General features: G+C 67.8%; 428 protein-coding genes, 7 tRNA genes, 1 other RNA gene and 1 pseudogene (2 of these 437 cut by a window edge). 188 read left to right on the forward strand and 249 right to left on the reverse strand.

The window, feature by feature from the left end:
- From EO081_RS00215 to EO081_RS00245, 7 genes are all read left to right on the forward strand, one after another.
- Positions 1-115, forward strand: partial view of a hypothetical protein gene (locus EO081_RS00215; RefSeq protein ID WP_129339987.1) — the end only. It extends 731 nt beyond the left edge of the window; only the last 115 of its 846 coding nucleotides appear in the window; its start codon lies beyond the left edge, outside the window; it ends in the stop codon at positions 113-115.
- Between the two features lie 50 nt (positions 116-165).
- Positions 166-1,587 (forward strand): amidohydrolase, encoded by a 1,422-nt coding sequence (locus EO081_RS00220; protein WP_129341349.1) that lies wholly within the window; start codon positions 166-168, stop codon positions 1,585-1,587.
- Positions 1,584-2,897, forward strand: coding sequence for an amidohydrolase family protein (locus EO081_RS00225; RefSeq protein ID WP_129339988.1), 1,314 nt, complete (start codon positions 1,584-1,586; stop codon positions 2,895-2,897). The genes EO081_RS00220 and EO081_RS00225 overlap by 4 nt, the downstream gene beginning before the upstream one ends.
- A 94-nt stretch (positions 2,898-2,991) precedes the next feature.
- Complete coding sequence (locus EO081_RS00230) at positions 2,992-3,330, forward strand: hypothetical protein (RefSeq protein ID WP_129339989.1); 339 nt, start codon at positions 2,992-2,994, stop codon at positions 3,328-3,330.
- 52 nt (positions 3,331-3,382) lie between these two features.
- Positions 3,383-3,994: a hypothetical protein gene (locus tag EO081_RS00235; RefSeq protein ID WP_129339990.1), complete on the forward strand. Its 612-nt coding sequence runs from the start codon at positions 3,383-3,385 to the stop codon at positions 3,992-3,994.
- Positions 3,991-4,458: a hypothetical protein gene (locus EO081_RS00240; protein WP_129339991.1), complete on the forward strand. Its 468-nt coding sequence runs from the start codon at positions 3,991-3,993 to the stop codon at positions 4,456-4,458. The genes EO081_RS00235 and EO081_RS00240 overlap by 4 nt, the downstream gene beginning before the upstream one ends.
- Positions 4,446-4,865, forward strand: coding sequence for a hypothetical protein (locus tag EO081_RS00245; RefSeq protein WP_129339992.1), 420 nt, complete (start codon positions 4,446-4,448; stop codon positions 4,863-4,865). The genes EO081_RS00240 and EO081_RS00245 overlap by 13 nt, the downstream gene beginning before the upstream one ends.
- On the opposite strand, the gene gspD is transcribed toward EO081_RS00245, so the two are convergent.
- Genes gspD through gspG form a run of 5 tightly spaced genes read right to left on the reverse strand, consistent with a single transcriptional unit; the run spans position 4,859 to position 9,110 of the window.
- Entirely contained in the window at positions 4,859-6,919 is a 2,061-nt protein-coding gene (gene gspD, locus EO081_RS00250; RefSeq protein WP_240697473.1) for a type II secretion system secretin GspD, read from the reverse strand. The genes EO081_RS00245 and gspD overlap by 7 nt on opposite strands.
- 11 nt (positions 6,920-6,930) lie before the next feature.
- Entirely contained in the window at positions 6,931-7,722 is a 792-nt protein-coding gene (locus tag EO081_RS00255) for a type II secretion system protein N (RefSeq protein WP_240697474.1), read from the reverse strand.
- Complete coding sequence (gspI, locus tag EO081_RS00260; protein ID WP_129339993.1) at positions 7,719-8,084, reverse strand: type II secretion system minor pseudopilin GspI; 366 nt, start codon at positions 8,082-8,084, stop codon at positions 7,719-7,721. Before gspI ends, EO081_RS00255 begins: the two co-directional genes overlap by 4 nt.
- Positions 8,081-8,632 (reverse strand): prepilin-type N-terminal cleavage/methylation domain-containing protein, encoded by a 552-nt coding sequence (locus EO081_RS00265; protein WP_240697475.1) that lies wholly within the window; start codon positions 8,630-8,632, stop codon positions 8,081-8,083. Before EO081_RS00265 ends, gspI begins: the two co-directional genes overlap by 4 nt.
- 1 nt (position 8,633) lies before the next feature.
- A complete protein-coding gene (gene gspG, locus EO081_RS00270; protein ID WP_276319811.1) occupies positions 8,634-9,110 on the reverse strand; it encodes a type II secretion system major pseudopilin GspG in 477 nt (158 codons plus the stop codon).
- Between the two features lie 66 nt (positions 9,111-9,176).
- Here gspG and gspL point away from each other — a divergent pair, with 66 nt between their 5' ends.
- From gspL to gspE, 3 genes are read left to right on the forward strand one after another with little or no spacing between them, the layout of a single operon-like run.
- Positions 9,177-10,244: a type II secretion system protein GspL gene (gene gspL, locus EO081_RS00275; protein WP_129339995.1), complete on the forward strand. Its 1,068-nt coding sequence runs from the start codon at positions 9,177-9,179 to the stop codon at positions 10,242-10,244.
- Entirely contained in the window at positions 10,241-10,738 is a 498-nt protein-coding gene (gspM, locus tag EO081_RS00280; RefSeq protein ID WP_129339996.1) for a type II secretion system protein GspM, read from the forward strand. Before gspL ends, gspM begins: the two co-directional genes overlap by 4 nt.
- On the forward strand, positions 10,735-12,228 hold the full coding sequence (gene gspE / locus EO081_RS00285) for a type II secretion system ATPase GspE (protein ID WP_129339997.1): 1,494 nt from the start codon (positions 10,735-10,737) through the stop codon (positions 12,226-12,228). Before gspM ends, gspE begins: the two co-directional genes overlap by 4 nt.
- Positions 12,229-12,361: 133 nt before the next feature.
- Here the strand turns inward: gspE and EO081_RS00290 are convergent, their stop codons facing one another.
- Entirely contained in the window at positions 12,362-13,390 is a 1,029-nt protein-coding gene (locus EO081_RS00290) for a glycoside hydrolase family 43 protein (protein ID WP_165284411.1), read from the reverse strand.
- A gap of 227 nt (positions 13,391-13,617) precedes the next feature.
- Between EO081_RS00290 and EO081_RS00295 the strand changes: the two genes are divergently transcribed.
- Entirely contained in the window at positions 13,618-14,844 is a 1,227-nt protein-coding gene (locus EO081_RS00295; protein ID WP_129339998.1) for a type II secretion system F family protein, read from the forward strand.
- A gap of 9 nt (positions 14,845-14,853) precedes the next feature.
- On the opposite strand, the gene gspN is transcribed toward EO081_RS00295, so the two are convergent.
- Positions 14,854-15,486, reverse strand: coding sequence for a type II secretion system protein N (gene gspN / locus EO081_RS00300; protein WP_129339999.1), 633 nt, complete (start codon positions 15,484-15,486; stop codon positions 14,854-14,856).
- A 185-nt stretch (positions 15,487-15,671) separates the two neighbouring features.
- On the opposite strand from gspN, the gene EO081_RS00305 reads away from it, so the two are divergent.
- Genes EO081_RS00305 through EO081_RS00315 form a run of 3 tightly spaced genes read left to right on the forward strand, consistent with a single transcriptional unit; the run spans position 15,672 to position 18,042 of the window.
- Positions 15,672-16,616 (forward strand): ABC transporter substrate-binding protein, encoded by a 945-nt coding sequence (locus EO081_RS00305; protein ID WP_240697476.1) that lies wholly within the window; start codon positions 15,672-15,674, stop codon positions 16,614-16,616.
- Positions 16,613-17,158: a type II secretion system protein GspJ gene (locus EO081_RS00310; protein WP_240697477.1), complete on the forward strand. Its 546-nt coding sequence runs from the start codon at positions 16,613-16,615 to the stop codon at positions 17,156-17,158. Before EO081_RS00305 ends, EO081_RS00310 begins: the two co-directional genes overlap by 4 nt.
- The gene (locus EO081_RS00315; RefSeq protein ID WP_129340001.1) at positions 17,155-18,042 is read left to right on the forward strand and encodes a type II secretion system minor pseudopilin; all 888 of its coding nucleotides are present in this window, start codon (positions 17,155-17,157) and stop codon (positions 18,040-18,042) included. The genes EO081_RS00310 and EO081_RS00315 overlap by 4 nt, the downstream gene beginning before the upstream one ends.
- Here the strand turns inward: EO081_RS00315 and EO081_RS00320 are convergent.
- The 3 genes from EO081_RS00320 to EO081_RS00330 form a co-directional block, all read right to left on the reverse strand.
- The gene (locus tag EO081_RS00320; protein WP_165284412.1) at positions 18,039-18,482 is read right to left on the reverse strand and encodes a DMT family transporter; all 444 of its coding nucleotides are present in this window, start codon (positions 18,480-18,482) and stop codon (positions 18,039-18,041) included. The genes EO081_RS00315 and EO081_RS00320 overlap by 4 nt on opposite strands.
- 126 nt (positions 18,483-18,608) lie before the next feature.
- The gene (locus EO081_RS00325) at positions 18,609-20,399 is read right to left on the reverse strand and encodes a DUF885 domain-containing protein (RefSeq protein ID WP_129340003.1); all 1,791 of its coding nucleotides are present in this window, start codon (positions 20,397-20,399) and stop codon (positions 18,609-18,611) included.
- A 71-nt stretch (positions 20,400-20,470) separates the two neighbouring features.
- Positions 20,471-22,015 carry an MDR family MFS transporter gene (locus tag EO081_RS00330; RefSeq protein ID WP_129340004.1) on the reverse strand — a complete coding sequence of 515 codons (1,545 nt, stop codon included), beginning with the start codon at positions 22,013-22,015 and terminating at the stop codon, positions 20,471-20,473.
- A 258-nt stretch (positions 22,016-22,273) separates the two neighbouring features.
- Here EO081_RS00330 and EO081_RS00335 point away from each other — a divergent pair, with 258 nt between their 5' ends.
- A complete protein-coding gene (locus tag EO081_RS00335) occupies positions 22,274-22,870 on the forward strand; it encodes a hypothetical protein (protein ID WP_129340005.1) in 597 nt (198 codons plus the stop codon).
- Between the two features lie 100 nt (positions 22,871-22,970).
- On the opposite strand, the gene EO081_RS00340 is transcribed toward EO081_RS00335, so the two are convergent.
- A tRNA-Pro gene (locus EO081_RS00340) sits at positions 22,971-23,047 on the reverse strand.
- Positions 23,048-23,207: 160 nt separating this feature from the next.
- On the opposite strand from EO081_RS00340, the gene lepA reads away from it, so the two are divergent.
- Complete coding sequence (lepA, locus tag EO081_RS00345; RefSeq protein WP_129340006.1) at positions 23,208-25,016, forward strand: translation elongation factor 4; 1,809 nt, start codon at positions 23,208-23,210, stop codon at positions 25,014-25,016.
- A gap of 35 nt (positions 25,017-25,051) precedes the next feature.
- Here lepA and EO081_RS00350 read toward each other — a convergent pair whose 3' ends face one another.
- The 3 genes from EO081_RS00350 to EO081_RS00360 all read right to left on the reverse strand — a co-directional run bounded on the left by EO081_RS00350 (position 25,052) and on the right by EO081_RS00360 (position 29,483).
- A complete protein-coding gene (locus EO081_RS00350; protein WP_240697478.1) occupies positions 25,052-26,440 on the reverse strand; it encodes a GGDEF domain-containing protein in 1,389 nt (462 codons plus the stop codon).
- Between the two features lie 399 nt (positions 26,441-26,839).
- Positions 26,840-29,152, reverse strand: coding sequence for an ATP-dependent Clp protease ATP-binding subunit ClpA (clpA, locus tag EO081_RS00355; protein ID WP_129340007.1), 2,313 nt, complete (start codon positions 29,150-29,152; stop codon positions 26,840-26,842).
- A 133-nt stretch (positions 29,153-29,285) separates the two neighbouring features.
- Positions 29,286-29,483 (reverse strand): DUF1192 domain-containing protein, encoded by a 198-nt coding sequence (locus tag EO081_RS00360; RefSeq protein ID WP_129340008.1) that lies wholly within the window; start codon positions 29,481-29,483, stop codon positions 29,286-29,288.
- Between the two features lie 73 nt (positions 29,484-29,556).
- On the opposite strand from EO081_RS00360, the gene EO081_RS00365 reads away from it, so the two are divergent.
- Positions 29,557-30,576, forward strand: a complete 1,020-nt coding sequence (locus tag EO081_RS00365) for an NAD(P)H-quinone oxidoreductase (RefSeq protein ID WP_240697479.1) — start codon at positions 29,557-29,559, stop codon at positions 30,574-30,576.
- A 33-nt stretch (positions 30,577-30,609) separates the two neighbouring features.
- Here EO081_RS00365 and EO081_RS00370 read toward each other — a convergent pair whose 3' ends face one another.
- Positions 30,610-31,806 (reverse strand): threonine ammonia-lyase, encoded by a 1,197-nt coding sequence (locus EO081_RS00370; protein WP_129340009.1) that lies wholly within the window; start codon positions 31,804-31,806, stop codon positions 30,610-30,612.
- A 190-nt stretch (positions 31,807-31,996) separates the two neighbouring features.
- Here EO081_RS00370 and EO081_RS00375 point away from each other — a divergent pair, with 190 nt between their 5' ends.
- The 5 genes from EO081_RS00375 to EO081_RS00395 all read left to right on the forward strand — a co-directional run bounded on the left by EO081_RS00375 (position 31,997) and on the right by EO081_RS00395 (position 38,012).
- Positions 31,997-32,614, forward strand: a complete 618-nt coding sequence (locus EO081_RS00375; protein WP_129340010.1) for a YqiJ family protein — start codon at positions 31,997-31,999, stop codon at positions 32,612-32,614.
- Between the two features lie 35 nt (positions 32,615-32,649).
- Positions 32,650-34,344, forward strand: a complete 1,695-nt coding sequence (locus tag EO081_RS00380) for a flotillin family protein (protein WP_183947855.1) — start codon at positions 32,650-32,652, stop codon at positions 34,342-34,344.
- Between the two features lie 75 nt (positions 34,345-34,419).
- Entirely contained in the window at positions 34,420-36,198 is a 1,779-nt protein-coding gene (locus EO081_RS00385; RefSeq protein ID WP_129340012.1) for a putative bifunctional diguanylate cyclase/phosphodiesterase, read from the forward strand.
- A gap of 135 nt (positions 36,199-36,333) precedes the next feature.
- Entirely contained in the window at positions 36,334-37,011 is a 678-nt protein-coding gene (locus EO081_RS00390; protein WP_129340013.1) for a DUF1013 domain-containing protein, read from the forward strand.
- Between the two features lie 122 nt (positions 37,012-37,133).
- Positions 37,134-38,012 carry a dienelactone hydrolase family protein gene (locus EO081_RS00395; RefSeq protein ID WP_129340014.1) on the forward strand — a complete coding sequence of 293 codons (879 nt, stop codon included), beginning with the start codon at positions 37,134-37,136 and terminating at the stop codon, positions 38,010-38,012.
- A gap of 17 nt (positions 38,013-38,029) precedes the next feature.
- On the opposite strand, the gene EO081_RS00400 is transcribed toward EO081_RS00395, so the two are convergent.
- The 3 genes from EO081_RS00400 to EO081_RS00410 form a co-directional block, all read right to left on the reverse strand.
- Positions 38,030-38,254 (reverse strand): DUF1289 domain-containing protein, encoded by a 225-nt coding sequence (locus EO081_RS00400; protein ID WP_240697480.1) that lies wholly within the window; start codon positions 38,252-38,254, stop codon positions 38,030-38,032.
- An 11-nt stretch (positions 38,255-38,265) separates the two neighbouring features.
- Positions 38,266-39,624 carry a DEAD/DEAH box helicase gene (locus EO081_RS00405; RefSeq protein ID WP_129340015.1) on the reverse strand — a complete coding sequence of 453 codons (1,359 nt, stop codon included), beginning with the start codon at positions 39,622-39,624 and terminating at the stop codon, positions 38,266-38,268.
- Between the two features lie 88 nt (positions 39,625-39,712).
- Positions 39,713-40,180 (reverse strand): hypothetical protein, encoded by a 468-nt coding sequence (locus EO081_RS00410; protein ID WP_240697481.1) that lies wholly within the window; start codon positions 40,178-40,180, stop codon positions 39,713-39,715.
- A 77-nt stretch (positions 40,181-40,257) separates the two neighbouring features.
- On the opposite strand from EO081_RS00410, the gene EO081_RS00415 reads away from it, so the two are divergent.
- Together EO081_RS00415 and EO081_RS00420 are read left to right on the forward strand one after the other, a co-directional pair.
- Positions 40,258-41,703, forward strand: coding sequence for an FAD-binding oxidoreductase (locus EO081_RS00415; protein WP_129340016.1), 1,446 nt, complete (start codon positions 40,258-40,260; stop codon positions 41,701-41,703).
- A gap of 30 nt (positions 41,704-41,733) precedes the next feature.
- Complete coding sequence (locus tag EO081_RS00420; RefSeq protein ID WP_129340017.1) at positions 41,734-42,507, forward strand: SapC family protein; 774 nt, start codon at positions 41,734-41,736, stop codon at positions 42,505-42,507.
- 270 nt (positions 42,508-42,777) lie between these two features.
- Here the strand turns inward: EO081_RS00420 and EO081_RS00425 are convergent, their stop codons facing one another.
- Entirely contained in the window at positions 42,778-43,626 is an 849-nt protein-coding gene (locus EO081_RS00425; RefSeq protein ID WP_129340018.1) for an N-formylglutamate amidohydrolase, read from the reverse strand.
- Positions 43,627-43,722: 96 nt separating this feature from the next.
- Here EO081_RS00425 and cpdR point away from each other — a divergent pair, with 96 nt between their 5' ends.
- A complete protein-coding gene (cpdR, locus tag EO081_RS00430; RefSeq protein ID WP_129340019.1) occupies positions 43,723-44,100 on the forward strand; it encodes a cell cycle two-component system response regulator CpdR in 378 nt (125 codons plus the stop codon).
- A 74-nt stretch (positions 44,101-44,174) separates the two neighbouring features.
- Positions 44,175-44,249, forward strand: a tRNA-Val gene (locus EO081_RS00435).
- A 147-nt stretch (positions 44,250-44,396) separates the two neighbouring features.
- Here the strand turns inward: EO081_RS00435 and EO081_RS00440 are convergent.
- Both EO081_RS00440 and EO081_RS00445 read right to left on the reverse strand, forming a co-directional pair.
- A complete protein-coding gene (locus tag EO081_RS00440) occupies positions 44,397-45,587 on the reverse strand; it encodes a YdcF family protein (protein WP_240697482.1) in 1,191 nt (396 codons plus the stop codon).
- Positions 45,584-48,088, reverse strand: a complete 2,505-nt coding sequence (locus tag EO081_RS00445; protein WP_129340020.1) for a TonB-dependent receptor — start codon at positions 48,086-48,088, stop codon at positions 45,584-45,586. Before EO081_RS00445 ends, EO081_RS00440 begins: the two co-directional genes overlap by 4 nt.
- 196 nt (positions 48,089-48,284) lie before the next feature.
- On the opposite strand from EO081_RS00445, the gene EO081_RS00450 reads away from it, so the two are divergent.
- Positions 48,285-48,644, forward strand: coding sequence for a VOC family protein (locus EO081_RS00450; RefSeq protein WP_129340021.1), 360 nt, complete (start codon positions 48,285-48,287; stop codon positions 48,642-48,644).
- A gap of 109 nt (positions 48,645-48,753) precedes the next feature.
- Here the strand turns inward: EO081_RS00450 and EO081_RS00455 are convergent, their stop codons facing one another.
- Positions 48,754-50,187 (reverse strand): L,D-transpeptidase family protein, encoded by a 1,434-nt coding sequence (locus EO081_RS00455; protein WP_240697483.1) that lies wholly within the window; start codon positions 50,185-50,187, stop codon positions 48,754-48,756.
- A gap of 132 nt (positions 50,188-50,319) precedes the next feature.
- Here EO081_RS00455 and EO081_RS16690 point away from each other — a divergent pair, with 132 nt between their 5' ends.
- Positions 50,320-50,493, forward strand: a complete 174-nt coding sequence (locus EO081_RS16690; RefSeq protein WP_165284413.1) for a hypothetical protein — start codon at positions 50,320-50,322, stop codon at positions 50,491-50,493.
- 7 nt (positions 50,494-50,500) lie between these two features.
- Here the strand turns inward: EO081_RS16690 and EO081_RS00460 are convergent, their stop codons facing one another.
- Genes EO081_RS00460 through EO081_RS00470 form a run of 3 tightly spaced genes read right to left on the reverse strand, consistent with a single transcriptional unit; the run spans position 50,501 to position 53,130 of the window.
- Entirely contained in the window at positions 50,501-50,998 is a 498-nt protein-coding gene (locus tag EO081_RS00460; protein WP_240697484.1) for a DNA-deoxyinosine glycosylase, read from the reverse strand.
- Positions 50,995-52,167 (reverse strand): BaiN/RdsA family NAD(P)/FAD-dependent oxidoreductase, encoded by a 1,173-nt coding sequence (locus EO081_RS00465; protein WP_129340023.1) that lies wholly within the window; start codon positions 52,165-52,167, stop codon positions 50,995-50,997. The genes EO081_RS00460 and EO081_RS00465 overlap by 4 nt, the downstream gene beginning before the upstream one ends.
- A gap of 3 nt (positions 52,168-52,170) precedes the next feature.
- The gene (locus EO081_RS00470) at positions 52,171-53,130 is read right to left on the reverse strand and encodes a cation diffusion facilitator family transporter (protein WP_129340024.1); all 960 of its coding nucleotides are present in this window, start codon (positions 53,128-53,130) and stop codon (positions 52,171-52,173) included.
- 98 nt (positions 53,131-53,228) lie between these two features.
- Here EO081_RS00470 and EO081_RS00475 point away from each other — a divergent pair, with 98 nt between their 5' ends.
- From EO081_RS00475 to EO081_RS00485, 3 genes are all read left to right on the forward strand, one after another.
- Positions 53,229-55,094 carry an ABC-F family ATP-binding cassette domain-containing protein gene (locus tag EO081_RS00475; protein ID WP_129340025.1) on the forward strand — a complete coding sequence of 622 codons (1,866 nt, stop codon included), beginning with the start codon at positions 53,229-53,231 and terminating at the stop codon, positions 55,092-55,094.
- Positions 55,095-55,453: 359 nt separating this feature from the next.
- Entirely contained in the window at positions 55,454-55,885 is a 432-nt protein-coding gene (locus EO081_RS00480) for a hypothetical protein (protein ID WP_129340026.1), read from the forward strand.
- 225 nt (positions 55,886-56,110) lie between these two features.
- On the forward strand, positions 56,111-57,604 hold the full coding sequence (locus EO081_RS00485; protein ID WP_375781646.1) for a S10 family peptidase: 1,494 nt from the start codon (positions 56,111-56,113) through the stop codon (positions 57,602-57,604).
- 77 nt (positions 57,605-57,681) lie between these two features.
- On the opposite strand, the gene EO081_RS00490 is transcribed toward EO081_RS00485, so the two are convergent.
- The 4 genes from EO081_RS00490 to rpoB all read right to left on the reverse strand — a co-directional run bounded on the left by EO081_RS00490 (position 57,682) and on the right by rpoB (position 67,758).
- On the reverse strand, positions 57,682-58,092 hold the full coding sequence (locus tag EO081_RS00490; protein ID WP_183947857.1) for a low affinity iron permease family protein: 411 nt from the start codon (positions 58,090-58,092) through the stop codon (positions 57,682-57,684).
- Positions 58,093-58,172: 80 nt separating this feature from the next.
- Entirely contained in the window at positions 58,173-58,961 is a 789-nt protein-coding gene (locus tag EO081_RS00495; protein ID WP_240697485.1) for a TorF family putative porin, read from the reverse strand.
- Positions 58,962-59,273: 312 nt separating this feature from the next.
- The gene (rpoC, locus tag EO081_RS00500) at positions 59,274-63,539 is read right to left on the reverse strand and encodes a DNA-directed RNA polymerase subunit beta' (protein WP_129340029.1); all 4,266 of its coding nucleotides are present in this window, start codon (positions 63,537-63,539) and stop codon (positions 59,274-59,276) included.
- Positions 63,540-63,612: 73 nt separating this feature from the next.
- A complete protein-coding gene (rpoB, locus tag EO081_RS00505; RefSeq protein ID WP_129340030.1) occupies positions 63,613-67,758 on the reverse strand; it encodes a DNA-directed RNA polymerase subunit beta in 4,146 nt (1,381 codons plus the stop codon).
- A gap of 364 nt (positions 67,759-68,122) precedes the next feature.
- On the opposite strand from rpoB, the gene EO081_RS00510 reads away from it, so the two are divergent.
- A complete protein-coding gene (locus tag EO081_RS00510) occupies positions 68,123-69,415 on the forward strand; it encodes a hypothetical protein (RefSeq protein ID WP_129340031.1) in 1,293 nt (430 codons plus the stop codon).
- A gap of 313 nt (positions 69,416-69,728) precedes the next feature.
- Here the strand turns inward: EO081_RS00510 and rplL are convergent, their stop codons facing one another.
- Together rplL and rplJ are read right to left on the reverse strand one after the other, a co-directional pair.
- Positions 69,729-70,109, reverse strand: coding sequence for a 50S ribosomal protein L7/L12 (rplL, locus tag EO081_RS00515; protein ID WP_129340032.1), 381 nt, complete (start codon positions 70,107-70,109; stop codon positions 69,729-69,731).
- Between the two features lie 54 nt (positions 70,110-70,163).
- The gene (rplJ, locus tag EO081_RS00520) at positions 70,164-70,685 is read right to left on the reverse strand and encodes a 50S ribosomal protein L10 (RefSeq protein ID WP_129340033.1); all 522 of its coding nucleotides are present in this window, start codon (positions 70,683-70,685) and stop codon (positions 70,164-70,166) included.
- Between the two features lie 423 nt (positions 70,686-71,108).
- Between rplJ and EO081_RS00525 the strand changes: the two genes are divergently transcribed.
- Positions 71,109-71,672, forward strand: a complete 564-nt coding sequence (locus EO081_RS00525) for a L,D-transpeptidase family protein (protein WP_240697486.1) — start codon at positions 71,109-71,111, stop codon at positions 71,670-71,672.
- A gap of 90 nt (positions 71,673-71,762) precedes the next feature.
- Here EO081_RS00525 and EO081_RS00530 read toward each other — a convergent pair whose 3' ends face one another.
- The 5 genes from EO081_RS00530 to EO081_RS00550 form a co-directional block, all read right to left on the reverse strand.
- Positions 71,763-74,888: a TonB-dependent receptor domain-containing protein gene (locus EO081_RS00530; RefSeq protein ID WP_240697487.1), complete on the reverse strand. Its 3,126-nt coding sequence runs from the start codon at positions 74,886-74,888 to the stop codon at positions 71,763-71,765.
- A 248-nt stretch (positions 74,889-75,136) separates the two neighbouring features.
- The gene (gene rplA, locus EO081_RS00535; RefSeq protein ID WP_129340035.1) at positions 75,137-75,829 is read right to left on the reverse strand and encodes a 50S ribosomal protein L1; all 693 of its coding nucleotides are present in this window, start codon (positions 75,827-75,829) and stop codon (positions 75,137-75,139) included.
- A gap of 4 nt (positions 75,830-75,833) precedes the next feature.
- On the reverse strand, positions 75,834-76,265 hold the full coding sequence (rplK, locus tag EO081_RS00540) for a 50S ribosomal protein L11 (RefSeq protein ID WP_125960771.1): 432 nt from the start codon (positions 76,263-76,265) through the stop codon (positions 75,834-75,836).
- Positions 76,266-76,438: 173 nt separating this feature from the next.
- Entirely contained in the window at positions 76,439-77,122 is a 684-nt protein-coding gene (locus EO081_RS00545; protein ID WP_129340036.1) for a spermidine synthase, read from the reverse strand.
- Positions 77,119-77,454: a DUF6481 family protein gene (locus tag EO081_RS00550; protein WP_129340037.1), complete on the reverse strand. Its 336-nt coding sequence runs from the start codon at positions 77,452-77,454 to the stop codon at positions 77,119-77,121. Before EO081_RS00550 ends, EO081_RS00545 begins: the two co-directional genes overlap by 4 nt.
- A gap of 326 nt (positions 77,455-77,780) precedes the next feature.
- On the opposite strand from EO081_RS00550, the gene EO081_RS00555 reads away from it, so the two are divergent.
- Genes EO081_RS00555 through EO081_RS00565 form a run of 3 tightly spaced genes read left to right on the forward strand, consistent with a single transcriptional unit; the run spans position 77,781 to position 80,378 of the window.
- Complete coding sequence (locus tag EO081_RS00555; RefSeq protein WP_240697488.1) at positions 77,781-78,572, forward strand: CDP-alcohol phosphatidyltransferase family protein; 792 nt, start codon at positions 77,781-77,783, stop codon at positions 78,570-78,572.
- Positions 78,572-79,663, forward strand: a complete 1,092-nt coding sequence (locus EO081_RS00560) for an inositol-3-phosphate synthase (protein WP_129340039.1) — start codon at positions 78,572-78,574, stop codon at positions 79,661-79,663. The genes EO081_RS00555 and EO081_RS00560 overlap by 1 nt, the downstream gene beginning before the upstream one ends.
- A 1-nt stretch (position 79,664) precedes the next feature.
- Positions 79,665-80,378, forward strand: coding sequence for a phosphocholine cytidylyltransferase family protein (locus EO081_RS00565; RefSeq protein WP_129340040.1), 714 nt, complete (start codon positions 79,665-79,667; stop codon positions 80,376-80,378).
- Positions 80,379-80,493: 115 nt separating this feature from the next.
- On the opposite strand, the gene nusG is transcribed toward EO081_RS00565, so the two are convergent.
- The 5 genes from nusG to EO081_RS00590 all read right to left on the reverse strand — a co-directional run bounded on the left by nusG (position 80,494) and on the right by EO081_RS00590 (position 84,158).
- Positions 80,494-81,030: a transcription termination/antitermination protein NusG gene (gene nusG, locus EO081_RS00570; protein WP_125960777.1), complete on the reverse strand. Its 537-nt coding sequence runs from the start codon at positions 81,028-81,030 to the stop codon at positions 80,494-80,496.
- A gap of 10 nt (positions 81,031-81,040) precedes the next feature.
- The gene (gene secE / locus EO081_RS00575; protein ID WP_129340041.1) at positions 81,041-81,238 is read right to left on the reverse strand and encodes a preprotein translocase subunit SecE; all 198 of its coding nucleotides are present in this window, start codon (positions 81,236-81,238) and stop codon (positions 81,041-81,043) included.
- 180 nt (positions 81,239-81,418) lie between these two features.
- Positions 81,419-81,997 (reverse strand): YqaA family protein, encoded by a 579-nt coding sequence (locus EO081_RS00580; protein ID WP_129340042.1) that lies wholly within the window; start codon positions 81,995-81,997, stop codon positions 81,419-81,421.
- A 231-nt stretch (positions 81,998-82,228) separates the two neighbouring features.
- Positions 82,229-82,304, reverse strand: a tRNA-Trp gene (locus EO081_RS00585).
- Between the two features lie 108 nt (positions 82,305-82,412).
- Positions 82,413-84,158 carry a fatty acyl-AMP ligase gene (locus EO081_RS00590; RefSeq protein WP_129340043.1) on the reverse strand — a complete coding sequence of 582 codons (1,746 nt, stop codon included), beginning with the start codon at positions 84,156-84,158 and terminating at the stop codon, positions 82,413-82,415.
- On the opposite strand from EO081_RS00590, the gene EO081_RS00595 reads away from it, so the two are divergent.
- From EO081_RS00595 to EO081_RS16970, 5 genes and pseudogenes are all read left to right on the forward strand, one after another.
- On the forward strand, positions 84,151-84,858 hold the full coding sequence (locus tag EO081_RS00595) for a regulatory protein RecX (RefSeq protein WP_311719801.1): 708 nt from the start codon (positions 84,151-84,153) through the stop codon (positions 84,856-84,858). The genes EO081_RS00590 and EO081_RS00595 overlap by 8 nt on opposite strands.
- 29 nt (positions 84,859-84,887) lie before the next feature.
- Entirely contained in the window at positions 84,888-85,478 is a 591-nt protein-coding gene (locus EO081_RS00600) for a cold-shock protein (protein ID WP_129340044.1), read from the forward strand.
- A 38-nt stretch (positions 85,479-85,516) separates the two neighbouring features.
- Positions 85,517-85,975 (forward strand): DUF192 domain-containing protein, encoded by a 459-nt coding sequence (locus EO081_RS00605; RefSeq protein WP_129341364.1) that lies wholly within the window; start codon positions 85,517-85,519, stop codon positions 85,973-85,975.
- 80 nt (positions 85,976-86,055) lie between these two features.
- Complete coding sequence (locus tag EO081_RS00610) at positions 86,056-86,448, forward strand: NADH:ubiquinone oxidoreductase subunit NDUFA12 (protein WP_129340045.1); 393 nt, start codon at positions 86,056-86,058, stop codon at positions 86,446-86,448.
- 272 nt (positions 86,449-86,720) lie between these two features.
- Positions 86,721-86,888: pseudogene (locus EO081_RS16970) on the forward strand (DUF2155 domain-containing protein); the annotation flags it as partial.
- A 35-nt stretch (positions 86,889-86,923) separates the two neighbouring features.
- Here the strand turns inward: EO081_RS16970 and aat are convergent.
- From aat to EO081_RS16695, 8 genes are all read right to left on the reverse strand, one after another.
- Positions 86,924-87,652, reverse strand: a complete 729-nt coding sequence (gene aat, locus EO081_RS00620; protein ID WP_129340046.1) for a leucyl/phenylalanyl-tRNA--protein transferase — start codon at positions 87,650-87,652, stop codon at positions 86,924-86,926.
- A gap of 88 nt (positions 87,653-87,740) precedes the next feature.
- A complete protein-coding gene (locus tag EO081_RS00625) occupies positions 87,741-88,124 on the reverse strand; it encodes a hypothetical protein (protein ID WP_129340047.1) in 384 nt (127 codons plus the stop codon).
- A 179-nt stretch (positions 88,125-88,303) separates the two neighbouring features.
- On the reverse strand, positions 88,304-88,666 hold the full coding sequence (locus EO081_RS00630; protein ID WP_240697490.1) for a hypothetical protein: 363 nt from the start codon (positions 88,664-88,666) through the stop codon (positions 88,304-88,306).
- 139 nt (positions 88,667-88,805) lie between these two features.
- The gene (locus tag EO081_RS00635) at positions 88,806-89,222 is read right to left on the reverse strand and encodes a hypothetical protein (protein WP_129340048.1); all 417 of its coding nucleotides are present in this window, start codon (positions 89,220-89,222) and stop codon (positions 88,806-88,808) included.
- A gap of 52 nt (positions 89,223-89,274) precedes the next feature.
- Positions 89,275-89,745 carry a DUF3597 domain-containing protein gene (locus EO081_RS00640; protein ID WP_129340049.1) on the reverse strand — a complete coding sequence of 157 codons (471 nt, stop codon included), beginning with the start codon at positions 89,743-89,745 and terminating at the stop codon, positions 89,275-89,277.
- 54 nt (positions 89,746-89,799) lie between these two features.
- Positions 89,800-91,050, reverse strand: a complete 1,251-nt coding sequence (locus EO081_RS00645; RefSeq protein ID WP_129340050.1) for a hypothetical protein — start codon at positions 91,048-91,050, stop codon at positions 89,800-89,802.
- Positions 91,047-91,259, reverse strand: a complete 213-nt coding sequence (locus tag EO081_RS00650) for a hypothetical protein (protein WP_129340051.1) — start codon at positions 91,257-91,259, stop codon at positions 91,047-91,049. The genes EO081_RS00645 and EO081_RS00650 overlap by 4 nt, the downstream gene beginning before the upstream one ends.
- A gap of 294 nt (positions 91,260-91,553) precedes the next feature.
- Positions 91,554-91,706, reverse strand: coding sequence for a hypothetical protein (locus tag EO081_RS16695; RefSeq protein ID WP_164521262.1), 153 nt, complete (start codon positions 91,704-91,706; stop codon positions 91,554-91,556).
- A 276-nt stretch (positions 91,707-91,982) separates the two neighbouring features.
- Here EO081_RS16695 and EO081_RS00655 point away from each other — a divergent pair, with 276 nt between their 5' ends.
- Positions 91,983-93,203: an nSTAND1 domain-containing NTPase gene (locus tag EO081_RS00655; RefSeq protein WP_129340052.1), complete on the forward strand. Its 1,221-nt coding sequence runs from the start codon at positions 91,983-91,985 to the stop codon at positions 93,201-93,203.
- Positions 93,204-93,232: 29 nt separating this feature from the next.
- Here EO081_RS00655 and EO081_RS16700 read toward each other — a convergent pair whose 3' ends face one another.
- Genes EO081_RS16700 through uvrA form a run of 3 tightly spaced genes read right to left on the reverse strand, consistent with a single transcriptional unit; the run spans position 93,233 to position 96,882 of the window.
- Positions 93,233-93,409, reverse strand: coding sequence for a hypothetical protein (locus tag EO081_RS16700; RefSeq protein ID WP_165284406.1), 177 nt, complete (start codon positions 93,407-93,409; stop codon positions 93,233-93,235).
- Positions 93,384-93,929, reverse strand: a complete 546-nt coding sequence (locus tag EO081_RS00660; RefSeq protein WP_129340053.1) for a hypothetical protein — start codon at positions 93,927-93,929, stop codon at positions 93,384-93,386. The genes EO081_RS16700 and EO081_RS00660 overlap by 26 nt, the downstream gene beginning before the upstream one ends.
- Before the next feature lie 31 nt (positions 93,930-93,960).
- Positions 93,961-96,882, reverse strand: coding sequence for an excinuclease ABC subunit UvrA (gene uvrA, locus EO081_RS00665; RefSeq protein ID WP_129340054.1), 2,922 nt, complete (start codon positions 96,880-96,882; stop codon positions 93,961-93,963).
- A 297-nt stretch (positions 96,883-97,179) separates the two neighbouring features.
- On the opposite strand from uvrA, the gene EO081_RS00670 reads away from it, so the two are divergent.
- Positions 97,180-98,337 carry an AAA family ATPase gene (locus EO081_RS00670; protein ID WP_129340055.1) on the forward strand — a complete coding sequence of 386 codons (1,158 nt, stop codon included), beginning with the start codon at positions 97,180-97,182 and terminating at the stop codon, positions 98,335-98,337.
- On the forward strand, positions 98,334-99,017 hold the full coding sequence (locus EO081_RS00675) for a DUF4276 family protein (protein ID WP_129340056.1): 684 nt from the start codon (positions 98,334-98,336) through the stop codon (positions 99,015-99,017). Before EO081_RS00670 ends, EO081_RS00675 begins: the two co-directional genes overlap by 4 nt.
- Positions 99,018-99,309: 292 nt before the next feature.
- Here EO081_RS00675 and EO081_RS00680 read toward each other — a convergent pair whose 3' ends face one another.
- Entirely contained in the window at positions 99,310-99,879 is a 570-nt protein-coding gene (locus tag EO081_RS00680; RefSeq protein ID WP_129340057.1) for a copper chaperone PCu(A)C, read from the reverse strand.
- Positions 99,880-100,061: 182 nt separating this feature from the next.
- Here EO081_RS00680 and dnaK point away from each other — a divergent pair, with 182 nt between their 5' ends.
- On the forward strand, positions 100,062-101,966 hold the full coding sequence (dnaK, locus tag EO081_RS00685) for a molecular chaperone DnaK (RefSeq protein ID WP_129340058.1): 1,905 nt from the start codon (positions 100,062-100,064) through the stop codon (positions 101,964-101,966).
- 109 nt (positions 101,967-102,075) lie between these two features.
- On the forward strand, positions 102,076-103,194 hold the full coding sequence (dnaJ, locus tag EO081_RS00690) for a molecular chaperone DnaJ (RefSeq protein WP_129340059.1): 1,119 nt from the start codon (positions 102,076-102,078) through the stop codon (positions 103,192-103,194).
- Here dnaJ and EO081_RS00695 read toward each other — a convergent pair whose 3' ends face one another.
- The 6 genes from EO081_RS00695 to EO081_RS00720 all read right to left on the reverse strand — a co-directional run bounded on the left by EO081_RS00695 (position 103,195) and on the right by EO081_RS00720 (position 108,351).
- On the reverse strand, positions 103,195-103,602 hold the full coding sequence (locus EO081_RS00695; protein ID WP_129340060.1) for an excalibur calcium-binding domain-containing protein: 408 nt from the start codon (positions 103,600-103,602) through the stop codon (positions 103,195-103,197).
- Positions 103,603-103,700: 98 nt separating this feature from the next.
- Complete coding sequence (locus tag EO081_RS00700; protein WP_129340061.1) at positions 103,701-105,095, reverse strand: L,D-transpeptidase scaffold domain-containing protein; 1,395 nt, start codon at positions 105,093-105,095, stop codon at positions 103,701-103,703.
- Between the two features lie 17 nt (positions 105,096-105,112).
- Positions 105,113-105,364 (reverse strand): hypothetical protein, encoded by a 252-nt coding sequence (locus EO081_RS00705; protein ID WP_125962493.1) that lies wholly within the window; start codon positions 105,362-105,364, stop codon positions 105,113-105,115.
- 200 nt (positions 105,365-105,564) lie between these two features.
- Positions 105,565-106,407, reverse strand: a complete 843-nt coding sequence (locus EO081_RS00710) for a S1/P1 nuclease (RefSeq protein WP_129340062.1) — start codon at positions 106,405-106,407, stop codon at positions 105,565-105,567.
- Positions 106,408-106,564: 157 nt separating this feature from the next.
- A complete protein-coding gene (locus EO081_RS00715) occupies positions 106,565-107,347 on the reverse strand; it encodes an energy transducer TonB (RefSeq protein WP_129340063.1) in 783 nt (260 codons plus the stop codon).
- Between the two features lie 53 nt (positions 107,348-107,400).
- Positions 107,401-108,351 (reverse strand): isoaspartyl peptidase/L-asparaginase family protein, encoded by a 951-nt coding sequence (locus EO081_RS00720; RefSeq protein ID WP_129341366.1) that lies wholly within the window; start codon positions 108,349-108,351, stop codon positions 107,401-107,403.
- A 334-nt stretch (positions 108,352-108,685) separates the two neighbouring features.
- Between EO081_RS00720 and ispG the strand changes: the two genes are divergently transcribed.
- From ispG to EO081_RS00735, 3 genes are read left to right on the forward strand one after another with little or no spacing between them, the layout of a single operon-like run.
- A complete protein-coding gene (gene ispG / locus EO081_RS00725; RefSeq protein WP_129340064.1) occupies positions 108,686-109,810 on the forward strand; it encodes a flavodoxin-dependent (E)-4-hydroxy-3-methylbut-2-enyl-diphosphate synthase in 1,125 nt (374 codons plus the stop codon).
- Positions 109,811-109,852: 42 nt separating this feature from the next.
- Positions 109,853-110,749: a DMT family transporter gene (locus EO081_RS00730; protein WP_129340065.1), complete on the forward strand. Its 897-nt coding sequence runs from the start codon at positions 109,853-109,855 to the stop codon at positions 110,747-110,749.
- Entirely contained in the window at positions 110,746-111,213 is a 468-nt protein-coding gene (locus tag EO081_RS00735; RefSeq protein ID WP_129340066.1) for a GNAT family N-acetyltransferase, read from the forward strand. Before EO081_RS00730 ends, EO081_RS00735 begins: the two co-directional genes overlap by 4 nt.
- A gap of 118 nt (positions 111,214-111,331) precedes the next feature.
- Here EO081_RS00735 and EO081_RS00740 read toward each other — a convergent pair whose 3' ends face one another.
- Genes EO081_RS00740 through EO081_RS00750 form a run of 3 tightly spaced genes read right to left on the reverse strand, consistent with a single transcriptional unit; the run spans position 111,332 to position 114,385 of the window.
- Positions 111,332-111,721, reverse strand: coding sequence for a response regulator (locus tag EO081_RS00740; protein WP_183947795.1), 390 nt, complete (start codon positions 111,719-111,721; stop codon positions 111,332-111,334).
- Positions 111,718-113,631, reverse strand: a complete 1,914-nt coding sequence (locus EO081_RS00745; protein ID WP_165284414.1) for a PAS domain S-box protein — start codon at positions 113,629-113,631, stop codon at positions 111,718-111,720. Before EO081_RS00745 ends, EO081_RS00740 begins: the two co-directional genes overlap by 4 nt.
- Positions 113,624-114,385 (reverse strand): Crp/Fnr family transcriptional regulator, encoded by a 762-nt coding sequence (locus EO081_RS00750; RefSeq protein WP_276319814.1) that lies wholly within the window; start codon positions 114,383-114,385, stop codon positions 113,624-113,626. The genes EO081_RS00745 and EO081_RS00750 overlap by 8 nt, the downstream gene beginning before the upstream one ends.
- Before the next feature lie 314 nt (positions 114,386-114,699).
- On the opposite strand from EO081_RS00750, the gene EO081_RS00755 reads away from it, so the two are divergent.
- Entirely contained in the window at positions 114,700-115,056 is a 357-nt protein-coding gene (locus EO081_RS00755) for a TfoX/Sxy family protein (protein ID WP_129340069.1), read from the forward strand.
- A 61-nt stretch (positions 115,057-115,117) separates the two neighbouring features.
- On the opposite strand, the gene ppa is transcribed toward EO081_RS00755, so the two are convergent.
- Positions 115,118-115,696 carry an inorganic diphosphatase gene (ppa, locus tag EO081_RS00760; RefSeq protein ID WP_129340070.1) on the reverse strand — a complete coding sequence of 193 codons (579 nt, stop codon included), beginning with the start codon at positions 115,694-115,696 and terminating at the stop codon, positions 115,118-115,120.
- A 15-nt stretch (positions 115,697-115,711) separates the two neighbouring features.
- Positions 115,712-117,634, reverse strand: a complete 1,923-nt coding sequence (locus EO081_RS00765) for a M61 family metallopeptidase (RefSeq protein WP_129340071.1) — start codon at positions 117,632-117,634, stop codon at positions 115,712-115,714.
- A 123-nt stretch (positions 117,635-117,757) separates the two neighbouring features.
- On the opposite strand from EO081_RS00765, the gene EO081_RS00770 reads away from it, so the two are divergent.
- A complete protein-coding gene (locus tag EO081_RS00770) occupies positions 117,758-119,044 on the forward strand; it encodes a methyltransferase family protein (RefSeq protein ID WP_165284415.1) in 1,287 nt (428 codons plus the stop codon).
- A gap of 131 nt (positions 119,045-119,175) precedes the next feature.
- Here EO081_RS00770 and EO081_RS00775 read toward each other — a convergent pair whose 3' ends face one another.
- From EO081_RS00775 to EO081_RS00785, 3 genes are read right to left on the reverse strand one after another with little or no spacing between them, the layout of a single operon-like run.
- A complete protein-coding gene (locus EO081_RS00775) occupies positions 119,176-120,552 on the reverse strand; it encodes a glutamate--cysteine ligase (RefSeq protein WP_129340072.1) in 1,377 nt (458 codons plus the stop codon).
- 58 nt (positions 120,553-120,610) lie between these two features.
- Complete coding sequence (locus EO081_RS00780) at positions 120,611-121,354, reverse strand: 16S rRNA (uracil(1498)-N(3))-methyltransferase (protein WP_129341369.1); 744 nt, start codon at positions 121,352-121,354, stop codon at positions 120,611-120,613.
- Between the two features lie 32 nt (positions 121,355-121,386).
- The gene (locus EO081_RS00785; RefSeq protein WP_165284416.1) at positions 121,387-123,057 is read right to left on the reverse strand and encodes a GGDEF domain-containing protein; all 1,671 of its coding nucleotides are present in this window, start codon (positions 123,055-123,057) and stop codon (positions 121,387-121,389) included.
- A gap of 341 nt (positions 123,058-123,398) precedes the next feature.
- Here EO081_RS00785 and ubiA point away from each other — a divergent pair, with 341 nt between their 5' ends.
- The 3 genes from ubiA to EO081_RS00800 are packed head-to-tail and all read left to right on the forward strand — an operon-like array spanning position 123,399 to position 126,485.
- Positions 123,399-124,313, forward strand: a complete 915-nt coding sequence (gene ubiA, locus EO081_RS00790; protein WP_129340074.1) for a 4-hydroxybenzoate octaprenyltransferase — start codon at positions 123,399-123,401, stop codon at positions 124,311-124,313.
- A gap of 50 nt (positions 124,314-124,363) precedes the next feature.
- On the forward strand, positions 124,364-125,710 hold the full coding sequence (locus tag EO081_RS00795) for a TldD/PmbA family protein (protein ID WP_129340075.1): 1,347 nt from the start codon (positions 124,364-124,366) through the stop codon (positions 125,708-125,710).
- Entirely contained in the window at positions 125,703-126,485 is a 783-nt protein-coding gene (locus tag EO081_RS00800) for a 3'(2'),5'-bisphosphate nucleotidase CysQ (protein ID WP_129340076.1), read from the forward strand. Before EO081_RS00795 ends, EO081_RS00800 begins: the two co-directional genes overlap by 8 nt.
- Before the next feature lie 7 nt (positions 126,486-126,492).
- Here the strand turns inward: EO081_RS00800 and mutS are convergent, their stop codons facing one another.
- Positions 126,493-129,069, reverse strand: a complete 2,577-nt coding sequence (mutS, locus tag EO081_RS00805; protein ID WP_129341370.1) for a DNA mismatch repair protein MutS — start codon at positions 129,067-129,069, stop codon at positions 126,493-126,495.
- A 133-nt stretch (positions 129,070-129,202) separates the two neighbouring features.
- Here mutS and EO081_RS00810 point away from each other — a divergent pair, with 133 nt between their 5' ends.
- From EO081_RS00810 to EO081_RS00825, 4 genes are all read left to right on the forward strand, one after another.
- Positions 129,203-131,467 carry an NADP-dependent malic enzyme gene (locus EO081_RS00810; protein ID WP_129340077.1) on the forward strand — a complete coding sequence of 755 codons (2,265 nt, stop codon included), beginning with the start codon at positions 129,203-129,205 and terminating at the stop codon, positions 131,465-131,467.
- 489 nt (positions 131,468-131,956) lie between these two features.
- Positions 131,957-133,351, forward strand: a complete 1,395-nt coding sequence (locus tag EO081_RS00815; RefSeq protein ID WP_129340078.1) for a helix-turn-helix domain-containing protein — start codon at positions 131,957-131,959, stop codon at positions 133,349-133,351.
- A 40-nt stretch (positions 133,352-133,391) separates the two neighbouring features.
- Positions 133,392-134,150: an EAL domain-containing protein gene (locus EO081_RS00820; protein ID WP_446444255.1), complete on the forward strand. Its 759-nt coding sequence runs from the start codon at positions 133,392-133,394 to the stop codon at positions 134,148-134,150.
- Positions 134,151-134,394: 244 nt separating this feature from the next.
- Positions 134,395-134,835, forward strand: a complete 441-nt coding sequence (locus EO081_RS00825; protein ID WP_129340079.1) for an anthrone oxygenase family protein — start codon at positions 134,395-134,397, stop codon at positions 134,833-134,835.
- A gap of 543 nt (positions 134,836-135,378) precedes the next feature.
- Here EO081_RS00825 and EO081_RS00835 read toward each other — a convergent pair.
- The 5 genes from EO081_RS00835 to EO081_RS00855 all read right to left on the reverse strand — a co-directional run bounded on the left by EO081_RS00835 (position 135,379) and on the right by EO081_RS00855 (position 139,237).
- Positions 135,379-135,966, reverse strand: a complete 588-nt coding sequence (locus tag EO081_RS00835) for a hypothetical protein (RefSeq protein WP_129340080.1) — start codon at positions 135,964-135,966, stop codon at positions 135,379-135,381.
- A 28-nt stretch (positions 135,967-135,994) separates the two neighbouring features.
- Positions 135,995-137,170: a zinc-dependent alcohol dehydrogenase gene (locus EO081_RS00840; protein ID WP_129340081.1), complete on the reverse strand. Its 1,176-nt coding sequence runs from the start codon at positions 137,168-137,170 to the stop codon at positions 135,995-135,997.
- 621 nt (positions 137,171-137,791) lie between these two features.
- Positions 137,792-138,739, reverse strand: a complete 948-nt coding sequence (locus EO081_RS00845) for an aldo/keto reductase (RefSeq protein ID WP_129340082.1) — start codon at positions 138,737-138,739, stop codon at positions 137,792-137,794.
- Positions 138,736-138,921: a hypothetical protein gene (locus tag EO081_RS00850; RefSeq protein WP_129340083.1), complete on the reverse strand. Its 186-nt coding sequence runs from the start codon at positions 138,919-138,921 to the stop codon at positions 138,736-138,738. The genes EO081_RS00845 and EO081_RS00850 overlap by 4 nt, the downstream gene beginning before the upstream one ends.
- A gap of 4 nt (positions 138,922-138,925) precedes the next feature.
- The gene (locus EO081_RS00855; protein ID WP_183947797.1) at positions 138,926-139,237 is read right to left on the reverse strand and encodes a hypothetical protein; all 312 of its coding nucleotides are present in this window, start codon (positions 139,235-139,237) and stop codon (positions 138,926-138,928) included.
- Positions 139,238-139,378: 141 nt separating this feature from the next.
- Here EO081_RS00855 and EO081_RS00860 point away from each other — a divergent pair, with 141 nt between their 5' ends.
- The 4 genes from EO081_RS00860 (at position 139,379) to metH (ending at position 145,310) form a co-directional block, all read left to right on the forward strand.
- Positions 139,379-140,335: an ArsR/SmtB family transcription factor gene (locus EO081_RS00860; protein WP_129341372.1), complete on the forward strand. Its 957-nt coding sequence runs from the start codon at positions 139,379-139,381 to the stop codon at positions 140,333-140,335.
- Positions 140,332-141,273 (forward strand): methylenetetrahydrofolate reductase [NAD(P)H], encoded by a 942-nt coding sequence (gene metF / locus EO081_RS00865; RefSeq protein WP_129340084.1) that lies wholly within the window; start codon positions 140,332-140,334, stop codon positions 141,271-141,273. Before EO081_RS00860 ends, metF begins: the two co-directional genes overlap by 4 nt.
- Before the next feature lie 163 nt (positions 141,274-141,436).
- Positions 141,437-142,483, forward strand: coding sequence for a homocysteine S-methyltransferase family protein (locus tag EO081_RS00870; protein WP_129340085.1), 1,047 nt, complete (start codon positions 141,437-141,439; stop codon positions 142,481-142,483).
- Between the two features lie 154 nt (positions 142,484-142,637).
- Positions 142,638-145,310, forward strand: coding sequence for a methionine synthase (metH, locus tag EO081_RS00875; RefSeq protein WP_129340086.1), 2,673 nt, complete (start codon positions 142,638-142,640; stop codon positions 145,308-145,310).
- Positions 145,311-145,529: 219 nt separating this feature from the next.
- Here the strand turns inward: metH and EO081_RS00880 are convergent, their stop codons facing one another.
- Positions 145,530-146,726 carry an MFS transporter gene (locus EO081_RS00880; protein WP_129340087.1) on the reverse strand — a complete coding sequence of 399 codons (1,197 nt, stop codon included), beginning with the start codon at positions 146,724-146,726 and terminating at the stop codon, positions 145,530-145,532.
- Between the two features lie 128 nt (positions 146,727-146,854).
- Between EO081_RS00880 and alr the strand changes: the two genes are divergently transcribed.
- Positions 146,855-147,883: an alanine racemase gene (gene alr / locus EO081_RS00885; protein WP_240697492.1), complete on the forward strand. Its 1,029-nt coding sequence runs from the start codon at positions 146,855-146,857 to the stop codon at positions 147,881-147,883.
- Positions 147,884-147,902: 19 nt separating this feature from the next.
- On the opposite strand, the gene EO081_RS00890 is transcribed toward alr, so the two are convergent.
- The gene (locus EO081_RS00890; protein WP_129340089.1) at positions 147,903-149,078 is read right to left on the reverse strand and encodes an acetyl-CoA C-acetyltransferase; all 1,176 of its coding nucleotides are present in this window, start codon (positions 149,076-149,078) and stop codon (positions 147,903-147,905) included.
- 48 nt (positions 149,079-149,126) lie between these two features.
- The gene (locus EO081_RS00895) at positions 149,127-150,206 is read right to left on the reverse strand and encodes an alpha/beta fold hydrolase (protein ID WP_129340090.1); all 1,080 of its coding nucleotides are present in this window, start codon (positions 150,204-150,206) and stop codon (positions 149,127-149,129) included.
- A 14-nt stretch (positions 150,207-150,220) separates the two neighbouring features.
- Here EO081_RS00895 and phaR point away from each other — a divergent pair, with 14 nt between their 5' ends.
- Complete coding sequence (gene phaR / locus EO081_RS00900; protein WP_125961570.1) at positions 150,221-150,799, forward strand: polyhydroxyalkanoate synthesis repressor PhaR; 579 nt, start codon at positions 150,221-150,223, stop codon at positions 150,797-150,799.
- A gap of 176 nt (positions 150,800-150,975) precedes the next feature.
- On the opposite strand, the gene EO081_RS00905 is transcribed toward phaR, so the two are convergent.
- Positions 150,976-151,782, reverse strand: a complete 807-nt coding sequence (locus EO081_RS00905; RefSeq protein ID WP_129340091.1) for a class I SAM-dependent methyltransferase — start codon at positions 151,780-151,782, stop codon at positions 150,976-150,978.
- A gap of 55 nt (positions 151,783-151,837) precedes the next feature.
- Here EO081_RS00905 and EO081_RS00910 point away from each other — a divergent pair, with 55 nt between their 5' ends.
- On the forward strand, positions 151,838-152,023 hold the full coding sequence (locus EO081_RS00910) for a hypothetical protein (protein ID WP_125961572.1): 186 nt from the start codon (positions 151,838-151,840) through the stop codon (positions 152,021-152,023).
- A 65-nt stretch (positions 152,024-152,088) separates the two neighbouring features.
- Here the strand turns inward: EO081_RS00910 and EO081_RS00915 are convergent, their stop codons facing one another.
- The 10 genes from EO081_RS00915 to EO081_RS00960 form a co-directional block, all read right to left on the reverse strand.
- On the reverse strand, positions 152,089-152,526 hold the full coding sequence (locus EO081_RS00915) for an acetyltransferase (RefSeq protein ID WP_129340092.1): 438 nt from the start codon (positions 152,524-152,526) through the stop codon (positions 152,089-152,091).
- A gap of 44 nt (positions 152,527-152,570) precedes the next feature.
- Complete coding sequence (locus EO081_RS00920) at positions 152,571-152,807, reverse strand: helix-turn-helix domain-containing protein (protein ID WP_129340093.1); 237 nt, start codon at positions 152,805-152,807, stop codon at positions 152,571-152,573.
- A 2-nt stretch (positions 152,808-152,809) separates the two neighbouring features.
- Positions 152,810-153,271, reverse strand: coding sequence for a DUF2975 domain-containing protein (locus EO081_RS00925; RefSeq protein WP_129340094.1), 462 nt, complete (start codon positions 153,269-153,271; stop codon positions 152,810-152,812).
- A 70-nt stretch (positions 153,272-153,341) separates the two neighbouring features.
- A complete protein-coding gene (locus EO081_RS00930; RefSeq protein WP_129340095.1) occupies positions 153,342-154,520 on the reverse strand; it encodes an aspartyl protease family protein in 1,179 nt (392 codons plus the stop codon).
- A 44-nt stretch (positions 154,521-154,564) separates the two neighbouring features.
- Positions 154,565-156,109, reverse strand: coding sequence for a TadA family conjugal transfer-associated ATPase (locus EO081_RS00935; protein ID WP_183947799.1), 1,545 nt, complete (start codon positions 156,107-156,109; stop codon positions 154,565-154,567).
- Positions 156,110-156,280: 171 nt separating this feature from the next.
- Positions 156,281-156,532 carry an ATP synthase F1 subunit epsilon gene (locus EO081_RS00940; protein WP_125961575.1) on the reverse strand — a complete coding sequence of 84 codons (252 nt, stop codon included), beginning with the start codon at positions 156,530-156,532 and terminating at the stop codon, positions 156,281-156,283.
- A 46-nt stretch (positions 156,533-156,578) separates the two neighbouring features.
- Entirely contained in the window at positions 156,579-158,051 is a 1,473-nt protein-coding gene (atpD, locus tag EO081_RS00945; RefSeq protein WP_129340096.1) for a F0F1 ATP synthase subunit beta, read from the reverse strand.
- 24 nt (positions 158,052-158,075) lie between these two features.
- Positions 158,076-158,957: a F0F1 ATP synthase subunit gamma gene (locus EO081_RS00950; RefSeq protein WP_129340097.1), complete on the reverse strand. Its 882-nt coding sequence runs from the start codon at positions 158,955-158,957 to the stop codon at positions 158,076-158,078.
- 138 nt (positions 158,958-159,095) lie between these two features.
- The gene (gene atpA / locus EO081_RS00955) at positions 159,096-160,625 is read right to left on the reverse strand and encodes a F0F1 ATP synthase subunit alpha (protein ID WP_129340098.1); all 1,530 of its coding nucleotides are present in this window, start codon (positions 160,623-160,625) and stop codon (positions 159,096-159,098) included.
- Positions 160,626-160,627: 2 nt separating this feature from the next.
- On the reverse strand, positions 160,628-161,176 hold the full coding sequence (locus EO081_RS00960) for a F0F1 ATP synthase subunit delta (RefSeq protein WP_129341374.1): 549 nt from the start codon (positions 161,174-161,176) through the stop codon (positions 160,628-160,630).
- A 254-nt stretch (positions 161,177-161,430) separates the two neighbouring features.
- Between EO081_RS00960 and EO081_RS00965 the strand changes: the two genes are divergently transcribed.
- Positions 161,431-162,105 (forward strand): dienelactone hydrolase family protein, encoded by a 675-nt coding sequence (locus EO081_RS00965; protein ID WP_129340099.1) that lies wholly within the window; start codon positions 161,431-161,433, stop codon positions 162,103-162,105.
- 1 nt (position 162,106) lies between these two features.
- Here the strand turns inward: EO081_RS00965 and EO081_RS00970 are convergent, their stop codons facing one another.
- The 5 genes from EO081_RS00970 to EO081_RS00990 all read right to left on the reverse strand — a co-directional run bounded on the left by EO081_RS00970 (position 162,107) and on the right by EO081_RS00990 (position 169,639).
- A complete protein-coding gene (locus EO081_RS00970; protein WP_240697493.1) occupies positions 162,107-162,601 on the reverse strand; it encodes a GNAT family N-acetyltransferase in 495 nt (164 codons plus the stop codon).
- Positions 162,588-164,156 (reverse strand): alpha/beta hydrolase, encoded by a 1,569-nt coding sequence (locus EO081_RS00975; RefSeq protein WP_129340101.1) that lies wholly within the window; start codon positions 164,154-164,156, stop codon positions 162,588-162,590. Before EO081_RS00975 ends, EO081_RS00970 begins: the two co-directional genes overlap by 14 nt.
- Complete coding sequence (locus EO081_RS00980; RefSeq protein WP_183947862.1) at positions 164,156-165,649, reverse strand: S1C family serine protease; 1,494 nt, start codon at positions 165,647-165,649, stop codon at positions 164,156-164,158. Before EO081_RS00980 ends, EO081_RS00975 begins: the two co-directional genes overlap by 1 nt.
- 295 nt (positions 165,650-165,944) lie before the next feature.
- Positions 165,945-168,116 (reverse strand): primosomal protein N', encoded by a 2,172-nt coding sequence (locus EO081_RS00985; RefSeq protein WP_129340103.1) that lies wholly within the window; start codon positions 168,114-168,116, stop codon positions 165,945-165,947.
- Positions 168,117-168,166: 50 nt separating this feature from the next.
- The gene (locus EO081_RS00990; protein ID WP_129340104.1) at positions 168,167-169,639 is read right to left on the reverse strand and encodes a diguanylate cyclase domain-containing protein; all 1,473 of its coding nucleotides are present in this window, start codon (positions 169,637-169,639) and stop codon (positions 168,167-168,169) included.
- 57 nt (positions 169,640-169,696) lie between these two features.
- Here EO081_RS00990 and EO081_RS00995 point away from each other — a divergent pair, with 57 nt between their 5' ends.
- Positions 169,697-170,608, forward strand: coding sequence for a tyrosine recombinase XerC (locus EO081_RS00995; RefSeq protein WP_240697494.1), 912 nt, complete (start codon positions 169,697-169,699; stop codon positions 170,606-170,608).
- A gap of 32 nt (positions 170,609-170,640) precedes the next feature.
- On the opposite strand, the gene EO081_RS01000 is transcribed toward EO081_RS00995, so the two are convergent.
- From EO081_RS01000 to rsmI, 4 genes are all read right to left on the reverse strand, one after another.
- Entirely contained in the window at positions 170,641-171,246 is a 606-nt protein-coding gene (locus tag EO081_RS01000) for a DedA family protein (RefSeq protein WP_129340105.1), read from the reverse strand.
- Between the two features lie 39 nt (positions 171,247-171,285).
- Positions 171,286-172,242 carry a glutathione synthase gene (gene gshB, locus EO081_RS01005; protein WP_129340106.1) on the reverse strand — a complete coding sequence of 319 codons (957 nt, stop codon included), beginning with the start codon at positions 172,240-172,242 and terminating at the stop codon, positions 171,286-171,288.
- Between the two features lie 283 nt (positions 172,243-172,525).
- On the reverse strand, positions 172,526-172,879 hold the full coding sequence (locus EO081_RS01010; RefSeq protein ID WP_129340107.1) for a YraN family protein: 354 nt from the start codon (positions 172,877-172,879) through the stop codon (positions 172,526-172,528).
- Positions 172,876-173,712 carry a 16S rRNA (cytidine(1402)-2'-O)-methyltransferase gene (gene rsmI, locus EO081_RS01015; RefSeq protein WP_129340108.1) on the reverse strand — a complete coding sequence of 279 codons (837 nt, stop codon included), beginning with the start codon at positions 173,710-173,712 and terminating at the stop codon, positions 172,876-172,878. Before rsmI ends, EO081_RS01010 begins: the two co-directional genes overlap by 4 nt.
- Before the next feature lie 12 nt (positions 173,713-173,724).
- On the opposite strand from rsmI, the gene EO081_RS01020 reads away from it, so the two are divergent.
- The gene (locus EO081_RS01020; protein WP_129340109.1) at positions 173,725-174,924 is read left to right on the forward strand and encodes a penicillin-binding protein activator; all 1,200 of its coding nucleotides are present in this window, start codon (positions 173,725-173,727) and stop codon (positions 174,922-174,924) included.
- A gap of 128 nt (positions 174,925-175,052) precedes the next feature.
- On the opposite strand, the gene hemW is transcribed toward EO081_RS01020, so the two are convergent.
- Positions 175,053-176,216, reverse strand: a complete 1,164-nt coding sequence (hemW, locus tag EO081_RS01025) for a radical SAM family heme chaperone HemW (RefSeq protein ID WP_129340110.1) — start codon at positions 176,214-176,216, stop codon at positions 175,053-175,055.
- A 20-nt stretch (positions 176,217-176,236) separates the two neighbouring features.
- Between hemW and EO081_RS01030 the strand changes: the two genes are divergently transcribed.
- The 3 genes from EO081_RS01030 to EO081_RS01040 all read left to right on the forward strand — a co-directional run bounded on the left by EO081_RS01030 (position 176,237) and on the right by EO081_RS01040 (position 178,397).
- Positions 176,237-176,800, forward strand: a complete 564-nt coding sequence (locus EO081_RS01030; protein ID WP_240697495.1) for a CAP domain-containing protein — start codon at positions 176,237-176,239, stop codon at positions 176,798-176,800.
- A gap of 84 nt (positions 176,801-176,884) precedes the next feature.
- Entirely contained in the window at positions 176,885-177,988 is a 1,104-nt protein-coding gene (locus tag EO081_RS01035) for a histidine kinase dimerization/phosphoacceptor domain -containing protein (protein WP_129340112.1), read from the forward strand.
- A gap of 10 nt (positions 177,989-177,998) precedes the next feature.
- On the forward strand, positions 177,999-178,397 hold the full coding sequence (locus EO081_RS01040) for a response regulator (protein ID WP_165284418.1): 399 nt from the start codon (positions 177,999-178,001) through the stop codon (positions 178,395-178,397).
- 21 nt (positions 178,398-178,418) lie between these two features.
- Here the strand turns inward: EO081_RS01040 and EO081_RS01045 are convergent, their stop codons facing one another.
- The 3 genes from EO081_RS01045 to rph all read right to left on the reverse strand — a co-directional run bounded on the left by EO081_RS01045 (position 178,419) and on the right by rph (position 180,524).
- Positions 178,419-178,889, reverse strand: coding sequence for a GAF domain-containing protein (locus EO081_RS01045; protein WP_165284419.1), 471 nt, complete (start codon positions 178,887-178,889; stop codon positions 178,419-178,421).
- Between the two features lie 292 nt (positions 178,890-179,181).
- Positions 179,182-179,811, reverse strand: coding sequence for an RdgB/HAM1 family non-canonical purine NTP pyrophosphatase (rdgB, locus tag EO081_RS01050; protein WP_129340115.1), 630 nt, complete (start codon positions 179,809-179,811; stop codon positions 179,182-179,184).
- A complete protein-coding gene (gene rph / locus EO081_RS01055) occupies positions 179,808-180,524 on the reverse strand; it encodes a ribonuclease PH (protein WP_129340116.1) in 717 nt (238 codons plus the stop codon). Before rph ends, rdgB begins: the two co-directional genes overlap by 4 nt.
- Before the next feature lie 84 nt (positions 180,525-180,608).
- Between rph and EO081_RS01060 the strand changes: the two genes are divergently transcribed.
- The 4 genes from EO081_RS01060 (at position 180,609) to EO081_RS01075 (ending at position 185,888) form a co-directional block, all read left to right on the forward strand.
- Positions 180,609-181,133: a DUF6438 domain-containing protein gene (locus tag EO081_RS01060; protein ID WP_129340117.1), complete on the forward strand. Its 525-nt coding sequence runs from the start codon at positions 180,609-180,611 to the stop codon at positions 181,131-181,133.
- 334 nt (positions 181,134-181,467) lie between these two features.
- Positions 181,468-182,508 carry a heat-inducible transcriptional repressor HrcA gene (hrcA, locus tag EO081_RS01065; protein WP_129340118.1) on the forward strand — a complete coding sequence of 347 codons (1,041 nt, stop codon included), beginning with the start codon at positions 181,468-181,470 and terminating at the stop codon, positions 182,506-182,508.
- A gap of 16 nt (positions 182,509-182,524) precedes the next feature.
- A complete protein-coding gene (gene grpE / locus EO081_RS01070) occupies positions 182,525-183,082 on the forward strand; it encodes a nucleotide exchange factor GrpE (RefSeq protein WP_129340119.1) in 558 nt (185 codons plus the stop codon).
- A gap of 31 nt (positions 183,083-183,113) precedes the next feature.
- Entirely contained in the window at positions 183,114-185,888 is a 2,775-nt protein-coding gene (locus tag EO081_RS01075; RefSeq protein WP_129340120.1) for a [protein-PII] uridylyltransferase, read from the forward strand.
- A gap of 177 nt (positions 185,889-186,065) precedes the next feature.
- On the opposite strand, the gene EO081_RS01080 is transcribed toward EO081_RS01075, so the two are convergent.
- The gene (locus EO081_RS01080; RefSeq protein ID WP_129340121.1) at positions 186,066-186,413 is read right to left on the reverse strand and encodes a hypothetical protein; all 348 of its coding nucleotides are present in this window, start codon (positions 186,411-186,413) and stop codon (positions 186,066-186,068) included.
- A 499-nt stretch (positions 186,414-186,912) separates the two neighbouring features.
- Here EO081_RS01080 and EO081_RS01085 point away from each other — a divergent pair, with 499 nt between their 5' ends.
- The gene (locus EO081_RS01085; RefSeq protein ID WP_129340122.1) at positions 186,913-187,809 is read left to right on the forward strand and encodes a D-alanyl-D-alanine carboxypeptidase family protein; all 897 of its coding nucleotides are present in this window, start codon (positions 186,913-186,915) and stop codon (positions 187,807-187,809) included.
- A gap of 363 nt (positions 187,810-188,172) precedes the next feature.
- Here EO081_RS01085 and EO081_RS01090 read toward each other — a convergent pair whose 3' ends face one another.
- The 4 genes from EO081_RS01090 to thrS form a co-directional block, all read right to left on the reverse strand.
- The gene (locus EO081_RS01090; protein WP_240697496.1) at positions 188,173-189,135 is read right to left on the reverse strand and encodes an alpha/beta fold hydrolase; all 963 of its coding nucleotides are present in this window, start codon (positions 189,133-189,135) and stop codon (positions 188,173-188,175) included.
- Between the two features lie 101 nt (positions 189,136-189,236).
- Positions 189,237-189,683 carry a hypothetical protein gene (locus EO081_RS01095; protein WP_129340123.1) on the reverse strand — a complete coding sequence of 149 codons (447 nt, stop codon included), beginning with the start codon at positions 189,681-189,683 and terminating at the stop codon, positions 189,237-189,239.
- A 341-nt stretch (positions 189,684-190,024) separates the two neighbouring features.
- Positions 190,025-190,558, reverse strand: coding sequence for a translation initiation factor IF-3 (infC, locus tag EO081_RS01100; protein WP_125961602.1), 534 nt, complete (start codon positions 190,556-190,558; stop codon positions 190,025-190,027).
- Between the two features lie 156 nt (positions 190,559-190,714).
- Positions 190,715-192,727 (reverse strand): threonine--tRNA ligase, encoded by a 2,013-nt coding sequence (gene thrS / locus EO081_RS01105; RefSeq protein WP_129340124.1) that lies wholly within the window; start codon positions 192,725-192,727, stop codon positions 190,715-190,717.
- Positions 192,728-192,898: 171 nt separating this feature from the next.
- Here thrS and EO081_RS01110 point away from each other — a divergent pair, with 171 nt between their 5' ends.
- The gene (locus EO081_RS01110) at positions 192,899-193,966 is read left to right on the forward strand and encodes an NAD(P)-dependent alcohol dehydrogenase (RefSeq protein ID WP_129340125.1); all 1,068 of its coding nucleotides are present in this window, start codon (positions 192,899-192,901) and stop codon (positions 193,964-193,966) included.
- Between the two features lie 341 nt (positions 193,967-194,307).
- On the opposite strand, the gene EO081_RS01115 is transcribed toward EO081_RS01110, so the two are convergent.
- Entirely contained in the window at positions 194,308-195,120 is an 813-nt protein-coding gene (locus EO081_RS01115; RefSeq protein WP_129340126.1) for an LD-carboxypeptidase, read from the reverse strand.
- 85 nt (positions 195,121-195,205) lie between these two features.
- On the opposite strand from EO081_RS01115, the gene EO081_RS01120 reads away from it, so the two are divergent.
- From EO081_RS01120 to EO081_RS01130, 3 genes are all read left to right on the forward strand, one after another.
- Positions 195,206-196,597: a glutamate ligase domain-containing protein gene (locus EO081_RS01120; RefSeq protein ID WP_129340127.1), complete on the forward strand. Its 1,392-nt coding sequence runs from the start codon at positions 195,206-195,208 to the stop codon at positions 196,595-196,597.
- A gap of 96 nt (positions 196,598-196,693) precedes the next feature.
- Positions 196,694-197,110 carry a hypothetical protein gene (locus EO081_RS16705; RefSeq protein ID WP_165284421.1) on the forward strand — a complete coding sequence of 139 codons (417 nt, stop codon included), beginning with the start codon at positions 196,694-196,696 and terminating at the stop codon, positions 197,108-197,110.
- Positions 197,107-197,319: a helix-turn-helix transcriptional regulator gene (locus EO081_RS01130; protein WP_129340128.1), complete on the forward strand. Its 213-nt coding sequence runs from the start codon at positions 197,107-197,109 to the stop codon at positions 197,317-197,319. Before EO081_RS16705 ends, EO081_RS01130 begins: the two co-directional genes overlap by 4 nt.
- 80 nt (positions 197,320-197,399) lie before the next feature.
- Here EO081_RS01130 and EO081_RS01135 read toward each other — a convergent pair whose 3' ends face one another.
- Positions 197,400-197,927 (reverse strand): hypothetical protein, encoded by a 528-nt coding sequence (locus tag EO081_RS01135; RefSeq protein ID WP_221214940.1) that lies wholly within the window; start codon positions 197,925-197,927, stop codon positions 197,400-197,402.
- A gap of 464 nt (positions 197,928-198,391) precedes the next feature.
- Between EO081_RS01135 and EO081_RS01140 the strand changes: the two genes are divergently transcribed.
- Positions 198,392-199,117 carry an alpha/beta hydrolase family protein gene (locus tag EO081_RS01140; protein ID WP_129340129.1) on the forward strand — a complete coding sequence of 242 codons (726 nt, stop codon included), beginning with the start codon at positions 198,392-198,394 and terminating at the stop codon, positions 199,115-199,117.
- A complete protein-coding gene (locus tag EO081_RS01145) occupies positions 199,117-199,887 on the forward strand; it encodes a tetratricopeptide repeat protein (RefSeq protein WP_129340130.1) in 771 nt (256 codons plus the stop codon). Before EO081_RS01140 ends, EO081_RS01145 begins: the two co-directional genes overlap by 1 nt.
- Here the strand turns inward: EO081_RS01145 and EO081_RS01150 are convergent.
- Entirely contained in the window at positions 199,875-200,594 is a 720-nt protein-coding gene (locus tag EO081_RS01150) for an SIMPL domain-containing protein (protein ID WP_129340131.1), read from the reverse strand. The genes EO081_RS01145 and EO081_RS01150 overlap by 13 nt on opposite strands.
- Positions 200,595-200,679: 85 nt before the next feature.
- On the opposite strand from EO081_RS01150, the gene EO081_RS01155 reads away from it, so the two are divergent.
- From EO081_RS01155 to EO081_RS01165, 3 genes are read left to right on the forward strand one after another with little or no spacing between them, the layout of a single operon-like run.
- Complete coding sequence (locus EO081_RS01155) at positions 200,680-201,117, forward strand: VOC family protein (protein WP_129340132.1); 438 nt, start codon at positions 200,680-200,682, stop codon at positions 201,115-201,117.
- Positions 201,117-201,863 carry a hydroxyacylglutathione hydrolase gene (gene gloB, locus EO081_RS01160; protein WP_129340133.1) on the forward strand — a complete coding sequence of 249 codons (747 nt, stop codon included), beginning with the start codon at positions 201,117-201,119 and terminating at the stop codon, positions 201,861-201,863. The genes EO081_RS01155 and gloB overlap by 1 nt, the downstream gene beginning before the upstream one ends.
- Before the next feature lie 40 nt (positions 201,864-201,903).
- On the forward strand, positions 201,904-202,308 hold the full coding sequence (locus tag EO081_RS01165) for a hypothetical protein (protein WP_129340134.1): 405 nt from the start codon (positions 201,904-201,906) through the stop codon (positions 202,306-202,308).
- A gap of 35 nt (positions 202,309-202,343) precedes the next feature.
- Here EO081_RS01165 and hslU read toward each other — a convergent pair whose 3' ends face one another.
- The 4 genes from hslU to EO081_RS01185 all read right to left on the reverse strand — a co-directional run bounded on the left by hslU (position 202,344) and on the right by EO081_RS01185 (position 205,531).
- Complete coding sequence (gene hslU, locus EO081_RS01170) at positions 202,344-203,639, reverse strand: ATP-dependent protease ATPase subunit HslU (protein WP_129340135.1); 1,296 nt, start codon at positions 203,637-203,639, stop codon at positions 202,344-202,346.
- A 69-nt stretch (positions 203,640-203,708) separates the two neighbouring features.
- Entirely contained in the window at positions 203,709-204,257 is a 549-nt protein-coding gene (gene hslV / locus EO081_RS01175; RefSeq protein ID WP_125961617.1) for an ATP-dependent protease subunit HslV, read from the reverse strand.
- Between the two features lie 267 nt (positions 204,258-204,524).
- Complete coding sequence (locus tag EO081_RS01180) at positions 204,525-204,938, reverse strand: holin family protein (RefSeq protein WP_129340136.1); 414 nt, start codon at positions 204,936-204,938, stop codon at positions 204,525-204,527.
- Between the two features lie 53 nt (positions 204,939-204,991).
- Positions 204,992-205,531, reverse strand: a complete 540-nt coding sequence (locus EO081_RS01185; protein WP_129340137.1) for a glycoside hydrolase family 108 protein — start codon at positions 205,529-205,531, stop codon at positions 204,992-204,994.
- Between the two features lie 243 nt (positions 205,532-205,774).
- On the opposite strand from EO081_RS01185, the gene EO081_RS01190 reads away from it, so the two are divergent.
- Both EO081_RS01190 and EO081_RS01195 read left to right on the forward strand, forming a co-directional pair.
- On the forward strand, positions 205,775-206,626 hold the full coding sequence (locus tag EO081_RS01190; protein ID WP_165284423.1) for an aspartyl protease family protein: 852 nt from the start codon (positions 205,775-205,777) through the stop codon (positions 206,624-206,626).
- An 80-nt stretch (positions 206,627-206,706) separates the two neighbouring features.
- Positions 206,707-207,330 carry a DJ-1/PfpI family protein gene (locus tag EO081_RS01195; RefSeq protein ID WP_129340139.1) on the forward strand — a complete coding sequence of 208 codons (624 nt, stop codon included), beginning with the start codon at positions 206,707-206,709 and terminating at the stop codon, positions 207,328-207,330.
- A 7-nt stretch (positions 207,331-207,337) separates the two neighbouring features.
- Here EO081_RS01195 and EO081_RS01200 read toward each other — a convergent pair whose 3' ends face one another.
- The 7 genes from EO081_RS01200 to EO081_RS01230 form a co-directional block, all read right to left on the reverse strand.
- The gene (locus tag EO081_RS01200) at positions 207,338-208,645 is read right to left on the reverse strand and encodes an Nramp family divalent metal transporter (RefSeq protein ID WP_240697497.1); all 1,308 of its coding nucleotides are present in this window, start codon (positions 208,643-208,645) and stop codon (positions 207,338-207,340) included.
- A 113-nt stretch (positions 208,646-208,758) separates the two neighbouring features.
- Positions 208,759-209,727, reverse strand: coding sequence for an alpha/beta hydrolase (locus tag EO081_RS01205; protein WP_129340140.1), 969 nt, complete (start codon positions 209,725-209,727; stop codon positions 208,759-208,761).
- 275 nt (positions 209,728-210,002) lie between these two features.
- Positions 210,003-211,403 (reverse strand): succinylglutamate-semialdehyde dehydrogenase, encoded by a 1,401-nt coding sequence (astD, locus tag EO081_RS01210; protein WP_129340141.1) that lies wholly within the window; start codon positions 211,401-211,403, stop codon positions 210,003-210,005.
- On the reverse strand, positions 211,400-212,407 hold the full coding sequence (locus tag EO081_RS01215) for an arginine N-succinyltransferase (RefSeq protein ID WP_129340142.1): 1,008 nt from the start codon (positions 212,405-212,407) through the stop codon (positions 211,400-211,402). Before EO081_RS01215 ends, astD begins: the two co-directional genes overlap by 4 nt.
- Positions 212,407-213,603, reverse strand: coding sequence for an aspartate aminotransferase family protein (locus EO081_RS01220; RefSeq protein ID WP_206364334.1), 1,197 nt, complete (start codon positions 213,601-213,603; stop codon positions 212,407-212,409). The genes EO081_RS01215 and EO081_RS01220 overlap by 1 nt, the downstream gene beginning before the upstream one ends.
- Positions 213,600-215,024 carry an FAD-binding oxidoreductase gene (locus EO081_RS01225; RefSeq protein ID WP_129340143.1) on the reverse strand — a complete coding sequence of 475 codons (1,425 nt, stop codon included), beginning with the start codon at positions 215,022-215,024 and terminating at the stop codon, positions 213,600-213,602. The genes EO081_RS01220 and EO081_RS01225 overlap by 4 nt, the downstream gene beginning before the upstream one ends.
- Positions 215,021-216,040, reverse strand: coding sequence for a 2-oxoadipate dioxygenase/decarboxylase family protein (locus tag EO081_RS01230; RefSeq protein ID WP_129340144.1), 1,020 nt, complete (start codon positions 216,038-216,040; stop codon positions 215,021-215,023). The genes EO081_RS01225 and EO081_RS01230 overlap by 4 nt, the downstream gene beginning before the upstream one ends.
- Positions 216,041-216,118: 78 nt before the next feature.
- On the opposite strand from EO081_RS01230, the gene EO081_RS01235 reads away from it, so the two are divergent.
- Complete coding sequence (locus EO081_RS01235; RefSeq protein WP_129340145.1) at positions 216,119-217,030, forward strand: LysR substrate-binding domain-containing protein; 912 nt, start codon at positions 216,119-216,121, stop codon at positions 217,028-217,030.
- Positions 217,031-217,165: 135 nt separating this feature from the next.
- Here the strand turns inward: EO081_RS01235 and EO081_RS01240 are convergent, their stop codons facing one another.
- Together EO081_RS01240 and EO081_RS01245 are read right to left on the reverse strand one after the other, a co-directional pair.
- Positions 217,166-217,597 (reverse strand): Lrp/AsnC family transcriptional regulator, encoded by a 432-nt coding sequence (locus EO081_RS01240; protein ID WP_125959929.1) that lies wholly within the window; start codon positions 217,595-217,597, stop codon positions 217,166-217,168.
- Between the two features lie 2 nt (positions 217,598-217,599).
- A complete protein-coding gene (locus EO081_RS01245) occupies positions 217,600-218,604 on the reverse strand; it encodes a cyanophycinase (RefSeq protein WP_240697498.1) in 1,005 nt (334 codons plus the stop codon).
- Positions 218,605-218,698: 94 nt separating this feature from the next.
- Between EO081_RS01245 and EO081_RS01250 the strand changes: the two genes are divergently transcribed.
- Genes EO081_RS01250 through EO081_RS01260 form a run of 3 tightly spaced genes read left to right on the forward strand, consistent with a single transcriptional unit; the run spans position 218,699 to position 223,196 of the window.
- Positions 218,699-221,527, forward strand: a complete 2,829-nt coding sequence (locus tag EO081_RS01250; protein WP_240697499.1) for a TonB-dependent receptor — start codon at positions 218,699-218,701, stop codon at positions 221,525-221,527.
- 5 nt (positions 221,528-221,532) lie between these two features.
- Positions 221,533-222,846 carry a M20/M25/M40 family metallo-hydrolase gene (locus tag EO081_RS01255; protein ID WP_129341382.1) on the forward strand — a complete coding sequence of 438 codons (1,314 nt, stop codon included), beginning with the start codon at positions 221,533-221,535 and terminating at the stop codon, positions 222,844-222,846.
- A gap of 20 nt (positions 222,847-222,866) precedes the next feature.
- Entirely contained in the window at positions 222,867-223,196 is a 330-nt protein-coding gene (locus tag EO081_RS01260; protein ID WP_240697500.1) for a DUF4915 domain-containing protein, read from the forward strand.
- Between the two features lie 94 nt (positions 223,197-223,290).
- Here the strand turns inward: EO081_RS01260 and EO081_RS01265 are convergent, their stop codons facing one another.
- The 8 genes from EO081_RS01265 to EO081_RS01300 all read right to left on the reverse strand — a co-directional run bounded on the left by EO081_RS01265 (position 223,291) and on the right by EO081_RS01300 (position 232,427).
- A complete protein-coding gene (locus EO081_RS01265) occupies positions 223,291-223,737 on the reverse strand; it encodes a VOC family protein (RefSeq protein ID WP_129340146.1) in 447 nt (148 codons plus the stop codon).
- Positions 223,738-223,774: 37 nt separating this feature from the next.
- Complete coding sequence (locus tag EO081_RS01270; protein WP_240697501.1) at positions 223,775-225,064, reverse strand: MFS transporter; 1,290 nt, start codon at positions 225,062-225,064, stop codon at positions 223,775-223,777.
- The gene (locus EO081_RS01275; RefSeq protein WP_165284427.1) at positions 224,986-226,266 is read right to left on the reverse strand and encodes an MFS transporter; all 1,281 of its coding nucleotides are present in this window, start codon (positions 226,264-226,266) and stop codon (positions 224,986-224,988) included. Before EO081_RS01275 ends, EO081_RS01270 begins: the two co-directional genes overlap by 79 nt.
- Positions 226,267-226,350: 84 nt before the next feature.
- On the reverse strand, positions 226,351-227,508 hold the full coding sequence (locus EO081_RS01280) for a Gfo/Idh/MocA family protein (protein WP_129340148.1): 1,158 nt from the start codon (positions 227,506-227,508) through the stop codon (positions 226,351-226,353).
- Positions 227,509-227,547: 39 nt separating this feature from the next.
- The gene (locus EO081_RS01285; RefSeq protein ID WP_129340149.1) at positions 227,548-228,828 is read right to left on the reverse strand and encodes a Gfo/Idh/MocA family protein; all 1,281 of its coding nucleotides are present in this window, start codon (positions 228,826-228,828) and stop codon (positions 227,548-227,550) included.
- The gene (locus EO081_RS01290; protein WP_129340150.1) at positions 228,825-229,670 is read right to left on the reverse strand and encodes an FAD:protein FMN transferase; all 846 of its coding nucleotides are present in this window, start codon (positions 229,668-229,670) and stop codon (positions 228,825-228,827) included. Before EO081_RS01290 ends, EO081_RS01285 begins: the two co-directional genes overlap by 4 nt.
- 5 nt (positions 229,671-229,675) lie before the next feature.
- A complete protein-coding gene (locus EO081_RS01295) occupies positions 229,676-230,986 on the reverse strand; it encodes a Gfo/Idh/MocA family protein (protein ID WP_129340151.1) in 1,311 nt (436 codons plus the stop codon).
- Positions 230,987-231,002: 16 nt separating this feature from the next.
- Positions 231,003-232,427, reverse strand: a complete 1,425-nt coding sequence (locus EO081_RS01300; RefSeq protein WP_240697502.1) for a 3-keto-disaccharide hydrolase — start codon at positions 232,425-232,427, stop codon at positions 231,003-231,005.
- Positions 232,428-232,597: 170 nt separating this feature from the next.
- Here EO081_RS01300 and EO081_RS01305 point away from each other — a divergent pair, with 170 nt between their 5' ends.
- Complete coding sequence (locus EO081_RS01305) at positions 232,598-233,380, forward strand: FadR/GntR family transcriptional regulator (protein WP_240697503.1); 783 nt, start codon at positions 232,598-232,600, stop codon at positions 233,378-233,380.
- 219 nt (positions 233,381-233,599) lie between these two features.
- Positions 233,600-236,662, forward strand: a complete 3,063-nt coding sequence (locus EO081_RS01310) for a TonB-dependent receptor (RefSeq protein WP_206364335.1) — start codon at positions 233,600-233,602, stop codon at positions 236,660-236,662.
- Between the two features lie 52 nt (positions 236,663-236,714).
- Here EO081_RS01310 and EO081_RS01315 read toward each other — a convergent pair whose 3' ends face one another.
- Complete coding sequence (locus tag EO081_RS01315) at positions 236,715-237,587, reverse strand: CE1 family esterase (protein ID WP_129340153.1); 873 nt, start codon at positions 237,585-237,587, stop codon at positions 236,715-236,717.
- Between the two features lie 382 nt (positions 237,588-237,969).
- Positions 237,970-238,046, reverse strand: a tRNA-Pro gene (locus EO081_RS01320).
- A gap of 143 nt (positions 238,047-238,189) precedes the next feature.
- Between EO081_RS01320 and yajC the strand changes: the two genes are divergently transcribed.
- The 4 genes from yajC to EO081_RS01340 are packed head-to-tail and all read left to right on the forward strand — an operon-like array spanning position 238,190 to position 241,464.
- Positions 238,190-238,531, forward strand: coding sequence for a preprotein translocase subunit YajC (gene yajC / locus EO081_RS01325; protein WP_129340154.1), 342 nt, complete (start codon positions 238,190-238,192; stop codon positions 238,529-238,531).
- On the forward strand, positions 238,531-240,123 hold the full coding sequence (secD, locus tag EO081_RS01330) for a protein translocase subunit SecD (RefSeq protein WP_129340155.1): 1,593 nt from the start codon (positions 238,531-238,533) through the stop codon (positions 240,121-240,123). The genes yajC and secD overlap by 1 nt, the downstream gene beginning before the upstream one ends.
- A 10-nt stretch (positions 240,124-240,133) precedes the next feature.
- Entirely contained in the window at positions 240,134-241,090 is a 957-nt protein-coding gene (gene secF, locus EO081_RS01335; RefSeq protein WP_129340156.1) for a protein translocase subunit SecF, read from the forward strand.
- Positions 241,090-241,464 carry an Mth938-like domain-containing protein gene (locus EO081_RS01340; RefSeq protein ID WP_129340157.1) on the forward strand — a complete coding sequence of 125 codons (375 nt, stop codon included), beginning with the start codon at positions 241,090-241,092 and terminating at the stop codon, positions 241,462-241,464. The genes secF and EO081_RS01340 overlap by 1 nt, the downstream gene beginning before the upstream one ends.
- Here EO081_RS01340 and EO081_RS01345 read toward each other — a convergent pair.
- The 4 genes from EO081_RS01345 to EO081_RS01360 form a co-directional block, all read right to left on the reverse strand.
- Positions 241,449-242,630: a glycosyltransferase gene (locus EO081_RS01345; RefSeq protein ID WP_129340158.1), complete on the reverse strand. Its 1,182-nt coding sequence runs from the start codon at positions 242,628-242,630 to the stop codon at positions 241,449-241,451. The genes EO081_RS01340 and EO081_RS01345 overlap by 16 nt on opposite strands.
- A 52-nt stretch (positions 242,631-242,682) precedes the next feature.
- Complete coding sequence (locus EO081_RS01350; protein ID WP_129340159.1) at positions 242,683-243,831, reverse strand: hypothetical protein; 1,149 nt, start codon at positions 243,829-243,831, stop codon at positions 242,683-242,685.
- Positions 243,832-243,932: 101 nt separating this feature from the next.
- Positions 243,933-244,358 carry an OsmC family protein gene (locus EO081_RS01355; protein ID WP_129340160.1) on the reverse strand — a complete coding sequence of 142 codons (426 nt, stop codon included), beginning with the start codon at positions 244,356-244,358 and terminating at the stop codon, positions 243,933-243,935.
- A 94-nt stretch (positions 244,359-244,452) separates the two neighbouring features.
- Entirely contained in the window at positions 244,453-244,764 is a 312-nt protein-coding gene (locus EO081_RS01360; protein WP_125959920.1) for a glycine zipper 2TM domain-containing protein, read from the reverse strand.
- 124 nt (positions 244,765-244,888) lie between these two features.
- On the opposite strand from EO081_RS01360, the gene EO081_RS01365 reads away from it, so the two are divergent.
- Complete coding sequence (locus tag EO081_RS01365) at positions 244,889-245,341, forward strand: cupin domain-containing protein (RefSeq protein WP_129340161.1); 453 nt, start codon at positions 244,889-244,891, stop codon at positions 245,339-245,341.
- A gap of 12 nt (positions 245,342-245,353) precedes the next feature.
- Here EO081_RS01365 and thpR read toward each other — a convergent pair whose 3' ends face one another.
- Entirely contained in the window at positions 245,354-245,887 is a 534-nt protein-coding gene (thpR, locus tag EO081_RS01370) for an RNA 2',3'-cyclic phosphodiesterase (RefSeq protein WP_129340162.1), read from the reverse strand.
- 123 nt (positions 245,888-246,010) lie between these two features.
- Here thpR and EO081_RS01375 point away from each other — a divergent pair, with 123 nt between their 5' ends.
- The 3 genes from EO081_RS01375 (at position 246,011) to EO081_RS01385 (ending at position 247,959) form a co-directional block, all read left to right on the forward strand.
- Positions 246,011-246,751 carry a Bax inhibitor-1/YccA family protein gene (locus EO081_RS01375; RefSeq protein WP_129341386.1) on the forward strand — a complete coding sequence of 247 codons (741 nt, stop codon included), beginning with the start codon at positions 246,011-246,013 and terminating at the stop codon, positions 246,749-246,751.
- Positions 246,752-246,884: 133 nt separating this feature from the next.
- Entirely contained in the window at positions 246,885-247,178 is a 294-nt protein-coding gene (locus EO081_RS01380; protein WP_129340163.1) for a hypothetical protein, read from the forward strand.
- Positions 247,179-247,257: 79 nt separating this feature from the next.
- Positions 247,258-247,959 carry a hypothetical protein gene (locus tag EO081_RS01385; RefSeq protein ID WP_183947801.1) on the forward strand — a complete coding sequence of 234 codons (702 nt, stop codon included), beginning with the start codon at positions 247,258-247,260 and terminating at the stop codon, positions 247,957-247,959.
- Positions 247,960-247,992: 33 nt separating this feature from the next.
- On the opposite strand, the gene EO081_RS01390 is transcribed toward EO081_RS01385, so the two are convergent.
- The 3 genes from EO081_RS01390 to EO081_RS01400 form a co-directional block, all read right to left on the reverse strand.
- The gene (locus EO081_RS01390; RefSeq protein ID WP_240697593.1) at positions 247,993-249,330 is read right to left on the reverse strand and encodes an oligosaccharide flippase family protein; all 1,338 of its coding nucleotides are present in this window, start codon (positions 249,328-249,330) and stop codon (positions 247,993-247,995) included.
- 180 nt (positions 249,331-249,510) lie between these two features.
- Positions 249,511-250,269, reverse strand: a complete 759-nt coding sequence (locus EO081_RS01395) for a glycosyltransferase family 25 protein (protein ID WP_129340165.1) — start codon at positions 250,267-250,269, stop codon at positions 249,511-249,513.
- A complete protein-coding gene (locus EO081_RS01400; protein ID WP_165284431.1) occupies positions 250,266-251,123 on the reverse strand; it encodes a glycosyltransferase family 2 protein in 858 nt (285 codons plus the stop codon). Before EO081_RS01400 ends, EO081_RS01395 begins: the two co-directional genes overlap by 4 nt.
- A gap of 222 nt (positions 251,124-251,345) precedes the next feature.
- On the opposite strand from EO081_RS01400, the gene EO081_RS01405 reads away from it, so the two are divergent.
- The 5 genes from EO081_RS01405 to EO081_RS01425 are packed head-to-tail and all read left to right on the forward strand — an operon-like array spanning position 251,346 to position 257,896.
- Positions 251,346-252,536 (forward strand): porin family protein, encoded by a 1,191-nt coding sequence (locus EO081_RS01405; RefSeq protein WP_165284432.1) that lies wholly within the window; start codon positions 251,346-251,348, stop codon positions 252,534-252,536.
- Between the two features lie 15 nt (positions 252,537-252,551).
- On the forward strand, positions 252,552-253,394 hold the full coding sequence (locus tag EO081_RS01410) for a polysaccharide biosynthesis/export family protein (protein ID WP_129340167.1): 843 nt from the start codon (positions 252,552-252,554) through the stop codon (positions 253,392-253,394).
- Between the two features lie 4 nt (positions 253,395-253,398).
- Complete coding sequence (locus EO081_RS01415; RefSeq protein WP_129340168.1) at positions 253,399-254,751, forward strand: polysaccharide biosynthesis protein GumE; 1,353 nt, start codon at positions 253,399-253,401, stop codon at positions 254,749-254,751.
- Complete coding sequence (locus EO081_RS01420; protein WP_129340169.1) at positions 254,751-256,505, forward strand: type I secretion system permease/ATPase; 1,755 nt, start codon at positions 254,751-254,753, stop codon at positions 256,503-256,505. The genes EO081_RS01415 and EO081_RS01420 overlap by 1 nt, the downstream gene beginning before the upstream one ends.
- Positions 256,502-257,896, forward strand: a complete 1,395-nt coding sequence (locus tag EO081_RS01425; RefSeq protein WP_129340170.1) for an HlyD family type I secretion periplasmic adaptor subunit — start codon at positions 256,502-256,504, stop codon at positions 257,894-257,896. The genes EO081_RS01420 and EO081_RS01425 overlap by 4 nt, the downstream gene beginning before the upstream one ends.
- A gap of 1,001 nt (positions 257,897-258,897) precedes the next feature.
- Here EO081_RS01425 and EO081_RS01430 read toward each other — a convergent pair.
- The 12 genes from EO081_RS01430 to EO081_RS01485 form a co-directional block, all read right to left on the reverse strand.
- Positions 258,898-258,973, reverse strand: a tRNA-Phe gene (locus tag EO081_RS01430).
- A 31-nt stretch (positions 258,974-259,004) separates the two neighbouring features.
- Positions 259,005-259,205 (reverse strand): DNA gyrase inhibitor YacG, encoded by a 201-nt coding sequence (yacG, locus tag EO081_RS01435; RefSeq protein WP_129340171.1) that lies wholly within the window; start codon positions 259,203-259,205, stop codon positions 259,005-259,007.
- Positions 259,183-260,163: a ribonuclease gene (locus tag EO081_RS01440; RefSeq protein ID WP_129340172.1), complete on the reverse strand. Its 981-nt coding sequence runs from the start codon at positions 260,161-260,163 to the stop codon at positions 259,183-259,185. The genes yacG and EO081_RS01440 overlap by 23 nt, the downstream gene beginning before the upstream one ends.
- 4 nt (positions 260,164-260,167) lie before the next feature.
- Positions 260,168-260,737 (reverse strand): Maf family protein, encoded by a 570-nt coding sequence (locus tag EO081_RS01445; protein ID WP_129340173.1) that lies wholly within the window; start codon positions 260,735-260,737, stop codon positions 260,168-260,170.
- Positions 260,738-260,747: 10 nt separating this feature from the next.
- Positions 260,748-260,966, reverse strand: a complete 219-nt coding sequence (gene infA / locus EO081_RS01450) for a translation initiation factor IF-1 (RefSeq protein ID WP_003049127.1) — start codon at positions 260,964-260,966, stop codon at positions 260,748-260,750.
- A 151-nt stretch (positions 260,967-261,117) separates the two neighbouring features.
- Positions 261,118-263,280, reverse strand: a complete 2,163-nt coding sequence (locus EO081_RS01455) for a sodium-translocating pyrophosphatase (protein ID WP_129340174.1) — start codon at positions 263,278-263,280, stop codon at positions 261,118-261,120.
- A gap of 441 nt (positions 263,281-263,721) precedes the next feature.
- Positions 263,722-264,639 carry a thiamine-phosphate kinase gene (gene thiL, locus EO081_RS01460; RefSeq protein ID WP_129340175.1) on the reverse strand — a complete coding sequence of 306 codons (918 nt, stop codon included), beginning with the start codon at positions 264,637-264,639 and terminating at the stop codon, positions 263,722-263,724.
- Between the two features lie 31 nt (positions 264,640-264,670).
- Positions 264,671-265,186 (reverse strand): transcription antitermination factor NusB, encoded by a 516-nt coding sequence (gene nusB / locus EO081_RS01465; protein ID WP_375781638.1) that lies wholly within the window; start codon positions 265,184-265,186, stop codon positions 264,671-264,673.
- Positions 265,187-265,228: 42 nt separating this feature from the next.
- On the reverse strand, positions 265,229-266,515 hold the full coding sequence (gene hisD, locus EO081_RS01470; protein WP_129340176.1) for a histidinol dehydrogenase: 1,287 nt from the start codon (positions 266,513-266,515) through the stop codon (positions 265,229-265,231).
- On the reverse strand, positions 266,509-267,171 hold the full coding sequence (gene hisG / locus EO081_RS01475; protein ID WP_129340177.1) for an ATP phosphoribosyltransferase: 663 nt from the start codon (positions 267,169-267,171) through the stop codon (positions 266,509-266,511). The genes hisD and hisG overlap by 7 nt, the downstream gene beginning before the upstream one ends.
- A gap of 61 nt (positions 267,172-267,232) precedes the next feature.
- On the reverse strand, positions 267,233-267,940 hold the full coding sequence (locus EO081_RS01480) for a glutathione S-transferase (RefSeq protein ID WP_129340178.1): 708 nt from the start codon (positions 267,938-267,940) through the stop codon (positions 267,233-267,235).
- 4 nt (positions 267,941-267,944) lie between these two features.
- Positions 267,945-268,229 carry a BolA family protein gene (locus EO081_RS01485; RefSeq protein WP_129340179.1) on the reverse strand — a complete coding sequence of 95 codons (285 nt, stop codon included), beginning with the start codon at positions 268,227-268,229 and terminating at the stop codon, positions 267,945-267,947.
- 35 nt (positions 268,230-268,264) lie between these two features.
- On the opposite strand from EO081_RS01485, the gene EO081_RS01490 reads away from it, so the two are divergent.
- Positions 268,265-268,870 carry a J domain-containing protein gene (locus EO081_RS01490; RefSeq protein WP_129340180.1) on the forward strand — a complete coding sequence of 202 codons (606 nt, stop codon included), beginning with the start codon at positions 268,265-268,267 and terminating at the stop codon, positions 268,868-268,870.
- 9 nt (positions 268,871-268,879) lie between these two features.
- Here EO081_RS01490 and EO081_RS01495 read toward each other — a convergent pair whose 3' ends face one another.
- The 7 genes from EO081_RS01495 to EO081_RS01525 are packed head-to-tail and all read right to left on the reverse strand — an operon-like array spanning position 268,880 to position 272,690.
- Complete coding sequence (locus tag EO081_RS01495) at positions 268,880-269,353, reverse strand: SRPBCC domain-containing protein (protein ID WP_129340181.1); 474 nt, start codon at positions 269,351-269,353, stop codon at positions 268,880-268,882.
- The gene (locus EO081_RS01500; RefSeq protein ID WP_129340182.1) at positions 269,350-269,844 is read right to left on the reverse strand and encodes a VOC family protein; all 495 of its coding nucleotides are present in this window, start codon (positions 269,842-269,844) and stop codon (positions 269,350-269,352) included. The genes EO081_RS01495 and EO081_RS01500 overlap by 4 nt, the downstream gene beginning before the upstream one ends.
- Positions 269,841-270,623 carry a VOC family protein gene (locus EO081_RS01505; protein ID WP_129340183.1) on the reverse strand — a complete coding sequence of 261 codons (783 nt, stop codon included), beginning with the start codon at positions 270,621-270,623 and terminating at the stop codon, positions 269,841-269,843. Before EO081_RS01505 ends, EO081_RS01500 begins: the two co-directional genes overlap by 4 nt.
- 10 nt (positions 270,624-270,633) lie before the next feature.
- A complete protein-coding gene (locus tag EO081_RS17305; protein WP_129340184.1) occupies positions 270,634-271,347 on the reverse strand; it encodes a DUF1428 domain-containing protein in 714 nt (237 codons plus the stop codon).
- A complete protein-coding gene (locus EO081_RS01515; RefSeq protein ID WP_129340185.1) occupies positions 271,344-272,033 on the reverse strand; it encodes a glutathione S-transferase family protein in 690 nt (229 codons plus the stop codon). Before EO081_RS01515 ends, EO081_RS17305 begins: the two co-directional genes overlap by 4 nt.
- Complete coding sequence (locus tag EO081_RS01520) at positions 272,030-272,260, reverse strand: DUF4287 domain-containing protein (RefSeq protein WP_129340186.1); 231 nt, start codon at positions 272,258-272,260, stop codon at positions 272,030-272,032. The genes EO081_RS01515 and EO081_RS01520 overlap by 4 nt, the downstream gene beginning before the upstream one ends.
- A gap of 1 nt (position 272,261) precedes the next feature.
- Complete coding sequence (locus EO081_RS01525) at positions 272,262-272,690, reverse strand: VOC family protein (RefSeq protein WP_129340187.1); 429 nt, start codon at positions 272,688-272,690, stop codon at positions 272,262-272,264.
- Between the two features lie 85 nt (positions 272,691-272,775).
- On the opposite strand from EO081_RS01525, the gene EO081_RS01530 reads away from it, so the two are divergent.
- From EO081_RS01530 to EO081_RS16710, 8 genes are all read left to right on the forward strand, one after another.
- Positions 272,776-273,438 (forward strand): winged helix-turn-helix transcriptional regulator, encoded by a 663-nt coding sequence (locus EO081_RS01530; RefSeq protein ID WP_311719969.1) that lies wholly within the window; start codon positions 272,776-272,778, stop codon positions 273,436-273,438.
- A gap of 58 nt (positions 273,439-273,496) precedes the next feature.
- Entirely contained in the window at positions 273,497-274,501 is a 1,005-nt protein-coding gene (gene cobS / locus EO081_RS01535) for a cobaltochelatase subunit CobS (RefSeq protein ID WP_129340189.1), read from the forward strand.
- Entirely contained in the window at positions 274,502-276,331 is a 1,830-nt protein-coding gene (gene cobT / locus EO081_RS01540) for a cobaltochelatase subunit CobT (protein ID WP_129340190.1), read from the forward strand.
- Positions 276,328-276,585: a ribbon-helix-helix domain-containing protein gene (locus EO081_RS01545; protein ID WP_129340191.1), complete on the forward strand. Its 258-nt coding sequence runs from the start codon at positions 276,328-276,330 to the stop codon at positions 276,583-276,585. Before cobT ends, EO081_RS01545 begins: the two co-directional genes overlap by 4 nt.
- 76 nt (positions 276,586-276,661) lie before the next feature.
- Positions 276,662-279,043 (forward strand): TonB-dependent receptor, encoded by a 2,382-nt coding sequence (locus tag EO081_RS01550; RefSeq protein ID WP_129340192.1) that lies wholly within the window; start codon positions 276,662-276,664, stop codon positions 279,041-279,043.
- Between the two features lie 59 nt (positions 279,044-279,102).
- Positions 279,103-279,786: a Fe2+-dependent dioxygenase gene (locus tag EO081_RS01555; protein ID WP_129340193.1), complete on the forward strand. Its 684-nt coding sequence runs from the start codon at positions 279,103-279,105 to the stop codon at positions 279,784-279,786.
- An 85-nt stretch (positions 279,787-279,871) separates the two neighbouring features.
- Entirely contained in the window at positions 279,872-281,038 is a 1,167-nt protein-coding gene (locus EO081_RS01560; RefSeq protein WP_129340194.1) for a PepSY-associated TM helix domain-containing protein, read from the forward strand.
- Positions 281,035-281,199 (forward strand): hypothetical protein, encoded by a 165-nt coding sequence (locus tag EO081_RS16710; protein ID WP_165284434.1) that lies wholly within the window; start codon positions 281,035-281,037, stop codon positions 281,197-281,199. Before EO081_RS01560 ends, EO081_RS16710 begins: the two co-directional genes overlap by 4 nt.
- 4 nt (positions 281,200-281,203) lie before the next feature.
- Here EO081_RS16710 and EO081_RS01565 read toward each other — a convergent pair whose 3' ends face one another.
- From EO081_RS01565 to EO081_RS01590, 6 genes are all read right to left on the reverse strand, one after another.
- Positions 281,204-282,103 (reverse strand): FAD:protein FMN transferase, encoded by a 900-nt coding sequence (locus EO081_RS01565; RefSeq protein WP_129340195.1) that lies wholly within the window; start codon positions 282,101-282,103, stop codon positions 281,204-281,206.
- Positions 282,104-282,198: 95 nt separating this feature from the next.
- Positions 282,199-283,047, reverse strand: coding sequence for a DUF4198 domain-containing protein (locus EO081_RS01570; protein ID WP_129340196.1), 849 nt, complete (start codon positions 283,045-283,047; stop codon positions 282,199-282,201).
- A 17-nt stretch (positions 283,048-283,064) separates the two neighbouring features.
- Positions 283,065-283,598 (reverse strand): DUF2271 domain-containing protein, encoded by a 534-nt coding sequence (locus tag EO081_RS01575; RefSeq protein WP_129340197.1) that lies wholly within the window; start codon positions 283,596-283,598, stop codon positions 283,065-283,067.
- Positions 283,599-283,618: 20 nt separating this feature from the next.
- Positions 283,619-284,272 carry a PepSY-associated TM helix domain-containing protein gene (locus tag EO081_RS01580; RefSeq protein WP_129340198.1) on the reverse strand — a complete coding sequence of 218 codons (654 nt, stop codon included), beginning with the start codon at positions 284,270-284,272 and terminating at the stop codon, positions 283,619-283,621.
- Between the two features lie 126 nt (positions 284,273-284,398).
- Positions 284,399-288,997: an NAD-glutamate dehydrogenase gene (locus tag EO081_RS01585; protein WP_129340199.1), complete on the reverse strand. Its 4,599-nt coding sequence runs from the start codon at positions 288,995-288,997 to the stop codon at positions 284,399-284,401.
- Positions 288,998-289,069: 72 nt separating this feature from the next.
- On the reverse strand, positions 289,070-289,921 hold the full coding sequence (locus tag EO081_RS01590) for a PAS domain-containing protein (protein ID WP_129340200.1): 852 nt from the start codon (positions 289,919-289,921) through the stop codon (positions 289,070-289,072).
- Positions 289,922-290,103: 182 nt separating this feature from the next.
- Between EO081_RS01590 and EO081_RS01595 the strand changes: the two genes are divergently transcribed.
- The 16 genes from EO081_RS01595 (at position 290,104) to EO081_RS01670 (ending at position 311,015) form a co-directional block, all read left to right on the forward strand.
- Positions 290,104-290,179, forward strand: a tRNA-Thr gene (locus EO081_RS01595).
- Between the two features lie 852 nt (positions 290,180-291,031).
- Positions 291,032-294,544, forward strand: a complete 3,513-nt coding sequence (locus EO081_RS01600; RefSeq protein ID WP_129340201.1) for a helicase-related protein — start codon at positions 291,032-291,034, stop codon at positions 294,542-294,544.
- Complete coding sequence (locus tag EO081_RS01605) at positions 294,541-295,872, forward strand: AAA family ATPase (protein ID WP_129340202.1); 1,332 nt, start codon at positions 294,541-294,543, stop codon at positions 295,870-295,872. The genes EO081_RS01600 and EO081_RS01605 overlap by 4 nt, the downstream gene beginning before the upstream one ends.
- 1 nt (position 295,873) lies before the next feature.
- On the forward strand, positions 295,874-296,518 hold the full coding sequence (locus EO081_RS01610; protein ID WP_129340203.1) for a retron system putative HNH endonuclease: 645 nt from the start codon (positions 295,874-295,876) through the stop codon (positions 296,516-296,518).
- Between the two features lie 5 nt (positions 296,519-296,523).
- A complete protein-coding gene (locus tag EO081_RS01615; protein WP_129340204.1) occupies positions 296,524-299,433 on the forward strand; it encodes a DUF1156 domain-containing protein in 2,910 nt (969 codons plus the stop codon).
- Positions 299,434-299,462: 29 nt separating this feature from the next.
- The gene (locus EO081_RS01620) at positions 299,463-302,267 is read left to right on the forward strand and encodes an ATP-binding protein (protein ID WP_206364336.1); all 2,805 of its coding nucleotides are present in this window, start codon (positions 299,463-299,465) and stop codon (positions 302,265-302,267) included.
- Between the two features lie 688 nt (positions 302,268-302,955).
- Entirely contained in the window at positions 302,956-304,047 is a 1,092-nt protein-coding gene (locus EO081_RS01625) for a hypothetical protein (protein WP_129340206.1), read from the forward strand.
- A 670-nt stretch (positions 304,048-304,717) separates the two neighbouring features.
- Positions 304,718-305,290 carry a DUF805 domain-containing protein gene (locus EO081_RS01630; protein WP_165284436.1) on the forward strand — a complete coding sequence of 191 codons (573 nt, stop codon included), beginning with the start codon at positions 304,718-304,720 and terminating at the stop codon, positions 305,288-305,290.
- A 115-nt stretch (positions 305,291-305,405) separates the two neighbouring features.
- A complete protein-coding gene (locus EO081_RS01635) occupies positions 305,406-305,660 on the forward strand; it encodes a hypothetical protein (RefSeq protein ID WP_129340208.1) in 255 nt (84 codons plus the stop codon).
- 79 nt (positions 305,661-305,739) lie between these two features.
- Positions 305,740-306,168, forward strand: coding sequence for a hypothetical protein (locus EO081_RS01640; protein WP_129340209.1), 429 nt, complete (start codon positions 305,740-305,742; stop codon positions 306,166-306,168).
- A 133-nt stretch (positions 306,169-306,301) separates the two neighbouring features.
- Complete coding sequence (locus EO081_RS01645) at positions 306,302-306,697, forward strand: hypothetical protein (RefSeq protein ID WP_129340210.1); 396 nt, start codon at positions 306,302-306,304, stop codon at positions 306,695-306,697.
- A gap of 398 nt (positions 306,698-307,095) precedes the next feature.
- Positions 307,096-307,467: a hypothetical protein gene (locus tag EO081_RS01650; RefSeq protein WP_129340211.1), complete on the forward strand. Its 372-nt coding sequence runs from the start codon at positions 307,096-307,098 to the stop codon at positions 307,465-307,467.
- Between the two features lie 184 nt (positions 307,468-307,651).
- Complete coding sequence (locus EO081_RS01655; protein WP_129340212.1) at positions 307,652-308,023, forward strand: hypothetical protein; 372 nt, start codon at positions 307,652-307,654, stop codon at positions 308,021-308,023.
- Positions 308,024-308,078: 55 nt separating this feature from the next.
- On the forward strand, positions 308,079-309,152 hold the full coding sequence (locus EO081_RS01660) for an AAA family ATPase (RefSeq protein ID WP_129340213.1): 1,074 nt from the start codon (positions 308,079-308,081) through the stop codon (positions 309,150-309,152).
- 262 nt (positions 309,153-309,414) lie between these two features.
- Positions 309,415-310,578, forward strand: coding sequence for a site-specific integrase (locus EO081_RS01665; protein WP_129340214.1), 1,164 nt, complete (start codon positions 309,415-309,417; stop codon positions 310,576-310,578).
- 98 nt (positions 310,579-310,676) lie between these two features.
- On the forward strand, positions 310,677-311,015 hold the full coding sequence (locus EO081_RS01670; RefSeq protein WP_129340215.1) for a hypothetical protein: 339 nt from the start codon (positions 310,677-310,679) through the stop codon (positions 311,013-311,015).
- A 461-nt stretch (positions 311,016-311,476) separates the two neighbouring features.
- Here EO081_RS01670 and EO081_RS01675 read toward each other — a convergent pair whose 3' ends face one another.
- Positions 311,477-312,034 (reverse strand): hypothetical protein, encoded by a 558-nt coding sequence (locus EO081_RS01675; protein WP_129340216.1) that lies wholly within the window; start codon positions 312,032-312,034, stop codon positions 311,477-311,479.
- Positions 312,035-312,506: 472 nt separating this feature from the next.
- Here EO081_RS01675 and EO081_RS01680 point away from each other — a divergent pair, with 472 nt between their 5' ends.
- The gene (locus EO081_RS01680; protein WP_129340217.1) at positions 312,507-315,038 is read left to right on the forward strand and encodes an AAA family ATPase; all 2,532 of its coding nucleotides are present in this window, start codon (positions 312,507-312,509) and stop codon (positions 315,036-315,038) included.
- Positions 315,039-315,048: 10 nt separating this feature from the next.
- Positions 315,049-316,524, forward strand: a complete 1,476-nt coding sequence (locus EO081_RS01685; RefSeq protein ID WP_129340218.1) for an AAA-like domain-containing protein — start codon at positions 315,049-315,051, stop codon at positions 316,522-316,524.
- 919 nt (positions 316,525-317,443) lie between these two features.
- Here the strand turns inward: EO081_RS01685 and ybaK are convergent.
- The 4 genes from ybaK to EO081_RS01705 form a co-directional block, all read right to left on the reverse strand.
- Positions 317,444-317,917, reverse strand: a complete 474-nt coding sequence (gene ybaK / locus EO081_RS01690) for a Cys-tRNA(Pro) deacylase (RefSeq protein WP_129340219.1) — start codon at positions 317,915-317,917, stop codon at positions 317,444-317,446.
- A 161-nt stretch (positions 317,918-318,078) separates the two neighbouring features.
- Positions 318,079-318,870: a meso-2,3-butanediol dehydrogenase gene (gene budC, locus EO081_RS01695; protein ID WP_129340220.1), complete on the reverse strand. Its 792-nt coding sequence runs from the start codon at positions 318,868-318,870 to the stop codon at positions 318,079-318,081.
- Between the two features lie 86 nt (positions 318,871-318,956).
- Entirely contained in the window at positions 318,957-320,432 is a 1,476-nt protein-coding gene (locus tag EO081_RS01700) for an aldehyde dehydrogenase family protein (RefSeq protein ID WP_129340221.1), read from the reverse strand.
- 186 nt (positions 320,433-320,618) lie between these two features.
- A complete protein-coding gene (locus tag EO081_RS01705) occupies positions 320,619-321,254 on the reverse strand; it encodes a TetR/AcrR family transcriptional regulator (protein ID WP_165284438.1) in 636 nt (211 codons plus the stop codon).
- Positions 321,255-321,382: 128 nt separating this feature from the next.
- Between EO081_RS01705 and EO081_RS01710 the strand changes: the two genes are divergently transcribed.
- The 3 genes from EO081_RS01710 (at position 321,383) to EO081_RS01720 (ending at position 324,680) form a co-directional block, all read left to right on the forward strand.
- Positions 321,383-322,243, forward strand: coding sequence for a hypothetical protein (locus EO081_RS01710; protein ID WP_129340223.1), 861 nt, complete (start codon positions 321,383-321,385; stop codon positions 322,241-322,243).
- A 531-nt stretch (positions 322,244-322,774) separates the two neighbouring features.
- Entirely contained in the window at positions 322,775-324,091 is a 1,317-nt protein-coding gene (locus EO081_RS01715; RefSeq protein ID WP_129340224.1) for an SMODS domain-containing nucleotidyltransferase, read from the forward strand.
- The gene (locus tag EO081_RS01720) at positions 324,084-324,680 is read left to right on the forward strand and encodes an SLATT domain-containing protein (protein ID WP_129340225.1); all 597 of its coding nucleotides are present in this window, start codon (positions 324,084-324,086) and stop codon (positions 324,678-324,680) included. Before EO081_RS01715 ends, EO081_RS01720 begins: the two co-directional genes overlap by 8 nt.
- Before the next feature lie 119 nt (positions 324,681-324,799).
- Here EO081_RS01720 and EO081_RS01725 read toward each other — a convergent pair whose 3' ends face one another.
- Positions 324,800-325,822, reverse strand: a complete 1,023-nt coding sequence (locus tag EO081_RS01725; RefSeq protein WP_129340226.1) for a hypothetical protein — start codon at positions 325,820-325,822, stop codon at positions 324,800-324,802.
- Between the two features lie 885 nt (positions 325,823-326,707).
- Here EO081_RS01725 and EO081_RS01730 point away from each other — a divergent pair.
- From EO081_RS01730 to EO081_RS01740, 3 genes are all read left to right on the forward strand, one after another.
- Positions 326,708-327,280, forward strand: a complete 573-nt coding sequence (locus EO081_RS01730; RefSeq protein ID WP_129340227.1) for a DUF805 domain-containing protein — start codon at positions 326,708-326,710, stop codon at positions 327,278-327,280.
- Between the two features lie 115 nt (positions 327,281-327,395).
- The gene (locus EO081_RS01735) at positions 327,396-327,659 is read left to right on the forward strand and encodes a hypothetical protein (protein WP_129340228.1); all 264 of its coding nucleotides are present in this window, start codon (positions 327,396-327,398) and stop codon (positions 327,657-327,659) included.
- A 78-nt stretch (positions 327,660-327,737) separates the two neighbouring features.
- On the forward strand, positions 327,738-328,166 hold the full coding sequence (locus EO081_RS01740) for a hypothetical protein (protein WP_129340229.1): 429 nt from the start codon (positions 327,738-327,740) through the stop codon (positions 328,164-328,166).
- A gap of 141 nt (positions 328,167-328,307) precedes the next feature.
- Here the strand turns inward: EO081_RS01740 and EO081_RS01745 are convergent, their stop codons facing one another.
- The gene (locus EO081_RS01745; protein ID WP_129340230.1) at positions 328,308-328,565 is read right to left on the reverse strand and encodes a hypothetical protein; all 258 of its coding nucleotides are present in this window, start codon (positions 328,563-328,565) and stop codon (positions 328,308-328,310) included.
- A gap of 193 nt (positions 328,566-328,758) precedes the next feature.
- A complete protein-coding gene (locus EO081_RS01750; RefSeq protein ID WP_165284440.1) occupies positions 328,759-329,571 on the reverse strand; it encodes a LysR family transcriptional regulator in 813 nt (270 codons plus the stop codon).
- A 236-nt stretch (positions 329,572-329,807) separates the two neighbouring features.
- On the opposite strand from EO081_RS01750, the gene EO081_RS01755 reads away from it, so the two are divergent.
- The 5 genes from EO081_RS01755 (at position 329,808) to EO081_RS01775 (ending at position 334,234) form a co-directional block, all read left to right on the forward strand.
- A complete protein-coding gene (locus EO081_RS01755; RefSeq protein ID WP_129340232.1) occupies positions 329,808-330,161 on the forward strand; it encodes a hypothetical protein in 354 nt (117 codons plus the stop codon).
- Between the two features lie 214 nt (positions 330,162-330,375).
- Complete coding sequence (locus tag EO081_RS01760; protein ID WP_240697504.1) at positions 330,376-330,738, forward strand: hypothetical protein; 363 nt, start codon at positions 330,376-330,378, stop codon at positions 330,736-330,738.
- Between the two features lie 32 nt (positions 330,739-330,770).
- Complete coding sequence (locus EO081_RS01765; RefSeq protein ID WP_183947803.1) at positions 330,771-332,345, forward strand: AAA family ATPase; 1,575 nt, start codon at positions 330,771-330,773, stop codon at positions 332,343-332,345.
- Between the two features lie 288 nt (positions 332,346-332,633).
- Entirely contained in the window at positions 332,634-333,797 is a 1,164-nt protein-coding gene (locus tag EO081_RS01770) for a site-specific integrase (protein WP_165284442.1), read from the forward strand.
- Positions 333,798-333,895: 98 nt separating this feature from the next.
- Positions 333,896-334,234: a hypothetical protein gene (locus EO081_RS01775; protein ID WP_129340235.1), complete on the forward strand. Its 339-nt coding sequence runs from the start codon at positions 333,896-333,898 to the stop codon at positions 334,232-334,234.
- A 75-nt stretch (positions 334,235-334,309) separates the two neighbouring features.
- Here the strand turns inward: EO081_RS01775 and EO081_RS01780 are convergent, their stop codons facing one another.
- From EO081_RS01780 to EO081_RS01810, 7 genes are all read right to left on the reverse strand, one after another.
- Complete coding sequence (locus EO081_RS01780) at positions 334,310-335,314, reverse strand: restriction endonuclease (RefSeq protein WP_129340236.1); 1,005 nt, start codon at positions 335,312-335,314, stop codon at positions 334,310-334,312.
- Between the two features lie 434 nt (positions 335,315-335,748).
- The gene (locus EO081_RS17230; protein ID WP_311720679.1) at positions 335,749-335,946 is read right to left on the reverse strand and encodes a DUF6771 family protein; all 198 of its coding nucleotides are present in this window, start codon (positions 335,944-335,946) and stop codon (positions 335,749-335,751) included.
- A 198-nt stretch (positions 335,947-336,144) separates the two neighbouring features.
- Positions 336,145-336,582 (reverse strand): thermonuclease family protein, encoded by a 438-nt coding sequence (locus EO081_RS01790; protein ID WP_129340237.1) that lies wholly within the window; start codon positions 336,580-336,582, stop codon positions 336,145-336,147.
- 412 nt (positions 336,583-336,994) lie between these two features.
- The gene (locus EO081_RS01795; RefSeq protein ID WP_129340238.1) at positions 336,995-337,846 is read right to left on the reverse strand and encodes an OmpA family protein; all 852 of its coding nucleotides are present in this window, start codon (positions 337,844-337,846) and stop codon (positions 336,995-336,997) included.
- Between the two features lie 65 nt (positions 337,847-337,911).
- Complete coding sequence (locus tag EO081_RS01800) at positions 337,912-339,228, reverse strand: hypothetical protein (RefSeq protein WP_129340239.1); 1,317 nt, start codon at positions 339,226-339,228, stop codon at positions 337,912-337,914.
- A 2-nt stretch (positions 339,229-339,230) separates the two neighbouring features.
- The gene (locus tag EO081_RS01805) at positions 339,231-339,998 is read right to left on the reverse strand and encodes a hypothetical protein (RefSeq protein WP_129340240.1); all 768 of its coding nucleotides are present in this window, start codon (positions 339,996-339,998) and stop codon (positions 339,231-339,233) included.
- Between the two features lie 70 nt (positions 339,999-340,068).
- Positions 340,069-341,409: a hypothetical protein gene (locus EO081_RS01810; RefSeq protein ID WP_129340241.1), complete on the reverse strand. Its 1,341-nt coding sequence runs from the start codon at positions 341,407-341,409 to the stop codon at positions 340,069-340,071.
- Between the two features lie 276 nt (positions 341,410-341,685).
- Here EO081_RS01810 and EO081_RS01815 point away from each other — a divergent pair, with 276 nt between their 5' ends.
- Entirely contained in the window at positions 341,686-342,522 is an 837-nt protein-coding gene (locus tag EO081_RS01815) for a hypothetical protein (RefSeq protein ID WP_129340242.1), read from the forward strand.
- Positions 342,523-343,119: 597 nt separating this feature from the next.
- Complete coding sequence (locus EO081_RS01820; protein ID WP_129340243.1) at positions 343,120-343,587, forward strand: MucR family transcriptional regulator; 468 nt, start codon at positions 343,120-343,122, stop codon at positions 343,585-343,587.
- 23 nt (positions 343,588-343,610) lie between these two features.
- Here the strand turns inward: EO081_RS01820 and EO081_RS16985 are convergent, their stop codons facing one another.
- From EO081_RS16985 to EO081_RS01870, 9 genes are all read right to left on the reverse strand, one after another.
- Positions 343,611-344,030 (reverse strand): thermonuclease family protein, encoded by a 420-nt coding sequence (locus tag EO081_RS16985; RefSeq protein ID WP_129340244.1) that lies wholly within the window; start codon positions 344,028-344,030, stop codon positions 343,611-343,613.
- A gap of 105 nt (positions 344,031-344,135) precedes the next feature.
- Positions 344,136-344,849, reverse strand: coding sequence for a CRISPR-associated protein Cas5 (gene cas5 / locus EO081_RS01830; RefSeq protein ID WP_129340245.1), 714 nt, complete (start codon positions 344,847-344,849; stop codon positions 344,136-344,138).
- Position 344,850: 1 nt separating this feature from the next.
- Positions 344,851-345,222, reverse strand: coding sequence for a hypothetical protein (locus EO081_RS01835; RefSeq protein WP_129340246.1), 372 nt, complete (start codon positions 345,220-345,222; stop codon positions 344,851-344,853).
- Positions 345,223-345,255: 33 nt separating this feature from the next.
- Positions 345,256-345,855, reverse strand: a complete 600-nt coding sequence (locus tag EO081_RS01840) for a JAB domain-containing protein (RefSeq protein WP_129340247.1) — start codon at positions 345,853-345,855, stop codon at positions 345,256-345,258.
- Positions 345,856-347,841: 1,986 nt separating this feature from the next.
- Positions 347,842-349,194: a sugar porter family MFS transporter gene (locus EO081_RS01850; protein WP_240697505.1), complete on the reverse strand. Its 1,353-nt coding sequence runs from the start codon at positions 349,192-349,194 to the stop codon at positions 347,842-347,844.
- A gap of 48 nt (positions 349,195-349,242) precedes the next feature.
- Complete coding sequence (locus EO081_RS01855) at positions 349,243-350,397, reverse strand: glycoside hydrolase family 76 protein (protein WP_129340248.1); 1,155 nt, start codon at positions 350,395-350,397, stop codon at positions 349,243-349,245.
- Positions 350,397-353,150: a TonB-dependent receptor gene (locus tag EO081_RS01860; protein WP_221214941.1), complete on the reverse strand. Its 2,754-nt coding sequence runs from the start codon at positions 353,148-353,150 to the stop codon at positions 350,397-350,399. Before EO081_RS01860 ends, EO081_RS01855 begins: the two co-directional genes overlap by 1 nt.
- A 494-nt stretch (positions 353,151-353,644) precedes the next feature.
- Positions 353,645-356,695, reverse strand: coding sequence for a TonB-dependent receptor plug domain-containing protein (locus tag EO081_RS01865; RefSeq protein ID WP_240697506.1), 3,051 nt, complete (start codon positions 356,693-356,695; stop codon positions 353,645-353,647).
- A 629-nt stretch (positions 356,696-357,324) separates the two neighbouring features.
- A complete protein-coding gene (locus EO081_RS01870; protein WP_129340249.1) occupies positions 357,325-357,585 on the reverse strand; it encodes a hypothetical protein in 261 nt (86 codons plus the stop codon).
- Between the two features lie 184 nt (positions 357,586-357,769).
- Here EO081_RS01870 and EO081_RS01875 point away from each other — a divergent pair, with 184 nt between their 5' ends.
- Positions 357,770-360,454 carry a glycosyl hydrolase 115 family protein gene (locus EO081_RS01875; protein ID WP_240697507.1) on the forward strand — a complete coding sequence of 895 codons (2,685 nt, stop codon included), beginning with the start codon at positions 357,770-357,772 and terminating at the stop codon, positions 360,452-360,454.
- Between the two features lie 36 nt (positions 360,455-360,490).
- Here the strand turns inward: EO081_RS01875 and EO081_RS01880 are convergent, their stop codons facing one another.
- A complete protein-coding gene (locus EO081_RS01880) occupies positions 360,491-361,483 on the reverse strand; it encodes a polysaccharide pyruvyl transferase family protein (RefSeq protein WP_165284444.1) in 993 nt (330 codons plus the stop codon).
- Between the two features lie 194 nt (positions 361,484-361,677).
- Between EO081_RS01880 and EO081_RS01885 the strand changes: the two genes are divergently transcribed.
- The 3 genes from EO081_RS01885 to EO081_RS01895 are packed head-to-tail and all read left to right on the forward strand — an operon-like array spanning position 361,678 to position 364,356.
- Positions 361,678-362,421, forward strand: a complete 744-nt coding sequence (locus tag EO081_RS01885) for an NUDIX hydrolase (RefSeq protein ID WP_129340251.1) — start codon at positions 361,678-361,680, stop codon at positions 362,419-362,421.
- The gene (locus EO081_RS01890; RefSeq protein ID WP_129340252.1) at positions 362,418-363,146 is read left to right on the forward strand and encodes an extensin-like domain-containing protein; all 729 of its coding nucleotides are present in this window, start codon (positions 362,418-362,420) and stop codon (positions 363,144-363,146) included. Before EO081_RS01885 ends, EO081_RS01890 begins: the two co-directional genes overlap by 4 nt.
- 40 nt (positions 363,147-363,186) lie before the next feature.
- Entirely contained in the window at positions 363,187-364,356 is a 1,170-nt protein-coding gene (locus EO081_RS01895) for a winged helix-turn-helix domain-containing protein (RefSeq protein ID WP_240697508.1), read from the forward strand.
- A gap of 9 nt (positions 364,357-364,365) precedes the next feature.
- Here the strand turns inward: EO081_RS01895 and EO081_RS01900 are convergent, their stop codons facing one another.
- The 3 genes from EO081_RS01900 to EO081_RS01910 all read right to left on the reverse strand — a co-directional run bounded on the left by EO081_RS01900 (position 364,366) and on the right by EO081_RS01910 (position 365,716).
- Positions 364,366-364,917 (reverse strand): hypothetical protein, encoded by a 552-nt coding sequence (locus EO081_RS01900; RefSeq protein WP_129340254.1) that lies wholly within the window; start codon positions 364,915-364,917, stop codon positions 364,366-364,368.
- Between the two features lie 148 nt (positions 364,918-365,065).
- The gene (locus tag EO081_RS01905) at positions 365,066-365,500 is read right to left on the reverse strand and encodes a hypothetical protein (protein WP_129340255.1); all 435 of its coding nucleotides are present in this window, start codon (positions 365,498-365,500) and stop codon (positions 365,066-365,068) included.
- A gap of 9 nt (positions 365,501-365,509) precedes the next feature.
- The gene (locus EO081_RS01910; RefSeq protein ID WP_129340256.1) at positions 365,510-365,716 is read right to left on the reverse strand and encodes a hypothetical protein; all 207 of its coding nucleotides are present in this window, start codon (positions 365,714-365,716) and stop codon (positions 365,510-365,512) included.
- Between the two features lie 68 nt (positions 365,717-365,784).
- Here EO081_RS01910 and EO081_RS01915 point away from each other — a divergent pair, with 68 nt between their 5' ends.
- Entirely contained in the window at positions 365,785-366,324 is a 540-nt protein-coding gene (locus EO081_RS01915; protein WP_129340257.1) for a CHAP domain-containing protein, read from the forward strand.
- A gap of 83 nt (positions 366,325-366,407) precedes the next feature.
- Here EO081_RS01915 and msrB read toward each other — a convergent pair whose 3' ends face one another.
- The 3 genes from msrB to EO081_RS01930 are packed head-to-tail and all read right to left on the reverse strand — an operon-like array spanning position 366,408 to position 369,121.
- Positions 366,408-366,902, reverse strand: coding sequence for a peptide-methionine (R)-S-oxide reductase MsrB (gene msrB / locus EO081_RS01920; protein ID WP_129340258.1), 495 nt, complete (start codon positions 366,900-366,902; stop codon positions 366,408-366,410).
- Between the two features lie 51 nt (positions 366,903-366,953).
- Positions 366,954-368,183: an ABC transporter permease gene (locus tag EO081_RS01925; RefSeq protein WP_129340259.1), complete on the reverse strand. Its 1,230-nt coding sequence runs from the start codon at positions 368,181-368,183 to the stop codon at positions 366,954-366,956.
- Positions 368,180-369,121: an ABC transporter ATP-binding protein gene (locus EO081_RS01930; protein WP_129340260.1), complete on the reverse strand. Its 942-nt coding sequence runs from the start codon at positions 369,119-369,121 to the stop codon at positions 368,180-368,182. Before EO081_RS01930 ends, EO081_RS01925 begins: the two co-directional genes overlap by 4 nt.
- Before the next feature lie 120 nt (positions 369,122-369,241).
- On the opposite strand from EO081_RS01930, the gene queG reads away from it, so the two are divergent.
- A complete protein-coding gene (gene queG, locus EO081_RS01935; protein WP_129340261.1) occupies positions 369,242-370,372 on the forward strand; it encodes a tRNA epoxyqueuosine(34) reductase QueG in 1,131 nt (376 codons plus the stop codon).
- Between the two features lie 86 nt (positions 370,373-370,458).
- Here queG and EO081_RS01940 read toward each other — a convergent pair whose 3' ends face one another.
- Positions 370,459-370,836 carry a hypothetical protein gene (locus tag EO081_RS01940; RefSeq protein ID WP_183947805.1) on the reverse strand — a complete coding sequence of 126 codons (378 nt, stop codon included), beginning with the start codon at positions 370,834-370,836 and terminating at the stop codon, positions 370,459-370,461.
- Entirely contained in the window at positions 370,833-371,516 is a 684-nt protein-coding gene (locus EO081_RS01945; RefSeq protein WP_129340262.1) for an EI24 domain-containing protein, read from the reverse strand. The genes EO081_RS01940 and EO081_RS01945 overlap by 4 nt, the downstream gene beginning before the upstream one ends.
- Positions 371,517-371,619: 103 nt before the next feature.
- Here EO081_RS01945 and EO081_RS01950 point away from each other — a divergent pair, with 103 nt between their 5' ends.
- Positions 371,620-372,618: an adenosine kinase gene (locus EO081_RS01950; protein WP_129340263.1), complete on the forward strand. Its 999-nt coding sequence runs from the start codon at positions 371,620-371,622 to the stop codon at positions 372,616-372,618.
- A 75-nt stretch (positions 372,619-372,693) separates the two neighbouring features.
- Here the strand turns inward: EO081_RS01950 and EO081_RS01955 are convergent, their stop codons facing one another.
- The 9 genes from EO081_RS01955 to hisB form a co-directional block, all read right to left on the reverse strand.
- Positions 372,694-374,247 (reverse strand): amino acid permease, encoded by a 1,554-nt coding sequence (locus EO081_RS01955; protein WP_129340264.1) that lies wholly within the window; start codon positions 374,245-374,247, stop codon positions 372,694-372,696.
- A gap of 105 nt (positions 374,248-374,352) precedes the next feature.
- A complete protein-coding gene (locus EO081_RS01960; protein WP_129340265.1) occupies positions 374,353-374,730 on the reverse strand; it encodes a histidine triad nucleotide-binding protein in 378 nt (125 codons plus the stop codon).
- A 19-nt stretch (positions 374,731-374,749) separates the two neighbouring features.
- Positions 374,750-375,073 carry a phosphoribosyl-ATP diphosphatase gene (locus EO081_RS01965; RefSeq protein ID WP_129340266.1) on the reverse strand — a complete coding sequence of 108 codons (324 nt, stop codon included), beginning with the start codon at positions 375,071-375,073 and terminating at the stop codon, positions 374,750-374,752.
- A gap of 31 nt (positions 375,074-375,104) precedes the next feature.
- Complete coding sequence (locus EO081_RS16715; RefSeq protein WP_165284446.1) at positions 375,105-375,278, reverse strand: hypothetical protein; 174 nt, start codon at positions 375,276-375,278, stop codon at positions 375,105-375,107.
- Positions 375,279-375,606: 328 nt separating this feature from the next.
- The gene (gene hisF, locus EO081_RS01970) at positions 375,607-376,374 is read right to left on the reverse strand and encodes an imidazole glycerol phosphate synthase subunit HisF (RefSeq protein ID WP_129340267.1); all 768 of its coding nucleotides are present in this window, start codon (positions 376,372-376,374) and stop codon (positions 375,607-375,609) included.
- Positions 376,371-377,108 carry a 1-(5-phosphoribosyl)-5-[(5-phosphoribosylamino)methylideneamino]imidazole-4-carboxamide isomerase gene (gene hisA, locus EO081_RS01975; protein WP_129340268.1) on the reverse strand — a complete coding sequence of 246 codons (738 nt, stop codon included), beginning with the start codon at positions 377,106-377,108 and terminating at the stop codon, positions 376,371-376,373. Before hisA ends, hisF begins: the two co-directional genes overlap by 4 nt.
- Positions 377,096-377,698: an imidazole glycerol phosphate synthase subunit HisH gene (gene hisH, locus EO081_RS01980; RefSeq protein ID WP_129340269.1), complete on the reverse strand. Its 603-nt coding sequence runs from the start codon at positions 377,696-377,698 to the stop codon at positions 377,096-377,098. Before hisH ends, hisA begins: the two co-directional genes overlap by 13 nt.
- A complete protein-coding gene (locus EO081_RS01985) occupies positions 377,695-378,006 on the reverse strand; it encodes a YciI family protein (protein ID WP_129340270.1) in 312 nt (103 codons plus the stop codon). Before EO081_RS01985 ends, hisH begins: the two co-directional genes overlap by 4 nt.
- Positions 378,003-378,590 (reverse strand): imidazoleglycerol-phosphate dehydratase HisB, encoded by a 588-nt coding sequence (hisB, locus tag EO081_RS01990; RefSeq protein WP_129340271.1) that lies wholly within the window; start codon positions 378,588-378,590, stop codon positions 378,003-378,005. Before hisB ends, EO081_RS01985 begins: the two co-directional genes overlap by 4 nt.
- A gap of 80 nt (positions 378,591-378,670) precedes the next feature.
- Here hisB and EO081_RS01995 point away from each other — a divergent pair, with 80 nt between their 5' ends.
- The 4 genes from EO081_RS01995 (at position 378,671) to EO081_RS02010 (ending at position 381,299) form a co-directional block, all read left to right on the forward strand.
- Positions 378,671-379,156, forward strand: a complete 486-nt coding sequence (locus EO081_RS01995) for an SspB family protein (RefSeq protein ID WP_129340272.1) — start codon at positions 378,671-378,673, stop codon at positions 379,154-379,156.
- Between the two features lie 51 nt (positions 379,157-379,207).
- Complete coding sequence (gene fumC, locus EO081_RS02000; protein WP_129340273.1) at positions 379,208-380,608, forward strand: class II fumarate hydratase; 1,401 nt, start codon at positions 379,208-379,210, stop codon at positions 380,606-380,608.
- Between the two features lie 281 nt (positions 380,609-380,889).
- A complete protein-coding gene (locus tag EO081_RS02005; protein ID WP_129340274.1) occupies positions 380,890-381,105 on the forward strand; it encodes a hypothetical protein in 216 nt (71 codons plus the stop codon).
- On the forward strand, positions 381,102-381,299 hold the full coding sequence (locus EO081_RS02010) for a hypothetical protein (RefSeq protein ID WP_129340275.1): 198 nt from the start codon (positions 381,102-381,104) through the stop codon (positions 381,297-381,299). Before EO081_RS02005 ends, EO081_RS02010 begins: the two co-directional genes overlap by 4 nt.
- 14 nt (positions 381,300-381,313) lie before the next feature.
- Here the strand turns inward: EO081_RS02010 and EO081_RS02015 are convergent, their stop codons facing one another.
- The gene (locus tag EO081_RS02015) at positions 381,314-381,901 is read right to left on the reverse strand and encodes a DUF2585 domain-containing protein (protein WP_129340276.1); all 588 of its coding nucleotides are present in this window, start codon (positions 381,899-381,901) and stop codon (positions 381,314-381,316) included.
- Positions 381,902-381,939: 38 nt separating this feature from the next.
- Between EO081_RS02015 and gmk the strand changes: the two genes are divergently transcribed.
- The gene (gmk, locus tag EO081_RS02020; protein ID WP_129340277.1) at positions 381,940-382,590 is read left to right on the forward strand and encodes a guanylate kinase; all 651 of its coding nucleotides are present in this window, start codon (positions 381,940-381,942) and stop codon (positions 382,588-382,590) included.
- Between the two features lie 19 nt (positions 382,591-382,609).
- Complete coding sequence (locus tag EO081_RS02025) at positions 382,610-383,926, forward strand: MFS transporter (protein WP_129340278.1); 1,317 nt, start codon at positions 382,610-382,612, stop codon at positions 383,924-383,926.
- A 153-nt stretch (positions 383,927-384,079) separates the two neighbouring features.
- Here the strand turns inward: EO081_RS02025 and EO081_RS02030 are convergent, their stop codons facing one another.
- The 8 genes from EO081_RS02030 to EO081_RS02065 form a co-directional block, all read right to left on the reverse strand.
- Positions 384,080-384,772: an ATP12 family chaperone protein gene (locus EO081_RS02030; protein WP_129340279.1), complete on the reverse strand. Its 693-nt coding sequence runs from the start codon at positions 384,770-384,772 to the stop codon at positions 384,080-384,082.
- Positions 384,769-384,984, reverse strand: a complete 216-nt coding sequence (locus tag EO081_RS02035; RefSeq protein WP_129340280.1) for a hypothetical protein — start codon at positions 384,982-384,984, stop codon at positions 384,769-384,771. Before EO081_RS02035 ends, EO081_RS02030 begins: the two co-directional genes overlap by 4 nt.
- Entirely contained in the window at positions 384,981-385,667 is a 687-nt protein-coding gene (locus EO081_RS02040; protein WP_129340281.1) for an HAD-IA family hydrolase, read from the reverse strand. The genes EO081_RS02035 and EO081_RS02040 overlap by 4 nt, the downstream gene beginning before the upstream one ends.
- Positions 385,664-386,755, reverse strand: a complete 1,092-nt coding sequence (locus EO081_RS02045) for an RluA family pseudouridine synthase (protein WP_129340282.1) — start codon at positions 386,753-386,755, stop codon at positions 385,664-385,666. The genes EO081_RS02040 and EO081_RS02045 overlap by 4 nt, the downstream gene beginning before the upstream one ends.
- Complete coding sequence (gene crcB / locus EO081_RS02050) at positions 386,752-387,129, reverse strand: fluoride efflux transporter CrcB (protein WP_129340283.1); 378 nt, start codon at positions 387,127-387,129, stop codon at positions 386,752-386,754. The genes EO081_RS02045 and crcB overlap by 4 nt, the downstream gene beginning before the upstream one ends.
- 60 nt (positions 387,130-387,189) lie before the next feature.
- Complete coding sequence (locus EO081_RS02055) at positions 387,190-387,897, reverse strand: hypothetical protein (RefSeq protein ID WP_129340284.1); 708 nt, start codon at positions 387,895-387,897, stop codon at positions 387,190-387,192.
- A gap of 172 nt (positions 387,898-388,069) precedes the next feature.
- A complete protein-coding gene (locus EO081_RS02060) occupies positions 388,070-389,203 on the reverse strand; it encodes a cellulase family glycosylhydrolase (protein ID WP_129340285.1) in 1,134 nt (377 codons plus the stop codon).
- A gap of 21 nt (positions 389,204-389,224) precedes the next feature.
- The gene (locus tag EO081_RS02065; protein ID WP_240697509.1) at positions 389,225-390,385 is read right to left on the reverse strand and encodes an aldose epimerase family protein; all 1,161 of its coding nucleotides are present in this window, start codon (positions 390,383-390,385) and stop codon (positions 389,225-389,227) included.
- A gap of 175 nt (positions 390,386-390,560) precedes the next feature.
- Between EO081_RS02065 and EO081_RS02070 the strand changes: the two genes are divergently transcribed.
- The 5 genes from EO081_RS02070 to ahpF all read left to right on the forward strand — a co-directional run bounded on the left by EO081_RS02070 (position 390,561) and on the right by ahpF (position 395,567).
- Positions 390,561-391,271, forward strand: coding sequence for a FadR/GntR family transcriptional regulator (locus EO081_RS02070; protein WP_129340286.1), 711 nt, complete (start codon positions 390,561-390,563; stop codon positions 391,269-391,271).
- A gap of 85 nt (positions 391,272-391,356) precedes the next feature.
- On the forward strand, positions 391,357-392,253 hold the full coding sequence (locus EO081_RS02075) for a DUF4336 domain-containing protein (protein WP_129340287.1): 897 nt from the start codon (positions 391,357-391,359) through the stop codon (positions 392,251-392,253).
- 191 nt (positions 392,254-392,444) lie between these two features.
- Complete coding sequence (locus tag EO081_RS02080) at positions 392,445-393,197, forward strand: Crp/Fnr family transcriptional regulator (protein WP_129340288.1); 753 nt, start codon at positions 392,445-392,447, stop codon at positions 393,195-393,197.
- A 141-nt stretch (positions 393,198-393,338) separates the two neighbouring features.
- Positions 393,339-393,902, forward strand: coding sequence for an alkyl hydroperoxide reductase subunit C (gene ahpC / locus EO081_RS02085; RefSeq protein WP_125959837.1), 564 nt, complete (start codon positions 393,339-393,341; stop codon positions 393,900-393,902).
- An 87-nt stretch (positions 393,903-393,989) separates the two neighbouring features.
- Positions 393,990-395,567, forward strand: coding sequence for an alkyl hydroperoxide reductase subunit F (gene ahpF, locus EO081_RS02090; protein ID WP_129340289.1), 1,578 nt, complete (start codon positions 393,990-393,992; stop codon positions 395,565-395,567).
- A 153-nt stretch (positions 395,568-395,720) separates the two neighbouring features.
- Here ahpF and EO081_RS02095 read toward each other — a convergent pair whose 3' ends face one another.
- From EO081_RS02095 to EO081_RS02135, 9 genes are all read right to left on the reverse strand, one after another.
- Positions 395,721-396,785, reverse strand: coding sequence for a c-type cytochrome (locus EO081_RS02095; protein ID WP_129340290.1), 1,065 nt, complete (start codon positions 396,783-396,785; stop codon positions 395,721-395,723).
- Complete coding sequence (locus tag EO081_RS02100) at positions 396,782-397,387, reverse strand: cytochrome c oxidase assembly protein (RefSeq protein WP_129340291.1); 606 nt, start codon at positions 397,385-397,387, stop codon at positions 396,782-396,784. The genes EO081_RS02095 and EO081_RS02100 overlap by 4 nt, the downstream gene beginning before the upstream one ends.
- Positions 397,384-397,764 carry a hypothetical protein gene (locus tag EO081_RS02105; protein WP_129340292.1) on the reverse strand — a complete coding sequence of 127 codons (381 nt, stop codon included), beginning with the start codon at positions 397,762-397,764 and terminating at the stop codon, positions 397,384-397,386. Before EO081_RS02105 ends, EO081_RS02100 begins: the two co-directional genes overlap by 4 nt.
- The gene (ctaD, locus tag EO081_RS02110) at positions 397,761-400,286 is read right to left on the reverse strand and encodes a cytochrome c oxidase subunit I (protein ID WP_129340293.1); all 2,526 of its coding nucleotides are present in this window, start codon (positions 400,284-400,286) and stop codon (positions 397,761-397,763) included. The genes EO081_RS02105 and ctaD overlap by 4 nt, the downstream gene beginning before the upstream one ends.
- The gene (gene coxB, locus EO081_RS02115) at positions 400,283-401,224 is read right to left on the reverse strand and encodes a cytochrome c oxidase subunit II (protein ID WP_129341397.1); all 942 of its coding nucleotides are present in this window, start codon (positions 401,222-401,224) and stop codon (positions 400,283-400,285) included. The genes ctaD and coxB overlap by 4 nt, the downstream gene beginning before the upstream one ends.
- Before the next feature lie 171 nt (positions 401,225-401,395).
- The gene (locus EO081_RS02120) at positions 401,396-403,360 is read right to left on the reverse strand and encodes a CocE/NonD family hydrolase (RefSeq protein WP_129340294.1); all 1,965 of its coding nucleotides are present in this window, start codon (positions 403,358-403,360) and stop codon (positions 401,396-401,398) included.
- Positions 403,361-403,559: 199 nt separating this feature from the next.
- Positions 403,560-404,399: an S-formylglutathione hydrolase gene (gene fghA / locus EO081_RS02125; protein WP_129340295.1), complete on the reverse strand. Its 840-nt coding sequence runs from the start codon at positions 404,397-404,399 to the stop codon at positions 403,560-403,562.
- 14 nt (positions 404,400-404,413) lie between these two features.
- A complete protein-coding gene (locus tag EO081_RS02130; protein ID WP_129340296.1) occupies positions 404,414-404,797 on the reverse strand; it encodes a VOC family protein in 384 nt (127 codons plus the stop codon).
- Positions 404,797-405,909, reverse strand: coding sequence for an S-(hydroxymethyl)glutathione dehydrogenase/class III alcohol dehydrogenase (locus EO081_RS02135; RefSeq protein ID WP_129340297.1), 1,113 nt, complete (start codon positions 405,907-405,909; stop codon positions 404,797-404,799). The genes EO081_RS02130 and EO081_RS02135 overlap by 1 nt, the downstream gene beginning before the upstream one ends.
- Positions 405,910-406,051: 142 nt before the next feature.
- On the opposite strand from EO081_RS02135, the gene EO081_RS02140 reads away from it, so the two are divergent.
- Positions 406,052-406,912: an oxygenase MpaB family protein gene (locus EO081_RS02140; RefSeq protein WP_129340298.1), complete on the forward strand. Its 861-nt coding sequence runs from the start codon at positions 406,052-406,054 to the stop codon at positions 406,910-406,912.
- A gap of 218 nt (positions 406,913-407,130) precedes the next feature.
- On the opposite strand, the gene EO081_RS02145 is transcribed toward EO081_RS02140, so the two are convergent.
- The 10 genes from EO081_RS02145 to EO081_RS02190 all read right to left on the reverse strand — a co-directional run bounded on the left by EO081_RS02145 (position 407,131) and on the right by EO081_RS02190 (position 420,743).
- The gene (locus tag EO081_RS02145; protein WP_129340299.1) at positions 407,131-409,182 is read right to left on the reverse strand and encodes an NAD(+) synthase; all 2,052 of its coding nucleotides are present in this window, start codon (positions 409,180-409,182) and stop codon (positions 407,131-407,133) included.
- A gap of 70 nt (positions 409,183-409,252) precedes the next feature.
- Positions 409,253-409,948: a murein L,D-transpeptidase catalytic domain family protein gene (locus tag EO081_RS02150; protein WP_129340300.1), complete on the reverse strand. Its 696-nt coding sequence runs from the start codon at positions 409,946-409,948 to the stop codon at positions 409,253-409,255.
- Positions 409,949-410,089: 141 nt separating this feature from the next.
- Positions 410,090-411,904, reverse strand: a complete 1,815-nt coding sequence (locus EO081_RS02155) for a response regulator (RefSeq protein WP_129340301.1) — start codon at positions 411,902-411,904, stop codon at positions 410,090-410,092.
- Positions 411,901-413,565, reverse strand: a complete 1,665-nt coding sequence (locus tag EO081_RS02160; RefSeq protein ID WP_129340302.1) for an ATP-binding protein — start codon at positions 413,563-413,565, stop codon at positions 411,901-411,903. Before EO081_RS02160 ends, EO081_RS02155 begins: the two co-directional genes overlap by 4 nt.
- Entirely contained in the window at positions 413,562-414,605 is a 1,044-nt protein-coding gene (locus EO081_RS02165) for a chemotaxis protein CheB (RefSeq protein WP_206364337.1), read from the reverse strand. The genes EO081_RS02160 and EO081_RS02165 overlap by 4 nt, the downstream gene beginning before the upstream one ends.
- A 3-nt stretch (positions 414,606-414,608) precedes the next feature.
- The gene (locus EO081_RS02170; RefSeq protein ID WP_129340303.1) at positions 414,609-416,624 is read right to left on the reverse strand and encodes a hybrid sensor histidine kinase/response regulator; all 2,016 of its coding nucleotides are present in this window, start codon (positions 416,622-416,624) and stop codon (positions 414,609-414,611) included.
- Positions 416,625-416,634: 10 nt separating this feature from the next.
- A complete protein-coding gene (locus EO081_RS02175; protein WP_129340304.1) occupies positions 416,635-418,290 on the reverse strand; it encodes a methyl-accepting chemotaxis protein in 1,656 nt (551 codons plus the stop codon).
- A gap of 4 nt (positions 418,291-418,294) precedes the next feature.
- Positions 418,295-418,831 (reverse strand): chemotaxis protein CheW, encoded by a 537-nt coding sequence (locus EO081_RS02180; protein ID WP_129340305.1) that lies wholly within the window; start codon positions 418,829-418,831, stop codon positions 418,295-418,297.
- Entirely contained in the window at positions 418,828-420,243 is a 1,416-nt protein-coding gene (locus tag EO081_RS02185; RefSeq protein ID WP_206364338.1) for a CheR family methyltransferase, read from the reverse strand. The genes EO081_RS02180 and EO081_RS02185 overlap by 4 nt, the downstream gene beginning before the upstream one ends.
- Positions 420,240-420,743 (reverse strand): chemotaxis protein CheW, encoded by a 504-nt coding sequence (locus EO081_RS02190; RefSeq protein WP_129340306.1) that lies wholly within the window; start codon positions 420,741-420,743, stop codon positions 420,240-420,242. The genes EO081_RS02185 and EO081_RS02190 overlap by 4 nt, the downstream gene beginning before the upstream one ends.
- An 88-nt stretch (positions 420,744-420,831) precedes the next feature.
- On the opposite strand from EO081_RS02190, the gene EO081_RS02195 reads away from it, so the two are divergent.
- Positions 420,832-421,428, forward strand: a complete 597-nt coding sequence (locus tag EO081_RS02195) for an alpha-ketoglutarate-dependent dioxygenase AlkB (RefSeq protein ID WP_129340307.1) — start codon at positions 420,832-420,834, stop codon at positions 421,426-421,428.
- Positions 421,429-421,432: 4 nt separating this feature from the next.
- Here the strand turns inward: EO081_RS02195 and EO081_RS02200 are convergent, their stop codons facing one another.
- Both EO081_RS02200 and EO081_RS02205 read right to left on the reverse strand, forming a co-directional pair.
- On the reverse strand, positions 421,433-421,945 hold the full coding sequence (locus tag EO081_RS02200) for a Ros/MucR family transcriptional regulator (RefSeq protein ID WP_129340308.1): 513 nt from the start codon (positions 421,943-421,945) through the stop codon (positions 421,433-421,435).
- Positions 421,946-422,330: 385 nt separating this feature from the next.
- On the reverse strand, positions 422,331-423,365 hold the full coding sequence (locus tag EO081_RS02205; protein WP_129340309.1) for an oxidoreductase: 1,035 nt from the start codon (positions 423,363-423,365) through the stop codon (positions 422,331-422,333).
- Between the two features lie 127 nt (positions 423,366-423,492).
- Between EO081_RS02205 and ada the strand changes: the two genes are divergently transcribed.
- Together ada and EO081_RS02215 are read left to right on the forward strand one after the other, a co-directional pair.
- The gene (ada, locus tag EO081_RS02210; RefSeq protein WP_206364339.1) at positions 423,493-424,557 is read left to right on the forward strand and encodes a bifunctional DNA-binding transcriptional regulator/O6-methylguanine-DNA methyltransferase Ada; all 1,065 of its coding nucleotides are present in this window, start codon (positions 423,493-423,495) and stop codon (positions 424,555-424,557) included.
- 53 nt (positions 424,558-424,610) lie between these two features.
- The gene (locus EO081_RS02215) at positions 424,611-425,195 is read left to right on the forward strand and encodes a cysteine hydrolase family protein (RefSeq protein ID WP_129340311.1); all 585 of its coding nucleotides are present in this window, start codon (positions 424,611-424,613) and stop codon (positions 425,193-425,195) included.
- 20 nt (positions 425,196-425,215) lie between these two features.
- Here EO081_RS02215 and EO081_RS02220 read toward each other — a convergent pair.
- Positions 425,216-425,292, reverse strand: a tRNA-Arg gene (locus EO081_RS02220).
- 82 nt (positions 425,293-425,374) lie between these two features.
- On the opposite strand from EO081_RS02220, the gene EO081_RS02225 reads away from it, so the two are divergent.
- Positions 425,375-426,097: a queuosine precursor transporter gene (locus EO081_RS02225; RefSeq protein WP_129340312.1), complete on the forward strand. Its 723-nt coding sequence runs from the start codon at positions 425,375-425,377 to the stop codon at positions 426,095-426,097.
- A gap of 132 nt (positions 426,098-426,229) precedes the next feature.
- Here EO081_RS02225 and purQ read toward each other — a convergent pair whose 3' ends face one another.
- From purQ to purC, 3 genes are all read right to left on the reverse strand, one after another.
- Positions 426,230-426,895, reverse strand: a complete 666-nt coding sequence (gene purQ, locus EO081_RS02230) for a phosphoribosylformylglycinamidine synthase subunit PurQ (RefSeq protein WP_129340313.1) — start codon at positions 426,893-426,895, stop codon at positions 426,230-426,232.
- Positions 426,892-427,134, reverse strand: coding sequence for a phosphoribosylformylglycinamidine synthase subunit PurS (gene purS, locus EO081_RS02235; RefSeq protein WP_129340314.1), 243 nt, complete (start codon positions 427,132-427,134; stop codon positions 426,892-426,894). Before purS ends, purQ begins: the two co-directional genes overlap by 4 nt.
- A gap of 91 nt (positions 427,135-427,225) precedes the next feature.
- Positions 427,226-428,005, reverse strand: a complete 780-nt coding sequence (gene purC, locus EO081_RS02240; RefSeq protein ID WP_129340315.1) for a phosphoribosylaminoimidazolesuccinocarboxamide synthase — start codon at positions 428,003-428,005, stop codon at positions 427,226-427,228.
- Between the two features lie 203 nt (positions 428,006-428,208).
- Here purC and parC point away from each other — a divergent pair, with 203 nt between their 5' ends.
- The gene (gene parC, locus EO081_RS02245; protein ID WP_129340316.1) at positions 428,209-430,458 is read left to right on the forward strand and encodes a DNA topoisomerase IV subunit A; all 2,250 of its coding nucleotides are present in this window, start codon (positions 428,209-428,211) and stop codon (positions 430,456-430,458) included.
- A gap of 134 nt (positions 430,459-430,592) precedes the next feature.
- Positions 430,593-432,224 carry a putative bifunctional diguanylate cyclase/phosphodiesterase gene (locus tag EO081_RS02250; protein WP_240697510.1) on the forward strand — a complete coding sequence of 544 codons (1,632 nt, stop codon included), beginning with the start codon at positions 430,593-430,595 and terminating at the stop codon, positions 432,222-432,224.
- Here EO081_RS02250 and EO081_RS02255 read toward each other — a convergent pair.
- Genes EO081_RS02255 through EO081_RS02270 form a run of 4 tightly spaced genes read right to left on the reverse strand, consistent with a single transcriptional unit; the run spans position 432,197 to position 435,120 of the window.
- Positions 432,197-433,405 (reverse strand): CCA tRNA nucleotidyltransferase, encoded by a 1,209-nt coding sequence (locus tag EO081_RS02255; RefSeq protein WP_183947806.1) that lies wholly within the window; start codon positions 433,403-433,405, stop codon positions 432,197-432,199. The genes EO081_RS02250 and EO081_RS02255 overlap by 28 nt on opposite strands.
- Positions 433,393-433,986 (reverse strand): CoA pyrophosphatase, encoded by a 594-nt coding sequence (locus tag EO081_RS02260; RefSeq protein ID WP_129340318.1) that lies wholly within the window; start codon positions 433,984-433,986, stop codon positions 433,393-433,395. The genes EO081_RS02255 and EO081_RS02260 overlap by 13 nt, the downstream gene beginning before the upstream one ends.
- Positions 433,983-434,552, reverse strand: coding sequence for a DUF1285 domain-containing protein (locus EO081_RS02265; RefSeq protein WP_129340319.1), 570 nt, complete (start codon positions 434,550-434,552; stop codon positions 433,983-433,985). Before EO081_RS02265 ends, EO081_RS02260 begins: the two co-directional genes overlap by 4 nt.
- Positions 434,553-434,604: 52 nt before the next feature.
- On the reverse strand, positions 434,605-435,120 hold the full coding sequence (locus EO081_RS02270; RefSeq protein ID WP_129340320.1) for a GNAT family N-acetyltransferase: 516 nt from the start codon (positions 435,118-435,120) through the stop codon (positions 434,605-434,607).
- Between the two features lie 170 nt (positions 435,121-435,290).
- On the opposite strand from EO081_RS02270, the gene EO081_RS02275 reads away from it, so the two are divergent.
- Together EO081_RS02275 and EO081_RS02280 are read left to right on the forward strand one after the other, a co-directional pair.
- A complete protein-coding gene (locus tag EO081_RS02275) occupies positions 435,291-435,662 on the forward strand; it encodes a dihydroneopterin aldolase (RefSeq protein ID WP_125959804.1) in 372 nt (123 codons plus the stop codon).
- Positions 435,659-436,447: an SDR family oxidoreductase gene (locus tag EO081_RS02280; RefSeq protein WP_129340321.1), complete on the forward strand. Its 789-nt coding sequence runs from the start codon at positions 435,659-435,661 to the stop codon at positions 436,445-436,447. Before EO081_RS02275 ends, EO081_RS02280 begins: the two co-directional genes overlap by 4 nt.
- A 22-nt stretch (positions 436,448-436,469) precedes the next feature.
- On the opposite strand, the gene EO081_RS02285 is transcribed toward EO081_RS02280, so the two are convergent.
- Positions 436,470-437,336 carry a hypothetical protein gene (locus EO081_RS02285; RefSeq protein WP_240697511.1) on the reverse strand — a complete coding sequence of 289 codons (867 nt, stop codon included), beginning with the start codon at positions 437,334-437,336 and terminating at the stop codon, positions 436,470-436,472.
- 226 nt (positions 437,337-437,562) lie between these two features.
- Between EO081_RS02285 and EO081_RS02290 the strand changes: the two genes are divergently transcribed.
- The 4 genes from EO081_RS02290 to EO081_RS02305 all read left to right on the forward strand — a co-directional run bounded on the left by EO081_RS02290 (position 437,563) and on the right by EO081_RS02305 (position 440,133).
- Positions 437,563-438,246 carry an energy transducer TonB gene (locus EO081_RS02290; protein ID WP_129340322.1) on the forward strand — a complete coding sequence of 228 codons (684 nt, stop codon included), beginning with the start codon at positions 437,563-437,565 and terminating at the stop codon, positions 438,244-438,246.
- Between the two features lie 78 nt (positions 438,247-438,324).
- Positions 438,325-439,131 carry a MotA/TolQ/ExbB proton channel family protein gene (locus EO081_RS02295; protein WP_129340323.1) on the forward strand — a complete coding sequence of 269 codons (807 nt, stop codon included), beginning with the start codon at positions 438,325-438,327 and terminating at the stop codon, positions 439,129-439,131.
- Positions 439,132-439,199: 68 nt separating this feature from the next.
- Positions 439,200-439,679, forward strand: coding sequence for an ExbD/TolR family protein (locus EO081_RS02300; RefSeq protein ID WP_125959800.1), 480 nt, complete (start codon positions 439,200-439,202; stop codon positions 439,677-439,679).
- A 28-nt stretch (positions 439,680-439,707) separates the two neighbouring features.
- Positions 439,708-440,133, forward strand: coding sequence for an ExbD/TolR family protein (locus EO081_RS02305; protein WP_129340324.1), 426 nt, complete (start codon positions 439,708-439,710; stop codon positions 440,131-440,133).
- Positions 440,134-440,774: 641 nt separating this feature from the next.
- On the opposite strand, the gene dcd is transcribed toward EO081_RS02305, so the two are convergent.
- Positions 440,775-441,329, reverse strand: a complete 555-nt coding sequence (gene dcd, locus EO081_RS02310) for a dCTP deaminase (RefSeq protein ID WP_129340325.1) — start codon at positions 441,327-441,329, stop codon at positions 440,775-440,777.
- A gap of 198 nt (positions 441,330-441,527) precedes the next feature.
- Here dcd and EO081_RS02315 point away from each other — a divergent pair, with 198 nt between their 5' ends.
- From EO081_RS02315 to EO081_RS02335, 5 genes are all read left to right on the forward strand, one after another.
- Positions 441,528-441,977, forward strand: coding sequence for a hypothetical protein (locus EO081_RS02315; protein WP_129340326.1), 450 nt, complete (start codon positions 441,528-441,530; stop codon positions 441,975-441,977).
- Between the two features lie 62 nt (positions 441,978-442,039).
- Positions 442,040-442,137, forward strand: an RNA gene (gene ffs, locus EO081_RS02320) — signal recognition particle sRNA small type.
- Between the two features lie 97 nt (positions 442,138-442,234).
- Positions 442,235-443,917 carry a DNA polymerase III subunit gamma/tau gene (locus EO081_RS02325; protein WP_129340327.1) on the forward strand — a complete coding sequence of 561 codons (1,683 nt, stop codon included), beginning with the start codon at positions 442,235-442,237 and terminating at the stop codon, positions 443,915-443,917.
- Entirely contained in the window at positions 443,914-444,237 is a 324-nt protein-coding gene (locus tag EO081_RS02330) for a YbaB/EbfC family nucleoid-associated protein (RefSeq protein WP_129340328.1), read from the forward strand. Before EO081_RS02325 ends, EO081_RS02330 begins: the two co-directional genes overlap by 4 nt.
- Positions 444,238-444,323: 86 nt before the next feature.
- Entirely contained in the window at positions 444,324-444,596 is a 273-nt protein-coding gene (locus EO081_RS02335) for a hypothetical protein (protein ID WP_129340329.1), read from the forward strand.
- Positions 444,597-444,615: 19 nt separating this feature from the next.
- Here the strand turns inward: EO081_RS02335 and mtgA are convergent, their stop codons facing one another.
- The 3 genes from mtgA to EO081_RS02350 all read right to left on the reverse strand — a co-directional run bounded on the left by mtgA (position 444,616) and on the right by EO081_RS02350 (position 447,324).
- A complete protein-coding gene (gene mtgA, locus EO081_RS02340) occupies positions 444,616-445,320 on the reverse strand; it encodes a monofunctional biosynthetic peptidoglycan transglycosylase (RefSeq protein ID WP_129340330.1) in 705 nt (234 codons plus the stop codon).
- Between the two features lie 95 nt (positions 445,321-445,415).
- On the reverse strand, positions 445,416-446,321 hold the full coding sequence (rpoH, locus tag EO081_RS02345; protein ID WP_129340331.1) for an RNA polymerase sigma factor RpoH: 906 nt from the start codon (positions 446,319-446,321) through the stop codon (positions 445,416-445,418).
- A gap of 52 nt (positions 446,322-446,373) precedes the next feature.
- Positions 446,374-447,324, reverse strand: coding sequence for an RluA family pseudouridine synthase (locus EO081_RS02350; RefSeq protein ID WP_129340332.1), 951 nt, complete (start codon positions 447,322-447,324; stop codon positions 446,374-446,376).
- A 17-nt stretch (positions 447,325-447,341) separates the two neighbouring features.
- Here EO081_RS02350 and EO081_RS02355 point away from each other — a divergent pair, with 17 nt between their 5' ends.
- From EO081_RS02355 to EO081_RS02380, 6 genes are all read left to right on the forward strand, one after another.
- The gene (locus tag EO081_RS02355; RefSeq protein WP_129340333.1) at positions 447,342-447,749 is read left to right on the forward strand and encodes a M67 family metallopeptidase; all 408 of its coding nucleotides are present in this window, start codon (positions 447,342-447,344) and stop codon (positions 447,747-447,749) included.
- A gap of 67 nt (positions 447,750-447,816) precedes the next feature.
- A complete protein-coding gene (locus EO081_RS02360; protein WP_129340334.1) occupies positions 447,817-448,455 on the forward strand; it encodes a histidine phosphotransferase family protein in 639 nt (212 codons plus the stop codon).
- Between the two features lie 50 nt (positions 448,456-448,505).
- Complete coding sequence (locus EO081_RS02365; protein ID WP_129340335.1) at positions 448,506-450,851, forward strand: chemotaxis protein CheA; 2,346 nt, start codon at positions 448,506-448,508, stop codon at positions 450,849-450,851.
- The gene (locus EO081_RS02370) at positions 450,848-451,276 is read left to right on the forward strand and encodes a chemotaxis protein CheW (protein ID WP_129340336.1); all 429 of its coding nucleotides are present in this window, start codon (positions 450,848-450,850) and stop codon (positions 451,274-451,276) included. Before EO081_RS02365 ends, EO081_RS02370 begins: the two co-directional genes overlap by 4 nt.
- A gap of 51 nt (positions 451,277-451,327) precedes the next feature.
- Positions 451,328-451,693, forward strand: a complete 366-nt coding sequence (locus EO081_RS02375; protein WP_129340337.1) for a response regulator — start codon at positions 451,328-451,330, stop codon at positions 451,691-451,693.
- Between the two features lie 108 nt (positions 451,694-451,801).
- Positions 451,802-451,988, forward strand: the 5' end (the start) of a protein-coding gene (locus tag EO081_RS02380) for an N-acetylmuramoyl-L-alanine amidase (protein ID WP_129340338.1). 503 nt of this gene lie beyond the right edge of the window; only the first 187 of its 690 coding nucleotides appear in the window; its start codon is at positions 451,802-451,804; its stop codon lies beyond the right edge, outside the window.

The raw sequence follows: 451,988 nt of genomic DNA on the forward strand, positions 1-451,988 counted from the left end.
GGTCGCCACGCTGACGGGCGCGATGGGCGCGGCCGGACTTTCGACCATCTATCATCAGCTCAAGTCCGAACGCGAAGGGCTGGTCGGCGAGGATCTGGAGGCGGTGTTCGCATGACCGCCCGACATCGACAGGAACGGAGAACAAGCTTGCTACGAACGTTGCTGATGCTTGCCGCGGCCGGCGGGCTCGCCGCCTGCGCGGCCGACGGAACCCGGGCGCATTCTGCCGGGGATCGTTCGGCCAGCGCCAAGAAGGAAAAGGGCGACCAGGCGCCGGGCGCGGGCAACGGGTACAACCACGATCCCTATCCCTCGACCTACCACGCCTATCCCGGCCGGCCGACGCTGGTCACCAACGTCACCATCTATGATGGCGAGGGCGGGCGCATCGACGGCGGCGCCGTGCTGTTCCGCGACGGCAAGATCGTGGAAGTCGCCCAGTCGATCGCCCCGGCAGAGGGCGTGACGGTGATCGACGGCACCGGCAAATGGCTGACGCCCGGCGTGATCGACGTCCACAGCCATCTCGGCGACTATCCCTCGCCCAGTGTCGAGGCGCTGTCCGACGGCAACGAGATGTCGGCGCCGGTCACCGCGGAGGTCTGGGCCGAGCACAGCGTCTGGCCGCAGGACCCCGGCTTCGGCCGTGCGCTCGCGAACGGCGGCGTCACCACGCTGCAGATCCTGCCGGGCTCGGCGAACCTGTTCGGCGGCCGCTCGGTGACGGTCAAGAACGTCTACGCCCGCACCATGCAGGGGATGAAGTTCCCGGGCGCGCCCTATGGCCTCAAGATGGCCTGTGGCGAGAATCCCAAGCGCGTCTATGGCAGCAAGGGGCGGATGCCGACGACCCGCATGGGCAATGTCGCGGTCGATCGCGCCACCTGGGCCAAGGCCCGCGCCTATGACCGCAAGTGGGACAAGTACGAGGAGGACGGCGGCGACGCGCCCGACCGCGACCTCGCCATGGACACGCTGCGCGGCGTCCTCGACGGCGAGATCCTCGTCCACAACCACTGCTACCGCGCCGACGAAATGGCGGTCGTCCTCGATATGGCCAAGGAGTTCGGCTACAAGGTCACCGCCTTCCATCACGCGGTGGAGGCCTACAAGATCGCCGATCTGCTGAAGGCGAACGGCACTTGTGCGGCGGTCTGGGCCGACTGGTGGGGCTTCAAGATGGAGGCCTATGACGCGGTCGGCGAGAACCTCGCTATCCTCGATCGCACCGGCGCCTGCGCGATGATCCACTCGGACGACGAGAACGGCATCCAGCGGCTCAACCAGGAAGTCGCCAAGGTAATGGGCTCGGCGCGTCGCGCTGGCATTGCGGTCACCCCCGAACATGCCTGGACCTGGCTCGCCATCGCGCCCGCGCGTGCGCTTGGCATCGACAAGGTCACCGGCAGCCTGAAGGCCGGCAAGATGGCCGATGTCGTGCTGTGGAACGGCGATCCGTTCAGCGTCTACACGCGCCCCGAAAAGGTATGGGTCGACGGCGCGCTGCTGTTCGACGCCAATGACAAGCGGCTGCGGCCGGTTTCCGATTTCGAGCTCGGCCAGCCGGGCGAGGGGGATGTGAAGTGAAGCGCCTGATCCTTTCCACGGCGGCCGCGCTCCTCGGCACGGCTGCGGCGCTGCCTGCCTCCGCGCAGACGGTCGCGATCACCAATGCGCGGCTGGTGGTCGGCACCGGCGCCGGCCCGGTCGACGGCGGCACGGTCGTGGTGCGCGACGGCCGCGTCGTCGCCGCCGGACCCGGCGTGGCGGTGCCCGCGGGTATGCGCACCGTCGATGCCGGCGGCAAATGGGTGACGCCCGGCATCTTCGCCGGCTTTACCCGCATGGGCATCGTCGAGGTCGACGCGGTGCGCGGCACCAACGACGCCAGCGCCGACGAGACGGTGTTCAACGCCGCGCTCGACATCGCCCCTGCGGTCAACCCGCGCACGTCCGCGATCGCGCTCAACCGGGCCGAGGGCGTCACCCGCGCGGTCGTCGCGCCCGAGAATGGGGGCTCGATCTTTGCCGGCCAGGGCGCCGTCATCGACCTTGCCGCCGACATGGACGCGGTCACCCGCCCGCGCGCCTTCCAGTTCATGGAGTGGGGCGAAAGCGGTGCGCGTGCCGCGGGGGGCAGCCGGCCCGCCGCCTTCGCCATGCTGCGCAACGCCCTGTTCGAGGCGCGCGAATATGCCCGCAGCCCCGCGAGCTTCGCCGACCGGGGCAAGGACGCGCTGCTCACCCGCCTCGACGCGCAAGCGCTGGTGCCGGTGATCGAAGGGCGCATGCCGCTGCTCGCCCATGTCGAGCGCGCGTCGGACATCCGCGCGCTGCTCGACCTCAAGCGCGAGCTCGGCACGGTCAAGCTCGTGCTGGTCGGCGCCACGGAGGGCTGGACCGTCGCCGGCGACATCGCGGCGGCCGGCGTGCCGGTGATCGCAAGCGCGCTCGCCGACCTGCCATCCTCCTTCGAGCAGCTGGCCGCCACCCAGTCGAACATCGGACGGCTGAAGGCGGCAGGCGTCACCGTCGGGATCGGCATGATCAACAACGACGAGGCGCGGCAGGCGCGGCTGGTGAAGCAATATGCCGGCAATCTCGTCGCACTCGGCCGTATTCCTGGTGCCGCCGGGCTCGATTGGGGCAGCGCCTTTGCCGCGATCAGCTCGCGTCCTGCCGAGGCGCTCGGCATGGGCGGCGAGTTCGGCTCGCTCCAGCCCGGCCGCCGCGGCGATGTGGTGATCTGGGACGGCGACCCGCTGGAGATCGGCTCGATGCCGACCCAGGTGTTCGTCGACGGCGTCGAACAGCCGCTCGTCACCCGCCAGCAGCGGCTGCGCGACCGCTATCTGGATCCGACCGAGGGCGCCTTGCCCAAGGCCTATCAATACTGAGGAGATCGCCGCCGCCCGCGTGGGGAACCGCGCGGGCGGCATGGGATTTGTTCAGGCAAGCCGCCGTCCGCGGCACCACAGGAGGTCCTTCCCGATGCGCTTTCCGACCCTGATCGTTCCTGCGCTCGCCCTGGCGCTCACCGCATGTGGCGGCAACAGCGAGCCCCAGCCGACCGCTGCCGACAACAGCGCAACGGCCGAGGCCACCCAGCAGCTGGACGCCAAGGTCGCCGCCCTTTCGGAAGGCCAGCGCAACGGCGTGTTCATCCGTGCGATCCGCGATGCGGGGCTGCCGTGCCAGGGTGTCACCGCCTCCGAGCGTTCGGGCGATGCCCAGGCGACCTGGACCGCCACCTGCACCGACGGATCCAAGCACATCATCGCCTTCACCCCCGACGGGATGGCCAAGGTCACCAGCATGACGCGCAAGTGAGCGCGGCCGCCGCCGGGTGACTTACGGGCGCCGCGCGGCTAGGGGCGATCCCATGGCCGCGCCGCCGCCCCACCCGGAACCTGCACCGAGCCTGATGGCGCGGGCGCTATCGGCAGCGCGCACGAAGATGGATGCGCACCGCCGCGAGCCGCGTCCCGCCCTTGCCCCCGCTCCTGAAGTGCCGCCTGTGCGGCCCCGGGCTGCCAATCCTGCGCCACGGCGTCCCGCCGTTGCAGGCGATCTCCGCTGGCCGGGCGCGCTGGCGCTGATGCTGGCCGCCGGCCCCGCGCTGACCTGGGCCTGTGCCGCCGTCCTCGAGCATCGCGCCCACGCCGACGTCGCGGCGCTGGCGCCTGCGGCCGAACCGCTGCTCGTGCGTGCCCGCGCCGATGCCGCGACCCGCGCCGCCTGGGCGCCGCTGCTCGACCGGGCGGCGCTTGGCAGCACCCTGGAACGTCTGGCGGCGACGCTTCCTGCCGACGATCGCCTGGCGCGGGTCGCGAGCGAGCCCGACGGCACGCTGGAGGTCGCGATCCTCACCGCCGATCCCGACGCGCTTCGCGACGCACTACGCCGGGAGCCGGCGCTCGCGCAGCTGCGCGAGGCGGGGCAGCAGCGGGACGAGGCGGTCATGCGCGTGACCCTGCGGGGACGCCCGCAATGACCGAGCGGATCTGGGCGGCAGCGATCGTGGCAGGGCTCCTGATGGCCGCGGCCGTGTCCATCCCCATGGCCGCCGCGCTCGATCGGCTGGCGGATGCGCGCGAGACCCGCAGTCGCCTGGCCCTCGCGCTCCACGCACCGCCGCCCCCGGCGGCGATCGCGCCCGAGTCTGCGCTTGCCGCGCCCGATCGTGCGGCCGCCACGCGCCGGGCGGCCGCGCAGTTGCGTGCCGCCGCCACCGCTGCCGGCCTGCTGGTCGAGGTGATCGCCCCTGCCGCTGCCCCGCCTCCCGGCCTCGTCATGCTCGACCTGCGCCTCTCGGGTCCGGAAAAAGCGGTGCTCGCCTTTGCCGACCGCGCCGAACGCGGGCGTCCGCTCGCCCGCTTCGCACGCTGGCGGGTGGAGGCCGGGGAGGGCGGCAGCATCCGCCTCGACGCGCAGCTGATGATGCCATGGCGCGGCTGAGCCCCCGGTGGCTGCTGCTGCCGGCCGGACTGCTGGCCGGCACGATGCCGGCGGTGCTGCTGACGCCGCCGCGCGCGTCGGAGGCGCCGCAGGGCGCCTTGCCCCCGCTCGCCGCGCCTCCGGAGGCGCCGCCGCTCGCCGCCGCCTTCACCCGGCCGCTGTTCGCAGCCGGGGGGCAAGAGCCGCCTTCTGCCGAGGATGCGCCCGCGCTGGTGGGCGTGGCCGGGCGGCTGATGCATGACGCCGTCGCGCTCGTCCGTACCGCCGACGGCAGTACGCGCACGCTCGCGCCGGGCGAGAGCGTCGACGGCTGGCGGCTCGAATCCCTCGCCGCCGATGCCGCCTATTTCACCCGCGGCGGCCAGCGTGCGCGGGTGCCGATGCCGGGCGAAGATCCGCCTCAGTAGATCCCGTCGATCTCCACCGACAGGCGCGGCCGCGGCGGATCGAGCAACAGGCTGCGCTTCTCGCCCAGCTGCGCCTCGTCGCCGCGCAGCCGGTTATAGCGTGCCTGCGTCTCCGCCGCTGCCGCCGTGCCGTCGCGCAGGATCGTCGGCTTCAGGAAGATGAACAGCGTGCGCTTGACGCGCTGTTCCTGGCGGCTCTTGAACAGCTCGCCCAGCACCGGGATGTCGCCCAGGATCGGCACCTGGCTCTTCAGCCGGTTGTAGTCGTCCGCGGTCAGCCCCCCCAGCACGATCGTCTGGCCGTTCTCCGCCAGCACGGTCGTGTTGATCATCCGCTTGTTGGTGATGATGTCGGACGCTGCCTGCAGCTGCGTGGGTGCGATCGAGGAAGCTTCCTGGGCCACTTCCAGCCGGATCGTGTCGCCCGCGTTGATCCGCGGCAGCACCCGCAAGGTGATGCCGACGTCGCGGCGCTCGATCGACGTATAGGGGTTGGCGTTGGTCGCGTCGGTCAGGATCGACCCGGTGATGAACGGCACTTCCTGCGCCACCACGATCTCGCCCATCTTGTTGTCGAGCGTGGTGATCTGCGGGGTGGAGAGCAGGTTCGCCTTGGAGGACGTGCCCAGCGCCTGAACCAGGATCGAGAAATCGTCGCCTATACCGATGTTCGCGCTCAAACCCTCGCCCAGCAGGCCGGCGGCAGGAACGCCGAGCGTCTGCAGGATCCCCGCCAACGACCTCACCCCCGTCGGGCTGCTGAACGAGGTGCCGGCTCCGTTGAAGCCGGACAGGGCCGCGCCGCTGGTGCCGATCTGCACCGCCAGCCGTTCCGCATCGTCGCCGACGATTTCGGCGATTGCCGCCTCGATCAGCACCTGCGGCCGTCGCACGTCCAGGTCCGGGATCAGCCGGTCGATCTGCGCCACCGCCGCCGGCGTGCCGCGCACCACCAGCGCGTTGATGTCGGGCGCCGGCTGCACCGTCAGGTCGGGCGTCGAAAAGCCCTGGGGGGTCGGTGCCTGCTCGCCCATCGCGCCGCCGCTGCTGCCGCCCGACAGCCCGGTGGTCGTGCTTCCGGCCGCTGCTGCCTGCGCTGCGGCGTTACCGCTGATCAGGCTCGACAGCGCCGCCGTCGGGCTCTGCGCGCCGCTGCCGGCGCGGGGGCGGGGGGAGAGGCTGCGCGCGACCGGATTCGCCGCACTCGCTTCCTGGCCCAGGATGCCGCGCAGTACCTCGGTCACCGCCTCGGCGTCGGCATGGTTCAGCCGGAAGACGCGAGTGACCGGCGTGGCACCGCCCGGCGCATCGAGCGCGTGCGCGATCCGCCGCGCCTCCGCCACCGCCGCGGGCGTGCCCCGCACCACGATGGTGTTGCTGCGCGCATCGGCCGCCACGCGCGCGCCGGTGCCGCCGCCCGCGTCCTCCAGCACGCCCTGCATCGCCTGCGCCACGTCGCTCGCATTGCCGTTCTGCAAGGGGATGGTCGCAAAGCTCGATCCGCCGCCGCCGTCCAGCGAACGCGCCAGCGCCTCGATCCGCGCGACATTGTCGGCATAGTCGGTCACGACGATCGCGTTCGGCGCCGACAGCGGCTCCACGCTGCCGAAGCTCGCGACCAGCGGACGGACGATGCGGGCCGCATCCGCCGACGGGACGTTCGCCAGCCGGACCATCCGAGTCACCAGCGCCTGGCCCCCGCCGCCGCGCGCGCCGCCGTCGCGCACCGCATTGGCCGCCGGCACGATCCGCCACGCGCCGCCGGAGCGCACCGCGGCAAAGCCGTTGGCGCGCAGCACCGACTGGAACAGCTCCCACACGCCTGCCGGGGACAGCGGCTCCGCCGACGTAACGGTGACCTGGCCCTTCACCGTCGGGTCCAGGATCAGCGTGCGCCCGGTCAGCCGGCTGATCTGCTCGGCGACGTCGGCGATCTCCACGCCGCGCATGTTGACGACGATGTCGCCCGCGGGCGGCGTCTGCGCGGCGAGCGGCTGGAGCGCGGTCGCTGCGAGGCAGAGCGCAAGGAGAGGGATGCGAATCGGATGCGGCACGATGCTTTGACCTAACGGATCGGTACGGTGACGGTAATCGGCTTGCCGTCACGAAGGATGGTGATCTGCGCCGGGCCGTTGCCCGCACCGGCAAGCGCGGCGTCGGCGGCCGCCGGATCGCTGAGCGCGACGCCGTTGATCGATTGGACGACGTCGCCCGCCTGCATGCCCGGCGGCGCGTTCGCGCCGATCGCATAGCCGCCGGGAACCTGGGTCGCGCCCAGTCGGTCGATCAGCGCGGAGGCTGCGGGGGCCGGTGCCGGGGGCGGCGGTGTGGAAGACATCGGCGTGTAGCTGGCGGCAGGGGCGGTGTCGCCGCTCGGCGCCGCCGGCGTGCCCGTGAGCGCCGCAGGATCGGGGAAGCCCAGATATTCGATGCGGCCGCCGTTGTTCAGCAGGATGCGATCGCGCTGGATGCCCTCGATGCGCAGGCCCGCCAGCGCGTCGCCCACATGGTACGCGCGCGCCGGCTCGGAACCCGTGGCCACGAACGCCACCGCCTGCTCGACCGGAACGGTGAAGATCAGGCCCTTGAGCTCGGCCTGGATGCCCGTCTTCTGCGTGGCCTCGCCGACTGCCGCCTGGCCGAACGGCGCCCAGCTGAGCAGCGGCCCCAGGTCGCCGACCGCGGACGGGCGGGCGCGCCCCTCGCTCGGCACCGTCACCGCGCCGGTTCCGGCATGTCCTGCCATGCGCCACACCAGACCGGCCAGCGCGAACGCCACGGACACGATCGCTAGCGCGATCGCGAGGTCGAGAGTCCGGCGCTTCTGGCGCGGCGTCAGCGCGGGCGGCATCCTCATGATCCGCGTCCTTCCAGAAAGCCGTCGAGCTGCGCAAGCGGCCTTTCCTCGCCCGCTGCCGAGACCGCGATCCGCACCCGGTCGAGCGCGGGATCGTCGGTGCCGCGCCGCGCGACCGCCACCTGCCAGCGGCGGCCCAGCATCTCCACGTCGCGCGCATCCGCCTCGGGCGCGCCGACCTCCAGCTCCGCCAGCCGGTTCTCCGCGATCAGCATCGCGATCGTGCGCCGCTCGATGCCGCGGGTCGAATCGATGTGCTGTTCGACGGCGCCGATCAGCCCCACGGTCGCGATCGCCAGCACCGCGAGCGCAACCAGCGCCTCGATCAGCGAGAAACCTGCCTCGGACGGATGCGCCGTCATGCTGCCGCTGCCTTGGCGGAGTCCGCGGGCGCGTGCACGGCCTCTGCCGTCATCCCGTCGTAGGTGACGATCCAGCGATCCCCGCCCGCGCTGATCTCGGCGGTCAGCGGCTGGCCGGTGCCATCGACGCCCAGCAGCACCGGTGGCCGTGCCGACAGCGCCATCACCATGCCGCCCGGCAGCGTGTGGAAACCCATCCCGGCGCCATCGCGCGGCGTCCATCCGCCCGTGGCGTTCAGCGTGGCAAAGCCATAGCCGTGCTCGCCCGCGGTAAAGGCGATCGCACGATCCCCCAGCATCGCATCGTCCGCCGCTGCCTGCAGCTGGGTCGCCAGCCGCCGCGCTTCGGTCTCGACGGTCGGCGCGCGCGTCGCAGCGCCGATGCCGAGCGTGACGGCACCCGCCGCCACGCCCAGAATGGCGAGCACCACCAGCATCTCGACCAGCGTCATGCCGGCCTCCGCGGCACGCCGCTCGTGCTCCCGCGCACCGGTCCACGGGAGGGAGATCGCTGGAATGCTGCCCGCAAGGCGAGCGGGCGGCGTCATGTCAGGGACGCTTGCCGTCGATGTCGGCGTCCAGATCCTCGCCGCCGGGCTTGCCGTCCTTGCCGAGCGACTTCAGCTCGAAGCTGCCGTTGCCGGTCGAGCTATAGGCATAGGGGTTGCCCCACGGATCCACCGGCATGTCGGAGAGATAGCCGCCCGGCGCCCAGCTGCTCGGCACCGGCGGGGTGCTCGGCCGCTCGACCAGTGCCTTCAGCCCCTGCTGGGTCGTCGGATAGTCGCCGTTGTCGAGCCGGTACATCTTGAGGGCGGCGCTGATGCTCTTGATGTCGGTGCTCGCGGTGGTGACTCGCGCCTGGTCCGGGCGGCTGATGACGTTGGGGACGATCAGGGCGGCGACGATGGCGATGATCGCCAGCACCACGATCATCTCGACCAGCGTCAGGCCCGCCTGCGATGCCGGCACCGCGCGCACGCGCGGCTTGCGGCTTTTCGCCCACGCTGCCACGGTGCTCGTCACGCTGTCATGAAACTGTTGTGAAAAGATGCGCATCCCGGCCCCATGCGTTCGCCTGATGACTCAAATATGACCGTCCTTCCGGCCGGTCCCGCTGCCGGCGTTTGGACGCTCGAGGGCGAACGCCCGATCATAGCCGATGCCGAGGGGCCCGCAACCTTGCTGGTGCCTTCCGAGCGGCTGCTGCTGCTCGCCGTCGACCTGCCGCTCGCTACACGCGGCCAGCGGTTGGAGGCGCTGCCCTTTGCGGTCGAGGACCGCATCGCCGACCCGCTCGACTCGGTGCATCTGGCGATCGGGGAGATGCTGGCGCCGCAGCGCTATCTGGTCGCGGTGGTGCGGCACAGCGTCATGGCCGAATGGATCGCCCTCGGCGACTCGCACGGCCTGGGGGATGCGGCGCTGGTGCCCGATTCGCTGTCGCTGCCGCGCCCGGCCGAGGGCGCTTGGAACGTCGCGCAGCGCGGCGGGCGCGCGGTCGTGCGGGCAGGGGACGGCACCGGCTTTGCCGTGCCCGCCGCGCTGCTGCCCGCCGCCTGGCAAGCCGCCGGCCGGCCCGAGGTCACCGCCTTCGGCGATCCGCTCGTCGAGCCGATCGCCGCGCAAGCCGCGGTGCCGCAGCCGCTCGGCATGACGCTCGCGGTACCCGCGCTGGACCTGCGCCAGGGCCGCTACGCGCGCCGCCGCACCGGATCGGCGTTCGTGCGCAAGGTGGCGATGGTCGGGCTTGCCGCGCTGGTCGCGCACGCCATCCTCGCCGCCGCCGATACGCTGATGCTGCGCGCGATCGCCGACCGGCGCGAGGCGGAGACGCGGACCCTGCTCGCCACCGCCGCACCCGATCTCGCCCAGGCGGAGGACCTGCCCGGCAGCGTCACCGATCGGCTCCCCCGCGCCACCGGCGACAACCGCTTCGTCCCCGCACTCGCCCGCGTCTCGGTCGCGCTCGCGCCCCTGGGCTCCTCCATCGTCGTGCGCTCGATGCAGTGGAGCGGCAACCAGCTGGTGGTGGATCTCGACGCGAGCGACGCGGGCGCCGCGGACCGGCTCCGTGCGGCCCTCGCCGGTGCGCGGATCGACGCGACGGTCACCCCCGATCCCGCGGGCGGCATCCGCGTGACGGCAGCCGGCGCATGATCGTGCGGCTGCCCGGACGCTCGCGGCTGGAGGCCGGGCTCGCCCGCTTCGACGCGTGGTGGAGCAACCTCAGCCAGCGGGAACGCAGACTGGTCGGCAGCCTCGCGGTGCTGCTGGTGCTGCTGGTCGCCGTCTATGGCGTGGTGAAGCCCATTCAGGCGGCGCGCGCCGATGCCCGCGCCGACATCCGCCAGTTCGAGACGCTGAACGCCCGCATCCGTGCGGCCGGCACGCTGCCGCCGGTGCAGCCACTCGCTGTCGGCCCGCCCGATGCCGCGATCGCCGCCGCCGCCGGTCGCGCCGGGCTCACCGTCCAGACGGTGCCGCTGGTCGCGGGCGGCTATCGCGTCACCGTCGCCGACGGCGCCTATGACGGCGTGATCCGCTGGATCGACGAGGTTGCGCGCACCACCACGCTCGGCATCCGCCAGGTCTCGATCGTGCGCGGCACCGCCCCCGGCCATGTCTCGGCCACCGTGGAGTTCGGCGCATGACCGACACGTTGCTCCTGATCGAAGACGCGCCTGCCGAGCGGCTCCCCTATGGCTATGCCCGCCGCGCCGGGGTGCTGCTGCGGCCGGGCAGCACGGGCGTCGAGTGCCTCCATCGCACCAGCGCGCCGCTCGACGCGCTGCTGGAGGTCCAGCGCATCGCGCCCGGCGTCCCGTTCGTGCCCGTCGCCGACGACGCCTTCGAGGCCGCGCTGGCCCAGGCCTATGGCGGCAGCAGTGCGACGACCGCCGCCGACATCGAGCTTGCGGAGCAGGACCTGGCCGCGCTCGCCGACAGCGCCGCCTCGGTCGACGACCTGCTCGACAGCCGCGATGATTCGCCGGTCATCCGCCTCATCAACGCGCTGCTGCTGGAGGCGGTGAAGGAGCGCGCATCGGACGTGCATGTCGAGACGCAGGAAAAGCGCCTCGTCGTCCGCTTCCGCATCGACGGCGTGCTGCGCGACATCGTCGAGCCGCAGCGCGCGCTCGCGCCGCTGCTGGTCAGCCGCATCAAGGTGATGGCGAAGCTCGACATCGCCGAAAAGCGCGTGCCGCAGGACGGCCGCGTGACGCTGCGCATCGGCGGCCACGACGTCGACGCGCGCGTCTCCACCATCCCCACTCAGCACGGCGAGCGCGTGGTGCTGCGCCTGCTCGAGCGCGGCGGGCTGCGCCTCGACCTGCCGAGTCTGGGCATGTCGGACCGCGACGTCACCATCTTCACCCGCCTGCTCGAACGCCCGCACGGCATGCTGCTCGTCACCGGGCCGACCGGTTCGGGCAAGACGACGACGCTCTACACCGCGCTCACCCGCCTGAACGACCGCCGCCGCAACATCATGACGGTCGAGGATCCGATCGAATACGAGCTGCCCGGCATCGGCCAGACCCAGGTCAATCCGCGCACGGACCTCACCTTCGCGCGGGGGCTGCGCGCCATTCTGCGCCAGGACCCGGACGTCATCATGGTCGGCGAGATCCGCGACCAGGAGACGGCGCAGGTGGCCGTCCGCTCGTCGATGACCGGCCATTTCGTGCTCTCGACGCTGCACACCAACTCCGCGGTGGGATCGGTCACCCGGCTGATCGACATGGGCGTCGAGCGCTATCTGCTGGCACCGATGGTCGTGGGCCTGGTCGCGCAGCGGCTCGTCCGTAAGCTCTGCCCCGAGTGCCGGCGCCAGGACGTGGCGGCCGAGGGCGACGTCCTGCTGATGGGCGGCGCGATCCGGGCCGGCGAGCCGCTGTGGCGCGCGAACGGCTGCGACGCCTGCCACGGCGACGGCTACACCGGCCGCGCGGGCCTCTACGAGGTGGTCGCGGTGGACGACGCCTTTCAGGCACTGATCCACGACGGCGCGTCCGAAGCCGAGCTCGAGCGCGCCGCCCGCCGCGACAATCCCTCCATGCTCGACGACGGCGCCGCCAAGGTCCGCGCCGGCATCACCACGGTCGAGGAAGTCGCCCGCGTCGTCCGCGACGAGGGGTGAGCCGGTCCCGTGCTCCTGCGAAAGCAGGAGCGCGGGATTACGATGCGGTGCACTGTTTGGCCCTGGGCTCCTGCCTGCGCAGGAGCACGGCAACCCATCCTTATCTCGTCGTGCTGACGGAGGTGAGAGAAGATCACCGCACCACCGCCTCCCGCTCCAGCTTCGGCAGCGCCGGTGCGCCGCTCGCATCGAAGGTCACGCGCTGGATGTGCGGCGCACGCTTGCCGGTGCAGCCCATCTCGGCGGCGGTGTTGGCGTGGTAGACCATCCACGTCGCCCCGCCTGGCTCCGTGAAGAACCCGTTGTGCCCCGGCGCGAACACGCCCGCGGACGGCGTCGTCTTCAGGATCGGCTCGGGCGCCTTGCGCCACGACGCCGCCTTAAGCGGATCCGCACCGGCCGGCGCACGCAGCAGCCCCACCGCATAGCCGTCCGACCAGCAGGCGCTGCCGGAATAGGCGAGGAACAGGTCGCCCTTCGGCCCCTTCAGGAACGCCGGTCCTTCCAGGATCTGCCGGCCGCCCTGGCGCTCCCACGCGCGGTCCGGCCGCGCCAGGATCGTCTCCGGCCCGATCACCGTCCACGGGTTCGTCATCGCCACGATCGCGAGGTCGCTCTCGCTCCCCACATAGGGAGAATAGACGAAATAGCGCTTGCCGCGGTGCTCGAAGGTGGTGCCGTCGATCCCCGGCCGCGCGGTCGCGACGCGCCCGCGGTCGATCCACTTGCCCTTCAGCGGGTCGGCACTCGCATTCTCCAGCACGAACACGCCGCGATGCGCATCGTCGTCCTGTCCGGCCGCCGCGGCGGTATAGTAGATGTACCATTTGCCCTCGATGCGGTGCAGCTCGGGCGCCCAGATCGACTGCGCATTGGGACCGGTCACCGGCGGTCGCCACACTGCCGTCTCCGTTGCTTCCGCCAGCCGGGAAAGGTCGCGCGTCGCCCGGATCGCCAGCCGGTCGCCAAGGGTCGCCATATAATAATAGGTGTCGCCGTGCCGGACGATCCACGGGTCCGGTCCGCCGGGAAGCAGTGGGTTCGTGGCGACCTGCGCCGCAATGCCGGGTTCGGCGGCCTGGACGACACCCGATCCCGTCGCCAGGCCTGGCACCAGGATAGCCAGGGCCAGGCCAGGCAGCATCCCCCGCAGTGCGCGCATCAGACTCTCCTCATATTTATCTGCTGTATGGCGCCAGTTTGGCTCGATGCTCAAGAGGGTGGTGGGCTTGCCCCTGTCCTACAACGCGCGCTTGTGCTTTCGTGGCCGGCGATGCCTCTCCTCGCTTCCTTGTCCGCTCGCCGCCTGTGTCACGGTGCTGACATGGTTGAGGCAGAAGTGCGTTTGAGCCTCAACTTCCTCAACTTCCGCGCTCCCGAAGGCCTCGCATGACTGCCTATGCCTATCGCGCCGCCGATCGTGGCGGCGCCACCCGCAAGGGGATCATCGAGGCGTCGAGCCCCGCTGCGGCCCGCGCGATGCTGCGCGACCAGTCCCTGCTTCCGCTGTCCGTCGAAGTCGCGGGGGAGAAGCGCGCCTCGCTGGGAACGCTGCGGCTGCCCTCGCTCCGTCGGCGCGGCATCACCCCGCGCCAGCTCGCGACCATCACACGCCAGATCGCGACCCTGGTCGGCTCCGATGTCTCGATCGAGGAGTCGCTGCGCCTGGTAGCCGGGCAGGCCGAACAGGCGGCGGTGAGCGCCCTCCTGCTCGACGTCCGCTCGGCGATCCTCGACGGCCGCAGCTTCGCCGCAGCCCTCTCGAAGCACCCGCGCGCCTTTCCGGGTTTCTACACCGCTTCCGTCGCGGCGGGCGAACAGTCCGGACGGTTGACGGACGTGCTCAACCACCTCGCCGCCTTCGTCGAGACGCGCCACGCCAACGGGCAGAAGCTCCAGCTCGCGCTGCTCTACCCCGCGCTGCTCGCCGCCGTCTCCTTCGGGATGATGGTGCTGCTGATGGTCTATGTCGTGCCGGACATCGTCCGCGTGTTCGTGTCGCGCGGCGCCGAGCTGCCCTTCCTCACCCGCGCGCTCATCGCGCTGTCCGCCTTCATCCAGAACTACGGCCTCTATGTCGCCGTGGTTGCGCTGGTGCTGGGGCTCATCGCCGGCCGCTGGGCGAAGGTACCCGCCAACCGGCTTCGCGTGGATCGCTTCCTGTCCGAACGCCGTCCGTTCCGCCGCTTCAGCCGCCAGCACAATGCCGCGCGCTTCGCCGGCAGCCTCGCGACGCTGGTCGGCAGCGCCGTGCCGCTGGTCGAGGCGCTCCACGCCGCCGCCGCCGTCACGCCGAACCGCTGGGTGCGCGACAAGGCGCTGGGCGTCGCCCACCGCGTGCGCGAGGGGCTCAGCCTGCGCGCGGCGATGGCGGAGGCGGAGGCATTTCCGTCGATGCTGGTCGCGATCGTCGCCTCGGGCGAATCGAGCGGCCGCCTCGCTCCCGCGCTGGATCGAGCCGCGACCGAACTCGAGCGCGAACTAGACGCGCTCACCGCCACGCTTGTCGCCCTGGTCGAGCCGCTGGTGCTGCTGCTGATGGGCGGGCTGGTGCTGTTGATGGTGCTGGCGATCCTGCTGCCGATCATCAACCTCAACAATCTGGTGACGATCTGATGCGGGCGCCTACAGCCGGCTTTCGATCGTCCCGCCCGGCGGCAATCCCGTGAACGGCAGCAGCGCCGCACCGTCGCTGGTCAGCGTGATCCGATATGCGCCGTCCTCCGCCAGCACCGCCTCCATCAGCGTCTGGCGGCGCTGGGTCTGGGGCGCCAGGCGGACACGTGTCTCCCGGCCGACATGCTCGGCGGTCAGGATCATCGCCGGTACCGCGCTTCCGGCGCCTGCCGGCTTTGCCATGCAACTCCCGGCATCGGAGAGGATCGTCGCCTGCGCCTGCCGGTCGCTGCCGCCGGCCACCAGTCGCGGAAGCTCGACCTGCATGGTCATGTCGCAGGTGAAGGGCAGGTTCGGCGCCACCGCCTGGAGCAAGGTCGCGTCGGCGGATCCGCTCACCCGGTCGAGACGCACCGTGCCCCCTGGGCGGAACAGCGCCTGGCCGCCCAGATCGGTGTCCGGCCCGGTCGCACGCCAATCGACCGCAAAGCCCAAGGAAGTGAGCGAGCGCAGCGGCGCCCATTGCCATTCCACCTTGCTGCCGCCGGCGACGCCCACTTCGCCGTTCCAGATCGTGCCGGCGACCCCGCTGCGCCACGGCCGGTCGGTCAGCACCGCGCTCGCCGGCAGCGTCGCGACCATGGCGACCGCGAACGAGGCTATGCCAAACCCCGCGAACGCGATAGACCGCCGCCGTGCCTGAGCTCGCGCCCCTTCCGGAAGTATCGCGGCGGCAGACGCTTCGCCTGCTGCGGTCGACCCTAGTGCTATCGTCTGCGGCATGGGCCGCTGCTCCCTTGCTGGCGGCGCGGAAGGAAACCCGGCCCGTGGCGCTGCTGGTGCCGTTGACCGGCAGCCATGCGGCGCTGGGCCTTAGCATGCAGCAGGCGGCGATGCTTCCGCAATCCGGCGCACCGGCCGAAACGGGAATGCTGCGCGTGTTCGACACCGCCGGCACCCCGGCGGGGGCTGCCGCTGCGGCGCGGCTCGCGTTGAAGGCGAAAGCCGGCATGCTGCTCGGGCCGCTCACCGCGGCGGAGGTGCCGGCGGTGGTGCAGGCGGCCGGCGGAAAGGTGCCGGTGCTCGCCTTCTCCAACGACATGGCACTGCGCAACAGCGGCGCCTTCCTGTTCGGCATCGGCGCGTCGCAGAGCACCCAGGCGATCCTGCGTTATGCGCGGTCCCGGGGCGTGCGGACCGTGCTGGTGATCGGCGACGGCGGCCCCTGGTCCGTCGCCTCCGTGGACGCGGCCAAGGCGATGGAGGCGGAGCTCGGCATGACGGTGCGGACGGTCACGGTCGCTCCCGGCGCGCCCTTGCCCGCGGTCGGCGATGCGCCCGATGCGGTGCTGGTGCCGGGTGGCGGTGCGACGCTTCTCGCCGCCGCCCGCGCGTTGCGCGATGCCGGCGTGCAGCTGCTCGCGAGCTTCCAGGGCGTGGACTATCGCCCGGAAGCGCTCGCCGCGCTCGAAGGCGCGTGGATCGCCAGCCCCGATCCGGAGGCGTTCGAGGGCTTTGCCGGTGCCTATGCCGCGCGCAACGGCGGTCGGCCGGGCACCATCGCGGCGCTCGCCTATGACGCGGCCGGCATCGCTCGCCAGCTGCGTGCCACCAACACGCTCAATCGCGAGGGGCTGCTTGCCGAGAGCGGCTTCCCGTGCGCGACGGGCGCCGTCCGCTTCCGCACCGATGGCAGCTGCGCGCGCAGCTTCGCGATCCTGCTCGGCGGCCGCGACGGCTACTCCAAGGTGGCGGTGAGCCAGGGCGCGTGACGCATCCGGCCCGGCACGGGGAGGGCGGTTTCACCCTCATCGAGCTGATGATCTCGCTCGGCCTGTTCGCGCTGATCGCCGTCGCGGGCGTCACGCTGGTCGACAGCATTCTCTCGGTCCAGGGCCGGACCGAAAAGCGGCTGGATCGCATTGCCGAGGTGCAGCGCGCGATGTTCGTGGTGGGCAGCGACTTCGACCAACTCGCGCGCGGGCGCGTGCAGGGGGACGGCGGCCGGGTCGCGTTCTCGCGTGCTGCCGGCGGCTTCGGCGGCCCCGCACTCGCCGTAACCTACACCCTCGCCGACGGCCTGTTCGTCCGCACCGTCGACGGCCGGGCGCAGCGGGTGCTCGGCGGCGTCCAGTCGGCGCGCTGGCGCTATTTCGACGGCGCCTGGCTCGACTCCTGGCCCCCCGACGAGGAGCGGGTCGACACCTGGCCGCGCGCCGTGGCGGTCGAGCTCGCAGTCTCCGCCCCCAGCGGCATGGCAGGCACCGTCCGCCGCGTCGTCACGCTCCCGCTTCCGGCGGCCGAGCCGAAATGAGCGGGCGGACGCCTGGCGACGAGGGCATGATCCTCGTCAACGTGCTGATGTTCGTGGCCATCGCCAGCGGCATCGTGCTGCTGCTCATCAGCCGCGAGGAAATCGCGCTGGACCGCGCGATCCGCTCCCGGGAAGCCGCGCGCGCCCTCGCGATCGTGCGCGGCGGCGAGACCTCGGCGCTGGTGGCGCTCCGCCGGGATGCCCGCGACGCGCCGGACGCCGACTATGCGAGCGAACCCTGGGGGGCGATCGCCGACAGCGATGTGCCGATTGAGGGGGGGCGCTTCGACCTGGCGATCGCGGATGCCGAGGGGCGCTTCAACGTCAATGCCGTGCGCAAGGACGACCTCTCGGCCCAGCTGCTGTTCGCGAAGATCGGCCGCGCGGCCGGGTTCGACGACGACCAGCTCGCCTTTGCGGTCGGGTTGATCCGCGAATATGGCCCGATCAGCGACCTGCGTCCCCTGCGCTACTCCGGGATACCGCCGGAGCTCGCCGACCGGCTCGAGCGGCTGGCGACGGCACTGCCGGGCAGCACGACGATCAACCTGAACGCCGCCTCGCCCGAACTGATGGCGGTGCTGTTCGGCGACCCGGTGGTAGCCGAGCGGCTGGTGGCGACCCGTACCCGCCAGGGGTTCCTGTCGCTCCAGGACTTGGCCGACGAAGGCGTGACCATGCCTCCCGGCGCCGGCCTCCGCTCCAACACCTTCTGGGTGCGCACCCGGGCGACGATCGGCGGCACCGCCCAGCAGGGCGCTACCCTCATCCAGCGGCGCGAGGGCGAGAACGGGCCGGTGGTGGTGCCGGTCGCCCGCTGGCGCAACGCCGCGGTCCCGCCCGAAGCGCCCGCCTTCGTGCCGCCTCGCAAGCCGGCTGGCTAGAAGATCGAGATCAGCGCCACGCCGAGGATCATCAGCACCGCGCCGGCGATGCGGCCGAGACCCGCCTGGTGCACCTCGAACCCCATCCAGCCGAAATGGTCGAGCACCAGCGCAGCGACGGTCGAGGCGGTGACGATCAGCGCGACGAACAGCCCGGCGCCGAGCCGAGGGGAGGCATAGACGGTTGCCAGCACGAACACGATGCCGAGCACGCCCCCGGTCCATGACCACCACGGCGCCTGCGCGATCGCCTGGCCGCTCGGCAGCCGCTCGCCCGCTGCCAGCGACAACAGCAGCGATACGGTCAAGGTCACGAGCGAGACGATCGAGACCGTCCACAGCTGCGTGCCCAGCGCCTTTTGCAGCGCATTGTTGGTGCCCGACTGGAGCGCACTGGTGATGCCGGCGCCGGCCGCGAACAGGATGAAGAGCAGGTACACGCCCTTACCCCTGCCGCAGACAGGAGAGGCACGGCGCGGCGCTGGGTTCGGGCAATCGGCTTCTCCCTCGGATCGTCCGCCAGCAACCACCGGCAGCGGCAAATGATCCGAGGAGGCGGGCTCGCCCTAGTGGATGGCCTCGCCCAGCATCAGCGCACGGACGTAGCGAACCGGCGGCGACCCGTGCGCCAGCACCGCATCGTTGTAGCGCTTCAGGTCGAACGCCGCGCCGTTGCGCGCCTCCGCCGCCGCGCGCAGTTCCAGATGCTCGGAGTAGCCGACGAAATAGCTCAGCAGCTGGGTGGAGGAGAGGCGTGCGCGCGTCCACTTGCCGGCGGCCTCGCGCTCCTGCTGGAACGCGCCCTGCATCATCAGCTCCATCGCCTGCGCCTCAGTCATCCCCTCGGTATGGATGCCGATGTCGAGCAGCGTGTTGGTGATCGAGCGCAGCCGCATCTTGAGGACGGTCAGCTTGAACAGCGGATCGCCGTTCAGATAGCCCTGATCCGCCATCATTCCCTCGGCATAGACCGCCCAGCCCTCAATGAACGGTCCGGAGGCGAGCACCGCGCGCAGCATCGACGGATATTCGTTGGCGTGCGCGATCTGGAGGTAATGCCCCGGCATCGCCTCGTGCACGCTCAGGTCGTGGATCATGTAGTCGTTGTACTCGCGCAGGAACGACTCCGCCTGCGCATCGCTCCAGTCCTCGGGGATCGGAGAGACGGCAAAGAAGGTGCCGAGCTGCTTTTCGAACGGTCCGGGGCTGTCGCAATAGGCGACCGCCACGCCCTGGCGGAACTTGGGCATCTCGATGATCTGGACGGGCGTGTCGGGCACGGTGATGAGGTTCTTGGCGCGCACGAACGCGGTCGCCTGCTGGAGCGTCTTCGTCGCCTCCGGGATCACGCCGTCGCGGGCGGGATGCTTGGCATAGGTCAGCTCCAGCGCCGCCTCGATCGCCTTTTGCTGCTGGTCCGCCGTGGGGGAGGCGGGGAGCGCCGGTGCGTTCGGCTTGCCCGCCAGCACGGTGCGCGCGATCGCATACATCTCCGCCCGCGCATCCGCCTTGGCCTTGAGCGCCCGCGCCTTGATCTCGGGCCGGGAGAGGTCGGTCACCAGCGCAAAGCGCAGCTTCTGGTCGTAGCGCGCCGCGCCGAGCCGAAAGTCCCCCTTCGCTTGCGGCACCAGCACCGTGTCGAGCCATTTCTGCTGGTCGGCAACCGCCGTCCTGAGCGTCGCAAGCGCCGCGTCGAACCGCTTCTGGTCGGCAGCTGGAAGCTCGTCCTTGTGCGGCGCCAGCATCCCCTCGGCGATCTGGAGCACGCCCGAGTTCTGCTGTGCCACGGTCCTGGCGAATACCTCCGGCACGCGCGCCGGCACCAGGCTGGCGCGCATCTGCTGGAACAGCTGCGGCGTCTTCTCCATCCGCGCGATCGCCGCCTGCAGCCGCTGCGGCCATGGCGCGAAGCCGCGCGCCGCCAGCAGATAGAGTCCGCCGGAGATGGACTCGTTGGCGCCCTGCGGATCCCATTTGTGGGGCTTCAGCGTCTCGATCGTCCACAGCTGATAGGCGAGCTCGTTCGCAAGCAGCGCCGCATCGACCTGGTTCTCGCGGCTGAGCTTGCTGCGGTCGATCCGCCCCAAGGCCGCCTGGGTTCGCCGGAGCGCCGCCACTTCCCGCCCGCGGCCCGCGGCGGACAGGTCGTCGACCTGCGCGTCGAAGCGATGGTCGCCCAGATAGGTCGCATAGGTCGGTCGCAGCCGCGCCATCTCGTCCAGGAAGCGCTTGCCGAGCGCCTCGAACGCGGCGTCCTGTGCGGAAGCCGCGGCGGGGGCTGCGGGCTTGGCGACGGTCGCGCTGCCGGGCAAAGTCGCCCCGGCCAGGAGCAGCAAGGCAAACAGACCAGAGCGCATCGACGATCCCCACAGATTCCAATGGCTCGGGTCTATGCAGCGCACCACCCGGCGGCAAGCCGCGGATCGGATTACGCCGGCTTAGCCCGCCCGCTCAGCTCGGCGCCCGCCTGTGGATCGAAGCGCAGGTTCACGAACAGCGCCGCCAGCGAGATTGCCGTCACCGTCCAGAAGGCGGCGGAGAAGTCGGGAAAGCCCGGGCTCGCCCGGCCGCTGGCGTCCATCGACACTTGCAGCGCGACGCTGGCCGTGCAGATGCCGAGCGACAGCATCAGCTGCTGGAAGGTCGAGTAGAAGCTGGTCGCCGCGCTCATCCGCTCCTTGCCGATCTCGTCATAGGCGATGGTGTTGTAGGCAGTGAACTGGAACGACATCAGGAAGCCCGAGACCACCAGCACCGCGAAGATCGCGGCCAGCGGCCAATCCGGGCGGAACAGGCCGCAGACCGCATAGGCGGCCGTGCCGAGCACGCCCATCACCACCAGGCTCGACCGGAAGCCGAAGCGATGGAGCAGGCGGCGCGCCACGCCTTTCATCCCGAACGAGCCGATCGCGGTGGCGACTGTCATCGCGCCGCTCTGCGCGGCCGTGAGGCCGAAGCCCAGCTGCATCATCAGCGGCAGGAGGAACGGCTGCGCGCCCTGGGTGATGCGCGCCAGCGACCCTCCCAGGACGGAAAGCCGGAAGGTGGGGACGCGCATCAGGGAAAGGTCGAGAATCGGGTGTTCGAGGCGGCGTGCGTGCAGCAGATAGAACAGGCCCGCGACCGCCCCGACGACGATCAGCGGCACCCCGATGCCTGCCCCTTCGGACCGGCTCACCATCTCGAACCCCAGCAGCAGGCAACCCAGTGCTGCCGCCGAGAGGATGAAGCCGGTTCGATCGAATGGCTGCGCTTCCCCCTCGCGAAGGTCGGCGATGAACTTGCCCACCAACACGAAGCCAACGAGGCCGATCGGCAGGTTGAGCCAGAAGATCCACCGCCAGTCGGCATAGGTGACGATGAAGCCACCCACCGGCGGCCCCAGGATCGGCCCGATCAGCGCGGGCATGATCAGCCACGACATCGCCGACACCATGTCGCGCTTCGCCACCGAGCGCAGCAGCACCAGCCGGCCGACCGGCATCATCATCGCGCCGCCGATCCCCTGCAGGAAGCGCGCGACCGCCATCGTGGGCAGATTGGGCGCGAGGCCGCAGGCAAGCGAGCCCAGCACGAACACTGCGATCGCCCAGCGGAACACCGGCTTGGCACCGAAACGGTCGGCGACGAAGCCCGATGCGGGGATGAACATGGCGAGCGCGAGCAGATAGGAGGTGAGGGCGATGCTCATCTCCGGCGCGCGGACGCCGAAATCCCGTGCCATCGTGGGAAGCGCCGTGGCGAGCACGGTGGCGTCGAGGTTCTCCATGAACATCGCGCAGGCGATGATCAGCGCGACCGTCCGGTAGTTGGCGCTCGCCGGCGCGCCGCCCTGTTGATCGGTGGTCTCGGCGATCCGCTCGCCCGCCGGCACGATGCCGTCGCGCACTTCGGAGTGGACGGAAGCGATGCCGCGACGCCGCGGGCGAAGGAAATTGCGCGGATCGAGTCCGTGCGGGAGGTGCAAAGACATGAACCTTCAATTTGGCGTCTGGAGTCTGCGATACAATGCTGCGGGTGCACAAAGACGCGGCGCGCGGCCGCTTGACCTGCACCATCGCCCGCGCGGTATGTCGGCACCGCGGCGGTCGAGGATGTCCAAAGCACCGCAGGGAAGGGGTCGAAAATGCGTCATGCCGTTGTTGCGCGTGTCTGCCTTGCCGCTCTGGCGGCTGCGGGCGCGGTGCAAGCCCCCGCCCTTGGCCGGCAGAAAGGAGGGACGTCCGCGCCGATGGAGGCGCTGGCCGAAACCCTGCTCGCGCTCGCCCCGGACGCGAATGCCGTCGGCACGCCGACCCTCGCTACGCTGCGGGCGAAGGACTCACCGATCCGGTGGATAGACGCGCCATCTTCGGCCGAGGAAACGCTTCGGAACGTCGGGAGGCTAGCGGGCGGCACCGTGCTGGCGCCCAACGCCGGTATGGTCCCGGAACTCACCTTCGAATGGGACGGGCCGCCCGGGCACCCCTTCGGCTTCGATCCGGTACAGGCGCTTCGGAGCAGGGGCTTCCAAGTGAAGGCGCTGTACTGCTCGGCGATGGTCTCCGAGGGGACGAACTATTTCCTCGTTGCCGCGCCGGGCAAGCGGCAGGGCTTCCTTGCGGTGTACGCATTCGATGCGCCGATGGCGATCTCGGTGGCGAGCTGGTCCATCCGCTACCGACTGGACGGCCACATCCCCTCGCTTGCGGAGGTGCAGGCAGACGAAGATGTCGAGGCGAGCACCGATTGCTCGAAGGAGGTCTTCGGTCCGGTCGAGCAGATCAGCCATGCCGAGGCAGAGGCGTTCGTGCGGAGCAAGGCCCCGGCTACGCGGAGTTCGCGCTAGCGGGCACCGGGAGCCGGAGCGACAGGCCGTGATCCGGGCCACGCTCGCTTCGGCGAACGCTCCCCGCGAAGGGGTGTGTCATCGATGTCTTGGAAGTAAATGGTCGGGGAAAGAGGATTCGAACCTCCGGCCCCTGCGTCCCGAACACAGTGCTCTACCAGGCTGAGCTATTCCCCGACCGATGCCGCCCAGTCGCTGACCAGGTGGCAGGCGGCGGCTTATATCAGCGATTCTGGCGGTGGCAAGCGCCTCTTTTGCGCTTTTCTGCCGCCGGGATGCCGGTCTGCGCGCGCGCCCCCTTCGCATCGGCCCGGCCGGGTGCTAACCGCGCGCAATCATGGCGACAGAACTCAGCAAGATCCGCAATTTCTCGATCATCGCGCACATCGATCACGGCAAATCGACGCTTGCGGACCGGCTGATCCAGCGCACCGGGGGCCTCTCCGACCGCGAGATGTCGGCGCAGGTGCTCGACAACATGGAGATCGAGAAGGAACGCGGCATCACCATCAAGGCGCAGACCGTGCGCCTGGAGTGGAAGGGCCATGTCCTGAACCTGATGGACACGCCCGGCCACGTCGACTTCGCCTATGAAGTATCGCGCAGCCTGGCCGCGTGCGAAGGCGCGCTCTTGGTGGTGGACGCGGCGCAGGGTGTCGAGGCGCAGACGCTCGCCAACGTCTATCAGTCGATCGAGCACGATCACGAGATCATCCCGGTCATCAACAAGATCGACCTGCCGGCCGCCGAGCCGGAGCGGGTGAAGGTCGAGATCGAGGATTTGATCGGCCTCGATACGTCGCACGCGGTTCTTGCCTCCGCAAAGGCGGGCATCGGCATCGAGGAAATTCTCGACACGGTGGTCGAGCGCATCCCCGCACCCAAGGGCGACGCGGGGGCGCCGCTCAAGGCGATGCTCGTCGACAGCTGGTACGACCCGTATCTGGGCGTCGTGATCCTGGTCCGCGTGATCGACGGCACGCTGAAGAAGGGCCAGCAGATCAAGTTCATGAACGCGGGCACCACCCATCTGGTGGACCGCGTCGGCTGCTTCCGGCCCAAGATCGAGCAGCTGACCGACCTCGGCCCGGGCGAGATCGGCTTCATCACCGCGCAGATCAAGGAAGTCGCGCAGACCGCGGTCGGCGACACCATCACCGATGCCAAGCGTCCGGCGGCCGAAGCCGTGCCGGGCTTTAAGGAAGTGCAGCCGGTGGTGTTCTGCGGGCTGTTCCCGGTCGACGCCAACGACTTCGACAAGCTGCGCGAATCGATCAGCAAGCTGCGGCTCAACGACGCAAGCTTCAGCTTCGAGATGGAAACCAGCGCGGCGCTGGGCTTCGGCTTCCGCTGCGGCTTCCTGGGGCTGCTCCACCTGGAGATCATCCAGGAGCGGCTGACCCGCGAATACGACCTCGACCTCATCACCACCGCGCCGTCGGTGGTGTACGAGATCCAGCTGACCCATCCCGATCCCGCAGGCGTCACCAAGATCGACCTGCACAACCCGGCCGACATGCCCGATCCCAACAAGATCGCGACCATTAGCGAGCCGTGGATCGAGGCGACGATCTACGTTCCCGACGAATATCTGGGCTCGATCCTCAAGCTGTGCCAGGACCGGCGCGGCATCCAGAAGAACCTGACCTACGTCAGCGGCCGCGCGCAGGCGACGTACGAACTGCCGCTCAACGAAGTCGTGTTCGACTTCTACGATCGGCTCAAGTCGCTGTCGAAGGGCTATGCCAGCTTCGACTATGAGCAGATCGGCTATCGCGAGGGCGACCTCGTCAAGATGAGCATCCTGGTCAACGAGGAGCCGGTCGATGCGCTGAGCATGATCGTCCACCGCGGCACCGCCGAAGTGCGCGGCCGCGGCATGGTCGAGCGGCTGAAGGAACTGATCCCCAGGCACATGTTCAAGATCCCGATCCAGGCGGCGATCGGCGGCAAGGTGATCGCGCGCGAGACGATCAGCGCCATGCGCAAGGACGTGACCGCCAAATGCTATGGCGGCGACGCCACCCGCAAGCGCAAGCTTCTGGAGAAGCAGAAGAAGGGCAAGGCGAAGATGCGCGAGTATGGCTCGGTCAGCATCCCGCAGGAAGCCTTCATCGCCGCGCTGCGGATGGGCGACGAGCAATAGCATCGAGGGGCGGCGCCGGAGCGTCGCCCCTTTTCCTATGCGGCGTTGCGCGACGGCTCGGCCCAGTGCACGCGATCCCGGCCGGCGTGCTTGGCAGCGAACAGGGCGGCGTCGGCTTGGTGATAGAGCTGCTGCCAGTCGGCTTCCGTCGCCAACGGCCCGATGCAGCTGCCGATGCTCGCCGTGACCTTCAACCCGTAGGGCATCGCCGCCGTGCGGAGCGACGCGAGTAGCGCCTCCGGGTTCAGTGCGGCGCGCGAATCGGCGAGGATCGCGAATTCCTCGCCTCCGATCCGCGCGATGACGGTTCCCGCCGGCAGGGCGCGGCGGAGGGTGCGGGACACCACCCGCAGCACCTCGTCGCCGCCATCGTGGCCGATGGCGTCGTTGATCCGCTTGAAATGATCGATGTCCGCCACGAGCAGCTGCTGTTCCGCGGTGCGGCCGATCGCCTGGGCCAGGAAGGCGCGGCGGTTCAGCAGGCCGGTGAGCGGATCGGTGTCGGCAAGGCGCCGCGTGCTGATCTCCTGACGGACCGCGGCATCCCGCTCCAGGCTCAGCAGCCGGATGCGATAGGCGATCGCCAGGCTGGTGAGCAGTGCCTCGGCGCTCATCGCAAGCACGGTGCTGTTGTCGATCCAGAAGCTCCACCCAAGCAGCCCGAAGTTGCTGGAGACCCGCACGATCACCATGGCGACCGGCGACGACCAGGTCAGTGCGAACAGCCACAGATAATTGCTTCGCCGCCGCCACGCCCGCCACAGGATCGGTGCGATCACGGCGATCAGTCCCAGGAAGGACAACGAAAACAGCGCGTCGAGAACGTGGATGTTCACCGGGGCGATCAGCAGGAACAGCAGCCCCAGCACCGCCATGCCCGCCGCCGACAGTTCCGTGAGTCGGCCCACCCAACCATCGAAGATTCGCGCCTCGAAGAAGCTCCGGCTGAAGGCGAGTGCCGCCGCGCCTGCCCAGGCGAGCATCACATAATTGATGGTGATCCGCTGGTTGTTGTGGATGTCCGGCAGCAGCCAGGCGAGCGCCGCCGACGAGGATGCCGCATAGAACAACAGGCAAACCAGCATCGCGCAGTAGGCGAGCTGGAACCGGTGACGCAGCGCCTTCCACAGCGCGAGATTGTAGACGATGAGCGCGATGCAGAGACCTGCGAAGGCTGCGTAGATCGCCGCCAATCCCAGCGTCTGGCGTTCGGCCTCCGCTCGCGTGAGGAGCCGGGGCCCGAGCACGATGCCTCGGACGTTCGCTGCTCCCTCCACATGCCAGAGCAGCCGCGTCACGGGCGCGCTCCGCACAGGCAGCGCGAACTCAATCAGCGCACCGAGCTGGAGGTGCTGGGTAAGCCCGCGCTGGTCCACCGTGATCGAGGCGACATGTCCGTCGGCATAGAGCGCGTAGAGGGACATGCCGCGGATCCAGACGCTTCCGGACCGGACCCGAAGCGGCTCGCCGGGCAGAGGACGGAGCGTCACCGGGCTGGAGAGGAGCCAATAATCGCCTGGTCCCCAGGATCGCTGCGGGGTCGCGCAGTCGAAGCTCCGGGGCTGTGCGAAAAGGCTTCGCGGCGTCAGCCCGCCCGCATCCGGCCGGACACAGACCTGGAGTGATGCGCCGTTCTTGGGTGGTGCGGCGGCCGCCGGAGTGAGGGCGAGACCCGCCCACACCAATGCGCAGACGATCCGCGCCAGTCGATTCAAGCTCCAGCTCACGCGATCGGACCTATCGCGCGCCGTGCGAAAAATCCGTTAAGCGCAAGGAAGGGAAAAGGGTGGGCCCCGGTCGCGAGGACCGGGGCTGGAGAGACGTTATGCCTTGGCGGGCGCCTTGGCCTTGCCGCCCTTCTTGGGCTTGCGCGGCGCAGCGGGCGTGATCTCGAAGGCGAGCGCGCCGTCCTTCAGCTTCACCGACACCTCGCCGCCGTGGACGAGCTTGCCGAACAGCAGCTCCTCGGCAAGCGGCTGCTTGACCTTCTCCTGGATCAGCCGGCCCATCGGCCGCGCGCCATACAGCTTGTCATAGCCGCGCTCGGTCAGCCAGCTCTTGGCCGCCTCGTCCAGCTGGATGTGGACGTTACGGTCGGCGAGCTGCAGCTCGAGCTGGAGGATGAACTTCTCCACCACCCGCTCGACGACCTCGGTCGGCAGATACCCGAACGGCACGATCGCATCGAGGCGGTTGCGGAACTCCGGCGTGAAGAGCTTCTTCACTGCCTCTTCCTGCACGTCCTCGCGGCTGATCTGGCCGAAGCCGATCGACTCCTTGGCCATGTCCGACGCACCGGCGTTGGTGGTCATGATCAGGATGGTGTTGCGGAAGTCGACGGTCTTGCCGTGGTGGTCGGTCAGCTTGCCGTTGTCCATCACCTGCAACAGGATGTTGAACAGGTCCGGATGCGCCTTCTCGATCTCGTCGAGCAGCAGCACCGAATGCGGGTTCTGGTCGACCGCATCGGTCAACAGCCCGCCCTGGTCGTAGCCGACATAGCCCGGAGGGGCACCGATCAGCCGGCTGACCGAGTGGCGCTCCATATATTCGGACATGTCGAAGCGCTGGAGCGGAATGCCCAGGATCTCGGCGAGCTGGCGCGCGACCTCGGTCTTGCCGACGCCGGTCGGGCCGGAGAAGAGGTAGTTGCCGATCGGCTTGTCCGGATCGCGAAGCCCCGCGCGGCTGAGCTTGATCGCCGAGGACAGCACCTGGATCGCCTCGTCCTGGCCGAACACGACGCGCTTGAGGTCGGTTTCCAGATTGGCGAGCACGCGCGTGTCGTCGGTCGACACCGACTTGGGCGGAATGCGCGCCATCGTCGCGATCACCGCCTCCACCTCGCGCGTGGTGATCGTCTTCTTGCGCTTGGACGGGGCGACCAGCATCTGCATCGCGCCCACCTCATCGATCACGTCGATCGCCTTGTCGGGCAGCTTGCGGTCGTTGATGTAGCGCGCCGACAGCTCGACGGCCGACTTGATCGCGTCCGGGGTGTATTTCACCGAATGGTGCCCCTCGAACGCGGTGCGCAGCCCGGTCAGGATCTTGATCGTGTCCTCGACCGACGGCTCGTTGACGTCGATCTTCTGGAACCGGCGCAGCAGCGCGCGATCCTTTTCGAAGTGGTTGCGGAATTCCTTGTAGGTGGTCGAGCCGATGCAGCGGATCGCGCCGCCCGACAGCGCCGGCTTCAGGAGGTTCGACGCGTCCATCGCCCCGCCCGAGGTGGCGCCGGCGCCGATCACCGTGTGGATCTCGTCGATGAACAGGATCGCGTGCGGCAGCTTCTCGAGCTCGTTGACGACCTGCTTCAGCCGCTCTTCGAAATCGCCGCGATAGCGGGTGCCGGCGAGCAGCGCGCCCATGTCGAGCGAATAGATGACCGCGGGCAGCAGCACCTCAGGCACGTCGCCTTCGACGATCTTGCGGGCCAGGCCTTCGGCGATCGCGGTCTTGCCGACGCCCGGATCGCCCACGTAGAGCGGGTTGTTCTTGGAGCGACGGCACAGGATCTGCACCGTGCGATCGACTTCGGCCGAGCGGCCGATAAGGGGATCGACCTTCCCATTCTTGGCCTTTTCGTTGAGGTCGACGCAGAACTGCTTCAGCGCGCTCTCGCCCTTGCCCTTGGGATCGGCCTTGGGCTTCTCCTCGTCCGCGCCCTTCACTTCGCGTGCCTCGGACGGCGAAGCGCCCTTGCCGACGCCGTGGCTGATATAGCTGACCGCATCGAGCCTGCTCATGTCCTGCTGCTGGAGGAAGTAGACGGCGTAGCTTTCCCGTTCGGAAAACAGCGCAACGAGCACGTTGGCGCCGGTCACTTCGTCGCGGCCGGAGGACTGGACGTGAAGGATCGCGCGCTGGACGACGCGCTGGAAGCCCGAGGTGGGCGAGGGATCGGTGGCCGAATCGACCTTGAGGGCGTCGAGTTCGGTGTCGAGATATTGGGCGACGGTCGCCTTGAGTTCGCCCAGGTCGACCCCGCAGGCGTTCATGACCTTGGACGCATGTTCGTCCTCGACCAGCGCGAACAGCAGGTGCTCGAGCGTGGCATATTCGTGCCGGCGAGTGGACGCAGCCTCGAGCGCCTTGTGCAGCGTGCTTTCGAGGGCGGAGGCAAAGGATGGCATCAGACGGATACTCCAACCGGGCCGACGAGCGTGCATCGGCCGTTTGCATCTATGTCGGAACGCAAGGGGCCCGCATCAAGCGGTAGCCCGTCCCGGCGTTCCAGGAACGTTCCCGTGACCAGCGCCCCGGTGGTCACCTTCGGAAGAGCGCGTCGGCGCTGGCCCGATGGGTCGTTGCGCGTTCGGCCTGGCTTCGGCAGCGGGCGATCTCCGCCTCCAGCGCCGCGATGCGTGCGTGGAGCTCCGCGACCGACAACGGGTCCAGGTCCTCGCGGGCCAGCTGCGCCAGCGGATCGTCTTTGCGACGCGGCAGAAAATCCTCGGCGTCCATCGGCACAGCGTTGACCCTCCTTTGCACGATGTCAATAACGCTGGGCAACGCGCGGGGAAGCAATGGGAGCCACATGCCGATGAACCTTCCCGAGAGCATTCCGGGTACCATGATCGCGATCGACCCGGAGGGGGCGGGCGGGCCCGAGGCGCTGGTGCCGGTCGACCGTCCGATCCCGCAGCCGGGGCCCGGCGAAGTGCTGATCCGGGTGGCGGCGGCCGGCGTGAACCGGCCCGACCTGCTCCAGCGCGCGGGCAATTACCCGCCGCCGCCCGGCGCGCCTTCCATCCCCGGCCTTGAAGTTGCCGGCACGGTCGCCGCCATCGGCGAGGGCGTGGATCCGGGCCTGGTGGGTGCCGCCGTCTGCGCGCTGCTGGCCGGCGGCGGCTATGCCGGATATGCGCTGGCGCCCGCAGGCCAGTGCCTGCCGGTCCCCGATTGCCTCTCGATGGCAGAGGCCGCGGCGCTGCCGGAGACGCTGTTCACCGTGTGGACCAACCTGTTCGAGCGCGCCTATGTCCAGGCCGGCGATACGGTGCTGGTCCATGGTGGCACCAGCGGCATCGGCACCATGGCGATCAGCCTGTGCGCGCTGTTCGGGGTCGAGATCATCGTGACGGTCGGCTCCGACGACAAGGCGGCGGCGGCGCTGGCGCACGGCGCGACCCACGCGATCAACTACAGGACCGAGGATTTCGTCGATCGGGTCAAGGCGATCACCGGTGGCGCCGGCGTCGCGGCGGTGCTCGACATGGTCGGCGGCGACTATGTGCCGCGCAACCTGAAGTGCCTGGCCGAGGACGGGCGCCACGTCTCGATCGCCGTGCAACGCGGGGCGGAGGCGACGATCCCGATCTGGCAGGTGATGCGCCGTCGGCTGACGCTGACCGGCTCGACGCTGCGGCCGCGCGATGCGGAGTTCAAGACGCTGGTCACCGAGGAGATCGCGCGCCTGGTCTGGCCCTTCGTGATCGATGGCAAGCTGCGCCCGCTGATGGACCGCAGCTTCCCGCTCTCGCAAGCCGCCGAGGCGCACCGCCGCATGGAGGCGGGCGACCATGTCGGCAAGATTGTGCTGACGATCGGCGACTGAACCGCCGGCGACCCGGTCGCCGGCGAAACGCCTTCAGAGTCGCGTCACCGCATAATGCTCCTGCAGCGCGGCCACCACGGCATCGCTGTGGGTCGCGTCGCGTGCCTCGAACATCACCTCCAGCCGCGCCGCCTGGACGCTGGGGGAGGTGAAGAGCCGATGGTGCGACACCTCGATGATGTTGGCCCCGGCCGCGCCGATCCGCGTCGAGATCTCGCCGAGCACGCCCGGGCGATCGGGAATGTCGAGGATCAGCCGCATCAGCCGCCCGTCGCGGACCATCACCCGCTGGAGCACATTGGCGAGCGCGCGATTGTCGATGTTCGCCCCGCACACCGGCACCCCGACCTTGCGGCCACGGAACAGCTCCGGATAGGTCAGCAGCGCGGCGACGCCGGTCGCTCCTGCGCCCTCGGCGACGATCTTGGCTTCCTCGGCCAAGAGCGCGATCGCGCTCTCGATCGCGCGTTCGGGCACGGTCAGCACCTGCTTCACCAGCTGGCGCACGATCTCCAGCGGCTTTCGTCCGACGTCGCGGACGGCAATGCCTTCCGCCACGGTCGCGCCGCCGACGCTGACGGGCGTGCCCGCCAGTTCCTGCGCCATGGCCGCATAGCTCTCGACCTCCACCCCATAGGTCACGATCGGCCGGCCGGCGCCCTGCGCTGCAAGCGCCGCGCCTGCGACCAGGCCGCCGCCGCCGACCGGGATCGCCAGCGTGTCGAGCTCGGGCACATCCTCGATCAGTTCGAGCGCGAGCGTGCCCTGACCCGCGATCACCGCGTCGTCGTCATAGGGGTGGACGAACACCAGCCCCTGCTCGCCGGCGAGGTGATGGGCGTGCGCGGCGGCTTCCGCCAGGGTCGTGCCGTGCAGCACGACCTCGGCGCCCCAGCGCGCGGTGCGGGTGACCTTGGTGGAGGGGGTGAAGGCGGGCATCACGATCACCGCGCGGATGCCGAGCAGCGCTGCGTGTCGCGCGACCGCCTGGGCATGGTTCCCCGCCGACATCGCCACGACTCCGGCCGCGCGCTCCTCCGCGGAGAGCAGCGCGAGCCGGTTGGCGGCGCCGCGCTCCTTGAACGCGCCGGTGACCTGCAGCGTGTCCAGCTTCAGCCAGACGTCCGCGCCGGTAATCCGGCTAATCGCATCGCTGTGCACCACGGGGGTGCGGATCACCCTGCCGGCGATCCGGGTAGCGGCTGCGTGGACGTCTTGAGAAGTGATCACGTAGGGCCCTCTTCGTTGGTGCCTCGTCGACGGCGCGGTGCGCCGCGCCTGCCTACAACCACCAAAGCCGCGGCCGGACAAGGAAAAGCCGCGGGGTACACCGCCTGACGACTTCCGCGCGTCGATCCGATTCCGCTAGAGTGCGAGTAGAAGCGCCCCTAAGCTCGTCTTCGAATCGGGGAGGGGGGAGTTGCTCGAGTTCCTGGGCTTGCCGCAGAACATCGCCTTTACTGCGGCGCTGGTTCTGATGCTGTTGATCGGACTGGTGCAGTTGATCGGCCTTGGCGTCGACCTGGATGCCGATGCGGATCTGGACGTCACCATGGGCGGCGACCTGTTGTCGTGGCTCGGCGTCGGTCGGGTGCCGCTCCTGATGCTGCTGGTTCTGTTCCTCGGGATCTTCGGTTCGATCGGGCTGCTGGGTGAACAGGCGGCGCTCGAGTGGACGGGCGCCCTGCTGAGCGGTTGGATCGCCGTCCCGGCCGCGGGCCTCTGCGCACTGCCGCTCACCGGCCTCGCCGCGCGCGGCCTGGCGCGCGTGCTCCCGCAAGACCACACGACCGCAATTTCGCTCGAGGAACTGGTCGGTCGCTTCGCCCGCGTCGTCATCGGTCGCGCAGTTCCGGGCGCGCCCGCGCGCGCGCGGGTCGAGGACCGCCACGGGCAACCGCACTATGTGATGGTCGAACCCGATAATCCCGGACAGATCTTTGAAGAGGGTGAGCAGGTGCTGCTCGTCCGGCGTGAGAACGAGGTGTTCCGCGCCGTCTCTCGCGGCGACCACAAGTTGCCCCAGCTAGGAGCCTGACGATGAATACCGACGTGGTGGTGCCCCACTCCGGAATGCTGACCACCGTCGGCATCGTGGCAGGCGCCGCACTCCTGCTGCTGCTGGTGATCGGCCTCTTGTTCGCCAAGCTCTACAAACGGGCGTCCAAGGAGATCGGCTTCGTACGCACCGGTGCGGGCGGCGAAAAGGTCGTCATCAACGGCGGCGCGCTGGTGCTGCCGGTGTTCCACGAGACGATGCCGGTCAACATGAACACCGTGCGTCTGGCGGTCGAACGCAAGAACAGCGACGCCCTCATCACGCTCGACCGGCTGCGCATCGACGTGAAGGCCGAGTTCTATGTCCGCGTACGCCCGGATGCGCAGTCGATCGCGATCGCCGCGCAGACGCTCGGCATGCGCACCATGAACCCGGAGGCGCTGAAGGAGCTGGTCGAGGGCAAGTTCGTCGACGCGCTGCGTTCGGTGGCCGCCGGCATGAGCATGGCGCAGCTCCACGAACAGCGCTCGGACTTCGTGCAAAAGGTGCAGCAGGTGTCGTCCGCCGATCTGGCGATGAACGGGCTGGAGCTGGAGAGCGTGTCGCTGACCGGCCTCGACCAGACCTCGATCGAGCACTTCAACGCCAACAACGCCTTCGATGCCGAGGGCCTGACCAAGCTCACCGAGCAGATCGAGCTGCGCAAGAAGGCGCGCAACGACATCGAGCAGGACACCCGCGTCCAGATCGAGACCAAGAATCTGGAAGCCGCGCGCCAGTCGTTCCTGCTGGGCCGCGATACCGAATTCGCGCGGCTGGAGCAGGAACGCGAGCTGGAGGTGCGGCGCGCCGAGCAGACCGCCGAGATCGCGCGCGAGCAGGCCGCCCGCCAGCGCGAGGCCGACGCCGCGCGGATCGAGGCCAAGCGCCAGATCGATGCCCAGCAGATCGAGGCCGACCGCGCGATCAAGGAAGCGCGCATCGCCCAGGAACAGGCGCTCGAGCTCGCCCGTCAGGAGCAGCAGATCGCGGTGCAGAACAAGAGCCGCGACGAAAGCCAGGCCAGGGCCGAGGCGGACAAGGCGCGCGCCGATGCGGTTACGGCCGAGGAGCAGGTGTCGACCAGCCGCGAGACCGAGATCGCGGAGCGTACCAAGCGGATCGAGCTGATCGACGCCGCGCGCGAGGCGGAACGCGCCGCGATCCGCATCCGCGTCGAGGCGGAGGCGGAGAAGCAGGCCGCAGCCGACCGCGCCGAGGCGGCACGGCTTGCCGCCGAGGGCGAGGCGGAGGCCGCCAAGCTGCGCGCCGAGGCCGACCGCGTCCGCTTCGAAGTAGAGGCCGCCGGTCAGCGCGCGGTCAATGAGGCGGCGAACCTGCTGTCGTCGGACCAGGTGTCGCTCCAGACCAAGCTCGCGCTCCTGAAGGTGCTGCCGGAGGTGATCCGTGAGGCATCCAAGCCGCTGGAGGCAATCGACAGCATCAAGATCGTCCAGGTCGACGGGCTGACCGGCACCGGCGGGGCGACGGGGGCGGGTGTCCCCGCGGACGGCGGCGGTGATCGCAACCTTGCCAACTCCGCCGTGCAGGCGGCGCTCCGCTATCGCGCCCAAGCGCCGATGATCGACGGCCTGATGAAGGAGCTTGGGTTCGACGGCGGCTCGCTCGACGGGTTGGTCAAGGGCGCCGCCCTCGCGGATGGCAGCGGGCCGGCCGGACGCGATCCACAGGCCACGAACTCCGAGGGTCGCCGCCAAGCGGCGGAATAGCCGCACGTTCGGCTTCTTTCTTCGGTCAGCCGCGCGGTTATCGATCCCTTAAACCGGTTGTGATTTGCCTTGAGCATGGGAGACATCAGCGAATCCGCGCGGCTGGACGCGCTTCGGCAGCTCGATCTGCTCGACACGCCGGCGAGCGAGAGCTTCGATCGCATCACGCGCATGGCCAGTCAGATCTTTGGCCTGCCGATTGCGGCCGTGTCGCTTACGGACAAGGACCGCCAGTGGTTCAAGTCGCGCGTCGGCGTTGCGCACCAGTCGATCCCGCGCGATCGTGCACCCTGTGCGGAGGTGGCCGAGCGGCGCGAGCCAGTGGTGGTCGAGGATATCCGCGCAGATGCCTTCTATGCACAAAGCGTGCTGGCCGGGACGGGCGCGCGATTCTACGCCGGCGCGCCGTTGATTACGCGCGAAGGACACGGTCTGGGGGCGCTCTGCGTGATCGGCGTCGAGCCGCGCACCGCCACGGAACTCGAGATGTCCGCCTTGCGCGATCTGGCCGCCATGGTCATGGCCCAGATCGAGCTGCAGCACGCGTTTGGCCGGGTCGATCCGATCAGCAAGCTCGCGAACCGCAACCAGTTCCTCGACGATCTTGCCGATCTGGAGCGCGACACGCCGGGCGAGCAGCGGGTGGCGGTGCTGGTCGATCTCGCCCGGACCGACCAGATCGACGGCATCGTCCGGGTGCTCGGGTCGGGGCATCTCGACCAGCTGGTGCGGGAGGCTGCGCGCACGGTCCGCGAGCGGTTGGAACGCAGCACCCTCTACCACGTCGCCGCCACCCAGTTCGCCTTTGTGCTTCCGCCCGACTATGACGCGGAGCAGGGCGTCGCCTTGCTGACGGCGCGACTGGCAGAGGCGCGCGCGACCAGCTCCTCCCGCTTTGTAACCACGTCGGTGATCGGCGTCGTACCCTTCATGGCGGGTAGCACCGCGCCTGCTGACGTGCTGCGTACGCTGCACGGCGCCGCGCAGGATGCCCGGCTCCAGGAGAGCGGTGTGAGCATCCACTCCTACCGCGTGGACGACGCGCATCAGCGGCGTTTCCGGCTCCTGCAGGATTTCGGCGAAGCCCTGGAGCAGCCCGACGGTCAGCTGCGTATCGTCGTGCAGCCGCGGGTCGCGCTGGCTACGGGTCGATGCGTCGCCGCCGAGGCGCTGTTGCGCTGGCGGCACCCGGAACTGGGCGAAATCGCACCGGGCGAGTTCGTGCCGATCATCGAGCAGTCGGCGGCGGTGCGGGGGCTGACGGAATGGGTGCTCCATCGCGCGCTTGCCCAGCTGGCCGAGTGGCAGCGCGAGGGCGTTCGAATTCCCCTGTCGATCAACGTGTCGGCAAGCAACCTGGAAGAGGGCAATTTCGCGGAGCGGGTTGTCGAGGCATTGCGCGCCCATGACGTTGCGCCCGAGATGATCGAGCTGGAGGTGACCGAAAGTGCTGCAATGAAGCACGCGGGACGTGCCGTGGAGCAGCTGCGCCGCCTGAGCGCTGCTGGTATCACCCTCGCGATCGACGACTTCGGGACAGGGTACAGCAGCCTGGCCTATCTCCAGCAGCTTCCCGTGGACGTCATCAAGATCGATCAGAGCTTCATCCGCGCGATGGATGCAGGGGAGCGCGAGCAGGCGCTGGTCCGATCCATGGTCGCAGTGGGGGAGGCCCTGCGTTGTCGCGTCGTTGCCGAGGGTATCGAGAGCGAGGGCGCCGCCGAGCTCTTGCACGCCATGGGCTGCGACGAGGGGCAGGGGTATCATTTCAGCCGGCCGCTGCCGGTCGAGGCGTTCGCCGCCTGGATCACGCAGGCGGGAACGGAGTTGACGCGTCCGCACGCCGACACCTGACGAAGGCCGGAAAAGCAGCGTCGGCAGAGCGCTTTGCTGGCAGCTGTGCTTGCCTCTGCCGACTTCGCGCACTAAGTCTGTTCCGGATACGGCCACCCCGCGAGGGGTGGCCCTTGTTGTTTCTGGAGAACTGCCGTGGCCCAGCCGTTGATGCCGCATGCGACCGCTTCCTGGCTGGTCGACAACACTTCGCTGTCGTTCGAGCAGATCGCCGACTTCTGTGGCCTGCACATCCTGGAAGTGCAGGCGATCGCCGACGACACCGCCGCAACCAAGCTCACCGGCCGGGATCCGGTTCGCGCCCACGAATTGACCCAGGACGAGATCGAGAAGGGGCAGGCGGACCCGAACTACCGGCTCAAGATCCAGAAGGGCCCCGAGCAGGTTCGCCGCACCAAGGGTCCGCGCTACACGCCGGTCTCGAAGCGGCAGGACAAGCCGGATGGCATCGCCTGGATCATCCGCAACCATCCGGAAATCTCGGACGGCGCGATCGGCAAGCTGATCGGCACCACGCGCACCACCATCGCCGCGATCCGCGATCGCACGCACTGGAACATCGGCAACATCGTGCCGAAGGACCCGGTCACGCTCGGGCTGTGCTCGCAGCGCGAGCTCGATGCGCTGGTGACCAAGGCCGCCAAGGCTGCAGGCATGGAAGCGCCGACGGACACGCGCCTGGAGGGCGACCGCGAGGCACTGCTCGAGCAGCTGCGCAACGAGCGGCAGCAGGCCGCGCGCGATGCCGAGGCACTGGCGAACGGCGAGCGTGCCGAGCCCGCCCCGGCCTTCATCGATCCGTTCAAGCGCTGATCGCCAGCGTTCCCGTCCCTCCGCGCTTGCGGGGGACGGGCTTGGCGGGCCCGAGGTCCTGCCGCTTCTGCTGAGGCAGAAAGCCGATTAGCTTCTCCCCGTCCGACTCGGGGAGAACTGGCATGACCGACCTTCGCGAGCGCGCTGTCGCGCTCTACGACGCCTTCACCCACGAGCACCGCGACCGTCGCGCCTTCATGCGGGAGATGGTCGCGCTCACGGGCTCCGCCGTCGCTGCGGAGGCGCTGGTCGCAGCGATCGCGGCGTCTCCTGCCGCAGCACAGCAGGTCCAGCCGGACGATCCCCGCCTTCGCACTGCCACGCGCAAAGGGGTCGAGGCGGGCAAACCGGCCGCAGCGTATTTCGCGGCACCCCGAGAGGCCGGCGGCCGCAAGCTCGGTACGGTGTTGGTTATCCATGAGAACCGTGGCCTGACCGGGCATATTCGCGACGTTGCGAGACGCGTGGCGTTGAGCGGATTCCGAGCCGTCGCACTCGACCTGCTGGCGCCGCAGGGCGGCACGCCTGCCGACGAGGACCGCGCACGCGAAATGATCGCGGGAATCGACATGGACTTGGCCCTTCGTCAGGCAGTTGCCACCATCGATCGCGCGGTGCGGCAGCGGAGCGGCTCCGGCAAGGTGGGCGCGGTCGGCTTCTGCTGGGGAGGTGCCTTCGTCAACCGCCTGGCGATCGCCGCCGGGCCCGCGCTCAGCGCCGGCGTCGCCTATTACGGGCCCGCCCCCGACCCCTCGGAAGCGCCCAAGGTGCAGGCGCCGCTGTTGCTGCACTATGCCGGCAAGGACCAGCGCGTGAACGGAACGGGACTGCCATGGGTGAAGGCGCTGGAGGCCGCCGGCAAATCGGTGGAGGCCCATGTCTATCCCGACGTCGACCACGCCTTCAACAACGACACGTCGGCAGAGCGCTACAATCCGGCGGCCGCAAAGCTCGCCTGGGAGCGGACCACGCGCTTTTTGCATGCCCGACTCGACGGCTAGGCCGCCGGAGCCGGCGATCAGCGGATCGAGGCGGCAATCCGCCGTTCGAGTGCGCCGCAGCGTTCGGGGAGGACGGCCATCACGGAGTTCCGCTCGTCCGCCGACATTCTGGTCCAGTCGGCAATCTCTTCGCGCGTGCGACCGCAGCCGAAACACCAGCCGCTCTCAAGGTCGAGCGTGCACACCAGGACGCACGGGCTTTCGACCGCGACCGGCGCAACATACTCGATGAAATCGTCCACGCGGCTGCCGATCAGGCGGTCAGCCGAACGTCCAGGAAGGCCGGGATGGGACCGTTCCAGCCGCCATCGTCCGCCACCGCATCCTCGGCTTCTCGGCGACGGCGGGGTTCTTCATGCCGGGGCGCCCGTTCCTCACGGGTGCGACGAGGCTCTTCAGACCGCGGAGTGCGATCCTCGCGGCTGCGGCGATCGCGGGAACGCTCGGTTCGCGGTGCGCGTTCTTCGGGCGCGGGCTTTGCCTCCGCAGCTGGGGCATCGTCCAGTTGGACCACCTGGATCTTCTGGCCGGTCAGCTTTTCGATGTTGGCGATGTTCTCGGCATCGTCGGGCGTGACGAACGTATAGGCGGTGCCGGTCGCGCCGCCGCGGCCGGTGCGGCCGATGCGATGGACATAGTCGTCGGGATGCCACGGCGCGTCATAGTTGAAGACGTGGCTGACGCCCTTCACGTCGAGCCCGCGGGCAGCGACGTCCGACGCGACCAGGATGTTGACGTCCCCGTTCTTGAACCGGTCCAGCTCGGCGATGCGGGCGGACTGCTCCATGTCGCCATGGATCTCGGCCGAACGGAACCCGGCGCGCTGGAGGCTCTTGTTGAGCTCGCGCACGGTCGTCTTGCGGTTGGAGAAGACGATTGCGGTGCGGACCTCGTCGGAGGACAGGAGGCGGCGCAGAACGTCGCGCTTCTTGGCCGCGCTGACATGGACCACCCGCTGGGTGATGTTGGTGTTGGTCGTCGCCGGCCGGGCGACCTCGATGGTCTTCGGGTTCTCGAGGAACTTGTCCGCCAGCTTCTTGATCGGCGGCGGCATGGTGGCCGAGAACAGCAGGGTCTGCCGTTGCTTGGGAAGCTTGGTGCAGATTTCCTCGATGTCGGGGATGAAGCCCATGTCGAGCATACGGTCGGCTTCGTCGATCACCAGCAGGTTACAGCCGGTCAGCAGGATGTTGCCGCGGCTGAACAGGTCCATCAGCCGGCCCGGCGTCGCGATCAGCACGTCGACGCCCTTTTCCAGCGCCTTGATCTGATCGCCCATCGACACGCCGCCGATCAGCAGCGCCATCGAGAGCTTGTGGTACTTGCCGTACTTCTCAAAATTCTCGGCCACCTGTGCCGCGAGCTCGCGCGTCGGCTCCAGGATCAGCGATCGCGGCATCCGCGCCCGGCTGCGACCATGGGCGAGGATGTCGATCATCGGCAGCACGAAGCCCGCCGTCTTTCCGGTTCCCGTCTGGGCGATGCCGATCAGGTCGCGCATCATCAGGACGGGCGGGATCGCGCTCGCCTGGATGGGAGTCGGCTCAGTATAGCCCGCCTCTGTTACGGCGCGCAGCAGTTCATCGGAAAGACCGAGATCGGCAAAGTTCATGGGGTTTCCGGAAAGCGGCACCGTTGCGGCACCGGAATGCAGTTCCGCGCCTTGCGGATTTCTGCCGGATTGTCAAGCAGAACGCGTTCTAGCGGCTGGGAACGAGCATCCGGAAAGACGAAATGCGGCATTGGCCGCCGGAGCGCGAGCGGATCGAGTCGCGCGACGCGCACACCATCCCGTCGGCAGTCGGCTTGAGATAGAAGCCGGAATAGAAGTCGAGCGTCGGGCAATCCTGCTCCAGGCGCGCCCGCAGCCGCTTTCCACCGGCCAGCATCAGATCGACGCTGTCGGCACGAGTGATCGACACCGCCGCGAGACTGGTGACCGGGACGCACCGGTCGGTGCGCTTCTCGACCCAGTTGATCGCGGGCAGCGCACGTGAACTGGAGGCTGGCGTCACGTCCATGCGCGGCACGCGCACGATGATGCGCTGGATGCGCACTTCGCTACGCACGACCGTGCCTGAGGGAGCGCTCACGCGCTGCTGGGCCCCGGCCATGGGGGCCGCAAGCGTCAGCAGCAGAAGCGTGGGCACAGGCTTCGGTACGGGCATGGGGCTCTCTTCTCAGCTCCCGGGTTTTAACTGGTGATGAACTGGCGGCAAGTCTCTCGGCCGTGTAGCGCGACTGGATGACCGCACAGACCCGCCTGATCGATGCCATTCGGGACGCGTTAGGCGCGTGCAGCCTCACCACCGACGCCGACCGGATCGCGCCGTCTCTCACCGATTGGCGCGGGCGGTTCCAAGGTTCGGCCTCCGCAATGCTGCTGCCGGCCTCCACCGCCGAAGTGGCCACCATGGTTCGCCTTGCGGCCGAGCATCGGGTGCCGCTCGTCCCACAGGGGGGCAACACATCGATGGTGGGCGGCGCGACGCCGCCTTCGGACGGATCGGCGCTGCTGCTGTCCACGCGCCGCCTCGATCGGATCAGACGAGTGGACGCCGGGGCGGGGCTCGGGGTGGCCGAGGCGGGCGTGATCCTGCAGAGGCTCCATGAGGCCGCGGCGGAAGCCGGCTGCCGTTTCCCGCTCACCTTGGGGTCGCGCGGCACAGCAACGATCGGCGGTCTGATTTCCACCAACGCAGGCGGTACCCAGGTGCTGCGCTGGGGGACGATGCGGCGGTTGGTGGCCGGGGTGGAGGCCGTGCTGCCCGACGGCAGCATCCACGATGGGCTCACGCCGCTGCCCAAGGACAACCGCGGCTACGACATCGACCAGCTGCTCGTCGGTGCCGAAGGAACGCTGGGGATCGTCACCGCCGCGGCATTGCGCCTCGCCCCTGCCGTTCTGGGCCGAGCGGTCGCCTGGGTGGGCATCGCCGACCCCACGGCGGGGCTGGCGCTCCTGCGACGGATGCAGCGGGCGGGCGATGCGATCGAGAGCTTCGAGATCATCCCCGGCGACACGCTGGAGCGGGTGTTGCAGTATCTGCCGGGCGCGCGCTCGCCGCTCGACAGTGTCCACCCATGGCACCTGTTGATCGAGGCGGTCGCTGCGACCCCGGATGCCGAGGCTCCCGATGCCCTGCTCGCGCGACTGCTCGGCGACGCACTGGACGCCGGTCTCGCCGCTGACGCGGTGATCGCCACGTCGGAGGCGCAGGCGGAGGCGTTCTGGCGGCTCAGGGACTCGCTGTCGGCGGCGGAGCGCGCCGCAGGACCGGCGGTGCAGCACGACATCTCCGTGCCGGTGGACCGCATGCCGCGCTTCATGATCGAGGCGGCCGCGGCTGCCGAGGCACGCTTCCCGGGGACCCACGCGACCGCCTTCGGGCATCTGGGGGACGGCAACGTCCACTTCCACGTGCGCGCACCTGCGGGCGCCGATCCGGCACGCTGGATGGTGGAGGAGGCGCCCGGCATCACCGCCTTTGTTCACGATCTGGTGGTTGCCGCCGGCGGCTCGATCTCGGCCGAGCACGGCATCGGCCAGATGAAGCGCGACGAACTGGCGCGCCTCGGCCCGCCCGCGCGCCTGGCGGCGCTCAGGGGGATCAAGCAGGGGCTCGACCCGATGAACCTGTTCAATCCTGGCAAACTGGTGACGCTTGCGCCCGTCGACGGGGCGAAATAGACGCGCAAGCTGGGTTCCAGGAGATCAAGAATGGCCACGGCGCCGAAGAACAACGGGCTTCCTCTGTTTTACAACCAGCTCGAACCGCTTTCGAGCCAGCAGCACGCCAACTACAAAGTCCGCGTCGCGGATCGTGCGCCGTTCCTGGTCAACGAGCATGCCGTGCCGGTCACCGTGGAAGAATTCCCTCTGGTGCAGCGTCGCATGCCGATCGTCTTCTCGGTGGGCGAGGATCCCGTGCCGCTCGCGCTGATGGGCCTGAACGAGGGCGTCAACACTTTCATCGACGCCGACGGCCGGCTGATCGACCCGGAAGTCTATGTCCCGGCCTATGTCCGCCGCTATCCCTACATGCTCGCGCGGCTGCGGCCGGACAGCGAGGACCTTTCGCTGTGCTTCGATCCGACCGCGGACACGATCGGCGAGTTCGAGGACGGCGAGCCGCTGTTCGACGGCACCGAGCCGAGCGAGACCACCAAGCAGATCCTGCAGTTCAACGAGCAGTTCGAGCAGGCCGGCCAGCGCACCGCGATGTTCATGAAGGAGGTCAAGGACCTCGGCCTGCTGATCGACGGCGAGGTCTCGATCCAGCCGGACGGCGCCGAGCAGCCGTTCATCTACCGCGGCTTCCAGATGGTTGACGAAAAAAAGCTCAACGAACTTCGTGGCGACCAGCTGCGCAAGATCCAGCAGAATGGCATGCTGCCGCTGCTCTACGCGCACATCTTCTCGCTCTCGCTGATGCGGGACCTGTTCGCGCGTCAGGTGCGCGCGGGCATGATCGCCGCGCAGCCGACCGCTTGATCGGGCGCTCCGACGGCGTGAGGCCGGAGGAGCGGAGCACGAACCGTAAGCGCCGTCCGTCATCCCGACGGGCGGCGTTTCGTCGTGTGCGACAGGCGATGTACCGCAAGTGTCGGCAAACGCTTGAACCTTTGCGCCCGATATCTATATTCCCTGGTACGCGGTCTCGTGTTCCCCCCTTTCGCGGGATCGTGTGACACGCTTTCAGCGTGTCTCCTCCCTGAACCTAGGCCACCTCGTGCTTCGTGCACGGGGTGGTTTTTTTATGCGCTATTCGGCGGCAAGTGCAGGCGGAAGCGCTTCCGCCGCGACGGCCGAGATCATGCGGGCGAGGGCGGCGGCGAGACCGGAAAGGCCGGGGCCGGCCTCCGTCAGCGTGGGATCGAGATAGAGGCCGCGATCGAACTCGATCTGGATCGCGTGCAGGTTGCGTGCGGGCGCGCCATGGGTCGTCACCACGTGCCCACCGGCATAGGGCTGGTTGCGGGCGACCCGAAGGCCGGCATCCCGCGCGGCGGCTTCCAGCGTGTCGACCAACCGCCGCGCCGCCGAGCGTCCGTGGCGGTCGCCCAGCACGACCTGCGGAGGCGTGACGCCCGGCAGCGATGGCATGGAGTGGATGTCCAGCAAGACGGCGACGCCGAACCGCGCGTGCGCCGACGCCAGCGCCGCAGCCACTGCCGCGTGGTAGGGGCGATGGTGGGCGACGATGCGGGCGGAGACCTCCTCGGCGTCCAGCCGGCGCTTCCAGATGTCGCCCGCACTGCTCGCGCGCCGCGGAACGAGCCCAAGGCCACTGCGCACGCGCGCCGAGGCTTGCGGCTGCGCCATCGGATCGGCACCGGCGTCGATCCGTGGATCGCGCTCCTGCTCGCTCCGGTTCAGGTCGATCCAGGCGCGCGGCAGCGTGGCGACGAACAGCGTGTGGGCTCCGCGCGCCGCAAGCGCCACCTGGTCGACCAGCCGGTCCTCCAGCGGCAGCAGCGCCGCAAGCGGCACCCGCAGCAGGTCCCGCATCGCCTCCGGGTATATTCGGCCGGCATGCGGCACCGAAAGCACCAGCGGCGTTACCGGTTCGGCGGGGCCATGCAGGTCGAAGGGGAGGGGCGGCGCGGTCACGTCGGAGATGCTAGGCCGCGCGGCGGCACGGAGCAACGCGCTGGAAAAGCGGCAGGGGTTCGCCCATAGACGCGTGCGCTCGTACGAGAGGGATGCATGTACAGGATTCTGCTGGCCGAGGACGATCAGGTGATGCGCGAGTATCTGGCGCGCGCGCTCGAACGTTCCGGCTATCGCGTGGCGGCGGTCGACCGCGGAACCGCCGCTCTGCCGCTGCTGGAGAGCGAGCGCTTCGATCTGCTCCTCACCGACATCGTGATGCCAGAGATGGACGGCATCGAGCTCGCGCAAAAGGCGCAGGAGATTGCGCCCGAGATGAGGGTGATGTTCATCACCGGCTTCGCCGCAGTGACGCTGAAGGCGGGCAAGGCCGTGCCGCAGGCTCGGGTGCTGTCGAAGCCCTTCCACCTGCGCGACCTCGTGCGCGAAGTCGACCAGCTGTTTGCGGAGGACAGCATCCCCTCGCACAGCTGAGCAGATTTTTTGGGTTCGGCCGCTTTCGGTGCTTGCGCTCCCCAGCGCTCCCGGCTAGAGGCCGCACTCCCGGCGGGCGTGTAGCTCAGTGGTAGAGCACTGTGTTGACATCGCAGGGGTCGCAAGTTCAATCCTTGCCACGCCCACCACGGAAAAACCCGCCAGCGCACTGCGTTGGCGGGTTTTTTCATGTTGGTGCCGGATCCTGGAAATCCGGCACATCTTCTTGGATATTTCGGAGTCTTCGCGCCGCCTGACGGGGCGAGGCCTATCGTCCGGACCCGCCAGCCCGCCGATCAGGGATCGAGCGGGTCGAGCGGGTCGATGCGCGCCGAACGAGGGTCGGGGCGGAAGGTGAGCTCGGTAGGCGACAGCCGGCGGCCGATCACGCCGGGTTCGTAGCCCAGTTCACGGCGGTTCCGCTCCGCAAAGGCGGGGTTCTCGATCATCCGGCTCTGGTCCGGGTTGCAGACGATCAGCGCCTCGCGATCGAGCGGGGCTCCCAAAGCGATCAGCCGGCGCGTCGCGTTGCGTAGGTTGGTGGTCGTGTGGCGGGCGTAGGGCTCAATGACGATCGCCTCGGCAGGCACGCCATAGCGTTCGATCAGCGCCCGGCGCATCTCGATCGCCTCGTTATGGGGCGTGCCGTGCGGATGGGCGCGGCCGCCGCTCACGATCAGGAAGGGAGCATCTCCCTCCGCGAAGCGGTTCGCGGCGAGCCGGACGTGGTATTTGCCGCCGGGGCTGAGCGGCATGTCCGGAACCTCGGGGCCGATCCCCGTCAGCACGATGGCCGTATAGCGGTAGCGGGACCAGTTGATGCTCCGTGCCCGCGCCATCGCCGCGGCATTGTCGCCGCCGTCGATCGGCTCGAAACCGCTGGCGTCGGTCCGATCGTTCACGTCCAGCAAGGCTAGGCCCAGTTCCACGCTCGGATCGAGTGCCTGCAACGAGCCGGCACGCGGCGTGTTGCGCAGGCGAACCGCAGCCGCCAGACGCGTCTGCGCCTCCGTGCTGCCGAACGCCGCCGATGGCCCGTCGATGGAAGGGTAGCGCGCGGGCATTCCCAATGCATAGACCCGGACGATCGCATTCAGTCCGTGAATCTCCCGGGCGAGGCCGGAAGCGAGACCGTCGTCCGGAATCAGCCGCCGCTCGCGCAGGAGGGAGGCGGCATCCCGCTCCACCGCCTGCCCGAGCGCCGCCAGTTCCTGCGCGTCCCACAGTGCGGCTTCCGCCACGCACGGGGCTGCATCCGCGCAGGCGGCGGTGCGTTTCGCACGCGCCGCAAGCGTGGTGGCGAGGCTGCGATCGGCTCGGAGCCGGGCGACCGTCTCCGGCGACCGACCTATCGCATCGAGCATCGGGAACAGCCGCTGCGCCAGAACCTCGGTCGCACGGTCGCGAACCTCGGCTGCCACAGCAGGCTGAACCGCCGCCGCGAGCATCGCGGCGGCGAGAGTGATGCGCAGCGCCCGATGCCTCACCACGATTTGGAGACGACCAGGCGGAAGTTCCGGCCGAAGATCGGGCGGCCGTAGATGGCCTCGCTGCTGCCCTGGCCGCTCAGCGAGTCGGTGCGGGTGTTGCCTTCGGTCAGGCCGTGTGCGTTGAACAGATTGTCGCCGACCACCTGCACCTGCCAGCTTGCCCGGCGCAGCGTCACGCCCGCGCCGATCGTGCCGTAGGAGGGCAGCGCGGTGTTGTTGTAGAGGTCGACGTAGCGCTTCCCCATGTAGGTGTAGCGGCCATAGACGGAGATGTCCGTCTCGCCCGAGGTGAAGTCGAAGCTCGGCCGGATGTTGCCGTAGATCTTGGGCTGGCGGACGATCTGATTGCCTTCCGCCTGCTCGGGATCGGCGCCGGTCGCGCTTTCGAAGTTCTTGTACTTCGGGTCGCTGACGGTGAGCGCGCCGTTCAGGGTGAACCAGGGGGTCACCGACCAAGCGCCGTCGAACTCCACGCCCTTGACCTGCGCTTCGCCGATGAAGGGGACGTTCACGTCGTTGCGGCCCGTGGTCGGGTCGTACGCCAGGAACGAGGCGTTGAGCGGGTCGAAGTTGGTGTAGAAGCCCGTGACGTAGAGGTAGGAGCGCCCGGCGGCGAGCTTCAGGCCCGCCTCGAACTGGTCGGCGACCGTGGTGATGACGGTCGGGTTGATGCTCATCACCGTCTGGACGCTGGGCGGCGTCTCGAGGTGCGAGGCGCGGCCATAGACGCCGACATGGTCGCTGAAGTCGTAGTTGGCGCCGACCGTCCAGTTGGTGACGTGCGGCTTGCGCTTCTGGTTGATGATCGCTCCGGTGAAGGCACGGGTGGCGTCGTCCGCCAGCGTGGTGCGATCGCCGAGGTCGGCCTGCTCGGTCAGTGCCGCCCAGCCCTTGTAGCTGTAGCGCTCGTGGCGGATGCCGGCGTCCACGCGCAGACCCGGCACGATCTCCCAGGTGTCGTTCGCATAGAGGGCGAACATCTTGGCGTCGGAGTCGCCCTGGTTGAGCGTGGCGGCGTAGTTGAGCACGCCGTTGTCGGTGACGCGGCCGAGCTCCGCACCCGTGGCCGAATAGGCCACCAGGTCGAGTGTACGCGGCTCGCCTGCGACCTCGATCAGATAGTTCTGGTAGAGCGTCCGGCTGTCCTCGCCGTAGAGGCTGGCATAGAGGCCGAGCTTGATGTCGTGGCTGCCGATGCCGGTCTCGAACTTCTTGGCCACGGTGAAATTGCCCTGGCCCGAATAGAACTTCGAGTGGATGTCGCGATACTGGCCCTGCATCACCAGGCCCGATGCCGCATCGGGATCATAGACGGTGTCGGTCCCCGCCAGCACATAGCCGAAGCGGTCCACCGCACCAAAGGCAGTGGTCGCGCGCGCCAGGTAGCCGTTGGCGAAGCTGTCGGCGTCGGCCGGGTTGGTGGTCGAATAGAAGGCGGTGAAATCGAGCTTGCCCTGCGTGTACCCGACCTTGGCGGAAACGAGCCACCCGTCGAAGTCGGCATCATATTGCGCGCCGAAGTTCACCATCTGCATGTGGCGGCCGTCGGAGAGATCGCTGTTACGGCTCTGGAGGATTCCGGCGCCGTCGCGGTACTTCAGGTTCACGTTGCGGAGCGCCGGCGAGTTCATCGTGCCGGTGAAATAGTCGATGTACGGATCGAGCGAGACGCTGGGGTCGCGCGGATCGGCGATCGGGATCGGCAGGTAGAAGACGTTGTGGTCGTTGACGTAGTTGAGGTTCAGCTTGATCGAGCCGTTTTCGAGATCATGCTTCAGGTTCGCGCGGATCTGGCCGCCCTTGTCATTCGGAAAGCCGTTGTCGCGGTAGCCGTCGTGGTAGCGGAGGAAGCCGCCGACCGCGTAGTAGGTGTCTTCCGCGATGGGGCCGGCCTGATAGGCGTCCAGGCGGTAGAGGCCCGTGTCACCCAGCGTCAGCTGCGCCTTGCCGCGCGGCGTCTCCTCGCCGGTGACGGTGATGGCATTGATGATCGCGCCCGAATAGCTGGCGTAGACCGGCGCCGGCCCGCCGCGGACGACTTCGGCATGGTCCGTCATCAGGTCCTGCTTGAGGATCGCGTCGCCGCGGAAGAAGACGCCGTCGTTCTCGTGGAACAGGGGCAGCCCGTCCTGCTGGAAACTGACGAAGCCGCCGTCGTTCGGCAGGCCGCGGATGCGGTAGATGTTCTGAACTTCACCGCCGGTGATCTCGGTCTGGAAGCCCGGCAGCTGGCCGATCAGGTCGGCGAAGTTGACCGGCGCGATCTTCTCGACGTCCTCCTGGGAGATGGTGTTGATGGCGTAGGACACGTCGAACCGCCGCTGCGCGCGGGTCGATCCGGTGACGATGATTTCCTCGGGCGACACGGCGCCCGCGGTCTGCGCGTCCTCAGCTGCGGCCGGTGCGGCCGGCGCCGTCGCTTCCTGCGCCCAAGAAGGTGCGGCGACGAAGCACAGCGCAGGAAGAGCGGCATAGGCAAGCTGCTTGATGTTCGGCATGGTATCCCAGTTCTGACCAGTGCCCCGACAGGGGCGGTGACTTGGGCGAGCGGCTACGGCGAAACCATTACATATCTGTTACGGTCCCGAACCGATCCCATTGGCTGGCTTCTACTGCGCCGGCTCTTGGGGCTGCTCCAAAGGGCAAGCAGAGATTGTGCCGGCGCCATGTTCGGACATGCAGAGGGAGGTTCGGATGGGCGTCACGGGTATCGGGGGGTTCCTCTTCCGCGCGCGGGATCCAGAGGCATTGCGGCGCTGGTACATCGAATACCTGGGCGTCGGATCGGCGCCGCATGGTGCGTGGGAAACCCACGCCGGACCGAGCGTATTCGCGCCGCTCGCGAACGACAGCGACGATTTCGCGCGGGAACGTCCGTGGATCCTCAACCTGCGGGTCGATGATCTGGATGGGCTGTGTCGCGGTCTTGGCGCGGCCGGCATCGAGGTGACGACCGATCCAGCCTGGGGCGCACCGGACGTGGGGCGTTTCGCTCGGCTAGAGGATCCGGAAGGGAACCCGATCGAGCTCTGGGAGCCGGATCCTTCCGCATGATTGCGCGGCAGCGGAGGCTAGGCGGGGTGCAAGCGCTTCACGCCAATTTGAGGGGGGAGCGAGCAGAAGAGGCGGGACCGGGCGTGCCGGTCCCGCCTCTTCGCTTGCATCAGGGGCCGACGTCCGCGTCTTCGGGCTTCAGGCGGTAGTTGGTGGTGGTGCCGAGGCCGAGTGCCTGGGCGACCCGATCGTTCCAGCCATAGGGGTCGTTGCGGATCACCGGCTCTCCCGCATCGTCGAAGAGCACCGTCTGATAGAGCATCCGCACCGGAATCTCGCGCGGCAGCTTAACGAACGTCTCCTTGCCGGTCGCTCGCGCCTTGTTCCACTCGTCGACGACGCCTTCGTCCTTGGCGAGCATCTCCGCAAAGCCGAGCGCATCCTCGACGCGCACGCATCCGTGGCTGCGCTGTCGCTGGACCTCCTGGAACAGCGGCTTGGCCGGCGTGTCGTGCAGGTAGATGGCATGGTCGTTCTGCATGTCGAACTTGACCAGGCCCAGCGAGTTCTTCGGGCCGGACTGCTGAACGATCCAGCCGTCCTTCCACGTCATGTTGTTGCGGCGCAGATAGTCCGATCCCTTGCCGGCGATCTCCTTTTCCTGGATCGAGCGGGGCACGGTCCAGGTGGGATTGGCGACCAGGCGGAAGATCGGCGAACCCAGCTGCGGCGTCTCGTTGTCCGGCTCGCCGACGACCACCTTGCGGCTGTTCACGAGCTTGCCGTCGCGCCAGTAGCTCAGCCGTGCCGCCGCGACATTGACGTCGATGCGGGTGCCGGGCGGGGTGCGCTCGATCCAGCGCAGCCGTTCCATGTTGACGGCGATCGCGCGAGCACGATCGGCATCGGAAAGGTTGAGAATGGCGAGCGCATCGCTGCCGATCACGCCGTCCGGCTTGATGCCGTAGTCGGCCTGCATCCGCTTGACGGCAATCGCCATGGCGGGTGTGTAGCGATTGCCGCCTGCCGCCGCGCGATCGAGATAGTCGGACGCGACCAGCTGGCTGGCGATCATCGGAATGCGCGCGTCTGTCGCACCCGGCTTGAGCGGCTCGCCCTTGTCCGGGATCGCGGGTGTCGCGCTCTCGCCCTGCTTGCGAAGCGCTACATAGGCGGCAGACAGCTTGCGATAGTTCGCGTCCTGCGGCGCCAGGCTTTCCAGCCACTCGCTCACCTTCCCCTGCTGAAGCGCCTGGGCGAGTCCCTGCTTCAGATCGGGGTTCGGGCGAGGCACCGTATAGACCTCGTAGATCTTGGTCGGATCGGTCGCACCGCGGGCCAGCGCGCCGGCATAGGCAAGCGCCGCCTTTGTCAGTGCCGCTGCGTCTTCGCCGGCCGGTACCTCAAAGTTCATCTTGTCGAGGCCATGGGCGGCGCGCTTGTTCAGCGCGTCGCGTAGCTGGTCGGCCGTGGATTTGCTCCACTGCGCGGGCTGTGCGCTTTCACCGGCCTCGGTCTGGTTGGAAGGAGAGGTATTGACGTTGCACGCCGACAGCATGAGCGACATCGCCAGCAACGATGAACCGATAAGACCGACGCGCACCCGCTTCTCCTCTTTGTTTGCAGCGACATAACGCCGCAACACCCGTTTCGCTCCCGCAAGGAGCCTTCGAGCCGCTGCCGCAACCGCTGGGCGGTTCGTCGGTTTGGGAGGGGCAAGAAGAGGAGACGCGTCATGGCCGATCGCGACATGGGTACGCCCGATCACAATCTGTCCACCGAGCATCAGAAGAACGGAGACGCGACGTTGCCGAGCGACACGCTCGACAAGCCCGCGGACGAAGTATCCCCGGCCAAGGACTTCGACCCGGTGAACGACGTGGGCAAGCCGCAGCCGGGCGGCCGCTGATCCACCGTCAAAGATAATTGGCGAGTGCGAGCCAGGCCGCTTGCTTGGCTGCGACGCCGACGGTGTGCAGCGGGCTACTGGAAGGCAGCGGCACGATGGCATAGCCGTTTGCAGCCGCGCCAAGCTGCGCCATGCCATGGCGGAGTGCCGTGCCGCCGTTGAACCCGATCGCGCGGAGCTGGGGCAGCGTAGCCACCAGCGACGCGAGGTCGTTGGCGGCAAGGTCGCGGATCGCGGCATCGCTGCTGCCGGTCCGCCGCGCTTGCGCCACCACGTCCCAGAGCCCGATCCCGGCCACGCGCAGCGCCGCCAGCCGCGCTTCGTAGGGAAGCGGCACCAGATCCTGGCCGGCTACCGGCGACATCAGGCGCCAGAACTGGTTCTGCGGGTGCGCATAATAGCGCCGCTCGGCCAGCGAGCGTTCGCCCGGCAGACTCCCGAGCACCAGCACGCGTGTGTCCGGGCCTGCCACCGGCGGGAAGCTCCGCTTCAACTCGTCGCTCACAGCGCCTGGCCCGCCGCCCAGCCGCTCGCCCAGGCCCATTGGAAGTTGTAGCCGCCGAGCCAGCCGGTCACGTCCATCGCCTCGCCGACCACGTGCAGGCCGGGCAGGTGCCGCGCCGCCATGGTGCGCGAGGAGAGCCCGTCCGTGGCGATGCCGCCTACGGTCACCTCCGCCTTGGCGAAGCCCTCGCTGCCGTTGGGCACGAAGCGCCAGTCGCCGAGCCGCTGCTCCACCTCCCGCAGCGTCGCGTCGCGCTGGTTGCCCAGTTCGCCTGTAACCGCCAGCCGCTCGGCAAGCGCCTCTGCCAGCCGGTCGGGAAGCGCCGCGGACAGGATGGCGCGCAGCCCCGCACGCGGACGGGTGCGCTTCGCCTCCAGCAGCCACCCCGCACCCTGGCCGGGCAGGAAGTCGATGCCGATGGTGTCCCGGTGTCGCCAATAGGAGGAGACCTGCAGGATCGCGGGACCGGACAGGCCGCGATGGGTGAACAGTGCGGCTTCGCGGAACGCCGCCTTTCCGCAGCGCGCGACCACTTCGGTCGCGACCCCCGAAAGGGAGCGGAACAGCGTATCCTCCGGCGGCAGCGTCAGCGGCACCAGCGCCGGGCGGGGCTCCACGACCTTCAGCCCGAACTTGCGGGCGAGATCATAGGCGAAGCCGGTCGCGCCGAGCTTCGGGATGGAGGGGCCGCCGGTGGCGATGACCAGCGCCGGTGCGGTGAGCGTCGCGTCGCCGTGCGCTACGGTGAAGCGCCCGTCCGCATGCGAGATGTCGCGGATCGCGGCACCTAGGCGGATCGCCACGGCGCCCGCCGCGCACTCGTCCAGCAGCATGGCCACGATCTGCCGGGCCGACCCGTCGCAAAACAGCTGGCCGAGCGTCTTTTCGTGCCACGCGATGCCGTGCCGCTCGACCATCTCCAGGAAGTCGGCGGCGGTGTAGCGGCCGAGCGCCGACTTGGCGAAATGCGGATTGGCAGACACGTAGCGGTCGGGTGCCGTGCCCAGATTGGTGAAGTTGCAGCGGCCGCCGCCCGAAATCAGGATCTTGCGGCCCGGCTCCGGCGCATGGTCGACGACCACCACGCGCCTGCCGCGCTGCCCGGCGACGGCCGCGGCCATCAGCCCGGCGCCGCCTGCGCCGAGCACGATCGCATCGAAGCTCTGCATCGATCAGCCGACGGCAGGCGCGAAGGCGAGGATGGCGTCTTCGTGCTTTTCCGGACGGATGTAGATGGAGGTGAGGGTGGGGATCGCGGCCTTCAGTTCGGCCTCGAGTTCCTCGATCAGTATTTCGCCTGCGCCCATGGTCAGCGCATCGTCGAAATCGGCGCTGATCGCAACGAACACTGCGTCGGGTGCGGTGTGGATGGTGCGCACGTGGTTCACCGACGAGATGCCCGCCTTGGCACGCACCACAGACCGCACGCGCTCGATCAACACCGGGTCCGCCCGCTCCCCGATCAGCAGCCCCTTGGCTTCGCGCGCAAGCAGCACCGACACGGCCGCAAGGAGCAGGCCGATGAGGATCGATGCGACTCCATCGATGCGTGCGTCCCCGAAATAGTGGCTGGCCCAGACCCCGGCGCCCGCGACCATCAAGCCGATCAGCGCCGCCGAATCCTCGAAAAGCACGATGAAACCCGCCGGATCCTTGGACTCGTGGATGGCGCGCCACCAGCCGGTATCCCCGCGCTTGGCGTTGAACTCGCGTACCGCGATCGTCCAGGACGAGCCTTCCAGCAGGACGGCGATCCCGAGCACGATGTAGTTGATGCGCGGGTCGCTGAGCGGCTCAGGCTCCAGGATGTGGAGATACCCCTCGTAGATCGACACGCCTGCGCCGACGGCAAAGATCAGCAGGGCGACTACGAACGCCGAGAAATAGAGCTCCCGGCCATAGCCGAAGGGGTGTTTGGGATCGGCGGGCCGACGGGCGCGTTTCTGCCCGTAGAGCAGCAGCACCTGGTTGCCGCTGTCGACCACCGAGTGGACACCCTCCGTCAGCATCGAGGACGAGCCGGTGATGCCGGCCGCTACGAATTTCGCGACGCCGATCCCCAGGTTCGCCGCCAACGCGCCATAGAGAACGATGTTGTTCTTGATGTGCGCGCCCGCGCCGTCGTCCGCCATGTATCGTTCCTGCTTTTTGCGGAGGGTGAAGTGCCTGGAGAGCACGAGTGGTTCCGCCAGGCCTCGCCGGGCGGCGTTCGGGCTGCTAGGCGGCGGCGATGCTGAACCTCAATGGAATCACGGTGCGCCTGGGTGGCCGGCTCATTCTCGACGGCGTGAGTGCGGCGCTGCCGCCGGGCAGCCGTGTCGGGCTGATCGGCCGCAACGGTGCCGGCAAGTCGACCCTGGTGCGGGTAATCGCGGGCGAGCTGGAGCCCGATGGGGGCGCCGCGGAGATGCCGCGCGGCAGCCGCCTGGGCTATGTCGCGCAGGAAGCGCCCGCTGGCAGCGCCACGCCGTTCGAAACCGTCCTCGCCGCCGACACCGAGCGGGCAGCGCTGATGGAAGAGGCGGAGACGTCGCACGACCCCGATCGCCTGGCCGAGGTGCACGAGCGGTTGCTCGCAATCGACGCCCACACAGCGCCGGCACGTGCCGCGCGCATTCTGGTAGGCCTCGGCTTCGACGAGAGCATGCAGAATTCGCCGCTGGACGGCTTTTCGGGCGGGTGGCGCATGCGCGTCGCGCTCGCCGCGCTGCTGTTCAGCCAGCCCGACGTGCTGCTGCTCGACGAGCCTTCCAACCACCTCGACCTCGAAGCGGTGCTGTGGCTGGAGGATTTTCTAAAGAGCTATCGCGCGACGATCGTGATCGTCAGCCACGAGCGCGATTTCCTCAACAATGTCGTCGACCACATCCTCCACCTCCAGGGCGGCAAGGTGACGCTCTACCCCGGCGGCTATGATGCGTTCGAGCGGCAGCGCGCCGAGCGGATGGCGCAGCTGGAGGCGGCGCGCGCCAACCAGGCAGCGCAGCGCGCCAAGTTGCAGGACTATATCGCCCGCAACTCGGCCCGCGCCTCGACTGCCAAGCAGGCGCAGTCGCGCATCAAGGCCCTGGCGAAGATGGCGCCGATCGCCGCGATGGCCGAGGATCCATCGCTGTCGTTCGACTTCCCCGATCCCGATGAACTGCGTCCGCCGCTGGTAACGCTGGACATGGCGAGCGTCGGCTATGGCGACACACCGATCCTCAAGCGGCTCAACCTGCGGCTCGATCCGGACGACCGCATCGGCCTGTTGGGGCGCAACGGCAACGGCAAGACGACGCTCGCGCGCCTGCTCGCCGCACAGCTGACGCCGATGGAAGGCGACATGGCGTCCTCGTCCAAGATGCGCGTCGGTTATTTCACCCAGTATCAGGTCGAGGAACTCGACGCGCGCGACACGCCGCTCGAACACATGACTCGGCTGATGAAGGGCAAGACGCCGGCCGCGGTGCGCGCGCAGCTCGGGCGTTTCGGCTTTTCCGGCGACAAGGCAACGACGCTGGTCGGCAAGCTCTCGGGCGGCGAGCGCGCGCGGCTGGCGCTGGCGCTCATCACCCGTGACGCACCGCACATGCTGATCCTCGACGAGCCGACCAACCACCTCGACGTCGACGCGCGCGAAGCGCTGATCCAGGCGCTGAACGCCTATTCGGGCGCGGTGGTGGTGGTCAGCCACGACCGTCACATGCTGGAAACGACGGCCGACCGGCTGGTACTGGTCGACGGCGGCACCGCGCGCGAGTTCGACGGCAGCCTCGACGACTACATCGCGCTGGTGCTGGGCGGCGGCAAGGCGGACAAGGCCGAGAAGAAGGCCAACAAGAAGGAAGACCGCCGCGCCGCCGCCGAAGCGCGCGAGCGTGCGCAGGCAAAGCGCAAGGAAGCGCAGGCGGCCGAGCGCGAGGTGGCGAAGCTCTCCGCCGAGCGAACCGCCGTCGACCAGGCGATGTTCGCGCCTGCCGAGGCACCGCCGGCGCTCGCGAAGCTCACCATGACCGAACTGATGAAGCGCCGCGCCGAGCTCACCGAGCGGATCGAGGCCGCGGAACTGCGCTGGATGGAAGCGAGCGAGGCGCTGGAGGGGGTGGCGGCGTAAGGGGACGGCGCGGGGGAGGGCGCTGCCGGTTTCCGACCCGGCCCCCGCGGCGCTGCCCGAATTGCCAACTGCAGCGGAAGCGGTCGCGGAAGGACCTCCAGCCCCGGCTCCTGCTGCGCTGGAAGCCGTCGCAATGCAGGCGCACGACGCTGCCTTCCCCGTCATCCCGGCGAAGGCCGGGATCCATGTCTCCGCGCGCGCCTGCGGCCCGGTGGATCCGGCCTCCGCCGGGATGACGAAGAAAGGCGGAGGGCGGCTGACGCCCAAACCCGGCCGTTAAGAGCTTGCTTCCCGCTCCTCAATCGCGGACATCCGGACAGACAGGCGGGCGTTGCGGAAAGCCGAGAGGAGGGCGCCAATTGCTACCAATACTGCTTCTGCTGGCGGTTGTAGCCGACACACCTGATGCGCCGCCGATCCATGACGGGGGCATTTGTGCTGGCCTCTCCTGGGTTCATCTAGCCCCCGGCGAGAAGATTTCCGTCGAAAGAGGACCAGACTTCAAAGTTTTCAGGTTTCATGGCCCCGCCAGCGAGTCGGATCATTGGTGGGGAGTATATTTCGGCAACGCAGCGCAGGTTCGTGGCAATGGTCCACTACTGCTTCGTCGGAATGGAGTGACTGTTCGCCGGGCCACCGAAGACGGTCAGTTCCGCGGCTATCTCGCCAAGAAAGGCGGCTGGCAAAACCATTTCTTTGGCTCCGTATTCAACGGGAGCGACAAAGATCGAGACTTTTTCGATCGTATTGATTTCAGCTCTAAGGGGCAGGCTCTTTGTGCCAAGGGTTGATCCCTTGCGTGATGGGCTGTTTACAGTACGCTCTCTTCGATAGCGGGCGGTCCGCTATCCACCCAAGCTAGGACATTTGACCAAACCTCCAAAGCCCCGATGGCGTGGAGCCGGCACCGTCCCCAAAACCGCTCCCCGCAGTTTCCCACCACCCCGCCATTGCCTCCCCGCCACCGCGCTGCGACATTCGCGCCCTTGCGAAGGGGAGCCCTGCACTTGCGATCGATTCTGCGCCTATCCGCCGCCACCCTGCTGCTCGCCTGCACGAGCGGCCTCGCCCATGCCCAGACGGCCGAGACCACCACCACCGTCGAGAAGAAGAAGGCCGAGGACGAGACGAAGCCGCCGGCGCTTCCGGCCGACAAGACCATCGGCCAGTCGGCGCGGATCGGGGGGCGGACGATCGCGTACAAGGCAACGGTGGGCAAGATCCCGGTGCGCGACGAGAAGGGCAAGGAGATCGGCCAGGTCGTCTACACGGCCTATACCGTGCCCGGCCGCGACCCGAGCCGGCCGGTGACCTTTGCGTTCAACGGCGGTCCGGGCGCCGCGTCGGTGTACCTCAACCTGGGCGCCATCGGGCCCAAGCGCGTCCAGTTCGGTGCGCAGGGTGATGCGCCCTCTGATGCGCCGATCGCGAGCGACAATCCCAACAGCTGGCTCGACTTCACCGACCTGGTCTTCATCGATCCCGTCGGTACCGGCTTCAGCCGCAGCCTGGTGGACGAGGCGGAGACCAAGAAGGCGTTCTACGCCAACGATCCCGACATCAAGTACCTGTCCAAGGTGGTGTACGACTGGCTGGTCAAGGAAGGCCGGCTGCGCTCGCCCAAATATGTGATGGGGGAGAGCTATGGCGGGTATCGCGCCCCGCGGATCGCCTATGAGCTCCAGTCGCAGATTGGCGTCGGGGTCAACGGGATGATCCTGGTGTCGCCCTATCTCGATCCCGCCTCGGGGGACGGCGCCACCGCGCTTTCGCCGCTACCGTGGATGATCGACCTGCCGTCGATGGCCGCCTCGAATTTGGAACGCCAGGGGCGGCTGACGCCACAGGCGATGATGGAAGTGGAGGCCTATGTCCGAGGCGACTATGCCCGCGACCTGCTGCGCGGGCGGTCCGATCCGCAGGCGACTGCACGCCTCTCGCAGCGGGTGGCGGAACTGACCGGGCTCGACCCGGCGCTGGTGCAGAAGCTGGGCGGCCGGATCGACAGCCGGACCTATCTGCGCGAAATTCACCGCGAAGAGGGGCGGATCGGCAGCATCTATGACTCGAACGTGACGGCGTTCGATCCTTTCCCCTGGTCCGCCCAGCAGCAATCGAACGATCCGATCCTGGACGCGCTGATCGCCCCGACCACCAGCGCAATGGTGGACTTCGTCACCCGCGAGGTGGGCTGGAAGACGGATGCGCGCTACCACGCGCTGTCCTACGAGGTGAACCAGGCCTGGGACCGCGGCAAGCCGGACGACACCCCGGTGAGCGACCTGCGCAAGGCGATCGCCAACGATCCCAAGATGCGGGTGATGATCGTCCATGGCTGGGACGACCTGTCCTGCCCCTTCTTCGCCTCGCGCCTGATCGTCGACCAGATGCCGGGGTTCGGCCAGACGGAGCGGGTGCAGCTGCGTGTCTATCCGGGCGGCCACATGTTCTACAGCCGCAGCGACAGCGGCGCATCGTTCAAGCAGGACGCGCAGGCATTGTATCGCTGATCCTCATGGCTACCGGTCGCGCTCGTCGGTGCGACCGGTAGCGCCCGACGCTTGGGCGTTCCGTTCAGCGTGACGCCTCAGCGGCGCTTGAGCAGCGTCTCCACGCTGTCATCGACGGTCCCGACCTTGCCCGGCTCATGGCCGGCCTCCTGCTCCAGCGCGGCCCGAATTTCCTCGATCTGGCGGTCGGTCAGATGTTCGATCCCGATGAACTCGCCGCGTGCCGGATCGAGCGCGCGGATCAGCTCGTCCAGCTTTGCCTGCATCGCCGCTGCGTCTCGGTTCTGAGAGTTCTGGATCAGGAACACCATCAGGAAGGTGACGATGGTCGTCGCCGTGTTGATGACCAGCTGCCAGGTGTCCGAATAGCCGAAGATCGGCCCGCTTATTGCCCAGGCGAGAATGGTCGCAAGCGCGAGGACGAAGGTCAGCGGCTGCCCGGCAGCGGTTGCGATCCGGGTGGAGATGGCGGTGAAGATGCGGTCCAACATGCCCGCACCCAAGGCTCGAACCGCCGGAAAGGCAAGTGGCGGGGGCGGCGCGCCTCAGCGCCGCACCCGCGACGACATCAGAAGTTGAGCCCGACCCGCGCCAGCAGGCGACTGTCCGCGTTGCGACCATCGGCATAGGGAGAGGCGACGATCGCGCGGTCGGAGATGTCGGTGTCGACATAGTCGAGGCCGATCACCAGAGGGCCGGTCACGTGCTCCACGCCCAAGCGCCAGTCCATATAGTTGCCGCCCGGGCGCAGGCGCGCAGCGCGCAGCCGATTGTCGACGTTCCCCGAACTGCGGCCGATCCCGGCGATGACCGTGAACGGCGTCACGGGAATGCCCATGCGCCCCTCCGCACCGATGTAGAGATTGTCGCCGCCGATCGCCGACTGCTTGGGCGCGTAGCGTGCAAATCCGTCGACCTGTACCGGACCCAGGGCGAAGCCCGCGCCACCGCCGAGCTCCAGGTAGCTGAGCGCCCGGTCGCTGCCGGGGAAAAAGTGGCCGGTCACGCCGCCGTCGACGCGAACGGGCCCGAGGTACTGCGCATAGGTCGCGCCGAGATCGATCCCCACCGCAGCGCCGCCGTGCCGGGGGCTGTCGTTCAGCGTCGCCACCGAACCCGTGACCGAGAAGCCCTGGCCCCCGAGCGGGATGGCGGCCGTGCCCCGCAGACTGACGTCGCCGTCGCTCCAGCTGATCCCACGCTCTCGATCGTCGGTGGTGAGTTCCACCGACAGGGTGGAACGCTCGCCCCCGGTCTGGGCATGGGCGGGGAGGGTGGCAGGGATGGAAAGCAGGACGCCGCCGACCAGAAGGGAAAGGCGGGACTTGGCTCCCGGGGCGGAACGGCGCATGCGCATCGGCGATCTCCGAAGAAAAAATGGTGCGGCCACGTTCGACCAACGCGACCAGCTGGGTCCGCAGGCTCGGCAGGCCTGCCTCGACCGCCGCTGCGATAGCGGTGCTACTGGCGTCGCACCAGCCGGGGTAGCGGCCTTTATCGGCTCCAAGGCACCTGTCGACGCGGCAGGCAGCTGCTTGCCAGTGCCGTTTCTCCACCCAGTGCAGCATGGCGCCGCCGCCGGCCGGCTTCCATGGAGGGGGCGGCACAAAACGAAACCGCCGCCCGGTTTCCCGGACGGCGGCTTCCTTGTTCAGGCTGATCGCGAAGATCAGTCGTTCAGATACTCACCGGCATCCTCGTCGGTGCCGTGGCCGCTCGGGGTCACCGATGCGAGCGCATCGCTGGTGCCCTGATCGTCACGGATCGAGCGGGCGTGCTCGGCAGCATGCTCTTCCTCGGCACTGTTCGGAGCGATCAGAGCCGCCTGGAGCGCGCGCTGCTGCGCCCGGAGCGCCACGTCGCGGCTGGTGGCCGCCACGCGCAGGCGGTTCATGCCCGCACCGGTACCCGCCGGGATGAGCCGGCCGACGATCACGTTCTCCTTCAGGCCGTTCAGCGAGTCGATCTTGCCCTGCACCGAAGCCTCGGTGAGCACACGGGTCGTCTCCTGGAACGAGGCGGCCGAGATGAAGCTGCGGGTCTGCAGCGACGCCTTGGTGATGCCCAGCAGGATGGGCTTGCCCTGCGCCGGCTGCTGGCCCGGGGCCAGCTTGGCATTGGCTTCGTCCATCTCGTCGCGGTCGAGCTGCTCGCCCGCCAGCAGGGTGGTGTCGCCACCGTCGGTGATCTCGACCTTCTGCAGCATCTGGCGAACGATGACCTCGATGTGCTTGTCGTTGATCTTCACGCCCTGCAGTCGATAGACTTCCTGGATTTCCGACACGAGATACTCCGCAAGCGGCTCGATGCCGAGCACTTCCAGAATGTCGTGCGGATCCGGGCTGCCGCCGATCAGGTTGTCGCCACGCTTGACGTAGTCGCCTTCCTGGACGTCGATCACCTTCGACTTCGGCACCAGATACTCGACGACCTCGCCGCCGTCCTCGGGCTGGATGCCGATCTTGCGCTTCGCCTTATAGTCCTTGCCGAACACGACGCGGCCGGAGACCTTTGCGATGATCGCATTCTCCTTCGGCTTGCGCGCCTCGAACAGCTCGGCGACGCGCGGCAGACCGCCGGTGATGTCGCGGGTCTTGGCAGCCTCGCGGCTGACACGGGCCAGAACGTCGCCGCCCTGGACCTGCGCACCGTCCTCGACCGAGAGCGTCGCGCCCGGCGCCAGCATGTAGCGGCCGGCCTCGCCCGAATTCTCGTCGAGCAGGGTCAGGCGCGGACGCAGGTCCTCCTTCGACTTGCCGCGATATTCGGTGACGACGCGCTGGGTGATGCCCGTCGCTTCGTCCGCCTGTTCGGTCAGGGTCTTGCCGTCGATCAGGTCCTGGTACTTCACGGTACCCGGATTTTCCGTGATCACCGGCATGGTGAACGGATCCCACTCCGCCATGCGGTCGCCGGCGCTGAGGATGTGGCCATCGTCGCACAGCACATAGGCACCGTACGGGATGCGATCCACGGAGAGCTCGCGGCCGTCCATGTCGACGATCGCGATCTCGCCCGAGCGGCTGAGCACCACGCGGCGGCCCCGCTGGTCGACGATCACGCGCAGGTCGCGATACTCGACCTTGCCGTCGACCGGCGCCTCGAGGTTCGACTGCTCGTTGAGCTGCGCCGCACCGCCGATGTGGAAGGTACGCATCGTCAGCTGCGTGCCCGGCTCACCGATCGACTGCGCCGCGATGACGCCGACGGCCTCGCCGATGTTGACCGGCGTACCGCGGGCGAGGTCACGCCCGTAGCACTTGCCGCACACGCCGAACTTGGCTTCGCAGACCAGCGGAGAGCGGATCTTCATGCCGGGGACGTTGAGCGCCTCGATCTGCGTGATCATCGCCTCGTCGAGCAGCGTGCCCGACGGGATGACGACTTCGCCGGTCTTCGGATCCACCACATCCTCGGCCGTGGTGCGGCCCAGGATGCGCTCGCCGAGCGAGGCGATGGTGGAGCCGCCCTGGACGATCGCCTTCATCTCCAGCGCGCGCTCGGTACCGCAATCCTCCTCCATGACGACGCAGTCCTGCGACACGTCGACGAGGCGGCGGGTGAGGTACCCCGAGTTGGCGGTCTTCAGCGCCGTGTCCGCGAGGCCCTTGCGGGCCCCGTGGGTCGAGTTGAAGTACTCAAGGACGGTCAGGCCTTCCTTGAAGTTCGAGATGATCGGCGTCTCGATGATCTCGCCCGAAGGCTTGGCCATCAGGCCGCGCATGCCGGCGAGCTGCTTGATCTGCGCTGCCGAGCCACGGGCACCGGAGTGCGCCATCATGTAGATCGCGTTGACCGGCTTTTCGCGACCGTTCTCGTCGCGCTTCACCGCCTTGATCTCGTCCATCATGGCCGCCGCCACCTGGTCGCCGCAACGGCTCCAGGCGTCGATCACCTTGTTGTACTTCTCCTGCTGCGTGATCAGGCCGTCCTGATACTGCTGCTCATAGTCCTTCACGAGCGCGCGGGTCTCGTCGACCATCGCCTCCTTGGCGGCCGGGATGATCATGTCATCCTTGCCGAAGGAGATGCCGGCCTTGAACGCGTTGCGGAAGCCCAGCGCCATGATGGCGTCGGCGAACAGCACCGTCTCCTTCTGGCCGGTGTGGCGATAGACCTCGTCGATCACGTCGCCCACGTCCTTCTTGGTGAGAAGGCGGTTGACGGTCTCGAACGGCACCTTGTGGCTCTTCGGCAGCGTCTCGCCGAGCAGCATGCGGCCCGGCGTCGTCTCGACGCGCTTCATGTAGGTGTTGCCGTCCTCGTCCGTCTGCGGGACGCGGCTGATGATCTTGGTGTGCAGCGTGACGGCGCCGGCGTTGAGTGCCTGGTGCACCTCCGCCATGTCCGACAGCATCATGCCTTCGCCCGGCTCGCCCTGCTTCTCCATCGAGATGTAGTAGAGGCCCAGCACCATGTCCTGCGACGGCACGATGATCGGCTTGCCGTTCGCAGGCGACAGGATGTTGTTGGTCGACATCATCAGGACGCGCGCTTCCAGCTGCGCTTCCAGCGACAGCGGGACGTGCACGGCCATCTGGTCACCGTCGAAGTCGGCGTTGAACGCCGAGCAGACCAGCGGGTGGAGCTGGATCGCCTTGCCCTCAATCAGCACCGGCTCGAACGCCTGGATGCCCAGGCGGTGGAGCGTCGGCGCACGGTTGAGCATGACCGGGTGCTCGCGGATCACCTCGTCCAGGATGTCCCAGACTTCCTTGCGCTCCTTTTCGACCCACTTCTTGGCCTGCTTGAGCGTCATGCTCAGGCCCTTGGCGTCGAGGCGCGCGTAGATGAACGGCTTGAACAGCTCGAGCGCCATCTTCTTGGGCAGGCCGCACTGGTGCAGCTTGAGCTCGGGACCGGTCACGATGACCGAGCGGCCCGAATAGTCGACGCGCTTGCCGAGCAGGTTCTGACGGAAGCGGCCCTGCTTGCCCTTGAGCATGTCGGACAGCGACTTGAGCGGACGCTTGTTGGCGCCGGTGATCGTACGGCCGCGGCGGCCGTTGTCGAACAGCGCGTCAACCGCTTCCTGGAGCATGCGCTTTTCGTTGCGGACGATGATGTCCGGCGCACGCAGCTCCATCAGGCGCTTGAGGCGGTTGTTGCGGTTGATGACGCGGCGATAGAGGTCGTTCAGGTCCGACGTCGCGAAGCGGCCGCCGTCCAGCGGCACCAGCGGGCGCAGCTCGGGCGGGATGACCGGAACGACGTCCAGGATCATCCACTCGGGGCGGTTACCCGAGTCGATGAAGCTCTCGACGACCTTCAGGCGCTTGATGATCTTCTTCGGCTTCAGCTCGGACTTGGTGACGGCGAGCTCTTCGAGAAGCTCCTTGCGCTCGCCTTCGAGGTCGAGCTCCATCAGCATCGTCTTGACCGCTTCGGCGCCGATGCCGGCGGAGAAGGCGTCCTCGCCGAACTGGTCCTGCGCCTCGAGCAGTTCATCCTCGGTGAGGAGCTGATACTTCTCCAGGCTGGTGAGGCCCGGCTCGATCACGATGTAGCTCTCGAAGTAGAGCACGCGCTCGAGCTGCTTGAGCTGCATGTCGAGCAGCAGGCCGATGCGCGACGGCAGCGACTTCAGGAACCAGATGTGCGCGACCGGTGCGGCCAGCTCGATGTGGCCCATGCGCTCGCGGCGGACCTTCGAGACGGTGACCTCGACGCCGCACTTCTCGCACACGATGCCCTTGTACTTCATGCGCTTGTACTTGCCGCACAGGCACTCATAGTCCTTGATCGGACCGAAGATGCGCGCGCAGAACAGGCCGTCCCGCTCGGGCTTGAACGTGCGGTAGTTGATCGTCTCGGGCTTCTTGATCTCGCCGAACGACCAGGAACGGATGCGCTCGGGGGAGGCGATGCCGATCTGGATCTGGTCGAAGGTCTCCGGCTTCTGGACCGGATTCGCGAAGTTGGTCAATTCGTTCATGTCGTATTCCCTCTAGGGGCAAAACTCCGGGCGAAACGGGGAGGGGCACCGCGTCGGCGGCGCCCCTGTTCCCTTATTCCGCCGCCTCGGCGAGACCGTCGTCTTCCTCGAGTGCCTTGAGCTCCACGTTGAGGCCCAGCGAGCGCATTTCCTTGACGAGCACGTTGAAGCTCTCCGGGATGCCGGCCTCGAAGGTATCGTCGCCCTTGACGATCGCTTCGTAGACCTTGGTGCGGCCGACCACGTCGTCGGACTTCACCGTCAGCATTTCCTGCAGCGTGTACGCAGCACCGTACGCCTGCAGCGCCCAGACCTCCATTTCGCCGAAGCGCTGGCCGCCGAACTGCGCCTTGCCGCCCAGCGGCTGCTGGGTGACGAGGCTGTACGGCCCGATCGAACGCGCGTGGATCTTGTCGTCCACGAGGTGGTGGAGCTTCAGCATGTAGATGTAGCCCACGGTCACCTTGCGGTCGAACGCGTCGCCGGTGCGGCCGTCGTAGAGCGTCACCTGACCCGACGGATCGAGCCCTGCCATCTCCAGCATCCGCGACACGTCCGCTTCGCGGGCGCCGTCGAACACCGGCGTCGCCATCGGCACGCCGTTCTTCAGGTTCTGCGCCAGCTCGACGATCTCCTCGCCGTCGCGTGCGTCGATCTCGTCGTGGTACTGCTCGCCGTAGATGGTCTTGAGGCGATCCTTCACCGCGTCCGGCATCGCGCCGATCGACGGGTTCGGATTCGACTCACGCCACTGCTCCAGCGCCTCGGTGACCTGCCGGCCAAGACCGCGCGCGGCCATGCCCAGGTGGGTCTCGAAGATCTGCCCGACGTTCATGCGCGACGGCACGCCCAGCGGGTTGAGCACCAGGTCGACGGGGGTGCCGTCTTCCAGGAACGGCATGTCCTCCTGCGGCAGGATGCGCGAGATGACGCCCTTGTTGCCGTGACGGCCGGCCATCTTGTCGCCCGGCTGCAGCTTGCGCTTCACCGCGACGAAGACCTTGACCATCTTGAGCACGCCCGGCGGCAGCTCGTCGCCACGCTCCAGCTTCTCGCGGCGATCCTCGAACTTCTCGCGGATCTTGCGGGCAGCCTCGTCGTACTGGGCCTTCACGGCTTCCAGGTTCGACTGGACGGCGTCGTCGGCGACCGCGAACTTCCACCACTCGTGGCGGTCGACGCTGTCGAGCACGTCGCTGTCGATCACCACGCCCTTCTTGACGCCCTTGGGCGCCGCGGTGGCGGTCTGGTCGAGCAGCATTTCGCGCAGTCGGCTCCAGGTCGCCCGGTTGAGGATCGTGCGCTCGTCGTCCGAGTCCTTCTTCAGGCGCTCGATCTCCTCGCGCTCGATCGCCATCGCGCGCTCGTCCTTGTCGATGCCATGACGATTGAAGACGCGAACGTCGACGATCGTGCCGGCAACGCCCGGCGGCAGACGCAGCGAGGTGTCGCGGACGTCCGAGGCCTTTTCACCGAAGATGGCGCGCAGGAGCTTTTCCTCCGGCGTCATCGGGCTTTCGCCCTTCGGCGTGATCTTGCCGACCAGGATGTCGCCCGGCTCGACCTCGGCACCCACATAGACGATGCCCGCCTCGTCGAGGTTGCGCAGCGCTTCCTCGCCGACGTTCGGGATGTCGCGGGTGATGTCCTCCGGCCCGAGCTTGGTGTCGCGGGCCATCACCTCGAACTCGTCGATGTGGATCGACGTGAACACGTCGTCCTTCACGATCCGCTCGGAGATGAGGATCGAGTCCTCGTAGTTGTAGCCGTTCCAGGGCATGAACGCGACGAGCGCGTTGCGGCCCAGCGCCAGCTCGCCGAACTCGGTCGACGGACCATCGGCCAGCACGTCGCCCGCCTTCACCACGTCGCCAACCTTCACCAGCGGACGCTGGTTGATGCAGGTCGACTGGTTCGAGCGCTGGAACTTCATCAGCGTGTAGATGTCCACACCGCTTTCGTTCGCATCGACGTCACCGGTCGCGCGGATCACGATACGGGTCGCGTCGACCTGATCGACTACGCCGGCGCGCTTGGCCGAAATCGCGGCGCCGGAATCCCGAGCCACGGTCTCCTCCATGCCGGTGCCCACGAACGGAGCCTCGGCCTGGACCAGCGGCACCGCCTGGCGCTGCATGTTCGAGCCCATCAGTGCGCGGTTCGCGTCATCGTTCTCCAGGAACGGGATGAGCGAGGCCGCGACCGACACCAGCTGCTTCGGGGACACGTCCATCAGGGTGATCTGATCGCGCATCGCCATCAGGAACTCGCCTGCCTGACGTGCCGAGATCAGGTCCTCGACGAACCGGCCTTCGGCGTCGAGCTCGGCGTTCGCCTGCGCGACCGTGTGCTTCTGCTCTTCCATCGCCGACAGGTAGACGACCTCGTCGCTGACCTTGCCGTCGATGACCTTGCGGTACGGCGTCTCGATGAAGCCGTACTTGTTGACGCGGCTGAACGACGCCAGCGAGTTGATCAGACCGATGTTGGGGCCTTCCGGCGTTTCGATCGGGCAGATACGGCCATAGTGGGTCGGGTGAACGTCGCGGACCTCGAAGCCCGCACGCTCACGCGTCAGGCCGCCCGGCCCGAGTGCCGAGACGCGACGCTTGTGCGTCACTTCGGACAGCGGGTTGGTCTGGTCCATGAACTGAGACAGCTGCGACGAGCCGAAGAACTCGCGCACCGCGGCGACCGCGGGCTTCGCGTTGATCAGGTCGTTCGGCATCACGGTCGAGACGTCGACCGAGGACATGCGCTCCTTGACCGCACGCTCCATGCGCAGCAGGCCGACGCGATACTGGTTCTCCAGCAGCTCGCCCACCGAACGCACGCGACGGTTGCCCAGGTTGTCGATGTCGTCGACTTCGCCCTTGCCGTCCTTCAGGTCGACCAGCGTCTTGACGACCGCGAGGATGTCCTCGGTGCGGAGCGTCGTGACCGTGTCCTCGGCGTCGAGGTCGAGGCGCATGTTGAGCTTCACGCGGCCGACGGCCGACAGGTCGTAGCGCTCGGGATCGAAGAAAAGGCCGCCGAACAGCGACTCCGCGGTCTCCAGCGTCGGCGGCTCGCCGGGGCGCATCACGCGGTAGATGTCGGACAGCGCCTGCTCGCGCTCCTCGGCCTTGTCGACCTTGAGCGTGTTGCGGATCCAGGCGCCGGTCGACACATGGTCGATGTCAAGCAGCTCGATGCGGTCAATGCCGGCCTTGTCGAGCAACTCGAGGTTCTCGGCCGACACCTCGTCGCCCGCCTCGATGTAGATGCGGCCGGTGGTCTCGTCGATCAGGTCATAGGCGCTGTAGCGGCCAAAGATCTCCTCGGTGGGGATCAGCAGGTCGGTCAGGCCGTCCTTGCCGGCCTTGTTGGCGGCACGCGGGCTGATCTTCTGTCCGGCCGGGAAGATGACCTCGCCTGACTTCGCGTCAACAATGTCGAACGCCGGCTTCTGGCCGCGCCAGTTCTCGGCCGCATACGGAATCTGCCAGCCACCCTCGCCGCGCACGAAGGTGACGGTGTTGTAGAAGTGGTTGAGGATCTCTTCCGAGTTCAGGCCCAGCGCGTACAGCAGCGTCGTCACCGGCAGCTTGCGCTTGCGGTCGATGCGGACGTTGACGATGTCCTTGGCGTCGAACTCGAAGTCCAGCCACGAGCCGCGATACGGGATCACGCGCGCGGCGAAGAGATACTTGCCCGAGGCGTGGGTCTTGCCGCGGTCGTGATCGAACAGCACGCCCGGCGAACGGTGCATCTGCGAGACGATGACGCGCTCGGTGCCGTTGATGAAGAAGGTGCCGTTCTCGGTCATGAGCGGCATGTCGCCCATGTAAACGTCCTGCTCCTTGATATCGAGGACCGAACGGGCTTCCGTATCGGGATCGACCTCGAACACGATCAGGCGCAGCGTGACGCGCATCGGCGCCGCATAGGTGATGCCGCGCTGGCGGCACTCTTCGACGTCGAACTTCGGATCCTCGAGCTCGTAGGTCACGAAGTCGAGTTCGGCGGTGCCGGCGAAGTCGCGGATCGGGAAGACGCTGCGCAGCGTCTTTTCCAGGCCCGAGACATAGCCCGTCGACGGATCGCTCCGCAGGAACTGTTCGTAGGATTCGCGCTGAACCTCGATCAGGTTCGGCATCTGCACCACTTCGTGGATGTCGCCGAACACCTTACGAATACGGCGCTTCGCGGTGCCGTTCTCGATTGCCTTGGTCGCCATGGGAGTAGGTCGCCTCGCTTGGTCAAATTTCGCGCCCGGGCTGGCCCGGGCAGATGCGCGAACGAGACGCGAAAAGCCGCGTCATCCCGAATGGGATCGCAGCTTCGGGGCGTCTCGAAAGACCTCGGCCGATCCATTCGTCCAATGCGTTGCGCGACGACGCATCATTTCCCGATCGTGAGGCAGAGCCGCGATATAGGGCACAGGTCGGAAACAGTCAAGGAAACGCGGCGCTTGCGCCGTCGACAGCCGGGTTGGACATGTGCCCGCCTTGGCTTCATCTCGCCTTGGGTTTGCCACGATCCGGCGCAGGAGGGGCGTGGGGTGCTGGCGGCCGGTGCCCGGATCGGCGTTGGCGAAGCGCATGACCATTCGCGCCCTTGCCGTACCCGCCGTTCTGTTCGTGCCCCTGGCTGCCGCCGCGCAGGAGGCGGTACCTAGCCAACTCCCCTGGACGCTGCCGCCGGGCAACAGCGTGACGCCGCCGCAGGTCGTTCCCCCGGTTGCGCCAGAACCTACCCCCGAGGCAGCGCCCGCGCCGACTCCGGCGCCGCGCCGGACCGCGCGCCCGCAGCCGACCGCTGCCCCGGCCCCCACGCCGACCGCGACGCCGCGGCCGCGTCCGGTCGCCTCACCGGCACCCGAGGCAGTGCCGAGCGCCGAACCCACGCCCGCAGCCCTGCCGACGCCCGAAGCGGAGCCGGTGGTCGAGCCCGTGCCCGAACCGGCGCCCGAGCCGACCGCCGCACCCACGGACCTCCCGGCCATCCCGTCCGAGCCCGCAGCGGACTCGCGCAGTTCGCTGCCGTGGGTCCTGCTTGCCGCCGCACTCGTCGCCGCACTGGCCGCGCTGCTGTTCTGGCGCCGCCGCAAGCCGGAAGAAGCGGACGAGGCGGAGGCCGAGCCCGCTGCGGAGCCGACGCCGTCCGCGGCCCCGCTCGTCGAGGCAGCGCCGGAAGCCACCGTTCCGGCAGAGATTGCTGCCGCGCCCGCAGCGCCGACCTTCCTGAACCGCCCGGTACCGGCACCTGCGCCCGAACCGGCGGCGCCGAGCTTCCTCACCCGCCCGGTGCCCGAGCCCGAGGGACTGGTGGTCTCCACCGCCTTCCGCACGCCCCCTGCCGCACCCCCGGCAGCCACGCCGCCGGCCGCAGAGCGCGCGCCGCTGGACTTCACGTTCCTGCCGATGGCGATGGGAACGGAAGGGGACAAGGCGGTCGTCCGCTTCGAACTCGGTGCCAGCAACCCGGCCGACATGGCGGTGGCGGAGCTGCGTTTCGCCGCCGGCCTGTTCGGCGCCAGCCCCCAGCAGGACGCCGAGATCGAGCGCTTCTTCGCTGAGATGCCGCAGCATGCGCAGCTGCAGCCGTTCGCCGTCGCGGCGGACGAGTCGCGCTCGATCGAGGCGACCGTGTCGCTTCCGCTTGCCAATCTGCCGGTGCTGAGCGCGGGCGAGCGTCGCTTCTTCGTGCCGGTGATGGCGATCGACGCCCGGTATCGCTGGGCCGACGGTCGCGAGGCACGTACGCGCGTCGCCTTCGTGGTCGGGCGGCAGATCCAGGGCAGCGACAAGCTCGCCCCCGTGTTCCTCGATCGCGGCGATCGGATGGTCGATCGGCTCGAGGCGCGGCTCCACGGCGAGGTCCGCCGCGACTGAGGCGGGCTGCGGAGGGGGCACTCTACTTTCCGCCCGCCGTCATGCTGACGAAGGTCAGCATCCAGACGCGCTCCGCTTCCGCATCTGGCGGAGCGGCAATGGATCCTGACTTTCGTCAGGATGACGAAGGGTAGGGGGCCGCGTCCGACTGCCGTCAGGATGACGAACAAGGCGGGGCCTGCGTCCGAATCCCGCCAGGAAGACGAAGGACCCGCCGCCGCCGACCTCCGCACACGCAAAAAGGGGCGGCTCCCGGTGGGAGCCGCCCCTTCTCTTTGTCGGCAAGAGCCGTCCGGCCGAAGCCGGACAGAGCTTACTTGACTTCGACGGTGCCGCCGGCGCCTTCGATCTGGGCCTTGATCTTCTCGGCCTCGTCCTTGGCAACGCCTTCCTTGATCGGCTTCGGCGCGCCCTCGACGAGAGCCTTCGCCTCGGTCAGGCCCAGGCCGGTGATCGCGCGGACTTCCTTGATGACGTTGATCTTCTTGCCACCGTCGCCGGTGAGGATCACGTCGAACTCGGTCTTCTCTTCGACAGCAGCAGCGCCGCCAGCAGCGCCACCGGCAGCCGGAGCAGCCGCAACCGCAGCAGCGGCCGAAACGCCCCACTTCTCTTCGAGCAGCTTCGAGAGCTCAGCAGCCTCGAGGACGGTCAGTTCGCTCAGCTGGTCGACGATCGCGTTCAGGTCAGCCATGTGTAATCTCCAAAATCAGATAGTTCGGGTTGATAGTCAGGGCAGGGGCGCCGATCAGGCGGCCTCCTGTTCCTTCTCCGCATGCGCCGCAAGCACGCGGGCGATCTGCGCCGCCGGTGCCTGGGTGATGGTCGCGAGCTTGGTCGCAGGTGCCACGATGAGCCCCACGATCTTGGCACGCAGCTCGTCGAGCGACGGCAGTGCGGCAAGAGCCTTCACGCCTTCGGCATCGAGAAGCTGGCCGCCCATCGCCCCGCCGACGATCTCGAGCTTGTCCGTGGTCTTGGCGAAGTCGTTGACGACCCGGGCAGCAGCCACGGGATCGGCAGACGTCGCAAGCGCGGTCGGCCCGGTCAGCAGGTCGGCAATGACCGAATAGTCGGTGCCTTCCGCTGCGATCTTGGCAAGGCGGTTCTTCGCGACCTTGTAGCTGGCGCCGGCTTCGCGCATCTTCGTACGGAGCGCCGTCGACTGGGCGACGGTCATCCCGAGGTTGCGGGTGATGACCACCACGCCGACCTCGTTGAAGGTGCGGTTCAGCTCGGATACCAGCTCACTCTTTTGAGCGCGATCCATGCCGTTCTCCTCACAATTGGGCGGTGCGCGAGGCACAGCCCGGTACATGTCCCGGTGGCGAACCACCGGGGGCGACGTGTCCGAGGGGCATGGGCTCTGGTGCCAGCGGATCAACCCGATGGCGGACCGGGCGCTGCCGAAGCAGGTCGCCAGGAATAGAATCACCTTCCCCGTCTAGGCAGGACATTAAGCCGGAAGCCGGCCCCTGCTGTCTCGGACGGCGAGCCGGACGCGCACGCGCCCGGATCAGGTCGCGCCCATAGCAGATCGCGGGTCGGGCGCAAGGGGCACAACCGGAGTCCCGCAAAGAAACAGGAGCGGGTGCAGGGGCTTGTGCGGCGGGATGCAGCCACGGAGCAGAAATGGTAAACAACCCGTTAATAGACGGCGCGTGGCCATCCCGGCTGCGCAGGGAGGCTGTTGATGAGACTGTTTCGCTCGCTTGCGGGATCGATGCTGGCAGGCGCCGCGCTTGCGGCGGTGCCCGCGCAGGCCGCCCCGGCGCGGCCTGCGGTGGTGAGTGTCATGGAGACCAGCGGCGTCCTCCGCCCCGGCGAGTATCTCTGGGCGCCGGAGGGCGTGGCGCCCGGCAAGCTGTCGATCGTGGTCGATCTGCTGCGCGAGCGACTCTACGTCTATCGCGGCGGCGTGGAGATCGGGCGGACGCTGATCATTTACGGCGCGGACCACAAGCCGACGCCCACCGGCAGCTTCCCGATTCTGGAAAAGGATCGAGACCACATCTCGAACCTCTACAATGCGCCGATGCCGTACATGCTGCGGCTCACCTGGGGCGGTGTCGCCATCCACGGGTCGGGCGAGGACGTCGACAGCCGCTATGCGACTCACGGCTGCATCGGGGTCCCCGACGAGTTTGCAGCGCTGCTGTTCGCCCAGGCGAGAAAGGGCGACTCCGTACTGGTGACGCGCGATTGGATGCCGGAGGTGTATGGTGCCGAGGGAGTGCAGGTCGCGTCCGCCGGCTAGCGGCGGCTTTTTGCTAGGAAATCAAATCGCAAGAAAAAGCCGGCCGGACCGTGGGTCCGACCGGCTTTTTCTAGTTCAAAGGCGCTTGGCTTACATCTTCACCGAGACGCCGACGTACATGAAGCGACCGACGTTGTCGTAGATCGCGTCCTCGCCGTTACCCAGCAGGCCATAGGGCGGCCGCTTGTCGGTGAGATTGTCGATGCCGCCATAGAGGCGGAACTGGTCGTTCACCTCTGCCGATGCCCGGATCGCGTGGTAGAACACGCGCGGATAATAGACCACGTCCGCATAGTTCGGGTCGAGCGCCGGGACGCCATAGGTGTCGTGCTGAGCTTCCCAATCGGTGATCGACTGACGACCGATATAGCGCAGCTGGTACCCCAGGGTGACGTTCTTGTGGGTGTAGTCGGCCGACAAGTTGATGTTCCAGATCGGATCACCGAGTTCGCCCTTGATCCGCTCCCGCTGTTCCGGATTGTCGAGGTACGGGAAATCGTTCCGCGTGCGCACCCAGGTACCGACGGCCCGGAGGGCGAGGCGATTGTCGGCGTCGAAGCGGTGGTTGTAGGCGATGTCCATGTCGATGCCGCGCGCTTCGAGTGCCGCGAAGTTCACCGTGCTCTGGAGCAGGGCGGTGGGTGCGAACTCGCCATTCGCCTGGCGCGGATTGATCAGGCCGCAGAACTGGTTCTCCAGCGAAGCCGCGTCATAGCACGCATCCAGGATGGTCTGCGCATCAACCGCGGCGATCACATTGCTGATCTTGATGTCGTAATAGTCAGCGGTGATCGCCAGCCCAGGCAGGAACGATGGCTGGACGATGACGCCGTAGGTCCAGCTGCGCGAACGTTCCGCTTCCAGGTTCGGGTTGCCACCCGACAGGATCTCTGTGCTGCCCGCACGTGCCGCGTTGTTGACGAAGCCGGTCGGCACGCCCGCCGCGGCACAATTGGCGACGCGGCTCGGCCGACCCGTGTTGATGAAGTTCACGTCGCACGGATCGTTGAGCTGTGCGAAGTTCTGGGTCGGCGAGGAGTAGAGGTCCGATAGAGTCGGCGCGCGCACCGCCTTCGAGTAGTTCACGCGGAACTTGATGTCGCGCACCGGTGCATAGATACCGCCCACGTTGTAGGCCCAGACCGTCCCAGTCGCGCCCTTGTAGTCGGCGACGCGGACGGCACCGGTCGCGGTCAGTTCCTCTGCGAACGCCATGTCGCGCAGAACCGGCATCTCGATTTCGCCATAGGCTTCCTTCACCTCGAAGGACGGCGGGTTGAACGGCGGAATTGCGTTCAGGAAGGTCGCGCCGCTGCTCACGAGTTCGTCGTAGGCGTAGGATGCGGTTTCCCGCCGATATTCCGCGCCCAGGGCAAAGCGCACCGGACCACCGGGCAGCTCGAAAAGCTGCGAGCTGTCGCCGACCACGTTCGCATTGACGTCGAACTCGGTCGCCTTGCCGGTACGGGTCGAGTTGGTGTTGATGTAGTTCAGTGCAGCCTGGCTCGGCGCACCTTCGCCAAGGACGTTGAGCGGCACGCAGTTCGGATCGGTGATCGAAGCCTGGTTGATCCGGCAGACGATCTCGCCCGCACCATTCCGCACCGCGTCGACCGCGTTGTAGAAGTTCTGGTTGATGCGATTGTTGTAGAAGGTCGACCGGCTACGGAACTCGCCATAGTTGACCGAGAAGTCGTACTTCCAGTCCTCGTTGAACGTGCCTTCGGCGCCGACCACGATGCGGTAGGTGTCGCGACGATCATATTCGTCACGCGTGCCAAAATCGTTGTTGTTCCGGTTCAGGCGGAAGAAGGTCGCACCTGCCGGCAGCATCGAGCGGATCGTCGCCGCTGCTCCGGGCTGCAGATAGGGGTTGTCGAGCGAGATCGGGATGCCGATCGACTGACGCGCAAAGCCCGAAGTCGCGGGGCGGAGGATGTCGTTGCCGTCTTCATCGGTATCCGCGACCAGGCCCTGCTCGCCGCCCTGTGCGAAGGTCGGCGTACCCTGGTTGAAGCTCTCGACTCGGACGAACTTGGCTTCGAAGAACGGCTTGAATCCCTCGGACACGTCATAGTGGCCGAGCAGGTTGGCGACGTAGCGCTTCAACGACGGGTTGAGCGTGCCGCGGTCGTTCAGGATCGCGCCGTCACCGCCGTTGTTGTTGTTCGAGCCGGCGGGACGGAAGTCCTGGCCATAATTGTACTCGCGCAGCGACCCGTCGGTGTTGAAGCCGAACACGCGCGGATAGCCGTTCGGCAGGCATGCCATCGTCACGCCATTGCCGCACGTCCCGATGCCGGCGCCGCTGTAGGCGATGAAGTTGCCGCCGTTGTCGTAGCCGAAGCTGCGAACGCGGTTCAGATAGGTGCGGTTGGGGGTGTCGTTGTCGGCCGCCGGGCTGTCGACCAGCTGGAACTGGCGGCGGCCCGTAAAGGCGCCGGTGAGATCCGGCCGGTCGGTGTAGGTCAGCAGGTTCTGCCGGTTATACTCGAGCGCAAGCGCGATGTTGCCCCGGCCCTCGGCGAAGTTCTTTCCGAACGTGCCCGATACGCGATAGGTGCCGCGGTCGCCCTCGTCACTGAGGCCGCCCTGTGCATTGAGCGTGACGCCATCGAAGTTCCGCTTGAGTACGAAATTGACCACGCCGGCCATCGCGTCGGAACCGTACACTGCGGAACTGCCGCCCGTGACCACGTCCACCCGATCGAGCAGGTCGGTCGGGATCGTGTTGGTGTCGACCAGGAAGTCGCCTTCCGATCCGGTAATGTGGCGGCGGCCGTTCACCAGCACGAGCGTGCGGGTAACGCCCAGACCGCGCAGGTCGAGGAAATTGACGCCGGACGTCCCGATGTACTGCGTGGAGTTCGCCTGGCTGTAGGTTGAGCGCAGCGACGGCAGGTCGTTCAGGACGTCGCCTACCACGACCGCACCAGTGCGGGTGAGGTCTGCCGCGGACACGCTGGTCACCGGGATCGGCGAATTCAGCGTCGGGCGCGAGATGCGCGAGCCGGTGACGACGACTTCACCACCGGTGTCCTCAAGCGCGGGAGCCGGAACCTCGGTCTGCGGGGCGCCGATCTGGTTCTGGTCGGTGGAGGCCGATTCCGCGTCGGCCGGGGTGGTGGTCTGCGCAGCGGCACCGCCGGCGAGAACCAATGCGATGGTGGAGGCCGTCAGTCCGAAGACTGCCTTCCGAACGAATACGCGTGTCATCTGATACCCTCTGTCTACCCGGCTGCCCATTACTCGGCTGCGCCAGCTAGGCGTGAGACACCCCTCCGGATCAAAGAACAACATGCTGCGCAGCATTTTTGCGAAAACAGGCGATGTGTTGTGATCAGGCAACACTATGTAAACAAAGGTAAATAACGTGATGCTGCAGGGGCTGCCGGCATGCTGCACATACGAAAAAGGGCCGGGATCGCTCCCGGCCCTCTTCGTTCCGTTCTGTCCCGAAGGGATCAGGCGGTGGCGACTTCCGTCACGTCCACCCGCACGCCCGGGCCCATCGACGACGAGAGCGCGACCTTCTTCAGGTACTTGCCCTTGGCGCCGGTCGGCTTCGCCTTGACCACTGCGTCGACCAGCGCGTCGAAGTTCTCGCGCAGGTCCTCGGCCGAGAAGCTCGCCTTACCAATGCCGGAATGGATGATGCCGGCCTTTTCGACGCGATACTCGACCTGACCGCCCTTGGCGGCTTCGACCGCGGCGGCGACGTTCATGGTCACGGTGCCGAGCTTCGGGTTCGGCATCAGGCCCTTGGGGCCCAGCACCTTACCGAGACGGCCGACCAGGCCCATCATGTCCGGCGTCGCGATGCAGCGATCGAAGTCGATCTTGCCGCCCTGGATGGCTTCCATCAGGTCCTCGGCGCCGACGACGTCCGCACCGGCTGCCGTGGCTTCCTCGGCCTTGGCGCCGCGAGCGAACACGCCCACGCGGACGGTCTTGCCGGTGCCCTTGGGCAGGGTCACGACGCCGCGGACCATCTGGTCTGCGTGGCGCGGATCGACGCCCAGGTTCAGCGACACTTCGACGGTCTCGTCGAACTTGGCGGTTGCGTTGGACTTCACCAGCGCGATCGCCTCGTCAACGCCGTGCAGCTTCTCGCTGTCGATCGTCCAGGTCTTCTGCTTCTTGGTCAGCTTGGCCATGATCTCAGCCCTCCACCACTTCGAGGCCCATCGCGCGGGCGGAGCCTTCGATGATCTTGGTCGCTGCCTCGATGTCGTTGGCGTTCAGGTCCTTCATCTTCGCGGTGGCGATGTCGGCCACCTGCGAACGCTTGATCGAACCCGCAGTCACCTTGCCCGGCTCCTTCGAGCCCGACTTCAGGTTCGCTGCCTTCTTGAGAAGGTAGGTCGCCGGCGGCGTCTTGGTCTCGAACGAGAAGGAGCGGTCGGCATAGACGGTGATGACGGTGGGGAGGGGCGTGCCCTTCTCGACGTCGCCGGTCTGCGCGTTGAACGCCTTGCAGAATTCCATGATGTTCACGCCGCGCTGACCCAGCGCCGGGCCGATCGGCGGCGACGGGTTGGCGGCACCAGCTGCAACCTGCAGCTTGATATAGCCGGTGATCTTCTTTGCCATGTTTCTCACTCTGTAGCGGGGCAGGGCGCAAAGGCCTCGCCCGTTTCAAGTTTAGCGGTTCGATCGGCAGCCCGAAAAGGGCGGACGCCTCCCGCACAAGCTTCCACGCATGACGTTGGAAGGCGCGCCCTTAGCCGAAACCGGGTACGCTTGCAACGCGTGGCCCTGCGGCTTCAGACTTGCGCGAACCAGATGACGTGCAGCGGCCCCTTGCCGTTCTCCCGTGCGCGGACCCGAACCTCGTCGACGGCGAAGCCAGCCTGCGCCAGCCGGCGGGAGAACGCCGAGTCGGTGCCGGCGGACCATATCGCCAGAACGCCGCCGGGCCGCAGCGCGGCGCGCGCGCGTGCAAGCCCCGAAGCCGAATACAGGCAGTCGTTCTCCTGCCTCGTGAGCCCGTCCGGGCCATTGTCGACGTCGAGCAGGATCGCGTCGTAGCGCTCGGGCCCGGGTCCGGCGGCCGCATCGGCAATCGCGGCACCGACGTCGCCCATGCGGATCGTCACCCGCGGATCCTCGAGACACCCTTGCGTAAGCGATGCCATCGGCCCTCGCGCCCATTCGATGATGCCCGGCACCAGTTCGGCGACCGTAACGCTGGCACTCTGGCCGACCACGCCCAGTACGGCACGCAGTGTGAAGCCCATGCCATAGCCGCCGATCAGCAGCCGCGGCGCCGGTCGTCCCTTCAGTCGATCGCAGGTCATCGTACCCAGCGCGACCTCGGAACCGCGCATGCGGCTGCTCATCAACTCGTTGCGTTCGAGCAGGATCATGAAGTCGCCGCCGCGGCGGACCAGCCGCAGCGGCGGCCCTCCGGGAACCTCGGCGACTCCGATCAGCTCGCGCGGAGTCACCGCTTGCGAGCTTTGCGCGCAGCGTATCGGGCGTCGCGGGCAGCCTTGAGTTCTTCAGCCGTCTTCTGGGGCTTGGGCGCGGCGGGTGCCTGGGCGGCACGGGCTGCCTCCGCCTCGGCCAGCTTGGCGGCCTTCTCCGCCTCGGCCGCCTTCAACCGCTCGGCGCGGCGCTCGGCGGCGGCTGCCTTGCGGGCAGCCTGTGTCGCCTCGCGCGCCGCGATCATCGCTGGATCCGCGGCGGGCTTGTTGCGGAGCTTTTCGAGCGCCGCCTGCTTGGCGGTGCGCGACGCGGCTGCGCGTTCAGAGAAATCGGGAGTCTTATACCCTGCCATATCAAGTCCGTTATGGGCCGCGACCATCGCGACCGGAGAGGGAGCCCTTTAGACCAATATGAGGCAGAGTCTCGCATGCGAATGGGCGCGGCCCCGCTTGGATTTCCGACAAGGCATGCCGAAGGGGGCCGGCCACGCCTCTCCCCCGGCGATCGCACCGTCTCGATTTCGATGCCGAGTCCTTGGGACCTCGTCGCAAACTGCTTGCTGCAAAGGCGGGTGCACCTGTACGTGACATTTCGATGACCCCCCCTCCACCGGACCAGTCAAGAGATCGCCGGATCGAGGATCCTACCAACCTGTGGGTCATTCACCCGGCAGGGCGGATGCTACTGCCCTGGTTCCTCGCTCGGAAGATTTCGGCAAACGCGGTCTCCGTCGGAGGGCTCACGCTCGGCGTCTTGGCCGCTCTCGCCTATGGCCGCTGGGAACACTGGCCGTTCGTCGTCGCGGGATCGGTGTTGTCGGTCGGATGGCTGATCGCGGACGGACTGGATGGCATGATCGCGAGAGCCACCGGCACGGCAAGCCCGCTCGGCCGGGCACTCGACGGTCTGTGCGACCACGGCGTCTTCATCCTGATCTACCTGGTTCTTGCCGGCACGATCGGTACGCCGGAAGGCTGGTTGCTGGCGATCGTTGCAGGCGTCGCGCACGCGCTGCAGTCCAACCTCTACGAAGGCGAGCGCGCGCGCTTCCACCGTCGCTGCCGGGGATTGGCGTCGGCGCCCGCGCACTCCAGCCGCAACCCGCTCGTCCGTTGCTATGACCGCATCGCCGAGACGGTGGATCGGTTCGCCCGCCCGTTCGACGATGCCCTTCGCGGCAGCAGCGACTCCGTCGGCCTCGCGGCTGTCTATGGGGAGCAAGCGGCCCGGCCGATGCGGCTGATGCGATTGCTGACCGCGAACACCCGAGTGGGAGCGATATTCCTCGCCTGCCTCGCGGGCGATCCGCGGCTGTTCTGGTGGTTCGAGATCGGACCGCTTACCCTGGTTCTCATCATCGGGCTGGTCTGGCATCGCAGCGTCGAGGCCCGGCTAGCCTGCAGCGCGTCTCCGGTGGAGCGCGCCTTTCCCTCTACGCCAATCATCCAGTCGAAGGACGTGAAGAAGTAATGCCGAGCATCAACATCGCAGTCGTCGGCGTCGGTAACTGCGCCAGTTCCCTCGTTCAGGGACTTTCCCATTATCGCGACGGCGCCAACGAGCGGACGGGCCTGATGCATTGGGACCTCGGCGGCTATCGTCCCAGCGACATCAAGGTCGTTGCCGCCTGGGACGTGGACCAGCGCAAGGTCGGCAAGGATGTGGCGGAGGCGATCTTCGCCAAGCCCAACTGCACCGCCATCTTCTGTGCCGAGGTCGAGCCGACCGGCGCGGTCGTGCAGATGGGCAAGGTGCTGGACGGCGTTGCCGAGCATATGTCCGAGTACAAGGACGACCGCACCTTCCTGCTGGCCGACGCGAAGGAGCCCACGAAGGAAGAGGTCGTCGCAGCGCTCCGCGCGACCAACACCGACGTGCTGATGAACTATCTGCCGGTGGGCTCCCAGGCCGCGACCGAATTCTACGCGGAATGCGCGATCGAGGCGGGGGTCGCCTTCGTGAACAACATCCCCGTCTTCATCGCCAGCAACCCGGAATGGGCGAAGCGGTTCGAGGATGCGGGCGTGCCGATCGTCGGCGACGACATCAAGGCGCAGCTGGGCGCCACCATCGTCCACCGCGTGCTGACCGACCTGTTCGCCAAGCGCGGCGTCAAGCTGGAGCGGACCTATCAGCTCAACACCGGCGGCAACACCGACTTCCTCAACATGTCGAACCACCGCCGCCTCGCGTCCAAGAAGATCTCCAAGACCGAAGCGGTCCAGTCGGTCGCGGCCGAGCGGCTCGAGGAGGACAACGTCCACATCGGCCCGTCCGACTATGTGCCCTGGCAGAACGACAACAAGGTCTGCTTCCTGCGCATGGAAGGCTCGATGTTTGGCGGCGTGCCGATGAACCTGGAACTGCGCCTCTCGGTCGAGGACAGCCCGAACAGCGCCGGCGTTGCGATCGACATGATCCGTTGCGCGAAGCTGGCGAAGGACCGTGGCCTTGCCGGTCCGATCGACGCTGCCTCTGCCTATTTTTGTAAGCATCCGCGCACGCAGATGACCGACGACCTCGCGCAGCAGGCAGTGGAAGCGTTCGTCGCGGCCAATTGAGGTGATCGACACCGCCATCCTGCTGGCGGCCGGCGAAGGAAGCCGGTTGCGTTCCGCAGCGCCGTTTAAGCCACTGTGCACCGTCGGGGGGCGCTCCCTGGTGGATCACGCGATCACGGGGCTGGCGCAGGCAGGCATGGCGCGTGTCGTGGTCGTGCTCGGCTATGGCGCCGAGCAGATCGAGGCGTCTCTCGGCGGGCGGTCTTGGCCGCTCGCCGTCGAGACGGTGCGGGTCGAGGACTATCGCCAGCCCAATGGCGTGTCCGTCCTGGCGGCAGAGCGGCATGTCGCCGGCGCGCCTGCCTTGCTCGCCATGTGCGACCATCTTGTCGACCCGGCGCTCTACCGACGCATGGCCGAGGCGGGCGAGGCGGTCACCGGCGCTCGCTTGGGCATCGACCGGCGGCTCGACAGCGACTGGATCGACCTGGACGACGTGACGCGCGTGCAGACCGCGGACGGACGCATCGTCGCGATCGGCAAGGGGCTGCACCCCTACGACTGTTTCGACACGGGCGTGTTTGCGGTGGGGCCGGCGCTGTTCGCCTCGCTGCGGGCGCTTGCCGCGCCGTCGTTGACCGAGGGGATGCGCGCTCTTGCCCGCGACGGCGACGCATGGGTCACCGATTGCAGCGATCTCGACTGGATCGATGTCGACGACCAATGGGCGCTGGACAAGGCGGAGGCCTGGCTCGGCACCATCACCGTCGGCTAGATGCAGGGTCCGGCGAGCGAAGGATCGCTACGCAAAAGAAAGGCCGGAGCCTGAGGCTCCGGCCTTTCTTGTTCTTACCGTGCAGATCCGATCGCGTCGCGCGATCGCGCCCGGCTTATTTGCTGCGCTCGACCTGCTCGAAGTCCAGTTCCACGGGCGTGGCGCGACCGAAGATGGACACCGAAACCTTGACCTTCGACTTGTCGAAGTCGAGTTCCTCGACCAGGCCGTTGAAGCTCGCGAACGGGCCGTCGAGCACCTTGACCGAATCGCCGATCTCGAAATCGACCTTGATCTTCTGCTTGGGGGCGGCGGCGGCTTCCTGCTTGGTGTTCAGGATGCGCGCGGCCTCTGCCTCGCTGATCGGCTGCGGCTTGCCCGACGAACCCAGGAAGCCCGTCACCTTCGGCGTGTTCTTCACCAGGTGATAGACGTCGTCGTTCATGTCGAGCTTGGCGAGGACGTAGCCGGGGAAGAACTTGCGCTCCGACTGGACCTTCTTGCCGCGACGGACCTCCGTTACGGTCTCGACCGGCACCTCGACGGATTCGACCAGCCGGTCGAGCCCGAGGCGGGTGGCGTCGGCCAGGATCTGGTCGCGGACCTTGTTCTCGAAACCCGAATAGGCGTGGATGATGTACCAGCGCGACATGCAGTATCCTTTAGGCGGTTAGGCTCAGCAGGGCCTTCACGATCGCGTCGAACCCGGAGTCCACCGCGAAGAAGAAGACGCCCAGCAGCGTTGCCATGATGACCACCATGACCGCCGTCATGACCGTTTCGCGGCGCGTCGGCCACGTGACCTTCTTGGTCTCGGTCTGGACCTGGCGGATGAACTCTGCCGGAGATGTCTTCGCCACTGTTTCACCTGAAAGTCTTGTGCGTCACCAACCGCGGGGCAAGGGTCCGCTGCCCGGTTCCTTTCCGAAGGAACCGGCGCAGGCCATCCACGCTGTCGGATTGGGTCTGGTATCTAGCGATGAAGCCTGCGCGGCGCAAGCGATGGATGGGAAGGATCCGGCGGGGCGTCTCCCCTGGCCTCAGAGGAGTCCCACCGCCAGGAAGCCGCCGACCAGCGCCACCAGCACGGCGATGCCGATCAGGTTCAGCCGACGCTCGATGAACGCCTGCACGGGAGCGCCGTAGCGCTTGAGCAGGAAGGCGATCAGGAAGAAGCGGAACGCGCGGGTGACCAGCGCCGCGGCCATGAAGGCGGCAAAGTTGAACTTGGCCAGGCCGCTGGCGATCGTCACCAGCTTGAACGGGATCGGAGTGAGCCCCTTGATCAGGATGATCGCGGCGCCCCACTGCGCGTACCAGGCCTGAAACTCGTGCGCCTTGTCCTCGAGACCGTAGAGGTGGATCAACCACTGGCCCAGGCTGTCCCAAAGGAAATACCCGATCGCGTAGCCAAGCGCGCCGCCGAGAACGGACGCGATCGTGCAGATCGCTGCGATCCGATAGGCGCGCTCGCGATGCTGCAGCACCACGGGGACGAGCACCACGTCGGGCGGAATGGGGAAGAAAGAGCTCTCGCAAAACGACACTACCGCCAGGCTGCGCACGGCGTGGCGATGGTTGGCGAGGCGGAGCGTCCAGTCGTAGAGCGCGCGAAACATCGACAGGTCCTGGGAAAAAAGCAGGCGACATGCCGGAAGGCGTGCCGGAACCCGTCGCGGTCGCGCCAGGCGCGGGTTTCCTAGGCGGCCCGCCAAAGCCAGGCAAGCGGTGGCGGGGACGGAATGCCCCTTGCAAGCGGCAAAGCAGCGGTGGTTGGCGGCCCTAGCGGGCGCGTCCTGCCGGCGATGGGGAGGCCTCGCCGCTGCCTCAGGCGAGGCAGCGGCAGGTGCTGGCAGGAGTGGAGGGACTCGAACCCACGGCCCTCGGTTTTGGAGACCGATGCTCTACCAACTGAGCTACACTCCTATTGCCCCGCCCTCTATCCGCCGTTTCGGTCGGGGGCAAGGGCCCTCCGCATGCAAAAACGAGCGGGATGCACGGAACGCCGGCTCCTGCCAGGCGGCAGCCGGAAACTCAGGCGGCGATGGCGTAGGGCTTGATCTCGCCGTTGAGGTACAGGTTGCGTGCCTTGGCGCGGCTGAGCTTGCCCGAACTGGTGCGCGGCAGCGTACGCGGCGGCACCAGTTCGATGACGCAGTTCATGCCGGTGACGGCGCGGACGCGTTCGCGGATCTCCTCGCGCAGGCGCTGGCGCTCGGCATCGTCCGACGCGCGACACTGCACCAGCACCGCCGGCGTCTCCTCGCCTCCGGGAGTGGTGATCGCAAAGGCGGCGATGTCACCGGCCTTGAAGCCGGGCAGCTGCTCGACCGCCCATTCGATGTCCTGCGGCCAGTGGTTGCGGCCGTTGACGATGATCATGTCCTTGGCCCGGCCCACGATATAGACATAGCCGTCCGACATGTAGCCCATGTCGCCGGTGTCGAGCCAACCATCGGCCATGCACGCCTCGGTCGCGGCCTCGTCGCGGAAATAGCCGACCATGACCGACGGCCCCTTGCACCAGACCTTGCCGATCGCACGCTCGGGCAGCGGGGTGCCGTCCTCCTCGCGGATCTCGACGGTCATGTCGCGCACCGGCTTGCCGCAGTTGACGATCGCACGGAAGCGCTGCGGCCGGTCGCCGCGGCGGTCGCCGCCGGACAGCTCGGTCTCCTCGACCAGCTCGACCTGAATGCCCTCGCCCGGCGGCATGATCGAGACGGCCAGGGTCGCCTCGGCCAGGCCGTAGCTCGGCAGGAAGGCGGAGGCCTGGAAGCCTGCGTCGCCGAACGCGTCGACGAAGCTCTGCATCACGTCCGGGCGGATCATGTCGGCGCCGTTGCCCGCCACGCGCCAGCGCGACAGGTCGAAGCGGTCCGACGCCTTGGTCTGCGACGACATGCGGCGCGCGCAAATGTCGTAGCCGAAGGTCGGCGAGTAGGAGAGGGTGGTGCCCGTGTTGCGGCTGATGAGGTCGAGCCAGGCAAGCGGGCGCCGCGCAAAGTCCTCGGTCTTGAGATAGTCGGTCGACACCTGGTTCGCGACCGGCGACAGGAAGCAGCCGACCAGGCCCATGTCGTGGTACCAGGGAAGCCAGGAAACACAGCGGTCGGTGCCGACCAGCTTCATGCCGTGGCTGTGCGCGGCCAGGTTGTTGAGCAGCGCGTGGTGGGTGATCGCAACGCCATGCGGGAAGCGCGTCGAGCCGCTCGAATATTGCAGATAGGCGATGTCGTCGCCCTTGGCGGTCGGCAGCTCGGCCTCGGGCGTCTCGCGGGTCGCGAACTCGGACCAGTCGATCCCTTCGACACCAGCGATGCGCGCGGCTTCACCGGCCATCTGCGCGAGCTCGGGCGGGAAGATCAGCATCTTGGGGTCGCAGCTCGAAAGCTGGACGCGCAACTGCTCGACATAGGCCTCGCGGCCACCGAAGGAGGTGGGCAGCGGCAGCGGAACCGGCCACGCACCTGCATAGACCACGCCGAAGAACAGGCTCGCGAACTCGGCGCCGGTCTCGGCGACCAGCGCGATGCGGTCCTCTGGGCGAACGCCGGCCGCGATCAGGCGGCGCGCCTGGGCCAGCGCGTCTTCGCGGAGCTCGGAATAGGGATAGGCGCGGACCAGCGTACCGCGCGCATCATGGAAGTTCAGCCCGCGAACACCCGAGGCTGCGTAATCCAGCGCCTCACCCAGCGTATCGAAGTCGGCGAAACGGCGCGGCAGCGTATCGGTCGTGGGCGTGCCGCCCGGTGCCGTTGCTTCCATATCGGTGCTCATCGTCAAAAAGCGTCCTCCCTGCGGCGACGGCCCGCCATCCAGCGCGCAAACGCGCGACGGCCTGACGTCACGGCAATCCCGTTCAAAATCACTGCCCAGTGTGGCACAAACATGGCGCATGTCCTACGCTCGCCGCCCCACCGCCTCGCCTAAGCCGCTCGACGCGGCAGCGCTCGAGCGGTTGGCGTTGCGCTATGTCGAGCGGTACGCGACGACCCGCGCACGGCTGCGCCAGTATCTCGCCCGTAAGCTGCGCGAGCGCGGCTGGGAAGGTCCAGAAGCGCCTCCGGTCGATTCGTTGGCGGAACGCATGGCCGAGTTGCGCTACGTCGACGACCGGGTCTTCGCGGAGAACAAGGCTGCCGCAATGGGACGGCGGGGGCTGGGTTCGCGGCGGGTCGAGGAAGCGCTCCGCCACGCGGGCGTCGAGGCGGACGACATCGAGGAGGTTGCCGCGACCAGCGCCGACGAGGCGGTCGAAAACGCGCTTCGATTTGCCAAGCGTCGGAAAATGGGACCGTTTTCGACATCCCCTGCTGAGCAGGACCTTGCGCGAAAGCAGGTGGCGGCGATGGTTCGGGCCGGCCACGCGCCGGCGATCGCTTGGCGGATCGTACGCTTGAAGCCCGGAGAGGACACGGGATTTCTTCTGGACCAGGAAAACCGAAACAAAACGTCGCCATCGGCCTGGGAGCTGTGATAGGCCTTCGGGCCGGGGGAATGATATCGATGCGTGCGGAACCGCAGCGCGCACCGCTCGACCGCGAAGGCGAGGCGCGCGAAGATCAAGAGAGGGGAGCCGGCGTCGCCGATGCGGCCGTTGCCGTGTCCGGCGTCGTAAAATGGTTCGACGTGACACGGGGCTTCGGCTTCATCGTCGCGGACGATCCGGAACATGGGGACGTGCTGGTGCACTTCTCCGTGCTTCAGCCGCACGGGAGGCGTACCTTGCCTGAGGGCGCGCGGGTCGAGTGCCTGGCCGCATGGCGGCAGCGCGGCATGCAGGCACGCGAAGTGCTTTCGATCGATCTGTCCCAAGCCGTGGAGGAACAGCGGCCGCGCGCCAGCGGGCGAAGCGAGCGCACCGACCTGATCGCCTCGGCCGGAGCGTTCGAGCCGGTCTCCGTCAAGTGGTTCAACCGGCTCAAGGGTTATGGCTTCCTGTTGCGTGCGACCGACGGCGCGGACGTGTTTGTCCATATGGAAACCCTGCGTCGCGGTGGTATCGAGGAACTCGAGCCGGACCAGCCGATGCGTGCGCGGGTGGTGGAGGGCGAGCGCGGGTTGCTCGCCGTGGTCGTCGAGAGGGCAGAGGCGTGATCAACAAGGGTGTACGGGCGGCGCTGGTCGCAGCGGCGATGGCGCTGTGCGGCGCGTGCACGAGCAACGGCAATGAGGCGAGCAACGCGGCCAGCGTGCTGCCGCGAACCGAAGTTCTGATCGAAAGCGCTGGCGGCGCGCACCGGTTCGAGGTGGAGGTCGCCCGTACCGCCAAGGAGCAGGCCGACGGCCTGATGTACCGTACGAACATCCCGCAGGACGGGGGCATGCTCTTCGCACCCTATCCGGCCGGCGGCGGCGCGCCGCGCGCGGCCAGCTTCTGGATGAAGAACACGCCTTCGCCGCTCGACATTCTGTTCATCCGCCCCGACGGCACGGTGGCGACGCTTGCCGAGAACACCATTCCCTTTTCCGAAGCGCCGGTCTCGTCGCGCGAGCCGGTCAGCGCGGTGCTGGAGATCCGCGGCGGTCGTGCCGCCGAACTCGGCATCGCCGAGGGCGACAAGGTGCGGTGGAAGGACCTGGGCGCCAAGTAGAGGCGGCGGATCGCGGGTTTCGCCGGCCGGAACGTCGAAGCTGGTTGCTGGCAGGCGCGGGCAGGGGTAAGCGGCAGCGCATGGGCATGCTCAAATCGATCTTCACCTGGTGGGAAGGCGCCACCATCGGCACCACGCTTGCACTGCGCGGCAGGAACAAGGTGGGCACCGATTCGCTCGGCAACGTCTACTATGAGGGCGGCGCCGACACGAACGGGCAGCCGCGCCGCTGGGTGATCTACGCGGGCAACAACGACGCGAGCCTCGTGCCGCCCGAGTGGTTCAGCTGGCTGCACCACCAGATCGACGGGCTGCCGAGCGAGGCGCTCCCGCCGGTCCGTACCTGGGAAAAGCCGCCGGAAGGCAATCACACCGGCACCCCGCTTGCGTGGCGGCCGCCGGGCGCCCTGGACCAGGGCGGTCAGCGCATTCGCGCTACGGGTGATTACGAGGCGTGGAGCCCCGACGCGTGAATCGCCGCCTGGCCCTGATCGGGCTGGTACTGGCGGTGCTGGTCGCGGTCGGAGCTTGGCTTTACCTGCGCCCGGGTGCTGAACGGGCCGACGGAGCTCCCGATCCAGCAGCGGTGGCGTTCGACGCCGGCGATGGCGCGGCGCCCACAGGGGACGTCGTGAGCGTGGCGAGCGGCGACGCGGTCGCGGTGCCCGGCGCCACGCCGATGGCCGAGCGGGTCGCGGTGATCGGCTTCCTGAACAAGCGCAACGGGGAGACCCGCGAGCTGACGATGAAGCCGGGCGAGGCGCGACGGATCGGCGATGCCGTGGTCCGTCTGCGTGCCTGCGAGCACACGGCGCCCTGGGAGCAGGAGCAATATACCGGCGCCTTCGTGCAGCTCGACGTCCGGGGTGCCGACGGGCGCTGGCGGCGCACCTTCTCGGGCTGGCTGTTCAAGGAGCGGCCGGCGCTGAACGTGGTGCAGCACCCGATCTACGACGTGTGGCCCAAGAGCTGCACGATGCGCTTTCCTGAAAGCGGGCCGGAGACGGTGTCCGCGCCGAGCACGGGTGGCGGCGGGTCGAGCGCGAAGAAGTCGGGCGGCGATGCGGCGGGCCCTGCACCGGCGGAACCTGCGGCGTCCGAGCCGAGTGCTGCGGCTAACAGCACCGAGTAATCCGACCGATCCAACTCCACGACGCCCAGGGTCGCGAGGTGGTCGGTCTGGAACTGGCAGTCCAGAAGCGTGAAGCCGCCGACGCGGAGCCGGGCGACGAGCCAGGCGAGCGCGACCTTGGATGCGTCGGTGGCGCGGCTGACCATGCTTTCGCCGAAGAAGGCGCGGCCGAGTGCCAGGCCGTAGAGGCCACCGACGAGGCGGTCGCCGTCCCAGCATTCGATGGAATGGGCGAAGCCCAGCGCATGGAGGTGCAGGAATACCGCTTCGATGGGGCCGCTGATCCAGGTTTCCGGGCGATCCGGAGCGGATTGCGCGCAGAGCTGCAGGATTTGGCCGAAAGCCTGGTCGGCGGTGACGCGGAAGCGGTCGGCGGCGAGCGTCTTTCGCAGCGAGCGGGAGCAGTGGAAGCCGTCGAGCGGCAGGATGCCGCGGCGGCGCGGCTCCACCCAATAGACCGAGTCGGCGTCGCGGCCGTCGGCCATGGGGAAGACGCCCATGGCATAGGCGCGCAGCACCGTCTGGGGATCGAGGGAGGCGGTCATGCCATCAGCCTAGCCGGTCGCGCGCGCATACGAAAAGGGCCGGCGGCGCGTGCCACCGGCCCCTTCGGGTCGAGTCGAAAACGGAAGATCAGGCCTTGCAGCTCTGCGCCGGCTTGCCCGGCTGCGTGAGGGTGATCGACTTGGCGTCGCCGGTCAGGCTGTAGCCGTCGGCCTTGAGCGGGTCGCCGGCCTTTTCGGCCTTGAGCGCGACGGCGGTGCCGCCCTTCTCGGTGCGCAGGTTGGCCAGCTTGTCGCCCGCGAAGAAGTCGACGTAGACGAGCGTGTTGTCCTTGCAGCGGAAGGTGCTGGTCGCCTTCACCGCCGGCGGCAGTTCCACCGGAGCGGCATTGGCGAGCTGGGAGGCCATCGGGTCCGGCGCACGGGCGTCGACGGTCTCGGTCTTCTGTTCGCAGCCCGCGAGAAGAGAAAGCGCGAGGGCCGCAGCGGCAGTGGGGAGCAGGGAGCGTTTCATAGCGCGGGTTGCTTCGCCCATGGGATGCGCCCCGTCAAGCGTAAGGAGATAACAAAACACACGCCTGCTGTGTCGCAGCATTACGCGAAGTGACCCGCCAGACCCGTAACGACTGGCCCTGTATGGGAGCGGTACCGCCTCCGAGCGGAGGCGGCGCCGCAGTGCGGCAAGTCCCGCCGTCAGGCGTTGCTGCTGCCGGTCTGGCTCCGCATGCTGCCCCGATCCTGGACGAGCGAGGGCGCGGGGCCGGTCGCGGGCCGTAGCGCGTCGCGCTCGCCGGCGGGGACCGGCGCGGTCGGATCGGGGCGAAACGCCTCCGGCGCGCGATCCCCGGCGCCGGGATGCGGCTTGTCGAGGGCGAGATCGACCGGGACGTGCTCGCCGGTGCCGACGTCGCCTGCGCGGGCATCGCGCTGCTGGCGCGCGAGCAGCCAGCCGCCGAGCCCGAGCGCCACGCCCAGCAGGCCGATGCCGGCCGTCATCAGCCGGGAGCGGGCGGGAGCGGCCGCGGTGCGGCGACGAGTAGCGGGGGCTTGGGCCATGAAGATCCTTCCTGAGTTCGGTTCTGCGCGCTCCAACCGCCGGGGCGGGAGCGGGGTTCCGGTTGGAGCCGGGGCGGGTCGGTCGCCCGGCGCCCCGGCCCCCGCTCTAGCAGGAGCACCGGGGCGTGGGAGCCCGGATTCAGGCGCCGGCGGTGCTGGTGTCGTCGGCGCCGCCCGTGCCGCGGCGGGCGGGGAGCGTCTTGCTGCCGTTCGCCTCCAGCCCGAGCGCGGTGATGGTGTCCAGCGCGGTCGCGCCCACCACAAAGGCGACGGCGCCCCAGATCGCGCGGTTGCGCGGGCTCTTGGCCGCCGCGAGGCTAAGCGCGGTCAGGTCCATCGCGTCGCCGACGACCCGGTTCCACATGCGCGCGGAATGGGCGGGCGCCTGGAGCAGGCCGACGCCGGCGGCGACTTCGCGCGCGCCGAACGCGCGGACCAGCCCTTCATGGCCGTCCGCATCGAGGGTGCGGGCGATGCGCCGCGCACCGAGCAGCTCGGCAGCGCCCAGCGCAAGGCTGAACACGCCGAGTCCGAGGCTGAGTTTCCTGGCATCCATGGTCGGTCTCCTTCGTGGGGGCCGGCTCCTCCGCGAAGGGGAGCCGGCCGGGTCAGTCGCGCAGGTCGGCGGGCACCGTGCCGCCGTTCGCCGCGAGCTCGCGCATCACCGCCTTGTGCAGCCAGATGTTCATTTCGGCCGAGCCGTCCTTGGCGCCGGTGTAGCCGAGCTCGGTCGCGAGCTCCTTGCGGTTGTCGAGGCTGGGATCGAGATCGAGCAGCTTCATGAGATCGACGATCGAGGTGCGCCAGTTGAGGCCGGGGTGCGCGGCCTCGCGCGCCTTCAGCACCGCCTCGACATCGACCGGCTGGCCGCTCGTCGGCTCGGCCGCGGTGGTCTGGGGCGGGGTGGCGGCGCCGGGCACCGGGTCGGGGATGTGGACGGCGACGGTCTTGCTCTGGGTGACGGTGCCGTTCTTCGCAGCCGCCGCCTCCGCGCGATCCTTCTGGCCGAAGTAGTTGTCGCCGAAGGGTCCGCCGTCCTTGCCGAAGATGGCCGTCTTGATCTTGCCGAAAATGCTCATGCTCTCGTCCCGTGATGAGGTTCGCCTGAGTGAACGAGCGGCGGGCGGGCTGGTTCATCCCGCCCGTCGTGCGGAGGTGGCGCGTCGTCGGGGCCGGCCTGCGCATCGCGCGGCCATGGCGTCGAGCTCCGCGATCGCCGCCATGTCCTCCTCGCTCAGATAATCCTCGTCGCTGAGGATCGGGACGGTCATCGGCCAGGCGGCCGGGTTCCAGGGCGCGCGCGGGGCCGGATCGGCGACGGCCGGCTCGGGAAGCGGCGGCTCGGGCGCGGCGGCACGCGGCGGAGGGGGCGGGCCGCTGCCGTCGAGGAGGGCGCCGAACCAGGCGTCGCGCGCGGCATGATCGGCGGCGAACTTCTCCTCCTCGTGGATTCGCAGCTGCTCCACCTCCTCCATGTCGAGCTGGCGCTCATAGTCCGGGTCGCCGAAGCGGCCGATGCAGTCGCCGTCGAAGCCCGGCGGCGGCGGGAAGCGGGTGCGCCATTGCTCGTGGATGTCGCACCACCACACCGGCTCCCCGGCTTCGGGGCCGAGCGCTTCCGGCTCCGGCTCGGGCGGAAGTTGAGGAAGTTGAGGCTCGGGCGGGGGTGGCGCAACTTTGGGCTCCGGCATCGCGACGCGCAGCAGGCCGGCGGCCTCGGCGCGGCGCCACTGGTCGGCGGTCCATTCGGCGCGGTGGGCGGGATCGCAGTCGGAGACGTCGACCTCGCTCGCGAGGCCGGCGCCGGCCTGGAGGAAGCGATCGGCGCGGGCGAGGGCGACGACCGGCTCGACGTCGGCCGCCTGTTCGGCACGGTTGGCGAGGAACAGCGCGGCGCGCGCGGGGCCGGCGTCGCGGCCGAGCAGATCGAGGAAGCCGTCGAACTCCTGCGCGACGATGCGGGCGGCGTGGTGGGCGGGTCCGGAGGCGGGCGCGTCGGCCTGGGCATCGAGCCGGGCGAGCAGGCGGGTGGCGAGGCCGTTGTCGTAGCGGTGGCGCGTCCAGGTGCCGCCGTCGGGGCGGGTCCCGGTCTCGGTCTGGCCATAGAGGGCGCGGGCGAGCAGCGTGTCGGCGACGCGTTCGCGGGCGAGCAGGTTGGCGGCGTGCCAGCCGAGCGCGAAGCCGGCGCCGGCCGCGCGGCGGCGCAGCGCATAGGCGGAGGCGACGGACAGGTCGACGATGCGGCAGGCGTTCTCGACCGTGTGCCCCTCGGCCACGCATTCGAGGAAGCGGCGCTGGCGCTCGGGCGTCCAGCCGTCGTGGCGGAAGCGCGGGGTGGCTTCGGGGTTGTCGAGGATCGCCTCGGGCGCGTCGGCGGCGCTCATCGGGCGGCCTGGCCAAGCCGGCGGAACAGGGCGGCGGTGCGCTCGGCGGCTTCGCGGGCGCCGGGCTGCGGGGGCACGCGGGTGCCGATGCGGCCGGCGTCGAGGTGGTCCGACCAGGCGCGGGTGACGGGATCGTCGAGGTCGATGGCGTCGCGGAGGGTGCGCGACAGCATGGGGAGCGGGGTGCGCGACGGCTGGGGGCGGTGCATGGGCGTCCTCCTTCAACAGGCGGACCGGCCATCTATCGCAAGTCGGGGGTTGTAGGACAGCGTGCTGTGCGAGGCGTAGCGAAGCTACGACGAGCGTCGACAGCACGCCCGGACGGCGGCGCTACGGGCGCCGACCGACGCCGCGGCTTTGCCGCGGCGGGTGCAGTTCAGAGCCCCGCCCTCCGAGAGCGCAGCGAAGCTGCGCGCGAGGCTCGCCAAGGCGGGTGCCGGACGGCGGCGCTATGGGCGCCGACCGACGCCGCGGCTTTGCCGCGGCGCATGCAGTTCAGATGCTCAGCCGAGCACTTCGCGGACCGCGCGGCGCGCGATGTCGCGCGGGCACTGATCAACCGGGAAGAGGCGGCGATGGAGCGGCACGAAGGCCGCGAAAGCCTGGTTCGACGGCGAGGTAATCTGGGTCTGCTGAATCGATTGAATGAAGTTCATGATGTTCCTGTTGTTGTTCCAAAGAGACGCCGTCCGGATGGACGGCAGCCGCCATTCTCGCGTCCGCCGGCGTGCGGCGGGACATGGGGCAATAAGGCGGAAGCGGCGCGAAAGTTCCGGATGCGGAACGGGTCGGCGCCTGAGGTTGGATGTGGGGTGTGGGGGCCGGGGGTGCAAGGGGCCTAGTTAACAAACTTAATAGGCCAGCGGAAGTCTCAGTTAGCGACTAACTTTTGTGGTTGCTATACTCACGAATGTTCACTCGTCGGAGCCTTCATGACCGAGCCTGACTTTCACCAACTTTATGCCCTTGCCGGATCTACCTTCACACCCGGTACGCCCGTCAATGACCGGGACCTTTTCGCGGGGAGGCTGGACCAGTTGAGCAAGGTCAGTGATGCCGTGATGCAGCTTGGATACCATGCCGTGCTCTTCGGGGACCGTGGAGTCGGAAAGACGTCGCTCTCGAACGTCATATCTGCAATGAAGATGGGCGGAAGGGACTTGGCGACATGCAAGGTAACCTGTGATGCAAGCGATACATTTTCATCTTTGTGGAAGAAGGCCTTTCAAGACCTCTCTGTAATAACGGTCCAGCCGGCATTCGGATTTGGCCAGAAGGACTCAGTGGGGACCATTAGCCTAGAGTCGAACATCTCCGAAAACGCCTCTCCCAACGATGTCAGAGTGGTTCTGAAGAGCATTAGTGAAGTCACCGATGTTCTCATAATATTTGATGAGTTTGACAGGATCACGGCTAAGGCGGTTACCGGTCTAATGGCTGATACGATCAAGGCGTTATCCGACAGCGCCATCCGAAGCACCATTCTAATTGTTGGTGTTGCTGAATCTGTGGACTCATTAATAGAGAACCATGCATCCGTTGAACGTGCCCTGGTACAAGTCGCATTGCCGAGAATGTCAAAAGGCGAGATTGGGCAGATCATAGACAAGGGGCTTGATAGGCTTGGAATGAAAGTCGGGAAAAAGCCACGAGAGGAGCTGGTAACCTTATCTCAGGGCCTTCCCTACATTACCCATCTTCTTGGTCTTCACGTTGCGCGAGCTGCACTTTTGGATGCTCGCTTAGAAATTGCCGAAAACGATCTTGGGGACGGGATTAAGACTGCGTTAGACCAGTGGCAGCAATCAATCAAATCTGCACATTATAAGGCGGTACTAAGTTCGCAGCCCGGAAACATCTTTCAACAGGTGCTGCTGGCATGCGCAATGGCAGAAACTGATGATTTTGGTTACTTCACGGCTACATCTGTAAAGGCGCCGCTGCGAAGCATAACGGGCAAGGATTACGACATCCCTAGCTTCTCTAATCACCTTAAGGAATTTAGTGAGGTTAAGCGCGGTAAGATCATAGAGCGAGTTGGGCAGACCCGCAGGTTCCGGTATCGATTCGTGTCGCCTTTGATGAAGCCATACGTGGTGATGAAAGGCTTCTCGGATGGTCTGTTGAACAGAGAAAGCTTGACCGCGAGCTAGATATTGTCAGACAAGGCTCGTCATTGAGATCACCACTTCCCGCCAACCGCCTTAATCGCCTCCAACAGCGCGCGCTTGCTTTCCGTCCGCCGCTCGCCGCTGTTGCGGGGAAGGTCGGTCACACCGCTATCAGCGCGGCGGCGTTCGATGTCGGCACCGAGCGCTTCGAGGGTGATGCGCCTAGAGGTCTTCAATCCCATAGTCACCGGCGGTCTCCTCGCGGATGCGGCGATCAAGGTAGGCGCGGTCGGCGTCGCTGTGAAGGGACAGGAGCTTGCGGGACTGTTCCAGCATGTCCGGCGCGCTGCCGCTGGCGTACTGGCCCATGCGGTCGGCGATCATGTCCTCCACCGAGAGCACGGCAACGGTGCCTTCGGGCGCGATGTCGACCAGCAGCAGCCGTTCACGATCGGCCAGGCCCCCGAGCAGGGTGGACGAGACGACCTCAAAGCCCAGCCGCAGCTCAGGATGGATCCAGCCGCGGGTCGCGATACCGGGGCCGGAGGGACGAACGAAGCCGGCCTCCACCAGCGCCGCCTCGAACGCCTCCTGCCGGGCGGTGACGAGATCGAAGTCACCGGTGGTGACGGCGCTGTTCGAATAGATCTCGACGGCCCCGCCGCCGACCAGCACCGGCGCTTCGAAGCCCTGCGCACGCATCGCCTCGCTGACGCGTGCGAGAAGGCGGAGGGCGGCTTCAAATTCGGGGCGGTAGGCGCTGGTCATTCCGTATCCTGTTCGAAGCCTCCGCGTGGCGCTACTCCGCCGCCTGCGCCACCTTCCTCGGCTTCAGCAACGGCGCGAGATACTTGCCCGTGTAGCTGCGCGGTTCCCTGGCGACCTGCTCGGGCGTGCCTTCGGCGACGATCTCGCCGCCCTTGACGCCGCCCTCCGGCCCCAGGTCTAGGATCCAGTCGGCGGTCTTGATGACGTCCAGGTTGTGCTCGATCACGACCACGGTGTTGCCCTGCTCGACCAGCGCGTGGAGCACTTCCAGGAGCTTGCGCACGTCCTCGAAATGCAGGCCGGTGGTGGGCTCGTCGAGGATGTAGAGGGTGTTGCCGGTGGCACGGCGGGCGAGCTCCTTGGCGAGCTTGACGCGCTGCGCCTCGCCGCCCGACAGCGTCGTCGCCTGCTGGCCGACCTTGACGTAGCCCAGGCCCACTTCGGCGAGCATCGCCATGCGGTCGCGGATCGGGGGCACCGCCTTGAAGAACTCGTGCGCGTCCTCGACCGTCATGTCGAGTACGTCGGCGATGGACTTGCCCTTGAACTTCACCTCCAGCGTCTCGCGGTTGTAGCGGGCGCCGTGGCAGACGTCGCACTCGACATAGACGTCGGGGAGGAAGTGCATCTCGATCTTGAGCACGCCGTCGCCCTGGCACGCCTCGCACCGGCCGCCCTTGACGTTGAAGCTGAAGCGGCCGGGCTTGTAGCCGCGCGCCTGCGCTTCGGGGAGGCCGGCGAACCAGTCGCGGATCTGGGTGAAGGCGCCGGTGTAGGTGGCCGGGTTCGAACGCGGGGTGCGGCCGATCGGCGACTGGTCGATGTCGATGACCTTGTCGAGGTGCTGGAGGCCGGTGATCTTGTCGTGCTTGCCCGCGAGGACGCGCGCGCCGTTCAGCTGGCGCGCGGCGGCGGCGAAGAGCGTGTCGATGGTGAAGCTCGACTTGCCCGAGCCCGAGACGCCGGTGATGCAGGTGAAGGTGCCGAGCGGGATCGAGGCGGTGACGCCGGTCAGGTTGTTGGCGGTGGCGTTGTGGACGGTGAGCTTCTTGCCGGTGCCCTTGCGGCGCTTGGCCGGGAGCGGCACCTCGCGCGTGCCGTTGAGATAGTCGGCGGTGACCGAGCCTTCGGTGGCGAGCACTTCCGGCAGCGTGCCGGCGGCGACGACCGCGCCGCCGTGGACGCCGGCGCCCGGCCCCATGTCGATCACATAGTCGGCGGTGCGGATCGCATCCTCGTCATGCTCGACCACCAGCACGGTGTTGCCGAGGTCGCGCAGGCGCCGCAGCGTCGCGAGCAGCATGTCGTTGTCGCGCTGGTGGAGGCCGATCGAGGGCTCGTCGAGGACGTAGAGCACGCCCGAGAGGCCCGAGCCGATCTGGCTGGCGAGGCGGATGCGCTGGCTCTCGCCGCCCGACAGCGTGCCGGAGGTGCGGTTGAGGTTGAGATAGTCGAGGCCGACGTTGTTGAGGAAGCCGAGCCGCTCGTCGATCTCCTTCAGGATCGCGGTGGCGATCGCGCGGTGCTGGTCGTTGAGCTTGGCGGGGAGCGCCTGGAACCAGGCGAGTGCGTCCACCACCGAGAGATGGGTGGCGTGGGCGATGTCCTCGCCCGCGATCTTCACCGCCAGCGCCTCGGGCTTCAGGCGGGCGCCGCCGCAGGTCTCGCAGGGGTGGCTGGCCTGATACTTGGACAGCTCCTCGCGCATCCAGGCGCTCTCGGTCTGGAGCATGCGGCGGTTGAGGTTGCCGATCACGCCCTCGAACGGCTTCTTCACGTCGTACGACTTCTTGCCGTCGACAAAGGTGAGGGTGACGGGCTTGCCCGCGGTGCCGTGAAGGATGACGCGCTGCACCGCTTCGGGCAGGTCCTTCCACGCCGTCTCCAGGCTGAAGTCATAGGCGCGCGCGAGGCTGCCCAGCACCTGCATGTAATAGGGCGAGGGCGGGTTGGACTTGGCCCAGGGGACGATCGCGCCCTTCTTGATCGTGAGATCATGGTTGGGGACGACGAGGTCGGCGTCGAACTCGAGCTTTTCGCCGAGACCATCGCAGGCCGGGCAGGCGCCCTGGGGCGCGTTGAACGAGAACAGCCGCGGCTCGATCTCGGCAATGGTGAAGCCGGAGACGGGGCAGGCGAAGCGTTCGGAAAAGACGATGCGGTTGGCCGGAATCCCGGCCTTCTTCATGTTGCCGCCCGCCTGCGCCTCATCCTCGCGCCCCGGCACCACCGCGTCGACCAGGTCGACATAGGCGAGGCCGTCGGCGAGTTTGAGCGCGGTTTCGAAGCTGTCGGCCAGGCGCGTGGCGATGTCGCCGCCGGTCACCAGGCGATCGACCACCACCTCGATGTCGTGCTTGTACTTCTTGTCGAGCGCGGGCGCGTCCTCGATCAGATGGACCTCGCCGTCGATGCGCACGCGCTGGAAGCCGGCCTTCTGCCACTCGGCGAGCTCCTTGCGATACTCGCCCTTGCGGCCGCGCACGACGGGGGCGAGCAGCAGCAGGCGGGTGCCCTCGGGCAGCGCCAGCACGCGATCGACCATCTGGCTGACGGTCTGCGCCGAAATCGGCAGGCCGGTCGCGGGCGAATAGGGGATGCCGATCCGCGCCCACAACAGGCGCATGTAATCGTAGATCTCCGTCACGGTCGCGACCGTGGAGCGGGGATTGCGGCTGGTCGTCTTCTGCTCGATCGAGATCGCGGGGGAGAGCCCCTCGATATGCTCGACATCGGGCTTCTGCATCATCTCCAGGAACTGGCGCGCATAGGCGGAGAGCGACTCCACGTAGCGGCGCTGCCCCTCTGCATAGATGGTGTCGAAGGCGAGGCTGGACTTGCCCGATCCCGACAGGCCGGTGATCACCGTCAGCGTATCGCGCGGGATGTCGATGTCGACGCCCTTGAGGTTGTGTTCCCGCGCGCCGCGGACGGAGATGTGGGTCAGACTCATGGAGGGCGTTCTACTTCCGTTCTGTGCAGGATGCCAGATGCGGGAGATAGGGAGCGGGCGCGGCGGTTGCGAGGGTGCGGTGGGGCTGCCGCCCGAAGGCATGCCGGTGGGCCACCTGTGAGTTGGTAGAAGATAGTTCGGTTCGCTCCTGCCCCGCCACCCCATTCAACAAGGCGCTGATAAAGCGCCCCTTTTTGCGGTGGCGCACCCCCGTCTCATATCGCCGCCCGAAAACTTTTTGCTTGGACCCCGCACGCAGAAAGGTATGGTTGGCTCCGAGAGGGATGAGTTCTGACAATGCATTTGCGCAACTATAAGTATTCCGAATTTCCTGGCATGCCGCAGGCCTGGGAGGTCGAGAAGTTCAGCCTCGATGAGGTCAATCTCCTCGTTGGGCAAAATGCTTCCGGTAAATCTCGGGTACTCAACACAATCGTGGCCTTGAGCATGTTTCTCGGTCGAGCGCAGCCTATGACATGGCGATCTGGTCATTGGGAACTCACGCTTTCCGATGAAACCAACGTTATGATCATCACGCTAGATGTGGAGGATGGGAAGGTCGTAGGTGAGCGTTTGACCTTGAACGGGAATGACAAGCTCCTTCGTGAAGGCGTGGGTGGCGGCTCTCTCTGGTATGAAAAGCAGCAGGAGATGGTAGAATTTGCCATCCCAGAGACGACCGTCGCAATGATTGCGCGCAGAGACTCGCTTCAGCACCCGTACCTTGAGCCACTTTTCGCGTGGGCTGAGCGAATTCGCTTCTACCACTTTAGCACTGACCTTGGTCGTCAGACGCTTCATCTTGTTAGTCCGGACACCAAGCCGTCGAACTTTGATGCTGACGGAGAAGTGAAGGCGGTGGTCGACCCCAACGCTGTCGTGGAGCAGTATAGCAGCGGGTACCAAAAGTTCAGTGATCCGTTTGATCATGCGATATTAGCCGACCTAGCTTCTATTGGGTACGATTGCGAGGACGTAGCTGCGGTGCACGCTGAAGGCATGCCGTTCATAGGCGGCAACCTGCCAATAATGCTGCAAGTGAAAGAGCGAGATCTTGCTGTTCCTACGACGCAGTTCAACATGTCAACCGGCATGTTCCGGGCGTTGGCTATCATAATACACCTAAACTACTCACTAATGAGCGGCATCAGAAGCACGATACTAATTGACGATATTGGCGAAGGGCTTGACTTCGCGAGATCTAAGAGCTTGATCAACCTTATCATAGACAAGTGCCGTGATTCCAAAGTTCAAATCATCATGACCTCTAACGACCGCTTTGTAATGAATGAGGTCTCCCTCGAATACTGGCATGTGCTAAGCCGGTCTGGAGGGACTGTTTCCATATTCGATAGGAACAATTCGCAGCGCGAATTTGAGAGCTTTAAATATCTGGGGTTGTCTAACTTTGACTTCTTTACCAGCGGAGCTTTTCGTGGACCGGTAATACATTGAAAAAAGTCGCAATATTCGTCGAGGGCCATACCGAGGCGGCATTCGTTCGTAAGCTAGTGATTCATGTTGCTGGCGCGCGCGGGGTGAACTTTATTTCCGAGGTGCAGCACGGGGGAGTGTTCGTCCAGCATTATCATGACCATAGTCCGGGGAATGATCTAGAGGTGCTGATAGCCAATTGCTGTAACGACGCTGCGGTGCTCACGTTCATACGTGAGCGATACGAGAAACTGGCGGCTGCTGGATATAGCTCGGTGTTGGGACTCCGTGATCTCTATCCGCTAACCCATCAAGAATTGCCCGCTCTGGAAGCCGGAATGCAAACGCGGGTTCCGGACGGTGACGTTCCCGTGCAGTTGGTCGTAGCAGTGGCAGAAGTTGAGGCGTGGTTTATCGAAGAGGTGACGCATTTCACGCGTATTGATCCGCTTCTGGACGATGAGAGTGTTCAGGTGGCTACGGGGTACTCCCTTAGCTCTAGGCTTGCAGAATCCCTCCCACATCCTGCTGAAACTCTGCATCAGGCCTATCAAGTGGCAGGTATGGCTTGGCGAAAGACATCAAGCCAGGTGGCAAGAACCGTAAGCAGCTTGGACTTTGGATTCATGCTGCAAGACGCTCGTAAGCATTCCCAAAGTATGGATCTCTTCCTATGCCACTTAGAAGAGGCATTTCAATAGAGCCGCCGCAGCCTGGAAAATGTAGCCTTAGACGACCTGCTTAATAGTCTCTCCCGTAGCGTAAACTCGGATCTAGGCCCGCTATAAGTTAGACGGCCAGATGAGGAGATGGGTTGAGAGCAGGAAAATGGGCCGGCTCAAGGGCAGTGTAAGCTTCTTCCCACAGAGCATTCTATTGAGGCTGTATCATTTGTCTGCTTCGCCACGAGGGCCAAGTATCTGTCGCTTGGCTGTCCACTCGTTGTCAGGTTGTCGCCACCTCTTGGTAGAGCAGCAACCGCGCAGACAGGTATCACTCCACCCCCGCATCCCCGGCCGCGACCGCCTTCGCCTGCGTCTCCAGCGTCCGCCCGTCCGCGAGCTCCAGCCGCAGCGGCACGCTCGCGCCGGGCGTCACCTTCGCGTCCATGTCGAACAGCATCAGGTGGCGGGCGCCGGGGGCGAGCTTGACCGTCTGGCCGGCGAGGATCGGGAGGGCTTGGAGCGGGCGCATGGTGGTGGCGCCGGACATGCCGGCCATCGCCGCGTGGCCGGCGTGGTCGGGCGCGCCGGGGGCGTCCATCTTCATGGTCTCGTGCAGCTCGGTGCGGGCGGCGGCGGGCGTGGTGACGGCGACCAGCGTCGCGTCCCCGGTGCCGCCGACCAGCGTCAGATAGCCGGCCGCCGGGCGGCCGGGGACGGCGGGGAGGCGGACCCAGGCCTTTTGCACCTGGGGCTCGGCGGGCGCTTGGGCGGTGCCGCAGGCGGCGAGCAGGGGAAGGGCGAAGAGGGAGAGGGCCGGCAGGGGGAGGGCTGGCAGCGGGAGCGCTCGGAGGCGCACGCGGGCGCAGCGGGCGAGGGCGGCGGCGATGGTGGCGGGCATGGTGTTTTCCCCCTTGGGCCGGGCGTCGGCCGCGACCGCTTCATTCGGGGAAACGGATAGGTTCCGCGAAATCTTGCGGCAAGCGGAACCCCACCTATATGCGCCAGCGTAACGACGCGTCGCCCAGGGACGGGGGCGCGTTTCCAATGGTTTGACACTCAGCCGGGGGCCTACGAGGGAATATGGCTAAAGTAATCGGGATCGATCTGGGTACCACCAACAGCTGCGTCGCTGTGATGGAAGGTGGTACGCCCAAGGTTATCGAGAACGCCGAGGGCGCGCGCACGACGCCGTCGATCGTCGCCTTCACCAAGGACGGGGAGCGCCTGATCGGCCAGCCGGCCAAGCGCCAGGCGGTCACCAACGGCGACAACACGATCTTTGCGGTGAAGCGCCTGATCGGCCGCCGCTTCGACGATCCGATCACCAAGAAGGACACCGAGCTGGTCCCGTACAGCATCGCACGCGGCCCGAACGGCGACGCGTGGGTGAAGGCGGGCGGCGAGGAATATTCGCCTTCGCAGATCTCGGCCTTCACGCTCCAGAAGATGAAGGAAACCGCCGAGAGCTATCTGGGCGAGACCGTGACGCAGGCCGTGATCACGGTGCCGGCGTACTTCAACGACGCGCAGCGCCAGGCGACCAAGGACGCCGGCAAGATCGCGGGCCTGGAAGTGCTGCGCATCATCAACGAGCCGACCGCGGCGGCGCTCGCGTACGGCCTCGACAAGGACAACAACAAGACCATCGCGGTCTATGACCTGGGCGGCGGCACGTTCGACATCTCGATCCTGGAGATCGGCGACGGGGTGTTCGAGGTGAAGGCCACCAACGGCGACACCTTCCTGGGCGGCGAGGACTTCGATTCCAAGGTCGTGCAGTTCCTGGCGGACGAGTTCAAGAAGGCCGAGGGCATCGACCTCACCAAGGACAAGCTGGCGCTCCAGCGGCTGAAGGAAGCGGCCGAGAAGGCGAAGATCGAGCTGAGCTCGGCGCAGTCGACCGAGGTCAACCTGCCCTTCATCACCGCGGACCAGAACGGGCCGAAGCACCTGGTGAAGACGATCAACCGCGCCGACCTGGAGCGGCTGGTCGACGATCTCATCCAGCGCACGCTGGAGCCGTGCCGCAAGGCGCTGGCCGACGCGGGCGTGAAGGCGAGCGCGATCGACGAGGTCGTGATGGTCGGCGGCATGACCCGCATGCCCAAGGTGCGTTCGGTCGTGAAGGACTTCTTCGGCAAGGAGCCGCACACCGGCGTCAACCCGGACGAGGTCGTGGCGATCGGTGCCGCGATCCAGGCGGGCGTGCTGCAGGGCGACGTCAAGGACGTGCTGCTGCTCGACGTGACCCCGCTGTCGCTGGGCATCGAGACGCTGGGCGGCATCATGACCAAGATGATCGACCGCAACACCACCATCCCGACCAAGAAGTCGCAGGTCTATTCGACCGCCGACGACAACCAGGGTGCGGTGACGATCCGCGTGTTCCAGGGCGAGCGCGAGATGGCGGCGGACAACAAGATGCTGGGCCAGTTCGACCTGGTCGGCATCCCGCCGGCGCCGCGCGGCGTGCCGCAGATCGAGGTCACCTTCGACATCGACGCGAACGGCATCGTCAACGTGTCAGCCAAGGACAAGGGCACGGGCAAGGAGCAGCAGATCCGCATCCAGGCCTCTGGCGGTCTCTCGGACAACGACATCGACCAGATGGTGCGTGATGCCGAGCAGTTCGCCGAGGAGGACAAGAAGCGCCGTGCCGCGGCCGAGGCGAAGAACAACGCCGAGAGCCTGATCCACACCACCGAGCGCCAGCTGGCCGACAATGGCGACAAGGTCGACGCGAGCCTGAAGAGCGAGATCGAGGGCAAGATCGCCGAGACCAAGGCGGCAGTGGAAAGCGGCGACGCCGACCAGATGACCACCAAGGCGCAGGAGCTCGCCCAGGTCGCGATGAAGCTGGGCCAGGCGATCTACGAGCAGCAGCAGCAGGCCGAGGCTTCGCCGGGTGCCGAGGGCGGTGCTGCCGCTCAGGACGACGATGTGGTCGACGCGGAATTCTCCGAAGTCGACGACAGCAAGAAGTAAGACGATGCCGGGGCGCGCCTGCTGGTGTGCCCCGGCCCTTGCGCCGGGGTACGCCAGTTAGCGTGCGCGCCGGCGCCTCCGGCTGCGACCGGCGGCAGATGGAAGCGGCATGAGCACCGAAGTCGACTATTACGAACTGCTCGGATGCGAGCGCACCGCCGATGGCGCGACGCTCAAGTCCGCCTATCGCAAGATGGCGATGCAGTATCACCCGGACAGGAACGCCGGGTGCAAGGACTCCGAGGCCAAGTTCAAGGCGGTGTCCGAAGCCTATGAGGTGCTGAAGGATCCGCAGAAGCGCGCGGCCTACGACCGCTACGGCCATGCCGCGTTTCGCCAGGGCGGCGGCGGCGGTGGCGGCGCGCAGGACTTCGGCGGCTTTTCCGACATCTTCGAAAGTGTGTTCGGCGAGTTCATGGGCGGTCGCGGCGGCGGCGGGCGCGCTGGCCCGCGCCGGGGTGCCGACCTGCGCTACGACATGGAAATCACGATCGACGAGGCGTTCCATGGCAAGGCGACCGAGATCACGGTCGACGTCTCCAGCGCCTGTGCGCCCTGCGGCGGCACGGGTGCCAAGCCGGGGACGGCGGCCAAGACCTGCACCACCTGCGCCGGCCACGGCAAGGTGCGCGCGCAGCAGGGCTTCTTCGTGGTCGAGCGCGCGTGCCCGACCTGCCATGGCGCCGGCCAGGTGATCAGCGACCCGTGCCCGGCCTGCCACGGCGAGGGCCGGGTCGAGCAGACCAAGACGCTGTCGGTCAACGTGCCGCCGGGCGTCGACGAGGGCACCCGCATCCGCCTGACCGGCGAGGGCGAGGCGGGCGCGCGTGGGGCGCCTGCGGGCGACCTCTACATCTTCATGCACGTGAAGCGGCACCCGCTGTTCGAGCGCGAGGGCACGACGCTCTACGCGCGCGCGCCGATCAGCTTCACCACGGCGGCGCTGGGCGGCGAGATCGAGATCCCGGGGCTGGACGGCGACGTCCGCACCGTCCGCATCCCGGCCGGCATCCAGTCCGGCCGCGAGCTGCGCCAGCGCGGGGCCGGCATGCCGGTGCTGCAGGGCCGCGGCTTTGGCGACCTGGTGGTCCGGGTCGAGGTGGAGACGCCGACGCGGCTGTCGTCCAAGCAGCGCGAGCTGCTGGAAGCGTTCCGCGAGACCGAGACCGGCGACGAGTGCCCCGAGAGCCAGGGCTTCTTTGCCAAGCTGAAGGCGGCGCTGGGCTGATCAGTGGCGGCGGCGGTGGCGGCGGAAGCTGTAGCCGCCGCCGCCGCTTCTGCCGTAGGATTCACAGGCGACCCCGTCGCGGTCGCCGTCCATCTCCGGGCGATAGCCGGGGGAGCCGCGGTGGATCGGCGCGGCACCCGCGGCGCGCGCCTCGTTGCAGCCGCGGAAATACACCGAGCGCTCGGCCGCTTCGGGATCCTGCACGTCCGGGGAGGGTGCGGACCGGGGAGAGGTTTGCGCCCACAGCCGCTGGAGGCCTGGGGTCGCGATCCAGGTCGCGGCGAACACCAGCGCGCAGCCGCCCGCGACGATTGCCGGATAGCCCAGACGCCGTGCGGAGGCGCGGCGCGAGCCGAACGAGCCCGGGGCGGTCTGCCCCTGCCGCAGATGCGGGAAGCGATTGCTCATGCCGGCAGGGTGGCAGGCGGAAGTTGCCAGGGTGCTAACAGGCGGCGGCGCGGCGGGCGGTCCGCGCGGGCGCGCCGGAGCCGCCCGCCCGACAATCGTCAGCCGCGGGTGTCGCGGCCGTAGACGTCGGGGAGGAAGGCGACGCCCTTGGGCGCGGCGGTGGCGGTGAAATAGGTGAGGTAGACGGGCACCGCCTGGGGCAAGGGCGCGGCCTGCTCCGGCTTTTTGGCTACGGTGGTGATCGGCTTGCCGAGCAGCCATTTGCCGAGCGTCGGGGCATCCTCCAGCCGCACGCAGCCGTTGCTGAAGTGCCGCGCGGGCTTCTTCATCAGCGCCTTCTCGTTGGTGTCGTGCAGGTAGATGCCGAGGTCGTTGGGGAACATGAACTTCACCCGGCCCATCGAGTTGGCGGGTCCGGGCAGCTGGCGCACGCGCACTTCCTGCTGGCCGGCGGCGACGGCGTGCCAGTCGATCGCCTTGGGGTCGAGCCTGGTGGCGTTCTCGCTCCAGTCGGACAGCGCCTCGAACCGCATGGCGGTGAGCGACTGACCGGCGAGCACCTTGGGCGCGATCTTCTTTTGGACGAGGTCGGTCGGCACGTTCCAATAGGGGTTCAGGATCGCGTAGCGCACCATGCCGGCGAGCATCGGCGTCTGCGTCTGCGGCGTGCCGACGACGACGCGCATGGTGCCCACCTGCTTGCCGCCCTGGTAGAAATAGAGGCGTGCCGAGGCGGCATCGACGACGATGTGGCGGGTCCAGGCGCCGGGCAGCAGGCGCGCGCGATCGAGGTTGATGCGCAGGCGCGCGCGGTCGTCCGGGGACAGGCCCGGGGTCGCCAGCAGCGTGCGCAGGCGGACGTAATGCGGGCTCATCCAGCCCATGTCGCGGATGTAGCTCCCGAACGACTTGGTGAGCACCGCCGCGCGCAGCACGTTCTCGGCCTTGAGCTTGCGCGGCTTCACCTCGTCGTCGAGGTAGGTCATGCCCGTGTCGCGCGGGCGGCGGACATCCGCCACATAGTCGGCAAGCGCGCGCGAGAGCGCGAGTTCGGCCTGGGCGACGGCGACGGGGTCGCCGCTGCGCGCCGCGGCCACCGCCTTGCGCAGCCCCTCCGGCCCGTAGCTGTTGGGGCGCAGGCCATCGAGGTCTGCGGTCTCGATCATGTCGACGAAGGCGTCGGCCTCCGGGCCCAGCCGGCCGCTCGCCGCCCAGATCGGCCAGAAGCCGCGATCGGCGTAGAAGCCCTTGACCTTGCCGCCGGCCTGCTCGCGGATCTGCACCGCGACGGCGCGGGTGGCGGGGGTCGCCTCCGGCTCGCTGGGCGCGGGCTTCGCCGCCGCCTTTTTGGGCGCCGGCTTCCTTGCGGCGGACTTCCTAGCGGGGGCGGACTTCTTTGCCTGGGCATAGGCGCGCGCGTCCCCAGTCGGGGCGAGTCCGGTCCCGGCGGTGGCGATCAGAAGCAGAATGGCGGGGATGCGGCAGTGCCGCATCCCCCGGTCGAGACGGATCAGCCGCGTTCTCCCCGCGGGGTGGGCGGCGGCGGCGGCGGGGGCGGCGGTGCCGGCGGCGCGAGCGGGTGATAGATGCCGTCCGAGGTGTAATAGCCGTCGATGATGCCGTCGCCGTCACGATCGGCAGCGACGCTACCCGAAACCGCGCCCGGCGGCGGCGGCGGGGTGGTGGCGACAGGCGGGTCCTTGGAACAGGCGGCGAGCGACGCAGCGCCTGCGGCCAAGAGAATCATGGAACGGATACGCATCTTCATCCTCCCTTTAAGGACCGGTCGGCGCTCCCTGCGCCGCCCGAAGAGCCCCGTGAAACGGGCCTTTCAAAGGCGTCTCCCCGCCTGAACGGAAGGTGAAGCCACCGAGGCCCACAGCGGCCAGCCGTTCCACCGGTGCGGCAGTCGCCATGGGAGAGAAGAACGCCCGTCCGTGAAACGGGATCCGGATGCGTGGTTCAGCCGAGCGCCTCGTCCAGCAGTCGGGCGAGGCGGAGGCCGCCGCGCTCGACCTGCAGCTTAGCGACCGGCAGGAGCCGGTCGATGGTAGCCTGGTCGAGCGTCACCCGGCCTTCCGGCACCGGCCCGCAGGCGTCGCCGCCGAAGGCACTGGCATAGGCGTAGTCGCGGCTGATCTCCCAGCTCTGGCGGCTCCAGTCCTCGACGCTGCCGCCGCCGAGGATCGAACGCTCCTGGGCGGTGTAGGTGCGGAAGATCGAGGGCGGGGTGGAGACCGCGCGCTCGGTGAGCGGGCCGTCCCAGACACTGTGGAGGTTGAAGCGATCCGGCCCGTAGATGCCGTAGCGGGCCTTGACGCGGTTGCCGCCCAGGTCGCCGCGGTCGCCGGCGTGGAGCGGCATGTGCAGGTCGCCGACGAAGTGGATCAGGAACACCAGCGCCTGCACCCGCTCGCGGACCGGGACCTTGGGGTCCTGGAGCAGCTTCATGTCACGGGTGATCTGCGCCGACACGCAATTGCCGTCCTTGCACGCCGACTTGAGATCGAACGGCTTGCACACGTCGACGTTCTGATAGTGCCAGGAAAAGGCGTAGCTGAACCGTTCGCCCAACGGCTTGACGCAATCGGGCCAGACGCTCGCTTCCTCGATGGTGCGGGCGGGGCAGGTGGGCGTCTCCAGCAGCTTCTGCTGGCGCAGCAGCGCGTCGATCTTCGCGCGCGTGGTGGGGGAGACGTTGCGATAGGCGATCGCGGCGACGCTTTCATGCCCATATTCCCAATAGGCCTGGGCGGGCGAGGCGACGAAGACGAGGGCGAGCGCGAAGAGGAGGCGGCGAATCATGGCGCCGCTGTAGGGCGAGAGGCGCTGAAATAGAACCATTCGTGCCGAGCTGGGGCGGAGCCTGTCGAGGACCCGTGTCCAGGGACCGCTGCGGCCTTCGCTATTTCGACTTCGCTCAATGGCACCTCAGGACGAACGCGGAGACCTGCATTGCCGCTCAACGGCCTGGTTCCGGGTGCGGGATCCAGCTGTGGTTCTCGATGATCGTCGATGCGACCGGGCGGCCTTCGGCATCGCGGGACGGGTGGAAGCGGAAGCGACGCTGGATCGTCCGGCAGGTCAGCGAGTCGAGTTGGGGATAGCCGCTCGAGGTGACGATTTCGCAGTCGCCGACGCGTCCGTTGACCTCGACCACATAGCGGACCTCCACCGTGCCACCGAGCCCGGCCGCCCACAGCGCCTCCGGGTAGTCGGCATCGCTCAGGTCGCCGCTGCGCCAGCGGGGCGGGGTCTCACCTGCGCCGCCACCGCCGCCGCCGTCGCCATCCCCGCCGGCGCCGCTGCCGGTGCCATTCCCCACGCCGCCGCTGCCGGTGCCGGGACCCCTGATCGGGGCGGCGCCGGTGTTCGCCTGGCTGCCGGTGCCGGCGAGCTCGGCGGTGACCATCGGCGGCGACTGGAGGACGATCGGCACCGGTGGGGCGACGATCTCGGTCGCCTTGCCCCGCAGGTTGGCGGGGGAGGCGGCACCCTCCGGCCGGGGCGCTGTGGCGCGCTTGGGCGCTTCGCGCACTTCGCGCTTCGGCCGGGAGCGGACGGGCGGGGTCGGCTCGGGTTCAGGGGTGGGGAGGATTCCGAAGACGCTGGGCGCGCGCTCCGCAAGCTGGCGCACGTCGACGGAGAGCCCCGCGACAAGGGCGGCGCCGAGCCCCAGCGACACCGCCATCGCCGCGACGGCGCCGCGGGCGCGCTCAGCCGGAGTGCTGCGAAACGCTTCCATGCCGCCCCATGTGGGCGTCCCGGCCGCCGCGGCAAGGCGGCCGGGGCGGGCGATCAGCCCTCGTCGCCGTAGATCGCGACGATGCGCTTGCCGCCGGCCGCGACCTTGCCCCGGTACATGCCCGGCGTGTTGAAGCTCCAGCTCGCCTCGCCGTTGGGGCCGGTGACGATGACGCCGCCGGTGCCGCCCAGCGCCTGCGTCTCCGCCATCACCGTGTCGGCGGCCTGTTGCAGGCTCTCGCCCTTGAACCGGATGCGGGCGCAGATCTCGTGCGCGACGCCCTCGCGGATGAAGAACTCGCCCGCGCCCGTGGCGGAGACGGCGCAGGCGCGGTCGTCGGCATAGGTGCCCGCACCGATCAGCGGCGAATCGCCGACGCGGCCCCAGCGCTTGCCGGTGACGCCGCCGGTCGAGGTGGCGGCGGCGACATGGCCGGCCTGGTCGCGCGCGACCGCGCCGACGGTGCCGTACTTCATGTCGACGTCGAACCAGCCGAGCTTCTTGGCCTTGAGCTCATCGAGCTGGCGGCGGCGTTCGTCGGTCGCGAACCAGCTGGGATCGACCTGCTCCAGCCCCTGTTCGGTCGAGAAGATGTCGGCGCCCTTGCCGGCGAGCAGCACGTGCGGGCTCTTTTCCATCACCGCGCGGGCGAGGCTGACGGGGTGGCGGGTGCGGGTGACGCCGGCGACCGCACCAGCGGCGCGGGTCGAGCCGTCCATGATCGCGGCGTCGAGCTCGTTGGTGCCTTCATAGGTGAAGACGGCACCGCGGCCCGCATTGAAGCTGGGATCGTCCTCCAGCACGTGGATCGCGGCTTCCACCGCATCGACGGCGCTGCCGCCCTTCGCAAGCACGGCTTCGCCGGCGGCGAGCGCGGCGTCGAGGCCGGCGCGGGCGGCGGCCTCGCGTTCGGGCGTCATGCGGGCGCGCTCGATCACGCCGGCGCCGCCGTGGATCACCAGCGACCAGGCGGGCTTCTGCTCGGCGGCGGCGGGAGAGGACATCAACAGGGCTCCGATCAACAGGGCTAGGCGCATCGTGCGGCTCCAGAAGGACGGGTGGCTGTAGCGCAGGATGCATCCGGGCAGAAGCGGTGGCGGCATTCCGGTACCCCGAACCCGTACCCCGGCGAAGGCCGGGGTCCAGTTGGGAAGCCAGGGTTAGGAGCCTCGAACGTCCCCCACCTGGGCCCCGGCCTACGCCGGGGTACGCAAAAGGGTTTGGGCAGGGCTGGTTCTCCCCAGCACCCCGATGCCGCGGCGGACGCCCTGCCTTCCGCCTGCCGCAGTGCGCCGCTATATGGGGCATAGCCCCGACAGCCTCTGCGAGAAGAACCTCATGTCCGTCCGCCCCTGGCGCGATATCGTCCGCCGTCCGAGCCGCCAGATCATGGTCGGCAACGTGCCCGTCGGCGGCGATGCCCCGGTGACGGTGCAGACGATGACCAATACGCCGACGCCGGACGTGCGCGCGACCGTGGACCAGATCCGCCGCTGCGAAGAGGCGGGGGTCGACATCATCCGCGTGTCCTGCCCCGACGTGGAATCGAGCACCGCGCTCAAGCAGATCGTGCGCGCGTCGCGGGTGCCGATCGTCGCGGACATCCATTTCCACTACAAGCGCGCGCTGGAAGCCGCCGACGCGGGTGCCGCCTGCCTGCGCATCAACCCGGGCAACATCGGCTCGTCGGAGCGGGTGGCCGAGGTGGTCCGCGCCGCCAAGGCAAACGGCTGCGCGATCCGCATCGGCGTCAACGCCGGCTCCCTGGAAAAGGACTTGCTGGAGAAGTACGGCGAGCCGTGCCCGGAGGCGCTGGTCGAAAGTGCGCTCGACCACATCAAGCTGCTCCAGGACCATGACTTCCACGAATACAAGGTGGCGGTGAAGGCGTCGGACGTGTTCCTGGCGGTCGCCGCCTATCAGGGGCTGGCCGAGGCGACCGACTGCCCGCTGCACCTGGGCATCACCGAGGCGGGCGGCCTGATCGGCGGCACCGTCAAGTCGTCGATCGGCATCGGATCGCTGTTGTGGTTCGGCATCGGCGACACCATCCGCGTGTCGCTCTCGGCCGAGCCGGAAGAGGAAGTGCGCGTCGGCTTCGAGATCCTGAAGGCGCTGGGCATCCGCAACCGCGGCGTGCGCGTGGTGTCGTGCCCGTCGTGCGCGCGCCAGGGCTTCGACGTGATCCGCACCGTCCAGAAGCTGGAGGAGCGGCTGCAGCACATCCGCACGCCGATGTCGCTGTCGGTGCTCGGCTGCGTGGTAAACGGCCCCGGCGAGGCGCGCGAGACCGACATCGGCATCACCGGCGGCGGCAACGGCCGCCACATGGTCTATCTGTCGGGCGTCACCGACCACCATGTCGAGGACGCCGACATGGTCGACCACATCGTCCGGCTGGTCGAGGCCAAGGCCGCCGAGATCGAGGCGCAGGCCGCGGCGCTGGAGCAGGCGGCGGAGTAAGCGGCTGGACGCGGCGGGCGTTTGCTGCGCATCGAGCCGGCCATGACCCGGAGCCACACCCCGCCCGCCGTTGCCTTTGCGGCGGCATCGGCGGGCATCGCCATCTATTCGTGCATGGACGCCCTGATGAAGGGGCTGAGCATCGCCAGCGGTGCGTACAGCGCCGTCCTGTGGCGCTCGGTCGCGGGCGTGCTGCTGACGGGCGCGGTATTCCTGGCGCGGCGGCAGCGCTGGCCGGCGCGCAAGGCGCTCAGGCTGCATGTCGTGCGCGGGCTCGCCGCCGGCCTTTCGGTGCTGCTGTTCTTCTGGGGGCTGGTGCGCGTGCCGATGGCGCAGGGGGTGGCGCTCACCTTCCTGTCGCCGCTGATCGCGCTGTTCCTGGCGGCGGCGTTGCTTGGCGAGCGGATCCGGCGTGCCGCAATCCTGGGATCGGTGGTGGCGGCCGTGGGGGTGCTGGTGATCGCGCTGGGCCAGGCGCAGGCGGGCGCCTCGGCCGATGTGGTGCTGGGCGCGCTCGCGATCGTGCTCGCCTCGGTGCTCTACGCCTATAGTCTCATTCTGCTGCGCCGGCAGGCACAGCTCGCCGACCCGCTGGAGGTGACGCTGTTCACCAGCCTGGTGATCGGCGTGCTTCTGGCGCTGGGAGCACCCTGGCTGGCGACCTGGCCGGCGAGCGACCAGCTGGTGCCGATCGTCGGCTCGGCGATTCTGGGGTCGATCTCGGCGCTGCTGCTCGCCTGGTCCTATGGCCGGGCGGAGGCGCAGGTGCTGGCACCCGTCGAATACACCGCCTTTGTCTGGGCGGCGCTGCTCGGCTACCTCGTGTTCGACGAGCGGGTGTCGCCGTTCACCGTCGCGGGTGCGCTGCTGATCGTCGGCGGCTGCCTGGTCGCGGTGCGCGGCGCCGCCCCGGTTTCCCAGAGCGAGGCAGGCGCATGATCGCGATCCGAACCGCCACTCCGGACGACGCGGGGCTGATCTTCGGCTTCGTGCGCGATCTCGCGCGCCACGAGGACGCCGAGGACAAGCTGGTCGCGACCGAGGCGCTGCTGCGCCGGGCGCTCGAGGAGCGCGGGGTCGAGGCGGCGATCGCCGAGCAGGACGGACAAGCGGTGGGCACCGCGCTGTTCTTTCACAAGCATTCGACCTGGAGCGGCTGGAACGGCCTGTATCTGGAGGACCTGTACGTCGCGCCCGAAGCGCGCGGCTCCGGCGCGGGCCGGGCGCTGCTCGCCCATGTCGCGGCGGTCGGCGTCGCGCGCGGGTGCACGCGTGTCGAATGGGCGGTGAGCGACACCAACGCCGCCGCCGCCGGCTTCTACCGGAGTCTCGGCGCCGAGCCGATGCCGTGGCGCATCTACCGGGTTTCGGGCGAGGCGCTGTCCCGGCTGGCCGGGGAGTGACCCTCCAGGCCGTAAACCGGGACGTGATCGCTTCCGGATCGTGCGCGGAGCGTCGGGGAGCTCGCCTATCCGCTGCTCTAAAGCAAACGGCCGCCGACCGTCGGGAGGTGGAGGCGCTTCAACCGTTTGCCTCGGTCTGTCCCGCCACCAGGCGCGCCATGGTCGCGACGAGTTGCCGCTCGCGCAACGGCTTTTCCAAGCGGACAGCGTGCGAGAGATCGCCAGGGATGACTGCTTCGTCATAGCCGGTGACGAAGACGAACGGTACGCGCCGATCCGCCAGGGCACGGGCCAAGTCGAAGCTGGGGCCGGCGCCGAGATTGATATCCACTACTGCTGCGTCGAGTTCACCGGACGCGAAGAGATCCTCCTCCCGGCATGATCGCCCGAATGGCCCGACCACGGTTGCGCCGGCCTTTTCGAGCAGCGCCTTCTCGTCATCCGCGAGGTAAAAGTCGTCCTCAAGGATGAGAATGCGCTTATCCATAAGCGGCCGCTCATGCGTCATGACGATTTCTCCCGCCCGTCGTCGGTTTGCAGGATGCTGGGGATGTCCTCGAGCGGGAATTCGAGAGTCGCGACGAGCCCCGTCGGCCTGAACTCCATCGTGCCCGTTCCCTGTAGTTCATAGGGCACCCGCTGCGTGATGAGCTCCGTCCCGAAGCCCTGACGGCTGGGCGCGCCGTCTATGCTGACGCCGAGTTCCGACCAGATCAGGCTGAGCAGGGGCTTCCCTTCACCACCAAGCAGCGCCCACCGCACATCGATCCAGCCGTGCTCCCCGCTCAGAGCGCCATATTTGACGGCATTCGTCGCCAGCTCGTGGAGAGCAAGGCCGAGCACCTCCGCCGCCTTCGGAGGTAGCGATACGTCCGGTCCCGTGATCCTGTATTGCTCCGGCTGCGCCGCCTGCATCTCTAACTCGTCCAGAAGCAGGTTCTGGAGATCGACAGCTGCATTCACGTCGCGGGTCAGCAGTGCTTGAGTCCGCGCCATTGCGCTGATCCGTCCTTCGAAATGCTGCACATAGTCATCCACCGTCTCTGCGGTTTCCCCCGTGCGCCGCGCGACCGAGCGAAGCATGGCCATGATGTTGCGCACCCGGTGCTGCAACTCGGCGAGCAAGATGTTTTGACGCTCCTCCGCCCTCCGTCGCTCGGTCACGTTCTGGCCGATCTTGAGGAAGCCGGTCAGCTCGCCATCTTCGTCCCGAAGTGCGCTCGCGATCCCTTCGATGAAGATGCGCTTGCCGTCCTTTCGGAAGTGCCAGCGCACGTCCGGAACCCGGCCGTCCCGCGCCGCGGCGTCCCGCTCTTCCGCCGCTTTACCTCCAGCGCGGTCCTCGGGTGTGAAGGTGATCTCGGCAAACTGTCCCACCGCTTCCGCTTCCGTCCAGCCGAACACGGCGGCGGCGCCATCATACCAGCGGTCGATCCTGCCATCGGGATCGGTAGTGAAGATCGCATAATCGCGGGTATTCTCGACGATCAGGCCGAACCGTTCCTCGCTCGAGCGCCGCCGCTCTTCGCTCTCGCGCAGTTCGGTCACGTCATGGCTGATGCCGCCGATGATCGGGATGCTGCCGGTGCCGTCGGCAATCGGGAAATCGGTGTTGCGGAGCCGGCGGGTCGTGCCGTCGCTCGGCCGCCGAATGCGATATTCGAAGGTGACGTGCTGGCCCGCTCGGACCTTCTCGATCGCCTGCTGCGCGTGCTCCCGGTCCTCCGGGACGATCAGGTCGAGCCAGCTGCGGTAATTGTCGCCCTTGAGCGCCTCCTCCCGACTGAGGCCGTAGATCGTCTCAAAGGCGGGAGTCAGATAAACCCATTGCAGTGTCTCGGCATGTCGAATCCACAAAATGTCGTGCGCCGCCTCCCCGAATTGCCTGAGCCTTTCCTCGCTCTCGCGCAGCGCCGCCTGGGTGGCGCGCAGACCGGCGGCGTCCTCCTCCGCATCGACCCGCCGGGTGACGTCGGCCCAGGAGAGGAAGTGGTGGAGCGTCCTGCCGTCATCGGCCTTGAAGGCGCTCAGGAGGACCGTCGCGACGAACCGGCGGCCGTCCTTGGCATATTGGACGGTCTCTACAACGCCGTCCTGGTCGGCCTCCAAGATCCGGCGGAACCGCTCGGCATCTTCGGGGTCCGTGTCCGGACCGTTCATGAAGTGGGGCTGCTGACCCAGCACCTCGTCCATCGAATAGCCGGTAAGGTCGAGGAAGGACGGGTTGGCGAACACAATGGGATTGCCGGGAAGCGTCGGATCCGTCAGCGCCATTGCCATGCGGGTGGCGCGCACCGCCTCGACGAAGATGCCGCCGCGCTGCCGCAAACGCTCGATCGATCCTTCCGCAACGTCACGCGCATCGGTGCGCGGCTTGTCGCGCTCGAATTCATTGGGCGAGGCGCGAGACTCAGTCATTGGCGTCGAGATGCCGCCCTTCATGATCCAGGTGCAGATAGTTCGGGTTGAACATGGCTACCCCCATCAACGCATCAAGATCGGGAATGATCAGCCGGCGCTGCGTTAATTCGATCAGCCCCTCGCGCCGCAGTTCCTGGAGGGTCCGGTTCACATGCACAGAGGTGAGGCCCGTCGCCTCCGCGATGTCGGCCTGGGTCAACGGAAAGTCGCAGGCGTTGCCTTCCGTCAGCCTCACCGCCCGCAGGCGCAGGAACAACTCGGTCAGGAGATGCGCAATCCGCTCGCGGGCGCTGCGCTGTCCGACATTCAGCAGCCATTCGCGCTGGATCGAGGCGTTGACCAGTTCGTGCCAGAGCAAGGCCTGGGAGATGCGCGGCCGCTCATCGATCAGTCGCTCCATCTCGTCGGGCGCGATCTCCGCGTAGAGCACGCGGGTGATCGCGCTGAGCGAATGGTCCATCTCCTTCAGGATGTAGACGTTGAGGTCGCAGAAATCGCCAGGCACGAAGAAGCCGACGATCTGCCGCCGCCCATCCGGCAGGTCCTTGTAGCGGCAGGCCCAGCCGCTGAGGATCAGGCGCACGGCCTTGGGTTGCTCGCCTTCGCGGATCAGGTCGCGGCGCGGCTGCGCCTCCTGCGTCTGAAGATGACCAAGCGCTGCGAGTGCCTCCCGGTCGAAGCTCGAAAGTCGCGTAAATGCCTGCAGCTTGAGAAACAAACGCTCTGCCGCAGAAGAACTTTTTGCAGGCACTGGCGTAGCTCCCGGCAGCGAATGCGTCCTGTACGCAGTCTAACACACGTCTAGTCGCCAACGAAGCGGTTCAATACTTGGGGCGCGTGCCCGACACATCCGTGTCGTTGTCGCGACTGCCGTCGCCTGGTTTGACCCAAGGTTCGTATTCACGGCAGACTAAAGGACCTTGGCAGCTGAGTCTCCGTTGCGGTCTCTGCCCGTCCCCTGAACAGGGACGCGTTTACGGGAAGCCCGGGCGGCGCCTAAACGGCTCGGTTCGGGCACGCCCGACCGTCCGCTTGGATGAGTGTACGACCGAGAGAGAGGGCCGGATGGGGGTCGACGCAGGGCTGATCGAATGGGTGGCGGAGGCGCTGGCGCCGATCGGCACCGTCACGTCGCGGCGGATGATGGGCGGGGCGACGCTCTATTGCGACGGCACCATCTTTGCGATCGCGTTCGATGAAGGGCTCTGGTTCAAGGCGGATGCCGAGAGCGACGCGGCCTGGGAGGCGGCCGACTGCGCGCGCTTCACCTATGCCAAGGGCGACGGCACGACGGGATCGATGAACTACCGGCGCGCGCCCGACGACGTCTATGACGATGCGGACGCGATGCGGGAGTGGGCCGGGCTCGCGCTGGCGGCGGGGGCGCGGGCGCCGAAGCCGAAGCGCAAGAACAAGCGCTGAAACGACGAACCCCGCCGGCACCTGGGTGCCGACGGGGTCCGGATCGCGTGTCGCTGAGCGCTTAGTCGCGGCCGGGGACGTCGTGGTCGAGCGGTTCCTCGCCACGGTCCTTGGCGGCGTTGTAGCGCTCGATCGCCTCCATGGTGATGCGTGCCGCCTCGTCGGCGTCGCCCCAGGTGCCGACGCGCACCCACTTCTGCTTCTCCAGGTCCTTGTAGTGGGTGAAGAAGTGCTCGATCTGCTGGAAGACGATTTCCGGCAGATCGGCGCGGCCACCGACCTTGGTGTAGTAGGGGAAGGTCGAGTCCACCGGCACGCACACCAGCTTCTCGTCGCCGCCGGCCTCGTCTTCCAGGTTCAAGACCGCGATCGGACGCACGCGCACGACGCAGCCCGGGATGAACGGCGTGCGCGACACCACCAGCGCGTCGAGCGGATCGCCGTCCGGCGACAGCGTGTGCGGCACGAAGCCGTAATTCGCCGGATAGCGCATCGGGGTGTGCAGGATGCGATCGACGAACAGCGCACCCGACGCCTTGTCGAACTCATACTTCACCGGCTCACCGCCGGTCGGCACCTCGATGATGACGTTCAGGTCTTCCGGCGGGTTCTTGCCCACCGGCACCATGTCGATCCGCATGTCGTGTCGTCCCTTTTACTTGGCGGCGAGCAGGCGATCGAGGCCCGTCTCACCCTGTCCGGTCTTTTCCAGCCGCGGATAGCGCAGGCCATCGTGATAGTCGATTGCCACCTCGCGCAGCTTGTCGCCGTTCTTGACCAGCAGGCGGATGGGCGTGCGGTTGCCCTTGGACGCGGTGACCGCGGCCTTGAGGCGATCGGCGCTGTAGCTTTCGCCGTTCACCGCGACGATGCTGCTGTCGACCGTCATCCCCGCGTCGAACGCCGGGCTGCCCCAGCTGACCGAGTTGACCGAGCCCGACTTGCCCGTGACGAGCCCCAGCGAATAGCTGAGGTCCGCCTGGTCGCGGTTGCGGTCGTTGTTGACGAAATAGGGCGTCGGCTGTTCGGTGTAGACCAGGCGGTAGCCGTTGTTGGTGAAGCCGCCGAGCGGTGCACGCTCAGACACGTTGTTGACGCGGCTGTTGAGGAAGCCGGCCCAGTCATAGGGCTGGATGCCGTTCAGCGTCTGGACCACGTCCTCGAACGTGTAGGTGAGCACGCCCCAGTCGCCGTCGCGCACGCCGAAGAAGGCGCGGGCGAAGTCGTCGATGCTCTTGGTGCCGCCCGACTGCTGGCGCAGGACGGAATCGACGTCCATCCAGATCAACAGGCCTTCGTTGTAATAATCCTCCGAGCGCTGCCAGCTGGTCCAGCCCTTGGGCCGGCGCGCCGAGATGATCGGATCGTTGGTGGTGTCGACCAGCGGGCGCCATTCGCGCGCACGGCGGTTGTCGAGGCTGGCTGCGATCGCGGCATAGGCGTCCAGCGTGTCCTGCTTGGTGACGATGCCCGAGCGCGCCTGGAGCACATAGCCCCAGAACTGGGTCTGGCCCTCATAGACCCACAAGAGCGAGTTGCGCATCGGCGTGCGATAGTCGGGCGTCCACAGGTCCGCGCCGCGGCGGAACTTGCCGTCCCAGCTGTGGGTGTATTCGTGCGGCAGCAGGTTGCGGCTGCCCGCACCCTCGTTCCACTTGGTGAAATAGCCCGGCTTCACGCCGTTTTCGGAGCTGCGGTGATGCTCCAGGCCGATGCCACCCATGGTGTCGGTGATCGCCAGCAGGAACTCGTACTTGTCGTAATGCTGGGCGCCGAACACGCGGGTCGCCTGCTCGACGAGCTTCTTGTGCGCGTCGATCTGCTCGGGAGTGGCGTTGAGCTCTTCGGGGCTGTCGGCGAAGACGTTGAGGTCGACGCGCGGCGACAGCGCCCACTGGCGATAATATTTGCCGGCAAAGGTGGGGGAGTCGACCAGCGTCTCGTAGCTCGTGCGCTGGTAGGAATAGATCGAGCCGTTGTTCGTCGCCGGCAGGCCTGCCGCAGCGGTCCAGCCGGCCGGATACTTGGCGGTCGCCTGGATCGGGATGCGGCGGGTGAAATAGCCGGCCGGGTAGAGGCTGACCGAGTTCCACTGGAGGTTCAGCATCGAAGGCGCCATGACGATGCGGCCCTGGTCACCGGCCGTCGCTGACAGGAACTGGAAGCTGACGTCGAGCTTCTTGGCACCGGCGGGCACATCGATGTGGAAGGCGAATACGTCTTGCGGATCGCGAGTCCAGGGCACGACCTTGCCATTGGCGCGGATCACCAGGCCGGCGAGCTTCTCGATCTCACCGCGCGGGCTGTGCGCGCCCGGCAGCCACTTCGGGAACAGCAGCACCATGTGGCCCGCCTCGGCGACCGGAATGGTCTCCTTCACGTTGAAGATGCCGCGCTGGATGTCGGTCGCGTCGACCTCCAGCAGGAGGGTGCCGGGATAGTCGATGTCGCGCGGGGCCGGGATCGTGTCGGTGAAGGGCACCGGCTGCGGCAGGGTATTGCCGGCGGGGTTCAGCTGCGCATGGGCGGGAACGGCAGAAGCGAGCAACAGGGCGGCGAACGCAGGGGTGCGAAACATGACGGCCTTTCGTCGAGGTGGGATGGTGTCGTGTAACGACATATCGCAGCGGGCGTCCAGCCTGTCGCAAGGCGGGACACGATTCCGGCTTCGATCCGCCGGGTGCGGCGGCTAGGGTCGGGCATGGCCTCCACGCTCGTGCCCGCTGCCGACACCGCGACCGCCGCCGATCCGCGCCCGCGATCGGCGGTGAGCACGGGCACCGGCCTCGCCGGCATGGCCGGTCTGCTCGCCTGGGTCGCGATCGCGCGCCATTATGGCATGGACGGGCCCTATGCCGCGCTGGTGAACCTCGTCGCCTGCGGGCTGCCGATGCTCGCCTGGTCGGTGCTGGTGGACAAGGTGCATCGCAACCCTTCGACCGGCATCGACTGGGCGACCCCGCGGCCGTGGCGGGCGACGCTGGACGTCAGCATCACCAAGCTGGCGGGGCTGTGGGCGACCTGGGTGGGGATCGCGCTGCTCTATGCGACGGGGCGCTTCTACTGGGACGGCGGCTTCGCCTTTGCCATGTGGTGCTTCGGCTATGCGGCGCCGGTGCTGTTCGTGCTGTCGATCCCCTATGTCCTGTGGATCGACCGCCACCTGGAGGCGCCGCGCGACGGCTGCTGGGCGTTCGGCGCCTGGCTGATGCACCTGGACGAGCCGATCGAACGCGAGGCGATCTTCGACCATCTGCGCGCCTGGGCGGTGAAGGCGTTCTTCCTGGCGTTCATGCTGGGAATCGTGCCGGGGGGCTTTCGCGAGTTCGTCGCCGCCGACACGGCCACGGTGCTGCACGATCCGGTGGCGCTGGCGCAGTGGCTGATCACCTTCATGTTCCTGGTCGACGTGGCGTTCGCGACCTGCGGCTATATCCTCGCGCTGCGGCCGATCGACACGCACATCCGCTCGGCAAATCCCTATGCGGCCGGCTGGGCGGCGGCGCTGATCTGCTATCCGCCGTTCGTGCTGATGGGCGACGGCGGCCCGCTCGACTATCATCCGGGAGGGGCCGAGTGGACGCACTGGTTCGCGGGCCATCCGGCGATCCTGGCGGCGATCGGCGCGGCGCTGGTGGCGCTGACGTTCGTCTATGCCTGGGCGACGGTGGCGTTCGGCCTGCGCTTCTCCAACCTCACCAACCGCGGGATCATCACCAACGGGCCCTACGCCTGGAGCCGCCACCCGGCCTATCTGTCGAAGAACCTGTTCTGGTGGCTGGTGAGCTGGCCGATGCTGGTGACGACGGGCAACTGGCTGGACGCGTTCCGCAACACCGCGATCCTGGGGCTGGTGAGCGGCGTCTATTACTGGCGCGCGCGCACCGAGGAGCGGCACCTGCTCGCGGACCCGGACTATCGTGCCTATTACGATTGGATGGGGCGGCACGGGCCGGTGCCGCGGTTCTTTCGGTGGCTTGGCGGCTAAGATAACCCGTACCCCGGCGAAGGCCGGGGTCCAGTTGGGGAACAGGCGAGGGGGGCGCGCGACCTCACTTAGGCTATCCCACCTGGGCCCCGGCCTTCGCCGGGGTACAAGCTATGCCGGGGTACGGGATTTCAGAACGTCAGTTCGTCGTAGACCCGCGTGACGTCGCCGTCCCAGCTGCTGCCGTAGCGGTCGAGCAGCTGCTGTGCCGGCACGCGGCCGTCGCGCACCACGTCGCGCAAGGGGGTGAGGAAGCCGGTCTCGTCGTCGCCCGCCGCATCGAGGCGGCCGCGCGCCTTGAGGCCGGCGCCGGCGATGTCGAGCACCTGCCGGGCGATGTCGCGCAGCGTGCCGCCCGTGTTGCCGAGCGGCGCATCGAGGCCCAGGCGCGGCACCGAGTCGCGCAGCGCCTGGCGGGTGTCGAGGCTCCAGTCCTTGACGAGGTCCCACGCCGCATCGAGCGCACCCTGGTCGTAGAGGAGGCCGACCCACAGCGCCGGGAGCGCGCAGATCCGGCCCCAGGGGCCGCCGTCGGCGCCGCGCATCTCCAGGAAGGTCTTGAGCCGCACCTCGGGGAAGGCGGTGGAGAGATGGTCCGCCCAGTCGTCCATCGTCGGCAGCTCGCCGGGGAGGACGGAGAGCTCGCCCTTCAGGAAATCGCGGAAGGAGAGGCCGGCGGCGTCGATATACTTGCCGTCGCGGTAGACGAAGTACATCGGCACATCGAGGGCGTAGTCGGCGTAGCGCTCGTAGCCGAAGCCGTCCTCGAACACGAAGGGCAGCATGCCGGTGCGGTGCGGATCGGTGTCCGACCAGATGTGGCTGCGGTACGAAAGCATGCCGTTGGGCTTGCCTTCGGTGAACGGCGAGTTGGCGAACAGCGCGGTCGCGAGCGGCTGCAGCGCCAGGCCGACGCGGAACTTCTGCACCATGTCGGCTTCCGACGCATAGTCGAGGTTCACCTGGATGGTGCAGGTGCGCAGCATCATGTCGAGCCCCATGCTGCCGACGCGCGGCATGTGCTCGAGCATGATCTTGTAGCGGCCCTTGGGCATGATCGGCAGCTCGGCGCGGGTCTTGTCCGGCCACATGCCGAGGCCCAGGAAGCCCAGGCCCAGCTTCTCGCCGACGGCCTTTACCTGGGTGAGATGCCGGCCGGTCTCGCCGCAGGTCTGGTGGAGGTTTTCGAGCGGCGCGCCCGACAGCTCGAGCTGGCCGGCGGGCTCCAGGCTGACGGTGCCGTCCTTCCCCGAGAGCGCGATGACCTTGCCGTTCTCCTCGATCGGCGTCCAGCCGAACTCGGTCAGCGCCATCAGCAGATCGCGGATGCCGCCGGGCTCGTCATAGCTGGGGGCGCGGTGGTCGCTGGTGCGGAACACGAACTTCTCGTGCTCCGTGCCGATACGCCAGCGTTCCGCGGGCTTCTCGCCGCCTGCGAAATAGCCGATCAGCTGGTCGCGGGTCTCGATGACCGCTGCGCTGGTGTCCGAAACGGTCTTGGTGCTCATGGGCTGCGCCCATAGGCGGTGCCGCGATGCGGCGCCAGCGCCGTTTTGATGGCCGGGGCTACCAGTCGCCGGCGCTGGCCATCCAGACGCTGATCGCCGCCGCCGCCGCCGTCTCCGCGCGCAGGATGCGGGGGCCCAGTGTCACGCCATGTGCCTGAGGAAGCGTACGAATCGCCTCGCGCTCCTCCGCGTCGAAGCCGCCTTCCGGGCCGATCAGCACGGCGCCGGGGCCGCGATGCTGCGCCATGGTCGTGGACGCCGGGGCGCCGCCGGTCTCGTCGGCGAAGAACAGCGCGCGCTCGGCCGGCCAGTCGCGCAGCAGCGCGGCGAGCTTCACCGGCTCGGCGAGCTCGGGCAGGGCGGTGCGGTCGCACTGTTCCGCAGCCTCGATCGCATGGGCGCGCAACCGGTCGAGGTTGAGCCGATCGACGACGGTGCGGCGGGTGAGCACCGGCACGATCCGCGCTACGCCCAGCTCGCACGCCTTTTCCACCGTCCAGTCGATGCGCCCCTTCTTGAGCGGCGCGGCGCAGAGCCACAGGTCCGGCACCGGCTCACGCGGGCGCAGCAGGTCGGTGACCTGGAGGGTGAGGTCGCGCTTGCCGGCATGGGCGACGGACGCCAGCCACTCGCCGGTCTGGTCGTCGAACAGCTTGACCGGATCGCCCGGCTTCGCGCGAAGCACCGACAGCAGGTAATGCGCCTGCGGCCCGTCGATGCGGATCGCCGCCTCGGGCGCGATCGTCGCTTCCAGGAACAGGCGCGGGGTGGACTGCGGCGGCCAGGCGGGGGTTGCGGGCATGGCGGCGGTGTTAGGCGAAGCCGGCGGCTTCGTCACGCCACCGTCTCGTCCACGACCAGGACGACGCGGTCGCGCCCCTCCTTCTTCGCCTGGTACATGGCGGCGTCGGCCTTGTCGGTGGCGGTGTCAATCGTGTCGCCCGGCGTGACGCAATAGGCGCCGACGCTGAGGGTGACGGGCACGCGTTCGCCATCACCGAGCGGGATGGGGGCAGCGCAGACCGCCTCCACCAGCCGGTCCGACACCTTGGTCAGCGGATCGCCGGCGAGACCGGGCAACAGCACGATGAACTCGTCGCCACCCCAGCGGCCGCAGAGGTCTGCGGGGCGGAGCGCGCCCTGGATGCGGTGTGCGATCTCCGCCACCACGGCGTCGCCCGCGACATGGCCGAAGCGATCGTTGATCTGCTTGAAATGGTCGACGTCGATCAGCAGCAGCCCGACCGAGGCGTCCCCGCGCTGGCGCTGGACCGCTTCGAACGCGGCGACGAAACCGCGCCGGTTGGCGACGCCCGTCGCCGAATCGCGGTTGGCGAGCCGTTCCAGCTCCACGGTCCGCTCCCGTACCCGCGCTTCGAGCGAGCGCGTGTGTTCGGCGACCGCGCGGGCCATCGCCGCGAACCGGCGCGACAGGCGCCCGATCTCGTCGTTGCGATCGGAGTCGAGCTGTTCGGCGGGTATGAAGTTGCCGCGTTCCGCCTCGATCACGCTCATCTCGAGCTGGGTGAGCGGATCGAGCACCACGCGCTTGAACAGGACGACGGCGAGCGCGCCGCCGATCACCAGCATCAGCACGATCAGCGCGGCGAGCGGGCCGAACAGGCCGCGGTCCACCATCGCGTCGGTGTCCATCACCGTCACATTGTACCAGTCGAGCCCGGTCAGATAGCCGACGCCGACCAGCACGCGTTCCCCGCCCATCTCCAGGAAGCTGGAGCGCGCGGTCGCCCGGCCCGAGGCGACATCGGCCATCATCGCGTGCAGCCGGGCGCGGTCCTTGCGGCTGCTCAGCATGTCGAAGACGGTCGGCGGGCGGCTGCGGCCGGGGTCGGAATAGCGGTCGACCTTGGTCGGATCGCGATGCGCCTGCACCGCGCCGTCATGGTCGACGAAGAAGGTCGAGACGCCCGGCTGGGTGTCGGCCAGCGCGTCGCGCACGAAGGAGGAAAGGTCGACGGCCGTGCCGGTGACGCCCAGCGCCTTGCCCTCGAAGCGGACGACGCAGTTGACGAACACGCGGGTGCGCTTGGCGACGTCGTCGGAGTCGACGTTGAGGTGGCAGTCGCGGGGGCGGGACAGCGCCTCGAAGAACCAGCGGTCGCGGGTGTTGCCGGGCTGGACGGTGAGCCGCGGGCGGTCGGCCGAATAGGGGCTGCCCGCCTCCTCGTAGAAATATTCCCGCGACGCGGCGGAGCCCACGAAGAAGGTGCCGCCCGCCGACAGCTGCACGACGCGGCGCAGCTCGGCGATGGCGGTGCGGCGCTTTTCGGCATTTCCTTCGTCGCGCAGCCAGCGGATGACCGCTTCCGAACGCGCGTTGGTTTCCGCAAGCGCGACGTCCCGCTGGAGGGTGCCGAGGCCGCGTGCCCGGTCATAGAGCACCTGCCGCTCCGCGAAGCCCGAGCCGAGCCGCACCAGCGTCAGGTCGACGACGCGGCCGAACGCCACGAAGCCGACCAGCGCGAGGAGGCCGATCAGCAGCATGCCCACCATCAGAACGCGGGACGTCAGGCTTGCGGAAATCGCACGCCAGAACCCCTTGAAGGGGAGCAGCTTGTTCGACCTGATCTTGCGTCTCCTGGGATTCGGCGCTCGCTTTGTGGCGCCGTCCAGGGCCTTCAAGCACGTAAACAGTAAATAATGTAGTCGGCAGGTTCGGGCAACGCGGGAAGCGCACGGGAGTTTCCCGACGGGCATGCGCACGGGGTGTCCAAGCTCCGTCGATCTGTGGCAGCAGGCCGCATGAACTCCCCGAATCCCCCGTTCCCGCCACGCCGGCACCCGAGCCCTTTCGAACGCCTTTCCCAGGCAAGGGGCGGCACGCGATGACCGCAGCGACCGAGATCGTGCCCGACAGCGAGCATCGCGGGCTGGTGGGGCGGTTGCCGGCGGGGCTACGGCCGTTCGCATTGCTGGCGCGCTTCGACCGGCCGATCGGCTGGTGGCTGCTGTTCTGGCCCGGCGCCTGGGCGATCGCGCTTGCGGGGCAGGGGATCGCGTGCTGGGACATGATCGCCTGGTTCCTGCTCGGCAGCATCGCGATGCGCGGCGCGGGCTGCGTCTACAACGACATCGTCGACCGCGACCTTGACCGGCAGGTGGCGCGCACGCGCAGCCGGCCGCTGGCGAGCGGGGCGGTGTCGCTGAAGGCGGCCTGGGCCTGGCTGCTGATCCTGTGCGCGGTCGGGCTGCTGGTGCTGGTGCAGCTGCGCCTGGCCGCAGCGATCGTTGCGGTCTCCAGCATCGTGCTGGTCGCTGCCTATCCCTTCATGAAGCGGATCACCTGGTGGCCGCAGGCGTGGCTGGGGATCGTGTTCAGCTGGGCGGCGCCGGTCGGCTGGGTGGAGGTGACCCACGGCAGCATCGTGCCGATGCTGCTGCTCTATGCGGGATCGATCACCTGGGTGATCGGCTACGACACCATCTATGCGCTGCAGGACGTGGAGGACGATGCGCTGGTGGGCGTGCGTTCGTCGGCACGGGCGATGGGAGCCAAGGTGCGGCCGGGGGTCGCCGCGCTGTACCTCGTTTCGCTGCTCTGCTGGGGCATCGCCTTGTGGCAGGTGTTCCCGACGCCGCTTGCGCTCCTCGCGCTGCTGCCGATGGCGCTGCACCTGGGCTGGCAGGTGGCGACCCTGAAACCGCAGGACGGGCACAACACGCTGGCTCGGTTCCGCAGCAATCGCGACGCCGGATTGCTGATGTTCCTGGCCTGCCTGGTGGTGGGAACGGCGGCCTGAATCGCCCGCGCGGCTTTGACCTTGGGGCCCCGGCTCCCTAAGTCGCCGCCATGCTGACCCCCGAACAGGCGCAGGCCCGCGCCGCCCAGGCGATCGACCGAGCCCGCGCCCGTGGCGCCGATGCCGCCGACGCCATCCTGATCGCCGACACGGCGCTCTCCGTCTCCGTGCGCCTGGGCGCCCTGGAGGACGTCGGTCGATCCGAGGGCGGCGAGCTGGGCTTGCGCGTCTTCGTCGGCAAGCGTTCGGCAAGCGTCGCCACCTCCGACCTGTCGGACGCGGCGCTCGACGAAGTGGCCGAGCGCGCCGTGGCGATGGCGCGGCTGGCGCCCGAGGACGCCTGGGCGGGCCTGGCGCCGGCCGAGCGGCTGATGAAGGGAACCGCGCCGCTGCTCGACCTGGACGACGGCGGCGACGTCGCGCCCGAGGCGCTGAAGGCGCAGGCGCTGGCAGCCGAGGATGCGGCGCGCGCGGTCGCGGGCGTCACCAATTCGGAGGGCGGCAGTGCGAGCGCCAGCCGCGCGGTGGTGGCGCTGGCCACCAGCCACGGCTTTGCGGGCAGCTATGCCGTCACCAGCCATGGTGTCTCGGCAAGCGTGCTGGCGGGCACCGGATCGGGCATGCAGCGCGACTATGCGCACCACAGCGCGCGCCATCGCGCGTCGCTGGAGGCGCCGGAGGCGATCGGACGGCTGGCGGGCGAGCGCGCGGTGGCGCGGCTCGATCCGGCGCGGATCGCGTCCGGCGCGATGCCGGTGGTGTTCGACCCGCGGGTGGGATCGAGCCTGCTCGGCCACCTGACCGGCGCGATCGCGGGGCCGGGCGTGGCGCGCGGCACCAGCTTCCTGCGCGACGCGCTCGGGACGGCGGTGTTCGGGCCGGGCGTCACCATCCGCGACGATCCGCACCGGCCGCGCGGGCTTCGCTCGCGGCCGTTCGACGGGGAGGGGCTGCCGGTCTCGCCGCTCGCGATCGTCGAGGGCGGCGTGCTGCAAAGCTGGCTGCTGGACAGCGCCTCGGCACGGCAGCTGGGGCTGGAGCCGACCGGCCATGCCACCCGCGGCATCGGCGGCGGGCCGGGCGTGGGCACCAGCAACCTCTATATGGAAGCGGGGCGCATCACCCGCGAGGCGCTGATCGGCGAGATCGAGCACGGCGTGCTGGTGACCGAGCTGATCGGGCACGGCGTGAACGGCGTGACGGGCGACTATAGCCGCGGCGCCGCCGGCTTCCTGATCGAGAAGGGCGAAATCACCCGGCCGGTCGCGGAGATCACCATCGCGGGCAACCTGCGCCAGATGTTCGCGGGCCTGGTGCCGGCGAGCGACCTGGAGTTCCGCTATGGCGTGAACGTGCCGACGATCCGGATCGACGGAATGACGGTGGCGGGTGGCTGACACGCTGCTCGACGCACTGGCGGCGATTGCTGCCGAAGCGGCGACGCTGGCGCATGGGCGCGCGGCGACCGACTTCGAGCGCTGGGAAAAGGCGCCGGGCAACCCGGTGTGTGAGATCGACCTGGCGGTGGACGCGCTGCTGCGCGAGCGGCTGAGCGCGCTGCTGCCCGATGCCGGCTGGCTGTCGGAGGAATCGGCCGACGATCCCGTGCGGCTCGCCAAGCGGCGGGTGTGGATCGTCGATCCGATCGACGGCACCCGCGACTATATCCGCGGGCGGCCGGGCTGGTCGGTGTCGGTGGCGCTGGTGGAGGACGGGCAGCCGGTGCTGGGCGTGCTCGACGCCCCGGCGCGGCACGAGCGCTGGCGCGCGGCGGCGGGCGAGGGGGCGTGGCGCAACGGTGTTCGGCTGACCGCGAGCGACATCGCCCGGATCGCGGGCGCGCGCACGCCGGTGGACGCGCTGCCCAAGGCGGACCGCGACCTGGTGGCGGTGGCCAAGCCTAACTCGATCGCGCTGCGCATGGCGATGGTGGCGGCGGGCGAGGCGGACCTGCTCGCGACCTTCCGCTGGGGCAACGAGTGGGACGTGGCCGCAGCGGTGCTGCTGCTGCGCGAGGCCGGCGCGACCGTGACCGACTCGCTCGGCAAGCCGCTGCGCTTCAACACGCCGCGCGCCCAGGCGTTCGGCGTCCTGGCGACCGCGCCCGGCATCCATGCGGCGGCGGTGGACCGGCTGCGGCCGCGGGCGATCGCGGCGCTGGGGCGGCCCTGAGCGCGCGCTAGTCCCGGGCGAGTTCCTTCAACCGGTAGAGCGCGTCGAGCGCGGCGCGCGGGGTGAGGGCATCGAGGTCGAGCCCCGCCAGCTCGGTGCGCAGCGCATCGGGCCTTTCTTCCTCGGCCGGCTGGATGGCGGCGAACAGCGGCAGATCGTCGAGGCCGGCGGCAAGCCCGCCGGTCTTCTGGCGGCCGGCTTCCAGCTTGGCGAGCACCGCCTTGGCGCGTGCGACCGTCGCGGGGGGAAGTCCCGCGAGCCGGGCCACCGCCAGGCCGTAGCTGCGGTCAGCGGGGCCCTCGCCGAGTTCGTGGAGGAGCACCAGATCGCCCTTCCATTCACGTGCGCGCACGTGGTGGAGGCTCAGCGCCTCGCAGCGCTCCGCCAGGCGGGTGAGCTCGTGATAATGGGTCGCGAACAGGCAGCGGCAGCGGTTGTCCTCGTGGATCGCCTCCACCACCGCCCAGGCGATGGCGAGGCCGTCATAGGTGGAGGTGCCGCGGCCGACTTCGTCCAGGATCACGAAGCTGCGGGGGGTCGCCTGCGCCAGGATCGCGGCGGTCTCGACCATTTCGACCATGAAGGTGGAGCGGCCGCGCGCGAGATTGTCCGAGGCGCCGACGCGGCTGAACAGCCGGTCGACCAGGCCGAGCGTGGCGCGGGTCGCGGGCACGTAGCTGCCGGCCTGGGCGAGCACCGCGATCAGCGCGTTCTGGCGCAGGAAGGTCGACTTGCCGCCCATGTTGGGGCCGGTCACCAGCCAGAGGCGGTTGTCTTCCGACAGGCGGCAGTCGTTGGCGACGAAGCGCCCGCCGGCCTTGGCGACGGCAGCCTCGACCACCGGGTGGCGGCCGCCCTCGATCTCCAGGCAGGCGTGGTCGACCAGGTCGGGGCGCGCCCAGCCGCCCTCGGCCGCGCGTTCGGCGAGGCCGGCGGCGACGTCGATGCGGGCGAGCGCGTCGGCGGTGGCAGCAATGGCCTCGCGGTTTCCAAGCACCCGGCCGGTCAGTTCCTCCAGATGGGCGGCTTCGGCGGCGAGCGCATGGGCGCCGGCCTGGGTGACCTTGAGCGCGACCTCGTGCAGTTCGGGCGCGTTGAAGCGCACGCAGCCGGCGAGCGTCTGGCGATGGGTGAAGCCGCTGTCGGCCTTCATCAGCGCGTCGGCGGCGCGGGCCGGCACCTCGATATGATAGCCGAGCACGCCGTTGTGGCGGATCTTGAGCGCGTTGACGCCGGTGCGGGTGCGGAACTCCGCCTCCAGCGCGGCGATCGCGCGACGGCCGCCGGCGCCGGTGGCGCGCAGGTCGTCGAGCGCGGCGTCATAGCCCTCGGCGATATAGCCGCCGTTGGCGGCGTCGATCGGCGGCGAGGGGACGAGCGCGCGGGTGAGCAACTCGACCAGCGCGCCATGGCCGCGCAAGGCCGGCACCAGCTGCCCGAGCAGCGGCGGCGCGTCGGCGAGCTGTTCGAGGCGGTCGCCGAGCGTGCGGGCGCCGTCGAGGCCGTCGCGCAGCTGCCCCAGGTCGCGCGGGCTTCCGCGGCCGGCGGCGATGCGGCCGAGCGCGCGGCCGACGTCGGGGAGCGCGCGCAGGGCGGAACGGACGCCGTCGCGCAGGCCGGGATCGTCGTGGAACCGGGTGACGGCGTCGAGCCGGGCCTCGATCGCGGCCCGGTCCATCAGGGGCGCGGCGATGTCGGCACCGAGCAGCCGCGCGCCCGCACCCGTGACGGTGCGGTCGACCGCGTCGAGCAGGCTGCCGCTGCGGCTGCCCGAGGTGGTGCGGGTGAGCTCCAGGCTCTCGCGGGTCGCGGCGTCGACCGCCATGCACTGGTCGTTGCGCGACACCAGGGGCGGGCGCAGGAACGGGAGGCTGCCGCGCGCGGTATGCTCGAGATAGGCGACCAGCCCGCCCGCGGCGGCGAGCCCGGCACGGCCGAAGCTGCCGAAGCCGTCGAGCGTCGCGACGCCGAACAGCGCCTTCAGCCGCGTCTCGCCGGCGGCGCTGTCGAAGTCGATGCGCGGGCGCAGGCTCGTCGCGATCTCGGCGAAGGCGGAGGCTTCGGAGGCCACGACCTCGGCAGGGGCGAGGCGGGCGACCGTGGCGGCGAGCGCATGGGCGTCCGTCTCGATCAGCTCGAACCGGCCGGTGGAGACGTCGGCGGCGGCGATCGCGACCTCGCCGCCCGCCTCGCCCACCGCCACGCACCAGTTGGCGGCGCGCGCGTCGAGCAGCGCTTCCTCGGTCAGCGTGCCGGCGGTCACCACGCGCACGATCGCGCGCTGGACCAGCGCCTTGGAGCCGCCGCGCTTCTTGGCTTCCTCGGGCGTCTCGACCTGTTCGGCGATGGCGACGCGGTGGCCGGCCTTGATCAGCCGCGCCAGATACCCCTCGGCCGCGTGCACCGGCACGCCGCACATCGGGATCTTCGCCCCCTCGTGCTCGCCGCGCGCGGTGAGCGCGATGTCGAGCACGGCCGCGGCGATTTTCGCGTCGTCGTGAAACAGTTCAAAAAAGTCGCCCATGCGGTAGAACAGCAGGCAGTCGGCGGCTTCGGCCTTGAGCGCGAGATATTGCGCCATCATGGGCGTCGGGGCTGGAACGGCTGGCATGGGCGCGTGGGTAGCCGAAGAAGCTGCCGCCGTCATGTCCGGGCTGGGGGTGACGGAGGCGAGGATGCATCCTAAGGGCAGGGCCATCAGTGCGGGAAGGTTGCAGATGGCAGAAGAATCGAACGTCCAATTCTCCGAGCGCGAGGCGCTGCTGTTCCACTCGGAGGGACGGCCGGGAAAGATCGAGATCATCGCGTCGAAGCCCATGTCGACGCAGCGCGACCTGGCGCTCGCCTATTCGCCGGGCGTTGCCGTGCCGGTGCGCGCGATCGCGGCCGATCCTGCCACTGCCTATGACTATACCGCCAAGGGCAACCTGGTCGCGGTGATCTCCAACGGCACCGCGATACTTGGCCTCGGCAATCTGGGCGCGCTCGCGTCCAAGCCGGTGATGGAAGGCAAGTCGGTGCTGTTCAAGCGCTTCGCCGACGTCGATTCGATCGACATCGAGCTGAAGACCGAGGACGTCGACCGCTTCATCGACGCCGTCGAGCTGATGGAGCCGACCTTCGGCGGCATCAATCTGGAGGACATCAAGTCCCCGGAATGCTTCATCATCGAGCAGACCCTCCGGGAACGCATGAACATCCCGGTGTTCCATGACGACCAGCACGGCACCGCCATCATCGCCGCCGCGGGCCTGATCAACGCGCTGTACCTCACCAAGCGCGACATCGCCGAGACCAAGGTGGTGATGAACGGCGCCGGTGCGGCCGCACTCGCCTGCGCGGACCTGGTGAAGGTGATGGGCGTCCGGCAGGAGAACCTGCTGATGGTCGACCTGGACGGTGTGCTCTACCAGGGCCGCGAAGCCGGCATGAACCAGTGGAAGTCGGCGCATGCCGTCGCCACGGACAAGCGCACCCTGGCCGAGGCGCTGGACGGCGCCGACGTGTTCATGGGGCTGTCGGCCGCGAACGCGCTGCCGGCCGAGCTGCTCAAGAAGATGGCGCCGAACCCGATCGTGTTCGCGATGGCGAACCCGGATCCGGAGATCACCCCGCCGGAGGCCAAGGTCGCGCGTCCGGACGTGATCATCGCCACCGGCCGTTCGGACTATCCGAACCAGGTCAACAACGTGCTGGGCTTCCCGTTCATCTTCCGCGGCGCGCTCGACGTGCGCGCGACCACGATCAACGACGCGATGAAGGTCGCTGCCGCACAGGCGATCGCCAAGCTCGCGCGCCAGCAGGTGCCCGAGGAAGTGGCGGCCGCCTATGGCGTGAAGCACAGCTTCGGCCCGGAATACATCATCCCGGCGCCGTTCGACCCGCGGCTGATGGAACTGGTCCCCGCCGCCGTCGCCCAGGCGGCGATGGATTCGGGCGTCGCGACCAAGCCGATCCTGGACATGGACGCCTATCGCCACAAGCTGCGCGGCCGGCTCAACCCGACCACCTCGGTGCTCAGCCTCGCCTATGAGGGCGCCAAGGCGCATCCCAAGCGCGTGATCTTTGCCGAGGGCGAGGAAGAGGTGGTGCTGCGCGCCGCCATCAACTTCCGCGAGGGCGGCTATGGCACGCCGGTGCTGGTGGGCCGCGACGACGTCTACGATCGCCTCCGTGCGCTCGGCGTGACGGACCCGGAGACCTACGAGGTCCACAATAGCCGCCATTCGCCGCTGGTGCCGGAAATGGTGGACTTCCTCTACGCCCGCCTCCAGCGCCGCGGCTATCTGCGCCGCGACTGCGAGCGGATGGTGAACCAGGATCGCAACATCTTCGGCGCGCTGCTGCTGCAGCTGGGCAAGGGCGATGCGATGATCACCGGCGTCACGCGCACCTATGCGCAGACGATCCGCGAGCTGCGCCGCGTGATCGATCCCAAGGAGGGCCGCACCCCCTTCGGCATCCACGTGCTGGTGGGGCAGAGCCACACGGTGTTCATCGCCGACACGACGGTCAACGAGCGCCCGAACTCCGAGGAACTGGCCGACATCGCCGAGGCGACCGCGCAGGTCGCGCGCCGCATGGGCCACGAGCCGCGCGTCGCGTTCCTGAGCTACGCCAACTTCGGCAACCCCGAGGGCAAGTGGCTGGAGCAGCTGCGGGGTGCCGTGGGCGTGCTCGACAAGCGCGAGGTGAGCTTCGAATATGAGGGCGAGATGACGCCCGACGTCGCGCTCAACCCGCGCCAGCTCGCGAACTATCCGTTCGCCCGCCTGTCCGGCCCGGCCAACGTGCTGATCATGCCGGGGCTGCAGTCCGCCAACATCTCGGCCAAGCTGCTGCGCGAACTGGGCGGCGACGACATGATCGGCCCGATGCTGATCGGCATGGAAAAGCCGGTGCAGATCGCGCCGATGACCTCGACCGCGAGCGAACTGGTGACGCTCGCGGTGCTGGCCGCCGGCGGCATGGTCGACGGCTGATCCTTTGGGGAGGAGCTGCGATTGCGCGGCCCCTCCCACAGATGGCGGGGGCGCGAGGCCGCTCGCCTTCCTCGTTTGTCGTGCTCCCGCGAAGGCGGGAGCCCAGGGTTGCCGACGTACGGCCTATGTTGCTCTGCTGAGTCTCTTTCTGCGCAGGGACACGCGGCTGCCATGCCGCGCGCCTCACACACGAAAATGCCCGCCGGAGATGGCTCCGGCGGGCACCTTTCCTCCCCAGGAACGGGTAGACCGGGCCTTCAGGCCGGCCGAGACGGTGATCGGGGTGCCGGACGGCACGGTTCGCTGCCGATGGCGGCGCGACCTTGTCATGTCCTTTACAGCTGCACCCCGAAGTTGCCGGACCTGTTTGCCCGAGGGCGGCGCCTTTCAGAAGCAGGCGCGCGCGGGAAAAGCGGTCACGGAGTGGAAGCGCTCGCCCCGGCAGCGGTGATGCTGTAAAGTCTTCACAGAGATTCGGGGAGGAGCGGGATGGCGGAGCGCAAGCTGCTGGCGGGACATGCGGTCCGGCGGGTGCGGCGGCAGGCCGGGCTCACCCAGGCGGCGATGGCCGAACTGCTCGGCATCTCGCCCAGCTACCTCAACCTCGTCGAGCGCAACCAGCGTCCCTTGTCGGCGGCGCTGCTGGTGCGGCTGGCCGAGCGGTTCGACTTCGATCCGCGCACGCTGACCAGCGGCGAGCCGGCGGGTGGAGTGGATGCGCTGCGGCGGCGGCTGGCCGACCCGATGTTCGCGGACCTGGAGATCGACCGCCACGAAGTCGCCGAGTGGCTGGCGAGCGCACCGGGCGGGGCGGAGGCGTTCGCGCGCGTGTTCGACCGGCTGGGCGGGGCAGGCGATGCCGCGGGGGCCGCTCCCGCCGCCGACGACCCGCAGGTGCTGGTGCGGCGCGAGGTGGAGCGCTGGCGCAACCATTTCGCCGAGCTGGACGAACTCGCCGAGGGCGTCGCCGACGAGCTGCGCCAGTCGGCAGCGGACCTGGGCGCTGCGCTCGCCGAGCGGCTGCGGGTGCGGCACCAGCTGTCGGTGCGGGTGCTGCCGGCCGAGGTGCTGCCGGACCGGCTCTTTCGCCTCGACCTCCATGCGCGGCAGCTGCAGCTGTCGGAGCTGCTGGGCCCCGCCCAGCGGTTGCAGCTGCTTGCGCGGCAGATCGGGCAGAGCGAGGCGCGGGTGCCGGTGGAGGCGCTGGTGCGCGGCGCCGGCTTCAGCGACCGCGCGGCGGAGCGGCTCTACCGCCGCCACCTGCTGGGCTATTTCGCGGCGGCCGTGACCATGCCCTATGCCCGGTTCCTGCGGGCGTGCGAGGCGACCGGCTATGACGTGCCGCTGCTCGCGCGGCGGTTCGGCACGTCGTTCGAGCAGGTGGCGCACCGGCTGACGACGCTGGGGCGGGTGGGGGCGCGGGGGCTCGCCTTCTGCCTCCTGCGGATCGACCGGGCGGGGCAGGTGTCGAAGCGCTTTGCCGGGATGAGCGGATCGCCGGTGGCGGACGCCGCCGGGCTTTGTCCGCTGTGGAGCGCGTTCGAGGCGTTCGCCCGTACCGATACGGCGGTGACCCAGCTGGTGGAGCTGGAGGACGGCAGCCGCTGGTTCAGCTGGGCGCATGTCGTCCACCCGGCGGTGGGCGCGGTGGCGGGGGTGCGCGCGCGTTACGGGATCGCACTGCTGCTGGGGGCGGACCAGGCGCGCGGCTGGGCGGCGGCGCGGGGCACCGAGCTGGGCGGCGAGGCGGTGGGCATCGGGCTTGGCTGCCGTGCCTGCACGCGGCGCGACTGCGGCCAGCGCTCGGCGCCGCCCGCGGGGCACGCGCTGCTGGTCCACGAGCGCGAGGGCGGGGTGACGCCGTTCGCCTTTGCCGGGGACTGACCGACACAAGTTGCTAAGATTTCGATGCTATTGGGGATGCATGACTGATACGCCTTCCCGCGGATGCAGCGCCTGCCGCGAGGGACGGGCGCTCGACTTTGCCATTGCAATGGCCTTCCAGCCGATCGTCGACCTGCGCACGGGCCGCCCCTGGGCCTATGAGGCGCTGGTGCGCGGGGCCGATGGCGAATCCGCCGCAAGCGTGCTGGCGCGAGTGACGCCGGAGAATCGCTATGCCTTCGACCAGCAGTGCCGGGTGGCGGCGATCGAGGGGGCGGTGGCGGCCGGGTTGCTGGAGACGGGGGCGCGGCTGTCGATCAACTTCCTGCCGAACGCCGTCTACTCGCCCAAGGCGTGCATCCAGCTGACGCTGCGGACCGCGCAGGCGACCGGGCTTCCGACCGACCGGCTGATGTTCGAGTTCACCGAGGACGAGCGGATGGCCGATCCGGCCCATGTGCTGAACATCGTCGAAAGCTATCGCGAGATGGGCTTCACCACCGCGCTGGACGATTTCGGGGCGGGCTATGCCGGGCTGGGGCTGCTCGCGCGGTTCCAGCCCGACGTCATCAAGCTCGACATGGCGCTGCTGCGGGGCCTGGACGCGAGCGAGCCGCGCCGGATGATCGTGGAGTCCATGGTGGGGCTGTGCCGCAGGCTGGGCGTGACGGTGATCGCCGAAGGGATCGAGACGCGCGGCGAGCTGGATGCGGTGCGCGCGCTCGGCATCGAGCTGGTGCAGGGCTATCTGCTGGCGAAGCCGGCGTTCGAGGCGCTGCCGGAGCCGGTGCTGGCTTGAGGCAGGGGATGGGTCGTAGGCGCATCGAGGCCGACGGACCGGAAACGCCATAGCGGACGTCCTTGCCTTGCCATCGCCCGATGCAGCGCTCAGAATGGGCAGGCCGAAAATAGAGTAGCAGGTCGGTAGCTCCTGCGCCCGTCTCATCGGGTTCTTCCCAGCCACGGCGTCAACCTAACCTGCTTGGGAAGGCGCTGCCGTTGTATCCCGCGCCTTCTCGGGACGAGAGCGTAGGATGATATCGATGGTCTTCTTCTCGATCATGGCGCTTGTGAGCGCCGCACTGTTTACCGGCGCGGCGGGCTACATCACCCTCGTCGAACATCCCGCTCGTCTGCAACTGGATGACGGACCCTCGCTGGCGCAGTGGCGACCGAGCTACGAGAGGGCGCTGCCGATCCAATCCGGGCTCGCAATAGCTGGCGGGCTCGCGGGCCTGGCGGCGTGGTATATGTCCGGCGAGTGGATCTGGGTTGCAGCCAGCGTCCTCCTGCTTGCCAACTGGCCCTTCACGCTGTTGGCGATCATGCCCACTAACAAGCGGCTCAAGGCGATACGTCAGGACCAGGCCGGTCCGGAGAGCCGCACATTGCTCCTCTCGTGGGGTAAGCTGCACAAGGTCAGAGCCGCGCTGGGGCTCGCGACCATGCTGCTATTCGCGTGGGGCTTGGCGATCGTAGCCTGACGGCCGCTTTCCACCCATTGCACGAAGCCGCTGCGAAACCGGCCCCCGGGAGCGGACTGGCAGGAAACGCCCAAAGTCAGTCGTTCAGGTCGACGCTCGCGTCGGCCGAAAGCGGACGTTCGTTTATGGGACGCGGAACGGCCGCCATTGGGTCTTTCCTGCCCGGCAGCTAACGGGAGCCCGGAGGCCTATAGCTGCCGCTAGCTGTGGCTGAAGGGCGCCGGCGAAGGTTCAGAGCGTTATACCTGCGGCCCGCCAGTTCATCGAGCGAGCTGCGAACCCTCATGGAGCAGCCGCCGTTAGTAGCAGGCGACAAGGATCGCTCGTGACGCCCTAAGTAGCGCGTTCGGTCGCAGCTGGATCGCTGCCGAAGCCTCAAGGTACGAATACCGCTCGGACGCAGCCATCCTCCTTGTGCTTGAACATGTGATAGCCGGTCGGCCTGTCCTCAAGCGAGAAGCGATGGGTGGCCAAGGCGGCCGGAGTCAGTTCGCCCCGCCGATCTGCTCGAGCGTCATCGCCGGCCCCTCAACCCGCCCTGCGCTACGCGCCCGACGTGGGCAGCGCGTCGGCGACTGTGCCTTCCGCCCGATAGTCGGGCGGGATCCGGAAGTCCTTGCGCGCGAGGCCGCGCGAGGCTTCCGCGCCGCGTGGCAGGCCGCTGCGATCCGAATAGTCGCGCTCGCTACCCGGATCGCGGCGATGCACCGCCTTCACGCCCGCATAAGCGGCGAGATCGAGCAACGCGATCCCGGCAACCACCGCTGTCGCGATTGCAGCGTTGCGGCGCTGGGGGTTGTCGCGGTGCAGCGCCGTCGCGAGCGTGGCGAGATCGAGCGCATCGCCCCCGAGCCGGGCCGCCAGCCCGACCGGCTTGTTGATCGACAATGTCGGCACCGCGCTTGCCAGTTCGCGTGCGCCATAGGCACGGATCAGCCCCTCCTTGCCGTCCAGCCCGAGCGTGCGGGCGATCCGCCCAGGGGCGACCAGTTCGGCAACACCGAGCCCGATCGAAAACCAGCCCAAGGCTCGCGCCAGCCGGTCCGGACCGGTCAGGGAGCTTGGGCCTTTGCGCTCGATGCGGGGATCACCCTGGGAGCGGGCAATATGCGTCAGATTGGTGAGAGACATGGTGACACCTTCTGAATGCGGCTTTGGTCTACGGCCGGAGCATGACCTTGATGCAGCTGTCCGCCTTGTCGCGGAACGTGCGGTACATCTCCGGGCCTTGGGAAAGATCGACCTTGTGGGTGATGACGAACGAGGGATCGATCTGCCCGTCCTCGATCCGGCGTAGCAGGTCGCCGGTCCAGCGCGGGACATGCGCCTGCGCCATTCGGAAGGTCAGGCCTTTGTTCATCGCCTGCCCCATCGGGATCTTGTCGATCAGGCCGGTATAGACGCCGATGATCGAGATGACGCCTGCCGGGCGGCAGACGTAGATCATCTCGCGCAGCACGTGCGGGCGGTCGTTTTCGGCCATCAGCATCTGCTTGGCGCGGTCGAGCAGGGTGTCAGGCTGGCCCGTGTTGACATGGCTCTCCGCGCCGACCGCATCGATGCACTTGTGCGGCCCTTCGCCGCCGGTCAGCTCGTTGAGCCGGTCGATGACACTCTCCTCCATGAAATTGATGGTTATCGCGCCGGCTGCAGCCGCCATCCCTAGCCGCTCGGGGAGGTGGTCGATCGCGATCACCTGTTCAGCGCCGAGGAGGGTCGCCGAGCGGATCGTCATCTGGCCGACCGGGCCACAGCCCCAGATCGCGACCGTGTCGCCGGGCTGGATGTCGGCCTGCACCGCCGCTTGCCAGCCTGTCGGGAGGATGTCGGAGAGGAACAGCAGCTTCTCGTCGTCGATGCCGTCGGGCACCTTGACGTGCGTCGTGTCGGCGAAGGGCACCCGCAGATATTCGGCCTGCCCGCCCGGATAGCCGCCGGTCAGGTGCGTGTAGCCGAACAGGCCCGCCGTCCGGTGGCCGAAGGCCTTGTCGCCTAGCTCCCCCTTCCGGTTCGTCCGCTGACACACCGAGAAGTTGCCGCGCCGGCACTGGTCGCATTCACCACACTGGATCGTGAAGGGGATGACGACGCGGTCGCCCTTCTTGAGCGTGCCCTTCGCTGCGCTCCCGACCTCGACGACCTCTCCCATCGACTCGTGGCCGAGGATGTCACCCGGCAGCATCGCGGGGATGAGATTGTGGAAGAGGTGGAGGTCGGAGCCGCAGATCGCGCAACTCGTCACCTTGATGATCGCGTCGCGGGGGTGCTCGATCTGAGGATCGGACACCGTGTCGTAACGGACGTCTTCCTTGCCGTGCCAGACTAGAGCTTTCATGGGTGCGCTCCCGAGTCTCTGCGCCCGCCCCGGCCCCTGATTCCTCCTACCTGACGTTCAGATCAACGACTTAGGTTAGACCAACAATATTTTTCAACATGGCCCGTTCTGCAACATTAGACGCTGGCGAAAGTGGCCTCAGCCGACCAGTTGCTCGCCACATGGCAAAGGTCCACCGCATTGTCTGGCGGCCGCATTACATCATTCTTCGTCTTTTCGAAGGCAGTTAGCCGCGCCGAGACCGTCTGCAGGTAAGGCTGAACGACCGACCGCTTCTGAGAAACTGAACGATGCGCCTCAACGGCTACTTCTGGGTCGCTAGCCGCCGCCGTAGTCGACTGCATCAACGGCAGCTATCGCATTCTTTCACCCGAAAGCGGTCGGGCAGGAATCCACCAATCTCGGACGTTCGGCGGTTGATCTAGAAGCGATCGTTGATGGGTTCACGACTCTAGGCTTTTCGCCCAGCCCCGCTTGGCCGTTGCCGGCGATGCGGCTCTCGCAATGGCGGGAACCCAGAATCCCGGGCGCTGCCTTGTTCTGCTGGCCCTGGACCCCCGTCTGTGCGGGGATGCGCGGGAGACCGCGAGTAGGACCTCAATCCCCGCGCGGTACGTCGCGTCAGGCGCCGGCGTCGGTCAGCCGCTCGAGCTGGTCCTTGCTCAGTTCCAGGTCCCAGGAGCCGGTCAGTTCCTCCACCTGCTCGACGCTGGTCGCGCTCGCGATCGGGGCGGTGACGCCGGGCTGGGCGGCGAGCCAGGCGAGCGCGATCTGGGCGAGGGTGGCGCCGGTCTCCGCGGCGACCGAGTCCATCGCCGCCAGCACCGCGGCGCCCTTGCCCTCCAGCAGCTCGGCCATGCCGCGGCCGCGCACGCTCTTCGACAGGTCGTCGCGGCTGCGATACTTGCCGGTGAGGAAGCCCGAGGCGAGGCCGTAATAGGGCGTCACCGCGATGTTGTGCTCGATGCACAGGTTCTGGAGCTCGCCCTCGAAGCGGTGGCGGCTGACGAGATTGTACTCGGGCTGGAACACGTGGATCAGCGGCAGCGCCTCGCGCACGGCGATGTCGATCGCCGATTTCAGCCGCATCGCGTGGAAGTTGGACGCGCCGATCACGCGCACCTTGCCGACCTCCACCAGCCGCGCGAAGGCGGCGAGATAGTCCTCCTGGGGAACCGCCTCGTCGTCCTGATGGGCGAAATAGACGTCGATGCGATCGGTGCCGAGCCGCTGGAGCGAGGCTTCGACGGCCGCGGCGATCCGCGCCGGCGCGAGTTTCTCCCCGCCTTCGCCCGGCAGCATGCCGACCTTGGTCGCGAGCAGCACCTGGTCCCGCTTGCCCGTGGCGCGCAGCCACTCGCCGATCACCGTCTCGGACTCGCCGCCGTGGTGGCCGTCGACCCAGGCGGAATAGACGTCGGCGGTGTCGATCATCCGCCCGCCGCCCGCCACAAAGGCGTCGAGGACGCGGAAGCTCGTGGCCTTGTCGGCGGTCCAGCCGAAGACGTTGCCGCCCAGCACCAGCGGCGGGGTCTCGAGATCGGTGGGGCCGAGGGGGCGAGGGGTCATGGCCTGTCCATCTGGTTGTCGGCGGCGAGCGCCGCGGCGCTCACGCTGTTGGGGTCGAGCATCTCGGCCGCTTCGTTGAGGGCGCGCGCCTCGTCCGGGCCGATCGCGCCGGGCTCCGCATCCTCCGGCCCGCCGCAGCCGGCGAGCGCCAGCGGGGCGAGCAGGAGGACGAGGAGCCGCATCGCGTCAGTGCTGGAGGTCGTTGCCGGCGCGCTCCAGATGCTCGCCAGTCTCGCGCGTGCCGCGGTCGATCGCGCGGCCCGCATCGTCGGCCGCGTTGCCGATGGCGGCGCCGGCGCGGTCGATGCCGTTCTCCGCCGCGTCGAAGGCGCGGTCGCTGGCTGCCTCCACATCGTCGACGGCTTCGCCCATCGTTGCATTCGCGTCGGCCGCAATGGAATCGGCTGCCTGGCTGGTCTCGTTCTGCGCCTTGTCGCTGCAGGCGGAGAGTGCGAACGCGGCGGCGGCGGCGATCGGAAGCAGAATGGCCTTCTTCATTGGGGGTTCCTCTTTCCTTGACCCTGAAATCATCCGCGGCGCGAACGCACCGAGGGCAGGGTTGTTTCCCTGCCGCAACGGGCGCGTGCAAGCCGTGGCGCGGCGTTGACCCCATATAAAGAAATCTTTATATCACCGCGCATGGCTCCCGCCCTCGACATCTTTCGCGCGCTTGCGGACGCGACCCGGCTGCGCATCGTGGCGCTGCTGCGCTCGATGGAGCTGTCGGTGGGCGAGCTGGCGCAGGTGCTGGGGCAGAGCCAGCCGCGCGTCTCGCGCCATGTGAAGATCCTGGTCGACGCAGGCCTTGCCGAGCGGCGCAAGGAAGGCAGCTGGGTGTTCGTGGCGCTGGGAGAGGAGGCGCGGATCGCGCCGGTGCTCGCCGCGATCGACGCCTGGACGGGCGAGGGCGATCCCTGGACGCTGGCCGACACCGCACGGCTCGCGGCGGTGCGTGCAGACCGCGCGCAGGCGGCCGCCGCCTGGTTCGAGGCGCACGCCGGCGAATGGGACGCGATCCGATCGCTGCACGTGGCCGAAAGCGAGGTGGAGGCAGCGTGTGCGCGGGCGCTGGGCGCGCAGCCGATCGGGACGCTGGTTGACATCGGCACCGGCACCGGCCGGATGCTGGAGCTGTTCGCGCCGCAGGCGGCGCATGCGCTGGGCATCGACCGCAGCTCGGAAATGCTGCGGCTGGCGCGGGCCAAGCTTTCCGAGCGCGGGCTCGACAAGGCGGAGCTGCGCCAGGCCGACTTCTACCGGCTGCCGCTGTCGGACGACGATGCCGACGCTGCGATCCTGCACCATGTGCTGCATTTCGCGCAGCACCCCGGCGCGGTGATCGCGGAGGCCGCGCGCGTGCTGGCGAGCGGAGGGCGGTTGCTGATCGTCGATTTCGCGCCGCACGAGCGCGAGGACCTGCGCACGCGCGACGCGCATGCGCGACTTGGATTTTCGGACGAGCAGATGCTCGGCTGGTTCGCCGCGGCCGGGCTCGCGCCCGTACAGACGGAGACGCTGGAAGGCGGCGAACTGACGGTGAAGCTGTGGCTGGCGCGGAAAACCGGCGCCACCCGGGTGGAGAAGCAGGCGGCATGACGATTTCGGTGAACCAGCTCGAGGAAGCGCGCCGCGCGCTCGACGCGCCGCTGTTCGCGGACATGGCGGGCGACGCTGCGGTGTCGTTCGAGTTCTTCCCGCCCAAGTCGGCGAAGATGGAAGAGACGCTGTGGGAGGCGGTGCGCACGCTGGAGCCGCTCAGCCCCCGCTTCGTCTCCGTCACCTATGGCGCGGGCGGATCGACGCGCGAGCGCACCCATGCCACCGTCGCGCGCATCCAGCGCGAGACGAGCCTGGCCGCGGCCGCGCACCTGACCTGCGTCGAGGCGAGCCGCGACGAGATCGACCAGGTGGCCGAGGAATATTGGGCCGCGGGCGTGCGCCACATCGTGGCGCTGCGCGGCGATCCGCCGGTGGCGGGCCAGAAGTTCCAGGCGCACCGCGACGGCTATGCCAATGCGGCCGAGCTGGTCGCGGGGCTGAAGAAGCTGCACCCGTTCGAGATTTCGGTCGCCGCCTATCCCGAGTGCCACCCGGATTCGGGGACCAAGGCGGAGGACCTCGACAACCTAAAGCGCAAGCTGGACGCGGGTGCGACGCGGGCGATCACCCAGTTCTTCTTCACGCCCGAGGCGTTCTTCCGCTTCCGCGACGCAGCGACGGCGGCCGGCATTTCGGCCGAGATCGTGCCGGGCATCCTGCCGGTCTCCAACGTCGCCCAGACGCGCAAGTTCGCCGGCATGTGCGGGGCGGCAATCCCGGACTGGATGGACCGGCTGTTCGAGGGGCTGGACGACCATCCCGCCTCGCGCCAGCTGGTGGCGGCGACGATCGCGGCGGAGATGTGCCGCCGGCTCTATGCGGGCGACGTGCGCCACTTCCACTTCTACACGCTCAACCGCGCCGAGCTGAGCTATGCGATCTGCCATCTGCTCGGGCTGCGGCCGAACAAGGCGGCGGGCGCGGTTGCGGCGTGAACCCTCGCCTCCACCACTCCCGTCATGCTGAACTCGTTTCGGCATCCACCGTGCAGCAAGCGACGGCGGCGGATGTGGACAGATGGACCCTGGAACAAGTTCAGGGTGACGACGCGGTTGCGGCGAACGAATACGTCCAAGGTGACGAAAGAAGGTTGAAGGCATGACCCCTCGCGAAACCCTGCTGGCCGAGGCCGCCAAGCGCGTGCTCATCACCGACGGCGCGTTCGGGACCGAGATCCAGAACTGGAAGCTGTCGGAAGCCGACTATGCCGGCAGCCTGGGCCTGTCCCACGACCAGAAGGGCAACAACGACATCCTGGCGCTGACCAAGCCCGAGGTGCCGGAGTCGATCCATCGCGCCTATTTCGCGGCAGGCGCCGACATCGCCGAGACCAACACCTTCTCCGCCAACCGCATCAGCCAGGCCGACTATGGCGCCGAGCATCTGGTGCGCGAGATCAACGTCGAGAGCGCGAAGCTCGCCCGCCGCATCGCCGACGAGTTCCAGGCCAAGGATGGCCGCCCGCGCTTCGTCGCCGGGGCGATCGGGCCGACCAACAAGACGCTGTCGCTGAGCCCCGACGTCAACGATCCCGGCTTCCGCGAGATCGAGTTCGACTATCTGAAGGACGTCTATCGCGAGCAGATCGACGCGCTGGTCGAGGGCGGGGCGGACTTCGTGCTGATCGAAACGGTGTTCGACACGCTGAACGCCAAAGCCGGCATCATGGCGGCGATCGAGGCGGGCAACGATCTCGGCCGCGACCTGCCGATCATGCTGTCGATGACGCTGACCGACCTGTCCGGGCGCAACCTGTCGGGGCATACGGTCGAGGCGTTCTGGCATGCGGTGCGCCATGCGCGGCCGCTCACCATCGGGCTCAACTGCTCGTTCGGGGCGGAGCAGCTGCGGCCGCATGTGAAGACGCTGTCGCAGATCTGCGACACGCTGATCATGGTCTATCCGAACGCCGGGCTGCCCAACGAGCTCGGCGCCTATGACGAGGCGCCGGAGACGACCGCGGGGCTGGTGCGCGACTGGGCGGAGAACCGCCAGGTCAATGTGCTCGGCGGCTGCTGCGGATCGACCCCGGCGCACATTCAGGCGATCGCCGAGGCGGTGCGCGAACTGCCGCCGCGCAAGATCCCGACGCCGGAAGTGCGGACGCGGCTTGCCGGGCTCGAGCCGTTCACCATGGCGGCCTGAGTTCTAGATCCTCCCCCGGCAGGGGGAGGGGGACCAGCGAAGCTGGTGGAGGGGTATTTCCCCACGCGCAAGCCGGTCCGTTTGTTGCAACTACCCCTCCACCGCCTTCGGCGGTCCCCCTCCCCCTGCGGGGGAGGATCGAGAGAAGAAGACCATGACCCAGTCCTCCACCAGCTTCGTCAACATCGGCGAGCGCACCAACGTCACCGGCTCGGCGCGCTTCAAGAAGCTGATCATGAACGGCGACTATGCCGCCGCGATCGAGGTCGCGCTCCAGCAGGTGGAGGCGGGCGCGCAGGTGCTGGACGTCAACATGGACGAGGGGCTGCTTGACGCGCACCACGCCATGACGACCTTCCTGAAGCTGATCCAGGCCGAGCCGGACATCGCCCGCATCCCGGTGATGGTCGACAGCTCGAAGTGGGACGTGATCGAGGCCGGGCTGAAGTGCGTGTCCGGCAAGCCGATCGTCAATTCGATCAGCATGAAGGAAGGCGAGGAGATCTTCCTCGAACACGCCCGCAAGTGCATGGCCTATGGCGCCGCGGTCGTGGTGATGGCGTTCGACGAGGTCGGCCAGGCCGACACCAAGGACCGCAAGGTCGAGATCTGCGAGCGCGCCTACAAGCTGCTGGTCGGCATCGGTTTCCCGCCCGAGGACATCATCTTCGATCCCAACGTGTTCGCGGTCGCGACGGGGATCGAGGAGCACAACAACTACGGCGTCGACTTCATCGAGGCGTGCCGCGAGATCAAGGCGCGCTGCCCGCACGTCCATATCTCGGGCGGCCTGTCGAACCTGTCCTTCTCGTTCCGCGGCAACGAGCCGGTCCGCAAGGCGATGCACTCGGTGTTCCTCTACCACGCCATCCCCGCGGGCATGGACATGGCGATCGTCAACGCTGGCCAGCTCGACGTCTATGACCAGATCGAGCCGGAACTGCGCGCGGCGTGTGAGGACGTGATCCTCAACCGCGATCCGGATGCGGGCGAGCGGCTGGTGGCGCTCGCCGAGCGCTTCCGTGGCACCGATGCGGTGGCGGAGAAGCAGGCGGCGGAGTGGCGCAGCTGGGGCGTCGCCAAGCGGCTGGAACATGCGCTGGTGAAGGGCATCGACGCGCATGTCGTCGACGATACCGAGGAGGCGCGCCAGCTGTTCACACGGCCGATCGAGGTAATCGAGGGTCCTTTGATGGACGGCATGAACGTGGTCGGCGACCTGTTCGGATCGGGCAAGATGTTCCTGCCGCAGGTGGTGAAGTCCGCGCGCGTGATGAAGAAGGCGGTGGCGCACCTCTTGCCCTTCATCGAGGCCGCCAAGGAGCCCGGCTCCAAGGGCAAGGGCAAGGTCATCATGGCCACCGTCAAGGGCGACGTCCACGACATCGGCAAGAACATCGTCGGCGTCGTGCTCCAGTGCAACGGCTTCGAAGTGGTAGACTTGGGCGTGATGGTGCCCTGGTCCAAGATCTTGGAGGCGGCGAACGAGAACGACGCAGACATGATCGGGCTGTCGGGCCTCATCACGCCGTCGCTCGACGAGATGGTGACGGTGGCCGAGGAGATGAAGCGCGCCAAGATGGTGATGCCGCTGCTCATCGGCGGCGCCACGACGTCGAAGGTGCACACCGCGCTGCGCATCGCACCGGCCTATGACGGACCGGTGGTGCATGTGCTCGACGCCAGCCGTGCGGTGGGCGTGGCGACGACGCTGGTGAGCGACACGCAGCGCGACGACTATGTGACCAAGGTCGCCGAGGATTATGCCGCCGTCCGCGCCGCGCGCGAGGGCAAGGGGCAGAGCGCGCTGCTGCCGATCGCTGATGCGCGCGCCGCCGGCTTCGTTGCCGATTTCGCGCAGAAGCCGGCGGCACCCGCGCAGCCCGGCATCCACCAGTATGACGACTGGGACCTCACCGACCTGCGCGAATACATCGACTGGACGCCGTTCTTCCGCGCCTGGGAACTGGCCGGCAACTTCCCGGCGATCCTCGACGACGAGATCGTGGGGGAGAGCGCGCGCGGGCTCTACGAAGACGCGCAGAAGATGCTCGACATCATCATTGCCGAAAAGTGGCTGACCGCCCGCGGCGTGGCGGGCCTGTGGCCGTGCCACCGCGACGGCGACGACATCGTGGTGCGCACCCGCCACTCTGAGGATCAGGTGAGCCCGGACGGCGCGCACTTCCCGGCCGACCTGCACACGCCCGACCTCGACCGCGACAACGAGGGAAGCGTGCGCCTGCCGATGCTGCGCCAGCAGATCGCCAAGCGCGAGGGGCGGGCGAACCTGTGCCTGGCCGACTTCATCGATCCGGCCGGCGACTGGATGGGCGGCTTCGCCGTCGGCATCCACGGCATCGACCCGCACATCGCGCGCTTCAAGGCGGCGCACGACGACTACAACGACATCCTGCTGAAGGCGCTGGCCGACCGTCTCGCCGAGGCGTTCGCCGAGCGGCTGCACCAGCATGTCCGCACGACCCTGTGGGGCTATGCGCCCGACGAGCAGCTGACCAACGAGGCGCTGGTGCGCGAGCAGTATCGCGGCATCCGCCCAGCACCGGGCTATCCGGCCTGCCCGGAGCATAGCCTGAAGCCCATGCTGTTCGACATGCTGGGCGCGGGCGAGCGCGCCGGGCTGGTGCTGACCGAGAGCTTTGCGATGCTGCCGACCGCGGCGGTGTCGGGCTTCTACTTCGGCCACCCGGACAGCCACTATTTCGGGGTGGCGCGCATCGGCCGCGACCAGCTGGAGGACTATGCCCGCCGCCGCGGGGTGAGCGTCGAGCAGGCCGAGCGCTGGCTGCGGCCGAACCTGGACTGAGCTTCAAGCCGTCGCCGTGCTCGGGCGAAGGCAGGAGCCCAGGATTCGCAGGCGGTGTCGTGCGTGGCCCTGGGCTCCCGCCTTCGCGGGAGTACGGCTGATACCGTCAGATCTTCACCGTCATGCTGACGAACGTCAGCATCCATTCGCGCGACGCTCGCGACTCCAGCCGCAACCGTAACGGATGCTGACTTCCGTCAGGAGGACGGTAGGGTTGTCTCAGGCCGGCTGCAGCGCGCCGATCCGCCGGCGCTCCATCGCCACCGACACCGCCCAGATCGGCAGGCCGGCGAGCGCCAGCACCGCGCCGATCGCGCCGGTCGATTCCCAGCCCCAGCCGGCGGCGATCGCCATGCCCCCGACCCAGGGTCCGATCGCGTTCGCGAGGTTGAGCGCCGAATGGTTGAGCGCGGCCGCCAGGCTCTGCGCCTCGCCCGCGACGTCCATCAGCCGGGTCTGGAGCACGGTGCCGAGCGCACCGCCGAGACCGATCAGGAACACGCACGGGACGATCGTCCACAAGGACGCCGCCGCGAAGGTGTAGAGCGCCAGCATGGCCGCGCTCCACAGCAGGGTGAACGCGACCGTCGGCATCAGCGCGCGATCGGCGAAGCGCGGCACGATCAGGTTGCCCGCGGTCATGCCGGTCCCGAACACCGCCAGCACCACCGGGACGGTCGCCGCCGAGACGCGCGTCACCTCAAGCAGGGTGGAGGCGACATAGGTGTAGACGCAGAACATGCCGCCGAACCCGACCGCGCCGATGCCGAGCGTCAGCCAAACCTGCGGGCGGGCGAGGGCGCTCAGTTCGGCAAGCGGGCTGGCGGTGCGGTCCGCCTTGTCGCGCGGTGCGAGCGCCACCAGCATTGCCACGGTGCCGAGCGCCAGCACCGCGACCACGCCGAAGCCCCAGCGCCAGCCGACCGTCTGGCCGAGCGCATTGGCCGCCGGCACGCCCAGGATGGTGGCGACCGTCAGCCCCAGCATCACGCGCCCGACCGCCTGGGTGCGCTTCTCCACCGGCACCAGCGAGGCAGCGACCAGCGAGGCCGCGCCGAAATAGGCGCCGTGCGGCAGGCCGCTCAGGAAGCGGAAGGCCAGCATCCAGCCATAGGTCGGCGCCAGCGCGCTCAAGCCGTTGAACAGCGCGAACGAGCCCATCAGCGCGATCAGCAACGTGAACCGGGAGAGGCGCGCGCCGAGCACGGCGACGAGCGGCGCCCCCACCACCACGCCCAGCGCATAGGCGCTGATGACGTGGCCGGCGACCGGCTCGGTGATGCCGAGACCGGGCGCGAACAGGGGCACCAGGCTCATGGCCGCGAATTCGGTCGTGCCGATCGCAAAGCCGCCGGTGGCAAGGGCGAGGTGCACCAGCGCGACACCGCGCGTGGAAGCAGGAGGGGAGGAAGCCATCGTCACGCAGATGGGTGATGCTGCACTGCAGCGCAAGCGCAGCCGCCGCAACGCTGGTTTGCGCAAACGCAAGCAAGCGGGCCGGGCTGCCCTCGACGCCCGCGGGCCCAGGCGCTAGGCCGCGTCGCGTGACCGATGCCCCTCTCCGCCTGCGGCTCGATGGCGCCGCGCTCGTCCACAACTGGCAGGCGCTTGCCCGGCGCAGCGGCCCGGCCGCCTGCGGTGCCGCGGTCAAGGCCGACGGCTATGGCCTAGGTTCGCGCGAGGTGGTGCGCCGGCTGAGCGAAGCCGGGTGCCGCGACTTCTTCGTGGCGAACTGGGCGGAGGCCGAGGCGATCGCCGACGTCACGCCCGCGGTGTCGGTGCTGCACGGCGTGCGCGAGGAGGATCTCGCGGGGGCGCGTCGCTGGCCGCAGGTCCGCCCTGTGCTCAATACGGAGCGGCAGATCGCGCGCTGGCGCGACAGCGGCGGCGGCCCGTGCGACGTGATGGTGGATACCGGCATGAACCGGCTGGGGGTGCGTTGGGACGCGCCGGGCGCGGTGTTCGAGGGCCTGGAGATCGAGACGCTCGTCAGCCACCTCGCCTGCGCGGACGAGGATCATCCGATGAACGCAGAGCAGCGCGTGCGCTTCGCCGCGGTCGCGGCGCGGGTGCCGGCCAGGCGCTACAGCCTTGCCAACAGTGCGGGCATCTTCCTGGGCGCGGACTATGGCTTCGACCTGACCCGGCCGGGCCTAGCGCTCTACGGCGGCGTTCCGTGCCCCGCGGCAGAGGGCGTGATCCGGCAGGTGGTGTATCCGGAGGCGCAGGTGCTCCAGCGCCGTCGCATGCGGGCCGGCGAGGCGGCGGGCTACAACGCGACCTATGTGGCGCCGGCCGACCAGGAACTGGCGGTGCTCAACATCGGCTATGCGGACGGATACGGGCGCGGATTCTCGGACACGGGGACCGTGTTCGCCGGGGACATCGCCTGCCCGGTGCGCGGGCGTGTGTCGATGGACCTGCTGATCGTCGATGTCTCCGCCGCAGACGTTGTCGAGGGCGACTGGCTGACGATCGACTATGCGCTGGAGCGCGCCGCAGCGGCATCCGGCCGGTCGCAATATGAACTGCTGACGGGCCTCGGCCGTCGGTTCGATCGGGTCTGGCGCTAGGCCAGACCCGCGCGGGGCCTTACGGCCGCTCGACGCACATGGCGATGCCCATGCCGCCGCCGATGCACAGGGTGGCGAGGCCTTTTTTCGCGCCGCGACCCTGCATGGCGTAGAGGAGCGTGGTGAGCACGCGCGCGCCCGAGGCGCCGATCGGGTGCCCGATCGCGATCGCGCCGCCGTTGACGTTCACCTTGTCGGCGTCCCAGCCCATGTCCTTGCCGACCGCCAGCGCCTGGGCCGCGAACGCCTCGTTCGCCTCGATGAGGTCGAGGTCCTCGACGGTCCAGCCCGCCTTTTCGAGCGCCCGGCGGGAGGCGGGGACGGGGCCGATGCCCATGATCGACGGATCGACGCCGGCCGAGGCCCAGCTCTTGATGGTCGCGAGCGGGGTGATGCCGCGGCGCTTCGCCTCGTCGGCCGACATCACCACCAGCGCCGCGGCGCCGTCGTTGATGCCGCTGGCGTTGCCGGCGGTGACGGTGCCGTCCTTCTTGAACGCCGGGCGCAAGCCCGACACCGCGTCCAGCGTGGCGCCGGCGCGGATATATTCGTCGTCGGCGATGATCGTGTCGCCCTTGCGGCCCTTCACCGTCACGGGGGCGATCTCGTCCTTGAAGCGGCCTTCGCTGCGGGCCTGTTCGGCCAGGTTCTGCGAGCGCACCGCGAACGTGTCCTGATCCTGCCGGCTGACCGCGTACTGCTCCGCAAGGTTCTCGGCGGTGATGCCCATGTGATAGCCGTTGAAGACGTCCGTCAGGCCGTCCTTGATCATGGTGTCGACCAAGGCGACGTCGCCCATCTTGGAGCCGGCACGCAGCGCCTGGGCGTGGGCGGAGAGCGACATGCTTTCCTGGCCGCCCGCCACCACGATCGAGGCGTCGCCGGTCAGGATTGCCTGATAGGCGAGCGCGACCGTGCGCAGACCCGATCCGCACACCTGGTTCACGCCCCAGGCGGGCACTTCCTTGGGGATGCCGGCGGCCATCGACGCCTGGCGCGCGGGGTTCTGCCCCTGACCGGCGGTGAGCACCTGGCCCAGGATCACCTCCGACACGTCCGCCGGCGCGACGCCGGCCTGCGCGAGCGCGGCCTCGATCGCCTGGCGGCCGAGTTCGTGGGCGGGGGTGGTGGCGAACGCGCCCAGGAAGCTGCCGACCGGGGTTCGCTTGGCGGCGGCGATCACGATCTCGGTCATGCGGCAGAGTCCTCTCAGGTGCGGCCGCCCTCGTGCGGCGCTTTGCGCCTATCTAGTCGCGGGAACCCGGCTTATCCAGTCGGCGAGTGGGTGCCAGAGCAGCGCAGGCGCGCGGCTGCCCACCACCATGCCGACATGGCCCGCGGCGACGGGGTGGCAGTCGGGCAGGCCGGCCGCGCTTCGTGCCGGCACGATGCGGTCGCCCTGCGCCACGAAGTCGATCGCCGGGCAGGCGAGCGCGCCGGGCGCGACCGGGCGGCCGCCCGGCTGCCAGCGGCCGCTGCCGGGCAGGTCGTCGCCGAAGAAGCCCTCGAACAGCTGGCGCCCGGCCGCATAGGTGAGCGGCGCCCCCGCATTGGCCCAGTCTTCCAGCGCGACAAAGGCCTGCGCTTTCGCGCTTTCGGGATCGAGCGTGCCGAACGACTCGAACTTGGCGACGGTGCGGGCGGGATCGAGCCGCCAGAAGCCGGATTGCAGCACCTCCATCGGCACCAGCCCCAGCGCCGCGCAGGTCGGCTCCGCCGCCTGCCACAGCGCGGCGATACGCGCGCGCGCGCCGGTGCCGAAGCCGGCGAAGTGCCAGGGCGTGGCGATCAGCGCGATCCCCGCGACCGGCCGGAGTGCTGCGGCCGCGAGCGCAAGCGTGCCGCCCAGGCAATAGCCGACCAGCACCGGCGGCTCGGGCAGCGCGTCGAGCAGCGGCAGCAGCAGGTCCGTCACATGCGCGTCGATGTCCTGGCCGCGATCGGCGGGCGCGGGCGTGCCCCAGTCGACCAGCAGGGGGCGCATTCCCCGGCCCGCCAGCCAGCGCAGCAGCGAATTGTCCGGCGCGAGATCGAGCACGAAGGGCGGGTTGATGAGCGAGGGGACGAACACCACGGGGCGACCGGCGGCCGCGCCCTGCCCATAGTCGTGCAGCGTCGCCCGCCCGCGCCGTGCCAGCACCGCGGCGGCCGGCGAGCGCGGGGGGCGGGGGGCCTGCTGGAACGCGCGGAGGCCGGCCAGTGCTGCGGCGCGGCGTTCGGGGGCATCCGCCGTCTCCGACCGCAGCATCTCCAGGAAGAGCGGCAGCGGACGCGGCCCGCGTTGCAGCGCGGCAGAAAAGGGTGGTATCGTCGAGTCAGACATTTCAGGGGTTCTGCATGAAAAAGACCGTGTCGGATGGCGGGCCCGTCATCATCAAGAAATACGCCAACCGGCGTCTCTACAATACCGAGACCTCGTCCTACATCACGCTGGACCATCTCGCGGCGATGACTCGCGAGGGTCGCGACTTCAAGGTGGTCGACGCCAAGTCCGACGACGACATCACCCACAATGTGCTGACGCAGATCATCATGGAGGAAGAAAGCCGCGGGCAGACGATGCTGCCGGTGAGCTTCCTGCGCCAGCTGATCGCGCTGTACGGTGATTCGATGCAGGCGATGGTGCCGGGCTATCTGGAAGCGTCGATGGACAGCTTCCGCCGCAACCAGGAGCAGTTCAAGTCGGCGGTGGAGGGCGCGTTCGCCAATTCGCCGTTCGCCAACACGCCCTTTGCCGAGATCGCCAAGCGCAACATGGCGATGTTCGAAGCGGCGACCGCGGCGTTCAAGACGGGTGCCGCCAACGACAGCAGCGTCCCGGCGCCTACCGCGAACGAGGGCGGCGAGGGCGAGATGCAGGCGCTGCGCGCAGAGCTCGCCCGGTTGCAGGAAAAGGTCGACAAGCTGGCCAAGTGAGCCAGTTCCTGGGGCGGGGAGGGCGCGTCAGCCCTCCACCGCCGCAGGGCTCCGCCGTGCTCCTGCGAAGGCAGGAACCCAGAGTTCGAAACACCGCCAGCGGTTGTTCTGCTTGGCCCTGGACCCCCGCCTGCGCGGGGGTACGGCAGTATGTGGCGCTTGCGCAGCTCTGAGGGTCAGCGCGGCTTGACGAAGCGTAGCGTCATGCGGTCGCTCTCGCCGATCGCGGCATATTTGGCGCGATCGGTGTCGCCCAGGCGATAGCTCGGCGGCAGCGTCCACACGCCCTGCGGCCAATCGGCGGTGTCGCGCGGATTGGCGTTCACCTCCGACCGGCCGGCGAGCTTGAACCCGGCCCTGGTGGCGAAGCCGATCACCGAGCTTTCCTTCATATAGCCGCTCTTTTCTTCGGCCGACGCGTCGCGTCCCTCGGGCAGGCGATGCTCGACCACGCCCAGCGTGCCGCCGGGCTTCAGCATGGCGAACATCGCGGCGAACATAGCCTGCGCCTGGTCCGCGCCGCCGAAGCGCCAGTTGTGGACGTTGCGGAAGGTGAGCACCACGTCGGCGCTGCCGTCGGGCACGGTCGCGTCGCCGGGCTTGGCCGGGAAGCCCGCGATCCGCACCTTGGCATAGCGCGCGGCGTCCTTCGCCTGGAGCGCCTGCACGCCCTTGGCGCCGTTCGGCAGCGGGGCGGCGGCGTAATAGCTGCCGGTGCGCGCCAGATAGGGGGCGAGTATCTCGGTATACCAGCCGCCGCCCGGCCAGACCTCCACCACCGTGTCGGAGGGCTTCACGCCGAAGAAGGCGAGCGTCTCGGCCGGGTGGCGATAGCGGTCGCGGGCGACGTTGGCGGGCGTGCGCGCAGGCGAGGCGATCGCGGCGGCGAGCGCCTGCTTCGGGGTCTCGGGACGGGCGACGGCGGTCGCAGCCAGGGGAACCGCCGCGGCGGCAAGGGCGAGGATCGGCAGCATCGGGCGCATCGGAACGACCTTCCAAAAAGGTGACGCGGCGATGTTGTGCGGCTAAGCGCGGCGGATGCAAGTGGGACTTTGGAGCGGAGCGGCCGCGCTGGCGGCAGTGGCGGTGGCGAGCGGGGTCGCCGACGCGCGACGTGCGCGGCGCGCCGACCTGGACCGGGTGGGGGTGATGCCCTGGCCCGGCATCCAGATGGCGGCGATCCTGTGCGCGGTGATCCTGGGCGCGCTTGCGCTTACGGGGTGAGGGGCCGAGCTGGCCTCCGCTGCCCCGGCGACATGCGACGGCAGATGGGTGGCGCGGCCGTTCGCTCAGCCCGGGTGGGCGAGGTGGATCAGCGGGTATGGCCTGCCTTGGCCGTCGCAGGGTGAGCGGCCGGTAGGGCGAAAACCCAAGCGCTCATAGAAGCCGACCGCCTGGCCGTTCTGTTCGTTCACGTCCGTCGTCAGGCCAGGATGCAGCGCAAGCGCGTGCCGCACCAGCGCGGCGCCGATCCCCCGCCCATGAACGGCCGGATCGACGAACAAAGCCTCCATGTGGCCGCTGTCCAGGAGCATGAAGGCGAGCGGGCGATTCTTGCCATCGACGGCAAGCCACACGGGGGCATGCGGAAGGAAGGCGCAGACCTCCGCGTCGATCGCGGCTCGATCCTCGGTCGAGAGGAAGTCGTGAGTCGCATCGACGGCGGCGCGCCAGATCTCGACAATGCGGTCGCCTTCGCCCGCCTGGGCGCGCCTGATCGTGAACATGGCAGTGTGATGCCCGAACGGGCCACGAGGCGCTAGGTGAGGGCTCAGCTCTCGTCGCTCCCCTGCAGATCGGCCGGGTCGAACCGATAGGCGAGCAGGTCGCCAGGCGCGCACTCCAGCACCGCGCACATTTTCGCGATGGTGGCGAACCGGATCCCGCGAACCTTCCCGGACTTGAACAGCGAGAGCTGGGTTTCGCTGATCCCGATGCGGCTCGCGAGTTCCTTGCCTGTCATGCTGCGCGTAGCGAGCATTGCGTCAAGAGTGACGAGGACGGGCATGTTCAGATGAACTCGTCCAGTTCCTGCCGCACTGCGACGGCCCGGCCGAACAGCTGCGAGAACATTGCGAGCGTTGCGCCGACAATACCCAAAGTTACGGGGGAGGGATCGAAAGTCGCGATATAGGGCTCCCCTTGCACCAGCGCAGTGGCCAGCGGGACGCCAAACACCGTGAAAACCGCACCACAGAACAGGGCAATGCCTGCGCGGAGCAGCAGCCGGGCGATGACATTCTCGAACAGCGCCCCCTCCGCCACGCGCCGTAAGGCGCTGCGAACCATCCAGATCGCCCACATGTAAAGAAACATGGGAAGGTAGTAGATCGCGACCGTGTCGGCGAACCGGCCCCCCTGCAGGACGATGTTGCCGAGTAGCGCGAGGGTTAGCAGCGCAAGGGCGGCAAAGGGGATGGTGACGAGCCACATCAGTATGCGGGCGTTCCTCTGGAGCAGCTGAACGGACACGGAAGAATCCTTTCGATCGCCTACAATTTAAGTCTAACTTAAACTTTCAACGTGTCAACGGTCTCGTGCCCTAGTAGAACTTCGCCAGCGTGAGGGTGCGGTCGGTGCCGTCGCACAGACCGAGGCGGAGCTTGCGGCCGGGGGTGTCGGCGGCCCAGGCGAGATCGGCGGCGTCGGGGGCGGTTTCGCGGATGGGGGCGCCGTCGACCTGGCAGATCTCCTCTCCGCGGCGCCAGCCGGCCTTGGCCGCAGGGCTGCCGCGCATGACGTGGAGGACGCTCAGCCGGTTGTGTCCATAGCCGAGCAGGAGCCCGCTGGTGGAGCGCGGCGGGCCGGCGGCGGTGCCCTCGATCGACGCCAGCAGCAGGTGGCCGGCGCCTGGATCGAGCAGCACACGGAAGCGCTGAAGGAAGCCGACGCCGATGCGGCTGGGGATGCCGGTGCGGTCGGCGAAGTCCTTGCCCTCGATCCGTAGCTCCACCTCGGTCGCGGGGGCATCGCCGAGTCGCAGCGCGTCGGTGACGGTGAGGCCCGCCTCGACCGGGCCGGCGAGGCCATAGGAGATGGTGGAGGTGAGCGGGCGCTGGGGCAGACGGGCGCCGCGCCACTGCTCGCGGGTGACGCTGACGCTGGTGCCGTCCCCGGTGTCGATCATCACCGGGTGGAGCGACGTACGCCCGAGCCGGGCCTGGGTCACGTAGAGCCCCTCGGGGTTGCGCGACAGCGGCGCGCGGTCGCCCGGGAAGGGCGCGACGCCGCTCGGCAGGAGGCGGAAGCGGCGGCTCGCGAAATCGATGTCGAGCGCATGGGGGCCAAGCAGGTCGGCGCCGATCAGCGCATCCACCGGACGGCCGTCGCCGGTGTGCACCTGCGACAGATCGAGGAGGGCCATCGGCCGCTCGGTGCTGCGCAGCCCGCCCAGCGACAGCCGCGCGACCCTTGCCCAGCTGAGCGGCAAGTCTCCGCCGATCGCGGCCGCGGTGCCGCGCACCTCGGTCTTCAGCCGGGCGGTGCGGGCGAAGCCGGTGTCCAGGATCGAGTGGGTGACGCCGGTGTCGAGCAGGGCGCTTGCCGGTCGCCCTTCGATCTTCATCGCGAAGCGGATGTGATTGGCGGGGGTGAGTTCGAACGGCACCCAGCGTTCGGCGCTGTCCTTCGCCAGCGTCTCCACGGCCGTGCGGGGCGCCTGGGCGGCGGGAACGGGGGACACGGCCAGGGCCGTGGCCAGGAGGGCGAGCGCGATGCGCATCGCGGCAGCCTAGAAAGCGTCCGCGAGTCGCGCCAGCCCGCCGCCTAGAGGCAGGCCTCCAGCAGCGCCTGGTCGAAGCCGTACTGCTTGGCCTTGTCGAGCGTGTAGGGGCGCAGGCCCATGGAGCGATACTCGCCGATGATCTTGCCGTCGGCGGATTCGTCCAGATACTCGAACTTGAACAGCTCCTGCGTGACGATCACCGGGCCTTCCATGCCGATCACCTCGGTGATGTTGGTGACGCGGCGGGAGCCGTCGCGCAGGCGCTTCACCTGGACGATCAGGTCGACCGAGTCGGCGATCTGGCGGCTGATCGCTTCCTTGGGCACCTTGATGTCCGACATCATCACCATGTTCTCCATACGCGCCAGGCATTCGCGCGGGGAGTTGGAGTGGAGCGTCGCCATCGAGCCGTCGTGGCCGGTGTTCATGGCGGCGAGCAGGTCGAAACACTCGGCGCCGCGGATTTCGCCCAGGATGATGCGATCCGGGCGCATACGCAGCGCGTTCTTCACCAGGTCGCGGATCGTGATCTCGCCCTGACCCTCCAGGTTGGGCGGGCGCGTTTCCAGCGGCAGCCAGTGCGGCTGCTGCAGGCGAAGCTCGGCCGCGTCCTCGATTGTCAGCACGCGCTCGCCCGGGTCGATCATCTTCGAGAGCGCATTGAGCATCGTCGTCTTGCCCGAGCCGGTGCCGCCCGAGATGACGATGTTGAACCGGCTGGCGCCCGCGATCTTGAGCGCGGTCGCCATCTTGGGGCTCATCGAGCCGAAGCCCGCCATCATGTCGAGGGTGATCGGCTTGGCGGAGAACTTACGGATCGAGATCGCCGTGCCCTTGAGGCTGAGCGGCGGCACGATCACGTTGACGCGGCTGCCGTCCTTCAGGCGCGCATCGGCGAGCGGCGTGGTCTGGTCGACGCGGCGGCCGACCGAGTTGCAGATGCGCTGGGCGATCTGGAACAGATGCTCCTCGTCGCGGAAGGCGATGTTGGCGAGCTCCAGCTTGCCCTTGCGCTCGACGAACGTCTGGTCCGGGCCGTTGACCATGATGTCGCTGATCGCCGGGTCGGCGAGCAGCTCCTCGAGCGGCCCCAGGCCGAGCAGTTCGTCGACCAGCACCTTTTCGAGCGCGAACTGCTCGCGCCGGTTGAGGGTGAGCTTCAGCTCGGCGAGCACCTCGCCGATGATCGGGCGGAATTCCTCGGCCAGTTCGTCCTTGCTGAGCGTCGCGGCCGCTTCCGGGTCGACGCGCTCAAGCAGGCGCGGGAGCACCTGCTCCTTGATGCGGTGGATCGAGCTTTCGAAGCCCTCGACCCGGCTGTTGCCGGCCTCGCCGGACGCGGCCTGGCGGTCGGCCAGGCGCTGCATGGCGTCGGCATGGACGCTCGGCATGTCGATGGGCGGCGCGGCGAGCGGGGTCGATTCGCTGCCGGGCAGGGGGATGTCGGCGATGGGCGGGAACTGGCCGGCGCCATCGGTGTCGGCCGGACGCGCCAAGGTGCTTTCCCCCTGCATGGGGCGGGCGACACCGAACTGCGGGCGCCCGGCAGGGGCGCCGAGATGATTGCGTCGTCCGAATGCACTCACTTGCTACGTCCTCAACCTCGGGGATTACCCGGTATCGTCGGGGTAACGCGCAAGCTTTGACAATTGCCTAATGTTGGTTCGAACGCGCGGCCCGAAACGAAACCGGCCCGCCGCGCCGCCGGAAGCACCGGGGCAGGGCGGGCCGCTATCGGACCTTCGGGAGGCGATCGATCAGCCGGCGCGCTCGGCCAGCACGGTCAGGCCGCGGTCGTTGACCTCGGCGAAGCCGCCGTGGATCGCCAGCGTCTCTGGCTCGCCGCCTGCGGTGCGGAAGATCTGGAGCGCACCCTCGCGGATCGTCGACATGAAGGGGGCATGCCCCTCCAGCACGCCGAAGTCGCCTTCGGTGCCGGGCACCACCACCATGTGGACCTCCTCCGAGCGGACGAGCTTTTCGGGGGTGACGAGTTCGAAGTGCAGCATCTTTTCATCCTCTGCCCCTCCCGGTCAGGGGAGGGGTGGGTTTGTCTTACGCGTCCTGCGCCATCTTCGCGGCCTTGGCGACCACGTCGTCGATGCCGCCGACCATGTAGAAGGCCGCTTCCGGCAGGTGGTCGTACTCGCCGTTCACGACCGCCTTGAACGAGCGGATCGTGTCCTCGATCTGCACGAACGCGCCCGGGATGCCGGTGAACACCTCCGCGACGTGGAACGGCTGCGACAGGAAGCGCTGGATCTTGCGGGCGCGGGCGACCGTCAGCTTATCCTCTTCCGACAGCTCGTCCATGCCCAGGATCGCGATGATGTCCTGCAGCGACTTGTACTTCTGCAGGATCGCCTGGACGGCGCGGGCGGTCTCGTAATGCTCCTGGCCGACGACGCGCGGCTCGAGCACGCGGCTGGTCGAGTCCAGCGGATCCACCGCCGGATAGATGCCGAGCTCCGAGATCGCGCGGTTGAGCACGGTGGTCGCGTCGAGGTGGGCGAACGAGGTCGCCGGTGCCGGGTCGGTAAGATCGTCCGCGGGGACGTACACGGCCTGCACCGAGGTGATCGAGCCCTTGTTGGTCGAGGTGATGCGCTCCTGGAGGGCGCCCATGTCGGTCGACAGGGTCGGCTGGTAGCCCACCGCCGACGGGATGCGGCCCAGCAGTGCCGACACTTCCGCGCCCGCCTGGGTGAAGCGGAAGATGTTGTCGACGAAGAACAGCACGTCCTGGCCTTCCTGGTCGCGGAAATATTCCGCGATGGTCAAGCCGGAGAGCGCAACGCGTGCACGGGCGCCCGGCGGCTCGTTCATCTGGCCATAGACCAGGGCAACCTTCGAACCCTCGGACGTCGGGTTGCCGTCCGCGTCCTTGGCGATGACGCCCGCGTCCAGGAACTCGTGGTAGAGATCGTTGCCCTCGCGGGTGCGCTCGCCGACGCCCGCGAACACCGAGGTGCCGCCATGGCCCTTGGCGATGTTGTTGATCAATTCCTGGATGAGCACGGTCTTGCCGACGCCGGCGCCGCCGAACAGGCCGATCTTGCCGCCCTTCGCATACGGCGCGAGCAGGTCGATGACCTTGATGCCGGTGACCAGGATCGCGCTCTCGGTCGACTGCTCGACGAACTCGGGCGCCTTGGCGTGAATGGGCGCGGTGACTTCGGCGTTGACCGGGCCACGCTCGTCGATCGGCTCGCCGATGACGTTGAGGATGCGGCCGAGCGTCTTGGGGCCGACCGGCACGCGGATCTGCGAGCCGGTGTCGGTCACGGTCTGGCCGCGGGTCAGGCCATCGGTCGCGTCCATGGCGATCGTGCGGACGGTGTTCTCACCCAGGTGCTGGGCGACTTCCAGCACCAGGCGGTTGCCGTTGTTGTCCGTCTCCAGTGCGGAGAGGATCGCCGGCAGCGCGCCGTCGAAGCTCACGTCGACGACCGCGCCGATCACCTGGCTGATGCGGCCGACGTTGTTGGTGGTCGCCACGGGGGCGAAAGTCTCTGCGGCGGTTGCCATCGTCTGCTTCCTTGCCTTCGGAACTTAGAGCGCTTCCGCGCCGGAAATGATTTCCACCAGCTCGGTCGTGATCGCGGCCTGGCGGGTGCGGTTGTACTGAATGGTAAGGCGATTGATCAGGTCGCCCGCGTTGCGCGTGGCGTTGTCCATCGCCGTCATCTTGGAGCCCTGCTCCGACGCGGCATTCTCGCGCATCGCGCGGAAGAGCTGCACCGCGACGTTGGAGGGGAGCAGGTCGGCGAGGATCTGCTCCTCGTCCGGCTCATACTCGACCACCGCATCAGCGGCGCCCGTCGCTTCGGGCGCGGCCGGGATCGCCACGGGGATCAGCTGCTGCTCGGTCGGCTCCTGCGTCAGCACCGTCTTGAAGGTGGCGTAGAACAGGTGCGCGACGTCGAACTCGCCGGCCTCGTAGCGGGCGATCAGGTCGTCGGCATAGCCGCGCGCGTCCGCAAAGCCGAGCTTGCCGAGGTCGCCCGGCTCGATCGCGTGGACGAAGCCCTCGCGGAACTGGCGGGCCAGCACCGCACGGCCCTTGCGGCCGATGGTGTAGAACTTGACCGTCTTGCCCTGGGCCTGGAGCTCCAGCGCGCGGCGGCGGGCGAGGCGGGCGATGTTGCTGTTGAACGCGCCGGCCAGCCCCTTGTCGGAGGTGGCGACGACGAACAGGTGCACCTGGTCGCGGCCGGTGCCGGCGAGCAGCTTGGGGCTCCCCTCACCGATCGCGACGCGCGAGGCGAGGCTCGACACCACCGCCTCGAGCCGCTCGGCATAGGGGCGGCCGGCCTCCGCCGCGTCCTGCGCGCGGCGCAGCTTGGCGGCGGCGACCATCTTCATCGCCTTGGTGATCTTCTGGGTCGATTTGACCGAGTTGATCCGGACCTTGAGTGCCTTGAGAGAGGCCATTTAGTTCGTCACTTCCCCAAACCGTCATGCTGAACTTGTTTCAGCATCCATCTCTCCAATCGCATTGCCGCAGCTTGGGGCACGATGGACCCTGAAACAAGTTCAGGGTGACGGGTGTGTCTGTTGTGCCGTCCGTCGTTACGCGAACGTCTTGGCGAAGCTGTCGAGCGCTGCCTTCAGGCCCGACTTCGCCTCGTCGCCCAGATCCTTGGTGTCGCGGATCTTGGCGAGGACGCCCGGATGGTTGGCGCGCAGGTCCGACAGCATCGCCTGCTCGAAGCGGACGACGTCGCCGACCGGCACGGTGTCCAGATAACCCTGGGTGCCGGCGAAGATCGACGCGACCTGCTCCTCGAACGGCATTGGCGAGAACTGGGCCTGCTTGAGCAGCTCCGTCAGGCGCGCGCCGCGGTTGAGCAGCTTCTGGGTCGATGCGTCGAGGTCCGAGCCGAACTGCGCGAACGCGGCCATCTCGCGATACTGCGCCAGCTCCAGCTTGATCGAGCCGGCGACCTTCTTCATCGCCTTGGTCTGCGCGGCCGAGCCGACGCGGCTGACCGACAGGCCGACGTTGATCGCCGGGCGGATGCCCGCGAAGAACAGGTCGGTTTCGAGGAAGATCTGGCCGTCGGTGATCGAGATCACGTTGGTCGGGATGTAGGCCGACACGTCGCCGGCCTGCGTCTCGATGATCGGCAGCGCGGTCAGCGAACCGCCGCCCATTGCGTCCGACATCTTGGCCGCGCGCTCGAGCAGGCGGCTGTGCAGGTAGAACACGTCGCCCGGATAGGCCTCGCGGCCCGGCGGACGGCGCAGCAGCAGCGACATCTGACGATAGGCGACCGCCTGCTTCGACAGATCGTCGAACACGATCAGCGCGTGCATGCCGTTGTCGCGGAAATACTCGCCCATCGCGGCGCCCGTGTAGGGGGCCAGGAACTGGAGCGGGGCCGGCTCGGACGCGGTCGCGGCGATCACGATGGAATATTCCATCGCGCCATTCTCTTCGAGCGTGCGGACGAGCTGCGCGACGGTCGAGCGCTTCTGGCCCACCGCGACATAGACGCAGTAGAGCTTCTTCGACTCGTCGTCGCCGGCGTTGACGCCCTTCTGGTTGATGAAGGTGTCGATCGCGACGGCCGACTTGCCGGTCTGACGGTCGCCGATGATCAGCTCGCGCTGGCCACGGCCGACGGGAACGAGCGCGTCGATGGCCTTGAGGCCCGACTGCATCGGCTCGCTGACCGACTGGCGCGGGATGATGCCCGGTGCCTTCACTTCCACGCGGCTGCGCTTCTCGGCGACGATCGGGCCCTTGCCGTCGATCGGGTTGCCGAGGCCGTCGACCACGCGGCCGAGCAGGCCCTTGCCGACGGGCACGTCCACGATGGTGCCGGTGCGCTTGACGGTGTCGCCCTCGCGGATCTCGGCGTCCGAGCCGAAGATCACGACGCCGACGTTGTCGGCCTCGAGATTGAGGGCCATGCCCTGGATGCCGTTGGCGAACTCGACCATTTCACCCGCCTGGACGTTGTCCAGGCCGTAGATGCGCGCGATGCCGTCGCCGACCGACAGCACGGTGCCGGTCTCGGAGACCTGGGCCTCGGTGCCGAACGACGCGATCTGGTCGCGAATGACCTTGGAGATTTCTGCGGCGCGGATATCCATGTTCAGCCTTTCATCGCGTGCGCGAGAGTGTTCAGACGGGTCTTGATCGAGCTGTCGATCATCAGGCTGCCGATCTTCACGACCAGCCCGCCCAGAAGCGAGGGGTCGACCTTCAGGTCGACGGAGACGTCGCGGCCGACGCGGGCACGAAGCTGCTGCTTCAGCTGGTCGACCTGATCGTCGGTAAGCGTGTGGGCGGAGGCGACCTCTGCGGTCACCTCGCCACGATGGTTTGCCGCCAGCGCCCGGAACGCGCGGATCACCGCGGGCAGCTCCTTCAGGCGGCGGTTCTGGGCGAGCACGCCCAGGAAGCGCTTGGTCGTGGGATCGACGCCGATCGAATCCGCCACCGCCTCGATCGCCTTGGTCGCGGCGTCGCGCGCCACCAGCGGGCTCGCGACCAGCGCGCGGAATTCGTCCGATTCGTTCAGCGCCTGACGCACACCGCCCAGGCTCTGTTCGACCGTCGCGATCGACTGGTCGTCGCGCGCCAGTTCGAAGAGCGCGGTCGCATAGCGGCCTGCCAGGCTCGCCTGGATGCCACCGCTTATATTGCCGCCGGAAGTCTCCACGCGATCCCTATCCCAACTTGTCCAAGAAGGCGCTTATGCCAGGGGAACAGGGCAGTGCCGGATAAACGCCCCCCTGAATGGCTGGCGCGCGGTTAGCAAAGGGGGGCTCGGGATGCAAGTCACGCGCCCGTTTCCGTTGCGCGGATGCCCAAAGAAACGGCAGCGGTGGACCGATCCGGCCCCGCCTGACAAGAAAAGCGTGCGGGGCGCTCCCTATCCAGAGGAAATGACAGATGAATGGCAGCATGATCCGGATGACGATGGCGGACGGCGCCGAGATCGGGGTCTATCACGCCGAGCCGCAGGGCGAGCGGCGCGGCGGGCTGGTGCTGGTGCAGGAGATCTTCGGTATCACCGACCATATCCGCGACCTGTGCGACGGCTTTGCCGCGGACGGCTACGAGGTGCTGGCACCCGCGCTGTTCGATCGCGAGGCGCCGGGCTTAGAGGCGGACTACGGCGGCGAGGGGCTGCAGCGCGGCATCGAGCTGTCGCGCGACATCCATCCGATCGAGGCTTCGGTCGCCGACGTGCAGGTGTGCGTCGACGCGCTGAAGGCGAAGGGGCCGGTGTTCGCGGTCGGCTATTGCTATGGCGGGTCGGTCGCCTGGCTCGCGGCGGCGCGGGTCGAGGGGCTAGCGGCGGTGTCGAGCTATTACGGGCGCCTGGTGCCCGACTCGAAGGAAGCGCCCAAGGTGCCGACGATCGCCCACTTCGGCCGCCACGACCATGGCATCCCGATCGAGGGCGTCGAGGCGCTGACCGCGGCCGAGCCGGAGAACGCGACGATCTACATCTATGACGCCGGCCACGGCTTCAACTCCGACCGGCGCGACGATTATTCCCCGGAGGCGGCCAAGCTCGCCCGAGAGCGCACGCTGGAGCTGTTTCGCGCCAACGGCGGGTAACTCAGGCGGAGGTCCCGTCCAGTTCCAGCGTCATGCAGCAGCTGAACGGGTCCTCGCGATAGTCGGCGAACGGCGGGCAGCAGGTGAAGCCGTGCCGTTCGTAGAGCCGGCGCGCCGGCGCGAAGCCCTCGGGCGTCCCGGTCTCCAGGCTCACCCGGCCATAGCCGCGCTCGCGTGCGATGCGGAGGAGGTGGCCGAGCATCGCGGCACCCACGCCGCGGTTGCGGGCTTCGTCGACGGTGCGCATCGACTTGATCTCGCCATGGCCGGCGTCGAGTTCGCGCAGCGCGCCGACGCCGAGCAGCTGCCCATCTGCGTCCCGCGCGGAGAAGAAGGTGACGTCCGCTCGCCGCAGCCCCTCCAGGGGCAGGGCGTGGACGGAGCCGGGGGGCGACTGCGCATGCATGCCGGCGAGATGGGCCGCGAGCAGCGCCTGGACATCCGCGGAGCCGAGCTCGCCTGCGTGGAAGCGGATGCCGTCCTCAGCGCTGGGCACGGGCGGGCCTTGCGACGGCGTACATCTCGCGGGCGATCTGCTTGGTGAGGGCGGAGCGGTCGCCTTCCGCCTCATAGAGGTTGCCGTGGTCCTTGCCGGGCACGAAGCGGAAGGTGGAGCGGGCGCCCAGCCCGTCGAGCACCGCCTTCAGCCGGCGGGCGGGGCCGTCGAGATAGAAGGTGTCGGCGGTGCCCACCGTCATGTGGATCTTGCCGTCCAGGTCCGGCTTCAGCGTCTGCCAGTCGCGCGCGACGATGTGCGCGACGTCATAATGGTCGCGCCAATAGGCGACGACCTGCTTGTCGATCGCGCCGGTCGCGCGGTCGAACACCGGCAGCGGCCGCCCGTCCGCGCCCTTGGGCGAGAACACCCACTCGAAGCTTGCGAACTGGCCGCCATAGGGGCCGAGCACCTGCTCCAGCCGCCCGAACTGGCGCAGCGTGGCGACGACCTTGCCGTCCTTGCGCACCAGCGGCCGGTCCTTGCCGTCGGCACCGGCGTAGAAATTGGCGTCGTCGTAGAGGTTCACGTTGGTGAAGTCGTGGAAGTCGGCCGGGTCCGGCGCGGTGGGCCAGCTGCCGCCGAACGTCTTTGGGTATGCGACCTGCAGCCACAATGTCGACCAGCCGCCCGAGCTGTGGCCGGTCAGGAAGCGGCCGCTGGGGCGCGCGTCCATCCAGTAGCGCTGCTCAAGTGCCGGGATCACCTCCTCGACCAGCGCCCGGCCGACGGGGCCGTTGTTCACCGAATCGGCGAACTCGTGGGTGCCGGTGGCGATATGGTGGTCGAGATAGACCCAGATCATCGGCGGCGCGTCGCCCTTGGCCATCATCGCCGTCATGCTCGCCGCACTCATCCGCGCCGAGCCGAGCGTGCTGCCGAAGCCGCCGTCCGAATAGACGGTGGGGTAGGTCGTCTTGCCCTCGGCATAGCCGGGCGGCAGCGCCACCCACCCGTTGATGGTGGTCGGCCGGCCCCAGAAGCGGGTGAGGAGCGCGCTGTGCACCTCGACCGGCTCGACCCTGGCGAGCGCCGCCTCCAGCGGCTTGCGGCGTTCGGCCGGCAGGCGCTGGAGCATCGCGGTGTCGTCGGCGGCGGGCTCGACATGGTCGAGCAGCAGCGTCGGCACCGGGCCGGGCAGCGTCACCGTCACCACCTGGGACAAGAGGTCCCCGGCATCCCGGCCGCTGTAATTGTAGCTATGGTCGCGATCGAGCAGCGCCTGCACCCGATAGGTGCCCGGCGGCAGGGTGGAGAAGGCGGCGGGATAGGCGTCGGTGCCGGTGTCCACCAGCGCCGGGGTGCCGGGGCGGAGGTCGCTCACCTCGCGCGCCGCGACATAGGTGGCGTTGGGGGAGAAGGGGGAGACGTCGATCGCCTCCTCGGACTTGGCGCCCGGCTCCGCCGCCGTGGCGAACACCAGCAGCCGGCCGGCGTTGGTGGTGCCCAAGGAGGGTGCTGCGGCGACGGGGATCGCGAGCGGGGGCGCATCCTGTGCGGGAAGCGCGACGCTCGCGAGGAGCAGCGTGGTCGTGAGCGTCAGGTTGCGCAGCATCAGTTCGTCCCCCGTGCCGGATGGCATTGATAGACCAGGCGCTCGTTGGGCAGCGGCGGCAGCGCGCCGCGGATCGCCGCCTGCTGCGTCGCCAGGTTGGCGCGGCCCGCGCTCTCGCCGGCGCACTGCTTCAGCGCGACGCCCTCGCGCAGCCGCCGCGCCTCTGCCATGCGATCGGCGCCCAGCATGTAGCGGGTGTTGATGTAGGTGCCGGTCGCCGGCTCGTAGCGGAGCACCGAAACCGTCTGCTCGTCGTCGGGGACCAGGATGCGCTCCCAGCCGCTGTTCGGCGCCTCGGCATATTGGGTGCGGCCGTTCATGCACCCGTTCGCCTGCCAGTCCATCGCCACCTCGGGCGTGGCGGAGACGGTGACGCGGCTGCGCTCCGGCACCAGCGTGCACAGGAGCTTGCCGGTCATGCCCGCGGTCGCCCCCGCGGGCGTGCTCGCCTCCGGCACCGAATCCGGATCGAAGGACGGGCGCACCAGGAACAGCACCACCGCACCCAGCAGCAGCACGCCGCCGCCGGCGCCCGCCCAGATCGCCTCGCGCCGCTTGCCGCGCGTCGCCATCAGCCCCGCGCCCCCGGCCGCGAGCCCCGCCAGCACGAGCAGCAGCGCGGCGCCGGCCATGAAGTTCTCGCGCGTGGCCTCGTTGCGCTCGCGCGCGCTTTCGATCGCGAGCGCACGGGCGGCGGCGGCCCGCTCGGCGGCAGTGCGGGCGCGGGCGGCGTCCTGCTGCGCGGCATCGGCGGCGGCGGCGCGGTCCTGCGCCAGCAGTTCCTCCATGCTGATGCAGTTGGTGCCCACCAGCGTCGCCTGCTGCCCCGCCTCGCGCAGGAAGCCGGCGAGCTCGCTGCCGGCGATGGCGAAGCCGAAGCTCGCATCGCCGTCGTCGCCCCGGGTGAGCGCCGAGTTGACGCCCAGCACGCGGCCGCAGCGGTCGAGCAGCGGGCCACCCGAATTGCCGCGCGCGATGCTGGCGGTGTGGAGCAGGACGCCGGTGGTGCCGAGGCGGCGCAGGCCGGAGAACACGCCCTCAGACCGCACCGGCGACTGTGGCAGGATATAGTCGGAGGCGGACTGCGCGGTCGCGAGGTCGACGTTGCCCGGATAGCCCAGCGCGACCGTCGCCTCGCCCTCGCCGATCGGGCCGTTGTAGAGCGCGAGCGGCGGCAGCTTCAGCCCCTGCACCTCGATCAGCGCGAGGTCGCGTTCCTGATCGAGCGCGATCAGCCGGCCCTGGTAGGACTTGTCGCCCTCCGACGGCACGACGCCGATCACGACATTGCCCTCGTAACGGCCGGCGAGCTCGACCACGTGCGCGTTGGTGACGATCCGGTCGGGGCCGACCGCGAAGCCGCTGCCGTGGCCGAAGCCGACGACCTCATCGTCGACCACCGCGATGGTGACGACGCGGACCACCCCCCGGCCGGCGGCGGAAATATCGTCGGCCTGCGCAGGGACCGCCCACGCGACCAGAAATCCCAGCATCAACAGCAGTCGCGCCACGCGGCCTTGCCCCCAGAAGAAACCGGCGCCTGTTTCGGTCAAAGCGCGGCAGGGTTCAAGCGGGGTGGTAGCGGCGTTGTCAGGCGGCGCTGCTGCCCGTCGCATTCTCCCACCGTCATCCTGACGAAGGTCAGGATCCATTGCCGCTCCGCGCATGAGGCGCAGGGCGGTTGCCTCCGCCCTTGAGGGGCTTGCCGCGCGTCTCCCCACGCATGTTGCGCGAATGGATCCTGACTTTCGTCAGGATGACGAAGGAGGAAGAAGGGGCGGGGAGCCCCTACAGGAAGTTGTAGGGATCGACGTCCACCGCGACCCGCACCTTGCCCGACCACTCGACGCTCCCCAGCCAGTCGCGGATCACGTCCTGCACGTCCAGCTGGCGGCGGGCATGGACCAGCAGGCGGAAGCGGTGGCGGCCGCGCAGCATCGCGAGCGGGGCGGGGGCGGGGCCGAAGACGTGCATCCCCTCCACCTCGGGCGCGGCGCGGCCGATGCGGCGGGCGGCGTCGCTGGCGGCGTCCTTGTCCTCCGACGAGACGATGATCGCGGCGTAGCGGCCGAACGGCGGCACCTCGGCTTCCTGCCGCGCCTCGGTCTCGGCGGCGTAGAAGCTCTCGGCATCGCCCGACACCAGCGCGCGCATCACCGCCGCGTCGGGCGCCGTCGTCTGGATGAAGACGTGCCCCGGCTTCTCGCCGCGCCCCGCGCGCCCCGCCACCTGCATGATCTGCTGGAATGTCCGCTCGGCCGCGCGCAGGTCGCCGCCGGCGAGCCCGAGGTCGGCGTCGATCACGCCTACCAGCGTCAGGTTCGGGAAGTGATAGCCCTTGGTCACCAGCTGGGTGCCGACCACCAGGTCGATCTCGCCGGCCTCCATGCGGTTGACGAACTCGGCGGCCTTGGCGGGGGACCAGAGCGTGTCGGAGGTGACGATGGCGATGCGGGCGTCGGGGAACAGCGCCGCCGCCTCGTCGGCGATGCGCTCGACGCCTGGGCCGCAGGCGACCAGCGCATCTTCCGCGTCGCACTCCGGGCACTTGCGCGGGGTCGGGATCATGTGGCCGCAATGGTGGCAGGACAGGCGGTGGATCAGCCGGTGCTCGACCATCCAGGCGGTGCAGTTCGGGCACTGGAAGCGATGCCCGCACGACCGGCACAGCGTCAGCGGCGCATAGCCGCGGCGGTTGAGGAACAGGAGCGCCTGCTCGCCGCGGGTCAGCGTTTCGTCGATGGCGTTGACCAGCTTGGGCGCGATCCAGCGGCCGCGGATCGGCGGCTCGGCGATCAGGTCGATCGGCTCGATGGCCGGCAGCTGCGCCTTGCCGTAGCGGCCGGGAAGCTTGAGCTCGGTATAGCGGCCGAGTGCGACCTGGTGCCGCGTCTCGATCGCCGGCGTCGCGGAGGCGAGCACCACCGGGCAGCGTTCGAACAGCCCGCGCATCACCGCCACGTCGCGCGCGTGGTAGTGGACGCCTTCCTCCTGCTTGAAGCTGGTCTCGTGCGCCTCGTCGACGACGATCAGGCCGAGATTGGCATAGGGCAGGAACAGCGCCGAGCGTGCGCCGACCGTCACCAGCGCCTGGCCGGTGGCGATCGCCCGCCACGCGCGGCGGCGCTGGGTGGAGCGCAGGTCCGAATGCCACGCCACCGGCTCGCAGCCGAAGCGGGCGTGGAAGCGCTTGAGGAACGGCTCGGTCAGCGCGATCTCGGGCAGCAGCACCAGGCTCTGCTTGCCCACGGCGATGGCGGCGGCGATCGCCTCGAAATACACCTCGGTCTTGCCCGATCCGGTGACGCCGTCGAGCAGGAAGGGCCGGAATGGCTGGGTCTCGACCGCATCGCACAGCACGCCCGCGACTTCGGCCTGCTGTTCGGACAGCACCGGCACGCCATGGGCGGGGTCGGGGATCGGATAGGGGGCGTCGATGTCGACGCTCACCGCCTCGATCGCGCCGGCCTTCACCAGCCCGCGCACCACCGCCTCCGACACGTCGGCCATGGTCGCGAGCTCGCGCACCAGCCCCTGGCGGTCGCCGATCCGCTCGAGCGCCTGCTCGCGCTGCGGGGTCAGCCGGTCGGGGACGTGCCCGGTGGCGCGGTATTCGGTGGCGAGCTTCGCCCCCTCCAGCGCGGAGGTGGAGGACAGCGCCATGCGCAGCACCGAGGCCGGGGCGGCGAGATAATAGTCGGCGGTCCACTCGACCAGCCGGCGCAAGGGGGCCGGGATCGGCGGCGCGTCCACCACGCCCAGCAGCGGGCGCAGGCGATTGTCGCCCACCTCCTCGCAGGGCAGCCGTTCCGGCTCCCATACAACGCCCAGCAGCTGGCGGGGGCCGAGCGGGGCGATCACGATCGAGCCCGGCTCGGCCGTCATGCCGTGCGGCACGCGATAGTCGAGGGGGCCGAGGGCGGCGTTGAGGACAAGGACACGGACGCGGGAGGAAGTCATGGGCGGGCCCTAGATAGGGACGCCGGTGCCGATTGGGAATCGCCCGTGCGTCAGCCGGCCGGCTGGTCGCTGCTCCGGCGGCCGAAGGTGCGATAGCCGCGGGCGGAGCCGCGCCGCTCGCGCTTGGCCTCGTAGAGCGCCTTGTCGGCGCAATGGATGAAGCCGCGCGCGGATTCGGGGCAGTCCTCGAACCGGGCATAGCCGATGGTGGCGGAGATCGGCAGGACGCCGGCCGCGGTAGTCACGGGCTGGCGAAGCCGCTCCAGCAGCTGTTCGGCCGCGCCCGGCAGGTCCGCATAGAGGACCGGGTCGGTCACGATCAGCGCGAACTCGTCGCCGCCGAGCCGCGCGGCAAGGCTGTCGCCCAGCACCGGATCGCGCAGGCGCGCGCCGACCGCGCGCAGCATGTCGTCACCGACGATGTGGCCATGGGTGTCGTTGATCCCCTTGAACTCGTCCAGGTCGATCAGCATGAGCGCAAAGGGCGCCGGGGTGCTGCGCGCGCGCTCGATCGCTTCGGACAGCGCGCGGTTGAACGCACTCCGATTCGCGATGTCGGTAAGAAAGTCGGTGTCGGCGGAGCGGCGGAGCTTTTCCTCCAGCAGCCAATGCTCGGTGATGTCCTGCATCACCCCGCTGACGCCGGTGGCGCGCCCCTCCTCGAACTCGACGTGCGCGATCGAGCGCACGCGCCGGTGGTTGCCCTTGGCGGTGACGAAATCCAGTTCCAGCGTGAACGGCTCGCCCGTTTGCGAGGTCTTCTCGACCAAGGCAGCCAGGTCCGGCCGGCTGATGCCGCTGAAGAAGCCGATCGCCTCGTCCACGGAGAGGGCGGTGGTCGGCGGCAGCTCGTAGATGCGGTACATGCCTTCCGACCACAGGGTCTCGTCGGTTTCGAGCGAGAACCACCAGGAGCCGATGCGGGCGAGGCGTTCCGCCTGCCGGAAGGTCAGGTCCTGCCGCCGCAGCTGCTGGCTCTGTTCCGCGGCGGTGCGGGCGATCGCGACGGCGCCTGCGGTGGCGACCTCTGCCTCGATGATCTTTCCGAGGATGTCGCCCAGCTGGCGCAGGACGGCGAGGGCGCCCGGTGGAAGGGAGCGCGGGGTCACGTCCATGACGCACAGGGTGCCGACCGCCTCCGTCACCTGCCGCACGCGATCGGTGACGTGCAGCGGCACGCCGGCGTAGAAGCGGACCGGATCGGCCGCGGTCACCACCGCAAGGCTGCGGAAGCGCGGGTCGGTGGCGGCGTCGTCCACCACCAGCGGGGCATCGCTGCCGACCGTCACGTCGCAGAACGCCTCGGCGCGGGGCAGCGGCTGTTTCGGCATGCCATAGCCTGCCTTTACCCAGAAGCGGTCGCCCTCGATCAGGTTCACCGCGGCGATGGGCGCGGCGATCAGTTCCCGGGCGACCTTCGCGACCATCTCGAAGGCGGCGTCCGGCGATGCGGCAAGCAGCGTCTGGAGCTCCGCCGGCGACATCGCGATTTGCTGCGCAGCATTGTACAAACGCTCCGGCATTCGCCACGGCTAGCGCGGCGGAGTTGATTTTCCGTAACTTTTCTTGGGGGTTGGCAGGTGGAAGCGGAGCAAGAGACGGGGGCCGGGCCGCTGCCGCTGCGCTACGGCCGCCACCTGGCGCGCGACCGCCGCCGCTCCGCGCATACGGTGCGTGCCTATCAAGCCACGGCCGAGCGGCTGCTGGCGTTCCTGCGCGGCCATCTGGGCGGGCCGGTCGGCGAGGCGGAGCTGAAGGCGCTCTCCGCGACCGACCTGCGCGCGTTCCTGGCGCATCGCCGAAGCGAGGGGCTGGGCAACGCATCGGCGGCGCGCGAGCTGTCGGCGGTGCGCGGCTTTCTCGCCTATGTGGGCGGGGAGGGCGCGTCGCTGCCACGGGTGAAGGGCCCGCGCGTGAAGAAGGGCGTGCCGCGCCCGATCTCGCCCGACGAGGCGATCGCCCTGGCCGAGGACGTGTCGGAGGACGCGGCCGAGCCCTGGATCGCGGCGCGCGACTGGGCGGTGCTGCTGCTGCTGTACGGCGCGGGCCTGCGCATCGGCGAGGCGCTGGGCCTGACCGGCGCGGTGCTGCCGCTGGGGGAGGCGATCGCGGTGACCGGCAAGCGTGCCAAGACGCGGATGGTGCCGCTGCTGCCGCCGGTGCGCGAGGCGATCGAGGCCTATGTGCGGCTCAATCCCTGGGGCACCGCGCGCGATGCCGAGCTGTTCCGCGGCGCCAAGGGTGGGCCGCTGGCGGCCGGCGTGGTGCGCCGATCGGTGCGGGCGGCGCGGGTGCGGCTGGGGCTGGGCGACCGCACCACTCCGCACGCGCTGCGGCACAGCTTCGCCACCCACCTGCTCGGCCGGGGGGCGGACCTGCGCGCGCTGCAGGAGCTGCTGGGGCACGCGAGTCTCAGTTCGACGCAGGTGTATACAGCGGTGGATGCCGCGCATCTGCTCGACGTCTATCGCAACGCCCACCCGCGGGCGTGATCGCGGGCGTTCGTGCTCCTCCGACATGAGGACTAGCGCTCCGCGCGGGGCTTCCAGGTGACGACGCGATAGACGTAGCCGATCACGATGACGACCGAGAGGGCGATGGTCACCGGCCCGACATATTGCTCCAGCTCGCGGAAGTTGGAGCCGAAGTAGAGCCCGGCCCAGGCGAGCACCGCGTTCCAGATGGCGCTGCCGGTGAAGGTCGCCAGGATGAAGCGCCAGTGCGGCATGCAGGCCATGCCGGCGGGCAGCGACACCATGGTGCGGAAGGTGGGCAGGAAGCGGAACACGAACACCACCCAGGCGCCGCGCGAATGGAAGAAGCGCTGGAGCTTCTCCACATCCTCCCACTCCAGCGTCAGCCAGCGGCCCCAGCGGTCCACGAAGGGCTTGAGCCCGCGATAGCCGAAGTGCCGGCCGAGGGCGTACCAGAAGTAGTTGCCGCCCACCGAGCCCACCGTGCCCCAGAACACCAGCGGCACCATCGACATGGTGCCGCGCGCGACGGCCATGCCGCCCAGCCCCATGATCACTTCGGACGGAACCGGCGGGACGACGTTTTCGAGTGCCATCAGGAGCGCGATGCCGAGGTAGCCGCCCCAGGCGATCGCATCGAGGATGAATTCGGTCATGGCGCGGCTAACGCGCGGAACGCGGGACGGGGGCCAAGCTCAGCCGCGCTCCGCTACCCGCCGCTCGATCGCGTCCCAGATCATCGCGCCCGTGTCGGTGCCGTTGAAGCGGTCGATCGCGACGATGCCGGTGGGGGAGGTGACGTTGATCTCGGTCAGCCACTTGCCGCCGATCACGTCGATGCCGACGAACAGCAGCCCGCGCCGCTTGAGTTCCGGGCCGAGCTCCGCGCAGATCTCGCGCTCCCGCTCCGTCAGCTCGGTCTTCGCCGCCGATCCGCCGACCGCGAGGTTGGAGCGGATCTCGCCCTCGCCGGGCATGCGGTTGATCGCGCCCGCCACCTCGCCGTCGACCAGCACGATACGCTTGTCGCCTTGCACGATTTCCGGAAGGAACGCCTGCACCATGTGCGGCTCGCGATAGGCGGTGTTGAACACCTCGATCAGCGACGACAGGTTCTGCCCGTCGGCGTCGATCTTGAAGATCGCCTTGCCGCCGTTGCCGTGCAGCGGCTTCATCACGACCGAGCCGTGCTCGGCCAGGAACAGGCGCGCTTCCTCGACCGAGCGCGTGATCAGCGTCGGCGGCATGAAGTGGGCGAAGTCGAGCACCCACAGCTTTTCGGGCGCGTTGCGGACCTGAGCGGGGTCGTTCACCACCAGCGTGCGATCCGCGATGCGTTCGAGCAGGTGGGTCGCGGTGATGTAGCCGAGGTCGAAGGGCGGGTCCTGGCGCATCAGCACCACATCGGCCTCGTCGCCCAGGTCGAGCTTCACCGGATCGCCGAACGCGAAGTGATTGCCCTCGACCCGCTGCACCGTCACCGGGTGCGCGCGCGTCCAGACGCGGCCGGCCTGGTAGTTCAGGTCCTCGGCCGCATAGTGGAACAGCCGGTGCCCGCGCGCCTGTGCCGCCAGCATCAGCGCGAAGCTGGAGTCGCCTGCGATGTTGATCGAATCGAGCGGATCCATCTGGACGGCGACGGTCAGCGGCATGCGGGAACTCCTTGTTGCCCGCGGGAGGTAGGGGCAGGGGCGGGGATTGTCACGCGTGGGGGTACGGATCCCTTCCGAAGGGGTTCGCGCTCCGCCCCCTAAACCCGTTCGTCTCGAGGAGGGATCGAGCCTGTCGAGAGCCCGTATCGAGAGAGCCGCGAGCGTCGCCCTCTCGATACGCCTCTCGACAGGCTCGACGGCTACTCAAGGCAAACGGAGTGGTACGGACGGGTGGGCGCGGAAGGGAGAGGGCAGAGGCGGAAGACGTGGCCTCAGCCCCGGCTCACCCGATCCACGCATTCTCGATATGCCGCACCGGCACCCCGCGGGCGACCAGCACCACGTCGATGCGGACGTCGTCGCCCGGCTGGGCGTAGCGCGGCATCAGCATCTCCGCTGCCGCCGCCACCCGCCGCAGCCGCCGCTCGTCGATCGCGAGGTCCAGCGCCGCGGCGTCCCCGCGCGCCTTCACCTCGACGAACGCCACGATCGACCCGCGCCGCGCCACCAGGTCGACCTCGCCCGCGCGCGTGCGCACCCGCCGGTCGAGGATGCGCCAGCCCTTCAGCCGCAAATACCACGCCGCCCAGCGCTCGCCCGCGCGGCCCTGCACCTCGGCCGCGCGGCGGTCCCTCATTGCCCCTTCAGCTCCATCGCCCGTGCGTAGAGTTCGCGGCGGTCGAGCCCGAGCTTCTTGGCGACTTCGCCCGCGGCCTTCGAGGCGGGCAGGCGGGTGAGGGCCTCGGCGAGCGCCGCGTCCGCCGTGTCGGCGTCGGCGGGCGGGGCCTCGCCCGGCGGGGCGACGACGATGACGATCTCTCCCTTGGGCGGCGCCTCGGCATAGCGGTCGGCGAGCTGGGAGAGCGTGCCCGTCACGCATTCCTCGAACTTCTTGGTGATCTCGCGCGCGACCGCGGCTTCGCGGTCGCCGAGCCCCTCGGCAAGGGCCGCCAGGGTTGCGGCGAGGCGCGGGCCGCTTTCGTAGAGCACCAGCGTCGCGCGCACCGCCGCGATCTCGGCGATCGCCTCGGCGCGGGCATGCTGCTTGGGCGGCAGGAAGCCCAGGTAGAAGAAGCGGTCGGTCGGAAGCCCTGCGAGCGTCAGCGCCGAGATGGCGGCGCACGGCCCCGGCACCGTCACCACCAGATGCCCCGCCGCCCGGGCGTCGCGCACCAGCTTGTAGCCGGGGTCGGAGATCAGCGGCGTGCCCGCGTCGGACACGAGTGCCACCGCCTCGTGCCCCATGCGCGCGACCAGGCCGGGCCGGACCCCTTCGGCATTGTGGTCGTGATAGGGGATCATCGGCCGCCGGGTGCCGATGTGGCGGAGCAGGCCCGCGGTGACGCGGCTGTCCTCCACCGCGATCACGTCGGCGGACGACAGGACCGCCGCCGCGCGGGGGGAAAGGTCGCCGAGATTGCCGATCGGGGTCGCGACGATGTAGAGGCCGGGGGATAGTGGTGCGTTCATCAGGGGAATGTCATGGCAGAGGCGGCAACCGTACCGCAATGGACGCGTCGGCTGATCCGCACCGCGGCAGTCGCGGGAGCATTGTTCCTGGCAGGATGCCAGACGCTGGTGCCGCGGGGCGTGCCGGACCGCGCGCCGCCGCCGCCCAAGGAGCAGCCGACGCAGGGCACCGGTCCCGAAACGGTCCAGCCGGGCATCCCGGAGGACAAGCAGCGCCACCGTGTCGCGCTGCTGGTGCCGCTCACCGGCCCCAATGCCGGCGTCGGCCAGAGCCTCGCCAACGCGACCCAGCTCGCGCTGCTCGATTCGCGCAGCGAGCAGGTGCGCATCACTACCTATGACACCGCGACCGGCGCGGCGGCGGCGGCGCAGCGCGCGCTGGCGGACGGCAATCGCCTGATCCTGGGGCCGCTCCTGTCCGAGGACGTGCGTGCGGTGGCGCCGATCGCCAAGCGCGCGGGCGTGCCGGTGCTGAGCTATTCCAACGACGCAAGCGTCGCCGGCAACGGCGCCTATGTGATGGGCTATTCGCCCGCGCAGTCGATCAGCCGCGTCGTCGACTATGCTAAGCAGACCGGCATCACCAGCTTTGCCGGGCTGGTGCCGACCGGGGTCTACGGCCAGCGCGCCTCCACCGCGTTCCTGCGCGCCGTCGAAAGCGCGGGCGGGCAGGTCGTGTCGCTCCAGACCTACAACCGCGGCAACGGGGGCATCGCCGCCGCCGTCACGCGCCTGCCGAAGAACTCGCCCTATCAGGCGGTGCTGATCGCCGATGCCGCCGGCACGGCCGCCACTGCGGTGCCGCTGCTGCGGCGCGATGCCGCGACGGTGCGGGTGCTGGGTACGGAGCTGTGGAACACCGATTCCGCGGTGGGCAGCAACGCGGCGCTCAACGGCGCCTGGTTCGCGAGCGTCTCCGACGGGCTCTATCGCCAGTACGCCACCAAGTACCGGGCGCGCTTCGGCAACGCGCCGTACCGCCTGTCGAGCCTCGGCTACGACTCGGTGCTGCTCACCATCCGCATCGCGCGGGAGTGGAAGGTGGGCGACCGCTTCCCGGAAGCCAAGCTGACCGACAGCGGCGGCTTTGCGGGCCTCGACGGCGCCTTCCGCTTCGGCCGCGACGGCATCGCCGAGCGCGCGTTGGAGGTGCAGGAAGTGCGGGGCGGCACAACCGCCACGGTCTCTCCGGCGCCGCGTTCGTTCGAGTAGGGCGACACCTTTCTTGTACCCCGGCGAAGGTCGGGGCCCAATTGCGGGGCAGGTGGAACGGGTCCCGAACCTCGCGACCACCTTCCCACCTGGGCCCCGGCCTTCGCCGGGGTACGGGGTGGCGGTAGCTAGCCCCGCGCCACTTCCCGCAGCACCGCGTCGAGCAGCGGCATGCCTGCGGGGGTGAGCGCCAGCCGGTCGCCGTCGTGCGACACCAGGCCCTGGGTTGCGAGGCGTTCGACCGCCTTCAGGTCGACCACGTGGTCGATGGTCGTTCCGCCCAGCGCCGCGACCCGCGCCAGGTCGATCCCCTCGCGCATGCGCAGCCCCATCACCAGCGCCTCCGTCACGCGTTCGGCCGGGGCGAGCGCGACCTCGCTCTCCGCGCCGTGGCCGTTGCGCGCGACCGCGGCCAGCCAGTTCTCCGGCTTCTTGCGGCGGAAGGTCGCGATGCCCTCGCGCCGCCCGTGCGCGCCGGGGCCGACGCCCGCATAGTCTCGGTAGCGCCAATAGGTGAGGTTGTGGCGGCTCTCCGCCCCCGGCCGCGCGTGGTTCGACACCTCGTAGAGCGGCAGCCCGGCGGTGGCGGTGCGCGCCTGGGTGGTCTCCCACAGATCGGCGGCGAGGTCCTCGTCCGGCAGCGTCAGCTGTCCCTTGGCGGCCAGCGTCGCGAAGCGCGTGCCCGGCTCGATCGTCAGCTGGTAGAGCGACAGATGCTCGGTCCCGAAGCCGAGCGCGCGGTCCAGCTCCGCCTCCCATGCGTCCAGGCCCTGGCCCGGCCGCGCGTAGATGAGGTCGAAGCTCACCCGCCCGAAATGGCGCTGCGCGGTTGCCAGCGCGGCGAGGCCCTCGTCCACGCCGTGCGCGCGGCCGAGGAAGGCGAGCGCCTGGTCGTCCAGCGCCTGGAGCCCCAGCGACACGCGGTTGACGCCGGCGGCGGCGAGGTCCGCAAAGCGTGCCGCCTCCACCGAGGACGGGTTCGCCTCCAGCGTGATCTCGATGCCGGGCTCGGCCGGCCAGGCGGCGGTCGCCGCGTCGATGATCGCGGCGACGGTCGCCGGCGGCATCAGCGACGGGGTGCCGCCGCCGAAGAAGATCGAGGCGAGCCGCCGCCCGGGCAGGCGCTCCGCCTCATAGGCGAGGTCGGCGAGCAGCGCGTCGCGCCACGCCTGCTGGTCCACCGCCTCGCGCACATGGCTGTTGAAGTCGCAATAGGGACATTTGGAGACGCAGAACGGCCAATGGACGTAGAGCGCCAGCGGGGCGCCCAAGGAGGTTTGTTCCGGGGACATCGCCGCCCCATATGGTGCGCATGCGAGCGAGGCAAAACATCCTGTGGGCGATGCTGGCGTTGCTGGCCGCCTGCTCGTCCCCGGAAGGGGCAGACCGCGTGGTCGAGGCGCGCACGTTCAAGGGCACCGCGCCGCGCGGGGCGACGCTGCTGCGCCAGGCGATGCAGCAGGGGCATGATGCCGCGCGCGCCGAGGTCGGCCTGCCGCCGCTCGTCTGGTCGGACCAGCTTGCCGGAGGTGCCCGCGCCTATGCGCAGACGCTCGCGCGGACCGGACGCTTCGAACATTCGCCGGAGTCGCAGGCGGCGAACCGCATCGGCGAGAATCTGTGGACCGGCACGCGCGGCGCCTATCGCTATGAAGAGATGATCGGTCACTGGCGCGGCGAGAAGCGCGACTATCTCCACCAGCCGGTGCCGAACTTCTCGCGCACCGGCCGCTGGCAGGACGTGGCGCACTACGGCCAGTTGGTGTCGCGCCGGACGCTGCGCTTCGGCTGCGCGCTCGCGAGCAGCAAGCGCGACGACTATCTGGTGTGCCGCTACGATCCGCCGGGCAATCTGGTCGGCGTACGCGTCTATTAGCCCTCGCCCGGGGGAAGCGGCGCTACAACATAGGTAAAGACTGAAGTCATTGCCGCTGGCGCTCGCTTGGTTCAAACGGCGGGCATGGCGCTTCAGCAGCATGTCGAAATCCCGTTGGGTGGCCAGACAGTCGATCCCGAGCTTCCCCAGCGGCGCCTGGCCCTGGTCGCCGAAGCGGCAGAGGGGCTGCTGGCGGCAGAGGATCCTGCCCGCATGGTCGACGAACTGTTCGGCCTGATCCAGTCGGAGCTGCGGCTGGACGTGTTCTTCAACTACCGCCTGGAAGCCGGCCGGCTGGTACTGGAGGCGCATGGCGGATTGACGCCGGAACAGGCGGCCGCTGGCGCCGAGCTGGATCTGGGGCAGGCCGTCTGCGGGTGCGCCGCCCGCGACCGGCAGCGCTTCCATGTGACCGGCGTGCAGCAGTCCGAGGATCCGCTGGTCGCGTTCGTCCGGGATGTGGGCCTGGACGCCTATGCGTGCACGCCGCTCCTGCACGGGGACAGGTTGATCGGCACGCTCGGCTTCGGGCGGAAATGGGCCGACCGCTTCACCGACGACGAGCTCAGCTTCCTCCACACGCTGTGCCATTTCGTCGCGCTCGCGAAGTACCGGCTGATGGTCGAGCAGGAACTGCGGGCGGGGATCGAGCAGCGGGACAAGCTGCTTGGCGAGCTCAACCACCGGGTGCGCAACGCCTTGCAGCTCGCCGTCAGCGTGGTGCGCCTGGAAGTGACCTCTGCCGAAGATCGTGCCTTCTCCGACGCGCTGCTGCGGGCTGCCGACCGGATCGAGGTGATCGCGTCGGCCCATCGCCCGCTCTATGCCTCGGACGATCCGAGCACCGTCGCCGTTGCCGACCTTTTGACGGCAGCCGGCGGTGGTTCGATCGACGGACCCCTGACCGTGAAGGACGGGGCCGGTGCGAAGCTGCCGATCGAGCAGGGCGTGGCCTTGGCGCTTCTCGTCCACACGGCCTTTGCGGAAGGCGGCGTGCCGGATCAGCCCGCGTCGGTGCAAATCGCGGAGCAGCCGGGCGGGACCGGCGTGACGTTGACGGGCGTGCGCCCGGAAACCGATGCCCTTTCCGGGCGGCTCGCGCGGGCGCTGCTGCGGCAGTTGAACGGCGTAGTCGAACCCGGGGCGGACGGCCTCACGATCCGCATCTCGAATGCCACAAAGGGCTGAAGACGTTCCGATGCTCAACTTGCTGATCGTCGAAGACGAAGCGCTGATCGCGATGATGATGGAGGACGCGCTGATCTCCCGCGGGCACCGGGTGGTGGGTGTGGCGGATACGCTGCCGTCCGCGCTCGATCTCGCCGGCGCGCATGCGATCGACCTGGCGCTGTGCGACGTGCGCCTGGCGAACGGCGACAGCGGCGTCGAGGTCGCGACGCGACTGGCGCAGCAAGGCATCCCGGTCGTCTATGTGAGCGGCAACTGCCCCGCAGACGCGCCGCACCCGCTGGTGATCGGCTGCGTCAACAAGCCGGTGCCGGTCGCCGCGCTGCATGCGACGGTGCTGGCGGCCTGCCGGATCGCGAAGGCCGACGAGCCGGTCGCCGTCCCGCCTGCGCTGACGCTGTACCGCTGACCGTCCTTCCGCGCGGCAGCCCTATTGCAGGTGCCGCTCCGCCTCGCGCGCCATGATCGTGAGCAGGGTCGGGTCGAAAGGCGTGGTGCGGGGCGTGCTGTCGGCGACGCAGAGCGCGCCCAGCGCATGGCCGTTGCCGTCGAGCACCGGCACCCCGGCATAGAAGCGCAGGAAGGGTTCGGCCTGGACGGTCTCATAGTGGACGAAGCGGGGATCCGCCCGCGTGTCCGGCACGATCAGCGGCTCACCGGGCGTGTGGATCGTGGTCGCGCAGATCGCGGTGTCGCGGCTCGTCTCGCGCGCGTTCAGTCCATGCTCGGCGAGCAGGACCTGCGTGCGCTTGTGGATGATGGAGACGGCTGCAAAGGCGGTGCCGTAATGGGCGGCGGTCAGGTCGACGATCCGCTTCAACTCGGGATGGCCGTGCAAGGCGAGGGCGCCGCTCTCGTCGACGGCCCCCTGTCGCTTCCGCTCCTTGTCGAAAGCGCTCATCCATGCGCTCATATGCTGCACTGGACGCCTCCCCCGAAACGCGGTTCCCCCCAGGTCCGGACTCGGACTGTCGCGCGCCTTTCGCGCACCGGACGGAAGCTCTTCAGTATTGCGAGTCGCTCGCAGAGTAAAGGGCCGTCCGGTTCAGATCGGATAGGGGAAATTACCGGGTTTCACCGGCACTTGTGCCGTAGGAGACTTGGGCTTGTCTTCTCACGGTCCCAAAACAGGGCAGGTCTGGTCTGTCGGGGGCGTCCAGGCGGCGGAGCAGGAGCACCGCCGCCTGGGAGGATCAGAGAACCGCCGCCACCAGCTGGCGGAACGCGTCGGCGCGATGGCTGATCGCGTGCTTCTCTTGCGGGTCGATCTCTCCGAAGCTCTGGTCCATGCCGTTGGCGACGAACATCGGATCATAGCCGAAGCCGAGCTTTCCGCGCGGCGGCCACACCAGCGTGCCGTCGACCCGGCCTTCGAACCATTCTACGTGGCCGTCCGGCCAGGCGAGCGCCAGCGCGCACACGAAATGCGCGTCGCGGCTGACGTCCGGGCCGAGCGCTGCCAGCCGTTCCTCGACCAGGCGCATGGCGAGGTCGAAGTCCTTGGACTCGCCGCCCCAGCGTGCCGAGAAGATGCCGGGCTCGCCGCCCAGCGCCTCGACGCACAGCCCGCTGTCGTCGGCGAGCGCGGGCAGGCCGGAGAGGTCGGCGGCCTGGCGCGCCTTCAGCTCGGCATTGGCGACGAAGGTCGTGCCGGTTTCCTCGGGCTCGGGCAGGTCGAGCGCGCCTGCCGACACCGGCTCGATGCCATAGGGACCGAGCAGCTCGGCGATCTCGCGCACCTTGCCGGGGTTGTGGCTGGCGATCACCAGCTTGCCGGGGGCGAGCTTGCGGATCGCCTGGGGCACGGGGCCTTCGCCGCTCACCGGCCGGCGGCCTTGAGCTGCGCGGCGAAGATCTCGCCGCAGCCGATGCGCGCGAGGCGGAGCAGGCGGAGAAGCGCTTCCTCGTCGTAGCAGGCGCCTTCGGCGGTCGCCTGCACCTCGGCGATGTTGCCGTCGCTGGTCAGCACGAAGTTGGCGTCGGCGTCCGCGGCCGAATCCTCGGGGTAATCGAGGTCGAGCACCGGCGTGCCTTCGTAGATGCCGCAGCTGACGGCGGCGACCTGGCGGCTGATCGGATCGGCGGTGAGCTTTCCGGCCTGCATCAGCCCGTCGACCGCCAGCCGCAGCGCCACCCAGGCGCCTGAGATGGAGGCGGTGCGGGTGCCGCCGTCGGCCTGAATCACGTCGCAGTCGATGGTGATCTGGCGCTCGCCCAGCGCCTTGAGGTCGCAGACGGCGCGCAGGGAGCGGCCGATCAGCCGCTGGATCTCCTGCGTGCGGCCGGACTGCTTGCCCTTGGCCGCCTCGCGGCTGCCGCGGGTGTGGGTGGCGCGCGGCAGCATGCCGTATTCGGCCGTCACCCAGCCTTCGCCCTTGCCGCGCAGGAACGGCGGCACGCGCTCCTCGACGGAGGCGGTGACCAGCACCTTGGTCTCGCCGAAGCCGATCAGCACCGAACCTTCGGCGTGACGGGTGAAGTTGGGCTGGATCGAGATGGCGCGCATCTCGTCGGGGGCGCGGCCGGATGGGCGCATGGGTTCAGTCTCCTGCAAGATCGTTGCGGGCACCTAGACCGCCGACGGGCGTTCCGCCAGTCCGACGATACAGGGAGACGAGGGTTGATCCGGTTGACGATGATGGCAGGCGCGGCACTGGCGCTGGCGGCGTGCACTCCCAACGGCGGCGGCACGGCGTCTGCGGGCAGCGAGGCTGCGGCCGCGGCGGGCGAGACGATCCGCTTTGCCACCGATCGCTGCTTCGGCGCCTGCCCGGTGTACAGCGTGACCGTGCGCCCGGACGGCACCGGCACGTTCGAGGGCGAGAAGTTCACCGCCGTCACCGGCACGCGTGACTTCACGCTGACCCCGGCCCAGTATCGCGCGTTCGCCGATCGGCTGGCTGCGTTCCGCCCGGACGAGCCCGAGCGGCGGGTCGAGCCGGGCTCGCCGCTGTGCCCCAATCATGCGACCGACATGTCCTCCGTGGACGTGACCTGGTCCGGCGGGGCGGGGGGCACGCGGCATCTCCACCAGTATCTCGGCTGCGTCGGCGAGGACGACCGCGACACCCGCACGGCGCTGCGGACCGCACCCGAGCTGCTGCCGATCGCAGCGTTCCTGGGCGAGCGGCCGGTCGGGCGGTGAGGGCTCCCCCTCCACGGGGAAGCGCCCGCCCCACATAGGGTACCCCGGCGAAGGCCGGGGCCCGATTGCGGTGTCGTAGGTGAGGGGCGGGGCCCCTTCCGGGCTTTCCCGACTGGGCCCCGGCCCCCGCCGGGGTACGAAGAAGGGAGGGGCAGCCGAATCCGTGCTCCTGCGCAGGCAGGAGCCCAGGGTTGTCGAAGTGCCGCGCTTGTGGCTCTGGGCTCCTGCCTGCGCAGGAGCACGGCTTGGCGTTGCGAATCGGCGCGCTCGCAACGGACGCTGCATCGCATTTCACTTCTGGAGCCGCCGCGCCCCAGTCCCTACATGGACCCGCATGACCCCGCCGATCACCGAGCTGACCGACCGCGCGCGCGACGTGTTCCGCCAGGTGGTGGAATCCTATCTCGAGTCCGGCATGCCCGTCGGATCCCGCACCATCGCCAAGATGTCGGCGCTGAACCTGTCGCCGGCATCGATCCGCAACGTCATGCAGGATCTGGAGGAAGCCGGGCTGCTCGCGGCACCCCACACCAGCGCCGGGCGCATGCCGACCGACCAGGGCCTCCGGCTGTTCGTGGACGGCATGATGCACGCGATGGAGCCCACCGCGCAGGAACGCGCCGCGATCGAGGCGCAGGCGAGCATCGCCGGCTCGATCGAGGAGGCGCTGGCGGGCACCACCGCCACGCTTTCCGGCCTGTCCGCGTGCGCGGGCATGGTGATGGTGCCCAAGCGCGACGTGGTGATGCGCCAATTCCACTTCGCGCCGCTGGGGCACGACCGCGCGCTTGCGGTGCTCGTCGGCTCGGACGGGTCGATCGAGAACCGGGTAGTCGAGCTGCCGCCCGGGATGACGGCGTCGGCGTTGGTGGAGGCGTCCAATTACCTGACCGCGCGGCTGGGCGGCCAGACGCTGGCCGATGCGCGCACCGGCATCGAGCAGGAGATCCAGGCCGAGCGTGCAGCACTCGACGAGGCGGCGCGCACGCTGGTGTCGCGGGGCCTGGCGCTGTGGAGCGAGGACGGCGATCGCCGTCCGGTGCTGATCGTGCGCGGCCAGGCGCGGCTGCTCGATCCCTCGGCGGCGGCCGACCTCGACCGCGTTCGCCAATTGCTCGACGAGCTGGAGGGCAAAGAGGAGATCGCCCGCCTGCTTGCATCCGCGAGCGAGGGCGATGCCGCGCGCATCTTCATCGGTTCGGAGAACAAGCTGTTCGCGCTGTCCGGCTCGTCCGTGATCGCCAAACCCGTGCGCGCGCTCGACGGCCGCGTGGTCGGCGTGGTGGGCGTGATCGGCCCTGTGCGGTTGAACTACGCGCGAGTCGTGCCCATGGTGGACTTCACTGCCGCGACGCTCACGCGTCTGCTGGCCTGATGCTCGAGAGAAGAGAATGATCCAGGAAGACAATACGCCCAACGACACCACCGAAGACCTGCGCGAGGAAACCGCCCAGGACGCCCCGGAGGTCGCCGAGCACGACCGCGCGGCCGAGCTGGACGCCGAGCTTGCCGAAACCAAGGCGCAGCTGCTCTACGCCCGCGCCGACATCCAGAACGTGCGCCGCCGCGCCGAAAAGGAAGTGGCCGATGCGCGCGCCTATGCCGCGACCGGCTTTGCCCGCGACATCCTCTCGGTCGCCGACAATCTGTCGCGTGCGCTGTCGGCGATCCCCGCCGAACTGCGCGAGGACGAGAAGATGAAGGGGCTGGTCACCGGCCTGGAAGCCACCGGCCGCGAGCTCGACAGCGTGTTCGCCCGCCACGGCATCTCCCGGATCGTCGCCCAGGGCGAGGCGCTGGATCCCAACCGCCACCAGGCGATGCTGGAAATCCCCAGCAACGATGCGGAGCCCGGCACCATCGTGCAGGAAATCCAGACCGGCTACATGATCAAGGACCGGCTGCTGCGCCCGGCACTGGTGGGTGTCGCCAAGAAGCCGGACGCCTGACGGGACCGGCGGCGCACGCGGCGAAGCGGTCATGAGCCCAGGCGCGCCCAGTGCGCTGAACCTCCCGCGGTTCGAACATCTCGCCAATCGCCGTGCGATCCTCGATCGCGTGGCGGTGGCAGAACAGCTCGCCGGGATTGAGGCGCCCGATGCCGCGTCCCTGCGGCGGGCCGCGAGCGCGCTGCTGCGCGACGCGCTCGACCGCGGCCGTGCGGAGATCGCGCGCCGGTTCGAGGAAAAGCCGACGCAAGGGCTGCAGACCGCCGCGGCCGGCGCCTATCTGACGGACCGGGTGCTGCGGCTGCTGCTCGACTTCGTCGTCACGCGCCTCCATCCCAATCCGAACCCGACCGCCGCCGAGCGGATGACCATGGTCGCGGTCGGCGGCTACGGCCGGGGCGAGATGGCGCCCTTTTCCGACGTCGACATCGGCTTCCTCACGCCCTGGAAGCAGCCGCCCTGGTGCGAGCAGGTGATCGAGTCGGTGCTCTATGCACTGTGGGACATCGGGCTGAAGGTCGGCCATTCGTCCCGCTCGCTCGACGAGATGATCCGCCAGGCGCGCGCCGACCATACGGTGCGCACCGCCCTGCTGGAGGGGCGCTTCCTGTGGGGCGACGCCGCCCTGTATGACGAGGCCGCCGCCCGCTTCATGGGCGAGGTGCAGGCGGACGGCGCCCGCCAGTTCGTCGCCGAGAAGCTCGCCGAGCGCGAGGCGCGCCACCTCAAGATGGGCGACAGCCGCTACGTCGTCGAACCGAATGTGAAGGAAGGCAAGGGCGGCCTCAGGGACCTCCACGCGCTCTTCTGGATCGGCAAGTTTGCCTATGGCGTCCGCCGCGCGGCCGAGCTGGTGGACCGCGGCCTGTTCACCCCTCAGGAATATCGCCAGTTCCAGCGGGCCGAGAACTTCCTGTGGGCGGTGCGGTGCCACCTCCACCTGATCGCCGGCCGCGCCGAGGAGCGGCTGACCTTCGACGTGCAGCGTCAGATCGCGGAGCGGATGCGCTACGCCGACCGGCCGGGCAAGCCCAAGGTCGAGCGGTTCATGCAGTTCTATTTCCTGCAGGCAAAGCGCGTCGGTTATTTGAGCGGGCTGTTCCTCGCTCATCTGGACGAGAAGTTCGCCGGCCGCGGGCGCCGCTTCGGCCTGCCGCAGCTGCGCCGCCGGCCGAGCCGCCTCAAGGGCTTCGTGCTCGACCGCGGGCGCCTCGCGCTGCCGCACGACCGCTTCTTCGCCGAGGATCCGGTGCGGCTGGTGGAGATCTTCGCGCTCGCGGACCTGCACGCGGTGGAGGTGCATCCGCTGGCGATGCGGGCGGCCGCGCGCGACGCGCACCTGATCACCGATCATCGCCGCGATCCGCGCGCCAACGCGCTGTTCCTGGATGTGCTGACCTCTCCGCGGACGCCGGAGAAGGTGCTGCGCTGGATGAGCGAGGCGGGCGTGCTCGGCCGGCTGGTGCCGGACTTCGGCCGCGTCGTCGCGCAGATGCAGTTCGACATGTACCACCATTATACGGTGGACGAGCACACCATCCGCGCGATCGGCCTGCTCAACCTGATCGAGCGCGGCGAGCTGATGCAGGACCATCCGCTGTCGTCGGCGCTGTTTCCGGGCGTCGTCCAGCGGCGCGCGCTCTACGTCGCGGTGTTCCTGCACGACATCGCCAAGGGGCGCGACGGCGACCATTCGATCCTGGGCGCCGCCGTCGCCGAGCGGCTGTGCCCGCGCTTCGGCCTGACCGCGGCGGAGACGGAGACCGTCGCCTGGCTGGTGCGCCACCACCTCTTGATGTCGGCCACCGCGTTCAAGCGCGACCTGTCCGACTTCAAGACCATCCTCGACTTCGCGGAGGTGGTGCAGAGCCCGCAGCGGCTGCGCATGCTGTTGATCCTGACCATCGTCGACATCCGGGCGGTGGGGCCGGGGATCTGGAACGGATGGAAGCGCCAGCTGCTCGCCACCCTGTTCGATTCGGCCGAGGAGGTGCTGCGGCTCGGCCACAAGCAGCGCGGCCGCGGGGAGCGCATTGCCGCCAAGCAGGAGGTGCTGCAGGAGGCGCTCGGCTGGGATGCGGCGCGCATGGCCCGGCTCGTCGACCAGTTGCCCGAGGCCTATTGGGTCGCGGAGCCGGTGGACGTGCTGGAGCGCAACGCCCGGCTGGTGGACGGGGCAGGGGACTCGCCGCTCGCGATCGATGCGGTGGCCGACCCGGAGCGCGACGCGACGCTGGTGACCGTCCATGCCGCCGACCATCCGGGGCTGTTCTACCGCATCGCCGGAGCGATCCACGCGGCCGGCGGCAACATCATCGACGCGCGCATCCACACCACGCGCACCGGCATGGCGCTGGACAATTTCCTGGTCCAGAACCCGCAGGGCGGCCGGTTCGACGAGGCAGGGCAGCTCGACCGGCTGCGCACCGCCATCAGCGACTCGCTTGCCAACCGCGCCCGCCTGAGCGAGCGGTTGTCCGCCAAGCCGCTGCCGCACCCGCGCGCCGGCGCCTTCTCGATCACCCCCAACGTGCTGATCGACAACCAGGCGTCGAACCGCTTCACCGTGGTGGAAGTGAACGCCCGCGACCGCCCCGCGCTGCTCCACCACTTGGCGCACGCGCTGTTTCAGTCGAAGGTGACGATCCATTCCGCGCACGTCGCGACCTTCGGCGAGCGCGCGGTCGACACCTTCTACCTGACGGACCTCACCGGCGACCGCATCACCGCCTCCGCACGCATCCGCGCGCTGGAGGCGCGGCTGCTGGAGGCGGCGGGCGGAACGGCGGAGCAGGCGGCGGCGTAGCACACCCCCGGTGCTCCTGCGCAGGCAGGAGCCCAGGGTGATGGCGCGCGACGCCGGTGGCTCCGCCGGCAGTCGCGACGAGGGCTTCGATCCGGTGTTATGCCCCAGCCGTACCCGGCCGAAGACGCAGCGGGAAGGGACGGAGGCGCAACGGCTCCTTGGCCTGCAACCGAGCGCTTAGCCGCGGCTGTCTCCGGTGAGGCGATCGAGCCAGGCCTGGGCCTGTTTGGGCTCGCCCACCGCTTCGGGCCCGACCGGCCCGCGTGACGCGGCGAACTGTTGGTGCAATTCGTAGGGCGGCATGGCCAGCCGCGCCCGTGCCCCGTCGATGGCATCCCCAAGCTCGTTCAGACTGTCGATGGTCGAAGCGACCGCCGCGGGCGTCGAGCGGTCGCCATTGTGGCCGAAGAGGCCCCATTTTCCCGCTGCGGTCGTCCGTAATGCCGCAATCAGAGCCGCCGCATATTCCGACTCCAGTTCAGCCCTGCGCTCATCAAGACGAGCAAGTCGGTCACCTTTTGCCATAGCGGCCCCTAATCCGCTCTACCGTCGTATGCAGTCAAGGCATTGATCAGGACGCGAATGTCCGAGGAAAGACTCCCGGCAGTGCTTCGCCCGCGCGAAGGGGCATCCCGCCGTCGCGGGAGTGCCTTTCCACGCCGCAAGTCCGACTCCGCCGACATGCGTGCAAGCTTGTCCGGCACGCTCAGTGGAACCTCTTTGCGATACGGGCCCGGTCCCATCCGGCGACTAAGAGAGTTGTGGTGCACCAGCTTCGCACCACAATCGAGCTTGCGGAAGATCCGCCCAGGGCTTGCCGGCTTGGCGGCATGGTGTCGAAGGCAAGACCAGGCGGTTGCGGGCGGGCCGGATCGGTCCTGGGTTTGCTGTCGCCCATAGAATAGCCGCTGTCCGTTACTGCGTCCAAGCGAGCCAAGCTCCCACAGCTCTTGTCCCACCGCTGCGCGTCGGTCACCCTGTACTTTGCAGGGTCGAGCGCAGGCGAGGGGGACGGAGAGAGGGGATGAACGAACGATCTGCGCAGCCGGCGTTGATCGGCGAAATCGGACTGGCGGCGAAAAGCGCAGTCTGCATCCAGGTTCCTCCGGCTGCGACCGGTTCGATCGTGACGCTGTATGAGAGGGACGCAGACCGGCCGATGAGCCCCGCCTCCATCACTAAACTGCTGACCGCATTGACGGCGTTGAAGGTCGCCAAATCCAAGGGTGCTTCGCTCTCGGACGGCGTGCAGGTCGTATCACGGGATCTTGTGGGAGGTGCCGGGCAGAACCTGCTCGAAGGGGACCGGCTCAGTTTCCATGATAGCTTGGCGAACCTTCTTCTCGCGTCTTCCAATGTGACTGCGAACGCTATTGCCCGGACCTTTGGGGAGTTGCTGGCGGAACCGAGGAACTGCCAGGGTGGTGATGCCACTCAGCGCTTCGTCACGGAGATGAACAGCGTCGCGGCCGACCTGGGAATGAAGATCTCGCGATTCCTGAATCCCCATGGACTTGCGGTCAGAGGACAGCGGTCCTCGGCTCGGGACCTGTCTTTGCTGACCATCGAGTGCCTGAAGTGGCCGGAAATCACGAGACTCTGGGGTCTGGACACGTTCAACGTCACCATTGCCGGGAACAACGCTCGGGATCTGACGGTGAGGTCAGTGTTGCAGGATTCCACCAGAACTTCTGTCGGCGGTGGTTTCCTCCCACAGTTCAGAGGCGGCAAGTCCGGATCGCTGTACCCTTCGGTGTTCAACCTGGCTGCGGTGTCGGAAAGTGTCGCGGGAAGCCTTATCCTGTCGGTTAGTCTCGGCTCCCCCACTTTGAAGGATCGGTACGCCGACTACCTGGCGATGTTTCGCTCCGGCAACGCAGCGGCCTCTGCCGGGAGCCTGCCTCGGCCAAGCGTCGCGTAGCACTTGAGGGGCGGTCCATTTCGTCGGGCGAGCCACTTGCCGCTGACAGACCGTGCAATCCGCGCTGATTGCTACAGTCTTGAAGGGGCGGCCCTCTCGAAAAGGGAACCTATAGTGGGACGGTCGCCCTGCCGATCGGATACGGGCGTCCGGGGCATCCGCTTTCCCAGAACCCGTTCCCGATTGCTCTTCCCGGAAAGTGCGGCTCGAAGAGGTAGGAACGGGAATAAACGCGCTGAACGGAGAGCGGCTTCTGGATCCTGATTGCCAAGCTGGATGTCCGGAATTGGCGTTTTCTGCCGTCGGGCGAACGGCGAACGGCGAAAAGTGGGTGGGAAGCGGTCCGGCGGCTTTCGAGATCAGCTATCCGGAAATGGACAGTCCGCGGACGGTCTCCACCGCGTCGGCAAATGCGAGCGGGTGCTCCTGAGGAAGATTGTGCCCTGAGGCTATCGTGCGGTGTTGATGTGGCCCGATGAAGTAGGCTGCCTGATCCGCCGTGCCGCCGGGCTTCAACGGATCACGTTCGCCGTCCAGCGTTACCGCCGGAACCACGATCTTCGGCTTGTTCCGAAGGCGCGCTTCAAGGCCGTCATAGGCCGGGTCACCTGCCGTCAGCCCGAAGTGGAAACGATAGGAATGGATGACGACGTCGACGAAGTCCGGATTGTCGAAAGACGGTGCGGTTCGATCGAACGTGGCATCGTCGAAATGCCAGTTGGGCGACCATTGCTGCCACAGTAGCCGACAAAGTTCGCGGCGATGTGTGGCGAGACCCTCGCGTCCTCGCTCAGTCTGGAAGAAATGCTGATACCACATCACCGATTCCAAAGCGGGCGGGAAAGGATGGCGCATGCGCTCGACGTCGACCACGTCATAGCTGGCAAGCGATACAAGGCCTGTCACTCGTTCGGGCCAGAGAGCCGCCGCAACACAGGAAGCGAGACCTCCCCAGTCGTAGCCGGCGAGGATCGCGCGTTCGATGCCGAGGAAGTCCAGCAGCCCGATCAGGTCCGAGCCCAAAGCAGCCTGCTGCCCGGATCGCATAGTTGCGACGGATCTGAATCGCGTGGGTCCGAAGCCGCGAAGGTAAGGCGTGATCACTCTCGCGCCGGCACCGGCGAGGAGAGGCGCGACCTCCGCATACGCGTTTATATCGTAAGGAAAACCGTGGGAAAGTACGACCGGCCAGCCGTCTGCTGGACCGACCTCCTTATAGGCTATGTGCAGTGCCTCAGTGTGCGCCAGCTTCATGACCAGAATCTCGACGTCGAAGATGTCACTGTCTTCTGCCGCCGCGATTTTGTCGAAGCAACGTTTGCCCATCCAAGGTTTTGCCGCCTTATCGCAGCTCGTGAAGGAACGGCCGCTGCCAAGAACCTCGATTAGGCCCCTGGACCACGGCATTTGGGCGATGGCGACGGCAGCTACTCGAAGTCTGACGTCCGATGCGGGCGTTTGCGGCCGATCAAAGCAGCGTTCTCGTGCGGCAGCCTGGTCTCGAAACGGCGATGTTCCGCCTTAGCATCGTGATCGCCGAGGCGAGCAGCTTGGCCGAGCCAGTGCCGATAGCCCGAGAGGTCGCGCCGATTGAACGCGTTCATAGCAAGGTGCTGTGCGCCCAGAGCGTTGCCAGCGCGATAAGCTCGATATGCAAGACCGCTTTGACTGAAAGGATCGGCAATCCGTCCGACTTTGGCAAAAGTGCTACTCAGCTCGATCATCGCTGTGCTGTCACGTCGAAATGCGAGATGCCACAGGATCGGCATCCGGTGCCCATTCCCCTGATTGTCGCGGATCGCCCAATACCGCGCCCACAGTCGATCTTGCTTGCCCATGCCGCCATCAATGACCTGCTGAACGAATGGCCGCAATCGGGAGCGCCTTATTGATCGTTGAACGTCAAGAAGTGGGCGGGAGCTGCCGTTCCCCTTGTCGGCGCACCGGCGGGTCGGGCACCTGGAACTCTGGGTTTCTGCCTGCGCAGGAGCACGGGTGGGCGGGGCGCGGACTATCTGCCCACCACCGTCATGCTGACGCAGGTCAGCATCCAGACGCGCAACGCCTGCGGCTCAAGCGGTAGCGGCAATGGATCCTGACTTTCGTCAGGATGACGAAGAAGGGAGGCGTACGCGTCCCGGGGCTCTCCACCACAAACGAAAACGGGCGACGAAACCGCCGCCCGTTCGGTCGTTCTTGCCGGAAACGCCCGTGCTTACTTCGGTGCGAGCACCATCAGCATCTGGCGGCCTTCCATGCGCGGATAGGCTTCGACCTTGCCGATCTCGATCACGTCCTGCTGGACGCGCTGGAGCAGCTGCATGCCGAGCTGGCCGTGCGAGAGCTCGCGGCCGCGGAAGCGCAGCGTGACCTTGACCTTGTCGCCCTCGCCCAGGAAGTCGTGGATCTTCTTCATCTTCGTATCATAGTCATGATCGTCGATGTTCGGACGCATCTTGATCTCCTTGATCTCCTGCGTCTTCTGGGTCTTGCGGGCGATGTTCGCCTTCTTCTGCGCCTCGTACTTGAACTTGCCGACGTCCAGGAACTTGGCAACGGGCGGGTCGGCGTTGGGCGACACCTCGACCAAGTCGAGCCCGACCTCCGCGGCCTGCTCGATCGCCTCGCGCGTGTACATCACACCCAGATTCTCGCCGTCCTGGTCGATCACGCGGACCTTGGGCGACTGGATGAATTCGTTGAAACGCGGGCCGTTCATCGGCGGGGGCGCCATCGGACGGCGCATCATGGGCGGACGGATAGGTGTAGCTCCTTCAGGTTGTTCGAGTCTCTATGTAGGGGACGCAGGCGCCCATGAAAAGTTCAGTCGCGCGGAACTCGCCCCGAAAGGAGCCGAATCCCGCCCGAAAGAACCCCTAGCAGCGCGATTTGCCGCGAAACCGCGTCAGTTGCGGCGCAGGTCGGGCGCCACCGCCTCAGCCGTCAGCATCGCCACCGCCTCGTCCAGCGTCAGCATCTGCTGCCCCTGGCTGCCCAGGCGGCGCAGCGCCACGGTGCCTTCCTCGGCCTCGCGCTTGCCCACCACCAGCAGGTTGGGGACCTTGGCCAGCGAATGCTCGCGCACCTTGTAGTTGATCTTCTCGTTGCGCAGGTCGGTCTCGACCCGCAGGCCGGCGGCCTTGAGCTTCTCCACCACCTGCTGCGCATAGTCGTCGGCGTCCGACACGATGGTCGCGACCACCGCCTGCACCGGCGCCAGCCACAGCGGGAAGCGGCCGGCGTGGTGCTCGATCAGGATGCCCAGGAAGCGCTCGAACGTGCCCAGGATCGCGCGGTGGAGCATGACGGGGCGGTGGCGGTTGCCGTCCTCGCCGACATAGCTCGCGTCGAGTCGCTCCGGCAGCACGCGATCCGACTGGATGGTGCCGACCTGCCACGTGCGGCCGATCGCGTCGGTCAGGTGGAACTCGAGCTTGGGCGCATAGAAGGCACCTTCGCCGGGCAGCTCCTCGAAGTTCGCCTTGATCGCGTCCGACAGGTTCGACTCGAGCACCGCGCGGCGCAGCTCGTCCTCGGCTAGGTCCCACATCGCGTCGCTGCCGAAGCGCTTCTCCGGGCGCAGCGCCAGCTTCACGGCGTAATCCTCGAAGCCCAGGTCGCGGTACACGCTGTCCAGCAGTTCGCAGAACTTGCGGACCTCGTCGACCAGCTGGTCCTCGCGCACGAAGATGTGCGCGTCGTCCTGGGTGAACTGGCGCACGCGCATGATGCCGTGCAGCGCGCCGTGCGGCTCGTTGCGGTGGCAGCAGCCGAACTCGGCCATGCGGATGGGCAGATCGCGGTACGACTTGATGCCCTGGCGGAAGATCAGCACGTGGGCCGGGCAGTTCATCGGCTTCAGCGCCATCAGGTCCGCGTCGCCCGAGATCACCGCGCCCTCGTCTTCGGTGTTGGGCACCTCGTCGGGGACGACGAACATGTTTTCGCGATACTTGCCCCAGTGGCCGGACTGCTCCCACTGGCGCGCATCCATCAGCTGCGGTGTCTTGACCTCGTCATAGCCGGCCGCGTCCAGGCGGCGGCGCATGTACGCCTCCAGCTGGCGCCACAGGATATAGCCCTTGGGGTGCCAGAAGACGGAACCCTGCGCCTCGGACTGGAGGTGGAACAGGTCCATCTCCGCGCCGATCTTCCGATGGTCGCGCTTGGCGGCTTCCTCCAGCCGGGTGAGGTGCTGGTCGAGCTGCTTCTTGTTGAGCCAGCCGGTGCCGTAGATGCGGCTCAGCATCGCGTTCTTCTGGTCGCCGCGCCAATAGGCGCCCGAGACGCGCGTCAGCTTGAACGCCTGCGGATCGAGCTTGCCGGTCGATTCCAGGTGCGGCCCGCGGCACATGTCGAGCCAGGCGTCCTCGGCCTTGCCGGCGCGATAGACGGTCAGTTCCTCGCCGTCGGGCAGCTCGGCGGCCCATTCGGCCTTGAACGTCTCGCCCTTTTCGCGCCAGCGCGCGATCAGCGCCTCGCGGGTCCACACCTCGCGGATCAGCGGCTCGTTCCGGGCGATGACGCGGCGCATCTCCTCCTCGATCGCGGGCAGGTCCTCCTCGGTGAAGGGGCGATCCTTGGGGGCGAAGTCGTAGTAGAAGCCGTCGTCCGTCGCCGGGCCGAAGGTGATCTGCGTGCCGGGAAACAGGTTCTGCACCGCTTCGGCCAGCACGTGCGCATAATCGTGGCGGGCGAGCTCCAGCGCGTCGGCCTCGTCCTTGCTCGTTAGCAGCGCGAGCTGCGCGTCGCCCTCGAACGGGCGCTGCAGGTCGCGCAGCTCGCCGTCGACGCGCGCGGCGATGGCTGCCTTGCGCAGACCGGGCCCGATCGCCTGCGCGATGTCCGCGGGGGTAGTCCCCGGCGCTACCTCGCGGACGGAACCGTCGGGCAGCGTGATGCGGAACAGTGCGGACATGGGATCACTTCTCGGCTGGTTGGATGGACCACGGCCAATGTCGTGGCAGGGGTCCTTTAGACAAGTCGCGCGCGTTGGTCACCTATGCGGGTGGAACACGACGGCGCGCGCCCCATATGGGCGCGGTGCGGCCCTCCCGCACCCGAAATTCTCGAACTGCAAGGAACCTCCATGCCCAGCAACGCCAATGCCTTTGCGGCGCAGAGCCCCGAGTCCCCGCTGGCGCCGTTCAGCTTCGAGCGCCGCGATCCCGGCCCGCGCGACGTGGCGATCGACATCCTGTTCTGCGGCGTCTGCCACTCCGACCTCCACACCGCCCGCGGAGAGTGGGAAGGCACGCTCTACCCGTGCGTTCCGGGGCATGAGATCGTCGGCCGGGTGACCGCCGTGGGCAGCGACGTCACCAAGTTCCAGGTCGGCGACATCGCCGGCGTCGGCTGCATGGTCGACAGCTGCGGCGAGTGCCCCTCCTGCCGCGAGGGCGAGGAGCAGTACTGCGAGACGACCGGCTTCGTCGGCACCTACAACGGCCCCGATCCGGTGCTGGGCGGCCACACCTTCGGCGGCTATTCGGACCATATCGTCGTCGACGAGAGCTTCGTGCTGAAGGTCGGCCACCAGGCCGACGACCTGGCGGCTGTCGCGCCGCTGCTGTGTGCGGGCATCACCACCTATTCGCCGCTCAAGCATTGGAAGGTCGGCCCGGGCCAGAAGGTCGGCATCGTCGGTCTCGGCGGCCTCGGCCACATGGGCGTGAAGATCGCTGCGGCGATGGGCGCGGACGTCTATGTGTTCAGCACCTCGCCCAACAAGCGCGATGACGCCAAGCGCCTGGGTGCCAAGGACCTGATCGTGTCCAAGGATGCCGACGCGATGGCCGAGCATGCCGGCAGCTTCGACTTCATCCTGAACACCGTCGCGGCCAGCCACAACCTCGACCAGTTCCTGACGCTGCTGAAGCGCGACGGTACCATGACGCTGGTGGGCGTGCCGGAAGAGCCGCATCCCTCGCCGTCGGTCGGCAACCTGGTGTTCCGCCGCCGCGCGCTTGCCGGCTCGCTGATCGGCGGCATCGCCGAGACCCAGGAGATGCTCGACTTCTGCGCCGAGCATGGCCTGACCGCCGACATCGAGATGATCGACATCCAGGACATCAACACCGCCTATGAGCGGATGGTGAAGAGCGACGTGAAGTACCGCTTCGTGATCGACATGGAGTCGCTCAAGCAGGCGGCGTGATGGAGGAGGGCGGGGTGCCGAGCGCGCCTCGCCCTTGTTCGTGCTTTGGCCCGACAAAGCCGCACGGCTTCACGAATCCGTCTCGGTGAACGCGGCGCCGTTGCAAATGCGCTCGCCGTGCTCCTGAGCGGGCAGGAGCCCAGAACCGCAAGCGCCGCACGCCGTTGTTCTGCTTGGCCCTGGCCCCCTGCCAGCGCAGGGGTGCGGCAGGGTGCAAGACCCACCTCGTCATGCTGACGAAAGTCAGCATCCAGACACGCAGCGCCAGAGGCGCAAGCGGAGCGGCAATGGATCCTGCCGTTCGTCAGGATGACGATGGGGGAGGGGGCGGCGAAGTCCCCTCAACCCGCCCCGAACGGCACCACCATGTTGCCGGCCGCATGGCCGATCGCCGCCCGCCCGAGATAGGGCACCCCTAGTACCCCGGCCCAGCGGGTCATGATCTCGTCCAGCGTCTCGCCGAATTCGCCGTTCTCCGGCACGTCGGTGACCTGGCCCAGCCGGATGCCGGCGAGCCCGTGCAGCTGGGTCGCGTTGCCCACTGTGAACATCATCCGGTCGATGCGGTAGATCGCCTCCGACACCTCCTCGACATAGAGGACATGGTCGGTGAGGTCGGGCAGCCAAGGCGTGCCCACCAGCGCCTCCAGGATGGCGAGGTTGAACGCCGCCGCCGGGCGCCCGTCTAGGTTCGGCTCCAGCACATGGGCATCGCGGTTCACCAGCCAAGCAAGCGCCCGCCCGACCGAGGCGCCGCCATCCGAGCGTCCCACGTCGATCGGCATCGGCCCGTGCACCTGCCGCCCGATCCGCCGCGCATAGAGCGCGCCCAGCAGGAACCCCATGTCGGAATAGCCGAGATAGGCCTTGGCTGCCGCCGCGCGGTTCAGCTGCGGCAGCACCGTGCCGAGGATCCGGTTCGACCCATAGCCGCCGCGCGCGAACCAGATCGCGTCGAAGCCGGGATCGTTGGCGAACTCCAGGAACGCCGCCGCCCGCTGGGCATCGGTGCCGGCGAAATGCCCGGCCTCCAGGAAGCATTGCGGATGCACCACCACGTCGACCTGCGGAAAGGTGATCGCCGCGAACGCCTGCACCCGCGCGGCCGCTTCGGGCGTGATCGCACGGGCGGGGGCGACGATACCGATGCGCATGAACTGCCTTTCGCATGAGCCGGCCTGCCCGCCGGCGACGCGCCAGCGGCTTGCCCCCCGGCCGCCCCGCCGATAGCGCGGGGAAATGGACCACGGCAAATCCTTCTTCCTCGTCGGCATCGGCGGCAGCGGCATGCTCCCGCTCGCGACCATTCTTGCGCGGCGCGGCGCCACCGTCGCCGGCTCCGACCGGGCGCTCGACAATCCGGCGCTCGGCCCCAAGTTCGCGGCCCTGCGTCGGCAGGGGATCGCGCTGTTCCCGCAGGACGGCAGCGGCATCGTGTCGGCCGAGCAGACCGTCGTCGCCTCCGCCGCGGTCGAGGCGACCGTCGCTGACATGGTCGCCGCCGACCGGGTAGGTGCGCCGAGGATGACCCGGCCGCAGCTGCTGGCCGAGCTGTTCAACGCCAGCCCCTTGGGAATCGGCATCGCCGGCACCAGCGGCAAGTCGACCGTGACGGGCATGATCGCCTGGATTCTCCACGCCACCGGCCGCGATCCGACGGTGATGAACGGCGCGGTGATGAAGAATTTCGTGCGCCCCGACGCGCCCTTCGCCAGCGCGCTGGTGGGCGCGGGTGAGGCGTTCGTGAGCGAGGTGGACGAAAGCGACGGCTCGATCGCCTTCTATCGCCCGCGCGTGGCGGTGCTCAACAACGTCAGCCTCGACCACAAGACGCTGGAGGAACTACGCACGCTGTTCGGCGGCTTTGCCGACCGCGCGCAGACGGCGGTGGTGAACGTCGGCGATGCCGAGTCCGCCGCGCTCGCCGCTGCGATCCCGCGCGCCAAGCTGCTGACCCTCGCGGTGGAGGCGGCGGCCGACCTCTCCGCCGAGGCGCTCGCGCCCGAGCCGTTCGGCATCGCCTTCGACCTGGTCTCCGGGGGCGAGCGCCGCCGCGTCCGCCTCGCCGTGCCCGGCCGCCACAATGTCGCCAACGCGCTCGCCGCGATCGGTGCGGCGGTGGCCGCGGGTATCGACCGCGACGAAGCCGCGCAGGCGATCGAGGGCTTCGCCGGCCTCAAGCGCCGCTTCGAGCTGGTGGGGGAGGCGAACGGCGTCGCGGTGCTCGACGACTTCGGCCACAACCCGGACAAGATCGGCGCCACCCTCGACACGCTGCACGACTTTCCCGGCCGGCTGCTGCTGCTGTTCCAGCCGCACGGCTACGGCCCGTTGAAGGTGATGCGCCGCGAGCTGGTGGCGATGTTCTTGGCAAAGCTCGCTCCCGGCGACCGGCTGGTGCTGCCCGATCCGGTCTACCAGGGCGGCACCGTCGCGCGCGAGGTGACCAGCGCCGACATCATCGCCGACCTCTCGGTTGCCGGCGTCGACGCCCGCCACATCCCCGACCGCGCCGCCGCCGCCGCGCATCTGGTGGCGGAGGCGAAGCCCGGCGACCGCATCGTCATCATGGGCGCGCGCGACGACACGCTCAGCCTGCTCGCGGCCGACATGGTGGCGTGGCTGGGGTAACGAACTGAAAAGCGCACTTGTCGAGATGACAAGCTTAGTTGACAGAGTGCGAGGCCACTGTCATGCTTCCTTTACAAACAGGAAGGGAGCCTTGCCATGAATGCGTCGACACCTGCCATGAAGCGCTACAACCGCCGGATGCTCTGGGCATTCGCCGCCTATGTCGTCGCGCTGTTCGCCGCCAACAGCATCGACAACCACTATCATCTGCAGGGCGGAGTGCTGATCGCGCTGTCGGTGGTACCCGCGCTGCCGATCATCGCCGTGGTCGCGATCATCGGCCGCTACCTGGTCGAGGAGCGCGACGAGTATCTGCGCCAGCGTCTGGTGACCTGCATGTTGTTCGGCACCGGGGTGCTGCTCGCCGTCGGCACGGTGTACAATTTCCTGTCGGGCAGCGGCGCGATCGATCCGATGCCGCGGCTGTGGATCTTCCCGGTGTGGGCGATGGGCTGGTTCGCGGCGCAGGCCTTCCTCTGCCTGCGCGACCGTTTTGCGGGCCAGCCGGCATGAAGAACCGGCTGCGCGTGCTGCGCGCCGAGCGCGGCTGGAGCCAGGGCGACCTGGCCGAGCGGCTGGAGGTTTCCCGCCAGAGCGTCAACGCGATCGAGACCGGCCGCTACGACCCCTCGCTCCCGCTCGCCTTCCGCATCGCCGACCTGTTCGAGCTTTCAATCGAGCAGATCTTCGTGAACCCCGCCTTGGAGGCGGGCGAGGAGTGAGCCCGGCTGTGTGATCCAGTGGCAGTTCGTGAGTGGAAAGCGGATCGACTGCTTCTGGATCGTAGCCGAAGGTAAGCCGACTACGCCCGAACGAGCGCGAACCCCTCTTCCGTCCCCACTATGTTGCCCTCATCCCGAAGTTCTCGGGCCAACTCGTTGGTAAGAACCACGCCGCTGACGGTGATCCGCGACCAGTCCGCGTAGTGCTCTTGGACGTTCCAGACTGACCGAAGTATGGCCCCATGCCCGATCTCCTTGCCCTCCGGCGCAAATAGGGCGCTGCCGGCATCAAGATCGGACTGCTTCTTGAACCACCGGCGATTTTCGTCGCTCTCCACGATCCAAACCGCGCCTGCTTTCTGACCTTGGAATGCGGGTTCGAAGATGATCGAGATTTCCGTCCGGGCGTTCTGCGCGACGGGAGGGCGGTTCGCAATGGCAGGTGTTGAGCCGGTGGAACGACCAACTTTCTCTGCCCATTCTATGGTTGTAATGGCCAAGAGCCCGATCACTAGGCACGCGAACATCAACTTCTCTAGCGAGGGCCCGAGCTCGATCACTCTCCAATATGAGGCGGCCAGCGCGAAGGTGACCAGAAGGCTCGCCAATCCTATCGCTCGCCGAGCCGAACCCATACTCCGCCCCTTCATGTCGGTTGCCGCACTATGAGCTAGCTGAATCAACGCCCGCAAGTGGGCGGTAGCTGCCGTTCCTGCCCTTCGCACCGTCATCCCGGCGAAGGCCGGGATCCATGTCGCGGCGCGCGCCTGTGGCCGGATGGATCCCGGCCTTCGCCGGGATGACGAGGGGCGAGAAGTGGGTGGCTGCGCTTCTCGACGGCGGTTGGAACCAGGCAGGTCGAATATGCGCGGCTTGCGGCCGGGCAGCGTCGTCGATCCTCTCACCCCTTCCGCCCGCAAGGGCTGTCCTACGACCCTCCCGCCGTGGCATGGGGTGGCGATGGCACGTCCCGCATCTTCCGCCGCTTCCCGGCCGCCACGCTGTGCGCGTCCGAACCCGTCCGGAACAAAGCGCGTTCGAGCCTCAACTTCCTCAACTTCCGCGGTGCACCATGACTGACGCTTCCCCGGCCGAGCGCCCGCTCGCCTTTCACCACACGCCGGGGAAGGGACCGACGATCGTGTTCCTGCCGGGCTATGCGTCCGACATGACCGGCAGCAAGGCGCTGGCGATCGAGGCCTGGGCCAAGGCCGAGGGGCGGGCGTTCGTCCGCTTCGACTATGGCGGCTGCGGGCAGAGCCCCGGCGCGTTCGAGGAGCAGACGCTGACGCTGTGGCGCGACGATGCGCTCGCCATCATCGACTATGCGGTCGAAGGCCCGGTGGTGCTGGTCGGATCGTCGATGGGCGGGTGGATCATGCTGCTCGCCGCGGGCGACCGGCCGGAGCGGGTGGTGGGCCTCGTCGGCATCGCGCCGGCGCCGGACTTCACCGACTGGGGCTTCACGCCCGAAGAGAAGATGACGATGCTGACGCAGGGACGGCTGGAGAAGCCGTCGCCCTATTCGGAGCAGCCCACCGTCACCACCCGCGCCTTCTGGAGCTCGGGCGAGGCCAATCGGCTGATGCACGGCACGATCCCGATCGACCTGCCGGTGCGGCTGATCCAGGGGCAGGCGGATACCGACGTGCCCTATGCGCGCACTCTCTACCTCGCCGGGCTGCTGCGTTCAGCCGACGTGCAGACGCTGCTCGTCAAGGATGGCGACCACCGCCTGTCCCGGCCGCAGGACATCGCCCTGATCCTGCGCGCGATCGAAGATTTGATCCCCGCCTGATGCTCCTGCCGCTGCTGCTCCTCGCCCAGACCGCACCCGCTGCCGCTCCGGCCGCGGGTCCGCCCACGCCCCGGCGCGGGGATCGCTATGCCGAATGCATCGACCAGGCGCGGCGCGATCCGGCAGCGGCCGTGCGCGGCGCCACGGCGTGGCAGCAGGCCGGCGGCGGCTTCCTCGCGCAGCAGTGCCTGGGAATCGCCCACACGACGCAGCGGCGCTGGGACGCGGCGGCGGCAGCGTTCGAGGCCGCGGCGCGCACGGCGGAGGCGGCCCGGGACGCGCGCTCGGGAAGCTTCTGGGCGCAGGCCGGCAATGCCTGGCTGGCGGCAGGCGACCCGGCAAAGGCGCAGGCGGCACTCGACGCCGCGCTGATCGGCGGCACGCTGGACGGGCTCGACCTGGGGGAGGCGCATCTCGACCGTGCGCGCACACTGGTGGCGGCGGGCCGGCAGGGCGAGGCGCGCGCCGATCTCGACCGTGCGCTCGCGCTGGCGGGCGACGATCCGCTTGCCTGGCTGCTGTCGGCGACGCTGGCGCGGCGCACCGGCGACCTGCTGCGCGCGCGCAAGGACATCGGCCGCGCGCTGGCGCTTTCGCCGGACGACGCCTCGGTCCAGCTGGAGGCGGGCAACATCGCCGCGGTGGAAGGCAATGAGACGGCGGCGCGCAACGCCTGGGAGGCAGCGGTGCGGGTCGCGCCCGGCACCGGCCCCGCCCAGGCGGCGGCCGATGCCCTGGCGGCCCTGGGTGGCGGCGCTCAGTCGAGGTAGAAATCGACCGTGGTGACGACGCGGACCTTCTTGAAGGGCGTGTCGGCGACGCCATAGCCCGCCTGCTCGCCGTCGCGTGCCTCGACCGAGAAATAGCCCTGGGTCGCGCTCTTGATGCCGCCGACGCCGGTGTCGCTGTCCTTGGCGAACTGCTCGGCGGCGGCGCGCGCGTCGCGGGTCGCCTCGGCCACCATCGCGGGCTTGATGTCGTTGAGCCTGGTGAAGCTGTAGCTGATGCCCGAGCCTTCCTGGAGGACGACGCCCTGGCGCACGAGGTCGAACTGCCGGGCGACCGCCCGACGGGCGCGGGCGATGTCGGTGGTGCGCAGTTGCAGCCGCTGGCTGACCGTCACCGTCTGCACGCCGTTCATATAGGTCTGGCTGACGCCCGCGCCGGCGGGGGCGAGTGCCTCGGCGGGGAAGCCGAGGCTTGCGAAGAAGCGGCGGATGCTTTGGGTGTCGCGGTCGATGTCCGCCTGCACCTCGGCGAGGTCGAGGCCCTGCTTGGAATAGTTGAGCGTCCACACCGCCAGGTCGGCGGTGACGTTGCGCTCGGCGAGGCCGCGGACCGTCACCGACCGATCGGCATGGTGGGCGCGCACCAGCCCGTTGCCGAGCAGATAGCCGCCCAGGATCATGCCCAATGCCAGGATTGCCGCTGCGACGAGCAGCGCCGTGCTGCGATCCTTGGTGCTGCCGGTTTCCATTGCGGGTTCCTCCCCCATATAGCCGGAGCCTATCGTGCCGGTGGCACGATGAACAACTGCTGATGACGAACGGGAAGCCCCTGCCATGAAGTATCTGCACACCATGATCCGCGTGACCGACCCGGAGGCGACGATCCGCTTCTTCAACGTGCTGGGGCTCACCGAAACCCGCCGCATCGAGAACGAGCAGGGCCGCTTCACGCTGATCTTCCTGGCCGCCGACGAGGACAGCAACGGCCCGGGCAAGCGTGCCGAGGCGGAAGTGGAACTCACCTACAACTGGGATCCGGAGGACTATGGCGAGGGCCGCAACTTCGGCCACCTCGCCTACCGCGTCGAGAACGTCTACGAGACCTGCCAGCGGCTGATGGACGCGGGCGTGACGATCAACCGCCCGCCGCGCGACGGCAACATGGCCTTCATCCGCACCCCCGACAACATCTCGATCGAGCTGCTGCAGGCGGGCGACCCGCTGCCGCCGGCCGAGCCCTGGGCGTCGATGCCGAACACGGGCCGCTGGTAATGGCCGCGGCGGCGCCTGCGCTCGAGGTCGTCCGGCTGCCGGCGCTGTCGGACAACTACGTCTGGCTGCTCCACGATCCCGCTTCTGGCGAGACGGTGGTGGTCGACCCGGCGGAGGCGCCGCCGGTGCTCGACGCGCTCGCGGAGCGTGGGTGGAGCCTCACCGCGATCTGGAACACCCACTGGCATGGCGACCACACCGGCGGGAATGCCGGGCTGAAGGAAGCGATGGGCGTGCCGGTGTTCGCGCCGGCGGCGGAGGCGGCGAAGATCCCGACGCTCGACCACGGACTTGCCGAGGGCGATACGGTTCGCATCGGCGAGCATGGTGCGACGGTGCTGGAGGTGCCGGCGCATACCGCCGGGCACATCGCCTTCCACTTCGCCGACGATGCGCTGCTGTTCAGCGGCGACATGCTGTTTGCGATGGGGGCGGGGCGGCTGTTCGAGGGGACGGCGGCGCAGATGTATGCCGCCATGCGCCGGTTCGAGGCGCTGCCGGACGCGACCCAGGTGTTCTGCGGCCACGAATATACTCAGTCGAACGGCGGCTATGCGCTGGCGGCGGAGCCGGGCAACGCCGCGATCGCCGAGCGGATGGTCGAGGTCGACCGGCTGCGGGCTGCCGGCGAGCCCACGGTACCGACGACGATCGGCCTGGAGCGCGCAACCAATCCCTTCCTGCGTGCGTCCTCGCCAGAGGAGCTTGCCGCACGCCGGCAGGCGAAGGACAGTTTCCGCGGATAGCGCGCCGGAGACTCGCGCCAGGGTGGAGAGGAGACAGGGCATGAGCCGTTGGACGTTGATGCTGGCAGCGACGGTGCTGCTGGGAGGCTGCGCCACCGCCGCCGACGAGGCGAAGCGCCAGGCTGCGGACGAGCGGGAGCTGGCGGAGACGCTGGAGGGCTATACCCCCGGCCGCACGCTCGACTGCATCGATGCGACCTTTGCCGGGGGGCCGCAACTGGTGGGCGACTCGCTGGTCTATCGGCCCACCGGGGGCACCCTGTACCGGAACGTGGTGGCGCCCAATTGTCCCGGATTTCGCGGCGACCAGATCGTGGTGGCCGAGCTCTATGGCTCGCGCATCTGCCGCAACGACCGCTTCCGGCTGGTGCAGCGGGGCGGAGGGAGCATCCCGTCCGGCTATTGCCGGTTCGGCCCGTTCGTCGAGTATAAGAAGGACCGCTGAGCGCCGGTCCGCCGGGGAGGCGGACCGGCACCCGCTTACAGCACGTAGCGGCTGAGATCGGTGTTGCGGGCGACACCGGCGAGCTGCTTCTCCACATAGGCGGCATCGACCACCAGCGTTTCGCCGCGACGATCCTCGGCGTCGAAGCTCACCTCCTCCAGCAGCTTTTCCATAACCGTCTGGAGGCGGCGGGCGCCGATGTTCTCGACCTCGCCGTTCACTTCGGCGGCGATGCGGGCGATCGCGCGGATCGCGTCGGGGGTGAAGTCCACCGTGACGCCTTCGGTCTCGATCAGCGCCTTGTACTGCTGCGGCAACGACGCCTTGGTGTCCGACAGGATCGCGACGAAATCGTCCTCGGTGAGCCCCTTCAGCTCCACCCGGATCGGTAGGCGGCCCTGGAGCTCGGGCAGGAGGTCGCTCGGCTTGGCGACATGGAACGCGCCCGAGGCGATGAAGAGGATGTGGTCGGTCTTCATCGGGCCGTACTTGGTGGCGACCGTCGTGCCCTCGATCAGCGGCAGGAGGTCGCGCTGCACGCCCTCACGGCTGACGGAGCCGCCGCGCACGTCCGAGACCGCGATCTTGTCGATCTCGTCCAGGAAGACGATGCCGTTCGCCTCCGCATCCGCCAGCGCGGTGCGGCTGACCTCGTCCTGGTCGAGGCGCTTGTCGGCCTCTTCCTCGACGAGCTTTTCCCAGGCGGCGGGGACGGTCAGCTTGCGGCGCTTCATCTGGCCGCCGCCGAACGCCTTGCCCATCATCTCCGACAGGTTGATCATCTGCGGTGCGCCGCCGGGGATCTCGAACGGCATCGAGGGCTGTGCCTCCAGCTCGATCTCGATCTCCTTGTCGTTCAAATGGCCGTCGGCCATGCGCTGGCGGAACGCCTCGCGCGTGGCCTCGCTGGCGCCCTTGCCGGTGAGGGCGTCGAGCAAGCGGGCCATAGCGGCTTCCTCGGCCTTGTCCTTGACGGCCAGGCGGCGGCGTTCCTTTTCGAGCCGGATCGCTTCCTCGACCAGGTCGCGGGCGATCTGCTCGACGTCGCGGCCGACATAGCCGACCTCGGTGAACTTGGTCGCCTCTACCTTCACGAAGGGAGCGTCGGCGAGCTTGGCCAGGCGGCGGCTGATCTCGGTCTTGCCGCAGCCGGTCGGGCCGATCATCAGGATGTTCTTGGGACTGACCTCGTCGCGCAGCTCGGGGGCGAGCTGCTGGCGGCGCCAGCGGTTGCGCAGCGCGACCGCGACCGCGCGCTTGGCGTCCTTCTGCCCGATGATGTGCGCGTCGAGCGCGGCGACGATCGCCTTGGGGGTGAGAGTGTCGTTCATGGGTTCGCTTCTCAAGCCGCCACCCTCCAGCGGAGGGCGGGGTGGGGATGTTCGTAAGGCAGCGCGCGGTCAGGCCGTGGGCAGGCTTTCCACGGTCAGCCGGTCGTTGGTGTAGACGCACAGCTCGCCGGCGATTTTCATCGCCTTGCGGCAGACGGTCTCGGCATCCTGCTCATATTCGTCCAGCGCGCGGGCGGCGGCGAGGGCGAAGTTGCCGCCCGAACCGATCGCGGCGATGCCGCCTTCCGGCTCCAGCACGTCGCCGTTGCCCGTCACCACCAAGGTCACTTCCTTGTCGGCGACGATCAGCATCGCCTCCAGGTTGCGCAGGAACTTGTCGGTGCGCCAGTCCTTGGCGAGCTCCACCGCCGCGCGCAGCAGCTGGCCCTGGTGCCGCTCGAGCTTGGCTTCGAGCCGCTCGAACAGGGTGAAGGCGTCGGCGGTCGCGCCGGCGAAGCCCGCGATCACGCTGCCGTCGCCCAGCGGGCGCACCTTGCGGGCGTTGGGCTTCATCACCGTCGGTCCCTGGGAGACCTGGCCATCGCCTGCGATGACGACGCGGCCGTTCTTGCGCACGGAAAGGATTGTGGTGCCGTGCCACACCATGTCGTTGCTCATGGGCGGCATGTGGGGACCGGGGTGCGGGGTTGCAATCGGGCCGGGTGGAGATCGTTTCGGGAGCGCTTTGGTCGTGCTGCGGTGCGGAAGGTTAGGCTAAGGTTAGGCCAAGAACGGGGCGTGTCTTCGGCCGGAAGAGGCGCAAGAGCCGCAGCGGTGGCGCGTGGTACCCTGGGCCCCGGCCTTCGCCGGGGTACGAAGAAGGGAAGACGCTTCCACCCGGGTACCCCGGCCTCCGCCGGGGTACGGGGGTCGGATCGGGGCGGGTCAGCGTTCCACCCCCTTGGCCTTTCCCCAGGCGCGGGCGGCGGTGTAGCCCAGGTAGCCGGTGCCGAAGAGGGCGTAGAGCTCTTCCGGAATGCCGCGCAGATAGGCGGTCATGCCGCGGGCGACCGCTTCGGCGAGGTCGGGGCGGAAGGCCGAGAGGATGCCCATCGGGATCGACCACAGCAGCAGCGCGTACATGACGTAGAGGAAGCTGGGCCGGGCGCGGCTGGTCCAGGGGTCGTCGGACTGCGCCTCCGCGACGATGGCGGAGAGCTGGATGCGGGTCGCCTCCAGCTCGCGCAGGTTTTCCAGCTTCAGCAGCTCCAGCTTGGCCGCGTCGCGCGCCTTGGCGTCGGGAATGATGCGGTCGAGCAGCCCCGCGATCGGGCCGACTACGCCGTCGATGATGCTCATGTGCCTGTCCTTTCGAGTGTCGGACGGTGGAAGTTGAGGAAGTTGAGGCGCGATCAGCCGAGCCGGTTGGCGAGCCAGCCGTAGAGGAACGCCTCATTTGCCGGACGCTGCTCCGCGAGGTCGAGGTAGCGGGCGCCCTGGAGCGCGTCGCAGGCCTTCACCAGCACCGCTTCGCCGAGCGTCCCGCGGCTGGCGAGAAAGGCGTCCAGGGCAGCCAGCGTCGCCGGGCCGATCGCGCCGTCCACGCGCAGATCGGCATAGTCGGTGGCGCCGCGGTTGAGTGCGTTCAGCGCGCGCTGGAGGAAGCCCGTCGCCACCTTCGGCCCCATGTTGATGCCGGTGTCGAAGAGTTCGGCGGCGAGGTCGGGCGCGCGGGCGGCGACGTCGGCGAAGCGCGGGCGCTCCCAATAGAGGCGGCGGTAGAGGTCGGCGGCGACACTGCGCGGCAGCGTGCGCATCGGCCCGTCATAGCCGTTGCGGCGCGCCACCGCCTCCGTCAGCCCCCAGCGGGTCGGCCCGCCGCGATCGGCCGGGTGGTCCACGAACCCGCCCTCGCGCGCGATCACTTCGTCAATCAACGTTTCGATGGTCATCACATCCTCCTGTGCAAGCAGGATGATGAACCATATGGGTTCGAATTAGGAAAGCTTGTCGGCTCGATCTGGATCGGCGGTTTGCCTCTAAAGGAAAGGTGCAGGGGCACCTTGACGAATCAACTACATCTGTAGTCAATGGTGGCGGCTCGGTACACGTTCCGCATCGGAGCGGTGGGGCTGCACGGAGGGGATGCCATGTTGCGAGCGTCAAATGCGTTGGGACGGGCCCTGCTGTCGGCGATGTCCTTGCTCATGGCCCCGGCCGGCGCCTGGGCTCGTGAGGATGCCGCGACGCCGGGATTGCCGGAAACGGGCGAGATCACCCTCTATCAGTCGCCGGACCGCGTCCTCGTCATGATGCGGGTCGCCGATGGGGATCTGATCCCGATGGTCTTCGATACGGGTTCGGACGGCGCCACGATCGAGCAGAATCTGGCCAAGCGCCTTCGGATGAAGAAGATCGGCCAGGTCCAGGCGCTCGACGGGACCACGGGCAAGACCGAGCTGCTGCCCCAGGTCTCGATCCCCGATGCCACAGTCGGCGGGCTGAAGGTGGGGGCGATCGAAGCGGCAGCATTCGCCTATGATCGCAACGACGCGATGGGGATCCTCTCGTCCGAGATGTTCACCCGGAGCCTGTTGTACCTGGACCTTGCCAACGATCGCGCGCTTCTCGTGCCGCGCATGAATACGCCGGCCTCTGCGGGAGCGCCCACGGACTATGTGGAGGGGATCCCCACGGTGCCGATCGTCCTGCCCGACGGCAGCACGCTGCCGGCGCATTTCGACACCGGCTACAACGCCGCGCTGAGCCTGCCCACGTCGATGATGAACAAGGTGCCGCTGTTCGAACCGGCGAAGATCGTCGGCAGCTTCAAGTCGATCAACACCGAAGGCCCGGTCTACGGCGGCCGGGTCCGCGGGACGATCAAGATCGGCCCGGTGACGCTGGAAAACCCGGACGTGTCTTTCCTGGGCGATCTGGCGAACATCGGCTTGCCGATCATCCGCCAGGTCACGCTGGTGATCGATGCGGCGGCGGACCGCGCCTGGGTTCTCCCGGCCGGTGCGACGCCCGGGCCGGCGCAGTAGGGACAGCCGGCGGAGCGAAGAACGACAAGCGGGTCGGGATGCGCTAGGCGGTGCTTCCACACATCGCCAGGGAGGCGGCCATGCAGATTGCGGTTCTGACGTTCGACGGGTTCAACGAACTGGATTCGTTCGTCGCGGCCGCGATCCTGAACCGGATGAAGGCACAGGGCTGGGCGGCGCACATCACCTGCCCGACCGAGCAGGTCACGTCCATGAACGGGGTCACCATCCAGCGCCAGAAGCCGCTGGCGTTCGCGGCCGAAGCGGACGCGGTTCTGATCGGCAGCGGCATCCGCACGCGCGAGATCGCCGCGGACGCCGACCTGGTCGGCCAGATCCGGCTAGACCCGGCGCGCCAGCTCATCGGCGCGCAATGCTCGGGGACGCTGCTGCTCGCCAAGCTGGGGCTGGTCGGCGACCTGCCGGCGTGCACCGACCTCACCACCAAGTCCTGGGTGATCGAGGCCGGGGTGCGGGTGATCGACGCACCGTTCGTGGCGCATGGCAATGTGGCGACGGCGGGCGGGTGCCTCGCCTCGCAATATCTCGCCGCCTGGATGATCGCGCGCGGGGCGTCGCTGGGTCATGCGGAGGCGGCGATCCACTATGTCGCGCCGGTGGGCGAGAAGGCGCCCTATGTGGAGCGTGCGCTGGCGGTGGTGGCGCCGTTCGTGGACGCGGCGCCGGCGGCCGTCGCGGCCTGACCCGGCTTTACGCGAACCAGGTCACCACCAGCGTCACCGTGCACAGGAAGGTGACGAGCGTGGTCGCCCAGCCGAGGAAGTTGGTCCAGCGGCCGTTGGTGCGCGCGCCCACCACCGTGCGGCTGTTGGTGAGCAGCATCATCAGCAGCAGGAGCGGGGGCACGGAGAAGCCCTGGACGACGCCCGACCAGACCAGCATCTTCATCGGATTGAGGCCGAGGAAGTTCATCGCGACGGCAAGGGCCGTGACGATGCCGATGATCGCGTAGAAGAGCTTGTTGTGGCTGGGCGCGTCGTGGAGGCTGCCCTCACGCCCGATGCCCTGCACCACGTCATAGGCGGCGCCCGTGGTCATGATCGGCACCGCCAGGAAGCCGACGCCGACGACGCCCGCGGCGAAGAGGTACTTCGCGCCCTCGCCCGCGAGCGGCTCCAGCGCGGCGGCGGCCTGGGCGGCGCTGTCGATCTCGGTCTGGCCGGCGGGATGCAGGGTGAGGCCGGTCGACAGGATGATGAAATAGAGGATCAGGTTGGAGAAGATCATCCCGATCAGCACGTCGTGGCTGGTCCGCTTCATCTCCCGCCGGGTCGCGCCCTTGCGCTGCCACAGGCGCCGGCGGCCGATCGCGATCTGCTCCTCCACCTCCTGGTTCGACTGCCAGGTGTAGACATAGGCCGACAGCGAGGTGCCGATGCAGGCGACCACCAGCGCGACGAATTCGGAGCTGAATGTGATGCTGGGCAGGAAGGTCGCGCGCAGGATCTCCAGCGGATCGGGCCGCGCGAGGATGGCGGCGGCTACATAGGCGAATAGGACCAGCGCCAGCCAGCGGAAGACCCGGCGGATCAGCGTGTAGGAGCCGAAATACTGGACGGCGAAGATGACGAGGGCGGTGCCCACGACGATGAGCGGCACGGGGACGGGCACGAGCAGGTTGAGCGCGGCGCCGATGCCGCCTAGGTCCGCCGCCGCCTCGATGATGTTGCCCAGGAAGGCGAGCGTCACCATCGGGTAGAGCACCCAGCGCGGGAACTGGTCGCGGATGCAGGCGAACAGCCCCTTGCCATAGACCTGGCCGATCTTCGCCGACAGATAGGTGACGACGTACATCATCGGCAGCAGGACCGGGGCGATCCAGAGGAAGCCCAGGCCGAAGCGCGCGCCGGCACTGGCATAGGTGCCAATGGCGGAGGGGTCGTCGTCCGCGGCCCCCGTCACCACCCCGGCGCCGACCAGCTTCATCATACCCGCGGGGGGCGGAGGCGCATGGACCTGGGTATCGGCCTCGAGCGGCTCGCGGATGGGGTCGATCACCTTCGCCTCGTCTGTGTCTGGCGAGCGTCAACCGTTCAGCACGGTCGGGGTTCACCGCAGGAGGCGAGAAAGGCACCGGGATCGGAGGGACGCTCCGATCCCGGCGGTGGGCATCAGCCGCGCGGCTTCAGCATGCCATGCATGCCGAGCCAATTGGAGAAGGCGGTGAACCAGCCGGTGCTGGTGGTGCTCTTCTGGTACATGCCGAAGCCGTGGCCCCCCTGTTCATAGAGGTGGAACTCGACGGGGCGCTTGGCGGCCTTCCAGCTTTCGATCAGGCCGAAGCCGCTGTTGGCGAAGAAAGGATCGTCGGCGGCGAGCGCCACGAACATCGGCGGCGCGTCGGCAGGGACGGTCACTTCCGACAGCGGGCCGTAGATGAGGCCGATGAAGGCGGGTTTGGTTTCCTGCGCCGTGAGGGTGGTGGCGAGGGTGAGCATCGCACCGGCGGAGAAGCCGACCATGCCGACGCGGTCGCGGTCGATGCGCCATTCGGGCGCGCGCGCGCGGATCAGCGCGAAGGCGGCGCGGGCATCGGCGATCTGCGGGGCGAGGGCGGCCATCGCGTCCGCGGGGTTCGGCCGGGGCGGGCGCGCCGCGGTGGCCGAGAACATCTCCGCCATCGAGCGCTCGAACGCAGGCATGTCCGCCGGCGTCTGGTTGAGGCGATATTTCAGGACGAAGGCAGCGACGCCCTGGGCGGCAAGCGCGCGGGCGACGTCCCAGCCCTCGTTCTCCATCGACAGGGTGCGGAAGCCGCCGCCCGGGGTCACGATCACGGCAGCACCGGTCGCCTTCGCCGGATCGGGGAGGAAGGGGGTGAGCGTCGCCTCCGTCACGTTGCGGGCGAAGACGCTGTTGTACTGGCTGTGCCAGGATTCCTTGGCCTTGGCGCCGGGCAGCGGGCCGGTCTTGAGCGGGATCGCATCGGGCTGCGCCGGGATGGGGATCGGGGTCATCCGGTCCTCCTGCGCCTGGGCCGGCGCCGCGAGCAGGCAGGCGGCGGCGAGCGCCACCGCGGCCGGTCGCAGGTACGCACGGCCGATGGCGCGCGCCCAATGGGTGTTCCTCGTTGTCGTCATGGTATCCCTCTCCCTGTTATGGACGTGCGATCAAGCTTTCGTCCGGGCGGGACAGGTCAGCGTTGCATCGGGAGAAGAACAGCGGTGCTGCCGGAACTCTGATGCGAAACTCAGTTGTTTATTGTGGATGTTGGGATTTACTCTCAACTTCCACGAACTTGCCTGTACTCGCCCGGATTCGCTCCTGAACTTGTCCCGGGCATCGTACAGGCAAGGCGAGGGATGCCAAGTCGCGGGCGGTTCCTTTTGTCGAACCGCCCGTGAGGCCGTGGGCGTCAGGCGCCGGGGACGGGAAGCGGCTGGACGGCGTCCGCCTCGAAGCTGCCGATCGGGTAGGCGCAATAGTCGGCGGCGTAATAGGCGCTGGGGCGGTGGTTGCCCGAAGCGCCGAGCCCGCCGAACGGCATGTTGGCGGCGGCGCCCGTCGTGGGCCGGTTGCGGTTGACGATGCCCGCGCGCGACGCGTCGAGGAACGCCTGCCACTGCGCAGGGTCGCTGCTGACGAGGCCGGCGGAGAGGCCGAAGGCGGTGGCGTTGGCGGCGGTGATCGCGGCCTGGAAATCGGGAACGCGGGTGACCTGGAGCACGGGCGCGAACACCTCCGCATCGGGCACCGGGACGCCGGTCACGTCGAGGATCGAAGAGGTGACAAAGGCGTCGCTGCGCCCCGCGACGCGTTCGAACGGGCGGATCGTGCGCGCGCCGGCGGCGACGAGGCGATCGACCGCGGCATGCGCGCCGCTGGCGGCGGCGGCGGAGACCAGCGGGCCCATGAAGGCGTCGCCTTCCTCGTCCCAGGCGGCGATGCGGATGCGGGCGGTGAGCGCGTCGAGCGCGTCGACGATGGCGTCGCCCATCGCGCCCTGCGGCACGATCAGCCGGCGGGCGCAGGAGCAGCGCTGGCCGGTGGTGACAAAGGCCGAGTGGACGATGATCGAGGCGGCTTCCTCGGGCGAATCCCAGACGATCAGCGGGTTGTTGCCGCCGAGCTCGAGCGCGAGGATGAGGTGCGGGCGGTCGATGGTCGCCCGCTTGAGCGCGGCGCCGGCCCCGGCCGAGCCGGTGAACAAGAGCCCGTCGATGTCGCAGGCGACCAGCGCCTCGCCGGTCTCGCGCGCGCCCTGGACGCAGTTGAGCACGCCCGCGGGCAGCCCGGTCTTTTCCCACAGCGCGACCATGTGCGCGCCGACGGCGGGGGTGACCTCGGACGGCTTGAACACGATCGTGTTGCCGGCGAGCAGGGCGGGGACGATGTGGCCGTTGGGGAGATGGCCGGGGAAGTTGTACGGCCCGAGCACGGCCATGACGCCATGGGCACGGTGGCGCAGCACGGCGCGACCGAAGGCGGTTTCGCTCGCGCGCTCGCCGGCGCGCTCGGCCTGGGCGGCGATCGAGACGGCGACCTTGCCGATCATCGAGCCGACCTCTGCGCGGGTTTCCCACAGCAGCTTGCCGGTCTCGCGCGAGAGGAGCGCGGCGAACGCCTCGCGATCCGCCTCCAGCACCTCGGCATAGCGGCGGACGACGGCGATGCGGTCCTCCAGGGGCGTGTTGCGCCAGGCCGGGAGCGCGGCGCGGGCGCGGGCGACGGCGGCTTCGCACTCCGCGGGGGTTGCGGCGGCGCCTTCCCAGACGGTGGCACCGGAGGCGGGATCGATCGAGCGGAACAGGGTCATGGGGCACTCATCCGGATCAGGTCGCCTTCTCGCAGGCGGAGCGCGTCGGCGGTGGCAGGGGCGATCACCAGCGCGGCGCCATCGGCACGCGCGGGCGCGCGGGCGGCGCGGAAATCGACGACGGCGGCGGTGGAGAGCAGCGCGGGCGCCGCATCCGCCACCTCGCCGACCGCCAGGCGGAAGGTCCGGCCGCTGCGCACGGTCGCCAGCGTGTCGCGCGCGCAGGTGACGGTCGGGCCGCCGTCGAAGATGTCGACCAGCCCGGAACGCTCGAAGCCCTCCCGCTCCAGCAGCGCCAGCGCCGCTTCGCCGTCGCGGTGGACGCGGCCGATGGCGTCGGAGGCGGCGCGGTCGATCAACTCGACATAGATGGGGTGGCGGGGCGCCAGGTCCAGGATGAACTGGCCATCGGTGGCGGTGACCATATGGTCGGCCTGTTCAAAGGGTAGGCGGTAGAATTTGCTCGAGACCCCCTCCCAGAAGGGCGAGGTGTCGTCGGCGTCGAACCAGCCGCGCAGTTCCGCCATCACCGTGTGCGAGAAGCGGATCGGTTCGGCGCCGATCAGCATGTAGCGGGCGCGCGCGAGCAGACTGCCGGCGCCGTCGCCGCGCAGCCGCGGGTGGACGAACAGCGAGCCGACCTCGGTCCAGCCGCCGCATTCGTTGACCAGCACCAGCGCCTGGTGATCGAAGCGGGTGCGGGCCGCCGGCGAATATTGGGCGAGGGTGACGATGCGGAAGGAGAAGTGCGGGCGGGTGAGCCCCACGGCCGCGCGCACCCCAGCGACGCCGAGCACCTCGCCCGTGTCGCTTTCCTCCAGCATCAGCGTGTACCAGGCCTCTGCCGGGGCGACGGTGCCGGCGAAGCTCTCCTCCGCCAGCGCCAGTCGTTCGGCGAGCACGTCGTCATTTTCGGGCAGGCTGGTGAAGCCGCGGCCGGACAGGACCGCGAGTTCCTTCAACGCAATCAAATCCGCCGGTCCGGCGGGTCGTACCACCAGCATCAGGCCGCCTGTGCCACCTGTGCTCGGACGGTCTCGCAGGCAAGCGCGAGCCGGGTCACCGCCTCCGCCGCCTCTTCATGGCTGAGGGTGAGCGGGGGCAGCAGGCGCACGCAATTTTCGCCGCCGCCGGCGACCAGCAGGCCGTGGTCGCGCGCAATCCCCATGAACTCGCGGTTGTTGGGGATCATGCGCAGGCCGATCAGCAGGCCCTTGCCGCGCACGTCCTGGATCACGTCCGGATAGCGGGCGGCGAGGTCGACCAGCTGGCGCCGCAGATCCTCGGCCACATCGCGGGCGTGGGCGAGGGTGTCGGGATGGGAAATCTCGTCGAATGCGGCGAGCGCGACGGCCATGGCGAGCGGGCTGCCGCCGAAGGTGGTGCCGTGGACCCCGGCGACCATGCCGCTGGCGGCGTCTGCGATGGCGAGGCAGGCAGCGACGGGATAGCCGCCGCCAAGCGCCTTTGCGACGCACATGATGTCGGGCTCGGCACCCTCGAACCACTGGTGCGCGAACAGGCGGCCGGTGCGACCCATACCGCTCTGCACCTCGTCATAGATGAGGAGGACACCGTGCGCGGTGCACAGGCGGCGCAGCTCGGTGAGCCATTCGCCGGTGAGCGCGCGGGCGCCACCTTCGCCCTGCACGGGCTCCACGATCACGGCGGCGGTGGTGGGGCGGGCGATCGCTTCGGCCAGACCGGCTGCGTCGTCGAGGGTGAGCTGGACATAGCCCGGCAGGCGCGGGCCGAAGCCTTCCGTGTAGGACGGGTTTCCGGCGGCGTTGATCGCGCCATAGGTGCGGCCGTGGAAGGAGCCGGCGAAACCGATCACGTCGATCCGCTCCGGCGCGCCCTTGGCATAGTGATAGCGGCGCGCGGTCTTGAGCGCGCATTCGACGCTTTCGGTGCCGGTGCTGGCGAAGAAGACCACGTCGGCGAAGGTGGCGGCGGTCAGCCGCTCCGCGAGCGCTTCCTGGCCGGGCACGCGAAAGATGTTGGAGACGTGCCAGAGCGTGTTCGCCTGCTCGGTGAGCGCGGCGACGAGCTTGGGGTGGGCGTGGCCGAGCGCGTTGGTGGCGATGCCGGCGACGCAGTCGAGATACTGGCGACCCTCGGTATCCCACAGCCAGGCGCCCTGGCCGCGCGCGACCGAAAGCGGTGCGCGATTATAGACGCCCATGAGGTGGTCGGTCATGCCCTGTCTCCTTGAACGGGATCGTGGAAGTCCACCCGGCCGACGGGCACGGGGGCGAGGAGGCGCTGGACGGCGCCGGAAAGACTGCGCACGGGTTCCGGCACCAGTTCGGTGTACCAGGCGGCGTTGGAGGGCCCGATGCCGTGTTCGGCGCTGAAGCTGCCGCCATATTCCCCAACCACCGCGCGGAAGACGGTGGCGCGGGCGGCCTCCGCCACGGCGGGGTCGAAGGGGCCGGCTTCGGGTGGCCACACCAGGTTGAAGTGGAGCCCGCCGTCGCCGATGTGGCCGAAGTCGTGGAGGCGCAGCTGCGGCGCGACCGCCTCCACCCGTGCGGCCACGTCGCGGCGAAAACGCATGACGTCCCCGCGTCGGAGCGCGATGTCGCAGGCGACGACTTTGCCCGAGGCGCGCAGTCCCTCCGGCACGGCGTGGCGGATCGCCCACAGATCGTCGCGGCGATCGAGCATCGCATCGACGACCGCACCGCGCTCCATCCAGGGGGCGAGGGTGTCTCCGAGGCGCTCCTCCAGCCATTCGACGTCGAAGGCGGCACCGGCGGAAAGCTCGACCAGCACGGCATAGGCGGGGCGCTTGCCGGCGAAGGGATCGCGCAGGCGCGGGACATGGGTGAGGGCGGCGTCGAGCGCGGGGGCGGAAATGCCCTCGAACGCGGTGAGCAGCGTCCCGAAGCTGGCTTCGAGTGCGAGCAGGAGGTCAACGGCGGTCTCGTCGCGGTCGAGCGCGAGCATCGCGGTGACGCGGGTGGAGGCGAGCGGCGAGAGCGCGAGGGTGGCGCGGGTGACGACGCCGAGCGCACCCGAGCTGCCGACGAGCAGCTGCTTGAGGTCGATGCCGGTGTTGTTCTTCCACAAGGGCGCGCCGAGCTGAAGCACGCGGGGCTCGGCCTCCGATGTCACCACCTCGAGTGCGAGCAGGTTGCGGCGGACGTCGCCGTAGCGCAGCAGCCGCGCGCCGCCGGTGTTGGCGGCGATCATGCCGCCGATCGACGGGTCCGCGCCGAGATCGATCGGGAAGCTCAGGCTATGCGGCAGGGCGGCGGCGTTTAGCGCGGAGAGGCGCACGCCGGCGTCGACCTCAGCAGTGCGGTTGACGGGATCGATCGCGGGTGCGCGGGCAAGCCGGTCGAGGTTGAGGACGAGCAGGTCCGCCTCCGCTCCGGGGATGCCGGCGGCGACCAGGCCGGTGCGGGCGCCCTGCGGCACCACGCGCACGCCGGCGGCATGGGCGGCGCGCAGCACGGCCGCGATCTCCTGCGCAGAGGCCGGACGCACTACGCCGAGCGGCTGGCCGGTGACGCCGCGGCCGTCGCTCGCATAGCCGGCGAGGTCGCCCGGGTCGGTCAGCAGGTGGGCGGGGCCGACCGCGTCGCGAAGTGCCCGGGCGAGCGCGTCGTTCATGCGGCCCGGGTCATGGCGAAGATGCCGGTCGCGTTGGCGCTGTCGAACGCGAGGTCGAGGCTGCCGTCGTCCTTCGCGTGACGGGTGATGAACTCGTAGAAGGAGCCCGGCACGGTGCGGCGGATTTGCTGGCCGTCCGCATCGACGAACAGGCGCTCGACGGGATCGGCGCGGAACGCGGTCTGGCGGACGCGGCCGCTCGCCGAGATTTCAACGCGCTCCTTGATCGGCCAGCCGCCGTTGCGGAGGGTATCGGACAGCGCCTCGACATCGGCGACGCGGTCGGTGGCGTGGTTGAAGGCGTTGCCCTCGGTCGCGATCCAGGCGGCTTCGCCGGACTGGGCGAGCAGTGCTTCATAGTCGGCGACGGTGACGTCCCCGTGCTGGCGATCGAAGGCGGCGGCGATGCGCGGCAGCGCGGGCTCGGCATCGGCATAGGCGACTGCGCCATCACGGGCGAAGCCGTCGAGCACGGCGACATCGGCGGGCGTGAGCGGATCGATGGAGGTGCCGAACACGCGGGCAGCAGCCTCGGCAAAACCGTCGTCGAAGCGCTCGACGTGCAGCTCGCTCACGAAATACTGCGGGATCGCCTCGGGCAGGTCGCGGTGGGAATAGGCGTGGCCGGTCATCTTGAGTGCCGGCAGCGGGTAGAGGCTGGCGACGGCATAGCCGAGCGGTTCGAGGATGCGGGCGAAGGCGTCCTGGCCGGCGGGAAGCGCGCCGGTCGGCCCTTCCGGAAAGCGGATGGTGCGGAGCGCACCATGGTCGAACAGGATGTGCTCGCCGGCGGCGCGGCGGTCTGCGACGTAGCGGGCGCCGCTTGGCACGCGCGCGAGGAGGTCGTCGAACAACACGGTCGCGAGCGCCATGGCGAAGACAGCGCGGGGTACGCGATCACCGGTGACCTCGGCCATTTCGGCCGGGATGACGAGGGCGTCGAACGCCGCCTCGGTGCGATCGCCCAGCACGTTGCGGACCAGCCGCGCCAGCACGCTATCATTCTCAATGCGCATGAACGTTCCTCGCTCAGACCAAGTGTTCATCTCTAAGGCGAGGGCGTGCTAGCGCAAACGCAAAGGAGTCATTTGCTGATGAGCGACGGGAATGAAGGGCGCCGGCTGCTGCCGCCGATGGCCGCGCTGAACAGCTTTGCGGCGGCGGCGCGGCTGGGCGGTTTCTCGCGCGCGGGCGAGGCGGTGGGGCTGACCCAGAGCGCGGTCAGCCGGCAGGTGGCGCTGCTGGAGGAATGGGTGCAGGCGCCGCTGTTCGACCGGGCTGGACGGCGGGTGACGCTGAACGCGCAGGGGCGCGCCTATGCCGCGGAGATTGCGCCGGCGCTGGAGCGTATCCGGCGGGCGACGGCGCGGGTTGCGGGCGGGCGGCCGACCAACACGCTCGACGTCGCGACGCTGCCGAGCTTCGGCATGCGCTGGCTGGCGCCGCGGCTGCCGCGGCTGACGGCGCGCCACCCGGAGCTGGTGGTGAACCTGGCGGCGCGCACCTATCCGCTGGAGATGGTGGAGGAGCGGTTCGATGCCGCGATTGACTTCGGCCGGCCGGCGTGGCCGGGGATGGTGCACGAGCTGCTGTTCCGCGAGGCGGCGATTCCGGTGTGCGCGCCCGCATGGCTGGAGAAGAACCCGATCCGGCAGCCGGCCGACTTCCTGGGCAAGCCGCTGCTGTTCCAGACGTCGCGCCGGGGGGCGTGGGACCAGTGGCTGCGGGTGGCGGGCGTGGAGGCGCCGCCGGTGCCGTCGGGACCCAGCTTCGAGCATTTCCTGATGCTGGCGCAGGCGGCCGCGGCCGGAGCGGGGGCGGCGCTGGTGCCGAGCTTCCTGATCGGGCCGGAGCTGGAAAGCGGCAGCCTGGTGTGTCCGCTCTCGATCCCGCTCACCAGCGACGACGCCTATTATCTGGTGCGGCCCGAAGGCGTGGAGAACCCGGCGCTGGCGCGGTTCTGCGACTGGATCGTGGAGGAGGCGCGGGGGGCCGTAGCGGCGTGAGGGAGACTTTCGCCGAAGCGGTTCGGTGTATCCCCGCGCAGGCGGGGATCCAGGGTCCGGCAGGGCAACGGGGGTTGGTGCGTGGGGCCCTGGACTCCCGCCTTCGCGGGAGCACGGGTGCTATGCCGGGCAGCGTCAGCGCTGGAGCTTGGTCGCGAGGATGACGGAGGAGGTGGTGCGCTCGACGCCCTCCAGCTCGCCGATCGCGTCGAGCAGGTCGTTGAGGCGGTTGACGTGGGGCGCTTCGACGATGGCGATCAGGTCGTATTCGCCCGAGATCGCGTAGAGGCCGGCGACCTCGGGCATGGTGACGAGCCGGTCCTGGGTGGCGTGGGTCGCCTTGGGGAACAGCTTGATCATGACATGGGCACGGATCAGGCGCCGGTCGTAATCCTCGCCCAGACGCACGGTGTAGCCGAGGATCGTTCCCTCCCGCTCCAGCCGCTCGATGCTGCTGTAGACGGCGGTGCGCGAGACGCCGAGCGCCGCCGCCAGTTCGGAGACGTTGCGCCGGGCGTCCTCGCGCAGGAGCGCGAGGAGCTGCGGGTCGATTTCCTCGGGCCGCATGGTCAGCGCGGGCCGGGTGCGTCGCGCAGCACGCCCCGCTCGACGCGGGCGATGCCCTCGAAGGCGGGGGCGGTGACGGCCAGGCGATCGAGGTCGAGCACGCTGTCGGGGCCGATGCCGGTCACGCGGACGCCAGCCCAGTCGAGCGGCTGGCCCGGCTGGAGGGTGGGGCGGGTGGTCGGCTGGACCAGCCACCCGTGGCCGCCGGGCGGCGACAGCAGCTGGGCGGTGCCGTCCGCCTCCACGCAGAGCGCGGCGCCCTCATCGACGCCGAGGCCGACGGCCTTCGGGTCCTTCTGTCGCGCCTTGGCGACGAAGGCGAACAGGCGGCCGAGCCGGTCGCGGCGGGCGAAGTGCGTGTCGGTGACGACATGGGCGAGGCGCGGCATGTGGAGGAAGCCGGTCACCAGCGTGACGGCGGGGCCGGCGGGGTCGGCGAGCGCTTCCTGGCTGTCGATGCTGCCGCCGTCCATCGCCCCATAGGCGGTGCCGCCCAGGATCGCGAGGCCGGCGCTGGTGCCGCCGATCGGGCGCCCCTTGCGGACATGGGCGTCGAGCGCACGGGCGACGGGCGTGTCCTTCCAGAAGCGGACGTAGTTGGCCTGGTCGCCGCCTGCGATGAAGATGCCGTCGGCGCGCGCCAGGATGTCGAGCACGCGCGCGTCGCTGGCGGCGACCCGGCTGCGGAAGACGAGCGTCTGGACCGAGGCGACGCCGCCGACCTGGTTGAAGATCTCCTCGCCGGCCTCACCCTCTCCCGAGGCGCGCAGCACGACGATGTGGCCGTGGCCGGCGCGCTCGGCGAACCAGCGGAAGGCGCGATAGTCCCAGTCGCCGCCGCCGACCAGCATCAGCGCGGGCGCGGTGGCCGCGGGCGTCTTCGCGCTCCGGTCGCCAATTTCATAATAGCTGTAGCCGCCAGGTGCCGCCCAGGCGGACGCCGGCAGCAGCAGTGCCAGCAGCGCGAATGCGATCCGGGACCATGCCCCCCACGCCCCGCTTTTCAATTCGTTCGCTCCTGTCGAACATATTGCATTTTTATTGTTCCATTTTGGCTGGTTCTCCTGCCAATATGTCTTCGGGAATACCGGGGGTCAAATCATGCGTACGAGTAAGGTGATCGCGATCGCGCTTGCGGGGGCAAGCGCCTGGGCGCTGCCGGGGATGGCGTCGGCGCAGACGATGACGAGCGATCAGAGCCTTCCCACGGAGGCCGGCGACACGGCGTCCGAGGGCGAAGTGGTCGTGCTGGGATCGCGTATCCCGCGTGTGTCGGGAGACGGGCCGGCGCCGGTGACGACGATCACCGCCGAGGACATTCTGCGCAACGGTTACCAGAGCGTGCCGGACGTGCTGCGCGCGATCACACAGAACGGCGGCGAGACCCAGAGCCAGCAGAGCGCGTCCGGCGCGGACTTCACGCCCGGCGCCCAGCAGGTGGACCTGCGCGGGCTCGGGCCGAACCATACGCTGGTGCTGGTGAACGGCCGCCGCATCGCCGACTTCCCGCTGCCGTTCAACGGCAACAGCAACTTCACCGACATCTCGAACATCCCGGTGGGGCTGATCGAGCGGGTCGAGATCCTGAGCGGCAGCGCGTCGGCCATCTATGGTTCGGACGCGATCTCGGGCGTGGTGAACTTCCAGCTCAAGTCCAAGCCCGACGGCACGCGGATCGATTATCGCTATGGCGCGACGGAGCGGGGCGGCGGGTCTTCGCACCGGCTGAGCGTGACCACCGGCTGGGAGACCGGCGACTTCCACGGCGTGTTCGGAGTCGAGGCGCTCGATCAGCAGCCGCTGTGGGCGTACGAGCGCAAGATCCAGGATTCGACGCAGGACGACCCCACCGGGCCGCTCGCGCGGCGCACCTTCCTGCGCGCCGACGAATATCTCTACTACATCGATCCGGGGAAGGCGACGTGCGACCGGCTGTCCGGCCTGAACGGCGGCAGCACCTATCATGCCGTGCGACCGGGGCGGGACACGATCGACGGCGACGGCTATTTCTGCGGCAGCGACACGTCGATCGGCTATGGCACGATCCTGTCCAAGCGGCGCTCCGTCAGCGCCTATGGATCGATGGGCTATACGCTCAACGACCAGGCCGAGCTGTTCCTGGATTTTCAGGCGAGCTATTCCAAACTCAGCCTGTTCCGCGACGTGCTCGACTGGTTCTACGTGGCGCCCGACGGGAACGAGGAGGGCACCTTCTTCAACCCGAACCACCTGAGCCCCGACCAGACCTATAGCGGGCTGCAGCTGGACAACTGGACGCGCCAGTTCACGCCCGAGGAGATGGGCGGGCTGAGCGCGGGCATGACCCGCAACCGCTCCACGACTTTCAACGTGACGCCGGGCCTGAAGGGCCGGTTCGGCGACAACAAATGGGGCTATGAGTTCAGCGTCAACCACGCCGAATACCAGTCGCGCGTGTCGTTCCCGCAGGTCGTGATCGACAAGGCCAACGCCTTCTTCCTGGGCCCGCAGGTGGGCGTCGACCCGGAGACGGGCTATGCCGAGTTCGATGCCGATCCGACGCGGCTCTACACGCCGCTGACGCCGGGCGAGTATCGCTCGATCACCGCCAATTCCATCTATCGTCCCAAATCCTGGGTGACCAACGTGGCGGCGACGGTGAACACCACCGAGCTGTTCCGCCTGCCCGGCGGCGCCGCCGGCTTCGCCTTCACCGCGGAGGCAGGCAGCCAGGGCTACAACCTGCGGCCGGACCCGCTGGCGCTGACCCAATATTATGTCGGGCTGGTCGATTCCGACGGCCGGGGCAAGCGCAGCCACTGGGGCACGGGCGGCGAGCTGCGGCTGCCGGTGCTGTCGTTCGTGGAGCTCGACCTGGCCGGCCGCTACGACCATTATTCCTTTGCGGGCAACGGCTTCGGCAAGTTCACCTACAACCTGGGCGCGGTGGTGCGGCCGACGAGCGCGCTGGTGCTGCGCAGCGCCTATGGCACCGGCTTCCGCGCGCCGGACCTCAACTATGTGTTCCGCGGGCCGGGCAACACCCACCCGTCGGCAACCGATTACTATCTGTGCCGGACCGAGCCGGACCAGCCGGAGGACATTTCCGACTGCGACTATGCCGACGAGGGCATCGTTTCCCGCCGTTCGGGCAATCGCGACCTGAAGCCGGAGACCTCCAAGTCGCTCAACGCGGGCGTGATGTGGCAGCCGCGGCGCTGGTTCGACATGTCGGTCGACTATTTCCGGGTCGCGATGAAGAACCAGGTGCTCGACATGAGCATCGACAACCTGCTGCGCGACGAGGCGGATTGCCGTATCGGCCAGACCGCGGCCGGATCGCCGGTGGACGGCAGCTCGCCGACCTGCCTGGACGCGCTGGCGCGGGTCCAGCGCTATTCGGGCGGCGCGCTCGACGGGCAGCTGCAGGGCGTCTCCATCAACCCGATCAACGTCGCGGAGGAGACCACCGACGGCATCGACGTGGCCGCGCACATCCGCGTGCCGACCGCGCAGGCCGGCAATTTCGCGCTGCGGGTGAACTACACCTATGTGCTGAACCACACGATCCGCCAGTATCCGGGCGATCCGAAGATCAGCAAGCTCGACTATGACAGCGACTATGACATCCCGCGCGACAAGGGCACGGCGAGCCTGACCTGGGATCTCGAGCGCTTCTCGACCACGCTGACCGGCCAGCGGCTGGGCAAGCTCCCCAACTACGACCAGGATGGCTACATCAAGGCGAGCTACCTGTTCAATCTGTCGGCGCAGTACAGCTTCACCGACCGGCTGCGCCTGTCGGGCACGATCAACAACCTGTTCGACCAGGATCCGATCAAGGACCGGACCTATGGTTCCTACCCCTATTACGACATCTCGTGGTTCGATGCGGTGGGCCGCAGCTTCTATGCGCAGCTGACGTACAAGATGGGGGGTGCGAAGCTGTGATGCGGATGCGGGCGACGGCGCTGGCGGGCGCGCTGTTCCTGGCGGCGTCGGCACCGGCGCTTGCCCAGGGGCTGTCGCGTGCCGAGACGGTGATGGGGCAGACGGTCGACGCCGAATATGAGCGCTCGGTCGCCCTGCTCGGCCGGCTGGTGGACCAGAACAGCGGCACGCTGAACCTGGACGGCGTGACCAGGGTCGGCGCGATGATGCGCGCCGAGCTGGAGCCGCTGGGCTTCACCGTCGAGTGGAAGCCGATGGCCGCGGTGCAGCGCGCCGGCCACCTGGTGGCGGTGCATGCCGGCAGGCCGGGCGGCAAGCGCATCCTGCTGATCGGCCACCTCGACACGGTGTTCGAGCCGAGCTCGCCCTTCCAGAAGTTCGTGCGCAAGGGCGACAAGGCCGAAGGGCCGGGCGCGGGCGACGACAAGGGCGGCATGGTCGTGATCGTGGCGGCGCTTCGGGCGATGCAGGCGGCGGGCACGCTGAAGGACGCCAACATCGAGATCGTCCTGACCGGCGACGAGGAGGATGCCGGCAGCCCGCACCGCATTTCCCGCGCGGACCTGATCGCGGCGGGCAGGCGTGCCGACGTGGCGCTCGACTTCGAGGGGCTGGTGACGGAGGGCGGGCGCGACATGGGCTCGATCGCCCGGCGCTCGGTCACCGACTGGCGGATTACCGCCACGGGCAGGACCGGGCATTCGTCGCTGATCTTCACGCCCGATCTGGGCGACGGGGCGATCCACGAGCTGGTGCGCATCCTGGCGGCGTTCCGCGAGGAACTGCCGGAGCCGAACCTGACCTTCAACCCGGGCGTGATCGCCGGCGGGGCGACGGCGAGCATCGACGAGAGCGGCAATGCGGCGGCCGCCGGCAAGACCAACATCATCGCGCGCACCGCAGTTGCGACCGGCGACTTCCGGACGCTGAGCGAGGAGCAGACCGCGCGGGTGCGCGGCAAGATGGAGGCGATCGTCGCCGCCCATGCGCCCGGCACCGATGCGAAGATCGAGTTCGGCGAGGGCTATCCGGCGATGGCCCCGACGGCGGGCAACACGGCGCTGCTGGCGGCACTCAATGCCGTCAACCGCGACCTGAAGCTGCCCGAGATGCCGCCGCTCGATCCGCTCAAGCGCGGGGCGGGCGACATCTCGTTCGTGGCGAACGACGTCGACAGCCTGGCGGGGCTGGGGACCGACAGCAGCGGCGACCATGCGCCGGGCGAGACGGTCGACCTGGCGAGCATCCGCCGCCAGGCCAAGCGCGCGGCGATCCTGATCTCCCGGCTGGCGAGCGAACGGGAGGGGGCCGGACGCTAGCCGCCGTGGAGGCGGATCGCGTGGCCGAGGGGATGCGGCGGCAAGGCCGCACAGGGGGCGGCCACGCGATCCGCAGAACCGGTCGAGGACCCGCCGTCCGCGCCGCCTTCGCGGGCCTTGCGCTCGATGCCGCGCTGGCGGACCGCGACGCCGAGCCATGGTGCGGGGTCCTGATCGTCAACCTGGCGTCCGGGGACATCGTCGAGTGGATCAAGCTCGACGGCTTCATCACCGAACTGTTCGATGTGGCGGTGATGCCAGGGGTGGTCTGCCCGATGTCGATCGGACCCGATGCGCCGGAGATGCGCTCCACGATCTCGTTCGAGCGGGAGATCGCACCGCTTTCGTGAGCCCCGCCACCCGCCGGGGAGGCGGGGCGCGGCCGGGGGAGCGTCCCGCGTCCCGCGTCCGGCTCCTGCGGACGCGGGGGAGGGGCGTGCGTGCTTACGGCGCCGCCTTGCCCCCGTCGTCGCTCACCTCCAGCCAGTACCCGTCCGGGTCTTGCACATAGATCTGGCGCACGCCGTCGAACCGGGTCTGCATGGTGTGCGGGTCGCCGGCGAGATTGGTCCAGGGCATGCCGTGGCGATCGAGCCATGCCGTAAGGACCTCCAGACGCTCGACGTGGAGGGCCAGGTGCTCCATCCGATTGGACGGCTTTCGTCCGGTCCGCCCGTCGAGGATGTGGAGCAGCACGCCGTTGCCGAGGTCCAGCCAGCGCCGGTTCTTGAGCGGGGTGGGCACGAGCTTCAGCCCGAAGGCATCGCGGTAGAAGGCGGCGCTGCGATCGATGTCCGCGGCCTGGATCGCGACGTGCTCCATCCGCGCGCCCGTGCCGCCCGGCGCCTGCGCTGCCGCGCCGAGAAAGAGCAGGATGGGCAAGAGGACCATGGGCTATTCTCCGGAAAAAGAGGCACGCGAAGAAACACTATGCACGGGCTCGCGTGGAGCTGCGCCGAAGCCACTGGACGAGGCAAAGGGCGAGAAGCGCGCAAACGGCCGCCGCGGCGAACGGGGCTGCAAAGGTCGACCGCTCGGCCAGCGCGCCTGCCAGCGGCCCCGCGAGGCCCAGGGCAAGGTCCACGAACAGCGCAAAGGCGCCGATCGCCGCGCCCCGGCTTTGCGGCGGCACCCTTTCGATGACGAGGACGCCGAGCGCGGGAAAGATCATTGCAAAGCCGAAGCCGGTGATGGCGGCGCCGGCGACTGCGGATGCAGGGTCGTTGGACAGGCAGATCAGCAGAAGGCCGCCGATCTCCAGGGCGAGCGACCGTGCGGCGATCCGGAGTCCGGTCCCGCTCGTGACGCCGGAGGCGAAGAGCAGGCGGGATGCGACAAAGGCGCAGCCGAACGCGGTGAAGGCCATCCAGCCGTCCTGCCAGCCGGACGCTACGAAGAAGAGGGTGATGAAGGTCGTCACCACGCCAAAGCCCATCGTCGCCAGTGCCAGCGCCGCGCCGAGGGGAAGAACGCGGGTGAACACCCGGCGCATCGGCAACCGAAGCGCAGCCGGCGCCCGCGTCGCCGGCTGTGGCCGGGCAAGCGCATAGCCGGCCACACCGGTGAACAGCATGACCGCGGCGAGGAGGGTGAAGCCGCCGATGCCCTGGACCAGCACCCCGATCGGCGCCCCCGCGGCGATCGCCCCATAGGTCGCGATCCCGTTCCAGGAGATCATGCGAGCGGCACTGGCATCCCCGACCCGCAGGATCCCCCACACCATCGCACTGGTGCTGACAAGACTTTCGCCGACGCCGAGGAGCATTCGTCCGACCACGACGATGCCGAGCGCCATGCCGGACGAGGAGAGCTGGAAGGCGAGGATCGTCGCAAGGCCGCTGGCTGCACAGCACAGAAAGCCGAGCAGCACGCCGCAGCGCGGCCCCGAGCGGTCGATCATGGGGCCGACCAGCCCCCGGCTGATGGTGGTCGCAAGATATTGTGCGGAGACGACCAGTCCGGCGACCGTCGGGCCGAAGCCGGCACGCACCGTCCAGACGGGCAACACCGCCAGCGGGAGACCGACGGCGAGATACGCTAGCGCCGTGTACCCCGCGCACGCCAGGACGCCGGGCCCCCGGGGGCGGGGCGTCGCCCGATGCGGCTCGGCGCCGTGATTGCCGGGCCGCCGCTCCCCGCTCACGCTTCGGCGACGCCGATCCGCGGCAGCAGCAGGTGCAGGATGCCCAGCGCGACCAGATAGGCGCTGCTGGCCCACAAGAAGACCGGCCAGTAGGAGCCGAACGACTCGAGTGCGTGCCCGACATATTGTGCCATGATCATGCCCCCGATCGCGCCCGCGGCACCCCCGATGCCCATGACCGACGCCACCGAGCTTCGGGGCACGGTGTCGGATACGACTGCGTACAGGTTCGACGACCATCCCTGGTGCGCGGCCGCGGCAAGCCCCAGCACGGCAACCGCGGCCAGCAGGTTGGATGTTCCGGTGGCCGACAGCACCGGCACGACGCACAGCGCGCATGCGAGAAGCGCGATCTTGCGCGCGGCATTGACGCTGAAGCCGCGCTTCATCAGCGCAGACGAGAGCCACCCGCCGCCGATGCTGCCGGCGTCCGCGAGCAGGTACACCGCGATCAGGGGCGGGCCGAACGTCTTCAGATCGAGCTGATATTGCTTGGACAGGAAATCGGGCAGCCAGAACAGGAACAGATACCAGACCGGGTCGGTCAGGAACTTGGCGATGGCGAATGCCCAGGTGGGCCGCTGGACGAACAGCCGACGCCAGGGCACCCGAACCACCGGCTCCGCGGCGGCATCGGCATCGATATAGGCCCGTTCGGATTCGCTCACGCGCGGGTGACTGGCGAGGGGGCGGTAGAAGACGAGCCAGGCCAGCAGCCACACGAAGCCGAGCATCCCGGTCACCAGGAACGCCGCCTCCCAGCCGAAGTAGATCGTCAGCAGCGGGACGACGATCGGCGTGGCGATCGCCCCTACGTTGGCGCCGGCGTTGAGGATGCCTGCCGCCAGTGCGCGTTCCTGCCTCGGGAACCATTCCGCGACGGTCTTGATCGCGGCGGGGAAGTTGGCCGCCTCGCCGAGGCCCAGGAGAAAGCGGGCGCCGGAGAAGCCGAACGGCGTCCGCACAAAGGCGTGCAGCATCGCCGCCGAACTCCACAGCCCGATGGCGGCGGCGTAGCCGGCACGCGTGCCGAGACGGTCGATCAGCGGCCCGCAGGCCAGCAGGCCCAGGCCATAGGCAGCCTGGAACCAGAAGACGATGTTGCCGTAGTCGATCTCGCTCCAGCCGAGCTCCTGCTCCAGCGTCGGCTTCAGGATGCCGATGATCTGCCGGTCGATATAGTTGATGGTGGTCGCGAAGAACAACAACGCGCAGATGATCCAGCGCACGTTGCCCTTGGGGCGGATCATCGCCGCCGGTCCGTTCTGCGACCCCATCTCTTGCCCTTCCCTGTGATCTAAAGGCCCTGCAAGCTTCTGCCGGCAGCCGGAAAACGTCGATGCTGTGGAAGGGCCAACCGCTTATGCGCTGGTCGCGCGCCGCGCCTTGGCCTGCGCGGTCAGCACCAGCTCGGCCGCCAGGAGCGCGCCTTCCTGGTCCTGCGCGACCGAGGTACGCTCGACGATGTCGGTGATGAACTGGGGGCCGAAGGGCAGCGGCACCTTCGAACAGTCGAGGTAGCGCGTGCCCTTCTGGTCGGCGAGGAACAGGTGGTTCCCCCTCGGGCGCCCCTCGATGTCGACGTATTTGCGCAGCTCGATATAGCCCTGGGTCCCCAGGATGAAGAGACGGCCGTCGCCCCAGGTCGGCAGGCCGTCGGGAGTGAACCAGTCGACACGGACATAGCCGGTGCCGCCGTCCCCGTGCAGCACCATGTCGCCGAAGTCCTGGAACTGCGGGTATTCGGGATGGGCGAAGTTGCCGATCTGGGATGCGATCACCTCCGCGCGCTTCGATCCGGTCAGGTAGACGAACTGGTCGGCCTGATGGCTGCCGATGTCGGTCAGGATGCCGCCGTTCCGCTCCGTGTCCCAGAACCACTTCGGGCGGTTCGGCGCCCCCAGCCGGTGGGGGGCGAGGTTCACGGTCTGGATGACGCGGCCGATCGCACCGTCATGCACCAGTTGCCCCGCCTGCACCGCTGCGGGCACCTCCAGCCGCTCGGAATACATGATCCCGAACTTCCGGCCCGTCTCCTTGATCGCGGCGCGCACCTGCGCCAGCTGCTCCAGCGTGACGATCGCGGCCTTGTCGCCGAGATAGTCCTTGCCCGCGCGCATCGCCTTGATGCCCAGCGGCGCGCGCAGCCCCGGCACCGCGGCGCTGCAGATCAGCTTGATGCGGCGATCCTCGAGGATCTCGTCCTCGGACCGGGCGAGCTTCACCCCGGGGTAGCGTTTCTGGAAGGTCGCGACCTGTTCCGGCACCGCCGAATAGAAGCTGGTGGGCACGCCGCCGCCGCGGATCATCGCGTCGGTGATGGCATAGATGTGGCCGTGGTCGAGCCCGATCACCCCGAAGGGGACGCGGTACTTGGCCTCCGGCGCAGGCCGTGCGGGCGCGCCCTCCGTCGGCGCGTCGCCGCGGGCGGCGGACTGGGCGAGCGCTTCGGCAGCAAGGCCGGACAGGCCCGCGGCAGCGGCCATTCCGAGCAGGGTGCGGCGGTCGGTGTGGGTCACGGCAGGTCCTCGGGCAGAAGGGAGGGGGGTAGCGAAGGGTCAGACGGTAACGAGGTCGGCGGGCCAGGTCATCGCCTGGCCGCGGTCCATCGCCTGTTCGCCGAGCAGCGACGCGACGCTCGCCTGATAGGCCTGGGCGAGCAGCCCCGGGAGCGGCCTGCCGGCGCGTACGGCCTCCGCGAACCCTTCGAACTGGAGCATCGTCTCGTCATACTCGCCCCAGCCCAGGGACTCGCCGGGCGTGGTGACGGGCAGTTCCGGAAACCAGGTGGCGCCGCCGATCGGGACCGCGCGCTTCTGCCCGCGGGCCACGTCCTGGCGCATGCGCTCCAGGGCGAGGACCTTGGGCGGTACCTCCGCATAGATGCGTCCCAGCTCGGGCTCGATCGAGCCCTTGCTGCCCTGGATCTGCTCCTCGCAGCCGTAGCGCGCGTTGTTGAGCAGCGAGGTGTAGATGAATTTCCGGCCGCCGCTGTATTCGTAGATCAGCGCGACATGGTCGTAGACCTCGCGCCCGTCCTTCCAGAAGCAGATGCTGCCGGAGCCGATCACGCGGGTGGGCACCGCGTCCAGGAACCAGTTCCCCACCTGAAGCTGATGGGTCGCCAGCTCCGTCATCAGCCCGGCCGAGCTGTCGCGGTAGAGGCGCCAGTTGATGTGGCGGTCGTCGGCGCCCTCCGGGACCTTGCGGCGCCAGCTGTTGTTGCGATGCCAGCTGGCGCGGATCTGGGTGATCGTGCCGATCTCGCCGGCCTTCACGCGCTTCAATGCGTTGAGGTAGGTGGGGTGGAACATGCGTTGGTGCCCGATCTGCAGCACCTTGCCCGCCGACTTCGACTTGGTGACCATCGCCCCGCAATCGGCGATGGTGCGGGCCATCGCCTTTTCGCACCAGACGTGCAGGCCGGCGTCGAAGCTGTCGATCGTGTGACGCGCGTGGAGATCGAGCGGGGTCGCGATCACCACCGCGTCCAGCCCGCCGGCGTCCAGCATCGCGCGATGATCGGTGAAGGCGGGCACGCTCGCACCGGCGATCTCGCGACCCTTGGCCAGATTGGGAGCATAGACGTCACAGACGGCGGCCACGGTGCAATTGCGCGTCTTGGCGATGTTGCGCATCAGCGCGCGGCCGCGATCGCCGGTGCCGATGACGCCGATGCGGACGCGGTCGCCCGCTGTCGTGGGTGCCCTGCCGGTGGGGGCCGCGTTCGCGGCGGCCACGGCCCAGGGCGCGGCGCCCGCCACTCCTGCCCCCGCCGTCGCCGCCAGCACCCGGTCCAGGAACGACCGACGCGAAAGATCAAAACTCTGGTCGGTCATGCAGCGAGAATCCTTGCGGGGTTTGGCCGGTGGGTGGGGCCGAGGTCGAAGCGGAAGCGGGACGTCGGCCGTCCGCGCAGAAGCCGTGCAGCTGCCGAGTCGTCGGCGGCGATCAATGCGGTGCTCATGACCTCCGCCAGCGTGCCGCTCGGCTCCACTGCCACGGCACAGAGCGGGGCGGTAACCGCCGTCCCAGTGTGGGGGCGGGTGGTCGCGGCGCGCTCGGGTGCGCGGGTGCCGGCACCGACCGTGGCGGATACGGAGAGCGCCTGGTCGACAAGCTCCAGCGTCAGCAATTCCTGCTCCGGATCGTCCGGATGCGGGATGGCGAAGGGCCAGCCGCCGCCGAGCGGATGCTCGCCCAGCACGGCGACGGAACTCTCGCCCAGCGTGAGCAGCGCGGAGGCGACACCGGCCTCGCGCAGAACGGCGATGGCGCGGTCCAGCGCGAACCCCTTGCCGAGCCCGCCGAAGTCGAGCGCCACGGGCCGCTCGGCAGCGATCCGGCGAGTATGCGCATCCAGGGTGACCATCGCCCAGCTGGCCCCGGTCCGCGTGTCCGCGGCGATGTCGAACAGGCCGTAGGTGTCGGCATTTCCCTGTGCGGCGGCGAGCACCGCGTCGAACAGCAGATCGTCGTCGAGGACTGCAGCCCGACCGGCCAGCAGCGCTTCGTTCATCGCGGTGGCCGGCGAAGGCCGGTGGATCGTCAGTGCGTCGTCCACCGCCTCGATCGCGCGGCGGGCGGCCTGCAGCGCATCATCGGCCCTGCCGTCGAAGCGGTGGAGCTCGACCCGCGTGCCCATGGCGGCGAAGCGCTCGGTGCCGGGGTCGTCCGCCATCGAGCTCAGGCCTTCAGCTCCCAGCCGGGCTGATATTCCACAGCCCAGAGCTTCATCGCCTCGGCGCTGGAGGGGCGGCCGGTCGCGGGGTCCACGGTGAGCGCCTGGCCCGTGCGATCGGCCATGTTGCCCAGGTGGCAGATGTTGGTGCTGATGTGCGCTTCCTCGATCGGCGAGTTGAGCGCCTTCGCCTTGCCGCGGATCACGTCGACGAAGTTGCCGGCATGGTAGACGTCGAGCACGCCCTCGCCGACGGTGCCCGTCGTCTCCGACGTCGCTTCCGCCGTCACGGCCCGCGTCTGCTTGCCGTCGAGGTCGTAAAGTTCGAAGCCGTTGCGATCGACGACCGCCGATCCCTTGGTGCCCAGCAGCAGGACGCCGCGCCCGCGGCCGTAACGCGGCATCGCATTGCCGCTCTGCCCGTCCCAGCGGATGACCCGGTCGCCCGCATAGGCGAGGTCGAGCGACATGGTGTCGTACATTTCCCAGTCGTCATTGTTGAAGAACTGGCGCGACCCGCGCGCCACCACCTTGGTCGGATAGGCGAGCCCCATCAGCCAGCGGGCGACATCGATCTCGTGCATGCCGTTGTTGCAGATCTCGCCGGTGCCGTACTGCCATACCCAGTGCCAGTTGTAGGGCACCAGGTTCGACCGGTAGGGCGCGCGGGGCCGCGGACCCTGCCAGAGGTCCCAGTCGAGGGACGCCGGCGGCGCGACCTGCCTGCCGTGCCCGATCGGCTTGCGCGCGTTGGCGTACCAGGTCTGCGCCTCGTACACATGGCCCAGGTCGCCGGCCCTCACGATCTCGAGCAGCTGGCGGGTTTCCGGGCTCGACCGCTGCTGGTTGCCGATCTGCAGCGTGCGACCGGTGCGCTTCTGCATCGCGATCATCGCCTCTCCCTCTGCGGGGGCGATGCCGACCGGCTTCTCGCAATAAACGTGATGGCCGGCGTCCATGGCGTCGGTGGCGACCTTCACATGCGAGAAGTCGGGCGTCGCGACGGTGACGACATCCACGACCCTGCGGTCGAGCAGGCGGCGGTAATCCCGCTCCGTCTTGACCGGAACGCCGCGTCCCCCGAATTCGCCAGCGCGCCTGGCGAGGACGGCGCTGTCGCAGTCCGCGATATGGGTGACGGTGACGTTGGGGACTTTGGTGAAGGCGCTCACATGCGCCTGCCCGCGGCCGTTCACGCCGACGACGGCGACATGGATGCGATCATTCGCACCCTTGATCCGCGCATAGCTGCGCGCCGACATCGCCACGCCCACCGTGGCGCCAGCGCCCTTTATCATCGTACGACGATCCAGCATCGCTTCCCCCCTCGACCTAGAATGGACGGATCTTGATCGAGCGGAAGTCCACCCGGTCACCATGGTCTTGCAAGACGATCGGGCTCTGCGGCCAGGTGCCGAAGCCCTGCCGGCCGGCGAACTTGCTCAGCGCGACCGCCTGCTGGAACGCCGGCGATCCGCGCTCGAACTCGACCATCTTGAAGCCGTTCAACCAGTGTTCGACATGGTTGCCGCGCACCACGATGACGGCGCGGTTCCACTCGCCCGGCGGGTTGATCCGCTTGCCCGGGTTCGGCGGATCCGAGAGATTCTTCGGCGCGATCAGGTCGTAGAGGGCCGCAAGCGTGCGATTGCCGTCGCGGCCCATCTTGGCATCGGGGTGCCGGGCATCGTCGAGTAGCTGATATTCCAGCCCGAGCGACTCGGTGCCGGGTGCCACGCGGTACTTGATGCCGCTGTTCGCGCCCGGCGTCAGGCGATAGTCGACCGACAGCTCGAAGTCGCGGAACGGGGCGGCGGTCGCGATGTCGCCGCCACCGCCGGTGACCGACAGGGCGCCGTCGGCGATCGTCCAGCCCCGGGCCGGGAAGCCGCCGCCCGTGACGCTGCGCCACCCCTTGGTGCTGCGACCGTCCCAGAGCAACGTCCAGCCGGCCTTCCGTTCGCCCGGGCTCAGCTGGTTGGCGATCCAGCCCTGCTGCTCCAGCCCGGTTTCCGGCAGGGCGTAGCGTGCCGGTGCCTGCGTGATCACGCGGACGTTCCGGAACCGCGCTTCGGGCCCCTTGCGCGCCTGTTCCTCCGGGATCGCGTGGACCTGGAAGGCGATGAATCCCCGCGCGTCGGCATCATCGACGATGTCGACGGCGGGAACGCCGTTGATCCAGGTGCGCAGCCGGGTGCCGATCGCCTCGATCCGGTAGTGGTTCCAGTCGCCCGACCGGAAGGCGGCGCGCGCGGGTTCGTTGCGGCCGAGCGAGTAGAGCCAGAGACGGCGCTGCTCGTCGTACAAGCCGCCGCTCCACGCCCGTGCCGACGGATCGATTTCCACCTGGTAGCCGTGCACCACGCCGTTGCGGTACTCGGGCCGGCTCTGGCCGCGCACCATCACGCCCGAGTTGAGCACCGGATCGGTCTTGGCATCGAACTCCATGATATAGTCGCCATAGGCGGCATCGGAGACGAGCCAGCTGTTGGTCTTGCCGGGCGCGGCGCGGCCGACCAGCTCGCCGTTGGCGATCGTATAGGTCGCGCTGCCGCCGGTGCTGTGCCAGCCCTGAAGTCCCTCGCGAGGCGTGATGTCCTGCCAGGGGGCGGCGGTCTGGGCCCGAAGCGGGGCCAGGGGCGGTGCGGAACCGACCAGGACGGCCCCCGTCCAGAGGGTGGCCGCCAACATGGCCTTGGTCACCGTGCCGCCGGCTTCGCCAAGGCGTGCAACCGGGTTCCCGCTTCGTCCCGCCATCATCTTCTCCCGAGCACGTCGATTGTTGCCGCGTGCCTTGTTCCGATGCGTAAAAGGCTGTCGGGCCACGCGCAATAGGGATGTCAGACATTTCTCAACACTTGCCTTGCAGAATCGAAGGATCGGGTTGACGTGACGGAGTTTCTTGCGGAGTTCGCGTTGAATTGACCGTGGCGCTGGTGCGCCACGTTGGAGGATTGGCAATCAACATGTCAGGCAACGGCGGCGGCAAGCTGTATCGCAAGGTCGTGCAGGCCATCATCGCAGACATCACGGCCGGTGTGTTTCCCATCGGCTCGCGCCTTCCCGCCGAGCGGGATCTGACCGAACGCTTCGGCGTCAGTCGCCCTACGGTCCGCGAGGCGATGATCGCGCTGGAGATGCAGGGGCTGGTCGAGTCGCGGAAGGGCTCGGGCGTGTTCGTCATGGCCTCCACGACCGATCCGGCAGGGGAGGAATATGACATCGGCGCGTTCGAGATCATCGAAGCGCGTCGCCTCGTGGAGGGGGAGGTCGCGGCGGTCGCGGCGACCGAGATCAACGACGCCCAGCTGGCGCAACTGCGCGTGCTCGTTGAAGAAATGAGCCAGGAGGACATCGCTGCGGCGGAGGACGCCGACCGCCGCTTCCATATCGCGATCGCCGAGTCGACGGGAAACGCGGTCATCATTTCGGCCGTGACCGACTTCTGGGACCTGCGCTTCCGATCGCCGCTGGCCCGAGAGGTGCTGCGCAAGGCGGGCAGCCTGGGCACGCGGGAGCGGCTTGAGGAGCACGGGCGGATCTTGCGCGCGCTGGAAGCGCGTGATCCCGTAGAGGCGCGACTCGCGATGCGCGATCACCTGTCCCGCGTGATCGACCACCTGCTCCACGTCAACGAGGCCGAGGCGGTGGAGCGGGCGCGGGCGGAAACGGCACAGCGCCGCCGGGCCTTCGCCCGTCGCGCGGTCTGACCCCGTCGCCGGGAATTACTTCTATGGTTCCGCTAACATCTGTCTGACGCGGCCTCGTGAAGTGGCAATACTGTTGTTGCCGTGATGCCGGACCACTTGACGACTATTGTCATACACCTTTCGCAGTGTTACCCGACAGCAAGATAGATGCCGTTCAGCGGCACATCACCGCCCACGACGTCCGGCGAGGACAAGGGGCAGGCAAAAGGGAGAGGCGGCGTGAGGCTGAACCGTGGCAACAGATATCGTTTGCTCGTCTCGACCAGTCTCCTCATCCCGCTTCTGGCGGCGGGCGGGCATGCACGGGCACAAGTCGGCCCCGCCGCCGAGGTGACGAGCGTTCCGGGCGCACCGGACGCGGGGCAGGTCGACGAGACGGGTGCCCCGGCGCAAGTTCCCCAGGAACGGGCTCCGGACTCCCCGCAGGCGGAGATCGTCGTCACCGGTTTCCGGGCGTCGCTCAACAGCGCGCTCAACGCCAAGCGCAACGAGACCGCGGCGATCGACAGCATTGTCGCCGAGGACATCGGGAAGTTCCCCGATTCCAACCTCGCCGAGTCGATGCAGCGCATCCCGGGCGTCGCACTGTCGCGAGGCGATGGCGGGGAGGGCCGGAACATCTCGGTTCGCGGCCTCGGCGCGCAGTTCACCCGGGTCCGCATCAACGGCATGGAAGGCGTGTCGCAGGTCAGCGGCAGCGACATCCGCGGAGGCGTGGCTTCCGGCCGCTCCTTCGACTTCGTGACCTTTCCGACCGAAATCTTTTCGTCCCTGTCGGTCCGCAAGACCCTGTCGGCCGATGTCGAGGAAGGCTCGCTGGGCGCCACCGTGGACCTGCGTGCGCCCAAGCCCTTCGACCAGAAGGGGGACGATCTGGTGCTGACGGGCACCGCGCGCGGCATCTACAACGACATCCGCAAGAAGGTCGATCCGCGCCTGTCGGCGCTTGTCTCGAAGAAGTTCGGCGACACCTTCGGCATCCTCGGCAGCATCGCCTATTCCAAGCGCCACATCGAGGAATATGCCTATTCGGCGGTCGATGTGGTGCCGACCACGGTGTACGGACAGGCGCAGCCCGCCGGCACGCCGAACGCGGGCGTGATCTTCCCCTTCTGCACCCCGGTCGGATATACGTTCAACGGGTCGCCGGCGACCAGTCCGGTGCCGGGCTATACCCAGCCCAGCGGGGTCCCGATCGGTGCCGATGCCGCCAATTGCAGCACCGGCAACCCGCGCACCGGCACGATCGAGGCCTATGACTACATCATGAGCCGCACCGGAGTGAACGGTCGTCCCGGCGGCGGCGTCTATCTGCCGCGCCTGCCGCGGCCGGTGAAGAGCAGCCAGGAGCAGGCCCGCCTCGCCGGGACGCTCACGCTGCAGTGGAAGCCGACCGACGCGACCGACATCTCGATCGACGGCCTCTACTCTCGCTTCAAGGTGGACCGCCTCGACACCTACTTCGATGCCCGTTCGTTCGGCCGGGCCATCTCCAACAACGGCCAGCCGCTCACGTCGGTTCGCGAGATCGAGGTCGATGACAACGGCTCGCTGATCCACGGGCTTTTCGACGGGGTCGATCTGCGGTCGGAGATGCAGGACGAACACTTCACCTCCACCTTCCGGCAGGCGAACCTCAACATCGACCACCGGTTCTCGGACACGTTCCGCGTCTATGGTCTGGCCGGCATCAACGAGTCGCTGCTCGACGTCGACCGCCTTCAGGTCGCGATCGATTCCAACGACACCCGCGACTTCTCGATCGACTTCCGCGACAATCCCGACATCCCGAAGATCGGCTATGGCATCGACACCACCGACCCGACGCTGTTCCAGTACGGACCGCCGCTGGCGAGCGGCGACCAGCGCGGGCAATTGTCGAACTTCATCCGCCGCAACCGCATCGTCAGCAAGACCTTCGAGCTGAACAGCGAGTGGGAGGCGGCGCCGAACTTCATCGTGCAGGTCGGCGGCCAGTATCGCACCAACCGCTACACGGCACGCGAGCGGCAGCTCGGCACCACGACACCGCTCGCTCTGCCGGCCGGCGTGTCCGTGTCCGACTTCACCTTCGTGACGAAGGGCGTGGGCAAGAACCTGGACGGCCAGCTGCAGGACTTCGTCGCGGTGGATCCGGACAAGTTCCGGAGCGCCGTCGGGCTCGACGCATATGCGTACTGCAACCTGGAATGCGCCCGCGGCACCTATGGCGGTGTGAGCGAGAAGTACAAATCGGGTTACCTGATGTTCAAGTTCAACACCGAGGACATCCTGCCGTTCGGGATCCGCGGTGACGCCGGCGTGCGCTATGTCCACACCGATCTCGACACCTATGGCCCGATCACGACTGCGAACCCGGCCGGTTCGCTCTATTCCTCCCGCTTCGAGATCACCAACGTCGGCCGCAGCTACGAGGACTGGCTGCCGTCGCTGAACCTGGCGGTCGACATCACGCCGGAACTGATCGCGCGCTTCTCGGCGGCGCGGGTCATGTCGCGGCCTTCCTATGGCCAGCTGATCCCCGCGGGTTCTGCAAACCTGGTCATCCAGACCGCATCGTTCAGCAACCCGTTCCTGGACCCGATCCGCGCCAACACCTTCGACGCGTCGCTTGAATGGTATTTCGCGCCGGGATCGCTGATCTCCGTCGCCTATTTCTACAAGAACATCGAGACCTACATCCAGACGACCAGCCAGCAGGTCGCCTTCCAGGACATCGGCCTGCCGCTGTCCCTCCTCACCGGCACGCAGCTGCGCCCGACCGACCTCTTCACCGTCCAGCGCAGCAACAACACGCCGGGCGGGCCGCTGCGGGGCGTCGAGCTGAACGTGCAGCTGCCGTTCCGCTTCCTGCCCGGCGCCCTGAGCAACTTCGGCGCGCTCGCCAACTTCACCCGCGTCCGCTCGAACATCGACTATATCATCTCGCCCACGCTCTCGCGCACGGCGCCGCTCGTCGGCCTCTCGCCGGAAACCGCCAGCGGGACCCTGTACTATGAGGACAAGAAGTTCAGCATCCGCTCGACGGTGAACTATCGGTCGTCGTTCCTCACCGCGGTGCCGAGCGGGTCGGTCGACGCGGACTCGACGTCCAACGCCAGCTCGATCTTCGTGGACGCCTCCGCCTCCTACAACATCAGCGAGAGCATCAAGCTGATCGCGGAAGTGTCCAACATCACCAATGAAACCAACCGGCTCACCGTCGACACGACGCGCAAGGATCCGCTGTACACGGCCTATTTCAGCCGGACCTACGCGCTGGCGGTGAACTTCCAGTTCTGATCCACGCATGCCGGCAGCGGCGCGGACGCCCGCGCCGCTGCCGGCGTCCGGCCTAGCGCCGATGGCGGGACAGGAACGCCCACATCGCCTCGTTGTCGACGACCGACCAGCTGTGCTGGCCACCGCGGGTCACGCGCGCCGCGACCGTCGCGCCGTTCTCGCAGCGCGCATAGCCTTGCTCATACACCGTGGCGCTGAGATTGCGGGCATAGGGTTCGGAGCAGCCGTTCAACGCTGCCCAGCGCTGCAGGGCCGCGGATTGCGGATACTGCCAATAGGGCGCGCCGCCGCCCGCGATCGGGTTGGTGGTGTCGGCGTCGCCGGCAAAGGCCAGGAGGGGCAGCGGCACGCTCGCGCGACACGTCTCGGCATCGGCCTGTGCGGGATCGGACGCGAGCGGGCGTCCGGCCCGCAGCCCGACCACCGGCGCCATCGCCGCGAAGCGGGGCGCGGCGACGCAGCCGAGCCAAGAGGCCATCCGGCCGCCGCCCGACAGGCCGGTCACGTACACGCGCCCGGCATCGACGCAGCCGGTTGCGACAAGCCGGTCCACCAGGTCCGACAGATAGGCCACGTCGTCGCGTGCGCCCTCCGGCGGCAGGACGCCGGTGACGGTCGGCACACCGGGGATATTCCAGACAAAGCCGCGTCCCGCCGCGATGCCGCCGTCCGGCGCCACGACGACGAAGCCGTGCCGATCCGCCGTGCCGGCGAGGTGGCTGTCGCGCAGCATGTCCGCCCCCGTGCCGGTGCTGCCGTGGAGCAGGATCACGAGCGGCATGGGCTCGGCCGCCGCCCGCGTCGCGGGAAGGTGGACCAGATTGCGTTCCGGCAGGGCGCCGACGTCGCCGAGGGAGCATTCGGCGCGCGCGACATGCGCTGCGAAGCAGAGGCTCAGGGCAATCAGAAGACGAAGAAGCGGCATGGTTTACGATCCAGGAGCTACAGCCAACTGCGCCCGGAAGCGGTTGCAACACCGATGGATGCCTGTCCAGAGCCTGCCGGCGGCAGGGGGCGCTCCCTCGGCCCCGCTTCTGGGTGATCGACGCCGCTATCTGCCGAGCCATCTGCCGATCCAGCGCCTGGGCGCGGTGGCGCAGCCTATGGGGTTGCGAACGGTTCAGATCGTCGTGTGCGGGCCGTCCTGCACGTCGGCCGCAATGATGTGGCGCACGTTGCCGCGATCGAGTCTGGAAGAACCGCGCAGACGCGCAGAGAGCATGTGGGTTGCCGGCCGGGCATGCGCCTCGGCTGTAGACCGGGCGGCGAAGGGGCTGGGCGGCTGCCTGCCAAGTCGCTGTTCTCGTTGGTCGGGGCGACAGGATTCGAACCTGCGACCCCCACACCCCCAGTGTGATGCGCTACCAGGCTGCGCTACGCCCCGACCGAGCGCTGCCCTCTATGCGCGTCGCGCGCCGCTTGCAAGCCTTAAGGACGCCCGTTGCCAGCGAGCCGCACCCATGTTAGCGCGCGCCCCTTGAACGGCCCGGCGTCCGCGGCCCTTTTTCATCAGGTTTCCAAGCACCCATGCTCGTTCCCAAAGCCTTTGCCCAGTCCGCCGGATCGGCCGCCCAGGGCGGTGCACTTGCGTCGTTCGTATCGATCGCACCGCTGATCCTGATCTTCGTCGTCTTCTACTTCCTCATGATTCGTCCGCAGCAGAAGCGCATGAAGACGCTGCAGACCGCGATCGCGAACGTGAAGAAGGGCGACCAGGTCGTGACGGCCGGGGGCCTGCTCGGCCGCGTGACGCGCGTCGAGGACGCGGTGGTCGAGGTCGAGATCGCGCCCAACACCCGCGTGCGCGTCGTCAAGGCGACCATCGCCGAGGTGACTCCGCCCGCCGGCGCCAAGCCCGCGAACGACTGATGCTCGACTTCCCGCGCTGGAAGGTCCGGGCCATCTGGCTCGGGATCCTCGTCATGGTGCTGCTCGCGGTGCCGAGCCTGCTGCCGGAGCGCACCCGCGCCCAGCTGCCGGGCTGGGTGCCGACGCCGACGATCAACCTGGGTCTCGACCTGGCCGGCGGCAGCTACATCCTGCTGGAGGCCAAGACCTCCGACGTCGCGACCACGCGGTTGGAGCAGATGCGGGAACAGGTTGCGACCGAGATGCGGCGCGCTCCGCGCGTCCAGATCGGCGACATCTCCACGCGCGGCGGGCGGCTGTCGTTCATGGTGCGCAACGTGGCGCAGGTGGACGCGGCCCGCGAGAAGCTGCTGTCGATCACCGGCGGCGGCGCGGGCCTGACGGGCCAGCGCGAGTGGGACATCGAGGTGGTCGACCAGACGCGCTTCGTGCTGACCCAGACCGACGCGGGGCTCACCCAGGCGGTCGACCGGGCGATGGACGACGCGACCGACGTGGTCCGCCGCCGCATCGACGAGCTCGGCACGCGCGAGCCCACGATCATCCGCCAGGGTTCGAACCGCATCGTCGTGCAGGTGCCGGGCCTGGACGATCCCAAGGCGCTGAAGGACCTGCTGGGCAAGACCGCGCGCCTGGAGTTCAAGCTGGTCGACACGACCGCCGATCCGGCGGCGGTGCTGCGCGGCGACGCGCCAGTGGGCAGCCAGATCCTGCGCTACCAGGGCACGGGCCAGCCGATCGCGGTCAAGCGCAACACGATCATCTCGGGCGACCAGCTCGCCGACGCGCGCCAGTCCTATGACCAGAACGGCCAGCCCAACGTCGACATCACCTTCGACAGCGTCGGCGGCCGTCGCTTCGCGACCGTCACGCGGGAGAACGTCAACAAGCCGTTCGCGATCATCGTCGACAACCAGGTGATTTCGGCCCCCAACATCAACGAGCCGATCCTGGGCGGCCGCGCCTCCATTGCCGGTGGCTTCACCGTCGACGGCGCGAACCAGCTCGCGATCGCGCTGCGCTCGGGCAAGCTGCCGGTCGACCTGACGGTGGTGCAGGAAAGCACGGTCAGCCCGGAACTGGGCGACGACTCGATCCGCGCCGGCATCCTGGCGTCCGTGATCGCGGCCGTGGCCGTGATCGCGTTCATGATCCTGACCTATGGCCGGTTCGGCATCTATGCGACCACCGCGGTCGTCATCAACGTGCTGGTGATCCTGGCCGTGATGGGGATGCTCAACGCGACGCTGACGCTGCCGGGCATCGCCGGCTTCGTGCTGACGATCGGCACGGCGGTGGACGCCAACGTGCTGATCAACGAGCGCATTCGCGAAGAGCGGCGGCGCGGGCGCAGCGTGATCCAGTCGCTGGAGCTCGGCTACAAGGAAGCGAGCCGCACGATCTTCGAGGCGAACGTGACGCACGCGATCGCGGGCCTCATCATGCTGCTGCTGGGCTCGGGCCCGATCCGCGGTTTTGCGGTGGTGCTGCTGCTCGGCATCGCGACCTCGGTGTTCACCGCCGTCACCTTCACGCGCATGCTCGTGTCGGGTTGGGTTCGCAAGAACCGGCCGACCGAGATCCACATCTAGGACGCCACCCATGCGCCTTTTGAAAATCGTCCCCGACAACACGAACATCCAGTTCGTCCGCATCCGCCACATCGCGTTCGCGATCACGGCGCTGCTGACGATCGCGGCGGTCGGGCTGGTGTTCGCGCGCGGCCTGAACTTCGGCGTCGACTTCGTCGGCGGCGTCGCGATCGAGGAGAAGTTCGTCACCGTGCCGCCGCTCGACCAGGTGCGCAGCGCGGTGGACGAGCTGGGCGTCGGCGAGGCGGCGCTCCAGCAGCTGGGCAGCGATGCGAACAGCATCTCGATCCGCCTGCCGCTGGCGGACGATGCGCCCCCGGGTGCAGCCGATGCGGTGGTGGAGAAGGTGAAGGCCGGGCTGGCGGCCAAGTTCCCCGGCGCGACCTTTTCCAACTACACCACGGTTTCGGGCAAGGTCTCGGACGAGCTGATCCGCAACGGCGTGCTCGCCGTGCTGCTGGCGGTGGCCGGCATCGCGGTGTTCAGCTGGTTCCGCTACGAATGGCAGTTCGGCGTGTCGACCGCTGTCGCGATCCTGCACGACGTGCTGATGACGCTGGGCTTCTTTGCGCTGACGCAGATGCCGTTCGACCTCAACATCGTGGCCGCGGTGCTGACCATCATCGGCTATTCGATCAACGACAAGATGGTGATCGACGATCGTATCCGCGAGAACATGCGCAAGTTCCGCAAGATGGACATGCCGCAGCTGATTGATCTTTCGGTCAACGAGACGCTGCCGCGCACGGTGATGACCTCGCTGACCATCCTGCTGGCGCTCGGCTCGCTGCTGATCTTCGGCGGGCATGTGCTGCGCGGCTTCACCTCGGCGATGATCCTGGGCGTGATCGTCGGCACCTATTCGTCGATCTATGTGTCGTCGTCGCTGCTGATCACGCTCAACCTCAAGGCGGGCACGAAGGTCGGTTCGTCCGAGCCGACCACCGCCGAGCGCGCGAACCCCTGATGCGCATCGACAAGGCAGGCCGGGCCGAGGGGCCGACGATCTCCGGGATCGTCGGCCGCGGCTTTCGCGTGGACGACGGCGTCTACGAAGGCCTGCTGATCACGCCGGAGCGGGCCGACGGCTGGACGCCGCCTGCGCTGGCGGAATTGACGCTGGAGGCGCTGGCACCGGTGCTGGCGCTGGAGCCTGCGCCGGAGTTCCTGATCCTGGGCACCGGCAGCCGGATGCTGCGCCCGTCTCCGGCGCTGGTGGCCGCCCTGGAAGCCAAGGGCATCGGCGTCGAGCCGATGGACAGCCGGGCTGCGGCGCGGGCCTGGGGCGTGCTGCGCGCCGAACTGCGCTGGATCGCGGCGGCGCTTTACCCGCTCGACTGAGCGCGCTTTTTCGCCACCAATGCCTGAAGGTGCGCGTAGAGCGCGTCGCGGTTTGATTCCCAGCTGAAGCGGGCGACTGTCGCCTGCACAGCGTCGGCCGCAGGCGGGTTCGCGAGCAGCGCCGCGATGGCTTCGGCGAAGGCGGCGGGGGTGCGGGCGACGATGCGGCCGGCCGCGGGACTCGTCACGACTTCGCGCGCACCGCCGGCATCGGGGATCACGATCGGCGTGCCGCTGGCGAGCGCCTCCACCCAGGCATTGGCGAGCCCTTCCGAGCTGGAGGCGAGCGCCATCACGTCGGCGGCGGCGAGGACCGTCGCCATCTTGTCATGCGGAACGGCACCGAGCAGGCGGATGCGGTCGCCGGCACCGCTGCCGGCGATCAGTGCCTCCAGCCGCGGGCGCTCCGGGCCTTCGCCGACGATCCACAGCGTGACGCCGGGCAGGCTGGAGACGGCCTCTGCAACGATTGCGTGGCCCTTGCGCGGGATCAGCGCGCCGAGCGACACCACCAGCCGGCCGGTGACGCCGAGCTGCGCCTTTGCGGCGGCGCGGGTAAGGGTGCCGAAGCGGCTTCGGTCGATGCCGGTCGAATGGACCGTCGGGCGCGGCATTCCCAGCGCGACCATGTCGTCCGCCATTGCCTGCGACACCGCGAGCAGCCCGTCGGCGCGGCGGCCGGCGGCCTGGACCTGGGCGGCCGTGGCCGGGGCGGTGCCCCAATGGTGGATGTCGGCACCGCGCGCCTTGATCGAGGCGGGCACGCCGAAGCGGCGGCCGAGCGCGACCGCGGCGGGGCCATCGGGGAAGAAGAATTCCGCGTCGATCACGTCGAAGGGGAAGTCGCGGCGGATGCGGGTGAGCAGGGGCGTGAGGGTGCGGGCGAGCAGGGCGGCATGCCAGCGACCGGCGGTGCCGGGCAGGTTGGGAAAGCGGGGGCGGTGGATTTCCAGCCCCTTCCACTGCTCCGTCGCCGGGGGTGCCGCGAGCGGTGCGTAGCGGGCGAGGCGGGAGAGGGGGAAGGGCGGGAGGCCGACCGGCGCCACCACGCGCAGCTCCACGTCGGGATGCGCGGCGAGGCCCAGCGTCTGCTTCTCGACGAACACGCCGAAGTTGGGGCGGCTCGCGTCCGGGAACAGCGTCGACAGGGTCAGCACGCGCAGCATTGCCGGTGGCTAGCGGCTCCGGTCGCGCCCGTCACTAGGGCGGCCCGCGGCCTCAGCTGCCCTTTTCGAGTGCGCTCCCTTCGGACTGGCGGCGACGCGCCTCGCGCATCGCATCGGTCTCGGTCAGGTCGACGACATGGACGGTCAGGTTCCCCATGCGCTGTCGAAGGCGGGTCCCGGTCGGTACGCCTATCGTTCCGCGGACGGTGAAGCGGTCGATCCGGTAGATGCCGGGGTGGCCGGGCTCGACATCGAGCGGGACGTAACGCCGCTCTTTCACCTGCCGGAGAATGCCGGGCCTCCATTGATCGAGACCGGAGGTACGCAGCACTTCGACCTCTGCCGTCCGGCCGTCAGCCCGGATCCAGTATCCCACATCGGCGAACCGGATGCGCGAATCATGCCGGGGGTCGAGCTCGACCATGGTCGATGAATTGATGTTCTCGACCGGGGGCGCGAACAGCAGCCGCGGCTGTGCGTCGGCGGACTGGCGCAGCCGCGCCGCCAGTGCCTCCACCGCGCCCTCGTCCCCCCGGCGGATGGCGATCCGGGTCCGCAGGATCTCGCGCAGGTCCGCCATCAAGCGATTGTCCGTACCGGCCAGGCTGACCGCCTCGTCGGCGAAACGCTCTGCTTCCTTGAAGCGGTCGCGCAGCAGCGCGAGCCACGCGCGCCGGAACGCGGCGCCGGCGGCGACGCCGGGATGACCGCTTTCGACCGCCCGCTCCTGAATCGTGCGATAAGCTGTGCCGGCCGCTCCCGGGGCACCAAGCCCGACCAGCGAGTCGGCAAAGCTCAGCTCCTCGCGTAACGTGGCGAGGTTGGTCTCGCCCAGATGGCGGCGCAGCACGAGCACGTTTTCTCGCGCGGCGGTCCGCCAAAGCCTGGCATCGCCCTCATGCTCCGCGACCGTCGCCAGGGTTGCGTAGAGGCTGGATACCGGACCCGGCAGCTGGGCGGCATGGCTGCGGTTGCGCCGGATGGCGTTTTGCAGGGTACGGCGGGCATCGGTGTAGCGGCCGTCGGCGAACTGCTCCACCGAGGCCTCCAGCGATGCGTCAACTTCCTCGGCGGGCGGGCAGTTGCGGGCCAGGCAACGCGCCAGTTCCTGTTCGGCGCGGCGGCCGACGACGATGATGTCGCCTGCCGGAGGGGGCAGGGCGGCGGCTTGCGCCAGCAGGAGCAGCACCGGACTGAGCATGATCGAAGCTCACCCCGCGGCTGTGGGTTGTCAAGCGTCAGAAAGAGGCATCGGCAGCCGCACCCCCGCCGCCGGGGCGGGGAGGGGGGCGGCGCCGCGGCTCATGCCTCCAGCCTGTGCTCCAGCGTGATCTCTGCCTTGAGCAGCTTCGAGATCGGGCAGCCGGCCTTGGCTTCCTGCGCGATTTGTTCGAACTGGTCCTGGGCAATGCCGGGGACGCGCGCCTTGAGCGTGAGGTCGGAGCGGGTGACGGCGAATCCGTCCCCGTCCTTGTCGAGCGTCACCTTGGCGCTGGTGTCCAGCGTGCCGTCGCTGAAGCCCGCCTTTGCGAGCGCGAAGCTCAGCGCCATGGTGAAGCAGCTGGCGTGGGCGGCGGCGATCAGCTCTTCTGGATTGGTGCCGGGCTCGTCGCCGAAGCGGGTGCCGAAGCCATAGGGCTGGTCGGAAAGAACGCCCGACTGGGTGGAGACGACGCCCTTGCCGTCCTTGCCGAGGCCTTCGTAGCGTGCCGAACCGCTGCGGATCATCTGCTGCTCCTGGTGAATTGAGGGTAGGCGAACGAAAACGGGCGGCGGAACCTGTCGTTCCGCCGCCCGATCTCCATGGTCTGTCAGCCGAGGCTTAGCGGCACTTGCTGCCGCTGCGCTCGATCTCGCGACCGGCGACCGCGCCGGCTGCCGCGCCGAGCAGGGTGCCCACGGTGCGGTCACCGCGGGTGTCGATGGTGCGGCCGACCAGCGCGCCGGCGACGCCGCCGACCACCAGGCCGGTGGTGCCATCGGGCTTGCGGCAATAGCGGCGGCCGTCACGGCCCTTCCACTCGCGATACTTGTAGCGCTTGTGCGACTGCGCCGAAGCCTGATCGGTCGGAACCACCGCGGCAACCGGAAGAGCCAGCGACAGCGCGGTGAGCGCGAGAACCATGTTACGCATCAGATATTCCCCATTAGCGAATTGCTGACCCTATAAACGCAGGTTCCACGTGGCAGTTTCATGAACGAAACGATGTCTAACGTTCAGGTTTCGGTTCAGGTTTCGCACGAAGGAGCCGTCGTCCATGCATGATCCCCGTCCACTCGACCCCGAAGCGGCGTCCCTGGTCGCAGCGCTGGAGCTCGCCCCGCACCCGGAGGGCGGCTGGTACCGCGAGACCTGGCGGGCGCCGGAGCCGGAGGGCACGCGCGGGGCGGCGACGGCGATCCTGTTCCTGCTGGCGAAGGGCGAGCGATCGCACTGGCACCGCGTCGATGCGGACGAGCTGTGGCTGTGGCATGCGGGGGCACCGTTAGCGCTGCTGCATGCGGCGCACGACGGGGCAACGGCCGAGCGGCGGACGCTGGGCGGGAACGTGCTGGCGGGCGATCAGCCGCAGCTGCGGATTCCGGCGGGCTGGTGGCAGGCAGCGGAAGCCGAGGCGGGCTGGACGCTGGTGAGCTGCGTCGTGGCGCCGGCGTTCCGCTTCGAGGGCTTCGAACTGGCGCCGCCGGGGTGGATGCCGGGGCGCGCGTGAACCCGGGGGCGCTCAGTCGAGCGGGTAGCGGGCAATCGCCTCGTAGCTGGCGCCGTCGCGGGTGAGGGTGCTCTCGAACAGCAACATGTGGGTGAGCGCAAAGGGGTCGCTTGCGAGCCCGGCGTGGCGCGCGAGAAAGGCGTCGGCAGGACCGGTGGCGGCATTCAGGCGCGCCAGGGTGATGTGCGGGTGGAACGCCCGCCCCTCGTGCGGCAGCCCCACACGGGCAAGCGCCTGATCGACCTTGCGGTGGAGCGCCGCGACCGCGTCGTGCGGATGCACCCCGGCCCAGAGCGCGGTGGTGCGGCCCCGGCGATCGAAGCAGCCGACGCCGTTCAGGCGCAGGGTCATCGTGGGCGCGCGAACGCCGTCCAGCGCGGTGGCGATGTCCTCGGCCACCGGGCGCTCGACATTGCCGATGAAGCGCAACGTCAGGTGGAGCTGCTCGTCGTCCTGCCAGCGCGCATTCTCGACGCCCTCCATCAGCGCCAGCAGCTGCCGGCGGATCTCGGGCGGGGGGCGCAGGGCGACGAACAGGCGGTGCATTACAAACTATTGCTACGCCGCCTCGCGCCGGAGGGCCAGCCCGACCCCGGCTTGAATTCCGACACTCCGGGGGCATATGAAAGCATGACCGGCATCATGCCGGTGAAGAGGAGTTTTTTCGAGATGGCCAACTGGTCGGATCCCCGAACGACCGCCGCGCCGTTCGCAACGGCCGCATCGCGCGCGGAAGCGTATGATGCGGGGCTGCGGTCGTACATGCTTTCCGTGTACAACTACATGGCGTCCGGCGTTCTGCTGACGGGCATCGTCGCGCTGCTGTTCTCGTGGGGCGGTACCAGCTCGCCGGCCGCTGCCGTGTTCATGTCGCCGGGCCCGCTCAAGTACCTGATCATGTTCTCGCCGCTGGCGTTCGTGATGGTGCTGAGCTTCGGCATCCAGCGCCTGTCCTATGGCGCGACTCAGGCGCTGTTCTGGGCGTTCGCGACCGTGATGGGTCTGTCGATGTCGACCATCTTCCTGGTCTACACCGGTCCGTCGATCGCGATCACCTTCTTTGCGACTGCGGTTGCGTTCCTGTCGCTGAGCCTGTGGGGCTACACCACCAAGAAGGACCTGTCGGGCTTCGGCACCTTCCTGATCATGGGCGTGGTGGGCCTGATCGTGGCGTCGCTGCTGAACCTGTGGTTCCAGTCGCCGGCGCTCAACCTGGGCATCAGCGCGATCGGCGTGCTGCTGTTCGCAGGCCTGACGGCGTATGACACGCAGCGCATCAAGAGCATGTACGCCTATGTCGCGGGCACGGACATGATGGGCAAGGTCGTGATCATGGGCGCGCTGTCGCTCTACCTCGACTTTGTGAACATGTTCCAGTTCCTGCTCTCCTTCCTGGGCAGCCGCGACTAAGCGACCGTCACAGGGCAGAAGCTATCGGGGGCCTGGCGAGCGATCGCCGGGCCCCTTTTGCGATGTCATGGCGAAACCGGAACGAGCCGGGCCGCCGCTCGTTTTTCCCTTCGACGATTTCGAGGAGAGAGTGATGAGCGGAGACAAGGACTCGATCGACCCGGCGGCCATGGAGACCATGTCCGTGGCGCCGCAGGATCCGGGCGAGACGCGCCGCGACGCGGGCCATGACGAGTCGATCAACGAGCGGCTGCAGCGCAACCCGGAGAGCAAGGATGCGCGACTGGACCGGGCGCTGGACGAGTCGATGGATGCATCCGACCCGCCCGCGTCGACCCAGCCGATCCACAGCAGCAGCCTGCCGGCCCCCTCGTCGGGCTATGACGAAGAGGCGGAGCGCAAGCTCGCCCAAGACAATCAGGGCTGAGCCAGTCCGAACCCGAACCAGCCGACGCCCGGCGCGGGGGAGCTTTATCCCGCGCGCCGGGCGCGGTAACATGTGGCCCATGGCATTCTGGTTCCGCGTCCCCACGCTTCGTGCGTTCCTGGCCCTCCTTGGGGCGGCGCTATTGTCGCTGGGGCTCACGGCGCCCGCCAGAGCCGGGGTCACCATCAGCTTCTGGTCGCACGAGTTCGGCAACGAGTTTCCGCACGCCTTTTTCGTGCTGGAGGGGACGCCGGACGCCGGTGGGGAGCCCGTCCAGCTGAGCTATGGCTTTACCGCTAAGGCGATCACGCCCGCGATCCTGATGGGGACGGTGCCGGGGCGGATCGACGAGACCAAGCAGAAGTACATCGAGAACAGCGACGTCCACTTCTCGGTAATGCTCAGCGACGCGCAATATGCCGCGATCCTCCGGCTGGTGGAGGAGTGGGGCGAGAACGGCGACCATCGCTACAGCCTCAACCGCCGCAACTGCGTGCACTTCGTGGCGGAGGCCGCGCGGCGTGCCGGGCTGACGGTGGTCGAGAACCCCAAGCTGATGAAGAAGCCACGTTCCTTCGTGCATTCGCTCGAGCCGATGAACACGGGACGGGTGCGCCTGCTCGAGATGGAGGGCGAGGCCTTCTACGCCCTGGCGGACCGGACGAACGCGCCGACCAGCGTCGCGCCCGTGGCGCCGCAGGTGGCTGCACCCGACACGGTCGCGCCGACGCCGCAGACGGTGGCGACGGAAAGCAGTGCCGCTCCCGTCGTCCAACCCTAAGGAGGGGCGACTCGAGCGGGACGCCGCGCATTCTCAGCGGTGCAGGGCGGCGAGGCGGGCGAGGGCGCTGCGATCAAAGCCCCAGACGAGCAGGGCGTAGAGGAGCGCGCCGCCGGCGGTGAGGGCGGCGAGGCGCGGAGCGAGCGGCCAGTCGCTCGCGAGGCTGCGGCCGACCAGCACCAGCGCAGCCATGATCGTGGCCAGCGTGAGCGGCCGGGCGACCGCCGCGAACTGGCGCGAGACCGGCAGCGCGGCGACGCGGGCGAGCACGCCGGCACCGGCGGGGATCGTCACCAGCATCCGCGCGCTGAATGCGGCAACGGCGGCCACGAAGCCGAGTTCGCGGGTGAACAGCACGGCCGCCATGGCGAAACCGAAGCTGATCGCGGCGTTCATCACCAGCGGGCCCTGCACGTCGAGGGTGCGCATGAGGCCAGGGCTCAGCAGCCGTGTCATGCGCAGGCCCCAGAAGACGGCGAGCAGTTGCACCGCCGGTACCGCTGCCTGCCACCGCGCGCCGAAGACGAGCGGGACGGCGTCGCCTGCGACGGCGGCGAGCCCGAAGAACAGCGGCAGCACGGCGAGGGTGATGGCGTGGGTGCCGATCACGAAGATGCGGGCGAGATCGTGACCCGCCCGGTGCGCGGTCGCAAAGAAGCTCAGCGAGACGCGGCCGACCGATGCGGTGATCATCGCCCCGAGCTCGTCCACCAGCCGCATGGCGAAGTTGAGCAGGCCGAGGTCGTGCAGCCCGTGGAACTTGCCGAACAGAAGCAGGAAGCCGCGTACCGAAAGCGCGGTCAGCGCCGTTTCCGCCATGATCAGCCAGCCCATGCGCAGCAGCGGAAGCACGCCGGCGTCGAAGCGGCGCCAGCGCGGGCGGCGGGGCTGGGTGCGCCACAGGAGGAGGACGCTGGCGGCGCTGCCGAGGAGGCTGCCGGCGACCAGACTCCAGGGGCCGAGGCCGGCGGTGGCGGCGGCGAGCGTTCCGGCGATGCTTACGAGCTTGAACCACAGCATGCGCAGCGCAAGGCTGCGGGTGCGCATCTTGCGGGTGAGCAAGGCGGTCGGGAACTGCGCCAGCGCCTGGAGCAGGCAATCGAATGCCTGCACGCCGATCAGCCACAGCAGCAGCGGGGCGCCGTAGAAGCGGGCGACGGGGGCGGCGATGAGCCAGCAGACGAGGGTCGCCGCGGCGCCGAGGCCGAGCAGCACCCAGAAGAGCTGGTCGCTCAGGCGCGGCAACAGCTGCGGCGCACGGAGCACCGCCTGGGGAACGCCGGCGAAGGCGAGCAGCTGGACGATCGTGACCACGGCGAAGGCGACCGAGGCGAGGCCGAAGTCGGACGGGGTGAGCAGCCGCGCCACCACCAAGGTGGACGCAAGGGTCGCGACCGCGGAGAACAGGCTTTCCGCCGCCGCCCAGGGGGCCGCCCGACGCAGGCGCGCGAGCAGACCGGCGCGCGTGGCGGTGCGGGGACCGGGAAGGCTGGCGGTGTTCAGGAGCAGGCTCCCGGCGGTGCGCCGGTTGCGGGCGGAAGCGGCACGCGCTCAGCCCCCGCGCAACGTGGCGGCGCCGATCCGGCGCGCCTTTTCGACGCCGCGGACGAGGAACGAGCGTGCGCGCTCGGCAGCGGTGAGCGGATCGAGCACCCGGCGCGTGTCTTCGATGGTGGAGCCGTACTGGACCTCCATGACCGGGAAGGGAAAGACGGCGCGGATCGCCATGCCGTGCGCCCAGAAGCGGTCCATCTCGTCATCGATCGGACGCTCGACGCGGCGGATCGAGCGGCGGAAGCGTGCGGCACCGCGGCGGGTGAGCAGATAGGCCTGGGTGCCATAGGCCTTGCCCGAGAAGCGGGCGATGTGGCGGTGGAGGAAATGCGCCTCGTTGCGGATGCCGGCCGGCACCTTGGCATAGAGGCGCAGGTAGTCGATCGGCCCCATCGCCTCCACCGCAGCGTCGAGCCGCTGGAAGAAGACGGGATCGAGCAGGAGATCGTCCTCCAGCGCCAGCAGCAGATCGGCATCGCCGTTGAACAGGAAGTCGCCCCACAGCGCCCAGTGGCTGGCGAAACAGCCGAGCTCGCCCGGCGTGAGGATGCGGCCGCGGACGATGCGGGCGCGGGCCGGATCATAGGGAAGCTCTGGAGGCGGCGTGCGCCAGCCGTCGAAGAAGCGCCAGTCGAGACCGGTCGCATCCAGCTGCTCCGCCATGCGCGCGCGTCGCTCGGCCGAGCCGGGCAGGCTGATCACCCGCACCAGGACGCGCGGCGCGGAGGCGCGTGCCGCTGCAGGCTGTGGGGTCACCGGGCCCGCCCCCGGGGGCGAGCGAAGTAGCTGCGGGCGTAGCCGGCCGCGCCGGCGAGCTCCCACCACAGGGTGGACGGACGCGCCCGGATACGCCGCGGCAGACCCGCCCAGCCGCGCAGTGCCGCGCGCGGCGCGCGGTCGTGGAGCAGCAGCTTGGCGTGGTAGGCGCCGCGGCCATAGTCATAGGCCTGGAACAGCCCGCGCACGTCCGCCGCCTTGCGGCCATGATGGTGCGAGACGACGATGCCGGGATCATAGGCCCCGGTCCAGCCGCGCAGGCTGCACCGGCAGGCGGCGTCGATGTCCTCCGCCGGAAAGCGGGCGCCACTGCCGAACAGCGGATCGAAGCCGCCGATCGCGTCGAGCGCGGCGCGGCGAAAGGCGAGATTGGCGCCGCGGATCGCGCCGGGCGGCAGGTAGCGGCCCGGCGGAAAGCGGCGCGGTTGCGTCGACTCGTTGACGGTGGCGGGAAAGTCGGCGGGATCGTGCAGCAGGATGCGCCCGCTGACATAGCCGAGCTCCGGCTGCGCGAAGGCGGCGACGGTGCGGGTGAGCAGCGCCGGATCCGGGTAGCAATCGTCGTCGGTGAAGGCGATCAGCCGGCCGGCCGCGGCCGCCAGGCCGGCGTTGCGGGCATTGCTGAGGCCCGGCATCGGTTGGTGGACGATGCGGACCGGGAACGGAACGCGGGCGGCGAACGCCTCGATCGTCGCGCGGGTCCGGTCGGTGGAGCCGTTGTCCACCATCACCAGTTCCCAGCTGCCGGAGAAGCGGAGGCCGGCCACCGCTTCGAGGCAGCCGCCGAGCTGGGCGGCGCGATCGCGCGTGCAGATGATGAGCGAGATGTCCAAGCCGTCCTCCGCCAGGGTCTGCGGCTCGTCTATCGCCTCCTGGCACAGAACGGGAACAGGACTCGACCCGAAATGGTCCGACCCAGCGCCTCCCTGACGCGGCGGGCCGCTGCCGGATCGCGGGGCATCACCTCCGAACCGGTCCGATCCGGCAGCGCGCCGATCTCGCGACGGGAGTAGGCAGGCGCCGGTTTCGGGGAACAGGGGGCAGGCATGGGGGTGATGGGGATGGCTGTGCTTGCCGCAGGCACGATCACCACCATCGCGGCGCCCGTCTCGCTCGACGACCTGGCCGAGGACGTCGCCAACCGGGCGCGCCTGGGCATGGAGGCGCGTGTGGTCTATGACGACAATGTCCTGCGGCTGGACCGGGATCGGCCGGTGGCGCCGGACCGCAGCAAGGACGATGTGCGGACGACCCTGTCGGCCGTGGTGGACGTGGCGCAGCGGGTGAGCCGGCAGCGCCTGTTCCTGCGCGGGGCCGCCGGTTACGATTTCTACCGCGAGAACCGCTTCCTGAAGCGGGAGCGGATCGACGCCACGGGCGGCGTCGACTGGCAGGTCGGCGCGCGCTGCGACGGCGAGGCGTCGTTTCGCTACGGCCGCGGCCAGACCGATCTGAGCGACCTGGGCGCGCCGGTGCGCAACACGCGGGAGAGCCGGACGCTGACGCTGGACGGCGGCTGCACGCTGGGCGCCGGGCTGCACCCGGAGATCGGCTATCGCCGGCGCGCGACCGACAACAGCGCGGCGGTGCGGCTGCGCAGCGACCTGGAGGCGGAGCGCGTCTCGGCCGGGCTGGCCTACCACCGGTCAGGGCGGCTGGGGGTGGCGCTGGCGGTCGCGTCCGAGACGCTCGACTTCCCGAACCGGCCGCTTGCCGACGGGCGGCCTGATTCAACGCGGGTGCGGAGCGCCACCGGGCGCGTCACCGCGCGCGGTGACGCGCTGATCGCAAGCGGCGTGCTGGGCTATGCCGAGGCGGACAGCCGCAATCCCGGTGCGCGCGACTTTGCCGGGTTGGTCGGCGGGGCTTCGCTTGCCTGGACACCGGGCTCGCGGCTGCGCCTGAGCGCGTCGGCCGGACGGGACGTGGACGCGAGCGGCGACGTGGCCGCCGGCTATTATCTGGCCGATCGAGGCGAACTGGTCGGCCGCACCCGGATCGGGCGCGCGGTCGACCTGGAACTGGCGGGACGGGTGGAGCGCCGGCGGTTCCGGGCGGTGGATCCGGCGAGCACCGGTGCCCGCAGCTTCGACCGTACGGCCGAGGTGCGGGCCGCGCTCGGCTGGTCCCCCATCAACCGGCTCCGCATCGGCCTGGAGACGGTGCACGCCCGCCGCGCCACCGACGCAGTCTACGGCACCTATCGCAGCACCCGGGGCCTGCTAGTCCTGGGGCTGGCGCTCTGAAGAAAGGGGAAACGTATGGGCAGGGGGATTTGGGTCACACGGACCGGCGCAGGACTGGCGGCGGTGGCGCTTGCCGGGACGGGCGCCGTGCAGGCGCAGCAGGCGGGCGCGGTGCAGCAGGCGGCGCAGGTGCCCGGAGGGCTGGCGGAGGCGGCGGGTGCGGCCGGCGACTATCGGCTGGGACCGGACGACCAGCTCGAGGTCACCATCTATGGCCAGCCGGACATGCCGCTGCGGCTGCGGATCAAGCAGGACGGCAGCGTTTCGCTGCCCCTGATGGGAAGCGTCACCGCGGCAGGCGAGACCCCGGTGGGGCTTGCCGAGAAGATCCGCGGGGCGCTGGTGCAGGGCGGCTATCTCCGCGACCCGCGCGTCAACGTGGAGGTGACGAGCTATGTCAGCCGCAGCGTCACGCTGCTGGGCGCGGTGGTCCGGCCGGGCATCTACCCGCTGCAGGGCCCGCAGCCGCTGTCGCGCGTGCTGGCGACGGCAGGCGGGCAGCGCGAGGGAAGCGAGACGGTGCTGCTGCGCCGGGGCGACGCGGCCCCGCAGCGCCTTTCGATCGAGGCACTGGCCCGAGGCGGGGCCGGCGATCCGGTGCTGCAGCCCGGCGACCTGCTGTTCGTCCCGGCAGCCGAGCATTTCTACATCTATGGTCAGGTGCGCTCGCCCGGCAGCTTCCCGATCCGCGCGGGCATGACCTTTCGCCAGGCACTGTCGCAGGGTGGCGGGCCCAACGACGCGGGCACGCAGAACCGCATCCGCCTGACCCGGCGCGGGCAGCAGAGCGAGATCGCCGACCTGGACGCACCGATCGAGGACGGCGACGTGATGTTCGTCCGCGAGCGGCTGTTCTAGCGCGGTGGCGGCGGAGGCCGGACAGGAAGCGGGGCACGCCGAAGTTGCGGACGCGCGGGCCTCTGCGCCCCGGCTGCGGCGGGCGGCACTTGCCACGCTGTGGCTGGCGCTGCTGTTCAACATCGTGCTCGCCTGGGTGAACGCGCATGTCGCCGCCATCAACGGCGGGGTGGTGACGGGGGTGCAGGGGCTGGTGATGGGGCTTGCCCTGGCGACCGGCTTGCTGCGGCGTCGCGGGGGGTGGCGGCGGTGGACGGTGCTGCTGATCGCCGCCTGCCTCGTGTGGCTGCTGCTGTCGGTGCTCCGCCAGTCGGTCGAGCTCAAGTTCCTCGGCGACGCCGTGCTGATCCCGGCCTTTGCACTGCTCGGCACGTGCCTGGGGCGGCGCGAGCTCGTGCGCTGGCTGGTCGCGGCGCAGCTGCTGATCAGTGCCGTGGCGCTGTGGGAACTGGCCGCGCCGCAGAGCTTCGCCGCGACGTTCAACGTCACCGCCTACTACGTCAACACCCGCGGGATCGAGGCGGAAACCTTCTGGTCGGGCGAGGGCGAGGGGCTGTTCCTGAACGTGGAGCGTCCGAACGGTCGCAACCTGTTCGCGAGTTCCGGGCTGAACCGGGCGACCTCCGTCTTCCTGGAGCCGGTTTCGCTGGGGAACTGGACCATCGTCGTGCTGATCGTGCTGGTGACCCTGTGGGGGCGGATCGGCTGGAGCACGCGCGCGACGCTGGTCCTGAGCGACCTGTTCCTGGTGGTGGCTTGCGACGGGCGCTTCGCGCTGGTGTGCGCGTTCGGCATCCTGCTGGGCGTGCCGTTCGGGCGCTGGGCGCCGCGGCTGTGGCCGCTGGTCTACCTGCCCGTGCTGGTGGCGACGCTGTTCGCGCTGCGCGGGGCCGAGCTGCTGCCGCGCGGCGGGGACACCTTTGCGGGGCGGCTGCGCAAGGGGATCGACTATCTGGGGCGGCTGGAGGTGGCGGACGTGTTCGGCGGCCAGTCCAGCACCAACATCTATGCCAATGCGGATGCCGGTTGGGCCTATCTGATCCAGTCGCAGTCGCTGTTCGGCTTCCTCGCCTTCTGGCTGCTGGTGGTGCTGATGGCCCGCGAGCGCACCGCGGAACTGCGCGCCTTCGTCAACGCGACGGCCATCTATGTCGCGCTGTGCATGCCGATCAGCTACTCGTTCGTGTCGATCAAGACGGTGGCGCCGATCTTTGCGCTCTATGGCTGCCTGATCGCGGTGGCGCGGCGTTCGGTCGGGCCGAGCGGGCTGACCGGCCTGCCGATCCGGATGCGGGAGCCGCGGCAGCAACGGCCGGCAATGGGGGCCGCGCCGCATCCGGCGTTCGGAAACGGCTGATGCAGCGCCGCGGCCAGCCGCAACGCGTGCGGCACAACCCGGTGCTGGGCGATGCGCTTGCCGCCTGCCGCGGGCACCTGATCCATGCGGCGCTGTTCAGCGCGCTGCTGAACCTGCTCTATCTCGCGCCGTCGCTCTTCATGCTGCAGGTGTACGACCGGGTCGTGCCGACGCGCGGCGCGGTGACGCTGGCGATGCTCACCCTGATCTTCCTGGCCGCGGTGGCGACGCTGGGGCTGCTGGACCTGTTGCGGACCCGCCTGCTGATCCGCGCCAGCGCCCGGCTCGACCGGCTGCTCGCGCCGGCGCTGATCGGGACGCTGCTGCAGGCGCCAAACGCGCAGGGGCAGGGGGGCGTGCTGCTGCGCGAATTCGACACGCTGCGCCAGACGATCACCGGCCTTGGCATGATCGCGCTGTTCGATGCGCCCTGGTCGCCGATCTACATGCTGGTCTGCTTCCTGCTCCATCCGGCGCTGGGTGCGATGGCGGTGGGCTGTTCGGCTGTCCTGCTGCTGCTCACCTTTCTGAACGAGCGCGGCACCAAGGCGCTGGTCCAGGATGCCTCGGTCGCGCAGCAGCACGGCTACCAGCGGGTCGACGCGAGCCTGGCGGCGGCGGGGGTGGTGCGGGCGCTGGGGATGCAGGCCGGGCTGGTGCGGCTGCACCTGCGCGACCGGCAGCTGGCGCAGGCGTTGCAGATGCGGGCGGCGTTCGTGGGCGCGCGCTACCTCACGCTTTCGCGAACGGTGCGGATCGCGATGCAGTCGCTGGCCCTGGGGCTGGGGGCGTTGCTGGCGATCGAGCAGCGGATCTCCGGCGGGACGATCTTCGCGGCCTCGCTGCTGATCGCGCGCGCGCTGGCGCCCATCGAGGGAATCACCGCGGCATGGCGCAACATGATCCAGGCGCGCGCCGCCTATGGCGCCCTGCTGGCGCTGTTCGAAACGGGCTGGCCGGTGCGCGGGCAGACGCGGCTGCCGGAGGTACGCGGGGACGTGGCGGTGGAGCGGCTGTCCGTGGCCGATCCGGAGGAGACGCGACTGGTGCTGCACGCGATCGACCTGCGCATCGCCGCGGGCGAGATGGTGGGCGTGATCGGGCCAAGCGGGGCCGGCAAGTCGACGCTGGTGCGCGCCCTTGTCGGCGCACAGCCGGCGGCGGCCGGGGCGGTGCGGATCGACGGCGCCACCCTTGCCGACTGGCCCGAGGAGCAGCTGGCAGCGGCGATCGGCTATGTCCCGCAGGAGCCGACGCTGTTCCACGGCACGATCAAGCAGAACATCGCCCGCTTCCGAACCGCCGAGGGAAGCGGCGCGGCGGCGCTGGACGCGGAGGTGATCCGCGCCGCGCGGCAATGCGGCGCGCATGACTTCATCCTGCGGCTGCCGCAGGCCTATGACACGCGGCTGGGGTGGAACGGCGCCGGGCTGTCGGTGGGGCAGGCGCAGCGGATCGCGCTGGCGCGCGCGCTGTTCGGCCGGCCGCGCGTGCTGGTGCTCGACGAGCCGAATGCCAGCCTGGATGCCGAAGGCGAGGCGCAACTCTCCGCCGCGCTCGCCGAGCAGAAGCGGGCGGGCGTCACCATCATCGTGGTCGCGCACCGTACCGGCATCCTGGCGGCGAGCGACAGGCTGGTGGTGCTGCGCGACGGCCGGCTGGAGATGTTCGACACGCGCGAGGCCGTGGTCCGCCGGCTTTCGGGAAGCCGGGCGATCGCGGACGAGGCGGCCGGGGCGGAGGGACGCGCATGAGCAGGAGCCTGGCACGCGGGTTTCGAGGCGCGCTGGTTCCCAGGCGCGTGGCTGTGGCAAGCCTGGGGGACGTGCCCGGCGCAGGCGAGGCATCCGACGGGGTCGGGCGCGAGGGGCGGATCGGCTGGCTGCTGGTGCTGCTGTTCTTTGGCGTGTTCCTGGGCTGGGCGGCGTTCGTGCGGCTGGACGCTGCGGCCTATGCCGGCGGCACGGTGGCGGTCGCGGGGAACCGCCAGGCGGTGCAGCACCAGCAGGGGGGCATCGTCGCCGCCCTGCTGGTCCGCGAGGGGGAGCGGGTGGCGCAGGGGCAGGTGCTGATCGAGCTCGCCGGCAGCGAGACGCGAGCCCTGGAGCGCTCGCTCAACGCGCAGGTGATCGCGCTCCAGGCGCAGCGCGCGCGGCTGACGGCGCAGCTGACCGGCACGCCGCTGGAGCCGCCGCCGGGCTTTGGGAGCCTGCAGGGCGACGACCGCATCGAGGCGGAGCGGGCAATGGCGCTGCAGCGTCGCGAGCTTTCGGCGAGCGAGACCGCGCTCACCGACCAGCGGATCGTGGTCGCGCAGCAGGGCGCGCAGCTGGTGTCGCGCAGCATCGGCATCCGCGAGCAGCTGCGCGCGATCGACGCGCAGCAGCGGCTGCTGGAGGACGAGCTGCGCGGGATGCGGGCGCTGGCGGTGAAGGGCTTTGCGAGCGAGAACCGGATCCGTGCGCTGGAGCGCAGTGCCGCGGCGCTGGAGGGGGAGGCCGGACGGCTGCGCGCGAACGACGCGGAAGTGCGCGAGCAGATCGGCGAGAAGCAGCTGCAGAGCCGTTCGCTCACCTCCGACGACCGGCAGCAGCTGACGGACCTGCTGCGCACGACCGAGTTCACGCTGAACGATCTGCTGCCCAAGCTGAGCGCCGCGCGCGAGGCGCTGGCGAACACCCAGATCCGGGCGCCGGCGTCGGGCCAGGTGGTGGGGCTGACGGTGCATACGGTGGGCGGGGTGATCGGCGCGGGCGAGCGGCTGATGGAGATCGTGCCCGAACGGGTGGGACTGGTGATCCAGGCACGTATCGCACCGGACGATGCCGACGACCTATTCGTGGGGCAGCAGGCGGAAGTGCGCATCCCGGCGCTCCACGCGCGCGCGCTGCCGGCGATACTGGGGACGATCCGCCGATTGTCCGCCGACAGCTTCGAGGACCAGCGCACCGGCGCCCGTTACTACACCGGCGAGGTGGTGGTGCCGGGATCCGGGCTGGCGACGATGCGGCGTTATGCCGGCGGGCGTGAGATCAAGCCGGGGCTGCCGGTGGAGATTCTGGTCCCGCTGCGGCGGCGGACCCTGCTGCAATATCTGCTGGAGCCGCTCGACCAGAGCTTGTGGCAAAGCTTTCGCGAGCATTGAAGAAGCTGCGGGAACTCGGCTCGTCGCAGTTTCGGAACAGAATCTTTCACTTGACCGTTGGCAATTCGAAAGGAACTATTTGGATACCGGGAGAACGGGACAGCCCGTCGAGGAGAGGACGACAATGAAGGTGCCATTCGATCAGCTTGAAGACACAATGCCTGCGTCGCTGGCACTGAGCTTCCTTATTTCGGGTGTGATCGGCGCCGTCATCTGGTCTCTGGTGCTGTTCGCGATTCTCTGAAAGTCTGTCGCGGAGCGGGCGAGAGATCGTCTGCGACGAAGAAGTTTGTGCGGTGCAATAGGCGTCGATCTCGTGTTCCACTGCGCGAGATCGGCGCCTTTGCTTTATTTGAGAGTCATTCAGCACGAAGACGCGAGGGCGAAGTTCCGCACGTGCGAAGAGGCTGACGAGGGCGGAAGAGGTTTTCGCCGGACCGTCGATCCACGCTGCCCATCGCCTTCCGACGGGTTGCCTCGGCGGACAGGCTTGCGATGCGCGGGACGCCGCTGCACGGGCAAGGCCATTGCTGCTGCAGATCGAACGACGGGACGATTCGACCCCCCGCGCATCGCTCGCGCGGCGCGCGCGGTGCGGCGGGTCGATTCGCCGGGCATGGTCTCAGGGTCCGATGAAGCCCTTCTCCGGCACGGCGCGGGATCGCGGCGGAAGATCGAGCGGCGTATCCGGGCGCCGCGCGCCAGCGCCGCCGGCATCGACCGGCAGCACGCGCCTGGGTCCGCCCGCCTTGCCTGCGATGCCCGCTCTTCGCTGCGGCCGCACTTTGCCCGGGCTTCGATCGCGTTCGTTCGCCGAGGTCGCATAGCGGCGCTTTCCGCGCGGACGGCCGCACCGGCGGGGGCGGCGGCGCTGGGGCTGATCGCTCGCGGCACAGCCGGGCGAGCAGGTCGTACGAGGCCGGTTCGCCGCACTCACGCACAACGGCGCTGCGTCAGGCCCGGTCGAAGGGCTCGGAACGGCTTGCGGTGGTGGGGGAGAGTGGTGCCCAGGGACGGGATCGAACCGCCGACACTGCGATTTTCAGTCGCATGCTCTACCAACTGAGCTACCTGGGCATTCCGTCCTGAACCGGACAGAGCGCGCCTGTTAGTCGGCGGATTCGTCGCTGTCCAGCCCGGTCATGGAAATTCTTTCCGACGGAGCCTGGGTGCCGGGCAGGCGATAGCCTTCGCCCAGCCAGTTGAGCAGGTCGCGGTCGCGACAGCCCTGGCTGCAGAAGGGGGCGTGCTGCGCGGGCGCCGGGGCTCCGCACAGCGCGCAGACGTCACGGGAAGCGCGCTTGGACATGGCCGGCGGATATGGCGAGGGCAGAGTCCTCCCGCAAGGCGACGGGCGCGCCGATGCGATTTGCAAGCTCCGCGAGCCACACCGGGTGGGCGGCGAGATGGGCGATGAGCGCCGGGTGGGCGGTGAGCGTGCGCTCGCCGGCGCCGCCGGTGCGCTCGGCCACGCGCAGCAGCGCGCGGGCGTGGGCGGCGACGGGATCGTGCGCGTACAACTCCGGGATCGAGACGCGGGCGCGGCGGCGGACGATCTGGACGAAGCCGAAGCCGTTAACGGCGGTACGCTCGAACGGCTGCGGGAGCGCCGCGTCGATCGCGGCGGCGGCGGCCTGGCGCGCGGCCTTGTCGCCGGCGTCGGGCAGGTCGATGCCGATCGAGCCGCCGATGTCGAGGCGACGGACAGAGCGGGCGGCAGCGGCGGCACCTGCAACGGCAAGCGCGGCAGGCGCCTGTTCACCGTCGACGTCGATCAGCGTCATCGCCGGGGTTAGCGAGAGGGTGAGGCTGCCGGTCGCGAACGCCACCCGGCCGGTGACGGCTTCCTCCAGCAGCGCGGACCAGCCGGCGTCCTCCAGCAGGTCGGCGTCGAAGCGGCCGAGCAGATGCGCGTCGGGGAGACGCTGGAGGAGGTCGGGGCCGGTGCCGGGCGTCGCGCCTTCGGCGGCGGGGCGGGCGCGGGCGCGCTTGGGCTTGCCGGGTTCGGGGAGCGGGGGGCGGGTGATCTCGACCAGCAGGGTGGCGCCTTCGGGGAGCGCACGGTGCAGGGGAGCGAGCATCGCCTCGCCGCCGGCCCAGACGACCACGCCTTCGTTGCGCTGGGTCAGCCGCTTGGCGAGGCGGGCGGGGAGGACGGTGCCGGCGCGCAGCGTCTCTTCGGGCTCGATGCAGGCTTCGAGGATGATGTCGCCGTCCACGAGCGCGGCGCGGGTCTCGCCGATCCCGCGCTCGACGATCCAGCGCATGGGATCAGGCGAAGCGGTAGCCGCTGGATTCCAGCAGCGCGCGGGTGTCGAACAGCGGCAGGCCGACGACGCCCGAGTGGCTGCCCGACAGGAAGCGCACGAAGCTTTCGGCGCGGCCCTGGATGGCATAGCCGCCAGCCTTGCCCTCGCCCTCGCCCGAGCGGAGATACCAGTCGATCTCGTCGTCGGTGAGCCGCTTGAAGGCGACCACGGAGTCCGTCACGCGCACGCGCGCCTTGCCGTCGAGCCCGATGACGCACACCGCCGACAGGCAGTGGTGGCGGCGGCCGGACAAGAGGCCGAGCATGGCACGATGATCGGTTTCGTCGGCGGGCTTGTTGAGGATGCGGCGGCCGACGCCGATGGTGGTGTCGCCCGCGACGACGATCTCGTCCGCCTCGCGGGCGACGGCGCGCGCCTTTTCCTCGGCCAGCCGCAGCGCATAGGGGCGCGGCAGTTCGCCGGGGCGCGGCGCCTCGTCGATCTCCGGACCGACGACGCGATCGGGCACGACGCCGAGTCGCGCCAGCAGTTCGCGGCGGCGCGGGGAGGTGCTGGCAAGGACGAGCCGCATGGCTCGGGCCTTATTTGAAGCGGTAGGTGATACGACCCTTGGTCAGGTCGTACGGGGTCAGCTCGACGAGCACCTCGTCGCCGACCAGCACGCGGATGCGGTTCTTGCGCATCTTGCCGGCAGTGTGGCCGAGAATCTCATGGTCGTTCTCAAGCCGGACGCGGAACATGGCGTTGGGCAGAAGCTCCACCACCTGACCGCGCATTTCCAGAAGTTCTTCTTTTGCCAAAAAATCCTCGCAGGGCTGAAAAGTCGCGGTGCCTTACTCCGGGCGCCGCGAAAAGGAAAGGCAGGCGCGGTTCCGGCACGGGCCGTCGCACCTCTGTGGGTGCGATATGGGGAGGATGTTGCCCAAAGTCCACGCCGGGGTCTGGCGTCTCTCAACTCCCGGCGAGGGCGGCGAGCAGCAGCAGGGCGACGATGTTGGTGATCTTGATCATCGGGTTCACGGCCGGGCCGGCGGTGTCCTTGTAGGGATCGCCGACCGTGTCGCCGGTGACGGCAGCCATGTGCGCCTCCGATCCCTTGCCGCCATAATTGCCGTCCTCGATGTACTTCTTGGCATTGTCCCAGGCGCCGCCGCCCGAGGTCATCGAGATGGCGACGAACAGCCCGGAGACGATGACGCCCAGCAGCATCGCGCCGAGCGCGGCGAAGCCCTGCGCCTGGCCGGCGACGGTGGCGATGACGAAATAGACCAGGATCGGCGAGAGCACGGGCAGCAGCGAGGGGACGATCATCTCGCGAATGGCGGCGCGGGTGACGATGTCGACGGTGTGGGCATAGTTGGGGCGGCTGGTGCCTGCCATGATGCCGGGATCGTCGCGGAACTGGCGGCGGACGTCCTCCACCACCGATCCCGCCGCGCGGCCGACCGCGGTCATGCCGAACGCGCCGAAGAGGTAGGGGAGCAGCGCGCCGAGCAGCAGCCCGACGATGACGTACGGGTTGGATAGCGAGAAATCGACCGCGAGCTCGGGGAAGAAGCGGTTGAGGTCGGTGGTGTAGGCACCGAACAGCACCAGCGCGGCGAGGGCTGCGGAGCCGATCGCATAGCCCTTGGTCACCGCCTTGGTGGTGTTGCCGACCGCATCCAGCGCATCGGTGCGCTGGCGGACGTCGTCGGGCAGGCCCGCCATCTCGGCGATGCCGCCGGCATTGTCGGTGACGGGGCCATAGGCGTCGAGCGCGACCACCATGCCGGCGAGCGCCAAGAGGGCGGTGGCGGCAAAGGCGACGCCGATGATGCCGGCAAGCTGATAGGCGGCGATCACCGCGACGACGATCACCAGCGTGGGGAGGGCGGTGGACTCCAGCCCGATGGCGAGCCCCTGGATGACGTTGGTGCCGTGGCCGGTGGCCGAGGCGCGTGCGATCGAGCGGACCGGGCGATAGCGGGTGCCGGTGTAATATTCGGTGATCCACACCAGGAGCGCCGTGACTCCGAGTCCGATCAGCATGCACCAGAACAGGTCCATGCCGGTGAAGTGGGTGCCCGGCGTCGCGGCGGCGCCGAGTGCCGCCTCGGTGGTGAGCGCGTCGCTTCCCGGATCGAGGAAGCCGGCGCCGCCGATCACCGCGTCGAGATCGCCCAGCACCCAGCGGCAGGAGACATAGATCAGCGGCACCGCGAGCAGGATGGTGGTCCACAGCCCCTTGTAGAGCGCGCCCATGATCGAGCCGCTGCGGCCGAGCCGGACCATGTAGGTGCCGGCGATCGAGGCGAGGATGCAGGCGCCGCCCACCACCAGCGGCAGCGCCATCAGCGCCAGCAGCTCGGCCGAGGAGGCCTGCACCAGCAGCGCAATCGACACCATGGTGAGGCCGAGGGTGACGACATAGGTTTCGAACAGGTCCGCGGCCATGCCCGCGCAGTCGCCGACATTGTCGCCCACGTTGTCCGCGATAACGGCGGGGTTGCGGGGATCGTCCTCGGGGATGCCGGCCTCGACCTTGCCGACCAGGTCGGCGCCGACGTCGGCGGCTTTGGTGAAAATGCCGCCACCCAGCCGGGCGAAGATCGAGATGAGCGAGGCGCCAAAGGCGAGCGCGGTGAGCGCCTCCACCACCTCGCGGTCGTTGGGGGCGTGGCCGGCGACGGCGACGAGGTACCAGAACAGCCCCGCGATCGCGAGCAGACCGAGGCCCGCCACCAGCATTCCGGTGATCGCGCCCGAGCGGAAGGCGAGGGTGAGCCCGGCCTGGAGCGAGCGGCGCGCAGCCTCCGCGGTGCGGACGTTGGCGCGCACCGAGATGGTCATGCCGACATAGCCGGCCGCACCGGACAGCAGCGCGCCGAGCACGAAGCCGGCGGCGGAAAGCAGGCTGACGGTTGGCACGAGGAGGATCGCGACGAGCACGCCGACGACGGCGACCGCGCGATACTGGCGCCCGAGATAGGCCCCGGCGCCCTCCTGGATGGCGGTGGCGATCGCCTGCATCCGCGCGTCGCCGGGGGAGGCGCGCAGCACCTGCATGCCGGTGAAGACTCCGTAGAGAACGGCGAGGACGCCGCATGCCATGGCGAAATAGACGATCGTCATTTGCCCCTCCTGTCCGAAGGTGGCCCGGCGTTCGTGCGTCGGGTCTAACCCATCGGCGCGAGCATATGCCGATGCGGCGGGAGCACAAGGGCGTTCGGGTGAGGGAACAGCGCCGCCGACCTCACGCGCCTCTCCTTCCGCGCGCTTCCCCTTCCGTTTGTCTCGAGCAGGGATCGAGCTCTGTCGAGAGCTTGTGTCGAGAGAGCCGCGGCCGGTTTCTCGAGACGCCGTCTCGACAAGCTCGACGGCTCCTCGAAACGAACGGGGATGTCCGACCCCGCGGGGCGGTGACGACGCTGCGCATGCCCGTTCGTCCTGAGGTGCCATCGAGCGAAGTCGAAATGGCGTATATCGAAGGACCGTCGCCAGTGCTTCGATACGGGGCTTCGACAAGCTCAGCCCCTACTCAGCAGGAACGGTTCAACTGGAAGGTATCTACCTCTAGCCGCCTTGGTGCTCGAAGCCGAGCCGGGCGGGGAGCGGCACGGGGGTGCCGTCGTCGGTAAGAGTAACGCCGGGTTCGGCGTGGAAGCGCCCCACGCAGGTGGCGGGTACCGGCGGCGTGACACCGGGAGGAAGCGCGAACAGCAGCTCGTAGTCGTCGCCGGCGGTGGCGGCGGCGAGGCGGGCGGCAGGCGAGTCGCCGTCGTAACGGACGAGATCGGCCGAGCGGGGCACATCGGCCAGGTCGATCGCGATGCCGATGCCGCTGGCCGCCGCCATTCGGCTGGCGTCGAGCAGCAGGCCGTCCGACACGTCCATCATCGCATGCGCCACGCTGGCGAGCGCGCGCCCCTCGGCGAGCCGCGGCGTGGGGCGGCGGTAGCGGTCGAGCAGCGCCTGCGGCCCATCGGCGCCGCGGGCGATGGCGAGGCCGGCACCGGCGTCGCCGATCGTGCCGGTGACCCACAGCGCGTCGCCGGCGCGTGCGCCGTTGCGGGCGGGGGCCGCGTCGCTATGGCCGATCGCGGTGAGCGACAGGAAGCGCGGGCTGCCGGCGGGCTGGCGCACGGTGTCGCCGCCGAGCAGCGGGCAGCCGAACGTGGCCAGCGCGGTGGCGAGGCCGGCCAGGAACGCGCGGTCCCAGGCGTCGTCGCCGAGCGGATAGCCGAGCAGCACGCCGACCGGCGTCGCCCCCTTGGCGGCGAGGTCCGAGAGGTTCGTCGCCACCAGCTTCCAGGCGACGGTGTCGGCCGGATCGTCGCTAAGGAAATGCACGCCCTCCACCAGCAGGTCGCTGGTGAGGACGGTGGCGGGCGTCGTCCCGGCGGGCAGCACCGCCGCGTCGTCCGTGAGCCCGCGCGCCGCGGGGTGGAGCGGCAGTGCGCGCAGCGCCTCCAGGAACTCGGCCTCCGTCATGGTGTGGTTGTGCCCCGAACGGGGCGGCGCGTCACGCCTCCGGCGCGTCCGCCGGGGTGGGCGAGCCGCCGCGCACGGTCTTGGCGACGCCATCGAGCAGGCCGTTGACGAAGCCCTTTTCGCGGCGGTCGTAGAAGGCGTCGGCGACGTCGATATATTCGCTGATGACGGCGGCGGCGGGCACGTCCACGCGGGCGATCAGCTCATAGGTGCCGGCGCGCAGGATCTGGCGCATCGGCTTGTCGAGCCGGTCGAGCGACCAGCCCTCGGAGAGCCTGGCGGTGATGGCGCGGTCGATCTCTTCGCGCCGGGCGTCGACGCCGCGCACCACGTCGTCGAAGAAGGCGATGTCGGCTTCGGCATATTCCACGCCCTCGATGGTCGCGCCCAGCCGGTGCTGATGGAACTCGTGCAGCAGCGTCGGGATCGGCGTGCCCTCCATCTCCTGCTGGTAGAGCGCCTGGACGGCGGCGAGGCGGGCGGCGGCGCGGGCCTGGCGGAGCGCACGGGGACGGGGGTTGGGCGTGGTCATGAGCAGGTCGTCCATTGGCCGGGGCGCATGAGGAAATGCGCGCGCCGGCGGGAAAGTTCAGGAAAGGCGGATCGCGACCGAGCGGGCGTGGGCGGGAAGCCCCTCCGCTTCGGCCAGCGTCACCGCCGCGGGACCGATGCGGCCCAGTGCGGCGGCGTCGAGCCCCAGGAAGCTGGTGCGCTTCATGTAATCGAGCACCGACAGGCCCGACGCGAAGCGCGCGCGCCGACCGGTGGGCAGCACGTGGTTGGGGCCCGCGACATAATCGCCGACCGCCTCGGGCGTGTGGCGGCCGAGGAACACCGAGCCGGCGTTGCGCACGCGGTCGAACAGCGGCTCGGGATCGTCGACGGCGAGTTCGAGATGCTCGGGGGCCAAGCGATCCACCAACGGCATCGCTTGGTCGAGGCGTTCGACGACGATGATCGCGCCGTTGGCGTCCCAACTGTCGCGCGCCACCGCCTTGGTGGCGAGCGTCGCGATCTGGCGATCGACGGCCTCGGCCACGGCATCGGCGAACAGTGCGTCGTCGGTGAACAGGATCGACTGGCTGGTGGGGTCGTGCTCGGCCTGGCTGAGCAGGTCGGCGGCGATCCATTCGGGATCGTTGGCGCCGTCCGCGACCACGACGATCTCGGACGGGCCTGCGACCATGTCGATGCCGACGACGCCGTAGAGCTGGCGCTTGGCCTCCGCGACCCAGGCGTTGCCGGGGCCGGTGACGACATCGACCGGCTTGATCCGTTCGGTGCCATAGGCAAGCGCGGCGATCGCCTGCGCCCCGCCGATGCGCCACACCTCGTCCACGCCCGCGAGTGCGGCGGCGGCGAGGACGAGCGGGTTGACCTCGCCATCCGGGGTTGGCGTCACCATCACCAGCCGCTCGACGCCGGCCACCTTGGCGGGGACGGCGTTCATGAGGACGGAGGACGGATAGGCAGCTCGGCCGCCGGGCACATAGACGCCGGCCGCCTGAACCGCACGCCAGCGGGCGCCCAGGCGGACGCCGGCGTCGTCGACCTGGTCGCTGTCGGCGGGGCGCTGCTTGGAATGGTAGGCGACGATGCGGTCGTGGGCGAGTTCGAGTGCGGCGCGTAGATCGGGGGCGAGGCCTTCGAGCGCGGCAACGCAATCGGCCTGTTCGATGCGCCAGCCGGTTTCCTCCGGATCGTGGCGGTCGAAGCGGCGGGTGAAGGCGGCGAGCGCGGCATCGCCCTCGTCGCGCACCGCGGCCAGGATGGCGCGCACGTCGCGGGCGACGTCGGCGTCGGCCTCGCGGCGGGCGTCGACCAGCTCGGCAAAGCTGCGCTCGAAATCGAGGTCGGTGAGGTCGAGCCTCAGCATGCGGTCTTCTCCATCACCGCACGGCGAAACGCGTCCACCAGCGGCACCACATCGGGACGGGTCTTGAAGGCGGCCCGGTTGGCGACGAGGCGCGAGCTGACCTCGGCGATCACCTCGACCTCGACCAGGCCGTTTTCCTTGAGCGTGCGGCCCGAGGAGACGAGATCGACGATGCGCGGGGCGAGGCCGAGCACCGGCGCCAGCTCCATCGCGCCGTTGAGCTTCACGCACTCTGCCTGCACGCCGCGGCGGGCGAAATGCTGGCGGGTGACGTGCGGGTATTTGGTAGCCACGCGGACATGACTCCAGCCGCGCGGATCGTCGTGCTCAGCCAGGCCCGCGGGCTCGGCGACCGAGATGCGGCAATGGCCAATGCCGAGGTCGACGGGCGCGTAGAGCTCTGAATATTCGAACTCTGCGAGCACGTCGGAGCCGACGATGCCGAGCTGGGCGGCGCCGTGGGCGACAAAGGTCGCGACGTCGAACGCGCGCACGCGGATCAGGTCCACGGCGGGCGTGTTGGTGCGAAAGCGCAGCGCGCGGCTGCCTTCGTCGGAAAAGGCGGGTTCCGGCACGATGCCGACGGCCGCCAGCAGCGGCAGCGCCTCTTCGAGGATGCGCCCCTTGGGGACGGCGAGAATGAGCGGATCGGTCATGAGCGGCGCGGCTTTACTTGGCGCACCGGCCGGGCGCAACACGCGCCCGCCTGGCTGGGGATCACGCCTCGTCCAGTTCGGGATAGTGGCGGAAGATGCCGTCCGTGTTGAAGGGCAGCCGCCGGTCGCTCGCCAGATAGGCAGCGATGCCGGGCAGCGTCTTCACCTGCGCGTGGATCTTGAGCAACTGCGGATAGTCGCCTTCGATCGCCGCCATGCGCCGCGGGAACATGTAGCGCAGCCCCTCGACCAGCTGGAACAGCGAGGTGTCGGCATAGGTCCAGCGGTGGTCGATCAGCCACTCGCCAGGGTTCGCTTTGGCCGCATCCTCGAAATGGCCGAGGAACTTGGGCATGCGCTCGGCGCGGAACTGTTCGGCGGCGCGTGCGGCCTCCGGCTTCTGGTCCTCGTAATAGGCCCCCATCGCCACCGGGTGGTGGATGTTGTGCACCTCCGCCACCATGTCCGCGATGGTGAGCTGGAGCTGGTGGAGCCAGAGCCGGTCGGCCAGGCGCGAGGGTGCGAGGTCGTGGTGCTCGCCCAGGTAGAGCAGGATGTTGGCGACCTGCGCGATGGCGAAGCCGTCGAGCGTCAGATAGGGCGGGGCGAAGGGAGGACGGCGGCTGTGGCTGGCCATATCCTCCATCAGTGCCTCGGCACCGCGTTCGCGGGCGCAGTCGCGATATTCGATACCGGCCGCTTCCAGCGCCAGCCGCACGAACTCGCCGCGGCCCTGGATGCCAGGCCAGTACCAGAGATTGTACGGCATCGCGCTACTCTCCTGGAGCGCGGGCCCGGATTGCCAGCGCGTGGACGCGGTCTATGAGCAGGTCGGACAGGGCCTGGTTCACCAGCCGCTGGCGATCAACGCGCGAGCGGCCCGCAAAGGCCCGGCTTTCGACGACGACGGTGAAATGGGATTCGCCGGTGCCGTTGTCGCCGCTGTGGCCGGCGTGGCGGCCGCTGTCGTTGATGACCTCCAGATGCGTGGGGTCGAGCGCCTGGGTAAGGCGAGCGGTGATTTCGGAGGCGATGGGGCCGGTGGCGGTGGTCTGCATCGCGCCTATATACCGGGTTTGCATGAGGGAGTCGCGTGGCGCGCGAGAAGATTGGGAAGGACCGGCCGAACACGCGGTTCCATGGTCGGGTGGAAAGTGGACGCCCCTGCGAGGCGCCGGGCTGCGCCGAGGCGGGCGAGTTCCGCGCGCCGCCGCTGGAGGGCGCGCCGCAGGGTAGCGACCGGCCGAGCGGCTATCGCTGGTTCTGCCTGGACCATGTCCGCCAGTTCAACGCCGGCTACAACTATTTCGCGGGCATGACCGCCGAGGAGATCCACGACGCCCAGCGGCCCTATGCCGGCTGGGAGCGGGAGACGCGCGCGTTCGCGAGCGCGGGCGGCGACCGGGGGCCGCGCTGGGCCGACTTCGCCGATCCGCTCGACGCGATCGGGGCGAAGTTCAAGGCGAATGTGCGTGCCGAGCGCAAGGACGGGCGACCGCTGACGCCGGGCGACCGCTCCGCGCTGAAGGTGATGGGGCTGGAGGTCGATGCCGACCGCACGGCGCTGCGCAAGCGCTACAGCGAGCTGGTGCGGCAGTATCATCCGGACCGGAACGGCGGCGACCGCAGCCACGAAGGCGCGCTGCAGAAGGTCATCGCCGCCTATCAGCAGCTCAAGGGGTCGGCGGCCTTCGCCTGACGGCTCCGCTCATGCCCTTGCCGGCAATCCGGCGATCCGGCGGGCGACCGCCTCCAGCTGCTCCGCGACGGCGAGCCAGCCTGTCTCGAAGCCCATCGCGCGGTGCTTCTCGCGGTCGTCGGCGGTCCAGTGGCGTGCGGCCGCACGATACCGGGTGCCCGCGCCTTCGGGCGTGAACTCGAATATCCCGACAAAGGGGAAGGGCTCGCCCGTCTGGGGACGCCAGCCGGGGAGGAGCGTATTGGTGAACACCACGCGCTGGGCCGGAATGGCTTCCAGGATCAGGCCTTCGCCGCCGTGACGCTCCCCTTCCGGGCCGATCATCGTGGTCGCGAACCGGCCGCCGGCATGGAGCTCCAGCGCATGGAGTTTGGTGCGCCAGGGGAGCGGACACCACCATTCCTCCAGATGGTCCCGCCACGCCTGCCAGATGGCGGTCACGGGCGCGTCGAGGATGCGTTCGATGGCGAGCTCGTGATTCATACGGCATCTCCCCGTCGTGCCGCCTCGATCGCGGCGATGTCGATCTTCACCATGCCCATCATCGCCTGCATGACGCGGGCGGCGGCGGCCGGATCGGGATCGGCCAGCCCGTTGATCAGGGCGCGCGGGACGATCTGCCAGCGGACGCCCCAGCGGTCGCGGCACCAGCTGCAGGCGATCTCCGTGCCGCCGCCCTGGATGATGGCGTCCCAATAGCGATCGGTCTGGGCCTGGTCCTCGGTCATCAGCTGGAAGGAGATCGCGTCGGTGAAGGCGACGCCTGGTCCGCCGTTGAGCGCGAGAAACGCGTTGTCTGCGATGGTGAAGCCGACCGTCAGCACGTCGCCCGCCTTGCCCGCCGGCCAGTCCGTGGTGGCATGGTGGATGTCGGTGATGCGGCTGTCGTCGAAGCTGTCGACGTAGAAGCGGGCGGCCTCCTCCGCGCAACCGTCGTACCAGAGGCAGGCGACGACCCTGGCCTGGGTGCTCATGCCGCGGCCCTTGAGCCGGCGACGACGCCGAACACGGCCCCATGGGGATCGCTGGCGACGATGATGCGCTCGTCGCCGGGCACGTCCATGGGCCCCATGTCGACGGTGCCGCCGGACGCGACCACCGCGGCCGCGGCGGCGTCGATGTCGGCCGCGCGGAAGTAGAATTGCCAAGCGGCGGGCGGGGCATCGGCAGGGCGCTGCATGATCGCGCCGACCGTCTCGCCCCCCGCCTCGACAAAGACATAGTCGCCCATCTCGCCCATGGACATGCGATCGGGATAGGACCAGCCGAACACCTCGGCATAAAAGGCGAGGGCGCCGGCCTGGTCGGGCGTGGTCAGCTCGTTCCAGCCGCATTTCCCGGGTGCGTTCGCCTGCCAGGCATGGCTCGCCTCGTCCATCGCGCCGCGCATCACGTAGAAGGGGATGCCCTGCGGGTCCGCCACCAGCGCAAAGCGGCCGACGCCCTCCATCGTCTGCGGCGCGACGTGGACGCTGCCGCCAAGCGCCTGGATTCTCGCGACGGTCGCATCGACGTCGTCCACGCCGATGTAGAACAGCCAGCCGGGACGGGCGCCGCCGGCTTCCATCTCGGGCACCAGGCGCATCATGCCGCCGACCTGTCCCTGGCCGGTGTCGAGCAGCCGATAATCCAGCGCCGAAGACATGGGCGCGCCCACGCTCCAGCCGATCACCGCCTCGTAGAAGCCGCGTGCTGCGTCGGGATCCGGGGTGAGCAGTTCGTACCAGATCGGAAAGCCGTGCGGATTGCGCATGCCGGTGCTCCTATTGGTCGAGGATGGGCAGGAAGCCGCCGAAGATCATGCGCTTGCCATCGAACGGGACGGCGCCGGGATCCTGCATGCGCGGGTCGGCCATCACCTTGGCCTGACCTGCGTCGCGCACTTCCCTGGAGGGCCATTCGATCCAGGCGAACACCACCTTCTCGCCGTCCGTCACCTTGGTCGCACGGTTGAAGTCGGTGAGCTTGCCGTCGGGCAGGTCGTCGCCCCAGGCCTCCACCACGCGGGTGGCGCCATGTTCGAGGAAGACCGGCGCCGCCCGCCGTGCCAGATCGAAAAAGGCGTCCTTCTGGTCGGGCGCGACGGGGATCAGGAAGCCGTCGACATAGCCGGTGGTGCCGCCGGGACCCTCGTCGAGCAGCGGATCGAAGCCGGCGAAGATCATGCGGCTGCCGTCGAACGGCATTTCGGCCATGTCCTCCATGCGCGGATCGTCCATCATGGCAGAGAGCGCGGCATCATAGGCGGCCTGATCGGCATATTCGATCCAGCTGAACACGACGGTCTCGTCCTCCTTTGCCTGCACTGCGCCCCGGAAGTCCGTGACCGTGCCGTCGGGCACGTCATCGCCCCACGCCTCCACCATTCGGCGCGCACCGAACTCCTTGAACAGCGGCAGCGCCTGGGCCGCATGGTCGCGGTAGGCGTCGCGGTTTGCGGTGGGCACCGCGGCGACGAAGCCCTGGATGAAGGTCATGCGTCCTCTCCCTGCATCGCGAGCATCGCCGCGGATTGCGGCGGCTGCCCGGTGAAGCCCTTCTGCTGCGCGTGGAGCGCGCGTCCGAACGCGGGCCTGGCCTCGCCGCGGGCGACATAGGCGGCGAGCGCCGGATGCGCCTCGACCAAGCCGCTGCCGCGCAACTGGCGGAGCGTGCAGATCATCATCAGGTCCCCGGCGGAAAAGGCGCCGTCGAGCCACGGCGCCTCCCCCAGCCGCGCGGCGAGGTCGGCGAGCCGGTCCTCCACACGGGCGCGCACCACCGGCAGCCGGTCCTTCGCCCAGGGCTGGTCGCGCTCGAACAGCGACGCCATGCCGAAGTCGGCGATCGGCAGCTCGACGCTGTTGAGCGCGGCGAACATCCACTGGATCGCGCGGGCTCGGGCTGCGGGATCCGCGGGAAGCAGACCGCTGCCGTTCTGGGCGATGTGCAGCACGATCGCGCCGGATTCGAACAGCACCAGATCGCGGTCCTCATAGGTCGGCACCTGTCCGAACGGCTGGAGCGCGCGGTGGGCCGCACCCCTCTGGCTTCCCTGCGGCAGGTAGCGGACGGTGTAGGGCCGCCCGGTTTCCTCCAGCGCCCAGCGCACCGGCAGGTCGCGCACCAGGCCGCGCGCGAAATCGGGGACCCAGTCATAAGCGGTGATCACGGGCGGGGTCATGCGTCTCCCTCCTTCTTCATGCCCTTCAGCAGGGCGTAGATCGCCATCGCGTGGCCGTGGCCCAGGCCGAAGTCGGCCTTCAGCCAGTCGGTGACCTCGGTCGCCTTCACCCCCGGCGTGATGCCGCCTTCGCTGGTGAGGCCGCGGGTCGCCGCGAGCGCGCGGAAGTCCGCAGGCGTCTTGCCGGTGTTGCGCTCGATCGTGTCGAGATAGGCCTGGAAGGACATGTCACGCCTCCGCCGGCTGGGCGTGAGCCTCGGCAGCGGCCGCCATGTCCATGGTGAACGGGCCCCAGCCGTGGCCGTCGAGATCGTCGAAGGCGCGGCTGTACATAAAGCCGAGATCCTCGGGATCGTGCATCTCCTTGCCCCCGGCGGCGAGGGCCGCCTGGGTGATCGCGTCCACCTCCGCGCGGCTGTCGAAGGAGAGGGCGAGCAGGGCACCGCTGTGCGTGCGTGCCTCGATGATCTGCTTGTTCGTGAAGGTCCGGTAGAAGGCGTGTTCGAGCAGCATGACGTAGATGCTGTCCGACCAGACCATCGCCGACGCCTGTTCGTTGGAGAAGGTCGGGTTCTTCTCGAAGCCGATCGCTTCGTAGAAGGCGGTGGCCTTGGCCACGTCGGCAACCGGCAGGTTCACGAAGATCGCGCGGGGCATGATGCATCCTCTCCGACTCGCTGTTTGACCAGCATGCCGGGACTACTTATCTTTGACAACCATGGAGTCACAAAAAATAACTAGCTTGGAAAAGCGTTGGTACGACGATGCCTGCGGAGCGGCGCTGGGCATGGAGTTCGTCGGCGAGCGCTGGGCGTTGCTGATCATGCGCGAGCTCTTGCTGGGGCCGCGGCGGTTCGGGGAATTGCGCAGCGGGCTGCCGGGACTGAGCGCCAATGTGCTGACCCAGCGGCTCGCTTCGCTGGAGCGGTCGGGGATCGTGCGGCGCCACCGGCTACCGTCGCCCGCCAATGTCCAGGTGTACGAACTCACCCCCTGGGGACGGGAGAGCGAGCCAGTGATCCTGGCGCTCGCGCGCTGGGCGCTGCGGTCCCCGGCGCACGACCCCAGCCTGTCGTTCTCGCCCGTGTCGCTGCTGCTGTCGCTGCGCATGCTGCTGGTCCCGGAGCGGGCGGACGACTGGCGGGCGGCGGTCGGCATCCGGACGGACGAGGAGACGTTCGAGGCGCGGCTGGAGCAGGGGGAGCTGAAGGTGGCGCGCGGGCCGATGGATGGCATGGAGGCGGTGCTTTCGGGTACGTCCTCCGCCTTCCTGCCGGTGATCTATGGCGGGATGCCGCTGGCGGCAGCCGAGAGGGCCGGAATGCTCCGCGTCGAAGGGAACCGCGCGGTCGCGGAGCGGTTCGTCACTCTCTTCGCCCTGCCGGACAAGGTGGCCGTTGAGTAAGGCCCCGCGTTCGTCCTAAAGCGGGCCTAAGCCCCGGCGAAGGGCACGAAAGGCTTTCATGACCAGCACCTCCGACCTCCAGCTCGACCGCAGCGAAACCACCGTCCTCGACGCACCGGACCGCACCGTGGAGGTGCGCGAGGTGTTCGGCATCGACATCGACATGAAGGTGCCGGCCTTCAGCATCGCCGACGAGCGCGTGCCGGACGCCGATCCCGCCTATGTGTTCGATCCGGACACCACGCTCGCGATCCTGGCGGGCTTTGCGCATAATCGCCGCGTGATGGTGCAGGGCTATCACGGCACCGGCAAGTCGACGCACATCGAGCAGGTGGCGGCGCGCCTCAATTGGCCGTCGATCCGCATCAACCTGGACGCGCACATCAGCCGCATCGACCTGATCGGCCGCGATGCGATCGTGCTGAAGGACGGCCAGCAGGTCACCGAGTTCCGCGAGGGCCTGCTGCCCTGGGCGCTGCAGACGCCGACCGCGCTCGTCTTCGACGAATATGACGCCGGCCGCCCGGACGTGATGTTCGTGATCCAGCGCGTGCTGGAGACCGAGGGCAAGTTGACGCTGCTCGACCAGAACCGCGTAATCCGCCCAAACCCGTACTTCCGCCTGTTCGCGACCGCCAACACGGTGGGCCTGGGCGACACCAGCGGGCTCTATCACGGCACCCAGCAGATCAACCAGGGCCAGATGGATCGCTGGAACATCGTCGTCACGCTCAACTATCTGCCGGCCGAGACCGAGGCGAACATCGTGCTCGCCAAGTCGGGCGAATACGACCAGGCCGGCGGCAAGGAGACGGTGGAGAAGATGGTCCGCGTGGCCGAGCTCACCCGCCGCGGCTTCATCAACGGCGACATCTCGACCGTGATGAGCCCGCGCACCGTCATCACCTGGGCGCAGAACGCGCTGATCTTCAAGGACGTGGGCTTCGCCTTCCGCCTGTCGTTCCTCAACAAGTGCGACGAGGCGGAGCGCGGGCTGGTGGCGGAATATTACCAGCGCGTGTTCGGCAAGGACCTGCCGGAAAGCGTGGCGAAGAAGGGCTAAGTGGCGACGGACACGCTTCTCGACCAGTTCCGCGACGCGTTGCGGGGCACTGCGCGCGCGATCTCGGGCGATGCGGAGGTGGAGCTTGGCTTCACCGCCGATGCGCCCGCTGCATCCGGTCGGCACATCAAGGTACCGATGCCCGCACGCGCGCTGCCGCCCGAGCAGGTGGCGGAGGCCCGCGGCTTTGCCGACGGCTTCGCGCTCCGCATGCGGTTGCACGACCATGCGCTGCATGCGCGCAACGCCCCTGCCGATGCGGTGGCGCGCGCCGTGTTCGATGCGGCCGAGACCGCGCGTGTCGAGGCGCTGGGGTCGCAGGGCTATGCCGGTATTGCCGACAACCTCGACCAGGCGCTGGCGATGCGGCTGCGCACCGATCCGCTCGCGCGGGCGCGGACCCGCGCCGAGGTGCCGCTGTCGACCGCGGTCGGCCTGATGGTGCGCGAGCGGCTGACGGGCAAGCTGCCGCCGGCATCGGTGGCCCCGGGCATGGCGCTGGTGCACGGCTGGATCGAGGAGCGGGCCGGCGAGGCGCTCGACGCGCTGGCGGCGACGGTGGGCGACCAGGCGGCGTTCGCGCGTGCGACCACGCGCATGCTCGAGGGCCTGGAGCTGGTGCAGGGCGAGGTGGAGCCCGAGGACAGCGACGAGGGCGGCGAGGAGGACGAGAGCACCGAGGACCAGTCGCAGGACGACGGCGACGAAGGCGAGGCCGAGGAGCAGCCGGGCGGCGAGGGCGAGGTCGAGGCGCGCGGGCAGGATCGGCGCGAAGACGAGGCCGGCGGCGAGGGCGAGGATCGCACCGACGACGCGGCCGAGGACGGCGAGGGCGAGCCCGGCGACGAGGGCGACGGCATGATGCCGGTGCGCCCGAACCGCGACTGGTCCGACCAGCCCGCGCAGTTCGACTACAAGGCCTTCACGACCGCGTTCGACGAGGTGGTGGCGGCCACCGAACTGTGCGATTCCGACGAGCTCGATCGCCTGCGCGCCTATCTCGACCAGCAGCTGACCCAATTGCAGGGCGTGGTGACGAAGCTCGCCAACCGGCTGCAGCGGCGGCTGATGGCGCAGCAGTCGCGCAGCTGGGACTTCGACCAGGAGGAGGGGCTGCTCGATGCGGCGCGGCTGGCGCGCGTCGTCATCAACCCGGGCCAGTCGCTGTCGTACAAGATCGAGCGCGAGGCCGAGTTCCGCGACACGGTGGTGACGCTGCTGATCGATAATTCGGGCTCGATGCGGGGCCGTCCGATCTCGATCGCGGCGATCAGCGCCGACATTCTGGCGCGCACGCTGGAGCGGGTGGGCGTCAAGGTCGAGGTGCTGGGCTTCACGACGCGCGCCTGGAAGGGCGGCCAGTCGCGCGAGGCGTGGCTGGCGGCAGGGCGGCCGCCGCAGCCCGGCCGCCTGAACGACGTGCGCCACATCGTCTACAAGCAGGCCGACGAGCCGTGGCGCCGCGCGAAAAAGGCGCTGGGCCTGATGATGCGCGAGGGGCTGCTCAAGGAGAACATCGACGGCGAGGCGCTGCTGTGGGCGCATGGGCGGCTGATCGCCCGGCCAGAGGACCGCAAGGTGCTGATGGTCATTTCCGACGGCGCGCCGGTGGACGACTCCACCCTGTCGGTGAACTCGGGCAGCTATCTCGAGAAGCACCTGCGCCAGGTGATCGGCTGGATCGAGGGACGCTCGCCCGTCGAGCTGGTGGCGATCGGCATCGGCCATGACGTCACCCGCTGGTATTCGCGCGCCGTCACGATCATGGACGCCGAGCAGCTGGCCGGCACGATGATCGACCAGCTCGCCGCGCTGTTCGACACGCCGTGAAGGACGTGGAGCCGCCGCCGGGCGGCTTCGCCGGGCCGGTCAAGCGATCGGTGACGATCGCCGGGCACCAGACCTCCATCAGCCTGGAGCCGCTGTTTTGGCAGACGCTGGAACAGGCGGCTGCGGCGCGCGCGCTGCCGCTCAACGCGCTGATCGCGGCGATCGACGTCGCCCGCATCCAGTCCGACGATCCGCCCAACCTCGCCAGTGCGCTGCGCTCCTGGCTGCTCCGCGAGGCGATGCGACAAACCTGATAGTCAGTCGCAATAGCGTTGACTCTGCAAATCCCTCGCAATAGCAGTGCTGCACCATTGCAAGGGGGAACTATCCTTGAAACAGCGCAGCGCTGCCCGGACATCGGGCGCCACCTTTCTGGCGCTTTCCTGCGTCGGCTTCATCGCCTCCAGCCCGGCGACCGCCGGTCCCGCGGATCCCGCCGCGAAACACCGTGCCGCCGAGCCGGACGACCAGATCCTGCGCACCGACGAGGTGGTGGTGACCGGCGAGGTCTATTCGCCGCGGCAGGAGAGCCCGAAGAACACCCGCAAGGTCCGCGACACGCCGCAGACCGTGACGGTCATCACCAACGAGACCATCGAGCAGCAGAACCTGCTGACGCTGCGTGACGTGCTGACGACGGTGCCGGGCATCACCTTTGGCGCCGGCGAGGGCGGGGGCGGCTATGGCGACGCGATCAACCTGCGCGGCTATTCGGCCAACAGCGACATCACCCAGGACGGGGTGCGCGACAGCGCGCAATATACCCGCACCGATTCGTTCAACCTGGAACAGCTGGAGGTCGTGAACGGCGCCAACTCGGTCTATGCCGGATCGGGTTCGGTCGGCGGATCGATCAACCTGGTGACCAAGCGCCCGCTGGCGATCGACCGCACGGTGGTGACCGGCGGTGTCGGCACCGACGCCTATTACCGCGGCACCGTGGACACCAACGTCCGCGTGAGCGACCTGGTGGCGGTGCGGCTGAACGCGATGGCGCACAAGAACGACGTGCCGGGGCGCGACGTGGAAAACTATCGCCGCTGGGGCCTGGCGCCGTCGGTGACGATCGGGATCGAGGGGCCGACGCGGCTGACCTTCCAGTACCTCCACCAGGAGGACGAGAACATCCCGCAATACGGCGTGCCCTACTACATCAACGCGACGAACGACGGGCCGCTGCCGGGCGTCGACCGCAGCAGCTATTACGGCTTCCGCAACATCGACACGCAGGAAAGCAACCTCGACCAGTTCACCGCGACGTTCGAGCATGAGTTCAGCGACCGGGTGAGCATCCGCAATCTGACGCGCTGGCAGGATGTGCGCCAGCTCACGCTGGTCGATCCGCCGCAGGGGACGTTCTGCCTGGCCTCTGGCCTGCTCGCGACCGGTGTTGCGTGCCCGGCCAACACGCCGGCCGGCTTCTACCTGCCGTCCGGCCCGCGCGGGAACACGCGCGACACCCGCAACCAGCTGGCGTTCAACCAGACCGACCTGCGCGCGGTGGTGGACACCGGGGGCATCGAGCACACCATCACCCTGGGTGCTGCGGCCAGCTGGGAGAAGTTCTTCCTGGCGAGCGGCAATTCGCTGCGCAATCCGGACGGATCCACCCCGTTCACCAGCCTGCCGCTGATGTCGATCGGCAACCCGAACGACGTGGTGAGCGGGCCAGCCGGCTTCACCTATGGCAACAACGTCTACGACGGGCCGGTGAACTTCATCCCCAGCGCGCGCCAGACCGGGGTGCTGGAGAACTACGCCGCCTATCTCTTCGACGCGATCAAGTTCTCGGATCATTTCGAGATCAACGGCGGCGTTCGTTACGAGCACAACAAGGGCTGGAACCGCAGCGACGTCGTGCAGGCGACGAGCACCGGTGCCGTACCGCTGGGCACGGTCACACCGGGCCCGCGCCTCGACAACACGGACGACCTGTTCTCGTATCGCATCGGCGCGGTCTACAAGCCGGTCGAGGCCGTCAGCCTCTATGCCGCCTATGGCAACTCGAAGACGCCGTCGAAGACCTCGGTCAACGGTTCGTGTACCGAAGCCACCTGCAACGTGAAGCCGGAGAGTGCCAAAAATTACGAGATCGGCGCCAAGGCGGAGCTGTCGGGTGGGCGGCTGCTGCTGACCGCGGCGGCGTTCCGCAACGAACGCGACCAGTACAAGGTGGCGACCGGCGATCCGACCATTCCGGAGCAGCAGCTTGACGGGAAGTCGCGGGTCGACGGGATCGCGCTGGGCGCCGTCGGGCGGATCACGCCCGCATGGACGATCACCGCCAACTATACCTATCTCGACAGCGAGGTGCTGCGCAGCATCGCCCGCAACGCGCCCGCCGGCACGATCGACCCGCAGCGGGGCAATCCGCTCACCAACACGCCCGAGCATTCGGGCAGCCTGTTCACCACCTATCGCCTGCCGTTCGGGCTTCAGCTGGGCTATGGGCTGACCCACCAGGGCAGCTTCTACCTCAGCAACAGCACGCCGGACGCCGTCACCGTGCTGTACAAGGTCGACGATTATCTCGTGCACAACGCCTATCTGGCGTACGACTTCACGCCAAGCTTCTCCGCGCAGCTGAACGTCAAGAACGTGGGCGACACGGAATATTACACCCGCGTCCGCAACAACGCCTCGACGGGCGTCGGCTGGGCGACCCCGGGCGAGGCACGATCCGCGGTGCTGACGCTCAGCTACCGCATGTAAGCCAGGCCGGGGCTGCGGCGCCCCGATTTGCCGCGGCCCCGGAAACAAGGACGCCACCAATGCTGATCGCCATTCCCGAGGTGCTCGATGCCGCTGCCGTCCGGCGGCTGCGGGGGATCATCGACGCCGCCGAATGGGTGGACGGGAACGTCACCTCCGGCCACCAGTCCGCGCTCGCCAAGCGCAACGAGCAGCTGCCGGAAGCGTCGCCCGCGGCGAAGGAAGCGGGTGGCATGATCCTGGAAGCGCTGGGCCGCACGCCGCTGTTCGTGGCGGCGGCGCTGCCGGCCAAGGTGTTTCCGCCGCTGTTCAACCGCTATGGCGTGGGCCAGACGTTCGGCGCGCACGTCGACAATGCGGTGCGGATCCAGCGGGGCACGGACTTTCGCATCCGCAGCGATCTTTCCGCGACGCTGTTCCTGGAGGAGCCGTCCGCCTATGACGGCGGCGAGCTGGTGATCGAGGGGCAGTTCGGCGTGCAGAGCGTCAAGCTGCCGGCCGGGCACATGATCCTCTATCCCGCATCCAGCCTCCACCGGGTGGAGCCGGTCACGCGGGGGAGGCGGGTCGCGTCCTTCTTCTGGATGCAGTCGATGGTACGCGACGATGGCGAGCGCCGGATCCTGTTCGAGCTCGACCAGTCGGTGCAGCGGCTTGCGGGCGAGCTGGGCCATGCCGACCGCTCGGTGATCGAGCTGACCGGCGTCTACCACAATCTGCTGCGGCGCTGGGCCGAGATCTGAGCACCTTGATGTTGCGACTTGTTCGCAACTTTCGGCTGCCCTATGCCCGCGCGATGCCGGCGAGAACCCATCCCGAGGCAAGACCGTGACGCGCGGGACCGTCCGCGCCTGGTACCTGGTGCACAAATGGACCAGCATCGTCTGCACGGCATTCCTGCTGATGCTCTGCGTGACCGGCTTGCCGCTGATCTTCCATGACGAGATCAACCGGCTGAGCGGCGGCGACGTGGCCGCGGGAATGACGGGCCAGGGTTCGTCGGGCGCGGGGCCGGGGCTGTTGCCGCTCGACGCCATGCTCGCCAGGGCGCTGGCCGCGCGCCCGGGCGAGGTGCCGCTGTTCATGGCGTTCGACAACGACCGGCCGCTGATGACCATCACCACCGGCCCGCGCCCCGATGCGCCCGTGGCCGAGATGACGATGCAGATCTACAATCGCGCGACCGGCGAGCTTGCGGAGATCGCGTCGGAGGAAGGCGTGATGCACTTCCTGCTCCAACTGCACACCGACATGTTCCTGGGGTTGCCGGGGATGTTGTTCCTGGGGGCGATGGGGGGCGTGTTCGTCGCCTCGATCGTATCGGGGGTGGTCCTCTATGCGCCGTTCATGCGCAAGCTCGACTTCGGGACGCTGCGGACCTCGCGCAGCCGGCGGCTGAAGTGGCTCGACACACACAACCTGCTCGGCATCGTGGCGCTTGCCTGGATGCTGGTGGTGGGGCTGACGGGCGTCATCAACGCGCTGGCGACGCCGATCATGCAGCTGTGGCAGGCGGACGAGCTGGCCGAGATGACGCGGGCGTATGCGGGGCGCCCGGCGCTGCCGGTGTCTCGCTACGGCTCGCTCGACCGGGCGATGGCGGAGGCGCGGCGGGCGCGGCCGGGCAGCAACCCGCAGTTCATCGCCTTCCCGGGCGGCAGCTTCAGCAGCCGGCATCATTATGCCGTGTTCCTGCAGGGCGACACGCCGCTCACCGAGCGGCTGCTGACGCCGGCGCTGATCGATGCGGAGACCGGCCGGCTGACGGACGTGCGGCCGTTGCCCTGGTATGGCCAGGCACTGCTGCTGTCGCAGCCGCTGCATTTCGGCGACTATGGCGCGCTGCCGCTCAAGATCCTTTGGGCGGTGCTGGACCTCTTCACGATCCTGATCCTGGGATCGGGGCTGTACCTGTGGCTCGGCAAGCGGCGCGCGCCGCTACCGGCGCGGGTGCGCGAGGTGGAGAGCGGCGGCGAGTGGGTGCCGGCGGAATGATCCGGTCGACCTTCGCGCTGCCGACGCTGATCGCGCTCCTGTCGGTGGTGGGGCTGGTGAGCGCGCTGACCGGCGACGGCGTGCGCGACGTGCTCTCGTGGATCGCGCTGGCGGTGCCGCTGGTCGGGGTCGGCTGGGCAATGCGCGTCCAGCGGCGCTGACGGCTTAGCCGAGCATCGCCCGAAGGGCGGGCGAGAACCATTCCTCGACGCTGTGTCCGGAACGCCGGACGATGCGGGCGGCGAGCGAATGCGCTGTCGCCCAGGCGCATGCCTCCTCGGGAGGCAGGACTGTCAGCACCGTCGCCCAGGCATCGGCATGCCTGCAATTGGCGGCGAGCACCGTCACCGAGGCGGTGCCGTGCGCGATCGGGTGGCCGGTGCGCGGATCGAGCGTATGGGCGTAGCGGCGGCCATCGGCGGTGAAGCTGCGGCGATAGTCGCCGGAGGTGGCAATGGCGATGTCGTGCGCGGCGATGCGCAGCGGCGGGAGCGCGGCTCCCGGCAGCGGCTCCACCGCCACCCACCAGGGCTGCCCGTCCGGGCGCAGGCCGCAGCCGACGAACTCGCCGCCGATCTCCACCAGCAGGTCGGCGTGCCCGGCTGCGTGCAGCGCATCGGCGAGCGCGTCGACGGCATAGCCCTTGGCGATGCCGGAGAGGTCGAGCCGGGCGTCGCGCAGGCGGCGGGCGCGCAGCAGCAGCGGATCGAACTCGAACGCGTCGAGGCCCGCAGCCGCATGGGTCGCCTCGATCGTCTCGCCCGGGGGAGGAGCCGTGCGCGGGCCGGAAGGGCCGAACCCCCAGAGGTCGACCAGGGCACCGATCGCAGGATCAAAGGCGCCGCCGCTCGCCTCTGCGACCTGCCAGGCGCTGGCGAGAACGGCGACCAGCGCGGGCGGGAGGCGTTGCCAGCTGCCGATCGGTGCCCGATTGAGGCGGGAGAGGGCGGAGTCCGGCTCCCAGTGGCTCATCTCGGCGATGACCTTGCCAAGTATCTGGCGGGCGATGGCGAGAGCTGCCTGCGGGTCGCCGCCGACGATCCTGGCCGACCAGCTGGTGCCCATCGTCTCGCCGGCGATGGTCGCGATGGTGGCCGCGGGGTCGCGGCGCGCGAAGGCGGCCGGACCCGGGACCGATGGGATGGCGATGCGCGCGTGCGTCAGGGCGCCAGCACCTCGAGCGTCGCGATATAGGTGGCGCGGCGGGCGGGCGGCGCCGCTTGCGGGGCGGCGGGTTGCGCGGCGCCTGCCTCCCCGCGGCCGCCGCCGGTGGAGACGTTGAGCCAGTACATGCCCGGTTCCGGCCAGGTGATGCGGACCGTGCCGTCGGCACCGGTCTTGAGGTCCATCTGCTTGAGGGCATCGCGGTAGCGGATGCCGCCGGGGATCACCGTCACCGGCAGGCCCGCGGCGGGCTTGCCGTCGAGCAGGAACTGGAAGGTCGCCGCCTCTCCCGACACGAGATCGTTGGGATGGGTGACCGGCACCAGCTCCAGCCCCTTGCCGGTGGTCTTGAACACGGTGGTGGTGGGCGCGCCGGAGGTCACGAAGATCTCGTTGCGGCTGGTGCTGGTGGTGGTGCGCACGTCGGTCGCGCCCGTGGGGATCGCGGCGGCGAGCTTGTCGGCGGTGAGGCCGCGCGGCAGCCGCTGTTGCTGGCCGTCGAGCGTGTAGCTGCCCATCACCCCGTCGGAGACGGCGGCGATCTTGTAGGTGCCCTTCTGCGTCAGGTGGACGTCGAAGGTGCTGCGGTATCGGCTGGTGTTCCAGTTCTCGATCTTGCCCGCGCTGCCGTCCGGTTGGGTCACCGCAGGCGGGGTGCGCATCGGGAAATGCTCGAAATAGAAGAGGTCGTTCGAGATGGCGGCGTCGACCGTCACCCAGGCGTCGTCGCCCGACACGACGGTGGTCGAGGGCAGCATCCACTGGCGGTGCGCGCCCGCGGCGGCGGGAAGCAGCACGGCGACGGCGGCAGCGGCGGCGAGCAGGCGGTGGCGAAACAGGGTCATGGTTCCTCCAGTGGGTGTCAGCGGCGGACGGTGAGCGTCACCGCGCCCAGTTCGCTGGTGCCCGCAGCGCGGGCGGTGCCGTCGCCGGCGGGCGGCCAGGCGAAGGGCAGGCGCAGCAGCTCGCGGCCGCCGACTTCGCGCGCGGCCTCGACCACCAGCGTGTATTTGCCCGGGCCGAGCTGGCCGAGCGGGCCCTTGCCCGCGGCGAAGCGGAGCGTGTGGGTGCCCGGCGCACGGGTGGCACCCGTCACGCCATCGGCGGGAAAGGACATGCTGCGGCCGGAGGCGCGCCACCATTGGCGCACGTCGCGCAGCCACTTGGTGCCCTCGCCGTTCTTCATGTCGTGGTCGTACCAGACGGCGAGCGTGCGGGCGCCGCCGCCCTCCTTCTCCAGCCACACCGCGACATAGGGCTTGTGATATTCGGCAACCGACAGGCGCGGGATGGTGATCGACAGGTCGAGCGTCTGCGCCTGGGCGGGGGCGGCGATCCCCCCGACCGCGGCCGCCAGCGGCAGGCCGGTGAGCACGAGATGGTGGCGGACGTGCATGGGCAAGGCTCCCCAGGGTCTCAGTGGATCAGGAAGACGGCGACCAGCGCCGGGATCACCAGCCCCAGCCCGACCAGCGGCCAGGTGCTGCGGCGCTTGGCGGAATGGAGCTGGAGCAGGAACAGGCCGGTTACCGAGAAGATGACGCAGGCGCCGACGAAGATGTCGATGAACCAGCTCCAGGCGGTGCCGGCGTTGCGGCCTTTGTGGAGGTCGTTGAGATAGGCGATCCAGCCGCGATCGGTGCGTTCGCTGGTGACGGCGCCGGTCTCCCGGTCGATCGCGACCCAGCCGTCGCCCCCGGGCCGAGGGAGCCCCAGGTACACCTCGCCGGCGGACCATTCCGCATCGCCATGCGGCGCCAGCGGAAGCGTCTTGGCGACCCAGGCGGCGACGGGAGTGGGAAGCGGGCGCTTGCCGTCCGGCCGATCATCGGGACGGACGAGCGGCAGCAGGTCGGGCGGCAGCGTCGCCTGGCCGGTGGTGACGGCGGGCGTCCCCTCGATGTCGGCGGCGTGGTTGAGCGTAAAGCCGGTGATCGCGAACAGGAGCAGGCCGATCAGGCTCAGCGCCGAGCTCATCCAGTGCCAGCTGTGCAGCTGACGCAGCCAGAAGGCCCGGCGGCTCTTCTTGCGGGCGACGGATGGGGAGGGGACGGCGGCTGCTGGAGGCATGCGGATCGCTATTCGAAAGGAGCTGCCTTTCGAATACGCGAACAATTCTCAATTGCAACTAGGAAGTGCCGGGCACTCCGGACCTGGGCTGCGGCGACCCCGGGGGGACCGCCGCAGCCTTTTGGATCAACGTCCGAGCAGCACTCGGGCTTGTCCGGCGATCTGTGCCAGGATCGCGAGCGTCGGAGCGGGCGCCAGCCGTGCCCGCGCCACCAGGGCGGTGAACTGCGCCACGCGCGGCTGGTTTTCGGCCATCCAGGCATCGACCGCCGCCTGCGGATCGGCGCCGTCGATCCGGGCGAGGAAGTCGAGCCGCAGTTGCTGGAAGTCGCGCGCGAGGCCCGCGACCAGCAGCCGCTCCCACGGGTCCCCGCTGGTGATGCGCGCCGCGGCGGCCTGCGCCCAGTCGAGCCCCAGCGCCTCGCCCAGATGGGTGAACGCATGGGCGAGCACGACTTCGTCGACTCCGCGCTCCGCCCCCAGGTCGGCCAGGCCGACGGCGCCGTCCAGGTCGAACAGGCGCACGACCCTGGCGCTCAGCGCGTCCGGGGCGCCGGCGGCGGCGAGGCGCTCGCGCATCCGCTGGCTCTGAGCGCGGGCCTCCCTCAGCAGGAGCGATTCCGCCTGCGCGTCCAGGCGGTCGATCGCAGGCTTCAGCCGCGCGATGGCCTCGGCCGGACGCATGCCCTGACGGCAGGCGCGCAGCAGGTCGGCGATCTGGACGCGGGTGGCGGCGGCGGCATGGCCGATCAGCGCGAGGCGGGCGTCCTCGCTGATCTCCGCCTGCTCGATCTGCGCCCACAGGGCGGGGAGGTCGAACAGCCGTTCGGCGACGACGAACATCGCCGCCAGGTCTCCGATCGCCGCGCCTTCCTCCTCCACCAGCTCGAACGGGTGCAGCACGCCCAGGCGGTTGATGATGCGGTTCGCGAGCTTGGTGGCGACGATCTCCCCGCGGAGGCGATGCTGCTCAATGGCGTCGCCAAAGCGCGCCTGCATCGCGTGCGGGAAGGCGCTGCACAGGTCCGGCAGGAGTTCCGGGGTATGGCCGAGCCGGTTCGCCTCGATCGCGTCCTGAAGCGCGAGCTTCGCCGAGGCGAGCAGCACCGCGAGCTCGGGCCGGGTGAAGCCCTGTCCCTCCTGCGCGCGGCGCAGCAGATCGTCGTTGGGCGCGAGCCCCTCCACCGCGCGGTCGAGCCGGCCGGCGCTTTCGAGCATCTCGATCACGCGGACATAGCTCGGCACGGTGACGGCGCCTTCGCCCTCCATGAAGGAGAGGGCGAGCGTCTGAAGGCGATTGTCCTCCAGCACCAGCCGGGCGACGTCGTCCGTCATCTCGGCCAGCAGCGCGTTGCGATCGTCGAACGCCAGGCGTCCCTCGGTCACCTCGCGGTTGAGCGCGATCTTGATGTTGACCTCGTTGTCCGAGCAGTCGACGCCGGCCGAATTGTCGATGAAGTCGGTGTTGATGCGCCCACCCCGGGCCGCAAAGGCGATGCGGGCGGCCTGAGTGACGCCCAGGTTCGCGCCTTCGCCCACCACCTTCACGCGCAGCGTGTCGGCGTTGACGCGGATGCGGTCGTTGGCGGGATCGCCGACGTCCGAATGCGCCTCATGGCCTGCCTTCACATAGGTGCCGATGCCGCCGAACCACAGCAGGTCCGCGGGCGCGCGCAGGATCGCGGAGATCAGCGAGCTGGGGTCCAGCTCGGTGTCCTCCACGCCGAGCATGCGCCGCACCGGCTCCGACAGCGGGATCGTCTTGGCGGTGCGCGGGAAGACGCCGCCACCTTGCGAGATCAGGCCCTTGTCGTAATCGTCCCAGCTGGAGCGGGGGAGGTTGAACAGCCGCTGGCGTTCCTCCCAGCTCCGGGCCGCATCCGGGTTGGGATCCAGGAAGATGTGGCGGTGGTCGAACGCGGCCTGCAGCCGGATCGCCTTGGACAGGAGCATGCCGTTGCCGAACACGTCGCCGGACATGTCGCCGCAGCCGACGACGGTGACAGGATCGGCCTGCACGTCGACGCCCATCTCCAGGAAGTGGCGCTGGACCGAGACCCAGCCGCCGCGTGCGGTGATGCCCATCGCCTTGTGGTCATAGCCGTGGCTGCCGCCGCTGGCGAAGGCGTCGCCCAGCCAGAAGCCGCGCTCCACCGCCAGTGCATTGGCGACGTCGGAGAAGGTGGCGGTACCCTTGTCGGCGGCGACCACGAAATACGGATCGTCGCCGTCGAGGATGGTCACGCCCTCCGGATGGACAACCTTGTTCTCCACCAGATTGTCGGTGATCGAGAGCAGCGTGCGGATGAAGATGCGGTAGCTCTCCGTCCCCTCGGCCAGCCAGGCGTCGCGATCGGTGGGGGCGGGGAGCTGCTTGGGATAGAAGCCGCCCTTGGCGCCGGTCGGCACGATCACCGCGTTCTTGACCCGCTGCGCCTTCATCAGGCCCAGGATCTCGGTACGGAAGTCGTCGCGCCGGTCGGACCAGCGCAGCCCGCCGCGCGCGACCGGGCCGGCGCGCAGGTGGATGCCTTCGACGCGGGGCGAATAGACCCACACCTCGCGCCAGGGGAGCGGCTTGGGCAGGCCCGGCACCTTGGCGCTGTCGAGCTTGAACGCCAGCGCCTCTGCCGCGGCCGGGGCAAAGGCGTTGGTGCGCAGCGTCGCGCCGATCAGCGCGCGCATCGCGCGCAGGATGCGGTCCTCGTCGATCGCCGAGACGGCGTCGAGCCCGCGCTCGATCGCGGCGTCCGCTTCTGCCGCGCGGGCGGCATCGGCGTTCGCCGGATCGTGGATCGCAACGAAGCGCTCGACCAGCGCCCGCGCCACTGCCGGCGCGCGGCGGAGCGCGTCGACAACGGTGCCGAGCGGGTAGGTGAGCCCGGCCTGGCGCAGATAGCGGAACCAGGCGCGGAACAGCACGACGGAGGCGGGAGCCAGCCCCGCCTCGACGATCAGCCGATTGAAGCCGTCGTTCTCGGCGCGGTTCTCGAGCACGGCGGCGACCGCTTCCTCGGCCACGCGCGTGTCGAACTGCGGCGCCCCGGCGGCGCCGGGCAACTCGACCGCAAAGTCGTGGATGAAGGACTGTGCCTCGTCGCTCAGGCGGGTCGGGATTTCCTCGACCACGCGGAAGCCGAAGTTCTCGAACACCGGCACCGCATCCGACAGCGAGAGCGCGCCGCCCTGGCGATAGAGCTTGATCCGCAGCGTTCCGTCGGGCGCGGTGAGGATGCGGACCGAGCGGCTGTCGGCGTCGCTGAGGCTGCCCAGGCGCAGCACGTCGTGCGCCGCTTCCTCGGGCGTGTTGACGTTGCGGTAGTTGATCGGGAAGGCGGTGGCATAGCGCAGCGCCAGCCGGGCGGCGGCCCCTGAAGGAGCAATCTCGCCGAGTGCCGCCTCGATCGCCGGGCTCCAGCCGCGAACCATCCGCTCGACGCGGCGGTCGAGCTCCGCGCCATCGGGCATCTGCCCCTCGCCGCGCAGATCGAGCATGTAGCGGATCAGCGCTGCGTCGCCCTCCACTGCGATCGTCCAGCTGAGCAGCCGGGCATGCGCCGCCTCGCACAGCATGTCGCCGATCGCGCTGCGCCGGCCGGTCGAGAGGTCGTCGCGCTGCAGCCAGACGAAGGCGAACAGGTGGCGGCCGAGCGGGCTGCTGATCAGCACGACCCGCGAGCGCGGCCGGTCCGCGATCGACATGGCGGTGAGCGCCAGCGTCTCCAGCGCCTCCGGCGGGAAGGCGGTGGTGAGGTCATGGGGCAGGGCAGTCAGCGCGTGCGCGAGCGACTTGCCGGCATGGCCCTTGGGATCGAAGCCGAACTGCGCCTGGAGGGCGGCGAGGTTGCGGCGCAGCACCGGCACGTCCGCGGGAGCCGCATGCAGCGCGGCGCTGGTCCATAGCCCGGCGTGGATCGACAGGCCGATGACTTGGCCGCCATCGCGGATCGGCAGCACGACGAGGTCGAGGGGCGCGCGACGGTGGACGGTCGAAAGCGCGTTCGATTTGAGCAGCAGCAGCGGGTGGCCCGCTTCGAACCAGGCGATCGCGCGCTGGCGGGAGCTCTCGGCGAGCATCTGGCTGTGGATCGGCCGGCGGGCGATGCCCAGGCAGTCGCGGTCGTTCTCGCCGGGGAACCAGCGCAGGTGTCCCAGCAGGGTGAAGTTGCGGTCCAGGAACCATTCGAGCAGCGCCCGGGTTTCCGGATCCGGCGTCTGCGCCGCGTCGTCGCGGATCGCCTGCTGCATCGGCTGCCAGTCGGCGACCGCGGCGCGGACGTCGGCCAGATTGCGCTCGATCTCGTCGCTCAGTTCCCGGCGCAGCCGCGCGTCCACGCGGTCCATCTCGATGTAGACCATGGATTCCGGCGCGCCGCCGACGGCGATGTCGACGATCGACCCGGCGTCGTCGCGCACGACCGGGAGCACGGGGTGGATGATGCGTTCGATGAGGAGATTGTGGCCGGTGATCGCGGCCGCGATCGAATCGACCAGGAAGGGCATGTCGTCGTTGACCACGGCAAGCCGCATCTGGCGGCGCCCGTCGGTGGTGACACTGTCGATGGCGACCGACGCCGAGCCGGGCGGGCGAGCGCGGGCGGCATCCGCCACCAGCCGTACCGCCGCCTCCCGCTCTTGGTTTCCGAGCCCTTCGAGTTCGCTCGGAAGCGCACCATCGAACAACCTCGCCGCGATTGCCTGCGGCACCTTATCCTCTTCGGTCATGGCAGCGATATGCGCCCCGGATTCGACCGGCTCAACCCTTGTGGCGGTTGCGAAGAATATTGCTGCGCTGCATCATCGGCGATGCATGCGGCGGATCGCTTCCTGCGTGAGATCGTCGCTGCCCTCCACGGCGCCGATGATCTCTACGCGGCCGCCCGCCGTGGCCCGGCCGAGCAGCAGGACGAATTCCTCCGTTCCTGCATCCACCGGGATCGACCCGAGTGCGGGCGCGGTGCGCAGCAGGTCGCTCGCGGACTGGAGATCGGGGAGAGCAGGCTCGCCCAAGCCTGCGCCCGGACCGTCGGCCCAGGCGGGTGCGACGGGAGCGGGGGGCGGCGCGTCGGTGCTGCGGGCGTCCGCCATCTCGGCTGCAAGCTGCGCCTGGATGCGCGCGTCGGCGACCTCCTTCCAGTTGATCACGCCATAGATGAAGTTGATCCGCTGCTGGTCCGACGAGAAGGGCATCAGGATGCCGCGGTAGAGGGTGGGATGGCCGCGTTGCGACACGAACTCCGCCTCGAACCCGATCGGCGCTCCGCTGGCCAGGATCTGCGGATATTGTTCGGTAAGGCGGGCCAGCAGCGAGTTCTGGGGCACGTCCGCGATCCTGAGGATGCCCGAGGTGACGCCGCACTCCTCGCGCACGGCATGGCCGATGAAGCGGATGCGCGGCTCGGCATCGTCGTGCGAGAAATCGAGCAGCACCCCGTGCGGGCCGAAGTCCCCAGCCGATGCGGGATCCAGCTCTTCGATCGTCGGATAGGCGCGGCCCTTCAGCAGGGAGATCCAGTGGTTGTACGCGCGGACGTGCATCCGCCGCTCGTCGCCGCCCACCATCCGCTGCGGCTCCGGGCCCTGGCCCACGCCGTCGCGGTCGAACTCCTCTCGTTCGGGCTGTTCGTCCGGCCCGCGCGCCCTGTCCATATCCGATCCCCACGGGCGTCGCTGCCCGGGCGCAGTGTGGCGGTTCATGGTAAAGGATGGGTGAAGCAATCCGCCGGGGCGCCGGCGCCGGGCAAACTGCGAAAACAGCGCAAGCGGCGCTTGCCAGCGCCGCCACCCGCTGGTAAGCGCGCGCTTCCCACGAGGCGCTGTGCGCCCCATGTGCCGCTTTAGCTCAGTTGGTAGAGCATCGCATTCGTAATGCGGGGGTCACAGGTTCGAGTCCTGTAAGCGGCACCATCCTCCTAGAGGCACTTCCAACAGGTAAGCGGCGCTGACTGAGGCGAAAGCGTCTTAGTGTGGGTGACTCACGTGGGTCCTGCCTGGGACGCTTCCGGTAGGAACGCGCGCTCAACCCACGATCCTTCCCGTTAAGGGGCTGGATCTCTGCTCTCTCTCCGAGAAGCGTAATGATCATTGAACGCGAGAACGGCTCAAACTGGGCCGGTTGCCGCCTGGCGGCTTTCAGGGATTGGAAGCATGGAAGCTGCCGTCCTTGGCCGGTAGCGGCGCGCGGCGGCCTCCGACCAGACCCGGTCGTTTTCGGACGTATCACCGAGCGGCCGCTTTGATTCCAACCCGCCGTTCGCATGACGAAACCGGCTCGTGGGCAAGCGCGGTTGGAGTCGACGCGGGCGTGTCGTGCATTTCTAGACATCGCGGGTCTCCGCGACGTGCGCCGGGAGCCTCTCTCCCAGCCTTTAACCTGTCACGGAAAAAACCGGCCTCCACTCTCACTCTATAGAATTGCTGAGGATCCCGCAGAAGGCACGAGGCCTCACTGGCAAAGGTTCTCTCCTCCAATGTCCCGCCTGGTCGCCATGTCACGTACTTCTCGTCATCCGAACATTGACTCCCAATCGTCAGCCAAATCAATCCGGCTAAGGCAGAGGCCTGCGGGCGCCAATTTGCCGGCGGCGTAGCGCTCCATGACTGCAGCCCCCCTCTTCCAAGACGGGCGGTGGCGGCGCCATGGGCCGCCCTTTGGATTGCAGGCTCGGTACGGGGCGTGGGCCGCTCATGTCCCCGCTTTGTCTGGGACGGGGAAGGTGGTAGCGCCGGCGCGCCGAACAAAGCGGGGGCGGCGGTGAGATGAAGCTTGAAGAAATACAGCTTGGACAGAGTTTGGCTGGGATTGAGCCGTCCCAGGTCGTGACGGTGGTTGCGACCGTTCCGGTCAGTGAAGGTGCTGTCCAGCTGATTTACCGTACCCCTGACGGCAACATGAAGGAACGGTTCCTCAACAGGGACGACGAGTCGGCCGTCGGCCTGGCCACCGTCGAGCGGCCCTTTTCGTTCGATGGTGATGGCGCAGCATTCCAGCTCGCCTGCGAGGCCAAGCGCATCGATCTCGCATTCCTGTTCGATCCGATGATGGCGGTGCACAGCTCGAACGTGGAGCCGCTGCCGCACCAGATCACAGCCGTTTATGAGGCGCTCTTGCCGCGGCAACCCCTGCGGTTTGTCCTCGCGGACGACCCCGGCGCAGGCAAGACGATCATGGCCGGCCTCTATATCCGCGAGCTCATCATGCGCGCGGATTCGCACCGCATTCTGATTGTCGCGCCGGGCAGCCTCGTCGAGCAGTGGCGCGACGAGCTTTACGAGAAATTTGGGTTAGAGTTTCACGTCTATTCGTCGCTACTCGAACAGACCTCCCCGAGCGGGAATCCGTTCGAAGACTATCCTCGCCTCATCGTCCGGCTCGACCAGCTCTCTCGCAATGAGGAGCTGCAGGACAAGCTCTGCGCGCCGGGTTGGGACCTCGCCGTATTCGACGAAGCGCACAAGCTCTCGGCCCACTATTTCGGCTCAAAATTGGAGAAGACCGGGCGCTTCCGTTTTGCCGAGAAGCTCGGCGCGCATGCCCGGCATCTGCTGCTGATGACAGCGACGCCTCACAATGGCAAGGAAGAGGACTTCCAGCTCTTCCTCTCCTTGCTCGACTCCGACCGTTTCTACGGCAAATTCCGTGACGGCGTGCATAAGGTTGACGCCTCCGACCTCATGCGTCGCATGGTCAAGGAAGAGCTGGTCAAATTCGACGGCACACCCCTCTTCCCTGAGCGCAAGGCGTACACGGTTAATTATGAGCTCTCATCGATCGAGGCCGCCTTGTACGAAGCGGTCACCAATTATGTGCAGACCGAGATGGGGAAGGCCGACCAGCTTCAGGGCGCGCGCAAAGGGTCGGTGGGCTTTGCCCTTACGGCATTGCAACGGCGCCTAGCATCGAGTCCCGAGGCAATCTTCCAATCGCTCAAGCGCCGCCGCGAGCGGCTGGAGAATCGGCTGCGCGATGAAAGCTTCGGCGCGAAAGGTCGTATCGGGCTTGCCGAGACCTATGCCGACGCCCCCGAGGACGAAGAGGACCTGAGCGCAGAGGAGCAGGAAGCGCTCGAAGAGAGCCTGATCGACGATGCGACCGCCGCAAAGACTGTGGTCGAGCTTGAAGCCGAGATTGTGATCCTGAAGGGCTTGGAGGACCAAGCGCGGGCAGTCGTTGCTTCCGGGCAGGACCGCAAATGGGACGAGCTGTCCAAGATCCTTCAGAACAACCCGGATACGCGCGACGCTGCGGGGCGGCAGCGCAAGATCATCATCTTTTCCGAGCATCGCGACACCCTGAACTACCTACGGGCGCGGATTGCCGGCGTGCTCGGCAATCCCGATGCTATCGTCACCATTCATGGCGGTACTCACCGGGACGATCGTCGCCGGCTCCAAGCGCTTTTCCGCTCCGATCCCGACGTGCGCGTGCTGGTGGCGACCGACGCCGCGGGCGAAGGCGTCAATCTTCAAAACGCGAATTTGATGGTCAACTATGACTTGCCGTGGAACCCGAACCGTCTTGAGCAGCGGTTCGGTCGAATTCACCGCATCGGCCAAACCGAAGTCTGCCACCTGTGGAATCTGGTCGCCAAAGAAACCCGAGAAGGCGACGTCTATCATCGCCTGCTCCTGAAGCTCGAAGTCGAGAGCCAAGCACTTCACGGGCGCGTCTTCGACATTCTGGGAGAAGTGTTCGATGAAACCAGCCTCAAGGACCTTCTGATCCAGGCCATCCGTTACGGCGACCGACCCGACGTGCGCGCGCGCCTGACGCAAAAGATCGACCAGGCGCTCGATCGAGACCACTTGAAATCTCTCTTGGATCGCCATGCGCTCGACAAAACGACGATGACGCGGGAGCGGCTGTTCGCGGTCAAAGAGGAGATGGAGAAGGCCGAAGCCCGGCGGCTGCAACCCTTCTTCGTTCGAGCCTTTTTCACCAAGGCGCTCGACGCGCTCGGCGGTACCGCGCATCCGCGCGAGGCTGGGCGATACGAGATCAGCTACATTCCCGCGACGATCCGAGAGCGGGATCGGCGGCTGACAGGGCGAAACCGGCGCGAGCATGAACCGGTACTGCGGCGCTACAGCCGCATTTGCTTCGAGCGCGAGGCGGTCCAGCCAAGCGATAGGCCTGGGCTAGAACGCGCGGTGCTGATGCATCCTGGCCATCCGCTCATGCTCGCGATGTCCGATATCATCTTGGAGCAACACACCAACCTCCTCCGTCAAGGGGCGATCCTTATCGATCCAGCTGACGAAGGGGTCGATCCCGCGCTGCTCTTCTTGCTGACGCACGAGATCAGCTCCGGCGATGGCGCCACTCTCTCCAAGCGCTTGCAATTCGTCCGCGTCGGCCCGGACGGGCAAGCGACCTTCGCCGGCTGGGCGCCGCATCTCGACCTGGAGCCTTTGCCTGAAGCCGAACGCGTCCTGCTCAACGATGTTGTTGAAGCGCCCTGGCTGTCCTCCGGGCAGGAAGCGCGTGCTCTCGCGCTCGCCGCCACGACATTGGTGCCGGAGCATTATGGCGAAGTCGCGCAGCGCCGCATCGACCATGTCGAGAAGACCTTGAATGCCGTCCATGAGCGGCTGAGCAAGGAAATCGGTTTCTGGCAGGATCGCTGGCTGAAGCTCAAGGACGATGCCGAGGCCGGCAAGGACGTGCGGCTCAACCTCCAGAATGTCGAGCGCACGTTGGGCGATCTTCAGGGCCGCCTCGAAAATCGTCGGAAGGAGCTTCAGGCCCAACGCCATGTCGTGAACGGCACGCCAGTTGTGCTCGGCGCGGCATTGGTCGTGCCCGCCGGTCTGATGAATCGACTGCGCGGGCATGAACCCGCCGATCCGATCGCCGCCACTTTCGCGGTCGATGCTGCCGCGCGCTCGAGAATTGAGCAGCTCGCCATGACAGCCGTTCGTCAGGTCGAGGAAGCGCGCGGTTGCCACGTCGTCGATGTCTCCGCCGCCAAATGCGGTTGGGATCTGACCTCTTATCGGCCCGCCATTGATGGCAGGCAACCGGAGCCGCGGCATATCGAGGTCAAAGGTCGCGTGAAGGGCGCCAGCACCGTCACCATCACCCGCAACGAAATGCTCTATGCGTTCAATCAGGGCGACAAGTTCGTGCTCGCAATCGTCTTTGTCGGCGAGGATGACACCATTGACGGACCGCACTACATTCAGCGGCCGTTCGATCGCGAGCCGGGCTGGGGAGTCGCTTCGATCAATTTCAATCTGAACGATCTGCTCGCGAAGGCAGGCGCCGCATGACCGCGCTGCGCCTCGACACATTGTCGCTGACGAATTTTCGTTGTTTCGCTCGCTGCGAGATCGTCTTCCATCCAAACTTGACCGTGCTGGTTGCGGAAAATGGCAGCGGCAAAACCGCAGTTCTCGACGCCGCCGCAGCGGCGCTCTCGGTTTTCGTCAACGCCCTACATCCCTCAGAACCGGTACGGCGGCTTGATCGGGCCGATGTGCGCTTGCTGCCCGATCACGACCGCGTAATGGCCCCCTGCCTCCCGGCTGGATACGAGGTGCAGGGCGTTGTGCAGGACCGTTCGGTGACCTGGAGGAGTGAGGTCAAGACCTATGGTGACAAGGTTCGCCCGAGCACGCGCGACTTTCAGCCGCTGACCAACGCGGCTCGCGCACTCCGCTCAGAGGCCACAATCCTGCCGTTGATCGCATACTACGGAACGGGACGCCTTTGGAGTGAGCAGCGCCTCACCGAATATCGGCGCTCCTCAGTAACCAACGTTGAGGAGCGCGTTGCTGGCTATACCGACTGCCTCACATCCTCGTCGTCATTCAAGGGGATTTCGGCCTGGTTTGAGCACCGCTTCCGGCAGACAGCATCGCCCGCCTTTCGGGAAAGCCTGCCGGCCAATCTCGCGATGATTTCCGGCGTAAAAGAGGCGGCCGACACAGTCCTCGCACCCACCGGTTGGTCGAATCTCCGTTGGGACTCGAACTTCCACGCCATGGCGGCCGATCATGTCGTACAGGGCGAACTGCCCTTGCTCATGCTGAGCGATGGCGTCCGCACCATGCTCGCGCTTGTGGCAGACGTCGCCCGGCGCTGTGCCAGCCTTAATCCCCATCTGAGTAATCGGGCGTCCCTCGATACACCCGGCGTGCTGATCGTCGACGAAATAGACATGCACCTCCACCCACGCTGGCAGCAGCAGGTGCTCGGCCTTTTGCAGCGCGCCTTTCCGGCTCTTCAGATCGTCGTCAGCACGCACAGCCCGCACGTACTATCCACCGTGGATAAATCGTCGATCCGCGTGCTGCATGTCGACGGTGGCGACACGGTCGTCGAGACACCCGCTATTCAAACGCGCGGTGTCGAAAGCGCCGATGTGTTGGCTAGCGTTATGAACGTCGATCCGGTGCCCGATCTGCAGGAAAGGGCTGAGCTGAGCGCTTACCGTGCGCTCATCGAAGATGGGCAGGCAGATGGTGCCGACGCAACGGCGCTTCGGAAGCGCTTGATAGATCATTTTGGCGAGAGCCACCCTGTTATCCTCGAGTGCGACCGCCTCATCCGGTTCCAGCAGTTCCGTGTTGGCAAGAGCCGTCTGGAGCGATCGTGATATGCGAAAGCTTAATCGCGCTGCCGTCCCGGCACCGCCGTGCCTCGGCGGCTACCAACATGGCACCCATAACTGGGCCGATGTCTCACCCGAACACAGGGCTGAGATCAGGGCTCAGCTTGAGACGATGCAAGGGAAACGGTGCGCCTACTGCGAAGGCGACATTGAGGTCCTCGGACAGCATATCGAGCATTTCCGCCGCAAAGGGGATCCCGCGTACCGCCATCTGACGTTCGATTGGAACAACCTTTATTGGTCTTGCGGCCAGAATGATTCCTGTGGCCATTTCAAAGACACCGGCGCCGGTCCATATAACGTCGCGCACCTGATCGACCCCTGCCTTCACGATCCGGACGGCTTCTTCGTCTTTCGTTCCGACGGGACGGTCAGTTTGAGGCCTGGCTTGTCCGAGCAGGACGAGCATCGCGCGAAGGAGACGTTGCGCGTATTCTCGCTCGACGCCGATCGGGGGCGGCTTCGTGCTATGCGTAAAGCAGCCGTTTCCGGATATGTGGCCGACGCCGATGAAGCGGCTAATGCAGGATTGTCGCCCGAAGATATCCGGGAGTACTTCGCCGACGTGCTCGAATACGCGAAGAGCTTCCCCTTTTTTACAGCCATCAAGCATGTGCTGACGGAAAGCTAATAAGAATGACCATTGATATCAAAGCCCCGAAGAAGCTGATCGAAGTCGCACTACCGTTGGACGCGATCAACGAGGCTTGTGCGTACGAGAAGATGCCCGGGATCGGTGCGCATCCCCGCGGCCTTCATCTATGGTGGGCGCGACGCCCCCTGGCCGCGGCCCGAGCAGTAATCTTTGGACAAATGGTCAACGATCCGTCCTGGAAGTGGGAATTGGAGCATCCGGACGAGATTCCACCGAGCAACCTCAAGGCCAGTTGGGCTGCGAGCCGAAAGCGCCTTTTCGCGATCATCGAGGACGTGGTGCAATGGGAGAATACTTCAAACGAAGCGATCTTGGACAAGGCACGATCTGAAATCCGCAAATCGTGGCTTGAGACCTGTGAGCTCAACAAGGATCACCCGCAAGCAACCGAACTGTTCGATCCCGATAAGCTGCCCGGGTTTCACGATCCGTTCGCCGGAGGCGGAGCGCTGCCGCTTGAAGCACAACGCCTGGGGCTGGAATCGTGTGCTTCTGATCTTAATCCGGTTGCTGTCCTGATTAACAAAGCGATGATTGAAATTCCGACGAAGTTCGCAGGGCGCTCTCCGGTGAATGTCGATACTCGTAACGATCGGGATCTTGTTGGTCGAGAGTGGAAAGGGCCGCAGGGGCTAGCCGAGGATGTGCGCCATTATGGCCAGTGGATTCGGGACGAGGCGCAAAAACGTATCGGACACCTCTATCCCGCCGTAGCAGTCACTGCCGAGATGGCTGCGGCACGTCCCGATCTAAAGCCGTTGGTCGGGCGAAAACTCCCGGTGATCGCTTGGATGTGGGCGAGAACGGTAAAAAGCCCGAACCCTGCTTTCCGGCACGTGGACGTTCCGCTTGCTTCGACATTTGTGTTGTCCAGCAAGGAAGGCAAGCAGGCTTACGTCGAGCCCATACTTGACGGTGATGACTACCGCTTCGAGGTGAGAATCGGCAAACCGTCGATAGAAGCAAAGGCCGGAACCAAGCTGGGCCGGGGTAGCTTTCGATGCCTGCTCTCTGGCGCTCCGATCAGCGGGGAATATGCCAAAACTGAAGCTCGCGCCGGGCGGATGGGGACGCGATTGTTGGCGATTATCGCCGAGGGCGTCCGCGGTCGTGTCTATTTGTCGCCAACGGCGGAGCATGAGTCTGCAGCCCGAATCGCTGAACCGCTTTGGAAGCCTGAGGTTGAGTTTTTCCAGGACGCTCTCGGCTTCCGAGTTGGTAACTATGGAATGAGTAAATGGAGCGACCTATTTACCCATCGCCAGCTTGCTGCGCTGACTACCTTTAGCGACCTGGTGAAAGAGGTGGCGGAGAAGGTGCGGGCCGATGCGGCGGCGGCAGGCCTCACTGGTCGAGAGGGAAGTCTTGAAGCGGGGGGTGATGGTCCTCAGGCTTACGCCAATGCTGTGACAGTCTATCTTTCCTTCGCCATAAGTCGCTTAGCAGATTTTGGCTGCTCACTCGCGACCTGGAAGCCTTCTGGGCAGCAGGTCATGCACCTATTTACGCGTCAAGCGATCCCGATGACCTGGGACTTTCCTGAGTCAAACTTCCTCGGGAATTCGTCGATTTGCTGGGACAATGCAGTCAAATATGCACACGAGGCACTAATAGCTGGGACGGTTGCTAAGCCATTCGCGCCGGGTGTTGCTATGCAGGCGAACGCGATGGAGCAAACCTTGTCGAATAATCGCGTGGTTTCGACAGACCCCCCGTATTACGATAACGTCGGTTATGCTGACCTCTCAGACTTCTTCTATGTGTGGCTTCGCGCCACATGCCGGGATATTTATCCTAACCTGTTCGCCACGCTGACTACGCCTAAATCGGATGAGCTCGTAGCAACGCCTGAACGACATGGAGGCCAGGCCAAAGCCGAGTCATTCTTCCTTGAGGGTATGACTAAGGCGATGCATAGACTCTCCGACCAAGCGCATCCGGCATTCCCTCTGACCATCTACTATGCCTTCAAGCAGTCGGAGACCGATGACTCTGCAGGCACAGCAAGCACAGGATGGGACACATTCCTCGACGCCATTATGCGGGCCGGGTTCGCCATTACTGGCACATGGCCGATGCGAAGCGAGCAAGAGTTTCGTATGAGAGGTATGGGCTCCAATGCTCTTGCATCGAGCATTGTACTTGTTTGTCAGCGGCGACCTTCCGCCGCAGACACCGTCTCTCGTCGTGCGTTCTTGCGGGAATTGAACCAAGTGCTTCCGCAGGCACTGGACGAGATGACTCGGGGGGCTGGAGACGATAGGTCGCCAGTTGCGCCGGTCGATCTTTCGCAAGCGATCATTGGTCCTGGCATGGCTGTCTTTTCGAAATACGCTGCGGTGCTTGAGGCTGACGGGACACCGATGCCGGTGCGGACTGCCTTGCAGCTCATCAATCGCTTCCTAGTTGAAGATGACTTCGATCACGACACGCAATTCTGCCTGCATTGGTTTGAACAATATGGCTGGAAGGAGGGGCGGTTTGGCGAAGCCGATACGCTAGCGCGCGCCAAAGGCACCAGCGTTGATGGCGTAAAGCAGGCAGGTGTTCTCTTCGCCACCGGCGGCGTCGTGCGTCTTTTGAGGTGGGCTGATTATCCGTCTGGGTGGAACCCTGTCGATGATGATCGGCTCCCGGTGTGGGAGATGCTGCATCAGTTGATCCGCGTCTTTAAGTCGGAAGGCGAGAATGGCGCGGGCAAGGTACTTGCCGCGGTGGCGGCGAAAGCCGAGTCGACGCGGCAGCTTGCATATCGTCTCTATACTCTTTGCGAGCGAGCGGGCTGGGCAGAAGATGCCCGCGCCTATAACGAAATCATCACCAGCTGGAGCGCCATCGAATCTGCCGCCGCGGCGGCCCCGAAAGCGCGCCAAGACGATCTGTTCGGTTGAAGGGGGCAAGCGTGAAACCTTGGCGAGAAGTGGCCGTACCCCACCAGGACGTGCTCGAAGGCACGTTCCAGCAATCGGAGTTCGCGGCGGACATCACTGCAGTTAATTCCGGCAAAGCCAGCCGGGAATATCAGGATGCCGCTGCCTTCTTCGACCGCACCTTCATCACCGAAGGCATGGGCCACTTACTGACGCAGGTCGCTCAGCGTCTAGCCGGTAAGGGCGGTGAACCGGTCGTGCAGCTTCAGACCGCCTTTGGCGGTGGCAAGACGCATACCATGCTCGCTGTCTATCACCTCGCTACGCGTAAATGCGCTTTGTCCGATCTCGCTGGCATTCCCGACCTCGTCGATCGAGCCGGATTGATGGATGTGCCGCAGGCTCGTGTTGCCGTCGTCGACGGCACTGCGCATGCGCCCGGTCAGCCTTGGAAGCGCGGTAGCCAGACGATCAGAACGCTTTGGGGCGAAATGGCTTGGCAGCTCGGCGGCGCGGACGCTTTCGCACTGGTAGCCGACGCCGACGCGACGGGCACTTCGCCTGGTAAGGACGTCTTGCGTGATCTTTTGGAGCGCCATGCCCCATGTGTCGTGCTCATCGACGAACTGGTTGCCTATGTACGTCAATTTCCAGAATCACAGGCGATCAGCGGTGGGAGCTACGACACCAATTTGTCTTTCATTCAGGCCCTCACCGAAGCGGTGAAGCTGGTGCCACGCGCCATCGTTCTCGCTTCGCTTCCGGAGTCGGACCTTGAAGCGGGAAGCCAGCGCGGTGTCACGGCGTTGCGGGCGCTCGAGAAGACTTTTGGGCGGGTGCAGGCACTTTGGAAGCCGGTAGCGACAGAGGAAGCATTCGAGATCGTGCGCCGACGGCTGTTCGAGCCAGTGCGCGATGAGAATGCTCGCGAAGCCGTGTGTCGCGCCTTCGCCGACGCCTATATCGCCGAGGGCGTAAAACTCCCGGCAGAGACACAAGAACGGCGCTATCACGACCGGCTCTTGCATGCCTATCCAATCCACCCGGAGGTCTTCGATCGCCTCTACGAAGATTGGACCACCATCGACGGATTTCAGCGCACCCGCGGCGTATTGAAGCTCATGGCGAAGGTGATCTTCCGCCTGTGGAAGGACGACAACAAGGATTTGCTCATCCTACCCGGCAGTCTGCCTCTTCACGATGGCAGCAGCCGTAACGAGCTGACCTACTATCTCCCCGCCGGCTGGGACGCAGTGATCGAGCGCGACATCGACGGTGATCGCGCAGAAACGACGGCTCTGGAGAACAAGGAGCCGCGCTTCGGTCAGGTCGGTGCGGCTCGGCGCATCGCCCGCACCATCTTTCTCGGAAGCGCGCCGGCCTCCGTCGCGTCAAAGGTCGCTGCGCGAGGTCTCGACCGCGCGCGCGTGATTCTGGGCTGCCTTCAGCCAGGGCAGGCGTCATCCGTATACGCCGACGCGCTTGGGCGGCTTACCGATCGGCTGCATTACCTCAACACCTCGGGCGACAAGGGCCAGGACACAACTAGGTTTTGGTTCGACACTCGCGCCAATCTGCGGCGGGAGATGGAGGATCGCAAACGCCGATTTGACGACCGTACGGAAGTGCGCGGCAAGATAGCCGACGTTCTGAAGAAGACTCTCGGAAGTGTCTTCGACGGCGTGCATATCTTCACGCCGCATGGCGATGTGCCGGATGATACCGCCTTGCGCCTGGTCGTTTTGCCACCAGAAATTTGGTACACCCGAGAGGAGAGCCGCCTGGCCCTCGAAGCAGTGCTAGAGATCATTGCTAAAAACGGCCCTAAGCCGCGTTATCGCAGCAACCGCCTAATGTTTCTTGCACCCGATCATGGGGTCCTCGCGCGGCTCACCGACGCGGCGCGGGTCACGCTCGCTTGGAATTCGATCGTCGAGGACGTGAGGGAAGGCCGGCTCAACATCGACCTGTTGCAGAAGAATCAGGCCGAGAAGGAGCTGAAGGGTGCAGAGGAAGCACTGCCCCGCGTGGCTCGCGAGTGCTATAAATGGCTGCTCAACCCGATGCAGGATGCGCCGACCAGCTCCAAGCCGACCGTGGAAGCATTCGCACTCAATACTGCTGGCGCTTCGGTCGGGAGCGAGATCGAACGAGTCTGCACGGATAACGAGCTGGTGATTACGACTTGGTCGCCGATCCACCTGCGGACGAAGCTCAGGGAACTTTACTGGAAGGGCGAGCAGAGGTCCGCGAGCGCGGCTGGGTTTTTCGAGGATACCTTGCGCTATCTGTATATGCCGCGCCTCAGAACGCGGGATGTTCTGACACAGGCAATCCGCACCGGCGCCGCCAGTATAGATTTCTTTGGCACGGCCTATGGCGAAGCCGATGGGAGACTTGAGGGCCTTTCGCTGGGTGGCCGCGATGTCGTTTTTGACGACACCCTGCTGCTGGTCGAGCCTGGCGCAGCTCAAGCTTACGATGAGGCGAGCCGATCGAGCGTGGTTTCCGTCCCCGCGGATACGTTGCTTACAAGCGAAACCCCTGCAACGCCGCCGCCCCTCCCTGGCGAAACAGGGCCCTCGCCAGGAGCGACGACGCCCGCGCCCGCATTGCCGGTCACCAAGCCGAAAACCTTTCATGGCTCGGCCGATGTCCCGACGGCCACAGCCAAAATGCGCCTAGTGCAGCTCGCTGACGAGATCGTCGCCGTGCTTGCGAGCGACCCGAATGCAACTGTTCGGCTGGTTGTGGAAATTTCAGCAGAGTTTCCCGATGGTGCCAGCGATGGGGTGAAGCGGGCCGTTTCGGAGAATGCCAACAGCCTCGGACTGAAGTCGGCAGAATGGGAGTGAACCGGCCGTGCCGCATCACTCGCGTCACTGACTCGGCCCGGCAAACGGCTGTATCGGTACCGTCTGACGTGCTCCCCAAAGCTCCTCCACTCATAAGTGGAGTCCGGGGTCGCCGGGATGCCCTGGCGGGTGGGGTTGCGCAACGCGCCTAGCAGCATCGGCGGGTATCAGCCCGCCCATACCGCTGCCATCCGCAACCGAGTCTGCCGAAACGTCCAGGGCAACCGGCTTGTGTGGCGCTGCCCTGGCCTTTTGACTTAAGGACGTCCTCTGAAAGGCGGCTCGGGTCCGCTCTTCCGGTTGTGAACTGCCTACCAGCCGGTCCTTCCGCGACATGCCAATTTCAACTCTTAGGCTCCCGCCAACATCTGCCCCAATGCTAGCCGACCACCGCAATCGTTATGGTCAAACGAGATGGCTGATATCCGCTTTCTGGCGTCCCTCGGCGAACTCGTGACGTCTGAGAGGGAGCGCCTAGCGGTCGTGCCTCCCCCGCTTGGTCGACCGCCTCTATGAGGTCGCGCGCGATCTCTCGATTGGCCTTGCGCGTCGCGTCTAGGCCTGGTGCAGTTCCGCGCATGCAGGTCGGGCAGTTTAGCAGCGGCTGGAAGGGTGAAGTCCTGAGTATTTCGCAGGCTAGCGACGGGGACAGATTGCTTCAACTCCGCATTGATGCTTGAGGCGTGCAATGGAAGTCTCAGTTCCCTCGCACTATGTCGTACGGCAACTCCTGCGCGACCAAAAGCGGCGCAAGGACGCTTACCGAAGCTGGTTCGATAGGGCCTACGAGGATAGCTGGAAGAGCCGCCAGCCAATGCCCAAGCCTTCCGCGGCCAAACTGATAACGTTCGCCAAGAATTTTGTCGCCCAGTTCGAGGAGGCGAACGCTTTCAATCGGCGCGACACAGGTAGCATCGAACGGCTGCGGCTAAAGGCAGAGGCCGGCTTTAGTACCGATGCGCACGTGCTGTGGCCGGTGACTTTCGGGCTAAACCGCCTGAACCCGGATCCTGTATACGCTGAGCAGGCGCTGATGCTTGTGAGAACCGGAGCCAAAATCACCCGGAACAAAGTGTCGGTTTATGAAGCACCCCTCTGTTTTTGTTGGACCAAGCACGCCCTGGAACGCATCTGTGAGAGAACGTCCATCGGGAATAACCTTCTGCCGGTGCTTACTGCCCTGAGCAGTGAATCGATCCGGCGTCTTGCTCTTTTGTTGGGGCACGGCTTGCAGAAGCGGACTGTCGATCCTCTCAACCCAGGAATCACAGCATGGATGCCCTTCCTGGATGGCATGGCGGTATTTACACACCGGCTGGTAGCTGCACCTAATTACGCGCTGGACGTTGGATGGAAGTTCAGCTTCACCCGGCAGCGCTTTTCGCAGACTTACCTAAAGAAAGATCTTTTGTTGCCACGAACTGCGGATAGTTGCCGCGGCGACAATCAGCTTGTAGCTGCCGTGTGGTTCATGACCACCTTTGTAGGCCGCCATCAGCTGTCGTCAGATCAGTTGAAATACATTTCTGCGGTCAACCGTCTGATCAAGGCCGCGCCGCCTGCCCTCGTACAGGAGGCGTACGAGGCGTGGTTTGACCCGGACACAATCAACCAGCCTGGTGATGAGGAGGTGGTTTACCCTGATGGTGAAGCAGGAATAGCGCTTGCAGCAGCGGTGGACGCCTTGGGGAGACCTTTTTTCAAAGCTCTCGCAAGGGATCCGGTGGTCTACCTACTCGCCGACGGGACGACCTCGACTGCTCTTCGAGAGATGTCTTAGAATTTAAGTTGCGATTAGCTGCTCAAGCAGCGTTGTAGATTTCGAATGGCCGCGCGCAAGAAGACCATCTTAGATTACTAGTTGTTGAGAGAAGCAGTGGCCTCATACGAACAGGTCTCGCGACCTGTCTATGCGGGGCGCTTAGCTGTCGTCCTCGCCCGTCTAATCAAGCGCATCTCGGAGTATCGCGCAGCCCCAAGGTTGGTTCCGAATGCATCTCCGAAGGTCGTTACGGATGCGGAACGAACGGTATCTTATCTGGAGGTGAGGAGAGAACCGATTGCATGCCTGCAAAGGCCTATTGCGATCCGGTCACCGGCCTTCCATGATCGCCGCGCCTCCCGTGAAAGCCGGGGGGCGGGGCGTGGAAACCCCGGTCCAGTGAACTCGGTCGCGAACGCTTGTTCGAGGCCGGGTGGCATGCGCGCATGTCCAGTCGGCTCCGGCCGATAAAGGCGCATGCGCCTGATCACTGACCAGGTTTCCAACATCCGGCTTCGGCCGCCGTCCCCGAGAGGTACATAGGGGCGGCACGAGGTTGAGCCGAAGGTCGCTCCGCAAGAGGGGCGACGACACCATGACGACATCCACAGTCACGTCGGCGCGAGCGTTCGCCCGGCGCGATGTCGCGTGTCCGCTTTCCAACCAGCATCAACAGAGGGAACACCACGTGATCGATCAGACCACACTTAAAAGCATCGAAGACCTGCACCGGCTCAAGAATGAGGGGGTGATCACCGAGGAGGAGTTCGAGCGCTCCAAGGAGAAGCTGCTGTTCGGCAGCAAGCCCGCCAGCCAACCACGTCCAGCCGTTAATCCGTTCGGTGCGCCGCCCACTGCGCTGCCTGCGGTAGAAGATCACAAGGGCTGGATCATGCTCCCGCTCAAGCGATATGCCGAGTTCACCGGCCGATCGACGCGGCGGGAGTTCTGGATGTTCCAGCTCATTTACCTGGCGCTGTTTGTGGTCGGTTTCCTCGTCATTGGCGGGAGCGTCGACGCCTATGGTGAGACGAGTGCGCTCGGCGGTTTCATGCTCGCCATGATCATGCTCGCCTTGCTCGGCCTCCTGGTGCCGCTGCTGGCTGTCGAGGTGCGGCGCTTCCACGACCAGGATCGGTCCGGCTGGTTCGTGCTCCTCAACCTCATCCCCTACGTCGGCGTCATCCTCGTTTACGGCATGATGCTGGTCGACGGCACGCGCGGCGACAACCGCTTCGGGCCCGACCCCAGGTCCTCCTGAGCATCGACCGAAGAAGCGCCCCGGAATGGACCGAGGCGCCTTTTCTTTGTCACAGAGGAGAACATAGCATGTACATGGCTGTCACAGTGACTCCGCTCCGGCGGCAAGGCTGACAATGGCCCAGATCATCAGCATCCTGCTGCTTGCGGCAGTCGCGGTCGTCGCCCTCAAGGTTGCGCTCCTGCTGCTGCTGCTCGCGGGCTTGATCTTCCGGACCAGAGAGACGCTGGCCCTCATCATCGTGCTCGGCGCACTTGCGCTCCTGCGTGAGTACCCAGTCGCCAGCATGGTTGTGGCGGGTGCGGCCACACTCCTGGCCTTCATGAAAGTTGGCGCCAAAAAAGACGCTACGAAGCTGCCGGACAGCTGACCACACTCAACAACCCATCACCCCCAAAGGGCGCCCGGACAACCTCCGCGGCGCCCTTTTTGCATTTGGAGAACATGCAATGCTTATCATCGACAGCACAGCCGCGATGGCCAGTGCGCTGGACCAGCCGTTAGATGAACACCTGATGATGCTGCTGACCACTCGGCGCGATCAGCTGAATGGATCAGACGACCTTGGCGAGACAGCCCGCTTCCTGGTTGTGGAGCCGCGGGATAGCCTTGCCGAGGTGGAGGCGGCGATCGGTTTCCCGCTCGTCACCGACATCGCTGACGGCATCTGCCTGGACGATCCGGACACGGTGCCGTCCTGGGAGTGGGCCGAACACCACGAAGGCGGCTGGATCGAGTTGGCCTTCATCTTCTCGGACGACGGCGCGGCCGATGTGCTGCTCGTTAACGACAGGGAAGGGGGCGACCCCGACCTCATCGATCTGCTGCGTCATCATCTAGCACTCGATCACGAACAGACCGGCTCGCTCGTGCCCTGAACGTCCATATTCCGGCGGCTTCTGAAAGCCGAAAACGTCGGAAATCCTCGAAACCAGCATTGCCGCTCAGCGCGGCCCCGCAAGCGTCCAGGCACCAGCCGTGGGCGCTATTTTTGTATCTGGAGACATCAACATGATCCACCTGCTCGATCGCGCCGGCATGGAGCGCGCCCTCACGCTTTCCCTCGAACCGGACCTGCATGCGCTGCTGAAGGTCCACATCGATCACCTCACAGCTGGTGATCACGACCTGACCGACTGGACCGAAATCCTGATCGTCCAGCCTGGAGACACGGAAGCCGACATCGTGCGGCACGTTGGCTTCTCACCGCTGGTGGAGCCGATTGACGGTATCCGCTTTCCCGATCCCCAGTTCCAGCCGCACTGGGACTGGCTCGCTCAGCACGACGGCGGCTGGTTCGAAATGACCTGCACCTTCGGCAGCACATTCGCCTACGTGCTGCTCATACAAGATGCCGAAGGGGGCCTGCCGAGCTTACTCGCTATGTGCCGGCAGTACGTTGACTAACACTCATAGCCTGCTCACGAAAAAGCAGTGTTGTATTTTTGTATCAGGTATTGAGGGGTGGCGTGCCCCGATCTATCTGCGTTGGTGCTCGACACCGGCACCAATCAGCCGTCGAGAAGTCTCAGCCAAGTGGCACGAGGCGTCCGAATGAACCGGATGCCAATCGCCCGCTGAGCAGTCATCAGCACGAAAACGCATCGGGTTCGAGCCTTGCTATGTCGGCGAGGTCGGGCTCCTTCTCATGCCGGCAGACAACCGGCCCTGGGACATGTTTCTTGAGCCCGGGGGTTCTCCGCTCCCGGACCTGTGCCTTTGGACCATTGGTCCTCCGATCCTGCCGCAGCGCGGCACCTCCCAAAACGTATCGGCATACGCCGATGAACACAGGATCGAAGAAAATGAAGATTATTCCTCTTAACGAAGACACTTCGGCCTACGGCGAGATTGAATTCGCGTTCTTTCTACGCGCCGTGATGGTCGGCCGTGGCGACCGTACGATCTATGACGCGGGCATGCGGCGGGACGGCGGTGTGAAGGCACTCTATGGCGCCGTCATTGCCTGTCTCGACTACGGCATCAACGAGAAGACCGGTGTGATCTGTGCGGTTGCGCGAGCGACGCGCTGCCGGCGGTCAACGGTCGAGACGTTCCTCACGGCGCTGACCGGCTCCGACCCCGAACAGAGCCTGTTCCGCGAGGAGCAGGGCCTGCTGTGGGTGCATAATCGCCCGCTTTCGGCGCGAGCGCCTGAGTTTCTACTCGCTGCATAAAGATCGCTTTCAGTAACGGAATTGAGGGCAGGGGGCTGTTGCCGATCCAGGTACAGCCCCCTCTTCCAGATCCACTCACACCCCTTCGAACCTGCTGCCTTTGGACCCATCGGTCCTCCGATCCTGCGCCCCGACGGGGCTTCAACCAAAGCCGACTGCGATCGGCCGACAAAGGATCGACTACGTGAACTTCTTTAATCTCAATCCCCGCACCATCGCTCAGGGTGGTGCCGATTTCCGTAAGTATGCCCGCGCGATGATCTGCGGAACCTATGACGAAGCCGCCTATGACGAGGCGATGCAGCGCCGCGGTGGCATCGTTTCGCTGCCCGGGGCGATCATTGCCCTCATCGAGTTCGGTATCCGTGATCCGGAGGGCGTCACCCACGGTGCGTCGCGTATCACCCGATGCAGCCGCGACACTGTGAAAGCCTTTCTGAAGGCGTTCACCGGCTCGGAGCCAAACCGGCATCTCTTCTTCCTGTCCGGCGGTTCCCTAACGGTGCACCGTGAAACCCGCCTCTACGACCTCCCCGAAACGATCTTCGCCGCGTGACGCGGGACCGCCCCCGGACACCGTTGCCGGGGGCACCTTCGCTAGGGAAAAGCTGATGACAACAATACACTCAACAACCTCGGACGGGGCGGCTCCATCCCCAGCGCCGCAGCCCTACACCTCACCGCTCCACCGCTATTCGCTGCTCGGAAAGGGCAACGAGTTGGCAGACGACGCGGTCGCCAAAACGCCGCTGCTGGGCGACGTCTGCCTGCGCGGCGACGTGACCCTCTGGGGTGCGCCGCCGAACTCGGGAAAGACGCTATTCGCCATCGGGCTGCTGGCGGACGCCGTCATGAACAGGGCGATCGAACCCGGTCATGTCTTCTACCTCAACATGGACGACAGCATGGCGGGGGTCGCCGAGAAGGTGACGATCCTCCAGGATTACGGCGTTCACGTGCTGGCGGAAGGCTACCTCGACTTCACCGCCTCGAAGGTCCAGCGGCTGCTGGAGTCGATGATTGCGGAAGGTAAGGCCCGCGACTCCTTCGTCATCGTCGACACGCTCAAGAAGGTGGTCGACCCGATGCACAAGCAGCGGACGGTCGAGTTCATGAAGTTGGCCCGCCGTTTCGCGCTCGCCGGTGGGTCGCTCCTGCTGCTGGCGCACACCAACAAGCAGCGCGGCGGCGACGGCAAACTGGTGCTGGCAGGCGTCGCCGACCTGCAAGACGATTGCGACACCGCCTACCTGCTCGATCGCCGGGTCAGCAAAGACGTTCAGCAGGTTGTGTTCGAAAACGTCAAGCGTCGGGGCGGCGGCGCGGCCACGTCCGTCTATACCTGCTCGACCGACCCGAACATCGGATACGTGGACCGGCTCCTGTCGGTGCGCTTCGCCGGTTCCGATCCGGAGTATGACGACACGCCACCGGACTCGAAAGTTGACGACGCCAGCATCATCCAGGCCATCGAGATGACGATCCGGCATGGCACCGTGAAAAAGATGGCTGTTATCGACGTAGTACGGCGGGCAACCAAGGCCAGCCGCCGGGTCGTCAAGGACGTGCTGGACCGGCACACCGGTTCGGACCCGGGCGTCCACCTCTGGGACTACACCGTACAGGCGGCGGGCGCCAACGTGTACCGGCTGCACCCTGGCCTCGCAGACTCCGCCGCCGAGTAGCGTCGCCAGAATACCAGTTTGCCAGTTTGCCGGTGCGCGGATGCGGTGGGCGCCCGGAAAGCTGGCAAACTGGAGAACTGGTTCGCTGGGGCGCCTCATTCTCAACCTGCCTCGGCGACTCCCCACCACAAAGTACCCGATTTCGGGGCCCTGGAGCCCCGCAGGGCGCTGAGCCGGCCCTTCGCCTGCCGTCACCCCACGCGGCCGGGCGCGCTTCCCTGCGCCTCCAATCTCCAACTCACTTAAACAAAGGAACGTGCCTATGCCCAAGGCTAAGCTCGATCACGTCTTCTGCCTCACCGCCCGGTGCGCGGACGGCAAGAAGAAGACGGACTACTACGACGAGGCCGTGACCGGCTTCGTGCTCGAATGCCGATCGACCGGCGGCAAGACCTACTACCTCCGGTACCAGGATCAGGGGAACCGCCAGCAGCAGCACAAGATCGGCCGCTGGGAGGATATCACTTTCGCGCAGGCAAAGAAGGCAGCGCAGCGGCTCCGATCCGAGGTCGTGATGGGTGGCAGTCCGGCCGCCAAGAAGGCGGAGGCGAAGGCGGTGCCGCTCTATGCCGAACTCGCGGCCCAGCACATGACCGACGCCGAACTGCACCAGCGCAGCTATGCCACGACCGAAATGTACATGCGCCGGCACATCGTGACTCGCTGGGGTAGGGTGCGCCTCACGGACATCGATCCGCAGTCGGTTGCGAAGTGGCTCGCGGATAAGCGGGCGGAAGGGCTGGCGCCTGCAACGGTCGAGAAGATCCGGGTCATCTTCGGTCGCAGCTTCGAGCTGGGCCAACGCTGGGGTATTCCGGGCTGCGATCGGAACCCGGCAAAGAGTATACCCCGCAAGCCGCTCAATAACGCCCGTGAGCGGTTCCTAACGGCGGAGGAGGCTACCCGGCTGCGCGAGGCTGCATCGGCGTCCAAGAACAAGCAGCTGCGGCCGATCGTCGATCTCCTGCTCCTTACCGGCGCCCGCGTGCGCGAGCTGCTGGATGCCCGTTGGGAGCACGTTGATGTCGGACGGCGGTTGTGGCTGATCCCGACCAGCAAGACCGGCAAGCACCGGTACGTTCCACTATCGACCGCCGCTCTGGAGGTCATCAACGCGTTGCCGCGCTATGAGGGGTGCCCATGGCTGATCCCGAACCCGGCGACCCGCCAGCCGTTCACGGATATCAAACACCCGTGGCAGACGGCACGCGATGCGGCGGGGCTGCCCGGGCTGCGTATCCATGACCTGAGGCACTCGGCGGCCTCATTCATGGTCAATAGCGGCGTCGACCTGTTCGCGGTCGGCAAGGTCTTGGGCCACGCCTCCGTGCAATCGACCCAACGCTACTCGCACCTCGCCAACGACACACTACTTGCCGCTGTCGAGGCCGGCGCAGCGAAGCAGACGGCCTGCGCTACCGGGTGAAGCCGACCACACGCCTCGTGCTCGGGCGTTCGGCCAGGTCGGCTTTGCGCCCGGCCAACGTCCATCCTCCCCACACCATCATCAGAAAGGGTTGCATCATGGATGCCACTTCCAAGCCGCGCGTCTCTGCGGCAGAAATTGACCTCACCGGAATGATCTCAGCTTCGCCCGAACCCACGGGCACCGCTGCGATGTTCGGGCGCCTTCGAAAGCTTCTCAGAGCATGTGGGCCGAACCGGCATGATCAGGTACTCGTACTGATTTCGGCCTGCATAACCGAAGGGGTGGACACCCGGGGCCAGATTATCGGCACGCTTGGTCACCTCGACTTCAAGCGTGGCCATGTCGCGATGCTCCTGGCGCAGGGGACGGGCACAAACCCCGAGGTCCATCGCTGGCGGCGAGATGCCGCGGGTACCTACACGTTGCTGTCCTAACATCCGATCGTCTCAACCCCGCTTCGCGCGCTGGCTTCGGCTGGTACGCGGGGCGGGGCTGATACCCACTTTTTCTTTTTGGTCGAGGTGGCCATTAGAGGCCCGCCAGGCCCCGCTGACCGTCGCCCGGTACCTGCGCGCCTAGCAGCCAGTCGCGGCCCTCCTGCCTTGGCCCAAATCGAATCTCGTGAACCGCGCGTTCGGCAGGCCCCGTCAATCCCGCATGTGTCGCCGCAGCTCTCTCCACTCCACTTCTGATCGCGGAAGTGAGTCCGCCAGCGTCGCCGGCTCGGGTGTGGCGCTTAGGCGTGGTCCGCTTTTGCAGCACCTCTGACACCGGATGTGATGGCTGAGGGCGCCTAGCTCCGTGGGCCAGCGCCTAAGCATCAACGTGGAGCCGCGGGACGACGGAGGCGACGAGTGACGTTTGTGCGAGTGTTAGCTCGTGGCGTCGTTGCGCATCAATAATCCGGAGAGGTGAATATTCGCTGGCGACCTCCGAACCAGACTGTTCGCGCGGGAAGGCCGTGGCCCGGAAAGTCGATTAAATCCGGCCACTCCGGAACCGGACGATTAGACCGAATCCGATCGTAATTGGAAGCTCGCCACCACCGGTTGAGGACGGTGACGCTTCGGGTTGGTAGGCCACTTCTCTTCTTATCGTTGAGGGGTAGTTGCAAAAAGTAGGCATGAAGCCATTCCGCATAATCAAGCGATGCCTTCGTAACCTTCATTTTCTTCCCAGAAGGTTCAGCAGTCGCGATTTCCCCCAGCCAAATTTTTCGCTCGCGCGTCACGTGCGGAAGCGCATGGTGCCCGTCATGCATTCGGGCGTGCAGCGGGTTGCCGATGCCAACGTATTGGAGCGACGCTTTGCGCTGATACGGGCGCATTCCCACGCACATATATAAGCCGTCGGTAAAATCATCACGAGCGATGGTTCGTATTGCGCAGAGATCCCCGGAGAGAGGCCCAAACCAGTTCACTGCAATCATCAAATGTTTTCCGGCCACCATCATTCTCCATAATGAACGACAAGTACGAACACTGGCAAAAAGTGCAACGGGCTCTGGACCCGCCTGCTTGCGACTTAGAGGCGATCGAGTTCTAAACGGCGCCAGCTGGACGAGGGCTTACGGGACTGCTCAGCTGTAGCTCGCGGACACGGCTGATTGCTGCGGCAGCTGCTGTCCACGTTCCCGTGTTTGGCAGCCATAGCCCACGTGCGGAGGTGCCGCACGCTCGGGTTCCGTCCCAACAGCGGACGCATATTCAGCCGCCTCGTTTTTGGTCGAACGGTTTTCAGGTACGCACTATGAGGCGCAAGCGACGCTGCGAAAGCGGACAAATACATAAGACCTGGGGCTGAGCGGTTCAAATTTGCCTCCCTGCAGGCTGCTTGTGTGTTGCTTTCGCGTTCGTCTGGTGGCTAAAATGCACGACCGGGCTGCATAGCCTTGAGCAAAGGAAATTGTTGTGAGCTCCGCCAGTTTGATCGAGGAGTTTCGCGAAAATGTGACCTCGATCCTGCTGTCTGAAGACGATTTCATTGATTGGGGGTCAGTCAATGGCAGTGTTTCTCGTGCCGAGCAGGCCGTGTCGCATTTAGAAGCGTTCCGCTGTGATGGCCCGATTAGCGTTGAACGATTGGCTCAAACGCTGGACGAGCACCCGGATATCTATGATGTGGCGCTTAGTCTTGTTGCATTCAACACGAGTGGATCGCAAGTCTCGAAATGGGGCTTGAGCGCTGCCGTCCCGAAAAACCAGTCAGGGCGTGAGCATCTGGCACGACAACTGTTGCATATTGGGCTTGGGAAAGTATTGGCAACCTCGGCCCCGATCACCGACTTGCTCACTGTGGCGGAAGTCTATAAAGACAGCTTTAGGCGGCGGTTTCGGTCGGGCGATCGGTTTGGCACTGAGGTCAGGATCGCAGTGTCGAGGGCGATTGCGCAAGTCAATCAAACGCTTCCCACGCCCTTGCGGATCAAATCTGATGCGCTAGCTGACGTCACGTTGCGCCGCTCGCTTGACTATGTCCTCGCAGTTGAAGGGCGTCCAATTGTAGGCGTCGCAACCGTCTTCCAGAACCAGTCGGGCGGTCGTCAGCAGCGCGACCTCTCCCTTACCTACCCCGTCCTCCAGCAAAAGCTGGCGGAATATGGTATGGGGCTCGTTCTGATCGCCGACGGCCAAGGTATCGCTGAAGCATCAGATCGCACGCTCAACCTGCTATTTGAAAGCGTCCGCTTTCCAATGACGCTGCGTCAAGCAGAGAACGGCCGTCTCGCGGAAGTCTTGCTTACGTCTGCGAAGCAGCCCGCGCCTGAAACGCTCGACGCTGCGGCAGTGTCGCGGCTAATTTCTGGTGCCCTCGACGCGCGCAACTCAGTGACAGCGGCGGAGCTGCCGGTTGCAGAAGGCCCTGCGGTTCTTGCCTTAGCCCGTTTCGCAGAGGCGCATCGTGATTTGGGGCTGGCACTCGCCAGCACTGGCAGCGTGCTTAGCTGGGTTCATCCCCAACTGGTGGATGATGCCCGGCGCCTCGCCATCGCATTCGACAACCGACAGGCTGTGGGATTGCTGGCACGGGCGTTGAATACCGCAGATGAGGGAGCCACCGCAGAGGATGGAATGGTGTGGGCCTCCATAACCACCCCCGATGAACCACCTTTTACTGGGAAGATGCTTGTCGCGGCGTACGCGGCCGGTGTGACCAACGACATCCGGAAGCTCATTTGCCGTCACGCCCTTGAGTTCGCGCCTGGGTCAGCTTTTGCGGTCTTGCTGACCGAGCGAGATTTGGGAGCATCGGACATCGAGGCTCATCGTAAGCGCCAAGCGGTGTTGCCGGTTAACATTGTGATAGTGGGACCGCGACTGCTGCGTCAAATTGCACGCGCGGCCAGGCCGGTGGATGTGCTCAACAAGGCAGTGCTGGATCAATCGGACCTGAGCAAGGTTAGCCCGTTTATTCTCAGCAATGCCACGCCGACCCGAATGTTTTTCGGTCGCGATGCCGAGGCTGCAACGATAATCGGCACCGTATCAACCAACAGCGTCGCGCTATTGGGTAGTCGCCGCATTGGTAAAACTTCCTTGTTGCGCCACGTTCGCCAGGAACTTGACGACGCTAATTTCCTGCCCTTTTTTGGAGACTGCCAGACTGTCAAAACGTGGAGTGACTTCGCTGCGCTTGCCAAATCCCAATGGGGTTTTGAAGCAGAAAAGGATTTTCGTCCTCAACATCTCGGCGGTCTAATCAGCGCGATGAAAGCCGGGTCAGAGAAACCGGTCGTCATCCTATTGGACGAGATTGATCAGCTGCTCGAGTGGGACCGGTTGCATGAGGTGGACTCTGTACCCGAGGCTTTTTTCCGGGCATGTCGGTCGCTGTCGCAGGAGGGAGCGGCGCAGTTCGTCTTTTCCGGCGAGCGTACAATCGCACAACGAATTTGGGACCCCCAATCGCCGCACTGGAATTTCTGTCGTCCGTTGTCATTGGCGCAGCTGACCCGCGACGCATCGACGTTGCTGCTCATTCAGCCCCTCAAGGCGATCGGCATACGCATCGTCGACGAGACCAGCTTCGGCGCGCTTGCCTGGCGCCTGACCAGCGGTCATCCGCAGATTTCACAGTTCCTCGGGGACCGGCTTGTTCGCCGCCTCGATAGCCGACCAAACCGTCAGGATCTTGAACTAAGTGCAGATGACGTCAAGGCCGTTGCTGAGACTTACGAGTATGCGGAACACTACCTGAGCACCTATTGGGGTCAGGCTAATCCACTCGAGCGCGAAATCAGCCTGATCGTGGCGGAAGGCGGAATTCTCCCGGCAGGCCTTTTGAGGCGATTGAAGACAAGCCATCCGGAACTCGATGAGGCTAAGCTGCAAGCGGCGCTTCGAATGCTCGAACTGTATGGGATAGTTGCCTACAACGACGGCGAGATCGTGTTGCGTGCAGAGTGGTTCAACGAAGCACAATCGTATTTTGGTGGCCGAAACTCGGCGCCAGCATAGGGGGGAGTTGATGGCGCATCTTCAAGGTGCCGTGCCGCTGAAAGATCCCGACTACGTCGAACGAAAATTCGAAGTAGATCTTCAGCGCGAACTAATGGCGGATCGCTGGGTGCTGCTGCTGGGGCCACGCCAACACGGCAAGACGTCAGCGTTGATCCGCTTAAAGAGCGCCCTTGCTGACTACGGCGTGCCGACTGCGCTCGTCGATTTGCAAGCAAAGCCCGTGCATCAAACCTATTCTGCGTTCGTCACTTGGGTTAGCGACACTGTGCGCGAGCAGTTGGGGACCACTGGCCATCCTATGCCGGACGGCGAGGACGTCGGCGCTCTCATTGGGACGGCGCTGCAGCCTGGTCGCAGCCCTGTAGTCATACTCATCGACGAGGCATCGAACATCGCGGACGCTACTTGGCGGAACGTGTTTTATGGTCAGCTTCGCGCGATTTCGAGTCGGCGTGCGGAAGCCAGTCCCGCCGACTCGGCTGCTCGCCTGCGCTTCGTCTTTTCAGGTTCATTTCGCCCCGAAACGCTGATCGACGCCGCCAATTCCCCGTTCAATGTCTGTGAACGGATTGACACCGACGACCTAGCGTCGGCGCAGGTCCATCAACTTGTCAGTGACGTTTCGGGCAATGACGATGTCGCCATAGCTCAGCGCATCTTTGAGGAGGTCGGAGGGCAACCTTTTCTCGTGCAGAAGTTGGCGCTGAGAATCCAAGGGCAAGAGGACTCGTCGGCCGCGCTGGAGGCTGAGATCGCCACACTCAGAATGGGCGAATCGGATCATGTCATCGACCTGTTCAGGAAGATGCTGTCGGAGCCAGGACTGAGCGCTATCGGCGCGCGCATGGTCCGCGATGGTGCAGCACCGGTAGAGGCAGCGGATCCCGACTTTCGCTATATGCAGGTGCTTGGACTCGCTCGTCGCCAAGGGGCGAACCTGGTGTTCAGAAACGAACTGTATGCGCACGTGGCAGCGGCCAGCCCGCAATTGGGGGGCACGGCGGTAGCTCCGGCTTTGGCGCCGATGTTTCCCATAGCGATTGCAGCTTTCGGAAAGGTGCAGGATCCCGAACTACGGGAGATTGCCTGGTCGTCGCACAAGGGCGCGATCGCGTCCTATCGTGGTGGCGCCAATCGCCTCGCGCTGGCAGGATTTGGCGGATCGCTTGAGGCAATGTTGATCGATATGCTCCAGCGGCAGTCAGAAGCCGCGATTGACGCGGCCATCACGGCAAAGGAAATCAAACTAGGTGGCCGCGAAAAAAGAAGCGATCCAAGCAGCTGGAACTTAGTCAATCTTATCAAAGCGGCGCCCCACTTTGGCGGCAGCAAAGGCTTTGATCCACCACAAGCGTTGCGAAATTGGCGTAACCTCATCCATCCGTCGTTGGCGAAGTCAGATTACCGTTCCGACGAACAGTTCGAGCCGGAAGTCCGGGCAGCGGCTAGCCTTCATGAAATTCTCTTGCGAGACCTTCCCTGATGATGCGTAAGTCCCAGCATGATCCAACGGCGAGATGAAGCTTCTCGGCTGCTGGCCGACTCGCCCTCAGGAGTGCTTCAATCAAACAAAGGCCTGAAATGCGATGGAGAAATGGCGCATTGGGGCGAGCGGTTATTCAGCAGAAATCGTCCGCTCGCATGCTGTAATTGGATTGGGGCACTGCGAGCGGCATTAAGGTCGAACGGGTAAGCGAGGGAGCGTGGTTCGCGCTTTGGAGCGGCCGAAGACGTCAGGGGCACCTGAATTGCGGCTTGCAGGTATAGCGCAGGTGGAGATCGGCGCTTTTTCCAAGCTAAAGCGCGTTAGCTAGGAAGCGGCCCCCACACGATTTTGAGCGTGTTTGGGAGGTGTGTGGGTCGGACGCAACTTGTGGACTTAGAGGGCGACTAAGTCGCTGGTAACTATCGGCTTTGCATGCTGCTGAAGTAGCCTTCGTAATGCGGGGGTCACAGGTTCGAGTCCTGTAAGCGGCACCATCCTCCTAGAGGCACTTCCAGCAGGATACCGGCGGCGACTAAGGCGAAAGCGTCTTGGTCTGGGTGACCCGCGTGGGTCCTGCCTGGGACGCTTTCGGTAAGGGGGGGGCGCTCAACCTACGCTCCTTCCATTAAGCCTGGATCTCTGCTCCCCTTCCGAGAACCGTGGTTGATCGTTGAAAGCGAGAACGGCTCAAATTGGGCCTGAAGCGGACTGCCCGGTTTCGGGTGTCGGACACAAAAAAGCTGCCGTCTCCGGCCGAACATCGTTCACCGCTGCTTCCGACCCATGCGCCGTCATTCAAAGGGCGCTGCCCGTTTCCTGCAAGCGGTCGTTCGTTCACCCGTGTCAGAATCGGATATCTGCAACACCACCTATCGGCCTGGCCACGATCTCAGTCCGTCAGCAGGCCGACCGATCGTCAGTTGGCAAAGGAAGCAACAACCGCTTGCAGGTAACGAGCAGCGTCTTTGGGCGAGAGGTGTAGCTGAACACCTCTCTGACCACCGTTGATGTAGACACGCTCATGAGCGAGCGCGCACTCCTCGATCGCTACCGGGCACCGCCGCTTTTGTCCGAATGGGCTGATCCCTCCTACGACGTAGCCAGTGATCCTCTCCGCCTCGGCCGGCGCGAGCATCGACGCGGACTTACCGCCAAAAGCGGCCGCCAGACGCTTCATTGAGACTTCCTGATTCGACGGGACGATCGCGCATATCGGCCGGCCATCGATGGTCGCCATCAACGTCTTGAGCACCTTAGCGGGATCCTCGCCAAGCGCTTCCGCGGCCTGAAGCCCGATCTGCCCGCCGTCGGGATCATAGTCGTAAGTGCGAACCGTGAACGACACGCCCGCCTGTTGAAGCACTTTGGTAGCTCGCGTGGCTTTCGACATCGGTTATAGATCTCCCTGGCGGCGGTCACAGCGTCGGTCCCTGTGCGATCACGAGGATCGTAGCCCTCTGCCTCCTTCCTTAAGCAGGCGGGGACGCATCGAGGATCGGCCAGTGAGCAGTTCATTGCACCCACCGGCGTCATGCGGTCACAAGAACAGCCCTATGCAAGCCTGGCTTGGGCGAGAATGCGCGGCAGGTTGGGCTGGCCGGAATGAGCAGTAAGCCCACCATCCACAGCAACATTGGCACCGGTCATGAAGCTGGCGTCGTCCGAAGCGAGGAAAGCGATCACGCCGGCAATCTCCTCCGGTTCGGCAAAGCGTCCCATCGGCACACGTTCCTGCCAGGCTTCCACCGCACCCGGGATCCCCTCGATCGACTTCATGATCGCGGTGCCGACCGGGCCGGGACAGACCGCATTGACGCGGATCCCGTCAGCGGCATGGTCCACGGCCGCTGCCCGCGTGAAGTTGACCACGGCACCCTTCGCCGCGTTGTAGGCGGCAAAGCCATAATCCCCCGCGAGGCCCGAGGCCGAAGCCGTGTTGACGATCACGCCATGCCCCTGGGCCCGCATGATCGGTAGCGCCGCCCTGCAGCCATAGAAGACCCCGTTAAGATCGACATCGATGACGCGCTGCCACTCCTCGATGACGATGTCGGCCGTCGTCGCAAGGCTGCCGATCCCGGCATTGTTGACGAGAATATCCAGTCCGCCGAATGTGGCATGCACGTCCTGGATCAGTCCTTCGACCTGAGCCCAGTCAGCGACATCGACACAGCGGTAGTGAGCGCGTCCGGCGCCCAACTCCGCGGCGAAGTTCGTGCCACGCTCCTCGCTGCGGTCGGCGATCACGACAATCGCGCCTAGCTGGTGAAACCTGCGCGCCGTTGCCGCGCCGATCCCCGATCCTCCGCCGGTGATCACCACCACTTTGTCACGAAACCTCATGGTATGTCCTTTCGTAGCCGGGCGCTTGCACCCGCCCATTGATGGGGTGGGAATGCGCGGGCGGCGATGCGCCCGCGCGCACAAGATCAGGCGGCCTGAGCCGGATCGATCGACACGTAGACCTTGATCTCCTGGAACTGCTCGATGGCGCGCGGACCGCACAGCACGCCGAGACCGCTCTGCTTCAGGCCGCTTTCTTCCATGTGCTCGGTGACGACGCCCCAGCAGTTCATCCAGATCGTGCCGGCCTCAATGGAACGAGCCACGCGGCGAGCGCGGTGGGCGTCTGCGGTGAAGATCGAAGCCGCCAGTCCGAACTCGGTCGCGTTGGCGCGGTGGAGGGCATCCGCCTCGTCGTCGAACAGCTCGAACGTCTGCACGGGACCGAACAGTTCGTTCTGGATCAGGAAGGCGTCGAGCGGCTCGACCTCGATCAGCGTCGGCCGGTAGAAGGCGCCGCGCGCGAGCGGCCCTTCGGTCACGGCACCGCCACGGACCAGCACCGTGCCCTCACCCTTGTGGCGCTCGACCAGCGCGTCGATGCGTATGACGCTGGCCTTGTCGATCAGCGGCCCGAGTTCGGCCTCCCGATCTTCGCTCTCGCCGAGGCGCACCTTCTGATAGGCCTCGATCAGCGCGGCACGCAGCCTGTCGGCGATGCCGCGTTGCGCAAGCACGCGCGCGCCGGTGCAGCAGAACTGTCCGTTCATCGCGACCAGCGCGGTGACGATCTGAGGCACGACCACGCTCAGGTCCGCGTCGTCGAACACAATCAGCGGGGTCTTGCCGCCCAGTTCCAGATTAAGCCGCTTGAGCGACTTGCCGCCGTTCTGCGCGATGAGACGACCGACATGCGTGCTGCCCGTGTAGCTGATGGCGTTCACCAGCGGAGACTCCACCAGCATGGCCGATGCGATGCTGCCGCTTTCGGTGATCACGTTGAGAACGCCGGGGGGGAGCAGCTTGGTCGCCGCCACCGCTTCGGCCAGCAGAGCCGCCGTGAGCGCCGTCTGGTGCGGCATCTTGAGCACGACCGTGCAACCGGCGGCAAGCGCGGGCCCGACGGCACGGATCGACAGCATGATCGGAGAATTCCAGGGCGTGATCACGCCGACCACGCCCATGGGCTCAGGATCGGACTGGAAGTACATGCCCGGTGCCGTCTCCAGCGAGCGGCCGCCGGTCTGAAGCAAGGCGGTTGCAGCGGAGTAGCGGATCCATTCGATCGCACCCTGCACTTCCCAACCGGTCTGGCCGAGCAGCTTGCCGCCTTCGCGGCTCAGCATGAGGGCAAGTTCGGATTGGCGTTCTGCGAGGCGATCGGCCAGTTCGAACAGCGCGCGCGAGCGCTGGTTGCGGTCGCGAGACCAGCCGGTGGTGTCGAACGCCGTACTGGCGGTCTCGATCGCCTCCCGTGCCTGGTCGGCGCCGATGTCGATGTAGCTGCCGAGCACCTTACCCGTCGACGGGCTGATCGACTGGCCGACGGTGCCACCGTCGTTCCAGCGCCCATTGATCCAGTTCGGCCGCGGGGCAGCTTCGATCGTGGAATGCTGTGTCATCGCTTCGTCCTTCGTGAACCGCCATTGTTCGGAGCGAGGCTAAGCCGGGCGGATCACGGCGTTGCTCGGGCGCCTGAAGACGGAAGAGGGCGAGAGCCTGCTTGCCGGTTCGTCAACGTCAAAACATAAGTGAGGGCTCGCTCATATAATGTCAACAGCAGGTTCGTAAGCGCCGCGATCGGTCGGTCAGGCGTTCAGATGAAGCGCGTCGGCGAGTTGAGCGTAGTAGCGTGCAAGGAGGCGTTCGCCGTCATCGGGTGAGAAGACGTAGAGGCGCATGACACCCTCGAATACGAGCGCCAGTCGTTCCCCGACGAGGCCCGGATCAATGTTTCGAGATATCCGCCCGTCCTGCTGCGCTGCGCGAATGTTTCCATTGAGGAATGCGAACAGCTGGACCTCTGAACGGCGGAGCAAATCAGCCACCTCCGAGTTCCGGGCGCCCTCGCTGGCGATCTCGGCCCGCAGGACAGCTACCTCGTGTCCCTCCTTGGTAAGGAAGATGTCGCCCAACGCTTCTTTGATGGCCCGAGGGCTGAGATCGGTAGCCCAGAACCGCACGATCATGTTGGCGTGCCGTTTTAAGTCGAGGTCAATCAGCGCCGTGATCAACGCCTCCTTGGTGGGATAGTACTGGTAAAGATTGGCGACGCTAACCCCTGCGGCGGCGCTGATCTGCGCCGTTGATGAGGCGTGAAACCCTCGTTCGACAAAGCATCGCCGAGCCCCATCGAGAACCTGAGCCATACGCTCTTGCCGGGCTTGTTCGTTAACGGGACGCCCGCGCAGCGGCTGATTGGCTGATTGGACAGGCTTGCTCATCATCTATCTATATCATAAGTGAGCGCTCGCTCAATTATTTTCACTACAGCCGATCGTCTGCAGAGCTTTAGGACGTCGTTTCGACGATCACGAGCCGCTGTGCGTCCCATCTCGTAAGGAATTTGGTTTTGGAACAGACGAAGCCCGGACGGTCTGGCAGTCCGTTTCTGCTGGCTGTCTGCCTCGTAGCCGCTGGCTTCGTCGCCCTCAGCATCCATGTCGGGGCTTTGTTGCTGGGCGACCCGTACCCCGTCTCGACTCCACCCCAGTGGGCGCGCTGGCTGAACGGGTCCAGCATGTTCATGGCGCTGTTGACCGTGCTGAATCTGGCCCGGCCGAAGCTTAAACGCTACGGAACCTCAGTTCAGATCGCCATGCTGTTCGGCATCGTATCAGCGATCGGCGAAACATTGCGTGGCACCATCATGAACGGCTTTGCGAGCAAGGCGTGGGCATTCGCATTCTTGGGATTGCCGGAGCAGCTGGTGCGCAATGCACTTATTACGCTGCTATGTGTGCTTGCTGCTGGTTGCGCGCGATCCCGTATCTCGGTGATCATCGCTGGTTTGCTGCTAGGCGCGCTCTATTCGGCAACAGCGCCGATGATTTTTGCTCCTTTTGCCGATCTAAAGACGCATTTCTCTTATATGGATCGCCCGGAGGTTTATTCCTTCCCCTATCCGCTGTCGTTCCAGATACCGGCCTACCTGATGTTCCTGGAGCCGGTGATCGGGGCGGCTGCTCTCGCCAGCCTGATCTGGGACAAGTTACCAGGAGCGGTGTTGGTTCGCGCGCTAACTCTAGGGCTGCTCGTCGCACTCGTAAAAGGCGTGGTGATCATGACACTGCTGTTCAGCTTCTTCATGGAGGTGACACCCGCCGCCGGCATGCTGAGCTTTGCTCAGTTCCTGTTCGAGTTCCTCACCCTCGGCTTTTTCACGGGGCTCGCCTGGTATCGGTTCGGCCCTTCGACGCGGATTACACGCTAGCTCTCCAGGGCCAGACAGGTCGCTATGATGGGCACCGTCCTGAACGCGCTGTGGCGCTCCAGGTAATCAGGTGCGGCGTGAATCCGGCTGGACAGCGTGGTGAGGAAAGCCGGAGCGAGGGTGAACGGCAGCTACTCGCTTCGGCCCACCCGGTAGCTGCCCGTCGGCAGAGTCCCCAATGTTCGCCGTCCAGGACGCCGTGATTGGCGAGATGAACAAACGGCGGCTTCCGGGATCGACGGCGGATCGATCGAATGACCGAGATTGGGGCGCATTTTTGCCCGGCAGCTCTATCCAGAAACGGCCCGGCGGCTTCTGGGCCGCTTGGAGACAGGCGGCTTTCGGCGCATTTTCGTGGAAAGCTGCCATTCCTCGCCTTCCAAGCGTCAGAAAGCCCGAGTTTGCTTTATTCAGGCTGTGCGTCCCCCGCTGATACACATTCCTGTGGAGAAGGGGGTGTACGTCCGTTGAAACGTTCCCGGTATGATCTACACTGCTCTGAAATAAAGGTTCAGGGCAAGGGATCGTCGGTTGAGTATCGCGGACACCTTCAAGCAGTTTCTCGCCAATCTTGTCGTTGACAACGCCGCGACAATCACGTCCCGGTACGAAGAGATAACCTGCGCTCTCAACAAGAAATTTCGTGATACGGAATCGAAAACGGACAATTCACTTCAAGTGGGTTCGTACGGTCGCTGGACGGCTATCAAGGGGATTTCCGATCTCGACATGCTTTACATCGTGCCGAAGGGTCAGTGGGCAACCTACAATAAAGAGGGCGGGCAATCGAAGCTCCTCTCAGATACCGCCGCCGCGATACGTGCCCGATACCCGAACACCGACGTGCGCGTAGATCGCCTCGTCGTCGCCGCAGTCTATTCTAAGTTTCGTGTCGAAGCGCAGCCGGTCTTTGAGCAAGACGACGGTAGCTTCAAATACCCCGACACCTACAATGGCGGAAGCTGGAAGATCACTAAGCCGCGTGAAGAGATTCAGGCGATGAAGGAGTTTGACAACCAGAAAAATAAGAACCTTCGTCGGCTCTGCAAAATGGCAGGGGCATGGAAAAACAAGCACGGCGTGGGTATCGGCGGGCTGCTCATCGACACACTCGCGCACAACTTTTTGAAGTCAACTACTGAGTATGACGACAAGAGTTATCTGTATTACGACTTTATGAGTCGTGACTTTTTCGCATACCTGAAAGAGCTTCCCAAGCAGGACTATTTTGCCGCACTCGGTAGCGGGCAGCGGGTCAAGGTAAAGAAGAATTTCCAGCGGAAGGCCAAGAAGGCTTACGAGCTGTGCCTCAAGGCGATCGACGCTGAGGGCAAGGACGACCAGAACGACAAATGGCGGAAGGTGTACGGGCGCCTGTTCCCGGCTGCCGAAAAGCTGGTGAAGGCCGAGGCTGCGTCCGGTCGCACCGTTCGCATGACGGAGGAATTTGCCGAGGACGTGTTCAGCGGCATCGACATCAGGAACAACATCACCATTGACTGCAATGTCGAGCAAGCGGGGTTCAGGAGCGCTTCCCTCCGCGAGATCCTCAAGGAGCGGAAGCTGCTCAAGCCCCGCAAATCTCTCAAGTTTTCCGTTATCAGCACTGACATCGGCGGCCCCTACGGCCTGTTCTGGAAGGTGCTGAACCGCGGACAGGAGGCCGTGAATCGCGACTGCATCCGTGGTCAGATCGTCGCCGATGACGGACATAAGCGCAGAACCGAGACGACTACCTTTAGGGGCGATCACGTGGTTGAGTGCTACGCCGTGGTCGACGGCGTGGTGGTAGCGACCGACCGCATTCACGTGCCGATCGATTCCAACCAAGAGGGCGACGATGGATAAGGCCGGCTTGCTCAAGACGATTGCCGAGACCGGCTATAATGTGGGCTTCGGCGCGAAGAAGACATTCGCGACGTTCGACATGGTGGAGAAGATGCCCGGTTGGATCGGCTTCGCCTCGTTCGCTATTGGCGTATACGCGCTGTACGTAGATGCGCTCGCCACTAAGTTTCCATCGGCCACCCTGATCATTGCAGGTGTCGGCGCTTTGTATTTCTCGCTCTACCGCACCTCGGAATACCAGACTGCAGGCAAGGAGATGATCCAGCTATTCAACCGGCTGCGCGATCTTTACCGGGAAGTCGAGAGTGGAGCGGACTTAACGACCTCGCGTGCTAAGCTGTCGCAGATTGAGAGCGAATTTTATTCGATTACGGTCAGTAAGCAGGTTTTTCTGAGTGACTGGTACGCGCACTACAAGTTCTTCGCGCAGACCCAGATCGACTGGATGAACGAGCAAATCAAGTTTCGGGTGTGGCGGGACATGATCCCGCTCTCGGCAAAGACCGTTATCGTTCTGCTGGTGCTCGCGGGTGTCGGATACACTGTCGGTAGCCTCGTCGCTGGGCACCTTCTTTGGATTAAGTGCTGAATTTAGGTGCACTTGTATTCCGAGGAAACCATTAGCGAAGTCAGTAGCGCCTCTCGTCTGGATAGTGATTATTTCGGCTTTCGTTTGCAGAGGCATTATAAAACACTGACGCCGTAACGCTAATCCGTTGGGGAAGCATCTCGAGGATTGAGGTTTCTACGGAAAAGGACAGCTTTTCCTAAACGCTCAATCAAATCTGCGAATTCCGACACGTTCGCCGACGTGATGATCAACCTTTGGCCTACAGCATATGTTTGGTCGCCGCTCTTCGCTACATAATCCGCGTCTACAATGCCCTGCTGGTGCGCGAGCAGATGTCGCTGCTGATAGTAGATGTGCAGCCTCTTGAGGGCGACGGCATCAAGCATTTCCGCGTAAGTGGCCCCCGTCGAGGTAGCCCAGAGGTGAGATCCAGCTTCTAGGTTCTGGAACACGTTGCGCCGGGCTGGCGCGCCGGTCCGCTCTTCGTACAGCTGTTCCGACAAGCGCTGGAACGAGGTCACCGTGTCCTGGACTGCTTTCTCAAGCAGTGCGCGGGTTATCACCTCCGCTTCGTCGGCATCGAGTGTCGCCTTGAGTGTGGCGCCGAGCCCTGCCGCTATTCGTATGGACTTTATAGCCTGTGCGAAGGTGTGGCTGGCGGAGTTCTTCCCGCAAGTAGGGCAGAAGTATGCGGCCCCGACGAACGAGTACCGGCAACCGCAAGCTTCGCACGCCGTCCGGAGCCTCATTGGCTCTGCGGCAGCGATGGGCACAAGCACCGCATCACGGCCTCCTTCTGCCTTGAGCGTGATGCTGATAAAGGCACCAGGCTTCCGTCTCCGGTTAGATGCCGCCGCATCGGCCCGAGTTGCGCGGTTGATCCTATTAACCAGTGAACCAATCGCGTACTCCCTGGCCGCCTCAACCTGCTGAGTGGTAAACCAGGACTTAGCGGGAGCGGCGTGCCGGCAACTCGGGCAAAAGACTTCCTCATCACGAACAATAGCCTTCCAGTCGTCGCCGTGGATCTTGAACTGGAAGAGGCATGTCGGCGATGGGCACTCCTTATCCGCATAGCCGTCGGAGTCGCTTTCCAACGGAACCGAAACCTGCGTTGTGCCGGATAGCCGCTCAATCTCGCGCAGAAGGTTCTCGAACATAGATCCTCCAGGCTACTAATTTGGACCGATTCATATCATGAACGCAGCGCCTCTATTAGCACTTGAATGGGCCGGTCTTCTAGGCTGCGCCGTGGCTGATTTGAGCGCGCGTAAGTACCCTGACGTTTGATAGCCGTGAGCTTAGCTGCTTCAGTAGCTTTCTTGATCGATAGCGTCCATGAAGCCGCGAGCAGCATCAAGGTTGCGTTCATCCTTGAGTGCCACGTCTACGATTGGCGCCGCTCTGAGCATGTATGGCGGCTATCACAGAGTGAAGTGCCTGCCATTATCCTCCAGCTGGAGACGCTCTACTGGGTTACAACACTGCTCCGAGGCGCCGGTGCAAGGTTCTCCGTGCCGAAGATGCGAGCGAGCGGTGGGTCAAACTCCATGTCTGATCCTGGCTGACGTTACCTGTGCGACCTAATGAGCCAGCTAAGTAACTGAAACGCGGCAGATAAGGTATCATATATGAAGGCGAGAAGGAACTGAGTCGCGGGCCTCAAAGGGCTATTGCGATCCGGCTAGGAGCCTTCCATGATTGCCGCGCCTCCCGTGAAAGCCGGGGGGCGGGGCGTAGGAACCTCAAACCCGTAGGAACTCGGTCGCGAACGCTTGTTCGAGGCCGGGTGGCATGCGCGTATGTCCAGTCGGCTTCGGCCGATAAAGGCGCATGCGCCTGTGCCTACGGTCAGGTTCCTAACATCCGGCTTCGGCCGCCGTCCCCGAGAGGTACATAGGGGCGGCACGAGGTTGAGCCGAAGGTCGCCCCGCAAAAGGGGCGACGACACCATGGCGACATCAACAGTCACGTCGGCGCGAGCATTCGCCCGGCGCGATGTCGCGTGTCCGCCTTCCATCCAGTAGCAACAGAGGGAACAGCACGTGATCGATCAGACCACACTTAAAAGCATTGAGGACCTGCACCGGCTCAAGAATGAGGGGGTGATCACCGAGGAGGAGTTCGAGCGCTCCAAGGAGAAGCTGCTGTTTGGCAGCAAGCCCGCCAGCCAACCGCGTCCAGCCGTTAACCCGTTCGGCGTGCCGCCCACTGCGCTGCCTGCGATAGAGGATCACAAGGGTTGGATCATGCTCCCGCTCAAGCGGTACGCCGACTTCACCGGCCGATCGACACGGCGGGAGTTCTGGATGTTCCAGCTCATCTACCTCGCGCTGTTCGTGGTCGGCTTCCTCGTCATTGGCGGCAGTGCCGATGCCTATGGGGAGACGGGTGCGCTCGGCAGTCTGATGGTGGGAGTGATGATGCTGGCCCTGCTTGGCCTCCTCGTGCCGCTACTGGCCGTCGAGGTGCGGCGCTTCCACGACCAGGATCGGTCCGGCTGGTTCGTGCTCCTCAACCTCATCCCCTACGTCGGCGTCATCCTCGTTTACGGCATGATGCTGGTCGACGGCACGCGCGGCGACAACCGCTTCGGGCCCGACCCCAAGTCCTCCTGAGCATCGACCGAAGAAGCGCCCCGGAATGGACCGAGGCGCCTTTTCTTTGCCACAGAGGAGAACATAGCATGTACATGGCTGTCACAGTGACTCCGCTCCGGCGGCAAGGCTGAAAGTGGCCCAGATCATCAGCATCCTGCTGCTTGCGGCAGTCGCGGTTGTCGCTCTCAAGGTGGCGCTCGTGCTGCTGCTGCTCGCGGGCTTGATCTTTCGGACCAGAGAGACGCTGGCCCTCATCATCGTGCTCGGCGCACTGGCGCTCCTGCGTGAGTACCCAGTCGCCAGCATGGTTGTCGCTGGTGCGGCCACACTCCTGGCCTTCATGAAAGTTGGCGACAGGAAGGACGCTACGAAGCTTCCGGACAAGCCGGACAGCTGACCACACTTAACACCCCATCACCCCCAAGGGCGCCCGGACAACCTCCGCGGCGCCCTTTTTGCATTTGGAGAACATGCAATGTTTATCATCGACAGCACAGCCGCGCTGGCCAGTGCGCTTGATCAGCCGTTAGACGAATACCTGATGCTGCTACTGACCACTCGGCGTGATCAGCTGAATGGATCAGGCGACTTAGGCGAGACAGCCCGCTTCCTGGTTGTGGAGCCGCGGGACAGCCTTGCCGAGGTGGAGGCGGTGATCGGGTTTCCGCTCGTCACCGACATCGCTGACGGCATCTGCCTAGACGATCCGGACACGGTGCCGTCCTGGGAGTGGGCCGAACACCATGAAGGCGGCTGGATCGAGTTGGCCTTCATCTTCTCTGACGATGGAGCGGCCGATGTTGTGCTCGTCAGTGACAGGGAAGGGGCCGATCCCGACCTCATCGACCTGCTGCGTCACCATCTAGCGCTCGATCACGAACAGACCGGCTCGCTCGTGCCCTGAACGTCCTTATTCCGGCCGTTTCTGAAAGCCGAAAACGTCGGAAATCCTCGAAACCAGCATTGCCGCTCAGCGCGGCCCGCAAGCGTCCAGGCACCAGCCGTGGGCGCTATTTTTGTATCTGGAGACATCAGCATGATCGTTCTAGCTGACCGGGCCGCCATTGAGCGCGGCCCATCGCTTCCGCTCGACCCCGAACTGCGCAAACTGCTTGCGTCCCGTGTTCGCCACCTCGCATCCGCCGACCCATGCCTGCTCGATCGCAGCGTCATCATCGTCATCGAACCTGGAGACCAGGAGGAAGACTTGATCGAAGCGGCTGGCTTCTCGCTCCTGATCAATCCCATCGATGGTGCACGGTGGGGTTCGCCAGCGTACGTTCTTTGGGTCGATTACGTCCATCGAGCGAGCCTCAACGTCTATGAGGCAATCGTGACAATCGGGAACGACGGCTTCGCGGCACACGTCTTAGTCCCGTTAGTGCGCGGAGTAGATCCAAGGATAATCGCTTGGTTTCAAGCATTTACCCGTCCAGATAAGACTCACGATGACGCACTGCTCCCGCGCAGTATACGAGATACGTGACGTTTTCGTCCTATTCAAATATCCCGAAATCAAAGAATTTGTCATCGTCTCCTATAATTTCATTCAAATCCTCTAACATGCTCAACGTCCGATTTATTTCAACAAGGATCTCAGAGCGCTTCTTCTCGACTAAAGCTTTACCCTTCTTAGACTTTTGCAGGGCGTCAAAGTTGGATAGCTCAAAAAGCATTTTTTGTTTCACACGCCTTCTTAGATTTAGGGCGTGACGTCTCAGAACTTCGTCTTGAGGTGGTGCGGTTACAAACTTCGTTGAAATCGTTCCTCGAAACTCGCTCAGTGTTTGGAGTACTTTCGAGAAGGCTATGTGAACGCGTTCACCTTCGGGGGTAATTGCAACAAAGCTTCTTCCTGTAAACAAACTGCCGATATTTAGGGAACTTTCGACCTTTGATATAACTCGGCTAATAGTCGATATACTAATACCAAGGTGATGCTGCGCATCTTTTCTGCTTCTACTTGAGCATACAACGCAAAATATGTGCAGATCGGAGACTGTTAAGCTACCTACTCCTGAAAGGTAGTTAGTGTGGTACTGATGCGGGCTGCCGCACCTGAAATCGTCAAAGATCTTTATGACAGACAAGGCCACCGTAACAAAATCATCGCCATCTTTCATAAGGCCAACCCTGGGGCTGGTCTCGAGCAATGCGATGCCCAGCGACCGTTCCAGATTCTCTATGCGATCACGAACATTTGTCGCGTGGATGCCCAACTCTTCTGCTGCTGCTTCGAGGGTTCCGTACGCAGCGGCAGATAGGAAGGTTTGCAGCCATATGAGGCGCAGATCCTTAGCCTTGGCCACGAGAGCTTCTAGTGTCACGTTAGCCCCTCCGCGCTCAGTGATCGTCTTCGTAGCAACCCCCGATCAGCCACTCTGGCCGGTTTAGCCAATCCGGATGGTCAACTCCCCCAAAACGTACGACCCTGTGTTTTGCGAAAATTCGCGCTGTATCGAGTCCCAGGCGACCGCGCTAGGCAGGCCCCGTACCGACCGACTGGCTGGTACTGACTAGTCCAAAATCACCGACGAGGCATATCATGAACGTGGTTCTCAAGAACAATCTCAACCGAGGAGCAGTCCTAGTCGACTACGCCTACTCTAGAAGCGGAGAGGGGATGGAGCTGATACTGCCGGACTATATCGGAATTGTTGCCGCTTATCTCGAGAAAGGGCGATACTCCGAGAATATTGAGCAGGAGCTTGGCGAGCGGCTGGGACCGGAAATCGGCTCGCGAGCAAAAAGGGCATTCTCCATGTTCGAAGGCGTCGGAAACTATAGCCTGTGGGCCCAGGGGGCAGCATCCGACGACATCAGGTTCAACAACTGGAAGCTGTCCAATCGCTTTCCGAACCTTAACCGGAAGTATGACGCTTTCGAGCGCAAGTTCTAGAAGCAAGCTCGGTCGGCGGTGACTGGCTGAATCGATCAGGCAAGGCCAATGGAGCCATGCCTAAACCTTCACGAAAACCGATACATCTGAGCAGACCGCCGCCGTTCATTGGTGAGCGACGGCGGCTCTGCGCGTGTGCGCCGTGCCTGCTCCGCAATGATCACCGCTCGCGCGACCACGCTCTACCATGGCCCAGGATAAGGATCCCTCCACAATGACACCATACACCAACGACGACCTTCTTAGGGGAGCTGGCGCGTTCGAGCAGGCCATGCTTGTTCAGGCGGCTGTCCCCGACTTCAGCAGCCGTATGACCGCTGGGACGGCAATTGGCATCCTTGCATCCATGATGCGAAGCAGGCTTCCCGCGTCCGTCATCAGCGAGCTGATAGACACAACCTTTGGAGCGAGCGGACCCCTTCTGAAGCAGGTTCTCACGCTGTACGAGGGGGGCAACCTAGCCGTTCACCTATGGACGCTCCTTCCGTCCGGACAGTACCGGCTCTGCCCTGACCTTCGCCAGCGGTCCCAAGCGGGCTCGCAGTATGAGCGCGATGTCGGCGAGTCCGACCTGTGACCGCCTCTCTCAACACGGCAGGTGCAACCAGCATGGCAGAGCCACCTGAGCCCGTGCGCGGCTCGCAAATCATCTTCCCTGAGGTCGATCATCAGGCTTCTTCGATGTTGGCAGATGATGTGCCCAGCGCGGAGGAGGTAGATCAATGGGTCGAGCTTGGCCTCGAACGAGCCCCCAATCCGGGCGTGTACATCCTTCCAGCCCACGTCGTTGCGTTCGAGACTGTTGGCCCCCCTGGCCGAGACGCTCTCGCCCGGTTCCTTGCCGGCATGGGAGTGCCTCCGCGGCTGGTGGTCAAAACCGGGGATCGACAGCAGTTGCTCTATGGCGTCCTGGACACCGAAGTAGCAGCTACCTTGGCGCGCAACGTGCCTGATCAGATTCAGTTCGTCTCCCCCGGAGGTCGGATCGAACTGCCTAGCCGTGACCAGTGGCAGCCGAGCAGCGGGACAGCATCGTCGATTGCAGCCCTCTCGGTGTTGACCGCCGCTGAGGTTGCGCGAGTTCCCGAACCCGAACCCGAACCCGAACCCGAACCCGAACCCGAACCCGAACCCGAACCCGAACCCGAACCCGAACCTGCGCCGCTGCCTGTTACCACCACTCCGCTGCAGCGTTACAGTCTCCGCGGCCAATCCGCGGCGTTCCGGGAGCAAGCGATCGAAGCCACTCCCTTGTTGGGCGACCTGTGTCTCAGCGGGCAGGTCACCGTCTGGTACGCTGCACCGAACGCGGGCAAGACGCTGATCGCGCTTAACCTCCTGATCGATGCTGTGAAGGCCGGGCGGATTGACCCTGCCAACGTATACTACGTCAACGCCGACGATGGCAGCGAAGGCTTGGCCACCAAGATGGAGCTGATGGACGACATCGGTGTCCATACACTCGCGCCGGGTTTCCGTGATTTCAAGGCGGAGAGCTTCGTTCGCCTGCTGGTCCAGATGGCCGAGGGCAATCAGGCGAGGGGTGTCTTTGTGCTGGTTGATACGACTAAGAAGTTCACGTCTCTCATGGATAAGAAGCTTGCCGCCGCCTACGGCGACGCGTGTCGGCAGGTTGCCATGCGGGGTGGAGCGGTACTCAATCTGGCGCATGTGAATAAGGCGCCAAAGGCGGACGGAACCCCGCAGTTCGCCGGCACAACTGACATGGTGGACGACTGCGACGCCGCCTACACGATGGTACCCCTCGATCTGACGGCCAGCCCCGGCGAGAAGATTGTGGAATTCCAAAACTTCAAGCGGCGCGGGAACAACGCACAGTCGGCTGCCTACGCATACGCCGCCGAGGACGGGGTCGACTACGTCGAGCGGCTGTCCTCGGTTCGTCCGATCGATCTTGCTACCCTTGACGAGTTCAAGCGGATCGAGGTGCGTCGGTCCGACGAGGAGGTTATCTCGATTATCGCCGCGTGCATCGCTGACGGGCACAACACCAAGATGATTCTCGGCAAGGAAGCTGCTGCACGTGCGGGCATCCCCAACCGCGCAGCGTACCGCATCGTCGAGCGATACACAGGCGAGGATCCCGTGCAGCACCGGTGGTGCTTCCGTCGCCAAGCGCGTGGCGCTCAGGTGTTCGAGCTGTTGTCGCCTCCAGCCGGCTGACGGCGCGCCCCGCCAGCGTCTCAGCTTCGCAGGATTGCAGGTTCGCAGTTTTTCCCGGGCACTGCCCGTCTGCGGCCCCGGTCCGCAACGCTGAAAACCTGAAATGCTGCAGAGCTGCAGTCCTGGCGACCGCCGCGGCGCCTGACCTCATCCCCGAACTGCCTCATTCCCGGCCGCTGAAGCCCCGCAGGGGGCCAATCCGACCCTTCGCCTGCCGCCACCCTGCGCGGCCGGGTGCGCTGCCCTGCGCCCTCAATCTCCAACTCACTTTCGGAAAGGAACATGCTTATGCCTAAGGCTAAGCTCGATCACGCCTTCTGCCTCATCGCGCGATGCGAGGAGGGAAAGAAGAAGACGGACTACTACGACGAGGCCGTCACGGGCTTCGTGCTCGAATGCCGCTCGACCGGCGGCAAGACCTACTACCTCCGGTACCAGGATCAGGGTGGTCGCCAGCAGCAGCACAAGATCGGCGGCTGGGCGGACATCACGTTTGCCCAGGCCAAGAAGGCGGCCCAGCGGCTCCGATCCGAGGTCGTGATGGGGGGCAACCCGGCCGCCAAGAAGGCGGAGGCGAAGGCGGTGCCGCTCTATGCCGAACTCGCGGCCCAGCACATGACGGACGCCGAGCTGCACCAGCGCAGCTATGCCACGACCGAGATGTACATGCGCCGCCACATCGTGACCCGCTGGGGTCGGGTGCGCCTTACGGACATCGACCCGCAGTCCGTTGCAAAATGGCTCGCGGACAAGCGGGCGGAAGGGCTGGCGCCCGCGACCGTCGAGAAGATCCGGGTGATCTTTGGCCGCAGCTTTGAGCTGGGCCAACGCTGGGGTATTCCGGGCTGCGATCGGAACCCGGCAAAGGGTATACCCCGCAAGCCGCTCAACAACGCTCGTGAGCGGTTCCTAACGGCGGAGGAGGCTACCCGGCTGCGCGAGGCTGCATCGGCGTCCAAGAACAAGCAGCTGCGGCCGATCGTTGATCTGCTGCTCCTTACCGGCGCCCGCGTACGGGAACTGCTGGATGCTCGTTGGGAGCACGTCGATGTCGGACGGCGCCTGTGGCTGATCCCGACCAGCAAGACCGGCAAGCACCGGCACGTTCCACTATCGACCGCCGCTCTGGAGGTCATCAACGCACTGCCGCGCTATGAGGGCTGCTCATGGCTGATCCCGAACCCGGCGACCCGCCAGCCGTTCACGGATATCAAACACCCGTGGCAGACGGCACGCGATGCGGCGGGGCTGCCGGGGCTGCGTGTCCATGACCTTAGGCACTCGGCGGCCTCGTTCATGGTCAATAGCGGCGTCGACCTGTTCGCGGTCGGCAAGGTCTTGGGCCACGCCTCCGTGCAATCGACCCAACGCTACTCGCACCTCGCCAACGACACACTACTTGCCGCTGTCGAGGCCGGCGCAGCGAAGCAGACGGCCTGCGCTACCGGGTGAAGCCAACCACACGCCTCGTGCTCGGGCGTTCGGCCAGGTCGGCTTTGCGCCCGGCCAACGTCCATCCTCCCCACACCATCATCAGAAAGGGTTGCATCATGGATGCCACTTCCAAGCCGCGCGTCTCTGCGGCAGAAATTGACCTCGCCGGAATGATCTCAGCTTCGCCCGAACCCACGGGCACCGCTGCGATGTTCGGGCGCCTTCGAAAGCTTCTCAGAGCATGTGGGCCGAACCGGCATGATCAGGTACTCGTACTGATTTCGGCCTGCATAACCGAAGGGGTGGACACCCGGGGCCAGATCATAGGCACGCTTGGCCACCTCGACTTCAAGCGTGGCCATGTCGCGATGCTCCTGGCGGAGGGGACGGGCACAAACCCCGAGGTCTATCGCTGGCGGCGAGATGCCGCGGGTACCTACACGTTGCTGTCCTAACATCCGATCGTCTCAACCCCGCTTCGCGCGCTGGCTTCGGCTGGTACGCGGGGCGGGGCTTGAACCTCGATTTTTTCACTCCTGCGTAAGGCCGACTGGGCTGGGAACGTATGACCGGGTTAGGGGCAGCAGCATCTGATATCGCGGCTCGAACTTCTCGTAGTGCGCGTAGATCAGCTCGATCAGCGTCTCTCCGTCGACGAGCCGGAGGTTCGGCTTCGTCCGCTCGAAAGTGCGGGCATCGGCGCTGAAACCGCCAAGCGTCACGAACAGCCCGTGCTCGCCGCGCTCGATGGCCCCGTGCAGCTGCTGAACCTCGGGACGGCCAATCGTCGAGACCACCTGCTTGCACTGCACCTTGATAATGGGCGGCTCGAAGCCAAGCTCATCGCGGTGGGCGATGATGTCGACGCCGCCATCGCCGGACGCTTGCGTCACGCGCGAGAAATAGCCCATGCATTTCAGCAGGTGCGCCACGAAGTGTTCAAACTGATAGGATGACTGGCCGGTCTTCAGGCGCTTGATGATGAAGTCCTCCGTTGACTCCTGCACCTGTGCCGCCGCCCGCTCCGCGCTGACCTCATCGATCTCCGCGGCCTCGAAAGCCTGACCTTCCAGGGCCGCGAGAAACTCGTCAGCGTTCGAGCTCACTCGGAACAGCGTCAGGGCCGAGCCGATCTCGTTCAGCGCGGGCTGAGAGAAGGACGCCCGCGGGATAGAGCGGTGCCACTGCACGCGGCGCATGTTCGGGCAGTCCTCGGGAAGTGCGGCGTCGAAGCGGTAGTCCCCCGAGACGCTGCCGATGTTGACCATCCGGTCCACCTTCGAAGGATAGACGATGATGTCGCCCTCCTTCATCTCGTTGGCGAACCTGAACAGCACGCCTGCCGATACCGCGACATTGCCCGGCTTGGCATCTGGATAGGTGGCTGAATAGGCGGCCTTGAACGCCTCCCGACTGGGCGGGACGTCGCGCAGGTCGCCGACCGCGCTCCATCCGAGTGCAACATATCCCTGGGCGACCGGAGCAGTACCGTGCTCCTGCGCCATGTGGATCCCCCAAATCGCCTGTTCGACCACGCGCTGCCCCGCCTGTGAATTTGTGACGTGCGATACCGCTGGACATCATCGGTAGCCACCGTCTTGCGCCGTCGGCCGGCAACGTTCCACTTCCGTGGTTCGCAAAACCTACACTCAGTAAGACAGGTCGGAGCGCCTAGTCCCTGTTATGGCGCCGCAGCGTCTGCCACTCTGCTTCGGATCGCGGGAACGGATCGGCAAGCGTAGCTGGCTCGGGTGTGGCGCTCAGCCGTGGTCCGCGCTTGCCGCACCGTTGACAACGGATGTGGTGCCCTAGTGCAGCCGAGCTGCGTCGACCAGCCTTTAAGCAGAGCATAGCGCCAGAATCGCTTTGCATCGAACACGTGCTCCGCTCCGCAATAGCAGCGGGCGCGAAGATTGGCCTTGTGGCCCGTTAGATCGGCGAGGCTTCGAGCCGAGTATTGGTCGACACATCAAAGGGGCAGGGGGAGCTGATCGCGATCGGGCGCGCCTTGCGCGGCGAGCGAGGAGGCGATCGACAGCGCGAGTTCCTTTGCGGCCTGCTTCCGCAAATGCTCACCGGGCGCGGTGATGCCCACGCGGCACCATCCCGGTGCATCTAGAATGGCAGCTGCAATCGCGGCGGGGTCAACTCGTTCCATGGAGTGCATGAGAACATAAAGAGAACGATTCGGCAAGGACGTTTGCGCCGGTACTACGTCCGGAGCGAGCAGAGGCTCAAGCTGTCGTGCTGGACACCAGCCGGGGCTACCAGGTAAAGTCGACGACAAGTGCGCAGGTCGGGAGCTTCCGCGCGGCTCCCGCGCGGAGGCCGATGTTTGATCGGACGCCACGCGCACGATGAGCTCTTAGCACCAAGGTCGCCGACGTCCTTCCCATGGGCGCGCCAGTCCTTCAGAAACGAGCTGATCGCCAAGAGAGCGGCCATCTCGGACAAGCACGCGCAATTTGCGCCCGTGGCGATCTATATCCCTAGCGCCTTTCTTCAGCTCGAACTGACCGCCGTTGAGCAGGTCGGCAAGGCGCTGTGTTGCGCGCTCGCCCAACTCCGCTTCCGAGGGGCAGCGCGGAGGATGTGTTTCAGGTGCGTCGATGTCGGCTATCCGGATCTTCTCGCCGTTAATCCACGCCGTGTCGCCGTCCACCACGCAGTTCTCGCCGCCGCCTGTATGGCAAATCGAAAACGATCGAGCCTCCTTCGATGTGGCAGCTTGACCTAGCACGACGGGCTCAAGTGCTTCGGACGCACCGCTACGCTGCGACTTTGCACTCTCCAGATCGACCATGGTGGAGGCGCCGATCCCGACCGGAGCCGGTTGCGCCGAAGGAACGCGTTTCAGGGATCCGTACGTGTAGGTTGCGACGAAGACGGCGACGAACGCGAGGCATACGACCACTAGCGCCAAGCGCTCAAAGCCGCGTGACGGAATTGTCGCCCTAGGAGATCGCCTCGACCGCCTCGTAGCACGGTCTTGGCGCTGACGTCGCGTTGGCCTCAAGCGCCGAACAATCGAGCGAGCCAGCTGAGTTTGGCCGGAGCGAGCACGGGGAGCGTGTCTGGACCTCTCGCAGGTTGGTGAGCCGGCGAGGAGAGCCACGGATCGTCATCCCGGTGCTTCCCATCAGGCTCATGCGCAAGGATAGCTTGTACCGAGTAGCGCAGAGCGTCCAGGTTGGCGTCGAGGGGATCCATGCTTCCTACCGCCGGATCGACGGCGAGGCTTGCCGCGTCGACTTGCGCAGCCGGATCTCAATACGGCGACGGCGTTGGTCATCTCCCTGAGCAGTCCCGTTCGCCACTTTGTCTACTGGCACGATCATCTGCGCGCCCGATAGCGGCAGAATAGACACGTTGCGCAGGCGTGGGTCGGCCCGGAGCTGCTGCACGACTGCAACCGCGCGAGCCATCGCGAGACCTGCATTGTCAGTCGAGCGCAGCGCACCGATGGGGATTCGGCCCACGGAAGCCTGAATCAGGGCGGCGTCCAGGTTGCTCCTGCCTGACATGGGAACTTCATCAGTGTGGCCGATGACCTCGACAACATCGACGTCGTAGTCGGCGACACTGCGGGCCAGCATCGGGATCACTTCGCTGCGCAAGTTGCGCTCAAACTCAGGTCTCAGCGTCGCCTTGCCGCTGTCGAAGAAGTATCCGCCCGCCTCGCTGAGGCTGAAGAATGGCGGCCATTGCCCCTTGCGACCACGCGATGATGCCGCGACCACCTCCTTGACGAACCGGTCCGGATCCTTGACCTTGCTCGCAGCTGCTGCTTCGCGCACCCGCCGACCGACTTCAGCGTCAGCGAGCAAGTTCTTAGCGCCGCCCTTGGCGCCAGCCTCCTCAACCCGCCGCCGCGCCTCAATGGCACGCGTCAATTCCTTGAAGTAGTCATCTGAATTCTTCGCTTCGGGGTAAGCTCGCTGTAATTCCTCGACCAGCCGGGAAGCGCCGCCATTGTCTAACGCATTGATGCGGTCATCTCGGTTCTGGAGCGCCGCCGCCAGTGCCATTAGAAGAACAAAAAGCAGCAGGATCATGATCTCGGCCATAGTCAGGCCCAGAACAAGGCCGCGACGGTATGACTTATCCTGCCTTAGGTCGAGCTGTGGATTACTCACCCGTTTGCAGCCTGAACGCGCGCGACGAGAGTGCCAGTCATGTCGACGAGGGCACCGTGAACCTTGGCAACATTGCCGCGGGAACGGTCGAGTTCATGTTCGAGCGCGGCATTGTGGCGGTCGAGCGTGGCGACTGCATCGGCGGTGCGGCGGGCAAGCTCCTCGGCGAAGTCTCGCTGCCCCTTAGAGATCGCGGTGAACTGCTCCTGCATCGCCACGGATGCGCGCGCGAATGACTCGGAGGTGCGCTCGGCCATGTCGCCGGGCGTACTCTTCAGCTCTTCGAGACGTGACAAGACGGCAGAGTCGAACCTCTTTGCGGTCGTGTCAAAGCTTCTAACTTGGTCGACCATGGCGGCGACCGCGGTACGCAGATCATCACCAGTTCTCGCGAGGGATGTCTGCACGACGGAGATTTCTTCTGTTCGCAGCGTAAGGTCCCTCAGCCCCTGCTGCGTCCGATCGGCAGCGCCTTCGAGCGTCGCGAGGCTTGCAGCTATCGCAGTCGACGAACGTTCGATGCCTCCCATGGCGTCGGCATGCTTCTCGATGCTGGTCACGACCTTGTCAGTAGCAGTTGTCATCCTCTTCGCGCGGGTCAACGCGTCATTCGACTGCTGGGTCACGGCCGCAGTGGCTTCCCCCGACATGGTGGCGATAGCCTCACGGGAGATGGCAACTGCCGACGTGATCGCTTCGCCAGCCGTGAGGGATGTGCGGGCGATAGTGCTGGTTGCCTCTTCCTGCACCCCGACAAGGGCGTTTACGACCTCGGCCCTTAATTCCTCTAGCGCTTGGCGGGTCTCTCGGCCGTAATCGCTCATACTGATGGTCATCGCCTGCAGCTCCGCCTTCAGGCGTCCGGCGGCATCAGCAAGTTCCAGCCGGGCGGTGTCCTCCGTCTGCACGAGGTCCACCCGAGTCTGATTGAAGAAGACGCGCAGGATCAAACCCATGATCGTCGTTGCCAACGCGATACCGAATCCTTGGACAACAGTAGTGGCGGTCGTCGCGGGATCGAAAAAAAAGATGGCATAGGCGAGACTGATCAACGTGTAGATCAAGCCCAGGTAGTAGCAGTTGTCGCCAGCCTGATCGGCACGCAAGCGACCTGTACCCGACGTCTGCACGACATAGGCGTAGGCGATCATGGAGACCGCCGCGCCGGCCGCCACCGGGATCGCGGTCAGCCCTGCAGCCTTGGCGACCAAGATCCCCGCTGCTCCGCCGAATGCGAACAGAAGGAAGCCCCAACGATCGATCCAGCCACGTTCTTCCAGCCGATCCCGCTGGTATGTCGCCCCCTCGCTCATACTCACCCGCTCACGTTGTAAATTCTACGCACTTCACCGCCGTCCGCGTCGATGATGCGTTCCCAGAGGTCTGCCAGCGCCCGCGGCTGCGTAGAGGCGGCGTCGGAACGCTCAAGCATCCACAACTCAACCTCGACACCGCGCAGGTCCGTGCGCAGTCGTCGGAAGCCCGGGCTTTCCGTGAAGGCGCGAGGTTCCGGCAGGTTGCGGTAGAAGCTGACGTCACCTGTGTTCTGAAGAAGATCCGATGCCACAATCAGACGTCTTGGCGTCTTTTCGAGACCAGGGCGCTGCAGCTCAGTCAGGGCAACAGACTGGATGCTCTCGAGGATAGGCGACTGCTCCGCACCGCTCGCCGCACTTAGACGTTCGAACGCCTGCGTGAGCGGCGCGTCGAAGCCCTCCTCCCACTGCTTCTGGACTGCCGCGGGATCACCGGTCGCCGAGCTCACGTCCTCCGCGGTTCCAGGGTTGCACCGGGTGATCACGGGAGCGAGCAGCTTGTCACCGGTTGCATCTACCTTCGCCACGATCAGCTTCCCGTAGCGCGGAATCGAGTTCTTCAGCTTGGTGAGTTGGTTGGCGAAATCCTGACGTTGAGCGGTGTTCATCGGATCTGTTACGTCCACCAGCAGAACCGTGACGCTATCCGCAGTCGTGGGGCAAAGCGTCTCGGCATCTAGGCTGCGGCGGGAGGACGCGACAGTGAAGTAGATCGCGCCCACAACCAGAACGATCGCGATCACGGCGGCGATTTTAATCATCGCCACTCGGCTCTCTGCCCCGGCGCGGTTCGCGGCAGCCGAACGTCCACGGTTGCGGGTGCGCGACTTCCCTTGCCTAACCATCGGCTATCCGCCTCTTCAGTTCGTCAAGCGGCTCGAAGCTCTCGATCGCCTCGTCGAACGCGGCCGAGATGTCAGTAACGGTTTGCTCCAGATCTGCCTCGGCAGCATCAATAGCGGAGCGCGGCACATCTTCTCCGGGAGCACGGGGGAGGGGAGCACGAGGCAGCGTCCAAGCCATGTCGAAGCGCGCGGGAACTGGCGTCGAGCGGGCTGCTCGGTTAGCGGTTCTATATTCTTGCAGAAGCGCGTTACCGGTCGCCTCCAAGTGTTCGGCATATTCTTCGTAGCGCCGCCGAAAAGCGTCCCGATGGGTGAGGATCTGCTGCCGCTGAGCCAGCTGGCGCCCGAGCTCCATCCGCACGTCCGTGGCCTCCCCGACGGCATCGTTCCGAATGCCGGTTAGTTCCTCTGTGGCGTCTTCGATCTCTGCGACGTAGTCTTCGCACCGGCTTGCATGGCGGCGTGCCACCGGACCGTATCCGGGATAGGGATCATCCATCTTATAGCCGGAGATTGCAGCGCCGAATGCAAAGACCATGCCGGCGATTAGCAAGCCGTAGGAGTAGATGCTTTCAAGCCCCGAGCCCAGCATCCCCAGCGCTGCCGTCTCCGGGCTTGGCAACGCTAGCGACTTGGCATCACGGTAGTGGCCAGCCAGCAGATTCCAGAGAACGGTGAGGACGAACCAGGCCACGATACCAAGCCAACCGATCGACCGCATCATCGGTTCGCGACGATTTACCAGCGGCCAGACGAGCCGTCCTACCACCGCTGCGACGCCAACGTTGATCGCGCCAACGACTGCGGCGGCGATAACTCCGCCGAGCCAGCCCATGCTGTCTCCGAGCCGTAGGAACATCGAGTTAGCGATCGTTTCGAGCAGCCAACAAACTAGGATAGTGCCAATCGTGGCGCTCGTCGGCGGCGCGTCGTGCGCCGGACGCCTAAGGTCAGTCTTCTTCCGGAAGTCCCGAAGCTCGGCATAGCTGTCGACAATGGCGTCTCTGCTGGTCGTCAAGCGGCCACGGCGGGTTGCCACCTCTGCCTTGAAGTCGCTCAGCGCGATCTTTGCCTGAGTACGGATTGAACTCAGGTTCGCGATCAACGAGAGGCTGTTGAGCCGTGAATCATAGGTCCTGATGCTATTGGCAGCATCGATCTGCGCTCGCTCGAAGTGGTCTTGAATGAACGCAGCGACTTCGGCCTCAACCACGTCCAGCGTCTGCATGGACGCGGCCGGCAGTTCTAGCGCTCCCTGCTCCGCCCCGCGCTCCCGCAGCCGCAACGACGAAGCCGCCTCCGCTCTGTCAATCTGAATGAATGGATCATCCATCGGAGCGCGCAACGGCTCACCCCGATCGAAGAACCCCCTGACCTTCGACCATGCCCCCATCAGTCAAACGTAGCCGGTGATTTGCCACTAATCCAAGGAGATTTTGGGCTCAGGTCCTGAACGGCGTCAAAAGATCGGCTTGGCAGCGATCCGAGGGGCTTCCACGTCCAGAATTGAGACCGCCTTGCTCAACAATCCTAGAGCGAAGCACGCAAGGCTCTGCCATGTAGTCGCTGCTCGATTCGGGGGCGAACTGAGCGGACAAGGGGGGATTAGATGAAGAAGCTGAGAGTATTCGGCTGGCTGGCGCTGCTCGCGTTCGTGCCGCAGCAAGCCTTGGCGGGGCCGGCTTACTTGGTGCAGCCGATCCCGGCGGGCGCGGAGACGGTGCGCTTCGAACAGGGAGTGCCGACGCTTGATCTAGAAGGGCCGAACGGCGCTGTGCAGGTGACGCCGCTGCCGCTGGATCACGGAAGCCTGTCGTTTGCCATCGCGGTCTACAATTCCGGACAAGCGCCTGCCAACATCGATGTCTCCAACATCGTCGTGACCACAGGCGAGCAACAGCTAGCCGTGTTCACCCGCGAGGAGTTGGAGAGCAAAGCTAAGAACCGCGCTATGTGGCAATCGATCGCGCTGGCGGCAGTCGGTGGCCTGGCAGCCGCCGCAGCCGCGAGCCAGAGGGATACCTACCGGCATACCTTCGTCACACCGCGCGGCACCTATCGCTCGACCTACAGCGCCCCCAGTGCGGCTGGTCAGGTCGCGGCAGTCGGGCTCGTGGCGGGTACGGGCGTGGGCATCGCCTCTATCCAGAAGCAGCTTGATGAAACCCGTGCCGCGCTGGGTGCGGAAATCGTGCAGACGACTACTGTGGATCCTGGTGAAAGCTACGCCGGGCGCATCGTCGTCGCGAAGATCAAAAACAAGCCTAAGCTGCCGCAGAAGGTCAGCTTCGTCGTGAACTGGAACGGCCATGCTTATCCGTTTGCGTTCCAGCTGTCGAAGAAGGGGACGCCGCAACCAGCGTTTCCGGCGTTGACGCCCGCTCCGATCGAACCTGCACCTGCCGGTGAAGCGGAGATGACGCCCGCTGTGGCGACGACGATCTAAAGTGAGCTTCCGGCTTGGGTGTGGCGATGCCAGCCCAGGCTGGTCAGCTCAAATGCTCGATCATGGCACACATGGTGCCGCCGAGGCCGAGCACCACGAGGATCCCGATTAGGAAGGCTTCGAAGCATAGCGCTGCGGAACCGCGCCTTCTGAGCGCCCGTGCCGCAACTGCATCAGTCGATCTTTTATCGACTCGCCGTTGCTTCTCCGTCACAGATGGCTCCACCCATAGTTCTGCTTCGATCGTGTTCAAATCCCAATGTCGAAGATGCTATATAACTGATCCTCCGGCGACGAGCTGCTGACGGAGCGAGACCTCCCAGCCGCTGACCCATTACGGGTCAATCGCGTAAGCGCCGAAGCCAAGTTCTAGACTTCTCAGTGGAACGGACGCACTTTCCGAGTAGGGGACGAACTACATGCGCTATCTTCTGCTTGCAGCGATGCTGGTCATTGGGCCGGCCAACGTGAACCCATGCAACGCGGCGTTTGCGGCATCGGTCGCCTGCTGCAAAGTTTGCTCCAAAGGCAAAGCGTGCGGCAACAGCTGCATCGCGCGAAACAAGACGTGCCACCAGCCGCGAGGTTGCGCCTGCGATGGCTGAACTGACGCGAACTCTTCCAGCACGCCGGGTAGGCCGCGCGGGCGACAGGGACAGACAAGTTTCAGTCGAGCTTGTGACCCGAGTTGCTGTGGCCTGGCTCAACAATCCAAGACACAAGATCGCTGCCGATAAAGTCCCTATCCTTGTCGAACGCATCTGCGCGGGATTCGCTACCCTGCCAACGGAAGCCAGGCTCGCCGTCGGCGCTACGCCGGAGCACGTACCGGCGGTGACGGTCGAGGAGTCCCTCGCCTCGAAGAACCACATCCTTTCGATGATCGATGGTAGGCCGTACAAGGCGCTGCGCTTGCATGTGGCAGCGTACGGCCTCACTCCGGAGGAATACCGAAAGCGCTATCGCCTGCATCCGACTTACCCGATGGTTGCGGAAAATCACTCTGCTACACGTCGAGAGCTTGCGCGGCGGATCGGCCTGACCCGAAAGCGCAAGGAGCGTTGATCAGAAGCGACGATCCCCAAGTATCAGCACCTGTGCCCCCTCCAATAGCGTGACCACTTCAGCACCGTCCCGCTGTCGACCATGGCGCAAGATATGTCCCCTGTGGCCGGAGACACGCACCAGGCGCCGGTCCTGCTGCCGACTGCTTGACCGGTAGAGGTGCATCGCAGCGTGGGACCGCGGACCAGGACATGACCCTGCCGGCTCTTGCCGGTCCTGGTCCCGAGAAGCCGGACGAGCGCCTCACGAGCCTGCTCAGCCGTCGCTTGCGGGCACGGCTGGTTGCGGCGACAACTGCCGTCCGATTCCCGTGCGGCAATCCCTGCTAAGCGGAGGCGCGGGCCTTCCCTGCACCAGACGGGGCCGTCACCATCCCAAACGCGGGTAGGAGTACAGGAGAACGTGGAGCCGGCGGGGATGACGGATGCAGCGAGGATCAGCATGGCGCCTCGCTATCCGTGTGGGTCTACGTCGTCCACGCTATCCTGGTGAGCCATGTCCGTCCGACGCTGGACATTGTTGTTGCTCTTCAAGCGTCCCAAGGACGGTCATTCGACATGTGGCGCGGAAAGGCTGGCGTCGAGAACCCCTGCGGGTGGAGCGCCGGTAATCCTCGAAAGGCTGAAATCGTAGGGCTCCTCAATCAAAAGTGCGCTGGCGGACAGCGCTTCCCGACGAATGTGGCTGGTAAGATCAGTGATGCCTTCAGGAACCTGTACCGTTCCGTCCCGCGCTCGAGCTCGAAAGTAGCGATAGGATTTTGGGTCCCAATCTAACCTATGAAGGGGTAACCACCCGAAATCGATCGTTCCGGCGCACTCTAGTGGCATATCTAAAGCTTGCTCTGCATCCATCAGTTCCAGCGACGCCGGAAAGTGAGGCTTTCCGAGAAATCCATGCTGCCGGGGTAGGCGCTTCGCCTTCCTAAGGAACATGGAGGCGTGGGCGTCGATGCTGTCCCGAGGTCCAGCTCTTTGTGTCAGACTGAAACCGAAATCGATCGCCCAGCGCGGCCGATACAGGGCGAGAATGGGCTGTGGCGCCCGCACCTCGACTAGCTGAACCGGGCTCAAAACATGAATGGCAGAAATCCGCCAGCGGATCGCGGGCTTCCAGTGAACCGATTCGATCAGGCCATAGGCAGCGACAGGGGGGATAATCTCGTAGCTTATCGTTGCGTCCAACATCTTTGGGATGGGAAAGCAGGCATAGTCACCTGAAACGAGCAGTCGGAAAGTCGCCCCTTCAATGTTCCGGCCCATTTTATAGCCCTCTCGAAGTTAAGGCCTTGAGAAGGGGTGGCGCTCGGGTGAAGTCAGCGCCGCGTGCTGCGTTGCTGTGTCCGGGGAATTCCTCGTACTGCTTCCATGTCTGTTTGATTCGATCATTGGTGTTAACCGCGAGATTCGTCGAATAACCGCCGCTTCCCTCAGTTAGAAAAAGACGATCGGCTGGGCCTATCATTTTGGAGAGGTGATCCCATACCATCCAGTCAGCATCAAATGTGCCGATCATCCACACCATTCCTAATAGATGGTGGGAGCACCAATTGGGTTTTTTCGAAATGTGCTCCTCGATTTCATCGAGGCTGAGTCTGGAGCCGGCGGCTTCTATAGCAACTACATAATTCGGCATACTGCCTCCGTAGGCGAGGGTGGATACCGCATCCTAGAAAAGCCGAAGGTGCTTCATGCTGATAACGTTTTCTTTAGCCACAATTATGTGGTCAAGTACCTCGAAATTGAGCGCGCGACCCGCATCCACGAACTGTCTGGTGTACTCAATATCGTTCGTGGTGGGAGTAGTGCCGCCACCAGGATGATTGTGAGCAAGAATGATGGAGGACGCTCCCAGATGCAAAACGCGTCTACATACCTCTTTCACGGAGGCCGAGACGCCACCCTCATCCCCGACCCCCGCGATGTCATCGGTAATCAACTTCAAATATTTGTCGATGTAAAGCACTCGGAATTGCTCAACTCGCAATGGCGACAAGTCAAACTGAAGATAATTCATGACATCCTCGTGAGTGCGCATCACGGGCCCACGAGTTACGGCTGAATGAAGAGCCTCGCGCATCCATGCTTTCATAGCATATAAATGTTCTACAACTGCGGGAGGTGCGCTTCGAGTCAGCGTTGCTACGTCTGCGCCGAAGACCGCGTTGGCGGAGCCAAATTCCGTGATGAGTTTCTTCGCTACTGCGTCGGCGTCTTCGGAAACCGAGGCGAGAGCACGCGCTAGACTCGAAGAAGAAGTGGCTTCCATTGCATTCAACCCCCAAATGGTGAGCTTGCATGCAAGGTTAAACCGCGATTAACTTCAACCATATTCGACGATTGTTCATCGAACTTAGCTCGCGGACTCAATCGGAACGACGCAGGGCGAAGCGGTGCGCAATCAAAACTTTTTCACGGCTTAACAATTGGATAGCGAGAATGCGATGGCCGGATGTGAGGACGGTGAGCGGACGCCAGCTTCAGTTGAGTCATCCGAAATGGACCGCTTTTTCAACTCAGCCGGGAGGGGGCAGCGGCATGTCGAATGCAACTAAGTTGACGAACGTGCATCCAAAGAGCGCCCGAACGTGCCAGAAAGCGGCGACTCGGGTGGTACGAGTCGCCAGGGCTAGTGCCCACTCCCGACCTCACGAAGCGTTGGCGGCCATGCGGAGCGAGGATCTGGTCACGAACTCCCAAAGTCCCACAAAGACGCAGCTTCTCAAAAGTGTGTCGGACGCGATTGAGGGACTGATCAACGCCCTCGACCGATTTCACGGAGATCCGGACTTAGAGCCCGAGGAGGACATCGGGGCAGACGATCTTGGTGAGCCGGAACTCGACGGCCTGATGCGCTAGCAGGTGCAGCAGAATCCGCCGCTGCCTTGGTCCGCAGCATCTCCTTCCCGGGCGGCCGGCCTCATGCGCCATCATGCAGGGCGATGAGCTCTGCCCTTCAATCAGCCGAAGTCGGGTCGGATTTGCCCTCGCTAAACGTCGAAGCCTCGCTTGCAGCAGCTTCTTCGAGACGAGCTAGCGCTAAGTCGATGTGAGGAGTGATCATGTCCAGCATCAGTCCATCGGCCAATCGGAGGCACTCCAGCAAGCTCTCACGTAGAATAAGGAGCGAGTGGCTACGATCGGCGTGTGGAGAACTCATGTAGTCTGCCTTCTAAGTTAACGCTTGCTTAATCTAGGTATTTTGTCACCTTCATCTGGATAGCCGGCACAAACCGCCTTGAGGCGCCACGGAGAAGGTGTCGAATGGAGAGAGGATCTAATTCCCACGCGCGGGGTGGATTATCAATAAACAAGGCTGACATATCGGACGGAACGCCCAGTGCCAACCTGCGCGACAGTGGACGCCAGGGTGGCACGTTTGCCACGTTGAGCCACAACGAGGTTTCTCGGAGCGCGAGCGTGCAGTCGAGTGGTATCAAAGGCTGCAGTGCCGGCGTCCGGCTTATGCTCCGCCTGCGAAGTACACGCGCCAGCATCTTCGGCGAGGCGGACCTGTTTCAGGATCCCGCTTGGGACATTCTGCTTGATCTATACGCCGCCGCTCTAGAAAACCGGGCAGTGCCTGTCACCTCGGCTTGCATCGCAAGCATGGTGCCGACGACGACGGCACTGCGATGGATTAAGCTGCTGGAGAGCCGTGGCTTGGTCGCTAGCAGTGATGACGATGCCCATGCTCGGCGGCGGAACCTATCCCTAACCCAAAGGGGGCGAGGCGCGATGGAAAGCTTCATGGACGCCGTCGAGAAAGGCCTGCAGGAAGTTAGCGTGCAGGGTGGCCGCCGAAACTGAACGTGCCATGCTTGTGGTATGGCTCCGTGGATAACGCGCAGCGGCACCTCGCAGGTATGGTGCAGGTCGAGATCGGCGACTTTCCCAAGCTAAAGCGCTTTGGCTAGGAAAAGGCCGTCACGTGATCTAGCGCGTATTTGGGAGGTGCGTGGGTCGCACCCGTCGTGTAGGCTCACGTATCCCATAACTCACTGAAAACTATCCAGTTCGCCTGACGCTACAGTAGCCTTCGTAATGCGGGGGTCACAGGTTCGAGTCCTGTAAGCGGCACCACCTTCCCAAAAAAAGCGAATGCGCCTGTTGCGCCTTGCCAGGGCGGCTCCGGTTTCCCTTCGAACAGGCTTTCGATCGCGCGGGCGCTCTGCGCAGCGCGGTTCTTCGTGCTTGTTCCCCCCCTTCGATCGCACGGCGTCGCGACGGGCGGGGCAGGCAGGCTTGCCGTGCGTCAGTGGGCGCGGCGGAGGTCCATGTCCTCCAGCGCGACGCCGGTGGTCTCCGGCATGAACCTCCACACCCACAGCAGCTGCAGCAGCATCATCGCGCCGAAGAAACCGAACACCCAGCCGCCCAGCCGCGCGGCGAACACCGGAAAGGCCCAGGTGATGGCGGCGGCCATAACCCAGTGGGTGGTGCTGCCGAGCGCCTGACCCTTGCCGCGCACCGCGCTGGGGAAGACCTCGGAAAGGAACACCCAGATCACTGCGCCCTGCGAGACGGCGAAGGCGGCGATGAATCCGAGCAGGCCGAGCAGGACCAGCGTGCCGTCGGGCGCGGCGCTTTCCAGCTGAATGCCGACAAGGATGAGGGCGAGGGCGGTCGCGACCGAGCCGAACGCCATCAGCGGCCTGCGCCCGAAGCGGTCGATCAGGAACAGGGCCAGGATCGTGAAGACGAGGTTGGTGCCGCCGACCGCGATCGACTGAAGCATGGCGGAGTCCGCGCCGGCGCCGCCGAGCGTGAAGATGCGCGGCGCATAGTAGAGCAGCGCGTTGATGCCGGAGAGCTGGTTGAACATCGCGATCGCGATCGCGCAGGCGACCGGCGCCGAATGGGCAGGCTGGAACAGGCGCCCGGCGGCGGCGTCGGGCACGCGGCTGGCCGCCTGGCGCATGTGCGCGACCTCTGCATCCGGATCGGCGAAGCCGAGCCGGGCCATGACCGCGCGGGCGATCGCGTCCCGGCCGCGAACCACCAGCCAGCGCGGGCTGTCCGGCAGCACCGCGGTCACGACCAGGAACAGCGCAGAGGGCACCGCGACGATGCCGAACATCCACCGCCATGCCGTTTCGGGCGGGACGAGCGAGGCGATGACGTAGTTGGACACGAACGCCAGCACGATGCCGAGCACGATGTTGAGCTGGTTGAGCGCCACCAGGCGGCCGCGATAGTCCGTCGGCGAGACCTCGGCGATGTAGACCGGGGTCACGACCGAGGCGGCACCGATCGCGAGTCCGCCCAGGAAGCGGAACGCGACCAGCGCGGACCAGGTCGGAGCGAGCCCCGAGCCGAGCGACGACACCAGATAAGCAACCGCTATCGCGAGCAGCATCGGCTTGCGCCCAAAGCGGTCGGCAGGTGCGCCGGCCACCAGCGAGCCGATCACCGTGCCGATCAGCGCGGAGGCGACCGTGAAGCCGAGCGCGGCGTCGCTGAGCGCGAACTGCGCCTGGAGCGCGGCGGTGGTGCCGGAGATCACGGCGGTGTCGAAGCCGAACAACAGGCCGCCAAGCGCCGCGCCGGCGGCGCTCAGGATCATGGCGAGCGTGACGCGGCGTTGCGGCAGATGGACTTCAGGCATCGGTCGTGGTCCCTTCTGGCGGAAACCCTGGGCTGCTGCGAGGCAGCGTCAGTACAGGGCAGCCCATTGTTCCGGCGCCCAGCCCAGCACCGCCTCGATCTGCACCATCGCCGCCGTGTCGATCAGCTCCACCCGCCCTTTTCGCGGGCGGCACAAGCCGGTCGCGGGATCGCGCCGGTTGCGCCACATGTGATCGGCATAGGCCTGCATCGCCGGCCGATGCTCGCGCGTTCCCGCGATGCTGTCCAGAAGCAGCAGGTTCTTGAAATAGATGGCGTTGAACGGCGGCGGCTGGCGATCGAGCTGCGCGACGGTGAAGCGTTGCCGGCTGGCGGCGGCGATACGCTTGGCCTCGTCCAGATAGCGCTTCTCGCCCGTCACCTGCGACAGCAGCGCGTTGACCGCGATCGGGACGCCCTGGTTGTAGGTCCACACGGTCTTCTCGATCGTGCCGTCGGTCTTGAGATGGTCGTGGTAGAGGCCGTCCGGGCGCTGCAGCACGGCGTTGGTCCAGCCATAGTAGCGCAGCGCATCGTCCAGATAGGCGCGCTCGCCGGTGATCTGTTGGAGCCGCAGGCCCAGCTGGGCGGCCGGCATGTTGGACACGGTGTTGCGGTCGCCATTGTCCGCCTTTTGCGTCCAGCGCACGCCGCCGGGGGAGGGGAGGCTCGGATCCTCCGACCAGCCCGAGCGGATCAGCTCGAACACCGCCTTGGCATGGGCGAGCGAGGCGGGATCCCTGGCGAAGCGGTAGTGCTGGACCTGGGCGAGGCCGACCCATTCATTGTCGTCGTAGTAGAGGTCGTCGCCCGAGCCGAGCGGTGGCACCACCCGCGAGAGATAGCCGCCGCGGCCGGTGGTGCTGGTGTCCGACCAGAAGAGCTGCTCGGCCGCACGGACCTTCGCGAGGGCCGCGCCATGGCGTTTCGCGCCCGCGGCGTCGGCCATCACCAGGTCGAGATACGCGATATGCGCCTGCGAGAACGGCCATTCGGTCGCGTATTTCGCGTCGCTGGCCTCTGCCGACGCATATTCGCGGTAGAGGCCGGTGCCGTCGTTCAGCGCGAAGCCGCGCTCCATGGCCGCGCGCCATTGTTCGGCCCGGGAGGCGGCGGGGGGCGCCGCCCTGGCTGCTGCGGGAAGCAGCGCGGCCAGGGCGGCGCCTGCCGCGAAGCCGCGGCGGGAGAGGACCGGCTGCCGCATCAGAAGCGGAACCGTGCGCCGAGTGCGAAGACGCGGCTCTCGTATCGCACGTCACGCGGATAGCTCACGTCCGGCAGGTCGGTCGCCTGACGCAGCGCGCGATAGGGGCTGCCGGTGATGTTGCTGACGTCGAAGGTGAGCGTGAGCGCCCGCATCGCCTCGACAGAGAGCGAGAAGTCGAGCCGCTCGATCGGGCGGTTGAACTCGCCGCCGATCAGCTGGCCGTTGTCGTCGGTGGCGAAGAAGTTGGTGACCCGCGAGCGCCAGTTGTAGGCCAGGCGCGCCGACACCGGGCCCTTCTCGTAGATGCCGACCGCGTTGTAGCTCCACTTCGACACGCCGGGGATGGCGGTGTCCTGCCCGGCTTCGCCCAGTGCCGCCGGCAGTGCCTGCGACGCATCGATATAGGTGGCGTTGAGCTGGGTGCCGAAGCCGCTCAGCCAGCCCGGCAGGAAGTCGAAGAAGGTCTGGAACGCGACCTCCACGCCCTGCAGCCGGCCCTTGCCGCCGTTCTCCGGGCGGTTGACGATGATCGGGCCATAGGTCGGGTCGTTGATCGTGTTGTTGAGGTTGGTGATGAACCCCTGCACGTCGCGGCGGAAGATCGCGCCGGTGAGCGACCCGGTGTTGGAGAAATACCATTCCAGCGAGGCGTCGTAGTTCTTCGACTGGATCGGCTGCAGGTCGATGTTGCCGCTGCTGCCGCGGATCGGGGTCTCGTTCGGGTTGAAGGTGAGGGCGGGGCTCAGCTGGTTGAAGTTCGGCCGGGTCCGCGTCTCGGTCGCCGACAGGCGCAGCTGGAGCTGGTCCGTCAGGTGCGCCCGGAAATTGGCGCTCGGCAGCACGTCGACATAATTCTGGTCGGACGTGAACGCTGTGGGCACGTTGTCGACGAGGCCGATGCCGGTCGCCGTCACCGTGGTGTTGACGATGCGCGCACCGATCACGCCGTCGACCGGAACCGAGCCGATGTCGAAGCCGTAGTGGAACTGGCCGTAGACGGCATAGGACTGCTCGGTCGCGTCGAACTTCTCGTTGGCGATATAGGCCGGGACGTCCGGACCATAGGCTGCCAGTTCCCGCAGCGCATCCGGCGTGCCGATCTGCGCCAGCCCGGCACGCGCTAGGTCGCGGATCGCGTCGATGTTGCCGAAGATCGCGTCGCGGCTCGGCGCCCACCACTGGCGGAACGGCTGCGCGTCGCTGCCGCGGAAGCCGGCGTGGATGGGGCCGCCGTCCTCGGCGCCGGGAAGGTCCCCCAGCGAGATGCCGAGCGGCCGCAGCGTCGCATAGCGGCCGCCGCTGCGCAGCCGCGCGTCGCGATCGGTGTAGCGGAAGCCGAAGTCGAGCTGGGTGATGACCGGCAGCTCGGTCTTGAGCTTCAGGTCGGTGCGCCACTGGATGCCCTTGCCCTTGGCGAGCGAGCGGCGGTCCCAGATCCCGCGCAGGATGAAATTGTCGGGATTGAGCGCGTCGAAGCCGGGCAGCGTGAACTGCGGCCCGCCGTCCTTGCCGCCGACATCGAAGACGACATCCGCCGATTGGGCGGTGCCCGGCGCATAGTCGATGTTGTGGTCGATATAGGTGGCGCGCGTGTCGGTATAGGCGAAGTCGGTGGTGAGCGTCGCCCGGTCGTCGATCTCCCAGCTGCCGCCGATCGCACCCTGGTAGGTGTTGGTGCGCCCCGCGCGCGTGCTGCGCGAGAAGTCGATGCCGCGGCCGCCCGCGAAATTGGGGGTGACGGTCACGCTGTCGAGCGTGTTCGGCTGGTCCGCGTTGCGGACGATGTTGGTGAGCGCGGGATTGTCGTTGACGAGATTCGTGCCGACGAAGTCGTTCTCGACATTGGTGCGCGCGCCCTGGAACAGGCCGTCGACATAGATTTCGACATTGTGCGCGGGGCGCCACTGCAGCGAGCCGTTGACCGACGGCCGCCAGCGCTTGCCGCGATCATAATAGACGCCGACCGATTCCGGCAGCACGAAGTCGCGCGGGCCGTCGACCAGCTGGTTCGCGCCCGGCGAGACGATGTTGCCGTTGATGTAGCGCGACGACGTCAGATAGTGGAGCTGGGTGTAGGACACGTTCACCAGCGCGCCGATCTCGCCGATGCCGGTGTCCCAGCGGTCGGTAACCAGCACGTTGAAGTTGGGGTCGTACTTCTTGGCCTGGTCGCCATAGGTCCCGCGTACCGCGCCGGCGATCTGGAAGCCGTCGAAGTCGAACGGGCGGCGCGAGCGCACGTTGATGAGGCCGGCGATGCCGCCCTCGATCTGGTCGGCGGTGGTGGACTTGTACACCTCCAGCCCGGCGAGTGCGCCGGCGGGGAAGTCCTGCAGCGCGACGTTGCGCATTTCGGCGGTGAAGACTTCGCGGCCGTTGAAGGTGGTGGTGAGGTCGGGCAGGCCGCGCACCTGGACGCCGCCCGCCTCGTCGCTGCCGCGGTTGACCTGCACGCCGGTGATGCGCGCCAGGGCCTCGGACGCGTTGTTGTCGGGGAGCTTGCCGATGTCCTCGGCCACGACCGCATCGACGATCTGGGCCGCGTCGCGCTTGAGCGCCTGCGCGCTCTGAAGGCTGCGGCGCAGGCCGGTGACGACGACTTCACCGGAGTCGTCGGGCGCCGCGGCTTCGCCAGCGGACTCCGACGGCGCCGATGACACCGGCGCAACCGTCTGCGCGGCGGCCGGCGACGCGAAGATAACCGTCAAGCCAGACACGGCCGACAGCAGGATCCCCTTCTGCACGTTCATGGTACCTCTCCCTGGCGCCCGTTCTTCCGACGGGCGTCTCCAGCAACGATAGCTCGACGAATTTAATCGTAAAGCATTTTTCTAATAAGTTTCCGCGAGCGGTCGTGTGCACCGCGCCTCGGGATGCTCAGCCGGTTAGATGCGGCCGTGTCGGTGCCTCGATGCGGGAGGGCGCATCCCTGGGGGCGACGGTGTAGAGCGAGGGTGTGATGGGGGCGCCCGGCGGCTTCGTCGCGCCCTCGGCCTGCCCCTTCTGCCAACCGCCAACCGGCCGCGACAAAGGACGGAAGCAGGGGGCACGCCTGGTGGCGATCGCCGCGGAAGGAAGCGGGCAGGGGCAGCGCGTCGAGAAAGTGGCGCGCCGCACCAGCGACGGATTTAGCCGCCCGTGGGGCCATGCCGGTCGCTGCACGCTGATCCCGCATCGCGTTCGGGAACAGCAGGAAATAGCGCGCTCCCCGGGAGGGTTCTCCCGGGGAGCGGCAGCCGTCCGATTACATGCGGAGCGAAACGCCCGCGACGATCTGGCGACCCAGCAGGTCGTAGCCCATGATCGTGTTCCCGCGCAGCAGGCCGATCTGGGCGCGGCTGTCGGGGACGATCGGCGGATCGCGATCGAAGATGTTGTTCGCGGCCAGGCGGAACGTCATCTTCTTGTTGATGTCGAACGTGAACGCCACGTCGAACCAGTCATAGGCCTTGATGCCCGCATACTGGTCACGCCGCGCGCTCTCGTCCTGCCGAGGGATGCCGGTGTCCTCCGGTGAATAGAAGGTCAGCGGCATCGCGCTGCGGTGACGCCAGTTCAGCGAGATGCTGGCGACGCGGTCCGACGAGGTCCAGGTCGTGCGGAACTGGTGCTGCCAGGTCGGCATGCTCTCGCCGCAACCGCTGCCCCAATAGCCGGTGCAATCGCGCGGCTCGACCGTCGGCGCACCCTGCGTGCCCACCAGCGTCATCAGCGTGCCGTTGAAGCTCATGTCGAGGAAGCCGACGTTGCCCAGGCCCAGGTTGTACTGGCCCTGGAAATCCCAGCCGTGCGACTGCGACTTGTAGCCGTTCACCGACCCGCGCGACACCCAGCCCGTGGCGGGGCTACCGGCCGGCGAGCTCGACAGCGTGCCGTCCGGGTTGCGCACGATGCCGCGGCAGAAATAGTCGTTGCCGGTAGTCAGGCACTCGTTGATCCAGTCCGCCGGGTTGAGGAAGGTGAGCTGGTCCTCCAGGTCGATCAGCCAGCGGTCGATCGACACCGTCAGGCCCGGCAGGAACCGCGGCCGCAGCACCACGCCGAAGGTCTTGGTGAAGGCGCTTTCGGGCGTCAGGCCGAAGCCGCCCTCGCGCACCGTGCAGCGATCGTCCGGGCAGATCAGCGTCGCGCTGCCGTAGAGATTGTCGGCAAGGCCGGTGTTGCGGCACTGGGCGAGCGAAGCCGACGGTGCCAGGCGCGGACCGTTGGGGTTCGACGGATCGACACGCGGCGCGCACGGATCGGCGTAGAAGCCCTGGTTCCAGAAGACGTTGGCCGCGCCGGCTGCAGCGCCGACACCCGGTGCCGCCTGCGACTTGTTGTAGGACGCCCGGAAGGTGATGTCCTCGATCGGCGCCCAGATGCCCTCGACCTTCCAGGTGCCGAAGCTGCCGTCGAGACGGTTGTACTTCGACTGGCGGTAGCCGGCGTTGAGCTGGAGCAGCTGAGTCCAGGACTGGTTCTCGACCAGCGGCGCCTGCACCTCGACGTTGCCTTCCAGGATGTTCTGGGTGACGCGCTGGTTCTCGCCGTAGCCGTTGTTCTCGCGGAAGATGTCGTTGACGATGGAGCGCTCCATCTCCTCGCGATATTCGGCGCCAATCGCGATCGCGATGCCCTGCTCTGCAAAGGGCGAGGTGATGCCGTACTTGCCGAGATCGCCGCTGACCGTGCCCAGGAACTGGAGCAGGCGCGGGATGCGGGTGTAGATGCCGCCGGTCGCCCCGCCGTAGAGATAGTTGTTGAGCGCCAGGTCCTGGTTGAAGGGCGCAAAGGCGTTGAAGGGCACGCATGCCGGATCGCTGCCGTTGACGACCGAGCGGCAGGTCGGGGTACCGCCGACGTTCACCACGTCGAGCGAGTTGTTGATGCTCTCGAACTGCGCGAAGGGGGTGTCGATGCTGTCGAGCCGCGCGCGCGAGATCATCCCGGCCACGTCATAGGACCAGACGTCGTCCAGGACGCGACCGCGCAGGCCGGCGACGATGCGATAGCCCTCGTTGGTGAACTTCTGTTGCACCGACGGCAGCCCGTCGAAGCGGTAGCGCACGTCGATCGGGGCATATTGGCCCGCGACCCCGGCATTGGCGCCGCACAGCACCTGTGCCTGCGATGCCGACAGGAACGGGTTGTCGCAGTTCACCTGGAACGGAGTGCTGCCGTAGGCGCCGAAGTTGAAGGTGCGGTTGAGCTGCGTGTTGTAGGACTTGTCCTTATAGTACAGCCCGTTGCCGTAGAACTCGATATGATCGTTGATCTGCGCGGTGATGAAGCCGCCGGCGTTGATACGGTCGAACGGACGCTGGAACGACCAGTCATCGTACGGGTTGGCCTGCGCCGCCACCGGACCGCTGTTGATCGGGATGAAGGTGCCGTTCCCGTTCGGGTTGTTGACGAGGACCTGACCCGCATAGGCGCCGGCCTGTGGGATGATCGTGCCGGCAGGCGTGAAGCTGGCGCGCGAGCAGGCGAGCGGCGCGGTGTTGCTGGTCTGGACGACCTCGCAGACGGCGCCCGAACGGTCGCGCAGGCGCACCAGGTCCGACTGGCGATAGTTGACGAAACCCGTGATGTTCACGCGATCGTCGAAAAGGTTGGTGCCGGCGGAAAGGCTGATATCGGCGCGACCGCCGTCGTTGGTCATGCCGCTGGGCGCGGTGACGCCGATCCGGGACGCCGCCTCGGTGACGGCGCTCTCGCGGTTGTTGTGATTGAAGAAGCTGTAGTTGGCGTCGAGCCGCACGCCTTCGAAGTTCTTCTTGAGGATGAAGTTGACGACGCCCGACACGGCGTCGGAGCCATAGACCGACGAGGCGCCGCCGGTCAGCACGTCGATGCGGTCGACCAGGGCGGTCGGGATGATGCCCACGTCCACCGTGTTGGGCAGGCCGATGCGCAGGCCGTCGATCAGCATCAGCGTGCGCTCGTAACCCAGGCTGCGCAGCTTGATGCGCTGGCGCCCTTCGGAGTCGCTGAAATTCTGTTCGGAGTTCGCCTGCACCTGGGGGAGGCGGTTTAACACTTCCTCGATGGTGGTCGCACCTTGCGCGGCGATCTCGGCCGAGGTGGTGGTGACGATCGGGGCTGCAGAGCGGTTGTTCGGGCGCTGGATGCGCGTTCCGGTCACGACGACTTCTCCGCCGGTGTCCGCGCGATTGTCGGCGCGGACGTCTTCGGCGGCAAGCTTGGCCGATGCGACCGGATCGCCGATGGCAACCGGCGCGTCCTGCGTGGAGACGTCACCGGTATCGGCGGCGACCTGCGCGGCAGCAGGCATGGAAACCAACGCGGCCACGCAGCAACTTGTGGCCAGCAATCCCTTGAACAGCATTGTCTTCCCCCGTTTTCAGTTCCTGTCCCTCGGCCGCACGTGCAGCGCTGCACGCGCGATCAGTTCTCCGACCCGCTTTCCGCGCGCCGCGCCTGCCGGATGAGAATCCGCCCCGATCACCAGTGTTTCGATGCTGTCACAAAGGTTTCATTTAGACAATACCGATAGTGACGATTGGTATTATTGTACCACGTAGTTTTCTTCTGGCCCGGTGCTTGAGAAACGTGCGTCCCCGTGCGGCGGCGAAGGGCGGACCCAGCGCAGGACGAGAAGCAGGAGCCTGGTGAAACCCAAAGAACAGAATGCGTTGGAGTGGTGCCGAGCAACAGTCTTCGACGGATTGGAAGCAGCTGAGAGACCAAAGAGGGACAGCCCGGCAGTTGTGGTTCGACTTTCCTGCGGCCGGGGCATGGCATTCCAATACCAGTGACAGGAAGACCCGAGGGCGACGCGCACTTGCCGTCTGCTGGACAGGAGCGGGCATCGCCCGACATCGGTAGCGGACGGCGCAAGGACTGGAGCGGGGTCCCGGCAAGCATCGGCTTGCGGGTTCGCACCGTTGACGGAGGCCGGTGCTCCGTTAGGTCATCGGATCAGCTGTCGTCGGCTTCCTGGTCGACGGCATCCATGAAATCGCGCGCGGCTTCCCGGTCCGCCTCGTCTTCGAAGGCGTCGAGGTCGGGCGCGATGCCCAGCATGTACATCAGGCACCACAAGGCGAAGCGGCGGCCGCTGTCCTTCTCAAGCCCGAACTCGAGCCGCAGCCGATCGGCGCCGTCGGCGATCTGCCCCGGCGAGAGGGCGACGATGTCGGCCGAGCCGAAGAAGCGGATGAGGAGCTGGTCGAAGTCCATGATCGCTCTCTAGCCGAAGCTTTGCTCCGCCCCAAGCGGGAGCGGGCAACAGGAACCCGATCAGTGGCTTCTATTCGAAGAACCAGCATGATAGCGATACCAGGGACGGACGCGACGCCGGTGAGAAGGTCGTGCCGGAGTTCCAAGGGGAGAGAATGCTGTGGCGTCGCGTGCAGGGATGATGGTGACTCGGCGAAGCCTGATGGGCGGGGCCGCCTGTGTCGGGGCCTTGGCGTTAGGCTCGCTTCCGGGACCGGCGCATGCCGAGGCGCGGAGCGCCCCCGCGGGCCAGGGCGCATTTCCGCTGATCGCGGGCGGGGTGCCTGCCGCCGTGGTGATCGATGCCCAAGCGGATCCGGCCGTTGGCCACGCCGCCCGAAGCTTCGCTGCCGACCTGGAGCGCGTGAGCGGCAATCGCGCGCGGCTGATCGAAGGAGACACCGCGGGCCTGCGCGGCCCGGCGGTCCTGATCGGGGTGCTCGGCCAAAGCCCGATGCTCGACGCGCTCGCGGCCGCGGGCAAGATCGACGCCGCGGACCTGCGCGGCCAGTGGGAGGCGTTTCGCCAGATTGTCGTCGACGATCCGCTGCCAGGTGTTCCGCGCGCGCTGGTCGTGATCGGGTCAGACCGGCGCGGGGCGGCGTTCGGGACCTATGACCTGTGCGAACGGATCGGCGTGTCGCCCTGGCACTGGTTCGCCGACGTGCCGGTGCCGCGCCGGCGCGACGTTTCGATCCCGGCAGGCGCGCGGCGCGACCAGCCAAAAGTGCGGTATCGCGGCTTCTTCATCAACGACGAGGCACCGGCGCTCAGCGGCTGGGCGGAGAAGAAGTTCGGCGGCGTCAATTCGAAGATGTACGCGCATGTGTTCGAGCTGCTGCTGCGCATGAAGGGCAATTACCTGTGGCCCGCGATGTGGGCGCCACGGGCGTTTGCGGCCGATGATCCCCAGAACATGGTGCTGGCGGATGCGATGGGCGTGGTAATGGGCAATTCCCACCACGAGCCGATGCTGCGCGCCCATGACGAATGGCACCGCAACAAGGAGGCGGGCGTCACCGGCGGCGCCTGGGACTACAGCAGGAACACCGAAAACCTCCGCCGCTTCTGGCGCGGCGGCATCGAGCGGATGATGTCCAAGGGCGATGGCCGCGGTTATGAGTCGGTGGTGACGGTCGGCATGCGCGGCGACGGCGACGAGGCGATGGCCGAAGGCACCGCCATCCCGCTGCTGGAACGGATCGTCACCGACCAGCGCGCCATCATCGCCGAAGGGACGGGCAAGCCGGCCAGCGAAACCCCGCAGGTGTGGGCGCTCTACAAGGAAGTGCAGGACTATTATGATCACGGCATGAAGGTGCCGGACGACGTCACCCTGCTGTTCTCCGACGACAATTGGGGGCAGATCCGCAGGCTCCCCGACGCGGGCACGGCGCCGCGGCGCGGCGGCTACGGCATCTATTACCACTATGACTATGTGGGCGGTCCGCGGAACTACAAGTGGATCAACACCAGCCAGGTCGAGAAGGTCTGGCAGCAGATGGATCTCGCCTATCGGCGGGACGTGCGGACGATGTGGATCGTCAACGTCGGCGACATCAAGCCGATGGAATATCCGCTGAGCTTCTTCCTGAAGATGGCGTGGGACCCGGAGGCGATGACGCCCGCGGCGCTCGCGGCCTATCCCGGGGACTGGGCGACGGCGACCTTCGGCGCGGCACACGGGCCGGCGATCGGCGATCTGCTCACCCGCTACAGCAAATATGCCGCGCGGCGGAAGCCCGAGCTGATCGACCCCGACAGCTTTCCGCTGGGCGGCATCACGCCGGATGGGCTGGACGGCGGCGAGTTCGGGGCGATGGTCGCGGAGTGGGATGCGCTGGAAGCGCGCATGCTCGACACCCGGTCGCAACTGGGCGCGGAGCAGCTGGACGCCTACTACCAGATCGTCGAGTTCCCGATCGCGGCGATGGCGAACCTCTATCGCCTCTACTATGCCGCGGCGTGGAACAAGCTGCTGGCGTCGAAGAACGATGCGCGCGCCAACTATTTCGCCGACCAGGTCGAGGCGACCTTCCGCCGCGACGGGGCGCTGACCCAGCGCTACCACAGCATCCGCGGTGGCAAGTGGGACGGGATGATGGCCCAGATCCACATGAGCTACGTGATCTGGAACGACCCCACGCAGCAGACCATGCCCAGCATCACGCGGGTCGCTGCCGATACGCCGAACGACCGGCGCCGGCCGCAGCCGCGCTTCGTGGCGTCGAAGGCGGCGCCCGAGGGCGTGATCGCGGTCGAGGCGCCGGCGTTCAGCCGCGCGCGCGACGGAAAGGGGCTGCGGTGGACGACGATCCCGAACCTGGGTCGTACGGCGGGCGCCGTGATCGCGCTTCCCCAGGGGCTGGCGGCGACCGCGCCGGAGGATGGCGTCAGCCTGGAATATGACGTGACGGTGGAGAAGGGCGGCCCGGCGCAGGTGACGCTCTATCTGGCGCCCACGCTCGACACAAGCGGCGGTCGTGGCGTGCGGATCGGCGTGTCGCTGGATGGCGGTGCCGTGCAGGTGCTGCAGGCGCAGCTGGAGGCGACCGGCGGGCCCGAGGACACGCCGGGCAAGGAGCGCTGGGCGCAGGCGGTGCGCGACAATGCGGTCCGGCTGTCCGCCGGCCTGGGGACGGTCGCGCCGGGGCGCCACGTCGTTCGGGTCTGGCGGATCGACGACAACGTCGTGCTCCAGAAGCTGGTGCTGAGTACCGTGCCGGTGCCGCCGAGCTATCTGGGCGCCGTGCCGGCGCATGGTGGTGGAGGAACCGGCACCCTGCCGGCACCCGGCGCATCGAAGGGACGGCGGCGGCGCCCCGCCTGAGCCGGGGCAGGGCGGGCGGTGCGGAGCCGCCCGCGGTCAGGCGATCTCCCGCAGGGTTGCGAGCGCGTGGGCGGTGGCATCGTCCAGCGTTTCGCATACGGCGATGCCGGGGAGGTCGGCCGTCCATAGCTCGGCAAAGCCGCGGACCTTGCCATAGCTGTTGTCGAGGACCGCATGGGGGATGCCCATCAGCACGCTGAGGATGTGGCCGTGCAGCCGGTCGGTGACGATCGCGTCGCCCGAGCCGAGCAGCGCGCGGCCCCGTTCCAGCTCCGCGCGGGCGCGGGCGCGGAAGCGGCGATAGTCGGGTTCGCCACCGGCAAGCATGCGCGCGGTGCGGCCGAGCCGCGCGACCGCGCGATCCCAGCGGCTGGGCGCGCGCGTGCCATGGATCCAGTCGACGAGCAGCGTGTCGCGCGGCAGTTCCGGTACGCCGCGCCCGGCGCTGCGCTCCTGGTCGGTGCGCAAGAGGTAGACGATGTCGTGGACCGGAAGCGCCGGGCGCGAGAGGCTGCCGAGGCAAAAGGCCATGTCCGGGCAGAGTTCGGCCGGGCAGCCGAGTTCCGCTTCCGCAAAGGCAAGGCTGGCGCGATCGCGGACCAGGAGGGTAAAGCTGCCGTGGGCGGCGATCGCCTCTCGCGTCAGGCGCACCTGTTCCGGGTCGGCGAAATGGATCGTCTGGGGCAACTGGACGATCGGCCGGCCGGGCAGGGCGGCGAGAAGCATTCGGCGGAACTGCTGGAAGCGCGGCCACAGGTCCCCGAAGTTGCCGCCGCCGCTCAGGAACACCGGCCCGTCCGGGACGCGGCGGAGCAGCGCGTCGAGATCGAAGCCGTGGATGGTGCTCACATAGCCGGGCGGCTGGGCGGCCGCGCGATCGAAGAAGGCGAGTTCGCCCAGCCAGATCAGGCTGTCGCCCACGTTAGAATAATCCGGAAAGTCCAGCAGCGCATAGCCACCCGACAGGTCGGCGAGCGGGGTGACGGTGTGCCGCACCCGCTCTGCCAATTCCTCCACCCGCTCGAACATCGCATCCATTGGCGCAGGTGGTCGCAGGCTGGCCGGAACAGGCAAGATGGCCGCACCGTTATGGTCCGGTCCCTGCGCGCGCCCTCTGTGAGGACGCGCGGATTGCTTCCATCCCGGAGGCGCTTGCCTCGCCCATCGCTCCCGTGGATAGGCGGAGCGGCCGCGCCGGCGCCCTCAAGAAGACGCTGCCCATCATGCCCGACCTGCCCCAGCCGATCCCCGCCGCGACGCTGATCGTGATGCGCGACGCGCCGGGCGCGCCCGAGTTGCTGATGGTCGAGCGGTCCGCGCAGATGGCGTTCGCAGGCGGTGCGCTGGTATTCCCCGGTGGCCGGATTGATCCCGGCGACGTCGCCTTCGCGACCGAGCTTGGCGATGCAGCGGTGGCGGCGAAGGCGGCGGCGATCCGAGAGACAATCGAGGAGGTCGGACTGGCGGTGGGGCTGGATCCGCAGCCGGGCGCGGGCGACCTCCAGGCGATGCGGGCGCGGCTGCATGCGGGCGAGCCGCTGTCGACGGTGCTGGGGCGCCACCGCATCGTGCCGGAGCGGCTGGTGTCCTTCGCACGCTGGCAGCCGGAGCGGCTGGTCGCGCGGCTGTTCGACACGCACTTCTTCCTGGCAGCGGCGCCCGAAGATGCGCCGACACCCGTGGAAGACGGGGCCGAGACGGCGCGCGCCTTCTGGGCGAGCGCGGCGCAGGTACTGGCCGACGCGGGGGCGGGCCGCGCGCACCTGATCTTCCCGACGCGCCGGGTGCTCGAGCGGCTGGCGACGCTTGGGAGCTTCGCGGCGGCAGCAGCGCATGCAGCCGCATATCCGGTGCGCACCATTACCCCCTGGATCGAGCGGCGCGACGGCATCGACCAGCTGTGCATCCCCGACGACCTCGGCTATCCGGTCACTGCCGAGCCGCTTGCCGAAGCGCAGCGCCGATGAACCGCGTGCGGCAGGCGACGCGGGCGATCCTCTGGGGGCTGGTGCTGCTCGCGATCGGCTTTGCGCTTTACGCGCTCGTCCGGAACCGTCCGCAGGACCTGCCGTGGCGGCCGCTCGACCTGAGCGAGCCGGTGGGGATGTTCACCGGGCGCAAGCTGGCCGGGCTTGCAGACGATTTCCCCAAGTGCCGGCAACTGCTGGAGCAGGCGGGCGTGCACTATCTGCCGCTAGCGCCGCTGGTGTCGGGCCAGTGCGGCTATGCCGACGGCGTGCGGCTGACCACCGGAGGCGCGCGCGCGATCCGCTTCTCGCCCCGCGACGTGGGCACGTCCTGCCCGGTCGCGGCCGCGCTCGCGATGTGGGAGTGGCAGGTGGTGCAGCCGGCCGCCCGCCGGCACTTCGACAGTGCCGTCGTGCGGATCGAGCATTTCGGAAGCTATAACTGCCGGCGCATGTACGGCCGATCGAGCGGGGACTGGAGCGAGCATGCCGCGGCCAATGCGCTGGACGTCGCCGGCTTCGTGCTGGCGGACGGGCGCCGGGTGACGGTGGTCGGCGACTGGAAGGGCGAGGGGGAGCGCGCCGCCTTTCTGCGCGACGTGCGGGACGGCGCCTGCGACCTGTTCTCGACCGTGCTGTCGCCCGACTACAACGCCGCCCACCGCGACCACCTCCACCTCGACCAGGCGCGGCGGGGAGCGATGGGATGGCGGGCGTGCCGGTAAGCCCTCGCCGCGCGACGATGGCGGGAGGACGGTTCTGACGGTGGAGCTTTCGGTCCAAGAAGCGCGGCGGATTGCGCTCACCGCGCAGGGGTTCAACGCGCGCGAACGCGACGGCGCGGTCGGCCCGGCACGGGTGCGCCGGACGATCGCGAAGCTCGGCTTGCTTCAGATCGACAGCGTCAACGTCCTGACCCGCGTGCACTATCTGCCCCTGTTCTCACGCCTGGGCGCCTATGATCGGGCGCTGCTCGACACGCTCCTGGCGGAGCGCCCCAAGCGCTTCTTCGAATATTGGGGGCACGAGGCGTCGGTGCTGCCGATAGACTGCCACCCGCTGCTGCGCTGGCGGATGGCGCGGGCGCGGGCCGGCAGGGGGATCTGGCGCCCGCTGGAGCCGTTCGCGGGCGCGCGGCGGGCCGAGGCCGAGGCGCTGCTCGCCCGTATCGCGAGCGAGGGACCGCTCGCGGCCTCCGACCTGGCCGGCAGGGCGAGGGCCAAGGGCATGTGGGTGTGGAGCGACGGCAAGCATGCGCTTGAATGGCTGTTCTGGGCGGGCCTGGTCGCGGCGACGCATCGGCGCGGCAATTTCGAGCGCGTCTACGATCTGCCGGAGCGCGTGCTGCCGCGTGCCATCCTCGACCGCCCCACCCCGACCGGGGAGGAGGCCCGGCGCGAACTGCTGGCGCGATCGGCACGGGCGCTCGGTATCGCGACCGCCGGGGACCTGCGCGACTACTACCGGATCCCCGCTGCAGACGCTCCCCAGCCCATCGCCGAGCTGGTCGAGGAGGGGACGATCGTGCCGGTGCGGGTGCGTGGCTGGCGCCAGCAGGCCTATCTCTATCGCGACGCGCGGGCCGGCCGGCGGGCGAACGGGCCGGCGCTGCTGTCGCCGTTCGATCCGCTCGTGTGGAACCGCGATCGGACCGAGCGCCTGTTCGGCTTTCGCTATCGCCTCGAAATCTACACGCCCGCGCACAAGCGCGAACATGGCTATTATGTCCTGCCGTTCCTGCTCGACGGTGCGCTGGTCGCGCGCGTCGACCTGAAGGCGGAGCGCAGGAGCGGGAGGCTGGTCGTGCAGCAGGCCAGCATCGAGCCGAACGCACCGGCCGCTACGCCGGAGGCGCTGCGCGCCGAACTCCAGCGGCTGGCGGGATGGCTGGACCTCAGGGGGCCGGACGAAGGTCGCGAGCCTCCCGCGGTGTGAGCCGGCTGCTCAGTTCGGCAGGGAGCGCGGATCGACCTTTTCGACCCAGGCCGGGAAGAAGGCCGGCTGGCGCAGCGACCAGCCCGAGGCGGTGGCGGCGGCTTCGCTGATCGACTGGAGCAGCTTGCGCCGCAGTTCGGGATGGAGGTGGGGAAGCGCGGCCGATGCGCAGAAGGCGGACGGGAGCCACGGCCGAGTCTCTGCACCCAGCAGGCGCTCATAGAGGAAGCGATAGGCGGAGAAGGAGGTGAGGCGGCCCTGGCCGAGATCGAACGCGGTCACGACCAGGAGCGGGGCCATGAAGGGTTCGACCGCTTCGAGGCCGCTGTCGTCCGGAACGAGCGCGCGGATCTCTGGCAGGCGATCGTAGAGCCGGGCCTGGGCGCGGATGCTGGCCGCCTCGACGACGTCGCGCGACCAGCGCTCCATCGCATCCTGACGGTCGAGCCCGATGTCCAGCGAGCGGCGGATGTAGCGCTGGGTCGCGGCGCTGAAGCCTGCGAACTCTTTCATCTCGGCCAGGGTCATCGCGCCTTCGGCCGGCTTCATCCTTGCGCCCATCGATCTCGCTCCCGAACGTGCTCCATCACCAGACATTCTGCCGGGAGGCGGTTAACAGCATGCTGAACCGATCCGGCGCGTGCCAACGAACGGACCATGAAATCTGTTGCAGCGCAACAAAGGTTGCGACGAACCGAGCGGAGAGGCCTTAGCGGGCGCGGGCGCGAACCGCGGCGGCGGGGATCCAGCCGGAGAGGCAGGCGCCTTCATAGGCACGGCGGCCGCCCACCGGGCTGGTGACGCCGCATCCTTCCTGGGGTGCCGCGGCCGGCGGAACGACCACGCCCAGCCAGCGCTGGTCGATCGAGCGGGTGCAGACGAACAGCGGCCTGCCTTTTTCGAGCGCGTCGGTGACCGATGCCTCTTCGAACGGCGCTGCGCGGACGGGGATGGAGGGCGCGATCACTTCGCCGCCGATGCCGCAGGCGGCGAAGCTCGGCCCCTGTTCGCCGATCCGGACCGGCATGGTGCCGGGCGAGAGCGGCACGGTCGTCTGTTCAGCCGCGGGGCGGAGATCCTCCTCAGGAAGAGGGCTGTTGTGGCAGCCGGCGAGCAGCAGCGCGGCGAAGAACCAGGGTCGCATCGGCCTCTTCTAGACGGGATGGGCGCAGCCGGGAATGACGGCGATTCGCCGCACCGAAGCAATCGGCCCCGGCAACGTCGGCCTGGCAGGCATGCGGAAAAAGGCCGCGAAATCAGCCATCGCGCAGGCGAGGCGGCGCCGCGACACAGCTTTTGCCGGGCAACCACCGACGGCTAAACACGCTTCGTCGGAAAAGGTTCCATCGACGAGGCGCATGGACTTTCGCCCGTTCGAAAACCCTGCTTCACACGCTGACACGAGCTTCACCGACCTTTGGGGGGTCCATGAATTTCCGGGCTTTTGCAGCGCGTTTCGCGCTGGCGGTATCGTTTTGCCTGCTGACCACGGCGCCTGCCCAGGCACGCTTCTGGCAGTGCGCACCCTATGCCCGCGAGATTTCCGGCATCGACATTCACGGCAACGCCAACACCTGGTGGAACCAGGCTGCCGGCAAGTACGAGCGCGGCAACACCCCCAAGGAAGGCGCGGTTCTGTCGTTCGAAGCCAGCCGCCGCATGCGGATGGGCCATGTCGCGATGGTCTCCAAGGTGGTGAGCGACCGCGAGGTCCTGCTGACCCACGCCAACTGGTCTCGCCGCGGCGGCATCGAGCGCGACGTGCGCGCGGTGGACGTCTCGGCCGCCGGCGACTGGAGCGAAGTGCGCGTGTGGTTCGGCCCAGTTGGCGGCCTAGGCACCTCGTCCTATTCGACCAACGGCTTCATCTATTCGGGCCGCGCTCCGCAGACCGAAACGCTGGGCACCGTCGAGATCGCCAGCGGCGGCAACAACCTCGGCAAGGGCATCACCGCACTGGTCGACTGATCGCCTGCAAGACCCCAAACAGAAGCGGCCCGTTTCCTTCGCTGGAAACGGGCCGCTTCTGTTTCTAGCACAGGCCGGCGGCACTACGCCTTTGGGCGGAACACCATCGCGACGCCGTTCATGCAGTAGCGCTTGCCCGTCGGCTTGGGGCCGTCGTCGAACACATGCCCCAGGTGACCGGCGCAGCGGGCGCAGCGCACCTCGGTGCGCGCCATCCACAGCGACCGGTCCGACCGGGTCATCACCGCGCCCCGGAGCGGCGCCCAGAAGCTGGGCCAGCCGGTGCCGCTCTCGAACTTGGTCGCGGAGGTGAAGAGCGGCTGGCCGCACCCGGCGCAGGCGAAGACGCCGGCGCGTTTTTCCTTGTTGAGCGGGCTCGTATAGGCGCGCTCCGTGCCTTCCTCGCGCAGCACGTGATATTGCGCGGGGGTAAGGCGAGCGCGCCACTGCGCGTCGCTGAGCTTGAACGGCGCGGGGGCCGCGTTCCCAGGTGAGGCGGGAAGGCCGATCGCGAGCGCGGTGCCGCCGAGGCCGACCAGCCCCAGCAGGCGGCGGCGATCAAGAAGAGGCTGTGTCATCAGCCGGGAAGATGGGGCGGCGGCCGTGCGGTTTCCAGCCGCCCCGACCCGCTAGCGACCGAGCAGCGCGGCCCAGCGGAACTTGGGGCCGGCCGATTGCAGCACGCCGCGACGGAACAGCCGTGCACCGACCGTGATCGTCAGCGCCACCCACAGCATCTGCCAGCCGATCGCGAGCAGATGAGGCCACAGCTCCGGCCGGTTGGCCGCACGCGCGGCCATGGCGAAGGGGGAGCTGAAGGGGAAGACCTCCGCAAAGGTGGCGATCCAGCTGTGCGGCTTGCCGGCGGCGGTGAGGGACAGCGCGAACATGCCCATCTGGAACAGGGTCAGCGGCAGCGACAGCATCTGGATCTCGCGCGGGGTGGAGGCCTGGGCGCCGATGCCGAGGAACACCGCGCCGAGCAGCAGATAGGCAGCGGCGAAATAGGCGGCGAACAGCAGCGCGAAGACCGGCAGGCCGACCGCGGGCGCGAGCCCGGCGAGCGTCGCCGCCTCGCTGCTCGGCAGGAACGCGCCGACGTTGCCGATCAGCGTGCCCCAGAACAGCACGAACAGGATCGCGACCCCGAACATGCCGAGGAGCTTGCCGAGGAACACCGCCTCCAGCGGCACGGCGGCGGCGAGCACCTCGATCACCTTGTTGGAGCGTTCCTCCGCCATGGTGCCGACCGCCTGGCTGGCCAGGATCAGCGTGACGGCGAACAGCGCGATCACGGCGAAGCCGGCGGCGGTGTTCTTGCCGCCGATGGTGCTGGTCTCCCGCGCCACCCGCTCGAAGCGCGGCTGGCTGATGGGACCGGCAAGGCCCGCGCGGCCGTCGCGTGCGACCTGTTCGGACAGCATCGCGAGATATTTGGAACTGCGCGAGATGGCGTTGCCGTGGACGATGTGCGGTTGCTCGGGGGCGCCATAGAGCACGGCCGGCACGTCGCGATCCTGCTGGGCGAGGAGCTTGCGCGCCTGGGCGGCAGGGTCGGGATCGGGCGTCACCACCTCCAGCGCGGGCGGCAGCGACTCCTGCGAAAGGAAGCCGCGGGCGAGGCGATCGGCGGCAAGGAAGCGGGCGCCGTCGGCCGGGGCGGCGATGGCGTAGAGCCGCTCGCGATCCTCGCCGCTTTCGCCGACCGCGCGTGCGCCCAGGCTGCCGAGCGCGCCGAAGCTGGCGAACAGCATGGGTGCGAGCAGGAAGATCAGGAAGGTCGGGGTCAACACGGTCGCGACGAAATCCCGGCGGGCGATCGTCAGCGTCTGGCGCAGCATGCGGCGAAGATTGCTCATGCGGGAGTTCCTTCGGCCGCAGCCTTGCCGACGATGCGCACGAACGCGTCGTGCAGCCCGGGGCGTTCGATCGAGAGGCCGGCGATGCCGAAGCCGCCGGCGATGAGGCGGCTGAGCGTCTGCTCCACGCCTTCTTCGGGCACCGAGAAGGTCCAGCCGTCGCCCTGGCGGTCCCGCTGCGCATCCGGCGGCAGCAGCGCGGCGATGCCGTCGCCCGGGTGATGGGGCACGTAATGGGCGCGCATCGGCAGCGTGCCGCGCGCCTCCGCCACCGTCCCTTCGAACCGGCGCTTGCCCCCGGCGATGATCGCAAGGCGGTCGCACAGCCGCTCGGCATGGGCCATCACGTGGGTGGAGAAGAGAATGGTGGCGCCGCGGTCGCGCTCGGCCATGACGAGCCCCTCGAGCCGCTCCTGGTTGACCGGGTCGAGGCCGGAGAAAGGCTCGTCGAGGACCAGGAACTCGGGCTCGTGCACGACGGAGCCGAGCAGCTGCACGAACTGGGCCATGCCCTTGGACAGCTTGCGGATCTTGGTGTCGATCGAATCGCCCAGGCCTGCGCGCTCCATCATCACGCCGGCGCGCTTGCGACCCGTCGCCCAATCGAGGCCGCGCAGCGCCCCCATGAAGGCGATCGCCTCGCGCGCCTTCATGCCGGGGTAGAGCCCGCGTTCCTCGGGCAGATAGCCGACGCGGTCGGAGGCGTCGCGGGGCGCGTCGTGCCCCAGGAGGCAGCGGTGGCCCGCATCGGGCTCAATGATGCCGAGCAGCATGCGCAGCGTCGTCGTCTTGCCAGCACCATTGGGGCCGAGCACGCCATAGACGGCGCCGGTCGGTACCTGAAGGTCGATGCCGTCGACGACGCGGCGTCCGCCGAAGCGCTTGACCAGTCCACTCGCAGTCAGCGCCAGGCCCGTGGCAGCAGCGTTCGACTCCATCCAACCTCCGTATGGCCGGGCGAGGTCATCCCCCCACGCGCTGCCCTTGTTGCATACCGACGTAACGCGTGGCGCACGCAAGGGGTGCTGCGCGCCGCGCCATCGTGGTAGCGGGGCGGCGTGGACCAGCACAAGTCCCTGGAAACGCGCATCCAAGAGAAGGCGGCGGAACTCGGATTCGCCGCCTGCGGCTTTGCGCGCGCGGATGCCGCGCCGCAGACCGCCGCGCGGCTGCGCGAGTGGCTGGAGGCGGGGCGGCACGGCAGCATGATCTGGATGGAGGAGCGCGCCCACCACCGCGGCTCGCCGGCTGGGCTGTGGCCGGAGGTGCGCTCGGTGATCGCGCTCGGCATGAGCTATGCGCCGGCGCGCGACCCGCTGGCGCTGGCCGGGGTGGGAGATCGCGGGCGGATCTCCGTGTACGCGCAGGGCGCCGACTACCACGACGTGGTGAAGAAGGCGCTGAAGGCGCTCGGCCGCTGGCTGGCGAACGAGGCGGGCTGCGACCTCAAGGTGTTCGTGGATACCGCGCCGGTGATGGAAAAGCCGCTGGCGGAGGCGGCGGGGCTCGGCTGGCAGGGCAAGCACACCAACCTCCTGAGCCGCGAGCATGGAAGCTGGCTGTTCCTGGGGGCGATCTATACCACACTGGAACTGGCGCCCGACGCGCGTCCGGGGGGCAGCTGCGGATCCTGCGACGCGTGCCAGCGGGCGTGTCCTACCGACGCCTTCCCGGCTCCCTATCAGCTCGATGCGCGGCGGTGTGTGAGCTACCTGACGATCGAGCATGCCGGGCCGATCCCGGCGGCGCTCAGGCCAGGCATCGGCAATCGCATCTATGGCTGCGACGATTGCCTGGCGGTGTGCCCGTGGAACAAGTTCGCGGCGACGGCGGCGGCCAACAAGGGGTTCCTGCCGCGCGCCGAACTGGCGGCGCCCCGACTGGCGGAGCTGATGGCGCTCGACGATCCGGGCTTCCGCCAGGTGTTCGCAGGATCGCCGATCAAGCGGATCGGGCGCGACCGGATGGTGCGCAATGCGCTGGTGGCGGCGGGCAACAGCGGCGATCCGGCGTTGGTGAGGCCGGTGGTGGCGCTGCTCGACGATCCGGCGCCCGTGGTTCGCGGGGCGGCGGCCTGGGCGCTGGGGCAGCTCGATCCGGCGCGGTTCGCGGGCGAACGGGAGGCGCGGCTGGTGGCCGAGGCGGATGTGGATGTTCGGGCCGAGTGGGCGGCCTCTCCGTCATCCTGACGGAAGTCAGGATCCATTGCCTCCGTCTGGAGTCGCAAGCGCTGCGCGAATGGATGCTGATCTTCATCAGCATGACGGGGAAGACGCTATCGCCCACCTTCGCGGCGGACGAGCGCTGCGACGCAGCTGGCGCGATCGATCGGGGCGCCGTTGCGCTGGCGGGCGTCGACATAGGTGACGACCGGCGTGCCGCCGCCCTTCGGCGCATAGAGATAGGCGTCGAGCACGCAAATGTCCGAGCCGAACTGCATTTTGCGGCCGGCCCCCTCCGTCAGTTCGGCATCGGGCTTTCCGAACAGCTTGGTGAGTGCGTTGGCAGGCTGCCCCAGGATCCGTTCCAGTCCGACGGCGCTGTAGCTGGCGCTCGGCGGGGGCGGGGGGACGTTGCCGGGCCCGGAACTGGGCACCGTCGCGCAACCGCCCAGCCCCATGCCCAGCACTGCCAGTCCTGCCCAACGCTTCATTTGCTTTGCCTTTCGTGGAACCAGTGGGTCGCCATGGCCGCGCCGAGCACCGGCGCGACGAAGTTGACGAACGGGATCAGGAGCAGCCCGGTGCCTGCAAACCCCAGCAGCAGGCGTCCGCCCGCGGTGGTGCGCCGCCACGCGCGCATCGACGGGGCGGGGAGGTGCCGTGCCGCCACCATGTCCCCCAGGTCGCGGCCGAGCAGCCAGCCATTGACCAGGAAGAAGGCCAGGGCCGTGCCCACGCCCGTCGCCAGCAGCAGCAGGTAGATCGGCGCGAGCAGCAGGTTGACGCCGATCACCCGGCCGGCCGAGCCGATCCCCATCGCGGCGCCGCGCGCGAACGGGACCGGCCGGGCGCTGGCGAGGGCTGCGGGATAGTGGCGCGCCTCCACCGCCGCGACCACGTCGTCCGCGAAGATGCCGGTGACGGCGATGGCGACGGCGCGGAACAGCAGCCAGCCGAGGCCGATGGTCGCGATCACCGCCGCCGCGGCCGCGAGGTCGCCGAGGCCGCTTCCCCAGCGAAGGCCGTCCCGTACCAGCACGTGGGCGCCGAATGCGAGCAGCGCCGCCACGAGCAGGAACAGCAGCAGCGTCACGACGAGCGACTTCGCCAGCACCGCCAGGATGCGCCGGTCGCCGAGTTGGGCGACGGAAAGGAGGAGGGCGCGGATCATGGCGCCGGAATGAGGGGCGCGTGCGCCGGCGTCAACGCGGTTGCACGCACGCACGCCGCTCTTTACCGCGAGGGCGTTTGCGGATCCCGCATTGGAGACTCACTTGACCGAACCCACCTACGACGTTGTCGCGATCGGCAACGCGATCGTCGACATTCTCGCCCAGGCCGAAGATTCCTTCCTGGAAGCGGAAGGCATGAACAAGGGCTCGATGCAGCTGGTGTTCTCGCCGGCCGAGGCCGACGCGCTCTATGCCAAGATGGGGCCGGGCCGCGAGGTTTCGGGCGGTTCGGCGGCGAACACCGTTGCCGGTATCGCAGCGCTGGGTGGCAAGTGCGGCTTCATCGGCCAGGTGGCCGACGACCAGCTGGGCAAGGTCTTCGCGCATGACGTCCAGGCTGTCGGCATCCGCTTCGATACCGCAGCGCGGCCAGGGGACCCCACCACCGCGCGCTGCCTGATCTTCGTGACGCCGGACGGCCAGCGCACGATGAACACCTTCCTGGGCGCCTCGCAGTTCCTGCCCGAGGCGGCGCTGGACCGGCAGATGATTGCGGATGCCGCGATCCTGTACCTGGAGGGCTATCTCTGGGATCCGGAGGAACCGCGCCAGGCGATGCGCGCCGCGATCGAGGTCGCGCGTGGGGCCGGGCGCAAGGTCGCCTTCACCCTGTCGGACGTGTTCTGCATCTCGCGCCACGGCGACGATTTCCGCACGCTTCTGGCCGATGGCATGATCGACATCCTGTTCGCGAACGAGAACGAGCTGCTCGCGCTCGCACAGGTCGAGGATTTCGAGGCGGCGGTCGCGAAGATCGCGCCGCAGGTGCCGACGCTGGTGGTGACGCGCAGCGAGCATGGCGCGATCGCAGTCGTTGACGGCGAGCGGGTCGCGGTGCCGGCCGAGCCCGTCGCAGCAGTGGTCGACACGACCGGCGCGGGCGACCTGTTCGCCGCCGGGTTCCTCCATGGCCAGGCGCAGGGCCGCAGCACCGCGGACTCGCTGCGCATGGGCGCGATCTGCGCGGCGGAGATCATCTCCCACTATGGCGCACGCCCGAACGTCGACCTGAAGAAGCTGATCGCCGACAAGCTCGGCTGATCCCGCGGCAAACGTTGCGGAGGTAAAAAAGAAAGGGCCGGAGGAGCGATCCTCCGGCCCTTCTTGTTCATCGCCTCAGCGGGTGCCGGGAACGGGAGGGTCGACCTCCTCATAGGCGGTGTGCTCGGGCACGTCGACGAGACCACGGCCCAGGTGGCTCTTGCGGAAGCCATAGGCGAAGTAGAGCACCAGGCCGATCGCGCCCCAGCCCGGCAGCACCAGCTTCGCATCCGGCGGCAGGAACCAGTAGAGCACCACGCAGCCAATCATGGTGAGCGGCGCCACCACGAAGAGCAGCGGAGCCCGGAAGGGCCGGCGGCGGGTCGGCTCGGTCTTGCGCAGGCGCATCACCGCGATCGCCACCATGAAGAAGGCGAACAGCGTGCCGGCGTTGGCGATGTCGGCGAGCTTGCCGACCGGCAGGAACGCCGCCGCAAAGGTGACGCCCAGGCCGGTGATGATGGTGATGACGTGCGGCGTCTTCCACTTCGGGTGGATCGTCGACAGCTTCTCCGGGAGGAGGCCATCGCGCGCCATCACGAAGAACATGCGCGTCTGGCCATAGATCATGACCAGGATGACCGAGGGCAGTGCCAGGAAGGCGGCGAGGCCGATCAGGTTGCCGACGTTGAGGTAGCCGATCTGGCGCAGGACGTGGGCGAGCGCTTCCTTGGAGCAGGACAGCGGCTCGGCAGCGGCGGCGCTGATCGCGGCGCAGCGGGCGGCGAGCTCGGTCGAGCCCGGGGCGAGCCAGCTGCCGTCGGTGCCGGTCACCGGCTGCGAACCGATCGGCGAGCCGATCGCGCCGGCGGCCACCAGCATGTAGAAGACGGTGCAGATCGCAAGGCTGCCGATCAGGCCGATCGGCACGTTGCGCTGCGGGTTCTTGGTCTCCTCGGCCGCGGTGGAAACCGCGTCGAAGCCCACATAGGCGAAGAAGATCGAGGCGGCGGCGCCGATCACGCCTGCGCCCGAGCCATCGCCCCAGCCCTGCGGCATGAACGGCTCGAAGTTCTCCATCTGCATGACGGGGAGCGAGAGGATGATGAAGGCGGTGAGCGCCGTCACCTTGATCGCGACCAGCACCGCATTGACCTTGGCGCTCTCGCTGGTGCCGACGACCAGGAGGCCGGTGATCAGCAGCGCGATCACGACCGCAGGCAGGTTGATGATGCCGCCGGCATAGGGGCCGGCGATGATCTCTTGCGGCAGGGTGATGCCGAACCAGCCCCCCAGCTGGCCGACGAAATAGCCGGACCAGCCGACCGACACGGCCGAGGCCGCCACCGCATATTCGAGGATCAGCGCCCAGCCGACCATCCAGGCCAGCAACTCGCCCATCACCGCGTAGGTATAGGTGTAGGCGGAGCCGGAGACCGGCACCATCGAGGCGAGCTCGGAGTAGCAGAGCGCCGCGACGGCGCAGACGGCGCCTGCAATGACGAAGGAGATCATCATGCCGGGGCCCGCCTTTTGCGCGGCCTCTGCGGTGAGCACGAAGATACCCGTGCCGATGATGGCGCCGACGCCGAGCAGGGTGAGCTGCAGCGCGCCGAGCGAGCGATGGAGCGACTTCTTCTCGGCAGTCGCTAGAATGGCGTCGAGTGGTTTGACGCGCCCGAAGATCATGCGGTTTTCCCCTAAACCGGTCCGTTTCGCATCAGCGAAAGTGTGGAGCGTAAAGCTAAATCGAGTGCGCGCAAAGCAAATCCCTGCGGCGGCGCGGTGCTTCGCTCACCGCGCCAGCATCGGCCCCAGCGGCCGGCCGCCGAACAGATGGACGTGGAGGTGCGGCACTTCCTGGCCCGCATCCCCGCCGACATTGGCGAGCAGGCGGTAGCCGGGCGCCACCAGCCCGTGCTCGCGCGCGACATGGCCGACGGCGCGGACGAAGCCCGCGATCTCGGCATCGGGCGCACGCGCGCTGAAATCGTCCCAGGAGACATAGGCGCCCTTGGGGATCACCAGCACATGGATCGGCGCCTGCGGGGAAATGTCGTGGAAGGCGAGGGCGAAGTCGTCCTCATAGACCCGCTTGGCCGGGATCTCGCCGCGCAGGATCCGGGCGAAGATGTTGCTGTCGTCGTAGGCAAGGGTGGCGTCGATCGGCATGGGAGCGGTCCTTTGCGCGTCAGCGGGGGCGGGCTGCCTTTTCGGCGATCCCCGACAGGCCTTCGCGCCGGTGAAGTTCGGCGCGCACGTCGTCGAGCGACAGGCCGGCGTCGGCGAGCAGCACCAGCAGGTGAAAGAGGAGGTCGGCGGACTCGGACACCAGCCCTTCGCGATCGTCGGCAATCGCCGCGATCACGGTCTCCACCGCTTCTTCGCCGACCTTTTGCGCGATCTTGGCGCGGCCGCGGCTGTGGAGCTTGGCGACATAGGAGGTCGCGGGATCGCCACCCAGGCGGGTGCGGATCACGGCCTGAAGCTGGTCGAGCGGGTCGGTGTCTGCCATCGCCCCCGCTTTCCCGCCGGGGGCGCCCAAGTCAATCCCGCGGCGGCTTGCGACGCGCGCGCAGAGCGCGGCGGGCGATCCAGAGGCCGGCCGCGGCAACCAGGAACAGCGCCACGTCGGAAGGGGCAAAGCCGGTGGGCTCTGCCGCGACGCCGGTGTGGGCGGCAAGCGCGGGAGTGGACAGGAGGAGCGGGGCCAAGCGCATGGGCGCGTTCTAGAGGAGGATGGGGCGGAGCTGAAGGGCCTCCGGCTTCTTTCCCGTACCCCCGCGGAGGCCGGGGCCCCGTTGGACGTCGGTCGAGAGGTGCCGTGACATCGAGAGGCTACCGCAACTGGACCCCGGCCTTCGGCGGGTTCGATGTACCGTTCGCGGCACATCTGCCGTGCTCCTGCGAGGGCAGGAGCCCAGGGTACCGCGCGCTGACAGCCGTTGCTCTGCTTGACCGTGATCCCCGCCTGCGCGGGGATACGGAAGTGGTTCACGTTGCGGGCTCGCGGGCGGCCGCGCCGGGGTATATCCGCTCGAAGCGGGACTAAGGCGTCGCGCGCACAGCCACGCCGGCGGCGGCAAGAGCTGCCCGCGCGTCGGCGATGCTGGCCTCGCCGAAGTGGAAGATCGAGGCGGCAAGGACGGCGCTGGCATGGCCTTCCACCACGCCGGCGACCAGGTCGTCCAGCTTGCCGACGCCTCCGGAGGCAACCACCGGCACGTCGGCCGCGTCCGCGATCGCGCGGGTGAGTGCCAGGTCGTAGCCGTCGCGGGTACCGTCGCGATCCATCGAGGTCACCAGCAGCTCGCCGGCACCCAAGTCGGCGAGGCGGGCGGCATGTTCGAGCGCGTCGATGCCGGTCGCGCGGCGGCCGCCGTGGGTGAAGACTTCCCAGCGGCCGGGCTCGACCTGGCGGGCGTCGATCGAGGCGGTGACGCATTGGCTGCCGAAGCGGTCGGCGATCTCCGCCACCACTTCGGGCCGGGCGACGGCGGCGGAATTGACCGCGACCTTGTCGGCACCGGCGAGCAGCAGCGCGCGGGCGTCGGCGGCCGAGCGGACGCCGCCGCCGACCGTCAGCGGCATGAAGCACACCTCGGCGGTGCGGCGGACCACGTCGACGATGGTGTCGCGGCCCTCGTGGCTGGCGCCGATGTCGAGGAAGCAGAGCTCGTCGGCGCCGGCGAGGTCATAGGCGCGTGCCTGCTCGACCGGGTCGCCAGCATCGCGCAAGTCGACGAAGTTGACCCCCTTTACCACGCGCCCGGCGTGGACGTCGAGGCAGGGGATGACGCGGACGCGGACGCTCATGCGGCGACCCGCAGCGCCTCGGCGAGGTCGAGGCGGCCGTCGTAGAGCGCGCGGCCGGTGATGACGCCCTCGATGCCGGGCTTGCCGCGCAATGCATGGATGTCGTCGATGCCGGCGACGCCGCCGCTGGCGATCACGGGGATGCCGGCCTCGGCCGCGAGGGCGGCAGTGGCGGCGACGTTGCAGCCCTTGAGCAGCCCGTCGCGGCCGACGTCGGTGAACAGCAGCGCGGCGACGCCAGCGTCCTCGAAGCGGCGGGCAAGGTCGGCGACGGTGACGGTGGAGACGTCGGCCCAGCCGCGGGTCGCGACCAACCCGTCGCGCGCGTCGACCGCGACGACGATGCAACCGGGGAGGGCACGGGCGGCGTCGCGGACCAAGTCCGGGTCCTCCAGCGCGGCGGTGCCGATCACGACGCGAGCGACGCCGAGCTCGAGCCAACGGTCGATCGAGGCGCGGGTGCGGATGCCGCCGCCCAGCTGCACGCGGCCGGGAAAGGCGCGGACCACGCTCGCGACCGCATCGCCGTTGACCGAGTCGCCGGCGAAGGCGCCGTCGAGATCGACGACATGGAGATGGTCGGCGCCGGCCTCGGCGAACGCACGGGCCTGCGCGGCGGGGTCGTCGCCGTAGACGGTGGCGCGGTCCATGTCGCCTTCGGCCAGCCGGACGACCTGGCCACCCTTGAGATCGATCGCGGGGAAGACGATCAGCCGGTCGGTCACGGTTGCCATGCGAGGAATCTCTCCAGCAGCGCGATGCCGTAGCGCTGGCTCTTTTCGGGGTGGAACTGGACGCCGAGCAGGTTGTCGCGGCCGATCGCCGCGGTCACCGGCTGCCCGTGGGTGGTGGTGGCGACGACGCCGTCGCCCTCGAACGCGAAACTGTGCAGGAAATAGGCCTCGCCCGGCAGCACGATCGGGTGCTCGTTCACGGGGACCACGTCGTTCCAGCCCATGTGCGGCACGCGTGCTTCGGGGGAAGCCTGCAGCTTGCGGACGGTGCCGGGCAGCCAGTCGAGGCCGGCGTGGGTGCCGAACTCCTCGCCCTGCGTGGCCATCAGCTGCATGCCGACGCAGACGCCTAGGAACGGCACGCCGCCGCGCAGCGCCCGCTCCTCCATCGCCTCGATCATGCCGGGCACGGCGGCGAGGCCATCGATGCAGGCGCGAAACGCGCCGACGCCGGGCAGCACGATGCGGTCTGCGCGGCGCACGACGTCGGCATCGGCGGTGATCGCCATGTCGGCGACTCCGGCGGCCTTCAGCGCATTGGCGACCGAGTGGAGGTTGCCGGCGCCATAGTCGATCAGCGCCAGCGTCATGCGAGCAGCGCGCCGATCCCGGCGCTGGCGATGGCGGCGGTGAAGCCGACGACCTCCAGCGTGGCGACGCCCTCGACGATGTACGGATCGGTGCGCGCGATCGCCTCGACGGCCTCGGCCTCGCCCCGGAACAGCAGCACGCCGCCGGTGGCTGTGGCGCGACGTCCGCCGAGCAGGACTTCACCCGCTTCGATGCGCGCGCTGATCCATTCTAGATGGCGCGGGCGCAGCGCGTCGATCTCGGCGATCGGCTTTACGTAGCTAAGCAGCGCGAGGCTGAGCGGGTGGGCGGGGTAGGCGACGATCACAGCACGCCCTTGGTCGACGGCACGGCATCGGCCTTGCGCGGATCGATCTCGGTCGCGGTGCGCAGCGCGCGCGCCAACCCCTTGAAGATGCTCTCGGCGATGTGGTGGTTGTTGGTGCCGTAGAGCGTCTCGACGTGGAGCGTGATGCCGGCCGCCTGCGCGAAGCTGTGGCAGAAATGCTCGAACATCTCGGTATCCATCGTGCCGAGCTGCGCCTGGGTGAAGCGCGATTTCCACACCAGCCAGGGGCGGCCGGAAATGTCGAGCGCGACGCGGGTCAGCGTCTCGTCCATCGGCGACAGCGCCTCGCCATAGCGGCGGATGCCGCGCTTGTCGCCGAGCGCCCGGGCGAACGCCTGGCCGATGGCGATGCCGGTGTCCTCCACCGTGTGGTGCGCGTCGATGTGCAGGTCGCCCTTGGTGCGGACGGTCAGGTCGATCAACGAATGCCGCGAGAGCTGCTCGAGCATGTGATCGAAGAAGCCGACCCCGGTCTGGACGTCATAGACGCCGGTGCCGTCCAGATTGACGGTCACCTCGATCGAGGTCTCGCTGGTCGAGCGGGTGATGGTGCCAGTGCGCATGATCGTTCCCATAGCGCCGCTGGTCGCGCACGCAACGCAACGAATCTTGACCGCACCCGAAACCCCGCTACCCAAGGCGCATGAACGCTCAAGTGCCCGACAGCCTGATCCCCTATGACGAGATCGTGCAGGATGCCCTGCGCGCCGTCGTCGGCCGCGTGCTGGGGCAAGTCGCCTCCAACGGCGGCCTGCCGGGCGACCATCATTTCTACATCACCTTCAAGACCCAGGCGCCGGGCGTCGACATCCCCAAGCGCCTGGTCGAGCGGTTCCCGGACGAGATGACGATCGTCATCCAGCACCGCTTCTGGGACCTGACGGTGGATGCGTCTCGCTTTTCGGTGGGGCTGAGCTTCAACCAGATCCCCTCGACGCTGATCATTCCCTTCTCGGCGATCACCGGCTTCCACGATCCGGCCGTCAACTTCGAGCTGCGCTTCCAGGCGGCCGAAGGCCCGGACGGTGGCCCGGAGCCGCACGATCCGGCCGAGAACGACGGCCCGCAGGCGAAGCCGGTCGAGGACGGGTCGAACGTCGTCGCGGTGGATTTCAAGCGCAAGAAGTAACGCGGCGCGGGCCGGGTGCAACAACCCGGCCGCTCCTCGCGTTGTCGGGCCATGAGCACCGACAGCAGCACGCGCACCGAAACCGACTCGATCGGCGCGATCGAGGTCCCCGCCAACGCCTATTGGGGCGCCCAGACCCAGCGATCGATCGAGAACTTCCCGTTCGGATCGACCGAGCGGATGCCGATCGGCATCGTCCACGCCCAGGCGATCGTGAAGCAGGCGGCGGCGCGGGTGAACCGCAAGCACGGCCTCGACGCCAAGATCGTCGACGCGATCGAGGCGGCGGCGCAGGAGATCGTCGCCGGCAAACTCGACGACCAGTTCCCGCTGGTGATCTGGCAGACCGGCAGCGGCACGCAGACCAACATGAACGTCAACGAGGTGATCGCCGGCCGCGCTAACGAAGTGCTGAGCGGCACCAAAGGCGGCAAGTCGCCGGTCCACCCCAACGACCACGTCAACATGAGCCAGTCGTCCAACGACAGCTTCCCGACCGCGCTGCACGTCGCAACCGCGATCGCCACGCGCGACGCGCTGCTGCCCGCCCTCGATCAGCTGACCGCCTCGCTCACCGCCAAGGCCGAGGCGTGGGATCACATCGTCAAGATCGGCCGCACCCATACGCAGGACGCGACGCCGCTGACGCTGGGACAGGAGTTCTCTGGCTATGCCGCGCAGCTGGTGAGCTGCAAGGCGCGGATCGAGGGCGCGCTCAACGGCAATATCCGCAAGCTCGCGATCGGCGGCACAGCGGTCGGCACCGGATTGAACGCGCCGGAGGGCTGGGCCGACGACATGACGGCTGCGATCAGCGACATCGCGGGCTGGGAGTTCGAAAGCGCCCCCAACAAGTTCGAGCAGCTGGCGGCCAAGGACGGCCTCGTGTTCTTTTCCGGAGCGCTCAACACGCTGGCGGTGGCGCTCAACAAGATCGCCAACGACATCCGCTTCCTGGGCTCGGGCCCGCGCTCGGGCTTGGGCGAGCTGTCGCTGCCGGCCAACGAGCCGGGCAGCTCGATCATGCCGGGCAAGGTCAATCCGACCCAGGCCGAGTCGCTGACGATGGTCGCGGCGCAGGTGATCGGCAACCACCAGGCGGTAACCGTCGGCGGCATGCAGGGCCATTTCGAGTTGAACGTGTTCATGCCGCTGATCGGCGCGAACGTGCTGCGCTCGATCCACCTGCTCGCGACCGGCATGACGAGCTTCGCCGAGCGCTGCGTCGACGGGACAGTGGCCAACGAGCAGCAGATCGCCGATCTGGTCGGCCGCTCGCTGATGCTGGTGACTGCGCTCGCGCCGGTGATCGGCTATGACAACGCCGCCAAGATCGCCAAGAACGCGCACGAGAAGGGGCTGACGCTCAAGGAGAGTGGGCTGGCGCTGGGGTTGGTCGATGAGGCCACGTTCGACCAGTATGTGAAGCCGGAGACAATGGTCGGGCGGTAGGGCTTCCGCGCAAGACGTGCATTTTCTCCAGCCCGTTTGCCCGAGTAGGGATCGAGCTTGTCGAGAGCCCGTATCGAGAGGGACGGCGCGCGCGACCTCTCGACACGCCGTCTCGACAAGCTCGACGGCTGATCGAGGCAAACAGGAAGGGGAGGGCGGCTGAGCGGCTCGATGGCTGATCGAGGCAAACAGAGAGGGGAAGTCGCTCCGGCCGGCCACTCAACCGGAACCCTCGCGCCCCTCCCGCGCTTTCCCTCTGACACGAACAAGCGAGGGTTCTCATGAGTACGACGACGGTAGGCGCGCTGATCGGCGGCGCGATCGACAGCATGAGCGGCGACGACGGCGCCGCGGACGGCGCGATCGTCGGCGCGGTGACGGCCAATGTGCTCAAGCTGGTGGTGCCGGTCGTCGTCACCTACGCGGTCGGCTGGGCGGTGCTGCGCGGCGCCGAGCAACTTCGCGAACAGCTGTTCCAGCGGGAGAAGACGGCATGATCGGGCGGATCGTAGGGGCGCTGGTCGGCCGCGAGCTGGACCGGCGCGACGGCAGCGGCGGCGCCAAGGGTGCGGCGTTCGGCTATCTGGTCGGCGGCGCGATGCGGCGGATGGGCCCGCTCGGCCTGGTGCTGGGCGGCGGCTATGTCGCCAAAAAGGCCTATGATCGGCGCAAGGCGCGCCAGCGAATCTGACGATGCGGGCGGGGTCAGGCCCCCGCCTGCCACTGGCGCACCGCGTCGCTCGGCGCGATCAGCATCCAGACGTTGAGCGTGAGGTTGTCGCGGATCGCCACCAGGGCGACCAGTTCCAGCGCGATCCCCAGAGCGACCGTGGCCCAAAGCGGCAGCCGACGGGCGACCGCGAATCCCACCAGCATCCAGCCGATGTCGGCGACCGAGTTGACGACGCTGTCGCCTTCATAGCCGAGCGCGATCGTGACGGCGCGATAGCGATCGATGATGATCGGTGAATTCTCGAGCACTTCCCAGCCGGCCTCGACTAGCGTCGCGAGCGCAAGCCGCATCTGCCACGTCTGCCGGCGCAGGATCAGCCAGCCCAGTCCGTAGAAGATCAGGCCGTGCACGACGTGGCTGAGGCTGTACCAGTCGGCGAGATGCTGGCTGTTTTCGGCCGACTGGACGGTGCCGTACCAGAGCTTCACCGTGCCGCAGGTGCAGATCGGGGTGCGGCCCATCGCCAGCAGCGCCAGCGTCGCGACCCCAATGACGGCGAGCGTCGCCCACCACCAGCGGGCAGAATGGGACGGAGTGCGGGTAGGGAAGGTGGTCGCCATGCCTTGACGTATCGCTCCTGCTCGCGCCACTAGCGCGCATGGAAGTGCCGCCAGAGTCCGATCCGCACGGCTTCAAGCGCCGTGGCGTGTTGTTCGTCCTGTCCTCGCCTTCGGGCGCGGGAAAGTCCACCATCGCGCGCAAGCTGCTGGCCGACGAGCCGGGACTGTCGATGTCGGTGTCGGCCACGACCCGCGCGCCGCGGCCCGGCGAGGTCGAGGGCAAGGACTATCACTTCGTCGACCTGGAAGAATTCCGGCGCATGGCGACCGAGCACGAGTTCCTGGAATGGGCGCATGTGTTCGGCCAGCGCTATGGCACGCCGCGGGCCCCGGTGGAGGCGATGCTGGCGGCCGGCAAGGACGTGCTGTTCGACATCGACTGGCAAGGCGCGCAGCAGCTGTTCCAGATCGCGGGCGGCGACGTGGTGCGCGTGTTCATCCTGCCGCCGTCGATGGCGGAGCTGCGCCAGCGGCTGCTCAACCGCAACACCGACGCGATCGAGATCATCGACGCGCGCATGGCGCGGGCGGCGGCCGAGGTGAGCCACTGGGACGGCTATGACTATGTCCTGGTCAACGACGACGTCGAGGGGTGCTTCCGCAAGGTGCAGACCATCCTCGCGGCGGAGCGGCTGAAGCGCTCGCGCCAGACGGGCGTGATCGGGTTCATCCGCAAGCTGATGGCCTGACGCCCGGGGGGAAGACGCCATGGACCCGCAGCCTTCGTCCTCGCCGGCCCCGGCCGACACGACGGCGATCGGGTCCCGGTTGAAGTCGATCGTCGGCGGGTCGACCGGCAACATGGTCGAGTGGTTCGACTGGTACGTCTATTCCGCCTTCACCCTCTATTTCGCGCCGCACTTCTTCCCGAGCGGGGACCAGACCGCGCAGCTGCTGAGCGCGGCGGCGGTGTTCGCGGTCGGCTTCATCATGCGGCCGATCGGTGCCTGGGTGATGGGCATCTATGCCGACCGGCGGGGACGCAAGGCGGGGCTGACACTGTCGGTCACGCTGATGTGCCTGGGCTCGCTGATCATCGCCTGCACGCCGGGGTATGAGACGATCGGCATCGCGGCGCCGGCGCTGCTGGTGCTGGCGCGGCTTATGCAGGGGCTGTCGGTCGGCGGCGAATATGGCGCGAGCGCCACCTATCTGTCGGAGATGGCGGGGCAGGATCGGCGCGGGTTCTTCTCCAGCTTTCAGTATGTCACGCTGATCTCCGGACAGCTGCTTGCGATCCTGGTGCTGCTGGTCCTCCAGGCGGTGATGGATGCGCGCGACCTGGAGCAATGGGGCTGGCGGATCCCGTTCGTGATCGGGGCGATGCTGGCGCTGGTGGTGTTCCGGCTGCGCCGGGGTCTTGCCGAAACGCAGAGCTACAAGAATGCCCAGGCGGCGGGGGCGCCCAGGTCCGGATTCCTCCAGCTGCTGCGCCATCATCCGCGCGAGACGGCGCTGGTGATGCTGCTGACCGCCGGCGGTACGCTCGCCTTCTATGCGTATTCGATCTACATGCAGAAGTTCCTGGTGAACACGTCCGGCTTCTCCAAGGAAGCGGCGAGCCAGATAAACGGCATCACCCTGTTCGTGTTCATGTGCCTGCAGCCGATCGCCGGCGGGCTTTCGGACCGGATCGGGCGCAAGCCGCTGATGGTCGCCTTTGGCGTGGCGGGCGTGCTGTTCACCTATCCGATTTTCAGCGCGCTGGAGCAGACGCAGGACGTGTGGACGGCCGGCCTGCTGGTGATGGCGGCGCTGGTGATCGTCACCGGCTATACCTCGATCAACGCGGTGGTGAAGGCAGAGCTGTTTCCGTCCCACATCCGGGCGCTTGGCGTGGCGCTCCCCTATGCGCTCGCCAACACGCTGTTCGGCGGGACCGCGGAATATGTGGCGCTGCGCTTCAAGGATGCTGGGTGGGAGCGCGGCTTCTACTGGTATGTGACGGCGATGATCGGGGTCTCGCTGCTGGTGTACCTCAGGATGCGCGACACGCGGCACCAGAGCCTGATCCGGGAGGACTGAGGGCGGCGGGAGCCGTCCCGTGCTCCCGCGCAGACGGGAGCCCAGGGCCCGCAGCGACCAGCCGTTGTTCCGTCTGGCCCTGGATCCCCGCCTCCGCCGGGATACGGTGCGCACGAGGCGGAGGATCGCGGGCGGCAACGACCCGCGTCGGTCCTACCGCAATGCGTCGAGAAACCGCACCGCCGCATCGAAATCGCGCCTGCGGATCAGGCGGGCTTCGGTAGCGAGCGGATCCTCGCCCCAGCGCTCGACCTGCCAGTCCTCATCGACATGGGCGGCGTTCCACACCGTCTCGGCATCGAAGGCGCGTTCGGCCAGGGCGAGCGCCAGCACCAGCGAGCCGGTGACCGTCACGATCGGCGACAGGCCGGCGAGCGCGAAGGCATCGCGGGCAGCCGTGGCTTCGGCGAGCCGCGCGATGGTGGCGGGGGGCTGGGCGACGTGCATCACGCCGGCGGTGACCGCGAAGGTCACGTCGTAGCGCTGGCGGGCCCAGCCGAGCACGGGGTCCCAGGCGGCCTGCTGGCGCGCGACCAGCGGCTCGGGATCCTCTGCGCGGTAGCAGAGCAGGTCGCTCTCGCCATAGGCCGCAAGGCCTGCCGCAAAGGCCGCGGGATCGGGGGCGACGCGGTCGATCGCGGCGTTGGCGAGGCCGGTGAGCGGCATCGCGCGGGGATCGAGCCGGTCGGCGACCGCGTTCCACTCGTCTGCCACCGCCTGCGCGAGGGCAGGGGTCGGGAGCGCCAGCGGCACGCGACCCGGGGTGCGGACGGGACGGCCGTCCAGCGCGATGCCGAGGCCGGTCTCGGCGGGCTCGACGGCGACGGTCTTCCAGAAGCGTTTCATGGCCTGGGCGGAGTCCTCCAGCGGTGGGCCAGGGCGCGGGGCACCACTGCCATCACATACAGCGCGCACAGCACGATCGCGACGCCCAGCAGCTTGGGCGGCCACTCGGTCGCGCGCGTGAGCAGCATGAGCCCCAGCACCGCGCCGCAGGAAGCGACGATGCGCACCAGCACCATCACCAGCCAGCGGTTGCGGGCAGGATCGGCGCTCATGCGCGCATCTCGACGGGCAGGGGGCACAGCGTCTCGGCCAGCGCCGGCAGCGCCGAGGCATGGTCGAGCACGTGGCGCGCGCCAGCGGCGGTGAGTTCGGCGACCGTGTGATAGCCCCAGGCGACGCCGATCGGGTGCACGCCGGCGGCGGCGGCCATGGCGATGTCGAAGCTCGTGTCGCCGATCATCACGGTGTTCTCCGGATGCGCACCCGCCTCCGCCATTGCCAGCGCCAGCATGGAGGGGTGGGGCTTGGACGGGTGACGATCGGCCGTCTGGAGCGTGACGAAGCGGTCGGAAAGGCCGTGATGCTCGAGGATCAGCGCGAGCCCGCGATCCGACTTGCCGGTGGCGACGCCCAGCAGCCAGCCGTCGGCGAGAAGCCGGTCGATGGCCTCGGCAACGCCGTCGAACAACGGCTCGTCCGCGAGGCCGCCGCCGGTGCGCATCGCGCGGAAGTGACGCTTATAGTCCTCCGCGAGGGCGGCGTGCAGCGTCGGCCCTCCCGCGGGCGCGAGCCGGGCGACGGCCTCGACCAGGCTCAGGCCGACGATGCGGCGGATGGCCGCGCGATCCGGCAGCGGCAGCTGCGCGGAGCCGAAGGCCAGCTCCATCGCGCGGCAGATGTTGGCCTGGCTGTCGACCAGCGTGCCGTCGCAGTCGAACACCGCGAGCCGGGTCATCCGCGTCCCCGGCTGCGCCGCTCGCCACGGCGTTCCTTGCGCACCGTCTTGGCATGCGCCTTCGCCTTGGCCTTCTGCACCGCGCGGCTGGGGGGCGGGGGCGTGTCCTCCGCCATCGCGTCGCCAAGGGTCATGTCGAACCCGAGCAGGTCGATGCTCTCGGCGAAGTGCTGGGGCAGTTCCGCCGTCACGTCGATCTTGCCGCCGTCCGGGTGATCGATGCGGATGCGGCGCGCGTGGAGGTGCATCTTGCGGCTGACGCCGCCGGTCAGGAACGCCGCCGCGCCGCCGTACTTGCCGTCGCCGACGATCGGATGGCCGATCGCCGCCATGTGCACGCGCAGCTGGTGGGTGCGGCCGGTATAGGGCTGCAGCTCCACCCAGGCGGCGCGGTTGCCGACGCGCTCGATCACGCGGTAGCGCGAGCGGGAGGGCTGGCCCTCTTCCTCGTCCACGTGCATCTTCTCGCCGCCGCTGCCCGGCTGCTTGGCGAGCGGCAGGTCGATCATGCCGTCGTCGATGTCGGGTACGCCGATCACCAGCGCCCAATAGGTCTTGCGGGCCGAGCGGCCGGAAAAATGCTTGGAGAAGAAGGCTGCGGCACGCGACGTGCGCGCGAGCAGCAGCGCGCCCGAGGTGTCCTTGTCGAGCCGGTGGACGAGCTTGGGTCGGCCCTCCGCATCGAACTGGAGCGCGTCGAGCAAGCCGTCGACATGGTCGTGCGTCTTGGTGCCGCCCTGGGTCGCGAGGCCCGGCGGCTTGTTGAGCACGATTGCCTGCGCGTCGCGGTGGATGACCATCGACTGGGCGAGTTCCACCTGCTCGGGTGCGAGCGGCGGGCGCTGTGCTTTCGGACGCGGAGCCTTTTCCGGCTCGGGCGGCGGGACGCGGATCTGCTGGCCTTCGGTCACGCGGTCGCCTGGCGTCGCGCGGGCGCCGTCGACGCGCAGCTGGCCGGTGCGCGCCCAGCGCGACACGGTGTTGAAGCTGACGTCGGGCAGGTGCCGCTTGAACCAGCGGTCCAGGCGGACGCCGTCGTCGTCGGCACCGACGGTGAACTGGCGAACGGCGTTGGGCGTGTCGCTCATGCGGCGATCCTTCCGAGCGAGAGGCCGGCGAACAGTGCGGCGATGGCGCCGACGACCGACGCCAGGACATAGAGGAGCGCCGAGGCGAGTTCGCCGCGCTCGATCATCAGCGCCGCATCGAGCGAAAAGGCCGAAAAGGTGGTGAAGCCGCCGAGCACGCCAACGCCGAGCAGAAGCCGCCCCGTCTCACCGCCCAGGGCGCCGCGCGCGAGCACTGCGACCAGCAGGCCCATGGCGAAGCCGCCGATCAGGTTGACGCCGAGCGTCCCCCAGGGCCAGCCGGGGCCAAAGAGACCGAGCGCGGCGCGCCCGAACAGATGGCGCAGCCCGGCGCCGACTGCGCCGCCGAGCATGACGAGTAAAAGATTGCCCATGATCGGCTGCGCCTAGCGCATCGGCGCGCGGCTGAACAGGCGCGTGGTACCGGGAACGCTTCAAACGCCCTTGTTCAACACCATGTCGATGTTGGTGCGGGGGCCGTCGGGGGCGAGGAACAGCACATAGACGCCGCCGTCGCGCCCACGGCTGCCGGCGAGCACATGCTCGTTGCCGTCGAGCTGATGCCCGCTCGCGTAGCCGGCGCGGGTCGCGCGGGTGTAGTACCAGTCGACGAGCTGCCCGAGCGGCGCCTCGACGGTGAAGCTCACCACCCGGAACCGGCAACCGGAGACCTGGCTGCCTGCTGCCTCGGTGAGCTTCGCCTGCGGGTGGAGCGGCAGGTCAGGCGGCAGCCGCTTTGCCCAGTCGGTTGCGTAGGTCAGGTTGCGCGTGCAGTCGACCGGCGCCGTCCCAGCACGTTGCGGCGCCCCGGCGAGGGTGACCGCACGGCGCGCGGCGTCGCATTCGGGGCAGGCGCCGGCCCGCTTGGCCGGGGGCGCCGCGAGCAACCGTTCCGTGGCGTCGGCGGCGTTCGCGGCAGTGGCGGGGCGAGGCGGTGTCGTCGGGTTCGCGCGTCGCTCGTTCGTGCCGGCGAGACGCTTGGGGTCCACCAGGATGCGGTTGCCGAGTGCGGCTGCCGCCTTATCGTTCCCGGTCAATTCCGCATCCAGCGCAGCGACGTTGTCGTCGCCTGGATCGGCTCCCTCACAGCCTGCGAGCGCAAGCAGCGAAAGGACGGCGGCGAGGCACGGCAGTCGACGCATCGGGCTCTCCCACACGAGGGGCAATGGCGAGAGGGTCAGACAAGACAAAGCCCGTGTAAACCATGTTCTGCGGCCGATCGGGCGGGGAGTCCCGATGCGGTGCAGGAATGGAGGCCAGGCGAGAGGAATAAAGAAAAGGCCGGGCCGCTTGCGCGGACCCGGCCCTTAGAGATCAGCGGCGGCGGGTGCCGTTCGCTTCGGTGGTGAGGCGCTTGATCAGGTCGACCTCGGCCTTGCGATAGGGGGTGCCGTCGGCGCGCAGCACCTCGTGGAACCAGATGGTCGGCTCCTCATAGGTGTAGGGCTTCTTCCAGCTGTCCCACGGCATGCGGGTCTGCGACTTGCCGTCGACGAAGCCCCAGTTGAACATCGCGATGTTGTACTTCTTGCCGAGCGGCAGCGACCCGTCGAAGGTCGATCCGTTCCCGCGCGCCATATATTCGGTGCAGAAGACGGGGCGGCCGTAGCTGAGCACCTGCTTTGCGCGGGTCTCCCACTGTTCGGGCCAGTTATAGTCGTGGAAGCTGTTGATGTCGGACTGGCTGAGCTGGATGCGTTCGACCGCGTCCAGCGTCTCGGCCTTGTCCCAATGCTCGCCGATCCACACGCCGCTGGTGAGCGGCTGGACGGGATCGACGCTGCGCGCCCAGTCGAACACGCGGCCGAGCAGCCCCGCGACCAGCGCGGTCTTGTTCGGGGTCGGGGCATAGTTGCCGCCGCCGCCGTTGTTCGGCTCGTTCCACACGTCCCAGCCGAGCACGCGCTTGTCGTTGGCAAAGGTGCCGACGACGTCCTTCACATAGCCTTCGAGCTTGTCATACTGGCTGGTGTCGGCGAGGCGTGCGGCACCCGGCGCCTGCATCCAGCCCGAATTGTGGACCCCCGGGATCGGCGGGCGCTGCGGCCCTGCCACCGGATTCGGATCCCAGCAGCTGTCGAACAGCACGAACAGGACGCGGATCTTGTGCTTGTCGGCGATCTGGAGGAACTGGTCCATCCGCTGCTTCAGGCCCGCCGCGTCATTCTCCCACAGCATGTTGTGGAGGTAGACGCGCATGACGTTCATGCCCATGTCCTCGGCCCAGCCGAGTTCCTGGTCGATCTGCTGCGGATTGAACGTCTCCGCCTGCCACATCTCGAACTGGTTGATCGCGCCGCGATTGTTGTAGTTGGCGCCGACCATCCACGGCTGCTTGCCATACCAGCTCTTGGCCTGGGCAGGCGTCCACAGGTCGCGCGCATCGGCCGGAAGCGAGGTCGCGATCGTCGCGAAGGCTGCACCGGCGAGCAGCAGAAGGCGGGTCATGGTACGGGACTCCCTTGGAGATTAGCGCTGCTGGGGCGGGGTGGTCTGCCCCGTGGAGAAGCGATAGGTCATGGTGTTGCGATAGGTCTGGCCCGGGTCGAGCCGCGCGGACCCGAACGCCGGCTGGTTCACCGTGTCCGGGAACAGCTGCGGCTCCAGCACCAGCGCGTCGCCGCCGCGGTAGATGCGCTGCGCCTTGCCGGTGACGGTGCCGTTGATGAAGTTGCCCGAATAGAATTGCAGGCCCGGCTGGTTGGACCAGAGCTCGAACCCGCGGCCCGACAGCGGATCGTGGACGCGCGCCATCAGGTGCTGATCTTGGGTGACGCGGTCGCCGATCACCCAATTGTGGTCGTAGCCGCGGCCGTAGACCATCTGGATGTCGCGGGCGTCGCGCACGCGCTCGCCGATCTGATGCGGCGTGCGGAAGTCGAACACGGTGCCTGCGACCGGACGCTGCTCGCCGGTCGGGATCAGCGTCTCGTCCACGGGCGTGAAGCGCTGGGCGGGGATCTCCAGGATGTGGTTCATCGCGCCCGCGCTCGAACCCTCGCCCGAGAGGTTCCAATAGGCGTGGTTGGAGAGGTTCACGACGGTCGGCCGGTCGGTGGTGGCGCGATAGTCGATGGTGAGGGCGTTGTTCTCGTCGAGCGAGTAGGTCGCATCGACGGTGAGCGTGCCGGGATAGCCCTGGTCGCCGTCGCGGCTGACGTAGCGCAGCGTGACCGAGGGCGTCGTGCCGGACTTCACCGAGACCACGTCCCACACGACCTTGTCGAACCCGCGGGTGCCGCCGTGCAGCGCATTAGGGCCGTCGTTGATGGGCGTCTGGTAGGTCTTTCCGTCCAGCGTGAAGCGGCCGCGCGCGATGCGGTTGGCGACGCGGCCGACGGTGGCGCCGAAGAACTCCGGCTGCTTGAGATACCCGGCCATGTCCGGATAGCCGAGCGTGACGTCGTCGATGCGGCCTTCGCGGTCCGGCATCTTGAGCGACTGGAGGCTGGCGCCCCAGGCGATCACCGTCGCCGACACGCCATGGCTGTTGGTGAGCGTGACCGCCGGCACCGGCTTGCCATCGCTGGTGCGGCCAAAGGTCGAGCGCTTGGCCTCGCCCGCCTGAGCCGTATTGGCCGTCAAGCCTGCCACGGCCGCCGCCGCAAGCAACATCCACGCATGGCGCATCGCTCTCTCCTCATCTTGCGGCCACCTTCTCCGAATGGCATCCCGCTTGTGTAGCGTCTGGGGGAGGCACTGCAAGCCAATTGTACGATAATTGGCTTGAAGGCTTTGAGGGGCAGGCGTACGCAAGAAGCAGGCAGACGGACAAACGCCTGCAACACCGGAGGGGTGGGCCGACGTGCAACAGGAGTTAGGGCGTAACCTTACCTATGGTCTCCAGGAGGTGCTGGGACGGGCCATCGTCGTGGGCTATTACAACGACCGGCCGTTCCCGAACGAGGCCGATATCGTCAAGGAGCATGGCGTCAGCCGCTCGGTGACGCGCGAGGCGGTGAAGATGCTGGCGGCCAAGGGGCTGCTGGGTGCGCGGCCGAAGCAGGGCACCTTCGTGCTGCCGCAGGAATCCTGGAACCTGTTCGATACGGACGTGCTGCGCTGGCTGTTGGAGCGCAAGCTGTCGATCGACCTGCTGCGCCACTTCAACGAGCTGCGCGTGTCGGTCGAGCCGGCGGCGGCGGCGCTTGCGGCCCGGCGCGCGGGGCCCGACCAGCATGCCGCGATCCTCGCCGGGCTGGACCGGATGCGCGCTGCCGAAAAGGGACGCGACGAGACGCTGGACGCCGACATCGCCTTTCACGTGGCGGTGCTGCGGGCATCGGAAAATCCCTTCTACATCCAGTTCCGCGACGTGGTGGCGACGGCGCTGCGGACGTCGATCCGCTTCACCAACCGGATCGCGGGACGCTCGGCCAGCATCGCCGACCACGCCGCCGTCTACGAGGCGATCGTCGCCAGGGATGCGGAGCGGGCGCGGCTTGCCATGGCCAAGCTGATCGACGACGTGCTGGTGCTGATCGAAGGCGTGGGGGGAGAGGCCGCCGCGGCCTGAACCGTCCGCGCGCCGCATGGCGGCGAGCGGTGGAACTTCCCGGGCGCCATCGCGCTGAACCGCCGACGAGCCGGGAGACAGGCAGATGAACGCTGAACGCACCACCCATGCCGCCGCCGACGCGAGCGGGGCTGCTGCGGCCCGCCGATCCGGACGCGCCTGGAAGATCGGCGCGGGCATCGCGGTGAGCGCTGCTGCCGTCGGGCTCGCCTATCGCCACCTCTCGGCGCACGAGCATCGGGACCGCGAGGTCGCCTATCCGCCGCTCGACACGCCCAAGCCGCTCGCCGACGACATCTGGATCGTCGACGGTGCACCCATCGCACCCATGGGCATCACCCTGCCGGTCCGCATGACGGTGGTGCGGCTGGAGAACGGCGACCTCTGGCTCCACTCCCCGATCCGCTACACGCCGGCGCTCGCGAAGGCGCTGGAGGCGATCGGGCCGATCCGGCATCTGGTCGCGCCGAACATCGCGCACTGGACCTTCCTCAAACCCTGGCAGGAAGCCTATCCGGACGCGACGACGTGGGGCGTTCCGGGCCTTCGGGACCGGCGCCAGGTGCGCAATTCGGGGCTGCGGATCGACCGGGACCTGCAGGATGCGGCGGAGGAACTGTGGTCCGCCGAGCTGGAGCAGGGGATCGTGCCTGGCGCAGCCGGCTTTCGCGAGGCCTATTTCTTCCACAAGGCGAGCCGCACGCTGTTGCTGGTCGACCTGGTCGAGAACCTACAGCCGGAGAAGCTGCCGCCCGTTACCCGCATGGCGATGGCGGCAGCCGGCGCGACCGACGGGACCACGGCACGCTATCTTCGGGTGCTGATCCGCTGGAACGGCGACGAGGCGGCGGCGAAGATCCGCGGCCTCATCGATCGGGATCCGGAGCGGGTGGTCGTCGCCCATGGAGCGATCTTCGCGGGGCGCGGCGCCGAGCACCTTCGCCATGCCTTCGCCTGGCTTCTGGCAGATCGGGCTCGATAGCATCGCAGCGTCTTGCCGAACCACTCGACAGGCGAGCGCAGGTCCAGGGTGCGGCAGCGGGGCCGTGCGGTTCCGCAACTCCCGCCAAGGGGGATAACATAGATGAGTTACCGTTCCACGGCGCGTGGGTAAGCCGCTTCCCTGAAGTGAGGGGAACACGGGTGCACGACGGACAGCAAAGCGGTGAAGTGATGTTGATCCGCCGTCTCGGCAACTATGCTCGCCTGACGGCCGAAGACGAAGCCGCGATCCAACAGGCGCTGGCCGTCCCCGTCAGGCGTGCGCATGCCCGGCGCGACATCATCGCCGAAGGGGCGGTGCCGCGGGCGGTCTTCCTGATCGTTTCGGGCTGGGCGTGCCAGTTCAAGACGCTCGAGGACGGGCGCCGACAGATCGTGGGCTTCCTGCTTCCGGGCGACTGCTGCGATCTCAACAACCTGGTGCTGAGGCGGATGGATCACTCCATCGGCGCGTTGACCGACGTCCGCTATGTGGAGATCCCGGGGGAGGCCATCCAGCTTCTGACGCGGGACCATCCCCGCATCGGCAAGGCCCTGTGGTGGCAGATGCTGGTCCATCTTTCGGTGCAGCGCGAATGGACCACCAATCTTGGTCAGCGGAATGCCATGGAACGCCTCGGCAGCCTGTTGTGCGAGCTGGCGCTGCGGCTGCGAGACGTCGGCCTTTCGAACGGGGAATGCTATGATCTGCCGCTGACGCAGACCGATCTCGCCGATGCGACCGGATTGACCTCGGTCCACATCAACCGGACGCTCCAGCAGTTGCGTGCGTCGGGGCTGATCAGCCTGTCGGGCCGCGTGTTGCGCATCCCCAATTTCGCCGCACTGCAGGAAGCGTCGCTGTTCACGCCGGACTATCTGCACCGCGCACAGCGTGATGCGCGGCAGAGCCATGGCACGGTCGGCACCGCGGATCTCGCGTAGCCGGAGGGGTTGGGGCTGGTTCGAGACCTCGGCCCGATCCTCCGTCATCGACGAATTCGATCAACGCGACAGGATTTCATCACTTCCCTCGCGCCCCCCGCCTCCCTATTTCATTCGCATCCGCAGCATGGAGTTTTTGGAATGGGAATCATTGGTAGCTCGCTGAAGCCGTTCACGACGCAGGCCTACAAGCAGGGCAAGTTCCTGGAGGTCAGCGACCGCGACGTAGCGGGCAAGTGGGCGGTGTTCTTCTTCTATCCGGCCGACTTCACCTTTGTCTGCCCGACCGAGCTGGAAGACCTGGCCGACAACTACGCCGAGTTCCAGAAGCTGGGCGTCGAGATCTACAGCGTCTCGACGGACACGCACTTCAGCCACAAGGCATGGCACGACACCTCGCCGGCGATCGGCAAGATCGACTTCACCATGCTGGGTGACCCGGCCGGCGTGATCACCAACAACTTCGGCGTGATGCGCGACGGTGCCGGCCTCGCCGATCGTGCGACCTTCGTGGTCGATCCGGAGGGCGTGATCCAGTTCGTCGAGATCACCTCGGAAGGCGTCGGCCGCAACGCCGTCGAGCTTCTGCGCAAGATCAAGGCCGCGCAGTATGTCGCAGCGCACCCGGGCGAAGTCTGCCCGGCGAAGTGGGAAGAGGGTGAAACCACGCTCGCCCCGTCGCTCGATCTGGTCGGCAAGATCTAAGCTGCCCAACGCCTTTGGGTAACCAGGCGGCCCGGGGTGAATCCGTTCGCCCCGGGCCGTTTTGTATCAAGTTTCCGGAGTTTCCCCATGCTCGACGCCAATCTGACGCAGCAGCTCAAGGCCTATCTGGTCAACATTCGCGAGCCGATCGAGCTCGTCGCTTCGCTCGGGACCGACGCAAAGTCGCGCGAGCTGGGTGAGCTGCTGAACGAAATCGCCGCACTTTCCGACAAGATCGCCGTCGTCGACGGTGACGATGCGCGCAAGCCCAGCTTCCAGATCCGCCGCACCGGCACCGACATCGGCGTCCGGTTCGCCGGCATTCCGATGGGCCATGAGTTCACCTCGCTGGTGCTGGCGCTGCTCCAGGTCGGTGGCCACCCGTCGAAGGCTGCGCAGGACCTGATCGAGCAGATCCAGAACCTGGACGGCGACTATGCCTTCGAGACCTATTTCTCGCTGTCGTGCCAGAACTGCCCGGACGTGGTGCAGGCGCTGAACCTGATGAGCGTGCTCAACCCGCGCATCAGCAACGTCTCGATCGACGGATCTCTGTTCAAGGACGAGGTAGAGGCCCGCAAGGTGATGGCGGTGCCGACCGTCTATCTGAACGGCGAAGTGTTCGGCCAGGGCCGCATGGAGCTGGAGCAGATCGTCGCCAAGATCGACAGCGGCGCCTCCGCGCGTGCGGCCGAGAAGATCAAGGCGAAGGACGCGTTCGACGTGCTGGTGGTCGGCGGTGGCCCGGCCGGTGCCGCGGCCGCGATCTATACGGCGCGCAAGGGCATCCGCACCGGCGTGCTGGCGGAGCGCTTCGGCGGCCAGGTCCTCGACACCATGGCGATCGAGAACTTCATCTCGGTGCCGCATACCGAAGGGCCCAAGCTCGCCGCGCACCTGGAGCAGCACGTCAAGGACTATGACGTCGACATCATGAACCTGCAGCGTGCCGACAAGCTGATCCCGGCAGCCCAGCCGGGCGGCCTGCACGAGGTGCGGCTGGAGAATGGCGCATCGCTGAAGGCGCGCACCGTGATCCTGTCGACCGGTGCCCGCTGGCGCCAGATGAACGTGCCGGGCGAGGATGCGTACAAGAACAAGGGCGTGGCCTATTGCCCGCACTGCGACGGCCCGCTGTTCAAGGGCAAGCGCGTGGCAGTGATCGGCGGCGGCAATTCCGGTGTCGAGGCGGCGATCGACCTGGCCGGGATCGTCGCGCATGTGACGCTGATCGAATATGACACGGACCTGCGCGCCGACGCGGTGCTGCAGCGCAAGCTCGCCAGCCTGCCGAACGTCCAGATCATCACCTCCGCGCTCACCACCGAGGTGACGGGCGACGGCGAGAAGGTCACCGGCCTCAAGTACAAGGACCGCAACCACGGTTCTGCGCACGAGATCGCACTGGAAGGCATCTTCGTGCAGATCGGCCTGGTGCCGAACACGGAGTGGCTGAAGGGCGCGGTGGGCCTGACCCAGCGCGGCGAGATCGAGATCGACGATCGCGGCGAAACCTCGCAGGCCGGGATCTTCGCGGCGGGCGACGCGACCACGGTGCCGTACAAGCAGATCGTGATTGCGATGGGCGAGGGGTCGAAGGCGGCGCTGTCCGCGTTCGATTACCTCATCCGGCTGAACCCGGCGGATCTCGCCGAGGCGGCGTAAGGGTTGAGCGGCGCGGCCGGTGGGTCGCGCCGCTTTTTCTTTTTTGCCCGTATTCCTACGCAGGCAGGGATCCAGGGCCAAGCAGAACAACCAGCGTCGGCGTTTGGAACCCCGGGCTCCTGCTTTCGCAGGAGCATTGTGGAGGCCCGGGCGTCAGTCCGTCTCCCGCGCCACGCCCTGTTCCAGATAGGCGGCGAGCGGTTCGATCATCTCCTTGGGGATTCGGCGCGCGATCACCGGCATCGTCGCCTGCGACTGGCGGGCGTCGACCTCGACTTCCTCGCCCTGCCAGTGGTGCAGGCGGCTGGCGACATATCCGGCCTTCTGGCCCTCGATCACCGGCGCGCGTCCCCCCGGCTTGTGGCAGGAACGGCAGGCCGGAAGCTCCTGCCCGGGAATCCCTTGCGAGACCAGGCGCGCGGCGGCGGTGGCTTGGACGGGAGATCGGGAGCGCAACCCCGGCATGGCGGCGAAATGGCGCGCCAGGGCCTGCATCTCGGCGTCCGACAGCGTGACCGCGACTTGCCGCATCACGGCGCTCTGGCGATCCCCGCTTGCATAGCCGCGCAGGGCCGCGAGCAGATAGCCGGGTTGCTGCCCGCCCAGCACCGGAACATCGTCGGCACCGCGCCCACGCCCATCGGTGCCGTGGCAGCCGGTGCAGGAGCGCAGCGTCGCATCGGAGACGCCGGCGACTGGCGCGGCAGGCGCTTCCTCCGTCAGCGACCGGTATTGCGCGGGCGTCATGTGCGGCAGTCGGCGGACGAAGGCGACCATGCGGCGGATCTCGTCCGGACGGTCCTTTGCGGCCCAGGCGGGCATGCCCGTGAACTTGACGCCGTGCTGGAGGATCCAGAACAGCTGGCGGTCGTCCCATTCGCGCGCGTTGATCGAGAGGTCGGGCGCATGGGGGGTGGCGGCCCGCATCACCGGCGACGGCGGCACGCCGGGCGCCCCGTGGCAGACGGCGCAGCTGTTCTTGAAGTGGCCCGCGGCGCTGACGAGCCCAAGGTCGTCGCGAGGTGCCTTTTCCGCAGCGAAGGCGGCGTGGGTGCGCACCGAATTGCGCATCGTCCAGTGAAGGAACCAGTCGGTGATCGCCCAATGCCCGCTGGAGGCGGCGACGTTGAACGCGCCGGACCAGGCGAAGAGCAGGCCCGCCGCCGCCAAGCCCAAGAGCGCCGCGAGCGCACGGCGCCAGGTGATGCGAAGGGTCATGCCCGTGCCTCCTGCCGGATCAGGCCGCCGAGCATGGCCAGCGCGCCCAGCAGATAGCTGGCGCCGCCGATCACCAGCATCACGACGCCGCCGAGCTGCTGGTCCTCGATCGGATCAAGGCCGGCAAAGCTGCCGTGCATCGCCATCATCGGGTAGAGCGGGCGGGGCGCCAGGCCGATCAGCGCGCCCAGCAGCGTCATGTGCATCGAAGTGAGCAGCAGCGCCCCGATGCCGCTGACGCGCCGATCGCCCCCGGCGCCGAGCACCGCGGCCCACAGCAGGATGCCGGCAGCCAGGAAGCTCAGCTGCTCCAGCACCAGCCACGCGAGCTGCGTGTCCGCGAGCGCCCGCATCGCGGGCAGGTGCCAGCCCCATACGACGGCCAGCTCGACCAGAGACATGGCGAGCGGATGCACCAGCCGCGGCGCGCGCAGGGCGAAGTCATAGCGCGTGCCGACCACGCCCCAGGCGAGCAGGGGCGCCGCGATGGCGACTGCGATCATGTGCCCGGCCATGTGCCCGACCATGCCGAGCCCGAGCGCCGACAACAGCCAGCCGAGCGCCAGCAGCGCGGCACCGGCGAGGAGGCTCCCGCGCTTCATCGGCAATCCTGGAGGAAGAGTACGGGCATGGCGGTGAACACCACGCCTGCAAAGCTCAGGCCGGACAGCAGCAGGGTCGCTTTGGCGAGGAAGCGGACGCGATCCACGTCGGTTCCCGATTCATGCGGCGGCGGGTCTCCGGGGATGCGGGACTGGATGTGGGCGAGGATGCCGGCCAGCGCGATCAGCACCAGTGCGAGGACGGTCCCGATCGCAAAGGCGGCGGGGGAGTCGGCGAAGCTGCCGAGCTTGGCGCAGCGCACCGCCGCCCAGAGATAGGAGAAGAGGAAGTGCGCCGCCCACAAGGTCGGCGGAATGATCAGCGTCCACAGCGTGACCCGCAGCGCCCGGACGCGATCGCGTAGACCCCGCTTCATGCGACCTCCGGAAACCAGCCGATCGTCAGGTAGGTGACGATCGCGGTGAGCGCGAGGAAGTGCTGGAAGACGGTGATGTTGCGCAGGTCCGCATCGTGCGTCGGCGTCATCCTGCCCGCCAGGCTGCGCGCCAGCGTGTAGACCTGCATGATCGCGCCGATGCCGTTATGGGCCGTGGTCCAGATGGCCAGCGTCCAGACGATGGCCGGGTAGACGTGGAGCGTGGGGTCGAGGCCGGTCGACCAGGGGCCGGCGAGCCCCGCTGCGAGCCCGCCGAGCGAGGCGAGGGGCGCCGCCACCAGCAACATGCGGGCGAGCGCAACCCGGCCGCGGGCATGGACCTCGCGTGCGGCGACGGTCGCAGCCCAGCTCGCCAGCGTCAGCCCCAGCGCCACCATCGGCCAGGCGATGCCGGGCCCGTCGAGGCCGGCGCCCGACGGCGGAAACGCGGGATGCACGGTCCAGTAGAAGTAATAGCCGAAGACCAGCCCCGAGAAGGCGGTCGCATCGGCCATCATGGTGATGAACATGGCCCACCAGCCGGAGGAGGAGGGCCCGGAGAGGTAGAGCGGCAGTTCCAGCCCATGGCCGATGGGCTTGCACGGTTTCTCCGGTATTTCCGCGGTGCCGGTCCACAGCCAGGCGAGCACCAGCGCCAGCGTCGCGAGACCCGAGAGCAGGGCCAGCCAGTAGAGATGGTAGGTGGTGAGGATGAACACACCGCCGAGCGCCACCGCGGTCAGCATCGGCTTCACGCTCGGGGTGCCGAGGCGGACGACCTGGAGCGGGCGCGCGTCGAGGACGGTGGTGACGATCGTCTCCCGACGCCCTTCCTCCGCATCGGGCAGGAAGTAGCGGCCTTCGTCCACGTTCCGCACGAAGCCGGGCTGGTCCCAGATGGGGTAGCGGCTCTCGATCAGCGGGATCGAGCGCGTGCCCCAGTTCTCGCTGTTGGGCAGCGTCAGCCATTCGAGCGTGCCGGCCTCCCAGGGGTTGCGCCGTGCCTTGGGCCGGGTGGGGGAGAGCGCCAGGTCGATCACGACCAACGCAACGCCCGCCGCGAACAGATAAGCCCCGGCCGTCGAGGCGAGGTTGAGGCCACCGATGCCGAGTTCGGCGGGATAGGTAAACACGCGCCGCGGCATGCCCATCAGCCCGGAGAAGTGCATCGGGAAAAAGGTGAGGTTGGCGCCGACGAACATGATCCAGAAGGCGGTGCGGCCCAGCCGGTCCGACAGCTTCTTCCCCGTCACCAGCGGCCAGTAATAATAGAGGCCGGCGAACAGCGGAAGGAGCGTGCCGCCGATCAGCACATAATGGAGGTGGGCGACCACGAAATAGGTGTCGTGCGCCTGCCAGTCGAACGGCACCACCGCCACCATCACGCCCGTGAGACCGCCGATCACGAAGATGGCGAGGCTGCCGGTGGCATAGAGAAGCGGCGTCGACCACACGACGCGGCCGGCCCATAGCGTCGCCAGGAAGCAGAAGATCTGAACGCCGGTCGGGATCACCACGGCCTGCGAGGCGGCCGAGAAGAAGGCGAGGCTGATCTTGGGCAGCCCGGTCGCGAACATGTGGTGCACCCACAGGCCGAAGCTGAGGAACGCGGTGCCCACCGCCGCCAGCACGATCCACGGATAGCCCAGCAGGTGCCGGCGCGCGAAGGTGGGCACCAGCATCGCGAACAGCGCGATCGAGGGCAGGAAGATGATGTAGACCTCCGGGTGGCCGAAGATCCAGAAGAGGTGCTGCCAAAGGAGCGGATCGCCGCCGCGCGCCGCATCGAAGAACGGCCAGTCGAGCAGCCGCTCCATCTCGAACAGGACGTCGCCCGCGATGAGCGGCGGAAAGGCGAACAGGATCATCACCGCCACGACCAGGATGTACCAGGCGTAGAGCGGCATCAGGTTGAGGCGCATGCCGGGCGGCCGGCATTTCAACACGCCGACGATCAGCTCGACGGCGGCGGCGACCGACGACACCTCGATGAACGACAGCCCGAGCATCCAGATGTCCGCGCCCAGGCCGGACAGGTCCTTGCGGGTGGTGAGCGGCGGGTACATGAACCAGCCGCCGTCGGGGGCCGCGTTGAAGAAGATCGAGCCGGCGACGAAGACGCCGCCGATCAGGAAGCTCCAGTAGCCGAACGCCGAAAGGCGCGGGAACGGCAGGTCGCGCGCGCCGAGCAGGCTGGGCAGCAGGATGATCGACACCGCTTCGAACATCGGCACGGCGAACAGGAACATCATCATCGACCCGTGCAGCGTGAACAGCTGGTTGAAGGTCGAGGCGGAGACCAGGTCGTTTTCAGGCGCCGCCAGCTGGGTGCGCATGATGAGCGCCAGCACGCCCGCGAACAGCATGAAGGCGAAGGCGGTGAGCACGTACCAGTTGCCGACGCGGTTGTTGTTGCAGTCGGTCCAGCGGAAGAACCAGCCCTTGGGCGCTTCCCATACGGCGCGCAGCCGTTCCTCCTGGGCGCGGCGGACCGCGGGGTCGTTCTGTGCGTCGGCGGTCATTGCAGGCCCTGCAGATAGGTGGCGATCTGCCGGGCGTCGTCGGGCGGCAGGTGGGGAAAGGCGGGCATGCGCGCGCCCGGCTTCGCATCGTCAGGCTTGCGGATGAAGCGGGCGATCGCCTCGGTCTCCATCGGCAGCGTGCCGGCAGCGACGCGCAGGCGGCTGCCGAAGTGGGTGAGATCGGGGCCGATCGTGCCGAGCGCGCCGGTGCCACGGACCGTGTGGCAGCCTGCGCAGCCATTCTCGGCGAACAGCGCCTGTCCCCGCGCAGGGGCGGGGGCGGCGGGCCTCCTCTGGAGGGCGAGCCAGCGGTCGAAGGCTGCCGGTTCCATCGCGACCACGTCGAGCGCCATGCGGGCGTGGGAGAGGCCGCAGAACTCGGTGCAGGCGCCGCGATAGCGACCGGGCACATCGGCGCGCACCACCAGTTCGTTGGTGCGGCCGGGGATCATGTCCATCTTGCCCGCGAGGCCGGGGATCCAGAAGCTGTGGATCACGTCGGACGCCTTCAGCTGGAAGGCCACGGTGCGGCCGACCGGGATGCGCACCTCGTTGGCGGCCGTGACGGGCGGAGTCCCTGCGGGCTGGTAGGCGACCCGCCACCAGAATTGCTCCCCCGTGACAGTGATGCGCAGGTCGGCACGGGAGACCGGCCGCGGGCGCATCATCGGCAGCGCGTAGAGGAGCAGCGCGAACAGGACCAGCGTCGGCACCAGCGCACCGAGCACCAGCACCAGGCGCATGCCGCCCTTGTGGCTCAATCGCCCTTCGGGTGCGCGCACCGCAGCCACCCAGAGGCCGGCGAGGGCCACCAGGATGACGACGGACCCGACCACCAGCACCAGCGTGAGGTGGCGGACCTGCTCGGCTTCGGCCCCGAACGGCGCCAGGGCGGACTGGTGGCGGTTGCAGCCGGCGATCAGCAGGGTGGCTGCCATCGCGCCAAAGATCCGCCGTGCGCGCCGCATGACACCCTTTTCACAGCGCCGCACGCGGCGCGCCCCGACCTTATACTTGTACACGACCGCAACGCCTGCGGACGCGCTTCGATCCGGCAGACACAAAACGTAAGGAACGGGTGGAGCGGCACCGCGGTGCCGCCCCGAAGGTCAGCGGGCCGCCTGCACCTGCGGCTGCTCGACCGGCACCACCGGCAGCCACACCGCCGTCGGCGCGCCGGCGTTGTGCTCAATCGTCACCGTCGCCTTCTGGAAGTCGGCGGGCTTGGCGAAGAAGATGTTGGGCACATACTTCTGCGGGTTACGATCGTAGAGCGGGAACAGCGTCGACTGGATCTGCACCATGATGCGGTGTCCCGGCTGGAACACGTGGTTTACGGTCGGCAGGCGGAAGCGATAGCGCTGTACCTTGTTCGCCGGGATCGGCGCCGGCTTCTCGAAGCTGTCGCGATAGCGGCCGCGGAAGATGTCGAGCGCGATCGGCAACTGGTATCCGCCCATCTTCGGGTCGGACGCGACCTCGTCCGGGTAGACGTCGATTACCTTGACCACGAAATCGCCGTCGGTGCCGGTGGTGCGGGCGAACAGGTCCGCGATCGGCGCACCGGACACGCGGGTCGGGGCGGTCAGCACCTCCGTCTGGTAGGTCAGCACGTCCGGCCGGCCGTCGACCGAGCGCTGGTCGCTTACCAGCCACTCCTTCCAGCGGGCGGAGTCGGCGAACGATACCGGCCGCGCGAGATAGGGCACCGGCTTGGCGGGATCGGAGACATAGCTGTCGCTGCCCCCGGCGGGCTTGCCGAACGACAGGCCGTAGTTGCCCTGCAGATACAGCGGCGTCAGCGGCCGTGCGCAGTCCTTTTCACAGGCGAGCGGCCAGGTGGCGAGCCGATCCCAGTGGTTCGCACCGGTGTTGTAGATCAGCACCGGCGGCGCCTCGTACGCCGGCGCATTGTCGCGCAGATAGCGGTTGAAGAAGGGCAGCAGCACGTCGCGGCGGAACTGGAGCGCGGTGTCGCCGTCCCACTTGAGCGGGCCGAGCGAGGAGCCGTCGTAGTTGACCTGGCTGTGCCGCCACGGGCCCATCACCAGGTGGTTGTTGCCGGCCTTGCCCACGGCCTTGAGCGCTTCCCAGCTCATGATCGCGCCGTACATGTCCTCCTGGTCCCATAGGCCCTGGATCCACAGCGTCGGCACGTTGGAGGGGTTGGCCGCGACCATCTTGTCGAGCGCCTGGCCCTGCCACTCCGCATCATAGGCGGGGTGCTCCGACATGCGGCGCCAGAAGGGGAGCTGGTCGAAGCCGGACTGCTTGGCCCAGGCGCCGGCCGAGCCGATGCGGCGGAACGTCTCGTAATCGTCGAGTCCGGTCGAGGCGGGCTGCTTGCCCGCGCCCTTGAAGCCGCTCTGCGAGCCGATCCAGCCGATGTTCGCCTGGCGGAAGGCGCCATAGTGGAACCAGTCGTCGCCCATCCAGCCGTCGATCATCGGGCTCTGCGGGGCGGCGACCTTGAGCGCGGGGTGCGGCCCGAGCAGCGCCATCACCACCGTGAAGCCTTCGTAGGAGGAGCCGAGCATGCCGACGCGGCCGTTGGATTCGGGCAGGTTCGCCTTGTTCACCAGCCAGTCGATCGTGTCGTAGGCGTCGGTGACGTGGTCGACCTTGGTGCGGTTGAGCGGGCCTATCACCGGGCGGGTCACGACATAGTGGCCTTCGGAGCCGAACTTGCCGCGAATGTCCTGGAACACGCGGATATAGCCGTCGTTCACGAACACTTCGTCGCCCTGCGGCAGCGCCGACAGCATCCGGGGGCTGTCGGTGCGCGAGGCGCGGCCCGAGGCGTTGTAGGGCGTGCGGGTCAGCAGGATCGGCGCGTTGGTCGCCCCCTTGGGCACGATGATAACGGTGTGCAGCTTCGTCCCGTCGCGCATCGGCACCATGATCTCGCGACGATCATAGTCGTAGGCGGTAGTCGGCATGGTGAAGTTGGCGGGGATGTCGCCGGTGCTGGCCTCTGCCCGGGTGTCGACGTCCTTGGGGGCGGGCGGCGCCACCTGCGCGGTGAGGGCGGCGAACAACATCGGGGCGGCAAGCAGGGCAGGGCGCAGGCGCATCGGCATATCCTTGGGTGCGGCGCCCGAGGATCTGGGGGCGCTGGCCGCATTGTTGCGGCGCGGGGCGGCGGAGTAAAGTGGGTTGGCGTCGCTTGTTCCTGCCGTGCTCCTGCGCAGGCAGGAGCTCAGGGTTCCGAGCGCTACGGGACGTTGTGCTGCTTGGCCCGAGGCTCCTGCCTGCGCGGGAGCACGGGTGTGGTTAGGCCTGCAGGCGCTCCGCGTGCCAGGCGATGTGGTCGGGCAGGAAGGTCGAGATGAAGTAATAGCTGTGGTCGTAGCCCGGCTGCATGCGGAGGGTGAGCGGGATGCCGGCGGCGGCGCAGGCTTCGCGCAGCAGCTCCGGCTTGAGCTGGTCCAGGAACCCGTCGGCGTCGCCCTGGTCGACAAGCAGTTCGGACAGGCGCGCGCCGTCGGCGATGAGGGCGCAGGCATCGTGCACGCGCCACGCGGCCAGATTGGTGCCGAGATAGCCGGTCAGCGCCTTTTCACCCCACGAACACCGCATCGCCGAGGCGATCGGCGCAAAGGCGGAGACGCTGCGGAAGCGGTCGGGATTGCGTAAGCCGATCGTGAGCGCTCCATGCCCGCCCATCGAGTGGCCGGTGATCGATTGGCGCGTCATGTCCGCCATCGGGAACTCGGCCGCGATCAGCGCCGGCAGCTCGTCCTCGACATAGGTTCGCATGCGGAAGTTCGCCGACCACGGCGCCTGCGTGGCGTCGAGGTAGAAGCCGGCGCCCTGGCCGAAATCATAGCCTTCCGCATCCGGCACGCCGTCGCCGCGGGGCGAGGTGTCGGGCGCGATGAAGATCACGCGGTGCTCGGCACAGGCGGCGCGATACTCGCCCTTCTCCGTCACATTGGCGTGGGTGCAGGTGAGGCCGGAGAGATACCAAAGCACGGGCAGCCGCTCGCCCGGATCGTGCGCGGGTACATAGACCGAAAAGGTCATCGGGGTGCCCGTTGCCGAAGAGGCGTGGCGGTACACGCCCTGGGTGCCGCCATGTGCCTTGCTGGTGGAGACGGTCTCAAGTGTCATGGAGCGCCTTTCGATCACGCGATGCGGTGCGCGGCGCAGAGCTTGTTGCCGGCCGGGTCGCGCAGATAGGCGAGGTACAGCCTCCGGCCGCCGGTGGCGTTGCGGATGCCCGGCGGGTTCTCGATGGCCGTGCCGCCGTTCGCCAGCCCCGCGGCGTGCCAGGCATCGGCGGCTTCGGGCGAGGCGGCGGCAAAGCCGATCGTGCCGCCATTGGCATAGGTCGCGGGTTCGCCGTCGATCGGCCGTGTCACCAGAAAGCGGCCGCCGGCATGCGCGTAGACGACGCGGCCCCATTCATCGACCACGCCCGTCGGGATGCCGAGCGCGCCAAGCGCGGCGTCGTAGAACGCCTTGGACGCCGCGACGTCGTCGGCGCCCACCATGACGTGGCTGAACATCAGTAGACCACGACGCTGCGGATGCTCTCGCCTGCGTGCATCAGGTCGAAGCCCTTGTTGATCTCTTCCAGAGACAGGACGTGGGTGATCATCGGGTCGATCGCGATCTTGCCGTCCATGTACCAGTCGACGATCTTGGGCACGTCGGTGCGGCCCTTGGCGCCGCCGAAGGCGGTGCCGCGCCAGTTGCGGCCGGTGACCAGCTGGAAGGGGCGGGTGCTGATTTCCTTACCCGCCTCGGCCACGCCGATGATGATCGAGGTGCCCCAGCCGCGGTGGCATGCCTCCAGCGCGGTGCGCATCACTTCGGTATTGCCAGTGCAATCGAAGGTGTAGTCGGCGCCACCGTCGGTGAGCGCCAGGATCTCGTTGATGACGGTCTGGCGATCCTTGCCGCGGCCGTCGATGAAGTCGGTCATGCCGAACTGGCGGCCCCAGCTCTCGCGGTCCGGGTTGATGTCGACGCCGATGATCCGGTTGGCGCCGGCGAGCTTCGCGCCCTGCAGCACGTTGAGGCCGATGCCGCCCAGCCCGAACACGACGATGTTGTCGCCGACCTGCACCTTGGCGGTGTTGACCACCGCGCCGACGCCGGTGGTGACGCCGCAGCCGATGTAGCAGCTGGTCTGGAAGGGCGCGTCCTCGCGGATCTTGGCGACGGCGATCTCGGGCAGCACGGTGAAGTTCGAGAAGGTCGAGCAGCCCATGTAGTGAAAGATCGGCTGGCCCTTGTAGGAGAAGCGGGTGGTGCCGTCCGGCATCAGCCCCTTGCCCTGGGTGGCGCGGATCGCCGTGCACAGATTGGTCTTGCCCGACAGGCACGACTTACACTGGCGGCATTCGGGCGTGTAGAGCGGGATGACATGGTCGCCCGGCTTCACGCTGGTGACGCCTGCGCCCACCTCGCGCACAATGCCGGCGCCTTCATGGCCCAGCACAGACGGGAAGATCCCCTCGGAGTCCAGGCCGTCGAGCGTATAGGCATCGGTGTGGCAGATGCCGGTGGCCATGATCTCGACCAGCACCTCGCCCGGCTTCGGGCCTTCGAGATCGAGTTCGACGATCTCCAGCGGCTTCTTCGCTTCGAAAGCGACGGCGGCGCGTGTCTTCATGGGGGTACTCGCGATGCAGAGGCGGGGGATTTCCCTGCGATAGCGAAACCGAGCGACGGCGCAAAGGGCGGGACTGCTGCGCATCGGGGTCGGCGACCCTATCTATGGGGCACGCGGCCCTAGCTGGCGCGTTGGGAGCGACATGGAAACGGTACGCCAGACGATTGCGAAGCAGGTGCGGGCGCTGACCGGCGCGGGGGACGGGGCGATCGACCTCAGCCGCCCGCCGGGCGACGACGGGCTGTTCGGCCCTGCTTCGGTGTGCTGGCGCGTCCACGGCGACTTCACCTCGATGATGATCGGCGGGACGGCGGCGCTGATGCTGCAGATGCTCCACCCGCTGGCGCTCGCCGGTGTGTGGGACCATTCCAACTTCCAGCGCGACATGCTGGGGCGGCTGAAGCGCACGGCGCAGTTCATCGCCGGCACCACCTATGGCGCGACCGGAGAGGCGGAGCGGCTGATCGGCCGGGTGCGGGCGATCCACGACCGGGTGCACGGGACGCTGCCGGACGGCACGCCCTATGACGCCAACGACCCGGCGCTGCTGACCTGGATCCATGTGGTGGAGGTGCGGATGTTCCTGTCCGGCTATCTCCGCTATCGCAATCCCGCGCTGACCGCGGCCGAGCAGGACCGTTATTTCGCGGAATATGCCGAGGTCGCGCGGCGGCTGGGCGCTACGGACGTGCCGACCAGCCGGCGCGAGATCGACCGCTATCTGATGGATGTGCGGCCGCAGCTGCGTTTCGACGATCGTACGCGCACCGTGCTGCACGCGCTGCTGTCGCAGCCGGCGCCGAACCTGGCGATGCGGCCGTTCGGGGACCTGACGATGCGCGCCGCGATCGACCTGTTGCCCCCCTGGGCGCGCACGATGCTCCGTCTGCGCGAACTGCCGGGCGAGGCGCCGCTGGTTCGCGCCGGCGCGCGCGGGGTAGGGCGCGTGCTGCGCTGGGCGCTCAACGGCCGCAATGCGGAGGCGCAGGCGCGGCGGGCGTGAGGGGTGAACTGACCCGCCGCTAGTTTTTTCGTCAAAGCCGCGTGCGCTGCGCGAATGGATGCTGACTTCCGTCAGCATGCCGGGTGGGGGGGAGGATCCGGCGCCATTCCGCGGCGACCATGGGTTCCCGGCGCAGGCAGGGATCCAGGGCCAAGCAGAGCTACGGCCGCTGGCGCCTGGAACCCTGGGCTCCTGCCTGCGCAGGAGCATGGCGGGGCTTACGGCAGCGCCGCGCAAAGTTCGTCCACCCACGGCTTTGCGACCCCGTCCGAAGGCGCGCGCCAATCGCCGCGGGGGCTGAGCGCACCGCCGCCGGAAACCTTGGGGCCGTTGGGGATCGCCGAGCGCTTGAACTGGCTGGTCTGGAAGAAGCGCCACAGGAAGGATTCGAGCCAGCGGGCGATCGTCTCCAGGTCGTAGGCGTTGCGCTTGGCGTCGGGGAAGTCGATCGGCCAGGCGCCGCCTTCGCTGTCCTTCCAGGCGTGCCAGGCGAGGAATGCGACCTTGGACGGCGCCAGCCCTTGCCGGACGATGTGGTGCAGGAAGAAGTCGTGCAGCTCGTACGGCCCGACCTTGCTCTCGGTGCTTTGCAGCTGGCCGTCGTCGCCGGCGGGCACCAGCTCGGGCGAGATTTCCGTCGCGAGGATGGCGTCGAGCACGGTGTTGGTGGACGCGTCGAACTGGTCCGTCTGGATGGCCCAGCGGATGAGGTACTGGATCAGCGTCTTGGGCACGCCGGCGTTGACGGCATAGTGGCTCATCTGGTCGCCGACGCCATAGGTGCACCAGCCGAGCGCCAGCTCCGACAGGTCGCCGGTGCCGAGCACGAAGCCCTCGCGCTGATTGGCGAGGCGGAACAGATAGTCGGTGCGAAGCCCCGCCTGCACATTTTCGAACGCGATGTCATAGACCGGCTCGCCGCGCCCGAAGGGGTGGTCCATGTCGGCGAGCATCTGGCGCGCGGCCGGGCGGATGTCGATCTCGTCCCCGGTGATGCCGAGCGCGTTCATCAGCGTCCAGGCATTGGCCTTGGTCCCCTCACTGGTCGCGAAGCCGGGCATGGTGAAGCCGAGGATGTCGGATCGCGGACGATCGAGCCGGTCGAACGCCTTGGCCGCGACGATCAGCGCATGGGTGGAGTCGAGCCCGCCCGACACGCCGATCACCAGCCGCTTGGCACCGGTCGCGACGATGCGCTTGCGCAGCGCCTCCACCTGGATGTTGAACGCCTCGTAGCAGTCCTCGTCCAGCGACACGGGATTGCTGGGCACGAACGGAAAGCGGTGGACCTGGCGCTTGAGCCCGACGTCGGCGAAGTCCGGCTGGTGCGCGAAGCCGATGCGGCGGAAGCGGGTTTCCGGGTGGCCCGACGCGGCGGCGGCGTCGTTGAACGTGCCCATGCGCATCCGCTCCAGCCGGATGCGGCCGGCGTCGACGTCGGCATAGATGGTCGCGTCCGCACTGGCGAAGCGGTGCGAGGCGGCGAGCTGCTCGCCCAGTTCATAGACCAGCCCCTGGCCGTCCCACGACAGGTCGGTCGTGCTCTCGCCTGGACCGGCGGCGGAGTAGACATAGGCGCCGACCGCGCGTGCGGACTGGGCGGCGCACAGCATCTCGCGATCGCGCGCCTTGCCGACGACGATGTTGGAGGCGGAGAGATTGCACAGGATCAGCGCACCCGCGAGCGCGCCCGCGGTCGAGGGCGGGGTGGGCGCCCAGAAATCCTCGCAGATCTCGGCATGGAAGACGAAGTCGGGCAGGTCCTCGGCCGCGAAAATTAGGTCGGTGCCGAACGGCGCGCGCTGGCCGGCGACGTCGATCTCCAGCCCGGTGAGGCCCGCTCCTTCGGCGAACCAGCGCTTCTCGTAATATTCGCGGTAGTTGGGAAGGAAGCTCTTGGGGACGACGCCCAGGATGCGACCGCGCGAAACGGCAACCGCGCAGTTGTAGAGCCGGCCGTTGCGGCGCAGCGCTGCTCCCAGCAGCAGGACCGGGCGCAGATCGGTGCTGGCCTCCACCACCTGCGCGAGCGCCGCCTCGGCCGCATCGCACAGCGCGTCCTGCAGGTGCAGGTCGTCAATGGCATAGGAGGAGAGATTGAGCTCCGGGAAGACCAGCAGGTCCGCCGCGGCCTCGTGACCTTGCCGGGCGAGGGCGATCGTCGCCTCGGCATTGGCGGCCGGGTCTCCGGCAGTGGCGAGCGGGGTGCAGGCACCGACGCGGATGAGGCCGTGCCGGTGGATCGAATAGAAGCGGTGTTGCGTCATCATGCGAAGCGTAACGCGCGAGACGGCGAGAAGCTACGTCACCCGTTTTCGCGCGTTGCGGCTTCGCCTCGGATCACGCCTTGCCGGCGTAGATCATCCGGCCTTCGCCCAGCATCGCGAACACCTGCGGCAGGTCCTGCTCGCCGACCGCGAAGCAACCCTGGCTGCGGCCGAGCATGCCGTGGGTCTTGAGCATGTCGGGGTTGGCGTACCAGGCGCCGTGGATCACGATCGCGCGATCCCGGGCGTTGTCGTTGGTCGAATCGAGGCCGATCACGCGCTGCGACCGGCCGTGCTTGCCGACGTAGTAATCGGCGGTGACGAAGGCGCCCTCGCAGGTCGCGTTCGAGTTCGGCTGGTTGGAGAAGCGCTGGAGCCGGCCCGAATGCGCCGGATCGGAGCCGCTGCCGTGGGAGACGAGCAGGCGCGTGACGTTCCCGTCCTCCAGGTCGATGAACTGGAAGCGGTGCTCGCTGGACGGCGCGTCGAAATCGGCGATGGCGATGCGGTCACGGCGGCGGATGGTGTCGCCATGTGCGTCGAGCGCCGCAATCGCGCGGTCGAACAATTCAGGCTGCACGCCGCGGGGCGCGGAGACGCTGGCGGCCTTCGGCTCGGCAAAGATGCGCTGGCGGACCGGGGTCGGCACGGCGCGCGGCGCGGGGCGATCGGTGCCACCCAGCGTGCTGCGCGTCACGGCAAAGGCGCCGAGTGCGGCGATCGAACCCAGCATTGCGCGGCGCGAGCGAACGGTGTCGTCAAACTGCATCCTGCCTCCAAGAGAAGATGGTGAGGACAGCGGCCCATCGGGGCCGTCGTGCGCTCTCAAGTATCTAATCTGGGGCCATTTTCTGCAAGTTCAACCGCCCCGGGGATTGCCCGGGCCGTCGCGTTCCGAAGCCCTTGCGGCTCAGTCGACCGGGGCCAGAACGCGCGCGATCGTCGCCTTCAGCTGGTCGCCGGTGAAGGGCTTGGTGAGGACCGGGAGCGGAACGCTGCCGTCCTCCACATCGGCGAATCCCGTCACGAGGATCGCGGGCAGGCCAGGTCGCCGCTCGCTCGCCACCCGGTAGAGATCGAGCCCGGAGATGTCCGGCATGGCATAGTCCGTGACGAGCAGATCGATCGCGGTGTCGCTCTCGAGCGCGTGCAGCGCCGCCTGGGCGCCGTCCGCCTCGATCACCTGGTGCCCGGCACCCGTCAGATGCGCGACGAGCACGGCGCGGACTTCGGCGTCGTCCTCCACCGCCAGCACCCGCAGCGAAGGGGTGTCCGCCGTCTGGGCGGCGACGGCGGCCGCAGCCTCCACCGGCTCCAGGCGCGGGAACCACAGGGTCACCGTCGTGCCTTCGCCGACGCGGCTGTCGATCGTGACGGTGCCGCCGGACGCTTCCGCCATGGCGCGGACCATCGGCAGGCCAAGGCCCGTGCCCTCGCCATGCGGCTTGGTGGTGAAGAAGGGTTCGAACACGCGGTCGCGCAGATGCTCGGGGATACCGGCACCATTGTCGCGCACCGCGATGCGGATGCAGTCGCCTGCATGCGCCAGTTCCGGCGGCGCGGGGGCGCGGGCGCTGGAGATGACGATCTCCCCGCCGTTGGGCATCGCGTCGCGCGCGTTGATGCACAGGTTGACGACCGCGAGCTCGAACTGACCCGGATCGGCGTGGATCGCACCGTCCCCCTGGAGATCGAGCGCCAGGGAGACGCGACCGGCCATGGTGCGGGCGACAAGCTCCTCCAGGTCGCGGATCGCCGCGTCCGGGCGGAAGGTCTCGGCGGCGAGGTCGCGCTGGCGGCTGAAGCTCAGCAGGCGCCGGGTGATCGCCGAGCCGCGTCCGGCAGCCGAGCGCGCGTTGGCGAGGAAGCGGGTGAGCCGATCCGGCTTGTCCAGCGAGCGTTCGGCGAGTTCGAGGTTACCAAGGATGGCAGCGAGCAGGTTGTTGAAGTCATGCGCGATGCCGCCTGCCAGCGTTCCGAGCGCCTGGAGCTTCTCGGCCTGGTGGAGGCGGCGGGCGGCGAGGCGACGGTCCGTCTCGTCCGATTCGATCTTGAGCAGGTGGCGGTCGCTGTCGCTCGCACCGAAGGGGATCCGGCGGACGCGGGTCCAGCGCTCGTCCTCATCCTCGCCGCCGCTCTGCAGATCCTCCTCCGAGTAGCTGCCGCTGGCGAGCGCCGCCTCATCCTTGTCGCGCGCATCGCCCGCCGTCGCGTTCTCGGCACGGTCGTGGTTGCCGCGGATCAGGCGATGGTGCCGGTCGAGCACGGAGATCTGGTCGGCCGACGCCTGCATCAGGCCCAGGAAGGCGGATTGTTCGAAGCGGAGCGCAGCGCGCAGCTGCTGCCGCTCGGCGGCGGCGGCGACCATCGCCCGCAGCGCCTCCGGCTCCCACGGCTTGGCGGCATAGCCGCTGATCGCGCCTTCGTTGACGGCGGACACGACCGCCGACAGGTCTGCATAGCCGGTGAGCAGGATCGCGTCGGCGTCGGTGTAGGGGCGCGCGCGGGCGAGGAACACGTTGCCCGGCATCTCCGGCATTCGCTGGTCGGAGATGATCACCGCCAGGTCCGGGTTGGCCTTCACGATCTCGAGCGCCGCCACGGGAGAGGTGGAGGACAGCAGCCGGTAGCGGTCCTCCAGCAGGTCCTCCAGCGCGACGAGGATCTCCTGCTCGTCGTCGACGACCAGAACCTTGGGCAATTCGGAATCGTTGAAATCGGTCATTGTCGATGCAGGGGTACCGCCAAGAGGAAGCGGGCGCCACCTTCGTCGCCCGAATCGATCGTGATCTCGCCACCGTGCGACCGCACGACGCCATAGGCGATCGCGAGGCCCAGGCCCGTGCCGGAGCCCACGTCCTTGGTGGTGAAGAAGGGTTCGAACACCCGCTCCCGGACCTCCGGCGGGATGCCGGGTCCGTTGTCGGTGATCGCGATGAAGAAGCGGTCGTGGTTCGTCGAGGTCTCGATGACGATCCGGCCGCTGGCGGGGTCGACTGCGTCGACCGCGTTCGAGATGATGTTCATCACCACCTGGTTGACCAGCGCGGGCGAGCTTTCGAGCGTGCGGACGGGGCCGTAGCGCCGCTCGATCATGACGGTGGCGGGAATCTTCGGCTGGAGCAGCGTCAGCACCGAATCGATCGCCTCCGGGATGTCGACCAGTGACCATTCGCCGTCGTCGAGGCGCGAGAAGCGGCGAAGCTTCACCACCAGATCCTGGATGCGCACCAGCCCGGTGCGGATCGAACCCAGGCGTTCCGCGGCCTTGGAGAGCCGCTTCGCGCGGGCGTCGCCCTCGGCCGTCGCCGCGTCCTGCACCGCGCGCTCCACGGTGGAGTGGTGGGCGAGGATGAAGGCGAGCGGGTTGTTGATCTCGTGCGCGATGCCCGCGACCAGCTCGCCCAGCGACGCCATCTTCGCGGACTGGACCAGCTGTGCCTGGGTCTCGCGCAGCTGGGCGTTCGCGGCCTCCAAATCGCGGTTGGCGGCAGCGAGGGCATCGCTCGCCTCCGCCTGCGCGCGTGCATGGGCGAGCGCCAGCTCGCGCTCCCGCTCGCGGGCGGCGCCTGCCGCCTCGTCGTCGCGGGCAAGCTTGCGGCGGAGGATCGAGCGCACCCGCACGAGGAGCATGTCGCGCTCGTCCCGGCTGGGAAGCACGTCGTCGGCACCCGCGCCGAGCCCGGCAAGCGTCTGTGCGGGATCCGCGATCTCGGCGAGGGCGGCGATCTCGAACCCGGCGTTGTCCGCCTGTCGCTGCCGGTCCAGCGCGCGGACCCAAGCGAACGGGTCTTCGCCGTCGGGCGCGGAGCCGACGAGGACGCCGTCGAACTCCTCCTCCGCGACCGCGGCGAGCATCGCCTGCTCGTCTCCCGCGACACTGACCGCATGGCCGTCGCCGGTCAGCAGCCCGCGCAGCCAGTCGCGGTAGATCGGGTCCGCCACCGCCACCAGCAGCCGTGCCTGGCGAAAGCCGCCTGCCGCGCTGTGGCCGGGGATGGCGCGCCGCTGGCGGAGCAGCGAGCGCATGCGCGACACCAGCAGCTGCGGCCCGCTCGCCTTGGGCACATAAGCGTTGGCGCCGCTGTCGAGCCCCTGGCGCTCCACCTCGCTCGCCTCGTCGCTGGTGAGCATGATGATCGGCAGCGTGCGGGTGTGGCCCGTCTGGCGCAGGATCCGCACCAGCTCGTCACCGTTCATGCCGGGCAGGCGGTAGTCGACCACGAGAAGGTCGGGCAGCGCCTCGTTGAGGCTGACCAGCGCGTCCTCCGCCGTACGGGTTCGGTCGACGGTGAAGCCGAAGCCCTCCAGCGTTCGCCGGAAGACCAGCGCCTGGGTATCCGAATCCTCGACCAGCAACAGGTGCGGCGACGCGTCTTCGCTCACTGCACGACCTCGCGCGCCAGGATCCGCTTCACATGGGGGCCGATCAGATCGAGCGGCAACGCCAGCGCGCCCTGGCGCACCGCGGCGGCCGGCATGCCGTTCACCACTGCCGTGCTCTCATGCTCCGCGATCGCGGCACCACCTGCGTCGACCAGCTGGCGGACGCCCGCAGCCCCGTCCTCTCCCATGCCGGTCAGGACGACGGCGAGCGCGGCACCATCGAGCGCAGCCGCGGCGCTGGTAAACAACACGGTCGCGGCCGGCCGCTGGCCGCCGACGGGCGGCGCCTCCGACAGCCCCAGCTTGCCCGAAGGCATCAGGGTCAGGTGCCGGTCGCCAGGCGCCACATAGATGGTGCCCGGCTGGGGCAGGACGGCGGCGCGGGCGAGTTCGACCCGCTGCGGCACGACGCTGTCCAGCCAGTTGGCGAACCCGTCCATGAAGGCGCCGCCCATGTGCTGGACCAGCAGCACCGGCAGCGACAGGTCGGCGGGAAGGCTGTTGAACAGCTTGGCCAGCGCCTGAGGGCCGCCGGTGGAGGCGGCGCACAACAGCATTCGCGGCGCGATGCGCGGCCGCCCGGCGGTCGGCGTGCCGGCAAGCGGCGTGCGCATGCGTCGGCGGACCACGGCCACCTGGCTCATGATGACGAGCTGGGTGCGGATTTCGGCGGCGATGGTGCGATATTCGGGATCGGCGACCCCGACCGGCTTCTCCACGGCGGCAAGCGCGCCGGCACGCAGCGCATCCATCGTCGGGTTGAGCTGCGTGCGATCGAAGCTGGCGGAGATGACGACGATGGGCGTCGGCTGGTCGGCCATGATCTGGCGCGTCGCCTCCAGCCCGTCCATGCCGGGGAGGCGGATGTCCATCGAGATCACGTCGGGGCGGATCGCCGCCAGTTGCGCCAGCGCCTCTTCGGCGCTCGCGACGGCGGCCACCACTTCAAGCCGGGGGTCGCCTGCGATGATGTGCGTGAGCAGGGTGCGAACGACGAGCGAGTCCTCGACGATCATGACGCGGATCGGGCGCGTTGCCATGGGTCAGACCAGCTGCTGCACGACGGAGATCAGCGTCCCCTGGTCGAACTCCTGCTTCGTCACATAGGCATTCGCACCCAGCTGGAGTCCACGCTCGATATCGTCCGGGCTGTTGCGCGATGTCATCATGACGACGGGAAGCGCTTGCAGGGCCGGATCGTTCCGTATTGCCGTCAGCAATCCGAAACCGTCCATGCGCGGCATCTCCACGTCTGCCACCACCAGGTCGATCGGCTCGATCCCGGCGCGCAACTGCTCCAGCCCGGCGAGGCCGTCGACCGCGATCAGGACGCGGTAACCCTGCGCTTCCAGGATGCTCTTTTCGAGGGTGCGGGTGGTGATCGAATCGTCGACGACGAGCACCGTGCGCTGCACCGGCCGGGTCGCAGGCGCGATGCGCGGACGGCGGCGGGGGCCGGATGAGTCCGCGGCGAGCAGCGTCTCGGGCTCCAGCACGAGCGCGATGCCATCCTCCAGCAGCACCGTTCCCCAGATCAGCGGCAGGTCGGCCGCAACCGCGGTCGGATCGCCCACCACCAGCGAGCGGACGTCGTCGAGCGCGTCGACCAGCAGCACGCGCCGCTGGTCGGAGCCCTCGATCACTACTGCAGGCCGAGCGCCGTCGGGCGCTTCGGAAGCCGGCAGGCCGAGGAGGTCGGCCAGTTCGGCCACCGGCACCGCCTCGTCCTCCAGCATCAGCACCGCACCGCCCTCGGTACGATCGAACGCGTCGGGGGTGAGGCGTAGCACGCGATCGACGCTGGCCGCGGGGAGGGCATGCCGCGCGCCGCCGGCTTCCACCAGCAACAGCGCCTGGCGGGCGAGGGCGAGCGGCACCGACAGGCGAATCTCGGTGCCCGTCGGGCGGCCGGGCAGGATGCGGACGCGGCCGTGCAACCGACGCACCGTCTCCGCCACCACGGAGAGGCCGATGCCACGGCCCGAAACCTCGTCCACCGTGCTGCTGGTGGAGAAGCCCTGCTCGAACAGCAGCGCGTAGAGGGCGCGGCGGGATGGGGTAGGCGCGCCGGCGGCGATCAGCCCCGCCTCCCGCGCGCGCCCCTCGATCGCCTTGGGATCGAGCCCGGCGCCGTCGTCGCGGATGACGATGTTGAGGCGACCGCGGTCGGTGGTCGGGAGGACGCTGATCGTGCCACCCTCCGGCTTGCCCGCCCGGGCGCGCACCGCCGGCGGTTCGATCCCGTGGCTGATCGCATTGCGCAGCAGGTGGAGCAACGGCTCGCGCAGCGCCTGGAGCACGCGGCGATCCGCCTCCGCCTCGATCGGCTCCATGGTGAGCTCGGCGAACTTGCCCTGGCTGGCGGCAAGGTCGCGGACCATGCGCTCATGACCTTCGAACAGGGTGGCGACCGGCAGCAGCAGGATGCGTTCGGCGTCCCGCTCGATGTTCGCGGCGGCGCGATCGAGCGCCCAGCGCTGGCGTCCGACCTCGCGGCGCAGCCGTTCCGTGCTGCCGACCAGACGGGCGATGCGGCGGGCAAGCTCGCTGTCCTGGGTGGCAGGCATGTCCGCCAGCTCGGCCCCGAGCACCTCGACCATCTCCATGATCCGATCCTGCTCGGAGATGTGGTTCGCGAGATCGTGGACCGAACGCGCGAGCCGCTCGACGTGGCGGCCGGCGACATGCACGCGGCCCGCCCCCGTCGAGGATGCCGGGGCGGCCACCTCCGGCGCGTCCTCTTGCTTGGTGTCGCTGCGGGCGCCGTCCTCGATCGCGTCGGCCAGCGTGCGCAATTCGGCGAGGGTGGTGGCGTCGAGCGTGCGTTCCCCGCGCTCGGCGGCGAGCAGGATGGTCTCGGCGGCATGAGCGGCCGCTTCGGTCGCCGGCAGGTCGACGGCGCGCGCAGCCCCCTTCAGGCTGTGGGTGCGGCGGCTGAACTCGCGCAGGTCAACCGGCCGGCCGGCGGCGGCATCCGCAAGAGCCTGGCGGATGCCGGCCATGTGCTCGGCAAGCTCGGCGGCGAAGGCCGCGAGCAGTTCTGCGCGGAGTTCGTCCACCCGCCCGTCCTCAGACGCGATAGCGTTCGGTCAGGCCCACCAGCGTTCGCGACAGCTGGGTGAGGTCGCCCGCCGCCTGGTCGAGCTGGCGGGTGCTGGCCGCGGTCTGCTGGCTCGCCTGGCGGATGTTCTGCAGCGCGATCGTCACCTGCTCGATGCCGATCTGCTGCTGGTTGGTGGAGGCGACGATCTGCTGGAAGGTGTGGACATTCTCCTGCACCCGCGTGGCGAGCTCGTTGATCGCCGACTGGCTGGCGTCGGTGCGCTCCTTGCCCGACGCGACGCGCTTCACCGCTTCCTCCGTCAGCATGACCGAGGCGTTGATGCCGCGCTGGATGTCGCCCAGGATCGAGCGGACGTTGCGGGTCGCGGACTTGGCCTGATCGGCCAGCGTCTTCATCTCGGCCGCGACGATCGCGAAGCTGCGGCCCTGCTCGCCGGCCGCCGCCGCCTCGATCGAGGCGTTGAGGGCGAGGAGGTGCGAGCGTTCCGACACGTCGTTCACGGTTGCGATGATGTCGCCGATGGTCTGCGTCTTTTCCGACAGGGCGACGATGTTGCCGGCGACCGCCTCCGCCTGCTCGCGGATCGCGTCCATCGCACGGGCGGTGTCGTGGACCGCGGTGCGGCCGGTGTCGCTGGTCTGGGCGGTCGCCTGGGCGGCGGCGATGACTTCCTGCGCGCGCAGCGTGATCTGGGCGCCCGAGTGGGTGATCTCGTCCACCGTGGCCGCGGTCTCCTGCACGGCGGCGAGCTGTTCCTCGACCGACGCGGCCTGCTCCTGGGTCGAGGCACGGATCTCCGTCGCGGCCGCGTTCAGGTCCTCGGTCGCGGCCCGGCTCTGGCGCGCGATCTCGCGCAGGCCGACCACCATGGTGTTCAGGGTCACGCCCAGCTGCCCGAGTTCGTCGGCACCCGTGATCCGCGTCTCGCCCGACAGGTCGCCTTCGCCAATGCGGCCGGCGAAGCTCATGAAATCGTTCAGCGGGCCGGTGATCGAACGGCGGATCGTGAAGGCCACCACGACGCTGATCGCGATCGCGATCAGCAGCCCGATCAGGATCGACGTGCGCGTGCTTTCGTAGACATCCTGGGTTGCGCGTCGTCCGACCTCGATCGTGTTGCTGACGATCGTGCGGACCTGGGCGAGGCTCTGCGCGAGTGCGGCATGGTGACGGTCGATCTCCTCGCCGGCTTCGACCGCGCCGTCGATATTGCCGCTTTCCAGCATCTCCAGCTGGCGCGCGCTTGCCGGGCGCAGGCGGTCGAACGATGCCTGCACGGCCTGAGCGCCCTCGGACAGCTGGCGCCATTGTTCGATGCGCCCCTGGTTGATCGCGGTTTCGCGGTTCTTCTCCGCGGTTGCGGTCAGCTTCGCGAGCGCGGCTGCGGTGCCGTTGGCGCGCGCCTGCCAGTCGGCGATGTCGCTCGGGGCACCGCGGCCGCTGCGCATCGCGTGCATCACGGCCATCAGCCGTGCCTCGCGCATGCGGGCTTCGGCGCGGGCGATCTCGTCGACTTCGAGGATCGCGGCATAGTCGCGCTGGACGATCCGGTCGACGTTCGAGCGGACCACGCCCACCTGCTGGAGCGAGTAGAGGCCCAGCGCGACCAGAATGGCCGTGATGATGCCGAACCCGGCAACGATCCGAGTGGAAACCGACAAGGCTTTATCCTTCCTGCAGGGGACGGGCGAGCAGCCGCTGGATCAGCAGCGCAGTGTCGACGACGGCCAGGCGCTGGCCGTCGTCTGCTTCGACGAAGCGGGTGAGGGTGTCGCCACCGGTGGCGCCGCGATCGACGACTGCGGCGGCTGCGGTGATGGCGGAAACTTGGAGCGCGATGCGCGGCGCTGCGTGGCGCAGCACCAGCATCGCGCGGCCGGGCTCCTCGGGGGCGGCCAGGCGGAGCGCCACGGCCGGATCGAAGAGGTTGAGGACGGCACCGCGCCAGGCGATCAGGCCCACCAGAGCCGCCGGTGCGCCCGGAACGGCGGTCACGCGCGGGATCGCCGCGACCTCGAAGAGATCCGCCAGCGGGGTGGCATAGGCTTCGTCACCCAAGGTCCAGGTGAGGACGCGGGTGCGTGCACGCTGATCGGCGGCCTCTGGCGGGGCGAGTGCGCGCTGGCGCTCTGCGAGCACGGCTGCCACCGCCTCGGCATCGAGGAAGGGGGCTGCGACGCGAAGGTCGCCCGGCATGCTCATGCGGCGCCTCCCAGCGTGGCGCGTACGGCGGCGACCAGGTTGCCGGCGGTCATGCCGTCGCCCTCCGGCAACTCGGCGTCCTCCGGCATTCCGGCGGCTGCCCGGGCGGCATTGCGAAGCGCACGGCTGCCCTCGGCATCGCGCCCGTGCGCCAGAAGATGTCGGCCAAGCAGATAGTGCGCCATCGCGAACCCGTTATCGAGATATAGCGCGCTGCGAAATCCCCGCTCTGCACGAACGCCGTCGCCCAGAGCCAGCGCGCCGAGGGCCGCGAGATAATGGGCAACCGGATCGCGCGGGGTGGCGAGCGCCTCCTGTTCCGCCAGTTCGAGAGCCTGGCCCGCGTCGCCGCGGGAAAGCGCAGTGCGCACTTCTCCGGCTGCGGCGGGTTTGGGCGCGGGCGGGATCGGCCGGGGCGGGGCAGGCTGCGGCGCCGGGCTCACCGGCAACGCCGCCCTGGCCGGCGCCACGTGCGGCGGGGCAGGGGATGCGAGCGGCGGCGGCGGTGGCGGCGCGGCTGCGGGAAGCTCCGCAGGCGCGTCGGGCCGGGCATAGCCGAGGACGCCATCGACCAGCACCGGCCGTGCCACGTCCGCGAATTCCGGGTTTGGCTCGGCATGGCCGATGAAGAGCAGCCCGGTGGGCGCGAGCCGGCGCACCAGGGCGCCGACCAGCTGCTTGGCGACGTCGCTGCGGAAATAGATCAGGACGTTGCGGCACAGGATGATGTCGAACTCGCTGAACTGCAGCGGCGCGTCGTCGTCCAGCAGCGCCATCATGTTCGCATGCTCGAACCGGGCGAGGCCGCGGTAGCGCGCCTTCAGTCGCCAACGGTCCCCTTCGCGGTCGAACAGCCGTTCGCGCTCCGCCTCTCCCAGGGTGCGCAGCGCCCAGGACGTGTAGCGCGCCTCGCGCGCGGTGGCGATCGCGGCATCGTCGATGTCCGTGCCGGTGATGCCGATCTTCCAGTCGGCGACGGCGTCGCCGAGCAGGTCGCGCAACAGGATCGAGACCGAATGCGCCTCCGCGCCCGTGGAGCAGCCGACGCTCCAGATGCGAAGCTGGCGCTTCGTCCGCCGCTCCTGCAACAGCTTCGGCAGCACGCAACGGCGCAGCACGTCGAACTGCTCGGCGAAGCGGAAGAAGAACGTCTCGTTGATCGTGATCGCGCTTTCGAGCGCGCGCCATTCCGCGGCCGCCGCGCCCGGGTCCGCCAGCCGAGCCGCGTATTCCGCCAGCGTGTCGATATCGTTCGCGACCATGCGGCGCGCGATGTGCTCGAACAGCTGGTCGTCCTTGTCGACGTAATAATGGTGGCCGGTACGCTCGACGATCCGCGCCTTGATGCCGGCAAAGGCGGGATCGTCGACGGGCGCGGACGGCAACGCGTGGCGCTGCGTGGCCAGGCTCACCCGATCGCCCAGTCGGCGGCGCGCGCCTCTGCCTGCGCCGCCAACGCCGTCAGCCGCTCGCGCTCCGCTTCGCTCAGGAGCCGGGCGAGCGACAGCAGATGTGCGGGGCCGTCGGGCAACGCCACCTCCGCCAGGATCGCGCCATTGTGGCTCGCCTCGGCTTCCACCGAACGGATGGCGTCGGCGTCGGGCAGGACCATATCCTCGACCCGATCGACCAGCAGGCACGGCATGGTGGCAGCGGGGCCATGCGGCCGGATTAGATGGGAGAACAGGTCCAGGGTGCCCAGCGCCGAGCCGCCGTCGAACAGAAGTGCCGGCGCGAGGACGGGCAGCGTCTCGCCCCGGACGTCGACGAAGCCGGCGAGGGGGCGGGGCAGCGTCGGCGGCCGTGCGATTGGAAGCAGCGGCAGCACCTCGCGCACGTCCCGCGCCGGGATCGCGAGCCGGTGGTCACCGGCACGAAACAGCAGCAGCGGATCGGGGGCACGATTGGGCATCGCGGACTTCTATAGCGCCGGCTTTCCGGTCCGTCTCCCCGCCACGCGCGCCTTTCGGGGGCGGCGCGTGCTTCCTATCTGGAGCGGGATGGCCGCCCAGCTAGACCTGTTCGGAACCCCGCTGCTGCCGGGCCTCTCCTATGGCGAAGACGTGCTCGACGCTGCGGAGGAAGCGGCGCTGGTCGAGGCGATCGACGCGTGCGAGCTGACGCCGTTCCGCTTCCAGGGCTGGACGGGCAAGCGGCTGACGACATCCTTTGGCTGGAGCTACGACTTCGACCGGGGGCGGATCGCGCCGGGCGCGCCGATCCCGGAGTTCCTGTCGCCGTTGCGGGAGCGCGCAGCGCGGTTCGCGGACATTCCGGCCGCCGAGCTCGAGCAGGCGTTGCTCATCCGCTATGACCCGGGGGCGGGGATCGGCTGGCATCGCGACCGGCCGATGTTCGAGCATGTCGTAGGGATTTCGCTGGGGAAGCCGGCCGTCCTGCGCCTGCGGCGGCGCGCCGACACGGGCTTCGACCGCCGCAGCCTGCCGCTGGCGCCGCGATCCATCTACCACCTCTGCGGCGAGGCGCGGCACGCGTGGGAGCATGGAATCGCGGCGATGGAGCGCACGCGCTGGTCGGTCACCTTCCGCAGCCTGTCGGCCCTGGGCCGGCGCGCGGCGGCGCTGGCCCAGGGCTGAAGGGTTATTCCGCGGCCGCGTCCTTGGGCTTGCGGCCACGGCGCTTCGGGGCGGCAGGCGCTTCCGCCGCTGCGGCGTCGTCGCCGCCGCTGCGCGGCTTGCGGCCGAGGCCGATGCGCTTGGCCATGTCGCGACGGCTCTGCGAATAATTCTCCGCGACCATCGGATAGTCGGACTTCAGGTTGTAGCGCTCGCGATACTGCTCCGGCGTCAGGCCGTGGCCTGCCAGATGGCGGCGCAGCGTCTTGTACGGCTTGCCGTCGATCATCGAAATGATGTGATCCTTCGACGCGAGCGACTTCCGCACCGAGACGGCCGGCGTGTAATCTTCCGCCGGAGTCGTCTCCGCCGGCTCCGAAGATGCGCCGCCGCTCAGCCCGACAACGGTTGCGTGCATCGTCTGGAGGAAAGTCGGCACATCTTCGGCCGACACGCGATTGTTCGCATTATTGAGCCAGGCGATGGTGAGCTCGGTTGCGAGTTCCACCGCGTTCAATTCGGAAACGTCTTCGGCCATCTTGATTCCTCCGTTCATGGGCGCGCCCTTGGAACTTTCCGTGCAGCGCGTCAACTTTCCAGGGTGTTGCCAGCCACACCCTCGGGCTTCGGAGCCAAAGTGCCGGGGCAGCATCGCGTACGGGCTGAACCAGTCTAAGCTACTCGCGTTCCATAGAAAGAGAGGATTTATTACCGATTAACAATGCCGATCGTCGCATTTCTCCGAACCGGTAAGTTGCGCAGCGGTCGAAAGGCGGACGGCGAAGCATCCGCGAAGCAATTCCGCTCCCCGGCGAAGTCGCGGCCTACCCTTGTCCTGGCATCGCTGTTTGGTCGAAGCGTAGCAGATCCGATGACGGCAAGACATCGTGGGCGTTGCGGATGTGATACGAAAAAGCTCCGGATCAGCGGACGGAATATGGGATGCAGCGCCCTTCGCGTGCGGATTGGCGGGCGAGTTCGATCAATTCCAGGCCGGCGATCGCATCCCTCGGCTCGACGGGCGGAGAGCCGCCGCTGGTGATGGCGGCAGCGACCATTTCATAGAAGCGCGGCCATTCGCCGGCGGCACTGGGCACGCGACGCTCGCCAGCGTCTGCGTCCACGAGCATGCCCCAGGCGGAGTCCGGCTCGATGCCATAGCCAAGGTCCGTTGGCCGGCCGCCGGCACGCAGCACCGCCTCCTGCGGATCGATGCCCTGTTTCACGAAGCTGCCGCGGGTGCCGTGCAGGGCGAAGCGGGGACGGGCGGCCGCGACCAGCGAGGCGGCGCCGACGATCACCCGGCGGCTGCCATAGTGGAGCGCCAGCTCGAAATAGTCGTCGACCTGCGCCTCCGCCCGTTGGATCGCGATGTCCGCGGATACCGCGCCGGGCAGGCCGAACAGGCGGATCGCCTGGTCGATGAGGTGCGGGCCGAGGTCCGCCAGCAATCCTGCGCCAGCCCGTGGCGTCTCGCGCCAGCCCGGCTTGATGGCAGGGCGGAACCGGTCCCAGCGAAGCTCGGCGAGGTGCACGTCGCCAAGCCTGCCCTCGCGCAGCACCTGCTCGACGGTGCGGAAATCCGCATCCCAGCGCCGGTTGTGAAAGACGGTGAGCATCCGCCCGTGCCTCGCGGCCAGGGCCGCGAGGTCGCGCCCGTCCTGGACGGTGAGGGCAAGCGGCTTGTCCACCACCACATGCTTGCCGGCCTCCAGCGCGCCGCGGGCGAGCGGCACGTGGCTGTCGTTCGGGGTCGCCACCACCACCAGATCGATCGCCGGATCCGCGAGCAGGGCGTCCGCGGAGGGAAGGACCCGCGCCTCCGGATACAGCGCTGCCACTTCCTGCGCCCGCGACGTGACGACCGCGGCGAGACGGAGGGTGGGGGTGACGGCGATCAGCGGCGCGTGAAACGCCCGCCCGGCAAGCCCGAAACCGATCAGCCCGACGTTCAGCATGGTGGATGTTCCTTTTCGCCGCGATGCGCGATGGCGCTCCCGGGCGGTGCCACTATCTTGGATTGAAGCGCAAGGAACGGAGTGTGTCGCGCCGCGATCTGGGGCAGGCGGGATGCAGGAGGTTGCGATGACACAGCAACAAGTTGCGGAAGACCCGCGCTGGGCCCGCATCGTCGCCCGCGACGCGGCGGCGGACGGGCAGTTCTGGTACTCGGTGGCGACGACGGGCGTGTACTGCCGGCCATCCTGCCCCTCGCGCATCGCCAATCCTGCGAATGTGACGATCCACGCGACTCTCGCGGACGCCCGCCGGACCGGTGCGCGGGCCTGCCTGCGGTGCCGGCCGGATGCCGACCCCAGGCGCGCGGTCGGGCTCGACCAGATCGCAGCGGCGTGCCGCAGGATCGAGGCGGCGGAGACCCTGCCGACGCTGGAGGCGCTCGCCGCCGCAGCCGGTATGAGCCCGAGCTACTTCCAGCGCAGGTTCAAGGCGGCGACGGGCGTCACGCCGCGCGCCTATGCCGCGGAGCACCGCGCCGGGCGGGTGCGGGCGGCGCTGGAAGGGGGCGCGGCTGTGACCGAGGCGATCCACGCCGCCGGCTATGGTTCGAGCGGCCGCTTCTATGCCGAGGCGGAGGCGGTGCTGGGCATGAAGCCCGGCGTCTATCGGCAGGGTGGCGTGGCCGAGACCCTGCGCTTTGCGGTGACGCCGACGAGCCTGGGCCATCTGCTGGTCGCGGCGAGCGGAGTGGGGATCGCGGCGCTGCTGCTGGGCGACGATGCCGATGCGCTGGTGGCGGACCTCCGCCGTCGCTTCGCCCACGCGCGGCTGGAGCCGGGCGGCGACGATTTCGCCGCGATGGTGTCGCAGGTGGTGGCCTTCGTGGAAACCCCCGCCGCCACGCTCGACCTGCCGCTCGACATCCGGGGCACCGCCTTTCGCCGGCGGGTCTGGGAGGCGTTGCGGGCGATCCCGGCGGGCGCGACCGCGAGCTATGCGGAGATCGCGGAGCGGATCGGCGCACCCCAGGCGGTGCGCGCGGTCGCAGGTGCCTGTGCCGCCAATGCGCATGCGCTGGCGATCCCATGCCATCGGGTGCTTCGCAGCGACGGCGCCCTGTCGGGCTATCGCTGGGGCACGGCCCGCAAGCGCGCGCTGCTCGATCGGGAAGCCTCGGCGCGCGGAGATTGACCCGCCGGCGCTTCGGGACGAGGGGGTGCCGCACCCGAGGTGAGGAGAAGGCGGTGAAGCAGGTCGTGGTGGTGGTCGACACCCAGGCGGATTTCATGAACTCGGACGGGGCCCTGGCGGTCGCGGGTGCCGATGCCCTGGCGGCACCGATGGCCGAGTGGCTGTCCTCGCTCGCTCCGGAGAATACGGCTGCGGTGCTCTTCACCTTCGACACGCATGACGCCGATACCTATCCGGGCCTGCCCGAGGCGCAGCAGTTCCCGATCCACTGCGTGCGCGCGACGCCGGGCTGGCGCAATGTGCTCGATCCCCAAGCGGTCGATCCGGCGATCCCGACCTACCGGCTGGAAAAGGGCGTGTTCGCCATGTGGGAGGAGCCCGATCTTCGCGTCGAGCCGATCTGCGGTGGGGCGTCGGCGGACCGGGACGCCTTCTTCCGGACCCTGCGGGCACAGGGCGTGGACGACGCCGCGGTGATCGGGGTCGCGGCCGATTATTGCGTGCGATGGGCGATCGAGGGGCTGGTGGATCGCGGCTTTCGCGTGACCGTCCCGCAGGCGCTGACCCGCGGGATCGCGCGCCCGATCGAACAGGTGCTGGCCGAGGACTTCGCCGGCCGAGCGGTTACCCTGCGCTGAGCGCGAGTGTCCCGTTGTAGTGGCGCGCCCGGCTGGATTCGAACCAGCGGCCCCAAGCTTAGAAGGCTCGTGCTCTATCCAACTGAGCTACGGGCGCACGCACATCGCCGTTAGCGCGCATTGCGCCGCAGCGGAACCATCCTCATAACCCTGCCACTCGGTCCTGCGAAAGAGGCAGCATGACGCCGGCACCCGCGGACGCGCGCAGCGTGTCCGGTTTCCGCTTCTACGACTTCGCCATGGCAGCGTTCGTCGCCATCCTGTTGCTGTCCAACGTGATCGGCGCCGGCAAGGTCGCGACGATCGGCGGCGACGGGCCGCTTGGCGGCTTCGTCTTCGGCGCGGGGATCCTGTTCTTCCCGATCTCCTATGTGCTCGGCGACGTGCTGACCGAGGTCTATGGCTATGCGCGGGCGCGCCGGTGCGTGTGGGCGGGCTTTGCCGCGGTGCTGTTCATGGCGCTGATGGCCGCGGTGGTGGTGGCGCTGCCGCCGGCGCCCGGCTGGGAGGGGCAGGCGGCCTATGCGGCGGTGTTCGGGCAGGTGCCGCGGATCGTCTTCGCCTCGGTTGCGGCCTTTTGGGTCGGCGAGCTGGTCAACGCTTATGTGATGGCGCGCATGAAGCTCTTGACCCAGGGGCGGATGCTGTGGGCGCGTACCATCGGCTCGACGATCGTGGGGGAGGGGGCGGACAGCCTGATCTTCTACCCTGCCGCGTTCCTGGGCGTGTGGCCGACGAGCCAAGTGCTGACGGTGATGGCGACCAACTGGGTACTCAAGGTCGGCTGGGAAGTGGTGCTGACGCCGGTCACCTACGCGGTGGTCAACCGATTGAAGCGCGCCGAGGGCGTCGACGTGTTCGACCGGGGCACGGACTTCTCGCCGTTCCGGCTGAAGGCGTAAGGGCGCCTCTCATCGCGTCATGCTGACGGAGGTCAGCATCCAGACACGTAACGCTTCGAGAGAGGCGCAACCGGTGCGGCAATGGATCCTGAGTTTCGTCAGGATGACGGTGGCGGTGTGGAGTGGCGCGCGTTAGGCCAGCGCTTCGACCAGCCCTTCGAACAGGCGGCGGCCATCGGTACCGCCGTGAGCTGCTTCGACCCGGCGCTCGGGGTGCGGCATCATGCCGAGCACATTGCCCTGCGCGTTAAGCACGCCGGCGATATCGCGCGCCGAGCCGTTGATGACGCCCGCATAGCGGAACGCAACCTGGCCTTCGCCTTCCAGTCGATCAAGCGTCTCGTCGTCGGCGAAATAATTGCCGTCATGGTGCGCGACCGGGATCGTCACCGTCTCGCCTTCGCTATAGCCGCGGGTGAAGCGCGAGGTGGCGTTGGCGACCGTGAGCGGCGCGTCGCGGCACACGAAGTTCAGCCGCGCGTTGCGCATCAGTGCGCCCGGCAGCAGCCCGGTTTCGGTCAGGATCTGGAAACCGTTGCAGATGCCGAGCACCGGCAGGCCGCGGCCCGCCGCCTCTACGACGGCGCGCATCACCGGCGAGCGGGCAGCGATCGCGCCGGAGCGCAGGTAATCGCCGTAGGAGAAGCCACCGGGAACCGCGACCAGGCCGATGCCGTCTGGCAGATCGGTGTCGCCGTGCCACACCATCGCCGGCGCCTGGCCGGTCACCTGTTCGAGCGCGACCGCGATGTCGCGATCGCAGTTCGAGCCGGGGAAGACGACGACCGCGGTCTTCACGCGACGCTGTCCTGGCGCTCGACGCGATAGTTCTCGATCACGGTATTGGCGAGCAGCTTGCGGCACATCTGGTCGATCGCCTCGTCGCTGGTGTCGTCGGCGACATCGAGCTCGATCAGCTTGCCGACGCGGGCGTCGGCGACGCCGTCGAAGCCGAGCGACCCCAGCGCGTGCTGGATGGCCTTGCCCTGCGGGTCGAGCACCCCGTTCTTGAGCGTCACGACGATGCGGAGTTTCATGGGACCTCGGGGGCAGTGCGTGGGTAGGGTGATGGCGGCGGCTATGGCCCCGGTGCGCTCGCCAGGCAAGCGCTGCCGGAGCCGGGAAGGCTTAGCGGCCGCGCTTCTTGCGATGGGTTTCCATGTCGAGCACGGCGGTGTCGCCACCCTCGGGCAGCAGGCCCAGCCGGCGGGCGACCTCCTGATAGGCCTCGACCTCGCCGCCCAGGTCGCGGCGGAAGCGATCCTTGTCGAGCTTCTCGTTGGTGGCCATGTCCCACAGGCGGCAACCATCGGGGCTGATCTCGTCGGCCAGGATGATCCGGCTGAAGTCGTTTTCCCAGATCCGCCCGAACTCGAGCTTGAAGTCGACCAGGCGGATGCCGATGCCCGCGAACAGGCCGGCCAGGAAGTCGTTCACGCGAATCGCCATGTCGGCCATGTCGTGCAGTTCGTCCTGCGCGGCCCAGCCGAACGCCAGGATATGCTCGTCGGTGACCATCGGGTCGCCGAGCGCATCGTCCTTGTAGTAATATTCAACGATCGTGCGGGGCAGCTGCTGACCTTCCTCGATCCCCAGGCGCTTGGACAGCGAACCGGCGACGACGTTGCGCACCACGACCTCGATCGGCACGATCTCGACCTGGCGGATCAGCTGCTCGCGCATGTTGAGGCGGCGGATGAAGTGGGTCGGCACGCCGATCTGGCCGAGCAGGGTGAAGACATGCTCGGAGATGCGGTTGTTGAGCACGCCCTTGCCGTTGATCGTGCCCTTTTTCTGGGCGTTGAACGCGGTCGCGTCGTCCTTGAAATACTGGATCAGCGTGCCGGGCTCGGGGCCCTCGTACAGGATCTTGGCCTTGCCCTCGTAGATCTGGCGGCGGCGAGCCATGTGCGGAACCCTTCCAAAACGATCGGCCCCGGAAGCGCGCGCGCTTGCGTGCTGCCGGGGCGGGATGGCGGCGCCTATAGCGAAGAGGGCCGGCCCTCGCAATCAGGCGCGCGCAGGTTCGCCGGGCGGCCAGTGCCGGACAATGCGGGTCGTTACACGGAACGGTTGTGGAACAAGCCGGGTGCCTGCTATCCGCGGCAGCGATGGCGACCGACTTCAAGGACCCGTTCGACGCGATCGTCGATGCACCGTTCGACAGTGCCCTGTCCGAGCGCTACCTCGTCTATGCGCTTTCGACGATCACGGCACGCTCGTTGCCCGATCTGCGCGACGGGCTGAAGCCGGTGCACCGGCGCCTGTTGTGGGCGATGCGGCTGCTGCGGCTGGACCCGGCGGCGGGGTACAAGAAGTGCGCGCGCGTCGTCGGCGATGTCATCGGTAAATATCACCCGCACGGCGACCAGTCGGTGTACGACGCGATGGTGCGGTTGGCGCAGGACTTTGCGCTGCGCTACCCGCTGGTCGACGGGCAGGGGAACTTCGGCAACATCGACGGCGATAATGCCGCGGCCTATCGCTATACCGAGGCGCGGCTGACCCAGGTGGCGATCGACCTGATGGCAGGCCTCGACGAGGACGCGGTCGATTTCCGGCCCACCTACAACGGCGAGGAGCAGGAGCCGGAACTGTTCCCGGGCCTGTTCCCGAACCTGCTCGCCAACGGCGCCGCCGGCATCGCGGTGGGCATGGCCACCTCCATCCCGCCGCACAACGCCGCCGAGCTGTTCGACGCGGCCGCCATGCTGATCGACCAGCCGGAGGCGGACGACGCCACGGTGCTGGCGCATGTGAAGGGGCCGGACTTTCCGACCGGCGGCATCGTCGTCGATCCCCCCGCCGCCATTGCCGAGGCCTATGCGACGGGCCGCGGCGGCTTTCGCGTGCGCGCACGCTGGGACGTGGAGCGCGAGAAGGGCGGCGGCTTCCGCATCGTCGTGACCGAAGTCCCCTATGGCGTCGCGAAGGGCAAGCTGATCGAGCAGGTCGCGACCCTCATCAACGACAAGAAGCTGCCGATCCTGAGCGACATCCGCGACGAGTCGGATGCCGAGATCCGCATCGTGCTGGAGCCGCGCAGCCGCACGGTCGACCCTGCGACGCTGATGGACGGGCTGTTCCGGCTGACCGACCTCGAAACGCGCGTGCCGCTCAACCTCAACGTGCTGGACGCGACGCGCACGCCGCGGGTGATGAGCCTGCGCGAGGTGCTGAGGGCCTGGGTCGACCACCAGTTCGTGGTGCTGCGCCGCCGCTCCGAACACCGTTTGGCCAAGATCGCCGACCGGCTGGAACTGCTCGACGGCTATATCATCGCCTTCCTCAACCTGGACCGGGTGATCGAGATCATCCGCACCGAGGACGAGCCCAAGGCGGTGATGATGGCGGAGTTCGAGCTCACCGACCGCCAGGCCGAGGCGATCCTCAACATGCGGCTGCGTTCGCTGCGCCGGCTGGAGGAGATGGAGCTGCGGCGCGAGCGCGGCGAGCTGGAAAAGGAAAAGGCGGAGCTGACGCTGCTGCTCGGCTCCGAGGCGCGCCAGCGCACCCGGCTGAAGCGCGACATGGCCAAGCTGCGCGACCGCTATGGGCCGGAGACCGCGCTCGGCAAGCGCCGCACCAGCGTCGAGGAAGCGGCACCTGCGCGCGAGATTCCGCTGGAGGCGATGATCGAGCGCGAGCCGATCACCGTGGTGCTGTCGCGCCGCGGCTGGATCCGTGCGCTCAAGGGCCACAACGACCTGGCGGCGGCCGAAACGCTGAAGTTCAAGGAGGGCGACGGGCCACTCTACGCCTTCCACGCGCATACCACCGACAAGCTGCTGCTCGCGACCGATGCCGGCCGCTTCTACACGCTCGGCGCCGACAAGCTGCCGGGCGGGCGCGGCTTCGGCGAGCCGGTTCGCGCGATGGTCGACGTCGACGGCGACGCGGAGATCGCGGCGCTGCTGCGTGCGGCACAGTCGGACCGGCTCCTGCTGGCGGCAAGCGACGGGCGCGGGTTCATCGTGCGGGTGGCGGACGTGATCGGGGAAACCCGGAAGGGCAAGCAGGTGATGACGCCGCGGTCCGGCGCGCGACTGCGCGTGGTGCGACCGATCGGAGCCGAGGACGATTATGTCGCGGCGATCGGCGACAACCGCAAGCTGGTCGTGTTTCCGCTGGCCGAGGTCGCGGAATTGGCGCGCGGGCAGGGGGTGCAGCTCCAGCGGTTCCGCGACGGCGGGCTGTCCGACGTGCGGACCTTGCGCTTCGCGGATGGGCTCAGCTGGACCATGGGCGGTGAAACCGGGCGGGTGCGGACCGAGGCCGACCTGAGCCCGTGGCGCGCCGCACGCGGTGCTGCCGGGCGAATGCCACCGACGGGCTTTCCACGCGACAATCGTTTCGGTTGATACGATTATTTGAAACGCAGCGTTAACGTACCTTAGCGTATCGCGAGCGGATGGTGCTGCTTTCGCAAGGGTGTTCTACCTCGGACGGGATCGCCGACAACCGGTGTTCGCCCGAGGAAAACGTTGACCGACCCATGCTGACCGAGCCGTTCCTGGATGTCCTGCCGATGCCGGCGGCGGTGGCAACGCTGCGCGACGGGCGGGTGACGCTTTCCCGGATCAACAGCGGCTTTCGGCAGATCGACGCCGAGGCAGGGCCGAAGGGCGCGCTGGACTGCAGCGACATGCGCGCGCGCATCCAGCGGTTCCTGGAGGGGAACGCCCGACGGGAGGTGTTCGAATGGACGCTCGGCCAGGCGGTAGACGCGCGCTATTATCGGGTGGTGCTGAGCCGTCGCAGCGGGGCGCGGGCACGCCGGCGTTGCCTCCTGTCGCTGATCGATCGCACGCCCGAGGAACGGACCGAACACAGCCTGCGGCGCGAAATGGCCATCGACGCGCTCACCGGCCTTCCCAACCGCGCCGGTTTCCAGGACCGGCTGGAGGCGGTGCTGGCGAAGGGCGGGCGCGAGCACTACGCGATCCTCGCGCTCAACCTCGACCGGTTCAGCCGCATCAACGCCTGTCTGGGTGGCATCGTGGGCGACGAGTTGCTGATCTCGGTTGCCCGCCGCTTGAAGGGGGCGCTGCGCCAGCCGGACATGCTGGCGCGGACCGGCGGGGACGAATTCGCGATCCTGCTGTCGGGCGTCGGCCGCAGCGAGGATGCGATCGAGGTGGCGGAGCGGATCCGAGGCGCGCTCGCCAGCCCGTTCACCCTGTCGGATTTCGAGGTTCGCATCGGCTGTTCGATCGGGATCGCCTTGGGCGCGGATCTTGCCGGCGATCACGAGGACATGGTTCGCCACGCGCAGTTCGCGGCGAAGCGTGCCAAGCGTACCGGGTTTCCGGAGGTATACCGCTCGGAAGCGCTGGACGTCATGCGTGCGGAATTCTCGATCGAGACCGAGCTGCGTCGCGCGATCGAATCCGGTGATCTCCACCTGCATTACCAGCCGATCTGCGACCTCGCGAACGGCCGGATCGTCTCGTTCGAGGCACTGGCACGTTGGCGAACCGAGGCGGGAGAGGACATCCCGCCCGCCCGCTTCATCCCCGTGGCCGAGGAAGCGGGACTGATCGTGCCGTTGGGCCGGTGGGCGCTGGACGAGGCGTTGCGCACCCTGGCCGGCTGGGACGAGGCGGCGGGCGGGAACTGCGGCGTGGCGGTTGCCGTCAACCTTTCCGCCGTCCAGCTGCAGCGCGACGATGTGGTGCCGATGGTCGAGCGGACGCTTGCCGCCCATGGCCTGGCACCCCGGCGGCTGACGATCGAGCTGACCGAAAGCGCGATCGTCAGCGACCGGGATCCCACCGCCGACACGCTGCGGGCGCTGAAGGCGCTCGGCACCACGATCGCCATGGACGATTTCGGCACGGGCTATTCGAACCTTGGATATCTCCAGAGTCTGCCGATCGACCTTCTCAAGATCGACCGCAGCTTCGTGTCGGGCATGCTCGCGAACCGCGACAAGGTGGCGATCGTACGCGCGGTGCTCAGTCTCGCGCAGACGCTGGGCATGCGCACCACCGCCGAGGGTATCGAGAGCGAGGCGCTGGAGCAGACGCTGGGCGCGCTCGGCTGCGACTATGGGCAGGGCTATCTCTATGCCTGCCCAATTGGCGCCGAGGGTGCCTATCAGCTGCTGCTGGAACGCAACCGCTGAGCGAGCTCCGCCACCGTTAGGGCCTCGACGCGCGCCGCGTCCGGGAAGCCTTCGGCAATCCACTGATCCTCGATGCGCCGCAGGGCGCGGGCGACGTCCGGGCCCTTGCCGATGCCGCGCGCGACCAGCGCGCCGCCGGTCAGCGGAAACGTCGGGCGGACCCAGTCGAGGAGGTCGGCGACCGCGCCTGCCGCCTCGGCGTCGTCCGACAGCAGCAGCCGGTCGACCGCGCCTTCCGTGCCGATGCGGTAGGCGAGCGCGCGTGGGGAGCTGATGCCTTCGGCGCTTGCCGCCAGCGCCAGCCGCTTGCGCTGCGCGTTCGAAAGCTTGAGCCGGGCGCCCACGGAATCAAGCGCTTCTGCGGGGATCAGGGCGACGAGCCGGCGGATCGCGTCGGGGCCGACGCCGCAGGCCTGTTCGCGGCCCGCGAGGCGAGCGAGCCGGGCCACGCCGCCGGAGTCGATCTCCGGCAGGACGGGCACGAAGATCCCTTCTGCCTGCATCAAGCCGACGACCTCCACCGCCGAGCGCGCCACCAGCAGCTTGAGCAGTTCGTCGGCCACCCGTTCCCGGGACAACGCCATCAGGTCGTTGGCGCGCGCGACACAGGCGGCGAGACCCTCCGGATCGGGCGTGTCGCCGAAACGCGCGAGGAAGCGGAAGAAGCGCAGGATCCGCAGGTGATCCTCGGCGATGCGGCGCAGCGGATCGCCGATGAAGCGCACGCGGCCGGCGCGCAGGTCGGCGACGCCGTCGAAGTAGTCGGTGATCCGGCCGGCGACCATGTCCGCATAGAGCGCGTTCATGGTGAAGTCTCGCCGCGCCGCATCCTCGCGCCAGTTATCCGTGAAGGCGACGGTGGCGTGACGCCCGTCGGTGGCCACGTCCCGACGCAGGGTGGTGACCTCCACCGGGCCGCTCTCCAGCACCGCGGTGATGGTGCCATGCTGAAGGCCGGTGGGAACGGCGCGAATGCCGGCGGCCTTCAGGCGCGCCAGGACCGTCTGCGGATCATGGGCGGTGGCGACGTCCAGGTCTGCGGCGGCGATCCCGAGCAGCGTGTCGCGAACGGCGCCGCCCACGAACCGGGCTTCGCCGCGATCGCCGCCCAATGCCTCGGCGAGGGCGGTGAGCCCCGGCCGGTTCTGCCAATCGGCGGCAGGCAGCGTCAGGCCGTCCACGCAAGCCTCCGCGACAAGTTCACCAGCATCGCTGCCGTAGCACCCCATATTCTCCAGCCTTCGAACCAGATCTCGTAATAATGACGTTCCCGGCCGCGCCAGGTCGCGTGGCCCATCGCGTGGTTGGCCGCGTCGAGGAGAAAGGCCAGCGGCACCTCGAAGACCGCCGCCACCTCGTGCGGGCTGGGGGAGAGCGGCAGATCGGGCGCCACGACGCCCACCACCGGTGTCACGGTGAAGCCGGTGGCGGTACGATAGCGGTCGAGGCTGGCCACCACCTCGACGGCGTTTCGCGGCAGCGCCACTTCCTCCTCGGCCTCGCGCAGCGCGGCGGCCACGGGATCGGGATCGTCCGGATCGATGCGCCCGCCGGGGAAGGCGATCTGGCCGGCATGGTTGCGCAGCGTCGCCGTCCGCTGGGTCAGCAGGATGCCCGGCTCCGGCCGGTCCGTCACCGCGACCAGCACCGCCGCTTCACGCCAGCGAACGGCCGCCACTTCATCTTGGTCGAAGTCCCCGGTCAGCAGCGGCACCTGCGCGGGGTGGGCGAGGCCGGCACGCAGCCGCTCCGCGAGCGTCATGCCGCGTCGAGCGGGAAGAAGCTGCCCGCGCTCCACACGCCGGGAATCGGATCCTGTCCCTCCCGCGCCAGCGCGCGCTCGACGAGCTCGTAATAGACCGGCCGCGCGATGCGCGCGTCCATGCCGCCGCGAACCTGGAGATAGGGAAGGGGGCCGTCGGGACCTTTTTCGAAGCGCAGGGGATGGCCCGCATCCGCCAGCACGAGGTCGCCCGTGTTCAGGCGGAAGATCAGCCGGCTTTCGGTGCCTTCGCCCTCGACGCGCAGTTCGCTTGCCAGGAATGGGGCATCTTCCACCGCGATGGAGAGCTTCTCGACCGGCGTGACCAGCACGTAGCTGCCGTCCGGTTCGCGCCGCAGGATGGTGGAGAACAGCCGCACCATCGATTCGCGGGTGATCGGAGCGCCCTCGTGAAGCCAGCGGCCGTCGCGCAGGATCGTCATGCCGCTGTCCCCGCAATGCGTCGGATTCCAGCGCTCGACCGGCGGCAGCCGATCTTCCTCCATCAGCTGCGCAATCTCTGCGAGGGAGAGCGAGGCGAGATCGGGGAGGGGACGCATGGGCATGGCCCGACCTTCGATGGCGACCCGGGGCCGCGGGCGCAACCCCGCACAACCCTCAGGCCGGGACGAAGAGGCGTGGCTGAAGCACACCGGCGCAGTCCGGAACCCCCGTTCCGCGCGCCAGCAGGCGGCGAGCTTCGAACGGCCCGGGAAGGCGCCAGCGGCTCGTCTGCGCCGCGTCGAAGCCGAAGAAGCGGCCGTAATATTCCGGATCGCCGATTAGCATCAGCGGCAGCGGGTCGCGCATTGCGTCGGCCGCCTCCAGCATGTGGTGCATCAGCATGCGCCCGATGCCGCCCTGCTGCGCCGCCGGCTCCACCGCGACCGGCCCGACCATCACCATCGCCACACGGTCACCGCCGTCGCAGGCGAGGGCGACCGGCCAGCACTGGATGGTGCCGAGCAGCGCACCGTCGTCCGCCACCGCTGCAAAGCTCAGCTCCGGAATCGCGCGCGTTCCGGTGCGCACGCGATAGGCGGTGCGCTCCTGGCGACCGGGTCCGAAGGCGCGATCGAGCAGCGCTTCCACCTGGGGCGGGGCGATCTGGGCAAGCGGAACAAGGTGGATCACTGAAGCAGGCGACTCCTCCCCGGCGGGACTGCCGAGGGCGCGCGCGTGTAGCCCCCGTACGGGCGGACGCAAAGCTGAATCGCGGCTGCGACGACGCGCTCCTGAAGGGCAGCTTCCCGAGGCCATCCCATCTGCTAGGGGACGACTCGAACCATAAGGGACAGGAACCGGTGCGCGATCTTCTCCAACTGCAGGTACACGACTTCGAGGTGCAGGTTCTGACCGGCGTCTATTCGGAAGAGACGCACCTGCCACAGCCGCTGCGTATTTCGATGACGGTCGACCTCGACTGCCCCGAACATTTCGCGCCCGACACGCCGCTGTCGGCCTCCAAGAGCTATCTCGACCTGAAGCACGCGGCGAGCGAGGCGTTGCCGCAGGGGGTACATTTCACGCTGATCGAAGGGGTTGCGGACCATATCGCACGCACCTTGTTCATCTCCGACCCGCGCGTGCAGCGGGTGGAGGTATCGATCGTGAAGCTCGCGATCGCCGAGGCGGGCGAATCGATCGGGATCCGGCTGGTGCGTCACCGCCCGTGACCTCGCCTGCCGCTGCCCGCCCGCTGGCGCTGGTCACCGGAAGCTACCGGCGGCTCGGGGCCCATATCGCGGCCCGGCTGGGAGAGGCAGGCTATGCGCTGGCACTGCACGCAAGCAGCGAGGGCGAGCCGGATGCGGATCTGCTTGCCACGCTCGACGCTGCGGGCGCGCCGCATGGATGCTTTGCAGCGGAGCTTTCCGATGCCGAGGCGGTGGCAGGGCTCGTGCCGGGCGTGGCGGCGCATTTCGGGCAGCCGGTGACGCTTCTGGTCAACAACGCCTCCTGCTTCCGTGCGGAGGACGCGGCAGTGCCCGGCATGGACGCGCTGGTGCGGCATTTCGCAGTGAACGCCGCCGCGCCATTCGCGCTCGCCGCCGCAGTTGCCGCGCAGGCGCCTCCGGAAGGGGCTTGCGTCATCAACATGCTGGACGAGCGCATCGTCCAGCCGCCTGCGGACCAGCTGGCCTACACGATTTCGAAGCAGGCGCTGGCGGAGGTCACCCGCACGCTCGCCTATGCGCTGAAGCCCGGCGTCCGGGTGAACGGCGTCGCGCCCGGGCTGACGATCCCGACCGCCGATTATACGCCCGGGCAGGTGGCGCGACTCGCCGGCCTCATGCCGCTCGCGCGCTTGCCGGAACCCGACGACATCGCCGATGCGGTGCTGTTCTTAGCGGGTGCGCGGTCGACGACGGGGCAGGTGCTGTTCGTGGACGGAGGCGCGAATCTGCGCCGGTTCGAGCGGGATTTCGTCCATCTTGCCCGCGAGGGCGAGGGCGACTGATTGCCCTCGCCCTCGCGGAAGATCAGGCGCCGGCGCCGGGCCCGGCGCGGCAGGGGCCGAGCGAGCGCAGGACGAACCGAAAGTCCTCCGAGGCGATTCGCGCGCCTTCCTCGTCCTGGGTCTCCAAGGCTGAGGCGGGCAGGCTGCGCGGAAGCCCGCAGGCGAGTCGATACCAACCCAGCGTGTCGCGCTGCGGCGGGCCTGCACCTTCATTGACGATGTCGCCGAACGACACTGCCCAGCGCGGCGGCTGATTCGGGCGCCGCAGCACGAGCAGCGAGACCGGATCGCCGGTTTCGGTCTTCAGGAAGATCTGCGTTTCTCCCTCGCCCGGCAGCGTTCCCACGACGTGGAAGGCGTTGCCGATGCCGGTGATGGCAGGCGGTGCGTCGCGGTCCAGGATCTCGCGGACGACACCGCGGGCACGCGCGTCGAGCGCCGGGCTCCAGCTCCGCTGCGCATCGAGCTGTACGAGCTGAACCTGATCCGGCCGGCCGGCGACCGGGCGGGCGAAGATCAGCACCCGCATCTTCTTCAGGCTGGGCGTGCGACCGCGGAAGTCGAGAGGAATATCAACTAGATAGCCGATCTGCGCCGGCATCGCACCCGATCCCCGGATCAATGCCCCGACCTGCGCCTCGACGTAGAAGCGGGCCGCGTTGGCGGCGACGCCCGCGGCCTCGGCACCCTTGATGCGCGTGGCGCTGGTGATCGTCGCGTCGATGACCAGAGGTGCGGCGAGCACCAGGTCGGCCACCTCCGCATAGCCGATGCCCGGCTGCTCGACCGGCGCAGCCTGCTGGGCCGCAGCCGGGAAGGAGAGGGGGGCGAAAAGCAGCAGTGCCGCCGATGCGGATGCAGGATAAAGTCGAAACATGGTTGCCAGCATCTACGCGATCTTGCAGCATCGACCTAGGCCGATTCAAGATGCGGGCGTTCGTACCGACGATTGCACTTTTGTTGCGTCTGACAAAGCGTTTGCGTCGCGGAAAGTGCCACGATAGAGAATCGGCGGTGTTCCCAGCAGCGCTACGGCGGTGGTGCGGATGCAAGGTCGCGGGCTGCGAACGCGCTCCGTACCACTCGGTGTGAGGCTAAAGGAGTTTTGTTGCTGAATGGCCTATGCTGATCAAAAAGCGGGTCCTGGGCGCATCGTCGCAATCGCCGTCGTGGCGTTGCTGCACGTGCTCATTGGGTACGCATTTATATCTGGTCTCGCGTACAAGTACGTGAAGAAGCAGGTGGAGGACCTGGACACGTTCGACATCGTCGAGCCGCCGCCCCCGCCTGAGGAAGTCCCGCCGCCGCCGCCGCCGCCGCCGGATCAGCCGCCGCAGTCGCCGCCGCCGGTGGTGACGCCGCCGCCGATCGTGCGCGTGCAGACGCCGCCGCCGGTGGTGATCCAGTCCGTTACGACTCCGCCGCCGACGTACAACCCGGTTCCGGTCGCGGCACCGCCTGCGCCGCCGGCACCGCCTGCGCCGCCGGCACCGCCTGCGGTGAGCAAGAAGGCGGGTCTGCGTGGCAACCCCGGCCAGTTCTTCGGTCGCGATGCGTATCCGCCGTCGGCGGTTCGCGAGGGTGCCGAAGGTCGGGTGAGCGCCCGGCTGACGGTCGGCACCGACGGTCGCGTCAGCGACTGCGTCGTCACCTCCTCGAGCGGCAATTCCGCTCTGGATCAGACGACCTGTCGCATTTCGAAGAGCCGCGTGCGGTTCACGCCGGCGCAGGACGCGGCGGGCAACCCGGTCGTCTCGACCTATCCGCTCAGCGTGACCTGGAAGCTCGAGGACCAATAATCGCTACAAGGCCCGGCGCTTGTGCGCCGGGCACCTTAGAACCATTCGCGCATGCTTCTGTAAGGGATACATCTCACAATGCTCACCAACATCTTTGCTGCCGGGGCTCCTGCCGGCGCTCCGAACTTCGGCTTCTGGGAAGCTCTGCAGCAGGGCGGTGCGATCGCCTGGACCGTGCTCGCCATCCTGGTGATCATGTCGGTCGGCTCGTTCTACATCCTGTTCACCAAGCTGTTCGAGCAGCAGAAGATCATCAACCAGGCGAAGCGCGTCCGCGCGACCTTCTGGCAGTCGAACTCGCTGCGCGAAGGCGCCGCCAAGCTCGACAAGAACTCCGCATATCGCCAGATCGTCGACGACGGCCTCGCCGCCCAGGAGCAGCACGCCAAGCTGACTGATCCGGTCGAGGCGCATGACTGGCTGCACGGCTCGCTCGCGCGCTCGGAAGCCGCGATCAACTCGAAGCTCGGCGCGGGCCTCGCGTTCCTCGCGACCGTCGGCGCGACCTCGCCGTTCGTCGGTCTGTTCGGTACCGTGGTCGGCATCTACCGCGCGCTGGTGAAGATCGGTGCCGCTGGCCAGGCGGCCATCGGCGACGTCGCCGGCCCGGTCGGTGAAGCGCTGATCATGACCGCCATCGGTCTGGTCGTCGCGGTTCCCGCCGTGCTCGCCTACAACTGGCTGCAGCGCCGCAACAAGTCGATCGCGGAAGACCTGTCGGCCTTCTCGAACGACGTGCTGGGCTTCCTGGCCTCGAACGGTGCGGTTCGCCCGGCGCTCGCTTCGAAGGGCACCGTTGCTGCCAAGCCGGCCGTGACCGCCGCGAAGCCGGTGACGGGCACCACGACCGCCGGCCAGACCGGTGGCGTGCCGCCCCGTTCGTAAGACGACGACACCCCGCCGGGCTCACCCCCGGCGGGACGACGTGACGAAAACGAGAATAGGATAGCCTTATGGCGATGAGTGTTGGCGGCGACGGCTCCGAAGAAAAGCCGCTTTCGGACATCAATACGACGCCGCTCGTGGACGTGATGCTGGTGCTCCTGATCATCTTCCTGATCGCGGTGCCGGTGGTGGTCCAGTCGGTGGAACTGCAGCTTCCGAAGGTGGAGTTCGAGCCGACGACGACCAAGCCTGAGAACGTGTCGCTCTCCGTGCGCGGCTCCGGCAACAGCTGTGAGGTGTATTGGAACCTCACGCCGGTCAGCAGCGGGGAACTCCGCGAGCGCGCGGTCAAGAAGCTCGAGGACGAGGTCGCACGTCAGGGCGGCCCGAACGCCCCGGGCGTCGAGCTTCCCGAGGTTCACATCCGCGGTGACGTGAACACCCCGTACCGCTGCATCGGCGGCACCATCTACACGATGCAGTCGGCTGGCTTCGCCAAGGTCGGCTTCATCTCGGAGCCCGAGCCGGGCGGCACGCCCCGTCTCTGATGCCGGCGTTTTCGAGGAGTAGTCTCACATGGCAATGAGTGGCGGCCGCGATGACGGCGAGCCGATGATGGAAATGAACACGACGCCGCTGATCGACGTCCTGCTCGTGCTCCTCATCATGTTCATCATCACCATCCCAATCCAGACGCATGCGGTGAAGGTGGATCTGCCCCAGCCCGACGACCGCAATGTCGTGACGGTAGACCCGCAAAAGAACAAGATTGCGATCACGGCAGACGGCGTCGTCACCTGGAACGGTGCGACGGTCGACGAAGTGACGCTGCGTCAGTATCTCGACCAGACTGCGGCGATGTCGCCGGAGCCGGAACTCCACTTCCAGCCGGACGCGAATGCGCGTTACGACGTGGTGGATGGCATTCTGTCGATCATCAAGCGGTCCAACGTGACCAAGCTTGGGTTCGTCGGCAACGAGCAGTACCGCAACGACTTCTGATCCGGCGCGCCGGACCAGCAAGCGATCGAGAAGCGCCCGCGCGGACCTCCGCGCGGGCGTTTTGCTATCTGACGGGCCGCTGGACAGGCCTAGGCACGGTTCGGTGCTGCGGGGAGGGAGCGGGGGTGGCCGGGACGCAGAGCCACCCTGAGGGGTGAGGAGCCGCCCCCCAGAGGCGAGGCGGCGCCGATGGGAACCGGGCCCCTACACAGAGGGGGCGGGAGACAGGTGCTCGAATGTGCCAGCTGGTGCTCGGCCTTGCCGCGCCATCAGACGAGGGTGGGGACGGGCGCCCTCTTCGAAGCGCGACTGCGCGATCCGGAACTTACCCGGCCCGGGCTCGAGATCGGCGATCCTATGCTTCGCGCAGCCCGCGGCCGGAACTCCAACGATTGCAGATTACGCCGGTTGCGGAGTGCGACCAAGGCGCGCCGCTTGTGGCTGGCTTGCTCTTTGCCGCAGCGGGAAGGGTGTCACGGTCCAACCGCGCCGCTGCGGTTCGCTGGCTGTAGCGCCGTCCTGCACGTCCGTCGCCCTGGCAGGAATCCATGCAGCGGGACGGAACTCCCGTCCGGCGTCGGCCCGGGCGCGGAGCAACACCGGTCGTTCGTCCTGAGCGGAAAGCCCGAGGGACGGTCTCCTTATAGCCGCGGCAGGGTGACCCCGCGCTGTCCCATATATTTGCCCGCGCGATCGGCGTAGCTGGTCTCGCAGGGCTCGTTGCCCTTCAGGAACAGGAACTGGCACGCGCCTTCGTTGGCGTAGATCTTGGCTGGAAGGGGGGTCGTGTTCGAGAATTCGAGCGTGACATGGCCCTCCCACTCGGGCTCGAGCGGGGTCACGTTCACGATGATGCCGCAGCGCGCATAGGTGGATTTGCCGAGGCAGATCACCAGCACGTCGCGCGGTACCCGGAAATATTCAACCGTCCGGGCCAGCGCGAAGCTGTTGGGCGGGATGATGCACACGTCCGTCTGGCGATCGACGAAGCTGTTCGACGCGAAGTCCTTGGGGTCTACAGTCGCCGAATCGACGTTGGTGAATATCTTGAACTCGTCCGCCACGCGCGCGTCGTAGCCGTAGGAGGACAGGCCGTAGCTGATGCAGCCCTCGCGCCGCTGAGCCTCGACGAACGGTTCGATCATGCGGTGCTCGACCGCCTGTTCGCGGATCCAGCGGTCGGAAAGAATCGCCATGGTGTCCCCCTGCTTTGGCAGGGAGCCTTTGCCGCCTTTGGTGGTCTGGGCAACCCCCGGCATGGCCGATCGATCAAGCGGGCGCGCCCGCGCATCCCGCCGCCCGCCGTCGGACCGGTTGCGCGGGGGAGCGGGAAGTGAGAGAAAAAGCACCGGTTCCTCGGGGCTTCGTCGCCATTGTGCACGAGAGGAGCGAGCATGTTGCAACGCCTTCAGGATCATCACGGCTGGATTCTGGCGCTGCTCAAGGAGGGTGAGCCGTTTCTTCGCGATCCGCAGTTGCGCCCGTCCGCGGCCTTCCTGGCGACCCGCCGCAGCGCGATGGGGCGGCTGTTGACCTCCTATCAGCAGTTCATCCACCGCGAGGTCTTCGATCCGATCATTGCGGGCGGCGATCCCCGGGACGCCGCGCTCGCCCGGACGATGAAGATCGACTGCATCGAACTGACGGAGAGCTTCCGCGCCTTCCAGCGGCGCTGGATCGCAGAGGATGCGGTGGAGCGCTGGAGCGAATATCACCCCGCGGCCGTCCGCATGGTAGAGCGGCTGCAGCGCCACATCGTCGAGGTCGCAGCAATGGCGCGCGAGGTGTCGCTTCCGCAGCCTGCGGCGCCCGCGACCGGAACCGACCCTCAGGGCGAAGCCTGATCGCCACGACCCCGCAGAATGACGCCGGGCTTGCCACGGGGCCGGGCCTTGTCCATATGGCGCGCGGGAGTCGGGCGGACGGTGCCGTCGCCAACCCGGTCAGGTCCGGAAGGAAGCAGCCGCAACGATTCCGTACCGGGTCGTTCCGGCTCCCACCTCAACCCGTCGCTGGTTCCTTGCCGGAAGGCGTCGCAAGCCTCCTCTTTGCAGCCCGCGGCTTCGACAGCCGCCGCGCGAGCCGCTAAGGATCGGCCGACATGTCCGATTCCTTCCTAGACCTGGGCGAGACGCCGCAGCCCGCCGCTAAGGCGGACGCCTATCGGGTGCTGGCCCGCAAATACCGGCCGCAGACCTTTTCCCAGCTGATCGGCCAGGACGCGATGGTCACGACGCTGGGAAATGCGATCAAGCGCGACCGGCTGGCCCATGCTTTCCTGCTCACCGGGGTACGCGGGGTCGGCAAGACCTCCACCGCGCGGCTGATCGCCAAGGCGCTCAACTGCATCGGTCCGGACGGGCAGGGTGGCCCCACCATCGACCCTTGCGGGGTGTGCGAGCCGTGCCGCGCGATCGCCGAGGGGCGCCACATCGACGTGATCGAGATGGACGCCGCCAGCCACACCGGCATCGACGACATCCGCGAGATCATCGAGGCATCGCGCTATGCGGCGGTGTCGGCGCGCTACAAGATCTACATCATCGACGAAGTCCACATGCTGTCGAAGGCGGCCTTCAACGGCCTGCTCAAGACGCTGGAGGAGCCGCCCGGCCATGTGAAGTTCCTGTTCGCCACGACCGAGGTGAACAAGGTGCCGGTGACGGTGCTGTCGCGCTGCCAGCGGTTCGACCTGCGCCGCATCCCCGCCGAACTGCTCGCCGGGCATTTCGCGCATGTGGTGGCGGCCGAAGGCTTCGAGGCGGAGCCCGAAGCGCTCGCGCTGATCGCGCGTGCGGCCGAGGGTTCGGCACGCGATGGCCTCTCAATCCTCGACCAGGCGATCGCGCACGCCGGCATGGAGGGTGAGGGCGTGCGCGCCGACGCGGTGCGGGCGATGCTGGGGCTGTCCGATCGCGGCGCGATCCGCGAGCTCTTCCGGCTGCTGCTCGCCGGGGAGGCGGCACCGGCGCTCGCGGCGTTGCGCGGCCAGTACGACCTGGGTGTCGATCCGCAGGCGGTGCTGCGCACCCTGCTGGAGACGGTACATGGCGTGACGCTTGCCAAGGTGGGGGCCGCTCCGCCGGCCGGGCAGTCGGCGGAGGAGCGCGAGGCGCTTGGCCATTGGGCCGAGTCGCTGTCCTTTTCCATGCTCCACCGGTTGTGGCAGCTGCTGCTGAAGGGGCATGACGAGGTCGCGCGCGCGGCGCTGCCGATCGAAGCCTGCGAGATGGCGCTGCTGCGCGTGATCCATGCGTCGAGCCTGCCGGACCCGGGCGAACTCGCACGGGCGCTGGCGGAAGGGCGTGGACCGGCGCTGCCCGCCGGGGGCCCGCCGCACGGCGCCAGTGCACCCGCGCCTGCGGAGGCGCCGGTCGCGGCCGCCGAGCCGGAGCCAGCACCGCCGGCGCTGCCCGACAGCGTGGAGGCGATCGCCGATCTGCTGGAGAAGCACGGCCGCCACACCCTGCAGGTGCAGGTCCGCAACCATGTCCGCCCGATCCGCCTGGAGCCGCCGGAGCTCGAAATGTCCGGCGCACGGCCGTTGCCGACGGACTTCACCCGCGACCTGGGCCTGGCGCTTCGCGAGATCACCGGCCAGACGTGGAGCATCCTGATCGGCGAGGGGGCAGGGAACCCGACGCTGCGCGAAACGCTGGCGGCACAGGCCGAGGCGGAGCGCGCGGAGATACTGGCGTCGCCCCTGGTGGTGGCGGCCATGGCAGCCTTTCCGGGCGCCGAACTCGATCACTGGAAACGCAAGGACGGGAGCATCGCTCGATGAAGGACCTCAACGACATCATGGCCATGGCGCAGAATGTGCAGGCCGAGCTGGAAAAGGCGCAGGCCAGCCTCGACGCGATCGAGGTCGAGGGCCAGTCCGGCGGCGGGCTGGTGAAGATCCGCGCCTCGGCAAAGGGCCGAATCATCGGCGTGGACCTCGACGATTCGCTGCTGCAACCCAGTGAAAAGCAGATGCTGGAAGACCTGATCGCCGCTGCCCTGAACGACGCACGCGCCAAGGCGGACGCCGCCAGCCAGGGCGAGATGGCCAAGCTCACGAGCGGCATGCCGCTGCCCCCGGGCTTCAAGCTGCCGTTCTGATCGGGCAGGTAGCCGCGGGACGGCTCGGGAACTTTCGTTTCGAAGGCGGAGTTAATCCGCATTCGAAACGGAAGGGAGTGAATGCCATGTCTGACGATCGCATCGATACGACGACGACCACCACGGGCGCTGCGCCCCACACCACGGTCGTGGAACGCCGCAGCGGCGGCGGCGGCACTGCGCTTCTCGCCATCGTGCTGCTGATCGCGGTGCTGATCGGCGGCTATTTCCTGCTGCGTGCCAGCAACAACGACACGATCCAGACCGAGGCGGTCGCGGGCGCGGCCAAGAGCGTCGGCGATGCGGCCGACAAGGCCGGCAGCGCGGTGAGCGACGCCGCGGACGGCGAAACCAAGTAATGTTGACGGACGCCTGACCTCAGCGGAGGCAGGCGTCCAGTTCCTGCCGGCGCACCACGCCCACGCGCGCGGCGATGGTGTTGCCGTGCCGGCGGGTGAAGCCGTGCGGCGCGATCGCTGCGCGCTTCTTGGGCAACGGCAGCACCGCGGCGATCCGTGCCGCTTCCGAGGGTGAAAGCACATCGGCCCCGTGCTTGAAGTAGCGGCGGGCGCCAGCCTCGACACCATAGGTGCCGATGCCGGTTTCGGCGACGTTGAGGTACACCTCCATGATCCGCCGCTTGCCCCAGATGTTCTCGATCAGCAGCGTGAACCACGCTTCCAGCGCCTTGCGGACATAGCCGCCGCCCTGCCACAGAAAGACGTTCTTCGCCGTCTGCTGGCTGATCGTGGAGCCGCCGCGGATGCGCCCGCCGCGCGCGTTGCGCTTCGCGGCGTCGGCAATGGCGTCGAAGTCGAAGCCGCTGTGGGAGCAGAAGCCGGAGTCCTCGCCGGCGATGACGGCGCGCGCCATGTCGGGATCGATGCGGGAGAGCGGGCGCCAGGACTTGGTGACGCCGTGGCCCGTGAAGACGTCCCCCAGCATTGTCCAGGTGATGGGAACGGGTACGAAGCGGTAGACCACCGTCATCGCGACGGAGAGGGCCACGAACCCCAGCACGAGCTTGACGAGCCACCCCAGCAGGCGGCGGACGGGCGATCGGGTTCGGACTGCGGCGACCATGGCCGACAGCTAGAGCGAAGCGAGCCGGATTGGAACCGCCCGCGCGACGCTTGGAGCCGATCGGGGACGCGCCGCGGTGGCGCGCCCCGAAAGGTTCAGGCGGTGGCGAGCAGGCGCTTGTCGCCGGCTAGGCGCATCATCGCCTTTTGCAGCTTCTCGAACGCGCGCACCTCGATCTGGCGGACGCGCTCGCGGCTCACGCCATAGACCTGGGAAAGTTCCTCCAGCGTCTTGGGATCGTCGGTCAGGCGCCGCTCGGTCAGGATGTGCTTCTCGCGGTCGTTCAAGTCGTCCATCGCCTCGACCAGCATGCCGTGGCGGACGTCGGCTTCCTGCGCGTCGGCGACGCGCTCGTCCTGGAGCGGGCCTTCGTCGGCCAGCCAATCCTGCCACTGGCTCTCGCCATCCTCGCGCATGGGCACGTTGAGCGAGGTGTCGCCGCCCATCGCCATGCGGCGGTTCATGGAGGTGACCTCGTCCTCGGTCACGCCCAGGTCGGTCGCGATCTTGGCGAGATGCTCGGGGCTGAGGTCGCCGTCCTCGAACGCATCGAGCTTGGACTTCATGCGCCGCAGGTTGAAGAACAGCTTCTTCTGCGCCGCGGTGGTGCCCATCTTCACGAGCGACCAACTGCGCAGGATGAATTCCTGGATCGAGGCGCGGATCCACCACATCGCATAGGTGGCGAGGCGGAAGCCCCGGTCCGGCTCGAACTTCTTGACGCCCTGCATCAGGCCGATGTTCCCTTCCGAGATCAGCTCGGACACGGGCAGGCCATAGCCGCGATAGCCCATCGCGATCTTGGCCACGAGCCGCAGGTGGCTGGTCACCAGCTGCGCCGCAGCCTCGGTGTCGCCATGCTCCTGGAACCGCTTCGCGAGCATATATTCCTGCTCGGGGGCCAGGATCGGAAACTTCCGGATCTCCGACAGGTAGCGGTTGAGGCTCGCTTCGCCGCCCAGTGCGGGAATCGTCGCGGGGACGTTGCTGCCGCTAGCCATGATCGCTTCTCCCTTATTTGCGCAGGCTTTCCTCGAAAAGCGCGCGCCCAGCTTATACGTGAAGATGGTGCAACAGTTCCTGCATGTCTGCCGGAACTTCGCTATGGAACGCTAAAGCGTGCCTTAGCACGGGGTGGATGAACCCGAGATGTGCCGCGTGCAGGGCCTGGCGCCGGAAACCCAGGGTTTCCAGGGCCTGGCGGTGCTGCGGACGCACCCGGCCGTACACAGGATCGCCGACCAGGGGATGGCCGATGGAGGCCATGTGGACCCGCACCTGATGGGTGCGCCCGGTCTCCAGCCGGCATTCCACCAGCGCCGCCTCGCGCAGCGGACGCACCAGCGACCAATGGGTCACCGCCCGCTTACCACCCTGGACGATCGCGATCTTCTTGCGATTGGTGGACGAGCGCGCGAGCGGCGCGTCGATGGTGCCGCTGCCGGTCTTCGGGCGGCCCGACACGATCGCCTGGTAGCGACGATCGATCGAGTGCGCCTTGAACTGGCGTGCCAGTCCCTCGTGTGCCTGGTCGTGCTTGGCGGCGACAAGGAGCCCGGAGGTGTCCTTGTCGATGCGGTGGACGATGCCGGGCCGGGCGACGCCGCCGATGCCCGACAATTGCCCCGCGCAATGGTGGAGCAGCGCATTGACCAGCGTGCCGTCGGGATTGCCCGCCGCCGGATGTACGACCAGCCCGGCGGGCTTATCGACCACGATCAGATGCTCGTCCTCGAACACGACGGTGAGCGCGATGTCCTGCGCCGCGTTGTGCGCGGGTTCGGGCGCGGGGATGTGCACGTCGAACCGGTCGCCGGCCCGCGCCTTGCGCGCGGGATCGGAGGCAGCAGTGCCGTCGCTCGCCAGCACCTTGCCCGACGCCATCAGCGCCTTCAGCCGCTCGCGCGACAGGTCCGGCAGCGCGTGCGCAAGGGCACGGTCCAGACGCCACCCGTCGGCAGTTTCGGCGACCTGCGCCGCGATGATGGAATCCCCCCGGATCATGTTCTAGCTAGATGGGAATGGCGCTGGAGATTGCAACCGGGATCGCGCAGGCGATCCGCGATGCCGCGGCGGCCTCGCCCGACCGGGAGGTGTGCGGCCTGCTCCTCGGCGCGCCCGGCCGGGTCACGGGGCTGATGCCGGCCGCCAATGTCGCCGCGCATCCGGCGACCAGCTTCGAGATCGATCCGGGCGCGTTGCTCACCGCCCACCGCGCCGCGCGCGGAGGCGGGCCGGTGGTGCTGGGCCACTACCACTCGCATCCCAGGGGCCCGGTGCGTCCGTCCAGCGCGGATGCCGCGGCGTCGCACGCCGACGGCGCCTTGTGGATCATCGCCAATGCAGAAACGCTCGGCTGCTGGCGCGCCGTGGCGGAGGGGCCTGTTGCCGGGCGGTTCGTCCCGGTCACGCTACGCTTTGTCGGCTGAGGTTGCGGAGACCGTCCGGCAACGTCAGAAGGTGCGCCGAACACCCATTTCGGATCGGATTTCCGCCATGCAGATCAGCGCCACCGATTTTGCGAGCCTGTTGTGCTCCCGGCTGTGCCACGATCTTCTCAGCCCGGTCGGCGCGCTGAACAACGGGCTGGAACTGCTTGCGGACGAACAGGATCCGGCGATGCGCGCGCGCTGCCTGGAACTGCTGGCGGAGAGTGCACGCGCTTCTGCCAACAAGCTGAAGTTCTTCCGGCTGGCCTTTGGCGCCGCCGGCGGGTTCGGCGACGTAGTCGACACGCGCGAGGCGCGCGCCGCGATCGACGGGCTGTTCCTGGAAAACCACCGGGTGAAGCTCGGCTGGATGGTCGAGGAGCCGACGCTCCCCAAGCCTGCGATCAAGGCGCTGCTGAACCTGGCGCTGATCGGCGGCGACGCCCTGGTCCGCGGCGGTCAGCTCGACATCGGTGCCGAGGCGAACGCCGCCGGCGTCGAGATCGTCGTGCGTGCAGACGGGCCGCGGATCGTGCTGGACCCCGAGCTGCGCGATGCGCTGTCGGGGGAAGGAGACCTGCTGGCGCCGCGCGCAGCGGCTGCGTTCCTGGCCCATGCGCTGGTAAAGCAGGGCGGCGGCACGCTTCAGGTTTCCCCTCCGGAAGCGGACGTGCTGCTGTTCGGCGCCTCTTTCCCCCGGAGCTAACCCCCTTTTAACCCGGGGCGGGCATGTCTCCCCGGGGAAACAGGGACTTTATGGACGATCTTCTCCGGGAGTTCATCGCAGAAACGCGCGAGACGCTGGAGGCATTGTCCGGCGAGATCGTGGCTTGGGAGGCAACCCCGGGCGACCGCGCACGGCTCGATGCCATCTTCCGTTTCGTCCACACCGTCAAAGGGAGCTGCGGCTTCCTGGGGCTGCCGCGGCTTCAGCGGCTGAGCCACGCCGCCGAGGATGTGCTGGCCGACGTCCGGGCGGGTACGCGCACGCCGGACCGCGCCCTCGTCAATGCGGTGCTGGCGTTGGTCGATCGCATCGGGGTGCTTGTCGAGGCGCTGGACGCGGGCACGATCTTGCCGGAGACCGACGAGGACGGGTTGATCGCCGCTCTGGCGCCCGGCGCGCCCGAAGTCGTGCCGCTCCCGCAGGCGAGCCCGCGCAGGGGGCCCCGAACCGTGCGGCTGGGGGTTGACCTGCTCGACCGGATGATGGCCGGCATGTCGGACATGGTGCTCGCGCGCAACGAGTTGGCGCGGCTGCTGCGCCAGGGGAACGCCGGCCCCGGCGTGGAGGCGGCGCTCGCGCGGCTCTCCCTCTCCATCGCCGAGATGCGGGATGCGGTGACGCGCACCCGCATGCAGAAGATCGAGACGCTGTTCGCCGGCGTTCCCCGGCTCGTCCGCGACACCGCGGCGGAACTGGGGAAATCGGTCACGCTGACGCTTGAGGGAAGCGATGTCGAGGTCGATCGCGACATGGTCGAGGTCATGCGCGATCCGCTCGTGCACATGGTGCGCAACGCGATCGATCACGGCATCGAGAACGCCGCCGAGCGGCGCGCCGCCGGCAAGCCCGAGGCAGGGCAGCTGACGATCGCGGCGCGACAGGCGGGCAACCAGATCGTCCTGGAAGTCTGCGACGACGGGCGCGGGATCGACGTGGACCGGCTGGTCGAGAAGCTCGCCGCCTCCGGCACCCGGTGCGAGGCGCAGTTGCGCAAGCTCGATGCTGCCGCCGGTGCCGACCTGATCTTCGAGCCGGGTTTGTCCGTGCGCGACGTGGCAACGCCGATCTCGGGGCGGGGCGTCGGCATGGACGTGGTCCGGTCGGCGGTCGACCGGATCGGCGGGCGGATCGAGCTGGACAACCGGCCGGGGTGCGGGCTTCGGATCCAGATCCATGCGCCGCTGACGCTGTCGATCATTCCCGCGATCCTGGTTGCGGTGGGGGAGCAGTGCTTCGCCGTTCCGCGCCAGATCGTCGAGGAAATCGTCGTGGGTCCGCGCGCCCGCGTCCAGGACGATGACGGGCTGGACATGGTGCAGGTGCGGACGCGCCGGATGCCGCTGGTGGCCCTGGCTTCGGTGCTGGACCTCCCGCCGCCGCGCGCAGAGCCGCAGACGCTGGTCGTGGTGAGCGCGCCGGGCGGCTGCTTCGCCCTCGCCGTCGACGGGGTGCTCGATCAACAAGAACTGGTGGTGAAGCCGGCGTCGCCGCCGGTGATGGCGACCGGCCTTTATGCGGGAACGACGTTGCCCGACAGCGGCAAGCCGATGCTGCTGCTCGATTGCGCCGGGATCGCCAGCGCAGCCGGCGTCCGCTTCGCCCGGGTGCCCGGACCCCGCCTCGGCGACCCGGATCCTGGGGAAGAGAACGCGCGCGAGGATGGCCCTCCAGCGCTGGTGTTCGTCGACCTGGACGGTGTCCGGCGGGTGGTGCCGCTCGCGGCAGTGGACCGGATCCAGCAGGCCAGGGGCAACGCCATCGACGATACGCAGGGTCGCCTGCGGCTGTTGCTGGACGGAAAATGGCTGGCGGCCGAGGCCGTGGCCCCGGTCGGAGATTGCGGCGAATTGACCGTGCTGCGCCTGACGAATGGGCGGCAGGAACTCGCCTATGCCGCACGGCATGCCGTCGACATCGTGCATCTCCCCGGGACCATGGAAGCCGCCGGTACGGCAGGGCGGATCGCGGGGACGGTGCTGCTCAACAAGCAGCGCGTCGAGCTGATCGACGTGGAGTGGCTCCTGGGGCGGCTGGAGCCCGCCACGCCTTCGCGGCCGCGGGGCGGGCCGCTCTGCCTGCTCGCGGCGCCTGCCTATGGACCCCTGGCGGCGTTCGTTGGCCCGCTGCTGGAGCAGCATGGCTATCGCGTCGCGCTGGGCCGCGCATCGTGGGAGCGCCCGGCCGTGGTGCTGATGACCGAAGCGGCTGCGCACGCAGCCACGGCGTCCGATCGCAGGGGCGAGCCGCCGGTGATCCGCCTGCGCAACCTGCCGGAGCCGGCAGGGCCCGGCGACACCAGCATCTACCGCTATGATTCGGATGCGCTGCTCGCGGCGATCGCGAACTACACCAGAGCTCCGGGCGCTCTTCAATGAACGGGCTCTACCTGGTCGCGCGGATTGCCGATCAGGCGGTGGCGATCGCGTCGGGCGGGACCAGCAGCGCCGTCGAGCTCGGCGAGATCACGCCGGTCCCCCGCGCGCCACGGGCGGTGCTGGGCCTGGCGGCGCTGCGCAGCTGGGCCGTGACGGTGATCGACACGCCGCTGGCGATCGGCCTCTCGCACAGCAGCGCGCGGTCGAACCATGGGGTGGCGGTGAGGGTCGAGGGGCATGATTATGCGCTGTTGGCCGACGGGTCGCCGAAGGTGGTCGCGCTGGAAGCGCAGCCGCTGGGGGCGGGCGCCGACCTGCCGTCCGCCTGGCGCCGGGTCGCGAGTGCGGCCGCGATGCGCGAGGGAACCCGCATTCTGGTCCTGGATGCCGCGGCAATCCTGGACGGGATCACCCAGCCTGCCTGACCCCCTCGCAAGATCGGTCCCGGCGTGCGATGCAGGTCCCAGGGGGATGTCATGAAAAGCTGTCTGGTCGTCGACGATTCAAGGGTCATCCGAAAGGTGGCGCGCCACATCCTGGAGGCGCTGCGCTTCGAGGTTCGCGAGGCCGCCGATGGCCGGGAGGCCCTGGCCAGCTGCCTCGCAACCCCTCCCGACGCGATCCTGCTGGACTGGAACATGCCCGTCATGAGCGGCATGGACTTCCTGCGCGCCCTTCGGGATGCGGGCCTGCCGCAGCAGCCGAAGGTGGTCTACTGCACGACGGAAGGCGACATGGCGCACATCCGCGCCGCGATCGAGGCGGGCGCCGACGAATATGTGATGAAGCCGTTCGATCGCGAGACCTTGGAGAGCAAATTCCAGATCGTCGGGCTCGCCTGATCGCCCGGCCGCCACGCTCCGCCGGTAGCGCGCGGCGCCGCCAGGCCTGCAGCTTGCCTTTGGCTGGTAGGCGACGCATCGCTTCGGCGTAGCTTGGGGACGGGGTGCATGCAGTTTATCGACAGGCCTTCGCCGAACTTCGACGATCGTTCGCTGCCGGTCACCATGGTGGTGCTGCACTACACCGGCATGCAGGACGCCGCGTCCGCCATCGCCCGGCTGGCCGATCCCGAGGCGAAGGTGTCGTGCCACTACCTCGTCGCGGAGGACGGTACCGTCGTCCGCATGGTCGACG

Origin of the sequence: Sphingomonas desiccabilis, from assembly GCF_004135605.1 — a bacterium.
Taxonomy (GTDB): domain Bacteria; phylum Pseudomonadota; class Alphaproteobacteria; order Sphingomonadales; family Sphingomonadaceae; genus Sphingomonas; species Sphingomonas desiccabilis.

Excerpts from the sequence above, each read along its gene's own strand:
- EO081_RS00550 (WP_129340037.1), bottom strand. The coding sequence starts at position 77,454 with ATGGCAGGGTATAAGACTCCCGATTTCTCTGAACGCGCAGCCGCGTCG.
- EO081_RS00470 (WP_129340024.1), bottom strand. The coding sequence starts at position 53,130 with ATGGCGGACGACGGCGCGGGCGCGCACATCAAGAACAACATCGTTCTC.
- rplJ (WP_129340033.1), bottom strand. The coding sequence starts at position 70,685 with ATGGATCGCGCTCAAAAGAGTGAGCTGGTATCCGAGCTGAACCGCACC.
- EO081_RS01340 (WP_129340157.1), top strand. The coding sequence starts at position 241,090 with ATGCGCATCGACAAGGCAGGCCGGGCCGAGGGGCCGACGATCTCCGGG.
- mtgA (WP_129340330.1), bottom strand. The coding sequence starts at position 445,320 with ATGGTCGCCGCAGTCCGAACCCGATCGCCCGTCCGCCGCCTGCTGGGG.
- EO081_RS00950 (WP_129340097.1), bottom strand. The coding sequence starts at position 158,957 with ATGGCCTCTCTCAAGGCACTCAAGGTCCGGATCAACTCGGTCAAATCG.
- EO081_RS01850 (WP_240697505.1), bottom strand. The coding sequence starts at position 349,194 with ATGCCTGAAGTCCATCTGCCGCAACGCCGCGTCACGCTCGCCATGATC.
- EO081_RS00910 (WP_125961572.1), top strand. The coding sequence starts at position 151,838 with ATGCAAGTGGGACTTTGGAGCGGAGCGGCCGCGCTGGCGGCAGTGGCG.
- EO081_RS01740 (WP_129340229.1), top strand. The coding sequence starts at position 327,738 with ATGTTTATCATCGACAGCACAGCCGCGCTGGCCAGTGCGCTTGATCAG.
- ahpC (WP_125959837.1), top strand. The coding sequence starts at position 393,339 with ATGGGAATCATTGGTAGCTCGCTGAAGCCGTTCACGACGCAGGCCTAC.
- EO081_RS02135 (WP_129340297.1), bottom strand. The coding sequence starts at position 405,909 with ATGAAGACACGCGCCGCCGTCGCTTTCGAAGCGAAGAAGCCGCTGGAG.
- EO081_RS00820 (WP_446444255.1), top strand. The coding sequence starts at position 133,392 with ATGACTGATACGCCTTCCCGCGGATGCAGCGCCTGCCGCGAGGGACGG.
- cobS (WP_129340189.1), top strand. The coding sequence starts at position 273,497 with ATGACCAGCACCTCCGACCTCCAGCTCGACCGCAGCGAAACCACCGTC.
- atpA (WP_129340098.1), bottom strand. The coding sequence starts at position 160,625 with ATGGATATCCGCGCCGCAGAAATCTCCAAGGTCATTCGCGACCAGATC.
- EO081_RS00965 (WP_129340099.1), top strand. The coding sequence starts at position 161,431 with ATGAATGGCAGCATGATCCGGATGACGATGGCGGACGGCGCCGAGATC.
- EO081_RS00915 (WP_129340092.1), bottom strand. The coding sequence starts at position 152,526 with ATGTTCACGATCAGGCGCGCCCAGGCGGGCGAAGGCGACCGCATTGTC.
- EO081_RS02325 (WP_129340327.1), top strand. The coding sequence starts at position 442,235 with ATGTCCGATTCCTTCCTAGACCTGGGCGAGACGCCGCAGCCCGCCGCT.
- EO081_RS00590 (WP_129340043.1), bottom strand. The coding sequence starts at position 84,158 with ATGAGCACCGATATGGAAGCAACGGCACCGGGCGGCACGCCCACGACC.
- metH (WP_129340086.1), top strand. The coding sequence starts at position 142,638 with ATGACCCAGTCCTCCACCAGCTTCGTCAACATCGGCGAGCGCACCAAC.
- EO081_RS01675 (WP_129340216.1), bottom strand. The coding sequence starts at position 312,034 with ATGATGGTGGCCGGAAAACATTTGATGATTGCAGTGAACTGGTTTGGG.
- aat (WP_129340046.1), bottom strand. The coding sequence starts at position 87,652 with ATGACCGCCTCCCTCGATCCCCAGACGGTGCTGCGCGCCTATGCCATG.
- EO081_RS00740 (WP_183947795.1), bottom strand. The coding sequence starts at position 111,721 with ATGACGCATGAGCGGCCGCTTATGGATAAGCGCATTCTCATCCTTGAG.
- EO081_RS02035 (WP_129340280.1), bottom strand. The coding sequence starts at position 384,984 with ATGAGCGCCGATCCTGCCCGCAACCGCTGGCTGGTGATGGTGCTGGTG.
- EO081_RS02225 (WP_129340312.1), top strand. The coding sequence starts at position 425,375 with ATGACGCCGGCACCCGCGGACGCGCGCAGCGTGTCCGGTTTCCGCTTC.
- EO081_RS01360 (WP_125959920.1), bottom strand. The coding sequence starts at position 244,764 with ATGCGTAACATGGTTCTCGCGCTCACCGCGCTGTCGCTGGCTCTTCCG.
- EO081_RS01220 (WP_206364334.1), bottom strand. The coding sequence starts at position 213,603 with ATGACCGACCACCTCATGGGCGTCTATAATCGCGCACCGCTTTCGGTC.
- EO081_RS01365 (WP_129340161.1), top strand. The coding sequence starts at position 244,889 with ATGCATGATCCCCGTCCACTCGACCCCGAAGCGGCGTCCCTGGTCGCA.
- EO081_RS00850 (WP_129340083.1), bottom strand. The coding sequence starts at position 138,921 with ATGCGGCTCCTCGTCCTCCTGCTCGCCCCGCTGGCGCTCGCCGGCTGC.
- EO081_RS02040 (WP_129340281.1), bottom strand. The coding sequence starts at position 385,667 with ATGACCCGGCTCGCGGTGTTCGACTGCGACGGCACGCTGGTCGACAGC.
- EO081_RS01230 (WP_129340144.1), bottom strand. The coding sequence starts at position 216,040 with ATGCGCATTGAGAATGATAGCGTGCTGGCGCGGCTGGTCCGCAACGTG.
- EO081_RS01150 (WP_129340131.1), bottom strand. The coding sequence starts at position 200,594 with ATGGAAACCGGCAGCACCAAGGATCGCAGCACGGCGCTGCTCGTCGCA.
- crcB (WP_129340283.1), bottom strand. The coding sequence starts at position 387,129 with ATGGGCAATCTTTTACTCGTCATGCTCGGCGGCGCAGTCGGCGCCGGG.
- mutS (WP_129341370.1), bottom strand. The coding sequence starts at position 129,069 with ATGATGGCGCAATATCTCGCGCTCAAGGCCGAAGCCGCCGACTGCCTG.
- EO081_RS02205 (WP_129340309.1), bottom strand. The coding sequence starts at position 423,365 with ATGCTGAACGTCGGGCTGATCGGTTTCGGGCTTGCCGGGCGGGCGTTT.
- EO081_RS01870 (WP_129340249.1), bottom strand. The coding sequence starts at position 357,585 with ATGGACTTCGACCAGCTCCTCATCCGCTTCTTCGGCTCGGCCGACATC.
- rpoC (WP_129340029.1), bottom strand. The coding sequence starts at position 63,539 with ATGAACGAATTGACCAACTTCGCGAATCCGGTCCAGAAGCCGGAGACC.
- EO081_RS00880 (WP_129340087.1), bottom strand. The coding sequence starts at position 146,726 with ATGGCTTCCTCCCCTCCTGCTTCCACGCGCGGTGTCGCGCTGGTGCAC.
- EO081_RS00255 (WP_240697474.1), bottom strand. The coding sequence starts at position 7,722 with ATGAGGATGCCGCCCGCGCTGACGCCGCGCCAGAAGCGCCGGACTCTC.
- EO081_RS02105 (WP_129340292.1), bottom strand. The coding sequence starts at position 397,764 with ATGAAGCGGGGTCTACGCGATCGCGTCCGGGCGCTGCGGGTCACGCTG.
- EO081_RS02045 (WP_129340282.1), bottom strand. The coding sequence starts at position 386,755 with ATGAGCGACACGCCCAACGCCGTTCGCCAGTTCACCGTCGGTGCCGAC.
- fghA (WP_129340295.1), bottom strand. The coding sequence starts at position 404,399 with ATGACACTTGAGACCGTCTCCACCAGCAAGGCACATGGCGGCACCCAG.
- EO081_RS00700 (WP_129340061.1), bottom strand. The coding sequence starts at position 105,095 with ATGCGGCACTGCCGCATCCCCGCCATTCTGCTTCTGATCGCCACCGCC.
- EO081_RS00295 (WP_129339998.1), top strand. The coding sequence starts at position 13,618 with ATGACTGCCTATGCCTATCGCGCCGCCGATCGTGGCGGCGCCACCCGC.
- EO081_RS00560 (WP_129340039.1), top strand. The coding sequence starts at position 78,572 with ATGCCGAGCATCAACATCGCAGTCGTCGGCGTCGGTAACTGCGCCAGT.
- EO081_RS00815 (WP_129340078.1), top strand. The coding sequence starts at position 131,957 with ATGGCGGAGCGCAAGCTGCTGGCGGGACATGCGGTCCGGCGGGTGCGG.
- EO081_RS00420 (WP_129340017.1), top strand. The coding sequence starts at position 41,734 with ATGGCCACGGCGCCGAAGAACAACGGGCTTCCTCTGTTTTACAACCAG.
- EO081_RS02005 (WP_129340274.1), top strand. The coding sequence starts at position 380,890 with ATGAGTACGACGACGGTAGGCGCGCTGATCGGCGGCGCGATCGACAGC.
- EO081_RS02335 (WP_129340329.1), top strand. The coding sequence starts at position 444,324 with ATGTCTGACGATCGCATCGATACGACGACGACCACCACGGGCGCTGCG.
- EO081_RS00365 (WP_240697479.1), top strand. The coding sequence starts at position 29,557 with ATGCCGATGAACCTTCCCGAGAGCATTCCGGGTACCATGATCGCGATC.
- EO081_RS01755 (WP_129340232.1), top strand. The coding sequence starts at position 329,808 with ATGAACGTGGTTCTCAAGAACAATCTCAACCGAGGAGCAGTCCTAGTC.
- msrB (WP_129340258.1), bottom strand. The coding sequence starts at position 366,902 with ATGACACAGCCTCTTCTTGATCGCCGCCGCCTGCTGGGGCTGGTCGGC.
- EO081_RS01565 (WP_129340195.1), bottom strand. The coding sequence starts at position 282,103 with ATGGGCACCAGCTGGTCGGCCAGGATCGTCGGCGGCGACCCGCAGGCA.
- EO081_RS02260 (WP_129340318.1), bottom strand. The coding sequence starts at position 433,986 with ATGACGCTCGCGGAGCGGCTGCGTGCCGGCCTCGCCCACCCCGCGCAG.
- EO081_RS01250 (WP_240697499.1), top strand. The coding sequence starts at position 218,699 with ATGCGTACGAGTAAGGTGATCGCGATCGCGCTTGCGGGGGCAAGCGCC.
- EO081_RS01835 (WP_129340246.1), bottom strand. The coding sequence starts at position 345,222 with ATGCCGAATTATGTAGTTGCTATAGAAGCCGCCGGCTCCAGACTCAGC.
- EO081_RS01180 (WP_129340136.1), bottom strand. The coding sequence starts at position 204,938 with ATGAGCATCATCGACGGCGTAGTCGGCCCGATCGCGGGGCTGCTCGAC.
- EO081_RS01010 (WP_129340107.1), bottom strand. The coding sequence starts at position 172,879 with ATGAGGGACCGCCGCGCGGCCGAGGTGCAGGGCCGCGCGGGCGAGCGC.
- rplK (WP_125960771.1), bottom strand. The coding sequence starts at position 76,265 with ATGGCAAAGAAGATCACCGGCTATATCAAGCTGCAGGTTGCAGCTGGT.
- EO081_RS00990 (WP_129340104.1), bottom strand. The coding sequence starts at position 169,639 with ATGCCGGAGCGTTTGTACAATGCTGCGCAGCAAATCGCGATGTCGCCG.
- EO081_RS01040 (WP_165284418.1), top strand. The coding sequence starts at position 177,999 with ATGCTCAACTTGCTGATCGTCGAAGACGAAGCGCTGATCGCGATGATG.
- EO081_RS01165 (WP_129340134.1), top strand. The coding sequence starts at position 201,904 with ATGAGCCGTTGGACGTTGATGCTGGCAGCGACGGTGCTGCTGGGAGGC.
- EO081_RS16715 (WP_165284446.1), bottom strand. The coding sequence starts at position 375,278 with ATGCGCTTGGCCCCGCTCCTCCTGTCCACTCCCGCGCTTGCCGCCCAC.
- EO081_RS02055 (WP_129340284.1), bottom strand. The coding sequence starts at position 387,897 with ATGCGTCGACTGCCGTGCCTCGCCGCCGTCCTTTCGCTGCTTGCGCTC.
- EO081_RS02370 (WP_129340336.1), top strand. The coding sequence starts at position 450,848 with ATGAACGGGCTCTACCTGGTCGCGCGGATTGCCGATCAGGCGGTGGCG.
- EO081_RS01145 (WP_129340130.1), top strand. The coding sequence starts at position 199,117 with ATGCTCCTGCCGCTGCTGCTCCTCGCCCAGACCGCACCCGCTGCCGCT.
- EO081_RS01635 (WP_129340208.1), top strand. The coding sequence starts at position 305,406 with ATGGCCCAGATCATCAGCATCCTGCTGCTTGCGGCAGTCGCGGTCGTC.
- budC (WP_129340220.1), bottom strand. The coding sequence starts at position 318,870 with ATGAGGTTTCGTGACAAAGTGGTGGTGATCACCGGCGGAGGATCGGGG.
- EO081_RS01940 (WP_183947805.1), bottom strand. The coding sequence starts at position 370,836 with ATGAAGCGTTGGGCAGGACTGGCAGTGCTGGGCATGGGGCTGGGCGGT.
- EO081_RS01515 (WP_129340185.1), bottom strand. The coding sequence starts at position 272,033 with ATGACCCCGCCCGTGATCACCGCTTATGACTGGGTCCCCGATTTCGCG.
- hisG (WP_129340177.1), bottom strand. The coding sequence starts at position 267,171 with ATGACCGATCCGCTCATTCTCGCCGTCCCCAAGGGGCGCATCCTCGAA.
- parC (WP_129340316.1), top strand. The coding sequence starts at position 428,209 with ATGGCGACCGACTTCAAGGACCCGTTCGACGCGATCGTCGATGCACCG.
- EO081_RS01315 (WP_129340153.1), bottom strand. The coding sequence starts at position 237,587 with ATGCCGCTTCTTCGTCTTCTGATTGCCCTGAGCCTCTGCTTCGCAGCG.
- EO081_RS01380 (WP_129340163.1), top strand. The coding sequence starts at position 246,885 with ATGAGCGGAGACAAGGACTCGATCGACCCGGCGGCCATGGAGACCATG.
- EO081_RS00220 (WP_129341349.1), top strand. The coding sequence starts at position 166 with ATGCTTGCCGCGGCCGGCGGGCTCGCCGCCTGCGCGGCCGACGGAACC.
- EO081_RS01480 (WP_129340178.1), bottom strand. The coding sequence starts at position 267,940 with ATGCCGTACAATCTCTGGTACTGGCCTGGCATCCAGGGCCGCGGCGAG.
- clpA (WP_129340007.1), bottom strand. The coding sequence starts at position 29,152 with ATGCCATCCTTTGCCTCCGCCCTCGAAAGCACGCTGCACAAGGCGCTC.
- yajC (WP_129340154.1), top strand. The coding sequence starts at position 238,190 with ATGCTCGTTCCCAAAGCCTTTGCCCAGTCCGCCGGATCGGCCGCCCAG.
- ctaD (WP_129340293.1), bottom strand. The coding sequence starts at position 400,286 with ATGACCGCCGACGCACAGAACGACCCCGCGGTCCGCCGCGCCCAGGAG.
- hslV (WP_125961617.1), bottom strand. The coding sequence starts at position 204,257 with ATGAGCAACGACATGGTGTGGCACGGCACCACAATCCTTTCCGTGCGC.
- EO081_RS01445 (WP_129340173.1), bottom strand. The coding sequence starts at position 260,737 with ATGCGGCTCGTCCTTGCCAGCACCTCCCCGCGCCGCCGCGAACTGCTG.
- EO081_RS01930 (WP_129340260.1), bottom strand. The coding sequence starts at position 369,121 with ATGGAGTCGAACGCTGCTGCCACGGGCCTGGCGCTGACTGCGAGTGGA.
- EO081_RS01085 (WP_129340122.1), top strand. The coding sequence starts at position 186,913 with ATGAACGAACGATCTGCGCAGCCGGCGTTGATCGGCGAAATCGGACTG.
- EO081_RS01080 (WP_129340121.1), bottom strand. The coding sequence starts at position 186,413 with ATGGCAAAAGGTGACCGACTTGCTCGTCTTGATGAGCGCAGGGCTGAA.
- EO081_RS01890 (WP_129340252.1), top strand. The coding sequence starts at position 362,418 with ATGAACCGCGTGCGGCAGGCGACGCGGGCGATCCTCTGGGGGCTGGTG.
- lepA (WP_129340006.1), top strand. The coding sequence starts at position 23,208 with ATGGCGACAGAACTCAGCAAGATCCGCAATTTCTCGATCATCGCGCAC.
- EO081_RS01155 (WP_129340132.1), top strand. The coding sequence starts at position 200,680 with ATGAAGTATCTGCACACCATGATCCGCGTGACCGACCCGGAGGCGACG.
- EO081_RS00600 (WP_129340044.1), top strand. The coding sequence starts at position 84,888 with ATGCGTGCGGAACCGCAGCGCGCACCGCTCGACCGCGAAGGCGAGGCG.
- EO081_RS01775 (WP_129340235.1), top strand. The coding sequence starts at position 333,896 with ATGGATGCCACTTCCAAGCCGCGCGTCTCTGCGGCAGAAATTGACCTC.
- EO081_RS02200 (WP_129340308.1), bottom strand. The coding sequence starts at position 421,945 with ATGGCCGAAGACGTTTCCGAATTGAACGCGGTGGAACTCGCAACCGAG.
- EO081_RS01670 (WP_129340215.1), top strand. The coding sequence starts at position 310,677 with ATGGATGCCACTTCCAAGCCGCGCGTCTCTGCGGCAGAAATTGACCTC.
- dnaK (WP_129340058.1), top strand. The coding sequence starts at position 100,062 with ATGGCTAAAGTAATCGGGATCGATCTGGGTACCACCAACAGCTGCGTC.
- EO081_RS02145 (WP_129340299.1), bottom strand. The coding sequence starts at position 409,182 with ATGATGACGCAACACCGCTTCTATTCGATCCACCGGCACGGCCTCATC.
- EO081_RS00605 (WP_129341364.1), top strand. The coding sequence starts at position 85,517 with ATGGCGCTGTGCGGCGCGTGCACGAGCAACGGCAATGAGGCGAGCAAC.
- EO081_RS01425 (WP_129340170.1), top strand. The coding sequence starts at position 256,502 with ATGAGCAGGAGCCTGGCACGCGGGTTTCGAGGCGCGCTGGTTCCCAGG.
- EO081_RS01295 (WP_129340151.1), bottom strand. The coding sequence starts at position 230,986 with ATGCTGGATCGTCGTACGATGATAAAGGGCGCTGGCGCCACGGTGGGC.
- EO081_RS00940 (WP_125961575.1), bottom strand. The coding sequence starts at position 156,532 with ATGCTGCACTTCGAACTCGTCACCCCCGAAAAGCTCGTCCGCTCGGAG.
- EO081_RS01355 (WP_129340160.1), bottom strand. The coding sequence starts at position 244,358 with ATGATCCGCAGCGGTTCGGCACGCTACGAAGGCCTCGGCAAGGACGGC.
- EO081_RS02330 (WP_129340328.1), top strand. The coding sequence starts at position 443,914 with ATGAAGGACCTCAACGACATCATGGCCATGGCGCAGAATGTGCAGGCC.
- rpoH (WP_129340331.1), bottom strand. The coding sequence starts at position 446,321 with ATGGCTAGCGGCAGCAACGTCCCCGCGACGATTCCCGCACTGGGCGGC.
- EO081_RS01240 (WP_125959929.1), bottom strand. The coding sequence starts at position 217,597 with ATGCGGCCCGAGGAAATCGACCCGCAGCTCCTCGCGCTCCTGCGCGAG.
- hisB (WP_129340271.1), bottom strand. The coding sequence starts at position 378,590 with ATGCGCACTGGCACCATCACCCGCTCGACCAGCGAGACCTCGATCGAG.
- EO081_RS01440 (WP_129340172.1), bottom strand. The coding sequence starts at position 260,163 with ATGCGCTGGATCGTCGAGCGCGGGATCGGCGAGACCCGCGCCGCGCTC.
- EO081_RS00825 (WP_129340079.1), top strand. The coding sequence starts at position 134,395 with ATGGTCTTCTTCTCGATCATGGCGCTTGTGAGCGCCGCACTGTTTACC.
- EO081_RS02375 (WP_129340337.1), top strand. The coding sequence starts at position 451,328 with ATGAAAAGCTGTCTGGTCGTCGACGATTCAAGGGTCATCCGAAAGGTG.
- EO081_RS02060 (WP_129340285.1), bottom strand. The coding sequence starts at position 389,203 with ATGACCCGCCTTCTGCTGCTCGCCGGTGCAGCCTTCGCGACGATCGCG.
- EO081_RS00705 (WP_125962493.1), bottom strand. The coding sequence starts at position 105,364 with ATGCGTATCCGTTCCATGATTCTCTTGGCCGCAGGCGCTGCGTCGCTC.
- EO081_RS01965 (WP_129340266.1), bottom strand. The coding sequence starts at position 375,073 with ATGGCAGACACCGACCCGCTCGACCAGCTTCAGGCCGTGATCCGCACC.
- EO081_RS00640 (WP_129340049.1), bottom strand. The coding sequence starts at position 89,745 with ATGAGCATTTTCGGCAAGATCAAGACGGCCATCTTCGGCAAGGACGGC.
- EO081_RS01955 (WP_129340264.1), bottom strand. The coding sequence starts at position 374,247 with ATGATCTTCGGGCGCGTCAAACCACTCGACGCCATTCTAGCGACTGCC.
- EO081_RS00385 (WP_129340012.1), top strand. The coding sequence starts at position 34,420 with ATGGGAGACATCAGCGAATCCGCGCGGCTGGACGCGCTTCGGCAGCTC.
- EO081_RS00845 (WP_129340082.1), bottom strand. The coding sequence starts at position 138,739 with ATGACCCCTCGCCCCCTCGGCCCCACCGATCTCGAGACCCCGCCGCTG.
- EO081_RS01290 (WP_129340150.1), bottom strand. The coding sequence starts at position 229,670 with ATGGCGGACGACCCCGGCACCGAGCGCTTCGCCGCCATGGGCACGCGG.
- EO081_RS16985 (WP_129340244.1), bottom strand. The coding sequence starts at position 344,030 with ATGCTGATCCTCGCTGCATCCGTCATCCCCGCCGGCTCCACGTTCTCC.
- EO081_RS01235 (WP_129340145.1), top strand. The coding sequence starts at position 216,119 with ATGAGCGACGGGAATGAAGGGCGCCGGCTGCTGCCGCCGATGGCCGCG.
- EO081_RS00775 (WP_129340072.1), bottom strand. The coding sequence starts at position 120,552 with ATGAGCACCAAGACCGTTTCGGACACCAGCGCAGCGGTCATCGAGACC.
- EO081_RS00350 (WP_240697478.1), bottom strand. The coding sequence starts at position 26,440 with ATGTCCCTCTACGCGCTCTATGCCGACGGACATGTCGCCTCGATCACG.
- EO081_RS01520 (WP_129340186.1), bottom strand. The coding sequence starts at position 272,260 with ATGTCCTTCCAGGCCTATCTCGACACGATCGAGCGCAACACCGGCAAG.
- hisH (WP_129340269.1), bottom strand. The coding sequence starts at position 377,698 with ATGACGCTGGCGCTGATCGACTATGGCGCCGGCAACCTCCACTCGGTC.
- EO081_RS01110 (WP_129340125.1), top strand. The coding sequence starts at position 192,899 with ATGCCCAGCAACGCCAATGCCTTTGCGGCGCAGAGCCCCGAGTCCCCG.
- EO081_RS00735 (WP_129340066.1), top strand. The coding sequence starts at position 110,746 with ATGATCGCGATCCGAACCGCCACTCCGGACGACGCGGGGCTGATCTTC.
- EO081_RS17230 (WP_311720679.1), bottom strand. The coding sequence starts at position 335,946 with ATGCACTCCATGGAACGAGTTGACCCCGCCGCGATTGCAGCTGCCATT.
- EO081_RS00395 (WP_129340014.1), top strand. The coding sequence starts at position 37,134 with ATGACCGACCTTCGCGAGCGCGCTGTCGCGCTCTACGACGCCTTCACC.
- EO081_RS01745 (WP_129340230.1), bottom strand. The coding sequence starts at position 328,565 with ATGGACGTAATCGACCCAAAGAACGTACGCTGGCGAACCCCACCGTGC.
- EO081_RS00835 (WP_129340080.1), bottom strand. The coding sequence starts at position 135,966 with ATGTCTCTCACCAATCTGACGCATATTGCCCGCTCCCAGGGTGATCCC.
- EO081_RS01610 (WP_129340203.1), top strand. The coding sequence starts at position 295,874 with ATGCGAAAGCTTAATCGCGCTGCCGTCCCGGCACCGCCGTGCCTCGGC.
- EO081_RS00680 (WP_129340057.1), bottom strand. The coding sequence starts at position 99,879 with ATGCCCGCCACCATCGCCGCCGCCCTCGCCCGCTGCGCCCGCGTGCGC.
- EO081_RS01045 (WP_165284419.1), bottom strand. The coding sequence starts at position 178,889 with ATGAGCGCTTTCGACAAGGAGCGGAAGCGACAGGGGGCCGTCGACGAG.
- EO081_RS02290 (WP_129340322.1), top strand. The coding sequence starts at position 437,563 with ATGGCCTATGCTGATCAAAAAGCGGGTCCTGGGCGCATCGTCGCAATC.
- EO081_RS00985 (WP_129340103.1), bottom strand. The coding sequence starts at position 168,116 with ATGACTTCCTCCCGCGTCCGTGTCCTTGTCCTCAACGCCGCCCTCGGC.
- EO081_RS01760 (WP_240697504.1), top strand. The coding sequence starts at position 330,376 with ATGACACCATACACCAACGACGACCTTCTTAGGGGAGCTGGCGCGTTC.
- EO081_RS00330 (WP_129340004.1), bottom strand. The coding sequence starts at position 22,015 with ATGTCTTTGCACCTCCCGCACGGACTCGATCCGCGCAATTTCCTTCGC.
- EO081_RS01485 (WP_129340179.1), bottom strand. The coding sequence starts at position 268,229 with ATGCAGACCACCGCCACCGGCCCCATCGCCTCCGAAATCACCGCTCGC.
- nusB (WP_375781638.1), bottom strand. The coding sequence starts at position 265,186 with ATGGACGACCTGCTCATGACCACGCCCAACCCCCGTCCCCGTGCGCTC.
- EO081_RS01455 (WP_129340174.1), bottom strand. The coding sequence starts at position 263,280 with ATGACGATCGTCTATTTCGCCATGGCATGCGGCGTCCTCGCCGTTCTC.
- EO081_RS01910 (WP_129340256.1), bottom strand. The coding sequence starts at position 365,716 with ATGCGCCTCGTCGATGGAACCTTTTCCGACGAAGCGTGTTTAGCCGTC.
- EO081_RS02075 (WP_129340287.1), top strand. The coding sequence starts at position 391,357 with ATGAACGCTGAACGCACCACCCATGCCGCCGCCGACGCGAGCGGGGCT.
- coxB (WP_129341397.1), bottom strand. The coding sequence starts at position 401,224 with ATGGCAGCCACCCTGCTGATCGCCGGCTGCAACCGCCACCAGTCCGCC.
- EO081_RS01810 (WP_129340241.1), bottom strand. The coding sequence starts at position 341,409 with ATGGATGATCCATTCATTCAGATTGACAGAGCGGAGGCGGCTTCGTCG.
- EO081_RS01915 (WP_129340257.1), top strand. The coding sequence starts at position 365,785 with ATGAATTTCCGGGCTTTTGCAGCGCGTTTCGCGCTGGCGGTATCGTTT.
- EO081_RS00630 (WP_240697490.1), bottom strand. The coding sequence starts at position 88,666 with ATGGCCCAAGCCCCCGCTACTCGTCGCCGCACCGCGGCCGCTCCCGCC.
- EO081_RS01615 (WP_129340204.1), top strand. The coding sequence starts at position 296,524 with ATGACCATTGATATCAAAGCCCCGAAGAAGCTGATCGAAGTCGCACTA.
- EO081_RS00655 (WP_129340052.1), top strand. The coding sequence starts at position 91,983 with ATGACCGAGCCTGACTTTCACCAACTTTATGCCCTTGCCGGATCTACC.
- thpR (WP_129340162.1), bottom strand. The coding sequence starts at position 245,887 with ATGCACCGCCTGTTCGTCGCCCTGCGCCCCCCGCCCGAGATCCGCCGG.
- EO081_RS01000 (WP_129340105.1), bottom strand. The coding sequence starts at position 171,246 with ATGACCGAATTCATCCTCGATGCGATCGCCTGGGGCGGCTACCTCGGC.
- gloB (WP_129340133.1), top strand. The coding sequence starts at position 201,117 with ATGGCCGCGGCGGCGCCTGCGCTCGAGGTCGTCCGGCTGCCGGCGCTG.
- EO081_RS02355 (WP_129340333.1), top strand. The coding sequence starts at position 447,342 with ATGGCGCTGGAGATTGCAACCGGGATCGCGCAGGCGATCCGCGATGCC.
- EO081_RS00465 (WP_129340023.1), bottom strand. The coding sequence starts at position 52,167 with ATGCAGAGCTTCGATGCGATCGTGCTCGGCGCAGGCGGCGCCGGGCTG.
- EO081_RS01570 (WP_129340196.1), bottom strand. The coding sequence starts at position 283,047 with ATGACCCTGTTTCGCCACCGCCTGCTCGCCGCCGCTGCCGCCGTCGCC.
- EO081_RS01705 (WP_165284438.1), bottom strand. The coding sequence starts at position 321,254 with ATGAGCAAGCCTGTCCAATCAGCCAATCAGCCGCTGCGCGGGCGTCCC.
- EO081_RS16710 (WP_165284434.1), top strand. The coding sequence starts at position 281,035 with ATGATCCGGTCGACCTTCGCGCTGCCGACGCTGATCGCGCTCCTGTCG.
- EO081_RS01815 (WP_129340242.1), top strand. The coding sequence starts at position 341,686 with ATGAAGAAGCTGAGAGTATTCGGCTGGCTGGCGCTGCTCGCGTTCGTG.
- EO081_RS02285 (WP_240697511.1), bottom strand. The coding sequence starts at position 437,336 with ATGCTGGCAACCATGTTTCGACTTTATCCTGCATCCGCATCGGCGGCA.
- metF (WP_129340084.1), top strand. The coding sequence starts at position 140,332 with ATGACGATTTCGGTGAACCAGCTCGAGGAAGCGCGCCGCGCGCTCGAC.
- secF (WP_129340156.1), top strand. The coding sequence starts at position 240,134 with ATGCGCCTTTTGAAAATCGTCCCCGACAACACGAACATCCAGTTCGTC.
- EO081_RS00795 (WP_129340075.1), top strand. The coding sequence starts at position 124,364 with ATGCTGACCCCCGAACAGGCGCAGGCCCGCGCCGCCCAGGCGATCGAC.
- EO081_RS00405 (WP_129340015.1), bottom strand. The coding sequence starts at position 39,624 with ATGAACTTTGCCGATCTCGGTCTTTCCGATGAACTGCTGCGCGCCGTA.
- EO081_RS01640 (WP_129340209.1), top strand. The coding sequence starts at position 305,740 with ATGCTTATCATCGACAGCACAGCCGCGATGGCCAGTGCGCTGGACCAG.
- EO081_RS00855 (WP_183947797.1), bottom strand. The coding sequence starts at position 139,237 with ATGAAGAAGGCCATTCTGCTTCCGATCGCCGCCGCCGCCGCGTTCGCA.
- EO081_RS01350 (WP_129340159.1), bottom strand. The coding sequence starts at position 243,831 with ATGCTCAGTCCGGTGCTGCTCCTGCTGGCGCAAGCCGCCGCCCTGCCC.
- EO081_RS01345 (WP_129340158.1), bottom strand. The coding sequence starts at position 242,630 with ATGCTGCGCGTGCTGACCCTGTCGACGCTGTTCCCGGACGCGAGCCGC.
- uvrA (WP_129340054.1), bottom strand. The coding sequence starts at position 96,882 with ATGAGTCTGACCCACATCTCCGTCCGCGGCGCGCGGGAACACAACCTC.
- EO081_RS02315 (WP_129340326.1), top strand. The coding sequence starts at position 441,528 with ATGTTGCAACGCCTTCAGGATCATCACGGCTGGATTCTGGCGCTGCTC.
- rplL (WP_129340032.1), bottom strand. The coding sequence starts at position 70,109 with ATGGCTGACCTGAACGCGATCGTCGACCAGCTGAGCGAACTGACCGTC.
- EO081_RS01605 (WP_129340202.1), top strand. The coding sequence starts at position 294,541 with ATGACCGCGCTGCGCCTCGACACATTGTCGCTGACGAATTTTCGTTGT.
- gspI (WP_129339993.1), bottom strand. The coding sequence starts at position 8,084 with ATGACGGCGCATCCGTCCGAGGCAGGTTTCTCGCTGATCGAGGCGCTG.
- EO081_RS01995 (WP_129340272.1), top strand. The coding sequence starts at position 378,671 with ATGAACGCTCAAGTGCCCGACAGCCTGATCCCCTATGACGAGATCGTG.
- EO081_RS02150 (WP_129340300.1), bottom strand. The coding sequence starts at position 409,948 with ATGCAGTTTGACGACACCGTTCGCTCGCGCCGCGCAATGCTGGGTTCG.
- EO081_RS00810 (WP_129340077.1), top strand. The coding sequence starts at position 129,203 with ATGGCAGAAGAATCGAACGTCCAATTCTCCGAGCGCGAGGCGCTGCTG.
- EO081_RS01900 (WP_129340254.1), bottom strand. The coding sequence starts at position 364,917 with ATGGGCGCAAGGATGAAGCCGGCCGAAGGCGCGATGACCCTGGCCGAG.
- EO081_RS02350 (WP_129340332.1), bottom strand. The coding sequence starts at position 447,324 with ATGATCCGGGGGGATTCCATCATCGCGGCGCAGGTCGCCGAAACTGCC.
- EO081_RS00290 (WP_165284411.1), bottom strand. The coding sequence starts at position 13,390 with ATGCGCGCACTGCGGGGGATGCTGCCTGGCCTGGCCCTGGCTATCCTG.
- dnaJ (WP_129340059.1), top strand. The coding sequence starts at position 102,076 with ATGAGCACCGAAGTCGACTATTACGAACTGCTCGGATGCGAGCGCACC.
- EO081_RS00920 (WP_129340093.1), bottom strand. The coding sequence starts at position 152,807 with ATGCCCGTCCTCGTCACTCTTGACGCAATGCTCGCTACGCGCAGCATG.
- EO081_RS00525 (WP_240697486.1), top strand. The coding sequence starts at position 71,109 with ATGAGACTGTTTCGCTCGCTTGCGGGATCGATGCTGGCAGGCGCCGCG.
- EO081_RS01700 (WP_129340221.1), bottom strand. The coding sequence starts at position 320,432 with ATGACACAGCATTCCACGATCGAAGCTGCCCCGCGGCCGAACTGGATC.
- EO081_RS02120 (WP_129340294.1), bottom strand. The coding sequence starts at position 403,360 with ATGCGCCTGCGCCCTGCCCTGCTTGCCGCCCCGATGTTGTTCGCCGCC.
- hisA (WP_129340268.1), bottom strand. The coding sequence starts at position 377,108 with ATGGCAACCGTGACCGACCGGCTGATCGTCTTCCCCGCGATCGATCTC.
- EO081_RS02155 (WP_129340301.1), bottom strand. The coding sequence starts at position 411,904 with ATGACCGATTTCAACGATTCCGAATTGCCCAAGGTTCTGGTCGTCGAC.
- EO081_RS01255 (WP_129341382.1), top strand. The coding sequence starts at position 221,533 with ATGCGGGCGACGGCGCTGGCGGGCGCGCTGTTCCTGGCGGCGTCGGCA.
- EO081_RS00660 (WP_129340053.1), bottom strand. The coding sequence starts at position 93,929 with ATGACCAGCGCCTACCGCCCCGAATTTGAAGCCGCCCTCCGCCTTCTC.
- EO081_RS01585 (WP_129340199.1), bottom strand. The coding sequence starts at position 288,997 with ATGACCGAAGAGGATAAGGTGCCGCAGGCAATCGCGGCGAGGTTGTTC.
- EO081_RS01525 (WP_129340187.1), bottom strand. The coding sequence starts at position 272,690 with ATGCCCCGCGCGATCTTCGTGAACCTGCCGGTTGCCGACGTGGCCAAG.
- EO081_RS02305 (WP_129340324.1), top strand. The coding sequence starts at position 439,708 with ATGGCAATGAGTGGCGGCCGCGATGACGGCGAGCCGATGATGGAAATG.
- cpdR (WP_129340019.1), top strand. The coding sequence starts at position 43,723 with ATGTACAGGATTCTGCTGGCCGAGGACGATCAGGTGATGCGCGAGTAT.
- EO081_RS01195 (WP_129340139.1), top strand. The coding sequence starts at position 206,707 with ATGCAGATTGCGGTTCTGACGTTCGACGGGTTCAACGAACTGGATTCG.
- hrcA (WP_129340118.1), top strand. The coding sequence starts at position 181,468 with ATGACCCCGCCGATCACCGAGCTGACCGACCGCGCGCGCGACGTGTTC.
- cas5 (WP_129340245.1), bottom strand. The coding sequence starts at position 344,849 with ATGGGCCGGAACATTGAAGGGGCGACTTTCCGACTGCTCGTTTCAGGT.
- ispG (WP_129340064.1), top strand. The coding sequence starts at position 108,686 with ATGTCCGTCCGCCCCTGGCGCGATATCGTCCGCCGTCCGAGCCGCCAG.
- dcd (WP_129340325.1), bottom strand. The coding sequence starts at position 441,329 with ATGGCGATTCTTTCCGACCGCTGGATCCGCGAACAGGCGGTCGAGCAC.
- EO081_RS01880 (WP_165284444.1), bottom strand. The coding sequence starts at position 361,483 with ATGTTCGAGCGGGTGGAGGAATTGGCAGAGCGGGTGCGGCACACCGTC.
- EO081_RS00230 (WP_129339989.1), top strand. The coding sequence starts at position 2,992 with ATGCGCTTTCCGACCCTGATCGTTCCTGCGCTCGCCCTGGCGCTCACC.
- EO081_RS02195 (WP_129340307.1), top strand. The coding sequence starts at position 420,832 with ATGGCCGCCCAGCTAGACCTGTTCGGAACCCCGCTGCTGCCGGGCCTC.
- EO081_RS00335 (WP_129340005.1), top strand. The coding sequence starts at position 22,274 with ATGGAGGCGCTGGCCGAAACCCTGCTCGCGCTCGCCCCGGACGCGAAT.
- thrS (WP_129340124.1), bottom strand. The coding sequence starts at position 192,727 with ATGTCCGCACTGTTCCGCATCACGCTGCCCGACGGTTCCGTCCGCGAG.
- EO081_RS01300 (WP_240697502.1), bottom strand. The coding sequence starts at position 232,427 with ATGGCGGGACGAAGCGGGAACCCGGTTGCACGCCTTGGCGAAGCCGGC.
- secD (WP_129340155.1), top strand. The coding sequence starts at position 238,531 with ATGCTCGACTTCCCGCGCTGGAAGGTCCGGGCCATCTGGCTCGGGATC.
- EO081_RS00495 (WP_240697485.1), bottom strand. The coding sequence starts at position 58,961 with ATGCGCATGCGCCGTTCCGCCCCGGGAGCCAAGTCCCGCCTTTCCCTT.
- EO081_RS01665 (WP_129340214.1), top strand. The coding sequence starts at position 309,415 with ATGCCCAAGGCTAAGCTCGATCACGTCTTCTGCCTCACCGCCCGGTGC.
- EO081_RS00315 (WP_129340001.1), top strand. The coding sequence starts at position 17,155 with ATGAGCGGGCGGACGCCTGGCGACGAGGGCATGATCCTCGTCAACGTG.
- EO081_RS01770 (WP_165284442.1), top strand. The coding sequence starts at position 332,634 with ATGCCTAAGGCTAAGCTCGATCACGCCTTCTGCCTCATCGCGCGATGC.
- EO081_RS00745 (WP_165284414.1), bottom strand. The coding sequence starts at position 113,631 with ATGACTGAGTCTCGCGCCTCGCCCAATGAATTCGAGCGCGACAAGCCG.
- yacG (WP_129340171.1), bottom strand. The coding sequence starts at position 259,205 with ATGTCCAAGCGCGCTTCCCGTGACGTCTGCGCGCTGTGCGGAGCCCCG.
- EO081_RS00720 (WP_129341366.1), bottom strand. The coding sequence starts at position 108,351 with ATGTCCTCTCCCGCCGCCGCCGAGCAGAAGCCCGCCTGGTCGCTGGTG.
- EO081_RS00410 (WP_240697481.1), bottom strand. The coding sequence starts at position 40,180 with ATGCCCGTACCGAAGCCTGTGCCCACGCTTCTGCTGCTGACGCTTGCG.
- EO081_RS17305 (WP_129340184.1), bottom strand. The coding sequence starts at position 271,347 with ATGACCTTCATCCAGGGCTTCGTCGCCGCGGTGCCCACCGCAAACCGC.
- EO081_RS00785 (WP_165284416.1), bottom strand. The coding sequence starts at position 123,057 with ATGCTGCTGATCGGCCTCCTCGCGCTGGTCGGCTTCGTGGCGTTCGGC.
- EO081_RS01790 (WP_129340237.1), bottom strand. The coding sequence starts at position 336,582 with ATGGTCGATCTGGAGAGTGCAAAGTCGCAGCGTAGCGGTGCGTCCGAA.
- EO081_RS01275 (WP_165284427.1), bottom strand. The coding sequence starts at position 226,266 with ATGGGGTCGCAGAACGGACCGGCGGCGATGATCCGCCCCAAGGGCAAC.
- gspM (WP_129339996.1), top strand. The coding sequence starts at position 10,241 with ATGATCGTGCGGCTGCCCGGACGCTCGCGGCTGGAGGCCGGGCTCGCC.
- EO081_RS01130 (WP_129340128.1), top strand. The coding sequence starts at position 197,107 with ATGAAGAACCGGCTGCGCGTGCTGCGCGCCGAGCGCGGCTGGAGCCAG.
- EO081_RS01030 (WP_240697495.1), top strand. The coding sequence starts at position 176,237 with ATGCGAGCGAGGCAAAACATCCTGTGGGCGATGCTGGCGTTGCTGGCC.
- rph (WP_129340116.1), bottom strand. The coding sequence starts at position 180,524 with ATGCGCCCATCCGGCCGCGCCCCCGACGAGATGCGCGCCATCTCGATC.
- EO081_RS02025 (WP_129340278.1), top strand. The coding sequence starts at position 382,610 with ATGGACCCGCAGCCTTCGTCCTCGCCGGCCCCGGCCGACACGACGGCG.
- hisD (WP_129340176.1), bottom strand. The coding sequence starts at position 266,515 with ATGCTGAGGCTCGACCTCACCGACCTCGATTTCGAGCGCAGCTTTGCC.
- EO081_RS02365 (WP_129340335.1), top strand. The coding sequence starts at position 448,506 with ATGGACGATCTTCTCCGGGAGTTCATCGCAGAAACGCGCGAGACGCTG.
- ppa (WP_129340070.1), bottom strand. The coding sequence starts at position 115,696 with ATGCGGATCGACATGGTGCCGGTGGGCAAGAACCCGCCGGAAGACCTG.
- ubiA (WP_129340074.1), top strand. The coding sequence starts at position 123,399 with ATGACCGCAGCGACCGAGATCGTGCCCGACAGCGAGCATCGCGGGCTG.
- ada (WP_206364339.1), top strand. The coding sequence starts at position 423,493 with ATGACACAGCAACAAGTTGCGGAAGACCCGCGCTGGGCCCGCATCGTC.
- EO081_RS01925 (WP_129340259.1), bottom strand. The coding sequence starts at position 368,183 with ATGAGCAATCTTCGCCGCATGCTGCGCCAGACGCTGACGATCGCCCGC.
- EO081_RS01600 (WP_129340201.1), top strand. The coding sequence starts at position 291,032 with ATGAAGCTTGAAGAAATACAGCTTGGACAGAGTTTGGCTGGGATTGAG.
- gspL (WP_129339995.1), top strand. The coding sequence starts at position 9,177 with ATGACCGTCCTTCCGGCCGGTCCCGCTGCCGGCGTTTGGACGCTCGAG.
- EO081_RS00770 (WP_165284415.1), top strand. The coding sequence starts at position 117,758 with ATGGCCTCCACGCTCGTGCCCGCTGCCGACACCGCGACCGCCGCCGAT.
- EO081_RS01385 (WP_183947801.1), top strand. The coding sequence starts at position 247,258 with ATGGCATTCTGGTTCCGCGTCCCCACGCTTCGTGCGTTCCTGGCCCTC.
- EO081_RS00695 (WP_129340060.1), bottom strand. The coding sequence starts at position 103,602 with ATGAGCAATCGCTTCCCGCATCTGCGGCAGGGGCAGACCGCCCCGGGC.
- EO081_RS01120 (WP_129340127.1), top strand. The coding sequence starts at position 195,206 with ATGGACCACGGCAAATCCTTCTTCCTCGTCGGCATCGGCGGCAGCGGC.
- ybaK (WP_129340219.1), bottom strand. The coding sequence starts at position 317,917 with ATGTCGAAAGCCACGCGAGCTACCAAAGTGCTTCAACAGGCGGGCGTG.
- EO081_RS01575 (WP_129340197.1), bottom strand. The coding sequence starts at position 283,598 with ATGCACGTCCGCCACCATCTCGTGCTCACCGGCCTGCCGCTGGCGGCC.
- EO081_RS01505 (WP_129340183.1), bottom strand. The coding sequence starts at position 270,623 with ATGCGCAATCCGCACGGCTTTCCGATCTGGTACGAACTGCTCACCCCG.
- EO081_RS01960 (WP_129340265.1), bottom strand. The coding sequence starts at position 374,730 with ATGCCGATCGACGCCACCCTTGCCTACGACGACAGCAACATCTTCGCC.
- EO081_RS01185 (WP_129340137.1), bottom strand. The coding sequence starts at position 205,531 with ATGACCATCGAAACGTTGATTGACGAAGTGATCGCGCGCGAGGGCGGG.
- EO081_RS02360 (WP_129340334.1), top strand. The coding sequence starts at position 447,817 with ATGCAGATCAGCGCCACCGATTTTGCGAGCCTGTTGTGCTCCCGGCTG.
- EO081_RS01500 (WP_129340182.1), bottom strand. The coding sequence starts at position 269,844 with ATGAGCACCCAGGCCAGGGTCGTCGCCTGCCTCTGGTACGACGGTTGC.
- EO081_RS01225 (WP_129340143.1), bottom strand. The coding sequence starts at position 215,024 with ATGAACGACGCGCTCGCCCGGGCACTTCGCGACGCGGTCGGCCCCGCC.
- nusG (WP_125960777.1), bottom strand. The coding sequence starts at position 81,030 with ATGTCGCGCTGGTACATCATCCACGCCTATTCGGGTTTCGAGAACAAG.
- rpoB (WP_129340030.1), bottom strand. The coding sequence starts at position 67,758 with ATGGCGACCAAGGCAATCGAGAACGGCACCGCGAAGCGCCGTATTCGT.
- EO081_RS01795 (WP_129340238.1), bottom strand. The coding sequence starts at position 337,846 with ATGGCCGAGATCATGATCCTGCTGCTTTTTGTTCTTCTAATGGCACTG.
- gshB (WP_129340106.1), bottom strand. The coding sequence starts at position 172,242 with ATGCCGCTGACCGTCGCCGTCCAGATGGATCCGCTCGATTCGATCAAC.
- EO081_RS02250 (WP_240697510.1), top strand. The coding sequence starts at position 430,593 with ATGCTGACCGAGCCGTTCCTGGATGTCCTGCCGATGCCGGCGGCGGTG.
- EO081_RS01800 (WP_129340239.1), bottom strand. The coding sequence starts at position 339,228 with ATGAGCGAGGGGGCGACATACCAGCGGGATCGGCTGGAAGAACGTGGC.
- EO081_RS00610 (WP_129340045.1), top strand. The coding sequence starts at position 86,056 with ATGGGCATGCTCAAATCGATCTTCACCTGGTGGGAAGGCGCCACCATC.
- EO081_RS01495 (WP_129340181.1), bottom strand. The coding sequence starts at position 269,353 with ATGAATCACGAGCTCGCCATCGAACGCATCCTCGACGCGCCCGTGACC.
- EO081_RS01580 (WP_129340198.1), bottom strand. The coding sequence starts at position 284,272 with ATGCCTCCAGCAGCCGCCGTCCCCTCCCCATCCGTCGCCCGCAAGAAG.
- EO081_RS00670 (WP_129340055.1), top strand. The coding sequence starts at position 97,180 with ATGCATTTGCGCAACTATAAGTATTCCGAATTTCCTGGCATGCCGCAG.
- EO081_RS02100 (WP_129340291.1), bottom strand. The coding sequence starts at position 397,387 with ATGAAGCGCGGGAGCCTCCTCGCCGGTGCCGCGCTGCTGGCGCTCGGC.
- EO081_RS16690 (WP_165284413.1), top strand. The coding sequence starts at position 50,320 with ATGGCCGATCGCGACATGGGTACGCCCGATCACAATCTGTCCACCGAG.
- EO081_RS01035 (WP_129340112.1), top strand. The coding sequence starts at position 176,885 with ATGGCGCTTCAGCAGCATGTCGAAATCCCGTTGGGTGGCCAGACAGTC.
- EO081_RS00765 (WP_129340071.1), bottom strand. The coding sequence starts at position 117,634 with ATGTTTCGCACCCCTGCGTTCGCCGCCCTGTTGCTCGCTTCTGCCGTT.
- EO081_RS01885 (WP_129340251.1), top strand. The coding sequence starts at position 361,678 with ATGCCCGACCTGCCCCAGCCGATCCCCGCCGCGACGCTGATCGTGATG.
- EO081_RS00860 (WP_129341372.1), top strand. The coding sequence starts at position 139,379 with ATGGCTCCCGCCCTCGACATCTTTCGCGCGCTTGCGGACGCGACCCGG.
- EO081_RS02295 (WP_129340323.1), top strand. The coding sequence starts at position 438,325 with ATGCTCACCAACATCTTTGCTGCCGGGGCTCCTGCCGGCGCTCCGAAC.
- EO081_RS00930 (WP_129340095.1), bottom strand. The coding sequence starts at position 154,520 with ATGCGCATCGCGCTCGCCCTCCTGGCCACGGCCCTGGCCGTGTCCCCC.
- EO081_RS00710 (WP_129340062.1), bottom strand. The coding sequence starts at position 106,407 with ATGATTCGCCGCCTCCTCTTCGCGCTCGCCCTCGTCTTCGTCGCCTCG.
- EO081_RS00555 (WP_240697488.1), top strand. The coding sequence starts at position 77,781 with ATGCTACTGCCCTGGTTCCTCGCTCGGAAGATTTCGGCAAACGCGGTC.
- rplA (WP_129340035.1), bottom strand. The coding sequence starts at position 75,829 with ATGGCCAAGCTGACCAAGAAGCAGAAGACCTGGACGATCGACAGCGAG.
- EO081_RS00870 (WP_129340085.1), top strand. The coding sequence starts at position 141,437 with ATGACCCCTCGCGAAACCCTGCTGGCCGAGGCCGCCAAGCGCGTGCTC.
- EO081_RS00890 (WP_129340089.1), bottom strand. The coding sequence starts at position 149,078 with ATGACCGAGATCGTGATCGCCGCCGCCAAGCGAACCCCGGTCGGCAGC.
- EO081_RS01725 (WP_129340226.1), bottom strand. The coding sequence starts at position 325,822 with ATGTTCGAGAACCTTCTGCGCGAGATTGAGCGGCTATCCGGCACAACG.
- EO081_RS01660 (WP_129340213.1), top strand. The coding sequence starts at position 308,079 with ATGACAACAATACACTCAACAACCTCGGACGGGGCGGCTCCATCCCCA.
- EO081_RS00755 (WP_129340069.1), top strand. The coding sequence starts at position 114,700 with ATGGGGGTCGACGCAGGGCTGATCGAATGGGTGGCGGAGGCGCTGGCG.
- EO081_RS01405 (WP_165284432.1), top strand. The coding sequence starts at position 251,346 with ATGGGGATGGCTGTGCTTGCCGCAGGCACGATCACCACCATCGCGGCG.
- EO081_RS01820 (WP_129340243.1), top strand. The coding sequence starts at position 343,120 with ATGGCTGAACTGACGCGAACTCTTCCAGCACGCCGGGTAGGCCGCGCG.
- EO081_RS00980 (WP_183947862.1), bottom strand. The coding sequence starts at position 165,649 with ATGCTGGGATTTCTGGTCGCGTGGGCGGTCCCTGCGCAGGCCGACGAT.
- EO081_RS00650 (WP_129340051.1), bottom strand. The coding sequence starts at position 91,259 with ATGCACCGCCCCCAGCCGTCGCGCACCCCGCTCCCCATGCTGTCGCGC.
- EO081_RS01720 (WP_129340225.1), top strand. The coding sequence starts at position 324,084 with ATGGATAAGGCCGGCTTGCTCAAGACGATTGCCGAGACCGGCTATAAT.
- EO081_RS00235 (WP_129339990.1), top strand. The coding sequence starts at position 3,383 with ATGGCCGCGCCGCCGCCCCACCCGGAACCTGCACCGAGCCTGATGGCG.
- gmk (WP_129340277.1), top strand. The coding sequence starts at position 381,940 with ATGGAAGTGCCGCCAGAGTCCGATCCGCACGGCTTCAAGCGCCGTGGC.
- EO081_RS01375 (WP_129341386.1), top strand. The coding sequence starts at position 246,011 with ATGGCCAACTGGTCGGATCCCCGAACGACCGCCGCGCCGTTCGCAACG.
- EO081_RS00245 (WP_129339992.1), top strand. The coding sequence starts at position 4,446 with ATGGCGCGGCTGAGCCCCCGGTGGCTGCTGCTGCCGGCCGGACTGCTG.
- EO081_RS02300 (WP_125959800.1), top strand. The coding sequence starts at position 439,200 with ATGGCGATGAGTGTTGGCGGCGACGGCTCCGAAGAAAAGCCGCTTTCG.
- EO081_RS02065 (WP_240697509.1), bottom strand. The coding sequence starts at position 390,385 with ATGCGCCATGCGTGGATGTTGCTTGCGGCGGCGGCCGTGGCAGGCTTG.
- EO081_RS02165 (WP_206364337.1), bottom strand. The coding sequence starts at position 414,605 with ATGGCAACGCGCCCGATCCGCGTCATGATCGTCGAGGACTCGCTCGTC.
- gspN (WP_129339999.1), bottom strand. The coding sequence starts at position 15,486 with ATGGTCGCGACGCTGCCGGCGAGCGCGGTGCTGACCGACCGGCCGTGG.
- EO081_RS01840 (WP_129340247.1), bottom strand. The coding sequence starts at position 345,855 with ATGGAAGCCACTTCTTCTTCGAGTCTAGCGCGTGCTCTCGCCTCGGTT.
- EO081_RS00840 (WP_129340081.1), bottom strand. The coding sequence starts at position 137,170 with ATGAAAGCTCTAGTCTGGCACGGCAAGGAAGACGTCCGTTACGACACG.
- EO081_RS16705 (WP_165284421.1), top strand. The coding sequence starts at position 196,694 with ATGAATGCGTCGACACCTGCCATGAAGCGCTACAACCGCCGGATGCTC.
- infC (WP_125961602.1), bottom strand. The coding sequence starts at position 190,558 with ATGATGCGCCGTCCGATGGCGCCCCCGCCGATGAACGGCCCGCGTTTC.
- fumC (WP_129340273.1), top strand. The coding sequence starts at position 379,208 with ATGAGCACCGACAGCAGCACGCGCACCGAAACCGACTCGATCGGCGCG.
- EO081_RS01860 (WP_221214941.1), bottom strand. The coding sequence starts at position 353,150 with ATGAACGTGCAGAAGGGGATCCTGCTGTCGGCCGTGTCTGGCTTGACG.
- ahpF (WP_129340289.1), top strand. The coding sequence starts at position 393,990 with ATGCTCGACGCCAATCTGACGCAGCAGCTCAAGGCCTATCTGGTCAAC.
- EO081_RS02180 (WP_129340305.1), bottom strand. The coding sequence starts at position 418,831 with ATGAGCATGCCGGGCGACCTTCGCGTCGCAGCCCCCTTCCTCGATGCC.
- EO081_RS01190 (WP_165284423.1), top strand. The coding sequence starts at position 205,775 with ATGTCCTTGCTCATGGCCCCGGCCGGCGCCTGGGCTCGTGAGGATGCC.
- EO081_RS01075 (WP_129340120.1), top strand. The coding sequence starts at position 183,114 with ATGAGCCCAGGCGCGCCCAGTGCGCTGAACCTCCCGCGGTTCGAACAT.
- EO081_RS02010 (WP_129340275.1), top strand. The coding sequence starts at position 381,102 with ATGATCGGGCGGATCGTAGGGGCGCTGGTCGGCCGCGAGCTGGACCGG.
- EO081_RS00645 (WP_129340050.1), bottom strand. The coding sequence starts at position 91,050 with ATGAGCGCCGCCGACGCGCCCGAGGCGATCCTCGACAACCCCGAAGCC.
- EO081_RS00475 (WP_129340025.1), top strand. The coding sequence starts at position 53,229 with ATGCTGAACCTCAATGGAATCACGGTGCGCCTGGGTGGCCGGCTCATT.
- EO081_RS00240 (WP_129339991.1), top strand. The coding sequence starts at position 3,991 with ATGACCGAGCGGATCTGGGCGGCAGCGATCGTGGCAGGGCTCCTGATG.
- EO081_RS01905 (WP_129340255.1), bottom strand. The coding sequence starts at position 365,500 with ATGCGACCCTGGTTCTTCGCCGCGCTGCTGCTCGCCGGCTGCCACAAC.
- EO081_RS00895 (WP_129340090.1), bottom strand. The coding sequence starts at position 150,206 with ATGTCTGACTCGACGATACCACCCTTTTCTGCCGCGCTGCAACGCGGG.
- EO081_RS01945 (WP_129340262.1), bottom strand. The coding sequence starts at position 371,516 with ATGATCCGCGCCCTCCTCCTTTCCGTCGCCCAACTCGGCGACCGGCGC.
- hisF (WP_129340267.1), bottom strand. The coding sequence starts at position 376,374 with ATGAGCGTCCGCGTCCGCGTCATCCCCTGCCTCGACGTCCACGCCGGG.
- EO081_RS01555 (WP_129340193.1), top strand. The coding sequence starts at position 279,103 with ATGCTGATCGCCATTCCCGAGGTGCTCGATGCCGCTGCCGTCCGGCGG.
- EO081_RS01625 (WP_129340206.1), top strand. The coding sequence starts at position 302,956 with ATGGAAGTCTCAGTTCCCTCGCACTATGTCGTACGGCAACTCCTGCGC.
- EO081_RS01765 (WP_183947803.1), top strand. The coding sequence starts at position 330,771 with ATGGCAGAGCCACCTGAGCCCGTGCGCGGCTCGCAAATCATCTTCCCT.
- EO081_RS01420 (WP_129340169.1), top strand. The coding sequence starts at position 254,751 with ATGCAGCGCCGCGGCCAGCCGCAACGCGTGCGGCACAACCCGGTGCTG.
- thiL (WP_129340175.1), bottom strand. The coding sequence starts at position 264,639 with ATGACGGAGGCCGAGTTCCTGGAGGCGCTGCGCGCACTGCCGCTCCAC.
- EO081_RS00780 (WP_129341369.1), bottom strand. The coding sequence starts at position 121,354 with ATGCCCGCAACCCCCGCCTGGCCGCCGCAGTCCACCCCGCGCCTGTTC.
- purS (WP_129340314.1), bottom strand. The coding sequence starts at position 427,134 with ATGAAACTCCGCATCGTCGTGACGCTCAAGAACGGGGTGCTCGACCCG.
- EO081_RS02140 (WP_129340298.1), top strand. The coding sequence starts at position 406,052 with ATGGAAACGGTACGCCAGACGATTGCGAAGCAGGTGCGGGCGCTGACC.
- EO081_RS00975 (WP_129340101.1), bottom strand. The coding sequence starts at position 164,156 with ATGCTGCGCAACCTGACGCTCACGACCACGCTGCTCCTCGCGAGCGTC.
- EO081_RS02080 (WP_129340288.1), top strand. The coding sequence starts at position 392,445 with ATGTTGATCCGCCGTCTCGGCAACTATGCTCGCCTGACGGCCGAAGAC.
- EO081_RS00360 (WP_129340008.1), bottom strand. The coding sequence starts at position 29,483 with ATGGACGCCGAGGATTTTCTGCCGCGTCGCAAAGACGATCCGCTGGCG.
- EO081_RS01265 (WP_129340146.1), bottom strand. The coding sequence starts at position 223,737 with ATGGTCCTCTTGCCCATCCTGCTCTTTCTCGGCGCGGCAGCGCAGGCG.
- EO081_RS16695 (WP_164521262.1), bottom strand. The coding sequence starts at position 91,706 with ATGAACTTCATTCAATCGATTCAGCAGACCCAGATTACCTCGCCGTCG.
- EO081_RS00265 (WP_240697475.1), bottom strand. The coding sequence starts at position 8,632 with ATGACGCCGCCCGCTCGCCTTGCGGGCAGCATTCCAGCGATCTCCCTC.
- EO081_RS00415 (WP_129340016.1), top strand. The coding sequence starts at position 40,258 with ATGACCGCACAGACCCGCCTGATCGATGCCATTCGGGACGCGTTAGGC.
- EO081_RS01115 (WP_129340126.1), bottom strand. The coding sequence starts at position 195,120 with ATGCGCATCGGTATCGTCGCCCCCGCCCGTGCGATCACGCCCGAAGCG.
- EO081_RS00380 (WP_183947855.1), top strand. The coding sequence starts at position 32,650 with ATGCTGACCACCGTCGGCATCGTGGCAGGCGCCGCACTCCTGCTGCTG.
- EO081_RS00635 (WP_129340048.1), bottom strand. The coding sequence starts at position 89,222 with ATGGATGCCAGGAAACTCAGCCTCGGACTCGGCGTGTTCAGCCTTGCG.
- EO081_RS00325 (WP_129340003.1), bottom strand. The coding sequence starts at position 20,399 with ATGCGCTCTGGTCTGTTTGCCTTGCTGCTCCTGGCCGGGGCGACTTTG.
- hslU (WP_129340135.1), bottom strand. The coding sequence starts at position 203,639 with ATGAACGACACTCTCACCCCCAAGGCGATCGTCGCCGCGCTCGACGCG.
- EO081_RS00905 (WP_129340091.1), bottom strand. The coding sequence starts at position 151,782 with ATGCGCCCGATGCTGCCGATCCTCGCCCTTGCCGCCGCGGCGGTTCCC.
- EO081_RS02190 (WP_129340306.1), bottom strand. The coding sequence starts at position 420,743 with ATGCCCAATCGTGCCCCCGATCCGCTGCTGCTGTTTCGTGCCGGTGAC.
- EO081_RS01205 (WP_129340140.1), bottom strand. The coding sequence starts at position 209,727 with ATGACGACAACGAGGAACACCCATTGGGCGCGCGCCATCGGCCGTGCG.
- EO081_RS01645 (WP_129340210.1), top strand. The coding sequence starts at position 306,302 with ATGATCCACCTGCTCGATCGCGCCGGCATGGAGCGCGCCCTCACGCTT.
- EO081_RS01140 (WP_129340129.1), top strand. The coding sequence starts at position 198,392 with ATGACTGACGCTTCCCCGGCCGAGCGCCCGCTCGCCTTTCACCACACG.
- atpD (WP_129340096.1), bottom strand. The coding sequence starts at position 158,051 with ATGGCAACCGCCGCAGAGACTTTCGCCCCCGTGGCGACCACCAACAAC.
- EO081_RS00510 (WP_129340031.1), top strand. The coding sequence starts at position 68,123 with ATGACCATTCGCGCCCTTGCCGTACCCGCCGTTCTGTTCGTGCCCCTG.
- EO081_RS00530 (WP_240697487.1), bottom strand. The coding sequence starts at position 74,888 with ATGACACGCGTATTCGTTCGGAAGGCAGTCTTCGGACTGACGGCCTCC.
- EO081_RS00625 (WP_129340047.1), bottom strand. The coding sequence starts at position 88,124 with ATGAAACGCTCCCTGCTCCCCACTGCCGCTGCGGCCCTCGCGCTTTCT.
- EO081_RS01020 (WP_129340109.1), top strand. The coding sequence starts at position 173,725 with ATGGCAGAGGCGGCAACCGTACCGCAATGGACGCGTCGGCTGATCCGC.
- EO081_RS01215 (WP_129340142.1), bottom strand. The coding sequence starts at position 212,407 with ATGCTGGTGGTACGACCCGCCGGACCGGCGGATTTGATTGCGTTGAAG.
- EO081_RS01090 (WP_240697496.1), bottom strand. The coding sequence starts at position 189,135 with ATGGGCAAACGTTGCTTCGACAAAATCGCGGCGGCAGAAGACAGTGAC.
- gspE (WP_129339997.1), top strand. The coding sequence starts at position 10,735 with ATGACCGACACGTTGCTCCTGATCGAAGACGCGCCTGCCGAGCGGCTC.
- EO081_RS01590 (WP_129340200.1), bottom strand. The coding sequence starts at position 289,921 with ATGGACAGGGCGCGCGGGCCGGACGAACAGCCCGAACGAGAGGAGTTC.
- EO081_RS00730 (WP_129340065.1), top strand. The coding sequence starts at position 109,853 with ATGACCCGGAGCCACACCCCGCCCGCCGTTGCCTTTGCGGCGGCATCG.
- EO081_RS00715 (WP_129340063.1), bottom strand. The coding sequence starts at position 107,347 with ATGGAAGCGTTTCGCAGCACTCCGGCTGAGCGCGCCCGCGGCGCCGTC.
- EO081_RS01650 (WP_129340211.1), top strand. The coding sequence starts at position 307,096 with ATGAAGATTATTCCTCTTAACGAAGACACTTCGGCCTACGGCGAGATT.
- EO081_RS00450 (WP_129340021.1), top strand. The coding sequence starts at position 48,285 with ATGGGCGTCACGGGTATCGGGGGGTTCCTCTTCCGCGCGCGGGATCCA.
- EO081_RS01285 (WP_129340149.1), bottom strand. The coding sequence starts at position 228,828 with ATGACCGACCAGAGTTTTGATCTTTCGCGTCGGTCGTTCCTGGACCGG.
- EO081_RS01855 (WP_129340248.1), bottom strand. The coding sequence starts at position 350,397 with ATGCGGCAGCCGGTCCTCTCCCGCCGCGGCTTCGCGGCAGGCGCCGCC.
- EO081_RS02095 (WP_129340290.1), bottom strand. The coding sequence starts at position 396,785 with ATGACCCTTCGCATCACCTGGCGCCGTGCGCTCGCGGCGCTCTTGGGC.
- EO081_RS02030 (WP_129340279.1), bottom strand. The coding sequence starts at position 384,772 with ATGAAACGCTTCTGGAAGACCGTCGCCGTCGAGCCCGCCGAGACCGGC.
- EO081_RS02265 (WP_129340319.1), bottom strand. The coding sequence starts at position 434,552 with ATGCCCATGCGTCCCCTCCCCGATCTCGCCTCGCTCTCCCTCGCAGAG.
- EO081_RS01685 (WP_129340218.1), top strand. The coding sequence starts at position 315,049 with ATGGCGCATCTTCAAGGTGCCGTGCCGCTGAAAGATCCCGACTACGTC.
- phaR (WP_125961570.1), top strand. The coding sequence starts at position 150,221 with ATGAAAAAGACCGTGTCGGATGGCGGGCCCGTCATCATCAAGAAATAC.
- hemW (WP_129340110.1), bottom strand. The coding sequence starts at position 176,216 with ATGTCCCCGGAACAAACCTCCTTGGGCGCCCCGCTGGCGCTCTACGTC.
- EO081_RS02015 (WP_129340276.1), bottom strand. The coding sequence starts at position 381,901 with ATGGCGACCACCTTCCCTACCCGCACTCCGTCCCATTCTGCCCGCTGG.
- EO081_RS02130 (WP_129340296.1), bottom strand. The coding sequence starts at position 404,797 with ATGTTCAGCCACGTCATGGTGGGCGCCGACGACGTCGCGGCGTCCAAG.
- EO081_RS00580 (WP_129340042.1), bottom strand. The coding sequence starts at position 81,997 with ATGTTTCGCGCGCTCTACGACTGGACGCTCCGCCTCGCCAACCATCGC.
- purC (WP_129340315.1), bottom strand. The coding sequence starts at position 428,005 with ATGGCTCGCCGCCGCCAGATCTACGAGGGCAAGGCCAAGATCCTGTAC.
- EO081_RS01410 (WP_129340167.1), top strand. The coding sequence starts at position 252,552 with ATGGGCAGGGGGATTTGGGTCACACGGACCGGCGCAGGACTGGCGGCG.
- rsmI (WP_129340108.1), bottom strand. The coding sequence starts at position 173,712 with ATGAACGCACCACTATCCCCCGGCCTCTACATCGTCGCGACCCCGATC.
- astD (WP_129340141.1), bottom strand. The coding sequence starts at position 211,403 with ATGACCCTGTTCCGCTCGATCGATCCCGCCTCCGGTGCCACCGTCTGG.
- grpE (WP_129340119.1), top strand. The coding sequence starts at position 182,525 with ATGATCCAGGAAGACAATACGCCCAACGACACCACCGAAGACCTGCGC.
- EO081_RS00445 (WP_129340020.1), bottom strand. The coding sequence starts at position 48,088 with ATGCCGAACATCAAGCAGCTTGCCTATGCCGCTCTTCCTGCGCTGTGC.